Annotated in this window: 412 protein-coding genes, 2 tRNA genes and 7 pseudogenes (2 of these 421 running past the window's edge); 202 read left to right on the plus strand and 219 right to left on the minus strand. The window is 46.2% G+C overall.

The features are described 5' to 3' along the window. Both LFX17_RS09605 and LFX17_RS09610 read left to right on the plus strand, forming a co-directional pair. Window positions 1-582 carry the 3' portion of an ankyrin repeat domain-containing protein gene (locus tag LFX17_RS09605; protein ID WP_238730054.1) on the plus strand. The gene continues 333 nt to the left of window position 1, outside the view, so the window shows 582 of its 915 coding nt (coding positions 334-915); its start codon lies beyond the left edge, outside the window; it ends in the stop codon at window positions 580-582. A gap of 190 nt (window positions 583-772) precedes the next feature. Further along, window positions 773-1,201: a CHRD domain-containing protein gene (locus LFX17_RS09610; RefSeq protein WP_118955672.1), complete on the plus strand. Its 429-nt coding sequence runs from the start codon at window positions 773-775 to the stop codon at window positions 1,199-1,201. Window positions 1,202-1,295: 94 nt separating this feature from the next. On the opposite strand, the gene LFX17_RS09615 is transcribed toward LFX17_RS09610, so the two are convergent. Continuing rightward, window positions 1,296-1,796, minus strand: a complete 501-nt coding sequence (locus LFX17_RS09615; protein WP_238746301.1) for an SRPBCC family protein — start codon at window positions 1,794-1,796, stop codon at window positions 1,296-1,298. Between the two features lie 402 nt (window positions 1,797-2,198). Here LFX17_RS09615 and LFX17_RS09620 point away from each other — a divergent pair, with 402 nt between their 5' ends. Continuing rightward, the gene (locus tag LFX17_RS09620) at window positions 2,199-3,794 is read left to right on the plus strand and encodes a methyl-accepting chemotaxis protein (RefSeq protein ID WP_238730057.1); all 1,596 of its coding nucleotides are present in this window, start codon (window positions 2,199-2,201) and stop codon (window positions 3,792-3,794) included. A gap of 37 nt (window positions 3,795-3,831) precedes the next feature. Here LFX17_RS09620 and LFX17_RS09625 read toward each other — a convergent pair whose 3' ends face one another. Further along, complete coding sequence (locus LFX17_RS09625) at window positions 3,832-5,007, minus strand: hypothetical protein (RefSeq protein WP_238746309.1); 1,176 nt, start codon at window positions 5,005-5,007, stop codon at window positions 3,832-3,834. Continuing rightward, window positions 5,004-5,846, minus strand: coding sequence for a FecR domain-containing protein (locus LFX17_RS09630; protein WP_238746311.1), 843 nt, complete (start codon window positions 5,844-5,846; stop codon window positions 5,004-5,006). Before LFX17_RS09630 ends, LFX17_RS09625 begins: the two co-directional genes overlap by 4 nt. 135 nt (window positions 5,847-5,981) lie before the next feature. Here LFX17_RS09630 and LFX17_RS09635 point away from each other — a divergent pair, with 135 nt between their 5' ends. Next, the gene (locus LFX17_RS09635) at window positions 5,982-6,266 is read left to right on the plus strand and encodes a hypothetical protein (protein ID WP_118955678.1); all 285 of its coding nucleotides are present in this window, start codon (window positions 5,982-5,984) and stop codon (window positions 6,264-6,266) included. A gap of 104 nt (window positions 6,267-6,370) precedes the next feature. Here the strand turns inward: LFX17_RS09635 and LFX17_RS09640 are convergent, their stop codons facing one another. Both LFX17_RS09640 and LFX17_RS09645 read right to left on the minus strand, forming a co-directional pair. Beyond that, window positions 6,371-6,862, minus strand: coding sequence for an LIC11966 family lipoprotein (locus LFX17_RS09640; RefSeq protein ID WP_238746320.1), 492 nt, complete (start codon window positions 6,860-6,862; stop codon window positions 6,371-6,373). A gap of 624 nt (window positions 6,863-7,486) precedes the next feature. Beyond that, on the minus strand, window positions 7,487-8,152 hold the full coding sequence (locus tag LFX17_RS09645; protein ID WP_238746323.1) for a leucine-rich repeat domain-containing protein: 666 nt from the start codon (window positions 8,150-8,152) through the stop codon (window positions 7,487-7,489). 308 nt (window positions 8,153-8,460) lie between these two features. Here LFX17_RS09645 and LFX17_RS09650 point away from each other — a divergent pair, with 308 nt between their 5' ends. Further along, window positions 8,461-10,413 carry a glycoside hydrolase family 5 protein gene (locus LFX17_RS09650; RefSeq protein ID WP_238746325.1) on the plus strand — a complete coding sequence of 651 codons (1,953 nt, stop codon included), beginning with the start codon at window positions 8,461-8,463 and terminating at the stop codon, window positions 10,411-10,413. On the opposite strand, the gene LFX17_RS09655 is transcribed toward LFX17_RS09650, so the two are convergent. Then, window positions 10,403-11,551 (minus strand): PHP domain-containing protein, encoded by a 1,149-nt coding sequence (locus tag LFX17_RS09655; RefSeq protein ID WP_238746333.1) that lies wholly within the window; start codon window positions 11,549-11,551, stop codon window positions 10,403-10,405. The genes LFX17_RS09650 and LFX17_RS09655 overlap by 11 nt on opposite strands. A 242-nt stretch (window positions 11,552-11,793) precedes the next feature. Here LFX17_RS09655 and LFX17_RS09660 point away from each other — a divergent pair, with 242 nt between their 5' ends. From LFX17_RS09660 to LFX17_RS09670, 3 genes are read left to right on the plus strand one after another with little or no spacing between them, the layout of a single operon-like run. Then, window positions 11,794-12,948 carry a glycosyltransferase family 2 protein gene (locus LFX17_RS09660; RefSeq protein ID WP_238746335.1) on the plus strand — a complete coding sequence of 385 codons (1,155 nt, stop codon included), beginning with the start codon at window positions 11,794-11,796 and terminating at the stop codon, window positions 12,946-12,948. Between the two features lie 24 nt (window positions 12,949-12,972). Then, window positions 12,973-13,518, plus strand: a complete 546-nt coding sequence (locus tag LFX17_RS09665; RefSeq protein ID WP_238730066.1) for a DJ-1 family glyoxalase III — start codon at window positions 12,973-12,975, stop codon at window positions 13,516-13,518. After that, entirely contained in the window at window positions 13,515-14,243 is a 729-nt protein-coding gene (locus LFX17_RS09670) for an SIR2 family NAD-dependent protein deacylase (protein ID WP_238746337.1), read from the plus strand. The genes LFX17_RS09665 and LFX17_RS09670 overlap by 4 nt, the downstream gene beginning before the upstream one ends. Window positions 14,244-14,373: 130 nt before the next feature. Here the strand turns inward: LFX17_RS09670 and LFX17_RS09675 are convergent, their stop codons facing one another. The 4 genes from LFX17_RS09675 to LFX17_RS09690 are packed head-to-tail and all read right to left on the minus strand — an operon-like array spanning window position 14,374 to window position 18,086. Next, on the minus strand, window positions 14,374-14,988 hold the full coding sequence (locus tag LFX17_RS09675) for a glutathione S-transferase family protein (RefSeq protein ID WP_238746339.1): 615 nt from the start codon (window positions 14,986-14,988) through the stop codon (window positions 14,374-14,376). Between the two features lie 27 nt (window positions 14,989-15,015). Beyond that, a complete protein-coding gene (locus tag LFX17_RS09680; RefSeq protein WP_238746341.1) occupies window positions 15,016-16,086 on the minus strand; it encodes a DUF1574 domain-containing protein in 1,071 nt (356 codons plus the stop codon). 9 nt (window positions 16,087-16,095) lie between these two features. Then, a complete protein-coding gene (locus LFX17_RS09685; RefSeq protein ID WP_238746343.1) occupies window positions 16,096-17,580 on the minus strand; it encodes an MBOAT family O-acyltransferase in 1,485 nt (494 codons plus the stop codon). A gap of 2 nt (window positions 17,581-17,582) precedes the next feature. Next, window positions 17,583-18,086, minus strand: coding sequence for an NYN domain-containing protein (locus tag LFX17_RS09690; RefSeq protein WP_118955687.1), 504 nt, complete (start codon window positions 18,084-18,086; stop codon window positions 17,583-17,585). Window positions 18,087-18,158: 72 nt separating this feature from the next. On the opposite strand from LFX17_RS09690, the gene LFX17_RS09695 reads away from it, so the two are divergent. The 3 genes from LFX17_RS09695 to LFX17_RS09705 all read left to right on the plus strand — a co-directional run bounded on the left by LFX17_RS09695 (window position 18,159) and on the right by LFX17_RS09705 (window position 20,524). Beyond that, the gene (locus tag LFX17_RS09695) at window positions 18,159-19,094 is read left to right on the plus strand and encodes a hypothetical protein (protein WP_238746351.1); all 936 of its coding nucleotides are present in this window, start codon (window positions 18,159-18,161) and stop codon (window positions 19,092-19,094) included. Between the two features lie 235 nt (window positions 19,095-19,329). Further along, the gene (locus LFX17_RS09700; RefSeq protein ID WP_238730072.1) at window positions 19,330-19,821 is read left to right on the plus strand and encodes an Mpo1 family 2-hydroxy fatty acid dioxygenase; all 492 of its coding nucleotides are present in this window, start codon (window positions 19,330-19,332) and stop codon (window positions 19,819-19,821) included. A gap of 124 nt (window positions 19,822-19,945) precedes the next feature. Next, complete coding sequence (locus LFX17_RS09705; protein ID WP_238730073.1) at window positions 19,946-20,524, plus strand: TetR/AcrR family transcriptional regulator; 579 nt, start codon at window positions 19,946-19,948, stop codon at window positions 20,522-20,524. A gap of 4 nt (window positions 20,525-20,528) precedes the next feature. On the opposite strand, the gene LFX17_RS09710 is transcribed toward LFX17_RS09705, so the two are convergent. Further along, complete coding sequence (locus tag LFX17_RS09710) at window positions 20,529-22,181, minus strand: glycerol-3-phosphate dehydrogenase/oxidase (protein ID WP_238730074.1); 1,653 nt, start codon at window positions 22,179-22,181, stop codon at window positions 20,529-20,531. Window positions 22,182-22,327: 146 nt separating this feature from the next. On the opposite strand from LFX17_RS09710, the gene LFX17_RS09715 reads away from it, so the two are divergent. Together LFX17_RS09715 and LFX17_RS09720 are read left to right on the plus strand one after the other, a co-directional pair. Beyond that, complete coding sequence (locus LFX17_RS09715) at window positions 22,328-24,298, plus strand: SpoIIE family protein phosphatase (RefSeq protein WP_406600671.1); 1,971 nt, start codon at window positions 22,328-22,330, stop codon at window positions 24,296-24,298. A 98-nt stretch (window positions 24,299-24,396) separates the two neighbouring features. Beyond that, on the plus strand, window positions 24,397-26,088 hold the full coding sequence (locus LFX17_RS09720) for an FAD-binding oxidoreductase (RefSeq protein ID WP_238746363.1): 1,692 nt from the start codon (window positions 24,397-24,399) through the stop codon (window positions 26,086-26,088). Window positions 26,089-26,160: 72 nt separating this feature from the next. Here LFX17_RS09720 and LFX17_RS09725 read toward each other — a convergent pair whose 3' ends face one another. From LFX17_RS09725 to LFX17_RS09735, 3 genes are all read right to left on the minus strand, one after another. Beyond that, window positions 26,161-26,928, minus strand: coding sequence for an enoyl-CoA hydratase/isomerase family protein (locus LFX17_RS09725; RefSeq protein WP_238730077.1), 768 nt, complete (start codon window positions 26,926-26,928; stop codon window positions 26,161-26,163). A 125-nt stretch (window positions 26,929-27,053) separates the two neighbouring features. Then, the gene (locus LFX17_RS09730; protein ID WP_238730078.1) at window positions 27,054-27,842 is read right to left on the minus strand and encodes a LolA family protein; all 789 of its coding nucleotides are present in this window, start codon (window positions 27,840-27,842) and stop codon (window positions 27,054-27,056) included. 18 nt (window positions 27,843-27,860) lie between these two features. Continuing rightward, entirely contained in the window at window positions 27,861-29,870 is a 2,010-nt protein-coding gene (locus tag LFX17_RS09735) for a tetratricopeptide repeat protein (protein ID WP_238746365.1), read from the minus strand. A gap of 134 nt (window positions 29,871-30,004) precedes the next feature. Between LFX17_RS09735 and LFX17_RS09740 the strand changes: the two genes are divergently transcribed. The 5 genes from LFX17_RS09740 to LFX17_RS09760 all read left to right on the plus strand — a co-directional run bounded on the left by LFX17_RS09740 (window position 30,005) and on the right by LFX17_RS09760 (window position 34,728). After that, on the plus strand, window positions 30,005-31,294 hold the full coding sequence (locus LFX17_RS09740) for a hypothetical protein (RefSeq protein ID WP_238746366.1): 1,290 nt from the start codon (window positions 30,005-30,007) through the stop codon (window positions 31,292-31,294). Continuing rightward, window positions 31,269-32,399: a cysteine desulfurase family protein gene (locus LFX17_RS09745; protein WP_238730081.1), complete on the plus strand. Its 1,131-nt coding sequence runs from the start codon at window positions 31,269-31,271 to the stop codon at window positions 32,397-32,399. The genes LFX17_RS09740 and LFX17_RS09745 overlap by 26 nt, the downstream gene beginning before the upstream one ends. A 63-nt stretch (window positions 32,400-32,462) precedes the next feature. Continuing rightward, window positions 32,463-33,149 (plus strand): LA_2272/LA_2273 family lipoprotein, encoded by a 687-nt coding sequence (locus LFX17_RS09750; RefSeq protein ID WP_238730082.1) that lies wholly within the window; start codon window positions 32,463-32,465, stop codon window positions 33,147-33,149. Between the two features lie 122 nt (window positions 33,150-33,271). Further along, window positions 33,272-33,979 (plus strand): LA_2272/LA_2273 family lipoprotein, encoded by a 708-nt coding sequence (locus LFX17_RS09755; RefSeq protein WP_238746369.1) that lies wholly within the window; start codon window positions 33,272-33,274, stop codon window positions 33,977-33,979. 2 nt (window positions 33,980-33,981) lie between these two features. Then, window positions 33,982-34,728 (plus strand): LA_2272/LA_2273 family lipoprotein, encoded by a 747-nt coding sequence (locus tag LFX17_RS09760; protein ID WP_238746371.1) that lies wholly within the window; start codon window positions 33,982-33,984, stop codon window positions 34,726-34,728. A 166-nt stretch (window positions 34,729-34,894) separates the two neighbouring features. On the opposite strand, the gene LFX17_RS09765 is transcribed toward LFX17_RS09760, so the two are convergent. Continuing rightward, window positions 34,895-36,040, minus strand: a complete 1,146-nt coding sequence (locus tag LFX17_RS09765; RefSeq protein ID WP_238730085.1) for a deoxyguanosinetriphosphate triphosphohydrolase — start codon at window positions 36,038-36,040, stop codon at window positions 34,895-34,897. Between the two features lie 123 nt (window positions 36,041-36,163). On the opposite strand from LFX17_RS09765, the gene LFX17_RS09770 reads away from it, so the two are divergent. The 3 genes from LFX17_RS09770 to LFX17_RS09780 are packed head-to-tail and all read left to right on the plus strand — an operon-like array spanning window position 36,164 to window position 37,872. Then, on the plus strand, window positions 36,164-36,778 hold the full coding sequence (locus tag LFX17_RS09770) for a DedA family protein (RefSeq protein WP_238746373.1): 615 nt from the start codon (window positions 36,164-36,166) through the stop codon (window positions 36,776-36,778). Window positions 36,779-36,823: 45 nt separating this feature from the next. Beyond that, the gene (locus tag LFX17_RS09775) at window positions 36,824-37,378 is read left to right on the plus strand and encodes an HNH endonuclease (RefSeq protein WP_118955702.1); all 555 of its coding nucleotides are present in this window, start codon (window positions 36,824-36,826) and stop codon (window positions 37,376-37,378) included. Next, on the plus strand, window positions 37,375-37,872 hold the full coding sequence (locus tag LFX17_RS09780) for an LIC11661 family lipoprotein (RefSeq protein WP_238730087.1): 498 nt from the start codon (window positions 37,375-37,377) through the stop codon (window positions 37,870-37,872). The genes LFX17_RS09775 and LFX17_RS09780 overlap by 4 nt, the downstream gene beginning before the upstream one ends. On the opposite strand, the gene LFX17_RS09785 is transcribed toward LFX17_RS09780, so the two are convergent. Genes LFX17_RS09785 through fliS form a run of 3 tightly spaced genes read right to left on the minus strand, consistent with a single transcriptional unit; the run spans window position 37,859 to window position 39,222 of the window. After that, window positions 37,859-38,356 (minus strand): DnaJ domain-containing protein, encoded by a 498-nt coding sequence (locus tag LFX17_RS09785; RefSeq protein WP_238731565.1) that lies wholly within the window; start codon window positions 38,354-38,356, stop codon window positions 37,859-37,861. The two genes, LFX17_RS09780 and LFX17_RS09785, sit on opposite strands and share 14 nt — an antisense overlap. Next, entirely contained in the window at window positions 38,350-38,769 is a 420-nt protein-coding gene (locus tag LFX17_RS09790; RefSeq protein ID WP_238730088.1) for a hypothetical protein, read from the minus strand. The genes LFX17_RS09785 and LFX17_RS09790 overlap by 7 nt, the downstream gene beginning before the upstream one ends. Window positions 38,770-38,772: 3 nt before the next feature. Continuing rightward, window positions 38,773-39,222 carry a flagellar export chaperone FliS gene (gene fliS, locus LFX17_RS09795; protein WP_238746375.1) on the minus strand — a complete coding sequence of 150 codons (450 nt, stop codon included), beginning with the start codon at window positions 39,220-39,222 and terminating at the stop codon, window positions 38,773-38,775. A gap of 302 nt (window positions 39,223-39,524) precedes the next feature. Here fliS and purN point away from each other — a divergent pair, with 302 nt between their 5' ends. The 5 genes from purN (at window position 39,525) to fsa (ending at window position 43,795) form a co-directional block, all read left to right on the plus strand. Continuing rightward, complete coding sequence (gene purN, locus LFX17_RS09800) at window positions 39,525-40,151, plus strand: phosphoribosylglycinamide formyltransferase (protein ID WP_238746377.1); 627 nt, start codon at window positions 39,525-39,527, stop codon at window positions 40,149-40,151. 3 nt (window positions 40,152-40,154) lie between these two features. Beyond that, window positions 40,155-41,690, plus strand: coding sequence for a bifunctional phosphoribosylaminoimidazolecarboxamide formyltransferase/IMP cyclohydrolase (purH, locus tag LFX17_RS09805; RefSeq protein WP_238730090.1), 1,536 nt, complete (start codon window positions 40,155-40,157; stop codon window positions 41,688-41,690). Between the two features lies 1 nt (window position 41,691). After that, the gene (locus LFX17_RS09810; protein ID WP_238746379.1) at window positions 41,692-42,318 is read left to right on the plus strand and encodes a hypothetical protein; all 627 of its coding nucleotides are present in this window, start codon (window positions 41,692-41,694) and stop codon (window positions 42,316-42,318) included. A gap of 30 nt (window positions 42,319-42,348) precedes the next feature. After that, window positions 42,349-43,074, plus strand: coding sequence for a hypothetical protein (locus tag LFX17_RS09815; RefSeq protein WP_238730092.1), 726 nt, complete (start codon window positions 42,349-42,351; stop codon window positions 43,072-43,074). 76 nt (window positions 43,075-43,150) lie between these two features. Beyond that, window positions 43,151-43,795 carry a fructose-6-phosphate aldolase gene (gene fsa, locus LFX17_RS09820; protein WP_118955709.1) on the plus strand — a complete coding sequence of 215 codons (645 nt, stop codon included), beginning with the start codon at window positions 43,151-43,153 and terminating at the stop codon, window positions 43,793-43,795. Between the two features lie 439 nt (window positions 43,796-44,234). On the opposite strand, the gene LFX17_RS09825 is transcribed toward fsa, so the two are convergent. The 3 genes from LFX17_RS09825 to LFX17_RS09835 are packed head-to-tail and all read right to left on the minus strand — an operon-like array spanning window position 44,235 to window position 47,439. Next, the gene (locus tag LFX17_RS09825; RefSeq protein ID WP_238746380.1) at window positions 44,235-45,275 is read right to left on the minus strand and encodes a DUF1574 domain-containing protein; all 1,041 of its coding nucleotides are present in this window, start codon (window positions 45,273-45,275) and stop codon (window positions 44,235-44,237) included. 14 nt (window positions 45,276-45,289) lie between these two features. Next, complete coding sequence (locus tag LFX17_RS09830) at window positions 45,290-46,708, minus strand: MBOAT family O-acyltransferase (RefSeq protein ID WP_238730094.1); 1,419 nt, start codon at window positions 46,706-46,708, stop codon at window positions 45,290-45,292. Beyond that, the gene (locus LFX17_RS09835; protein ID WP_238747732.1) at window positions 46,705-47,439 is read right to left on the minus strand and encodes a pseudouridine synthase; all 735 of its coding nucleotides are present in this window, start codon (window positions 47,437-47,439) and stop codon (window positions 46,705-46,707) included. The genes LFX17_RS09830 and LFX17_RS09835 overlap by 4 nt, the downstream gene beginning before the upstream one ends. 115 nt (window positions 47,440-47,554) lie before the next feature. Between LFX17_RS09835 and lipA the strand changes: the two genes are divergently transcribed. Next, the gene (gene lipA / locus LFX17_RS09840) at window positions 47,555-48,460 is read left to right on the plus strand and encodes a lipoyl synthase (RefSeq protein WP_238746382.1); all 906 of its coding nucleotides are present in this window, start codon (window positions 47,555-47,557) and stop codon (window positions 48,458-48,460) included. Continuing rightward, the gene (locus tag LFX17_RS09845; protein ID WP_238746384.1) at window positions 48,448-48,741 is read left to right on the plus strand and encodes a hypothetical protein; all 294 of its coding nucleotides are present in this window, start codon (window positions 48,448-48,450) and stop codon (window positions 48,739-48,741) included. The genes lipA and LFX17_RS09845 overlap by 13 nt, the downstream gene beginning before the upstream one ends. Before the next feature lie 221 nt (window positions 48,742-48,962). Here the strand turns inward: LFX17_RS09845 and LFX17_RS09850 are convergent, their stop codons facing one another. Both LFX17_RS09850 and LFX17_RS09855 read right to left on the minus strand, forming a co-directional pair. Next, the gene (locus LFX17_RS09850; RefSeq protein ID WP_238746391.1) at window positions 48,963-50,132 is read right to left on the minus strand and encodes a lipoprotein LipL45; all 1,170 of its coding nucleotides are present in this window, start codon (window positions 50,130-50,132) and stop codon (window positions 48,963-48,965) included. Window positions 50,133-50,233: 101 nt separating this feature from the next. Then, on the minus strand, window positions 50,234-51,442 hold the full coding sequence (locus LFX17_RS09855; protein WP_238746393.1) for a PQQ-dependent sugar dehydrogenase: 1,209 nt from the start codon (window positions 51,440-51,442) through the stop codon (window positions 50,234-50,236). Window positions 51,443-51,626: 184 nt separating this feature from the next. On the opposite strand from LFX17_RS09855, the gene LFX17_RS09860 reads away from it, so the two are divergent. Next, complete coding sequence (locus LFX17_RS09860; protein WP_238730099.1) at window positions 51,627-52,946, plus strand: radical SAM protein; 1,320 nt, start codon at window positions 51,627-51,629, stop codon at window positions 52,944-52,946. A 285-nt stretch (window positions 52,947-53,231) separates the two neighbouring features. Here the strand turns inward: LFX17_RS09860 and LFX17_RS09865 are convergent, their stop codons facing one another. The 4 genes from LFX17_RS09865 to LFX17_RS09880 form a co-directional block, all read right to left on the minus strand. Continuing rightward, window positions 53,232-53,549 carry a hypothetical protein gene (locus LFX17_RS09865; RefSeq protein WP_238746395.1) on the minus strand — a complete coding sequence of 106 codons (318 nt, stop codon included), beginning with the start codon at window positions 53,547-53,549 and terminating at the stop codon, window positions 53,232-53,234. Window positions 53,550-53,809: 260 nt separating this feature from the next. After that, window positions 53,810-54,493, minus strand: coding sequence for a TIGR00266 family protein (locus LFX17_RS09870; protein WP_238730101.1), 684 nt, complete (start codon window positions 54,491-54,493; stop codon window positions 53,810-53,812). Window positions 54,494-54,505: 12 nt separating this feature from the next. Further along, the gene (locus LFX17_RS09875) at window positions 54,506-55,180 is read right to left on the minus strand and encodes a TIGR00266 family protein (protein ID WP_118955720.1); all 675 of its coding nucleotides are present in this window, start codon (window positions 55,178-55,180) and stop codon (window positions 54,506-54,508) included. Window positions 55,181-55,195: 15 nt separating this feature from the next. Next, window positions 55,196-55,861, minus strand: coding sequence for a TIGR00266 family protein (locus LFX17_RS09880; RefSeq protein WP_238730102.1), 666 nt, complete (start codon window positions 55,859-55,861; stop codon window positions 55,196-55,198). Between the two features lie 87 nt (window positions 55,862-55,948). On the opposite strand from LFX17_RS09880, the gene LFX17_RS09885 reads away from it, so the two are divergent. The 3 genes from LFX17_RS09885 to ptsP all read left to right on the plus strand — a co-directional run bounded on the left by LFX17_RS09885 (window position 55,949) and on the right by ptsP (window position 59,724). After that, complete coding sequence (locus LFX17_RS09885) at window positions 55,949-56,617, plus strand: SDR family oxidoreductase (RefSeq protein ID WP_238746397.1); 669 nt, start codon at window positions 55,949-55,951, stop codon at window positions 56,615-56,617. A 296-nt stretch (window positions 56,618-56,913) separates the two neighbouring features. Next, the gene (gene lpxC, locus LFX17_RS09890) at window positions 56,914-57,819 is read left to right on the plus strand and encodes a UDP-3-O-acyl-N-acetylglucosamine deacetylase (RefSeq protein ID WP_238746399.1); all 906 of its coding nucleotides are present in this window, start codon (window positions 56,914-56,916) and stop codon (window positions 57,817-57,819) included. A gap of 162 nt (window positions 57,820-57,981) precedes the next feature. Further along, window positions 57,982-59,724 carry a phosphoenolpyruvate--protein phosphotransferase gene (ptsP, locus tag LFX17_RS09895; protein ID WP_238730105.1) on the plus strand — a complete coding sequence of 581 codons (1,743 nt, stop codon included), beginning with the start codon at window positions 57,982-57,984 and terminating at the stop codon, window positions 59,722-59,724. Here ptsP and LFX17_RS09900 read toward each other — a convergent pair. From LFX17_RS09900 to LFX17_RS09910, 3 genes are all read right to left on the minus strand, one after another. Continuing rightward, the gene (locus tag LFX17_RS09900) at window positions 59,721-60,404 is read right to left on the minus strand and encodes an LIC11631 family protein (RefSeq protein WP_238746401.1); all 684 of its coding nucleotides are present in this window, start codon (window positions 60,402-60,404) and stop codon (window positions 59,721-59,723) included. The two genes, ptsP and LFX17_RS09900, sit on opposite strands and share 4 nt — an antisense overlap. 96 nt (window positions 60,405-60,500) lie before the next feature. Next, window positions 60,501-62,546, minus strand: coding sequence for an AMP-dependent synthetase/ligase (locus LFX17_RS09905; RefSeq protein WP_238730107.1), 2,046 nt, complete (start codon window positions 62,544-62,546; stop codon window positions 60,501-60,503). Window positions 62,547-62,709: 163 nt separating this feature from the next. Beyond that, window positions 62,710-63,207 (minus strand): TlpA disulfide reductase family protein, encoded by a 498-nt coding sequence (locus LFX17_RS09910; protein WP_238746403.1) that lies wholly within the window; start codon window positions 63,205-63,207, stop codon window positions 62,710-62,712. A gap of 90 nt (window positions 63,208-63,297) precedes the next feature. Between LFX17_RS09910 and LFX17_RS09915 the strand changes: the two genes are divergently transcribed. Then, complete coding sequence (locus LFX17_RS09915) at window positions 63,298-63,726, plus strand: hypothetical protein (protein ID WP_238730109.1); 429 nt, start codon at window positions 63,298-63,300, stop codon at window positions 63,724-63,726. Here LFX17_RS09915 and LFX17_RS09920 read toward each other — a convergent pair. From LFX17_RS09920 to recN, 8 genes are all read right to left on the minus strand, one after another. Further along, entirely contained in the window at window positions 63,695-64,870 is a 1,176-nt protein-coding gene (locus tag LFX17_RS09920) for a glycosyltransferase family 4 protein (protein ID WP_238746404.1), read from the minus strand. The two genes, LFX17_RS09915 and LFX17_RS09920, sit on opposite strands and share 32 nt — an antisense overlap. Before the next feature lie 27 nt (window positions 64,871-64,897). Next, window positions 64,898-65,743, minus strand: a complete 846-nt coding sequence (locus LFX17_RS09925) for a 3'(2'),5'-bisphosphate nucleotidase CysQ (protein WP_238746406.1) — start codon at window positions 65,741-65,743, stop codon at window positions 64,898-64,900. A 22-nt stretch (window positions 65,744-65,765) separates the two neighbouring features. Beyond that, window positions 65,766-66,203 carry an LIC11625 family surface-exposed protein gene (locus tag LFX17_RS09930; RefSeq protein ID WP_135779721.1) on the minus strand — a complete coding sequence of 146 codons (438 nt, stop codon included), beginning with the start codon at window positions 66,201-66,203 and terminating at the stop codon, window positions 65,766-65,768. Window positions 66,204-66,262: 59 nt separating this feature from the next. After that, window positions 66,263-68,461, minus strand: coding sequence for an ATP-dependent helicase (locus tag LFX17_RS09935; protein WP_238730112.1), 2,199 nt, complete (start codon window positions 68,459-68,461; stop codon window positions 66,263-66,265). Between the two features lie 2 nt (window positions 68,462-68,463). Further along, window positions 68,464-71,352, minus strand: coding sequence for a BamA/OMP85 family outer membrane protein (locus tag LFX17_RS09940; protein WP_319941246.1), 2,889 nt, complete (start codon window positions 71,350-71,352; stop codon window positions 68,464-68,466). A 60-nt stretch (window positions 71,353-71,412) separates the two neighbouring features. Then, window positions 71,413-71,862 (minus strand): ExbD/TolR family protein, encoded by a 450-nt coding sequence (locus tag LFX17_RS09945; protein ID WP_238730113.1) that lies wholly within the window; start codon window positions 71,860-71,862, stop codon window positions 71,413-71,415. Window positions 71,863-71,865: 3 nt separating this feature from the next. Further along, a complete protein-coding gene (locus LFX17_RS09950) occupies window positions 71,866-72,471 on the minus strand; it encodes a MotA/TolQ/ExbB proton channel family protein (RefSeq protein ID WP_238730114.1) in 606 nt (201 codons plus the stop codon). 113 nt (window positions 72,472-72,584) lie between these two features. Continuing rightward, complete coding sequence (gene recN / locus LFX17_RS09955) at window positions 72,585-74,291, minus strand: DNA repair protein RecN (RefSeq protein ID WP_238730115.1); 1,707 nt, start codon at window positions 74,289-74,291, stop codon at window positions 72,585-72,587. A gap of 554 nt (window positions 74,292-74,845) precedes the next feature. On the opposite strand from recN, the gene LFX17_RS09960 reads away from it, so the two are divergent. The 3 genes from LFX17_RS09960 to LFX17_RS09970 all read left to right on the plus strand — a co-directional run bounded on the left by LFX17_RS09960 (window position 74,846) and on the right by LFX17_RS09970 (window position 76,789). Beyond that, window positions 74,846-75,550 (plus strand): histidine kinase, encoded by a 705-nt coding sequence (locus LFX17_RS09960; protein WP_238730116.1) that lies wholly within the window; start codon window positions 74,846-74,848, stop codon window positions 75,548-75,550. Beyond that, window positions 75,540-76,310, plus strand: coding sequence for an SDR family oxidoreductase (locus LFX17_RS09965; protein WP_118955736.1), 771 nt, complete (start codon window positions 75,540-75,542; stop codon window positions 76,308-76,310). The genes LFX17_RS09960 and LFX17_RS09965 overlap by 11 nt, the downstream gene beginning before the upstream one ends. A 179-nt stretch (window positions 76,311-76,489) precedes the next feature. Then, window positions 76,490-76,789, plus strand: coding sequence for an ArsR/SmtB family transcription factor (locus LFX17_RS09970; protein ID WP_000031888.1), 300 nt, complete (start codon window positions 76,490-76,492; stop codon window positions 76,787-76,789). Window positions 76,790-76,816: 27 nt separating this feature from the next. On the opposite strand, the gene rfaD is transcribed toward LFX17_RS09970, so the two are convergent. The 8 genes from rfaD to queG form a co-directional block, all read right to left on the minus strand. After that, window positions 76,817-77,788, minus strand: a complete 972-nt coding sequence (gene rfaD, locus LFX17_RS09975) for an ADP-glyceromanno-heptose 6-epimerase (protein WP_238746408.1) — start codon at window positions 77,786-77,788, stop codon at window positions 76,817-76,819. 14 nt (window positions 77,789-77,802) lie between these two features. Continuing rightward, window positions 77,803-79,560: a UbiD family decarboxylase gene (locus LFX17_RS09980; protein WP_238746410.1), complete on the minus strand. Its 1,758-nt coding sequence runs from the start codon at window positions 79,558-79,560 to the stop codon at window positions 77,803-77,805. Further along, complete coding sequence (gene mutY / locus LFX17_RS09985) at window positions 79,557-80,684, minus strand: A/G-specific adenine glycosylase (RefSeq protein ID WP_238746412.1); 1,128 nt, start codon at window positions 80,682-80,684, stop codon at window positions 79,557-79,559. The genes LFX17_RS09980 and mutY overlap by 4 nt, the downstream gene beginning before the upstream one ends. A 122-nt stretch (window positions 80,685-80,806) precedes the next feature. Beyond that, complete coding sequence (locus LFX17_RS09990) at window positions 80,807-81,793, minus strand: adenylate/guanylate cyclase domain-containing protein (protein WP_238746420.1); 987 nt, start codon at window positions 81,791-81,793, stop codon at window positions 80,807-80,809. Continuing rightward, the gene (locus LFX17_RS09995; RefSeq protein WP_238730121.1) at window positions 81,790-82,620 is read right to left on the minus strand and encodes an oxygen-binding di-iron domain-containing protein; all 831 of its coding nucleotides are present in this window, start codon (window positions 82,618-82,620) and stop codon (window positions 81,790-81,792) included. Before LFX17_RS09995 ends, LFX17_RS09990 begins: the two co-directional genes overlap by 4 nt. A 68-nt stretch (window positions 82,621-82,688) precedes the next feature. Further along, a complete protein-coding gene (locus LFX17_RS10000; protein WP_238730122.1) occupies window positions 82,689-83,057 on the minus strand; it encodes a response regulator in 369 nt (122 codons plus the stop codon). Further along, complete coding sequence (locus LFX17_RS10005; RefSeq protein WP_238730123.1) at window positions 83,054-85,099, minus strand: PAS domain S-box protein; 2,046 nt, start codon at window positions 85,097-85,099, stop codon at window positions 83,054-83,056. The genes LFX17_RS10000 and LFX17_RS10005 overlap by 4 nt, the downstream gene beginning before the upstream one ends. 67 nt (window positions 85,100-85,166) lie before the next feature. Beyond that, entirely contained in the window at window positions 85,167-86,099 is a 933-nt protein-coding gene (queG, locus tag LFX17_RS10010; protein WP_238746422.1) for a tRNA epoxyqueuosine(34) reductase QueG, read from the minus strand. A 20-nt stretch (window positions 86,100-86,119) separates the two neighbouring features. On the opposite strand from queG, the gene LFX17_RS10015 reads away from it, so the two are divergent. Beyond that, window positions 86,120-86,512: an LIC_11502 family protein gene (locus LFX17_RS10015; RefSeq protein ID WP_238746424.1), complete on the plus strand. Its 393-nt coding sequence runs from the start codon at window positions 86,120-86,122 to the stop codon at window positions 86,510-86,512. 92 nt (window positions 86,513-86,604) lie between these two features. Here LFX17_RS10015 and LFX17_RS10020 read toward each other — a convergent pair whose 3' ends face one another. The 4 genes from LFX17_RS10020 to LFX17_RS10035 all read right to left on the minus strand — a co-directional run bounded on the left by LFX17_RS10020 (window position 86,605) and on the right by LFX17_RS10035 (window position 92,164). Then, window positions 86,605-87,522, minus strand: coding sequence for a DUF350 domain-containing protein (locus LFX17_RS10020; protein ID WP_238730126.1), 918 nt, complete (start codon window positions 87,520-87,522; stop codon window positions 86,605-86,607). A 9-nt stretch (window positions 87,523-87,531) separates the two neighbouring features. Further along, window positions 87,532-88,290 carry a type I methionyl aminopeptidase gene (gene map, locus LFX17_RS10025; protein WP_255717808.1) on the minus strand — a complete coding sequence of 253 codons (759 nt, stop codon included), beginning with the start codon at window positions 88,288-88,290 and terminating at the stop codon, window positions 87,532-87,534. A gap of 6 nt (window positions 88,291-88,296) precedes the next feature. Next, a complete protein-coding gene (locus tag LFX17_RS10030) occupies window positions 88,297-88,491 on the minus strand; it encodes a hypothetical protein (RefSeq protein ID WP_003008197.1) in 195 nt (64 codons plus the stop codon). Between the two features lie 244 nt (window positions 88,492-88,735). Continuing rightward, window positions 88,736-92,164, minus strand: a complete 3,429-nt coding sequence (locus LFX17_RS10035) for a SpiroCoCo family coiled-coil protein (protein WP_238746426.1) — start codon at window positions 92,162-92,164, stop codon at window positions 88,736-88,738. Between the two features lie 105 nt (window positions 92,165-92,269). Here LFX17_RS10035 and LFX17_RS10040 point away from each other — a divergent pair, with 105 nt between their 5' ends. The 7 genes from LFX17_RS10040 (at window position 92,270) to lmtA (ending at window position 98,796) form a co-directional block, all read left to right on the plus strand. Continuing rightward, complete coding sequence (locus LFX17_RS10040; RefSeq protein WP_238746428.1) at window positions 92,270-93,031, plus strand: class I SAM-dependent DNA methyltransferase; 762 nt, start codon at window positions 92,270-92,272, stop codon at window positions 93,029-93,031. 158 nt (window positions 93,032-93,189) lie between these two features. Further along, window positions 93,190-93,486 (plus strand): STAS domain-containing protein, encoded by a 297-nt coding sequence (locus LFX17_RS10045; protein WP_238730130.1) that lies wholly within the window; start codon window positions 93,190-93,192, stop codon window positions 93,484-93,486. Window positions 93,487-93,543: 57 nt separating this feature from the next. Further along, window positions 93,544-94,479, plus strand: a complete 936-nt coding sequence (locus tag LFX17_RS10050) for an ABC transporter ATP-binding protein (RefSeq protein WP_238746430.1) — start codon at window positions 93,544-93,546, stop codon at window positions 94,477-94,479. Beyond that, window positions 94,476-95,231, plus strand: coding sequence for an ABC transporter permease (locus tag LFX17_RS10055; protein WP_238746438.1), 756 nt, complete (start codon window positions 94,476-94,478; stop codon window positions 95,229-95,231). The genes LFX17_RS10050 and LFX17_RS10055 overlap by 4 nt, the downstream gene beginning before the upstream one ends. After that, window positions 95,228-96,943 (plus strand): GldG family protein, encoded by a 1,716-nt coding sequence (locus tag LFX17_RS10060; RefSeq protein ID WP_238746440.1) that lies wholly within the window; start codon window positions 95,228-95,230, stop codon window positions 96,941-96,943. The genes LFX17_RS10055 and LFX17_RS10060 overlap by 4 nt, the downstream gene beginning before the upstream one ends. Next, window positions 96,940-97,968 carry a DUF4340 domain-containing protein gene (locus LFX17_RS10065; protein WP_238746442.1) on the plus strand — a complete coding sequence of 343 codons (1,029 nt, stop codon included), beginning with the start codon at window positions 96,940-96,942 and terminating at the stop codon, window positions 97,966-97,968. Before LFX17_RS10060 ends, LFX17_RS10065 begins: the two co-directional genes overlap by 4 nt. 75 nt (window positions 97,969-98,043) lie before the next feature. Beyond that, on the plus strand, window positions 98,044-98,796 hold the full coding sequence (lmtA, locus tag LFX17_RS10070) for a lipid A Kdo2 1-phosphate O-methyltransferase (protein WP_238730135.1): 753 nt from the start codon (window positions 98,044-98,046) through the stop codon (window positions 98,794-98,796). Window positions 98,797-99,077: 281 nt separating this feature from the next. Here the strand turns inward: lmtA and LFX17_RS10075 are convergent, their stop codons facing one another. After that, a complete protein-coding gene (locus tag LFX17_RS10075; RefSeq protein WP_238746450.1) occupies window positions 99,078-99,857 on the minus strand; it encodes an LIC_11490 family protein in 780 nt (259 codons plus the stop codon). A gap of 103 nt (window positions 99,858-99,960) precedes the next feature. Here LFX17_RS10075 and LFX17_RS10080 point away from each other — a divergent pair, with 103 nt between their 5' ends. Beyond that, the gene (locus LFX17_RS10080) at window positions 99,961-101,196 is read left to right on the plus strand and encodes a hypothetical protein (protein ID WP_238730137.1); all 1,236 of its coding nucleotides are present in this window, start codon (window positions 99,961-99,963) and stop codon (window positions 101,194-101,196) included. Next, window positions 101,196-101,660 (plus strand): chemotaxis protein CheX, encoded by a 465-nt coding sequence (locus LFX17_RS10085; RefSeq protein ID WP_118955755.1) that lies wholly within the window; start codon window positions 101,196-101,198, stop codon window positions 101,658-101,660. The genes LFX17_RS10080 and LFX17_RS10085 overlap by 1 nt, the downstream gene beginning before the upstream one ends. A gap of 359 nt (window positions 101,661-102,019) precedes the next feature. Here LFX17_RS10085 and LFX17_RS20990 read toward each other — a convergent pair. Then, window positions 102,020-102,685, minus strand: a pseudogene (locus LFX17_RS20990) (tetratricopeptide repeat protein); the annotation flags it as partial. Window positions 102,686-103,047: 362 nt separating this feature from the next. Then, window positions 103,048-103,656 carry an LIC_11485 family protein gene (locus LFX17_RS10095; RefSeq protein ID WP_238746454.1) on the minus strand — a complete coding sequence of 203 codons (609 nt, stop codon included), beginning with the start codon at window positions 103,654-103,656 and terminating at the stop codon, window positions 103,048-103,050. Window positions 103,657-104,080: 424 nt separating this feature from the next. Here LFX17_RS10095 and ccoN point away from each other — a divergent pair, with 424 nt between their 5' ends. From ccoN to LFX17_RS10145, 10 genes are all read left to right on the plus strand, one after another. Beyond that, the gene (ccoN, locus tag LFX17_RS10100) at window positions 104,081-105,517 is read left to right on the plus strand and encodes a cytochrome-c oxidase, cbb3-type subunit I (protein WP_238730140.1); all 1,437 of its coding nucleotides are present in this window, start codon (window positions 104,081-104,083) and stop codon (window positions 105,515-105,517) included. After that, window positions 105,514-106,203: a cytochrome-c oxidase, cbb3-type subunit II gene (gene ccoO, locus LFX17_RS10105; protein ID WP_135779744.1), complete on the plus strand. Its 690-nt coding sequence runs from the start codon at window positions 105,514-105,516 to the stop codon at window positions 106,201-106,203. The genes ccoN and ccoO overlap by 4 nt, the downstream gene beginning before the upstream one ends. Window positions 106,204-106,211: 8 nt before the next feature. Further along, on the plus strand, window positions 106,212-106,358 hold the full coding sequence (locus LFX17_RS10110; protein ID WP_238730141.1) for a cbb3-type cytochrome c oxidase subunit 3: 147 nt from the start codon (window positions 106,212-106,214) through the stop codon (window positions 106,356-106,358). A gap of 4 nt (window positions 106,359-106,362) precedes the next feature. Next, complete coding sequence (locus LFX17_RS10115; RefSeq protein WP_238746456.1) at window positions 106,363-106,896, plus strand: cbb3-type cytochrome c oxidase N-terminal domain-containing protein; 534 nt, start codon at window positions 106,363-106,365, stop codon at window positions 106,894-106,896. An 83-nt stretch (window positions 106,897-106,979) separates the two neighbouring features. Then, window positions 106,980-108,314, plus strand: coding sequence for a cytochrome c oxidase accessory protein CcoG (gene ccoG / locus LFX17_RS10120; protein WP_238730143.1), 1,335 nt, complete (start codon window positions 106,980-106,982; stop codon window positions 108,312-108,314). 10 nt (window positions 108,315-108,324) lie between these two features. Then, entirely contained in the window at window positions 108,325-108,819 is a 495-nt protein-coding gene (locus tag LFX17_RS10125) for a FixH family protein (RefSeq protein ID WP_238746458.1), read from the plus strand. A gap of 5 nt (window positions 108,820-108,824) precedes the next feature. Then, the gene (locus LFX17_RS10130) at window positions 108,825-111,260 is read left to right on the plus strand and encodes a heavy metal translocating P-type ATPase (RefSeq protein WP_238746459.1); all 2,436 of its coding nucleotides are present in this window, start codon (window positions 108,825-108,827) and stop codon (window positions 111,258-111,260) included. Continuing rightward, window positions 111,257-111,460 (plus strand): cbb3-type cytochrome oxidase assembly protein CcoS, encoded by a 204-nt coding sequence (gene ccoS, locus LFX17_RS10135; RefSeq protein WP_238746466.1) that lies wholly within the window; start codon window positions 111,257-111,259, stop codon window positions 111,458-111,460. Before LFX17_RS10130 ends, ccoS begins: the two co-directional genes overlap by 4 nt. Next, window positions 111,450-112,205, plus strand: a complete 756-nt coding sequence (locus LFX17_RS10140; protein ID WP_238746468.1) for a sulfite exporter TauE/SafE family protein — start codon at window positions 111,450-111,452, stop codon at window positions 112,203-112,205. The genes ccoS and LFX17_RS10140 overlap by 11 nt, the downstream gene beginning before the upstream one ends. A gap of 84 nt (window positions 112,206-112,289) precedes the next feature. Beyond that, entirely contained in the window at window positions 112,290-113,984 is a 1,695-nt protein-coding gene (locus tag LFX17_RS10145) for a DUF342 domain-containing protein (RefSeq protein ID WP_238746470.1), read from the plus strand. 4 nt (window positions 113,985-113,988) lie between these two features. Here LFX17_RS10145 and LFX17_RS10150 read toward each other — a convergent pair whose 3' ends face one another. Beyond that, window positions 113,989-115,302, minus strand: coding sequence for a citrate synthase family protein (locus tag LFX17_RS10150; protein ID WP_238746472.1), 1,314 nt, complete (start codon window positions 115,300-115,302; stop codon window positions 113,989-113,991). A gap of 72 nt (window positions 115,303-115,374) precedes the next feature. Here LFX17_RS10150 and LFX17_RS10155 point away from each other — a divergent pair, with 72 nt between their 5' ends. Beyond that, window positions 115,375-116,508 carry a citrate synthase/methylcitrate synthase gene (locus tag LFX17_RS10155; RefSeq protein ID WP_238730150.1) on the plus strand — a complete coding sequence of 378 codons (1,134 nt, stop codon included), beginning with the start codon at window positions 115,375-115,377 and terminating at the stop codon, window positions 116,506-116,508. Between the two features lie 58 nt (window positions 116,509-116,566). Here the strand turns inward: LFX17_RS10155 and LFX17_RS10160 are convergent, their stop codons facing one another. The 3 genes from LFX17_RS10160 to xerD all read right to left on the minus strand — a co-directional run bounded on the left by LFX17_RS10160 (window position 116,567) and on the right by xerD (window position 118,417). Continuing rightward, window positions 116,567-116,977 (minus strand): LA_2478/LA_2722/LA_4182 family protein, encoded by a 411-nt coding sequence (locus LFX17_RS10160; protein ID WP_238746474.1) that lies wholly within the window; start codon window positions 116,975-116,977, stop codon window positions 116,567-116,569. Beyond that, a complete protein-coding gene (locus tag LFX17_RS10165) occupies window positions 116,974-117,402 on the minus strand; it encodes an ATP-binding protein (RefSeq protein WP_238730152.1) in 429 nt (142 codons plus the stop codon). Before LFX17_RS10165 ends, LFX17_RS10160 begins: the two co-directional genes overlap by 4 nt. Before the next feature lie 118 nt (window positions 117,403-117,520). Then, the gene (gene xerD / locus LFX17_RS10170) at window positions 117,521-118,417 is read right to left on the minus strand and encodes a site-specific tyrosine recombinase XerD (protein ID WP_118955771.1); all 897 of its coding nucleotides are present in this window, start codon (window positions 118,415-118,417) and stop codon (window positions 117,521-117,523) included. 127 nt (window positions 118,418-118,544) lie between these two features. Between xerD and LFX17_RS10175 the strand changes: the two are divergent. The 3 genes and pseudogenes from LFX17_RS10175 to LFX17_RS10185 all read left to right on the plus strand — a co-directional run. After that, window positions 118,545-119,124 (plus strand): annotated as a pseudogene (locus tag LFX17_RS10175) (tetratricopeptide repeat protein); the annotation flags it as partial. Window positions 119,125-119,135: 11 nt separating this feature from the next. Next, window positions 119,136-120,188, plus strand: coding sequence for an LA_2486 family SGNH/GDSL-type esterase (locus LFX17_RS10180; RefSeq protein ID WP_238746476.1), 1,053 nt, complete (start codon window positions 119,136-119,138; stop codon window positions 120,186-120,188). Between the two features lie 211 nt (window positions 120,189-120,399). Further along, the gene (locus LFX17_RS10185) at window positions 120,400-120,939 is read left to right on the plus strand and encodes a DUF1564 domain-containing protein (RefSeq protein WP_238746479.1); all 540 of its coding nucleotides are present in this window, start codon (window positions 120,400-120,402) and stop codon (window positions 120,937-120,939) included. 43 nt (window positions 120,940-120,982) lie between these two features. Here LFX17_RS10185 and LFX17_RS10190 read toward each other — a convergent pair whose 3' ends face one another. Together LFX17_RS10190 and LFX17_RS10195 are read right to left on the minus strand one after the other, a co-directional pair. Then, window positions 120,983-122,419, minus strand: a complete 1,437-nt coding sequence (locus LFX17_RS10190) for an MBOAT family O-acyltransferase (RefSeq protein ID WP_238730155.1) — start codon at window positions 122,417-122,419, stop codon at window positions 120,983-120,985. Next, on the minus strand, window positions 122,409-123,779 hold the full coding sequence (locus LFX17_RS10195) for an LA_2490 family SGNH/GDSL-type esterase (RefSeq protein WP_238746482.1): 1,371 nt from the start codon (window positions 123,777-123,779) through the stop codon (window positions 122,409-122,411). Before LFX17_RS10195 ends, LFX17_RS10190 begins: the two co-directional genes overlap by 11 nt. A 32-nt stretch (window positions 123,780-123,811) precedes the next feature. Here LFX17_RS10195 and LFX17_RS10200 point away from each other — a divergent pair, with 32 nt between their 5' ends. Both LFX17_RS10200 and trxB read left to right on the plus strand, forming a co-directional pair. Continuing rightward, complete coding sequence (locus tag LFX17_RS10200; RefSeq protein ID WP_238746484.1) at window positions 123,812-124,054, plus strand: hypothetical protein; 243 nt, start codon at window positions 123,812-123,814, stop codon at window positions 124,052-124,054. Between the two features lie 46 nt (window positions 124,055-124,100). After that, window positions 124,101-125,048, plus strand: a complete 948-nt coding sequence (gene trxB / locus LFX17_RS10205) for a thioredoxin-disulfide reductase (protein WP_238730157.1) — start codon at window positions 124,101-124,103, stop codon at window positions 125,046-125,048. 648 nt (window positions 125,049-125,696) lie between these two features. Here the strand turns inward: trxB and LFX17_RS10210 are convergent. The 5 genes from LFX17_RS10210 to LFX17_RS10230 all read right to left on the minus strand — a co-directional run bounded on the left by LFX17_RS10210 (window position 125,697) and on the right by LFX17_RS10230 (window position 131,476). Beyond that, window positions 125,697-126,419, minus strand: a complete 723-nt coding sequence (locus LFX17_RS10210) for a hypothetical protein (protein ID WP_238746486.1) — start codon at window positions 126,417-126,419, stop codon at window positions 125,697-125,699. Between the two features lie 994 nt (window positions 126,420-127,413). After that, complete coding sequence (locus tag LFX17_RS10215) at window positions 127,414-128,844, minus strand: hypothetical protein (protein ID WP_238746488.1); 1,431 nt, start codon at window positions 128,842-128,844, stop codon at window positions 127,414-127,416. Continuing rightward, window positions 128,837-129,292, minus strand: a complete 456-nt coding sequence (locus LFX17_RS10220; protein WP_238746490.1) for a hypothetical protein — start codon at window positions 129,290-129,292, stop codon at window positions 128,837-128,839. The genes LFX17_RS10215 and LFX17_RS10220 overlap by 8 nt, the downstream gene beginning before the upstream one ends. 469 nt (window positions 129,293-129,761) lie before the next feature. Continuing rightward, window positions 129,762-130,514: a hypothetical protein gene (locus LFX17_RS10225; protein WP_218740185.1), complete on the minus strand. Its 753-nt coding sequence runs from the start codon at window positions 130,512-130,514 to the stop codon at window positions 129,762-129,764. 53 nt (window positions 130,515-130,567) lie between these two features. Continuing rightward, the gene (locus LFX17_RS10230) at window positions 130,568-131,476 is read right to left on the minus strand and encodes a carbohydrate-binding module 48 (protein WP_118965611.1); all 909 of its coding nucleotides are present in this window, start codon (window positions 131,474-131,476) and stop codon (window positions 130,568-130,570) included. Between the two features lie 155 nt (window positions 131,477-131,631). Between LFX17_RS10230 and LFX17_RS10235 the strand changes: the two genes are divergently transcribed. Further along, a complete protein-coding gene (locus LFX17_RS10235; protein WP_238746492.1) occupies window positions 131,632-135,342 on the plus strand; it encodes a tetratricopeptide repeat protein in 3,711 nt (1,236 codons plus the stop codon). Window positions 135,343-135,513: 171 nt separating this feature from the next. Here the strand turns inward: LFX17_RS10235 and LFX17_RS10240 are convergent, their stop codons facing one another. After that, on the minus strand, window positions 135,514-136,050 hold the full coding sequence (locus LFX17_RS10240) for a hypothetical protein (RefSeq protein WP_238746494.1): 537 nt from the start codon (window positions 136,048-136,050) through the stop codon (window positions 135,514-135,516). A gap of 147 nt (window positions 136,051-136,197) precedes the next feature. Here LFX17_RS10240 and serA point away from each other — a divergent pair, with 147 nt between their 5' ends. The 3 genes from serA to LFX17_RS10255 all read left to right on the plus strand — a co-directional run bounded on the left by serA (window position 136,198) and on the right by LFX17_RS10255 (window position 138,575). Continuing rightward, window positions 136,198-137,421, plus strand: a complete 1,224-nt coding sequence (gene serA / locus LFX17_RS10245) for a phosphoglycerate dehydrogenase (protein ID WP_238730165.1) — start codon at window positions 136,198-136,200, stop codon at window positions 137,419-137,421. A gap of 134 nt (window positions 137,422-137,555) precedes the next feature. Next, a complete protein-coding gene (locus LFX17_RS10250; protein ID WP_118955787.1) occupies window positions 137,556-137,861 on the plus strand; it encodes a PilZ domain-containing protein in 306 nt (101 codons plus the stop codon). 264 nt (window positions 137,862-138,125) lie between these two features. Continuing rightward, window positions 138,126-138,575 carry a PaaI family thioesterase gene (locus LFX17_RS10255; RefSeq protein ID WP_238730166.1) on the plus strand — a complete coding sequence of 150 codons (450 nt, stop codon included), beginning with the start codon at window positions 138,126-138,128 and terminating at the stop codon, window positions 138,573-138,575. A gap of 120 nt (window positions 138,576-138,695) precedes the next feature. Here the strand turns inward: LFX17_RS10255 and LFX17_RS10260 are convergent, their stop codons facing one another. The 6 genes from LFX17_RS10260 to LFX17_RS10285 form a co-directional block, all read right to left on the minus strand. Beyond that, window positions 138,696-138,911, minus strand: coding sequence for a hypothetical protein (locus LFX17_RS10260; protein WP_010574598.1), 216 nt, complete (start codon window positions 138,909-138,911; stop codon window positions 138,696-138,698). Between the two features lie 101 nt (window positions 138,912-139,012). Further along, a complete protein-coding gene (locus tag LFX17_RS10265; protein ID WP_238730167.1) occupies window positions 139,013-140,323 on the minus strand; it encodes an LIC11996 family lipoprotein in 1,311 nt (436 codons plus the stop codon). A gap of 10 nt (window positions 140,324-140,333) precedes the next feature. Further along, on the minus strand, window positions 140,334-141,179 hold the full coding sequence (locus LFX17_RS10270; RefSeq protein ID WP_406600491.1) for an LA_0442/LA_0875 N-terminal domain-containing protein: 846 nt from the start codon (window positions 141,177-141,179) through the stop codon (window positions 140,334-140,336). 286 nt (window positions 141,180-141,465) lie between these two features. Beyond that, window positions 141,466-142,347 carry an alpha/beta fold hydrolase gene (locus tag LFX17_RS10275; protein WP_238730168.1) on the minus strand — a complete coding sequence of 294 codons (882 nt, stop codon included), beginning with the start codon at window positions 142,345-142,347 and terminating at the stop codon, window positions 141,466-141,468. A 1-nt stretch (window position 142,348) separates the two neighbouring features. Next, on the minus strand, window positions 142,349-142,813 hold the full coding sequence (locus LFX17_RS10280) for a DUF309 domain-containing protein (RefSeq protein ID WP_238730169.1): 465 nt from the start codon (window positions 142,811-142,813) through the stop codon (window positions 142,349-142,351). Next, window positions 142,803-144,338 carry an aldo/keto reductase gene (locus LFX17_RS10285; RefSeq protein WP_238746501.1) on the minus strand — a complete coding sequence of 512 codons (1,536 nt, stop codon included), beginning with the start codon at window positions 144,336-144,338 and terminating at the stop codon, window positions 142,803-142,805. The genes LFX17_RS10280 and LFX17_RS10285 overlap by 11 nt, the downstream gene beginning before the upstream one ends. Window positions 144,339-144,610: 272 nt before the next feature. Here LFX17_RS10285 and LFX17_RS10290 point away from each other — a divergent pair, with 272 nt between their 5' ends. From LFX17_RS10290 to LFX17_RS10305, 4 genes are all read left to right on the plus strand, one after another. Further along, complete coding sequence (locus LFX17_RS10290) at window positions 144,611-145,291, plus strand: succinate:quinone oxidoreductase (protein ID WP_238730171.1); 681 nt, start codon at window positions 144,611-144,613, stop codon at window positions 145,289-145,291. A gap of 18 nt (window positions 145,292-145,309) precedes the next feature. Beyond that, window positions 145,310-147,223, plus strand: coding sequence for a fumarate reductase/succinate dehydrogenase flavoprotein subunit (locus LFX17_RS10295; protein ID WP_238746503.1), 1,914 nt, complete (start codon window positions 145,310-145,312; stop codon window positions 147,221-147,223). After that, window positions 147,223-147,954, plus strand: coding sequence for a succinate dehydrogenase/fumarate reductase iron-sulfur subunit (locus LFX17_RS10300; protein WP_100736761.1), 732 nt, complete (start codon window positions 147,223-147,225; stop codon window positions 147,952-147,954). The genes LFX17_RS10295 and LFX17_RS10300 overlap by 1 nt, the downstream gene beginning before the upstream one ends. A gap of 405 nt (window positions 147,955-148,359) precedes the next feature. Beyond that, window positions 148,360-148,761 carry a nuclear transport factor 2 family protein gene (locus LFX17_RS10305; RefSeq protein ID WP_238730173.1) on the plus strand — a complete coding sequence of 134 codons (402 nt, stop codon included), beginning with the start codon at window positions 148,360-148,362 and terminating at the stop codon, window positions 148,759-148,761. A 117-nt stretch (window positions 148,762-148,878) separates the two neighbouring features. On the opposite strand, the gene LFX17_RS10310 is transcribed toward LFX17_RS10305, so the two are convergent. The 3 genes from LFX17_RS10310 to LFX17_RS10320 form a co-directional block, all read right to left on the minus strand. Continuing rightward, window positions 148,879-149,871, minus strand: coding sequence for a 1-aminocyclopropane-1-carboxylate deaminase (locus tag LFX17_RS10310; RefSeq protein ID WP_406600701.1), 993 nt, complete (start codon window positions 149,869-149,871; stop codon window positions 148,879-148,881). A gap of 413 nt (window positions 149,872-150,284) precedes the next feature. Next, complete coding sequence (gene lepA, locus LFX17_RS10315; RefSeq protein ID WP_238730175.1) at window positions 150,285-152,090, minus strand: translation elongation factor 4; 1,806 nt, start codon at window positions 152,088-152,090, stop codon at window positions 150,285-150,287. Window positions 152,091-152,466: 376 nt separating this feature from the next. After that, the gene (locus LFX17_RS10320; protein ID WP_238746507.1) at window positions 152,467-153,165 is read right to left on the minus strand and encodes a DUF6989 domain-containing protein; all 699 of its coding nucleotides are present in this window, start codon (window positions 153,163-153,165) and stop codon (window positions 152,467-152,469) included. Between the two features lie 463 nt (window positions 153,166-153,628). Between LFX17_RS10320 and eno the strand changes: the two genes are divergently transcribed. The 7 genes from eno to lcpA are packed head-to-tail and all read left to right on the plus strand — an operon-like array spanning window position 153,629 to window position 158,533. Further along, complete coding sequence (eno, locus tag LFX17_RS10325; protein ID WP_238746509.1) at window positions 153,629-154,927, plus strand: phosphopyruvate hydratase; 1,299 nt, start codon at window positions 153,629-153,631, stop codon at window positions 154,925-154,927. Between the two features lie 13 nt (window positions 154,928-154,940). Then, window positions 154,941-155,399 (plus strand): septum formation initiator family protein, encoded by a 459-nt coding sequence (locus LFX17_RS10330; RefSeq protein WP_118955802.1) that lies wholly within the window; start codon window positions 154,941-154,943, stop codon window positions 155,397-155,399. 14 nt (window positions 155,400-155,413) lie between these two features. Beyond that, complete coding sequence (locus LFX17_RS10335) at window positions 155,414-156,007, plus strand: ATP-dependent Clp protease proteolytic subunit (RefSeq protein ID WP_238730177.1); 594 nt, start codon at window positions 155,414-155,416, stop codon at window positions 156,005-156,007. A gap of 11 nt (window positions 156,008-156,018) precedes the next feature. Continuing rightward, on the plus strand, window positions 156,019-156,375 hold the full coding sequence (locus tag LFX17_RS10340) for a hypothetical protein (RefSeq protein WP_238730178.1): 357 nt from the start codon (window positions 156,019-156,021) through the stop codon (window positions 156,373-156,375). Between the two features lie 22 nt (window positions 156,376-156,397). Further along, window positions 156,398-157,411, plus strand: coding sequence for a YheT family hydrolase (locus LFX17_RS10345; RefSeq protein ID WP_238746511.1), 1,014 nt, complete (start codon window positions 156,398-156,400; stop codon window positions 157,409-157,411). Window positions 157,412-157,422: 11 nt separating this feature from the next. Continuing rightward, window positions 157,423-157,980: a DUF4416 family protein gene (locus LFX17_RS10350; RefSeq protein ID WP_238730180.1), complete on the plus strand. Its 558-nt coding sequence runs from the start codon at window positions 157,423-157,425 to the stop codon at window positions 157,978-157,980. Next, complete coding sequence (gene lcpA, locus LFX17_RS10355) at window positions 157,955-158,533, plus strand: complement regulator-acquiring protein LcpA (protein ID WP_238730181.1); 579 nt, start codon at window positions 157,955-157,957, stop codon at window positions 158,531-158,533. Before LFX17_RS10350 ends, lcpA begins: the two co-directional genes overlap by 26 nt. Window positions 158,534-158,718: 185 nt before the next feature. On the opposite strand, the gene LFX17_RS10360 is transcribed toward lcpA, so the two are convergent. Both LFX17_RS10360 and LFX17_RS10365 read right to left on the minus strand, forming a co-directional pair. Continuing rightward, the gene (locus LFX17_RS10360; protein WP_238730182.1) at window positions 158,719-159,465 is read right to left on the minus strand and encodes a diacylglycerol/polyprenol kinase family protein; all 747 of its coding nucleotides are present in this window, start codon (window positions 159,463-159,465) and stop codon (window positions 158,719-158,721) included. 6 nt (window positions 159,466-159,471) lie between these two features. After that, window positions 159,472-159,828, minus strand: coding sequence for an STAS domain-containing protein (locus LFX17_RS10365; protein ID WP_118955809.1), 357 nt, complete (start codon window positions 159,826-159,828; stop codon window positions 159,472-159,474). A 44-nt stretch (window positions 159,829-159,872) separates the two neighbouring features. Between LFX17_RS10365 and LFX17_RS10370 the strand changes: the two genes are divergently transcribed. The 4 genes from LFX17_RS10370 to LFX17_RS10385 all read left to right on the plus strand — a co-directional run bounded on the left by LFX17_RS10370 (window position 159,873) and on the right by LFX17_RS10385 (window position 163,134). Next, window positions 159,873-160,514 (plus strand): hypothetical protein, encoded by a 642-nt coding sequence (locus LFX17_RS10370; RefSeq protein WP_238747736.1) that lies wholly within the window; start codon window positions 159,873-159,875, stop codon window positions 160,512-160,514. A gap of 3 nt (window positions 160,515-160,517) precedes the next feature. Next, window positions 160,518-160,871 (plus strand): hypothetical protein, encoded by a 354-nt coding sequence (locus LFX17_RS10375; protein WP_238730183.1) that lies wholly within the window; start codon window positions 160,518-160,520, stop codon window positions 160,869-160,871. Window positions 160,872-160,889: 18 nt separating this feature from the next. After that, window positions 160,890-162,368: an LIC12015 family putative lipoprotein gene (locus tag LFX17_RS10380; protein WP_238746513.1), complete on the plus strand. Its 1,479-nt coding sequence runs from the start codon at window positions 160,890-160,892 to the stop codon at window positions 162,366-162,368. A gap of 358 nt (window positions 162,369-162,726) precedes the next feature. Further along, a complete protein-coding gene (locus LFX17_RS10385; protein WP_118956062.1) occupies window positions 162,727-163,134 on the plus strand; it encodes a helix-turn-helix domain-containing protein in 408 nt (135 codons plus the stop codon). A gap of 130 nt (window positions 163,135-163,264) precedes the next feature. Here LFX17_RS10385 and clpB read toward each other — a convergent pair whose 3' ends face one another. Beyond that, a complete protein-coding gene (clpB, locus tag LFX17_RS10390; RefSeq protein ID WP_238746515.1) occupies window positions 163,265-165,841 on the minus strand; it encodes an ATP-dependent chaperone ClpB in 2,577 nt (858 codons plus the stop codon). 329 nt (window positions 165,842-166,170) lie between these two features. On the opposite strand from clpB, the gene LFX17_RS10395 reads away from it, so the two are divergent. From LFX17_RS10395 to LFX17_RS10405, 3 genes are all read left to right on the plus strand, one after another. Continuing rightward, window positions 166,171-167,778, plus strand: coding sequence for a sodium-dependent transporter (locus tag LFX17_RS10395; RefSeq protein WP_238746517.1), 1,608 nt, complete (start codon window positions 166,171-166,173; stop codon window positions 167,776-167,778). A 121-nt stretch (window positions 167,779-167,899) separates the two neighbouring features. After that, on the plus strand, window positions 167,900-169,876 hold the full coding sequence (locus LFX17_RS10400) for an ATP-dependent DNA helicase (RefSeq protein WP_238746519.1): 1,977 nt from the start codon (window positions 167,900-167,902) through the stop codon (window positions 169,874-169,876). A 33-nt stretch (window positions 169,877-169,909) separates the two neighbouring features. Then, the gene (locus tag LFX17_RS10405) at window positions 169,910-170,779 is read left to right on the plus strand and encodes a hypothetical protein (protein ID WP_238730188.1); all 870 of its coding nucleotides are present in this window, start codon (window positions 169,910-169,912) and stop codon (window positions 170,777-170,779) included. A 204-nt stretch (window positions 170,780-170,983) separates the two neighbouring features. On the opposite strand, the gene LFX17_RS10410 is transcribed toward LFX17_RS10405, so the two are convergent. The 3 genes from LFX17_RS10410 to asnS all read right to left on the minus strand — a co-directional run bounded on the left by LFX17_RS10410 (window position 170,984) and on the right by asnS (window position 174,297). Continuing rightward, window positions 170,984-171,832 carry a DUF1176 domain-containing protein gene (locus LFX17_RS10410; RefSeq protein ID WP_238730189.1) on the minus strand — a complete coding sequence of 283 codons (849 nt, stop codon included), beginning with the start codon at window positions 171,830-171,832 and terminating at the stop codon, window positions 170,984-170,986. 73 nt (window positions 171,833-171,905) lie between these two features. Next, on the minus strand, window positions 171,906-172,697 hold the full coding sequence (locus LFX17_RS10415; RefSeq protein WP_238730190.1) for a tetratricopeptide repeat protein: 792 nt from the start codon (window positions 172,695-172,697) through the stop codon (window positions 171,906-171,908). Window positions 172,698-172,989: 292 nt separating this feature from the next. Then, window positions 172,990-174,297 carry an asparagine--tRNA ligase gene (gene asnS, locus LFX17_RS10420; protein WP_238746521.1) on the minus strand — a complete coding sequence of 436 codons (1,308 nt, stop codon included), beginning with the start codon at window positions 174,295-174,297 and terminating at the stop codon, window positions 172,990-172,992. A gap of 81 nt (window positions 174,298-174,378) precedes the next feature. On the opposite strand from asnS, the gene folD reads away from it, so the two are divergent. The 6 genes from folD (at window position 174,379) to LFX17_RS10450 (ending at window position 180,919) form a co-directional block, all read left to right on the plus strand. Continuing rightward, window positions 174,379-175,233, plus strand: a complete 855-nt coding sequence (gene folD, locus LFX17_RS10425) for a bifunctional methylenetetrahydrofolate dehydrogenase/methenyltetrahydrofolate cyclohydrolase FolD (protein ID WP_238746523.1) — start codon at window positions 174,379-174,381, stop codon at window positions 175,231-175,233. Between the two features lie 15 nt (window positions 175,234-175,248). Next, window positions 175,249-176,214 carry an acetylxylan esterase gene (locus LFX17_RS10430; protein ID WP_118955821.1) on the plus strand — a complete coding sequence of 322 codons (966 nt, stop codon included), beginning with the start codon at window positions 175,249-175,251 and terminating at the stop codon, window positions 176,212-176,214. Continuing rightward, on the plus strand, window positions 176,211-177,626 hold the full coding sequence (gene cysS / locus LFX17_RS10435; protein WP_238746525.1) for a cysteine--tRNA ligase: 1,416 nt from the start codon (window positions 176,211-176,213) through the stop codon (window positions 177,624-177,626). The genes LFX17_RS10430 and cysS overlap by 4 nt, the downstream gene beginning before the upstream one ends. After that, the gene (gene rlmB, locus LFX17_RS10440; protein WP_118955823.1) at window positions 177,611-178,369 is read left to right on the plus strand and encodes a 23S rRNA (guanosine(2251)-2'-O)-methyltransferase RlmB; all 759 of its coding nucleotides are present in this window, start codon (window positions 177,611-177,613) and stop codon (window positions 178,367-178,369) included. Before cysS ends, rlmB begins: the two co-directional genes overlap by 16 nt. Window positions 178,370-178,717: 348 nt before the next feature. Further along, a complete protein-coding gene (locus LFX17_RS10445; RefSeq protein WP_238747738.1) occupies window positions 178,718-179,863 on the plus strand; it encodes an esterase/lipase family protein in 1,146 nt (381 codons plus the stop codon). Between the two features lie 216 nt (window positions 179,864-180,079). After that, window positions 180,080-180,919 (plus strand): DUF1554 domain-containing protein, encoded by an 840-nt coding sequence (locus LFX17_RS10450; RefSeq protein ID WP_238746539.1) that lies wholly within the window; start codon window positions 180,080-180,082, stop codon window positions 180,917-180,919. Between the two features lie 98 nt (window positions 180,920-181,017). Here LFX17_RS10450 and hisF read toward each other — a convergent pair whose 3' ends face one another. From hisF to hisD, 10 genes are read right to left on the minus strand one after another with little or no spacing between them, the layout of a single operon-like run. Then, window positions 181,018-181,788 carry an imidazole glycerol phosphate synthase subunit HisF gene (gene hisF / locus LFX17_RS10455; RefSeq protein ID WP_218740206.1) on the minus strand — a complete coding sequence of 257 codons (771 nt, stop codon included), beginning with the start codon at window positions 181,786-181,788 and terminating at the stop codon, window positions 181,018-181,020. Next, window positions 181,785-183,248, minus strand: a complete 1,464-nt coding sequence (gene gatA, locus LFX17_RS10460) for an Asp-tRNA(Asn)/Glu-tRNA(Gln) amidotransferase subunit GatA (RefSeq protein ID WP_238746541.1) — start codon at window positions 183,246-183,248, stop codon at window positions 181,785-181,787. Before gatA ends, hisF begins: the two co-directional genes overlap by 4 nt. Then, window positions 183,245-183,535, minus strand: a complete 291-nt coding sequence (gatC, locus tag LFX17_RS10465; protein WP_238730198.1) for an Asp-tRNA(Asn)/Glu-tRNA(Gln) amidotransferase subunit GatC — start codon at window positions 183,533-183,535, stop codon at window positions 183,245-183,247. The genes gatA and gatC overlap by 4 nt, the downstream gene beginning before the upstream one ends. Window positions 183,536-183,561: 26 nt before the next feature. Then, window positions 183,562-184,977 (minus strand): undecaprenyl-phosphate glucose phosphotransferase, encoded by a 1,416-nt coding sequence (locus tag LFX17_RS10470; protein ID WP_238730199.1) that lies wholly within the window; start codon window positions 184,975-184,977, stop codon window positions 183,562-183,564. A 1-nt stretch (window position 184,978) separates the two neighbouring features. Then, window positions 184,979-187,969, minus strand: a complete 2,991-nt coding sequence (locus LFX17_RS10475) for an LPS-assembly protein LptD (RefSeq protein WP_238746543.1) — start codon at window positions 187,967-187,969, stop codon at window positions 184,979-184,981. A gap of 40 nt (window positions 187,970-188,009) precedes the next feature. Next, window positions 188,010-188,858: an undecaprenyl-diphosphate phosphatase gene (locus LFX17_RS10480; protein WP_238730201.1), complete on the minus strand. Its 849-nt coding sequence runs from the start codon at window positions 188,856-188,858 to the stop codon at window positions 188,010-188,012. Between the two features lie 6 nt (window positions 188,859-188,864). After that, window positions 188,865-189,596, minus strand: a complete 732-nt coding sequence (locus LFX17_RS10485; protein ID WP_118955832.1) for a lipoprotein LipL31 — start codon at window positions 189,594-189,596, stop codon at window positions 188,865-188,867. Between the two features lie 47 nt (window positions 189,597-189,643). Then, complete coding sequence (gene mfd, locus LFX17_RS10490) at window positions 189,644-193,222, minus strand: transcription-repair coupling factor (protein WP_238746545.1); 3,579 nt, start codon at window positions 193,220-193,222, stop codon at window positions 189,644-189,646. Continuing rightward, on the minus strand, window positions 193,219-194,076 hold the full coding sequence (gene panC, locus LFX17_RS10495) for a pantoate--beta-alanine ligase (RefSeq protein WP_238730203.1): 858 nt from the start codon (window positions 194,074-194,076) through the stop codon (window positions 193,219-193,221). The genes mfd and panC overlap by 4 nt, the downstream gene beginning before the upstream one ends. A gap of 15 nt (window positions 194,077-194,091) precedes the next feature. Then, window positions 194,092-195,372 (minus strand): histidinol dehydrogenase, encoded by a 1,281-nt coding sequence (gene hisD / locus LFX17_RS10500; protein ID WP_238746547.1) that lies wholly within the window; start codon window positions 195,370-195,372, stop codon window positions 194,092-194,094. A gap of 101 nt (window positions 195,373-195,473) precedes the next feature. Between hisD and LFX17_RS10505 the strand changes: the two genes are divergently transcribed. After that, on the plus strand, window positions 195,474-196,235 hold the full coding sequence (locus tag LFX17_RS10505; RefSeq protein ID WP_238730205.1) for an exodeoxyribonuclease III: 762 nt from the start codon (window positions 195,474-195,476) through the stop codon (window positions 196,233-196,235). 321 nt (window positions 196,236-196,556) lie between these two features. On the opposite strand, the gene LFX17_RS10510 is transcribed toward LFX17_RS10505, so the two are convergent. Continuing rightward, window positions 196,557-196,811 carry a hypothetical protein gene (locus LFX17_RS10510; RefSeq protein ID WP_238730206.1) on the minus strand — a complete coding sequence of 85 codons (255 nt, stop codon included), beginning with the start codon at window positions 196,809-196,811 and terminating at the stop codon, window positions 196,557-196,559. A gap of 304 nt (window positions 196,812-197,115) precedes the next feature. Between LFX17_RS10510 and LFX17_RS10515 the strand changes: the two genes are divergently transcribed. Continuing rightward, window positions 197,116-197,502 carry a DUF302 domain-containing protein gene (locus tag LFX17_RS10515; protein WP_238730207.1) on the plus strand — a complete coding sequence of 129 codons (387 nt, stop codon included), beginning with the start codon at window positions 197,116-197,118 and terminating at the stop codon, window positions 197,500-197,502. Window positions 197,503-197,572: 70 nt separating this feature from the next. On the opposite strand, the gene LFX17_RS10520 is transcribed toward LFX17_RS10515, so the two are convergent. Further along, window positions 197,573-198,025, minus strand: coding sequence for a hypothetical protein (locus LFX17_RS10520; RefSeq protein ID WP_238730208.1), 453 nt, complete (start codon window positions 198,023-198,025; stop codon window positions 197,573-197,575). A 300-nt stretch (window positions 198,026-198,325) separates the two neighbouring features. On the opposite strand from LFX17_RS10520, the gene LFX17_RS10525 reads away from it, so the two are divergent. Together LFX17_RS10525 and LFX17_RS10530 are read left to right on the plus strand one after the other, a co-directional pair. Continuing rightward, on the plus strand, window positions 198,326-199,453 hold the full coding sequence (locus tag LFX17_RS10525) for an AraC family transcriptional regulator (RefSeq protein ID WP_238746549.1): 1,128 nt from the start codon (window positions 198,326-198,328) through the stop codon (window positions 199,451-199,453). 103 nt (window positions 199,454-199,556) lie between these two features. Then, complete coding sequence (locus LFX17_RS10530; RefSeq protein ID WP_238746551.1) at window positions 199,557-200,414, plus strand: sterol desaturase family protein; 858 nt, start codon at window positions 199,557-199,559, stop codon at window positions 200,412-200,414. Between the two features lie 197 nt (window positions 200,415-200,611). On the opposite strand, the gene LFX17_RS10535 is transcribed toward LFX17_RS10530, so the two are convergent. Continuing rightward, window positions 200,612-201,502: an alpha/beta fold hydrolase gene (locus LFX17_RS10535; RefSeq protein WP_238730211.1), complete on the minus strand. Its 891-nt coding sequence runs from the start codon at window positions 201,500-201,502 to the stop codon at window positions 200,612-200,614. Window positions 201,503-201,729: 227 nt separating this feature from the next. Between LFX17_RS10535 and LFX17_RS10540 the strand changes: the two genes are divergently transcribed. After that, a complete protein-coding gene (locus LFX17_RS10540; RefSeq protein ID WP_238746556.1) occupies window positions 201,730-203,118 on the plus strand; it encodes a glycerate kinase type-2 family protein in 1,389 nt (462 codons plus the stop codon). On the opposite strand, the gene LFX17_RS10545 is transcribed toward LFX17_RS10540, so the two are convergent. Next, window positions 203,115-204,107, minus strand: coding sequence for a GGDEF domain-containing response regulator (locus tag LFX17_RS10545; RefSeq protein WP_238730213.1), 993 nt, complete (start codon window positions 204,105-204,107; stop codon window positions 203,115-203,117). The two genes, LFX17_RS10540 and LFX17_RS10545, sit on opposite strands and share 4 nt — an antisense overlap. A gap of 138 nt (window positions 204,108-204,245) precedes the next feature. On the opposite strand from LFX17_RS10545, the gene LFX17_RS10550 reads away from it, so the two are divergent. The 3 genes from LFX17_RS10550 to LFX17_RS10560 all read left to right on the plus strand — a co-directional run bounded on the left by LFX17_RS10550 (window position 204,246) and on the right by LFX17_RS10560 (window position 205,630). Continuing rightward, complete coding sequence (locus LFX17_RS10550) at window positions 204,246-204,650, plus strand: hypothetical protein (protein ID WP_238746558.1); 405 nt, start codon at window positions 204,246-204,248, stop codon at window positions 204,648-204,650. Between the two features lie 67 nt (window positions 204,651-204,717). Continuing rightward, window positions 204,718-205,185 carry a four-helix bundle copper-binding protein gene (locus tag LFX17_RS10555; protein ID WP_118955845.1) on the plus strand — a complete coding sequence of 156 codons (468 nt, stop codon included), beginning with the start codon at window positions 204,718-204,720 and terminating at the stop codon, window positions 205,183-205,185. Between the two features lie 13 nt (window positions 205,186-205,198). After that, window positions 205,199-205,630 carry an LIC13259 family plasminogen/vitronectin/complement-binding protein gene (locus LFX17_RS10560; protein ID WP_238730216.1) on the plus strand — a complete coding sequence of 144 codons (432 nt, stop codon included), beginning with the start codon at window positions 205,199-205,201 and terminating at the stop codon, window positions 205,628-205,630. Window positions 205,631-205,668: 38 nt separating this feature from the next. Here the strand turns inward: LFX17_RS10560 and LFX17_RS10565 are convergent, their stop codons facing one another. From LFX17_RS10565 to LFX17_RS10575, 3 genes are all read right to left on the minus strand, one after another. Further along, window positions 205,669-207,105, minus strand: a complete 1,437-nt coding sequence (locus tag LFX17_RS10565) for a histidine kinase dimerization/phosphoacceptor domain -containing protein (RefSeq protein WP_238746560.1) — start codon at window positions 207,103-207,105, stop codon at window positions 205,669-205,671. A gap of 18 nt (window positions 207,106-207,123) precedes the next feature. After that, entirely contained in the window at window positions 207,124-208,176 is a 1,053-nt protein-coding gene (locus LFX17_RS10570; RefSeq protein WP_238746562.1) for a sensor histidine kinase, read from the minus strand. Window positions 208,177-208,770: 594 nt separating this feature from the next. Beyond that, window positions 208,771-209,229 (minus strand): peptidylprolyl isomerase, encoded by a 459-nt coding sequence (locus LFX17_RS10575; protein ID WP_238746564.1) that lies wholly within the window; start codon window positions 209,227-209,229, stop codon window positions 208,771-208,773. 191 nt (window positions 209,230-209,420) lie between these two features. Here LFX17_RS10575 and LFX17_RS20995 point away from each other — a divergent pair. From LFX17_RS20995 to LFX17_RS10595, 5 genes and pseudogenes are all read left to right on the plus strand, one after another. Next, window positions 209,421-210,155, plus strand: a pseudogene (locus LFX17_RS20995) (adenylate/guanylate cyclase domain-containing protein); the annotation flags it as partial. Between the two features lie 330 nt (window positions 210,156-210,485). After that, window positions 210,486-212,336: pseudogene (locus LFX17_RS21000) on the plus strand (adenylate/guanylate cyclase domain-containing protein); the annotation flags it as partial. Then, window positions 212,320-214,437 (plus strand): FecR family protein, encoded by a 2,118-nt coding sequence (locus LFX17_RS10585; protein ID WP_238730220.1) that lies wholly within the window; start codon window positions 212,320-212,322, stop codon window positions 214,435-214,437. The pseudogene LFX17_RS21000 and the gene LFX17_RS10585, both read left to right, overlap by 17 nt. Continuing rightward, a complete protein-coding gene (locus tag LFX17_RS10590) occupies window positions 214,427-215,566 on the plus strand; it encodes an LIC11435 family protein (RefSeq protein ID WP_238746575.1) in 1,140 nt (379 codons plus the stop codon). The genes LFX17_RS10585 and LFX17_RS10590 overlap by 11 nt, the downstream gene beginning before the upstream one ends. A gap of 203 nt (window positions 215,567-215,769) precedes the next feature. Beyond that, window positions 215,770-217,971, plus strand: coding sequence for a hypothetical protein (locus tag LFX17_RS10595; RefSeq protein WP_238730222.1), 2,202 nt, complete (start codon window positions 215,770-215,772; stop codon window positions 217,969-217,971). Between the two features lie 15 nt (window positions 217,972-217,986). On the opposite strand, the gene LFX17_RS10600 is transcribed toward LFX17_RS10595, so the two are convergent. Next, window positions 217,987-219,858 (minus strand): ABC-F family ATP-binding cassette domain-containing protein, encoded by a 1,872-nt coding sequence (locus tag LFX17_RS10600; RefSeq protein WP_238746577.1) that lies wholly within the window; start codon window positions 219,856-219,858, stop codon window positions 217,987-217,989. Between the two features lie 45 nt (window positions 219,859-219,903). Then, entirely contained in the window at window positions 219,904-221,316 is a 1,413-nt protein-coding gene (locus LFX17_RS10605; RefSeq protein ID WP_238746579.1) for a sensor histidine kinase, read from the minus strand. A 252-nt stretch (window positions 221,317-221,568) separates the two neighbouring features. On the opposite strand from LFX17_RS10605, the gene LFX17_RS10610 reads away from it, so the two are divergent. Next, the gene (locus tag LFX17_RS10610; protein ID WP_238746581.1) at window positions 221,569-224,634 is read left to right on the plus strand and encodes a PAS domain-containing hybrid sensor histidine kinase/response regulator; all 3,066 of its coding nucleotides are present in this window, start codon (window positions 221,569-221,571) and stop codon (window positions 224,632-224,634) included. 7 nt (window positions 224,635-224,641) lie between these two features. On the opposite strand, the gene LFX17_RS10615 is transcribed toward LFX17_RS10610, so the two are convergent. From LFX17_RS10615 to LFX17_RS10625, 3 genes are all read right to left on the minus strand, one after another. Beyond that, complete coding sequence (locus tag LFX17_RS10615; RefSeq protein WP_238746590.1) at window positions 224,642-225,583, minus strand: alpha/beta fold hydrolase; 942 nt, start codon at window positions 225,581-225,583, stop codon at window positions 224,642-224,644. Window positions 225,584-225,644: 61 nt separating this feature from the next. Beyond that, a complete protein-coding gene (locus LFX17_RS10620; protein WP_118955856.1) occupies window positions 225,645-226,121 on the minus strand; it encodes a Crp/Fnr family transcriptional regulator in 477 nt (158 codons plus the stop codon). An 86-nt stretch (window positions 226,122-226,207) separates the two neighbouring features. Beyond that, window positions 226,208-227,251, minus strand: coding sequence for a sensor histidine kinase (locus tag LFX17_RS10625; RefSeq protein WP_238746592.1), 1,044 nt, complete (start codon window positions 227,249-227,251; stop codon window positions 226,208-226,210). A gap of 235 nt (window positions 227,252-227,486) precedes the next feature. On the opposite strand from LFX17_RS10625, the gene LFX17_RS10630 reads away from it, so the two are divergent. Genes LFX17_RS10630 through LFX17_RS10640 form a run of 3 tightly spaced genes read left to right on the plus strand, consistent with a single transcriptional unit; the run spans window position 227,487 to window position 230,027 of the window. After that, complete coding sequence (locus tag LFX17_RS10630) at window positions 227,487-228,713, plus strand: DUF445 domain-containing protein (protein ID WP_238730228.1); 1,227 nt, start codon at window positions 227,487-227,489, stop codon at window positions 228,711-228,713. Window positions 228,714-228,720: 7 nt separating this feature from the next. After that, on the plus strand, window positions 228,721-229,026 hold the full coding sequence (locus tag LFX17_RS10635; protein ID WP_118955859.1) for a hypothetical protein: 306 nt from the start codon (window positions 228,721-228,723) through the stop codon (window positions 229,024-229,026). Beyond that, complete coding sequence (locus LFX17_RS10640; RefSeq protein ID WP_238746594.1) at window positions 229,023-230,027, plus strand: alpha/beta fold hydrolase; 1,005 nt, start codon at window positions 229,023-229,025, stop codon at window positions 230,025-230,027. Before LFX17_RS10635 ends, LFX17_RS10640 begins: the two co-directional genes overlap by 4 nt. A 29-nt stretch (window positions 230,028-230,056) precedes the next feature. On the opposite strand, the gene pgsW is transcribed toward LFX17_RS10640, so the two are convergent. From pgsW to LFX17_RS10675, 7 genes are all read right to left on the minus strand, one after another. Then, entirely contained in the window at window positions 230,057-231,172 is a 1,116-nt protein-coding gene (gene pgsW, locus LFX17_RS10645; RefSeq protein WP_238746601.1) for a poly-gamma-glutamate system protein, read from the minus strand. After that, window positions 231,169-231,627, minus strand: a complete 459-nt coding sequence (pgsC, locus tag LFX17_RS10650; RefSeq protein ID WP_238730232.1) for a poly-gamma-glutamate biosynthesis protein PgsC — start codon at window positions 231,625-231,627, stop codon at window positions 231,169-231,171. Before pgsC ends, pgsW begins: the two co-directional genes overlap by 4 nt. After that, complete coding sequence (gene pgsB, locus LFX17_RS10655) at window positions 231,615-232,775, minus strand: poly-gamma-glutamate synthase PgsB (protein ID WP_238746603.1); 1,161 nt, start codon at window positions 232,773-232,775, stop codon at window positions 231,615-231,617. Before pgsB ends, pgsC begins: the two co-directional genes overlap by 13 nt. Before the next feature lie 7 nt (window positions 232,776-232,782). Beyond that, on the minus strand, window positions 232,783-234,045 hold the full coding sequence (locus LFX17_RS10660; protein WP_238746617.1) for a SpoIIE family protein phosphatase: 1,263 nt from the start codon (window positions 234,043-234,045) through the stop codon (window positions 232,783-232,785). A 66-nt stretch (window positions 234,046-234,111) separates the two neighbouring features. After that, complete coding sequence (locus LFX17_RS10665) at window positions 234,112-235,233, minus strand: PAS domain-containing sensor histidine kinase (RefSeq protein ID WP_238746619.1); 1,122 nt, start codon at window positions 235,231-235,233, stop codon at window positions 234,112-234,114. A gap of 119 nt (window positions 235,234-235,352) precedes the next feature. Next, window positions 235,353-235,742 carry an FKBP-type peptidyl-prolyl cis-trans isomerase gene (locus tag LFX17_RS10670; RefSeq protein WP_238746621.1) on the minus strand — a complete coding sequence of 130 codons (390 nt, stop codon included), beginning with the start codon at window positions 235,740-235,742 and terminating at the stop codon, window positions 235,353-235,355. After that, window positions 235,739-236,137 (minus strand): RNA recognition motif domain-containing protein, encoded by a 399-nt coding sequence (locus LFX17_RS10675; RefSeq protein WP_238730237.1) that lies wholly within the window; start codon window positions 236,135-236,137, stop codon window positions 235,739-235,741. Before LFX17_RS10675 ends, LFX17_RS10670 begins: the two co-directional genes overlap by 4 nt. A gap of 116 nt (window positions 236,138-236,253) precedes the next feature. Here LFX17_RS10675 and LFX17_RS10680 point away from each other — a divergent pair, with 116 nt between their 5' ends. Continuing rightward, window positions 236,254-237,300: a serine/threonine protein kinase gene (locus tag LFX17_RS10680; RefSeq protein WP_238730238.1), complete on the plus strand. Its 1,047-nt coding sequence runs from the start codon at window positions 236,254-236,256 to the stop codon at window positions 237,298-237,300. A 159-nt stretch (window positions 237,301-237,459) separates the two neighbouring features. Next, window positions 237,460-239,754 carry an inorganic phosphate transporter gene (locus LFX17_RS10685; protein WP_238730239.1) on the plus strand — a complete coding sequence of 765 codons (2,295 nt, stop codon included), beginning with the start codon at window positions 237,460-237,462 and terminating at the stop codon, window positions 239,752-239,754. A gap of 325 nt (window positions 239,755-240,079) precedes the next feature. On the opposite strand, the gene clpX is transcribed toward LFX17_RS10685, so the two are convergent. From clpX to LFX17_RS10710, 5 genes are all read right to left on the minus strand, one after another. Further along, window positions 240,080-241,342, minus strand: a complete 1,263-nt coding sequence (clpX, locus tag LFX17_RS10690) for an ATP-dependent Clp protease ATP-binding subunit ClpX (protein ID WP_238730240.1) — start codon at window positions 241,340-241,342, stop codon at window positions 240,080-240,082. 14 nt (window positions 241,343-241,356) lie between these two features. Next, window positions 241,357-241,950 carry an ATP-dependent Clp endopeptidase proteolytic subunit ClpP gene (gene clpP, locus LFX17_RS10695; RefSeq protein WP_002626411.1) on the minus strand — a complete coding sequence of 198 codons (594 nt, stop codon included), beginning with the start codon at window positions 241,948-241,950 and terminating at the stop codon, window positions 241,357-241,359. Continuing rightward, window positions 241,947-243,302, minus strand: coding sequence for a trigger factor (gene tig / locus LFX17_RS10700; protein ID WP_238730241.1), 1,356 nt, complete (start codon window positions 243,300-243,302; stop codon window positions 241,947-241,949). Before tig ends, clpP begins: the two co-directional genes overlap by 4 nt. A gap of 39 nt (window positions 243,303-243,341) precedes the next feature. Continuing rightward, window positions 243,342-243,413: transfer RNA gene (locus tag LFX17_RS10705), tRNA-Gly, on the minus strand. 63 nt (window positions 243,414-243,476) lie between these two features. Further along, a complete protein-coding gene (locus tag LFX17_RS10710; protein WP_238730242.1) occupies window positions 243,477-244,115 on the minus strand; it encodes an arylesterase in 639 nt (212 codons plus the stop codon). A gap of 63 nt (window positions 244,116-244,178) precedes the next feature. Between LFX17_RS10710 and LFX17_RS10715 the strand changes: the two genes are divergently transcribed. From LFX17_RS10715 to LFX17_RS10725, 3 genes are all read left to right on the plus strand, one after another. Beyond that, the gene (locus LFX17_RS10715; RefSeq protein WP_238746628.1) at window positions 244,179-245,918 is read left to right on the plus strand and encodes a glycoside hydrolase family 3 protein; all 1,740 of its coding nucleotides are present in this window, start codon (window positions 244,179-244,181) and stop codon (window positions 245,916-245,918) included. Window positions 245,919-246,146: 228 nt separating this feature from the next. After that, a complete protein-coding gene (gene hemW, locus LFX17_RS10720; RefSeq protein WP_238730244.1) occupies window positions 246,147-247,319 on the plus strand; it encodes a radical SAM family heme chaperone HemW in 1,173 nt (390 codons plus the stop codon). A 443-nt stretch (window positions 247,320-247,762) separates the two neighbouring features. Further along, the gene (locus tag LFX17_RS10725) at window positions 247,763-248,170 is read left to right on the plus strand and encodes an acyl-CoA thioesterase (protein ID WP_238730245.1); all 408 of its coding nucleotides are present in this window, start codon (window positions 247,763-247,765) and stop codon (window positions 248,168-248,170) included. Between the two features lie 49 nt (window positions 248,171-248,219). Here the strand turns inward: LFX17_RS10725 and ilvN are convergent, their stop codons facing one another. Together ilvN and ilvB are read right to left on the minus strand one after the other, a co-directional pair. After that, entirely contained in the window at window positions 248,220-248,705 is a 486-nt protein-coding gene (ilvN, locus tag LFX17_RS10730; RefSeq protein WP_238730246.1) for an acetolactate synthase small subunit, read from the minus strand. Next, window positions 248,702-250,411, minus strand: a complete 1,710-nt coding sequence (gene ilvB, locus LFX17_RS10735) for a biosynthetic-type acetolactate synthase large subunit (protein ID WP_238730247.1) — start codon at window positions 250,409-250,411, stop codon at window positions 248,702-248,704. The genes ilvN and ilvB overlap by 4 nt, the downstream gene beginning before the upstream one ends. 453 nt (window positions 250,412-250,864) lie before the next feature. Here ilvB and LFX17_RS10740 point away from each other — a divergent pair, with 453 nt between their 5' ends. The 3 genes from LFX17_RS10740 (at window position 250,865) to LFX17_RS10750 (ending at window position 255,095) form a co-directional block, all read left to right on the plus strand. Continuing rightward, window positions 250,865-251,974: a tetratricopeptide repeat protein gene (locus LFX17_RS10740; RefSeq protein WP_238730248.1), complete on the plus strand. Its 1,110-nt coding sequence runs from the start codon at window positions 250,865-250,867 to the stop codon at window positions 251,972-251,974. A gap of 235 nt (window positions 251,975-252,209) precedes the next feature. After that, window positions 252,210-254,747 (plus strand): methyl-accepting chemotaxis protein, encoded by a 2,538-nt coding sequence (locus LFX17_RS10745; RefSeq protein WP_238746630.1) that lies wholly within the window; start codon window positions 252,210-252,212, stop codon window positions 254,745-254,747. Window positions 254,748-254,825: 78 nt separating this feature from the next. Further along, on the plus strand, window positions 254,826-255,095 hold the full coding sequence (locus LFX17_RS10750; protein WP_002993672.1) for a hypothetical protein: 270 nt from the start codon (window positions 254,826-254,828) through the stop codon (window positions 255,093-255,095). 248 nt (window positions 255,096-255,343) lie between these two features. Here the strand turns inward: LFX17_RS10750 and LFX17_RS10755 are convergent, their stop codons facing one another. After that, window positions 255,344-257,347, minus strand: a complete 2,004-nt coding sequence (locus tag LFX17_RS10755) for a helicase (protein ID WP_238730250.1) — start codon at window positions 257,345-257,347, stop codon at window positions 255,344-255,346. A 169-nt stretch (window positions 257,348-257,516) separates the two neighbouring features. Between LFX17_RS10755 and LFX17_RS10760 the strand changes: the two genes are divergently transcribed. The 9 genes from LFX17_RS10760 to fliH all read left to right on the plus strand — a co-directional run bounded on the left by LFX17_RS10760 (window position 257,517) and on the right by fliH (window position 269,167). Then, window positions 257,517-258,818: an ABC1 kinase family protein gene (locus tag LFX17_RS10760; protein WP_238730251.1), complete on the plus strand. Its 1,302-nt coding sequence runs from the start codon at window positions 257,517-257,519 to the stop codon at window positions 258,816-258,818. Continuing rightward, the gene (locus LFX17_RS10765) at window positions 258,815-259,066 is read left to right on the plus strand and encodes a FeoA family protein (protein ID WP_238730252.1); all 252 of its coding nucleotides are present in this window, start codon (window positions 258,815-258,817) and stop codon (window positions 259,064-259,066) included. The genes LFX17_RS10760 and LFX17_RS10765 overlap by 4 nt, the downstream gene beginning before the upstream one ends. After that, window positions 259,053-261,167, plus strand: coding sequence for a ferrous iron transport protein B (gene feoB, locus LFX17_RS10770; protein WP_238746632.1), 2,115 nt, complete (start codon window positions 259,053-259,055; stop codon window positions 261,165-261,167). The genes LFX17_RS10765 and feoB overlap by 14 nt, the downstream gene beginning before the upstream one ends. Before the next feature lie 12 nt (window positions 261,168-261,179). After that, window positions 261,180-263,138 carry an LTA synthase family protein gene (locus tag LFX17_RS10775; protein WP_238746634.1) on the plus strand — a complete coding sequence of 653 codons (1,959 nt, stop codon included), beginning with the start codon at window positions 261,180-261,182 and terminating at the stop codon, window positions 263,136-263,138. Window positions 263,139-263,154: 16 nt separating this feature from the next. Next, window positions 263,155-264,153 carry an N-acetylneuraminate synthase family protein gene (locus LFX17_RS10780; protein ID WP_238746643.1) on the plus strand — a complete coding sequence of 333 codons (999 nt, stop codon included), beginning with the start codon at window positions 263,155-263,157 and terminating at the stop codon, window positions 264,151-264,153. Further along, entirely contained in the window at window positions 264,146-265,303 is a 1,158-nt protein-coding gene (locus tag LFX17_RS10785) for a peptidoglycan DD-metalloendopeptidase family protein (protein WP_238746645.1), read from the plus strand. The genes LFX17_RS10780 and LFX17_RS10785 overlap by 8 nt, the downstream gene beginning before the upstream one ends. A gap of 268 nt (window positions 265,304-265,571) precedes the next feature. Beyond that, a complete protein-coding gene (fliF, locus tag LFX17_RS10790; protein WP_238730257.1) occupies window positions 265,572-267,272 on the plus strand; it encodes a flagellar basal-body MS-ring/collar protein FliF in 1,701 nt (566 codons plus the stop codon). Next, window positions 267,272-268,240 carry a FliG C-terminal domain-containing protein gene (locus LFX17_RS10795; protein ID WP_238730258.1) on the plus strand — a complete coding sequence of 323 codons (969 nt, stop codon included), beginning with the start codon at window positions 267,272-267,274 and terminating at the stop codon, window positions 268,238-268,240. The genes fliF and LFX17_RS10795 overlap by 1 nt, the downstream gene beginning before the upstream one ends. A 3-nt stretch (window positions 268,241-268,243) precedes the next feature. Beyond that, on the plus strand, window positions 268,244-269,167 hold the full coding sequence (fliH, locus tag LFX17_RS10800; protein WP_010574499.1) for a flagellar assembly protein FliH: 924 nt from the start codon (window positions 268,244-268,246) through the stop codon (window positions 269,165-269,167). A 199-nt stretch (window positions 269,168-269,366) separates the two neighbouring features. Here fliH and LFX17_RS10805 read toward each other — a convergent pair whose 3' ends face one another. Further along, a complete protein-coding gene (locus tag LFX17_RS10805; protein ID WP_238730259.1) occupies window positions 269,367-269,552 on the minus strand; it encodes a hypothetical protein in 186 nt (61 codons plus the stop codon). A 107-nt stretch (window positions 269,553-269,659) separates the two neighbouring features. Between LFX17_RS10805 and fliI the strand changes: the two genes are divergently transcribed. The 4 genes from fliI to LFX17_RS10825 all read left to right on the plus strand — a co-directional run bounded on the left by fliI (window position 269,660) and on the right by LFX17_RS10825 (window position 272,811). Beyond that, complete coding sequence (gene fliI, locus LFX17_RS10810) at window positions 269,660-271,024, plus strand: flagellar protein export ATPase FliI (RefSeq protein WP_238730260.1); 1,365 nt, start codon at window positions 269,660-269,662, stop codon at window positions 271,022-271,024. A gap of 3 nt (window positions 271,025-271,027) precedes the next feature. After that, on the plus strand, window positions 271,028-271,600 hold the full coding sequence (gene fliJ, locus LFX17_RS10815) for a flagellar export protein FliJ (RefSeq protein ID WP_238730261.1): 573 nt from the start codon (window positions 271,028-271,030) through the stop codon (window positions 271,598-271,600). A 158-nt stretch (window positions 271,601-271,758) separates the two neighbouring features. Then, window positions 271,759-272,406: a periplasmic-type flagellar collar protein FlbB gene (locus tag LFX17_RS10820; RefSeq protein WP_238730262.1), complete on the plus strand. Its 648-nt coding sequence runs from the start codon at window positions 271,759-271,761 to the stop codon at window positions 272,404-272,406. 12 nt (window positions 272,407-272,418) lie between these two features. Beyond that, window positions 272,419-272,811, plus strand: coding sequence for a transporter (locus LFX17_RS10825; RefSeq protein WP_238730263.1), 393 nt, complete (start codon window positions 272,419-272,421; stop codon window positions 272,809-272,811). Between the two features lie 127 nt (window positions 272,812-272,938). On the opposite strand, the gene LFX17_RS10830 is transcribed toward LFX17_RS10825, so the two are convergent. The 19 genes from LFX17_RS10830 to asd all read right to left on the minus strand — a co-directional run bounded on the left by LFX17_RS10830 (window position 272,939) and on the right by asd (window position 292,104). Beyond that, complete coding sequence (locus tag LFX17_RS10830) at window positions 272,939-273,463, minus strand: GNAT family N-acetyltransferase (RefSeq protein WP_238730264.1); 525 nt, start codon at window positions 273,461-273,463, stop codon at window positions 272,939-272,941. Between the two features lie 232 nt (window positions 273,464-273,695). Next, complete coding sequence (locus LFX17_RS10835) at window positions 273,696-274,259, minus strand: guanylate kinase (protein WP_238731573.1); 564 nt, start codon at window positions 274,257-274,259, stop codon at window positions 273,696-273,698. Beyond that, the gene (locus LFX17_RS10840) at window positions 274,256-274,537 is read right to left on the minus strand and encodes a DUF370 domain-containing protein (protein ID WP_118955895.1); all 282 of its coding nucleotides are present in this window, start codon (window positions 274,535-274,537) and stop codon (window positions 274,256-274,258) included. Before LFX17_RS10840 ends, LFX17_RS10835 begins: the two co-directional genes overlap by 4 nt. Next, complete coding sequence (locus LFX17_RS10845; protein ID WP_238730265.1) at window positions 274,537-275,673, minus strand: hypothetical protein; 1,137 nt, start codon at window positions 275,671-275,673, stop codon at window positions 274,537-274,539. Before LFX17_RS10845 ends, LFX17_RS10840 begins: the two co-directional genes overlap by 1 nt. Before the next feature lie 46 nt (window positions 275,674-275,719). Beyond that, complete coding sequence (locus LFX17_RS10850) at window positions 275,720-276,079, minus strand: hypothetical protein (protein WP_238730266.1); 360 nt, start codon at window positions 276,077-276,079, stop codon at window positions 275,720-275,722. Window positions 276,080-276,087: 8 nt separating this feature from the next. Next, window positions 276,088-278,076: a FapA family protein gene (locus tag LFX17_RS10855; RefSeq protein ID WP_238730267.1), complete on the minus strand. Its 1,989-nt coding sequence runs from the start codon at window positions 278,074-278,076 to the stop codon at window positions 276,088-276,090. 22 nt (window positions 278,077-278,098) lie between these two features. Further along, complete coding sequence (gene whiG / locus LFX17_RS10860; RefSeq protein WP_010574489.1) at window positions 278,099-278,899, minus strand: RNA polymerase sigma factor WhiG; 801 nt, start codon at window positions 278,897-278,899, stop codon at window positions 278,099-278,101. 156 nt (window positions 278,900-279,055) lie between these two features. Further along, a complete protein-coding gene (locus tag LFX17_RS10865) occupies window positions 279,056-279,532 on the minus strand; it encodes a hypothetical protein (RefSeq protein ID WP_238730268.1) in 477 nt (158 codons plus the stop codon). A 3-nt stretch (window positions 279,533-279,535) separates the two neighbouring features. After that, window positions 279,536-280,447 carry a MinD/ParA family protein gene (locus tag LFX17_RS10870; RefSeq protein ID WP_100763086.1) on the minus strand — a complete coding sequence of 304 codons (912 nt, stop codon included), beginning with the start codon at window positions 280,445-280,447 and terminating at the stop codon, window positions 279,536-279,538. Between the two features lie 25 nt (window positions 280,448-280,472). After that, window positions 280,473-281,774 carry a flagellar biosynthesis protein FlhF gene (gene flhF, locus LFX17_RS10875; RefSeq protein WP_238746647.1) on the minus strand — a complete coding sequence of 434 codons (1,302 nt, stop codon included), beginning with the start codon at window positions 281,772-281,774 and terminating at the stop codon, window positions 280,473-280,475. A 51-nt stretch (window positions 281,775-281,825) separates the two neighbouring features. Next, on the minus strand, window positions 281,826-283,949 hold the full coding sequence (flhA, locus tag LFX17_RS10880; protein WP_238746649.1) for a flagellar biosynthesis protein FlhA: 2,124 nt from the start codon (window positions 283,947-283,949) through the stop codon (window positions 281,826-281,828). A 9-nt stretch (window positions 283,950-283,958) separates the two neighbouring features. Next, a complete protein-coding gene (locus LFX17_RS10885) occupies window positions 283,959-285,167 on the minus strand; it encodes an EscU/YscU/HrcU family type III secretion system export apparatus switch protein (protein ID WP_406600492.1) in 1,209 nt (402 codons plus the stop codon). Between the two features lie 272 nt (window positions 285,168-285,439). After that, window positions 285,440-286,219 (minus strand): flagellar biosynthetic protein FliR, encoded by a 780-nt coding sequence (gene fliR, locus LFX17_RS10890; protein WP_118955903.1) that lies wholly within the window; start codon window positions 286,217-286,219, stop codon window positions 285,440-285,442. Between the two features lie 6 nt (window positions 286,220-286,225). Beyond that, window positions 286,226-286,489 carry a flagellar biosynthesis protein FliQ gene (gene fliQ / locus LFX17_RS10895; protein WP_010574483.1) on the minus strand — a complete coding sequence of 88 codons (264 nt, stop codon included), beginning with the start codon at window positions 286,487-286,489 and terminating at the stop codon, window positions 286,226-286,228. Next, on the minus strand, window positions 286,486-287,283 hold the full coding sequence (fliP, locus tag LFX17_RS10900) for a flagellar type III secretion system pore protein FliP (RefSeq protein ID WP_238730272.1): 798 nt from the start codon (window positions 287,281-287,283) through the stop codon (window positions 286,486-286,488). The genes fliQ and fliP overlap by 4 nt, the downstream gene beginning before the upstream one ends. Before the next feature lie 41 nt (window positions 287,284-287,324). Then, window positions 287,325-288,143, minus strand: coding sequence for a flagellar biosynthetic protein FliO (gene fliO, locus LFX17_RS10905; protein WP_238746653.1), 819 nt, complete (start codon window positions 288,141-288,143; stop codon window positions 287,325-287,327). Further along, window positions 288,140-289,204: a flagellar motor switch protein FliN gene (gene fliN, locus LFX17_RS10910; protein WP_238730274.1), complete on the minus strand. Its 1,065-nt coding sequence runs from the start codon at window positions 289,202-289,204 to the stop codon at window positions 288,140-288,142. Before fliN ends, fliO begins: the two co-directional genes overlap by 4 nt. A 143-nt stretch (window positions 289,205-289,347) precedes the next feature. Continuing rightward, the gene (locus LFX17_RS10915) at window positions 289,348-289,677 is read right to left on the minus strand and encodes a DUF971 domain-containing protein (RefSeq protein ID WP_238746655.1); all 330 of its coding nucleotides are present in this window, start codon (window positions 289,675-289,677) and stop codon (window positions 289,348-289,350) included. Between the two features lie 195 nt (window positions 289,678-289,872). Beyond that, window positions 289,873-292,104 carry an archaetidylserine decarboxylase gene (gene asd / locus LFX17_RS10920; protein WP_238730276.1) on the minus strand — a complete coding sequence of 744 codons (2,232 nt, stop codon included), beginning with the start codon at window positions 292,102-292,104 and terminating at the stop codon, window positions 289,873-289,875. A 64-nt stretch (window positions 292,105-292,168) separates the two neighbouring features. On the opposite strand from asd, the gene LFX17_RS10925 reads away from it, so the two are divergent. After that, window positions 292,169-293,050: an LIC_11366 family protein gene (locus LFX17_RS10925; RefSeq protein WP_238746657.1), complete on the plus strand. Its 882-nt coding sequence runs from the start codon at window positions 292,169-292,171 to the stop codon at window positions 293,048-293,050. Window positions 293,051-293,083: 33 nt separating this feature from the next. Here LFX17_RS10925 and LFX17_RS10930 read toward each other — a convergent pair whose 3' ends face one another. From LFX17_RS10930 to LFX17_RS10955, 6 genes are all read right to left on the minus strand, one after another. Next, window positions 293,084-295,225, minus strand: coding sequence for a 7TM diverse intracellular signaling domain-containing protein (locus LFX17_RS10930; protein WP_238746665.1), 2,142 nt, complete (start codon window positions 295,223-295,225; stop codon window positions 293,084-293,086). A gap of 66 nt (window positions 295,226-295,291) precedes the next feature. Beyond that, window positions 295,292-296,488: a sterol desaturase family protein gene (locus LFX17_RS10935; RefSeq protein ID WP_238746667.1), complete on the minus strand. Its 1,197-nt coding sequence runs from the start codon at window positions 296,486-296,488 to the stop codon at window positions 295,292-295,294. A 4-nt stretch (window positions 296,489-296,492) separates the two neighbouring features. Next, window positions 296,493-297,278, minus strand: a complete 786-nt coding sequence (locus LFX17_RS10940) for an SDR family NAD(P)-dependent oxidoreductase (protein WP_238746683.1) — start codon at window positions 297,276-297,278, stop codon at window positions 296,493-296,495. A 275-nt stretch (window positions 297,279-297,553) separates the two neighbouring features. Further along, complete coding sequence (locus LFX17_RS10945) at window positions 297,554-298,357, minus strand: hypothetical protein (protein ID WP_238746685.1); 804 nt, start codon at window positions 298,355-298,357, stop codon at window positions 297,554-297,556. Window position 298,358: 1 nt separating this feature from the next. Next, window positions 298,359-299,120, minus strand: a complete 762-nt coding sequence (locus LFX17_RS10950; protein ID WP_238746687.1) for a hypothetical protein — start codon at window positions 299,118-299,120, stop codon at window positions 298,359-298,361. A 1-nt stretch (window position 299,121) separates the two neighbouring features. Then, window positions 299,122-299,769 carry a hypothetical protein gene (locus LFX17_RS10955; protein WP_238730283.1) on the minus strand — a complete coding sequence of 216 codons (648 nt, stop codon included), beginning with the start codon at window positions 299,767-299,769 and terminating at the stop codon, window positions 299,122-299,124. A gap of 224 nt (window positions 299,770-299,993) precedes the next feature. Here LFX17_RS10955 and LFX17_RS10960 point away from each other — a divergent pair, with 224 nt between their 5' ends. After that, window positions 299,994-300,659: a glutathione S-transferase family protein gene (locus LFX17_RS10960; RefSeq protein WP_238746692.1), complete on the plus strand. Its 666-nt coding sequence runs from the start codon at window positions 299,994-299,996 to the stop codon at window positions 300,657-300,659. A gap of 76 nt (window positions 300,660-300,735) precedes the next feature. Further along, complete coding sequence (locus LFX17_RS10965) at window positions 300,736-300,972, plus strand: hypothetical protein (protein ID WP_118955914.1); 237 nt, start codon at window positions 300,736-300,738, stop codon at window positions 300,970-300,972. Between the two features lie 9 nt (window positions 300,973-300,981). Here the strand turns inward: LFX17_RS10965 and LFX17_RS10970 are convergent, their stop codons facing one another. Continuing rightward, complete coding sequence (locus tag LFX17_RS10970) at window positions 300,982-302,937, minus strand: M3 family metallopeptidase (protein ID WP_238747740.1); 1,956 nt, start codon at window positions 302,935-302,937, stop codon at window positions 300,982-300,984. A gap of 50 nt (window positions 302,938-302,987) precedes the next feature. On the opposite strand from LFX17_RS10970, the gene lsa23 reads away from it, so the two are divergent. Further along, window positions 302,988-303,668, plus strand: a complete 681-nt coding sequence (gene lsa23, locus LFX17_RS10975; RefSeq protein WP_406600672.1) for a surface adhesion protein Lsa23 — start codon at window positions 302,988-302,990, stop codon at window positions 303,666-303,668. Window positions 303,669-303,727: 59 nt separating this feature from the next. Further along, on the plus strand, window positions 303,728-304,906 hold the full coding sequence (locus LFX17_RS10980) for a MaoC family dehydratase (RefSeq protein WP_238730286.1): 1,179 nt from the start codon (window positions 303,728-303,730) through the stop codon (window positions 304,904-304,906). Window positions 304,907-305,488: 582 nt separating this feature from the next. Here LFX17_RS10980 and LFX17_RS10985 read toward each other — a convergent pair. Continuing rightward, a complete protein-coding gene (locus LFX17_RS10985; protein WP_238730287.1) occupies window positions 305,489-306,088 on the minus strand; it encodes a TetR/AcrR family transcriptional regulator in 600 nt (199 codons plus the stop codon). A 122-nt stretch (window positions 306,089-306,210) separates the two neighbouring features. Here LFX17_RS10985 and LFX17_RS10990 point away from each other — a divergent pair, with 122 nt between their 5' ends. Both LFX17_RS10990 and LFX17_RS10995 read left to right on the plus strand, forming a co-directional pair. Then, window positions 306,211-306,993, plus strand: coding sequence for a crotonase/enoyl-CoA hydratase family protein (locus tag LFX17_RS10990; protein WP_238730288.1), 783 nt, complete (start codon window positions 306,211-306,213; stop codon window positions 306,991-306,993). 167 nt (window positions 306,994-307,160) lie between these two features. Then, on the plus strand, window positions 307,161-308,192 hold the full coding sequence (locus LFX17_RS10995) for a zinc-dependent alcohol dehydrogenase (protein WP_238746696.1): 1,032 nt from the start codon (window positions 307,161-307,163) through the stop codon (window positions 308,190-308,192). 53 nt (window positions 308,193-308,245) lie between these two features. Here LFX17_RS10995 and LFX17_RS11000 read toward each other — a convergent pair whose 3' ends face one another. From LFX17_RS11000 to metK, 3 genes are all read right to left on the minus strand, one after another. After that, window positions 308,246-308,566 carry an ATP-dependent Clp protease adaptor ClpS gene (locus tag LFX17_RS11000; RefSeq protein WP_238730290.1) on the minus strand — a complete coding sequence of 107 codons (321 nt, stop codon included), beginning with the start codon at window positions 308,564-308,566 and terminating at the stop codon, window positions 308,246-308,248. 125 nt (window positions 308,567-308,691) lie between these two features. Further along, window positions 308,692-309,654, minus strand: coding sequence for a transketolase family protein (locus LFX17_RS11005; RefSeq protein WP_238746698.1), 963 nt, complete (start codon window positions 309,652-309,654; stop codon window positions 308,692-308,694). 7 nt (window positions 309,655-309,661) lie between these two features. After that, window positions 309,662-310,822, minus strand: a complete 1,161-nt coding sequence (gene metK, locus LFX17_RS11010; protein WP_238730292.1) for a methionine adenosyltransferase — start codon at window positions 310,820-310,822, stop codon at window positions 309,662-309,664. Between the two features lie 188 nt (window positions 310,823-311,010). On the opposite strand from metK, the gene LFX17_RS11015 reads away from it, so the two are divergent. The 3 genes from LFX17_RS11015 to LFX17_RS11025 all read left to right on the plus strand — a co-directional run bounded on the left by LFX17_RS11015 (window position 311,011) and on the right by LFX17_RS11025 (window position 314,660). Continuing rightward, window positions 311,011-311,409 carry a ParB N-terminal domain-containing protein gene (locus tag LFX17_RS11015; protein WP_118955922.1) on the plus strand — a complete coding sequence of 133 codons (399 nt, stop codon included), beginning with the start codon at window positions 311,011-311,013 and terminating at the stop codon, window positions 311,407-311,409. Between the two features lie 223 nt (window positions 311,410-311,632). Beyond that, the gene (lipL32, locus tag LFX17_RS11020; protein WP_238730294.1) at window positions 311,633-312,451 is read left to right on the plus strand and encodes a major surface lipoprotein LipL32; all 819 of its coding nucleotides are present in this window, start codon (window positions 311,633-311,635) and stop codon (window positions 312,449-312,451) included. 448 nt (window positions 312,452-312,899) lie between these two features. Further along, a complete protein-coding gene (locus tag LFX17_RS11025; RefSeq protein ID WP_238730295.1) occupies window positions 312,900-314,660 on the plus strand; it encodes an acyl-CoA dehydrogenase family protein in 1,761 nt (586 codons plus the stop codon). Window positions 314,661-314,757: 97 nt separating this feature from the next. Here the strand turns inward: LFX17_RS11025 and LFX17_RS11030 are convergent, their stop codons facing one another. Next, entirely contained in the window at window positions 314,758-315,552 is a 795-nt protein-coding gene (locus LFX17_RS11030) for an oxidoreductase (RefSeq protein ID WP_238747742.1), read from the minus strand. On the opposite strand from LFX17_RS11030, the gene LFX17_RS11035 reads away from it, so the two are divergent. Further along, window positions 315,538-316,884 carry an adenylate/guanylate cyclase domain-containing protein gene (locus tag LFX17_RS11035; RefSeq protein WP_406600702.1) on the plus strand — a complete coding sequence of 449 codons (1,347 nt, stop codon included), beginning with the start codon at window positions 315,538-315,540 and terminating at the stop codon, window positions 316,882-316,884. The two genes, LFX17_RS11030 and LFX17_RS11035, sit on opposite strands and share 15 nt — an antisense overlap. Before the next feature lie 404 nt (window positions 316,885-317,288). Here LFX17_RS11035 and LFX17_RS11040 read toward each other — a convergent pair whose 3' ends face one another. From LFX17_RS11040 to LFX17_RS11050, 3 genes are all read right to left on the minus strand, one after another. Beyond that, the gene (locus LFX17_RS11040) at window positions 317,289-317,873 is read right to left on the minus strand and encodes a HEAT repeat domain-containing protein (protein WP_238730297.1); all 585 of its coding nucleotides are present in this window, start codon (window positions 317,871-317,873) and stop codon (window positions 317,289-317,291) included. 411 nt (window positions 317,874-318,284) lie between these two features. Next, on the minus strand, window positions 318,285-318,629 hold the full coding sequence (locus LFX17_RS11045; protein ID WP_238730298.1) for a DUF962 domain-containing protein: 345 nt from the start codon (window positions 318,627-318,629) through the stop codon (window positions 318,285-318,287). Window positions 318,630-318,691: 62 nt separating this feature from the next. After that, window positions 318,692-320,221, minus strand: a complete 1,530-nt coding sequence (locus LFX17_RS11050; protein WP_238746702.1) for a deoxyribodipyrimidine photolyase — start codon at window positions 320,219-320,221, stop codon at window positions 318,692-318,694. Window positions 320,222-320,436: 215 nt separating this feature from the next. Between LFX17_RS11050 and groES the strand changes: the two genes are divergently transcribed. From groES to LFX17_RS11095, 9 genes are all read left to right on the plus strand, one after another. Further along, a complete protein-coding gene (groES, locus tag LFX17_RS11055; RefSeq protein ID WP_010574451.1) occupies window positions 320,437-320,727 on the plus strand; it encodes a co-chaperone GroES in 291 nt (96 codons plus the stop codon). A gap of 13 nt (window positions 320,728-320,740) precedes the next feature. Next, the gene (groL, locus tag LFX17_RS11060; RefSeq protein ID WP_238730300.1) at window positions 320,741-322,378 is read left to right on the plus strand and encodes a chaperonin GroEL; all 1,638 of its coding nucleotides are present in this window, start codon (window positions 320,741-320,743) and stop codon (window positions 322,376-322,378) included. A 104-nt stretch (window positions 322,379-322,482) separates the two neighbouring features. Next, window positions 322,483-323,157, plus strand: a complete 675-nt coding sequence (locus LFX17_RS11065; RefSeq protein WP_238746703.1) for an SIMPL domain-containing protein — start codon at window positions 322,483-322,485, stop codon at window positions 323,155-323,157. 53 nt (window positions 323,158-323,210) lie between these two features. Beyond that, window positions 323,211-323,708, plus strand: coding sequence for a DUF1579 family protein (locus tag LFX17_RS11070; protein ID WP_238730302.1), 498 nt, complete (start codon window positions 323,211-323,213; stop codon window positions 323,706-323,708). A 122-nt stretch (window positions 323,709-323,830) separates the two neighbouring features. After that, window positions 323,831-324,292, plus strand: a complete 462-nt coding sequence (locus tag LFX17_RS11075; protein WP_238730303.1) for a hypothetical protein — start codon at window positions 323,831-323,833, stop codon at window positions 324,290-324,292. Window positions 324,293-324,336: 44 nt separating this feature from the next. Then, the gene (locus tag LFX17_RS11080) at window positions 324,337-325,596 is read left to right on the plus strand and encodes an ATP-grasp domain-containing protein (RefSeq protein ID WP_238746704.1); all 1,260 of its coding nucleotides are present in this window, start codon (window positions 324,337-324,339) and stop codon (window positions 325,594-325,596) included. After that, window positions 325,583-326,230: a class I SAM-dependent methyltransferase gene (locus tag LFX17_RS11085; protein WP_238746706.1), complete on the plus strand. Its 648-nt coding sequence runs from the start codon at window positions 325,583-325,585 to the stop codon at window positions 326,228-326,230. Before LFX17_RS11080 ends, LFX17_RS11085 begins: the two co-directional genes overlap by 14 nt. After that, complete coding sequence (locus LFX17_RS11090; RefSeq protein ID WP_238746708.1) at window positions 326,206-327,093, plus strand: class I SAM-dependent methyltransferase; 888 nt, start codon at window positions 326,206-326,208, stop codon at window positions 327,091-327,093. The genes LFX17_RS11085 and LFX17_RS11090 overlap by 25 nt, the downstream gene beginning before the upstream one ends. A gap of 3 nt (window positions 327,094-327,096) precedes the next feature. Continuing rightward, window positions 327,097-329,346: a YhjD/YihY/BrkB family envelope integrity protein gene (locus tag LFX17_RS11095; protein WP_238746709.1), complete on the plus strand. Its 2,250-nt coding sequence runs from the start codon at window positions 327,097-327,099 to the stop codon at window positions 329,344-329,346. A gap of 71 nt (window positions 329,347-329,417) precedes the next feature. Here LFX17_RS11095 and LFX17_RS11100 read toward each other — a convergent pair whose 3' ends face one another. From LFX17_RS11100 to LFX17_RS11125, 6 genes are all read right to left on the minus strand, one after another. Continuing rightward, entirely contained in the window at window positions 329,418-329,906 is a 489-nt protein-coding gene (locus tag LFX17_RS11100) for a rod-binding protein (protein ID WP_238730308.1), read from the minus strand. Beyond that, window positions 329,903-331,087, minus strand: a complete 1,185-nt coding sequence (locus LFX17_RS11105) for a flagellar basal body P-ring protein FlgI (RefSeq protein ID WP_238746710.1) — start codon at window positions 331,085-331,087, stop codon at window positions 329,903-329,905. The genes LFX17_RS11100 and LFX17_RS11105 overlap by 4 nt, the downstream gene beginning before the upstream one ends. Beyond that, window positions 331,084-331,806 carry a flagellar basal body L-ring protein FlgH gene (locus tag LFX17_RS11110; protein WP_406600673.1) on the minus strand — a complete coding sequence of 241 codons (723 nt, stop codon included), beginning with the start codon at window positions 331,804-331,806 and terminating at the stop codon, window positions 331,084-331,086. Before LFX17_RS11110 ends, LFX17_RS11105 begins: the two co-directional genes overlap by 4 nt. Continuing rightward, the gene (gene flgA / locus LFX17_RS11115; RefSeq protein WP_238746711.1) at window positions 331,803-332,696 is read right to left on the minus strand and encodes a flagellar basal body P-ring formation chaperone FlgA; all 894 of its coding nucleotides are present in this window, start codon (window positions 332,694-332,696) and stop codon (window positions 331,803-331,805) included. Before flgA ends, LFX17_RS11110 begins: the two co-directional genes overlap by 4 nt. A gap of 18 nt (window positions 332,697-332,714) precedes the next feature. Beyond that, window positions 332,715-333,509 carry a flagellar basal-body rod protein FlgG gene (gene flgG / locus LFX17_RS11120; RefSeq protein WP_118955940.1) on the minus strand — a complete coding sequence of 265 codons (795 nt, stop codon included), beginning with the start codon at window positions 333,507-333,509 and terminating at the stop codon, window positions 332,715-332,717. 541 nt (window positions 333,510-334,050) lie between these two features. Beyond that, on the minus strand, window positions 334,051-335,202 hold the full coding sequence (locus LFX17_RS11125) for a class I SAM-dependent methyltransferase (protein ID WP_238730311.1): 1,152 nt from the start codon (window positions 335,200-335,202) through the stop codon (window positions 334,051-334,053). Window positions 335,203-335,397: 195 nt separating this feature from the next. Between LFX17_RS11125 and LFX17_RS11130 the strand changes: the two genes are divergently transcribed. From LFX17_RS11130 to LFX17_RS11145, 4 genes are all read left to right on the plus strand, one after another. Further along, window positions 335,398-335,955 (plus strand): hypothetical protein, encoded by a 558-nt coding sequence (locus LFX17_RS11130; RefSeq protein WP_406600674.1) that lies wholly within the window; start codon window positions 335,398-335,400, stop codon window positions 335,953-335,955. A gap of 55 nt (window positions 335,956-336,010) precedes the next feature. Further along, window positions 336,011-336,832 (plus strand): penicillin-binding transpeptidase domain-containing protein, encoded by an 822-nt coding sequence (locus LFX17_RS11135; RefSeq protein WP_238747748.1) that lies wholly within the window; start codon window positions 336,011-336,013, stop codon window positions 336,830-336,832. Between the two features lie 100 nt (window positions 336,833-336,932). Next, window positions 336,933-339,161, plus strand: coding sequence for a cation:proton antiporter (locus LFX17_RS11140; protein WP_238730312.1), 2,229 nt, complete (start codon window positions 336,933-336,935; stop codon window positions 339,159-339,161). Between the two features lie 81 nt (window positions 339,162-339,242). Then, window positions 339,243-341,930 (plus strand): ATP-binding protein, encoded by a 2,688-nt coding sequence (locus tag LFX17_RS11145; RefSeq protein ID WP_238746712.1) that lies wholly within the window; start codon window positions 339,243-339,245, stop codon window positions 341,928-341,930. Window positions 341,931-342,544: 614 nt separating this feature from the next. Here LFX17_RS11145 and LFX17_RS11150 read toward each other — a convergent pair. After that, on the minus strand, window positions 342,545-343,093 hold the full coding sequence (locus LFX17_RS11150) for a helix-turn-helix domain-containing protein (protein WP_238746715.1): 549 nt from the start codon (window positions 343,091-343,093) through the stop codon (window positions 342,545-342,547). A gap of 194 nt (window positions 343,094-343,287) precedes the next feature. Next, window positions 343,288-343,605 carry a hypothetical protein gene (locus tag LFX17_RS11155; protein ID WP_238746716.1) on the minus strand — a complete coding sequence of 106 codons (318 nt, stop codon included), beginning with the start codon at window positions 343,603-343,605 and terminating at the stop codon, window positions 343,288-343,290. 260 nt (window positions 343,606-343,865) lie between these two features. Between LFX17_RS11155 and LFX17_RS11160 the strand changes: the two genes are divergently transcribed. Next, entirely contained in the window at window positions 343,866-344,957 is a 1,092-nt protein-coding gene (locus tag LFX17_RS11160; RefSeq protein ID WP_238746717.1) for a DNA-methyltransferase, read from the plus strand. Here the strand turns inward: LFX17_RS11160 and arsS are convergent. The 3 genes from arsS to LFX17_RS11175 all read right to left on the minus strand — a co-directional run bounded on the left by arsS (window position 344,906) and on the right by LFX17_RS11175 (window position 346,864). After that, on the minus strand, window positions 344,906-345,955 hold the full coding sequence (arsS, locus tag LFX17_RS11165; protein WP_406600675.1) for an arsenosugar biosynthesis radical SAM (seleno)protein ArsS: 1,050 nt from the start codon (window positions 345,953-345,955) through the stop codon (window positions 344,906-344,908). The genes LFX17_RS11160 and arsS overlap by 52 nt on opposite strands. 15 nt (window positions 345,956-345,970) lie before the next feature. Beyond that, window positions 345,971-346,309 carry an arsenosugar biosynthesis-associated peroxidase-like protein gene (locus LFX17_RS11170; RefSeq protein ID WP_238730318.1) on the minus strand — a complete coding sequence of 113 codons (339 nt, stop codon included), beginning with the start codon at window positions 346,307-346,309 and terminating at the stop codon, window positions 345,971-345,973. 66 nt (window positions 346,310-346,375) lie between these two features. Then, on the minus strand, window positions 346,376-346,864 hold the full coding sequence (locus tag LFX17_RS11175; protein WP_238730319.1) for a DUF4395 domain-containing protein: 489 nt from the start codon (window positions 346,862-346,864) through the stop codon (window positions 346,376-346,378). Between the two features lie 244 nt (window positions 346,865-347,108). Here LFX17_RS11175 and LFX17_RS11180 point away from each other — a divergent pair, with 244 nt between their 5' ends. From LFX17_RS11180 to LFX17_RS11220, 9 genes are all read left to right on the plus strand, one after another. Further along, window positions 347,109-347,984 (plus strand): sulfurtransferase, encoded by an 876-nt coding sequence (locus tag LFX17_RS11180; protein WP_238746718.1) that lies wholly within the window; start codon window positions 347,109-347,111, stop codon window positions 347,982-347,984. Continuing rightward, window positions 347,981-349,369, plus strand: a complete 1,389-nt coding sequence (locus LFX17_RS11185) for a cytochrome c family protein (protein WP_238746721.1) — start codon at window positions 347,981-347,983, stop codon at window positions 349,367-349,369. The genes LFX17_RS11180 and LFX17_RS11185 overlap by 4 nt, the downstream gene beginning before the upstream one ends. Further along, on the plus strand, window positions 349,366-350,073 hold the full coding sequence (locus LFX17_RS11190; RefSeq protein ID WP_238746722.1) for a glycosyltransferase family 2 protein: 708 nt from the start codon (window positions 349,366-349,368) through the stop codon (window positions 350,071-350,073). Before LFX17_RS11185 ends, LFX17_RS11190 begins: the two co-directional genes overlap by 4 nt. After that, window positions 350,070-351,488 carry a glycosyltransferase family 39 protein gene (locus LFX17_RS11195; RefSeq protein WP_238746724.1) on the plus strand — a complete coding sequence of 473 codons (1,419 nt, stop codon included), beginning with the start codon at window positions 350,070-350,072 and terminating at the stop codon, window positions 351,486-351,488. The genes LFX17_RS11190 and LFX17_RS11195 overlap by 4 nt, the downstream gene beginning before the upstream one ends. 134 nt (window positions 351,489-351,622) lie before the next feature. Continuing rightward, entirely contained in the window at window positions 351,623-354,925 is a 3,303-nt protein-coding gene (locus LFX17_RS11200) for an efflux RND transporter permease subunit (RefSeq protein WP_238746726.1), read from the plus strand. A gap of 209 nt (window positions 354,926-355,134) precedes the next feature. Beyond that, window positions 355,135-355,350 carry a hypothetical protein gene (locus LFX17_RS11205; protein WP_238730325.1) on the plus strand — a complete coding sequence of 72 codons (216 nt, stop codon included), beginning with the start codon at window positions 355,135-355,137 and terminating at the stop codon, window positions 355,348-355,350. Then, complete coding sequence (locus LFX17_RS11210) at window positions 355,343-355,603, plus strand: type II toxin-antitoxin system RelE family toxin (RefSeq protein ID WP_238746728.1); 261 nt, start codon at window positions 355,343-355,345, stop codon at window positions 355,601-355,603. The genes LFX17_RS11205 and LFX17_RS11210 overlap by 8 nt, the downstream gene beginning before the upstream one ends. A gap of 117 nt (window positions 355,604-355,720) precedes the next feature. Beyond that, entirely contained in the window at window positions 355,721-357,295 is a 1,575-nt protein-coding gene (locus LFX17_RS11215; protein ID WP_238730327.1) for an FAD-dependent thymidylate synthase, read from the plus strand. A gap of 47 nt (window positions 357,296-357,342) precedes the next feature. Then, complete coding sequence (locus tag LFX17_RS11220) at window positions 357,343-358,524, plus strand: amidohydrolase (protein WP_238746729.1); 1,182 nt, start codon at window positions 357,343-357,345, stop codon at window positions 358,522-358,524. Between the two features lie 55 nt (window positions 358,525-358,579). On the opposite strand, the gene LFX17_RS11225 is transcribed toward LFX17_RS11220, so the two are convergent. From LFX17_RS11225 to LFX17_RS11245, 5 genes and pseudogenes are all read right to left on the minus strand, one after another. Further along, a complete protein-coding gene (locus LFX17_RS11225) occupies window positions 358,580-359,020 on the minus strand; it encodes a tetratricopeptide repeat protein (RefSeq protein WP_238747752.1) in 441 nt (146 codons plus the stop codon). 45 nt (window positions 359,021-359,065) lie between these two features. Beyond that, window positions 359,066-361,216: pseudogene (locus LFX17_RS11230) on the minus strand (SpoIIE family protein phosphatase); the annotation flags it as partial. A gap of 106 nt (window positions 361,217-361,322) precedes the next feature. Continuing rightward, entirely contained in the window at window positions 361,323-362,615 is a 1,293-nt protein-coding gene (locus tag LFX17_RS11235; protein WP_238746734.1) for an aminopeptidase P N-terminal domain-containing protein, read from the minus strand. After that, the gene (gene waaF / locus LFX17_RS11240) at window positions 362,612-363,643 is read right to left on the minus strand and encodes a lipopolysaccharide heptosyltransferase II (RefSeq protein ID WP_238746736.1); all 1,032 of its coding nucleotides are present in this window, start codon (window positions 363,641-363,643) and stop codon (window positions 362,612-362,614) included. The genes LFX17_RS11235 and waaF overlap by 4 nt, the downstream gene beginning before the upstream one ends. Window positions 363,644-363,657: 14 nt before the next feature. Further along, a complete protein-coding gene (locus LFX17_RS11245; RefSeq protein WP_238730331.1) occupies window positions 363,658-364,776 on the minus strand; it encodes a thiolase family protein in 1,119 nt (372 codons plus the stop codon). 146 nt (window positions 364,777-364,922) lie between these two features. Here LFX17_RS11245 and bfr point away from each other — a divergent pair, with 146 nt between their 5' ends. From bfr to LFX17_RS11265, 4 genes are read left to right on the plus strand one after another with little or no spacing between them, the layout of a single operon-like run. Then, entirely contained in the window at window positions 364,923-365,390 is a 468-nt protein-coding gene (gene bfr, locus LFX17_RS11250) for a bacterioferritin (RefSeq protein WP_238730332.1), read from the plus strand. After that, window positions 365,387-366,634: a THUMP domain-containing class I SAM-dependent RNA methyltransferase gene (locus LFX17_RS11255; protein ID WP_238730333.1), complete on the plus strand. Its 1,248-nt coding sequence runs from the start codon at window positions 365,387-365,389 to the stop codon at window positions 366,632-366,634. The genes bfr and LFX17_RS11255 overlap by 4 nt, the downstream gene beginning before the upstream one ends. Window positions 366,635-366,649: 15 nt before the next feature. Beyond that, window positions 366,650-367,780 carry an acetylglutamate kinase gene (locus tag LFX17_RS11260; protein ID WP_238730334.1) on the plus strand — a complete coding sequence of 377 codons (1,131 nt, stop codon included), beginning with the start codon at window positions 366,650-366,652 and terminating at the stop codon, window positions 367,778-367,780. A 7-nt stretch (window positions 367,781-367,787) separates the two neighbouring features. Further along, a complete protein-coding gene (locus LFX17_RS11265; protein ID WP_238730335.1) occupies window positions 367,788-368,132 on the plus strand; it encodes a DCC1-like thiol-disulfide oxidoreductase family protein in 345 nt (114 codons plus the stop codon). Here the strand turns inward: LFX17_RS11265 and LFX17_RS11270 are convergent. Genes LFX17_RS11270 through LFX17_RS11280 form a run of 3 tightly spaced genes read right to left on the minus strand, consistent with a single transcriptional unit; the run spans window position 368,109 to window position 371,351 of the window. After that, window positions 368,109-368,804 (minus strand): iron-containing redox enzyme family protein, encoded by a 696-nt coding sequence (locus LFX17_RS11270; protein WP_238746737.1) that lies wholly within the window; start codon window positions 368,802-368,804, stop codon window positions 368,109-368,111. The genes LFX17_RS11265 and LFX17_RS11270 overlap by 24 nt on opposite strands. 10 nt (window positions 368,805-368,814) lie before the next feature. Beyond that, a complete protein-coding gene (locus LFX17_RS11275; RefSeq protein WP_238746738.1) occupies window positions 368,815-370,095 on the minus strand; it encodes a D-alanine--D-alanine ligase family protein in 1,281 nt (426 codons plus the stop codon). Continuing rightward, entirely contained in the window at window positions 370,092-371,351 is a 1,260-nt protein-coding gene (locus LFX17_RS11280) for a KamA family radical SAM protein (RefSeq protein ID WP_238746739.1), read from the minus strand. The genes LFX17_RS11275 and LFX17_RS11280 overlap by 4 nt, the downstream gene beginning before the upstream one ends. Window positions 371,352-371,445: 94 nt before the next feature. Here LFX17_RS11280 and LFX17_RS11285 point away from each other — a divergent pair, with 94 nt between their 5' ends. The 3 genes from LFX17_RS11285 (at window position 371,446) to LFX17_RS11295 (ending at window position 374,355) form a co-directional block, all read left to right on the plus strand. Continuing rightward, on the plus strand, window positions 371,446-372,120 hold the full coding sequence (locus LFX17_RS11285; protein WP_238730339.1) for an HAD family hydrolase: 675 nt from the start codon (window positions 371,446-371,448) through the stop codon (window positions 372,118-372,120). A gap of 44 nt (window positions 372,121-372,164) precedes the next feature. Beyond that, window positions 372,165-373,004, plus strand: coding sequence for a GerMN domain-containing protein (locus LFX17_RS11290; RefSeq protein ID WP_238730340.1), 840 nt, complete (start codon window positions 372,165-372,167; stop codon window positions 373,002-373,004). A 118-nt stretch (window positions 373,005-373,122) separates the two neighbouring features. Then, window positions 373,123-374,355, plus strand: a complete 1,233-nt coding sequence (locus LFX17_RS11295; RefSeq protein ID WP_238730341.1) for a GGDEF domain-containing protein — start codon at window positions 373,123-373,125, stop codon at window positions 374,353-374,355. On the opposite strand, the gene LFX17_RS11300 is transcribed toward LFX17_RS11295, so the two are convergent. The 3 genes from LFX17_RS11300 to LFX17_RS11310 form a co-directional block, all read right to left on the minus strand. Next, the gene (locus tag LFX17_RS11300; protein WP_118955978.1) at window positions 374,339-374,707 is read right to left on the minus strand and encodes an LIC11299 family lipoprotein; all 369 of its coding nucleotides are present in this window, start codon (window positions 374,705-374,707) and stop codon (window positions 374,339-374,341) included. The genes LFX17_RS11295 and LFX17_RS11300 overlap by 17 nt on opposite strands. Window positions 374,708-374,734: 27 nt before the next feature. Next, window positions 374,735-375,835 (minus strand): cyclic dehypoxanthinyl futalosine synthase, encoded by a 1,101-nt coding sequence (gene mqnC, locus LFX17_RS11305; protein ID WP_238746740.1) that lies wholly within the window; start codon window positions 375,833-375,835, stop codon window positions 374,735-374,737. Between the two features lie 197 nt (window positions 375,836-376,032). Next, window positions 376,033-376,182 (minus strand): hypothetical protein, encoded by a 150-nt coding sequence (locus LFX17_RS11310; protein ID WP_238746747.1) that lies wholly within the window; start codon window positions 376,180-376,182, stop codon window positions 376,033-376,035. Window positions 376,183-376,370: 188 nt separating this feature from the next. Here LFX17_RS11310 and LFX17_RS11315 point away from each other — a divergent pair, with 188 nt between their 5' ends. Beyond that, a complete protein-coding gene (locus LFX17_RS11315; protein WP_238730343.1) occupies window positions 376,371-378,461 on the plus strand; it encodes a heterodisulfide reductase-related iron-sulfur binding cluster in 2,091 nt (696 codons plus the stop codon). Window positions 378,462-378,717: 256 nt separating this feature from the next. Here the strand turns inward: LFX17_RS11315 and LFX17_RS11320 are convergent, their stop codons facing one another. Next, a complete protein-coding gene (locus LFX17_RS11320; protein WP_238746756.1) occupies window positions 378,718-379,827 on the minus strand; it encodes a sensor histidine kinase in 1,110 nt (369 codons plus the stop codon). Between the two features lie 843 nt (window positions 379,828-380,670). Further along, complete coding sequence (locus LFX17_RS11325; protein ID WP_238746758.1) at window positions 380,671-382,278, minus strand: peptide chain release factor 3; 1,608 nt, start codon at window positions 382,276-382,278, stop codon at window positions 380,671-380,673. 314 nt (window positions 382,279-382,592) lie between these two features. On the opposite strand from LFX17_RS11325, the gene LFX17_RS11330 reads away from it, so the two are divergent. The 3 genes from LFX17_RS11330 to LFX17_RS11340 all read left to right on the plus strand — a co-directional run bounded on the left by LFX17_RS11330 (window position 382,593) and on the right by LFX17_RS11340 (window position 385,302). Continuing rightward, window positions 382,593-382,913, plus strand: a complete 321-nt coding sequence (locus tag LFX17_RS11330) for a hypothetical protein (RefSeq protein ID WP_238746760.1) — start codon at window positions 382,593-382,595, stop codon at window positions 382,911-382,913. Window positions 382,914-383,270: 357 nt separating this feature from the next. After that, a complete protein-coding gene (locus LFX17_RS11335; protein WP_238730347.1) occupies window positions 383,271-384,206 on the plus strand; it encodes an ornithine carbamoyltransferase in 936 nt (311 codons plus the stop codon). Window positions 384,207-384,309: 103 nt separating this feature from the next. Next, complete coding sequence (locus LFX17_RS11340; protein WP_238730348.1) at window positions 384,310-385,302, plus strand: HpcH/HpaI aldolase/citrate lyase family protein; 993 nt, start codon at window positions 384,310-384,312, stop codon at window positions 385,300-385,302. Window positions 385,303-385,600: 298 nt separating this feature from the next. On the opposite strand, the gene LFX17_RS11345 is transcribed toward LFX17_RS11340, so the two are convergent. Then, a complete protein-coding gene (locus tag LFX17_RS11345; protein ID WP_238746763.1) occupies window positions 385,601-386,065 on the minus strand; it encodes an LIC11177 family protein in 465 nt (154 codons plus the stop codon). 143 nt (window positions 386,066-386,208) lie between these two features. Continuing rightward, window positions 386,209-387,246, minus strand: coding sequence for a rhomboid family intramembrane serine protease (locus LFX17_RS11350; RefSeq protein WP_319941249.1), 1,038 nt, complete (start codon window positions 387,244-387,246; stop codon window positions 386,209-386,211). Between the two features lie 108 nt (window positions 387,247-387,354). Between LFX17_RS11350 and mtnA the strand changes: the two genes are divergently transcribed. Next, window positions 387,355-388,443: an S-methyl-5-thioribose-1-phosphate isomerase gene (mtnA, locus tag LFX17_RS11355; protein WP_238746765.1), complete on the plus strand. Its 1,089-nt coding sequence runs from the start codon at window positions 387,355-387,357 to the stop codon at window positions 388,441-388,443. 180 nt (window positions 388,444-388,623) lie between these two features. Here mtnA and LFX17_RS11360 read toward each other — a convergent pair whose 3' ends face one another. The 4 genes and pseudogenes from LFX17_RS11360 to LFX17_RS11375 all read right to left on the minus strand — a co-directional run. After that, window positions 388,624-390,132: a DUF342 domain-containing protein gene (locus LFX17_RS11360; RefSeq protein ID WP_238730351.1), complete on the minus strand. Its 1,509-nt coding sequence runs from the start codon at window positions 390,130-390,132 to the stop codon at window positions 388,624-388,626. Window positions 390,133-390,432: 300 nt separating this feature from the next. Next, window positions 390,433-391,473, minus strand: coding sequence for an alpha/beta hydrolase family protein (locus tag LFX17_RS11365; protein ID WP_238730352.1), 1,041 nt, complete (start codon window positions 391,471-391,473; stop codon window positions 390,433-390,435). A gap of 66 nt (window positions 391,474-391,539) precedes the next feature. Further along, window positions 391,540-392,052, minus strand: a complete 513-nt coding sequence (locus LFX17_RS11370) for a chemotaxis protein CheX (protein WP_238730353.1) — start codon at window positions 392,050-392,052, stop codon at window positions 391,540-391,542. After that, window positions 392,043-392,831: pseudogene (locus LFX17_RS11375) on the minus strand (hypothetical protein); the annotation flags it as partial. The pseudogene LFX17_RS11375 and the gene LFX17_RS11370, both read right to left, overlap by 10 nt. Window positions 392,832-393,275: 444 nt before the next feature. Between LFX17_RS11375 and LFX17_RS11380 the strand changes: the two are divergent. Beyond that, window positions 393,276-394,019, plus strand: a complete 744-nt coding sequence (locus LFX17_RS11380) for a class I SAM-dependent DNA methyltransferase (RefSeq protein ID WP_238730355.1) — start codon at window positions 393,276-393,278, stop codon at window positions 394,017-394,019. A gap of 81 nt (window positions 394,020-394,100) precedes the next feature. Further along, window positions 394,101-395,519 carry a dihydrolipoyl dehydrogenase gene (gene lpdA / locus LFX17_RS11385; RefSeq protein WP_238746770.1) on the plus strand — a complete coding sequence of 473 codons (1,419 nt, stop codon included), beginning with the start codon at window positions 394,101-394,103 and terminating at the stop codon, window positions 395,517-395,519. Window positions 395,520-395,633: 114 nt separating this feature from the next. Here lpdA and perRB read toward each other — a convergent pair whose 3' ends face one another. Continuing rightward, window positions 395,634-396,095, minus strand: coding sequence for a peroxide-responsive transcriptional repressor PerRB (gene perRB / locus LFX17_RS11390; RefSeq protein ID WP_238746772.1), 462 nt, complete (start codon window positions 396,093-396,095; stop codon window positions 395,634-395,636). A gap of 243 nt (window positions 396,096-396,338) precedes the next feature. Here perRB and LFX17_RS11395 point away from each other — a divergent pair, with 243 nt between their 5' ends. After that, window positions 396,339-397,811, plus strand: coding sequence for a sodium:proton antiporter (locus tag LFX17_RS11395; RefSeq protein ID WP_238730358.1), 1,473 nt, complete (start codon window positions 396,339-396,341; stop codon window positions 397,809-397,811). Between the two features lie 537 nt (window positions 397,812-398,348). On the opposite strand, the gene LFX17_RS11400 is transcribed toward LFX17_RS11395, so the two are convergent. After that, a complete protein-coding gene (locus tag LFX17_RS11400; protein WP_238746774.1) occupies window positions 398,349-399,386 on the minus strand; it encodes a hypothetical protein in 1,038 nt (345 codons plus the stop codon). 75 nt (window positions 399,387-399,461) lie between these two features. Further along, on the minus strand, window positions 399,462-400,076 hold the full coding sequence (locus LFX17_RS11405) for a helix-turn-helix domain-containing protein (protein WP_118955996.1): 615 nt from the start codon (window positions 400,074-400,076) through the stop codon (window positions 399,462-399,464). A gap of 123 nt (window positions 400,077-400,199) precedes the next feature. Here LFX17_RS11405 and LFX17_RS11410 point away from each other — a divergent pair, with 123 nt between their 5' ends. After that, entirely contained in the window at window positions 400,200-400,616 is a 417-nt protein-coding gene (locus LFX17_RS11410; protein WP_238746776.1) for an SRPBCC family protein, read from the plus strand. Window positions 400,617-400,736: 120 nt separating this feature from the next. On the opposite strand, the gene LFX17_RS11415 is transcribed toward LFX17_RS11410, so the two are convergent. The 3 genes from LFX17_RS11415 to LFX17_RS11425 all read right to left on the minus strand — a co-directional run bounded on the left by LFX17_RS11415 (window position 400,737) and on the right by LFX17_RS11425 (window position 404,103). Next, window positions 400,737-401,177, minus strand: a complete 441-nt coding sequence (locus LFX17_RS11415) for a hypothetical protein (protein ID WP_238747755.1) — start codon at window positions 401,175-401,177, stop codon at window positions 400,737-400,739. A 396-nt stretch (window positions 401,178-401,573) separates the two neighbouring features. Then, window positions 401,574-402,740 carry a hypothetical protein gene (locus tag LFX17_RS11420; protein WP_238730361.1) on the minus strand — a complete coding sequence of 389 codons (1,167 nt, stop codon included), beginning with the start codon at window positions 402,738-402,740 and terminating at the stop codon, window positions 401,574-401,576. Window positions 402,741-402,915: 175 nt separating this feature from the next. After that, a complete protein-coding gene (locus tag LFX17_RS11425) occupies window positions 402,916-404,103 on the minus strand; it encodes a beta propeller repeat protein (RefSeq protein WP_238746779.1) in 1,188 nt (395 codons plus the stop codon). A 511-nt stretch (window positions 404,104-404,614) separates the two neighbouring features. On the opposite strand from LFX17_RS11425, the gene LFX17_RS11430 reads away from it, so the two are divergent. The 5 genes from LFX17_RS11430 to LFX17_RS11450 all read left to right on the plus strand — a co-directional run bounded on the left by LFX17_RS11430 (window position 404,615) and on the right by LFX17_RS11450 (window position 409,330). Beyond that, complete coding sequence (locus tag LFX17_RS11430) at window positions 404,615-405,067, plus strand: MarR family winged helix-turn-helix transcriptional regulator (RefSeq protein WP_238730363.1); 453 nt, start codon at window positions 404,615-404,617, stop codon at window positions 405,065-405,067. After that, window positions 405,060-405,824: an RluA family pseudouridine synthase gene (locus tag LFX17_RS11435; protein ID WP_238730364.1), complete on the plus strand. Its 765-nt coding sequence runs from the start codon at window positions 405,060-405,062 to the stop codon at window positions 405,822-405,824. The genes LFX17_RS11430 and LFX17_RS11435 overlap by 8 nt, the downstream gene beginning before the upstream one ends. A gap of 52 nt (window positions 405,825-405,876) precedes the next feature. Then, window positions 405,877-406,725 carry an SDR family NAD(P)-dependent oxidoreductase gene (locus LFX17_RS11440; protein WP_238730365.1) on the plus strand — a complete coding sequence of 283 codons (849 nt, stop codon included), beginning with the start codon at window positions 405,877-405,879 and terminating at the stop codon, window positions 406,723-406,725. An 86-nt stretch (window positions 406,726-406,811) separates the two neighbouring features. Then, a complete protein-coding gene (locus tag LFX17_RS11445; protein ID WP_238730366.1) occupies window positions 406,812-407,834 on the plus strand; it encodes a hypothetical protein in 1,023 nt (340 codons plus the stop codon). A gap of 299 nt (window positions 407,835-408,133) precedes the next feature. Beyond that, window positions 408,134-409,330 carry a putative Ig domain-containing protein gene (locus LFX17_RS11450; RefSeq protein WP_238730367.1) on the plus strand — a complete coding sequence of 399 codons (1,197 nt, stop codon included), beginning with the start codon at window positions 408,134-408,136 and terminating at the stop codon, window positions 409,328-409,330. A gap of 84 nt (window positions 409,331-409,414) precedes the next feature. Here the strand turns inward: LFX17_RS11450 and rsmI are convergent, their stop codons facing one another. From rsmI to LFX17_RS21005, 8 genes and pseudogenes are all read right to left on the minus strand, one after another. Next, window positions 409,415-410,221, minus strand: coding sequence for a 16S rRNA (cytidine(1402)-2'-O)-methyltransferase (rsmI, locus tag LFX17_RS11455; protein WP_238730368.1), 807 nt, complete (start codon window positions 410,219-410,221; stop codon window positions 409,415-409,417). A gap of 78 nt (window positions 410,222-410,299) precedes the next feature. Then, complete coding sequence (locus LFX17_RS11460) at window positions 410,300-411,121, minus strand: HAD family hydrolase (RefSeq protein ID WP_238746781.1); 822 nt, start codon at window positions 411,119-411,121, stop codon at window positions 410,300-410,302. Then, window positions 411,122-411,910, minus strand: a complete 789-nt coding sequence (locus tag LFX17_RS11465; RefSeq protein WP_238730370.1) for a M23 family metallopeptidase — start codon at window positions 411,908-411,910, stop codon at window positions 411,122-411,124. Between the two features lie 487 nt (window positions 411,911-412,397). After that, a complete protein-coding gene (locus LFX17_RS11470; protein WP_238746783.1) occupies window positions 412,398-412,823 on the minus strand; it encodes a thiol-disulfide oxidoreductase DCC family protein in 426 nt (141 codons plus the stop codon). A 7-nt stretch (window positions 412,824-412,830) separates the two neighbouring features. After that, entirely contained in the window at window positions 412,831-413,286 is a 456-nt protein-coding gene (locus tag LFX17_RS11475) for a hypothetical protein (RefSeq protein ID WP_238746785.1), read from the minus strand. A gap of 18 nt (window positions 413,287-413,304) precedes the next feature. Beyond that, window positions 413,305-415,464 carry an alpha-glucosidase gene (locus tag LFX17_RS11480; RefSeq protein ID WP_238746786.1) on the minus strand — a complete coding sequence of 720 codons (2,160 nt, stop codon included), beginning with the start codon at window positions 415,462-415,464 and terminating at the stop codon, window positions 413,305-413,307. Window positions 415,465-415,551: 87 nt separating this feature from the next. Next, window positions 415,552-416,400, minus strand: a complete 849-nt coding sequence (locus tag LFX17_RS11485) for a sulfurtransferase (RefSeq protein WP_238746788.1) — start codon at window positions 416,398-416,400, stop codon at window positions 415,552-415,554. A 55-nt stretch (window positions 416,401-416,455) separates the two neighbouring features. Beyond that, window positions 416,456-416,647 (minus strand): annotated as a pseudogene (locus LFX17_RS21005) (hypothetical protein); the annotation flags it as partial. Between LFX17_RS21005 and LFX17_RS11490 the strand changes: the two are divergent. From LFX17_RS11490 to LFX17_RS11505, 4 genes are read left to right on the plus strand one after another with little or no spacing between them, the layout of a single operon-like run. Continuing rightward, complete coding sequence (locus tag LFX17_RS11490; protein ID WP_238730375.1) at window positions 416,633-417,526, plus strand: LIC11113 family protein; 894 nt, start codon at window positions 416,633-416,635, stop codon at window positions 417,524-417,526. The pseudogene LFX17_RS21005 and the gene LFX17_RS11490 sit on opposite strands and share 15 nt — an antisense overlap. Continuing rightward, window positions 417,519-418,991: a S1C family serine protease gene (locus tag LFX17_RS11495; protein ID WP_238746790.1), complete on the plus strand. Its 1,473-nt coding sequence runs from the start codon at window positions 417,519-417,521 to the stop codon at window positions 418,989-418,991. Before LFX17_RS11490 ends, LFX17_RS11495 begins: the two co-directional genes overlap by 8 nt. After that, window positions 418,988-420,430 carry a PDZ domain-containing protein gene (locus LFX17_RS11500; RefSeq protein WP_238746794.1) on the plus strand — a complete coding sequence of 481 codons (1,443 nt, stop codon included), beginning with the start codon at window positions 418,988-418,990 and terminating at the stop codon, window positions 420,428-420,430. Before LFX17_RS11495 ends, LFX17_RS11500 begins: the two co-directional genes overlap by 4 nt. Before the next feature lie 58 nt (window positions 420,431-420,488). After that, window positions 420,489-421,391 carry an ATP-binding response regulator gene (locus LFX17_RS11505; protein WP_238730378.1) on the plus strand — a complete coding sequence of 301 codons (903 nt, stop codon included), beginning with the start codon at window positions 420,489-420,491 and terminating at the stop codon, window positions 421,389-421,391. Here LFX17_RS11505 and LFX17_RS11510 read toward each other — a convergent pair. The 3 genes from LFX17_RS11510 to LFX17_RS11520 are packed head-to-tail and all read right to left on the minus strand — an operon-like array spanning window position 421,382 to window position 425,263. Next, complete coding sequence (locus LFX17_RS11510) at window positions 421,382-422,983, minus strand: hypothetical protein (protein WP_238747757.1); 1,602 nt, start codon at window positions 422,981-422,983, stop codon at window positions 421,382-421,384. The genes LFX17_RS11505 and LFX17_RS11510 overlap by 10 nt on opposite strands. Before the next feature lie 20 nt (window positions 422,984-423,003). After that, window positions 423,004-424,290, minus strand: coding sequence for an oligosaccharide flippase family protein (locus LFX17_RS11515; RefSeq protein ID WP_238730380.1), 1,287 nt, complete (start codon window positions 424,288-424,290; stop codon window positions 423,004-423,006). A gap of 1 nt (window position 424,291) precedes the next feature. After that, on the minus strand, window positions 424,292-425,263 hold the full coding sequence (locus LFX17_RS11520; protein WP_238746796.1) for a phosphatase PAP2 family protein: 972 nt from the start codon (window positions 425,261-425,263) through the stop codon (window positions 424,292-424,294). Between the two features lie 134 nt (window positions 425,264-425,397). Between LFX17_RS11520 and LFX17_RS11525 the strand changes: the two genes are divergently transcribed. Both LFX17_RS11525 and LFX17_RS11530 read left to right on the plus strand, forming a co-directional pair. Further along, window positions 425,398-426,201, plus strand: coding sequence for a lysophospholipid acyltransferase family protein (locus LFX17_RS11525; protein ID WP_238730382.1), 804 nt, complete (start codon window positions 425,398-425,400; stop codon window positions 426,199-426,201). Between the two features lie 43 nt (window positions 426,202-426,244). Further along, window positions 426,245-429,622: a methylmalonyl-CoA mutase family protein gene (locus tag LFX17_RS11530; protein ID WP_238746799.1), complete on the plus strand. Its 3,378-nt coding sequence runs from the start codon at window positions 426,245-426,247 to the stop codon at window positions 429,620-429,622. A gap of 340 nt (window positions 429,623-429,962) precedes the next feature. Here the strand turns inward: LFX17_RS11530 and LFX17_RS11535 are convergent, their stop codons facing one another. Further along, window positions 429,963-430,451, minus strand: coding sequence for a VOC family protein (locus LFX17_RS11535; protein WP_319937211.1), 489 nt, complete (start codon window positions 430,449-430,451; stop codon window positions 429,963-429,965). Window positions 430,452-430,694: 243 nt separating this feature from the next. Here LFX17_RS11535 and LFX17_RS11540 point away from each other — a divergent pair, with 243 nt between their 5' ends. Then, window positions 430,695-431,291 carry a dihydrofolate reductase family protein gene (locus tag LFX17_RS11540; RefSeq protein ID WP_238746800.1) on the plus strand — a complete coding sequence of 199 codons (597 nt, stop codon included), beginning with the start codon at window positions 430,695-430,697 and terminating at the stop codon, window positions 431,289-431,291. Between the two features lie 57 nt (window positions 431,292-431,348). Here LFX17_RS11540 and ilvD read toward each other — a convergent pair whose 3' ends face one another. Beyond that, window positions 431,349-433,031, minus strand: a complete 1,683-nt coding sequence (ilvD, locus tag LFX17_RS11545; protein ID WP_238730385.1) for a dihydroxy-acid dehydratase — start codon at window positions 433,029-433,031, stop codon at window positions 431,349-431,351. Window positions 433,032-433,288: 257 nt separating this feature from the next. Between ilvD and LFX17_RS11550 the strand changes: the two genes are divergently transcribed. The 3 genes from LFX17_RS11550 to LFX17_RS11560 all read left to right on the plus strand — a co-directional run bounded on the left by LFX17_RS11550 (window position 433,289) and on the right by LFX17_RS11560 (window position 435,084). Then, a complete protein-coding gene (locus LFX17_RS11550) occupies window positions 433,289-433,891 on the plus strand; it encodes a glutathione S-transferase family protein (RefSeq protein ID WP_238746802.1) in 603 nt (200 codons plus the stop codon). A 51-nt stretch (window positions 433,892-433,942) separates the two neighbouring features. Next, window positions 433,943-434,509 carry a metal-dependent hydrolase gene (locus LFX17_RS11555; RefSeq protein WP_238746805.1) on the plus strand — a complete coding sequence of 189 codons (567 nt, stop codon included), beginning with the start codon at window positions 433,943-433,945 and terminating at the stop codon, window positions 434,507-434,509. A gap of 284 nt (window positions 434,510-434,793) precedes the next feature. Then, window positions 434,794-435,084 (plus strand): YciI family protein, encoded by a 291-nt coding sequence (locus LFX17_RS11560; RefSeq protein ID WP_238730388.1) that lies wholly within the window; start codon window positions 434,794-434,796, stop codon window positions 435,082-435,084. 7 nt (window positions 435,085-435,091) lie between these two features. Here LFX17_RS11560 and LFX17_RS11565 read toward each other — a convergent pair whose 3' ends face one another. The 3 genes from LFX17_RS11565 to LFX17_RS11575 all read right to left on the minus strand — a co-directional run bounded on the left by LFX17_RS11565 (window position 435,092) and on the right by LFX17_RS11575 (window position 439,532). Continuing rightward, window positions 435,092-436,417: an adenylate/guanylate cyclase domain-containing protein gene (locus tag LFX17_RS11565; protein WP_238730389.1), complete on the minus strand. Its 1,326-nt coding sequence runs from the start codon at window positions 436,415-436,417 to the stop codon at window positions 435,092-435,094. A 131-nt stretch (window positions 436,418-436,548) separates the two neighbouring features. Beyond that, on the minus strand, window positions 436,549-437,463 hold the full coding sequence (locus LFX17_RS11570; protein ID WP_238746808.1) for a glycosyltransferase family 2 protein: 915 nt from the start codon (window positions 437,461-437,463) through the stop codon (window positions 436,549-436,551). Continuing rightward, window positions 437,460-439,532, minus strand: a complete 2,073-nt coding sequence (locus LFX17_RS11575; protein WP_238746811.1) for an O-antigen ligase family protein — start codon at window positions 439,530-439,532, stop codon at window positions 437,460-437,462. The genes LFX17_RS11570 and LFX17_RS11575 overlap by 4 nt, the downstream gene beginning before the upstream one ends. A 148-nt stretch (window positions 439,533-439,680) precedes the next feature. Here LFX17_RS11575 and LFX17_RS11580 point away from each other — a divergent pair, with 148 nt between their 5' ends. The 6 genes from LFX17_RS11580 (at window position 439,681) to LFX17_RS11605 (ending at window position 444,683) form a co-directional block, all read left to right on the plus strand. Further along, on the plus strand, window positions 439,681-439,983 hold the full coding sequence (locus LFX17_RS11580; RefSeq protein ID WP_238746814.1) for a sulfate transporter: 303 nt from the start codon (window positions 439,681-439,683) through the stop codon (window positions 439,981-439,983). Further along, window positions 439,980-440,417 (plus strand): LIC_11090 family protein, encoded by a 438-nt coding sequence (locus tag LFX17_RS11585; protein WP_238746816.1) that lies wholly within the window; start codon window positions 439,980-439,982, stop codon window positions 440,415-440,417. The genes LFX17_RS11580 and LFX17_RS11585 overlap by 4 nt, the downstream gene beginning before the upstream one ends. Window positions 440,418-440,589: 172 nt before the next feature. Beyond that, on the plus strand, window positions 440,590-441,537 hold the full coding sequence (locus tag LFX17_RS11590; RefSeq protein ID WP_238746818.1) for an MbnP family copper-binding protein: 948 nt from the start codon (window positions 440,590-440,592) through the stop codon (window positions 441,535-441,537). Window positions 441,538-441,593: 56 nt separating this feature from the next. Next, window positions 441,594-442,793 (plus strand): MbnH family di-heme enzyme, encoded by a 1,200-nt coding sequence (locus tag LFX17_RS11595; RefSeq protein ID WP_238730395.1) that lies wholly within the window; start codon window positions 441,594-441,596, stop codon window positions 442,791-442,793. Then, window positions 442,765-443,655, plus strand: a complete 891-nt coding sequence (gene lsa30 / locus LFX17_RS11600; protein ID WP_238746820.1) for a laminin/fibronectin-binding adhesin Lsa30 — start codon at window positions 442,765-442,767, stop codon at window positions 443,653-443,655. Before LFX17_RS11595 ends, lsa30 begins: the two co-directional genes overlap by 29 nt. Beyond that, window positions 443,655-444,683: an LIC11086 family outer membrane transporter gene (locus tag LFX17_RS11605; protein ID WP_238747759.1), complete on the plus strand. Its 1,029-nt coding sequence runs from the start codon at window positions 443,655-443,657 to the stop codon at window positions 444,681-444,683. Before lsa30 ends, LFX17_RS11605 begins: the two co-directional genes overlap by 1 nt. Before the next feature lie 74 nt (window positions 444,684-444,757). On the opposite strand, the gene LFX17_RS11610 is transcribed toward LFX17_RS11605, so the two are convergent. After that, entirely contained in the window at window positions 444,758-445,366 is a 609-nt protein-coding gene (locus LFX17_RS11610; RefSeq protein ID WP_238746821.1) for a hypothetical protein, read from the minus strand. Between the two features lie 37 nt (window positions 445,367-445,403). Continuing rightward, window positions 445,404-446,420 (minus strand): adhesin OmpL37 family surface protein, encoded by a 1,017-nt coding sequence (locus tag LFX17_RS11615; protein WP_238746823.1) that lies wholly within the window; start codon window positions 446,418-446,420, stop codon window positions 445,404-445,406. A 231-nt stretch (window positions 446,421-446,651) separates the two neighbouring features. Between LFX17_RS11615 and LFX17_RS21010 the strand changes: the two genes are divergently transcribed. Then, window positions 446,652-447,386 (plus strand): hypothetical protein, encoded by a 735-nt coding sequence (locus LFX17_RS21010; protein WP_238746824.1) that lies wholly within the window; start codon window positions 446,652-446,654, stop codon window positions 447,384-447,386. A 20-nt stretch (window positions 447,387-447,406) separates the two neighbouring features. Here LFX17_RS21010 and LFX17_RS11625 read toward each other — a convergent pair whose 3' ends face one another. From LFX17_RS11625 to LFX17_RS11665, 9 genes are all read right to left on the minus strand, one after another. Continuing rightward, window positions 447,407-447,940 (minus strand): M23 family metallopeptidase, encoded by a 534-nt coding sequence (locus LFX17_RS11625; RefSeq protein ID WP_406600676.1) that lies wholly within the window; start codon window positions 447,938-447,940, stop codon window positions 447,407-447,409. Between the two features lie 85 nt (window positions 447,941-448,025). Beyond that, window positions 448,026-449,420, minus strand: a complete 1,395-nt coding sequence (gene nhaC, locus LFX17_RS11630) for a Na+/H+ antiporter NhaC (RefSeq protein WP_238747762.1) — start codon at window positions 449,418-449,420, stop codon at window positions 448,026-448,028. A 5-nt stretch (window positions 449,421-449,425) separates the two neighbouring features. Next, window positions 449,426-450,502: an RluA family pseudouridine synthase gene (locus tag LFX17_RS11635; protein WP_319941270.1), complete on the minus strand. Its 1,077-nt coding sequence runs from the start codon at window positions 450,500-450,502 to the stop codon at window positions 449,426-449,428. 20 nt (window positions 450,503-450,522) lie between these two features. After that, window positions 450,523-451,599 (minus strand): PilZ domain-containing protein, encoded by a 1,077-nt coding sequence (locus LFX17_RS11640; RefSeq protein ID WP_238746826.1) that lies wholly within the window; start codon window positions 451,597-451,599, stop codon window positions 450,523-450,525. Between the two features lie 102 nt (window positions 451,600-451,701). Next, on the minus strand, window positions 451,702-453,984 hold the full coding sequence (locus LFX17_RS11645; RefSeq protein ID WP_238730403.1) for an alpha-hydroxy-acid oxidizing protein: 2,283 nt from the start codon (window positions 453,982-453,984) through the stop codon (window positions 451,702-451,704). A 15-nt stretch (window positions 453,985-453,999) separates the two neighbouring features. Beyond that, entirely contained in the window at window positions 454,000-455,136 is a 1,137-nt protein-coding gene (mnmA, locus tag LFX17_RS11650) for a tRNA 2-thiouridine(34) synthase MnmA (protein ID WP_238730404.1), read from the minus strand. Continuing rightward, window positions 455,137-456,096, minus strand: coding sequence for a retropepsin-like domain-containing protein (locus LFX17_RS11655; RefSeq protein WP_238730405.1), 960 nt, complete (start codon window positions 456,094-456,096; stop codon window positions 455,137-455,139). Continuing rightward, window positions 456,075-456,305 (minus strand): hypothetical protein, encoded by a 231-nt coding sequence (locus LFX17_RS11660; protein WP_118956044.1) that lies wholly within the window; start codon window positions 456,303-456,305, stop codon window positions 456,075-456,077. Before LFX17_RS11660 ends, LFX17_RS11655 begins: the two co-directional genes overlap by 22 nt. Window positions 456,306-456,345: 40 nt before the next feature. Next, window positions 456,346-457,404 (minus strand): sensor domain-containing diguanylate cyclase, encoded by a 1,059-nt coding sequence (locus LFX17_RS11665; RefSeq protein WP_238730406.1) that lies wholly within the window; start codon window positions 457,402-457,404, stop codon window positions 456,346-456,348. Window positions 457,405-457,600: 196 nt separating this feature from the next. Here LFX17_RS11665 and LFX17_RS11670 point away from each other — a divergent pair. After that, window positions 457,601-457,673: transfer RNA gene (locus LFX17_RS11670), tRNA-Met, on the plus strand. A gap of 311 nt (window positions 457,674-457,984) precedes the next feature. Here the strand turns inward: LFX17_RS11670 and proC are convergent. The 3 genes from proC to LFX17_RS11685 are packed head-to-tail and all read right to left on the minus strand — an operon-like array spanning window position 457,985 to window position 460,167. Then, window positions 457,985-458,758 carry a pyrroline-5-carboxylate reductase gene (gene proC, locus LFX17_RS11675; protein WP_238730407.1) on the minus strand — a complete coding sequence of 258 codons (774 nt, stop codon included), beginning with the start codon at window positions 458,756-458,758 and terminating at the stop codon, window positions 457,985-457,987. A gap of 1 nt (window position 458,759) precedes the next feature. Then, window positions 458,760-459,428, minus strand: coding sequence for a YggS family pyridoxal phosphate-dependent enzyme (locus tag LFX17_RS11680; protein ID WP_238730408.1), 669 nt, complete (start codon window positions 459,426-459,428; stop codon window positions 458,760-458,762). A gap of 1 nt (window position 459,429) precedes the next feature. Beyond that, a complete protein-coding gene (locus LFX17_RS11685) occupies window positions 459,430-460,167 on the minus strand; it encodes a hypothetical protein (RefSeq protein ID WP_238730409.1) in 738 nt (245 codons plus the stop codon). Window positions 460,168-460,281: 114 nt separating this feature from the next. On the opposite strand from LFX17_RS11685, the gene LFX17_RS11690 reads away from it, so the two are divergent. Beyond that, window positions 460,282-461,004, plus strand: coding sequence for a flagellar filament outer layer protein FlaA (locus LFX17_RS11690; protein WP_238731585.1), 723 nt, complete (start codon window positions 460,282-460,284; stop codon window positions 461,002-461,004). Here the strand turns inward: LFX17_RS11690 and LFX17_RS11695 are convergent. Beyond that, on the minus strand, window positions 460,976-461,373 hold the 3' portion of the coding sequence (locus tag LFX17_RS11695; RefSeq protein WP_238746827.1) for an HAD-IA family hydrolase. 220 nt of this gene lie beyond the right edge of the window; the window shows 398 of its 618 coding nt (coding positions 221-618); the start codon falls outside the window, past its right edge; its stop codon occupies window positions 460,976-460,978. The genes LFX17_RS11690 and LFX17_RS11695 overlap by 29 nt on opposite strands.

Raw genomic sequence — 461,373 nt, forward strand, 5'->3', positions numbered from 1 at the left:
AAAACGAAGAACGTAGAAGCCGCGAAACTCTTGGTTCGAGCGGGAGCAGACGTCAATTGGGGAGGATATCGCCAAAACGATCCTCAAGGAATAGGACTTTCCATCTATGAATCGCCGCTGCTCAACTCGGTTATAAACCGCAGATACGAGCTTTCCGAATTTTTGATCCAAAAAGGAGCGAATATTCAGATCTTCAACCCGATCACGGGAGAAAATGAATTCGATCTTTGGTTTACGAGCGTTGGAATTCGAAATAAAAAAGACAAAGAGTTTTACCGATTTCTGAAAGAGAAAGGTCTCAAGCAACTGCGGCCTTTCTCTTTAATCGAGATCGCCAAACTACGGTCAGACGAAAATAGCCTATTTACCAAAACATACATTCATATTCCAACGAAACAAGAAATCATTCTCAACGCAAATCCAACCGATCTTCAAAATCCTCTGGAAACAGATCTGATCTATTCGTCGAAGGACCAAAGATACTTTCACAGCTCAGAGTTCGTTCAAAAAGAAACGAAACAAAATCTTTACGAGTTAATCTTACAAAGAAGAATCGCGCGAAAAATTCTCCCTAAATCCTAATTCGAGAATCGATTTCAGAAAACGATTCACAACTTATAATTAAAAAACCCTAATACACCAAAATCAAAACGTCGGCTTCAAATATTTCTTATCTAAATTTTTTTCTTAGCAAACTTCTTTCCGAATTCGGTTACTGAAATACCGAAAACGAACACTTTCGTTCTCGAAATAAAAAAAGAAGGATAGGACCATGTTTAAGAAAAGCTATTTATTTGCTCTTTGCATTATAGCTCTCCCTTTTGTTGTTTATGGAAAAGGAAACACAAAATTCGTCGCATCCCTGAAAGACGCCGCTCAGAAAAACGTGAACGCGCGAGGGAGCGTGGACGCGATCTTGGACGATGAAACAAGCAAGCTCAAGATTTCCGGTTCTTATGAATACTTCGGAAGCAACGCGACTGAAATTCTCATTCTCACCGAAGGAAACGAAACACCTCTTTGCACGTTCAAACCGCCTTACAATGCCACAAACAGCCCTTGGAAAGATTGGGGTTCTTGCGATCTTAACGTGAATCAAAAGAAGGATCTTAACGCGGGAAAACTCTATATTCTTATCAAATCGATCGACAGAGAAGAAGGACAGGTTCGAGGTTCGATCGTAGCGGAATCTAAAAAATAAAATTCCTTTCAAAGACCCGACGATACCATTTGTAATTTCTTAGAAGCGTTTTGAATGCGAGCGCTTCTAAGAAATTCTTTTTTTTTGGAAAAGTTTAAGGAAATACCGTCTTCAGAATTTCGATTTCTTTTTTTAGGTTCGCATCCTTTCCTACGAGAGAAAAGATCGATCGGATCGGAATACTGGAAACCTCCGATGTTTCGGAAATCGTTATCTTCGTTTTGTTTCCCTCTGCACTGAGTTTATAATCCCAAATCCCTTTCATTCCGAAGCTGCTTTCCTTCATCCGAATCTGAACCCGAGAATTTTCCGCTCGTTCCAACATTTCGAAATGAATATAACCGCCCATATCCGTTCCTTCCTTCCAGATCGGATATCCTTTCGCGTTTTTTCCCTCGAATACGACTTCAGTGACTTCCGGTCTGTATTTCGGAATCGCCTCCAAATTCAAAAGATGTTGATACACTCGATCGACTGGAGCGTTGATCGTTTCGTTGATTTCGCCTTCGAACTTCGGATCGGCAAAAACTCCAAGCAGAAAAAATCCGATCACCAACACCGCAAGTCCGGCCAAAATTCTCAATATGAGTTTCATCGATTTTTAGTTTCCTTTTCGTTTTTAGAATAGAAACGGCAGAAACCTTTCTGTCAAGTGCAACGCATTCAGTTTCGTTGATTCGGTTTCGTTTTTAAAAAAGAATTTTGTCGTTCGGTGCGCCAGCGGCCGGAAGGGCGCGAAGCGGTTCCGAACTGCACGTTAGGAGCCATCGACTGCGACGATCGAATCCGCTCGCTCTTAAATACATTTCGGAACGGAAGCGTAAGCGCACCCCGGACGAGACGCGGCGCCGGAGCTTTTTTCGAAGTATTATATCCTTTGAATTTAATTTTCTCCGGCGGGCGCCCCAAGCCTATGTCCGCTTTTTATAAATTCGAAGTTTTTGCTTTTCTTTTTTGTCCGAACCTTTCAAGATAGGCCGTTCCAAAGGAGAATCCCATGCAGTCTGCGGCTCATTCCCAAAAATCTTCGATCCACCAGATCTGGAAGGACGGAGCCGTTGTAATCAACCGAATTCGTCTCGGGTTGGTTATCTTATTTTCACTTACGCTTCTGAGCGTTTCGAAGACCAACCACCCGACGCAGGTGATCGCGCACGTAGTCGGCACGGCTTTGATGGCGGCGTATTGTCTTTTGGAATTCGCACTCCATCGCACAGGCAAGATCGGCGTTCGTTTTCAGAAGACGTTAGTTCTCTTGGACGTGAACATTCTTTCCCTGACCTTGATGGCGGATTGTTCGATCGAACCGACGGTTTCTTCGGGAATTCTCGCCAACATGCTTATCTTTTTTATTTATTTCTACGTGATGATCTACTCCTCCTTTTTGGGTGAAAGAAGATTCGTGCTTTTGATCGGAGTTCTTTCCGCGTTAGGAATCATCGCTTCGATTTTCGTCGCTTGGAAGGGCGGGATGGTTTTGACGGAAAACCCCGAACTCGGAAAAGTTCCCGGTCACATGATCTTTTCGGTTCAGATCGTTAAGGTCACGTTCGTTTTCACGGCGAGTATCATTCTTTCGCAATTGATGAAGCTGTTCGGCAAATTGACGGACGAAGGCTCGAAACTTTACGAAGATTCTCAAGTTCTTTTGAACAAACTTACGCAGGATCGTCGGACCTTGGAAAAATCCGCGGAAAGTCTGGAAAATTCGATTCGTAAGTTCGCAGATTTTATCAACCGCACCGGCGAGAAGATGGAATCGCAAGCCGCCGCCATCGAAGAAGTGAACGCGGTCATCGAAGAACTTTCCGCTTCTTCCTCCAGCACCGCTCATTCGATTGAAACCCAGAATCTCAGTTTGGGCGAACTCGCGGGCAACGCCGCAAAGTTAGACGAAATTTTAAAGAACAGCGCGTCCTTGAGCGAGGCTCTCGCGACCTTTGCAAAAGAGAACAAAGAGGATATGGAGAACGTCACGATCGCCGCCGAAAAAACGAAATCCTATTTGGTGGACATTACGAATTCCTTCAACCGGGTCGACGAGATCAATCGGATCATGAGCGAGATCGCGGATAAAACGAACTTACTCGCTTTGAACGCTTCCATCGAAGCCGCAAGGGCAGGGGTTGCGGGTCGAGGTTTTGCCGTCGTCGCAAACGAGGTCAGCAAACTCGCAGAATTCACTTCCGGAAACGCAAAATCGATTTCGGATATCGTCAATCAGTCCCGCAAGTTCATCGAAGAGGCGAGGATCGCTTCCACGGAAACCGGGGATATGACCGAAAATCAAAAACTAAAAATTTTGGAGACCGCCGACCGGATCGACAAAATGAATCTGTTTTATCTCGAGCAAAAATCCATCATTCAAAAATTCGTATCGGAAGTGAGTCGAATCAAATCCACCTCGGAAGAAATCCTTCGAGCCACAAAAGAGCAGATGCTCGGTCAAAGGGAAATGGTTCAGACGATGGGAAATCTCGGTACGGAGATCAACGAGATCAACGAGGATTCCGCCAAACTGCAGGAAGAAATCGTGAAGATCAAAACGCAGGCCTCGGACCTTCGCGTTTTGAGCGTTCAGTCCGCGCATTGATCTCTGTTTGAATCCGATTTTTCCGAAGTAGGGGACCCTACTTCGTTTGCGGTTTGATCTTTACTTTGGATTCTAAGGTCGGGCTTAGAATCGTATATTGCGCTTTTACATTGGCGACATTTCCTACCTTATCGCTCACCCGAAAGTCGAAGTTATGTTTTCCGGCTTCCAGTACGAGTCCTTCCGCGTAATTGCGATACTCGCTTCCGTTTACGCTGAATTGAATCGATCTCATGCCGGAGATAAAGTCCTCGCACTGAATTTGAATTTCGGTTCCGATCGGGAATAATTCTCCGGCGCCGATCGGCGGACTCACACGACAGATCGGCGGATTGGAATCCAAGATTCCGTAAAAATTTTCTTCGGTACTATTTCCCGCGAGATCCCGAGCCTTCACGTCGATCCCGAAACTTCCGTCCTCGATCGAATTCGGAATTTGAAACCGGTAGAAATTCTTTTCCTGAGAAATCGGATTGACCGGAAATTTTTTACCGTTCTGAAAAAAGTAGAATTCCGCATCCGCAACTCCCGAAACGGCGTCTACGATTTCCACCTGAAGAAGTTGATCCCTTCTTGTGACGTAAACCGATTCCAGCTTCCATCCTTTTCCGATCTCGACTTTGACTTCGGGCTTCTTCGTATCCTGTACGACTTCCATCAACTTGGTCAGTTCTTTGACTCCCGAAGCCGTTTCGGAATAGAATTCAACGTCGTTCTTTCCTTCCTGAAGTCCGAAGATCGTTCCCTGATACTCTTTCCATTCTCCTTCGTTCACCCGAAAGAAAACCTTCACTCCGTTTCGGCCCGCACTCGGATTATCCAAAACGATTTTTTCGTTTTGAGTCGGAGAAAGAATGATCGCTTTGTTGTTTTGAGGCGGCGTCTTTCGTTCCAGCTTTACGAACGGTCGAAGCGAATCGATCGAGATCGCATCCGAAGGTTCTCCTCTGGATTCTTTTCTTCCGATTCCCAAGACGCGGATATATCGTTCATTGCCTTCAGGGAAGAATCGAATCTGCCTTTCGTTGGTCGTAAGAGTTCTTTGGATCACTCGAAAATCGGAAGTATCCGAAAATTCAATTCGATAAGATTGCGCGGCCGAATCCGCTTTCCATCGAAGTTCGAGTTCCTTTCTATCTTGCGCTCCGACGGTTCCGATCCAAAGTAAAACGAGGACCGCCGTGATTTTGGCGAGGTTTTCGAACTTCTTCATTGGTTCTGGAAGTCCTTATCGATTTGAATTTTGCCCGGAATCGGGAACGGTTCCACGGGAGGTTTTCCTTTTTCCACGTAGGTTCCGAATCCCGCTTTCACATCCACGTCTTTTCCGGAAGCGGCGACATTAACGGTTCCTTCAAAACATCCCACGTCACTTCGTTCTTCACCCTCGTTGTTTACGTAGAATTTCGTTCCCCGAACACCCACGACCGCAACAGGAGTACTGATGACCAGTTTTTGAACCGTCTTCTTTGCCGTTTTGAAAATTCCGGGTTTCACATCGGCTTGTAGTTGCCCGTTTTCTAAAAAGATTTCGGGGGCTTCTTTTTTAGAAACGCGGAAGCTCGACTTTTCAAAAATTTTTACTTTGGTTTCGTTTTCCACAAAGGCTAAGAATGCGCCGGACTTTACTCCGGTTTTCAGACTTTCACCGTCTCTGAGAATTTGATTTTTTGATACGGCGCTCCAAACCGGATTTCCTTCCTTCGGTTTTTTAGAATATTCCACAACTCCGTGATATAGTTCGAGCGCGGCCATCGGTTGACCTTCGACTTCGACGACCTTTCTCAAGTGAACGGGAACCTTGAGAACCATTCCTTCCTTAATCAAAGAAGGATTTTGGATCTGATTGTATTTCAGAAATTCTTTCCATTTGCCCGGATCGTTTAGAACTTCTTTGGCGATTTTCGTAAGCGAATCGTTCTTTTTCACTTTGTATTCTTCGAGCGATTTTTCTTCGGAACCGGGTGAGGGATTTGCGGTTTGTGCCGAAAGGGAGAAGGATAAAAAACACACCAATACGTACGATATGATTCTCAAAGATAGAAGGGTCATAGTCCTGAATTCCTATTTTTTTCTGTGTAAAATTATTTCAGAAATTTGTTGATAAAACAGCAATTTTGAAAATAATCTCTTGAAATTTTAGACGAGAGAATTATTTATTTTCAGTTCATAAGAGAGGGATTTTCCGTGATTCAAAGATGGGTTGAAAGGGCGTTATTTGTTACATTGATTTTAGCGGGAATTCTGGCTCCCGGAAGAGTTTTTTCCCAAGCAAGCGACGCTGCGGCAGCGATTCAAGAAGCTTGCAACCGTTTGGTGAACGAGGGACTCTATAAGAGCTGTAAGGCGGCCCCCGGTTTTTCGGCGCACCAAGGCTATTACAGCCAATCCGCGCAGGTAAAATGTGAGTGCATCAACAAAAAGGATAACAACAAAACCATCGTTACCATCACTTTAGGACAGTATTATTAAGATTCCTTCCTGAACGCGCGCGACGCCGGAATTTTACCCTCCGGCGCGCTCCTTTTCCGATACGACCCACATCGAAAGCGGTCGCATCGATTTTTATCAAAAGATTATTTGTTAAAATCCTTTTCAAACTTATCCGAAGCCGCATTCAGCTCGTTAGCCGCTTTTTCAAAGTCCTGATTGATCTTGTTCAAAAGAGTGTCGATTTTTCCTTCGTCGACTTTCGTTCCCGCTTTTAAACTCGTGCGAAGTTCGATCAGCTGTTTATAATCGTTGCTCACGCTGTTCTTATACGAATCGATCGCTTTGACAGCCGTATTCTTGAAATCGGAATTTCCTTTAAAATCTCCGATGCCTTTGAGGGTTTCGGAAGCCTTTACAAGTTTCGCTTCCCAAGATTTCCGTACAGTTTCCGCCGCAGAGTAATCTTCTTTTACCATCGCATCGTTGAGCGCATCCATATCATCAGTGGAACCGTTCAGGACATCCATGATTTTGTTGTTATAACTGACCGGATCTTGTGAGTTGCAGCCGATCGTCGCAAAAAGAAAAATGCAGCCAAGTGCCGCAAGAATTCGTGTCGAACTTTGTTTTTTCATACGCGCAAAATTCGATGGAAAGGAAGAATTGCAATTTCATTTTGTTGAAGCGCCAATGAGCGTATTTTAAAAATTATAAATAAAAATTGTTTCTTACGAAGGAGGAATAAAGTTTTCGAGAGCCGAAAGTTTTCTGGTCACCGAGTTATCAGTTGGAATTGTTCGTTCGGTGTGGGAGCGTTTTGCAGAAGTTCATGAGTGAGTCTTCGAGTCTTTTTATATTCTTTGGAAATGTAGGATCTCATACAAAATCATTCGAGAAAGACCTCACGAATCTTTTGAATATCAAAGCACAACTACAACGAATCGAGTGTAACCCATGTCTCCGGTTTAGAGTGTTACCGATGTGTATGGGTACGTTTAAACCAGCTCTTTTATAATGCGACATAATATGTATTATCGGAAGTAAAGGGTGCTGAATAGGTTATATGTGGTGCCTTCAACTCAAGTAAGGATCCGCTTGTTGTGGTAGCTTGGAAATACCCATTGATTCATCACATTTAATGAAGATTCACTTTAATAATCCAAGCGAGCCTCTATTGCTAAGAACAATCAGTATTCCAATATTTGATTAATGTATATCTGAAATAGAAATATGGAATTTTTTAAGCGAAAGGAGAAAAGCTAATAGGATTTTTCTTTTTCAATCGTTACATCTTGGTTACGAAATAACTCTCGGATATGTTTTTCGGTGGTTGTTAAATTCGGATTATTCCATAAGCCTAAAATCTTAAGCTTCTTCAATTGTCCAATTTCATCTGGAATAGAAGTCAGTTTGTTGCTTGATAATTTTAAGGATAATAAATTTTCTAACTGTCCAATTTCCTTAGGTAAGGTTGTGAGTTGATTTGAATCTAAGTGTAATAAATTTAAATTTTTTAGTTGTCCTATCTCCTCAGGGAGAGCTGAAAGTTTATTGTTTTCTACTATTAACACAGCTAAATTTTTTAACTGCCAAAATTCTTTTGGAAAGCTTGAGATTTGATTTCTAGTAATGTCCAACATTTTAAGATTTTCTAATTTCCCGATCTCTTCAGGTAAAGTGGTAAGTTCATTATCCTTCAGATACAATCTTTCTAAATTTACGAACTGTCCTATTTCTTTTGGGAGTGTCTTAAGTTGTTTTCTACTTAGATCTAATATTCGCACTTCTTTAGGCGTCTTCAATGCAGAAGAAATATTTCCATATATAACTACCTCTTTGGATTGTGAATGTAGTTTTATAAGAAAACAAAAAAATATTAAGATAAATTTTATAAAAAAATGATGAGTTACAATTCCAAGTTTCATATGGATTACTGAATTAATATATTAAGGTAGTTTTGAAAAGTATATTTCTAATGAATGACTATTTTTCAATTCAGGTTATCAGCCTTCTAATTTGGAGTTAAAATTATTTCTCAAGTTTCAGAAGTTCTTGAAGAGCATTTCGAATCATGCTTCTGGATGAAAAGAATTCGTATCTTTGTCAATCGAAAAGCGCCCCTTTCACTCATTCGTCGATAGAATGTGATCTTTTATAAGAACAATATAAGGGAAATCTTGTAGAAAAGTAACGGCAATCGCTAAGATCAATTTAAAAAAATGGAAAGAATACAATGCGGAAATTAATTTTAGGCGCATCGCCGAACAAAAACAAGTCGAATCGAAATCAAATTTCAATCGGACTTCTCGTTTGCCTTTTTACGCTTCAATTTTTAATCGGATGCAACGAAACGTCCTCACAAAATGGTACGGAAACGATTCTTTCTTTGTTTTTCCGTCCGATCGGATCGATCGCAGAAAGCTCGGCGCAATTTCCAAACTACAACGCAACTTCTTCCTTTTTATCTACTACTACGCTCAATCCGAGCGTTCCGTTGAGTACCGACGGGCGATATATCGTCGATTCCAATCGAAATCGTTTCAAGCTCAAATCCGTCAATTGGTACGGCGCGAGTGATACACAGTATGTCGTCGCCGGTCTGGACAAACAGCCCATTACCCATATCATTTCCTTGATTCAAGAATGGGGATTCAATTCGGTTCGACTTCCCTTTTCCAATCTAATGCTTCATCAAATCACGCCCGTATCTAACGAATCGGTCGCGGCCAATCCACAATTTTTCGGAAAGACTCCATTAGAAGTTTATGATGCAACAATCCACGCTTTGACCCAAGCGGGAATCGTCGTCATTCTCAACAACCACACCACATTTTCCGAATGGTGCTGCGGTTACGATTACAACGGTCTTTGGTACCATACCGGCTCTTCGTTCGCCTACAACCAAACGACGGAAATGTGGCAGGTGGATTGGCTAACGATGATTCGTCGCTATAAAAACAATCCGATGGTCGTCGGAGCGGATCTTAGGAACGAGGTTCGTACGATGCGCAAAGGCGACACACATATTCCCGATAGTCCGAACTGGGGAATGAATGATGCAAACGACTGGCACAAAGCATCGCAAGAAATGGGCGTTCTGATCGCACAAGAAAATTCTAATATTCTTGTGATCGTGGAAGGAATCAATTGGTGGGGACTCATTCCGATTTTGGGCTCGGGCGAACGTCCTCATCTAAAACCGATCAAGGATCTTCCGGTTCATCTTCCCCTTTCCAACAAACTCGTCTATGCGGCTCACAATTACGCGTACATCGGACCGAACCACAATGGAGACGACTCGACTTCAGGTGGAAACATCAAATACCGCGAAATGGACGAGAATACGTTTAAGTCCACGGTTCAAAACGAATGGGGTTACGTCGTTACTCCGGAAATGTATTATTCCGCTCCGGTTTGGTTGAGCGAATTCGGCGCCTCTCCTTCCTCAAGCGGCGCACAAGATCAAGAATGGCTGCGCCGTTTGACGGACGTTTTAATCGAACGTGATATGGATTTCGCGTATTGGCCCTTAAACGGAAACGACGAATGGGGACTTTTATCCAGCGACTGGTCGAGAACTCTCAAAGAAGATTGGCGATTTCAACACTTAAACCGACTTCTATCCACAAACGGTCGAACAGGCTTTGTGCAGGAAAATCATTTTTCGAATCTTTGGATCGGTTCCGGGAACGACAACAGTTCCACGATCACAAACGACTGGGACAACGGCGCAAACAAGGGAACCTGCCCGGACGGATATCGTTTGAACGGACTCAGCACCAATCAAAAAGCGCTTTGTACGGACATCATCACAAGCAATCTCTGGAACTCCAATCGTAACTACAACGTCCAAGCCGTCTATGAAACCCCCACGCGCTATCATGGAACGGGAGATTGGGCGGGCGGTTTTACGAAATACGAATGTCCGCAGAATTTTTACGTTTCCGGTTTTTCCAAACGTTCTTGGGGGACGAGCGGAATCCTTTGTTCGCAAAGCAGAATCAATTTAAGCAATTCCTGCAGAACGATCTGGTTTGATCGAGGCGACAATCGCTCTTCGATCAAAGGGGGAGATTGGGCGTACGGTTCTTACAAAGGTCAATGCGGAGATCAAGAATATGCGGGAGGAATCGCGCAAAGAAACGGAGGAGCAAGCGCCCTTCTCTGCTGCCGAATCAATCCTTAGGATCGAGAGAATTCTCCGTTTGATTTTCTTCCGGTTCGGGAATTCGATAAAACGGATTCGAGACAATGGAACCGGAAGGAAAAACGACTCGCAAAATCACGTATCCGTCTTCCGGACGAATCGTAAATTCCGCTTTTTGTTTTTGCCGTTCTTCCTTTAAAATCGTTCCGCCTTTTCCGATAAACTCGGCCTTGATGAACGTTTTAGGAAACTCGGCGACGATCGTATTTCGATCCAACCGAAGTTCGGAAATTTTAGGATCATCCATATAATCAACAAGCTTTATTACAGAAACGTAATTCCCCTTTTTTAGATTCGCAGTGATTTCTTTCGGATCATACGAATTCGTATTCAAAAGAACATAACGCACAAAGGCGTCCCCCGCGTTTTGTTCGGAAAAAGTAAGTTCGTGAAAGATTCTCTGATACAGAGGAAGTTTCATCGCGCGGATGAATTCTCCCGGAAAGTAATGCAGATCGTCTCCGCTCGTAGCCAAAATCGGAGTTCCTTGATCCAAAAGTCGGATCCATTCTTGAAACGTATCTCCGTAGGGTGAAAAAACTTCCACCGCATCGACTCCTCTCAATCGTTCAATCAAAGAATAAGAGATCGAACCTTCCAAACCGGGATGGCTGATCGAAACAAAGGCTCCCGACTTGTGCATCTGATCGATCGTCCATTGAATGTTTTCCGCAGAAGCGTACAAAGGAAAGAAGTCAGGAACGGTAACCTTGGTTCCCAACGCCAGAATATGCTTTCGATTGAAGTCCCTCCCCCATTCATAACCGGGAAAAAATCTCGGTTCATTGGAATCGATTCCGCTGATCTTCAGATAATCGGTGATTCCGACGAGGTCGTATCGCTTATCGAGATACTTTTCCTGAATTTCCCGAGGAGGACTTCGAAACGGAGAAAAACCGTCCCGATCCGAATGAAGATGAAACGCGAATTTGAGCCAACGGTGTTTCGTCGGCGAATAGGAAGAATGAATTCGATTTCCGAAAAACGGAAGTTTCAAGTGAGAATCCAGTTCCTGATACAAAAGAAAAGAAGTCAGAAAATGAGTAACTCCTAAGAACGCAAAGGCTCCTAAGATTCGACGCCAGATTCGGGGATGGATTCTTCTTTTGAACGCCATACGGATTCCATGAAAGGACGGATCGAATTTATGAGAAAAGTTTTTCGATTCACAGCGTTTTTTTACGTTCTTCTTTTTTAAAACCTTTCTCAAAATGTCAGAGATTTGTAATTTTTCAAAATCGCCGGTTCGGTTCGATTTGGGCGGGAAACCTCGAATCGAAATCGAATTTTAAAATAAGTAAGTGTACACTTAATTATTGATTTTACAAATGATCCGACTTCTAAAATTCTAAGAAACCGATGACAAACCCGGAAATTTCCGTCATTCTCCCTACTTACAACGAAAGAGAAAACGTTCCGATCTTACTTCCGAAAATCGCGGAAGCGCTCAAAAACGCATCCTTTGAAATCATTCTCGTAGACGACAACAGCCCCGATAAAACATGGGAAGTCGCGGAATCGCTCCAAGGCAAATTCCCTACGTTAACGGTTCTCCGAAGGATGGAAGGTCGAGGACTTTCCTCCGCGGTTCTTTCGGGAATGGCGATCGCGAAAGGAAACGTGTTTGCCGTGATGGACGCGGACTTACAACACGACGAAAGAATTCTTCCCGCTTTGGTTCAACCGATCTTAAAGAACGGTTTTGAGGTAAGCATAGGAACCCGTTATATGAACGGAGGTTCCACATCCGATTGGTCTTTCTTACGGAAGAGCTTCAGCGTGTTCGCGACCAAGCTCGCAAAGTTTCTTTTACCGATTCCGATCTCCGATCCAATGAGCGGATTTTTTGCGATTTCCCGTTCGTATTTTCAGAAAACGGCGGATCGAATCAATCCGAGAGGGTTCAAAATCCTATTAGAATTTTTGAATGGAGCCGGGCAAACTCCTAAAATCTTCGAAGTGCCGTTTACGTTCCGCAGCAGAGAATTCGGCAAAACGAAATTGGACGGCTCGGTGATTCGGAATTATCTGATCGCACTACTCGATCTTCGTTTCGGAAAAAAAATCTCTCCTACGTTTCTTCTGTATTCCTTGGTAGGTTCCTTCGGAGTTCTCGTAAATTTATTCGGACTTGTAATCGGTGAAACCTTTCGTTTTCCGGAGATTTCCACCCCGTTTCGATTTTTAAATCCGGTTTACAGTTCGGTTCTATTCGGAATCGAAATCTCCATTCTTTCCAATTTTGTCCTGAACAACTATCTTACGTTCTACGAAAAAAGATACGTAGGAATCCGGCTCGTTCAAGGTCTGATTCTGTTTCATCTCGTAAGTCTTTTGGGACTTCTGATTCAGATCAGCGTATTTCAGCTTTTGTATCACCGAATTTTTCTTTTGGAATTGAATTCTTCCGGACTTCCTGTTAAATTTTTATCGGATTCGCTTGCCATTTTAGCGGCGATGATCACAAATTACTTCTTAAACTTGAACGTCACCTGGAAAGGTTCCAGGGATTGATTTCGTTTTCAAAGGAGAAAGTCCATGCCCAAGGTTTTGGTTCCTTTTGCGGAAGGAATGGAAGAAATGGAGGCGGTTATCATCGTGGACGTACTGCGCCGGGGCGGGGTGGAAGTCACGAGCGCTTCTTTGAAGGAAGGAGAAGTCAAAGCGTCCCGAGGAGTTCGGATTTTAGCGGACACGACCCTGGACCGAGTCGACTTGAAACATTTCGATATGATCGTTCTTCCAGGAGGCGGTCCCGGAACCAAAGCGCTCGGAGCCGATCCCAAAATCGCGGAACTCCTAAAAGAGGCAAAACAAAAAGGGAAATGGATCGGAGCGATCTGTGCGGCGCCTAGTGTATTAGTACATCAGAATATTCTCACTTCCCAAGATAAGTTCACGGCGTTTCCCGGAATCGTATCCGACGCCCCGGGTTATACGGGTTCCCGACTGGAAATTTCCGGAAAAATCGTGACGAGCGTCGGCCCCGGTTCGGCGTTTGAATTCTCCCTCGAACTCGTTAAAATTCTTTGCGGGGAAGAATCCATGTTGAAAGTGAAATCCTCGCTTCAACTCGCTTCATGAAAGAATTCTTAGCCGAACACAAACATTCGTTTCAAAAAATCACCGCGATCAGCGGAGCGGGAATTTCCGCAGAAAGCGAAATACCCACGTTTCGCGGCGCGGACGGCCTTTGGAATAATTTTCGCGCCGAAGATCTCGCGACTCCGCAAGCCTTCGAAAAAGATCCCAAGCTGGTTTGGGAATGGTATCTCTGGAGAAGAAACATCATCGAAAGCAAGGCACCGAACCCGGGCCATACGGCTCTTGCCGATTTAGAAAGATCACATCCCGATTTTTTCCTCATTACGCAGAACGTGGACGGACTCCATGAAACAGCCGGTTCCCGGAAGCTCGTCGAAATTCACGGGAACATCTTTCTCAATCGTTGTGTTTCCTGCGGACAAGAATCCAAGGAAAAAATTTCCGAATCGGATTCTCTTCCTCCAAGATGCAACTCATGCGGAGGTCCGCTTCGACCCGGTGTGGTTTGGTTCGGGGAAAGTTACGACGAGGACAAACTCAATCTTTCGATCGCGAGGATGCAAAACACGAATCTATTGTTGATTTTAGGAACATCCGGTTCGGTGAGTATGCCGGTCTATTTAGCTCAAATCGCAAAACGTTCCGGCTCCCTATTGGTGGAGATCAATCCGGAACGTTCCTCCTTTTCCTCTTCGGTGGATTTATTTCTGCAAGGAAAAACGGGAAAGGTTTTGCCCGAACTGGTGGAACAGATTCTAAAGTAAGGTTTAAGGTTCTTCCGTCGACTGAAACATTTTCGAAATTTTATGGCCTTGGTTAAATCCGCTCGCGATCAACGGGAAGAAGGATATCGATCGGTATCATTGGAAACTTTTTAAAAAATCTCGACTTTCTTCAAACGCCTTGCAACTCGATCCCTTCCATCGAAACATAACCAGGTAGGCTTTCGATGCGTTTCAGCCAAGCGCGGATTTTTTCATACGGTTTTAAATCAATCTTTCCTTCGTGAGCCAGCGCGATATAAGGATACAGCGCGATGTCCGCGATCGTGATTTTATCACCGATCAACCACGGATCTTGTTCCAATTGGTTTTCCAGAATCCGCAACAGGTCGTTCGTTACCGAAAGCGCCTCGTTCTCATCGATCTTTCGTCCGAATTTATGATGAGCGCGTAACGCAGCCGGACCGCGCCCCACTTCGTTCGCTGAGGTCGAAATCCATTGGATTACCTTGGCCGCTTCAAAACTCGAGCCGGGAAACCAATCCTCTTTTTTTCCGTATTCCAAAGCGAGATAGACCAAGATCGCATGGCTATCGCGGACGATGACTTCTTTGTCCTTCAAAACGGGAACTTGTCCGAACGGATTCTTTTTTAAGAAACCCTCGGACTTTTGTTCTTTTCCTTTTAAATCTATGGAAACGCTTTCATATTTCAAATTCAGGAAAGACAACAACATTCGCACCTTATGCGAATTTCCCGAAATCGCAGATTCAAAAAGTTCAATCATCGGCTTCTCTTCTCCATTCCCAACCATTCATTTCGGCAATCGTTTGAAAATAAAATCAGCATAGTCGTTAAAACAGCTCGGAGACATGTGGCCCGGGTCACTGAAATCGTCGCAATGATATTCGGGATCTTCGTTCATATTCCAAAATTCGGTTTCGGTAGACGTATGCAATTTTTTTAATATCGGAATCATGATGTCATACGGGGTTCGTTCGTCCTTCTCGTTCGTTAGAACCTTGCGCGTTTTATACAGTTCGAAATAAGGACGGGCTACGCGTACCCAAATCGTCGCGAACGGAACCCCGCTTTCTTTAACGATTTTTATAGCATCCTCTTGATTCGCCAACATCTTGGGATTGAACGTAAACGGAGTGAGATAGGATTTAAAATCCGTATTGGATCTTTTTTTCAAAAGTTCCGTAGGCAACACGATCCGCGGACTTGCGTCTGACGTGGCGCTTCCTCTTTGTTTTTTGAGATTTTCCCAGATTTCGGAACGAAGTTTGCTGTAACCGGCGGCAAGCATTCCCCCGTCTTTTACCCTCGCCCGGATCACATTCATGCGCGGACGATTCTTGTGCGTATGAAATAATTTCTTTGCGATATATCCGGTCAGATCCGAAGAAGAATATCGATCTGCGTGGCGGAAAACAAAGGACGCGCTGAGTCCGTAAAAAAGAACCTCGTCCAAAGTAAGAACGGAGGAAGAATTGAAAATTTCGATCGATTCATCCATCAGGATAAAATCGGGTTTAACCGCGTCTGTTTGAAATCGCTCCAGCCAATATAGATAATAATCCGGAGATCCGCCCGGCACGGAAAAATTGAATAAAACCCAATCGGGATATTTCTTTTCTATATAATCGTTTCTGAATAGAAGGGCTCTTGAATTTCCGAAATAAACCAAAACCTTCTTGCGATCCTTTTTTTGGAGATAGTCTTTGAGTTCGTCGAACAGGAATTCCTTATGTCTAAAGTTCAAATCCGAAAGGGTCAGCGAATAATAAGGCTCGAACGCGGTGGAACTGATGAGTTTATCGATTCCGAATGCGAGCAGAAAAATGATAAAAGGAACGAGTAGAAATCGATTTCGAAACATTCTATTTTCCTAAAATTTATAATAGATGAACGCGCCCGAATCTTCCGAAAACAACGCGAGTAAAAACACGGTAAGAACGCCCAATCCCGTCAAAAGCCAAGGATCGTATTTCCGAAAACGCTTCCAAAAATCGGGAACGTATTGAACCCAGTTGAACAGAACGAGCGCAAGAAAGAGATAAAAGAATTTCTCCACATTCTCCATTTGTTTGAGGAGAAAAAAAGAATTTCCGTCTATCAAAGTTCCGGCGTCGTTCAACCAAGCAAGAGAAGAAGAAGCGATCTGTGTTTCGATCGTATCCGAAGAATTTAGAAAAATTCCCGTTACGTGTTCCACCATCGTCTTTGCGCTATCCGCGCGGAACAATACCGCACTGAAAGAAAATAGGAGAAACACGATACAAGCCTTGATCACTTTCAGGAAAACGTTCTTTTCCGGAGTCAACTTCCAGCCGAGAGAAGTTTCCAAATATCGTTCTCCGGCGAGAAGACATCCCCAATAAAATCCCCAAGCGATGAACGTATAATCCGCTCCGTGCCAAAAACCTCCGATGGTCATGGTCAAAATCAGATTCAAGTGCGTTCTCCATTGCGCGACCTTGCTTCCGCCCAAGGAAAAATAGATATAATCGCGGAGCCAAAAAGACAACGTTATGTGCCATCTCTGCCAAAGTTCTCTTCCGCTGAGAGAAAAGAACGGAGCTTTGAAGTTTTCCGGCAGATAAAATCCGAGAAGCGCCCCCACTCCGCGCGCCATATCCGTAAGCCCGGAAAAGTCGCAGAACACCTGGATCGAATATCCGATCCCCGCCAAGATCAACGAGTACGAATCGTATGTTTGGGGACTTGAAAAAATCGGAGAAATCAATCCGGCCGCGGGATCGGCGATCAGGACTTTTTTGATCAAACCGCCGATCATCAGATAACAGCCGTTATAGATTTTATCGCGGTCGGGTTCGAGGTTGTTCAGATTCGGGAAAAAATCCCCCGTTCTCATGATCGGCCCCGCAATCAAAACGGGAAAAAATAATACGAACAGAAAATACCCTTTGAGAGAAATCGTTTCTCCGGTAGGATTTCTTCTCGCGTCCACCGCCGCGGCGATCATCTGAAAGCTGTAAAAGCTGATCGCCAAAGGAAGAATGATATGAACGATGCCTTGGATCTCGGTGAAAAACGGATAACCGGTGACGTCCGCAAGAACGCGGGAAAAGAAATAAAAGTATTTGAAAAATCCCAAATTGACGCAGTTAAAAAGAACCGACGCAATCATCCAGTGTTTGGAACCGTCCTTCGACGTTTTGATTCTCAGATAAAAAAAGTAATTCAGAAGAATCACCGCGACAAAGTGAAGGAAAAACACCCAGGAAAACCAGACGTAAAAGAACGCGCTGGAAAGAATCAGAAAATCGGGACGGTTCTTTTTCGGAATCGACCAATAGATTACATAAACAACGGCAAAGAAAATCGCAAACGTAACGGAGTTGAACAGCACTGTTATCTGCCTTTCCTAAATAAATTTTTCCAGTATTCCACTTCTTCGGAGTTCAGTTTTTTATCTTTGAATTCTTCGGAGTCCGCTTCGATTTTTGGAGGAGAGATTTCGGCGAGTACAAGAGATGCGAATTCTTCGGAAGTGATCGGATGAGCGCCCCATTTTTTCGCGTGAAAAAAAATCTCCTTATCCGAACTGACCACTTGAATCTCCGATGGACGCACGTTCGTTCGAACGAATTCTTTAATCACGTCGTCCGCTTTTCGTTCTCGACTGAAATATACGTTCAGTTTTCCGAAATTTTCCTGATAGACTTCGCTACCGACTTCTTTCTTTCCATCGAAGAAAACGTGAAAGGTTTGTTTTTTCTTTTTTTTGGAATACGATTCTAACAATTCCAACAGTCCTTGTCTCGCTTTGGAAAGCCGATTCTGATACATACATTCTTCCAAATCCGGAAATTTATAGATCAGATTGAAACCGTCAATTGCCACTTGAGAAGACATGGAATTGTAGTGACCAGAATCCCATTCTCGTAAATACTGTAAACCAACCTTTCCGGGGGGAGTATGAGTAAAATGGCTGATTCCGAACGTTATCCGGTCCGGGTCAACAAATTTAACGTCTGGCATTTTTATCTTTGGCTCAAGGCGTTGCCCGGGTCCGGAAGAGATTTGTTTCTTCTTTCGCTGGCGGCTTTGGACGTTCTTCTACTTTTGATCTACAACTCGTATAAGGAAATTCTTCCGAAAGAATTGTACGCGTATATGATCGGTTTCGACTTCTTCGTATTAGTCGTGTGGGTAATGGAACTGATCACTAAGTTTCGAAAATCGAAAGATCCGAGCACGTATTTCTCGATGAACTGGTACGAAATCGTGGGTGTGATTCCGTTTTATTTTCTCCGTCCCTTTTTGCTTTTGCGGGGAATGAAGATTCTCATCGCATTTTACAAGTTAGGTCAATCCGGACAAAACCTAAGCGATATCGTCACAAGAGAAATCACCTTTCGGTTTCGGGATGTGATCGTGGATACGATCGCCGACGCCGTATTTCTGCATTCTTTGGAAAGAGTGGAAGAAGTGATGATCCGCTTGGATTATAGTCAGCTCGCCAAACGCGCCTTCGAACTTCATCAGAAAGAATTCAACGCCAAGGTAAACGAATCCCTTCAATCCAAGTTCTTATTGGGAGAATTGTCCAGAATCCCGTTTATGGGAGAAATTTCCAAACGTCTCGGAGAAGATATCAGTTCGATGATCACCGAGGTTTTGGAAAACCAAGTCACCGGCGAAATCATGAAACAAATTACGGAAGCGATTTTGAAAGAAATGGCCAATCACGTAAAACGACTTCCGATCGAACGAATCACCCGCCCCCTCGAAGTGGAATCGCCTCGACAGCAACCTACGATCGTTCCAACCGCTTCCGTTGAAACGAAAACACCAATGGACTCCGCGGTACCATCGACAGAAAATCCGGAAAATCCTCTCCCCGAAACGACTTCGGATTAATTTTTGAGAAGCTTTTAGCGCGTCTTTCGACTAAATGTAAAAAATAGGCTCCTTTGAAAAAAAGGTCCGAACTTATAAGATCCGACTTTTTGTACAGACTACCGAAATCCCAAGGGAATTTGGTACGATAACAAACGTTTCACCTTCGGAAAATGGATTTTATTCACTAAGTTCGAAAAAAACACTTGCGATTCTATTTCGAACGTTTAAAATTTTTAACAGAGAGGAGTTTTTTATGAAATCCGTTGAAACTTGGTTTAACGAATACGCGGAAAGCCACCGAAACCCGATCAACAAAAACATCCACTGGGTTTGTGTTCCGCTGATTTACTTTACTGTCATCGGTCTTCTTTGGTCCATTCCAGTGCCTTCTTTTTTTCAGTCCGTTCCTTACTTGAACTTTGCGACTTTGGCTCTTGTGTTTGCACTCGCTTTTTATGTAAGACTTTCCGTGACCTTAGCCCTGGGAATGTTCTTTCTCAGTTCTTTCATGATTTATTTGATCGTGATTTTGCAACGGACCGTCCTTCCGATCATGTTCGGGACGTACGCCTACGGTATTTTAGAACTTTCGATTACGATCTTTGTTCTCGCTTGGATCGGACAGTTTATCGGTCATAAGATCGAAGGCAAAAAGCCTTCCTTCTTCAAAGACCTTCAGTTTTTGATGATCGGTCCGATTTGGCTGTTAGGATTCGTTTATCAAAAACTAAGAATCGCCTATTGATCGTTTTGCGATCCTTCTTTGTTGGAATCTCCCCGATCCAATCTTCTTGACCGGGCCGGGCGATTTCAACATCACGGAATACGAGTTTGACAATAAATAAATATAAAAATCTGAGGAAGTCCCGATGCCCAAGATAGTGAATCATGAAAAATACAAAGTGGAGATCCTATCCAAGTGCGTGGATATTCTCGCGCGAAGAGGTTACTCCGCGGTTTCGATGAGAGAAATTGCAACCGAACTCGACGTTTCCACGGGCACATTATATCACTATTTTGCAACCAAAGAAGATATCTTTAAGGAGTTGGTAAAGTTCGTTCTCAGCAAGGACATCGAGGAATTACAACTTTATTCCAAAGGAAATCCCGGACAAACGCTCGAATCCAGAGTGGAATCCCTTTTCCAAATGATTCAAGCCAGAGAGGCTTACTTTCAGAATCTGCTCTACATCATCTGCGACGTTTCGCGTTTGAAAAATCACGAAGAAGAAAAAACTCTGATCGCGGACGCAATGAAGGAATACGTCAATATTATCACGAAACACTTAGGTGTTACGAATCCGACTCTCAACCGGATTTTAATCAGCGTGATTTTGGGTACGGTGGTTCAAAGAATCGTGGACGGAGAAGCGATCAGCCTTGCGGACACTTCCGAGATCATCAAGGACTTTATGTCCATTCTTCTTTCCAACTCGTTTACGTTTTAAAACTTCAATAAATTTTATAACGTTCTTCGACCGATTTGATCTCTTTCGAAACACGGCTCGCGTTCCAGCCCAAGTGTTTTCCGAGAGAACGGACGATTTTTGCGGTTTCTTTTTCTTCCGGTAAACCGGGAACTCCTACTCCGGATCTTCTGAAAAAGAAATCGGTCGCAAAACGAATGTCTTCCCGTTTTGCGATAAACCGCAATTCGCTTTCAAAGAACTTTTCCCCGTTTTGCAAAGTATAGAATTCTTCTTTGGCCGAACTTCTTTCCAGTACCTGCACCGCTTGCGAACCGTATCGAAACGCAATGTTTTCGATCAATTCACCGTTTAATTTCGGGAATTTGATTCCGAGTTCGTTGATGAGCGTGGAAAGATCAGAATAATTTCCGGTCGCAGGAGGAACCGTCGCCGTTTCGCAGGCACGAAACTTACCGGGAAGATATTCCGCAACCTTATTCACGACGGCTTCTCCAACCGCACGACTCGTCGTATATTTCCCTCCCATCGCCGTGAAAAAACCCGGAAAGCCGGATTCTTTGTGATCGAAAATTTCCGTTTTACGGGACGCGTTATAAGTGGATTTGGTTTCGCCGGGATCTTCCACCAAAGGTCTTAGTCCGCCGTAATAAAAATCCACGTCTTTCAAGGTGAGATCGGTATAACCGTACGTATAGTTAACTTCGTTTAACAATTCTTCGATGTCTTTTTTAGTGACTCGAAATCGATCCGGATTATCGGGATATTCCGTATCGGTCGTTCCGATGATGGTTTTGTTTCTCCAAGGAATGACGAACAAATGGGTTCCGTCCTTCTTCTTGGTTACAAAAACTTTGTCTCCGCAGATTTTTCTAGTAACGACGTGAATTCCTTTGGAACGCACGAGATGTTTTTCGATTTCCGCTCCGGCAAGAGATTCGACAAAATCGGCCCAAGGTCCGGCCGCGTTTACGACCGTTTTCGCTTGAAAAGAAGTTTCCTTACCGGAAATTTTATCTTTCGCAATCACTGTATACATGGAATCGCCGGAGTGAACGATCTGAATTGCTTCGGTATAATTCTTCGCCTCCGCCCCTCGTTCCCTCGCGGAAAAGATAAATTCGCAGGTATGTCGCTCCGGATTCAAATTTAGATAATCGTAGTAAAGATAAGAACCTTTCAGATTTTCACGATCCACAGTTGGAGATTCTAAGATCGTTTGTTCTCTTGAGAGAAAGCTGTATTTGGGAATCAAACGATCCTGAGATAGATTCGTATTCCGGTCGTAGGAAAGCGCATTGTACATCTCCATACCGGCCTTTAAAACAAATCGTTCGATATTCGAATAGATTGGTACCAAAAACCCCATGGACTGAACCGCTTGCGGAGTGATTCGGGCAAGGGTTGCCCTTTCCCGAAGAGATTCGCGCACGAGCCCGAGTTCGAAATTCTTGAGATACCGCAAGCCGCCGTGAATCATCTTCGATGTCGCCTGACTTGTCCCGGAAGCATAATCGTTTTTTTCCAAAAGTATCGATTTCATACCTCGTAACGTAGAATCCCAGAGGACCTGAGCCCCCGTAATTCCACCTCCAATCACTAACAGGTCGTAGACGGTCGATTCTGAACTTCGGTTCATTCTTGGGGTCGCACTCGGCAATTTTTTAGATATAGGCATGGGGATTCTTTTTCATAAAAATATGACAGGATCAATCCTCTTATATCGGTTGTGCAAAATCAATAATTTTATAATTCGACTTCTTGGATTCTAAAATCGAAAACTCTGATTGAAAAAAAAGTAATTCTGAAAAGATTTGAGCTACGATGAGTTTGTCTAATTCTTTCAAAAGATACCTGCGCCTTCTATTTGACATCAATGAAGATAGGATCCGGCATGAGAGAGAATATATGGACGATCTCCATAGACAGGCTCGATTTCTCCATTACCCGGGTTCTATTATCGGAATCTTCGTTTGGCTCGGATTCGCGTTAGACACCGATCGAAAGCTTCACCCCGAATTTCCGGAACTATTTTATTTCCGAATCGGTCTTACTCTCTTAAGTCTTTTTTTCCTTGTCGCTCTGATCATCGATCGTGTTTTAGGAACCAAAATTCGCGGGAAAGGATTGGAATGGGCCTACATTCTTTTTCTTTATATTTTGAATGCGACGGCCTTTTTTACGGGAAGAATCGCGGATGATCCGAATTACGTTTCCGGTTTACAGATCGTGGTCATGTCCATAGTATTCATGCCCTTTCCCCGGAAATTTTTATTTTCCGTTTACGGGCTTTCCATCGCCGCCTTTCTCTGCGGCGTTCTCCTCTACCATCCGAATCTTTCCACGGACCAGGCGTCGTATTCGATGCAGAATCTTGCGATCAGTTACGTCCTCGCGGCATTCAGCGGATTTATCGTGGAACGATACCGTTTTTCCAACTTCATCAGTCATTTTAAGATCTTGGAAAAGAATCGTGAAATCTCGGAGAATATGGAGCAAATCCAAAACTTAAAGGAAAAACAGGACGGAGATTATTTTCTTACTTCTCTTCTTCTCGATCCTTTGATCGCAAAGAAGACCGAGAACGGTCCCGTCAAAATCGATTTCGCTCTCAACCAATATAAGAAATTCATGTTTCGCGAAAAGGAATACGAACTCGGCGGCGATTATCTCAGCGCCTACGATCTAACTCTTCAAGGAAAAAAGTTCAAAGCGTTTATCAACGGAGACGCGATGGGAAAATCCATCCAAGGGGCCGGCGGGGCGCTCGTCTTGGGGGCCGTTTATAACTCGGTCATCATCCGTTCCAAAATGGATCCCGATTCGGCGGATCGTTCTCCGGAACGCTGGCTCAAGGATTGTTTTACGGATCTTCAAAAAGTATTCGAAACCTTCGACGGAAGCATGCTCGTTTCCGCGGTTTTAGGACTTGTGGAAGAAGAAACGGGAACATTATACTATTTGAATATAGAACATCCTTGGCTGATTCTTTTCCGAGACGGAAAAGCTTCGTTTATCGATCCGGAAACCCACTTTTACAAACTCGGCGTGGGCGGAATCAACGCGCAAGTTTATGTGCGGCTCTTTCAAATGAAACCGGGCGATCGGATTTTCTGCGGTTCGGACGGAAAAGACGATCTGATCCTGGACGAATCCGCGGACGGGAAAAGAAAGATCAACGAAGACGAAACGGAATTCTTACGCAGAGTGGAAGAGGCAAAGGGAGAATTGTCGGAGATCGAAAATCTACTTTTATCCGTGGGCAGTTTTTCGGACGACTACAGTCTTTTGTCCATCGAATATAACGGAAAGGGCTTCCGATCGGAAACAAACGATCGATTCTCCCGTGCAAAAAAAGCGGCTCTTTCCAAAGACTTTTCAGGTGCGTTGAAAGAGTATGAAAATTCCGAGAAGGATATTTCCGATTCTCCCGAAGAACTCAAACTCCTCGCGAGACTTTTGGAAAAATCGGGAGATATCGGCCGCGCCCTCGAAAACGCGAATCGCGCCTTATATCTGGATCCGGTGGATCATGAACTTCTTTTACATTCTTCCGTTTTGGCAAAACGGGAATATTCCAAAAGTAAGAATGCAGAGCTTTTGAAAAAAGCGGAGGAATCCAGCGAGCGATTCCGGCTTCGTTTTCCGAATCATGTCAAAAATTTAATTCATCTCGCGGACATCTATCGGCTTCAGGGCAATCGCTCTCGATCCAAGTATTTGATCGAAAGAGCGGCCGAACTGGAACCGAACAACGAAAAAGTTTTGGAATTGCAAAAGCTGATCTCTTCGTAACGATTCGATCGGAATTCTGTTGCGAATTTCGATCGAATCTGCATGCTTGGCGATTCGGACAGTTTTATTTTTAAGAATCATTCGGAGATTTTAAAACGATGTTTTATACGGAACTCAATTCAAAGATAGACTATTCAAGGGATAACTTGAGATGGAATGCATGGGGCGCCTACGGACAAGACTTCTTTAGAGTCGGTCAGATGCAGGACATCCTCGCCTTTCTCGCGGACGAATTCAAGATCTCCGAGATTCGAAAAACCCCTCCGGTTGCCCTGGAAGAAATCACACTTCCGAAATCCTCTTTGAGTCCCGCTCAAATCCGTGAACTCGGCAAAATCTGCGGAAGCAAACATTTCTCCACCGAACGTAGAGAAAGAGTTCTTCATTCCGCGGGAAGAAGCTACTACGACGTTCTTCGACTTTCCTTCAACACTCTCAAGGCGTTCGTAGACGGAGTTATTTATCCAAGTAAGGAATCCGAGATCGCAAAGATTTTGGAATACTGTAGTAAAAACAACATCACCGTAATTCCTTTCGGAGGAGGTTCCTCCGTGGTCGGCGGTTTGGAAGTGGTGAAAGGGAAAGGGCAAAAAGCGGTTCTTTCATTGGATACGACCAGGATGGATTCCCTCTTATCCTTGGACAAAGAAAGTTATCTCGCGACCTTTCAAGCGGGGATTTACGGACCCAAACTCGAAAAATTGTTAAACGACAAAGGATTTACTCTCGGACATTTTCCTCAGTCTTTCGAATATTCTACGTTAGGCGGATGGATCGCGGCGAGAAGCGCGGGTCAACAATCCAATCGCTACGGTAAAATCGAGGAAATTCTTACGAGCTTGAAAGTAATCACTCCTTCCGGAACGGTGGAAACACTCCGAGAACCGGCCTCTTCCACGGGACCGGATCTGAATCAGATCTTTGCGGGAAGCGAGGGCTTGCTCGGAATCATTACCGAGGCGACCGTCAAGATTCACAAACTTCCGGAAACGAGAAAGTATTTCGGAATCGTTTTCCCGAACTTTTCGGCCGGTTTGGATTTTATCCGTGAAGTCAATCATAGGGAAATTCCGACTTCCATGATTCGTCTTTCCGATAAAAACGAAACTCGTTTGTATCAAACGTTAGGCACTCTCGGTAAGAAAAACACTCCGATCCGCTGGATCAAAAATATCATTCAAAATCAGGTTCTACGCTGGAAGAATCTCGGCGAAGATAAATGTGTGATTCTTTTGGGACTCGACGGAACGAAAGAGGATGTTTCTCAGAATTTCTCCAAGATCAAACCTCTGATCGGTAAACATAAGGGATTGTATGCCGGAACACATCTCGGAGAACAATGGATTCATTCCCGATACAACATGCCTTTCTTACGCAATCACGTGATGGAAAACGGCCTCGGTGTGGATACGATGGAAACCTCCACGACCTACGACCGGGTTCTACATCTTCACAAGGAAGGGATCGCTTCTCTGGAAAAATCGATTCCGGGTTCGATTGCGATGTGTCATATCTCTCACAGCTATCACGAAGGGGCGTGCCTCTATTATACGATCCTGTTTCCGATGGACGAAAAGAAACCGGCGGATCAGTGGTTTAAGATGAAACGGATGGTTTCGGATACGTTCTATCAAAACGGAGCGCCGATCTCCCATCACCACGGCGTCGGATTCGATCACAAGGTTTGGTATGAAAAAGCGACTTCCAAACCGGTGCTACTCGGATTACGCGCTTTCAAAAAAGAAGTAGATAAAAAGGAAATTTTAAATCCTGGGAAAGTGTTTCACTGAAGTAAGAATTTTAAAATCAAAAAGCCGGCATAAAACCGGCTTTTTGATCTTCGTATATTCTAAAATTAGAATTTACTGAAATACGGGCCTTCTTCTTTCGAGAATGGACTTCATTCCTTCCTGACCGTTTCGGGAAAAAACCGCCTCGGATAGAAGTTTCACGTCTCGTTCCGCGTTGTGTTCAGCAAACATACGAACCGGATCGCGGAGAGCGATTTTAATTCCAGTAACCGAGCCCATAGCCATGTCCTTGAATTGATCGCAGTATTTACGCGCACGCACGAGAAGATCCTCGGAAGATGCGGCAACCTCGTCGATCAAACCGATCTCGAGCGCTTCTTCCGCTTTGAGTCCTTTTCCCGAATACAAAAGGTCTCGTGCCTTTGTGATACCCACGGTTTCTTTCAACATAAACCCGGCGACCGAAGGAAAGTTGATTCCGATTTGAGATTCTGGAAAACCGAGTCTTCCTTTTTTTTCAACCATGATTCTATAATCGCAAAAGATCGCGTAAACGGCGCCGAGCCCCATGGAATGTCCGTTCATCGCGCAGATCAGAGGTTTTTCAAAAAAGAGAAGTTTGGAAGCGGTGTCGAGAGCAAGACGAAGAACGTCTTGAATCTCCGCCAATGTTTTTCCCACGAAAATTTCCGGATTGAATCCGTTGGAAAAAAACTTCTCGTTTTTGGAAGTAAGGATCACCGCTTTGACGGAAGGATCTTTTGCCGCTGCTTCCAACTTTGCGGAGATGACTTTAAAGAATTCTCCGTCGAGGGAATTGACCTCGTTGGTTTCGATGTAGAGTTCGAGAACGTGATTGTTTTTAATTTCGGAAAGCATTTTCGCTCCTTGGATTCATAGTAGTTCGAATCGTTTGAACGTGCGTTTAAAAAACGCTTCGTTCTTATTCCGGATTTTTCCAAATTGAATCCGGAAAGAATGTTGTAAATCTCGATCTTGGTTTTTTAAAACTGAAATTTGGACGCCGGAATCGTTTCCGACAAAGCGATCTTTTTCATTTTGATCTCGATCTTGTTCTGATCCGAATTCGTGTTCGGTTCCACGATTCTTGTGATCGTAGTTTTCGGAGGAAAAGAAATCGTTCCCTGCACTTTCGTAATCGCCTTGAGATTGCTTTTTTTGGAAAGAAGTTCCACGGAACTGATTCCAAAATCCGTCATCCAAAACGTAATGTCCTCTCCCGGTTTTTTGACGAGAATCGCCTTTTCCGAAAGATTTACGAAGATGGGATCGTTCCCCGCAAGTCCGGAACTGTTGTTGGAAAGCAAAGAATACAAAACCGGAAACGGAATCGTGGATTGTTTTTTGCCGCTCGGATCTTTAAAAAGAATATCGCCCATCGGAAGAACCTGCGGCCCTCCGTTTGCGGTCTTGATATGAATCGAATTCCCGTCCGTATAAACCCGGGAAACGATCATTCCGAAAAAAGGATCGGAAAGTTCGATGTACATCTTTCCCGAAGGTTTGTCGTAATAGATTTTTCCGTCCGCGGAAAAACTTTCCTTTTTCGGAACGAAATTTTCCACACGCATGGAGAATTCCCCCGAATAAGAGGAATTCTTCGTTTCCAAATCGCGGACCGATTTTAAAACACGCGCCGCATCCGGATTTTTGGAAGAAAGGAATTTCAGATTTCCCTTATCGGGAAAGGAAATCTCCTCGATCTGTTGACTTGTACATCCGATCGCGAAAAGAGAAACCATTAGAATTGTTGCATAAAGAGTCTGTTTCATAACTTGAATTTTCCGAGATTATTTTCCGGGTTTAAGACCGGAGTGTTCCGAAGATCCGTTTTGCAGTTTTTTTTGAATCCTGGAAATGTCTTCCTTCTTCTTAAATAGTTTGAGGCTTTTTTCCCAATAGGCGGTCGCGTTTCGTCCTTGGTTTTTTTCCTTATAAACGTCGCCGATATGTTCCAGAATCACGGGGTCTTCTTCCCCTTTGTCCTTGAGAATCTGATAGGCAAGCTGCAGATGCAAAAGCGCCTCGTCGAGATTTCCTAATCTGAAAAATATCCAACCGAGGCTGTCCTGATACGCTTCGTTGTCCGGAGCGAGTTCGACCGCTTTTTGAACCAGCGCGAGGCTTTCTTCCAGACGAATCCCTTTTTCCGAAAGATAATATCCGAGATAGTTGTAAGCCATCGGATTTCCGGGATCGATTTCGATGGACTTTTTCAGATCCTTTTCCATGGATTCCTGTTGTTCCAACTTCTCATGGACCGAAGCTCTGTAAAAATAATAGACTCCGTTTTGCGGATCGGTTTCGATCGCAGCATTAAATTCTTCTAATGCTTCTTTGTATTTTTCCCTCGAAGCCAAAACGATCCCGAGCAGATAACGCGCATAAGACATTCCGGGTTGAGTTTTCAATACGTTTCGAATGATCGCTTCGGCTTCCTCTTTTTTTCCGGGAGGTTCGGCGCGGAGCAAATACGCGAGATGCAATTGAAACTTGAGCTTGTCCTCTTCCTTTTGCGCTTTTTCGGCGGCTTTGCGCGACATCAAAATCGCCCGGTAGATGGAACCGGATTGTTCGTGACAGGATGCGAGAAAATCATAGATTTCCGCTTCTCCCCATTCCGAAGCGGAATCAGACGCGAGCAACGCACGATTGGCCGTTCGTTCCGCGAGTTCGAACTGCTGCATATTGAATACGAGTTCAGCGACTTCTCGAAGTTCCTTCCGATACAAGGAAGAATTCTTCTCCTTTTCGTAGATATCCAACATTCCGAGACGAACCGCGAGTCTGCCCGGAAGTTTTTCCTTTACGGGTTGAAGAATATTCTTCGCTTCCGAATATTTCCCCAAAAGAACGAGATACAACCCTTCCAAAACGCTTCCTTTCGGGATTTTGGACTGCTGATTCAGAATATTAAAATATTCGAATGCGGTAGCCTTACTTTCGATGAAATACATCTCCGCCAAAAGGTGTTCCACCGAGGAAAGATTTTTTTTGGATTTGAGGATCTTATTCAGTTCCTTTCTCGCGGAAGAGAATTTACCGAGCTGATTGTAGATCTTGGCAAGTGTCAATCGCGCCGTAATATCGCTCGGATTCTGCTGGACGTACGAAGTCAGAAAATACAAGGCCTTTTTGTTTTGACCGTTCGCGAAATACATTTCCCCGAGTGATTTGTCGACGAAGGATCTGTATTTCGGATTTCCTTCCCGGTTGCGAATCGAATCGCTGAGAGACGTTAAATACAGAATCGCTCTCGGATAGTTTTTGAGCTCTTGATTGAGGGAACCCAAAAGATATAAGAAATCGGAGTCGTCCGGAAATCGACTCAGATTCGCTTCGAGATAATCGCTGGATTTCTGGAATTCACCGACCCGAATCAGAATTCTCGCTTTTAAAAGATACGCGTCCCTGAAGTTTGCATCCGTGAGAATCGCCGCGTCCGCTTCCTTTTCCGCGTTATCAAACTGACCGAGATAAAAATGCACGTTGGCCTTGGCTACTCTTGAAACCGGAGAAACCTTTCTTTGCAGAACGTCCGAACATAGAATGTATTTTTCATAATGCTCGACGGATTCTTCGTAGCTCTTTCTGGATTTTTCCTGAGAAGGAATCTTTGCGGCGTCGGTTTGTTTTTCAAACGCGAGCGAAAGAAAGAATTCCGGCGCAACCGTCGACCCGGAATACTCGCATTCTTCCTGAGCATGCGAGACAGTCGTGAAGAGAAGAAGCAGCGCGCAAAACGAAAGAAAACGGAAACCGGGAAGTCGGGAAGCGATTGTATTATTTGCTTGATTCATTCAGGTAATCGGACAGATTTGAAAAGAATGTTCCACGAAACAGGAACCATCCTCTCAGCAGGTCCGGAATTTCATTTTGCAACCGATCCGTCCAGGAGTCGAATCAATTTTCCAACGCGTAGGAGTCTCCCACTTTGTTAACTTACATTCGGGAAAATCGAAAGTATGTCTTTCTCTTAATTCTCGTTTGGGCGATCGCCGCGGCATGGATTCTTCCGAACAGATATAAATTATTGAGTAAACTCGCCCTGATGATTCGACCGCCGGGCTACGATCGCCAAACCGCCGAAGAATTTATCGAAAAGGGAGACGCGATTCTTCAAAGGGAAATCGCCTATCAGGATTTAGGGGAAAGAATTCCCGATCTCGAAATTCTGAAAGAAGCTTGTTTGTACTATTATTCTTTGAGTGAAAGAGATACGGTTTTATACAGACCGTCCTGGACCGATTCTATGTCGATCTGGAGATTCAAGGATTCGGGTAGGAGGGAAGAATCCTCCGAGAAAAAAATTTCTTCCAAAACGAAATCCAGAAATCCGATCACGGGAAGTTTTAATCCGGGAGAATATTGGAAGGTCGCCTCTCCGAACGTTTTGGAAGCGCTCGATTATTACAAGCGAGCCTTGAATTTTTCCGGACCCGATTTTTCCGTTCCGAAAAAGATCGAAAAGACCGCGCTCGCCGTTTGCAGACCGGAAGAGGTTTTACTCGCCTACGCAGACTACGTTCGCAACACGGAAGAAGCGGTTCGAGTTGCGATGGAGAAAAAGAAAAAACCGAAATCGTTTTTTTCCTGCGCTAACAACGAAGAGCCGGATAACGTATTGACCGAAAAACAAAATCAGATGCGGGTTTGGTCCCAGATCAAATCGAATTCGTTCGTGATCGATCCGGATCGAAATCTCAAAGTAAACGCAAACGATTTCAAAAAAGCGTTGAACCTTCTCGCGTTCGGAATCTATAGAACCGGCCTCAATTCGATTTCTCCCTTGGAGGCGGACGGAATTTTGGAAAAGCTGTTGTTCTTTTCCGATCCGGGCACGGTCGAATACGATGAATTGCTGTTCAAACGGGGAATGCTCAATTATCAACTCGGCAAACGCGATCCGTTCTTTTTCAACAAAGCGATTTTTTATTTCACCGAAGCGGCCCGATCGGAACTTTTGGACAAAGGCTCCGTATTCGAATCCAAATTGATGATCGTCCGCGCTGAAATCCGAAAAGGACAACTCGATTCCGCGCTTTTGGAATTGCAGAAACTCGAAACGGATCTCTACACGATCGATAAAGCGTATCGAGTGACTGGCAGCGGAAGAAGCGATCTCGTAGAAGACAGAAAAAAACTTCTTCGATACGTTTTACGAAAAAAAGGAAGATACGAAGAAGCGGACGAACTCTATGTCGAAGAAGATTCGTTATTTTGATTACAACGCGACGCATCCTCCGTTCGCGGAAGTGATTTTAGAAGTTCAAAAGGATTATCTCGATGACTTCTATAACCCTTCGGGCGCGACCCGATTCTCCTTAGCCAGACAAGGAAAGATAGAATCCGCTCGAAAGACCCTGGAGGATTACACCGGAAAACCCGCGAAAGAATTCGTCTTTTCCTCCACGGGAACGGAGGCGAATCATTTGATGACGCAGGCGATCCGCGGTAAGTTTTCCGGTTCCGCGATCGTATCTTCTTTGGAACATTCCTCGATGTATTCCGCGTTGGAATTTGCCGGATTTACGTTTCGAAAAATACGTTCGAATCCGAACGGAACCGTCGACCTGACCCATCTCGAAACATTGTTAAACGAAGAAGCCGCTCCGATTTTCGTTCTTCACGTAGCCAACGAATCCGGAGTCGTTCAACCGATCGAAGCGATTTCCTCTCTTGCAAAACGATTTTCCGTTCCTTTGTTTTCCGATCTGATGCAATCCTTCGGGAAACTGGAGATTCCATTCGAACTTCTCGACGGGTTTACGTTTTCCGGTCATAAGATCGGAGCCGGAATGGGCGCCTCGGGAACTTGGGTGCAAAGCGACCTCGTTTCCGAAAAGGAATTCGCGATCTTTCACGGCGGCAATCAGGAGAACAATCACAGAGCCGGAACGGAAAATTCTCCCGCCATACTCGCTTTTTCCGAAGTTTTAAAGAGAAGAATTCCCGAACAAAAAGAAAAGCTGGATCGAGCCGAACGGTTTCGGACAAAGATTGAATCCGTTCTGGAAGAATGCGGATGTATTTTAATCGGAAAGGAATCGGCTCGGATTTCCACGACTTCCTTCTGTCTATTGCCAACGGACGACGTGGATTTTTTTATGATGGGAATGGAAGAATCGGGCTTTGTCGTTTCCACAGGCTCTTCCTGTAAATCCAGATCTAGAGAACCGGCTCCTTCCCTTCTTTCCATGGGCTATTCGGAAGAAGAAGCTCTTCGAGCGATCCGCATTTCGACAGGCTGGTTTACGACCGAGGAAGAAGTGGACGAACTTTGCCTGCATATCCGCAAAGTCCTGCGAGCCTTGACGGACGATTTATAAGGAAAGGATCTCGTTTGGGTTTACAAAATCTTCTTTCATGGATAACGAGAATCAGGTGAAACTATGATACGAATCTTCATCCATTCCGTTTTTCTAATATTCTTCTCTTTGATCAGTCTCGATTGCGGAATTGCCCTTACCACTCGGGCGACCCTAAAACTTCCTCCGCAAACGAAAACGGAAATTCTTCGAGTCAATGTGATCTACGGCGAAACGTACCGTATGCACGGATTGAATCTCGGATTCGCGAATTTCGTTCAAAAGGATTTGATTGGAATACAACTCGGAATCGTAAACGGGGCTGAAGAAGGTACGGGAATTCAAATCGGCGCGATCAATAATTCGAAGCCTTCCTTCGCTCTTTTGAAGATCGGAATTCTTAATTTGAACTTCTTTTTGGATTCGGGGAGACCGCAACCGGGAGACACACCGGAAAACCGAGAACGCAGAGTAAAAGGAGATCTTGCTTTTTCCGTCGGCGTCGCCAATCTTGCAAGCGGCAAAGTGAATTTCGGATTATTCAACTACGGATACGGCTTCAACGCGGGGTTGATCAATTGGAACGGGGAGGGTTCCGCCGTCTCGATCGGCGCGGTCAACATCGGCGAAACGGAGAATTTTCAGATCGGAATTCTTAACTTTTGCAAAGAAGGACCGATTTCCTTCATGATCGTCGCGAACTATTGCAGACCGGGTTGGACGGAAAACTCCTCTGCAAACGAAAATACATTCGCACCGGAAACAAAATAAATTCTTTCCAAACAAAATTCGAAAAAAGTCTTTTTAAAAAGTTTAGAACCCTTTCCTTTCGAAATAATATTGACAACGAATTTTCTTCGGTTCCAATTACGTCGCACAATCTAACACGAATCATGAAATACAAAATCAAACCTACCGTTTATCTCTTTTCCCTTTTAGCCTGGATCGCGACAACTAACTGCGGTTTTGCGCTGACTCCCCGGATCACGACTCGGATTCCACCCAAAACGGAAACGGAAGTATTCCGCTTAAACCTTCTCTATGGAGAACTCAAAAATCTCGCAGGGGTCAACGTAGGCGTCGTCAATATCGTGGAAGAACGGATGATCGGCGGCCAACTCGGGATCGTAAACTTCTCCGAGAAAAAAACGTACGGAGCCCAAATCGCGGTCGTTAATTTATCCGAGAACAAAGGGGCCGGGATTCAGGCGGGGATCGTCAATTATTCCAAGGGAGAATCCAGCGGAATTCAAGCCGGAATCGTCAATATTGGAAGTCAACGATCCGGATTCGATATTACCATCGGTGCCGGAAACTTTGACACGAAAGGACTGATGATCGGAGGCGTGAATCTATATTCGAACGGTGTCAACATCGGAATTCTCAATGAAAAAGCGGGAGGCTTTAATCTGGGCGCTTTGAACATCAAAAGCGGCGGCGTCAACGTAGGAATTCTCAACGGAGGGAGCGGTATTCATATCGGTTTGATCAACTCCGGCGGCGAAGAGGAAACGGACGGACCCACGATGCAGTTCGGACTTTTAAACTTCTGCGGAAAAGGAACCTTTCCCATTATGATCGGATTCAACTACTGTAAATAACAATGAAACATACAAATTCTAGAATATTCAAAATTCATTTTTTATCTCCGGCTAAATTTTCGATTTTTCTTTTTTTGCTGAGCTGCGGAGTCACGGGATTCACGAACGAACATTCCGTCGTCCGCGTTCCCGTAAAAACCGAAACCGAAGTCTTTCACGCCAACTTTCTCCATGGAGAAGTGAAAAACTTATACGGACTGAACTTAGGAGTCGTCAACATCATCAAAGAACGATTGATCGGCTTTCAAGTGGGAGGCGCGAACGTCTCCGAAGGAAAAACCTATGGGGCGCAGGTCGGAGTGATCTATAACTCCGCAAAAAAAGGCGGTTTTACCGTTCAAGCCGGAGTCGCGAACAATGTGGAAGACGGCGGAGCCGGAGTTCAGGTCGGCATCTATAACAAAGGCGAAAACAAAGGCCTCTTTATTACGGCGGGCGCCTACAATAGAGGCGGAAGCGGAGCCAACATAGGATTGATCAACAACGAGGGATTCGGCTTGAATGTCGGCGGATTCAACTACGGCTACGGAGTCAACGTCGGCGTAATCAATTCCGGAAAAGGACTCAGCATCGGGGCTTTGAACCTCGGAGAAGACGGAAATCTTCAGATCGGGATTTTGAACTTTTGCACGGAAGGTCCGTTCCCGATCATGATCATTGTGAATTATTGTTCTAAACCGGCGGAAACGATCGAGCCCAAACCGGCGGCGACAAAAGTCGACACGAAGATCGCCCCGGCCGACAAGTAAAACAAGAAATCCCGAACGAAGAATTACCGAGCGTCCAAATTGCGCGTTTCTAAACGAAATACTGCTTCGAATCTAAAAACGGCGCGACTCGAAACCGAAAGCCGACTTTTCAAGGCAATATTCAAAAAATAGAACATTTTATTTTTTGAATATTCGGAAATCTGCTTCAAGGCAAGGACTGATAAATTCTTTCGGCATATCGATCGGTCATCCCGGCCACATAGTCGCTGATGACCCGATGCAAGGATTCGTCTTCGATTCTTTCCTTATACGTTTCCGGAATCTTTTCCGGATGTTTTAAAAAGTAATCAAAGAGGGATTCGATGACCTTCTTACCATAATCGCTCATACGAACGAGATCCTCGTGACGATAGAGCTTTTCGAACAAAAATGATTTTAATTCTCGAAAATACGAATGGATCTCTTCCGAAAAGGATGCGATGCGAATATTTTGTTTCCATAGAAGCACCAAATCCTCGGTGGACCGCACCTGATTTTTTTCCAATTGTTGAGAAATATTTTGGATCAGATCGGAAACCATGGAATTCGTAAGGGTTCGAATCGCGGTTCGCACGAGAATTTTTTCGCCGGCGTCCTTGTATTGCAACTTGCAATTTTCGTAAACTTCTTTCCAAAACCGATTTTCCGATAAGTCTCCGAGATGAAGATAACCCATCTCCCAACCGTCTTCGATATCATGACTCGTATACGCGATTTCATCCGAAAGATCGGCGATCATTCCTTCGAGCGACGGCCCGCTTTCTTTTCTTTCCAACAACATCATCGAAGGATCGTAATCGGTTCCGTGTTTCATCAAACCTTTGAGAGTTTCTCTACAAAGATTCAAACCGGGGAAGTTCGGATATTTTTTTTCGATGGCGGTTACGATTCTAAGAGATTGTTTGTTGTGTTCGAATCCTCCGTGATCCTTCATCAAACCGGATAATACTTCCTGACCGGCGTGACCAAACGGAGTATGACCCAGATCGTGCGCCAAAGCGATCGTTTCGGATAAGTGAGAATTGAGTCCGAGAGCGCTCGCGATCGTTCTGGAAAGTCCCGCGACCTCCAAAGTGTGAGTCATTCGATTGCGGTAATTCTCCCCGACGGAAAAAATAAACACCTGGGTTTTGTATTGGAGCCGTTTGAACGCGCTGGAATGAAGAACCCGATCCCGGTCTCTTTGAAACGGAAGACGATAGGAATGTTCCTCTTCTTCGTAGATCCTTCCTCCGTTATTCGCGCTGGAAATCGCATAGGGTGCAAGTCCCTCTTTTTCTTTTTGAATCAAATCGTCTCTGGAAAAGTACACGTTTTACAAAATTTCGAAACTTTTCCGAAAAGTCCCCCCACTTTTTTTGTTTTGTTTACTGCTATTTTACGGGACACGTTTTTTACTGTCCTTGAAATCCTCAACCAAGGGACAGCGCAAAGAATGGAATTCTTAAATATTCTCGTGAATCTCTTTTCGGAATACGGATATATCGCCGTCTTTTTAGTTCTCATTCTCTGCGGATTCGGACTCCCCGTTCCCGAAGATATTTCCTTGGTTTCCGGCGGAGTGATCGCCGGTTTCGGAAAAGCCGATCCTCATTCTATGTTTCTCGTCGGTATGGCGGGAGTTTTGATCGGCGACAGCGCGGTTTTTTTAATCGGAAGAGTTTACGGAGTCCGCGTTCTTCAAATTCCGATGATCTCCAGAATCGTTACACCCGAACGATTCGCAAAGGTTCAAGACAAGATCGCCCGTTACGGAAACTGGGTTACTTTTATGGCTCGCTTTATGCCGGGTCTTCGTATGCCGATTTATCTCACGGCGGGGACTTCCGATCGAATTTCCTTTTATCGTTTTGTCGCGCTCGACTTTATGGCCGCCGTAATTTCCGTTCCCGTTTGGGTTTATTTGGGATATTTCGGCGCTTACAACTTCGATACGTTGATCGGCTGGGTTCACCAAGGTCAACTAACGGTTCTCGGACTTTTAGGAACGTTCGCTTTGTTGTTCGGAGTCGTGTATTGGATTCGCAAGAAACGATCCGTCGACCCTTGAGAATTTCTTTACATCTTCCGACGATCGGTTATTTTTTGACCAGTTATGGACATTCTTGCGCAGCCGGTGCTTGTGCTGAATGCCGGTTACGTCCCCATCGGGATCCGGTCGGTCAAAGACGCCCTTATCCTGATCATTCTTGAAAAAGCCCAACTCATCAAGGATGATAAAAATTTTTTAATCCGCTCTGAAAAACTCAAATTCACCGCGCCCCGAATCATTCTTCTTCGGGACTACTACCGAGTTCCTCCGAGAAGGGATCGAGTCTCCCGCGAAAACATCTTTCAACGGGACAACTATCACTGCGTTTATTGCGGAAAGAAATTTCCGGGTTCTAAACTCACTCTCGATCATGTGATTCCGCGCAGCCGATGGGATCACGTACCGAAAAAGGAAAGGCCGAAGGAATTCAATTCCTGGGAAAATCTTGTAGCGGCCTGCAAACACTGCAATACTCGAAAAGGAAACAAGCTTCTCGCCGAATTGAAGTGGGATTTACCGAAAGAAAATCGGGTGACACCGAAGCTACGCTTTCCACTCTTCTCAATATCGGATCAGCAGGCGGAGAAGTTCGGCTGGCGGGAGTATATTTCTTTTTGAAACGTCTTTATCCATTCTTTCTAATTGCGTTTTGTTTTTTTTTCTGGGGCTGCCCTCACTATTCCACCACGCGCTTGATCTCCACGCCTCCGACCCTGATCAGCATCGTGCCGATCGCGACGGGATACGAACTGCGCTTGAGAGCGGGAAACCCCGAACTTTTTTTTAGCGGATATAGATTGTTTGTCGCGAATACGGAAAACGATTCGAGATTTCCCGCGGATATGAACACAGGAATCGATTGTGTGAACGGACTTTTAAACCTAATCCCAAACCAGCCTTTGGAATATTCGATCGAACTCAGTCCGAATAGCGGTCCGCTGGCAGCGGTCGGAACGGGAGAAAACGCGAATCGGATCTGCAAGATGAACGTGACCTTAACGAGCGGTCAGTACATCACTCTTCGATCCGAGGTACTGGTGATCAGCATTCGAAACGGAGCGGCGTCCGGTTTCGTATTTTCCATGCCTTCCAATTCTCTTAGGGTGCCTTAAACCAAACCTCGATTTTGTGAAGCGTATCCTTCGCGTCTGCGACCCAAATGCTCTGCGGATACGAGGCGATCAAAGTTTCAAAACCGGACTTGGAAATTTCGAGCGAATGCCTCAACTTTCGAAGCGCCGGATTCTCCTCTCCTTTTAAAAAGATGGGATTGCCGTCCGTGAGTTTATAATACTCGTGAATCGCCGAATCGTAGATTTCCCTCGCCTGTTTGTAGAGGGAGTATTCCGCATCCTTGGAAGTTTTCGATTGTGAAGAAACGGCCGCAGAAGGAACATTCGTTTTTTTGAATGTTTTTTGTTCGAGATGCGCCGATAAGACGTCTCTGTATTCGATCAATTCCTTGAATAAGGAATCGCTGGAGAATTCTCCCGTGTCGGGATGATATTTTTTGGAAAGAAAGTAGAAACGGTTTTTTAGATCCTCTTCGCTGAAGTCCGGGTTTAAACCCAGAAACTCCAAGGCTCTTTCTAGCAGGTCCCCGTGTTCCAATAGTCTTTTCTGAGATGTTTCTTGAGTTGGATCTGAACTTGAACTTGGTTGAGTTCCTTCTGGTATTCCTTCAAAATCTCTTTCATTCTTTCTTCGACTTGAGAATGGAGAATTCTGGATTCTTCCATTTTTTGAAAGAGACATTCCGTGAGTTCGATGAGTTCCAAGGATTGGGGAACTCCCTCTTCCATCCGTTCGATCTTTCGATCGATGGAACAAAGTTTGTCGATGATCGTGATGTTGAAATCTTCTATCTTGGCTCCGCCTTCTCCGTCTCCGTAACCCAACACTTCCATCTGACGCTTTTGATTGGAGATCAACTGATCCAACAAAAGAATCTTATCCCCGTAAAGGATGATAAGGCTACGGTCCCGATCGATTGAACCCGAGTTCGACAAGTTTTAACCCTGGATGGATAAACCGCTTCCGCGGCTGCCTTGGAACGGAGCCGAAACGACGTTGGACTTTTCTTTTTTCTCGATTTCTTCCCAAGCCGATTTCAGATCTTCCATGTATTTGATGATTTCTTGAATGATTTCGGAATCCTTCTTCATATTTGCTTCTATAAGGCGTTTTTTGATGTAAACGTAGATTCCTAGGAGGTTGTTCGCCACTTCCCCGCCTTGTTCCAAATTGAGGGCAAGCATGAGTTCGGTTACGATTTCTCCGGCTTTGAGGATATGATTGTTAACCACATCGTACTTCCGGGGAGTGTTATTCTCCAGAGCGATATTTAAGAAACGAATCGCGCCGTCATACAGCATAACGATCAGTTTTCCCTGGCTGACAGTCGAGATTTCGTTGGATTTGTATTGTTCAACGGTCGCTGTGGATTTTCTGGCAAGTGACATGTATCTCTCCTGAAATACTCTTCGACAAAAACTCTTGCCTCCTTAATGCTGGGTCTGAACATTCTTGCGGTTTCTCTCAAAACTTTAACGTCGTTCGAAACCGGAAAACTCAGAAAAAACTTCCGTGGAAATCGTTTGGGACCAATATTTCTACGGATCTGGCACGGATTTTTTCTTCTCGGAGGAAAATCCGCCCAACGTTTTCAGCCTGCTCTCAGGAGTTCCGCATGAAGTTCCCGAAATACCGCCGGATTACGCCGAAAGCTCGGGAGCCGTTCTGATTTTACTCGGATTGAATTTTCTTGGCAAGTCTGTTTACTAAACCTAAAAAAAAGATCGTATTCTTAGCCTCGGGCCGAGGCTCCAATCTCAAGGCCGTTTTGCAGAGTCTCAAGGCCGGAAAAATCGCCGGAACCGCAATCGCACTGATTTGCGACGACCCCGACGCAAAGGCTCTCGAAATCGCCCTGGAATTCAAACTCCCTTCTCACGTTCTAAACTTCGCTTCGTTTTCTGATAAAGGAGAATATCACAAAAAACTTCTCGGCCTTTTGTTAGAACTCCAACCGGATCTCATCGTGACCGCGGGTTATATGAAGATTTTGAAGCCCCCGGTTATTCAAGCCTTTCGTCATCGGATCATCAACATTCACCCTTCTCTTCTTCCCGCCTTTCCGGGACTGAACGCGCAGAAACAAGCCTTTGAATACGGCGTCAAGATCGCGGGCTGCACGGCGCATTTCGTGGATGAAGGAGTGGATTCGGGTCCGGTGATTCTCCAGGGGGTCGTGAAAATCGAGGAAGGAATGTCGGAAAGAGATTTGACTCTGGAGATTCTCAAAGAGGAACATAAAATCCTGCCACTCGCGGTTCAATACTTTTGCGAGGATAGGCTTACGATCCAAAATAGAAAGGTCAACATCCGATAAACAATGATACAAATCAAAAGAGCCCTGATCTCCGTCAGCGATAAATCCGGTTTAGTAGAATTCGCACAATTCTTGCATCAAAACGGCGTGGAAATCATCTCCACGGGCGGAACCTTAAAACTTCTGAAAGAAAACGGAATCGCGGCGATCGCGATCGACGACTACACCGGTTTTCCCGAAATTCTCGACGGCCGCGTAAAAACGCTTCATCCGAAAGTTCACGGAGGTCTTTTGGGAGTCACTTCCAATCCGGCTCACAAACAGAAGATGGAAGAATTAAAGATTCCTAAAATAGATTTGGTCGTGGTCAATTTATATCCGTTCTTAAAAACCGTTTCCAAACCGGGCGTTCAACTGGAAGATGCCATCGAAAACATCGATATCGGCGGACCTTCCATGATCCGAAGCGCGGCTAAGAATTACAAACATACTCTCGTTCTTACCGATCCGAACGACTACAAAGAAGTGCAGACGTTGATTGCATCCGGCGGCGTTTCGGAAGAAGTCGCGGCGGGTTATATGAGAAAGGCTTTTTCTCATACGGCGATGTACGACACCGCGATCTCCTCCTGGTTCAACAAACAAGCGGGTGATACGTTCCCGGACGTTCTCAATCTTTCCTTTCTCAAAAAACAAAAACTCAGATACGGCGAAAATCCTCACCAAGCGGCGGCGTTCTATGAGCCATTGTTCGTCAAGAGCGACTTTGCTCCTTTGCAAGGGAAAGAATTGTCGTTTAACAACATGCTGGATTTCGACGCGGCGTTTCATATCTCCAGTCTTCTTCCCGAAAACACGGTCTGTATCATCAAACATCTCAATCCTTGCGGAATCGCATACGCGGACGATCCTTTGGAAGCGTATCAACTCGCGAGGAGAACCGATCCGATTTCAGCGTTCGGCGGCGTGATCGGCATCAAAGGAATCGTAAGCGGAGAATTGGCGAACGTAATCACGGAAAACTTCGTGGAAGGAGTGATCGCGCAGAAGTTCACTCCGGAAGCGTTGGAAATCTTTTCCAAAAAGCCGAACGTTCGTCTAATCGAAATCGAAGACTTCAAAGAAGCTCTCGACGAATTGGATCTTAGACCGATCCATCACGGTTTGCTCATACAGGATCGGGATTACACCACGATCACCGAAAAAGATCTAAAAATAGTCACTAAAAAACAACCTACGCCCGATGATATTCGTGGTTTGATGTTCGCGTGGTCTTGTGTTCGTTTTATCAAGTCCAATGCGATCGTTTACACGGAAGAAAACGCGACTCTCGGAATCGGTGCCGGACAAATGTCCCGGGTCGACTCGGTGCAGTTAGGCGCCAACAAAGCCTTGAACGTCGGACTTTCCGTTGTCGGTTCTTATGTTGCGAGCGATGCATTCTTTCCGTTTCGAGACGGGATCGACGCGCTCGCCAAAGCGGGAGCGAAAGCGATCATCCAACCGGGAGGTTCGGTTCGGGACGCGGAAGTCATTCAGGCAGCCGACGAACACGGACTCATTATGGTATTTACAGGGATGAGGCACTTCAGACACTGATATGGAATTTCTACTCTATCTAATCTTTTTCGGAATCGTTTCGGTCGTGCTCGTACTAGTGAGTTATTACTTTAAACTTCTCTTTCTTTCGGGAAGAGAATCCTTCGAAAGATTGGAATTGATAGATTGGATTCGGATCGTTCCGGACGAACTGATCAAACTGTTGGAATCCAACGGAAGCATTCAGTACGGAGCGATCGCATTCTCCGTTTCCGCCTTCGTGTCTTACCTCTGGACACTGCTCGGCGGAATTTTCGGCGCACCGCATTATGCGGACGCATTTGGAAATTATTTCTTTCTTTCGTTTTTATTGCCGGTAACTCTTTTAACGACGTACGGGGTTCTTGTCGAGTTGGTCCTCAAAGACCTTCCTTCCACGAGTCCGAATCACTTTCTGGTCCGGTTCTTCGAACAGGAAGTCACGATACTCAGCGGATCTTCGATTTCGGTAATCGCATCCAACCTGGCCGTTTACGGACTGTTTCACGAGATTCCGTTTTTATTCGTTCTTCCGAATATTTCGATCATCGCCGTTTTGCTTGTTTTACGTTGGAATGGAAAGGTTAGGATCGGCGGAATTCAGTTTGCGGGTCAGAAAAACCGTTTTCAGGAAGAAGATTCTGAATAGGTTTCAACCGAAACTGCCGATAGAAACACTATGAGAATCTTTGTTCTTCTTTTCTCCCTGATTCTGGCTCCGGCCGTTTTATATGCGCAGCTTCCGGACGAAGGTCCGAACCGGAGACAACCCACGAACACGAACCAACAAGCGATCAACTTGTTGGAAGGATTCGCCGAATCCTCTTGGGGAGAAAGTTACGCGAACCTACGCGAAAAGTTTCTTTCGTTATCCACCAATCCTCAAAACGACGAGAAGGTGGAAATCGTTTTCGAAGATAAGGAGAAAACGCTTCTTATCCGAAGAAACGGAATTCTATATTCGTATCGTTTTTATTCCACGCCGAAAATCGTAATCGATTCCAGGCCGAAAGAGCAAAGACCCGCTCCTACCGCGGAAAACAAATCGGAGATGGAGGATGAAAATCATTCTTCTCCCGGAGTTCTTTTTTCCGTGGGAGTTTTGTTTCGTTATCTTCCCGGAAAAGACGTTCAACAAAAGTTGGAACAGAAATACGGAAAACCGAAAAAAGAATCCTTAGCGGAAAACAAAATCGGCGGCGCGGTTCTTTGGGAAAAAACGGACGAGAAACAATCTCCTCCTAAGGGCGGCTACGTCGTTCAGTGGAAAGAGGCTTATAAAAAAATGCCTTTTACGAGAAGAGTGGATTATTTCAGTTCTTCGATCAAATTTCAAATCGAAAAAGAATACAAAGAATTCTTCAGTGCGGAAGAAATCAAAACCCTTCGCGATTTGATTCCATAAAACCGAAGAATTTCAATTGACCACCATCTAGCTTTCCCCGCATGCTCTAAGCATCCTATTTTCTCGGAGCATGTTAGTGGAATTATACCTCGATACTGCAAACATAGACGAAATCAAAGAAATCGCATCCTACGGCCTCGTGGACGGCGTAACCACAAACCCTTCCATCATTGCGAAGTCGGGAAGAAATTTTAAAGAAGTCATCAAAGAAATCTGTTCCATCGTTCCCGGACCCGTGAGCGCGGAAGTTCTTTCCACAAAATACGATGGAATGTTGAAAGAAGCTCTCGAACTTGTTGAGATCGCGGAAAACGTTGTCATCAAGGTTCCTTTGATTCCGGAAGGTCTCAAAACTGTCGTTGAATTAACGAAAAGAAATATTCCGACGAACGTTACTCTTTGTTTTTCAGCGCCACAGGCGCTGCTCGCGGCGAAAGCGGGTGCCACCTTTATTTCTCCGTTTATCGGACGAGTGGACGACACGAGTTGGGACGGAATGGAACTGATCTCCGAGATCAGAGAAATCTATGACAACTACGGATACGACACGAGAATCCTCGCAGCTTCCATTCGCGGCCCTATGCACCTGAAAGAATCGGCATTGAGAGGAGCTGATTGTGCAACTATGCCCCACTCCGCATTCTTACAACTCTTCAAACATCCATTGACCGACATTGGATTGGAGAAGTTTTTAGAAGATTCTAAAAAGCTAAAGTGGTGAAAACCGCCGTATGAGAAACGGTAGATTAGACCGTTTGGTATGGAGTCACGGATTGATCTAGGAATGAAAAACCGATTCTTGGATAGATTAGATACCGATCAATCTACCATTTTTCTACAATAAAGGTGGTCACGAAAAAAAACCTCGCCTAAAAACGAGGGTTTTCTTTTTTCGATTCCGATCATAGAACTCGGCAATTCAAAACTGTGGGAACTCATACGAATATCCCGCAGTTTGAATATTTCGATACTTTAGCACGGATAAAAACAGCAAAAAGTGTGGGAACTCATACAAATCTTTGTTTCACCAAGAAACTAAATTCGCGAACGAGTCGTCCTTGATACAATTGTGGGAACTCCTACCGATTCGAAAATTCAAAAGTAGCTCGTCCTTTTTCAAATACAGGCTCAACGAAAAACGAAATGCTCCGACAAAAGGCTTATCGAACAGGAATTTTTTTAAATCCGTAATAATCATCCGTCATCAGCTTCATGGATTCTAAAAAGCACATGATCGATTGATGGGAGGCGTCGTAAAACAAATCGCAGGAAGTCTGCGTGTTCAAATCCACCGGAACCGCGGAATACTTTGCCGCAAGATCCTGAATCTTAGGCCACCAGGTCTTTTCCATTTCCAGTTCGTAATACCGTTTTTGATATGTTTTGTAGACTTTCGGCCAGATCAAATAAACCTTCACATCGTTTTCGCGCGCCAATTTGAGAAATTGTTCCACAAAGAAGAACTGAGTCTTCCCCAGAGTAAAGGTGGAAAGATATAGGTTTCGGATTCGAACCGCGTCTTTTTCCAAACGATCCGGATCGTTTAGAAAAGTCGTATACGCGAATTGTTCTCCATTCTTTAAATTAAGAATCACATAATCCGTATTAAACGCAGGATTGTATTCGCTTAACTTCTTCTCTTGAAATCTTTTGGAAAACAGCTTCAAATCCGGATTGATTCTTCGAACCGCAAAGAGCCTATCCAAAAAAAGTTTCTTTCGGTCCTCGAAGGAAATCTGATCCAAATATCTGAGAAGAAACTCGTCGTCCGCTCCGTATTTCAAAAACGGATCGTAGAAAATCCCCTTCGTGTCATCGAAACCTTCGGGACTAACCACGTAAAATACGAGTTTCGGCTTGATTCCTTTGGAAATGATCTTTTCGAACCAATACAATCCGTATGCGGGAACGGCCTGCGGACCGGAAAAATTATAAAGAACCCAGTCTTTCTGAAACTTCTTTTCGATCCCCAAAACCGAATACGGATACGCTCTTGAATCGCCGAACGCAAGCGCTAAGGACTTGTTTTCCAAGTTCTTATCCTTGCTGAGTTTTTCGAACAAGGATTTTCTCTGCGTATAATAAACCGTATTACCCGCTTGGATAAAACTCTTTTGGAAATATTCGAGAGTGAATGTCTTGTCCAAACAAAATACGAAAACTAAAAAAAGAACCGGATAATAGATGTAGAATTTCTTCATTGATAAAAACCCGTTTAAAACCTTGAGTAAAAGAAGTCCGCATTACCCGCGTTCATTCCGACCATGATAAAAAGAATCAGAAGTCCCAAAATCGGTAAAAGTCTCGCTCTCCAAAGTTCGGGAACGGAAAAACGTTCCGGCCATTCTTCACCGACGTGGAACAAGAAAACGAAGAGAAGCATATACACTCCCGTTTCCAAACCGGCCAGAGCTTGACCGCTCTGAAAGGTAAGGATTCTTCCGATGGACGAGAGCGCGGAGTTGAAATCAGGGGTGAAAAAGAAAGTCCATGAAATCGAATACACAAGCAGAACGAACAAGTAACGGAGAGTCGCTTTGACATACGGAATTTCAGGAAGAACGTTCCAATTCTTCACTTCAAACAATCGTTCCAAGGAAAGATAAACTCCCGTCAAGAGACCCCAGATCAAAAAGTTCAGGTTCGCACCGTGCCAGAGTCCGCCTAACATAAACGTAACGATAAAGTTCACGGCGGTTCTGAATTCTCCCTTTCGAGACCCGCCTAACGGAATGTAGATGTAATCGCGAATCCAATAGGAAAACGTTAAGTGCCATCTTCTCCATAGATCCCCGAAACTCTGAAAGAAAAACGGAGCCTTGAAGTTTTCCGGAAGATCGAATCCCATCAATTTTCCGATTCCGCGCGCCATATCGGTGAGCCCCGAAAAGTCGAAGTAAAGATTGGCCGCGAACAAAAAGCAGGTCAAAAGGAGCGCGATTCCGGAATAGTCCTTCGGTGATAAAAATGCGGGCGCGATCAGAGGCAAAATCGCGGCGGACAAAAGTCCTTTTTTTACAAGTCCTCGCAGAAAAAGCCAAAGACCGTCGATCATTTTAGACGGGGTCATCGTAGGAGCCGCGAACTGATCCCGAACTTGATCGAAACGTAAAATCGGACCCGCGATCATCACGGGAAAGAAAAAGATAAACGAAAAGAAATCCGTTAAACCGACATTCTTGTTAAACCCTTCCCGCTTGGAATCCACCGCCAAAGAAATCAACTGAAACGTATAATAACTGATCGTCGCGGGCAACACGACTTCGAAACCGGTAAGGCCGAACAAAGCGGAAACCTTAGCGTCGAGCGCGGTTTTTTCCTGAAGCGCGGGAATCGATAAAACGAACCCGACAAACTCCATGAGTAAATAAAAATATTTGAATAAACCTAAGTTGAGAAGGTTTAAAACCACCGCGGCCTTTACATACCAGGACTTTTCGCGGCAATAGCGGTAAAGCGCCCAGTTCGCAAAAACCACCAGAATCAAATGAAACAGAAAGTTAAGACTGAATACCGAATAAAAGAACGCAGAACCCAGAATCAAAAGAAACTTTCGGCTCTTTTCCGGAACGTTCCAGTAAAGAAGATAAAACACCAAAAAAAATAAAAGAAATTCTATGCTGATAAAATTCATTCCCAAACCCCTGCGTCTTGGAGAAGGAATTTACCTTCTTCCAAACCCAGCTTTTCTAGTCGTATCGAACCTACGCGGATTCTTTGCAGATCCACCACGCTCGCACCGGATGCGTGAAACATCCTTCGAATCTGTCTTTTTTTTCCTTCCCCGAGAATGACGCGGTATACGCAACTCTTCCCGGGAACGAGTTTAACCATCTTTGCACGCAGAATTTCCCCTGCATCCAAAATCCCTTTTTGAAACGCCGCCTGAATCTGCTTTTCTCCCGGATCGTATTTGAGAGTTACGAGGTATTCTTTTTCGGAACCGTTGGACGGGTGTGAAATTTTCTGTGCTAAATCGCCGTCGTTGGTTAAAATCAAAAGCCCTCTGGAGTTCAAATCCAATCGGCCCGCGATTTTATAATTTTTAAAGGCGGAAGGAAGAAGGGAGAATACCGTTTTTTCATGAAAACGATCTTGATGCGAACAGAGATAGCCGACCGGTTTGTTCAGGATCAGAAGTTGTTTCGGCTCCGTTCCCTGTCGAAGTATATCACCTCGGTAAGAGACAACGTCCATTTCCGGGTTCACACGGGTTCCTAGATCGGTGACCTTTTTTCCGTTGATCACGATCTGACCGCCGAGAATGATTTCCTCGACCTTTCTTCTCGAACCGAGTCCGCAATCCGCGAGAAAGCGATTGAGACGAATTCCTTCCGGGGTGTTCCGATCATCCTTGGATTGCATGGATTCTTCCATTCCGAAATGTTTCAAAAAATCTTCTACCCAAAACTTTCGTTGACCTCGTCCTCCTTCGCGGCAGGATAGAAGGGAAAGCTCCGTTTTTTCGGACCCGTATTGTATGAACCCTCTCAAAAAAAAGCCGCGTACTCATTCGATTCAGGAAGCGCCGGAAAAACCGGATTGGCTCAAAGTAAAGCTTACCTTTCCGGATCCCAAAAACAATACAGTCGCGATCGTTCGCGATTCTTTAGAAGAAAAAAAACTCAATACGGTCTGCGAAAGCGCTTCTTGTCCGAACTTAAATCACTGTTGGTCCCGTAAAACGGCGACTTATATGTTGGGAGGCGATATCTGCACGCGACGTTGTTCCTATTGCGACGTTGCTTCCGGCAAACCGGCACCTTTAGATCGGGACGAGCCGAAACGAGTCGCCGAATCGGCGATCGCGCTCGGGCTAAGACACGTTGTGATCACGGCCGTAAACCGGGACGATTTGGAAGACGGAGGCGCCGCACATTTTGCGGAAACAGTGGAAGCGATTCGAGCGGGACTTCCCGATTGCAAGATCGAATTGCTCGTTCCCGATCTCAAAGTAAAACAAGAATCCTTGGAAATTATTTTCAAAAGCAAGCCTGACGTTTTCAATCACAACGTAGAAACCGTCAAACGTCTGTTTCCCGAAGTTGCCCCTCAGAAAAAATACGAACGTTCTCTCGAAGTTTTAAAGATCGCGTCTGAACGCGGTTTTTTGACGAAAAGCGGTCTGATCTTGGGAATGGGCGAAACCGTGGAAGAAGTCAAAGAATGTATGTTAGACTTAGCGGAAGTCGGCGTTTCTCTTTTGACTCTGGGACAATATCTGCAACCGACTCCGACGCATCTTCCGGTAAAAGAATACATTCTTCCCGAAGTGTTTCAAGAATTGAGAATTTACGGTAAGTCGATCGGGTTGAAGGGAGTGTATTCGGGGCCTTTGGTCAGAAGCTCTTATCACGCGGACGAGCAAGTCTCATGGAATCCGTAGAACACTTCGGTCCCCCGCCTGAAGACATTAAGAGACTCCTCTATCATTCCATCATTTCCTATCTTTCCGATAAACAAGGTCCCGTCAGCCGTTCCGAAGTGAAGGATCTTTTGGAAAAGACGATCAATCTGATTCCGAACCTGGAAGCGCATTGGGCGGAAATCAATCGCTTTGGTAAGAATAAAATGATTCTTCATTGGGAAAAAAAGGTAATGCTGATCGATATGGAAGAAATCTTAGAATCGCTTTTGATTCTATGGAATCAAAAGTTCGAGGGTTGATTTTTCCTCCGATTCAAAGATCCTCGCGCAAAAAACTCCGCAAAATCTGAAATCGTGAAACGAAGTCGTAGTGATAGAAGACGGCTATCAGAGCTTATTTCATAATCATGGATTTTCTTTTCCGAAGAAATGGATAAGAACCCGAGTGCAGTCGTACAAAGAAAAACCCGAGGTTTTACGCCCGGGTTTTTTCCACCTGATTTCAGGTTCAGTCACTGTTATCAGAATTTAGCTTTCGTTTGGAAGTCGTAGATTACTTCTTGAACATCCGCTTGATTGATCTTCTTGATACCTTGTTCGGTATGAACGATCATCGTTGATCCTTGTTGATCCACGATTGCACCGATCATAGAAGATCCGTCAGTCATGATGATCTTTTCGATTCTTTCGTAGTAGCTTACGATATCCTTGCTGGATTTCAGCTCTTTCGGAGCGGAGATCAGGATTTGTTTGAATTTCTTAGCTTCTTCTTCTTGACGAGATGCAACTTCTGTTTCGAGTTTCTTTCTCTCAGCTTCCAGAGCGGCCGCTTTTTGTTCGTCAACCTTTCCGGAAGATTCTTCGTTGATACGAACCATCTTTTCCGTGGTGTCTTTGTCCACGGTTACGATCGTTCTGATCTCTTCTTCTTCTTTCTTGGAGATTCCGGAATTATCCAGTTTCTTTACGACGCCACTAATATTCTTTTCGCTGATTCTAGAAGCGTCTTTCGCTTCCAAAGATTTATCATCCGCTTTCAACACGGACGCTTGGTTCTTTTCCAAAACGATTTCGGAAGAAGCAACGGATTGCTGGATCTTTTTCAGATCTTCGTCCTTTGCGATCTCTTCGTCGCTCAATCCTTCAAGTGCCGCAACACGAGGAGCAACCGCAACCGCTCCGTCCAAAACTTTTACGACAGCTTTGTCGGATTTAGATCTCTCTACGATAAAGGATGTTCCGCGCACACCAGCGATCGCGGTCGGAGTAACCACGGAGAACTGGTCTTCTTTGGAAGCCTTGTTGACTTTCGCGAAAACTTTTCCGGAAACAAGAGCCAGTCTTGTATCGGAGTTTCCTTTGGAGTTGATCGAAAGTCCGTCAAAGTCGATCACTGAGTTTTCAGAGATACGAATCGCGGAACCGTCCGCAAATTGAATATCAACTTTGGATTTGTCTTTCGTGCTGACTTTGTCGCCGGTCTTCAGACTTGCGCCTAAAGTAGCTTTTTCTTCGGTAAGATCCGCGTGAAGAATTTTAGCTTCTCCAACGCTGAACACAACAACAGCCGAAGGGCTGTTTGCTTTACCGGTATCGGCTGCCTGGGAATTTTCAGTAGGTTTCTTACAAGCGCTGAACACCAGAACACCGGCGGTCAAAACGATTGAGGAAACGATTAAGAGCTTCTTCATACCCATTTTCCTTAAGATTGGATTGATAACAGGACTGCGGTGGTAGGCAGCCTCTATCTATTGTTTCTCAACAGACAATAGAATCGCTTTTTCCAAATCTTTCAATTTTTTTTTATTATGCGAAAGATATTTCCTGACCCGAAATCGGCAAAATACAACTCTCCAGCGCCGTCCTGGCCGAAAGTGCTGATTTGGAACGGGACACGAAACAACAACTCGTTCGAGATCTTTTTACCGTTCTTTTGTCTTAAAATCCAGACTTTTCCCGCCACAAAGTCTCCGTAAATATAACCCCCACTTAATTTAGGTAGTTCCTTTCCCCGATAGACGTAACCGCCCGTTATCGATTGGCCTTCTTCCCTCGGATATTCGTGAATGGGATCGACAAGCTGGGGATTGGAACAGTCCGGATTCTTCTTAAAACAATGAAATCCTTCCTTAATATTCCATCCGTAATTTTTCCCTTTCTGAATCAGATCGATTTCTTCGAATTCGTTCTGACCGACATCGGCTAAGTAGAGTTCGCCGGTCGCGGAATCGAAGGAGAACCTCCACGGATTTCGGAGTCCGTAACTCCAGATCTCCGGCAAAAACCCGGGACGGTTCACAAACGGGTTGTCTTCCGGAATTTTATACGGTGCGCCGGAACTTTGAGGGTTGGGTAGAATGCGAAGCAATTTTCCGAGGAAGGTTCGGGAATTTTGTCCGTTTTTATAAGGATCATTGGCCCCGCCCCCGTCTCCAAAACTGATGTACAACTTACGATCGGGTCCGAACGCGAGTTGTCCCCCGTTGTGATTCGAATAGGGCTGCTCTACTTTGAACAAAGTTCGTTTTGCATCCTCGAGTTTTTGAACCGCGTCATTCTTCCATTCAAATTCGAGAACCTTGGTATAATCTTTACCGCCTTCTTTTACGACCACGTTGACGAAGAATTTCGAATCCGTTGCAAAGTCGGGTGAAAATGCAAGTCCCAAAAGTCCTTCTTCCGATCGGGTTTCGACTTGGCCGGTAAAATCCGCGCGAAGTGTTTTCACCTTTGTCGTTAAATCGACTTCGACGAGCCTACCGCGTTTTTCCAAAACGATCATCCGGTTCGAATTCCCCGGAATAAATTGAATGTCCGTCGGTTCTTGAAAACCGTCGGCTACGCTCGCATACCAGGGAACTACTTCCGCCGAGGGAACGTTCTTTTTCGGAGGAAGGTTCGCAGCGGAGGGTTTCTTTGTTTTTGCAATTCCGGGAGAATGGAACAGGAGAATCGCCAAAATTCCCAGGTGAAAGATTACGGTAAAACGCGGAAAAATCATCCGTCCTTCCTAAGGGCTTTCCGGGATCGGTCAATCGGAATTCCGATTTCTTCTTTTTACTGGATTCGGCCGTTTGCAACGGTTCGATCGGATCGCTGGGAAGAATTCTCCCGTTACCCAGGATGGTTTTCCCGGAAAAAACTGCGTGTCATTTCCGTTCCGCTCGGGATATTGTCTAATCAAGATGGAAGCTACCGATTCAATCCGCCAAAGTTCTACGATTCCCCTCCTGGAAGAAATGGAGAGGAAATACAAATCCATTCCGATGGAAGCCATCGTGAAACAGGATATTCTCAGACAAGGAATCCATTTTCTCAAAGAAGCCTTCGAAGTTTCGGGCGAATACAAAACCAAGGACTACTTTATATTCTCCTTTGATCATATTCCTCTTTCCGAACTCGGAGAAGGCGCGGACGTGAAGGCGCCGGAGGAAATCAAAGTTTCGGGCGGACATTTCAATCTTCTTCCGACCGTAATCTCCACGCGCAATAATCCGAATTCTCCGTATAAAGTGAAAAAGTCTCCGGATGGAAAACCCTCTTTGTATCTCGGGGAAACATTTTTAGGAAACGTGGAGTTTCCTCCTCTTCCCGCTTGGTATCGTCACAAAACCAAGAACGGAAAAATTCCAGGCGAGATCGCTCCCGTCATCGAATGGGGTTATCTGATTTATCTTACCGTTTTCAGAAACTGTCAGTATTTCGGTAAGGAAGAGGAATGCGCGTACTGCGACATCAATCACAACTATCGTCAACAGAAGAACGCGGGTCGTCCGTATACGGGCGTCAAGGACATAGAAGACATTCTCGAAGTTCTTTCCTGGATCGATGCGGAAGACAGAACTGCGAAAGTTTATACGATCACCGGCGGAAGCGTGATCACCTCCTTAAAGAAAAAAAACGAAATCGATTTTTATCTAGATTACGCACAAGCGATCGAGTCGAAGTTTCCCGGTAGATGGATGGGCAAAATCGTTTCGCAAGCCTGGGAAATCGAGGACTGTCAAAAATTCAAAGACGCGGGAATTCAAGTCTATCATCCGAACTACGAAGTCTGGGATAAAAATTTATTTCAAAAGATTTGTCCGGGTAAGGAAGCTTACATCGGAAGGGACAATTGGATTCGCAGAGTCGTCGATTCCGCGGAAGTATTCGGACCTTCGTATGTGATTCCGAACTTTGTGGGCGGCGTGGAACTTTCCAAACCGTACGGTTTCGCGACCGTTTCGGAAGCGATCGCCTCTACGGGGGAAGGTTTGGACTTTTTCATGTCGAAAGGAATCATGCCTCGGTTCACTGCCTGGTGTCCCGAACCGTACACGACTCTCGGAACCCAAGCGGGTCCGCCTTTGGAATATTTCTGCGAACTTTTGACCGTCTGGAAAGCTACATTCGAAAAGTATAATCTACCGGTTCCTCCCGGTTACGGCGAACCGGGTCCGGGAAAGGCGGTCTTTTCGGTTTCCGCTTTTATGGACGTGATCGGTTATCAAGGTAGAAATTAAGAGTTTGTCCCAATACCGGAATATGTGGGAACTCCTTCTTTTTTCAATCGACGAAACTGTCTTTGAAAAACCAAGAAGCGTAAAATAGACTGTACTTGTGGGAACTATTACGATCTTAGAGCGCGTCTCAATGACATTCCCCGTCTTTAGTGCCAGTGTATTGTAGAAGTTCCCACAGTCTTTCGTAATACGGGAGAATTCGCAGGAGTTCCCACAGTCTTAAGTTTCGGACAAATCTCAAACCGAAATCGAAAAATTCAAAGTCCTGTGCCGGATTCGACTCTTTTAAAGTTTCCACTTGGAAGGTCTTCCGATATTGTGATACCTTCCTGATGGAACGTGAAACGGATTGTGTCCGCCCCCACCGCCCGCATTGTTGTAATACGGATATTGTCTATAGTAGTAATTCTGGTACGGGCGATATCCATAACCTCCCCCGTATCCGTAATCGTTTAGATAACGATCGCAGGGACGGGAATACGTGGAACCCATCTGGCATTGATCGTAATAACGATACGGTCCCGTGTAACAACCCGTGCAGAATAAAAGCGCCATTCCCGCTAAACTGCAATGCAGAAACAATGATTTTACGTTCGCCTTCATGGAAGGCCTCCTATCGCTTAAGACCCTTCTAGCCTGGAACGATCTTAACCTAGGGAGAACGGTTCGTCTATAGGGAATCTCCCTAATGCGGGAATCCCCTAAAACGAAAAATCTTCGAGAGGAAACAATTTCCGCAAAAACGAGGTTTGATTCGCGTCTCCCGAAGAAATTCGGAACCGGAATCTGTTCTGAATTCGATACAAAAAAACCCGCGAAACCGCGGGCTTTTTCGAAAGAACTCGTTCTAAAACAACAAACGATCAACTCGAAGAGGAAGAACGCTCCACTCTTCTCCACTGATTGGCCCAGCCGGCAAACGAGTTTTGGTTTCTGGATTGAATATACAACTTACCGCTTCCCGAAAAAACCGCGACCAAACCTTCCCCGCTCAAGAATAAGGATTTAAGACCGCCCACCTTTTGGATCGTATAATTCAACGTTCCTTCGAACCCGACGATATGACCCGTGTCCACTACGTATTGTCCGTTGACGTCGATCGTATGAATCGCTCCGAAGCTCGAGAAGAAAAGATCTCCCGATCCGCTCACTTTCAAAAAGAATAAACCTTCTCCGGAAAAGAATCCTTTGAATCCCCCCCACTTGCTGTCGATCGCGAGAGATTCCGAACCGGCCACATACGCGCCTCGGCTTAGGATGAGTTCTTCTCCTTTCATTTTTCTGTATTCGATATCGCCTTGGGTGGCGCTCGTCAGAAAGAGCGTCCCGGTTCCGCCTTCCGCTTTGAAAGTGTTTTGAAAAAAGGATTCTCCGCTGAGTAACGCGCGTTTGGCGGAAGCCCAGATTCCTCCTTCGGCTTTCGTAGCCATCTTGACTGTCGGGCTCATCGCGACCATGGCGCCCGACTCGGCGCGGATGGATTCTCCGTTTTCAAGTTGAACTTGTACGATTGGAAAATCAGGTTTTAATAATATTTCGTGTTTCACGATCTTTCTCCCTTATCTTTTGATCGGAGGCAGTTGATCTCTAAACCAACTTCCCAACGAAGGAACGTTTCTGGATTGAATCCAAACTCGGCCTTTTCCCTTGAATCGCGCCACGAATCCTTCTCCGCCTAAAAAGAAGGACTTCCATCCGCCGAACTTGGTCATCTCGTAGTTCAATCCTTCGTCGAACGCGACGATATGCCCCGTATCCACGATCATTTCTCCGTCTACGTTTAGGACGTCGATTCCCCCGTAGCTCGAAATGAGCAAGGGACCGTTTCCGGAAAGTTTGAGAAAGAAGAGCGATTCTCCGCTGATAAATCCTTTCAAACCTTGAAACTTCGTATCCATTTCTATGTTCGGAGAAGAAGCGAGAAAGGAACTGGATTGGACGTAGACCGTTCCGGCCAATTCGATTCGTTCCACGTCTCCCGGAAGAGTCGGCGCGAGCAGAACCTCTCCGTTTCCGGAAGAAGCGGTGAACGTGTTCATCCAGAAGGATTCTCCGCCAAGAAACGCCGCCTTTAGACTCTTTAAGAATCCGCCTTGTTGCGCCTTGTGAGTCTGGATCGTGATCCCCGAACTCATGGACATCATGGAACCGGATTCCGCTTTGATCGATTCTCCGCCGTTTAGAAGAACCTTCGCAAAGCTGTAGGATGGTTTGCTTAGAATTTCAATATTCATAATATTCAGTTTTCCTTATTGAGGCAAAAGGCCCGTGAGCCAGGACAAGAATCCCGATGGAACCCTTGTTTGGATCAACACTTTTCCGTGACCGGAAAATTCCATTACGAGTCCTTCTCCGCCGAACAGAGTGGACTTCCAGCTTCCGCCGGCCTTTGCGATTTTATACTGAAGACTTTTATCGAACGCCACAACGTGCCCCGTGTCGATCGTATACGATCCTTGCACGTCGATCGGGAGAATTCCTCCGTATGCGTTTAAGAAGAGTTTTCCTTTTCCGAGAATCTCCAAAAGAAAAACTCCTTCTCCTCCGAAAAAGGAACGGAGTCCGCCGAACTTCGGTTTCATGGTGATCGTCTCGTCGGAGGCAAGATACGCTCCCGCCTCCACGATCAAGCCCGTGTCAGTCAGATCGACTCCGACCACGTCTCCGGGAAGTTCGGGCGCAAGTCCGATTTCGGCGCCGGCGGAAGGAGCTTTGAAGACGTTGAAAAAGAAGGATTCTCCCCCGAAAAATCTCCTCGAGAGCGCGGATAAAAATCCGCTTCCCATTTTCGTTTCGACGTCCACTCCGGGAGTCATATATACCATCGCGCCCGCTTCGGCTTTGATCGTTTGTCCCGGTGATAGTTTTACTTTAAGAAAAGAATACGAAGGTTTGTGAATGATCTCGTAATTCATAGAAGAAGCAATGTAAATAAATTGACCTGAACGTCAATCGGAAAAGTGCTTCCAGAACGGTTCGCGATTCTTAGTTTGGAAGGCAATATGACTCAAAGAAACGTTTTCATTACGGGTTCCAATCGCGGCATAGGTTTGGAACTTACCAAACAGTTTTTATCCAAAGGGGATCGGGTTTTTGCTCTTTGCAGAAAGTCTTCTCCGGATCTGGTCAAAATCAAACCGACCCGAATTCTCGACGGAGTGGACGTTTTGAATTCCAATTCGGTCCGATCCTTGTCCTCCAAACTGCTCGATACCAAAATCGATATTCTCATCAACAACGCGGGAATTTTGATTCCGGACAACCTGCAAAGTCTGGATGAGGAAAACGTATTCACTCAATTCTTAGTAAACGCTTTGGGACCTCTCAAGATGGTCAAGGCTCTGCTTCCTCATTTAAACCCGAACGCAAAACTTGTCTTCTTAACGAGCCGAATGGGTTCGATCGGAGACAATAGCTCCGGTTCGTATTACGGATACCGCGCTTCCAAAGCCGCCTTAAATGCGATCGCGGTCAGCCTTGCCCGCGATTTGAGCCCCAAGGGAATCTCCGTCGGGATCTTTCACCCCGGAATGGTCGCGACACAGATGACCGGAGGACAGGGAATCTCTCCGGAAGAAAGCGCTCAAGGCCTTGTGGAACGGATCGAGTCCTTGAATCTAAGCAATTCCGGAAAGTTTTTTCATCAGAACGGTGAAGAACTACCTTGGTGATTCAATGGGACCATAACCTGTGTTCGTACAGATACACAGTTGCAAAAAAGAGACAGTTTGTCGGAAATTTATTTCGAATTATGTCGGATTGCTCCGTAAACCTCGGTTTGGAAGCCTGAAAAAACCGGTTTTCCTACGTACTTTGGCATAGAGTTTGCTTAATAGGGTTACTGGGACAAGAGATCGAATCTCAAAAACAATCGGAATTTTGTCTCTTGCAAATACAAAAGCGAACTTCGAATCCCGGAGGACCGTCTTTCCAAAAGAGGGTCTTCGGAAAATCGAAATACAAAACTATGAAAGAAACTATCTATAGAAGATCCATACGAGATACGGTTAGAATCAAGGGGATCGGACTTCATTCCGGAAAGGAAGTGAATCTGATCGCTCATCCGGCACCTTCCGGCACCGGAATCCTTTTCGAATACCGTAAGGGCGAGGATAGAGCCTCGATTCCTGCGGAACTCAGCAACGTCGTTGATACGAGTAACGCGACTACCTTAGGCGACGGCCTTCATAGAATCCAAACCGTAGAACATCTTTTGGCGGCGGTTTATGCACTCGGTTTAACGGATCTCATTCTGGAAATCGACGCGGTGGAAGTTCCGATCATGGACGGTTCTTCTCTCCCGTTCCTGCAAGCGTTGGAATCGGCGGGAATCGTGGAATATCCGGAAATCGTCGAACCGATCTACGTTCAAAACCCTCTCTGGGTCGTAGACGGAGACAAATACCTCGTCCTTCTTCCCAGCAACGAACTCAAAGTAACATACACCATCGACTTCAACCACCCGCTCCTCAAAGGACAAAACATCACGATCTCCCTCGACAGAGAAAAGATCAAAGAGGAGATTCTCCCTGCGAGAACCTTCGGCTTTTTAAAAGACGTGGAAGCGCTCCAAGCCAGAGGATTGGCGATGGGAGGTTCCCTCGACAACGCGATCGTTTTGACGCAAGACGGATATTTGAACCAGCAGCTCCGTTTTGAAAACGAATGCGTTCGTCATAAAATTTTGGATTTATTCGGCGATATTTCGATCGCGGGCCGTCCGATCATCGGCCATTATCTCGCTTCCAAGGCGGGACACGCTCTTGATATATCCATGGCAAAGCTCGTTATGAGCAGCGTCACGGGAGACGAGATCAGCAAATACAAAAGCAGGAGAATTCCTCTTTTCAAGCGGAAAGCGGTGGTCGTATAAGATCGTCGTCTCTGTAAAACCTGCGGGTCTGTCGGGGGATTTTCCCTGAAACCTTCCTAAGGCTCGGAGGGATTTTTCGCTCCCATTTTCTCTTCAGAAAAGAATTGTCAGATTCTTCTTTTCGAGAATCCTGTAGTCGAGTTTGAACTCGTTCCATACAGAATGATTCCATCCAAACGTACAGTTTTTCCAGGAATTACGGCCTTTCCGGGAAAGCTATACGGTAAGGTCCTCAAGACCGGAAAAAAACGAAACACCATTCTCACCGGAACGTATATTCACGAATCCGAAAAAGAACACGAACTTGAAAAGTTCGACGTCGCTCTGGAGGAAAGCCTTCACAGTCTTCGGATCTTAATCACCTCGGTCGAAGCGTCCGGTTCCGATCACAAAGAAGTTCAGGAAATCTTAGAAACACAGGCGATGATCTGTTCCGATCCGAGCCTTGCGACTTCGGTTCGAAAGAGAATATCCGAACTCGGAGAGAACGCGATTCTCGCCGTACAAAACGTCACACACGAAATCTCCGAAAAATTCAGAGCCATCGAAAACGAATTCTTCCGAGAACGAGTCGATCACTTTCAGGACGTTTCCAATCGTCTGATCGAATTCATCGCCGGTAAAAAGGAAGAGGATTCTTTCCTGTCCGGTTTGAAGGAAGATCTCATTTTAGTCGCGAGAGAACTCACCCCTTCTCAGATGATTCTCATGGACAAAACGAGAATCCGCGGAATCGCAACCGACCTCGGAGGAAAAACCGGTCACATGGCGATCCTCGCGAGAAACTACGGGATTCCTACGATCGTAGGTTTGAAGGATTTTTCCTCTTACGTCAAAGACAACGAATTCATCTTTTTGGATGCGGAATCCGGAAACGCGATTCGCTTCCCCACACTGGAAGAAGTGAAATACTACGGCTTCTCTTCCGTTTATCCCGTGGAAGAAAGCGGCACGAAAAAAATGCGAGCCGTCAGCAAGGACGGAATCCGGGTTCGAATCAAATGCAATCTCGAAACGGAACTCGACTGCGAGCAAGCGCTGAAGTTCGGTGCGGAAGGAGTCGGATTATTTCGAAGCGAATCCTTATTCTTAAAATACCAAGACAGCAACGTTTCCGGTGAGGAGCAGTTTCTCGCCTACAAAGCGATCGCGGAAGGAATGGAAGACAAACCGGTAACGATCCGAACCTTCGACATCGGAGCCGACAAATTTTCCACGGGAGAATTGGAGGAAAATCCGTTCCTCGGGAACAGAGGAATCCGTTATTCCCTGTCCAATCCAGAATGGTTCTCCGAGCAACTAACAGCGATTTTGCGGGCCTCGGCGTACGGAAACGTGAACATTCTTCTGCCGATGATCACCGGTCCGGCCGAAATCGTTCGAACCCGGGCGCTCTTGGAAGATTGCAAACGCAAACTCGCGGCAAACAAGGAAAAATACAATAAGAAGATCAAGGTGGGTGCGATGATCGAAACTCCCGCGGCGGTTTCCGCGTTGGATTTGATCGCGAGAGAAGCGGACTTTTTTTCCGTGGGAACCAACGATCTTTTGCAATATATCATGGCCGTGGATCGAAACAACATCCACGTATCTTCCCTTTACAATCCGTATCACATCGCGTTTTTACGGGCCTTGATCCGAATCGTGGAAGTTTCGCGGGATTACGATAAACCGTTGAGTCTTTGCGGGGAACTCGCTTCGGATACGAACTTTACGATCTTTCTGGTCGGAATCGGGATTCGCGATCTTTCCGTTTCGATTCCGTTTTTAAATCCGATCCGAAAAATCATCCGTTCGATTTCGCTTCACCAGGCGGGGACATTGGTAAAAAAAATTCTCGAACTTTCGGAAGAGGAAAACTACGAAAATATCGAAGCGTTCCTCTTCAGCAAACACCTGAGTTAAATATTCTCGATTTCTAATATTAGGAAAACGAAAGAATCCCAGTGTTTCTCCTTTTCCTGAAAGAAAACGGGGCCGAGACTTTCTTTTTCCTTTTTGAGACAAAGATACGAATGTTTATCGGTTCTCAGATAGAATTTTCCGCTTTTCCCGGAAAAGGTTTGGATGAGTTCCTTCAATAATTTCGGAAGATTTTTTTCGTCTTCGGGAAGCGCCGCGCCCGCGATCAAAATTTCCCGGTTTTCCCATTTGCCTGTGAGAGTGACCGCTTTCGGATTCCATTCTTCGAAAAGTTCCTTTTCATAACTCGCGAGCGCCGGGTTGAGAATTTCGTGGATGGATGAATTCATGCTCATCGGAAACGTCGTTCCGAAAACTTTCGGAACAAATCCCTTCGATTCAAAAAGATCCCAATTTTCAAATCCGTCGATTTTGGAAAGCCCTCGGATAAATCCGGAACTCATTCCTTGAACGGCGATCTTCGATTCGGCGTGAGCGGCCAGAACCGATCTCATACAAAGAAATCCGAAATTCAACGGAGAAAACACGCTTATGTTGGACAAATCCCAGACCTCGGTTTCCCGCAGCGGAGAAAGATAGAGATTGTCGAGCGCGTATAAATCCCCGTGTCCGGAAGGAGAAAATACGGAGGATTTCTGGATTTTTTTCTGAGTACCGGCCATATACAAATTCTATCGGTACGACCGCAAATTCTCAGAAGAAATAAAAAAGCCGACCGAAATCGGCCGGCTTTAAAACGATCAAAAGATCGAAAACTTCTAATCTTGGTTGGTAGAGTAGATTTTCTTGATCTTATCGCTGTATTTTTCCGTGATTACGTGGCGTTTCATCTTCATCATGTTGTTGAGTTCATCGCCCACTTCGAACGGCTTCGCGATCAGAATAAAAGGAGTCACCTGTTCGAAAGATTTGAACCCGTTTTTCGTGTTGTTCAACGCCTTGATCTCCTTTCTGAAAAGATCGTAAATCTTCGGATTTTCGATCAACTTCTCGTTGCTTGTTTCGTTGATTCCGTTTTCTTTTGCCCATTCCTGGAGTTTTTCGAAATCGGGAACAACGATCGCTCCCAGATTCTTTTGATCCTGACCGATCACCATACATTGGCTGATATAAGTGGATTCTTGAAGTTTGTTTTCGATCGGGACCGGCTCCACGTTTTCGCCGCCGAGAAGTACGACTGTGTCCTTCGCGCGACCGGTAAGAGTCAGGGTCTTTTTGAAGTTGATCATCCCCATATCGCCGGTGTTCATCCAGCCGTCGGAAATCGCCTTGGAAGTCGCCTCTTCGTTTTTGAAGTATCCCTTCATCACTTGAGGTCCCTTGATGAAAACGATTCCCTTGAGTCCGAGCTTTCCTTGCGTAATCTGGCCGTTTTCGTCGATTTCGGTCAATACTGCGTTGTTGTCGTTTCGGATCTGGAGTTTCGTTTTTGGAACGATCACACCAACGGAACCGATGATGAGTTTTTCGAACGTTCTTACGGAAATCACGGGAGAAGTTTCGGTCATACCGTAACCTTCCAAAACGTTGATCCCGATGTTTCCGAAAAATTCATCCACGTGTCGCGGAAGCGCGCCCCCGCCGGAGATGGACGCCTTGAGTTGTCCTCCCGTAGCCGCTCTGATTTTCGCCAAAACGATTCGGTCCAGAGTAAAGCTGTTCAGAAGAACCGCAAGCCCTGCTATCGTATAAAGCGGAGAACTTAAGAAATACAGATCGGTTCCTGCAAGATAAGCGCCTAACGCGCCCGCGAGGATCGTAAGAGTGAACGGTCCCGTAAGAAGGAACTGAATCACCATAAGAATTCCGTAAAAGAAAGATCCGATCGGATTTCTTCCGGTATAATCCACTTCGATTCCTTTCAAGAAACGAACCGCTTGATTCTTTTTGCTGGAAAAGAAATACGCGAGTTTGAAAAGACCTCTACGAAGCGCAGGAGTCTGTGCGGGATCATTGATTCTTGTATAAATCCCGTTGTAAATGTTTTCCCAAAGTCTTGGAGCGGAACCCATAAACGTAGGTTTAACGGTCGCCAAATCTTGACGAAGATCGCGAACGTTCGTGTAATACGTCGCCGCACCGAGTCCGAGACAAACATACTCTACGACGCGTTCGAACACGTGCCAGATCGGAAGAATGGAAAGAAGACGTGCGCTCGATTTGATGTTCAGCATCGGGCTTACGTGGTTCACCTGGTGCATCATGTTGGAATGTTTCAACATAACGCCTTTCGGAAGTCCCGTGGTTCCGGAAGTATAAATGAGAGTGAAAAGATCTTCGGGTGAAATCGCGGCAATTCTTTCTTCCGCTTTTTTAGAACCGCCTTCGCGCAGTTTCTTACCCTTTTCAATCAGATCCTGCATTTTCAAAACGCCCGGAGCGGAACTCGCCGGATCCATCAGGATGATGGTCTTTACGTTCGTTAACTGCGATTTGTTGCGGTTGAACTTTTCGAGCATCTTATCGTTTTCAACGAAAACGACTTCCACTTCCGAGTGATTGAGAATATAAACGATTTCGGAATCCGTAATATCGGTTCCACGAGGAACGTCTGCCGCGCCCGCAAGAATTACGCCGTAATCCGCGATAATCCATTCGATACGGTTATCCGCAAGTAAACCCACTCTTTGTCTCTGTTGAACTCCCAGTTCGATCAGAGCTTCCGCAAGTTGGATTCCTTGCTCGTACAGTTGACCGTAAGTAGTCGGGGTATATTCCTTTTTAGAATCTTTGGAAAAGAAAGCCGGTAGGTCCCGGAATTTTTCCGCAGATTCGCGAAATAGCTGCGCTAAATTCTCCGCCATGAAACTCATTTAACTCCTGATATCTTTTGTTATAACAACTTAGGGATTCCGACATAGAAGCTGCCGGACGAGGATTCAACGGTAAATAGGGAACCTGAGAAATAAACCCTTTTTTTCAAAATGCGCCGGAGAAGATCCTATTTATTTGGCTTGTTATGCAAAATTATGGTGCACTGAACCAATTGGAAAAACTCGCTCTGAGTTTCGGATAATCCCGTTCCCTGATTCCGTACTGAACTTTCAACAAGGTTCCCGAAGGACTAAAGACGATCAAAGCTGGTTGACCTTCCACCTTATACTCGTTCACGAACGCAAAATCCTTATCCACATAAAAAGGATACGTCATGCCGAACTCTTTCGCGGCTTTGATATGTTCCTCTTTGGAAAGTTCCGGTTCGGTGTTGATCCCAAGAAGAACTCCATTCTTCCCTTGCAAATCTTTGGAAAGTTTTTCCAACACGGGAACCGCATCCTTACAAGGTTCGCACCAAGAAGCCCAAACGTCCAAAAGCAAAACCTTTCCCTTATATTCTTTGAGAGAAATGGAACGGCCCTCCAAATCATACAAAGAAAGTTTGTAAAGAACGGATTCTTCCTTGGAGGAATTACAAGCGGATAACAATAAAAAAACGATGGGGAAAATCGCCCGGAAAATGCGCATCACATCCATCATCTTAAAAGAAAGGGAAAGAATGGAAAAGGAAAAAATCTTTCCAACGCAAGGGGTGCGTTCAAATTAGGAGCAGCTCCAGTGAATCCGGTCTTTTACAATTACTTCTCAGGTCGCGAAGAATTCTTAGGTTATTTTAAGAACGATCTTTTTTCCGGTGCGGGAATGATCTCCACTCCTGCGCAGAAAGAGCCGTATTTTTCGGAAACGAACCGCAAAGCGCGGTTGGAAATCAAGGAGAACGGTATCGCGATTCTTCTCAAAGGAAAGGAAGAATCCAAAACGTTTCTGATTCCGTTAGACGAAACACCGGCCGACTCGAAAAAAAAACGAAAACTCGAGTTTCAGCCCGATTATCTGGGATTTCAGGACGGAGATTCGGAAGTCGGCGTTCGCCTGCAACCCCTTGATCGGCAAAGAATTCACCTTCAGATCGATTCGAAAATCGGACTGGAATTTTCCGGTACGTTAAACCGACTTAGCGGCTGGAAGAAGTGGTTTTCGATTTGAGAACCGTTCGAATCTGATCCGCGATCGTTTTTGCCGCGACGCTTCGGTAGAATTTCCGAAGTTCGACCTTCGACCCCGAATACGGCTTTTTGGAAAACTCCAAAAGCGCTGACGTCCACAACGGTTCCTTCAACTCCAGATAACGGATTTTACTTCCTCCGATTTCGCGAAACACGGAAAGATCGGTCACGATCGCCGGTTTTTGCAGACTCAAAGCTTCGAGAAGAGGAATTCCGAATCCTTCGTACAAGGAAGAGAATAAAAACAACGAACATCCTTTGTACATGTGGGCGAGTTCAACGTCCGAGGGACTTTCGATCCAGAGAATTCCCGCTGCCTTGCTTTCTTCGCTGCGAAGAAGTTCGATGAAAGCGGGATCTTCCCAGCCCGCCTTTCCGCCGATCACCCAGGAATACCGCCGATTCTTATTTACATTTTTTGAATATTCTAAATAGGCTCGATATAGAAACTGATAGTTCTTCCGCGGTTCCACGGTGGAAACGGAAAGAAAGTATTTTTTCGGAAGGGATTTTACGCGTTCTCCCGGTTTTTGTTTGAGCAAACCTTGAAACTCGGAAAGTTCGATTCCAGGATAAACGACCTGCATTTTTTCCGGTGGAATTCCGAAAAAGGAGGAAACCTCGTCGGCCGTCGATTGTGAAATCGGAAGCAATTTATCCGCACGCCGAATCGAACGGGAAAGATAGAATTTCTGTTGGATTCTCGCGAGTGTCCGCATCGTATCCGGAAAACGATACGCTACAAGATCGTTGTAGGTCAGGACGGTCGCGGTCTTTTTGGATAGAAACGGTGGAAACACCTGTTGTGTTCCCCAAAAAAGGTCGAGCGGAATCTTTCTCAATTGAAGAGGAAGAGCGATCGCAAAGTAAAGCCCTCCTTTTTTGGAAAGAATCCCTTCTCCCTTGACGAACTTGATTCCGGGAAGATTCAAAAGATCGGCGTAACTCGGATGAAGATCCCGGTGGGAAAAAAGATAAAACTCGAAACTCGGATCCTTACCCAGATCGAGCAATGCGCTGTGAATCATTTTCCCCACGCCGGAAACCGGCGTGGAAAACGGACGCGCGTCGACTCCGATTCGGATCGGTTGTATTTTGGTTTTTGAATATTCCTTTTTTTTCATATCATTGACCGTATAAAAATGGCGTTTTTAATTCCAGTCGCGGAGACCGGATTGAAAGTTTGATTTCGATTTTTCCCAAACTTGTTCGAGAGATGGGGAATGTCCCGCGATCAAACCTTCCCCTCTTCCGGAAACCGTCTGAAACAAATAGGGTTTACCCGAACGAATCTCCAAATCCGCGCCTCCGGACGCCAAGATAAGCGCGATTCCCGCACAGATATCCCATTCGTTTTTCGGCTTCAGGGAAATCGAGAGCGCGGCCTTTCCGGCGGCCACCAAACCGAGCTTATAGGCAATCGATCCCATCGCCGAAAATTCCCAACCCTCGGGAACGACCGCGGAACGAAACAACCCTTCCCGTTCCTCGGTTCGAGAGATCAGAATCTTATGGGCGGGTTCGGAACTCTCGAGCATCTTGGAAAGAGATTCCGTTCGAATCGGGTAAACAATCCGGTCGGGATCGACGATTTGATAAGCGACACCGAAGTTTGTAACGCCGTAGATGAGTTCGCGGGTTACTGGATTGAAAACGACTCCTAAAACCGCCTTACCTCCGATCGAAAGACCCAAGCTGATGGCGAACTCCGGATTTTTATGAACGAATTCACGAGTTCCGTCGATCGGATCCAAGATCCAAGCAGCGGGAAGTTGTGAAATATCCTTTCTCTCAGAATCCTCTTCGGAGAGAACCGGAATCTTCGTAAACGCAAGTCGCCCGGTGATATGCTGACCGGCTTTCACGTCCGCTTCGGTTACGGGATCGTTTTTTCCCTTATCGGTAACCTTAAAATCCGAATGATAGATTTCTAATACGATTTTGCCCGCTTCAAGGACGGCGTCCACGGCGGGCTGGAGATATTGAATCGAATCCAAAAAAGAAAATACTCGGGAAGAATTACTTTCCGGTTTTATCCGGAGTAGCCGCGCTTTCCTTGTGAGGATCGTCGAGATTTTCCGGACGAAGATAGAAAACTTCGTTTTCCGGAGTTTGCAGATAGATTTCCGGATCCATTTTGAAACTGTAAAAGAACAGATACTTCTTAAACTTCACATAAACCGTATACGTCCCTTTTTGAGGTTCGTAGAGCATGGTTTCCGCGTTCAGGTCCTTGGTGATCTCTTTGTATTCGAGATATCTGTGATGAAGCGTATATTTCACCGCGGAAAGCAGATTCTTTTCGAGGGTCGCTTTTTTGACTGAATCCGAAAGTTTTATGTTTTTATTGAATTCTTCGACCTTGTTGAATTCTTCCACGACGCCTTGGGATTTTCCCGCTTGGAGTCCCGCAAAGGATAAGAGGAGTAAGAGTGAAATCACGAATATATTCTTCATCTGGGTTTCCTGTTTCTGCTATAAGTATCGGATTTTAGAGGGGCAAACTTACCCCTTCCTTATAATTTCTCGAGCGGGGTGTAGGCAACAAAAAAGTTCTTCTCCACGTTTCCGAAGCGGATGGAAACCTTCGTGTTTTTTTCCTTTCCGGAAACGGATACGATCGTCCCAATCCCGAATTGTTTGTGTTTTACGCGATCCCCCGGTTTGAGAAAGGCATTGTCCGGATTCGGAGCTTGGGAAAAACCGGAATCGAATTCTTCTTCCGCGACTTCGCGGATCTTGGAAGCCAAAGGCGGTCCCTGCGGTCTTCGAGCGGTGCGTTCCCGGGCTGTGTAACCTCGATCTCCGAAACATTCCCTAGGAACCTCGGATAAAAATCGGGACGGAATCCGATCTTCCACCTTACCGAACTTGCGGGAAGTTCTGCAATAACTCAAATAGAGTTCTTCCCGAGCGCGGGTAAGAGCCACGTAAAAAAGTCTTCGTTCTTCTTCGTCTCCGAAATGAGAATCTTCCAAGCTCATGCTGTGTGGAAACGTGCCCTCTTCCAATCCGGACAAAAATACGATTTTGAATTCAAGACCCTTCGCGTTATGCACCGTCATCAGGTTCACGTAGTCGGTGAGTTCTTTCGTGTCTTCTTCGCTGGTGAGAAGGCTGATCTGATTCAGATATTCCTCCAAAGAGGGAGAATCCGAATTTTTTTCGTATTCCTCGATGGAGTTGACGAGCTCCTGAAGGTTTTCCAGACGAGCGATCGATTCTTCCGTTCCTTCTTCCTTGAAATGGGACATGAGGCCGGATCGATTCAAAAGTTCTAATGCGATTTCCGAAGGCGCGGAGCCTTTCTCCGATTTTTCGATCAGATCGTTGAAGAGATGATAGAGCTCTTTTCCTTTGGCTTTGGCCGCTTTTTTGAGAGGAATGTCTTCTTTTCCGAGCGTTTCCAAAAGGGAAATTCCGTTTTCCAGGGAGAATTCTCGGATCTTATCGATGCCGGAATCCCCGATTCCTCGCGGAGGATAATTCACGATTCTTAATAAAGAAACGCTGTCGAGCGGATTGGAAACCACGTTCAGATACGCGATAAAGTCCTTGATTTCGGCGCGATCGAAAAATCGGAAACCTCCGAAGATCTTATACGGGATCGCCAACTTACGCAGTGTTTCCTCGAAGTATCTGGATTGGGCGTTTGTTCTATAGAATATTGCGATATTCTTATATTCCGTTCCCGAAGAATACGCCGAGCGGATCCGAGTCACTACCCCGTGCGATTCCTCGGACTCGTTTTCGTATTCGTTTAACACGACGGGAGAACCTTCCGGATTGTTCGTGAAGATTTCCTTTTGTTTTCTCTGCGTGTTGTTCGATATGACCTTAGACGCTGCGAGAATGATGTTGGAAGAGGAACGATAGTTCTCTTCGAGTTTGATTACGACCGATTCGGGAAAATCCTTTTCAAAGTTGAGAATGTTTCCGATGTCCGCCCCTCTCCAAGAATAGATGGACTGATCGTCGTCGCCCACGACGCAAAGATTTCTTTTTTCTCCCGCGAGAAGAAGCACGAGTTCGTATTGGACCTTGTTCGTATCCTGATACTCGTCGACCATCACGTATTCCCATTTGTGACGATATTTTGCGATCGCATCCGGCGATTTTTGTAAGAGTTGAACCGTTTTCCAGATGAGATCTCCGAAGTCGAACGCGCGACTCGCGTCCTTTCGTTTTTCGTATTCTTTGTAAACCGCGGAGACCGTTTTGGAAAAATCGGTGCGTCCTTCCTTTTCCAAATACGCTTCGGGAGACAACATCTTGTCTTTGAGTCCGCTGATGTAATTTCCGAGCATGGACGGTTTGTAAAATTTCGGATCGAGGGAAAGATCCTTCACGACTTGTTTGAGAAGAGATTCCTGCAAAGTAGTATCGTACACGGTAAAACCGCTATCAAAACCGAAAAATGAAGCTTCTCTTCGTAAGATATAAAGACAAAGGGAGTGAAAGGTTTTGATTTGAAGATTGGCGGGAATAAACGGAACGAGACTTTTGACTCGTTCCAGCATTTCTGCCGCGGCCTTGTTCGTAAAGGTCACCGCGCAGATCCGATCGATTCCGTGATTGACGAGAAGGTTCGCGATTCTATGCGTAATGACTCTGGTTTTTCCGGAACCCGCGCCGGCCAAGATAAGAACCGGACCGGAAACCTGAAGAACCGCTTTTTTTTGTTCTTCGTTTAATCCAACTAACAGAGGGTCCACGGTTAAAATCTATAATCTCCGATCCCGAATACAAACTGAAATGCGTTGTCCGAATCGAATTTCGTAAACGGATGTTCCGCGACCCCGGTGTATTTCAACTTCTGCGCAAAGTAAATCCGAAGCGGAAGAACCGGGATCTGAATTCGAAGACCGATCCCCCAGGAGAACCTAAATTTATCCAGAGCGACGTTGTTACCCGAAAGAACCAGGTTGGCCGGGTTGTTGAGCTCCTCAAACGTATAATCCGCTTTGCGAAGCGCGCTGAGATTGTAGTGATTCGTGAGCGCGTAACCGACCGGATCCTTAAGCTGTGCTTCTCGGATTCTTTGATCGTATGTCGTAAAGAGATCTCTCCTCACACCTTGTGCTCGATTGACTTCCTCATACAAGGCACCGGCGTCGAAGAATGCGACTAACCACAGTAAGGTGGGTTCGATCGGGAAACGAAGTTCCGAACCGAAGATCATACGACTCGCGGCCCCGTCCCGCCACTCCGTCGGATATTTCGCGTCGTTGTAAAACCAACCGCGAAGGGATTCGTATCCGCCCAGGAATTGTAAATCCTGCAACTGAATATACGGATTTTGAATCGGGTCCTGTTTTCCGTAATACGGAACTCGTTGGAACGTAAAGAGGGACGAACTTCTGAATTCCTGAACGACTCTCCAACGTCTCAGAGCGTTGTTTCTGAAAAAACCGAAGAAGCTGTAATCAAACCAGGTATGATAGTATTCCGCGAGAATGCGATATTGGTCGAAGTGGGATTGCCCGCCTAACGCCTGTCCGACGTTGTCCATCTGAAAGAGAAGATCGTATCCTTGCGTAGGATTGAATACGTTGTCCCGAATATCGTACGCGATCCCGTTCGAAAGCTGAGAACGGAACTGCCAGCCTCTTCGAACCTCGGCAAGAACCTGATCCGAAACAAGGGAAGAAGGATTCGTCGAAGCGTAAATACTCGGAGAATATCTATGGAAGTGCGTCCAGTTGATGAAGATCCTATGACCGATCCCCACCGTAAAACCGACCCCGTCCCTGGAGTAAATCGCCTGTTCCTTGATGGACTGCTGGTTGTTGTTTTCCGTGATCGAAACCGCGCCCACGTTGTAAATTCTCGAAGAATAAAAAAGCGAAAGAGAAAGAGACCAGGGTTTATTGTAGAGCCAAGGTTCCGTCCAAGTGATTTGAAACAATCTTCGATAAGGACCGAATTCAAGACGTCCCGAAATTTTTTGACCGGTTCCGTTCAGGTTGTTTTCCCCGACTTCGGTAAAGATCGAAAATCCGGTAATCGTTCCGTAACCGCCCCCCATGGAGACCGTTCCTGTCGGTTGTTCCAGAACTTCTATGATGAGGTTCATCTTGGTTTGATCCGAACCCGGTCTCATGTTGAAGTTGACTTCCTTGAAATAGCCGAGGTTATAAATTCTTTCCCGAGAACGGTTTACGAGAGTGGAATTGAAAAGGTCTCCTTGTTTGAAAAGAAGTTCGCGTCGAATCACACGATCCTGAGTTTTCTTGTTTCCCTTTATGATTACGTTCTCCACGTAAGCGAGGTTGTTCTCGCGGATGTTAAAATCCACGTGAACGAATTTTTTTCCGTGTAACTCCGGTTTGGTGTTGTAGAGCTGGCGAAGACGTTTGATGTGAAGCTGCGTATATTCGCTTTCGCAAATCCTTCTTTCCTCTTCGGATTTTCTGCTGTAACAGTTCTCGTAATACTCGATGTTTTCGCGATCGAGAGAGATCACCTTTCTACGCGGAATGACCTGAGCGAACAAATATCCTTTCGAGCTGTAGAGTTCGTTCATCGTTCCCCGATCCCGCATAAAACGCGTTTCGTCGAAGATGACCCCGATGTCCCCGTCGCTGTAATCCAAATTCTTTTCGATTTCTTTCGGGGTGAAAAGCGGTTTAAAATCGTCTTTCGGAGTTTCGGGCGGATTTTTTTCCTTGTTTAAGAAGAGAGGACGCCCTTCTCCATCCAAGGACATATCGTGATTCAACGTATAACCGTTGAAAAAGTAAACCTGACCTTCGGAAATCTTGATGTTTACGATGATAACGCGTCTGTCTTTTTTTTCGGGGTTCTCCCAATGGATTTCCCAGTTCGTACCTTCTCGCATGAGTTCGGCGTCGAGATAACCCTTGCTCTTGAGATAGGCGACGATCGTATCCTTATCCTTTTCGAACGAGGATTCTTTGAAGTTCCCGCCTTCGAACACTCCTTCTTCCTTCATCTCCATCACCGAAAGAAGTTCCGAAGTTTCCACGGATTCGTTTCCGTACACGTTGATCTTGGAAACGGGAATCTCTTCGCCTTCGTCGATGATAAAACGAACGCGAACCAAGTTCGTCTTCGGATCGGGTTTGCCGAGTTCCACTTTTACGTAGGCGAGAAAAAATCCTTCGTCTCTGTATTTCTGCAAGATAAGATCTCTGGATTTGGTGATCTTTTGAGGTGTGATGACTTCGTTGTCTTTGAGAGGAAGTTTGTCGCGCAAATCGGCGGGAAAAACTTCGTCGGCTCCGACGAACTCCACGTCTCGAACGCGCGGTCTTTCCTTTAAGTCCACGATAATGCGAACTCCGTCCTGTACGTCTTCCGCCTGAATATCCACAAAGTAGAAGAATCCGGAGTTGAATAACGTCTTTAAGTCTTTATCGAGAACTTTCTTAGTAAGGGTTTTGCCGACCTTCATGTCGAGCATGGACTCGAGGTCGCCGTCGGGAGTGTTTTTGTTTCCCTTGAATTTAATTTCTTTGATGACCTTGCCGATGTAGTCGGTCCGCTTGGAGAGAAGCTGAGTCAGTTCGCCCGAATAGAATAACAGTCCTAAAAGAATTGCTAATACGGATCCTTTCAGAGTTAAGGAGAATATTCTTTTCAAAGTAAAAGACAAGCCACCAGATATATGTTTACAGAATCAAACCGTCTAACCGAAGATTGTTTATTTTTCTCCGGAACCCGTTTGTCTAACCATGGCTAGGTTAAACTTACTTACTCCCGCCTCGTTTACCTTATCGATTACTTTGATCACGGTTTGATAGCTCGCCGTTCCGTCCCCGCGGATGATGACTCGATTTTTACCGGGTTCTCTTTTTTCCACAGGTCCGAGAAAAACGTTGATCTTTTCGGTCAGTTTTTCCAAAGGAACCGGATCGGTGTCCTTATCCAGAAAAATCTTTCCGTCCTTGTTTACCGTGATCACGAGTTCGTCCTTTTTCTTTTCCTGCGCGGTGGAGGAAGAACGCGGAAGCTCGATCTTCATCACCGTCGATTTTTCCAAAGTCGCGTTCATCAAAAAATAAATGACGATAAAAGAAATGACGTCGATGAGAGGAGCCAATTCGATTTGGCCTCCTCTGCCGGGGGAAGATCGGAACTTTCTGAATTTCATAATTTATTTCAGATATTTGAGAGCCTGACCGGAAAGGTTTTCCATTTCGGCTATCGTATCTTCCTTTTTCTTTTGAAAGTAGTTATAAGCAACGTAAGCCGGAATTGCGATCGCAAGTCCCATCGCGGTTGTAATCAAGGCCTCGCTGATCCCTACTTCCGCCCCTCTGGTTCCCGAACCTTCTTCAAAGGAACGAATGATTCCGAGAACGGTTCCTAAAACCCCAAGAAGAGGAGAAATTGTCGCGATCGTTCCGAGTCCGGAAAGAAAACGTTCCATCTTCAGAATCTGCGCGAAACCCGCGGAAAGCATTTCGTCTTCTGCGGCTTCCGAATTTTTTCGGGAGGATTCGATACCCGCTTGAAGAACGAGGGAAGCGGGACCGTTGCTGATGCCCTTGAGATAATCGGCCGCCGTGTCCCAATTTTTTTGACGGAATAATTCTTTTACGGACCGCCAATCGTCCGGTGTGATCGGCTTCCACTTAGAGAAGTAAATCAGTCTTTCAATGATGATGGTAAAACCGATGATGGAAACTAAAACGATAATGATCGGTACGGATTCCGGAGGAATCGCAGAAATTAGAGAATCGGACTTGGCTAAAAACATTTGAATAAAATTCTCCCATAAGTAGAGTTTAAAACTCTCTTGTGGCTGCCAAACAGTTTTCTAATCTGCGTGCCTCCTTTTTATGGGGATTCCAAATGAAAAAACCCGCACCGTTAGACCGCCTGTTTTTTCAGCAATTCCTTAGCGTGTTCAAGAGCGCCTTTTGAAACCCTCTGACCCGAAATCATTCTCGCAAGTTCCAAAGTTCGTTCTTCTAAACTCAAGAATTCCGCTTTCGAAAAAGTTCTACCGCCTTCCACGGATTTGCTGATTTTCAGATGATCGTTTGCCGCGGAAGCGATCTGCTGCAAGTGAGTAATCAAGATCAGCTGGTGATTGGCCGCCAAGTTTCTGAGTTTGCGGGCCACATCGATCGCGATCTCTCCGCCCAAACCGGAATCGATCTCGTCAAAGATCAACACGCGCAGATTCGATTGATTTCCTAGAATGGAACGGATCGCAAGCATCACTCGGGAAACTTCTCCGCCGGAAGCGATCTTTCGAAGCGGTCTCGGTTTTTCTCCCGGATTCGGACTGAAATAAAACTCAAGCTGATCCAGACCGGATTCGTTTACGATATAACTCTTGCCGGAAGCCGAAACCTCTCCTTCGGGACTCGGTTCCCAGCGCAGAACGACTTGCACGGCAGCGCCCGGCATTCCGAGCTGTTCGAGTTCCGATTTCAAAGAAGACTCGAATCGGATCAAGGATTCTCTTCTTGCTTTGGAAAGTTGAATCGAAAGAGAACCGAGTCGGGAAGTCACTTTTTCAATCTCGGTTTCCATAGATTCTTTGTTCTTGGAATTCTTTTCCATCGCTTCGAGTTCTTGTTCCGCTTTGTTTTTGCAGTCGAGAATCTCCGAAAGATTGGAGCCGTATTTCTTTTTCAATTTGGAAATCAGATCCAAACGGGATTGAACGAATTGAAGTCTGTCCGGAGAAAAGAAGATTTCTTCCTTCTCATCCAAAACGGAAGAGTTGATCTCCTTGAGTTGAATGTAAATCTCCTGTAACGAATCCAAGGTCTTGCTGAAATCGGGTTGAATCGATTTGATCTTTTCCGCGGCCATCAAAAGTCTCGGAAACAAAGGAAGAATCGCGGACTCGCTGTCGGCGAGATAGGAAGAAAGTATTTCGTAATTCTGTGCAAGAAGTTCTCCGTGCGCAAGCAGATGTTCCTCTTGGACTAGACTTTCTTCCTCTCCGTCTTTGAGATCGGCTTCTTTGATTTCTTTGATTTGAAAGGTTAGAAATTCGATTCGTTTGGATTTTTCCTCTTCGTTTTTACGAAGTTCCTCCAAACGTTTTTTTAAACTTCTGTACGTAAGAAAACATTCCTTCACTTCGTTTCGCAGAGGAATCAAACCCGCGTGCAGATCGATGATATCGAGCTGTTCTCCCCGATCCAAAAGAAGAATCTGATCGTTCTGATTGTGAACTTCAGCGATCAATTCCCCCAAACCCCGAAGCGTCGTGGAAGAAGCCAGGGATTGATTGATAAGAATCCGGGACTTACCGTCCCGGCTGCATTCTCTGTGAAGCGTAAGCTCCTTGGATTCGTATGGGAACCCTTTCTCCTTCAACCATTCCAGCGCCGCCGGATTTTTAGAAAGATCAAAGGCGCCCTCTAACACATAACGCGGCGCCCCGGTTCGAATTTCCATCGGGCTACTTTTGCCTCCCAAAAGCGAGGAAATCGCGTCCAGGATCAGAGACTTTCCGGCGCCGGTCTCACCCGTGATCACCGTCATTCCTTTTTGAAAATCGATACAGGCTTCTTCGATAAGAGCGAAATCTCTTATATTCAGTGTCTTGAGCATAGGTTCCTCTAAATACTAAACAAATTATACCCTTCATATAACTGCTATACAAATGATTGCAATCATTTTTTACGGAAAATTGAATTTTATTTTCAAGAACGGAGAATCGAATCCGCACTTCCTTCTTCCCTTAACGAAAAGTCCGTAACGGAAAATCGTTGGAACCAAAAGGAAATCGGTTTTATCTCCTACCGTTTGCACGAACGGTTCGAGAACGGGAAAGAAAGATCGATTCCTAAGAGCAATTCCCTTCTTATAAAAACGAACGAGCCGATGTATCAAATTCAAATATGAAGAATTTAGAATGGAATCTTTTGTGAATCTCTGAGAAAAACATGCCGACGATAGGTTATGAATCCGGTAGTCCCTTCTGTTTTAAAAAGAATTCAGAAATTCTAACGATCGGAACGAACAAAGGAATCGTTTCAAATTTGTCTGATTTATCTGATTTTTAGAATATCGTAATTCTGGAATTTGATTGATTCCTTCTCTTTCTGATTGAAACTGACAGGGAAATTTGTAGCGTCCGGTATACCGCGGGGATTTAAAGAAATATGGCAAAAAGTTTTCAAGACTTAGATCAAAAGCTTTCCGAACTCATTCAAACTCGTTCCCGAATCACGGTTCAATCCTCCCGGATGAACTCCAAACTTGAAAAATACGTTCTCCGAATTATTACGGAAATCTTAACCAAGGTGGGCCAAACCCGATACATCGAAATGTTGTATACAATCACCAAAGAGATGTCCATCAACGGAGTGAAAGCCAATCAAAAGAGGGTCTTTTTCGAAGACGAAGGATTGGATATTCGAAATCCTGAACATTATGAAAAAGGAATAACCGCTTTTAAAGCGAAGTTCTCCGAAAAGATGGCGGACGAATATGGCAAGCGATGTCTTGCCCGCGGCATTTCTGTAAAATTAAACATTACTTATACGAACGATGGTGTTGTCGTCGAGGTAACGAATAATACTCCCGTAATCGAAGAGGAAGAAGAACGGATGCGGGAGAAGATGAGAAAGGCGATGGGTTATAACGACATCGCCGAATTCTATATGGACAATATGGACAATACGGAAGGAGCTGGATTGGGAATCGCCCTCATCATGATTCTATTAAAAAGTGAGAATATAGATCCACACCTTTTCCGTATCATGACGCACGAACACCAAACGATTGCGAGAGTCGAAATCCCGTTTTCGGAACGTTATATCAGCATTAGAAGCAAAGAATTAAAGGAAAATAATCTTGGACATTAAAGGTAAAACAGTACTTGTTACCGGTTCCGCCGGCGGACTCGGAAAGGCGATGGCGGAACATTTCGCCAAAAAAGGGGCAAAAATCGTCCTTTCGGACATATCTGAAGAAAAACTGAAAGAAGCCGAAAACGACATCAAAGCTTTAGGAGCGGAAGTATTCTCTTTCAAAGCGGACGTATCCAAAGAAGAAGATGCAGAAAAGCTTATGCAGTCTGCGGTGAAACATTTCGGAAGTTTGGATGTCGCGGTATTGAATGCGGGAATCTTAAGAGACGGTCTTCTCGTAAAGACGGATAAGGAAACCGGCAAAGTCGTTTCTAAAATGTCCTTATCGAATTGGCAATCCGTCATCGACGTGAATCTTACCGGAGTGTTTCTTACCGGAAGAGAAGCCGCGATTCAAATGATCGAAAGCAAAAGCAAAGGAGTTATTATCCCGATTGCTTCCGTCGCTATGCATGGTAATCCGGGACAAACGAATTATTCTGCCGCAAAAGCCGGCGTTGCCGCAATGACGAAACTGTGGGCAAAAGAATTAAGTAGATACGGCATTCGTGTGGCAGGCATTGCACCCGGATTTATAAAAACAGAAATGGTAATGAAGGATATGAATCCGGAAGCATTAAAAAAATGGGAAGCTCTTATACCGATTGGTAGATTAGGAGAACCTTATGAAATCGCTCTCACTGCCGAGTTCATTGCTAACAATGATTTAGTGTCCGGAGTTGTATTAGAAATTTCAGGTGGAGTAAAAATTTAATCGGAAATCATTTTTTTAAGAAAAGAACTTTACACTAAGATAAAATTATAATACAATAGACCGTAATTTACCGAATTAAGATTTACTAGTTTAACAAAACTGAATGGACTTAAAACGGTAAAGCGAGTCTAAAAAGAAAAGCATCTTCTTCTTTTAGAAATAAAAAAAAGAGTAAAACAATGTCTAAAGAAAAATCAGCATTAAAGAAAAACCAGTTGGAATCGGCAATTCGCGGAATCAAGGGGATCGCTCACCCGGACCGTCTGCAGATTCTTTTCTTCCTATCTCAGAAAGAACACAGCGTAGGTGAACTCGTGGATTTATTGGGAATCAGCCAATCTGCGGCTTCCCAACACCTGAGCAAAATGAAGATCAACGGAATTCTTTCCAGCAGAAAAGAATCCAACCAAGTCTTCTACTATCTGAAAGACGGAAAATACAAGGATCTGATCCGTACGATCGTAAAAATCTACGGATAATCCTTAAAAAATCACTTTCAAAATACGTTATGTACCCTCTTCCTCATCGAGGAGGGTTACATACTCTCTCACCGCATCGCTCAATTTCGTAAAACCACCGTTATAACCCGTTTTCAGCAGTTTTATCGTATCGGCGCAAGTATAGTATTGATATTTCGCCTTTAAGGATTCGGGCATTTCAGTATACTCTATGTTCTTCGGAAGTTTCAACGTATCGAAGATCGCGGAAACCAAATCGTTCCAGGTTTCGGCGATTCCTCTTCCGAGGTTGTAAAGACCGCCGTGACCGCCAAACGCCAGATAGGCGGTGATCTTTGCGGCGTCCTTCGCGTATAAAAAGTCCCGTTTCTGTTCCCCGTCCTTGTATTCCGGCTTATAGGATTTAAAAAGACGGATCGTTCCCTCTTTTTTGATCTGCTCGTAACCCTTCAACACGACGCTTCTCATATCCCCTTTGTGCCCTTCTCCGTAACCGAACACGTTGAAGTATTTGATTCCGGTGATTCTGTTTAAAAATCCCTGTTTTTGCGCGTAGAGATCGAACATGTGTTTCGAATATCCGTACATGTTCAGAGGTTTCAACGAATCGATCGGAGCCTTGTCGTCGTATCCGTTCGCTCCGTCTCCGTAGGTCGCGGCGGAAGAAGCGTAAACGAAACGCAATCCGTTCTTGAGCGATTCTTTCGCGAGCAACTTTGTGTATTCGAAATTGTTTTCGATCAGATAGGACGCGTCCGTTTCCGTGGTCGAGGAACACGCCCCCAAATGAAACAGAATATCATAATCTTTTAATAGATCGGAACGAAGCGCCGATTCGAGGAAACGATCCTTTTCCAAATAGTCCGAATATTTTTTACCGAGCAGATTCTTCCATTTGGAGGAAGTCCCGAGATGATCCACGACGAGAATCTCGTCGATTCCTTGTCCGTTTAGTTCTTCGATCAGATTGGAACCGATCAGCCCGGCTCCTCCCGTTACGATGCATCTTTTTTTCGTCATAGGGTTCAGATTTCCTAAAGTGATTCTAACAGTCTACCAAATCTATCGTCGACCTTTCGGATCGTTTTCGGGTCAGCTTCCGTCAAAGGAGGATACCAGGTTTTCATTCTGCAGTCGACGACGACAGGAGGATAAAGCGCGGGATGATTTCGGATTAATTTCGTATCGGCGTAGATATCCCCCGCCGGTTCGAATCTCGTAAAGATCGACCAGATAAAGTCGTGATCGCTTTTAGTCGCGTCCTCCGAATCGTCCACAAGAAAGACGAACAAGAAATCCCGGATGGATATTTCTTTCAGAAGTTTTGCGGGAACGCCGTCCTTAAACTTATACTTCGGTCCGGAAACCACTAAAACTCCCGGATAGGCGACTTTCGGATCGGTAAAGGAAGAATTCGCAAACTTGCCTCGGAAAGCCGTTTTGAGATCGTTCTTTTTTTTGCCCGATCCCAAAAGAATCGCCTTGCTTCCCTTGTTCACTTCCGGTCCGGTGTAATCCAGAGTATCTTGGGAAATGTTCGCAAAGATATGAAGGTCCGTAATAGGATTCATTCTTTCTAATACGCTAATAAACGTTTCTCTAAAGTTTTTGAGATCCACGTTCTGATCCGTGACGAGCAATACCTTCGTGAGGGACAACTGCCCTTCTCCCAAAATCCTAAGAGCGCCGGTAAACGCTTCTCCTTGGTATCGTTCCTGAACGACCGCAGCGGCAAGAGAATGTACGCCGGATTCTTCGTACGCCCAAACGCCTTTGACCGCGGGCATTACGACCGGAAACATGGGAGATAAAAGATCCTGCAGATATTCCGCGATCCAGTGATCTTCTTGCGGTGGACGACCGACAACGGTCGCGGGCCAGATCGCATCCTTTCGATGATAGATTTTTTGAACCTGGACGATCGGGTAATCGTGCCTCAAAGCGTAATAACCGTAATGATCCCCGAACGGTCCTTCCGGTTTTCGAATCTTCGGAGGGATCACTCCTTGGATCATAAAGTCCGCATCCGCCACGATCGGAAGAGAAGAAACGTTCGAATCGCGTTTAACCTTAAGTTTTTCACCTAACAACAGCGATGCGAGAATGAGCTCGCTGATTTCTTCCGGCAAGGGCGCGACGGCGGCGATCGTCAAACCCGGAGGACCGCCGGCGTAGATATGAACGGGTAGAGCCCGTCCCTGTTTTTCGGCTTCGTAGTAATGATTTCCGCCGCCTCGATGAATCTGAATGTGCATTCCGGTTTCCATCGGACCGTGAATCTGAATCCGATACATTCCCAGATTTCCCTTTCCGGTTTTGGGACTTTCCGTATATACCAGCGGAAGCGTGACGAAGTTTCCACCGTCCTTCGGCCAGGATTTGATCGTGGGTAGTTCATGCAAAGAATCTAATGTATTTTCCAGAACCGGAGCCGTGCCTACTTTTTTTAATCCGACCTTGAGCGCCTGAAACGCGACGTTTCTCAGTCCCCAAACCTTGGAAGGGGTCGGAGGCAAAATGTGTTGAATCGTATGCGCGATTTTTTGTACGAAGCGGATCGGATCTTCTCCGAACGCGATCCTCATTCTGCTTTCGGAACCGTAGAGATTGGTAGCCACGCTGAAACGCGAACCTTTTACGTTTTTAAAAAGAAGAGCCGGGCCTCGTTTGGCGACGACCCTTCTTTGAATCTCGGCGAGTTCCAGATTCGGATCGACTTCCTCCTCGATGACGAGCAGTTCCTTTTGTCTTTGCAGTTCTTTTACGAATTCCGCAGTGGATCTGAGTTTCATGATTTCCCCACCGGAAGTTCCGGATGTTTTTTAGTTTTAGTTCGAAGTTTGATCAGTTTGCCTGAGATGGACGAAGGAAATTCTTCCTTAAGTTCCGATTCTCGGATCCATTTGAACTCGACGTCCTTTCGTTTCCGCAAAACGGATTCCACTTTCTTGCGGTTCTTCGTTTCGAGTTCGCTGAACTTAAGCCGAATCTTATGATTTGTGATCGAATGTCTTGCGTGGATCGCGTTCGTTACGATCCGATCTTCGTCGAAAAGTTCTTCGATCCATTCGTCCGATTCATACGGATGTTTGCCTTCCAATCGAAACGGCAGAGAATAAATCGTTTTAAAAAATCTTCGTTTCGGATCTTTCACCAAAAGAAGTTCTTCTTCCGATTTTAAATATAAAAAATTGAGATCCAGATCGATCCAATTCTCCACAGATTTCGGAGCGGGAATTTCCCTTTCCTTTCCCGCAATTCTCGCTGCGCAACGTTTTTCCAAAGGACAAGCGGTGCAGTTCGGAGCGGGAACACAAACGAGCGCTCCCAATTCCATCATCGCTTCGTTGTGATCTCCGGGAGATTCGTAGGTTAAGAATTCTTGTGCGAGGTTCGCAAGAAATTGATTGGTGGAACTTAAATTAGGATCGGACGTGATCAAAAACAATCGGGACAACACGCGCTTCACGTTTCCGTCCAATACCGCATGACGTTTTCCGTATGCAATCGATAAAACGGCGGCCGCGGTATAACTTCCCACACCGGGAATGGACAACGCTTCTTCGTAGTTTTGCGGAAACGAACCTCGATGTTTTTCCACGATCAACTCCGCGCCTTTTTTCAGATTTTTCGCACGGGAGTAATAACCGAGTCCCTTCCAATACTTCATGACTTCTTCTTCGCTCGCTTCTTGCAGCGCTTTCGGCTCGGGAAACCTTTGGAGGAAAGCTTCGTAAATCGGAAGCATCGCGCCGACGCGGGTTTGCTGGAGCATAATCTCGCTTACCCAAATTCGATAAGCGTTTTTATTGATTCGAAACGGAAGGTCTCGTTTGTTTTTGTGAAACCAGGAAAGAAGGTTCTTTCTGAGTTCGGGAAAAAGATTTGAGTCGATAAGATCGGTTGCCGCTGTCACTGTCGTAAAGAAAATCGATTTCTTTACATGGAATGATACGCGGAAGGAAGGTAAATCCCGTTTTATTTCCGAAGTTCAATTTTCATTCGAAATCGGATTTGAAAACGCGATAAAAGTCCGAATTATTCTCTCGCGAGAACGGGTTGCTGCTTTCCTTGTCTGCCCGGATTCGAGATATGATACTTTCCTTCGGAGAACATGATGTGTTTTCCCTCTTCCAAAGCGTGATACAGACGTTTGAAATTCGGACCGGGCGTCTGCATGGACTGCGGATCACCCAGATTCTTCTTAATGGAATCGATCGTATAAAGATCGTGGCTGCCCACGCCTTTGAGTTCTTTCATACCGATATACGCGCAGTCGAAATAATCGCGCACGTCGTTGTAAACCGATTTGGAAACCGTGATCTTTCCGGGCTCGCCTATGTTTTCAATCCGGGAAGCGAGGTTGACCGTATGTCCCCAAATATCGAACGCGATCTTCGTATGGCCGACGACTCCCGCGATCAAGGTTCCGGAATGAATCGCGATCCTAAGTCCCCACGCGTCGTCCCCGTCCTTGATTCGTTCCTTCTTTTTCGATTCCGTGTATTCCATCATTTCCAAAGAAGCGAGAATACAATCTAGTTTCGCGGTTCGTTTGTATCCTCCCAAACCTCCCACGGCGAGGAACGCGTCCCCGATGGTTTTTACTTTTTCGATTCTATGTTTGGTGCAAATCCGTTCGAACTCGTCGAAGTAAATGGATAGTTCCTTCAAAAGTTCGTTCGGACTCATATAACGGCTGATATCCGAAAAGCCGACGAAGTCCGTGATAATCACGACCGCGTTCTCGTGCTGAATCGGCCTTACCTTTCCCTTGAGTTTCAATTCTTCGATCATGTATTCGGGAAGAATGTTCTGCAAAAGAACGTCCGCCTTTTTTTTCTCAGCGAGAATCCGATTTCGATCGCTGTTGACCAAGTGATTCATCATCTCCCGCGTAAGGGCTTCCTTGTTTCGATAACGAACGATCCGGCTTAACGCGCGGTAGTAGTCTTCTTCCCGTCGAATGATGTCTTCCGGACTTCCGATCGCGATGTTCTTCGCGAATTCCGCCAGTTCGTTCAACTTTTATCTCCTTTTCTCGCTTTTTGGATCATATCGTCCTTGATTAAATCCAGACCGCAGGGAAGATTCCAGAGTTCTTCGATGATCGAAGGAAGTTGTTCCTTACGTATGATTTGTCCGTGTTGCGGCGCGATCACTTCCGCGTCGAAACTTTGAATCCGAAGAAGCGCATAACGTAAGGCGAGATTGGAAGGTATGTACGCCTGCATAAACGCTTTCATATTGTCCAAAGCCCTCGTATCGTGATACAAGGACCATTCCTTTCCGAGACCGCCTAAAATATCGCTCGTAAAAAGCACTTTCGACTTTACGTCGTACGTAATCATCGCTCCGGGAGAATGGGCAAAGGGAGTGCTGATAAACTGCAGTTTTCTTCCGCTCGGAGATTCGAAATCGGTCAATGTGTCCCCGATCCGAACGACGCTTCCCTTTACTCCGTAGTGTTTGATGAGATAGACGGTTCTCGTTTCGGCGACGAGCTGCACTTGAGAATCCCCTCGAAGATCTTCGAATATGGGAACGTTCGCGCAAAGATCGGGATCTTGGTGCTGTAGAATGATGGTTTCGATTGAATCCGGCGCGACAAGCGAGAAGATCTTTCTTGCGACCACGGGGAAGTCCGGAATGGAACCGGGGTCGATCAGAATGGTGCTGTCCCCGTTCTTGATCATGTAGGGATTGCAGTGAAGCGATTCCTTTTCGTCGTAGAAACCGATCCAGTATACGTCTTCGGCGATTTCCACCGCGTAATTCGTATCGATTTCAAGCGTTAGTTCTCTTTGTATATTCTTTTGTCCGTTATCCGGTTGAGCTACTTCTGTTGACAAGTACCGACTCCTATTCTATTCGATCTGGACGATCATAACGTATACGACTTTGTCGGTTTACAAATATTCTATTTTTCGTATGTAAGAAGAAGCTCTCTGATCTTTTCGACGCTCACCGGTTTGATGAAAATTTCATTCACACCTGCGTTACGAGCCGCTTCCATAATCTCAGGTTCCGAGAAGGCCGTCATGGCTGCAATCGGAATATTAGAATTTTGCGCTCTTATTTTTTTCGTTAGTTCGATTCCGTCTAACACGGGCATTTTGATATCGGTAATCACCACATCAGGTTGATACTCAAGGAACACTTCCCAAGCGATTTTTCCGTTCTCCGCGGAACATACGGAAATCGTAAAACGTTCCAAAAAACGAACCATCATCACTCGAATCAGCTCTTCGTCTTCTACATAAAGAATTTTTAATGCGATTTGTTTCATGGAAGTTCGATCACCATCACCGCGCCCCGTTCGGAATTGTATGCGTAGATGCTGCCGCCCATGTTGTTTTCGATGATTGATTTGGACATATAAAGGCCGATCCCGGTTCCCTTCCCTTGATCCTTGGTAGTAAAGTAAGGCTGAAAAAGTTTGTCCAGCACCGTTCTTTCGATTCCGCCTCCGTTATCTCTGATCGTTACGAGTTTTTTATCGTCTTTCATTTCGAGTTCGATCCTGATTTCCGGTTCGGGCGGATGTGTTTCCACAATCGCGTCCCTTGCGTTTCCGATTACGTTCAAAATCACTTGGGAGAATTCATTAGGAAAACCGAATACTTCATAATCGGAAGAAGGATTAAAGTAAATACTAATATTTTGATTTTTCAAACTTTCTTCCACAAGGGAGAACGTTTTATTGATCACCGTTTTGAGTGAAAATTTTTCCTTCGTCTTATTGGGACGAAAATAATTCCTGAAATCGTCGATCGTGCCGGACATCTGCTCGATCAGATTCATGATCTTATCCGTCGATTGACGGATGTATTGTTCGTCCAGTTCCTCCGCTTCGTAAACGTATAGGAAGTCCTGCACGAACAATCCGATCGCGTTCAGCGGTTGTCTCCACTGATGCGCGATATTGCCGATCATTTCGCCCATATCCGCGAGCCTGGAACGCAGAATCATCGCCTTTTCCTGTTCTCTTCGGCTTTCGATCTCCGCTTCGACCCTCGCCTCCAGGCTGCGATTCAATTCCTCCAATGCGTTCGTCTTTTCTTTGAGTTCTGTTTCCGATTTTTTACGCGCCGTCATATCGCGGATCACGCCCACGAAATACTGATTCTGATTTTGAAAGAATTCGGAAACCGCGAGTTCCACCGGAAAAACGGTTCCGTCCTTTCGAAGAGCCATGACTTCCCTTCCTATCCCGATGATCTTTTTCTCGCCGGTTTCGAGATACCGTTTCAGATAATGATCGTGTTCGGAATGATACGGCTCGGGCATCAAAAACTTGATATTCTTACCCACGACTTCGGTGAAGTTATAACCGAACATCCTTTCCGCGGCCGTATTGAACATGATGATCGTCCCTTTCGGAGTAATCATAATGATCGCGTCGACGACAGTCTCGAAGATGGCCTGAAATCGTTCGTCGCTTTCGCGCATCGCGTTAACGGCGAGAAATCTCTGTTCGCTTTCCCGAATATTCTTTAATCCTAATTCTAAGTTTCTTGCGATTCCCGCATAAGTAGTCGCTTCCTCTTCGAGAAAATAGTTCTTTTGTTTGGAAAAGATACAAAGAACGGAAGTGAGTTCTCCCACGAGAAAGATCGGAAAGACTCCCATGGATTGATATCCCGCTTTCACGCAGATTTCCTTCCAACTTCCGAAATCATCCTGAGCGGCGATATCTTCCACGATGAGAGGGTTTCCGGTTTTAATCACCCGCAGGGCCGGTCCGAGATCGATGGCCTCGGATTCTTCCTGAAACGCGAAGAGATTTTCGCCTGCATAAGCGACTTGGAATATTACGTTTTTCCTAGATTCGACCGTTCCAAAACAGACAAACCCGAAATTCTCCTCCGCGACGAGAATTTTGCAGATTCCTCCGTAGAGTTCCTGAACGGATTTGGACTTCAAAATCCATTGATTGATTTCGTTCGCGATCAAATAGGACCGGTTGATTTCGATTTTTCTTTCGTCGTCGGTCTCGCCTCGTTCGGTCTGTTCGGGAAGGAGAACCCCTTCTACCTCGGAAACTTCTTCGTCTTTGTAAACCTTTCGTAGAAATACGGATCTTGTCTTGATATAGCCGACTTCGGTCTTAAAATCGATCGCGGCGATCAGCTTGTCTTTAAAAGCGTTCTTTGCAAAGTCGCCGATAAAATCGGAAATCGTTTTGGAAAATCGGAAGGATTCTTCCCGTTCCGCGTCCAAATCCAAAAACGTCAGAAACTCGGAATTGGAAGATGTATACGCGCCGCGCTGGTTGGTTCGAAAGATAGGAGGTTTGAATTCTTGAGAAGATTCCCAGCCGGAATTCATGGCAAAAACTCGTTCTCTGAAACAAGAATCAGAGACGACATTCGATCAAACCCTGAGAATTTTTAAATCACTTTTTTGCCATCTTTACGTTTCTTTCATACATCGAAAAACTCATTCGTGAAATTGCCGAGTCGGAAAAGTGATTCTTGAATTCGCTTTCATTCAAATCCAGAAGAGAATCGGAATTCTCCCGAAAAACAGGACGGACTCGAAATTCTTCCAAACGCGTCCGAATCCCTTTTTTACGGGCCTTAACCCGGTTCCAAGGACAAACGTCCTGGCAAATATCGCAGCCCGCAATCCAACCGTGTGTGGTCGAAATCTCAGGAGAAGAATCCTCGAGAGTATGATGGGAAATACATTTCCCCGCGTCGATCCGATACGGTTCGAGCGCCTGCGTAGGACAAGCGTCGATGCAAGCCGTGCAGGTTCCGCATCGATCCTTTTGTTCGATCTGCGCGCTTTTGATCGGGAGATCGGTCAGAATGACCGTAATAAAGAAGAATGACCCGAAGTCCGGATGAATGAGATTCGTATTCTTCGCCTTCCAACCCAGCCCGGCCCTTCTCGCGAGAACCTTTTCCGGCACCGGCAAAGAATCGACCCCTTGTCTGAAATGATGATTCGGATATTTTCGTTTGAGTTCCTGTAGGAGAGGTTTTGCAAGTCTGCGAAGAACTCTATGATAATCCTCTCCGACCGCGTACCGGGAAAATCGAAACGACATCGTTTCCGCAACGTCGTCGTAGTCGGGATCGTTGTAAATTGTACCGAGCGCTAAAACGGATCGAGGTTCAAAACCGAGATTCTTAAAATCCAAACGAAGATCCATGTTCTTCGGATACCATTCCATCTTTCCGTGTCTCCCTTCGGCGACCCAGGTAAGTATGTTCTCCCGATCTTCTTGCGGAATTTTTGCGTCACAAATTCCATACATATCGAAACCGGATCGTTCGATGAGAGTTTTGAATTCGGAAATTATTTCTTTACTTTCGATCATAAATTTGTTATACATCGAGTATGCAAAAAGAATTATCCGAACGTATTAAGTTTCCCAGAACCGATCTCGAATTGATCCCCGATCGTTCCCCTCTCTCTTATTCGGATGTGATCGCCGCGATTCGTCTTACTCTTTTACCTAAGGATAAACTTTCCAAACAAGTCGTATTCGCATCGGTTGTCGGAGCGTTGAAAGGTTTTGCGGAAAGAGATCTCAAACCGTTTCACTCAAATCACAAATACATTTTTTCGGAACTCGGTTCCGAAGTCTTAAAGACCTTGGATGTTACGGGCACCATCGATACGATTTCGAACGAGGATAGAATCAAACTTTTAAAAGAAGCCTTCGACTACGGAATCCGCAAAGTATATCACTTAGAGTGGAAACTGTATAGTTCTCGGGAAATCTACTGATCCGTTCATCCGTCGGCATCGGCAACTCGTTTCGAGTTTTTCAAAAGTTGTCTCGTTTCTTCGTTAACGCAACACCGTAATCGTCGAACTTGTCACACCGCGTAGAATAGAATTCCCGCAAAGCTGATCAACACGACCGCTTCCAAAATCCCAACGCCCACGTTTTGATCCCGGCTGATCTCTTCTTTGAGAGTGCTTCCCGGTAAAATCACCGCGTCCGTCAAAAGACGAACCGCGGGAATCACGATCAATCCGAGTATAAAGTCGAGAAAGATCTGAAACAGAGTGTGTTCCATCGAAACGGGGTCTTTGTGAAGTGCCCTCGCGATGATGATCCCAAGAGCGACTAACGCGCCGCTGTAGGAAATTCCGGAAGCGAGATTTTCTTTCTCTTTCAATTCCGAATCCAAGGAATACGGAACGATCTTACGATAGGCAAACGTGAATAGAATGAGTGCGATTTGTCCTATGGAAAAGAATAGAATCCCGAGAAGGCTTCCGTCCAACAACTTCTGAACCGGTTCCAACAGTCCAAGATCCTTCCAGAGCGGGAACGCGAGTCCCGCGTTGTCTCCGCTGAGAGAAGCCGCGATGATGATGGAGGAAGCGACGCTGCTTCCGAATACGACCGCACCTACGGCGACGTTTCTCCCCGAATAAACGAGTTCGTTAAAATCCAAACTGCGAAAGATCAGTTTATCGTTGATGAAGTAGGAAAGATTCAAGAGAAGAATTCCGAGAATTCCGTAATACAAAACTTGAAAACAATCGGAGATAAGATCGCTTCCGGGAGAGGCTAAAATCACGAGAAGAATTAAGGTGAGTCCGAAATAATAACCGGACAATCCAGTGGAAACCGCGGTGTTGTTGTTCGCGATGATTTCCTGATCGAGATCACCGGGTTCGATCCAGTCCTTGATTTTTTTACCGATGTAAAAGAGAACAAAACTGATTAAAAAAAATACCGCGTCTCTTCCTAAAGCGCTTAGATAACCAAGTACCGTTTCCATGACACCAGATTAACCCGATACGGTTAAAATTTCATAGCCTTTTTCGGTGACGAGGATCGTATGTTCGAATTGCGCGGACCATTTCCCGTCCTTCGTAGTTACGGTCCAATGATCTTCTTTCGAAAAATTCACCTGCCAAGTACCGAGGTTCACCATCGGTTCGATCGTAAAGATCATTCCCGGTTCTAGTTTGGCGAGTTTTCGATTTTGACGGAAGTGAGGAATCTGCGGATCTTCGTGAAAGCCTCTTCCGATTCCGTGCCCCATCAGATCGCGTACGATTCCGTATCCTTTGGGCGTGAGAAAATCGTCGATTGCATTCGCGATATCGTGTACTCGATTGCCGGGCTTAACTTGTTCGATCCCGATATACATCGCTCTCTCCGTATCCTTCACGAGAGTCTCGACTTCGGGACTTGTCTTACCGCCGACAATGAACGTACGGGATGAATCTCCGTGATAACCGTCCAGGAGCGGAGTCACATCGATATTGATGATGTCCCCGTCCTTTAAAACGTCCGTCGCCTTGGGAATCCCATGACAAACGACTTGATTCACGGATGTGCAAATCGATTTAGGAAATCCTTTGTAACCGAGCGGAGCGGATTTAGCTCCGTGCTTCTTCGTAAATTCCTCGCAGAGATCGTTCAGCTGAAGAGTCGAAACACCCGGTCGAACGTGTGCGGAAATATAATCCAAAAGCTTAGCGGCCAGTTTCCCAGCCGCTCTCATTTTTTCGATTTCGCTCTTGTTTTTGATGAAGATCAAATCGAATTAGAAATCAGTCGGGCGGACCGTACTTCTTTTGTTGGATTCAGTACGTTTCACCGCGTCGTCGATCAGTTGATGAATCTTCTCATTCAAACCGTCAATCGCGTCTCCGGAAGTCATAAATCCTTTAGACTTGATATAAGCCTTTACTTTGCTCGTTACGATCAGGGTTTCCTTTTCGACATTCTTTCCAGCCATTGAGTTCTTCCTCTCTGTCTTAGTTTTCTTCTTTTGTGCCATCTTCAATATTGCTCCGGTTCACGGCCGTCCAGTTTGTTTTTGTCCGTTTTCGGTTTCAGTTTGTATTCTTTTCAGAAACCCGGAAAAAGAACAACCTTTTAGAACTTTCCCCTTTGCGACCTTACCTTTGTTTTAAAAAAAATGATACCATAACTTTGAAAATGAGACATAGAGCTCGAATCGGAAGTCGTCAAGAAGTATTTCATTTCTTCTTAATGGATTCGCTTTGTAGAATCGTATTCACAAGCCCCGTCTCTAAATTTAATTTTTCCGCGATGGTTTCCGCAGGCCATTGAAAGTTATGATACAGATTCAGCACGGTGGCCTTCTTTCTTTGGATCAAATGATCCTTGGAAGTGTCCTTCGACTTGCCGGAAGGAGAGGAACCTTCGGTAACCGCGCCTACCGCGTCCAAAAATCCGGAGAGTTTTTCAAACTTATCGTCCGCTTCTCCCAAAAGACTTTCGAGATCTTCCTTCACAACTAGGGCTCCGGCCTTCAAGTCTTCCATTCTATGTTGCAGCGTGGAAATCTGTTTGTGTCTTTCGGAAAGATCGACCATCAGGTCTTCGATTTTTTCGAACTTCGCTTCCACGGAACGGATTTCTTCCTTTTTGCGGAACAAGGATTCGATTCGGTCGTCTGTTTTACGCACCGTTTCCGCGATTTCCTTTTCTCTCGCTTCGAGAATTTCAACGTCGTTTTGAAGAGAATACAGTTTGTTTGTAAGTCCTTTCGCGGCTTCTTTGTGCGCGTCGGTTTCGTCGAAAAGACCTTTGACTTCTTCGCGAACGGACTCCAACGTTTCCAGTCTTGCGGTAAGATCTCCGAACGTCTCTTCCATTTCGAGCGCCTTTTCACCTGCTTCGAGAAGTCTCGTAAAGGTGTCTTCCCAATCGGAGGACCTTCTTTGCAGTTCTTCGAAGTCTCTGCGTAAAAGATCCGAAGAGTCTTTGATGGAAGTAAGGGAATCCAATCTGAGTTTCAAGTCTTCCGTTTCGGAAAGAAGAGAATGTTTTAAGTTCTGCAGTTCGTCGAGTTTCGTTTCGAGTTCGTTTAACAACGGAGTCTTCTCGTCCGCTCTGGAGAGAAGTTCTTCCATCGTTTGAATGTAAGAATCGGTTCTTTCCACGACCTCGCTCGCTTTGTGGAAGAGTTCTGTTTTTTCTCCGAGTTCTTCCATCTTGTCCGTGATCGCTTCCACGGAAGAACGTAAACCTTCGGATTCTTCCTGGATTTCCGCGATGAGATTTTTTTTCGCGTTGCGGATTTCTTCGAGGTCTTTTTTAAGATCGAGTTGAAGAGTTCTGTATTCTTCCATGGAATCTTTGAACTCTTCTTTTCCGGAACGTAAGAATTCTTCCGCGGCCGATTCCATTTCGCGCAGTTGATTTTGAAGCTGTTTTTGAAAACCCTTCATCTGATCGTCGCTGTCTTTGCGCGAGGACTTGAGGGATTCTTCCAGATTCTTTTTCACGTCCAAAATGTATTTGCTGATTCTCTCTTCGAGTTGACCGAGCTGGAGCTGGCCCTTGTCCATGAGAGAAGTAAGTTGTTTCGAAATTTTTGCGTCGATCGTTCCGTTCAAACGGCTGATCTTTTCTTCCTGTTTTTCAAAAAAGTCTTCGGCGGAATCACGGAGACGGTCTAACACGCGTTCGGCGTCGCGGCCTGCGTTTTCGAGATTGGATTCCACGTTGTTGCGGATTTTTTCCGCGTGGATTTCGAGAACCTTTTCGTTCTTTTTAACGATCTGTTCCATCTTATCGATGGTTCCGGAAAATTCTTCCCGAAGGTTCTGGAGGATCTCCGATCCTTCTTCCTTGATGCTGCGTAAAGATTCGCCGAGACGATCGGATACGCTATCGCCTTCTTTTTGAAAGTTCGCCTTATAGCGGGAAACGAATTCTTCGATCTTGTCTTTTTGAAGCGCGTATTCGTTTTTGAATTCTTCGAGAAGACCTCGCCCTTCGACGTGAATTTCGCCGAGTTTATCCTGCAAACGGCCCATTTGATCTTGTGCGCCGAGTCGGATAGTACCGAGTTCTTCTTCCCAGTAACGGCCCAAATTCTCGAATCTCTGATCGATTTTACGGACTTCTTCGTCCACGGTTCCGGAAAGAAGATCGATCTTTTCTTCGACCTGAGACATCAGATCGCCCGCGCTGGATTCCATCGCGGATTGAAGATCGCCCAAATACGAATCCACGTCCTTGATTCGAGTGGAGATCTGTTTATCGAGAGTAACGATGCTTTGACGAACCGCTTCCAAATCCTGTTGGATCTGTGCGGAACGTTCGGCGTGCATTTTAGAAAGTTCTAAATCGAAATTCTCCTGAAGCGTGGAAATCCCGTGAATCGTTTTTTCCTTCGCCTCTTCCCTCGCTGAATCCAAAGCGGAATGGAATTCCCGGAGTCCGAAAGAAATTTCCTTTTTCAGACCGTCCGCGTCGTTTCTAAGATTGCTGCTGATCCGGTTGAATTCTTCCTCAAAACTGTCGATCTGACGCAACAGTTCGGACTTACGAGCGTCCGCTTGACGAAGCAGTTTGTTTTCCGCTTCGAGATATTTTTCCTGAAAGAACTGGATGGATTCGTTGATCGATTCCGCCTGACGTCTTGTTTCGTTGAGAATTTCGTCGCGACGAGTCATCGTTTCCAAACTCATACCTTCGATCTCCCTGCGGATCGAATCGACTTCGAGTTTAACTCCGTTGATGAACGCTTCTTTGGAATGAGTGACCTGTTCGAGGATACGATCCAGTTTTTCCTGAGCGGATTTTTCGGCGACACGCGCCATCTCTTCGAGTTTGCGGTCCGCCGCCTCGGCCTTCTCTTCCACCCTGGAATCCAGGCGTTCGAGTTTATCGCTTACGGTTAAGAATACGGTTTGCAGTCTTTCGGATCTCAGATCCAAGTCTTCCTCTTTGTTGCGGATCGTTTCAAAGAGAGAGGAGATTTCCGAACGAAGCTGTTCGATTCTTCCCACGGATTCACGCATTAGAGAATTGGAATGTGCTTCCAGGCTGTCTCTGTAATTTGCTGCGATCGAGTTCAAACCTTGATCGATCTTATCGTTTTTAATTTCTAAAAGTTCTTCGAGTTCCACGATTTTGGAAGCAAGAGATTGTAAGAGTTCGTCCGAACGAAGATTGACCTTATCGGTAAACACTTCCAAGATCGCTTCGGCTTCGGATCTCAAATCCAGAATTTTCTGATCCAGAAGCTGGATTTCCTTTTTTCCGGATTCCATACGAAGAAGTCCCTGCTGAATCGCGTTGGATTCTTCGCGGATATCGGAGGAAAGTTGAACGACTTCCTTGAGATCGCGCGCCACGCCGTCGAGAAAATCGCGGTTTGTTTTGATCGAATCGAGAAGTTGTCTGGATTCTTCGTTGAGTGCGTGGACGTCGTTTGCGAGTTTACGCGTTTGTTTGAGGCTGATTTCTAAATCGATTCCTGCGTCTTTTACGGATTGGATTTTTTCTAAGGCAATATCATTCAGTTCGTCTTGAACTTTTCCCGTAAAACGTTTGATTTGACTGAGTTTATAGTTGGATTTATCCAGCCTTCGAAGAAGGATTGTAATTCCTACGCTGGCTATAAACGGCAGGAGTAATTCTATTCCCATTGAATTTTGTTTACCATAGACAAAATGTTTCCGGAAACATTATGTCTCATCAAATTACGATTGACTATTGGAAAGATCGTAAAAAGAGCAAGAAAAAATTAAATTATGCTTAAAAAAAAGCCCTATTCCGGCTTTTCGTCGGTTTATGACGCAGTTATGCGTGAAGTTCAGTACAAGCGTTGGTCTGAATTTATTCTCTCTTCTTATTGCGCTCACAGCGAATCAATTTTTCCGAAAACGATCTTGGATTTAGGCTGCGGCACTTGCCGGCTCTGGGAAGAATTCCCGGATTTGGCGGAAATGACCGGAATCGACTCAAGCTCGGAAATGCTCGAAATTGCGAGAAAAAAGGAGATTTGCGGAGAATTGATTCTTTCCGATTTACTAAAGTTCGACCTTTCCCCGCGAAAATTCGACCTCATTCTTTCCACACACGATACACTCAATTACTTGAATGATGAAGGCGAATTGAAACAAGTTTTTTCCAAGATTCGATCCCATCTCGCGCCCGACGGACTTTTCTTTTTCGATATCAGCAGTCTTTACAACTTCAAGAATCATTTTGACGGACAGACCTTTGTGGAACGCGCCGGGGATTATAAAATCCGATGGATCAATCGATTTTTGGAAGAAGAGCGCGTTCTCGAATCGACGCTCACATTTTCTCACAAACGAACGGATGAAGAATTTACCGAAACTCATGTTCATAAATACTTCCCAAGGAATACGATTCATCAACTTCTGCGGGAATCCGGACTCTTCCTTTTGGAAGAAGGCTCCGATTATGAAGATTGGATTTTACGAGAAGACGCTTCTCTGATAAATTATCTCTGCGGAAATTCAGAAATTTATTTACGGAATCGGTGACATTTATCATATATTTAGCATTCGATTTATTACGTCGAAGTGTGTTAACCTATAAGAATGGGTTCAAACAAAATCGTTTTAGAAAGTACTGATACAGAAAAAGAAGAGAAAGGATTTCAGTTTCACAACGTCGAAGACGGAAACCGAGGAAAAAGCGTATGTCCAAGTTAAAGTTAGAAGGAAAATCCGGTAAGGTAATGATCGATACGACGGTGATCGACGGTTATGATAAGATCTTCGACGAGGTTTCCAAAAGTGCTTCCTCGGGTTCTTTGACGGACGTAGAGTTTTTTGTCGACTCGGTGAAAAAAATCACTTCGAGCGGAATCGCGAAACTTCTCACCTTGAAGAACTTGATGGACAACTACGGAGTAAAGATGAAAATCAAAAATCTCAGTCCCGATCTTCTCGAAGTTTTGAAAAAGTTCAAAGTGGACGGCAAACTCGGGCTCTGAGATGTTTCGAAAAACGATTGCCGCTCGGATCAGATCGGCAATCTCTGGGTTATCCCAATGGGAACGATCTCCGTCAGCCAACTTTCCAAATCCTATCCGGGAAAAATAGCGGTCTCGAATCTTAATTTTGAAATTCCAAAAGGAAGAATTACGGGCCTGCTCGGTCCGAACGGGGCCGGTAAAACCACCACTCTCAGACTTTTAACGGGATCTCTTCTTCCGAACGAAGGATCCGTTCGTTACGACGGTCTCGATTTTTTTCAAAACCGAATTTCGATCCAGAAACGGATCGGCTATCTTCCCGAATCCTCTCCGATTTATCCCGATCTTACGGTCTTCGAAGTTCTTTCCTTTTTGGGAAAGGCAAAGGGAATCGCTTCCGATCGTTTGAAACAAAGAATCGATTTCGTGATTTCGCTCTTAAAACTGGAAACGGTTGTCCATAGACCGATCGGATTTCTTTCCAAAGGATTCAGACAACGGACTTCGCTCGCGGGAACGCTCATTCAAGATCCTGAATATATCATTTTGGACGAACCGAGTTCCGGTTTGGACCCGCTCCAAATTTCCGAACTGAAAACCCTCCTTCGTACATTAGGAAAAGAGAAAACGATTCTTTTGTCCTCGCACGTTTTGCAGGAAGTGGAGGAAATCTGCGATCACATTCTCGTGTTAGACGAAGGAAGACTGATCGCGGACGGTTCGGTCGAATCCTTATCCAAAGGAAAAGGCTGTCTGATTTTGGCCGAAACGGATCTAAAAACGATCCGAGCCCTGTTTCCGAGCGATTTATATACGATCGAAACGACCGGTAAAACCCGGGATCGTTTCGCGGAATTTCGTGTGAGCGCGTTGTCCGAACACGAACGAATCGTATCGGAAGATGTTTTTCGGATTTTGAAAGGAGCTTCCTTTCCGGTCCGTTCCTTGATTCCGGAAAAAAATTCCCTGGAATCCGTGTTTGAATCCCTCACTTCCCCCGCGCAAAGATGAACGTTTTCGATTTTCTACAGGAATTTTTAAACAACGTCAAAACCGTCTTTTGGAAAGAATTTTCCGTGTATTTCAATTCTCCTTCCGGAATGATTTTCGCTTCCTTCTTTTTGTTTCTGACTTCGTTCTTATTTTTTTTCGGCCTCGGAGACGGTTCGTTTTGGGATTTTAAATCCGCGAGTATGGAAGCGTATTTTCTTTGGGTTCCGATCCTGTATGTCGTATTTATCCCAGCGTTGTCCATGCGTCTTTGGTCCGAGGAGGAACGTTCGGGAACATTAGAAATTCTTTTTACTCTCCCGTTGCGCGAGGCGGAACTCGTGTTCGGAAAATTTTTGGCGGCTTGGAGTTTTTTAGGGTTCGTGCTTTCGTTCACGTTCCTCATCCCCGGAACGATTTTCTATTTAGGCGATTTGGATTTCGGAACGGTCGCGGTCGGTTACATCGGAATTTTTCTTTTGGGGGGAGCCAATCTTTCCTTGGGAAGTTTCGTTTCCGCCCTTACGAAAGATCAGATCGGTTCGTATCTTCTCGGTTTGATCGTTTGCCTCGCGTTCTTTCTTTTGGGATATCGGCCCTTTCTGCAATTCGTAGGACCGCAACTCGGAAACGCGCTTTCGTTTCTGTCGCTTTCCAAACATTTCGAAACGTTTCGTCTCGGGATTTTGGACGGAAGGGAAATATTCTTTTATCTGAGTTTTATCCTTCTGACACTTTACGCAAACGTGCTGCGTTTGAGGTCAAAACGATGATCGCCCGAATACGGATTTTTTTTGCGCGTTGGAACGGAAATCCGTCGTTTTTGTTTTTTCAGGTTTTTATTATATTCTTATTTTTGAATGGAATCGTTTCGCAATTCGCCTGCAGAAAGGATCTTTCCAAATCCGGCCGATTCGAAATATCGGAGAGTACGAAAAACGTATTCAAAAATCTGCATTCTCCCCTGACCATCGACGCGTATTATTCCTCCAAGATTCCGGGAGAATACAAGGTCCGTTTGGATTTGACCAAAGAACTTTTGAAAGAGATCGCCTCGCTCGGCGGAGCAAAGGTTTCGTTGCGGTTTCATGATCCGGACGAATCCGAGGAAGAACAACGAAAAGCGGCCGAAGCGGGGATTCAACCGCAGATCCTGGAAAAAACGGAGAGAGGCGGCGCCGAATTCAAACGTCTTTTTCTCGGACTGACTCTTACCCTCGGCACACGAAAAGAAACGCTTCCGGTCGCGTTTTATGCGGAGGAAATCGAATATCAGATTTTGACTACTTTGCGAAAGATGATCCGCGAACGACGAGACGCGGAAATAGGAATTCTTTCCTTATCCGGAAGTTTATCCTCCGCTCCTCCCGGACCCGAAACCGGAAAAGACACGATCGGAATTTTTACGCATCAAATCTTAAAGGAAGAATACGGAAACATTCCCGAACTCAAACTCGAGGAAAAAGAAGTCCCGCTATGGATTCGGACCCTGCTTTGGATCGGCGAAGGCGCGTTGTCGCCGAAAGCGGCCTATCGCCTCGATCAGTTTTTGATGCGCGGGGGAAATCTGGTGATTCTTGCAAAATCGATGGACTTTCGTTTGGAATCTCCCGAACGGGAAACCGGAATCGGAATGAACGCGACCGGGCTCGGGATCGCAAAACCTTCCGCGCACAACGAAGAACAAAATCAACTTTTTGAATATTACGGTTTTCGAGTAAACACGGATCTCGTTCTCGATCTCAATCATTCTTTACCGATCGGCTCCTTGATGGAAGTGGAACCCGGTGTGATCGGAAGATACACCTATCCCGCTTGGATCGTGGCGGATTCTTCCGAAAAAATGTTAAGCGAAGTGAGCCCGTTCACAAAACCCTTTCAAAGCCTTCTTTTACCCTGGGTTTCCAGCGTAAGTTTGTTTCCGGAACGCCAGCCGACGGTAAAAATGGAACCGATCCTTTGGTCCTCCGAAGAAGCGACGGTCCGTTCCTCGATCGTTGCCTTAGGAGAAAAACAGATTTTTGCGACCCCGTTGTCCGCTTTCGGCGATAGAATCGTGTTAGGTGCGGTTTTAGAAGGAAGATTCCGATCCCGTTTTTCACAAGCGGAGAATCCATTCCAAAAATCGAATTCGTTTTTTCCATCCACGCCGGAAGGAAAGGTTTCCCGGATTTTCGTGGTCGGTTCGCCCTATCTCGTTTCCGATCTATTGGCATTTCCGGATACGAGGGAAATCTATCAAGAATCCAATCTTCCGTTTTTGTTGAACGTATTGGACGTTTCCAACGGAGATACGGATCTGATTTCTTTGCGCGGAAAAAAATCCGCCTTTTTAAAGCTGAAGCCCTTTTCGGACGCGGAAAGAATCACATTCAGTTTTTTGAATCTTCTTGGAATTCCGTTTTTATTGGGTCTTTATGCGTTTTTAAGAATCAGGAGTCGAAACTCCGCGCCACCCTTTGTCTCCGAGGAATCGTCGACGTGAAAGCGCGCTTTCAAAACAGAACCGTTTCTTGGGTCGTCCGTTTTTTTCAGGAAGACAAGGCGCTTTCTTTGGTTCTGATCAATGTCGTTTTAGCGACGGTTTGGATTTTACTCGCAAATCCATTCGGATTCTTTTTAAAGAACTACCAAAGCGCGGACCCGTTTTTTCCGTTTGCAAAAAACGAAATCGAACGGATTCAAATCGGCAGAAAAGGACATGAAACCGTTTTGGAACGAACGGGCGGCGCCTGGATCGTGACGGTTCGGAACAATTCGGCGGACTCCGATTCGCAGAAAGTCGCCGCGTTTTTAAACGGAATTTTGAAGATTCGAAAATTTACCAAGATCGAGGAAAACGGTTCGAACGGAGCGGAGTTCGGATTCAACGGGGAAGAACTCAAACTGGAACTCCAAACCGCGTCGGGAGAAATCGCTTCCCTAGGAATCGGCGCGGGCGAAACGAATGCGAACGGAACGTTCGTGCAAGAACGTGCGGGCGGCCCGATTTGGCTTGTGGAAGAAAACTTAAATTCTCTTTCCGGCCGGGGAAACGAAACGTTCTTTTTTTCCGGAAAATTCTTTCCCGAAACCGGAAATATACAAGAAATTCATACTATTCTAATACACTCCGACGGCGCCCGGAAAATCGAAATCAATATAGAACAAATACGATCGGGCGTTTGGAAGCCTAACCGCACCGACACTCCGCTTTGTCCCGGAGACGACTGTTCTCCATTGATTCAAAAAATTCTTTCCTGGAAGGCGGAACGGATTTGGATCAAACCGTTTCACGAAAGAATTCTTCCTCTATCATCCGGGGACAAATTGCAGATCGAGATACACTTTCACGGCGGACAAAATTCTCCCTTGCGTTTGGAATGGATTGGAAACACGATCGATCAAGAACCGATCTTTCGTTCGAACTCGGATTCCGTTTTGTTCGTTGCCGATCCCGTTTTTCTACGAGGATTTCGAGAAGATTTCAACGCAAACGAGTTCTTTCGGGATTCTTCCGATCCGTTTTGAAGCTCCGATTCTCTATTGACAGGGCAAGGGCGTCCAATTTCATTTCAAAAGAACTCTATAACTTAGGACAAAAGCATGGCTTTGATCGAAGAATTTGAATCTCAAGGGAATTTTTTATTTCGTTGGAGATCCTATATCCCCGGTATCATCTTGATTCTCTGCATCGGTCTTTTGCCGTTCTATCAGTTTCCCGGCAATTCATATACGTATCATCTTTATTATCAGTCTTTTTGTTTTGCGGTCAGTCTCTTGGGACTTTTTGTTCGCAGCTTTGTAATCGGTTACGCACCCGCGCGAACTTCCGGAAGAAATACGAAAGAACAAGTCGCGGACCTGGTGAACCAAGAAGGAATCTATTCCTTGATTCGTCACCCTTTGTATCTCGGAAATTTTTTGATGTATCTCGGTGCGGTTCTTTTCTTAAAGAATTTTCTGATCGCGTCCGTATTTATTTTATTCTTCTGGGTATATTACGAAAGAATTATGTTTGCGGAAGAACAATTTCTGCGTAAGAAATTCGGAGATGCGTATCTTTCCTGGGCGAACACAGTTCCCGCGTTTATCCCTAAGTTCAGCGGCTATAAAAAACCGGCTTTGGGCTTTTCGATCCGCAACGTTCTCAAACGAGAATATCCGAGTCTTTTCGGAATTCTTGTGATCTTCAGCGTGTTCGATTTGGTTGCTGTTTATTTCAATGAGCCCGTGAGCAATCTTGTAGAAGCGATTCGTCTTCCGCAGATCATTCTGTTCGGCGGCGGTCTTGTGTTTTATCTTCTCGTGAGAATCATCGTTAAAACGACAAAACTTTTGCATGTAGAGGGTCGCTGAGCGATCCGTCGAGAGCGAAGCGGCTGAGTTCCTGAGCGATCTATTGAACGACCGGAAGGCTGAGTCCGTCCGTGACTCTATGTCTTCCCTCTAAAGTCAAAACAATATCGATTCATCTTGTCGGAACAGTTCCTTCAGGACGGAATTGACTTCATGCGACTTTTCTGATATGTGGAAAAATTGCGGAAGGACGCCCACAAAGCCCACCACCTCCACCCAATTCGGGAGGGGGCCCGGCGGTTTTACGATAAATTGTAGATAGAATTCAAGAAGACCTTCCGCTAATTCGAAAACGTCCTGGACGAACTTTCCAAATACGATTTCAAGTGATTGGTTTCTCTCGTAAAAAAGACCGGAACCGGATAATTCGACTTAGAGGGAATGAGAACGATCCCCTCGTCGAAAAAGAGAATCTTTTCAATCTCCGAAAAAGAATATTTATAACTGCTGTTCAACGCTTCGAACGCGAGCATATCGCGGCTCTCGTTCAACTTACCCGGACCGATCCGTTTCAACCCTTTGAGTTTATCCGGAGTCAATTCTTCCTTTTTGCTCGCGAGCTTTTCATACGGAAGTTCGCGATTCTGATCCAAATACAAAAGCCCGTCGATTTCAAAACGAACCTCCCGAACTTCTTCCTTCTTTTGCTCGCTTGCAATGGAAAACTTCGGAGATTCCTCCAAAACCTCTATGCCGGAATGAGGAGCGTTGTCTTCCCCAAAGTCTTCCTCGACTTCGATGCTCGAAACGGTTTCGTAACTCGCTTCCGGCTCCGACGAGGAGATCTTGCTTTGTTTCGGAATTCTCCTTCCTTCCACAAAAAGATTCTCCAGATGTTTTTGTTTTTCGATCTGTTCCAAACTCGGAGCCCTTTTGGAAGAAGAGAGAATCTCCGCTCCCTTCCGAGCATTCGGTCTTGAAATCAAATGTTCGTTTTCCGAACCGCCTTTGCGCAAGCCCGGCTTGAATCCAAAACCTTCGGAAGGATTCGGGTTCAGAGAGACATAGATAAAACAGAGTAGTCCCACAAGAATGAGCGCGATCGCAATAAAGAGCATCATTTTATGTATCTGTCGTTTGGGCGGGTTTCTGAAGCGTTTTTCTCACTTTTCTCCTTTACAGAAATATTCCTTCACAAACCCTTTCAGTTTAACAGTTACAATCATGGAATTAGAAAACGTTTCCCTCAAAGACAAGATCATCCGCACCGTCGTCGGATTCTTTCTGTTTATCCTTGTCGGTGGTTTGATCATCACCTTTCTCCCCGGCGACGCCGAAAAAAGCTTTTTCGACGTAATCTCCGGCCGCTCCAATTTGAACGCGGGAAAAATCGGGGACTATTCCATCCCGATGGACTATTTTCAAGCTGCGCGAAGAGATTGTTTCTTCCAATATAGAAGCATCGCCCCGTCCCTCGCGGAAGATCCTTCTACTCTTCAATCCTGCGCATTTCAGACGATCCGCAGTTTGGTGGTCACCAAACAAATCGCGGACGCGACCGGATTCTCCGTTTCCGAAACCGGAATCCGTGAAGAACTTTCGGACGAAGCCCGCAGAATCTATCGCGAATCGATGAACGGGGCCGGATATTCGGACGAAGACGTCCGTAAACCGGAAGCGATCTACAAGCAGATCCTCAATTCCGCTCCTATGCAGTACAGAATCGACCGCAAAAACGCAAGCGGTCTTTACGAAGCTCTTTTAACCTCCGATCTCAAAAAGACGGATGGAGAAGTCGCGGTTCAAAAAGAATCCTCTTCCGCAAGAGTTCGACTTCGCATCGTTTCCTATACGGACGATCAACTGACGAAACTCGCGGAGAAAGAAGCTCCGATCACCGACGAAGTTTTACGCGCTAAATACGAAAACGAAAAGAAAGAAGGAAAACTTCCGAAAAACAAGGACGGAAAGGAAGTCAGCTTCGAGGAAAGAAAAAATTTCCTAAGAAGCAAACTTCTTCTCGAAACCCGTTCCAAATCTCAGGAAGAATGGAAGGGAAGAATCGCGTCTCTTCAACAAGAGCCGGACGGACTTCAGAAAATCGCTTCTCTTTTAGGCAGTGGCGTTCAGGAATTCAAGGACCAATCTCTTTTGAATCTCTGGGAACTCAAAGCCGGAAATCAAAACATTCGTTTGGGAAATAACACTCAATTTCTGAAAGATTTGACAACCGTAGCATTCGGGTCTAAAAAAGTCGGCGGTCCTTACAAAGATTCCGAAAAAAATGTTTTTGTGGAATTCGCTTCCTTGGAAATAGATACGTCTAAAATCAATACCTCCCAGGGACCCGATTTGAGAGACAATCCGAACCTGATGAACGGGTTCGTAATGGAAATCAGTCAGGCGCTTCAGGAAAAATACCCGATTGAAAGAAGGATCGGTCAAAAGGCAGAAGAATAATGCAAATCCGGGCTGAACTGGTAAACCCCTTTCTCGAAGCTGCTACGATCGTTTTTAGGGATGTCTTAAAAACGGACCTGATCCGTGGAAAGATCGGAATCAAGGATAGTCCGGAAACCAATCTTGAACTTTCCATTGTGATCGGTGTGATCGGAACCTTCAACGGAGAAGTCGTCTACGGTCTCAACTACGACGCCGCCTATAAGATCGCTGGAGTTCTGATGCCCGGAATGAGCGACCAGGATATCAAAAACGAATACAAGGATATCCTCGGTGAGATCGCGAACATGACTACGGGAAATGCGATGAACATCTTTGCGAGTTCCGGTCAATCGATCGAGATTACCGCTCCGAACATCATCGATTCCAAAAACGAAACATTAAAGATCCCTAAAAAACCTTCCTTAGGAATCAGCCTTTTTTCCAAGTTCGGAAAATTGGACGTAAACGTATCTCTGACTTGACGAGCGATCCATAGAGAGCGAGTCAGCCAAAAGATACCGGAACGCAATCGTTGGCTTTCATATGAAGTATGAAAAATTATCGCAAAAGTGTTTCGCTGAGTGATTGCGACCGGCCGAATGACCTTAGAGAATGAGACGCTGAGTTAGGAAGCAATTCAAACAAATGACACCAGAGCACTATCGAACGACCCATAGGAAGTGAGATGGAGTTATGAGTGCTTCTTTCGCGCAAGCATAAGAAATCAACTCGAAACTAGAAAAAAACGCAACCTCAAGTCCGGTTTTTTCTAGTTCATAAGAATTCTTGAATGTTTCCTCGAACGCTTTTCTCGTATTCGAAGATATTATCGCTTTAGAAATCAATAATATCTTCGTTTTAAAATTCTACGGAGTTCTTTCACAAAGGGAGAATCTTCGGAAGCGTCCGGGTTCAATCGCTGGAGATACACTTTCGCCCAATTCTCCGCTTCCTCGTATTTACCTTGATCGCCGTAAATTCTCGCAATCAAAGTAATTGCTTTTTCGAGACCATCCTTTTTCGGATCCAGCTCCGGTTTTTTCTGCAGAAGTTTGACAAGCTGCAACAAATATCTTCTCGCGGAATCCTTACGATCCGTTGTGGAAAGCATTTCCCCTAAGGAAAGAAGGGAGATGGATTGAAAACTTTCCGGCGCTTCGGTGATGATTCGTAAATATTGCGTTTCGGCTTCGGCGATTTTTCCGTTGCCTCGCAAAGAACGCGCAACTTCGAAAACTGCCTTCCACTTTTCCTCGTCGGAATCGATCTGCTCTGTGATCGCATTCGCGTCGTTCGAACTTTCCGCTGTCAATCTTGCGTCTTCCAGTCTCGAAGCGTTCGCCGACTTTCCCTGCCCCGCCTGATTGAACTCGGTCTTTGCGTTGTTTCTCTGATTTTCACGCAGACGAAGAAGTCCTTTTTTATACCCGCTCTCGGACGGATCTTCTTTCTTCTTATCCTTCTTCTTTTTTAAATTCGTTTTTTCGGAATTCGGAAGGGTCGTCTTAGAAGGTCGTGCGGATTCTTCCGTCGTTATTTTGGAAATATCTTCCCCACTTTCCGCAGAGGAAGAAGCGATCTTAGACGTGTTCGGATCCATCGTTGAGTCGGAAACTTCGACGTTCGAATTCTTTTTTTCTTCCGAACCGCCGTCGCTTTGCGAGTTTCCGTCGCTCAACGATTTTGATTTTGAATCCGCAGAATTTCCTGTTTCCACGGAACCAGAACCGGTCGGGTTGGATGTTCTTGCTTCGTTCACGGGAACCGAGCTTTCCCCCAATTCCTCCGGAAACGGAAGGGGCATATCGGCATATAAAGAAACCGTAATACTGATCTGCAAGAATGTTACGACGGCCGCCGAAAAACGTTTCATCGAAGTTCGGGAGATCCTTTCGTATTGTTTTTAGGAGGACGAATCAAACTCGGCCGATCCTGATTATTGGAAGAATTTCGATCGGGGGAAACGGTTCCCGGATCGTCCAAATTCCGATTCGAATCGGGGGTTCTTTGTCGATCCTCGGTCGGAAGAGAATCGGATTCCGTCGGAAGTTTTGGCGTTCCCGTTCCTTCCCTTCTTCCCTCACGCAAAGGATCTTTTCCTTCCGGAGAATTCGACTCGGGCAACAATCCGCTTTTGGGTTTATCCCTTTCATAACGATCGATTTCAAGATTAGAGGATTCTCCCGTGATCGAAAGATCGGGATCGCTGTAATGGATGGATCTCCGTTTGCGGTTATAATTTCGTTCTATATCTTCTAAAAAGAGCGCCTTACGATCCAGCTCCTTGGCTTGGTCGTCGAACGCTGCCCCTTCCTTTCCTCTTTGAATTCCCACAAGAACGGCCAAAGATACCCCCAATACCGCGAGGGATATTCCGGTGTACAAAAGGGTCTTTTGCACCTGTGGGGGAAGATTGCGGGATAGACTGTCAATCGAGGAAAATCCGGATTGAAGTTTATCTTTGAAATTGAGATCCATTGTTTCTATTTTCGGCCGTTTTCCCAATTCTACTAACAAAGAGAAAATTCTCGACCCGTTTTTTTACGGTTTTAGTGAGAAGGAGAAGCCGATGAAAACGGGTCCGTAAGGAACGGATTTCTCCTAACCGTATTCGTTTTCATTCTGAGAAACAATCTCATAAACGTTTCATTCTAAGAACGACCAAATTAGAATTCTCCGCTTTTTACTCAACTCCAAGCACAAGAGTCCGACTTGATTTTTATCATCGTTCCAATACCCGAAATCCGACCCAGAATTCTTCCAATTCTACGTCGATTTTAATATAAGGTTAAAGCATAAGCCGAAAATTCATATTATATTCAATTTTATTAAATTATAATTGATTAATGGTGATTTTTCGGTTTAATCCAACAGGAACAATCGAATCAGGAGACTAAATCTCATGAGCCAAACGAACGCCAAATACAACGATTCCATCGTAAAAGGGTTCATCATCTCGGCTATGGTTTGGGGAGTCGCTTCCATGTTAGTGGGAGTTCTCGCCGCATTTCAAATGGTTTTCCCGGAACTGAATTTCACTCAGTATTTCAGCTTCGGCAGAATCCGACCCTTGCACACCAACGCGGCGATTTTCGGCTTCGCATTGAGCATCATCTTTGCGACGGCGTATCATCTCATCCAAAGATTATGCAGAGTAAGAATCTGGAGCGATTCTTTAGCGAAGATCCACTTCGTATTATACAATCTAACCATCGTTCTTGCGGCGATTACTCTTCCTTTGGGACTTAACCAATCCAAGGAATACGCCGAGCTTGAATGGCCTCTCGATCTTTTGATCGTTGTTTGGTTCGTGATCTTTATCGTAAACTTCTTCGCAACCATCTTCACAAGAGAGGAAAAACAACTTTATGCCGCGATTTGGTTCTACATCGCCTCCTTTGTGACAGTTCCGATTCTTTTTATCGTGAACAACCTTTCGATTCCGGTAGGTTTGGGAAAATCCTATTCGATTTTTTCGGGAGTTTACGACGCGAACATTCAGTGGTGGTACGGACACAATGCGGTCGCGTTCGTATTAACGACACCGTTTCTCGGTCTGATGTATTACTACTTTCCGAAACATATCAAACAACCCATCTACAGTCATAGATTGTCGATCATTCACTTCTGGTCCTTGATCTTCATTTATATCTGGGCCGGCCCTCACCACTTACTCAACACTCCTCTTCCCGAATGGTTGCAAACCACGGGGATGGCGTTCTCCATCATGTTATGGATGCCTTCCTGGGGTGGTATGTTGAACGGATTTCTTACCTTGACTCAAGCGAAGGAGAAAATCAAAACCGACGCTCTTCTCAAGATGATGCTCGTGGGAATCACGTTCTACGGTATGTCTACGTTCGAAGGTCCGCTTCTTTCGATTCGTTCCATCAGCGCCCTCGGTCACAACACCGATTGGATCGTGGGTCACGTTCACTCGGGAACCCTCGGTTGGGTGGGAATGATGTCTTTCGCCGCGATTTATTATCTCGTTCCTAGATTATGGAACTCGAATCTTTACTCCGAAAGATTGGCGAACCTTCACTTCTGGCTCGCCACACTCGGAATTCTTCTCTACATCGTTTCGATGTGGGTTTCGGGAATCACCGAAGGTTCCATGTGGAGAGCGATCGACTCGAAAGGTTTTCTTCAATATCCGAACTGGGTTCAGATCACCGAAGTTCTCAAACCGTTCCGGTTTGCGAGAGGAGTCGCCGGTACGATTTACCTGAGCGGCGTCTTCGTTATGATCTATAACATCGTTAAGACGATTCAAAACTCGGGTTCCGGTTTTCAAGAAATCGATCTGAGAGTGAAAGAACAAGGAGGAAACGCATGAAACTATTCGACAGTCTTCTTACCTGGTTTAGCGGTTTTACCGAAAAATGGGAAAAACAGGGTGTTAAGTTCACCGTATATACTACGATCGCGGTTTTGATCGGAGGTATCTTCGAACTCATTCCTCCTTTCTTTATCTCGAGAACTGCGGTTCCGATCCAAGGAGTAAAACCGTTTTCCGCCTTGGAACTCGCAGGAAGAGATATCTATCAAAAGGAAGGTTGCAACAACTGTCACACACAGATGATTCGTCCTTTCAAATGGGAAGTGGATCGTTTCGATCCTTCCAAATCCTACGGAAGAGACGGATATTCCAAAGCCGGCGAATTCGTATATGATCACCCGTTTCTCTGGGGTTCCAAAAGAACCGGACCGGATCTCGCGCACGAATCCCAGATTCAACCTTCTTACGCTTGGCATAAGACGCACCTGATCAATCCGAGAGACACTTCTCCTGGATCGGTGATGCCCGCCTATCCTTGGTTATTCGAAGAAAGCGCGAGACTCGACGCGGAGAAGATCGTGAATCACATGAAAGGTCTTTCCAAAATCGGCGTTCCTTATTCCGAAGCGGATTATCTTTCCGCCGCTAAGGAATTGGAAGGTAAAACGGAAGGAGACGCTCTTATCGCGTATCTCTTGAAACTCGGAAAGGACACCGCGGACCTTTCCAAATCCATTCAGTGAGGCGAAGTATGGAACTCGAATTGATTCAAATCTACAAGTTCGCGAGACTTCCGATTCTCGTGTTGGCGATCGCTTTGATCACGGCATACGTCTACAACCGGAAACGGAAGACGGAAATGGAAGAACCCAAGTTCAGAATGCTCAAGGAGGACTAAATCGATGACTCATGATTCCAATAAGGATTTCGACGGCATTCGGCAAGAAGACAACGCAATGCCCGCATGGTGGCAATGGATTTTCGTCACATGTATAGCGGTATCGGCGGTCTACGCCGTTTATTTTCATAAATTTTCCAATTGGGAGCAGGAAGTGGCTTACGAGTTGGAAGTACAGGAACACGAAGCGAAGTTTCCGAAAGAAGCCGCTGTTACGTCTAACGACGGTAGCAACCCGTTCCGGGGAAATGCGAGTGCGATCGCGGAAGGAGAAAAGACCTTCAAAACGATCTGTGCCGCTTGTCACGGCCCCACGGGTCAAGGTCTTGTCGGACCGAGCCTGATGGACAACGAATGGATCCACGGATCCGCGGACCCGCAAGTTTACGAAACCATCATGAAAGGAATCGCCGCGGACAAAACGAAACTCGGAAGAGGTCCAATGCCTCCGCATGAGAATTCTCTCGGCTCCGAAAAAGTGTATCAAGTGATGGCTTGGCTTGCTTCTCAAAACGCAAGTATCAAGGCGTCTCGTTAATTTATCGTTTCAACTCCGGAGAAAGTTTTCGATCCGTCTAAAAAACTTCGAGACTTTTTCCGGGGACCACAAGGAGGACTTTTGTGGTCATCTCAAGACAAATTTCCGGTAAGATTCGTTCGGCGAGATATCTTGTAGAAGCGTTCTTACTTCCGTTTTACTTCCTTCTTCCTTGGCTGCGCTGGGGAGAACATCCTCTGATCCGGCTCGACATCCCCGGAAGAAAATTTTACCTGCTCGGAAACATCTTCACTCCGCAGGAAGGTTTTTATCTTCATCTATTTCTGATCGGGATGGGACTTTCCCTTTTCTTTTTCACCACTTTGATCGGAAGGGTTTGGTGCGGTTGGGCTTGTCCTCAAACCGTGTTCACCGATCTGTTCGATCTGATCGGAAGAACCGTTCTCGGTTCCAAATACGGGAAAAAGGATGCACCTCTATTCGGAAAGATTCTCGTTCAAAAACTTTGGATTCTCGTGAGCATCCTGGGTGCCTTGGCTTGGGTTTCGTATTTTGCGGACCCATACGAAATGATAAGCGACATCCGATCTGCTTCGTTTTTTTCAAAGCCGCCGACTTGGATTTATTTCGTTCTCTTTTTCACGATGACTCTTTATCTCGATATGGCATTCGTGCGGGAACAATTCTGTAAATACGCATGTCCTTACGCAAGATTTCAAACCGTGATGATGGATGCGGATTCGGTCAACGTCACTTACGACTACAAACGAGGAGAACCTCGCAGAAAGGCCGGGACCCAAGTCGGGGACTGCACGGCGTGTAACCTTTGTTTGGTGGTATGTCCCACCGGAATCGACATTCGGGAAGGCGTCAACGTAGGTTGTATCGCATGCGGAAAATGTGTGGACGCCTGCACCAAAACCATGGGGAAAGAAGGAAAGAAAACTCTCATCGGTTATATGTCCGAAAACCAAGCGAACAAACCCGGTGCGAAAATTCGTTGGATTCGCCCGAGAAGCATCGTATACGGAGTTCTTCTTTTCGGAGTTGCGATCGTTTCCGCGATTCTGCTCTACAATCGAGTTCCGCTTTACGCGAACGTTCTACCGGATCGAATCATACAGCCGATGGAAATCCCGGGAGGAATCGTACGCAACTTTTATAATGCACAAATTTTGAATATGACCTTTCAAAACCGGAATTTGGGCGTTTCCGTGGAGGAAAGCACTCTCCATTCTCCCGTTCGAATCCTTTTGGGAGGAACGGAAGTTCCTTCGATTTCGATTCAGCGGAATAGTTCCCAGGATTTCAGAATCATTTTGGAAACGGAGATCAAAGAAGAAGATCTTCGTAAAACATCGCATCAAATTACGCTCAAAATAGGCGATGCGGAAAACAAAAATTACGTATTAAAAAAGAAGATTCCGTTTCGAATTCCGATTCAGGATCGAAACTAAAGGAAAATCTATGGCGCTACACAGAACTATGAAATTCGCGTTCGCTTGGATCGGAGTCGCATTCGTCGCATTGATCGCCGCGACCGTGGTAACGATCCGATACGCAAACAACGGTTATACCGGACCGATCGAAAAGGAATATTACGAAAAAGGATTAAACTACGAAAAGTCCATTCTCGAACAAAGAAAGATGCTCGCGGAAGGTTATTCGTATGCGAGTCCGCTTTTTGAATCGAACGGTGAACTCAAAGCCGGAAAAAATCCGATTTCGATCCGTTTCCTGAAATCGGGCCATCCCGTTTCGGGTGCAAAAATCACGGTTCAAATCGAAAGATCGGCCACCGATCAATGGAATCAAACCTTAGAGTTACGGGAAGATTCCAAAAACAAGGGAACTTACTTAGGAGAAATCGAATTTCCGGAAAAGGGAAGATGGATTCTCAGCCTCCGCGGCGAAACAAGCGGGAGAACCCTTGAAAAAACACAAGAACTGAATATTCAATAAACGATATGCAAACCTTAACGATCACGAACTGTTATCACTGTAACACACAGATCCGCTCTGAAAAGGAAATCGTATTCGGAGAACTGAAAGGAAAAACGGAAACCTTTTGCTGTTCCGGCTGTAGATCCCTCGCAACTCTTCTGGTGGAAAACGGACTGACTCGGTTTTATGATCTCAGGGGATCCGAGACGTTGGAGCCGGTCGCTACCGAAAGAAACAATCAGGAAGATTTGGAAACTCCTTCCGTATATCAGGAATATGTCGTCCAAAAGGAAAACGGAATCTGCGAAACCCTGATTACGATCGGAAAAATCCATTGTTCCGCCTGCGTATGGTTAAACGAACGAGTTCTTTCCGAAAGGGACGGGGTTCTCGAAGTTCGGATTAATTTCGCGACCGCGAGAATGAAACTCGTCTACGATCGAAACAAAGTGGATTTGGGCGAAATCTTCTCCATCATCCGAAAGATCGGTTACGAACCTTCCTTGTATTCTCCCTTGAAAGCGGAAACCAAAGTCGGACTGTTTTCCAAAGATCTGTTTCTCAGAATGGCACTTGCGGGATTTTCCTGGGGAAACATCATGCTTTTCAGCATCGGACTCTACGCGGGATACTTTACGGGAATCGAAATCGAATTCAAGCGACTCTTTCATTACGTTTCCTGGATCTTCGCGACCCCCGTTTATCTTTATTCGGGATATCCGTTTTACAAAGGAGCGATCGAATCGATCAAACGAAGAATGTTGTCCATGGATACTCTTCTTTTTTTGGGAGTATCTCTCGCCTACTTTTACAGCGTCTACGTAACGTTAAGCGATAAGGGAGAAGTCTACTTCGATTCGGTCTGCACGATCTACTTTTTTATTCTGATCGGAAAATTTCTCGAATCGGCGATTCGTCTCAAAGCGGGAAGAAAAATCGGAGAACTTTTGTCCACCTTACCGGAGGAATACACCGTATCGCGTGACGACGTTGAACTCTCCGTATCTCCGAACAAAATCCAAACAGGCGATTTCATTCTATTAAAAAACGGAAATCGAGTTCCGGTGGACGGAATCCTACGATCGACTACGGCTTATTTCGACGAATCCTTTTTAACGGGAGAATCCAAACCGGTCACTCGAAAAGAAGGAGAATCGATTCTTTCCGGAGCGCTTTGTCTAAGTTCGGACGTTCGGATGAGCGCCTCCACCACCGCGAAGGAGAGCACGCTCGCGAGAATTTCATCCCTCATCGAAAGTTCTCTTCAGACAAAACCGTCGATTCAAAGAGCCACGGATCGATTTTCGACATACTTTATCCAAGTCGTATTTCTGATCGCGATTGCAACGTTTAGTATATTCGGATTTTATTATGGAACTTGGGAAGCCGCGACCCTCAATACGATCAGCGTTCTCATCGTCGCCTGTCCTTGTGCGCTCGGTTTGGCGGTTCCGGCGGCCTACGTGGTCAGCAATCTGCTTCACGGTTCCAAGGGAATTCTTGTTAAAAACCCGGATTCGCTGGAAATTTTGAGCCGCGCCGATCGGATCTACTTTGATAAGACCGGAACTTTGACCCTCGGCAAACTTTCGATTCAAGAGGAACGGTTTTTAAAACAGGAAGATCCGCTTCGGATCTATTCGATTCTGATTTCGCTCGAATCCAAATCCACGCACCCTCTGGCAGTCGGATTAAAAAAAGAGATCGAAAAGAAACTCGAAGACCTAGGTCAGACTCCGATTCCGATCTCTTGGAAAGAATTGAAAGAAATTCCGGGAAACGGAATCGAAGCGATTTCCCTCAACGGAAATCAAACGTATCGAATCGGAAACAAACATTTCGTGACTTACGGCCGGGTTCCGCAGGACGGAAAGATTTATCTCGGCTGCAATCGGGAACCCATCGTATCTTTTTCCATGGAAGATACGATTCGCCCCGAAGCGGCGACTACCATCCAAACCCTAAACGAAACGATTCCATTCTTAGGAATTCTTTCCGGGGATTCCCGATCCAACGTTCAATCCTTGGCTTCCGCTTTGCATTTAGAACATTCTTTCTATGAATTAAAACCGGAAGAGAAACTGGAAGAAATCCAAAAGGCTCAGAACGAGGGACATACGGTCGTTATGGTGGGCGACGGAATCAACGACTCCGCATGTTTGGCGGCGGCCAATCTGGGAATTTCAATGGGAATCGCATCCGATCTTTCCATCGACAAATCCGATCTCGTGCTTCTTTCCAATCGTTTGGACTCTCTCGTTTCCGCGGTTCGAATCTCCAAAAGCACGCGCAAAATCATATTTCAGAATATTCTAATATCCTTAACGTACAACTCGATCATGATCCCGCTCGCCGCCTTCGGGTTTATGCTTCCGGTCATCTGCGCCGGATTTATGACGCTGAGTTCCTTATCCGTCGTCCTCAATTCGATCTCGTTACAATGGAGAACCAAACTATGAACGCTTTGTATCTCACGATCCCAATGGCGATGTTGATCGCACTCGGAGCCTTGGTCGTATTCTTTTGGTCACTAAAATCGGGGCAATATGAAGACATAGAAGGTCCGAAATACAGAATGCTTTTCGACGACGATCCTCCGCAGACGGAAAAAAGAAAAACGGGCGTTTCAGCGAAAAAGGAAGAATCCCGTGCAGACTGAATTGGTCCTTACTACGATTTCGGTGGCCTTCCTTCATGGAATCACGAGTTCGCTTCATTGTCTCGGAATGTGCGGACCGTTTGCGGGAACCTTAAACCTGGCGGGTGAAAAATCCAAATTTAAAACGAACCTACTCTACAACTTGGGAAGACTTCTCTCCTATTCCACGTTAGGCGCCATATTCGGATTCGTAGGCTCCGGTCTCAATCTCGCGGGAAGCCTGGTTTCATTGCACGAGTTTGCGGCCATCGTCTCCGGAATTTTTATCGTCGTCTTCGGGTTGAGTCTGATTCAAAACGCCGGTCCCGAACGTTCCGGATTCTATCAGAAAATTCTAAACTACTTTGCGGCTCCTTTGATCGCTTCCCTCAAACAGGGAAAGAATCTGAGCGGAGCCTCTCTCGCGTTCGGAATGGTTACCGGACTTTTACCCTGCGCGGTTTTATATCCCGCTTTCAGCTTAGCCCTCGCCACGGGAAGCGCGCCCTCCGGAATTCTTGTAATGTCCTCATTCTTTTTAGGAACGTTTCCCGCGCTCTTTTTGTTCGGAATCGGATTTCGCAAGATTTTGACTAAACTGCCGAGCGGAGCGATTCGTTTCGGAGGAATCGCGATCATTCTGATCGGAATTTCGATGATCTTCTTTCGAATGAACCATTCTCACGCAAATCATGAACATTCCGCTCCCGAAAACAAAACCGAGTGGAATTCCTCTCCGAACGAGGATCATTCGCATCACCACTAAAGAAAAATTCCTTTCAAACATTCAAGTTTTTCCGGGAGATTTCGATTGTAAAAAGGAACAATGATTTCTACACTGAAACCCCGGATGAGCGACTCTCTCAAGAATTTTACGGATTCCCTTTTAAAGGATCTGGAAGAGAATGAAAACGGCTTCTTCAAAATCGAAAATGAAGACGGGCTCGCCTATCTATCGGTTTTTCCCGCGGGTAAAAAGGGAAAGCCCGTCGACTCCAAAGAAATTCTAAGAAGAATCGAACTCTTTCAAATTACGGAAGTTTCCCCCACGGTCGTCAAGGATCTGGTTCAGAAATCGGATGGACTTTCTCATCTTATCGGAAAATGGCCCGGTAAACCGGAAAGTTCCCGGATCGAAATCGAAATCCCCGAAGACAAAATGAAGGCCTTCTTGATCTTTCATCCTCCCAAATACGGAGGAAGAATTTTAAACACGGAGCAAATCCGCGAATCGATTCAACTCCGCGGAATTCGATTCGGAATTCTTCAAGAAACCATCGATCAACTTTCGCAGGAACCGGAATACGGAAAACGAATTCTCATCGCGGAAGGTACGGCGCCGATCCCCGGAAAGAACGGAGACATTCGAATCTTATTCATTCATCCCGCGACTCCTCATTTGGAAGAGGATCAATACGGAAGAGTAGATTTTAAGAATATTCAAATTATTCAAAGTGTTGCTAAGGATCAAAAATTAGCCGAAAAAGTTTCTCCGATTCCGGGCAAGGAGGGAAAAAACGTATTGGGAGAAATCCTTCCTTACGATCCGGGGAAGGAAGCCGAATGGAAACTCGGAGCCAACATTAGACTCTCTTCGGAAGGGACGACGGTCCATTCGCTTATCAACGGAAGACCGATTCTCGATCGTCAAGGAACGATCCGAGTCGACGAGGTATGTCATCTTGAAAACGTGGACTTCTCCACCGGAAACGTAAGTTTTCCGGGAACGATCATCGTAGAAGGTTCGATCGCCGACGGATTCACGTTGGAAACCGAAGGATCGATCATCGTCAAAAAATCGGTGGGTAAGGTATTTCTCAAAGCGGGCGGCGACGTCGTTTTATCCGGCGGATTTATGGGTAGAAACGGCGGCCTGATCGAATCGGGAGCGGATATCTATACGCGCTTCGTCGAACAAGGAAGATTGATCGCGAAAAATACGATCTTTATCGAAGAAGCGTCCATGCACTCCGACCTCGTTGCGGGAGAGTCCGTCGTGATCCGCGGCGGACGGGGAGAACTGATCGGAGGAAGCTGCGTCGCGGGTAAATCGGTCGTCTGCACGAAGTTAGGCGCCGTAGCCGAAACCAAAACTTCCGTTTCGGTCGGGATTCGACCCGAACTTTTGGAGGATCTGGAAAAACTCCGTTCCGAAGTTCAAAAGAATCAGGAAATTCTGAAAAAGGTCGAGTTGAGTCTCGTCAAACTTCACGAAGATTCGCAAAGACGGCAACTCACTTCCGAAGAAAAGGAAAGCCTTCCTAAACTCGGAGCGATCAAACAGAAATATTCAGGAATTCTAAACAACTTGTTGGGTCAGGAACAAACCATGATTATGGGTTTCGAACCTGATAAGGATTCGTATGTGGAAGTGGAGCAAGAGATTTTTCCCGGAGTGGACATCTATCCCGGCAAAGGGAAAAATTTCAAAGTCCGTCTTAAGGAAATCCCCGGACCTTCCTTTGTCTTTTTAGGAAACGACGGCAATCCTCAGATCACAAAAGTACGACCGAAACGTCTCGGAATCCTTCAGGAAGAAATCTGACTTTTTAATACGAAGTCGTTTCGGGCGCGATTCCGTTATAACGCGCCCGAGGCCGAATCAACTGTCCCGCTTGGTATTGTTCCATCGAATGCGCCGTCCAACCCGCCGATCTCCCAATGGCGAATAACGCAAGACCCGCCCCTTTCGGAAGTTTCAACGTTCTGCTTACAACGGCCAACCCCGCGTCGATCGTGGGATGATCCCCTAACATTTCGGCTGCTTGGTCGATGATTCGTTTTGCGGAAAGAAATTCCTTGCTCTTAGGAAAGAAACGTTCGCAGAGTTCCATCAGCTTTTTTCCCCTTGGATCTCCGTTTTTGTAAAATGGATGGCCGAACCCTGGAATCGTTTCTCCTTTTCGCAAACGTTCGGTGAGAAATTCCTTTGCGTCCATTTTACGAACGCTCGCACTTTCGAGAAGTTCGATCGTTTTTTCGGTCAGCAAACCGTGCTTTCTTCCGGAAAGCGCGGCCAGTCCAGCAATCACCGCCTGATACAAACTCGCTTCGCTCGAAGCCACACAACGTGCCGTAAACGAAGAAACGTTGAGTTCGTGATCCGCCGATAGAATAAGGGAAGCTTCGATCAATCGGACGGCCTTTTTATCCTCGCTCTTAGAGTTGGAGATCGTATTCCGATCCATTAAAGTTTTCGAATGTGATTTGGAGCGGACGGAGTTTGACGCATCGGAATTTTTCCAAGCCGACCATAAAGTTTCCGCGATCGACGTTCTTCCCCGGTTTACGCGAGATGCGAATAAACAAAGAAGTCGAACGATTCGAGAAGCCGTTTTCTGCAACGCCTCCGAAGTTTTCAAGAGCGCCCCCGTGTCATCGTATTCCGCGATTCCGAGAAGAATCCTGCAAAGATCGATCAAGGGGCGATCGGAAAGATAAGGAAGCGACTTTTTGCAGGCATCCCCCAGCAAAGGCCAAGGGGAATCGAAAGTGGACGATGCCGCCTCCCAGAGAAGATCACAAACTTGTTCGAACGTGTAGGATTCCGCAAGATCCAGGATATTCTTTCCGCGATAATAAAGTTTTTCGTCCTGGATCAGAGTGATTGCGGATTCCAAAACGGGTTGTCCGAATGTCAACGCGGCTCGTGCCGTTTTTCCGGGATGAAGTTTTTCCTCTCTTTGCAGAAGAAGACGTTCCACTTCCTCGCGTCGATATCGTTTACTTCGGTCCTTGGAACCTCCCGGTTCGGAATGAAGAATCCCTCTGCTTACATAAGCATAGATCGTCTCCACTTCCACTCCTAGTTCCTGCGCCGCCTCGAGCGCGGATAAAAACGGCTTTTTAGAAGAATTCTTCATACATTGACAATGAAATCAATATTGATTCATTTTTGTCAATCTTGTAAACTAAAGCCGAACAAGGAAATCAATATGAACACGACAATCAATCCGATTGAAGAGAGAAAATACAGTCCCGGTCTGGAAGGAATTCCCGCGGTTAAAACGAGGATTTCAAAAGTGGACGGAATCAACGGCAAACTCACCGTCGCCGGTTATCCGATCGAAGAGTTCGCAAATAAAGTGAGTTTCGAGGAAACGTTTTATCTGCTTCTCGAAGATAGGCTTCCGGATCAGAAACAGAGAAGGTCGATCACGAGGGATCTAATCGCCGCGCGCCGTTTTTCAAAAATACATCGAACGATTCTCGAAGCCGCCGCCGCGGAAAGGGCTTCCGTCATCGAATGTCTGCGGATCGGCGCGGCGGCGCTTTCACTTGGAAATAAATTTTCCTCTCCCGAAGAGGAAAGTATGACGGTGGTAGCGACGTTTCCTTTGATTGTAGCCTGGGTGTATCGATTGAAAAAAGGTCTCGTTCCGATTCTACCCGATTACAATCTTACACACGCGGCAAACTTTTTGAATATGCTCGGAATCGATCCCGATCCGAAAAAAGAAGCCGCTTTAAACGCATATTGGAACACGGTCGCCGATCACGGATTAAACGCTTCTACCTTTACCGCGCGGGTCATCGCGTCCACACAATCCGATTTGATTTCGGCGGCGACCGGAGCGGTAGGCGCGCTCAAAGGTCCGTTGCACGGGGGAGCTCCCGGTCCTGCGCTCGACATGGTTTTTGAAATCGGAAAAAAAGAAAACGCCGAGGGTTATCTAAGAAATAAATTGATTCAAGGCGAACGATTGATGGGATTCGGTCATCGAATCTACAAGGTTCGTGATCCGAGAGCGGACGTTCTTGCAAGAGCCGCAAAGGATTTATACGAACTTCCGGAACTGAAGGAATTGTATGAGCTCTCCCTATTCGTGGAAAAAACGGCGCTTCGCTTATTAAAAGAATTCAAACCGGATCGGATTCTCCACACAAACGTGGAATTTTATACGGCTCTTTTACTCCATGGACTTGGATTACCCACGGAGTTGTTCACTCCCGTATTTGCGATCGGACGCGCGGCGGGATGGATGGCGCATTGTCTGGAACAAAAAAAGGAAAGAATCTTGAGACCCGATGCGATCTATATCGGACCGGAAGATCGTCATTGGATTTGAAATTCTTTGAATGAACCGAACGAATGGGTGATCGGAAAATAGAAAAATTCTCGTTCGCCTATTCGTCTTTGGAGGACTGAAACAACTCTTGACAGGAAGGAATTCCACCTCCTTCCATTTCCTCGCAAGGAACTTTCAAAAGATCTTCCATGCAGACTTTGACCTTGGCGATCTGCGCGTCCGTAACCTTTTCATATTCATCAGGAAGAATGTTCTGATCTTTTTGTTCTTCCATACATTGATCCACGGAATACGCAGCGTTCTCGGAAGTTTTTTCGGAGGCGGGAAGAGTTTCGAGATAACGGCTCGCACATTCGGCGGTTTTTGTGCAAAGGCGCGTAAAATAATCCTTACTCAGCTTCTGAACGTCCTCTCTGGAAATGGAAGGACCTTTCCTGCAATTCGGAGCGGAAACAATAGAAATCGCTAATATAAGAAAACCGAATTTACTTTTTTGAAACAGGTTCATTTCAGTTTTGTGAGAATCAGTCGGTTCCCTTCCGGCAGGGATTGGTCGAGATAAAAATGATCCGTGAGTTTTTTCACGAGATACAGACCGATTCCTTCCTCCCGATAATCATTGGGTTCATATCCTCGGATTTCGGAAAGATTTTTCTGACTTCCGAAGTCGCGAATTCGAATTTCCATCCGGTTGTCGTAAAGATTGATTTCGAGAAAAATCGGTAAATTTCGTTTTCCGCCGTAGGAATGTTTAATGACGTTTTGGAGGCATTCCCCGACTGCGAGTTTTAAGTCTGCCGAATCGCTCGTTGTAAATCCGTTCTCGAACGCTAAGTTATAAACGAGGCTCCGGATGATCGACAAGTAACGGGGATGAGAAGGAATCTGCAATCGGAACAGATTTTCAAAGTTCTTCTTTTTACCGGAATCCATTTCGAGTTTATTGCAAGGCTTCTAATTGAATCAACGAGGTAAATCATCCACACTAAGGAAAGGATTTACGAGGTTTCGAATCCTTCCGAAAAATACTTTCCTTAGATAAGTTTTGCGATTATCCTCTCGGATGAAACTTCTTATGAACTTCCTTAAGAGTCTTATTAGCCATGTGCGTATAAATCTGCGTCGTGGAAATATCGATGTGACCCAAAAGTTCCTGAACCGATTTGAGATCCGCGTGATTCTCCAGCAAGTGAGTCGCAAAGGAGTGACGGAGCGTATGAGGAGTCACTTTTTTCGAGATGGAAGTCCGTTTGATGTAGTGATTCAAAAGTCTCCAGACGGATTTGCGGTTGATATAAGATCCTTTTTTGGAAACGAAAAGGTATTCGCAGTTTCTCGCTTTGAGAATAAAAGGTCGGCTTTGTTTCAGATAACGATTGAGAATGTCCAAGGATTTTTCGCCGAACGGAACGAGCCTTTGGCGACCGCCCTTTCCTTCCACGGTAAGAGTCATTCCTTCCAGATCCATGTCGCTTAATCTCAGATTGCAGGCTTCAGAAATTCTCAAACCGGAAGAATATAACAATTCGAAGATGCACTTGTCTCTGAGTTCGTAGAGGTTGTCTTCGCGAATGCTTGCGAATAATTCTTCGATTTCTTCCTGAGTCAGATAATCGGGAATGCTCCGCATTACCTCGGGAGTTTCGATCTTTTCAGTCGGGTTGGTATCGAGCTTTTTCTCGTCCTTTAGAAACTTGTAAAACTGTCGGATCGCGACGACTTCCCTCGCGATGGTTTTGGAGCTGATCTTTCGATCCTTCTCCTCGTTCAAAAAACGCATGATATCGTTCGCCTGAACTTCTAGGAAATCGATATGTTCCTTTTCCAGAAAGTTCTTAAACTTATTCAAATCGTAACCGTAGGAGTAAATCGAGTTGTCGCTTAATCCCTTTTCTACGGAGAGATATTCCTGGAAATTTTGAAGTAGGTTGTTATGTGAAGATGTCACTGTTTTTAGTCCCGTCTGAAATGTTTAACAAGTACTAAATCCTTCGGACGTTTCCTCTCAGGAGAATTAAACTTTTTTATGTTGCCTTAAGGCTTTATGGGAAAATTCTAAACGAAACCCCGGACAAATCCCGGTCTACCTCGGTTTTTTTTCGAATGGTGAGAGCAAAAACTTCTGTATTTATGAGACTAAATATCCGATACGTTTCCTTCTCATTTTTTCTGTTCTTTTGTTTTTCCTGTTCCTCCAACGAGGAAATGATCTGGGACGCTCGGGATTCCCTTTCGAGAGGAAACACGGCGGAAGCGATGCGTCTTTATGAATTGATTCTGAAAAAAAATCCGACGCATCTCGAAGCAAATCGAACCCTCGGAATGATTCTCGCGGACAGCGGACTTGCGTTAAACTCCGCGGCGTTTTATCTCGAACGCGCCGAAACTTCCGTTCCCGGCGACCCCGCAGTTTTACTCTATCTTCTTGAAATTCATTTACAAGAAAAAGACAAGGACAAGACCAAGCTAATTCTGGAAAAATTCTCCAAAGGAAAGGAGAAGGAAACGGAAAGTTATGCGGTTTTTCTAAAGGATTGCCTTTTGGAAAAAAAGAAAAACAATTCCGAATTCAGCCGTTTTAAAACGAGCGAGATTCCCGCCCTTCTCCCGCCCGCTCGACGTATGTTTTTAAAATGCGAACTTTCCTTGTACGCGCCGCCCGCTTCATGAAATCGTCTTTTACCCGCAAGATTCTTTTCCGTTCCTTTCTTGTTTTAATCGTCTTTGCGGTATTAGGTGAATTGTTTTTAAGAATTCTTCCGCCTGTAGGATTGATCTATAAGCTGCGGGACAAACAAGTTCATTGTATCGAAGAACGGGAAATTCCCGAGATTATGCTTTGTCCGAATTCGGATACGGTTCTTCCTCATCCGGCGGGTTTTACGTTTCGAGTGCGCGTCGATCGGCGCGCGGAAAGAATCGTTTCAGAGGAACCGGTTCTTCCCGGCAGTAAACCCGAAGTCTGGTTGATGGGAGATTCGATCGCTTACGGTTTCGGTCAGAATGACGAGGATACGATCGCCTGGAAAATGCAGGAAGCGCTGCGGCCATCGGGAATTCAGGTTCGCAATTTGGGCGTGGATTCTCTCGGGACAGGCGGCATTCAAAGAAGAATGGAACGCGCTCTGATTTGCGATGACGATCAACGGAAGAATTGTATTTTACCGAAAGCGGTTTTTTGGATCTATCATCCTTCGGATTTACAGGACGTTCATAGGGAATTCTATTTGAGAAATTCGGTTTATGGAAGATGGCTCTTTCGAGGTTCGGTTTTTTTATCCAGATACAGCGCTCTTTACAACTATTCTAAAATTCGAAGCGAGATGCGGCGTTTAGAAAAGCTCCGCGAGAACGGTCCCGAAATCATTCCCGAAACTCTTTCCAATCATCCGCACGATCATCCATCGTTCCAAGAGATGAAACGGTTTTTCGACGTTTGCAAAGAATTGAAGATTCCATTGACGGTGGTTTTGTATCCGAATGGCACACATGATTTGACTCCTCTTCCATCGACGCCTTTGCTGGATTTGGTGGCCGTGATTGCTCAGCAGAAAGGGATTCCCGTTTTGGATACGAGACCGGATTTTTTGAGCGAATACGAGAAGAATCGAACGGATTTTTATCTTCAGAATGATGGACATCCGAATCCGACTTCAGCTCGATTGATTTCTAAGCGAATCTTAGAGAGAATTCCTATTCCGATTGCTGTTGATCGGTAGATAGATTGACTGAGTCTGCGACGGAAACATCGTTTGCTCGTCGGTTGTCTGATTTTTTTTGTAGGTTGAAATTTCGAGATTCTTACTCTCGACTTGCGATCATACTCTTCGTTTTTTGGAATTTCAATATCTGGTACATGGTTGTTTATTTTTCTTTGAAAATCCGGATTAACAATGTCCCATTTTGTATCCCCGCGGAACCGCTTCCGATATGGGCGTGCTACTTCTCAATTCCGATCACAAGCTTGATGGCGTTCTTCAGGATAATAGAACGAACGTTGTAACTCTGATTGTCTCGGAGGCGACCTTATCTCTTTATTCAGAGTCAGAACGGCGACATCTCGCCAAACGAATCCCCGAGCTTTTAAAAAGATATTCGAAATATTTGACGGCAATTCCTCGGTTGGGTCAAAAACCGGGAAAAACGCTGTATCAAAATAGTCCCGATCCGAAAAAAATGAAACGGATCAATGTCCGTCTGAGTACGGGAAGTTGGGCTTTGTTCGGAACTCTTGCCCAGGCTCACGGAGTTTCTCGTTGTTTTCTTTTTAATTTTCTTTTGGAATTAGATCGCGCCGGAGTCGGATATTCTATCGTGAATACGATGAATGAAGGAGGTCCTACATTCCACAGGAATTACAGTTATATCCTCCACCTCGACCTATTAAACAACAGAATCACGAGAACACTACAATGCATTCCCGAAAACTCCTTTTACGTTTTAGATTACCGAGACTGGTTCGATTCCTGAACGATCGAACGGCAAACAGCGTCAAAAAAAAACTTTCAAGCTTTCAAAATTGAAAATACAAGAACGGCTGACTAACGGTTACGCTGTATAAAATAAATCCCACCAGAATCATCATACCCGCAAGGGGATAAACAACCCAAGGTTTACTTTGGAGATTTTCCATCCAATTCGATTTCTTCTCTTGTAAAAAGTCGGCGCCGAACAAAACGATTACTGCAAACAGAACGGAAAACGGAACCGCAAGACCTTGGCCGCTTTCAAACGAAAAACTTCGCTTAACAATCGCAAACGCCAAGTCTAAACTCGTTTCATATCCGTATTCGAGAGAAGGTTTTGCACGAAAGAAAAACATCGAAAAGGAAAATACGAAAAACGGATAAACGTATTTGATCCATTCCGGAATTTTGTCCCAGCCCCGTTTCAAGATCGAAAAAGAAAAGATAAAGCGTTCAAACACCATCACGGAAGCGTGACATGCTCCCCAAATGATAAAATTCCAATCGGCTCCATGCCAGAGCCCGCTGATAAACGTCGTAAAAAAGACGTTGAAGTAAGCTCGGGGAATGCTCACTCGATTTCCACCGAGAGAAATATAAATGTAGTCCCGAAGCCAAGAGGAGAAAGAGATATGCCATCTTCTCCAGAACTCGGTAACGGTCTGAGATAAAAACGGACGCACAAAGTTTTCCGGAATCGAATATCCCATGATTCTTCCGGTTCCGATCGCAACGTCCGAATACCCGGAAAAGTCGCAATAGATCTGAAACGAAAACAAAAAAGAAGTCACGAGCAAAGACCAAGAATCATAAGCTCCCGGATTTGCAAAAACCGGATCGACCGTCATCGATATCGGATCGGCCACGAATGTCTTTTTAAAAAGCCCCCACGCGAGCTGACGAATTCCTGGAAGAAGATTTTCCTTCCTATAAGCGTAATTCTCCAGAAACTGATGGAGCATATCCTGAGCACGGATAATCGGCCCCGCAACCAACTGAGGAAAGAAGGACAAGAATAATCCGAACTGAAACAAACTCTTCGCCTGCGGAACGGTTCCGCGATATACGTCCACCGCGTATGAAATCGCCTGCAAGGTGAAAAAGGAAATCCCCATCGGCAACAAAGCGCCCGTGAGCGGAACATAGGAAGGATCGCAGGGAGCGGAATTCGTAAAGACATTCCACGCCTGGATCGAAAAGTCCATGTATTTGAATACATAAAGAAGAAGCAAATTTCCCCAGACAGCCGCGTTCAGACAAAGCAACTTTAGAAATTTGGAATGTGCCGCTTCCATTCCCTTGACCGCATAATAGGTCAAAACGATCGAATAGATCAAAAGAAGAATAAAAGGAATTTTGAATATGGCGTAAAAATACAAACTCGCCAGAAGAAGCCACAACCTCTGAAATCTTGCGGGAATCCAAAAATATACGAGAATGACTACGGGCGCAAAGATAAGATACTGAACCGAATTAAAGAGCATTCTTTTCCAATTCCTTGAGCTGTTTTTCCACCGAACGTTTCGCCCAACGGTTTCCAGGAACCGTCAAATGCCCGTCTTCCGGAATAAAGTAATCTCGAATCCCCGAGAATTTTTTTCCTTTGGGAGTATCGATCACTTCCCCGCACATTTCCTCGGTTTGTTTTCTGAGTTTTAAAACGGGAACGCCCTTCTTTTCGAAATAAGCGGCAGCGCGAAGCGCGTAATTTTCGAGAGGATGATAGAGTCCCCGGTTTCTGCAAAAAATCTCTTCCACTTGAATCGGCATTAAAACGACGATCAATCGGATTCCGTTTGATCGGGAATATTCAACCATTTCGTTATACGCTTTTTGCGTAATCTGTGGAAGCGGTTCGAGAGAAGCAAGGTTCGGCTCCTTGTCCACGCACGAAAAATAATCGGGAATCGGTTCCGGGCAATATTGTTTTTTATATTCTTCCCGGGTCATGTTGTCAGGAGTCGGAATTACAGCCGTATCGGACTTTGATGTCGATATCGAAGTTACATTCTCTTTTTCGAATGTAGTTTTCGTATGCGGATCACACTTCGTTTCGGGAGTTCGGAAAAATGAATCCTTCATATACTTTGCGGGAGTTTGTTCCGCGTTCGAACTCGCCGAAAGTCCGGTCGAATTCCATTCGGTCTGCAATCGAAACTTGGTAAAGGCGTATTGAACCTTCAACTGCTCGAGCGCCAACTTCAAAGCCTGCAGCGTGTAAGAAGCTCGGGACAACTCGAATTGTATCTGAAAGTTTCTGTTGAACGAAGGATCCTTGTCTCGAATTTCATCCACCTCGTCGTCCGAAAGCATTCCTTTGGCTCTTAATTCGTCCGGGATCGTAAAGTCGTTGCCCGAAACGAAAAACAAAACCTCTTTTAGATTCTTCAGTTTGGGAGCCATGTCTTTCAGTCTGCGAACCGCACCTAACGATCCGTAGGCGTCTACGGCGAGGTTCAGAGCCTGTCTGCGTCCTCCCTTCAACTCGATTCCGTTGAGCTGATGACAGAACGTGTCCTCATCCGAAACTCCGAATCCCATCACGAGACTGTCTCCCAAACAAGCAAGCTTCGGTTTTTCGGGATCGGCTTCTTCCAAACCGCGCATTCCTAAGGAATTCGTCCTGAATCTTCCTTCCCACTTTCCCGCAAAATGACGGATATAAATATCTTGATTGGGCGCTAAATCGACGTAGTAGATCGGATTGTATCGATGGAGAATCTTCTGATCTCTGTAAAACTGCAGAGAAGGCGCTTTGAGAAGATTGAGAAGTATTTCCGTTCCTAAGAATACTAGGACGAAGAAGGCAAGGACTTGCCCTGCTCGGATGAAGAATCCTTTCATGGATACAGGAAAGGTTGGAATAGAAGGCTCGTGTGGCAAGCGAATTCTCCGGTTTTACCGAGAGATCCGGTTTACGATGCGCCAGAGATGGGAGCGACGCGGAACGCGGTCACATCGTGACCGGAGCGAAGCGAAGTCGCGAAAAGCTCGGTCCTTTCGATCGAAGATCGAAAGGAGGCGCCGACAAATTCAAAAACGCTTCCATTCAAGACGGTCTTTTTATAAAAACTTTTAAATTTCTTTCTCGAAAAAAGGATCGTCTTTACAACGGTTGAGTCTAAAAGTAAATCAAGTTTAGAATCATTCTAATTCGAGGATACAATGGCCCACAAAATAGTCATTATCGGTTCCGGACCCGCCGGACATACCGCGGCGATTTATGCTGCGCGTGCAAATTTGAACCCTGTTCTGTACGAAGGCTTTATGGCCGGTGGAATCGCCGCGGGCGGCCAACTTACCACCACCACCGAGGTAGAAAACTTTCCCGGTTTTCCAGCAGGAATCGACGGAACACAGTTGACCCAGCTTTTCCGCGAACAATCGATCAAATACGGAACTACGATTCATACGCAGACCATCACCAAGGTCGATTTTTCTTCCCGTCCGTTTAAACTTTGGTCCGACGACGAACTCATCGAAGCCGAAGCCGTTATCATTGCGACCGGCGCAACCGCGAAACGAATGCACGTAAGCGGTGAAGACACTTACTGGCAACGGGGCATTTCCGCATGCGCCGTCTGCGACGGCGCACTCCCCATTTACCGTAACAAAGAACTCGCCGTCGTCGGCGGCGGCGATTCGGCCGTGGAAGAAGCGTCTCACCTTACAAAGTTCGCGTCGAAAGTGTATCTCGTCCATAGAAGAGATTCGTTACGTGCATCCAAGATCATGCAGAAGCGTGCGACCACTCATCCTAAAATCGAAATCATCTGGAACTCCCAAGTTCAGGAGGCAAAAGGCGACGGTAAAAATCTGACCGCACTCACCCTGCAAGACACGGTCAACGGTCAAAAGAAAGAACTCGCCGTGGGCGGTCTCTTTTATGCGATCGGTCACAAACCGAACACGGATATCTTTGAGGGAATTTTGGATCTGGACGAAACCGGTTATATCAAAACAGTTCCGGGCACGACCCAAACAAGCGTAGAAGGCGTGTTTGCCGCCGGAGACGTTCAGGACAAAGTGTATCGTCAAGCGATCACCGCCGCGGGCTCCGGCTGTATGGCCGCGCTCGAAGCGGAGCGCTGGCTCGAATCCAGAGAAGAATAAGAATTTTAGAGAATTCTAATGGATAAGGGGACCGCGCGGTCCCTTTTTTTGTCGAATTGGATTTTTGATCAATACTCTATATAATATAATTTTTTATTTGTTATCACAGCTAAAACGAAATCCCTTTCTGACTGAGTAAGCGGAATGGATTGCCTGCACTGATTATCCGTTGTTTGAATTGCCAAATAAATTGAGGGATCATACATATTGGGAAGTTCGTACGCTTGCAATAGTTTTTCCCGATCCGCAAATGAGTTACAATTCGCCTCGAAATCCGTTTGTTCAATTTTCAAAATCCGATTTGCCTTATACATATATGGATCCGCATTTTTTGGCATCGAATCTAAAGTTTGAATTTCCCCATAGACTTCGATTATGCAATTATTAACCTCAGATGCAATTTTAAGTAAACCATTCCTAAGCGTTTCAAATCTGCGAGAATTCGATTCATTTATTTTTGGTAATGAACATTCGCTAAATAGATAATTTACACATCCTCTGTAGAAAAGATTCGGATTTTGAATATTTTGTAGATAGAAGCTACATCCCGATTGAGATAGATACAAAGTGGAAAAATAAAATGCGAATTTAGCTTCGTCCGGTCTCGGCACATATAAACAGCCCCAAAAGAGAATCGAAAACGCTATTTTAAAAGTTATGTGCAAAACTTTTTTCATAATAAAAACCGTAACTACTCGCGAAAGGCGACGGACTCTGAAATAAGTGAGATTGATTGGAAGATATTATTCTGAGATATTCCTCCAGCGGTATTTCTTTTGCCTTATATGCGCCGGTTTTCTCGCCCACAGCGTCCGTATCGTAATACCTGTAAGCCTCAACAAAATAATACAATGAAACGAACAAAAAGAGGGTTGCCGAGAAATAGAAATTTTCTCTTGAACGTAAAAATTCAGCCGTCCTTTCCTCATAATTAACGAATTGAATTGAATCTGCCGTCCTACGTTGATTTATAACGGTCTCATTTAAAAAATAAAGAGCGGATCCTAAAGTTAGAAACTTCAAGCCGAACGCGAGATAATTTCTCTTTCTTATATTCTCTTCCTCAATAGAACGATATTCCGAACCGCTTCTAAGATAGATCAAACTTTCAAAAGAAGCCTTCAAAGGACTACTTTTGAGTATTTTCTCCCTATACTTTTCGTCTACAACGGATTGAATCGATTCTTTCGGCAAAAGATTCCCAATCTTTCCCTGTCTTAAAAAATAACCAGATTCCAACTCTTGATAATCCCCGAATAGCGCGTGCCCTGATTTGGTTATTATGAATCCTTTTTTCCAAACAGAATCAGCTTCAAGATTTGAACAAAGTGCTATAGTCAAAAATATGAAAAACCTGAATTTATTTACCATACAATCGAATCCTTATCGACAATCGTAAGCGGTTTTTCACCTGGAAATAATGTACGGTAAAATGAATATTTGTTCTTTTCTCTTTTATAAAAACAATACTGGACATCTTTCATTTTCAAAAAGTTCGGTGGATGCGGTAGGATTCGAACTTGCATCAGTTCGTGCGGACATGACTCTATTTTATGTTTCGAACCTTCGTCAGGCGATGTATTTCGCGGAGTTTCTTTCTCTTTTTCTTTGCCACATGCAACAAATAAAAAAATCAAGATCATCGAGATAAAGCACTTATAGATCATAATTTGTTAAACCTAAGGTTTGGAGCTTCGGTTCTTCCATTAGATGATTGGCGAATTTTTATCGTCTGGATTCATATCATCCAAACAACGCATCACAAAATTTGTCACACAAATATGGTATTGACTTCCGCAATTTGCTGACTCCATACCTTCGCTGTTTTGAGAACAGATACGTTTCTGTTCGTCACAATATAAATACGCGCTAACGCATTCAAGTGCGCTTGTCTTATCATAATTGCTGAATGGACTTACGATTTGACCTTGCTCGTCGCAAAAGGACACCAAGGACAAAAAAATTGCAATTATCAGAATTTTTCTTTTCATAAAATTAACTTTTGAATTTTCAGAAATTAAACTCTACATTCAACCAAACGAAGAGCAAAAAAAGATTGCATCGAGTAAAAAATCAACAGCAGCAACCGAAAAACGCCGCAGCCTCTCCTTTTTCTTACTGCCTCATTTTTGATCTTTTACACACCCGACAACTAAATTGGAAATGCACATATAATATTTATAGCCGCAATCTCCCCCGCTATCTGTAAAGCACGACTGCTTTTGACTTTCACAATAAATGTAGAGCAAAGTGCACTGTTCCCCAGATGTACCTTTTTTAGGTTTAGTTGGATCTTCCCATTCCCCGTCCTTATTGCAGAAACAAAGAAAAAGAATAACAGCAATCAGTAATATTTTTTTTCTCATTAGAATGTACAGATCCCAAAATAAAAACATAGTATAATCAATAACATGGCATCCTCGTTTGCTTCCGGAAGCGGTTGCGGTTCGGGGGTCCAACCAGCGGGTTGTGATGTGGGGAACGTGGCAGTATTCGTAAAATTACATCGATCTCCTTGCTGCGGAGTCGGATTTGTCCACCAGCCCAATTCACTGATCTTATTACTTACATTGGAAGCGTGTAATGTATGGCCAAACGGATGCGAGAAATGGATCGAATCACCTCCATACAAATTCGGGTTCCCTTCCCACCAACGACCTGCAGCTAACGCACCTGGATCGGAAAACGCAAACCATTCGTCGAGATATTCGATATTCCTTTGCATTACGACTAGATTCTTTGTATATAAAGTAAGATAACCTAATTGTTGTGAAAGCCAGCTCGTATCGGTTCTTTTACTTCCCGAATAGTTCAATGCTTTCGCAAGAAAATTTTCGACTTCTCTTTCCTTTGAACCCGAATAAATGGAAGCCGCCGCTAATTCTTTGGTGGTTTGGGTGGCCGTACAGTTTCCTGCTGCAATGCATTCCCTTACGTCGTTATAAACCGGCCCAGCAGTAGTAATTGCAGTCGCCAAAGCATTCAGGGCAAATTGGAACATTTGATTGTAAAAATTTCCGAGGACACCAAGATCACCGAAGAAATTAAACTGAGGAAGAGCGGGACGAGGCGTATGACTAACAATCAACACTTGGGCTCCTTGCGCTTGGTGATAAGTAACCAAGCGGTTCAAATTGTTAATCACTGCATTTTGTCGAAAGATACTCAACCAGGGAACAGCTTTTAAGATTACCTCATATCGTAAAATATCATTACCGCCGTAAAGAATCACCGCCCGACGGTTTTCCAAATTGATATGAGTATTATAACCGGGCATCGGGTTCGGATAAAATTTGGAAGGATCACTTCCACCTTTCAAATCAAATTGATAACGAAGATCTTCCGAGCTTGAACCGCCTAATGCTCGCTTGTCAATTAGATCCCAATTATTTCCATAATACATTTTAGGATCGACAGGAATATCAAATTGAGAAGGCCCGACTCCAGGAAAACTAAATTTCGTGGGAATACGGTCCACCCAATCGGTCATCGAATCGCCCCAAAAGAGAATATGCTTTTGATTATTTGCGAGAACCTCACTTTGAGAAATCGGACCTCTGGGTTCCTCCGTGGTGAAGTTCTTAATTTGACATCTACCCTTTATACGATCAGCGAAAGCTTCCCGAACTGCATTCCTAGCCAAAAAACTTGTCGTAAATTCTTCCAATAACTGCGCATTCGTAGGAATGCCGCTGATCGCGCTATTTAGATTTCCATACCATTCACTTACCGCACTCGCTTGCAAAAACGAAGTCTGAAAAAAAATGAAAATTAATACAACTGCTCTTTTATTCATTAGAAATTCCTAATTCCGCTTTCATCTTTTTTTGCGTCGTTTTAATTACCTCTTCTCGCATATATAAATATTTGTCTGAAAGAGAAGAAAGAATTTTACATTCGTCCGCATCGACAGGAGAACAAACTTTTAAGAGCATTTGCAATGAATAGATCCAAACCGTAATCTCAATCCTAAATTCCTTTAAAACTTCGATGGGAAAACTTTCCGCATCAACGAGCATACTCTGAATTACTTGGTCGGAATATTCGAGCAAGGTCATACCGGGAGCGTATCCCGGAATATCACCGACAAACGCAAGATTGTCCGAAGAATTTGGATTTTGAAACAACTGATTCAGATCCCGAAGCCCTTCCAATTGGATCAATTTACTTTCTTGTAAATTTTGTCCCTTTCGTATTTGAGAATTCATAACCGCGCCGATCGCTTGAACTTCCGTTGTTAGCAATGGAGAGGGAATAAAATCCTGCGATATGACGATCGCCGGATACCTTGTTTGCGAATTAGCAACTAATGGAAGCAATAGTTTCCCTGTTGGAGTAGACAAATCACAATAACTCAAGAAGACTAACGTAAATAAAAATATCGTATATTTTATGCATTTAAACACAAATCCACAACATTCAAGACCATAGTTTAATTCAATTAAATTTATATTTCCATATTTTTAAAAATATAAATAATTTTAAGTCAAAATTTAAATAATAAGCTGTTATGCGGCCTTTATCCCAATCATACATAACGTTTATCGATATCATTGACGAATCCAGTAACGTGCGCACAAAATATGCACCAAATATACGCAAAATTGATTAAAGGCATAAAAACAGGAATGAAAAGCCAATAAGAGAGGAAATTCGAAACTTTAAAACGTGAATTGATGTTTTATTAGGGAATTACGAAAAACGTTTCTCGCCTCAAGGCCGATCGACCAACATCCCTCTTCCGTTTCGAATATCATAAATATAGAATGTAATTTCCGGGAGCTTCGGAGTCGCCGACGATTTTTTCTTTTTCGGTTCCTCTTTTTCCTCTTCGAGGGAAACGATCATCACCAATCGTTCTTTGCCGGAGGAAGGAAGAATTTTTTCCAAGGAATACTTTCTCGGAAGAACCCCGACCAAACTGGCCGAGATCGGATTATAAACGAAAACCTGTTTGCGGTCTCTTTGATTTAAAAATCCGTCCTTGTTCGTATCCTCGGTCATACCGATCAGAATCAAATTTTTGCCTGTGGAAATTCCGTATGCGAGAACCGAATCGGTTTCGGATTCTTCCGTCGTTTCGCCGATCCCGGCCTCTTTTTCCTTATCCGTTCCGGTGAAGTAATCCCAGATATAGACGTTGCGGTTGAAGAGTTTGCGGGGATTCCCCGATTCAAGATCGATTACGGTGAGATTTCTCGCGTGGTTCAAAGTCTTTCTCGGACCGGCCACGGTTTCTCTGGAAAGTTCGAACGGATAAAAAAGGAAACGTTCCCAAAGAACGACGGAGTGATTGAGCAGATCTCCGCTTCGATCCGCGGGCGTCAAAGGTTCTTCTTTCGAGGAACCGGGTTCGACCAACTCGACCCCGCGATCCAATATGAACCAGCTTTTAGAGAGAGTGAATACGAGAATCCCGACTACGATGATCCCGAACGCATACACTCCCAAGCGGACTTTTTCCATGATGTGTAGAAAAAAGCCCGGGAAAAGCCCCGGTCAATGAAAAAAAGATTCTCTTATTTCGCTTCCAAAGCGTACGAACGTTCGGGAACCGTAAGATACGAAGAGATTTCTCCCGTATCTTCCCGAAGTCTGGTGTTTTGATTGAACGTGTCCAAGATGATCTTTCCGTCTCGAACGAAGTTGTAGAGATAGGTTCCCGGTTTCATCTTCTTGATGAGAGTGAACACGTCCTTTTCTTTTTTAAGAACGTCCTCTTCGGGGTCCCAGTGATTGAAGTCCCCTACCAGCGTAATCATCTCCGCGTCCGGCGCATAAATTCGAAACTCTACGGTTCTATATTCCAATTCTTCAAAGGGAGAATCTTCCAAGATCCTCGTGGTCACGTGTTTGTCCGGGCCGGATGGAATCGCAACGAGTCGGGAAACCAAGGAACCGTCCCCGTCTTCCACCGAATCCGAGTTAGACGGGTCGTGCGTAAACAGACCGTCGACTCGGAACTTGTATTCTAAAATTTTCAATTCTTCGCGAATCGTGTCCCTGCTTTCCGGATTGTAAACCGTGTAAAAAACTCCGTGATCGTTCTTCTTCAGCGGAATACATCTCCAAAGCGAAAAATTTCCGCAGACGGAAACGTCTTCGTTTTCGATTCCTTCGAAAGTAAACAGAATTCCACGATTGAGAAGTTTTCCCGTTTCCAAGGATAAGGAAGAATCGATGTAACGGATGTATCTCGGAGCCACGGCCCGTTTCAACTTCTCCATTTGCCAATAGTAGTAGATCTTTTCCTTTTCCACCGGCTCCAAGAAATCCTCGTAGTCTTCGGACGAAAAGGAACCGATCCAATTTCCTGCGTCGTCGGCTCCGATGGCAACGGTGATGGTCAATAGAAGTGCGAGTAAAACTTTTGTCGTAGGGATCGATTTCATTCTGAATAAAAGTTCGATCAGTTTTCGAAAAAGCATAAGGCAAATCCGGAAAATCACTTCCAAAGAAACCGAACCGGCCGTGTTATAGGACATAAAATTTTTTTTCGATTCGGGGCGTTTTTGAGAGGATTCGGGATGAGTTTTTTCCTTGGAGAATCGAGAAGCATTCCGATATAATTTATCAGGATATCATGGCAGAGGCGAATTCTACCCCATTGAGCGAAGCGGAATTAGAACAAGTCCGTTCTATTCTAGAGCCTCTTTCCAAAAACCCGGATATTTCGGAAGAACTCAATCCGATGCTTTCCGTTTTCCGTCAGAAGATGGGATACGGATCGCAAATGCCTTCTTCAGACGAGGAAGAAGAAACCGAAGATACGACTCCGACCGCCGGAGACGAAGAAGAATCGGACGAGGATTTTGAAGAACCGCAAAGACCGCAAAAGCCTCCCACAAAAGTATTCGAAGACGATGATATCGATTTAGACGAACTCTTAGCGGAACCGAAAACACCGGCTCCCGCCGATGATTTTTCATTTGAAGAAGAATCTCCTGCTCCGTCCGCAGATGCCGGCGATCCATTTGGCGACTTCGGAATGGACGCGGAACCCGCTCCTACCGCTTCAGAGGATTCCGACGCGTTCGGTGATTTCGGACTTTCCGAAGAACCAAGTTCCACTCCTTCCGATGATTTTTCTTTCGGAGACGAAAGCCCTTCTCCTTCTGCGGACGCGGGCGATCCGTTTGCGGGCTTAGATGAAATGACCGGAGGAACTCCTTCCTCCGATGATCCGTTCGCAGGAATGGGAGATACGACTTCGGGAGAATCCGATCCGTTCGGCGGTTCCGATTTCGGTTCGACTCCGATGGACGACGACTTCGGTTCAACTCCTTCCGCCTCCGACGCGGACCCGTTCGGAGATATGGACTCCTTTACTTCCACACCGGAACCGAGCGGCGGGGATTCCGATCCGTTCGCAGGAATGGGCGGCCTTGAAACGCAAGGCGGCGGTGAGGACGACTTCGGACTTTCCGGCTCGGAACCGTCCGGTGGCGGAGATTCTTTCGACGACTTCATGTCCTCTGCACCGACTCCATCCGGCGGCGGAGATGATGATTTTTTCAGTTCACCTGCGGACTCCGGTCCTTCTCCGGGAGAATCGGACCCGTTTGCCGACTTCGGCGATATGGGCGCTCCTGCGGGACAAGATCCGTTTTCGGATCTCGCTTCTTCCGCTACGGTTTCGGAAGATCCGTTCGCGGACTTCGTTCCTTCCACCGAAGAAGACACGTTATCCGACATTCCGGCCGGAGGAGATTCTTCCTTTGAATCCTTTAGTCCCGACTTGGACAGCGACGTAGGCGGCGGAGATTTCGATTCGGGAAGTTCCTTCGGTCTCGAAGCGGACTTACAAGGTCTTGCCAGCGATGAAAAACAAGACATCGACAAGGGCCTCAAAGACGAAGAACTCGCGATCATTCAAAAGGAAATTCTCCGTTATCCGCCTACTCTGCGCCGCGCGGTCATCGACGCGATCGTTCAAGATCGACTTACGCCGAGAGATCAAAAAGGTCTATTAGAACTTATTAAAATAGAAAGTTCTCCGGAGGAAATCGCGGATTTCCTTTCGGGAGTTTTGGGAGAAACGATTTCCGTTTCTCAGAGAATGAGCGGTTTCTCCAAAGACGGGGTTCCTATCATCTCCACCGATCCTCTCTACACAAAAGAAGGATTACAAAGACAAAGAAAGGCGATCCGCAGAACGATCATCGGGATCGCCGCCGGTATTTTTCTCGTGGTCGGCGGAACGTTATTTTACAGAAACTTCATCATCCCGAATCAGGCGGCTCAGTATTACGAACAAGGTCTGACCTTGATCCGCGAAGCCGGAGCGTATCCGAAAAACAGCGAGTCCCGCAAAAAGAAATTCTTTGAAGCGGAAGAATCCTTTGCGAGAGGAGAAAACATTCTCCCGAACCACCTCAAGTATTTGAACCTCTACGGCGTGGAATATACGCGGGTCGAAGAATACGACCGCGCCTTTGAAAAATTATTCGGTAAGGTCAGCCCCGATTTCGGCGCGGGCGGCGAAGAACCTTCTTCGAATGCTTGGGACAAACGCGAGAAAGTCCCCATCATCACCCTTGCCAAAGGTCAGGTTTGGGATAACGGAAAACTTCCGATCGCCGGGAAAATCGCAAACGAAAACCGCATGGTTCTCGTCGCTCAAGACGGAATTCAAAGAAAGATCATGAAGGCCGGAGCCTACATCGTGATGCGTCTGGAAAAACAAACGCACGACAATCCTACGTATAAAAATTTGGGAAGATTCCATTCTTCCATTATGCCTTCTTTCACCGAATCTTCTCTCGGAGGCGGAAAGTATAAGAACGATCAACTCGCGATCAACTTTTTCAAACAGGTGTATACGGACGGAAACGAACCGTATGACGAGGAATCCACCGCAGGAATCGCAAAGATCTATTACAACCGGAGAGAATTCGGTAAGGCCGCGTCCTTTTACAACAAGATCGTGGAAATCGATCCTTCCAGTCCCGTCGGCCAAGGCGGACTTCTTTCCACTTATATCGAAATGTGGAAAGAGGACGGAAATCCCCAGTTCGTTATCAATCATCATAGACAGATCAAAAACAATCTGGATATAGAAAAGAAACTTTCTCTGCACGTTCTTTCCAAACTCGCTTCCTTCTACACCGATCTAAACAAGAAAGAATTACGAATCCGTTATAATATCAATCCGATGGATCAGGTTTCCGGAATGGAAGTCAACGACAACGCCCTCGAAATTTTGGATCTGATCTATCATAAAACGGAAGAAGATCCGGTGACAGGCGTGGAAATCGACGGCGCAGATTACGCGGAAGGTTATTATCAAAGAGGAAGATACTTCGCTTCGATCAAGGAGTCGATTCAAGCTAGAAGATTTTTCGAAAAGGCCGCAACACTCGATCCGGCGCATTATCTGGCATCTACGGAACTCGCCGAAAACGCGATCCGTCTCGCGAACTTCGGCGAAGCCGACAAATTGTTAAACGAATCCCTCAAACGATTCGAGAATTACAAACAAAGTTACGGCGCAAGAGAAGAAGACGAAACATTGATCCAAGGAAACGTCGGCCGTATTTATTTCGACAAGGCGAGAATCCAATACTTATCCGCGGCGGGAATCCACGAAAAAGATAAGATCACCGAATTTCCGGGCCGCAAAATCTATCCGTTCCGCGCAAGAGCTGCGATGGACGCGATCGCAAAAACGAGATCCATGGAACTTAAAAATTCTTTGGACGGTTTTTCCAAAGCGGAAGCGGTTCAAACCGACGAAAACGAATTCACTCTCATACGCAGATGGAGAACTCCTCTTCCCGCCGGAATTCAAAGAGAACTTCGTTACTTCAAAGGTTGGGTGGATTATATGAGCGGGGATTTTGCCGCTTCGCTCAACGAATGGTCCGGTTTCGAAGACGAGGACGAATACAATCATTCCACTCTTTTGATGGGAAAAGCGAACGCGTTCTATTATACGGGTCAATACAAAGCGAGCCTCGGGAATTATCTCAAGGTTCAGGACGACATGGAAGAAAAATTGTTGAATATGGGACTTCCGAAACCGGATGATCCGTATCACCAGGAAGTCTACCAGACCTTAGTCGCCGCTTACAACAACATCGGCGCGGTTTATGAAAAACAGGGAAACACCGCCGAAGCGTTGAAACATTACTGGAAGGCGATCGAAACTGCGAGAAAGATCAACGAGGTTTCCGAAATCGCGATGTCGAACAAGGACTTAATGTTTAAAAAAGAAGCGATCGGACAAGACCCGCTTCTCGAAGACTGGCTTTCCCCTACGCTCGACAGCGTAAAGAAGTTAGCACGGGAATAGAAAAGGATCAGCAACGAATTTTTCAAATGTTCCGACAAAAATCATACTTTCTACTTGCAAGAAGTATGATTCTTTGATATGAAAAATTTTTCACCACCGCCCCCACCCTGTGGAGCGCCCCTTAGGAAGCGACACATTGGGTGGGACCAAGTTTTACTGAAAAGCCCTAAATCAGAGATTCAGAATATTCAATTTTCCTTGTGTGTCCAGCCTCTCCCGCAGCGACTTCAAAAGCGATTGGAACCTTGCGATTTCTCCCTTGCTCAAAAGCTGGTTCGTGGTTTTTTCCCGGGACGAAAAGCTGAACGTGATTTCTTTTGCGACGAGAATCCTCTCCGCGACGTCCGCAGGAACCAAGGAAGAAATTCTCATGGAATCGGAATAGTCGGTTCCCACCTTTCTCAAGTTAAACCAGGTTCCGTCGAGTTTCAGGGAAACCCCGATCGGAAAACTCACCTCGAACGAACTCAAGAAATAATCCAGATAAACCGTCTTTTCGCCGTTCGGATTCTTATAAACTCCCCGAAACGTCAACGACTTCGTGTCGCCTTGGGAGCAGAAAACGTGAAATCCGGGACAGAAAGGATCGGAATGAAAGAGAACCTGTTCCAAGGCCGGTTCGGGGGTCTGACGGATGGATTCGCTCGAACAGGTGATTCCCAAAACTACGGCGAAAGAAAGAATGAGTGCGGAAACTGGAATTTTCAAAAAGGATCTCCCGTGATTTTTCCCCCAGTTTTTCCGGCCTGCCGGAGATTTGAAAGAAAATTCCGTTCTTCAACCACGCGGCTGCGCCGCGGGAAAAATTCAATTTTCAGGGAAGAGCACACTTGAAACCCTGGTTAGGTACTACCTATGATTTCATTTCCAAAAGATAAGATCAACGTCCTCCTTCTTGAGAACGTCCATCAGGACGCACACGAACTATTTAAGAAAGACGGTTTCAACGTCCGTCTTCTTCCCGCCGCTTTTTCGGAAAAAGAGCTTTTGAATGAAATCGAAAATATCCACGTTTTGGGAATTCGAAGCAAAACAAACGTAACCCCTCCGGTTCTGGAAAAGGCGAAACGTCTTTTAACGATCGGCTGTTTCTGCATCGGAACCAATCAAGTGGATCTCGCCGGAGCCGAAAAAAAAGGAATTCCGGTTTTTAACGCGCCATACTCCAATACGCGTTCCGTTGCGGAACTCGTCATCTCCGAAGTCATCATGCTCGCCAGAAGAGTTCCCGATCATATTCGAAACACGCACTCCGGGATTTGGAACAAAATTTCGAAAAACTGTTTCGAGGTCCGCGGTAAAACTTTGGGAATCGTCGGCTACGGCCATATCGGAAGTCAGGTTTCCGTACTCGCCGAAGCGATGGGAATGAAAGTCATCTACTACGATGTGCAAACCGTTCTTCCTCTCGGCAACGCAACTCCCGCGGATAGTTACGAGGCGCTCTTGAGAAACTCCGACTTTATTTCGTTTCACGTGCCTGAAACTCCGCAGACCATGAATCTTTACGGTAAGCAGGAAATCGAGATCACGAAAAAGGGCGCGTATATGATCAATCTTTCCCGTGGGAAGGTGGTCGATCTGGAAGCGTTAGCCGCCGCTATCAAAGCCGGTCATATCGCGGGCGCGGGAATCGACGTGTTCCCGGAAGAACCCGAGTCGAACAACGACCCGTTCTTAACCCCGATGCAAAACCTGCCTAACGTGATTCTAACGCCGCATATCGGAGGAAGCACGGAAGAAGCGCAGAGAAACATCGGTTCCGAGGTTGCGAGCAAACTTCTCAAGTTCGTAAACAACGGATCTACGACATTCTCCGTAAACTTTCCGAACTTGGAAATCACTCCGTTACCTACGGGACAGTATAGAATTCTCAACGTACACAAAAATCAACCCGGCTTTTTGAAGGACATCAACTCCATGGTTTCCGAAATCGGAGCGAATATCAGCTCTCAACACTTGGGAACGAGCGCGGAAATCGGATATTTATCCATGGTGATCGACAAGTCCGTCGGAGACGAACTCAAGGAAAAAATTGAAAAACATCCTTTTTCGATCAAAACTCGGATTCTTTACTGAACATTCTGCCTTTGTGCAAAGCAATTTGCCGAAAAGCAAATATAATGGAAATGTAATATAAAAAACATTCCATTGAGAAAGAATTTTTTGAATTTTGCTTGATTGAATCGAGCCGGAATTCGTATTATTGTGCCATGCACTATAACAGAATTCCAAACACAATCACCGTCTACCTGAACGAATTAGCCGATCAGAGCCTGCGATTGGCTGATAACATTCTGAAAGGTCTGCTGCACAGAACCGATTCTCCGGTCGAACCGGGAACGGTTCTGGAACTAAAACTCGGAACGATCAGTCTTTCCGGCGGAATTCAAATCCCGGTCAAAGTGATTCGCTGCGAGAAAATCTCCGGTTCGGAATACGATCTGTATTTGAATTATACGGAACGGGATTTTAACAAGGTTCAAGAAATCGAAGATTTAATCCGCGATCTTTCTTAAAGGGAGAATTTCCGAGTACAGCTTTCATGAAATGTAGGAACTCATACGAATTTCGAATTTCAGAACGATGTTGTGCTTTGTCGGACCAAATACCGCTTTCAAAAAAAGATCGACTTTTGAAAGCCCCCAACCATAAAAGAACCGCATTTGTTTAGAATCAAACTTTCTCGTTCGGGATTGAAACTTCATCGTTCATTCCCGAAAAAGCTTCGCCTTAACCGCTCCGCATTGACAGAAATCGCCCCCTTCGCAATTTAACGATATATGAACGCATTCTTTTTAGAATTACCGGAATCGGATTCTCCCGAATTTGCAACGTATTTCGGATCACGGGACCGATTCTCGCAAAAGGTCGGTTATAAAGCTCTTTCGGCCAGTCCCGGTAAAAGCGAATACGAGATCGAAACGGACGAATCCTTTTTCAATCCGGTCGGTTCCGTGCACGGAGGAGTTTTGTTTTCGGCGATGGATAGTTCGGCGGGAGCTGCGGTTGCCGCCTGGATCAAAGCGTCGGGTCGAACGTTCAAGTTTATGGCGACCGCAAGCGCGGAGATCAAATATCTAAAAGGAGTAAAATCCGAAAAGATAAAGATCGTTACCGAAATCACCGAACACAAAGGCTCCGTGGTAAAACTGCTATCCAAATCCCTCAACGAACGAAACGAAACCGTAGCGGAACTTCATTCCGTCTGGGTCGTTAAATTCGAAAATTGATTCGTCGTTTCCCCGATTCTTTCGGACACGAAAATTCTTCGCGTCCTTCTTCCATTTTTCTAATTTAGAATTTTTGAATCCGTCGGAATCGTCGATTCGGACGGATTCGATTCGAGTTTGTTAAGCGACAAAGAATTCGGCGCGGCTGATGCTTGCGAGTTCCACGGCGCTGCTCAAATTCTTGGAAGGGAAATACACGATTTGTTCCCCGACCATTTTACGATTGCGATCCAATTCCACACGAGAACCGTCTTTAAGGTGCAGGACGATATCGATCCCGCGGTAGTTGATATATCTTTCTAACTGACTCTTAAACTTTGCACCCTGTTCTTGCATGGAAATATCCTTAAAAATTGTTGAAAGGATGATCTAGGAGTACGGAGGAAAGTACAAGCTTTTTTTTACGAATGAGACAAAATTTTTTTATGTGAGCGTTTTTATTCCGACGTTAAAGTTATCGTTTCCTGCAAGGTCCAAGTCGCCCCGTCATTCGTGGAAACGTAATGTTTCAAACCGTCCCCTTCGATGTTCACAAAGTTATGCAGCTTGTCTCCTCCGGTGGTAGTCGCGTAAAACCCAAGGGCGGCCGTCTGACTCGGAACTGGGTCAAACGGATAACCCGGCGTCGGCAACGTTAAAGATGTCTGATTGAGTTGCGTCCAAGTGGCACCTAAATCGTTACTCTTAAATGCGTAGGGCGTTGAATTTCCACCTGCGTTGGCGATAAACGTGAGATACGAAAACGATCCGTTTACAAAACCTCGAACCGGGTAGATGGAATCGGTACTGGATAGCGCGGACAACGCGATCACTTGTTGATACGAGTTTCCCGGAGAAGTCAATCCCCCCATAGAAGTCAAATCCCCAAACGTGGAAGTAATTCTTAAAGTACCAGCGCCGTGTTCGAGATAATGCGATTGAGTTCCGATCGGAGAAAGAAAGAAACTGCTCGGACCGGAATTCGTATAAGCGCCGGTTTTATAGTTGGATACTAGAGTGATCGGAGTCGGTCCGCCGAACGCCGCAACACCCCCGTTGGTGGAATAGAACTGATACGAATTACCGCTGATCGAATCCGCGCACCAACCCACGGAACCGTTGTTGTAAACGTTCGTGCAGGAAGTGGGAACCGGTCCTGCGATCGTCTGCAGGTTGGTAAAATCGCTATTCGTATTGTAGCAGGTGGTCGTACTTCCCAACTTTTGACAAAAGACGAGCTTTTCCACCGCACCGACGTTGAACGGTCCAAACCCGACAATCGGAGCGCCCGCAACCGGGGGCGTAAACTGCGTAAAGGTCATTCTGGTTCCCGCACTCGGAAGACTCAGACCGACCCAGTAATAATAATTATAAACGCCCGTTGTCTCCAGAACCTCGAACAGGATCGCGTATTTGTTCGCGGTGTTCCCTGCCGTATATCCGTAACCTACCATGCTGGTAATTTGTCCTCCGATCATAGGCACGTTCGTCGGAATCATAAGCGTTCCGTTCTGACTCGCGATGATCAGATCGATCCTGTTTCTGGAATCATCCAAGCCGAAATTTCTACGCACATACGAAACGTAGACGTCCAATCCCGCAGGCCGAAACGCCGAATACTGATTGATCATAAAGTTCGTGTAACCGGTCGCACCTGAAAAAAAAGTCCGCAGAATACTAAGAGCTCCCGTAGGATCGAATTGACTCTCTTCGAATTTATAACAGTTCAGAAGAAGAGAAAGCATTAGAATAGAATAATATTTTTTCATACGATTCCCCTTAAAAAAACCAGTTGTACCGAGCTTCCGCTCTCCAACCGAAAGCGTTGCCGGAGCCAGCGTTCAACGGATTCACTTCCCTCATCGAATCCAATTGTAACCCCTTTGTTCGAATTAGGCCATCCGGAGTTACTGCGATTTCCTCCTTTTCCCATTCCACACCCGTAAAATAAGCATGAGTGAGCTGAATCAAATAAATCAGCGCGGTCCCGGCCGCCACGCTTTGATAGTCTTGGATGGATTTTTTGTAAGCGGCCCGTTTATCGCCTACGTAGGCTTCTCCGAACAATAAATTTCCGGAAGCCTGTCCGTACAAAGACGCCTCGTCGTAGGCCGCCTTTTTACTTTCTATTTGTTTTGCGGCAAGTCCCGTCGCAACCGCTCCTGTCCAAAATAAGGCGCCGTAAACGATCGCCGTTTTTTTCCGCTCCGCCTTGTAATGACCCCAACCAGGAAGAACCGCGGATCTCCAAACAAGACTCCAACGGCTTCTCGTTCCTGAAGTTTTCACCGGCGGATTGATGACGACCGCTTCTTCCTCGATTCGTTTTTTCTCTTCGGCAGATTTGGCTTCTCGAATTTTCGTTTCTTCTTCTTGGCGGATTCGTTTCGCCTCGTCTTCGTTTACTTCTTTGTAGATAACTTTCAGAATGCTCCGCTTTGAAATCGTCCGAACCCCTCCGTCTGCGGTTCGTACGGTGATTGCCTTTTCGTTTTGACCGGTGACTTCTCCTTTGAGAGAGGTTCCGTCTTTCAGAAGAATCGTCTGCGCACTCCATAGGGGCATCGAAAAAAACAAAGAGAAAATAAGAATGGATCGAAAAGAAGAAGTTGTGAAGCGCTTCAAAAAAAACTCCGCGGGAATTTTAAAAAAGAATCCCTGTCCTAAACAGAACTCGTTGGAAATTCTTTTCCAAAAGATCTTAACGTAGACGGAACCATGTTATCAATAACTTTTTGGTTTTGGATTTCGTAATAAATTCGTAAACGAAAAAACCCCAAGAAAAAAACTACTCCCGCTCGGACATCTTGCGTAAAATTCAGGCTAATTGAGTCGGATTTTCGGGAATTTTTATGCGGTTCCGTTTATTTCGTTTGCGGGTTACGCTCGACCTGATCGCTTGATTGCGGCCTTAAGATTTCACAATCAAGCCGTGTTTCGAATAGAATTCGCTTAACAACGATTCGAGTTTTTCCGGTTGGTCGTGATGCATATTGTGACCCGCGTTTTCAATCTCGATATATTCAAGATGTCTAAAATGCGAAAGAATCTCCTCGCGGTTTTCCGGCATCAAATGAGTTTCCTTTCCGTAGATGATCAGGGTCGGGGAATCGATACATTCCCAGAGATGTCTCGTCAGATACGGGGAAAATACGAAGGGAAACCCGCGTTTGTACAAAGGATCGTTTTTCCATTGATATCCTGAATCCGTTTTTTTGGAAAGATAGACCGCAAGATCGCGAACCTTTTCCAAACTCAAACGGGGATACACAGGCTTTAAACGAAGAGTCAATTCATCCACGCTCGAAAAACTCTTATTCTTTCGTTCCTTGGTTCCGACCTCGTTGTTTTCCAACGTGTCGAGCCAGGCTTTTAGACGTTTTTTTTCGAACTCGGGAGATTGAATCGACATAAACCCTTCCAGACAAACGACGCTCAAAACCCGTTCCGGATAGATTCCCGCAAATCGCGCTCCGATTCCCCCTCCCATCGAATGACCTAAAATGTGGAATTTTTCGGGAAGAAATCGGGAGATGAACGTCTTCACGTCTACGAGGGTTTGAATGAAATGATAATTCCCTTCGCGGAGCCAATCGGAATCTCCGTGACCTCTATAATCAAATCGATATATATCGAAATGTTGCGATAAGAACGAGAACTGGTAGAGAAAGGTATCGGACGCGTCCTGAAATCCGTGAAACAAAAGGATCGCGTTGTTCTTTTCGTTCTTGTGGATTTTATAGGAAAGATTGTATCCGCCGGATTGAAAAAAGCCGCTTTCGATTTCACCCATATCAGCCTCTGAATAATTCCCGCCAGTCTTTCGGAAGCCGAGGAATCCTGAAAGCAGAAACTCTTTCTGCGTGAAGTTCGTCCCCGTCGTACAGACCCAAAATCGATTCCAGATCGGAAATCAAATCTAACGTTACCTTTTTTCCAAGTCCGTTTAACGCGGAGGAATTTAAGACGGATTCCAATTTTTCCTTCGACTTTTCCGCCTGCATACGGGAGCCTCGTCCGTTGGGTTTCACATAAATCTTGTGCAACGAAACGGAAAGCTGGATCAACGCCTGCAAAAAAGTCTTTCGAGGTCCGAAATCCTTTTTCCATTGGAATTCCAAAACCTCGTGCGCCTCGAAATACTTTCCTTCGTGAAACAATCGTTCCGCATTTTGATAAGCGAAGTCGATCGTGAGTTCGGGATCGTTTGTCGAAGTGATATGTTCGAACAGAGCCACGATTTCGGGATCAAACTTCAAAACGTTTCCAATCCTCGATTCGAATCTCGGAAAGAGCGGTCCCGAACGAAAGAGCCGCGTCCTCCACATACGTTTTCTTTCTCATCCCGAGCAGCACCGTTCCTTCCCGTAGAGAAGAATGCAGGAGATGCAACGCGATTCCGGAAAGATTCCAACCCCGATACTGCGGATAGTATTTTAGAATCTTCTCATAAACGGAGGATCGATCCTCGGCGTTCTTTTGTAACACGTACTGTTCCAGGATCGGAAGAGACTTGTTCAGGATCTCGATGTATTCCCCTTGTTTTTCCGGACCTGCGATCGTTTCCACTTGAGAGATCAGTTGTTGCACGATCGGAATCACGGTACGCTCTAGAAATTGATTCAGATGATCCTGATTTTGAAACTGATCCAAATACGGCTCCGTAACAGAACGAAACGTGTATTTGTACGAACCCGCGGGAAGAAGGGAAAGAATCGTCGCTTCCTGCGCATAAATTCCGTTCAACTCTTCTTTTAAAAGAGCGAGAATACCCTCTCCGCTTTTTTTCGGATCATAAGAAAGTCTGAATATACTTCCCGCGTTCGAAATCGCGTTCAAGGGGCGATTGATCAAGGGAAGAAGTCCGTTTTCCCGAATGATTTCCACAAGGCTTTTGCCCTCGAATTGCGGTTCGAGAAAACCGATTTCCAAAAGATTGGCCGGGAACTGAACGACGGCAAAACCGGATTCTTCAAGAGAGAGTTCGTTTTGTACTTCCTTTGCGATCCGTAGGACTCGCTGCAAAGAAGTCGCCGTATATTTTTGCGGATCTTCCGGAAACGTATTGGAAGAAATTCCGTAATAGAGAATTTTACCTTCCTTTCTTTTTTGTTCCAGGAATCGGAAAGCGTTCTTAATTCTTTCGTAATATTGTTCGATCGCCTTTTCTTTCGGAACGTTATGCTTCTCCCGATCCATCAAAAAGTATTCGGGATTGTGAAGCAGGAACACGTCCACGGTTTCCAGTCCGAGACGTTTCAAAGAACGTTCTAGTTGATCCTCTAAAAAATCCGGATGAATGCAGTGATAACATCCTTCGGAGTAATACGTGATCTCCGGAAATTCTTTGTTTTGTTTTTCCAGTTCGGTTACGATTTGTAGATTTCTTCCTTGGACATAACCGGCCTTTGTGACGAGGAAAACGTCTTCGCGCTTCAATTCTCCCTTTCCTATTTTTTTATGGAGAACCTTTCCGATTAAACTTTCGCTTTCTCCGTTTCCGTAATTGGAGGAAGTGTCGATCACGTTGAATCCCCGAGCCAACGAAAGTTCCAAAGCGGATTCATGTTCGGGAGATTCGAGTCCGACTCGATAACATCCGAACGCGACTCGGGAAAGTGTTCGTCCCCGAAACGTATAATACGGATTTAAAGTTTTCGTATCTTCCGGATATTTTTTTCGAAGGGGAGAATGCTCCGCAAATTCTTTCGTGGCTTGCGCGCTTGACTCGCCTTTTAATTTTTCTTTTTGATACAATGTTTGGAATGGATCGGATGCGTTCATGATCGTTTCTTTCGATTCTCTCGAAACTCCTTTGTTACGCGATGCACAAAATTCTCAAGGAAGTGAATGGGACACAAGTTGGTTTCTAATTGAGAAGGAATCTTAATAACTTTCGATTCCGGTATCAATTTTTTCAGTTTCCAATAAAAATGCTTTTCGTCCCAACTCGCTTTTTTACCCTAATTTAAGAAAGCGGGCTTCAAATCCCATCTTTTCGAATCATTTTAATTTTTCGATGAATTCTTTCCACCAAACAAACAGGAGAAAATGTAATGGATTTTAAGGCTGGATATCTCCGGTCTTCCATCGGGAGAAAAACTCTCGTGGCAGCGACCGGACTCGTTTATTTCGGCTTTGTGGTTGTTCATATGTTGGGAAATCTTCAGATCTTCCTAGGACAAGAAAAAATCAACGCATATGGCCAATCGCTTAGGGACATCGAACCCCTTCTCTGGGTAGCCAGAATCATTCTGATCGTTAGCTTTATCATACACGTTTATTACGCGATAAAACTCTCAATCGAAAACAAACAAGCTCGCCCGATCGCGTATGCAAAACAGTACACGGTTCAAGCTTCTCTCGCTTCCAGAACCATGGCTTTGACGGGACTTTTAATTTTTTCCTTCATCGTGTATCACCTTCTCCACTTCACTCTCGGAGTCACCAATCCGGATCATTTCGCGATGACCGATTCCAAAGGAAGACACGACGTTTTTACGATGGTAATTCTCGGCTTTCAAAATCCGATCGTTGCGGGTTCTTACATCTTCGCGATGGTGCTTCTCGCTTCCCATATCAGCCACGGAGTCGCGAGCGTGTTTCAAACCTTGGGTTTGAGCACTCCCGAATTGAGCGGCAAGATCAAAGCGGGCGCGATCCTTTTCGCTTTAATCATCTTTATTGGAAACACTTCTATCCCGCTTTCTATTTTGCTGGGATACGTTCACCCGTAATTCTTTGGAGAACCATTCATGAGTTTAGATTCTAAAATTCCAAACGGCCCGATTGAGAAAAAATGGTCCAATCATAAGGCCGACATCAAGCTGGTAAACCCGGCCAACAAAAGAAAATTCAACATCATCGTAGTCGGTTCCGGTCTCGCAGGAGCTTCCGCTTCCGCGACACTCGCAGAACTCGGTTATAACGTAAAAACCTTCTGCTTTCAAGACAGCCCTCGTAGAGCGCACAGTATCGCGGCTCAAGGCGGGATTAACGCGGCAAAGAACTATCAGAATGACGGGGACTCCGTTCATCGTCTTTTCTACGATACCGTAAAAGGCGGGGACTTCCGCGCCAGAGAAGCGAATGTTCACCGTTTGGCGGAAGTTTCCGTGAACATCGTCGATCAGTGTGTCGCACAAGGAGTTCCCTTTGCGAGAGAATACGGCGGACATCTTTCCAACCGTTCTTTCGGCGGGGCGCAAGTTTCCAGAACCTTCTACGCAAAAGGCCAAACCGGACAACAGCTTTTGTTAGGAGCCTACTCCGCGCTTTCCCGTCAGATCGGACTCGGCGCAGTAAAGATGTATCCAAGAACCGAGATGGTCGAGTTGATCGTAGTCGACGGTCACGCAAAGGGAATCGTAGTTCGCGATCTCGTAACCGGAAAACTTTCCACTCACATGGCGGACGCGGTCGTGCTCGGAACCGGCGGATACGGAAACGTATTCTTCCTTTCCACAAACGCGAAAGGCTGTAACGTAACCGCGACTTGGAAAGCTCACAAAAAAGGCGCGTTCTTTGCTAACCCTTGTTATACGCAAATTCACCCGACTTGTATTCCCGTTTCCGGAGATCATCAATCCAAACTCACTCTGATGTCCGAGTCCCTGCGAAACGACGGAAGGATCTGGGTTCCGAAAAAGAAAGGAGATACGCGCAATCCTGCTGACATCCCCGAATCGGAAAGAGATTATTACTTAGAAAGAAAGTATCCGAGTTACGGAAACCTTTCTCCTCGAGACATCGCTTCCCGTGCGGCTAAAGAAGCCTGCGACGCGGGACTGGGCGTGGGAGAATCCGGTCAAGGTGTATATCTCGATTTTGCGGACGCGATTCGTCGTCTCGGAGAACCGAAGATCCGCGACCGTTACGAAAACCTCTTCCAGATGTACGAACAAATTACCGGTGAAAACCCGTACAAACAACCGATGAGAATTTATCCTGCGGTTCACTATACGATGGGCGGACTCTGGGTGGATTACAACCTGATGAGCAACCTCCCCGGTCTTTTCGTAATCGGCGAAGCGAACTTCTCCGATCACGGAGCGAACCGTCTCGGAGCATCGGCTTTGATGCAGGGACTTGCGGACGGATACTTCATTCTTCCTTATACGATCGGAAACTATCTCGCAGGAGCGGGCTTCAACTCTCGTCCGAGCGAAGATCATCCGGAAGCGAAGAAGGCTCTTTCCGATGCGGAAGAAACTACGAAAAAACTTCTTTCCATCAACGGAAAAAGAACCGTGGATTCTTTCCATAGACAACTCGGTAAACTGATGTGGGACAAGTGCGGAATGGCGCGTAACGACAAAGGTTTGAGAGAAGCGTTAGCCGAAATTCCTAAGATCCGTGAAGAATTCTGGCAGAACGTAAACGTTCCCGGAAGCGGCGCGGAACTCAACCAATCTCTTGAAAAAGCGGGAAGAGTCGCTGACTTCTTGGAATTCGGAGAACTGCTCTGCCTCGACGCACTCACAAGGGAAGAATCCTGCGGAGGTCACTTCCGCGAAGAATACCAAGAAGAAGGAGAAGCGAAACGAAACGACGATAAGTTCTGTCACGCTACCGCTTGGGAATTCAACGGAGTCGGTAAAAAACCAACCGAACACAGGGAAAAACTGGAGTTCGAAAACGTTCACCTCGCTACAAGGAGTTATAAATAATGGATCTGAAACTCAAAGTCTGGAGACAAAAGAGCGGAGAAGAAAAGGGAAAGATCGTAGACTACGACGCAAAAGATATTTCCCCGAACATGTCCTTTTTGGAAATGCTCGACGTGGTCAACGAAGAACTCATCACAAAGGGAGACGATCCGATCGCTTTCGAACACGATTGTCGCGAGGGAATCTGCGGTTCCTGCAACCTGATGATCAACGGACAAGCGCACGGACCGCACCAAGGTGTGACTTCCTGCCAGTTGCACATGCGTTCCTTCAAAGACGGTGACACCGTTTACGTGGAACCGTGGAGAGCCAAGGCTTTCCCCGTCATCAAGGATCTCGTCGTGGATAGAAGCGCGTTTGATCGAATCATCCAATCCGGCGGATTTATCAGCATCAACACCGGCGGGGCTCCCGACGCAAACGCATTACCGATTCCTAAAGTGGATGCGGACGTTGCGATGGACGCCGCGACTTGTATCGGTTGCGGAGCCTGCGTCGCTTCCTGCAAAAACGCGAGCGCCATGTTGTTCGTTTCCGCGAAGATCACTCACCTCGGCTTGTTACCGCAAGGAAAAGTGGAACAAAAAGAGCGCGTGAAAAAAATGATCAACGCGATGGATGCGGAAGGTTTCGGAAACTGCACGAACCAATACGAGTGCGAAGCGGTTTGCCCGAAATCGATTAAGAGAGATTTTATCCGGACGATGAATCGGGATTATATTCTTTCTTAAAAAGTTCAACCTGCCGGCGGCCTTCTTCTTTACAATAAGAGAACGCCGTCCCGCTTGAACCCGATCGTCAGGGTTAGCATTTTGTTTCTTTGAACAAAACCGTTTTTAAAAGCCGTCCCTCAGGGCGGCTTTTTTATGTCCGAACCGGAAAGACGCAAAGAAGATTTGCAGGTATCGATCGATTCCGAACGGAAATAGGATTTTTCGAAAACAAAACGAATCCTAATTTCAAGACGAGAATCGCGGTTCATTCTTTTAAAAAAACCGATCCAAAATCAAAACAAAATCCTGATTCCGTTTTCGAATCGCAATTTTCTATCCCATGCCATCAAATTATAGAATTGCGGATTCAAGACCTAAGAAGAAGTTGCTGAATTTTGAATATTCTCGAGGTTGAGGTCCAAGATGAACAAATACAATCAAATCGTAGAAACGTATTTAAAACTGTTATCCGAATTCGTAGTCGAAAAAGAAGAATTCAAAACGATACTCCATCCGGAAATTCAACAAATCGAATATCCGAACGCACTCACAAAGACCGTCACAGTCAGCAACTGGGAGGACATATTTCGAAGAATGCCCGCGGGAAAAAATCTGTTAAAACGGCAAGTCTTTCGGATGCAGAGTTATCTCGAAAACGGAGATACGGTTGTCGTCGAAGCGGAATGGGAAGCAACGGTTAAGACCGACCTTGGTCCATTCAAAACGGATCAGAATCTAAAGGCATATTTCTGTATGATTTTCGAATTTAAGGAGAATAAGATCTATCGTCAGAAGAATTACGATTGTTTCGAGCCGTTTGTTTAAAAGGGAAAGAACGAGGACGGATTCGGAAGTTTCAAATCGGCGGACGACGGACGAAAAACACTAACACAAAATAAAAAACGAAAATCATTTCGTCCGAAGAAAAAAAGCCGTATAAACTTACTGATCGGAAAATTTTTGCGATTGCGAAAATCCGAATCGAAACGTTTCGGCAAACGGATCTAAAAAATTCAAAAGACCGCCCTGGTGAATATAAAGCGTTCGTCCGCTCCACTCGCCCGAACGGATTCTCGTTTCGGTAGCGGACAGAGTTCGCGCGGAATAAATCGGTTCTACGGGAACACCCGTCCGTTGGTAAAAGGATTTAGAATATTCTAAAATCTGCATATTTTTTGCCCCAAAACCCAAACTTCCGTCCGGTTCCAAGATTCGTTCGTCGTCAATTCGTAACCATTCCAACCCGAGAAGCCTCTTTTTCTCCTCGAGCCAATACAATAACTTCGATTTAGGAAGTCCGATGGCGATTCCGTGGACCGGAATTCGATTTTGAAAAAACCGAAGCGCCGATAAATACGTCGAACCGGAACCGACGTCGATCACAATTCGATCGTACTCAGAAATCTGAATTTTTTCCCAAAGGGAATCGATCCCTTCCAAAGCGGCGCGGCACAATCCGTATTCAGGGATGAGGATGGATCCCGAAAAATCGGGATCGGGAAATTCTTGCGCCGAAACCGGATTGATCGTAGGAATTCCATCTTTGACGGATGTGTGATTTGTAAAACGGTAGGAATCGAGTGTGACGACGGACATTTCCTCTGAAAGCCGCAAAATTCTTTGCATCCATTCGGTGCGCGAAGAAAACAGTTCCAAAGAATGAGAATGACGTTTTGTCAAAATCGAATTGGCGCTCGCCCGTTTTGGATCGCGCGTATAGGCAATCGATCGAACCCGGTAACCGAAGCTACGGAATAGAAACGCAAACCCAGCCAACGCGTTGCCGTGAAGTTCCCCTTGTAACAAAACCGATCGAATATTTTGGGTCCGGAGAGTCGCGTGAATTCCAAGAAACTTTCTGGCTTTTGTTCCTATGCCGAATGCAAGGCGATCGTCGCGAAGGACGGATAAGGTTGCGGACGGATTCGCATCCATCGGAATTTTTTGAATCCGAATCGGCAAGGAAACTTGCAAAAGAAGATGATCAACGAATTCGTTTTGCAGCGGCTGCTTTGGACCGTTCATTTCTAAAAATTGTGGGAACTGCTACTCCGTGACCGGGTTCGACGGAAAAATCGGAAGGCAAGGCCTTCGTTTTAAGAACCGTGGGAGTTCCCACACAGAAAAAGGAGCGGCGATCAGCCCTTCCTAGGAATTTCCGTATGAGTTCCCACAAAACTTTCGAAATCAAACAAAAGTTATCTCGAAGACCGAATGTCCCGACAATCAAATCCTTGCAGAAGACCGGCTCGACAACTTACAATTTTCGTCATAAACAGGAACGTAGTGTAAGATCTTATCTTGGCTATTAAAGTTTATATCAAATTCGAACATAAATAAGGATCCGCTCAGTTCCCCGTTTTCAAAACCGCCAAAAAGGCTTCTTGCGGGATTTCCACGTTCCCGATCTGCTTCATCCGCTTCTTCCCTTCTTTCTGTTTCTCTAAGAGTTTCTTTTTACGAGTGATGTCCCCACCGTAACACTTCGCTGTTACGTTTTTACGGAGCGCGGAAATGCTTTCTCGGGCAAGAATCTTTCCTCCCACGGCCGCTTGGATCGGAATCATAAACTGATGTCTCGGAATCAGATCCTTCAGTTTTTCGATGATTTCTCTTCCTCTTTGCTCCGCCTTCGTTCTGTGAACGATCATAGAAAGGGCGTCGACGGGTTCTCCGTTCACGAGGATGTCCATCTTCACGAGTTGCGATGTCTTATAACCGGAGGGTTCGTAGTCGAGAGATGCGTAGCCGCGCGTAAAAGACTTTAGCTTATCATAAAATTCGAAAATAAGTTCGGCAAGAGGAAGTTCGTACGTAAGCTGAACCTTATCCTGTGTCAGATACACCGTATCCAACTGAATCCCCCGTTTATCCATCGCGAGAGCCATGATGTTCCCTACGTATTCGTTCGGGGTGATGACGGTCGCTTTCACATACGGTTCTTCCGTGGATTCGATCGTGATCGGGTCGGGAAAGCGGGAAGGGTTATCGATCTCCTCCACTTCTCCGTTTTTGCTTCGAATGATGTATTTTACCGAAGGGGCGGTCGTGATGAGATCGAGATTGAATTCCCGTTCCAATCGTTCTTGCACGATCTCCATGTGTAAAAGTCCGAGGTAGCCGACGCGAAAGCCGAATCCGAGCGCGACGGAACTTTCTTTTTCAAACACGAGAGCCGCATCGTTTAACTTGAGTTTTTCGATCGCGTCCACGAGTTCGTCGAATTGTTCTCCGTTGATCGGAAACAATCCCGCGAATACCATCGGCTTCGCTTCCTTATAACCGGGAATGGATTCTTTCGTCGGATTGGAAAATAACGTAACGGTATCACCCGTCTTTGCATCGGAAACTTTTTTGATTCCGGCGATGATATATCCAACTTCCCCCGCGCCCAAACTTTCTTTCGGAGTTAAGGTGATTCTGTTGATTCCGACCTCGTTTACCGTGAAGTCTTTGCCCGTGCTCATCATCAAAATCCGGTCGCCCTTTTTGATCGAACCGTCAAACACGCGGATCTTAATCACGACTCCCATATAAGGATCAAAGTAAGAATCATAAACGAGAGCTTTGAGAGGTCCGTTTGGATCTCCTTTCGGAGCCGGAATTTCTTTTGTGATCGCTTCTAAAACCGCCTTCACATTCAGACCGGTCTTTGCGGAAATCGCGACGGCCTTTTCCGAGTCGAGCCCCAAACTCTCTTCGATTTGAACCTTGGTTTTTTCAACGTCCGCCGCAGGAAGATCGATCTTGTTCATCACCGGAAGAATTTCCAGATCCTGCTCCATGGCAAGATAAAGGTTCGCCAAAGTCTGGGCTTCCACGCCTTGACTCGCGTCTACAATCAGAAGAACTCCCTCGCAGGCTTTGAGAGAACGTGAAACTTCGTATGTGAAATCCACGTGCCCCGGAGTATCCAGAAGATTCATGATGTATGTATTGCCGTCGTCGGCGAGATAATCAAAGGTAGCGTTGTTGGCCTTGATCGTGATCCCTCTCTCCCGCTCGATATCCATCGAATCCAAAATCTGATCTTTTTTGGTTCGATCGTTCGTAACTTGACCGATCTCCAAAAGTCTGTCCGCCAAAGTGGACTTACCGTGGTCGATATGCGCGATGATGGAAAAGTTACGGATGAATTTCTGTTTATCAGTCATGAGGGTACAATCCGATGATTTTCGACGGAGGGTTCCCCTGAAAAGCAAAATACTTACGCGGTTTTTAGAGGGAGAATCGGTTTTTATTCTTTTTTAAGAAGAATTTACCGTGATCGGGAAAATCTGTGGGAACTACCACGGAAGGAGAAATGTTGGAACTCTTACAAATCCACCGTGATAAAAGCGATTTTGTGGGAACTACCACGAAAACCAAAGTACCGTCCTATAGCGAAACCGAAGTTTTGTGGGAACTCATACGCCCTAACATCGGAACGGGTTGGAGATCCCACAAGTGCGCTGCATTTTTACGAGCCGCAGGAGTTCCCACGGATCCATCCGAAAAAATCCCTTGTTGGGAGTCCCGCGCCGTTCTTCCTCAACCGCCGGCCGGAACGAGCTTCGTGCTCCCTTCGAATAAAAGAAAGAAAAATCCCAAAGCCCCTAGATAGACGAACATCGTCAAAAACGCCCAAAGGATTTTTTCGGGTAAGGAAGAATACGCGCAAACGTGATATGCATAACAAGCGAAGACCGCAAGAATGAATTCCGGCGCCAAAACGTAAACCGCCACGTGATCGACCATCCAAACGTTCTTCGCAAACCAAACCGGAATCAAATACGAAACTTCTTCCGAAACTAAAAAGACAACGAAAGCGATCAAACCGCCTAACAGATAACTTTGAAGTGCCGGTGCATCGGGAAAACGTTTGCGAAATCGAACGGAAACGAATGTAGATACGAACAACGGAATCACCCAAAGCCCCGCCATATAGCCGGAAACCGTTCCGATTTTCGCAAACCCATCCGCGGGAAATTCGACGACTCCGAGAACCTGGGATAAAAACCAATCCGGAAAAATCTGAAGACAACTCAGAGGAAAAAGAAATAACCAAAGATCGGTCCAACGTTCGTGCGCCCAGATTCTCGCGAACAAAAGGATTCCCACGTTGTAGCCCAAAACAAGCGCGAACATTCTCCAACCGCTCGAAACGCTTCCGGGAAAGAACAAGATGGGAATACTAAGTGCAAAAAATAGAATATGAAATACAAGAGCGTGTTTTTCGGAAAGTTTCATATATCGAGCGATCCTTAGAGAGTGAGATAGCCAACGAACAGCGGAGCGTCGTGAGTTGCTTCCAACAACGTTGGAAAAGAGACCGATCCTTATCTTGCAATCCCCATCTTGCGACCTATCTTGCGACCCGTAGGGAGCAAGATTGAGTTTTGTAAGTTGCTTCCAACAACGTCGAAAAAGAGAGCGATCCTTATCTTGCAATCCCTATCTTGCGACCCGTAGGGAGCAAGATTGAGATTTATTTTAATTCTTCGCGAAAGTAAAGAAGAGCGAACACAACAAACATCACTCAAAAATCCACGAAGAAAAGAAAATGGAAACCGAGCAACAAATCGCGAGCAATCCATTTTTTCGTTTCCCGCTTGATTTCTTAGATACGGACCGTTTAATAACCCTGACTCCGATCGAAATCGCGAACCGCGATTCTAAGACGGAAACCATAGATAGAATCTCAGGAAATAAAATGTCTCATAACTCTCAAATTCAGAAAATTCGCGCTCGGGAAATTATCGATTCCCGTGGAAATCCTACCGTTGAGGTGGATGTAACTCTTGCAGACGGTTCTTTTGGTAGAGCCGCGGTTCCTTCCGGCGCATCAACCGGCGAATACGAAGCTGTGGAACTCAGAGACGGGGACAAACACCGTTATCTGGGAAAAGGCGTTCTCAAAGCGGTCGAACACGTAAATATAAAAATTCAGGAAGTACTTAAGGGGGAAGACGGACTCGATCAAAATCGAATCGACCAACTCATGCTCGACGCGGACGGAACGAAGAACAAGGGAAAACTCGGAGCCAATGCCATTCTCGGAACTTCCCTCGCGGTTGCCAGAGCCGCGGCGGCCCATTCCAAACTTCCACTCTACCGTTATATCGGCGGGAACTTTGCCCGTGAACTTCCGGTTCCGATGATGAACATCATCAACGGCGGGGCGCACGCGGACAACAACGTGGACTTTCAGGAATTTATGATTCTTCCCGTGGGAGCGAAAAGTTTCCGGGAAGGACTCCGCATGGGAGCGGAAGTATTCCATTCTTTGAAAGCGGTTCTTAAAAGTAAGAATTTAAACACCGCGGTCGGCGACGAAGGCGGATTTGCGCCGGACCTAACCAGCAACGTGGAAGCGATCGAAGTCATTCTCCAAGCGATCGAAAAAGCCGGATACAAGCCCGAAAAAGACGTTTTATTGGGACTCGACGCGGCTTCTTCCGAGTTTTACGACAAAAGCAAAAAGAAATACGTACTCGGTGCCGAAAATAATAAGGAATTCTCCAGCGCCGAACTCGTGGATTATTATGCGAACTTGGTTTCCAAGTATCCGATCATCACCATCGAAGACGGGTTGGATGAAAACGACTGGGAAGGTTGGAAGCTTCTTTCCGATAAGATCGGTAAGAAAGTTCAGCTGGTAGGAGACGATCTTTTTGTGACGAACATCGAGAAACTCTCCCAAGGAATCGCTTCCGGAGTCGGAAATTCGATTTTGATCAAAGTAAATCAGATCGGTTCCCTTTCGGAAACTCTCGCTTCCATCGAAATGGCGAAAAAAGCGAAGTACACGAACGTCGTGAGCCATCGAAGCGGAGAAACCGAAGACGTTACGATCTCTCATATCGCGGTTGCGACGAACGCGGGTCAGATCAAAACGGGTTCGCTTTCCAGAACGGATCGAATCGCGAAATACAACGAGCTTCTCCGTATCGAAGAAGAACTCGGAAAGTCCGCGGTTTATAAAGGCAGGGACACTTTTTACAACCTGTAAACGGGTAAAATTTATGACTTCTCTTTCGACAAAAGTCTTTTGGTTCTCTTGTTTTCTCGCGGGATTGTTTTACTTCATCGTCCTGGGAGAATCCGGAATCGTCGTGCGATCCCAACTCGAAGAAACGCTCGCGTCCTTGCAGTTGGACGTGGAAAGGCTTGCCTATGAGAATAGACAGTTGGAAGAGAAGCAGAAGATTTTAAAAAACGATCAAGCCGCTCTTGAACGGGAAGCGCGCCGTTTTTATCTTCTGAGCGAAAACGCTCATATCGTAAAATTTCGGGAAATCTCGAACTCAAGCGAACTCAAACCGATCTTGGCTTCCCGGCTCAACGCGTTTCGTCCCGGGAAACAATTTCCGGTTCCGCCCATCCATTTTATTCGGATTTTCTACGCAATCTTCGCTAGTTTTACTTGTATTGGAGTTTTCATAAAAATGAGGAAGAAGAAACTGGACTTTACCAACTACTAAGGAAAGGTTCAGGAATGCCAGAAACGGAAAAAATCACGGAAGTATTCGAAGAACTCACAGGAAGTAAAATCTCCAAAAATTTCCTCGACCACAGAAAGATTTTTCTCTGGGGTCCGGTAACCGACGAATCGTCCAAGGACCTTGTCGGAAAACTTCTCTACCTGGAAATGAAAGATCCGGGTAAACCGATCACGTTTTATATCAATAGCCCCGGCGGTGTCGTAACTTCCGGAATGACCGTATTCGATACGATCAAGATGATTTCTTCTCCGGTTCACACAGTATGTATGGGAATGGCCGCATCCATGGGATCGGTTCTTCTCGCTGCGGGAAAAAAAGGAGAACGTTCCATTTGGCCGAACGGAAAAGTGATGATTCACCAACCGAGCATCGGCGGACAAATCGTCGCTCCCGCGACCGATCTGAAAATCCACGCGGAAGAAATTCTCAAGACGAAAGCGAAGTTGAATCAAATTCTCGCGGACGCTTGCGGACATCCCGTTTCCAAATTGGAAGAAGATACGGATCGCGACTACTACATGGACGCGGAAGAAGCGATCAAATACGGAATCGTGGATAAACTCGCGACCAAGATCGAATTCAACTAAGCGGTTTTCCCTTGTCCAAGACGATTTCCTTAGAGGAATTCTTAAAAGAATTTTTAGTTTCTCCGCAACCGAAGGGCAGAAATCCGGAAGAGGATCAAAACCTGAGCAACCTCTTCCTGGAATTCTCCTCCCTTTTATTTTTAGAAGGAGAAGAAGAGACCAAGGAAGAAGTTCTCATCAAGGACATCGGCTCCTTCGAATTGGACGAGTTTGTGAATTTTTATCTTTCCGACATGCACCCGGACGATCCTGCGATCGTAAAACGGGGAATCGATTTTTTACGCAGACTTCATAAGTTCGCAAAAAAAACGGCACATATCAACAGAGAACAAATGGAAGACTGGGACGAATTCTTTAAGGAACTCTAAACTTCACGTTAGTCTTCCTTTTATGAACTCCCGCCCTTTCAAACCGAAACGTTTCCTCAAAGGCAAACACCTTCAAACCGTTTACAGCACTTTCTTTCCACCGGTAAACCGGCTCAGAACCGAATTTTACGTGGAGGATATTCTGCTCCAGCTATCCGACGGATCGGGGGATGCGCTCTGGCTGGAACACAATCCTCCGATCGCAAATTATTCTTCCTCCGGTCCGGCCTGGAACGGAATTTATATCGTGATGATTCACGGGATGGAAGGAACTTCGGACAGTTCGTATTTGGTAAGCCTTGCACAAACCGCACTCCTGAAAGGATACGGATGTATTCGGATGAATCTCAGAAACTGCGGACGCGGTCAGGGTTTTTCCAAAGGAACGTATAACATCGGTCAGACGAAGGACGTTCAGGATGTGATCGATTTCGTGTGGGAAAAACTTTCGCATCGAATTTTCCTTTCCGGTTTTTCTCTTTCCGCAAGTTTAGTGCTCAAGTATTTGGGCGAACGAAGAAACCACAAAGTCGAGGCGTTTTCGTCCACCAACCCTCCTCTTGATCTTTTCAAAGGTTGCGAATTCATCGATTCGCTCGAAGGAAGATTCTATCGGGATCGATTCGTTTCCGAATTCCGCAAAAAGATCAAGAACAAGGTCATTCAGCTTCCTCCGGAATTGGAAAAGAACGCGTTCCAGACAAAGACCTTTTACGAGTTCGACGATCAAGTTACCGCTCCATTTTTCGGATACAAAGGCGCGGAAGAATATTATCGCGATTGTTCCAGCAACCAGTTCATACCCGAGATTCGACATCCCGGAATTGTGATTCATTCCGAGGATGATCCGGTGGTTCCTCCGTTCGATTGGGAAAAAATTCCTTGGGATAAACTGCCGCATATTCAAACCATTCTCAGCCCGAAAGGCGGGCACGTAGGCTTTCTAACGGACCCGACTCCGGAAATCCCGGACGGAAGATGGTTGAATAAAATAATTCTGGATTATTTCGATTCGAAAGAGAAACCTGGAAGCTGATTTTTAACCCGATGAATTCCTCTAAAAAGAATCCGCCTCAAAAGGGAAAATTGACGCGTCCACCCGGCGCTTCGTTTTTTATCGTGGTCGCTTACGAAGACGCGGAGATGTTTTATTCCATCAAAGCCAAAACCGAAAAGAAATTTTCGGCGACCCTTTACGAAAGCAATCCGATGCCTACCTGGCAAGATCCGGACGCGGACCTATGGAATCAGTTTCCGGGAAGAAACACGAAGATTCTTTCGTTTAAACGAAGAATTCACAGAGAGGAACTTCCCTCGATTCAAAAGGAATGTCTCGCGATCCAAAACGCCGCGGTGGAAAAAGACAGCGGAGTTCGGATCTTTCCCGGATATCTCTGCAACCATTCCGTAGTTCTATCGAGCATCCAGGACGACTTTCATCGGATCTATCTGTTCAACGGAGTTTATGCGGAAACGATCTACAACTACCAGAAACAAAAGATGGTCGCCCGTGAAACGGCGCCTTCCTTTTTCAAAACTTCGGAAGCGGTTTATTTTTTCACAAGCCTAAGAGAATCCTATGTCCAAAACATCAACAAAAACTAATATTCTATTTTTTGCATTCGTTTCCGCACTGATAACAATCGGAGCCTGTGCCCCTTCCGCGCTCGAAATCACGACGATTACTCTCTGCGACCATTTCAATCGAACGGGAGAATGTCTCGAACCGGTCGAAAAGAATCATCACTACAAAGTGGAAATTCCGAACAACAGAAAACCCGATACTTGGGAGAAGTTCGCGAACTACCTCTATTTTCACGCAAGGGAAACCCCGGGGTTTATCGTTCGCTTCAATCGAAAGCTGACTCCTTCCGAATCCAAAGCGATCAAGGATTCGTATTACGCGACGATGAGTCTTTCGGGAACCGTGGAACGAATGGAAGGTTTCGAGATGGGAGAAGATTGGGTCGGTTCGTTCCAGTACTTAGGTTCGATGATCAAGGACAAACTCAAAAAAGAAAATCGTCTCGGTTCGTTCCCGTATACGAACACGATCTTTCCGGCCGAAGTGGAATTTCGATTTAATTCTTCCCTGTTTGAAGGCAGCGAAAAGACGAAGATCAATCTGAGTTTTACGGTGCTTCCTCCGGAGAAGTAGTCGAACGTTTTGTGGGAGTTCCCACAAAACTACGCCCGAAGATTATAGTTTACGAAAGTATCTTTTTCTGATACAGGAAAATTCGTCTGAAATTTCTTCCCGCCACCTCACCCCACCACCCTAAATCAGGGTGGGGCTGAAAGTTTCACGGAAAAATCGTCGGACCTACGACAAGATGATCTTTTCTATACTTTCAAAAACAATTCGGCCGGGTTTAAAAAGATCGTCGAAGGTTCCACACCCAACACAAGCCACGCGGTAAAACCCAGAACAAGCGAAGAAACGGCCGGAATCAAAAGATTGTCGTCGATCAGCCCGTTCCAATACGTTCCGCAATAAAGCTCGGTTACGGCCGAAATCAAAATCGCAGGAACCAAGAAAATTAGATTATTATAAAATACGAATCCTTCCGCTTTCAGAAAATTCTGTTTTCCATACGTGTCCGAAAGATACATAAATACGAATCCTACGATCGCGCAAGCGACGATAAACGCCACGATCCCTTCCACGGACTTACCGTTGGAAAACCTTCTTTTTCCGTAAAACGTTCCCACCCAAGCCGCGGTCGGATCACCGATCACGAGAAACAACATGGAAAGAATGGAAATCTCCGGGGGAAACAAAAAGACTACGAACGTGCAGGAAAGAAAATACGGAAGCGTTCCGTTCAGCCTCGTTTTCTCCTCTTCCTTCATTAGGATTCCGGCAATGGACAAAAAGAATTCCTGAAAACCGGGAAAACGAAACCGAAGATATTCCAGAATCAGAATGATTCCGAGACAAAGAACCAGAACGACCGAAACGACGGCGCGAGTGGCATTCAAAAGTCCGAATGCACCTTGAAATACGTCCAGATAATAACAGACAGGAACGATCAACCCGAGAAGATGCCAAAGTTTACGAGCGTAATTGAATCGAATCGAATTTGTCACGATTGCCTACCTATTATTTTTCATCGTCATTTTCAAAGCGGACTCTTCGTCCGGAGCGATTAAAAAAAGTCCGTTGAGCGCCGCCATCTTGATCGCATTCTTAACCGAATCGGTAGGATGGATCAAGACCAATTTGTTACGCGAAGTGAAGCTGAGCTGATTCATCTCCTTCAGAGACTGAATCCCGCGCGAAGAGATCAAACTTACCTCTTCCAAATCCAGAATCACCGGACCGGAACGAATCGACAAAGAAAGCTGTTCTCTGAATTTTTTTTCGGTAAATGAGTTGATCGAACCCTGAAGCTTCATAACTTGAACGTTGTCTATTTTTTCCGTAGAAATGATGATTTCGTTCAGAATCATACTGCTTGGAAAGACAGTCTATGAGCGTTTCATCCGTAAGACAAATGGTTTTTCTTTTCTTATCCGTTCTATTTTTGATTTTAAGGTCCTATTCCTTTCTATCTCCGGGGGCGGTCGTTTTAAGTCTTTCCGTCTTATTCTTCCGTAAAAAAGCAACCGACTCCGAAACATCGGAGCTTGAACTGCCTCTTTCCATTCTTACCGTGCTTTTTCTCGCCATCGGCGGATTAGACGGCTCCACGCCGGGGGATCTTTTGGATCTGATCTGCATCCACTGCTGTGGAATTCTCGCTCTCAAACGGGACGTAGCGTTTAGACCGGAAGTTTCCGAACGAAAGCCGCGTTTCGCCGAAGGATTCCTCAAGGACCCGATGTTGTTTCGGGAAGGAATTCTCCTTTTATTCTTTCTGATCGCCGGATTTCGAATCTGGTATCAATGGACCTTCGATTTTTGGGATGGAATCGGCGTTCTCTATCTTCTCAAAGCGGGACTTTTAACCTGCGCTTTAGGGTTTTTGCATTTTCGTTCCGGCGAAAACGGTCTCAGAACTCTGTTCTTCCTGTTTTTCGTTCTCTGCGCACTATTCGTTCATCCTTTCCAGGGAATTCTGAATTTTTCCTACTTTCATTTATTTTCATTCTTGCAAACCGACGTAGAATCGAAAAAGATCAACGTTGGGAATTGAAGGATGAAGGTAAAGGTAGCCCATCTTTTTCGTAAGATTGAAGAAGTGGACCGAGATATACTCGAACTGGGCAAAATCCAGGAAAGAATTTCCTCGGATCGGGATTATTCCGGAATTCTAAAGGATTCCATTCAAAAAGAAATGGAAAACCTGGAAGCTGGAAAGGCCGAGATTCTTTCCCTAAAAATCAAAGAAGAACCCGGTAAGACGGGACTCTTGAAAAATTCCGGAAAATCTTCGCCTGTCGAGATGAAAAATCTATACAGTTCCCGCGAAAAAAATCTGACTCGGGAAATCTCCGTCGAAATCCCGGATCCCAAACCTCAGACAACCCGTAAAACAATTCACAAATATTAAGATTCAAAGACAACTTCCATGAAACAAAAGACTCTATCTCTAACCATTCTTTCCCTACTCGTACTGTTTGCGATCGGCTGCAGCAGAGATTCGGACGTTCTCGCTTCTTTCAAATCGGGAACCGTTACCCGCGAGGAACTCAGGGCGTATTACAAACTCCGCGGAGTCGAACCCGATGCGAATAACGCTTCGATCGCGACTCAGGCCAAAATCGTGGAAGAACTCGGAATTCAAAAAATCGCCGAAGCGAACAACAACAATTCGAATATCGTTACGAAAGACGAATACGCGAGAATCATGGCGTTCGTAGAACCTCAGGTTCTGTTCAACGATTATAGAAAACAATTCTCCGAAAAACTGATGAATTCCGGAATGCTTCAATTCGCGTTCGGAAGAATTCTGTTCGTAAAGGCGACTCCGGATGCGGCGGCAAAAGCGAACGGCCTCCTTCAGCAAATTCAAGGAATCAAATCCGACAAAGAAGTCGCCGAATTCATTTCCAAAAACACGGATGAAGCGCAAAGAAAAGCGATCGGAGGAAGACTCGAGCCGCATTGTATCAACTGCGGAGACGATCCTTTTACGGCGATCTTAAAGGAAGCTGCGGATCAAAAAGGAAATTTCATCCTCAAGGAAGCACAAGGAAATTATTATATTCTCAGAGTGGAAAGAATCGAAAGAATCTATCCTAAGAAGATCGATAAATTCTTCCAAAACGAATTGGATAAACTGAAAACTCTCGCGGTTAAATTCGTTTCCAAAGAAGGAATCACCGAAGACGAAAAGAACGCGGCCAAATTTTATTCCGACTTGGTCGTGAATGAAAGAGCGAATCAAACCGCGGAACACTACGGAAACCGTTTCCTAAAAGAATCCTGGAAAAAGGAAATGGACGCACTGAGAGAAAAGAGCGGATTGAAAATCACCGATCTGACTCCCGAGTTCATTCAATCCCTGAAACCGGACACGATTCTTTTCGAGGACAAAGCGGGCGCCAAATTCGCGTTCAAAGATCTATTGGTTGAATTCAACAAGATCGCTCCAATTCTTCAAAAACGCAAAGCGACTCCGGAAGAAGAAAAGAACGATCAACTTTCTTTCTATACTCAGATTTATCTTCCGATCCGAATCTCCGCCGAATCCAAAGAAGTGCAGACCCTAAAGGATACGAAGGAATTCAAAAAGACTCTTCCTCTTCTCGGAAGATCGGTTCTGTTCATGTTAATTCGAAATCGTTCGACCGACGGCGAAGTGAACGTGACCGAAAAAGAGATCAGAGACACCTACGAAGCGGGCAAACTCTACGCGTATTCCAAACCGTCCCCCTCCAATCCGAACGAGAGAGTTCCGGAGGATTTCGGCAAAGTTAGGGAAAGAATCAAACAAGAGCTAGTCGAGTCCAGAAAACAGTCCATTTTTCAAGACTATTTGTCAAAACTGAAGTCGGAAAACGAATTCAAAATCGCTTCCGAAAGTTTAAAAGCGGGACAAATCTAAATATCGAACCTCGGCATTTGATCAATGCCGGGGTTTTTCTTTTCTATTTTCGACGTTTTCTCGGAAAAACTAACCGTAGTTAGGGGAAACCTTCCGAAATACATTCAAAAAACATTAAATACCAATCGCTTTTTGCTCGTTCTTTCTCTCAAATTCGAAAGAATTTATTTCCAAATGCAATTTCTTCAGTAACTACTTACGCTTATTGTTCGACTTATCGACAATAACCCTTTCGGATTAGTTAATCATAACATCCTAATTTTGTATCGAGGGGGTGTTGGAAATTTTTTCTTGAATTTCCGCTTATTCAAAATACCCTGGTTGATGAGAGGGGAATTGAATGAAAAACCACATTTACATGCTGCGTAAAAAACGAAGCATTAAACAATACGATATGGCGAGAGCGCTCGGAGTTTCTCCAAGCTATCTTTCGAAGATCGAAACGGGAAGCCAGGACCCTACAGAAAAGTTCAAACAAGCCTGTGCAAAATATTTGAAAACCACTCTTGAAAAATTGTTTAACGAGCAGGCCGTAGAGGATGTTTATCCTGAATTTACGGAAGGCCTTACCAACAGACTCTGGGCAAAACGCAGAGAGTTGGGAATCAAACAATACGATATGGCAAAAAAACTGAAGGTATCCACTCCCTTTCTTTCGAAAGTGGAACTCGGACTTTTGGAGCCGCCCGAAGATTTTAAAACACTGGCGTCCAAAGCATTAAAGATGAAAAAAGAAGAACTTTTCCTTCAAAAAGTCGAATATTAAAAAAGGGTTAAATTCCTAAAGAGAAAGGGAAGCGCCGAGCTTCCCTTTTTTGTGTACGGAGCGCAAGCGGCCAACGACGATTAGTATTCTTTACCCTACTCGCACAATCCGTAGACGGAGCCGTCGTTTGTTAAACGACGGTCACCTTTCCTTGTTTGTAATCCACGGTTACGTTTTGACCTTCCGAAAATTTTCCGTTTAAGATGGTTCTGCTCAGGGCGTTCCCCACTTCTCTTTGTATCAAACGTTTGAGTGGTCTTGCACCGTATTCCGCGTCGAAACCGGCTCTGGCAACGTAATCCTTGAGTCCGTTCGTAAACGTTACGTTCAATCCGTTCTCCTTCGCTTTCTGACGCAGCGTTTCGAGCTGGATATCCGCAATTTCGTGAATCACCGAATCCGTGATCGAATGAAACAAAATCACCTCGTCGATCCGATTTAAAAACTCCGGTTTGAAGTGTTGTTTCAAGCGCTGCTCTACCAATCGTTCCTTTTCCTCCGAATTGTATTCGGAGGATCCTAGGATATCCGATCCGATATTGGAAGTAAGAATGATCACAGTGTTCTTAAAGTCCACGTTCCTTCCCTTACCGTCGGTCAACCTTCCTTCATCCAAAATCTGCAGAAAGATATTGAATACGTCCGGATTCGCCTTTTCGATTTCGTCGAAAAGAATCAAAGAATACGGTCTTCTCCGAACTGCTTCGGTCAGTTGTCCGCCTTCGTCGTAACCGACGTAACCCGGAGGGGCTCCGATCAATCTCGCAACGGAATGCGCTTCCATGTATTCGCTCATATCGATCCGATGCATCGCGTTCACGTCGTCGAACAGAAATTCGGCGAGTGCCTTTGCCGTTTCCGTTTTCCCCACTCCGGTCGGTCCCAAAAACAAGAAGGTTCCAATCGGTCGGTTCGGGTCCGCAATTCCTGCGCGGGATCTTTGAACCGCCTCGGACACGAGGCGCAAAGCGTGATCCTGTCCGATCACTTTGGTTTTCAACGCGTCTTCCATCAGAAGAAGTTTGGCCCGTTCTCCTTGCAACATTTTGGAAACCGGGATTCCGGTCCAACGAGAGACTATATTCGCGATGTCTTCTTCGGAGACTTCTTCCTTTAAAAGCCGCGATGTTCCTTCCTGCTTTTTCAACTCTTCGTTGGCGGCTTCCATTTCCTTTTGCAGATCGACGAGTTTTCCGTATCGAATTTCCGCTACTCGATTGATTTCCCCTCTCCGTTCCGCTTCGGCTTCGAGATTCTTATATTTCTCGATTTCTTCCTTGATTTGTTTCAAACGGGAGATTTTCGATTTTTCCAAGTCCCATCTCGCTTTCAATGTCTGAAAGGTTTGTTCCTGTTCTGCAAGATCCTTTTCCAAGGTCTTCAATCTTTCTTTGGACGCGGGATCCTGTTCCTTTTTCAAGGCTTCCCGTTCGATCTTCAAAGATTGAATTCGTTTGTTCGAGCGATCCAATTCTTCCGGCATGGAGTCGATCTCGATTCTCATCTTGGAAGATGCTTCGTCGATCAAATCCACCGCTTTATCGGGAAGAAAACGATCCGCGATATAACGGTTCGATAGAGTTGCAGCCGCGATCAATGCCGAATCCAATATTCGAATTCCATGATGCAGTTCGTAACGACCTTTGAGTCCTCTAAGAATCGTAACCGTTTCCTCGACCGAAGGTTCTTTGACATACACGGGTTGGAATCTTCGTTCGAGGGCTGCGTCCTTTTCGATGTATTTCTGATATTCCTTAAGAGTTGTCGCACCGATACAACGGAGTTCTCCCCGGGCAAGCATAGGCTTAAGCATATTAGAAGCGTCTAATGCACCTTCGGTGGCTCCCGCGCCTACGAGAGTATGAATTTCGTCGATGAAAAGAATAACCTCTCCGTCGCTGGATTTTACCTCGTCGAGAAGGGCCTTCAATCGGTCTTCAAATTCTCCTCTGTATTTTGCCCCGGCGATCATAGAACCGAGATCCAGCGTATACAAGGTTTTATTTTTGATTCCTTCTGGGACTTCTCCTTGAACGATTTTATTGGCCAACCCTTCTACGATCGCGGTTTTACCCACGCCGGGTTCTCCGATAAGAACCGGATTGTTTTTAGTTCTTCTAGAAAGAACCTGAATCGTTCTGCGGATTTCCTCGTCTCTTCCGATGACCGGATCGAGTTTTCCCTGTTTTGCGAGTTCGTTTAAGTTCTTCGCATATTTCGCGAGCGCGTCCGTTTTTCCTTCCGGTGAATCATCCATAATCGTTTTTCCTTTCCGATTTTCCAAAGTAGTTTTTAGTAATTTAGAATATTCTAATCCTAAGCGGTTGAATTCCTGTTTGAGAGGACCCGTTCCGCTTTTCATCAACCCGAGAAGAATATGATCCGTGGATAAATATTCGTCCTTGAGTTCCTTTCTGATTTCATCCGCAGCCTTCAATAGCGCGACCGCGGACCGGGAAAAGCCGACTTCCGCGGAAGAGCCCGCGACTTTTGGAAGTTTGCCCAGTGCTTCTTCGGTCCTTCCCAAAAAGGGTTTCGCATTCAGATTGAGTTTTGCCAGCAATAGAGGAGCAAGTCCGTCGGATTGATCCAGGACTTCCCGAACGATATGTTCCTCGGAGATCTCCGGGTTCCCCGACGTTTCGGCCAGGGATTGCGCGTTGTGAAGCGCTTCGTTTAGTTTTGCCGTTAGTTTATCGAGTTTCATACGATGCTTTTCCGTTTCTAAGATTTCGATCCAATTTAGAAATTAGACGTTCGTCCGGTCAAAAAATCTTCTTTTTTCTGCCATATTGACATTTGTCAAAGTTTTCTTGCTCCTCAAGCTGATCTTGAACTGTAGGAACTCCAGCAGTCCTGTACAGGACGAGCTTTCAAGACTTGAATCGCTGTGGGAACTCCTACTTCCTTCTTCATCCTGTTTGCGAATTCGAAAAACGGTGGAGTTCCTACATTTTATGTCCCGTTTTTTGCGGATCGTTCCGCTTTTCTTTTGACAGCGAGGAGTTTGGCGTACGTTTTGCAAGAACCGACAGTATGAGCAAGGAACCCCCCAAAGAAAGCTGGAAATCCAGAACCGGATTGATTCTCACCGTGGCAAGCGGAGCAATCGGTCTCGGTAACTTTATTCGATTCCCCGGACAAGCCGTAGCAAACGGCGGAGGGGCCTTTATGGTCCCCTACATCATCAGCTTCATTTTGGTCGGAATCCCTGTCTGTATCACAGAATGGATTATGGGGAGAATGGGAGGCCGCACCGGTCACAGTGCGCCTTTCCTTTTCAAAAGTTTCCTCTCCGGCTTTCCACTTCGAATCGTCGGAGCCATCGGCGTAACCGTTCCGATTCTCATCTACGTATATTACGTTTTTATTGAGGCTTGGTGTCTCGCCTACTCCTTCGATTTTTTAACGGGACAAATCCGATTCAACGCAAGCGGAAACGTTCCTCAAGCCGAAATCATTCAAGCCGCGGGAAATTATTATCTGGATATCACGGGAGCGCGTGCGAACGGAAACGCGATTTCAGGTAAAATTTTTTACGCAACGATAACCTGCTTCGTATTGAACTTCGCCCTCGTCTACCGCGGTATATCCAAAGGAATCGAAACATTCGCCAAAATCGCGGTTCCGCTTATGCTCGTTTGTTCCGCGGTGATTTTAGTTCGAGTTCTAACGTTAGACGATATCGACCTCGGTTTGGGAAGGATGTGGAACCCGGATTGGTCCGCTCTCTTGAAATCGGAAGTCTGGATCGCCGCAGCGGGCCAGATCTTCTTCACCCTTTCCGCCGGTTTCGGAATCGCTCTCGTATTTTCGAGTTATCTAAAGCGGGACAACGACGTGGTGCTTTCCTCTTTGTCGGCCGCATCGTTAAACGAATTCGTGGAAGTCGCAATCGGAGGGATGGTTACGATTCCGGTCGCCTATCTTTTTTTAGGCGGATCGATCGCTCAATTCGGGATGTTCGGTATGGGTTTTATCGCGCTTCCTTCCGTATTTTCTCTTATGCCCGGCGGAGAATTTTTCGGAGCGATATGGTTCTTCGTTCTTTTTCTCGCTGCGATCACGTCCTCCGTCACGATGCTCCAACCCGGAATCATCTTTTTGGAAGAATCCTTCGGTATACGCAGACATACTTCCACTTTGATTCTATTCTTATTCACCGGAAGTCTTTGTTTTCCGATCTTGTATTTCAACGAAAACTTCCAAGCGTTGGAACTCGCCGACTTTTGGATCGGCACGATTCTAATCTTTATCTTGGCGAGCATTCAGATCTTTATCTTCGGTTGGAAAGTCGGAGCTAAAAAAGGTCTGGAAGACGGAAATGAAGGATCTCATCTCGAACTTCCGAAATTTTTCTGGTTCGTGATCCAATACGTAACTCCCGCGTTTTTGCTCGTGATCTTTATAGCATTTCTCTTCCAAAACCTGCCAGGCCATTTCGACAGAATGAATGCGGATACGATCATCGCGCAAGGAATTGCAAAAGGACAAAGTTTCACGCAAGAAATGACCGAAGCAGTAAAGTTGCGAGCCTTGATATCGAAATCCGTTTTTTTCGGAATATTGATCGTTTTCAGTCTGATCGTGCTTCTCGTACACTACGCGTTGGTATATAAAGAAAAGAGAGGACAAACGCAATGATGTTCTTAGCGCAAACGGAGGGTCTAAATTGCCAGGGGATGTCGATTATGGTCCTTTCCCTGTTTTTGGTGACGGCGCTTTCCGCTTTTTGCATATTCAAACTTTTTAAAACTCGAAACCATTGAACCGTTCTACGCCATACTTTGATAAACTTTCCGCAATCTGGGACGATTTCGAACCCAGAAAGGGGCAGATTCAACTCTCTCAAAAAATCGAGGAATCCCTGTTCAACGGAACCCATCTCATCGCGGAAGCGGGAACCGGGGTCGGAAAATCCTTGGCCTATTTGATTCCTGCCGCGCTCGCGTCGATCGAACGCGAGGAGCCCGTCGTCATTTCTACGGAAACGAAATCCCTGCAACAGCAGCTTTTGTTAAAGGACATTCCGATGGTTTCCCGAATCTTGGGGACCGATCTCCGAGCCGAAGTCGCTATGGGAGCTTCCAACTACGTCTGCAAACGAAAGATGAATCACGTTCTTCGAGACGGAACGTTCGGACCCGAGATGATTCCTCATATAGGCGCTTTCAACGAATGGATCCGAACGACCGAGTCCGGAAGAAAACAGGAATTTACCGGAACGGCTTCATACGATTTTTGGAATAAGATCACTCGAGAAGCGGACAACTGTCTTGGAAGAAACTGTCCGAACTTTTCCCATTCGTATTATTTTTTGGAACGGGAAAAGTGGAAACGAAGCAATATCCTGATCGTCAACCATCACCTTCTCGCGGCGCATATCGCAAGCGACTTCAACATTCTTCCCGAATTCAGCAGGGTGATTTTGGACGAAGCGCATAACTTTCCGGACATTATCGGTTCCTCTTTTCGTCAGGAAATCCGTTCTCAGGAAATTCAAAAACTTCTTCAACAGATATGGCTTCCGAATAAGAACACGGGGATCGCGGTTTCTATTTCTTCGACGGCGCTTAAGGATCTTGTCGCGAAAGCCGGTGAGGCCCTGACTTCTTTCTTTAACGCGCTTTCGGGAGAGGTTCCTTTAAACTTCTATAACCCGCAGAGAATCAAACGTCCGCTTCGTTTGGACCGGGGCGCGTTTGCCGCAGTGCTCGCGGAGATTACGGAAATTCTTCAGAAACATCTTTCCAAACTTTCCAAAGACAGCGACGACGTCACCGAAAAGGAATCCGCTCTCGTCTTAGAGATGTTAGCCGGTAGAATGGAAGAGATCGCGGTCGGTTTGGAAACGTTCCGTCTCCTCGACGATACAAGCCTCGTGTATTGGATCGAACCTCCCGATCAAAACACGAAGGAAATCTATTATAAAATTTGCATGGAACCCTTGAGTCCGGACGAAATCATCCGGGACTTGTTCGCTTCCCGCATGCAATCGGTCGTTTTTACGTCGGCGACGCTTTCCACGAGCGGAAACGATTTTAAATATTTCAAAAAGAAGATCGGGGATCTTCCCACTGCGAACATTACGGTTCCTTCTCCCTTTCCGTATCAGAAAAACGCACTTTTGTATGTTCCGAGAGAAATCCGCGATCCCGTCGGAGATCCGGACGGGTATCACGCCGACCTTGCCAAACAAATTCTTTGGCTCATCGAGTTGACGCAAGGGAATACGTTCGTTCTTTTCACTTCCTTTAAATCCTTGAAGGTAGTGTATGAGGCGATTCGTCCGCACACGAATCTTCCCTTATTCTCTCAATCCGATCTCGGACCGGACGGGGCTAAACAAATGTATCTGGAAACTCCGAACAGTGTGCTTTTCGGAGTTTCGACCTTTTGGCAAGGAATCGACATTCGGGGGGACAAACTCCGATCAGTGGTCATCGCTAAACTTCCGTTCCAGGTTCCGAACGATCCCGTTCTCGAAACCAAAAGCGAAAAGCTGAAGGAATCCGGCGGAAATCCGTTCGTCGAGCTGCAGCTTCCGTATGCCTGCACCGTTTTGAAACAAGGATTCGGCCGTTTGATCCGTTCCGGAACCGATACGGGAATCGTTTCGATTTTGGATCCGAGAATGTTCACAAAAACCTATGGAAAGGATCTTTTGAAATCCCTTCCTCCCGCGAAACTCGTTCAGAATCGGGAAGATTTAAGCAGAGAATTCGCCAATCTGCCGAAATAGATAGAAGACGCTTTTCTATTTTTGAGTAGGCAGATGAAGAATTTTTTAACCCGTTTTATTCCGATCCTTCTTCCCTTAATCCTTCCGATTCATACCTCCTTCTCCTTTGAAAGCAGGGACTTTACGGACACGGTCACCGATTGGAAGAAGGGCGAGATTCAGAAAATTCTTTCCTTTAAACTTCCGAAGTTGACCTACTCCGTCGAAGATTCGGATTGGGGCAAGGAGAATACGGCGAGAAATCTCACCGAGGCGAGAAAGAAAGCTTCTCTACAAGCCGAAGAGGAACTCAAGAAATTTCTTTTCCGCAAGATCGACACGATCAAATTGGACGCCGAATTCACTCTACGCGAAAAGATCAAAGAAGACTCTATGTTTCGAGAGGTCTTCAATCAAATCTACGAAATCGAACCGATCTTTACGACGGTTAACTTTGTCGAAAATCAAACGGTAGCAAAGGGAGTCATTCGGTTCAAAGGAAAACGCGGGATTCTAAATTACGTTTTTCTTTCGTATGAGACCGAGAGTTTTCCGGAATATCCTGCTCCCACCCTCCACGCCGAGTTCACGTCTCTGATCGTGGATGCGAGACATTTGAAACTCGAGACTGCTCTGTTTCCGGAGATTCTTTCCGAGGAAGGAAACAGTTTGTATTCGCCCTACTTCGTTCCGAAAGAGAACGTCGTGCGAAACGGTTACGTGAGTTATATGAAAACTCCCGAAGAGGCGTTTCGTTCTCCGATCGCAGGAACCAAACCGTATTTCGTTACAGCGTTAGGCGTCACAGGCCATTATCCCGTCAATCCCGTGATCGCGGGCGAAGATGCGAGAAAACTGCTCGCTTCCCCGAAGACCAAGGCGGCGTTGAAGAATTGTAAAGTGATCATTCTGAAAGACAAGTGAGGGACCGGTAGCAGAGCGATTTCAAAATTTGCAAGTGATTTTTGACGGGTATGTAGGAGTTCCTACAACGATCGAGTTCAGGAATTCTTCTTGCAAATAGTATGATTTTCTGATATTGGGAATACGCCGAAATTTTCCCACGAAGCCCGCCTCCGCCACCCATTTCGGGCGAGGGCGATCGTTTTTTCGAACTCAGCAGAACGCCTATAACGTCCTCAGAGATTGTAAAAAATCGAACGGAATCTCATATTTTGTCCAAGAGACCGGAACTTTATCGGCGGAATAAGCTTCCGTTCCGTCGCAATCCAACTTGGCCCGCATTTCTTGTAAAACCGGCCGATCCGATTCGGAAAGAGTATAACGAAAGTATTCCCCACAATCTCCCATCCCCCTGTATTTGTGAAAGGCCACAAAGTCCTTTGTTTCCGGTTTGTAAAAACGAATCAAACGGTCGCTTTCAAAACTTTCTCTGGAGACTATTTCACCGTTTTTCTCAAAACGAAACGTCTTAAACTTTAGAACTTTCGTTTTTGCGGGGAACTCACTTTCCTCGTAGATAAAATACACGTAATAACGATTGTAAGCGGACGAAGTGCACAACAATTCTCCCAAAAACTTTCTGTCGGAAAGAAAATAAAAACGAATCGGAGAATACTTTAAGAATTCCGCATATACATGATAGTCGATTTTTCCGTCCGTCCCCGATCCTATGGAATCGTAATCACAATCTTTTGGAAGACGATCCTTTAAGGATTCCATGGCTTCCGCACATTCGTTTTCGGGGTATGAAAAATTTTCTTCGCGAGAATTCTCCTCCGAAGGATGCGCGTAAAAATCACAATCTTTCGGCCATTGTATGGAAGTTCTTTTCGGGTTTTTATTGATGAAAGGAGTTTCGGAGGACAGATGTTCTCGGATAAAAGAAAAAACGAAATTCTTTTCCGATCGCTCCTCGATCGATTCTTTGCCGAACCAAAAAAGAACGATTAAAATTCCGAAAACGATCGGGATCAAAAAAAAGAACCGTGCTTGTATAAAACCAATTCGTTTCATAAAACTCGGCCCCTTCGGTGAAATTCAAAAAAGAAAAACGTTTCTATATGGAATCTTATTTTCGAATCCGCTCTTAACCGTGCGCCGCGACTAGTTCGCTGAAGATTTCTTCCGCCTTTTTGAAGTTTTCGGAAAACAAATACGCGAATCCCAATTCGATCCGTTCTGGAACCGTGAGGCTTTTGCGTTTCGCTTCCATCTTCGGAATGCTCGCGATCTTTTCGGAAAATTCCTTCTTCTTATCGTCAAAACTCGGAAGTTCTTCGTAACCGGGAATTTTTTCGAGCACGGATTTCGCTTCGTCGAATTTTCCGAGATGAACGAGTGCGAGTCCGAGCGCACCCATCACGTCCCTTTCTTCGGTAAGACGTTTCGCATTCTCCGCAAATACTTGAATCGATTCCTTGTAGTTTCGGAGATGATAGTTGGAAAAGAATTCCGCCTTGCAGAAGTAATCGTTTGAAAACCGGGCTTTGTAAAGAGAAATCAATTCGAGGACGGTTTTGAAATCGACCGCGTCTTCGCTCGTTAAAATTCCGGTGCGTAAGATCGCGTAGGAAACGGGAACCGATGTCGTTTTAAAATAGGCGTAAAACTTCTTCGCCGCTTCGCGAAACTTTCCGGCTTCCTTCAAAACGTAGGCTTCCAAAAGAGGGGAAAGAACCGAGGAACCTTTTAAGAAATAATTGATTCCGTGATCGGAACCGGATTCAAAGCCAGCAATTCCACTTAGATGATTTAAAAAAACGTGATTCGGATTATTCTTTGCGATCTCGATCACTTCTTCGTAAGAACCCGTTTCGAATAATTCCCAAGCGGATTCTTCAATGGAAGACGGATTGGATACTGCTAAATTCTGACCCATACGATACCTCTCTTTTTCTTATCGGATGGGCGGGGAGAATTCAGCTTAAAAAAAAAGTGAATCGCGTTAACTCAAGCGTCGCTCTCTGAACTCAGCATCTCGCTCCCTACGGGTCGCTCGACAGATCCCGTTAACTCAAGCGTCGCTCTCTGAACTCAGCGTCTCGCTCCCTACGGGTCGCTCGACAGATCGCGTTAACTCAAGCGTCGCTCTCTGAACTCAGCGTCTCGCTCCCTACGGGTCGCTTGACAGATCGCGTTAACTCAGCGAAACGCTCTCTACGGATCGCGTTTCAGGGATAAAGTCGTTCCATCATCCTCGGGAACGGAATACATTCCCGGACGTGCTGCAATCCGCAGATCCAGGCGATCATTCGTTCCGAACCGAGTCCGAATCCCGAATGCGGAACCGATCCGTATTTTCGCAGATCCAGATACCAATCATAGGATTCCACGGGAAGTTTTTCCTCCTGCAGACGATGAACGATGTTTTCGTAATTTTCTTCCCGTTCCGATCCGCCGATGATTTCACCCACACCGTCCGGCGCGATTAAGTCGGCGTTCAAAACCGTTTTCGGATCTTCGGGATTCACCTTCATGTAAAAGGCCTTCGCTTCTCTCGGATACTTTTGGATGAAAACGGGTCCGCCGAATTCGGTCGTGAGCATCTGTTCTCTTTCGGAATTGATGTCGTCTCCCCAAACGATGTCTTCCCCTTTCGACTGAAGAATTTCGAGCGCCTCCGTATAATCGATCACCGGAAAATCTTTTTCGAGATACGCAAGCAGCGGCGCAGGATCCCGCTCCAATACCTTTAGGTCCTGCAAAGAATTTTGAACGGTCTCTTGGATGATCGTCTTTACGAAGTCTTCCTGCAACTTCAAGTTCTCCGCGTGGCCCGCAAACGCCACTTCCGCTTCCACCATCCAAAATTCCGTCAAGTGTCTGCGCGTCTTACTCTTCTCCGCGCGAAACGTAGGTCCGTAACAAAAGACTTTATTGTGCGCGAAGATCGCCGTTTCCAAATACAACTGTCCGGTCTGCGCAAGATACGCGTTCCCCAAATCGAAGTATTCCGTGGAAAACAAAGTGCCCGCGCTTTCTCCCACAGAACCGGTGAGAATCGGAGTATCGATCAAAAGAAATTGTCTTTCATGAAAGTATTTACGGATCGCGAACGAAAGATTGTCTCTCACGCGAAGGATCGCGAGTTGTTTGGAGGAACGCAACCAGAGATGGCGTTGCGAAATCAAAAAATCGATCCCGTGTTCCTTCGGAGTGATCGGATAATTTTCGGATTCTCCCACGATACGGATCGAATCCATCACGAGTTCGAAACCGATCGGAGATTTTTCGTTACGCACGAGTTTGCCCGTAACCGCTACGGAAGTTTCCTGACGGAGATGTTTTACGGTTTGAAAGACTTCTTCGCCGAGGATTTCTTTTTCGGCCAGCACCTGGAGAATTCTTCCGCTGTTTCTTAAAGAGATAAACTGTCTTGCGTTGCTCCCCCGGATTCCGTGAACCCAACCTTGGACGACTACCGTACGATCCACGTATGTTTCTAATTCATGATTACTGACGATCGGTGTTTCAGACATGAACCCATTTTACGGTTTCGGTTGGTTCGGAAAGGATATTTTTTACCTGACAGAGAAGTCGGTTCCGAAATCCTGAGAAGTATGAATCCGGTTCTCTTAGATGGTAAAAAACTCTCCGAAAAAATCAGGGATGGAATTCGTTCCGAGATCGAAGAACGAAAAGCGAAGAATCTTAGAATTCCAAAACTCGCCACGATCCTAGTCGGAAACAACCCCGCTTCCGAAACCTACGTTGCGATGAAGGTCAAAGCCTGTCATTCCGTGGGAATGGGTTCGGAGATGATCCGTCTGGGGGAAGCAACCACAACGGAAGAATTACTCGCAGTCATCGATAAACTCAACGCCGACGATAGCGTGGACGGAATCTTACTCCAACATCCTTCTCCTCCTCAGATCGACGAAAGAGCCGCCTTTGATCGGATCGCTCTTCACAAGGATGTGGACGGGGTCACCACTCTTTCTTTCGGAAAACTATCGATGGGAGTAGAAACCTATCTTCCCTGCACTCCGTACGGTATGGTTCTTTTACTGAAGGAATACGGAATCGAGGTCGCCGGGAAGAACGCGGTCGTGGTCGGTCGTTCTCCGATTCTCGGCAAACCGATGGCGATGCTTCTCACCGAGATGAACGCGACGGTTACGCTTTGTCATTCTAAAACCCAAAATCTTCCGGAGATCGTTCGTAAGGCGGATATCATCGTGGGCGCGGTCGGAAAGCCGGAATTCATCAAGGCGGATTGGATTTCCAAAGGAGCGGTTCTTTTGGACGCGGGTTACAATCCGGGGAATGTGGGCGATATCGAAATTTCAAAAGCGAAAGACCATTCTTCCCATTACACTCCCGTTCCGGGCGGCGTGGGTCCGATGACGATCGCTGTACTTCTGCTACAGACGCTGTATTCGGCAAAAGAACACTTTACACCACCGGTAAAGTGAAAACGATGTTTCCAGATGGCGATCAGTTTTGACGAATGTTTTCAAACCTATCCGGAGCTTCACAGCCCTAGCGACCTCGACGAATTTTGGGCCGAGGCGATCCGGGATTTAAAAAACTTTCCGATTAAAAAACAATCCAAGGCCCTTCTCAAAGGTTCCATTATCAAGGAAACGATCTACGATATTTCCTTTCAGTCTTGGCAAAACGCGACCTTGAACGGAACCCTCGTCATTCCCCGAAAACGGGGAGATCTTCCCGTCGTGGTTTATTTTCACGATTACGGAAAAGACAGACCCGCAATCATCAAAGGACTTACCGAAACCGGGGTCGCACAACTCATCATTGATCTGAGAGGACACGGTTCGCAACTCGTTCGTCCCGAACTCAAAGAGGGAGAAGTCGCCGATCCGGATTGGACGCCCGGTTATTTTTCCAAAGGTCTCGACGGAAGAGACGCCTTCTTTATGAAAGGTCTCTATCTCGACGTGATCCGCGCCGTGGAATTTTTAAGACTCACGGACGGAATCGACGGCGACAAGATCATCCTCGCCGGAAAATCGATGGGAGCGTCACTCGCCGCGTTCGGCGCCGCGTTTACGAACCGGATCAAAGGACTCATCTTAGAAACTCCGAACTTCTGTCATATAGACGACAACCAGCTCAAACTCGAAAAAAGCTGGATGAAGGAAGTCAACGCTCAGTTGAACAGTTCGAAGACCAAAAAGAGCGCGATGAAAAAGAGTTTAGCATATTATGATAGTATAAACTTTGCGAAGAAGATCAAGATTCCTACGCTGGTCTCGGTGGGAATGGACGACAAAATCTCGCACCCGAAATCGGTATTCGCATTTTTCAATCATCTCAACAACGACAAAAGAATGCAGGTCTACCCTACCGAAGGAAACGAAGCCGGTCTGAAAGGCGATAAACAGAACGGAGCCAACCTCGAATTCGTGAGGGAAATTTTCTTTCCCGAATGATCGAAGTCTATTTTCACAATTCCCTCTCGGGTAAAAAAGAAAAATTCTCCCCCGCCGATCCCAAACGGGTCACAGTGTATTCCTGCGGTCCTACCGTTTACAACTTCGCACATATCGGAAATCTCAGAGCGTTTTTGTTTGTGGACGTTTTGCGCCGCTCTCTCAAACTTTTAGGATACGGCGTCGAAATGACGATGAACATCACGGACATAGACGACAAGATCATCCGTGATTCCATCGCATCCAAAAAAAGCATTCAGGAATTCACCGCTCCTTGGACGCAGGCATTTTTCGAAGATTTAAAAACGGTTTCCGTGGAAACACTCGAACACTATCCGAAAGCCACCGAATCGATTCCGGAGATGATCGACATCATCCAGAAGCTTCAGGCCAAGGGTCTCGTCTATGAGAAGGACGATAGCCTTTACTTCTCCATTCAGAAATTCAACGGATACGGAAAACTGAGCAAGATCGACGTTACCGGTATGAAAACCGGAACCCGTTACGATACGGACGAATACGAAAAAGAAGACGTGCGCGATTTCGTTCTTTGGAAAAGTCCTAAACTCGAAGGAGAAGCTTCCTGGGACACGTTAGTCGGCACCGGAAGACCGGGCTGGCATTTGGAATGTTCCGCAATGATCCGCAAGGTATATCATAGCGGAGTGGACATTCATACGGGCGGAGTGGATCTTTTGTTTCCGCATCACGAAAACGAAATCGCACAATCGGAAGGAGCGTTTCCCGGAGAAACGTTCGTAGGAACCTGGCTTCATTCCGAACACCTCCTCGTGGACGGACAAAAGATGTCCAAAAGCAAGGGGAACTTTTACACGTTACGCGATCTTGTCCGGCAAGGACTGGACCCGAAGGCGATCCGTTTTCTTCTGATCTCGGCTCACTATCGTTCCAAGCTGAACTTCTCCACGGACCGGATCGCGGAAGCGACCGCAAACATCCGTAAAATCCAGAACTGCGTGGATCGTCTTTTGGATTCGGAAAAAGGTACGATCGTCTCCGATTCATACGCTTTCGCTTTGCCGGTAACACAGGGATGGAAAAAGGAATTCGAAGAATCACTCGCAGACGATCTGAACGTTTCCAAAGCGCTCGCGGTCGTATTCGAATCCGTGCGCCAAATCAATTCTTTTTTGGATACGAACCAGACGGATTCTTCCCAAAGAATCGAATACATTCAACTTTTTGCATATTATGACCGTATTTTCGGCGTTCTCGATTTCTCTTCGAAAACGGATCTAATCGATTCCGAAATCGATTCGTTGATCGAAGAAAGACAAACCGCGAGAAAAAACAAGGACTTCGCGCGTTCCGACGCGATCCGCGATCAGCTTTTGGCGCAAGGAATTCTGATCGAGGATACGAAAGACGGAATCCGCTGGAGGCGAAAATAGCCAGACCGGAATATATCTTCGGTAAGAGAACCCTCATCGAACTTACCGAGGCGAATCAAGGGAACGAACATTCGTTTCCTTTTATCGAGCTGTTCGTTAAGGAAAATCCGGGAACCGAAATCACGGAGAAGATCATAAACCGGCTTCCTTCGTTCGTAAAAGTCCATAAGGTTTCCGGAAACAAACTGGATTCTCTCGTTCCGGGAAGAAATCATCAAGGAATCGTCGCGCTCAAAGCTCCCGCGCGGCAGACCGCGGATAAAAAGAATCTCGAAGAATTCTTAGCCGAAAAACCAGGAGCCTTCCTGATTCTGGATCGAATCCAAGATCCGGGCAATCTCGGAAATATTTTAAGAACGGCGGAATGTTTCGGAGTAAAGAATATCATTCTTCCCGAACGCGAATCCGCCGGAATCACTCCGGTCGTGGAAAAAGTTTCCTCCGGTGCATTATCTTTTCTTAAAATCTTTACGGTGAAGAATCTCGCGAACACGATCGAACTTTTGAAAGAGAACGGATATTGGATCGTTTCCACAAGCGATCGAGGCACGGAGGATTGGTCCAAACTTCCCGATCTTCAAGAACTCGCTATTTTGATGGGGAACGAAGGAGAAGGAGTCAAACGAATCCTGATGGAAAAATCGGATTTCGTTCTGCGGATTCCGATGCACGGAAATCTTTCTTCCTTAAATGTTACGGTTGCGACGGGCGTCGTACTCGACCGAATCGTAAACCGAAAATAATTTCGCAAAAGCGATGCTTCGTCGCATCCTCACCGATCGATTTGCGTTCTCGAAATACGGTATTCCCTCGACTTGAAGACCATTTTCCGTTTCGAAATCGGACGAAAACAAACCTTTCGCGCTCGGAAGACAGGTATCAAAGATATTCAAATTTCTTAAATAACGAATCTCTTTCAGCCGCATTCACTCCCCTGCTTTCCAGTGAAACCTCTCGTTTTCCCCAGCGCTTCGCTTTTGAGCGTCGGTCTTTCGCTTCCCAGTTTACAATCGCCTTACAATACGAAGGCCCTCGCCGATTTTACGAATTATCTCTTGCAATTTCTTCTTTTTCGTTTTCACTTGAATATGATGAAATCATACAGATCCAGTTTCAAACTTCTCGCGTTTTTTCTCTGTTTCGCAATCCTTTCCTCTTGTTCCAATCTCTCTTGGGAAAAGGTGAAGGAGAAACTGAACCTCGCCAAAAAGAAAAGCATGGCCGAGGAGATCCTCGAAGGACTCACGCTCGCATTTTGGGGAGAATTCAATCATGAGCTTTATAAATTCGTTCCCGTTCCTTTGATCGTCATCAAAGGACAGATCACAGCGGATCAGTTCGCGGTCGCAACTCCCGAACTCAAGGAAGGAAAACCGAAAATCATTCTGATTCATGGCTGGGATTTTAAGGAAAAGAGCTTCAACCCACCGACCGATAAGTTTACGAAGGTGAGCAATCTTAGAAGCACTTGGGACGACGCGTTGGAAATGTATTCGCAGAATCTTTCCGGTGTTCAATCCTCTTACGAATTGTATACGTTCACGTATCGCACGTCCGATTATGTGGAAAGCAACGGTAAAAGACTGATTGATCGACTCAATACGGTCTTCACTTCGGAAGACAAGGTGATTCTGCTCGCTCATTCTATGGGCGGATTGGTGAGTCGCTCTGCCCTTTATCATACGAACAACACGAAGGACGTGATCGATTTTATCGTTACGTTAGGCACTCCTTATATGGGTTCTCCCTTCGCTTCTTCCAGTTATCAAGGAAACTTCGGCACAATCGGTGAACTCATCGGATTTATGACGGGTACGGACGGAGGAAAGGATCTCGCTTATACGAACGCATTGGGAGCTTCGTATCAAGTTCCTTCTCCGAGCGAAGCGATCAGCGGAGCGCGAAACGCGTATCTCGAACGGTTACTTGCGGAATCGTCCAAGGACGGAAGAGTGACCGCGTTTTACGGGGAAATGAGCGTTTGCAACGGACATCCGGGTTCCGAAGCGGTTTACAACATCGCCTGCAATATTCTTTCGAACGGAAGTCCGAGCTTTGCGAACAAAAGCGACGGAATTGTGACCTCGACGAGCGGAAAGATGTCCAACAAGATCGCTGCGGGAAAACAGATTTCCAAAGATTTCGACCACGCGCAGCTTTCCTTCCGCAATCACGTGGATAACACTTCGAGAAACACGTTTTTCAACCAAGTGATGACCGTCATCAACGCGTTGTAATCTTTTAAGGTTTTGGCATCCAAATTATAGAGTAACCGGAAATCCGGAGGGAAATCTTTTATATTCGTATCTATGCCCGGATTCGAATTTAGATACCAAAAATTCCAAAAGCTTTTTTACCTCTTTCCATGGTTCGCTTTATCTTTCCTATTCCGATGTGCCGAAGCGAAGCCGTTTTCGCTCGACGCATCCCAAAACGGTCTTTTCTTCAATCTTATGATTTCAGAAAACAGCAGGATTCTCGCCGAATCCGTACCAACGACTCGTTTGGAAGTAATCGAAGGGGAAAATAGAAATTTAGAAGTCGAGGTGACTTTCTCAAATCCCGGTGAAACATTGTATTTAATTTCGGAGGATGCGGCAACTCCATTTGCTTCCTTTCCGAGTCAAGTCAACGAGAGCTCGTCCAAAATCCGAATTGCGATTGCCGTTCACGCCGATGATAACTGCGAGGAGGAAGAACGATCCATTCTGATTCAGAACTCGCAAAAGAGAACGATCCAGAGATTAAAACTTGTGATCCGCGAAATCGACAAATGTCTTTTTTTCGCGAATAACGGGGGAAACGATTTTACGGGAAATCTCGGCGGAATCGCTGGAGCCGATCAGATTTGCGCCTCCTCGAAAAGCGAATTTCTACCGGGAAGTTCGTCCGAATACAAAGCGGTATTGTTTTCCATGGCCGCCCCGCAGCGAAAATCGGGGAATATGGTCGCAGCCAGCTTCGATTGGCCTGTTGCAAAAAATCAACGATATTACTTTCACAGTAACGATGTAAATCGTTCGCAGTTTTTCTTTCAGACCGCAGTTGAAAGCAGAGTTGGAGACAATGGTGGAATTTTCAATCTTCCTTCCGGTTCCAGTCTTCCGGCTCAGATCCTTCCGGGAATGCCCGTGTTTTGGACGGGCTTTGAAACCACATTCAGCAATGGAAGCACGTGCAACGGCTGGCGTTCCTCCGACGGGGACGACATCGGACTTTCCATGAATTCCAACTTCAACGAAATAACCGGGAATTGCGCTGATCGCAAAAAGATTCTCTGCGTAAGAATATAATATTTTTCTTATATATTATTATTTAAAAGAATCCGATCGGCGTTTTTTGAAAAAGTTTGAAAGTTGAATCCGATATTCCGCGGACAATGCGAATCGATTTATTCCAGCCGAACGGCGATTCCCATTTCTTGCATTGCGCTTTTTGTTTCGCGGATGGAATATTCTCCAAAGTGAAAGATGGAAGCGGCAAGAACGGCGTCCGCTTTTCCGCGGAGAATCGCTTCCACCATGTGCTCCGGATTTCCGGCGCCTCCCGAAGCGATGATCGGAATTTCCAAAGCGGAAGAAAACGTTTTTAAAAGATTGATATCGAATCCGTTTCGAGTTCCGTCCCGATCCATGGAGGTCAGAAGAATTTCCCCCGCTCCTTTCGCTGCGGCTTCCTGAGCCCAATCAAGAGCCTCTCTTCCGGTTTCTGTTCTTCCGCCGTGAAGGAAAATTTCGTAACGATCGCGTTCTTTGTGGAACTTTACGTCGATCGCACATACGATGCACTGCGATCCGTAGATCTCGGAAGATTCTCGGAGTAATTCGGGATTTTGAAACGCGGCGGTGTTGATCGAAACCTTATCGGCTCCTTTTTCCAAAACGGCGCGCACATCCGCGACGGTTCTAATTCCGCCGCCGACCGTAAAAGGAATGAAGATTTTTTCCGCAATTCTTTCCACGAGATGCAGAAGGATTTCCCTTCGATCGGAGGAAGCGGTAATGTCCAAAAAGCAGAGTTCGTCCGCCAAATTTTCTTCGTAGATCGCCGCTGATTCCACAGGATCGCCCGCGTCCACGAGATTGACAAAGTTCACTCCCTTGACTACTCGTCCGTCCTTGATGTCCAGACAGGGAATGACTCTTGCCGTTAAATTGCTCATCCGATCTTTTCCGGAAATTGAATATTCAGACCTTCTAATTTAGAAATCGCTTGAGCGGCTCCGAACAGTTTTCCTTCCTGAAAATGAGGAGCGGTGATCTGCAATCCGATCGGAAGCCCTTTCGCATCGGTTCCCATTGGAACGCTAATCGCGGGAACTCCCGCAAGGTTCACGCTCGTGGTCCATATATCGGCCTTATACATCTGCACCGGATCCTTCGTCTTTTCACCGACCTTAAACGCGGTCGTAGGAGATGTCGGTTGCAGAATCAAATCCACTTTCTGAAAGAAGGATTCGTATTCTTTACGGATCAGAACTCTCGCCTTTTGCGCGGTCCCGTAATACGCGTCGTAATATCCGGCGGAAAGGGAGAATGTACCGAGCAGAATTCTTCGTTTCACTTCGGGTCCGAAGCCTTCCGTTCTGGAATCGACATACAGATCTTCGAGCTTACCGGTATTGTCCTTTCTGGAACCGAAACGAATCCCGTCAAAACGCGAAAGATTGGAAGAACATTCCGCGGTGGCGATGATATAATAGATCGGGATCGCAAAGGAGAATTTGGAAAAATCCAGTTCCACAAGCGTCGCGCCCTTCTCCTTCAATTGAGAGAGAAGTTTTTCGTAAGCTTGTGCGACTTCCGGTTGAATCTCGGGAGTCATTTTGATGACTCCGACTTTCAATCCTTTCAGATCGGGAACGGAAACGTCGTTCGCGGAAAACGCGGGACGATTGATGGAAGTCGAATCCCTTTCATCCTTTCCGGAAATCACCGAATACAAATCGATACAACCTTGCACGTCCTTAGAAAAAGGTCCGATCTGATCCAGACTGGATGCATACGCGACAAGCCCGTAGCGCGAAACGGTTCCGTACGTGGGTTTGAGTCCGTAAAGACCGCAAAGAGAAGCCGGTTGACGAACCGATCCTCCCGTGTCCGAACCCAATGCGAGCGGAACCATGGAGGCCGCAACTGCGGCAGCCGAACCGCCGCTCGAACCGCCGGGAATTCTTTCCAAGTCGAACGGATTGCGGGTCGTCTGAAACGCCGAATTCTCCGTGGAAGATCCCATCGCGAACTCGTCCATGTTCGTCCTTGGAAACAGAACGAATCCTTTCGCGAGAAGTTTTTCCACTGCGTTCGCATGAAACGGTGATTTATAATTTTCTAATATTTTAGAGGAACAAGAAGTGATCGTATCCTGAATACAGATATTGTCCTTGATCGCGACCGGCATTCCGTCGAATTCCGAAAGGGGTTTTCCCGCTTTTCTACGAGCGTCGCTTTCCGCGGCGGCGTCCAAAATTCTTTTTTCGTCGAGGGAAAGAAAGGCCTTTACGGAACCGTCCACTTCTTTGATCCGATCGATGCAGGCTTTTGCGAGTTCCGTCGCGGTGATTTTTCCCGAGTTCAGGGAGGCTTTGAGATCCGTATAAGAATTCTTTAATATTTCGTTCATGTTTCGATCACCTTAGGAACGACGAAATATCCGTTTTGAAAGGACGGGGCGAACTTTTCGATCTCTTCGCGGGAAAGATGTTTTCCCATCAAGTCTGGACGGATCGCGTTCTCGTGCTGAAAATAAATTTCGTCGTCTCCGATCGAACTTACGTCCAGGCCTTTGACTTGGTCGACGTATTCGAGGATCTTGTTAAAATCCGTAAGAGCGGATTGTTTTTCCTCGGGACGGATTTTCAAACGGGAAAGGTCCGCGATTTTCTGCAAAGAATCTTCGTTCAGGTTCATGATTCTCCCCTTAGGGTCAGAGTGTTTTAGTAGGCGTTTTTGTCCATGATTCCTTTAAACGGAGTCAGTAGAATAATCTTGAGGTCGAGCCAAAGAGACCAATTTTCGATGTAGTAAATATCCGCGGCGATCCGATCGTCGATCGAAGTGTCTCCGCGTAGCCCTTTCACCTGGGCGAGTCCGGTGATTCCCGCTTTAACCGCGTGTCTTCTCATATAATGTCTGTGATCGTTTTTGAACTTCTCTACAAAGTGAGGACGCTCCGGTCTCGGTCCGACCACGGACATATCCCCGAAAAGCACGTTGAAGAACTGAGGGGTCTCGTCCAAGGAAAGTTTGCGGAGAATTCTCCCCACGCTCGTAACCCTCGGGTCGTTCTGAACCGTCCACGTGGTTTCGGATTGGCTCCTCGCCTGAACCACCATGGTGCGAAACTTGATCATGTTGAACTTCTTATTATCCAAACCCACGCGTTCCTGATAGTAAAACACGGGACCGGAAGAAGTCAGTTTCACGAGCAAGGCCATGATGAGATAGAACGGAGAGAAAAACAAAATGAATAAAATCGAAAACGCGAGATCGAACGTTCTTTTGATGAACTTGTTGTATCCGAGCCGGATCGGAATGTTTCGGATCGAGATGACGGGAAGACCTTCCATCTCCTCCACTCTTCCGCGGGCTTTGATGAATTCCTGAAAACCGGGAACGATCTTGAGATCGATTCCTTCGTGATCGCAGGCGTCGAGGACCTCTTTCAGATAATCTCCCTCGGAAGGTTCGAGCGTATAAACGACGAGATCGGGTCTTTCCTTTTCCAAAACCTGCGCGAACTTTTCGATCTTGCCGATCACCTTCATGTCCTTACGAACGGGTTTGACTCCTTTGGTCTGAACGAATCCTAAAATCTTATAACCGTAAATTCCGTGTTTGATGACCGCGTCGTTGAAACGTTTGGAAGTTTCGGAAACTCCCACGACCAAAACGCTTCTAAGATTATATCCCCGTTTACGGAGATTCTGAAGAAGAATTCTCGCCGAATAATGAAGAACTCCCGTCGTCAACGTGTTGATCGTGGCGAACGCAAGGATCACATAACGTGAAAAACGTTCGCTCCCCAGATCTCCCCGAAAAAAGAACAACACCGCCAGAACGAGCACGAGGTTGAGAAACACTCCGCTGACGATGGTGAGAAACTCGTCGACGAACGAAAGTCCTCTTCTAGGATGATAAAGATCGATCGCGATAAACACGATCACCTGGAAGAAGGCCAATAAAAAGAAGAGAAAGATATAACTTTCCAAGTCCACGTATCGACGATCCAGTCCGTGTTCGTCCAAAAAGTAGAACCGGAACAAAAACGCGAGCGCGCCGCTGAAAAGAGCATTCACGAAATCTAATACGGTAAAGATCAGCTTGAACGTTTGGCTTCTTTCCTTCAACATATCAAGGGTTCTCCGATGTGATTCCAGCGCGGTCTCCGGCTTGGAACGGACGTTTTCTGAAACGGAACAGACGGACTCTTGTCAGTTCCGAAGAATCCTGTTGACCCAAAGAGAAGTCGGTGATTGAAATCGAAAAGAACACAGACTGATCGTAAAAGGAAACAAGTCCGTCCGTTCTTCCTCCCGGAACCGCACGCAAATCCATGCTGTAACCGAGACGGAAGTTCGCCGTATGAAGATTGTATTTGATCGTCCCCATAAAACGGTTGATATTGAGCGCCGTGTTCTGTCTCGCTCCGTTTCCGTTGACCCCGGTTCCGTCGATCAAATCCCTTTGCAAATTGGTCCGATCCAAGTTGATCGATGCTACCGAAGTAGTCGGATCGTTTCCATAATAGAACGTATCGTACGTATTTCCAACCTGATTCGTATATCTCCAAGGTTGACTAACCCTCGAATCGAGTTCCGCTTCGATTCCCAAATGTCTGGTAAAATCCACATTCGCCTTAACGAACACGCGATAACCGTCCAAGATGGGACTGTTGTACACGTGATACCAGGTTCCCCCGAGTTCCAATTCCCGGATCAAACGAATGAACGGAAGCGTAAATCCCCCCATCTTGTACGAAGCGGTAAAGCTGTTGGAAAGAGGTTTCGCTTTCGGATTGTGGTGAACGTAGTCGTTGTTGATGAAAAGTCCGGAGTAAAAGCTTCTTTTCTTTTCTAAGAGAGAGGCTCGTTTCGGTCGAAACCCGTCCAAGAAGTCGAAGTAACCGGAAAAACGCGCCACCGTAAAATACCAGCGTTCCGCGTCCGTAGGCTGCGGTTTGTATTCCGGAGAAAAGTTCCGAAGGTCGCGGATCGTGCGGATCGAGATTTCGAAATTCTCCAGAGCGTAACTTTCCAAAGAAAGTTCGAGTTCGTGTTGTCTCGTTTTGGCGAGAATCGGGTCCTGCAGTTCCGGTTTATACGCTTCGAGTTTTCGGTACGTCGCATTAAAAAAGATCAATGGAATCCCGAACCGCAGGTTGGAGGAAGTTCGTACGTATTCGTACGATTCGCGAGCGAGATAACGTTCGAGAGAAGTGAACGAATTATCCGTAACTCCCGTGACGGCCGCGTTGTTTCGGCTCGTCGCGGATTGTTTTTTCGCTCCGATAAACGTGTTCGGAGTAAAGGTAAGATAACTTCCTAGGTTGAGAGTGGTTCGTAAACCAGATTCACCCTGCGTGAAATATTGAGTCCGTAAAACGTTCTCCCTGTAATTTCCCCAAGGATCCTGATACGAACCGTCTAAAGTCGGGATCTGCAGATTCTCGCGCGTGGGAACGCCGTAATATCTGAGAATCATGTTATTCAAATATACGTCCCAATACACGGCCGAGTTGAAATACGGAATCCTTCCGATTTCGGAAGAGTTTCGGATCGTAGTCGTAGGCAATACGTCCACGGTCGGAAAATATCCGGACTTATCCGCCGGATTGAGAATGTAATACAGAAGGTTCCGCTTCATTCCCACGTTGATGGAAAGATCGCCCCGGTTTTCGGTGTAATCGAACTTCCATTCGAGAGTGTTTCGGATAAAACCGAGGCGAACGTTTCTCGCGGTATAAAGCGACTGAAGAGTGTTCGCGGGTTCGTATCGGTTTCCGTATTCGTATTCAAAAAGTCTGTTGGAGTAATTCTCGTATTGAAAACTGAGGTTTCGCGTAACGTCTTTTTCCGTGTTGTGGAATTTGGAATTCAACATGATTCTTCCTTTCCACCAAGGTTCCGTGTCCTGCCCGATTCGGCGAAGAGGTGCGTTTGGATCAGCGGAAAACAACGCTCCTTTGTCCACTTGATTGGTTACCGCGGTCGTTCCGATTCCGAAGTTGTGAAACCGATCCTCGTACGCACCGGAGATCTGATAATTTCTATGATTCGCATAAGCGACATCGATCAAATAATTCAACGCCGGACTTTGTTTCCACATTTCCAAGTGAAACGCTTGTCCGGTCTTTTCGTAAAAATCGGCACGGACCTTGTAACCCATCGGTGCGAATGCAAAGGAAGGCATAACGGACCACTGATAGGAGTTCTGCAGGAACAAACCTTGCGTATTGTTCTTACCGGCTTGGGTGATCCATCCGTTTCCTAAGTTGCTGTTGTAAAGAAAAGGAAGCCAGAGAACGGTCGTACCTCCGACCTGGTAACGCACGTTCGTCGCCATTACGGTTTTATCGTCGTAGATATAAAGACGGTTTACCTTAAAGGAATAATGGGGTTTTTCCGCGTTACAAATCGTAAAGTATCCCATCTCCAAAGCGTAACGTTTGTCGTCCAGCTTCTTCAGTTTTTCTCCGATAAAGTGAGCCGGCGCAAACGTTCCCTTCGTTTTATACACGACCCCTTTTTCCAAACGGAAATCATAGATGAACTTATCCCCTTCCACGATCGCACGACCGTCTTTGTAGATAATTCCGCCTTCCGCGTAGATCTCCTGACGTTCGCTGTCCACGGTGATCGTTTCGGCTTCGATCGAGCCGGAACGGAGTTTCAGACGAACTCGGCCTCGTAAAACAAGAACGCCCGACTTATTCTTATCCACCTGGAGAAGTTCTCCTTCCGACGCGTTTTCGATCGAAATCGGAAGCGCTTTTTTCTGTTGAGGCAACGCCGACAACGGATCCGCGGCAACGGGAAGGGATTCTTCCAAAGCCGCGCGAAGACGTTTTCTTCTGCTGAACAGCGAACCGTCTCTTGTTAAACCGAGGGATAATAAAAGATCGTCCACTTCCCTGTCCGGAAGCGTATCGATGGACTTACCGAGAAGTCGGTTCTTGGCTCTCAGGATCGCGAGTTTCTTATCGTCTCCGAGAGAAGAAGAAGGGCCTTGTTCCGGAGTTCCCGCCCCGCCCGTGATAAACCGGAGCATCTGTTCTTCCGTCTGCGCAAAGATCGGCGCCCCGAGCAACATCAAAAACAGAATTAGAGTTATACGGAGGCGCATTCCGAGTACCGGTGTCAGATTATTCTCGTGAATTCAATTTTCATCTCATAAATTGAGTGAAAACGAGAACGCCGACCCCCAATAGAATTCTGTAAACCCCGAAAGCGCTAAACGAATGTTTTTGCAGATAACGCAAAAACCAACGGATCACCAAGGTGCAAAGAAGAAAGGAAATTAGAAAACCGAACGCCAAAACGGGAATCGTATCTCCGTTTAAAATGGAACGGTACTTATACAGTTTATAAATTCCCGCGGCAAGCAAAACGGGAACCGCAAGAAAAAAGGAGAACTCCGCGCTGCTCTTCGTATCTTTTCCTAAAAAGCGCGCTGTGATGATCGTCGCCGCGGAACGGGACATCCCGGGAACAAGAGCCATACATTGAAAGATTCCGATCAGGATCGCATCCTTAAAACCGACCGGTTTGCGCTCACTGCTTCCTTGTCTTTTGTGAAAGAACCATTCGGCCACGAGAATCAAAATTCCTCCGAAGATCCAAGCTCCCGCGAGAATCGATAAAAGATCCGGTCTCGCTTTGATCGTATCCAGAAATTTCTTTGCGGCAAAACCGGCGACCATGATCGGAAACGCACCGATCAAAATCTGAAGTACGAAATGAAATCCTTCCGAATCGGAATCTTGTTTCGTAATATAACGAAACGAAGAAACGATATGGGAGGAAAATCGGGCGCGATACAAAAACAGAACCGAAAGAATCGCACCGCTTTGGATGAAAATATCGAAAAGGTCGTCGAACTCGATTCCGAAATGCTCTCCGCTAAACGGAAAGAAGGAACTGAATAAGAACAGGTGTCCCGTGGAGGACACCGGTAGAAATTCGGTGATCGCCTCAATGATGCTTCTCAGAAAGGCGTTCAGATAATGATTCAAGGGAGTTTACTGTCCGGTCGTTTTCGGAGTTTCCGTTTTCGGAGCTTCAGTCCCGGTAGCAGGAGCTTCTTCTTTCTTATCGGTCGCGCTCGCTCCGATTTTTCTTTTTAAGAACGCTTCCAGATCGAACTTGTCATTGTGTTTGATCGAAACTTGTTCTTTGATTCTTTCGAGAACCTTAGGAAGAATTTCCTGAGACTTGTCTTTTTTCAACTTCGCTCTTGCGAAAAGAATACAACGATCGATCGGAAGAGAACCGATTTGCGGTTCTTTCGCGCGGAGTTTTTGACATTCTTCCATCGCTTCTTCTTCGGAGATCTTGATTTTGCTTTCCACGAGGTGCATCACATACAATTGAGAAACGATCTGCATCTCTTGAAACTTGAGAATCTTTTTGATGTCGTCGCGTTTGGTGAAACCGTCTTTTTCGGCTGCGATCGTTGTGATCATCATATCTCTATACTGATCGTAAAAATTCTTTTTTTGGAACTGATAGTTCAGGGCCCTCATCTGCTCCGGAACTTCGTTGATGTCCTTGGAGATGAACTCGAGAAGATTTTCTTTCTCGATGTTTTGCACGCGGCTCATTGCGTCGATGGCAACGTTGTAAGTATCTTCAAAACTGTTTACGGTGATTTTGTTTCCGTCGAGTGTTTCAATCACTTCGGAGTTGTCTCCGCAGCCCGCAAAAGCGGCCGTCAAAAGAGTAATAAAAATAAGAAGTATGTTTTTTTTCATCGGACTTTCGGTTCCTGTGCAAAGGATAGGATTCGGGGTCGGATCGTCTATACTTTTTTGGAAGGAAGCATTGACGAAAGGAGAAAGATCAAAGTATCGAGTTTTTCCTTTTCGGATTTTTTTCCAGTCTGAAAAATCAGCACGTTCGGCTCTCTCGGATTCAGAGTCAGACCGGTTCTCGCGGAAATCAACTGGATGATTTTCACGTTATCTCCACGGAAATAAGAACCGGACTTCATCTTAATTTCGTCCTTCATCTCCGTAACGGACTCGAAACCCAAATTGGATGCGAGGGTTCGGATCTTTTCCAAAAGGATAAAGGTTTTTGCATCTTCGGGAGGTTCGCCGAAACGATCCGTCATCTCTTCGGTTACTTCGTCGATCTCTTCGAGGTCCCTTGCGCCTTCGAACTTTTTATAGAATTCGATCTTCTGTCTTGTATCGCCGATGTATGTTTCCGGAAGAAAGAAGTTCGTATTGAGCGTCACGGACGTCCGCACTTCCACGGCGACTTCTTCTCCTTTGATTCTCGCGATCGCATCTTCGAGCATACGAACGTAAAGATCGAATCCTACTTCCATGATGTCGCCGGATTGTTCCTTTCCGAGAAGATTTCCCGCACCTCGGATCTCGAGATCCCGCATAGCGACCTTAAAGCCGGAACCTAACTCCTGATATTCGTAGATCGTGTTCAGACGTTTTTCGGCTTGTTCGGTTACGATTCGATCCTTGGGAAGAAGCATATACGCGAAGGCTTTGCGGTCGCTTCGTCCCACTCTTCCCCGAATCTGATAGAGCTGCGATAAACCGAAGAGATCCGCGCGTTTTACGAACAGAGTATTCACGTTCGGCATATCGATTCCCGATTCGATGATCGTCGTCGTAACCAAAATGTCGTATTTGCGGTTGTAAAAATCGAGAAGGGTTTCTTCGATTTCATCCTCCGTCATTTGTCCATGCAGAACTCCGATCGAAACCTCGGGAACGATTTCGTTCAGATATTTGGTTTCCTGTTCGATCGTTTCGACGCGGTTGTAGAGATAAAAAACCTGACCGTCCCTTTGGATCTCGTTTCGGATCGCGTCCGCAATCAGATCCTCGTCCTCCTCAAGAACGTAGGTTTCGACCGACTGACGGTTCTTAGGCGGAGTCGCGATGATGGAAAGTTCGCGGATTCCCGTCAAAGCCATGTGGAGGGTTCTGGGAATCGGAGTCGCGGTCAAAGTCAAAACGTCGACGAGGTTTTTGAACTTCTTGATCGCTTCCTTGTGATTGACCCCGAATCTTTGTTCCTCGTCGATGATGAGCAAACCCAGATTTTTCGGTTTGAGTTTGGAGGAAAGAATGGCGTGTGTTCCGATGACCATATCGATTTTTCCGAGGCTGAAGTCGGAAAGAATGTCCCGTGTTTCGGCGGCGGTTTTGAATCGGGAAACGAGCTCCACGCGAAGGGGATAGTTTTCGAAACGGCTTTTGAACGTATTATAATGTTGTAATGCTAAAATCGTGGTGGGCGCGAGCATCATGATCTGACGGCCCGCCATCGCGACCTTGAACGCCGCGCGGATCGCGACCTCGGTTTTTCCGTAACCAACGTCGCCGCATACGAGACGATCCATCGGCCTCGGAGATTCCAGATCCCGTTTGACCGCTTCGATCGCGTCGATCTGATCGGGAGTTTCCTCGTATTCGAACTCCGCTTCGAATTCTTCCTGATAAATCGTGTCGGGCGGAAATGCGTACCCCTGAAGTTTCAAACGATTGGAATACATCTGCACGAGATCTTCCGCAAGAGCCTCGACAGCCTTTTGAACCCGGTCCTTGGTTTTTTTCCAAGTGCTTTTACCGAGACTGTCGAGACGCGGGGATTCCGTTCCGCCGATATAACGTTGCACCAAAGAAATCTGATCCAAGGGAACGAAGAGAGAATCTCCGCCCGCGTATTCCAGTTTGAGAAAGTCCCTTTCCTTACCGCCCGCGTTGGTCCGCTCGATTTTTAAGAACTTCCCGACCCCGTGGTTGATATGAACAACGTAATCCCCTTCCTTTAAGTCGATAAAACTCTGAAGAGCCTTGCTGTTCTGTTTTTTAAAACGGGTTTTACGTTTGTATTCCCGGCCGAAAATGTCGTTTTCGGAAAGAATTAGAATTTTCTGATGTTCGAATAGAAACCCGTTTCTGAGTTCGGACAACACGAGAAACGCGTCCGACTTGTGTTTTTCCAGATGAAACGGAACTGGTTCGGTCGAGTCTTCGTTTAACAAAACGATCCCTTCCTTTTCGAAAAGACCCTGAAGACGTTTTGTCTGCGCTTCGAAGGAAGAGGTCAAAACGATCTTCCAACCGCCTTCGTTACGGAGTTCCGCGATCTTTTCGCGGACTTCCCGGATCTTGCCTTTGAACGCGGGAGCTTCCTTCAAAGGAGAAACGAGATCGTTTCCGTTTCGAGGAGGAAGGCCGATGAACGATAAACCGATCGATTCCGAAAGAACGCGGCGTTCTTCTCCGAAGGACAAAAGATTTTCGGGAGGCGCGCAAAGAATTTCCTTAGAACGTTTTTCGAACAAGGAAACGTATTCCCGTTCGAGGTGAAGCAATCTTTCCTTCACGGAGTTCGGCGACGGAAAGAGGATCACCGGAGGTTGGGGAAAGTAGGAAAGAATTCCGTGATTCTCCCGTACCAATGGAACGAGTTCTTCGTAATAGATTCCGTAGTTGGCTTCCGGAATTTCGGGAAGATGCAGGGACGGATCGGCGGACTTTAGAAGATTCTGATATTCTTTTTTTTGTCCGTCCGAAAGAATATATTCGTCCGCGGGAAGGAGGATCGCTTTGTTCAGATCCGCGACGGATCTCTGCGTGTCCGGATCGAAGGTTCGAATCGATTCGATCTCCTCTCCGAACAAATCGATTCGCACGGGTTCCTGCGAATACGAAGAATAAATATCCAAAATACCGCCTTTGAGACTGAACTCGCCGAAGGTTTCACAAACGTCCGCGCGTTTATAACCGAGATCGATAAGCCCGATGTGAAGAGTTTCGAGATCGATCTCTTTTCCCTTCTCAAGAGTGATCGCTCTTCCCTGCATCGTTTGCACGGGAGGAAGCGTTTTTAAAAAACCGGCTACGGAAGTAAAGATGAGCGCCGGTTCTCCGCTCAAAATTTTGGCGATCGCTTTGATACGTTCTCGTTTCATCTCGGCGGGATAACGAAGATATTCGTACGGAAGGACTTCCTGACCCGGAAGATAAATCAGATCGGATGCGGGAAGAAAACTCAAGGATTCCCTGTATAAAAACTCGGCGGCGGTATTGTTTTCGGAAACGACCACGATCGTACGATGGATTTTTTGAAATAAGGAAGAAGCTAGTATGGAATGACTTCCCGCAACGACCGAATACACGTTACCCGCAACCGAAAGATCCACGGAAGAATTCTCCGCCGTATCGGAAGATCGGGCTTTTACGGAGGCGCTTTTTGCCGAAGCCGAACCGTCGACTCCCGAAATTTCGGATTCCTTTTTAGAACCTGCTTTCGCCTTCGACGCGACTTTCGTTTTCGAACCCGCGGAAGGTTCGAACTGAGAAAATAATTCCTTCCCGATGATCCGTAAAAGATCTTTCATGCGGACGCGACACTCAGAGTTACGTTGTCGATCAAACGTACGGGACCGAGAAACACGGCAACCGCGAGCAGAATATTTCCTTCCAAGGTTTCCAAAGGTTCCAGAGTATCCGCATTCAAAACTTCCAAATAATCCAAACGGATCTTGGAGGAAGAATCCAAAACGTCCTTCATGATGTCTCGCACCAGAACGGGATCTTTCATTCCGGAAAGAATCTGGGTTTCACCGAGTTTCAACGCCCTTGAAATCAAGAGGGATTCTTCCTTTTCTCCCTCGCTGAGCCGCGCGTTTCGGGAACTGAGCGCAAGACCTTTGTCCGAGCGGATTGTGTCGCAACCGATCACTTCGACGGGGAACGCGAGCGTTTTGCAGAACTCGCGGATGAGCAGATATTGCTGATAATCCTTTTTGCCGAAAAACGCGAGGTTCGGCTGCACGAAATGAAAGAGTCTCGAAATCACGAGAAGAACTCCTTCGAAATGACCGGGCCTCGAAACCGCGCATAAGTTTTTCATCAAATGAGGAATCTGCAAGAGTACGTCCGGAATTCCTCCGGGATACATCGTTTCCTGATCGGGCAAAAACACGAGATCCACTTTTTTCGATTCGCAGAGTTTGAGATCTCCTTCCGTATTGATCGGATATTTCGCGTAATCCTCGGGATCGTTGAACTGAGCGGGATTTACGAAAATCGAAACGACGGTTTTATCGGCTTTGGAAACCGATTCGTCGAACAAGGTCGCGTGTCCTTCGTGGAGAAATCCCATCGTGGGAACGAAACCGACCGTCAATCCTTCTGCCTTCCATCGGAGGACTTGTGCGGAAACTTCTTCTGGGGTTTTACAGAGAATCATAAATTTTGAATACAATCAAGTTCTAATTTTTACGGAGGTTCCGTGTTCTTCGTCCAAACCTTCGAACTCGGAAAGAACCTTCACGTGCGGATACAAATCCTTCAAAGAATCCCGCGACACTTCCTGCCAGGTCACGCGTTTCAAAAACGTCGCAACTCCGAGAGAGGAATAAATTCTCGCGGCGCCCGCGGTCGGAAGGATGTGATTGGTTCCGCTGATATAATCCCCCATCGCCACCGGAGAATAATTGCCCAAAAAGACGGAACCGGCGTGACGGATTTTTTTCAGATCCTCCCGGTAATTCTTGGTTTGGATTTCGAGGTGTTCGGGCGCAAAAAGATCGGAAAACGAAAAACATTCTTCTAAATTAGGAAACACGAATATTTTTCCGTTGTCTTCGATGGACTTCCGTTTCATTTCGCCGCGTTTCGGACGTTCGTGCAGGGCCTTCTCCACTTCTTCGGCGACTTTTTGCGCCAAAGATAAAGAATCGGTGCAAAGAATCGCGACAGAATCTTCTCCGTGTTCGGCTTGCGATAAAAGATCGGCGGCGACCCAGGTAGGATTTGCGGAATCGTCCGCGATGACTAAAACCTCGCTCGGACCTGCGGGAGAATCGATTCCGATCACTCCTTGTCCGCTTAAAAAAACTTTCGCCGCAGTCACGAACTTACTTCCCGGTCCGATGACGAACTCGGAAGCGGGAATCGTTTCGGTTCCGTATGCGACGGCCGCGATTCCTTGCGCGCCCCCCGCTAAGATGATTCGATCCGCGCCGGCGATCTTGGCGGCGGCGATCAGCCCGTCCGGTAATCCGCCTTGTTGCGGAGGAGTAACGATCTGAATGTTTTTTACGCCGGCGAGTTTTGCGGGAATCACTCCCATCAAAATCGTGGAAGGATACAAAGCCTTTCCGCCGGGAGCGTAAACGGAAACCGATTCCACGGGAGTATGACGAATTCCCAATCGATTGCCGTGAACCGTGATTTCTTTGTCTTCCGGAATTTGAATCTTATGAAAGGCCTGGATGTTTTCAGCGGCCTTTTGAAGGGCATTCTCCAGATCGGAATCGATCTTAGGATGAAGGGAAGAGAGTTCCAAAACGAAAGAATCGGGAACCGTTCCGTCGAACTTACGCGTATAATCTCGAAGAGCCGCGTCCCCTCGTTTTTGGACGTCCTCGATGATCGGTTTTACGAGGTTCAACGTGGAACTCAGATCTTCTCGGGCCCGTTTTAATACCGGGTCCAAAATCGTACGATCCTTTAAACTGACTTGTAGAATTGGAATCGACATCTCTCAAAAACCAGGATTTCCGAAAGAACTGTTCCTGCATCTGAAATTTCTGGAAAAAACAATTGCCCGTCAGAAGAATTCGTTCAGTTTACGATTTGCCTATGAAACTCATCTCCCTCAATTGCAACGGAATCCGTTCTTCCTTGGAAAAAGGATTGGCCGATTACATTCAAGCTACAAAACCCGACTTCATCTCGTTTCAAGAAACGAAGGCCATGCAGGAACAGGTTTCCCCTTTTTGGGAAGAATTGGGTTATACTCCGGTCTTTAACAGCGCGGAAAAGAAAGGTTACAGCGGAGTCGCGATTCTTTTTAAAAAACCTCCGCAAAAGATCACTCTCGGAATCGGGGATTCTTTTTTCGATAAAGAAGGAAGAAGCATCTATCTCGAATATCCGGACTTCGCTTTGTGGAACTTATACTTCCCTTCCGGAACGACGGGTGACGTGCGTCAAAACGCGAAGATGAAATTCTTGGACCTCTTTCAAAAAGAAGCCGCCAAACGCAGAAAAAAACAACCGAACATCATCGTTTGCGGAGACGTGAACATCGCCCATACTCCGCAGGACATTCACGATCCGAAAGGCAACGCGAAGAGCAGCGGGTTCTTACCCGAAGAAAGAGAATGGCTGAGCGGATTTTTAAAGCAAGGCTGGGTGGATACGTTTCGTTATTTGAATCCGGACAAACAGGAATATTCGTGGTGGACGTTTCGCGCCGGAGCCCGCGCCAAAAACAAGGGATGGAGAATCGACTATTTCTTTGTTACGGAAGAATTGAAAAAGAACGTCAAAAGTCATTCCATCTACAGGGACAAACCTCTTTCCGATCACGCTCCTCTTGAATTCGAAATTCAGCTTTAACGGAAAGGATTGGAGCGTCGTCAAGGGAAATCCGCGGATTTTGTCGGAACCTTTGAATCATGCGGATCATCCGAACGATTTGGGAAAATGTAGGAACTACCACAAGATTCGAAAATTTCCGAAGTATTCGAAACTGAAAATGCTGTGGGAACTCATACGAAACGAAAAAAAAACGGATCCGTCCGCAGAAATGTAGGAACTACCACAACAACCAAAAATTTCGGAAATGCCCGGAACGAAAGCACGCCGTGGGAACTCCTACAAATCGAAGCAGTACGACAAAGCTCACCCTCCGGTTTTTAAAACGGATCGGATCTTCCACTATCTATTTCTACGAGGACGGTCCTTCGTGCGGTTCAAATGATCTTTGCATCCGGCGGAAAGTTGGGCTTCATTTTTGAGAAGACAATCACGTACCGCCCCTCTTCTTCGATCGACGTCCTTACAGAATTTTTCACGATCCTCAAAACAAGGACTTCCTTTTTGACCCATTCCCGGACCGCCGCCCCCGGATCGTTGCGCCGAAAGACCCCAAACCGCAACAAGCAACGAACACAAAATCAAAAAACGTTTCATAGGATTCTCCTGATAAAAAGGTTGGATTGAAAAACCGGAAGAAGCCCGCACCCGCCCCTCCGGTCCGTCCCAAAACGTTTCCGAATCGCGAGATGGATTCACGAGTTACGTCGTGAGAAGGAGGATCGGAGAGGAAGCACGGAACCTAAATATGCCTTGAAAAAGAAAGAATGTCAATGTCGAAATCGCCAAAACCCCTTCGGCTCGAATTGACATTTATCAAGGAAACGAACTCTAAAAAATCAAGTCGGAAGAATGATATGCAGCAATTCTGATATTCGAATCCTAAGAAACGGAGGAAAAAATGAAATACATCGTAGAATCAAAAAAGTCCGTAGAAGAATGCGTTCGGGATTTGGAAAAAGAGGTCATCGAACGAAAATACGGAGTTCTCCACATCCACAATCTAAAGGAGACGATGAAAAAGAAGGGAGTGGATTTCGCGGAAGAATGCAGGATTTTGGAAGTCTGCAATCCTCACAAAGCGAACCAGGTTCTAAGCGAGGATATGGAAATGAATCTTGTGCTTCCGTGTCGAATCTCCGTTTATTCCGAAAGGGGAAAAACAAAAATCGGAATGATCAAACCGACTTCTTTGTTAGGTCTTTTTTCGGATTCTCGGAAACTTTCGGAAACCGCAAAACAAGTCGAGGACGATCTAATAACGATCATCGAAAATTCAAAAAATTGAATCCTTTTCCGATTCGTCGCCGATCGAAAAAAAAAGGACGCCCGATTGCGTCCTTTTTCGACTCGTTTGCTTATCCCGCTTTTTTGGGAAACTCGGGGATCTCGATCTTCCAATCTTTGAGATCCACGGGAAATTTCGGTAAGAATTTTTTAACCAGTCCGATCGCATCCGATTCGAACAAAAGCACATTATCCGTAATTCTTTCTTGAGACTTGGAACGGACGATTTTCTTTTCGGTAATCGTCCCGTGCAATAAAATCGGATCTTTCCAAAAAGGAATTCTTACTTCTAAGGTTGCGGATTCCCCGACGCTGTCAGGATTGAAACGTCCGAGATTGAGGCTCATGGACGTGCCTTCCCAGCCGCCGATTTCCGCGGAATAATTACCTGTTTTACTATGAACTTCCAAGGGGATGCGAACGGATTTAACCGATTCCTTTACGGAATCCTTGAAATCTTCGATCATTTTTTCGAGCATTTGACGCCTCCCTTCTAAGGAGAAGAGAACATTATTTTGTCCCATTATCTTTTCCTATTAGACGTTGTGCGACGCAACAATAAAACAAAGTTTGTCCAACGATTGCATTTCCCAACGGATCCATTCTTTCAAAAACAACTGAATTCTTTCTTTTTTTCATTCTTTCGCTTCTTTTTAAACTTAATCGATTTGAACCCAAAACCAACAAAGTAGAACACTTCTTTCGATCCGGTTCCAAACCGGTTCGGTTCCATTGTCGGTCGAATCGACCGCTCTTTTTATAGCCCGAAACGATTAGTTTTGCTTTCCATCGGAAATACCTGAGTTATCCTACGAAAAAGATCCATGCTTGCTATTTTACCCGGAGATCCAGACACCAATTCCGTTCTTTCCGGCTTTGTCGGTTTTACGTCGGCGCTTTCTCTTCTGTTCGTGTTGGGTGAAATTCCTCTCGCTCTCAAAGGAAGAAGAAACCGGATTCTTTTGATTTTATTCGGCGCCGTGTTCATCTTTCAAGTGCACGCGTATCTTTTGATCAGCAAAAACATCCGATTCGTCCCGCATCTGTACGCGGTTCATCTGCCTCTGGCGGTTTTGTTCGGTCCGCTTTTGCGTTCTTACATTTCCAATCTTTGGGAAGAAGAGAATACGATTCCCCTCTTTCGTTGGATGGATCTGATCCCGTTTTTAGGAATTCTCGTTCTTTTGACTCCGTTTTATCTTTCCTCGGAAGAATACAAACTCGAGTGTTTGCGGCAATCCGTGGAAGGCCATTTTTCCTGGGATATCCGCCTTGGAATCGCGATCATGTCGATTACCCTTCTCGGTTATCTTTTGAACATCAGTTGGAATCTGATTCAAAGAATCCGTTGGACCACTCTTTATACTCGTCCCGAAATCCGTTTAATTCTTTTCATTCTCGCGGTCGCGGTTTCTTCCTCCGCATTGGGTTTATCCACGAGCATCCAGCAAACCGGAGTCGTTCGTTTGGAAATTTCCTCCATTTTGATCGGAATTCTTTTGTGCGGAATCTACATCATGCGCCAGAGCCATCCCGAAATTTTCAGTGCGGTTAAAAAGATCGTCGAGGAAGAACGGAAATACAAAACCACGCAACTCGGATCGGTGGATCTGAAATCCTTGGAACGGAATCTGAACATTCTTATGGGGGAGAAAAAAATTTACAAAGAAGAGAATCTCGGACTCGCGAGGCTCGCCGAAGAACTGGGAATTTCTTCCCACCAGCTTTCGGAATACTTGAATCTCCACTTAAAACGAAGTTTTTTCCAACTTGTGAACGGATATCGAATCGCGGAAGCGAAACTTCTCCTCCTTCATTCTCCGAAAGATACGGTTCTTTCGATCGCGTATCAGGTCGGATTTCAGTCCAAATCCTCGTTCAACGACGCGTTTCGCAAAGAATCCGGTTTGAGTCCGACCGAATTTCGAAAAAAAGGAAATTCTAAGACCTGATTGATAAGTCAGGTCGTTTTTTTCCGACCGTTTCGACCAAGTCGGACGATTTGATTCGAAAAAAACCGTAAACTAATCCTAAGTCAATCGAGGAGATTCTTTCATGAATCCAGTTCAGTGTGAGTTAGTTTTAGATTGCGTCCAAAAAATCGGACTCTTTCAATTTTCAATGAACGTCGTGCGTTATTACCCGATCGCGGGTTTGGCCTTTTTGATCCTTTACGTTTGGAAGAAGAATTTCTTTCACCGTTTCCGAATCCAATCGGTTTATCCGAAAATGGATAAGATCAAAAACGAATTCAAACAATCCGCGGTTACCCTTTTCGTTTTCACGATCATCGCGACTACGAACATCGTAAGCGCGAGAATGGGTTTGATTCCGAACAACGTGTATTTCGGCGACTACTCGGCTCACGGCGGAATTCCGTATATGATTCTTTCCTTTGTATTGATTACGATCTGGCACGAAACCTGGTTTTACTGGGCGCACCGGTTTATGCACCATAAAAAAGTGTATTCCAAGGTTCATTCGGTGCATCACCAATCGGTGAACCCTTCTCCCATCGCAGCGTATCACTTTCATTTTCTGGAAGCTTTCTTGGAAGGAATTTACATCGTGTTTTTTGTTCTTTTCATTCCGATCCACTTTCACGTCCTTCTCTTTCACACATTCTACGCGATGATTCTAAACATCTGGTGGCATCTGGGGTACGAGTTTTTTCCGAAAAACTGGACGAGACATCCGATCTTAAAGTGGATCAACACTTCCACACATCACAACCTGCACCACCAAAAGTTTCACGGAAACTACAGCCTTTACTTCAACTTTTGGGATCGCGTGATGGGAACGAACTTTCCGTATTACGAAGATTACTTCGAATCGCTCGCGGACAAACGTTCCGAAAAAGGAACGACGTCCAATCCGAAGATTCAGTGGTCGGAAACTCCGGCGGAAGGTTAAACAAACCGCATTCAACCGACTCAAACTTACGAAACACATCTTGCCGCGACCCGCAAAGGCGCGGCTTTTTTATGTTTACGATCCGAACAAATCGCCGATTTACGATAAAACATACTTCCGCTTCGGAAGAATTCATCCGTTTTTTCGGAACGGGTTTTCTCGCTCTGACGGTTTCCCGTTTCTAGAATATTCGTTTTTTATAATTTTAGAAAAGAGGCGATTTCGTTAGCCACCGTTCCGGCCGCTTCCAAAGGAAGAAAATGTCCCGCCTTCGGAATCGTCTTAAATAAAACACGGGAAAAAAATTCCGATTCCAATCCTTTATAAACCGAAGGAGAAATACATTCGTCTTTTTCTCCCGCAAGAACCAAGGTCGGAACGGAAATTTTATGAAACACCAATTCTCGACTCGAATTCCAAAGACCGAAATTCCCCGGGGTCAAAAGTCCCCGGTAATATCCGAGAGCGGTCGTCAGGTGTTCCGGAATCTTTAAATTCGCGGAAACTTCCCGAAACCGATCCTCCGGAATTTTCCAACCCGGACTCCAATCCTCCCAAAGTCGGCGCAAGAGATCGTTTTTCAACAATGCGGATTCAGGAATACCGGCGCGAAGTTGGAAGAACAGAATATACCAGCTTCGTACGATCTGAGAAGGATACGACGCCAGATTTTTAAGATATGTGGGAAGCGGAGGAACCGAAAGAGCGACTAACGCGTCGATCGATCCCGGAGAAAGATTGGCGAACGCATACGAAGCGATCGCGCCCCAATCGTGACCGACCACGATCGTTTGTCCGGGTTTGTGTTTTGCCTTGAGCGATTCGACGATAAACTTCAAATCTCCCGCGAGTTCCGCAATGCTTACGGTCGTCGAAAACGGAACGCTGGAACCGGGAGAATAACCGCGCATATACGGAGCGACGCACGTAAAATCCTTTTTGGAAAAGAATTCCATCAGTTCCTTCATGGAACCGGCGTCGTCCGGAAATCCGTGAAAGAAAAAGATCAGATTTTTTCCCTTCCCTAAACTCAAATATTTGTATTCTCTTTCTCCGTTTTTTAGGGAAGATGTTTCGATTTCCGACATGAAATTCCTCGATGTTTCGCGCTGTGAACCGCGGCGTCTAACGTTTCCGTGAGGGACTACATTCGGGTTTTGAAAGCAGATGTCAACGGAAATCGTTTTGCGGTTTTTGTCCGCTCGTGAACGAGCATTCCGCGTATCGAGGTTGAACCGGCTTCTTCAATCGGTCGGCGCATCCGAATCGGAAAAATGTTTCTTTTTTCGGAAATCGGTTCAACTTGGAAAATCGTATGCCCGCTCTTTCTTGGAACGAAACTTCGAACTTGGATTTGAATTCTCCCCGTTCCGTTTTGTTTCATTTGGGAAGAATTGCGATCCGCAGTTCTTTACCCGGTCCCGCGGTGAGGCGTTTTCTGGAATCCAATCGGCCTTCGGGAAGAATCGTTCTTTTTTCGATCGGCAAGGCCGCCGAACCGATGGCGGCGGCCGCTTACGAACTTCTGGAATCCCAGATTTCCGGAGGATTGATTCTCACCAAATACGGACATTTATCCGGAAATCAATTTCCTAAACTGGAGATTCTCGAAGCGGGACATCCCGTCCCGGATGCAAACAGCATCGCCGGCGGAAAAAGAATTTTAGAACTCTGCGCATCCTTACAACCGGAGGACACGGCGCTCGTTCTTTTATCCGGAGGAGGTTCGGCCTTGTTGGAAGTCCCCGCTGCGGGACTTAGTTTGGAAGATCTAATCGTTTGGAACGAACGCCTTCTGGAGAGCGGTGCGGATATCCGCGAAATCAATTCGATTCGAATTCTTCTTTCGGAAATCAAAGGCGGCGGACTTCTTTCCAAAATTCTTCCCGCAAAATCGATCACTCTGATTCTTTCCGACGTACTCGGAGACGATTTATCCAAGGTCGCGTCCGGACCCACGATTCCTTCTAAAATCGATCCGAATTCCATTTTCAGAATATTCGAACACTATCATTTACCTTCGGATTCGAAAATCAAATCGCTTCTTGAAAAAAAAATCCCGCAATCAAAGGCGATCTCCTCCTTTGAATCCGATAGAGATTCTCCGAAACCCGATCCATCTCCCCGCGATTTTTCCTTTTCAAGCGAAGACTCCGAATCGCAATCGAAACGTAATTCAGTCCATTGTATCGGAAACATTCGACTTGCGCTCGAATCGGTACAAACCGAATGCAGAAAACGGAATATTCCGATTTTATTTCTCACTTCCTGCTTGGATTGCGAAGCGAAGGAAGCCGGATTCTTTTTGGGATCGATCGCGAAGGAAGCCGTCTCCAATTCGAAAACTCCGCTCTTGATTCTCTGCGGAGGGGAAACGACGGTAACACACGACGGCAAAGGTAAAGGCGGAAGAAACCAGGAACTCGCGCTCGCGTTCGCCAAACAAATCGTAGGAGAATCCGGAATCACCCTCTTCTCCTTGGCGACCGACGGAAGCGACGGACCGACCGATGCTGCCGGTGCGATCGTGGATGGAACGACTTGGAACGGGATCTCACAAACGAACGATCCGAATTCCGCTTTACAAAATCATAATTCGTATGAAGCGCTCCGGTCGGCCGGAGCCTTGGTGTTTACCGGCCCGACGGGAACCAACGTAAACGACATTCAATTTTTGTGGATTACTCCGAACGAGAAACGTTAGTCGCCTTGCGGATAAAACCGAAGACAATTTCTTCCCTCTTCCTTTGCGAGATACAAGGCCTTGTCCGCGCGCTCGATCAATTCCGCGATCGAGTTTTCGGGGCTAGGGCTGAGCGTCGCCATTCCGATGCTAAGCGTTACGATCGAATCGGTTTTGGAGGCGGAGTGCGGAATCGCGAGTTTTTCCACCTTTTCTAAGATGTTCCGGCTGACGACGACCGCGTTGGATTCGCTCGTTTCGGGAAGAATGATCGCAAACTCTTCCCCCCCGTAGCGGGCCGCGACATCGCCCGCTCTTCTTGCACAATCCCGGATCGCGGCTGCGACCTGCTTCAAACACTGATCCCCGCCTTGGTGACCGTACGTATCGTTGTAGAGTTTGAAATGATCGATGTCCAACATCAAAAGCGCAACGCTCGTTCCCGTTCTCCAACAGCGTTTCCATTCCGTCGCGAGAACCTCGTCGAAGTATCTTCGATTGTAAAGTCCGGTCAACGCATCCGTTCTCGAAATCGCGACGAGGTACGCGTTCACTTCCTGAAGCTGATCGGTGAGTTTTTCCAACTCCTTCTCCCGTTCCTTTCTGCGAGTCATCTCTTCGAACAAACGAAGAGCGGAACGAACCCGAGCCAAAAGTTCGGTGCCGTCAAACGGCTTGACCACGTAATCAATCGCGCCCGAGTCGAACGCTTCCTGAAGAACGTTCGCCTCTTTGAGAGCGGTAATCATGATGACGGGAATGTCTTTGAGTTCGTCCTTTTCTCGGATCATCTTGAGAATTTCAAGCCCCGTAATCCCGGGAAGTAGGATGTCCAAAAGTATCAGGGAAAATTCTTTTTTAGGAGGATCATCGGTTTTCAAACTGAGCCAATCGATCACTTCATCGGGAGACTGACTCGTCTGCGTATCCTTGTAGCCGGACTTGCGGAGAATTCCCTGCATCAGCATACAATTCTCTTGAGCATCGTCTAAAATCAGAATCGAATTCATCACGAATTTTTCTCCTCGGTTTTTCGAAATCAGCCGAGCCTGGAAGGATCAAAGCTCCGTCGAATTCGCAATGAAATCAAACGAATTTTTTAAAAACTTCTTGCCGGAAGCTTCCGTTGGAGAAGTCTAAGGGGAGGAATGAACCGAAAAGCGAAACGTTTGGCTGCTTTTTTCGGCGCGACCGGTTTGACAGTCGCGTTGGTTTGTTTTACCGTGATGCTTTCCGGAAATCGCTGCCCTGCGTGGGCGTCCGCAAATCCGGCGGTTCAAAACGATCTTCCTCCTTGTCATCAAGCGGAAAAGGCAAAAGATCCGGTTCCTACCTGCTCTTCCTGCGACTTGGTCGTTTCGCAGGAATCCGTCCATCTCCCATCCCCGGAATTGGATAGAAATTATTTCTCGGTTCTTTCTTCGATCCGGAACGTGTTCCCTCCTTCGTTCGGAAAATTTCTCGTTTTCCGTACGGCCGATTCGAGAAGCTCGAAATACGACTCCCAAAAATCCGTTCTCATCTCGATTTCCTCGGTACGACTTCTGATCTGATCCTTCTTTTCCCTTTCCGACTTCGTTTTACAATCGACTCAAATTTTAGAAAAAAGGAATATTCAATATGTTAACTAGAAAAGAACTCATCACACAATCCGCGGCGCTTCTCGCGTTCGCATCCGCCGGATCTCTTTTAGCGAAAGAATCCAGTCACAAACACCACGAAGCTCCGGCAAAGAAGAACGACAAACCGACTTCTAAAAAGGTCGATCGAAAGACCTTGGAGGCCGCGAACAAGTGCATCTTAAACGCGGAGATCTGTCTCGCTCATTGCGAGGAGAATCTTTCCACCGGCGATACGATGCTCGCGGATTGTCTCAAAACCGTAAAAGACACGTTGGCTCTCTGCAAAGCATTCGTAAGTCTCGGGGCTTCCAATTCTCCGCTTACGAAAGAAGTCGCGGCGATCTGTATCAAAGCTTGCGAAGCCTGCGAGAAAGAATGCAGGGTCCACGAATCCCATCATGAAATCTGCAAAAACTGTGCGGATAGCTGCAAAGAATGTATCGCCGAACTGAAAAAAGTCGCGTAAGGAAAGAAATTAAATGAAACGGAAAACAATCCTCTTCTCCCTGATCCTGTTGTTCAATGTCGCTCTTTTGGATGCGAAGTCGATTTTACCCACGAGACCGACAGTTCTCGCCGAATTGAATCAGATTCATCAGTCTTTTCTGAACGGCAAGGAAGTTGTCGCGGATAAACTGATCGCGGTCCTGCAACAAGAAGCGGCTCGCGATTCTTCCCTAACCCCCGCGCTCAAAGCCGCTGAAAAATTAAAAAGCGCGACCGAAGAAAAAGCGAAACTGGAAGCGTATTCCGAACTTTCGGAAGCGTTAAAAGAGTATATTCAAAAAGATGAATCCACCGGAATGCACGTTTTTTATTGCCCCATGGTCAAAAAGAAATGGATCGCTTCCGGAGACAAGATACAAAACCCGTACGATCCTTCCATGAAGAGCTGCGGAAAAAAAATCTAAACGACTGATCGGTTGCGGAAATCTCCGCAACCGATTCTCTACTTGTGCTCGTGTTCCGGAAAACGGATTTGAAATCGGGTACCCGGATGCAGTTTTTCCAATTCGAGTTTTCCCTGAATCTGTTTCGTAAGAATCGTCACGAGCTGCAATCCTAAGGTTTCATGATCCGGATTCAAGAATTCTTCCGGAATTCCTTTTCCGTTATCTTCGATCGCAACGGTAATCATTCCATCCTCCAACTGAGCGGTAAGTTTCAACGAGCCTTCCTGGTTCTCGGAGAACGCGTGTTTGATGGCGTTCGTCACAAGTTCGCATACGATCAAACCGAGGGAAATCGCTACGTCCATTCCGAGGATCAATCCTCTCGCGTCGATTGAGTGTTTGATCTTGGGATCGACACCGTAGAGATTCCATAAATTTTGCAGAAGCATATTCAGATAACTCTCAAAATCGACGTGGGAAAGATCCCTGGATTTATAGAGTTCGTTGTGGACCAAGGACATCGAAAATACGCGGCTCTCCGTGTCCTTTAACAAACCGTATAGTTCTTTCGAAGTAAGATCGCGCGACATCGCGTTGTCCGCCTGTAGATTCAAAAGAGAAACCATGATTTGCATGTTGTTTTTGACTCGGTGATGAATCTCCTGAATCAGAGTATCTTTTTCGGCCAAAGACGCGAGAATCGATTCGCGATTGCGAACCATCTCGGTCACGTCGGTAATCACCGCCAGATCCAGAATCTGATTTCGATAACGAAATTTATACACGGTCGTATCCGCGATCAATTCTTCCCCGTTCTTCTTTTTATGGGTTATCGAAGCGGCACGGTTGACCCCGAATTGGAAGGAAAGAATTTCCCGTCTTACCGCTTCGAAGTTTTTTTCATCGAAGATATGAAGCACGTTCCTTCCGATCAGATCCCTTTCTTCGTAACCGTATTTTTCCAGAACCGCCTGATTCACTTCCAAAATCTCGAACGTATCGTGTTCGAATAAAAAAGCCGGATGCGGATTGTATTGAAAAAATAAACGATATCGTTCTTCGCTTTCCTGTTCGAAGACGTTCTTCCTTTCGAGTTCCAATGCGAGACGATTTCTTTCGTATGCAAAAACCAAGGAACGGCTCAACGAGTAAGAATCGAATTTTCCTTTGTAAACGTAATCCTGCGCTCCTATCTGCAATGCGTTGACTGTGATTTCTTTGTCTTCCGCTCCGCTGCAGATGATGACAGGAATCTGCGGAAACTTACGTTTGATTTCGGATAACGCTTCCAAACCGGCTCGATCGGGAAGAGAAAGATCGAGTAGAACCAAATCGGGACTTTCTTTGGAAATGCTGGAAAGACCGCCGGAAAAATCCGCACTACGGCTGATTTGAAACGAAGGACTTTGAGACTCGCCCAAATATTCCTGAATCAGGCGATAGTCCGCATTCGAGTCTTCGATCAAAAGAACTGAAAAAGAATCTTTAAACATACAAAGGAAACTCTCTATCTATATTTGTTCTAACTGAAACTCTTTAGGAAAACGAATCAAAACTCCGAAACCTTCCGCTAAACCGGTTTCGATTTCCAAACTTCCTCCGTGAAGTTCCGCGATCCTTTTACAAAAAAACAAACCTGTTCCTTGTCCGGCCGACTCATTCGATTCATGAAATGTTTTGAATAAGTCGATGGAAGCTTTTTGCAACTTTTGTTCGAGCCCGATTCCGTTGTCTCGAACGCGAACCTTGTTCCATCCGTCGTCCATAGAACAAGAAACGGAAAGAATCAAAGCCTCTTTCGGTCGTTTGAATCGAATCGAATTGGAAAGAAGCTGCGTAAACAGCTCCCGTAAAAGAAAACCGTTGCCAACGATCCGAGGAAAGATTCCTTCCACGGATATGTTCGCGTTCGCCGTTTTGAGATCGTCTTTGACGGGATCGAGAGAATCCCTCCAGACTTCTTCCAACGAAAGAGTTCGAAAGACGTTCTTTTCTTTTTCGATTCGTAAAAACGAAAGAAGAGATTGGATCCGATTCCAGAGACGCTCTCCGGCTTCTCTTGCGATCCGAAGAAACTCCTTTCCTTTCGGATTCAATTCGTTTACAAAGCGATCGGAAAGCAATTTTAGAAAGGCATTGTGATTTCGAATCGGTTCTTGTAGATCGTGATACAATCGGGAAACCAAGGCGGCGATTTCCTTTTCCTTTAGATTCGATTTTGTCGATTCCGTAAATTCGGAAATCTCTAAGAATAAAACTTCTTCGTTTCCGGATCGAACCCGAGTCAAAGAACCCCTTACGTATAATTCTTCCTGCGAAGAATTCAGGAATTGTTCCCGGAAAAATATCGGTTTTTCTAATTTAGAATTTTTGAATTCTTCCAAAAGAGAAGGATTTTGAAACTGCAAAACTCGATCCAGAGTTTGACTCTTCCCAACTTCTGAAAAAATTCCCGAACATCGATTTGCAAAAGAAGAATTGCACTTTATAATACGCAACCCTTCATCCAAAACACCGATCGGCGTTTGCAGAAGATCGACCCACTGATATTCAGAATCAGTCACTTAGAAGGACTCCTGAAATTCTTCGCCTAAAAAAGACTCCGCCCACATTCAAAAGCCAAACCCTCGGTGTAATTCCAATGTTTGGAAACTACGATTCAAAAAAATTCCCAACACGATCTTTATTGACGTTAAAAAGTAGATATTTCGATAAAAATGTCAATCCTGGTTTTTTGTTTTCTTTCTTTTTTACGAATTTCAGAATATTCTTTTTTTCGAATTTACCTTCCTCTAAATCATTGGAAGTAATCCAAACTGCCTAATTGTATAGTTTATGACAAAATGAATTGACAAAACTCGCTTTGTTCCCGTGGGAAAAGCATTGAAGACAAAAACGAGAGAAAAGGATTTTCGATCAATTTCTTTCAAAAAGAAGCGAAAAAACGAAAAAGATTCAATCATTTATAGCGGTCGCATCGATGATTAGTATTCTAAAAAAGGAGTATAGATTCGTGCACAAAAGGAGCCAGATTATAATCAGAACGCTCCCGAGGCCGGGTGAGGAGGGAAATAAGTTATAGCTTTTGAAAGATTCAGTTTTTCTTATTTAAAAAAAATGAGCGACAAGTTTCTGGCCCGGTTGGCCGGGCCAGGTTGTTATTCCGAAACGGTGATCGACTCGATCACAACCGACTTGGTGGGCTTATCTTGAAAACCGGTTTCGGTTTCCGAAATCGTTTCTACGATGTCCATTCCTTCGGTTACATTGCCGAACACCGCATGACGGTTGTCCAAATAGAAATTATCTCTTACGTTGATAAAAAATTGCGATCCACCCGTGTTCGGCCCGGCGTTTGCCATAGATAGAGTGTATTTCGCGTTCTTTAGATCCTTGTGAAACTCGTCCTGAATTTTGTAACCCGGACCTCCGGTTCCGTTTCCTGTCGGACAACCGCCCTGAATCATAAAATTTTTGATAACCCTATGAAATGTAAGGCCGTTGTAAAATCCGTCTTTTGCTAATTTGATAAAATTTCCCGCAGTGATTGGAGCCCTTTCCTCGTCCAGATAGACCGAAAAATTTCCATAATTTGTCTTAAATACCGCAGTTGCCATGAGAGTTTTCCTCTATTTTAAGAATTCGTTCCCATTTTCCGAAACTAGAGTATAGCAGAAAGCGATTTCTTGCGAAAAACAAACAAAAACGCCGAATCAACTAATTATATTATAAAGAGGTGAATGACCGGAGAAAATAGAATATTCCTTACGGTGGAATTATTTTTTCCTGGATCAGAGAGTCTTCGTACATGCTAGAAATCAATCATCGTTATCTTCCATTCGGAACTTCGGGCGCTCTCCTATTTATTTCGGGGGCAAATTCCAAATCCCGGACCGATCTTTCCCTTCTTTCCGAAGAAATCGCAAAGAAAGAAATCGGCACGATCTGCGTCATTTCAAACGATCATTCGATCGATGCGGAAACGTTAGACTCCATTGATCCGCTCGTCACGGTTCTTTCGATTCAGATTCCTCCGGGCCCCGAAACCAACGACTCGGTGTTCGGCACCTTTTTGAAAATTCAAAAATTCTTGAAGAGAGGAAACCTTCTTTTCCTGATCGAACCGGATTGCGAATCCAGATTTCCTCTTTTTCTATCCAAACTTTTACTCGCGAGCGATCCTTCCCTCTCCGATTCAGAACTCGAAAGTCGGCTTTCCCGTTTCGGTTATTCGGCTCCGGACGGAGACCAAGCGGTTTTTCGGAAATTTCTTTCCAGACACAAGGACCCGCATTCCTTTCATGAAATCCCTCCGGGAGAATTTTCCGTTTCTTCCCATCTCGTTCGAGAAGGAAGACGTCCGTCCGCTTTAAAGTATAAGATTCAGTACGAACCGGGCGTTGAAAATCTTACAAAGATCAAAGCGGTTCCTCTTACGGAAGAGGATCGTAAAATTCAGAAGGTCGGTTTCCAATCTTCTCCGATCCACGCGATCGAAATCGATGATCTGGATGAGGATCAAAAATTAAAAGAGATTCCCGTCGATCCGCCCCCGCATTCTTCTTCCGTAGCTACGGAAATTTCGCCTCCTCCCGTTTCGAATTCCAATCCGGCAACGGAAACCGTTTCGGCAACCGTTTCCGCCGCGCCAACAACGAATGGAATCGAATCCGCGAACGGTTCCGCGGCTTCCGCAAAATCGATCGTTCCTTCGGAAACTTCTAAAGAGGCGAGCGCAAAAGAGAACAAAGCCGCATCACAACGGTCGGCCGAAGAAACGGATTCCGTAAAAAAGAAATCCGCTTCTTCGGAAAATCAAAATTCTCCCGTTGCAAAAAGTCCGACCGAAGATAGCGACAAACAAACTTCGGGAAGTTCGACTAAAACGAAACTTCCGCTTCAGATCAAGTTGATGGCGGTGATTTCTCTTTTGATGACGATCACGGTTTCCACGATCATTTTCTTCGCGTCTTCCGCGTTTCGGGGAGATTCGGAAGTTCGGGTTCTTCAAAACAATTTAAATTTAGTGAATATTCTCGGGTTAAAGATCAAAACCGACATCAACGAGATTCTTTCCAACGGAAAACAGATCGTCGGCGCGCTCGCGCAGGGAAAAGCAGGGCTCTCGTTCGCGGATATTTTCTTTCAAAACGATCCGGACTTTATTTATGCGGGTTTGTTTCAAATCGAGAACAACGTGCCCTCTTCGATCAACGAATTCTTCAACGAACCGTATCTAAGCGAGGTCAAGGTTTCTCCGAAAGAAATTTCCGATCTGATCGCGGGCCGTCCGGGATTGATCACCAAGTCCGTTTTGACCGGCGGCAGAATGGAGAATCTCAGCGCTGAATTCAAGGAGCCGATCTTCGCGATCGCGATCCCATCCTCCAGTTCCAATCCGAAAGTTCTCGTCCTGATTCTGCGTTTGGAAAAATTCCTAAACGCATTCCAAAAACAGGATATTTCCGAAGTATTTCTCGTGAACGGAGAAGGAGATTTGATCGCACACTCCGATCCGAAACTTCTCCAGTCCAACACGAACTTTATGAATCTTCCGATCGTGGAATCCATGGTCAACAGCGCCGAAAACACGAAACAATCCGAATACAAGGACAAGGAAGGAAAGTCCTGGTTCGGTTCGTTTCAAAAACTGGGTTTCGGAGGCGGTGCTGTCGTTTCCATCGTCGCCGAAGAAAAAGCGTTTGAAGCGGTTTATCGGATCCAAAGAACCAATCTTCTCATCATGGGGATCGCCCTTTGTTTGGCGCTGATCATCGTTTTCTTCTTTGCGAAGACGATCACCAAACCTCTGTTAAACCTTTTGCACGCAACAACCGAAATCGCGCGCGGAAACTTCAAGATCGGAATCAGTTCCACGACCCGCGACGAGGTCGGCCTTCTCACCGATTACTTCGTGGACATGGGCAAGGGTCTGGAAGAACGGGAAAAGGTAAAGGACGCTCTCGGACGTTTCGTAAATAAAGAAATCGCCGAAATGGTTCTGAAACAGGAACTTACCCTCGGCGGAGAAAGGAAGATGTGCGCCATTTTCTTCTCCGATATACGCAGTTTTACGGCGATTTCCGAAAAACTTCAACCGGAAGAAGTCGTCGAATTCTTAAACGAGTACATGACCGAGATGGTTCATTGTGTGAACGAAACACACGGGATCGTGGACAAGTTTATCGGAGATGCGATCATGGCGACCTGGGGAGCTGCGAAAACTTCGGATCAAGACGCGGTCAACGCGGTCAACGGCGCGCTTATGATGAGAGAGGCGCTTCTTCGTTTTAACCAAGGTAGAGGCGGCGATAAAAAACCGATCATCAAAATCGGCTGCGGTTTAAACTACGGCCCCGTCATTGCGGGTCAAATCGGCTCCGAACAACGTCTGGAATACACCGTGATCGGAGACGCGGTGAACTTGGCGTCCCGCGTGGAAGCTCTGAATAAACCGTTCGGAACGGACATTCTCATCACGCAGGATCTTTTGGATCACGTTCCCGGTCTGTTCAACGTCGAAAAGATGCAGTCCATCAAAGTAAAGGGGAAATCCGAGCCTCAGGTGATCTATGCGGTTCTCGGTCGAAAGGACGATCCGAACTGCCCTAAAAACATAGAAGAACTCAGAAACCGAATCGGTATCGTCTGGGAACCTCCTAAAAAGGAAAAATCGGAAGGCGGAGAGCCCGGAGAAGAAGTTAAGTATGAGATACTTGACTGAGGGAAAATACGTCGTCACCTTTCTTACGGGACTCGTAATCCTTTTCAGTATATTATTATACCTTCATATCACTTCGGGCCACAAAAAAGGGACCAACCCGGAGATCGGTAAAATCATATTCAAAAACCGGAAAGCGCAGAGAAAGTTCGATTCGGAAGTCATGTGGGAAGAAATCGAAACCGAAATGAAAGTCCGCAACCGGGATACGGTCCGCACGGAAGACGGAGCCGAAGCGGTTTTAGTTTTGAACGACGGAACCGAAATCAAACTCGATCAAAAAAGCATGATCTTTCTCGACTTCTCCGATAAGAACTTATCCATCGACTTCGCTTACGGATCGGTTTCGGCAAACAAAGACAGCGGCACCGAACTCAAAATCAAAAGCGGCGAAACTACCGTCGAAGTCAACCAAGGCGACCTGAAACTTTCCAAGTCCGAGGACCAGGCGTTGAATCTCGAAGTTTCCAAAGGAAACGCGAAGGTCAAATCCGGAAATCAGGAATCGAACGTTACGAACAACCAAGCCATCGAACTGAAAAACGGAAAATCGGAAATCCGCTCCTTGTCGATCTCTCTCACAACTCCAACGGAACGAAAATTCGTGCAAACTCCGTCGAATACCGCGGCGATCGCATTCGGTTGGAACAAGGTAGAAGGCGTAAAGGATTATACGTTAGAAATTTCGAATCATCCAAGCTTTACGAAAAACGTTTCCCGCTCGAAATCGAATTCCATTTCGCTAAACAAGTCTTTGGAAAAAGGAACACATTATTGGCGCGTCACCGCGCTCCATCCCGGAACCGGTAAACCGGAATACAGCGAGACCCGTTCCTTGACCGTTCTCGGAAATCTACAACCGTCGGTCTTTGCACCGGCAAAAGCGGAAGATTTCAAGTTCACTTCTTCTCCCCCGAGCGTCGTCATTCAATGGACGCCCGTGGATCTGAGTAAAAGTTATATTCTCGAACTCGCCAAGGACAAGAATTTTAAGGAATCGATTCTTACCCAGGAAATCCAGGGAACGTTGTATCGCTGGGAAAAAACGAAGGAAGGAACCTATTACGCGCGCGTAACCCCGAAACCTTCGATGCAAGATTTGAAAACGTCGACCTCCGAAGCGATTTCGTTTCATATCCGTAAACTGGAAAAGGCCGAACCTCCGATTTTGAAAAAACCTTCCGATCAGGAGGAGATTTCCCTCCGCAAGTTTTCCAAAGAAGGAAGCCTTTTCGTTTGGTCCGGTTCCTCCGATCTGAGCGAATACACGCTCGAAATCGCAAACGACAGCGACTTTAAGAATCTTCTTTTCAGCAAAAAAACGAACTCATTCTCCCTAACCTCGAGTCCGATCGCAAACGCGGGAACCTATTTCTGGAGAGTCAGAGCCGCCGCAAAAGAGGGAGATCCGGTCCTATCGCCGAGTCGTCAGTTTAAGATCCAGGCGCTCGAAACGCTCGACTTACTTTTCCCTTCAAACGAACAGGAATTGGGGCATCCGGCCAATCAAAAATTGACTTTCCGTTGGCAAAGACCCGAGCCCGCAGGTGTATATAAGTTAGAGGTAGCCAAAAATTCCGAATTCAGCGGAAACGTGATTCGGGAGAATTTCCGTGCTTCTTCCGGAACCGTCCAACTTCCATCCGTCGGTGAATACTTCTGGAAGGTTTCTCTGCTCGGATCGAACGGGGAGAATTTATTGACGAGTAAAACTCAGTCGTTCAAGACTTCGGACAATGCGCCCTTCCTAAGTCAGAACAGCCCGGCTACCGAAGAGACGATCGATATTTCCAATCGGGACAGCATCGACTTCCGTTGGGAAATCGAAGGAAACACGGAATCCGTTACTCTTGAAATTTTCGAGCTAAGAGCGAAAGGAAATAAGTCGATCTGGAAAAGAGAACTCAAAGGAGATTCTTATTCGTTTAAGGATTTTGCAATCTTAGAAGAAGGTAAGTTTCAGTGGAGAATCTCCGCGAAATACAAGGATAAAACCGGCGCGACTAAGTTCACCATTCCGGTTTCCAGAAATTTCGAGATCAAGCTGAGTAAAACGGTCCGACCTCCGGAAATTCTTTCGCCGAAGGAAATTTATGTGGAATAGAATTCATAGTATATTCATTCTTTCGTTCCTTTTTCTACTCCCCGTTTTCGGCGAGGAAGAAAATCAGTATTTGGAATGGAAGCCCGTGCCCGAAGCGGGCGGTTATCTCGTAGAGATCAAGGATTCGAGCGGAAGAATCACGAGAGAAAAAACCAAGTCCACCCGTTTCGAAGTCAATCTTCCACCGGGAGTTTACGATCATAGGATCGGAGTTCTCAATAAATTCGGAAGAGTTTCCGTATTTTCGGAATGGATCGCCTTTGAGGTGATTCTTTCCCGCGCGCCCTTTGTGGACCCGGACTCGAACGTCAAACTTGTAAAAGAAAAACTCGGGCCTGTTCTCACGGTAAAAGGAGATAATTTTACCGAAGCTATGAACGTTACGTTGTTTCTTCCTTCCGGAGAAACGATCAAACCCGAATTCGAATACGTCAACTCGAAAGAAATCAAAATCAAGATCGACGGTTTGAATCTCAAAAACGGAAGTTATACTCTTTCCTTGGAAAACCCAAGAAACAAAAAGACCGCCAAAAAAGGATTTTTGGTTTTGGCCGATACCGAACAAGAACTTGCGGAAATCGTGAAACGAGGGGAACAGGAAGAAAGAGTCGCCAGTCCGGGAATCCAATGGGGACCGGCGATGCAATCCGCTGTTTTACCGGGCTGGGGACAATCCAACCAGGACAAAAAATATCGAAGCTGGATTTTTCCGATTTTGATCGCGGGTGCGGTCGCCTATTCCGCGCAGCAATACGGAGAATATAACTCGAGTTTGGCGACTCTCGATCAAAGCAAGAACTTGAATCAGAGTCTTTTGCTCATGGATAACCCTGCGTTACTCCCTTTTGCAACCTTCAATTACATGCAGGTTCAATCGGATTACTCGAACGCGGTTTCGCATTACAATCAGTTCAACATTTCTTTAGGGATTGTCGCCCTTCTCTATTTGTTAAATGTGTCAGATGCGGCATTTGTCGGTCCGTCCACGACAAAAACGACGGTTTCCGAATCGGACCGTAACTATGTTCCTTATTTCAAAACAAGCACAATCGATGCAGGGCAAGGAGGTCGCAGTTCCAGTCAATTTTTTCCGAATTCTTTTGAATTTGGGATGAAAATTTTCCTATAAAACTATGTTGTTCTTTATAGTTAAGGATTCATTCCGTGAAAAAAGCGACGCGACCGTCAGCCAGCCTCCGTTTGTACCGGATTCTGTTTTTTGCAGGAATCTCCTTCTCTAATTGTATCCCAAAGCCCTCCGGGACTTCCTTTTTAGACACCTTTACGTTTGCAAATTTCGTTTCCCTTTCCCAAACCCCTATTCCGCTCAACGTGAAAGTATCCGGATTGACCGGCGGGGTTCTCGTCCTTGCCAATCAGGACAACGAAACGCTTTCCATCTCCACAAACGGAGATTACGCTTTTTCGGAAAAGAAAGCGCGGTATTCTTCCTACGAGGTAAAGGTAAACAGTCAGCCTTCGACCACCCCTGCCATCGATTGTTCGATTTCCAATCCCAGCGGAATTCTATCTCCGTTTTTCGCATACGTAGAAGTGACCTGTTCCACAAGATCCTACCCTCTCTCCGTACAAGCCTTCGGAATTTCTTCCAGCGTCAGCGGCAGCCTGCAAGTACGCAGCGGCGGAGTCGATCTGCTCAACATCGGCGCCGATGGAACGTACGCTTTCAATTCTCCCATTCCGGACCAATCGAATTATTCCATTCAAATTATTGCAAGTCCTCAGGATCACGTCTGCCAATTCGAAGTTCCGGCTAACGCGACGGGTGTGATGACTTCCGCCAACACGATTTTGATCAACTGTTTGAGCGTTACGAACGCCAATCCTCCGAATCAAACCGTTTTACTTCCAGCATCGGATATCATTCTTACGTTTTCGAAAAACGTAACGGCGTGCGTATTGGACGCAGTCAATACTCCCGCGGGAAACCTCAAGTCGAGTCACCCGGCTTCCGCGCTTTCGTTTCCGACAGCAAATACGGTGAGAATCAACTCGGGCGGCACTTGGACGACGGGAGTCAATCAGTATGTCCGTTTAACGGGATGCACCGATCCGGGAACGGGGAAAGCGTATAACAACGGTTTACCGCTCACATTCACATATACGATAGCGAACGAAGTGAAATACACAAGGCCCGGCGGTTTGGGAGCTGGAAACTGTGACACCGTCGCAAACGCGTGCGCTTCGATCCGATACGCAGTGAGTCTTTGTGCATCTGTTCCTTGTTTCGTATTGGTTTCCGAGGGAACCTATTCGATTTCGGATAACGCGACTCAGAGAATCGATCTGAAGGACGGAGTGAATCTGTTAGGCGGTTTCGATTCCACGTTCACGCAAAGAAATTCCACGACACATCCCGCCATCATTGAAGATATTTCTCCTCCCGGAAACTGCGGCGCGACGGAAGGAGTTACCTGCGCTCCGATTTTTGCCGGTCCTCCGTTTGCAACGATGACGAGCAATTTGGTAATCACGATGTTTACGATCAAAACCAACCCGAACAACCCTTGGGCCACGGGTGTGTTTTTAAACGGAATCGCAACCGGTGCTTCCCAGTTGATCGTTGCGGGTAACGTCATTCAAGGATTGGATTCGGCCAGCGCCTACACGGCCGGAACGATTCGCTCGGGAGTGGCCGCGTACGGAATCACTCCGAACCTAAACATATCCTACAATTACATCGTCGGGGGCAGCGGAAACAGCATCTCCGCGGGGATTTATAACAATGGAAGCTGGGGAGTAATCTATAGCAACTGGTTGAACGGAGCTTCTCACGTCGGTTCTTCCGCGGCTGATTTTTCAACGGCGCTTCTGGTTCGAAACCTAACCGGGGCGCAAAACCTCATCGTATCGAATAACGTAGTCAACTCGTATCAGCAAATCGGAAGCCCGGTCGTAACGGCTGCGAACACTTCGGGAATGCGCTTCCAAAGCGTGAACTCCACAAACATTCATCTTCTCCACAATACGATCTTCGGCGGAGTGGGAACGTCCGAATCCTTCGGAGTTCATTCCGTCGGTTCCGGCGTGGAAAGTAAGATCGCGAACAATCAGATATTTACGAACGGAACGGCTGCGAGCCGGATCTGTTTGAACTTCGGGGTCGCTCCCGGAGCAAACCTGGAAGTGAAAGGAAACAATCTGTTCAACTGTTCCACCCTCGCACAAACACCGGTCTTCGGTTTCGGACTTTGTGCGGGCAACCCCGGACCGCTACGAAACAACGTTCTTTGTTTAACGAACCTTGCAACGGTCAACAATCAGAACTTCAGCCACAATCCAGGATTCTTACCGCCGACGGGTCCGCTCACGTATTATCTCATCGGAGCGACTTCGAAATGCGGTACGGTCTACGGAGGAGTCGATCCGGCTTATGGAGGGTTTATCACCCTGTATCAAAACGACTTTCTGGGAAATCCAAGAACGTCGGATGTGGCCCCCGCTCCCGTTCCGGCAGGTTCCTTCGGATATTCGATCGGAGTTAAGGAACACAACGGGTCCTGCGTTCCATAAGAAAATTCTGTTATTCTAAAGCAGACTCTGCAGTTCTTCCCAGCGTTCCATTTTTAAGGGAAGAAGGGAATGAATTTCTGTCAGACGTTTTCCCGAAACTGCGAGTTCCTCCGGTTTTCCGCTTCCCGACTGGAGAAGTTCGGTGAGTTTGCGTTCCTCGTCCTCCAATTCGGAAATCTCCGCTTCCAAGGCTTCGAGTTCCTTCTTCTGTTTGAAGTTCAGTCCTTTCTTGTTTTTAGAAGAGTCGGTTTCCTTTTGTCTGACTTCGGGCTGCTTTTTATCCTTCTGTTTATTTAGATAATTCTTATATTCCAAATATTCGGAATAGTTTCCCGGAAATTTTTCGACCGCACCGTCCCCTTCGAAAACGAACAGATAATCCACGGTTCGATCCATAAAGTAACGATCGTGGGAAACGACCAGAATACATCCGCCGAATTCGGCGAGAAATTCCTCTAAAACGGAAAGGGTTTTGATGTCGAGATCGTTGGTAGGTTCGTCCAAAATCAGAAAGTTCGGATTGGTCATCAGAATGGCGACGAGATAGAGTCTTCTTCTTTCTCCTCCCGATAAATTCTTGATAGTGCCCGCCTGCAAACGTCCGTCGAACAAAAAGAGTTCCAGCATATCCGCCGCGCTCAATACGCGATCGTCGCTCATCTTTACGGAAACTCCGCATTCTTTCTTGATATAATCGATCACTCTCATTTCTCCCGGAAGTTCCTTGGAGATTTGATCGAAGTAACCGAAACTTGTGTTCATTCCGACGCTCACGTCTCCCGAATCGGGTTTTTCGCGGCCGCTGATCAAATTGAGCAGAGTGGATTTCCCGGCGCCGTTCGGTCCTACGATCCCGATTCGTTCTCCGTTCTTAAACGTATAAGAAAAACCTGATAGAATCGGTTTGCCAAACGACTTCGTGAGATTTTTTAATTCCAGAATTTTCTTTCCGAGCTTTCTTCCCGAAACGGAAAAATCCAAAACGATTTCCTTTCCCGCTTTTTTTCGATTCAACACTTCGAGTGCGCGATCGGTTCTTCCCTTCTGTTTGGTTCCTCTGGCCTTCGGTTGTCTGCGCAGCCATTCCAATTCCTTCTTTAGAAATTGTTTTTCCTTGTGTTCGGCCCGTTCGCGATTGGCTTCCAGTTCCGCTTTTTTTTCCAGATAAAACCCGAAGTTTCCCGGAAAGGAGGAAAGATTTCCGTTTTCCAATTCGATGATCCGATCCGTGACTTCTTCCAAAAAGTAACGATCATGCGTTACGAGGATGACCGCTTTTTTCGTTTCGATCAGATAATCCTGAAGCCACAAGATCGTATCCACGTCCAAATGGTTGGTGGGTTCGTCCAAAATCAGAAGATTGGATTCTTCGATGAGGGTTTGAACCAGGGCGACTTTCTTGAGCATCCCGCCCGAAAGGGAACTCATCTTTAAGGATAGATCGGGAATTTCCAATTCTTTTAAAACGGAACGAAACCAGGATTCCAGTTCCCATGCACCGAGACGATCCATCTCCTGCATAAGCCGATTGTATTCTTCCTCGACGTTCGCGTCCCCCGAATCGAGACGGCCGCAAACCGCCTCATAGGCGCGCACCGTTTTCAGAATCGGGCTCGGACTGGAAAAGATATGTTCGAGAATCGTATGATCCGGATTGAAGGAAGGCGATTGCGATAAGACGGCGATCTGAAGAATTTTATTTTTAAGAATTTGTCCGCTGTCTGGAACGTCCAAACCCGCAAGTAGTTTCAAAAGGGTCGTTTTACCGGAACCGTTGATTCCGAGAATTCCGATCTTTTCCCCTTCGTTGATTCCGAAACTGATTTGACCCAATAGGACTTTGGCGCCGATCTCTTTCGAGATCTTATCTACGGAGATTAAATTCATAGGACAGTTGCAGGGTCGCGAGCGAAAGGACTGGGGACAAGTGTTTTAAATTTTAAATCGAACTTGGAATTTGGTTCCTTTGCCCTCGTCCGCCGGAACGAACGAAGACTTCCCTCTCAATTGTCTGGAAAGAATTTCGACAAGTCTCAGTCCCAAGGATTCCGATTTGCCGAGATCGAACCCGTTCGGCATACCGATTCCGTTGTCGCCTACTTCCAGAACGGACTCTTCCACGTCGCTTCTGAGTTTAACGGAGATCAGACCTTTCTCTTCGTTCGGGAACGCGTATTTGAGGGAATTGGTCACGAGTTCGTTTACGATCAATCCCAAAGGAATCGCGGTTTCGATCGAAACGAAATTCGGCTTGGACGAAATCCGAAATTCGATTTTCTTTTCCTTACCGAAAGAATGAAGAAGACTCACGAGAAGAGTGTTTAGATAATCATAAAAATCGATTTTTGTAATATTCTCGGATTGATAGAGTTCCTTGTGAATGAGAGCCATCGATTGGATTCTTCGCTCGCATTCCTTGAGGATCTGAGAGATCTGATCGTTCTCGGAATGTTCCGCCTGCAAACCCAAAAGGCTCGCGACTACCTGAAGATTGTTTTTTACGCGATGATGAATCTCCTTCAGCATCACTTCCTTTTCTTCCAAAGTTTTTTTGAGTTTTTCTTCCGCCCGTTTTCGTTCGGTGATGTCTCGGATGATCTGCGTCGCGCCGATTAGATTGTGCGAAGAATCCCGAATCGAACTAAAGCTGATCTCCAGCGTCGCCACATCCTGAACAAAACCGCGCATCGTTCTTTCGATCGTATAGACTTCTCCGCGAAGAGCGCGGCTCCAGTTCTCGATCACGACCGCCCGTTCCAGCGGATCCTGAATCATATCCGGTAGAAGATTTCCGGGCTCGATTTTTTTTCCATAAAGTCTCCAGAAATTCAGCTCAAAGGAAGAATTAAACGCGATTACCCGAAAGTTGATGTCGACCGCGCAGATCGAATCTTTGGTTCCTTCGATGACTCCGAGCAAACGCTCCCGAGTCATCTGCAGCTTGGAGCGAAGTCTTTCCAATTCGAGTTCGGCGCGTTTACGCGAATTGATGTCTCGCACGATGACCTGTACGAACTGACGCTCTCCTTCGAAAAACGCGCTCGCAACGACTTCGACAAACAAGGTGGAGCCGTCTTTTCGGATGAACTCCTCTTCGAGAACTCCGACGCCCACACCCTCCTGATTCATCTTTTGGATTCTTTGTTTTACGACATTTTGAGAACGGTGATGGACGAACTGAAGAACGGGTTTACCGAGAACCTCTTCCAAAGAATCATAGCCGAGCATCTTTACCAAAGCATCGTTGGCTCGGAGAATTTTCCCTTCCGAATGGACGGCGACTCCGTCTCTCGAAAGATCGAAAAGCAGACGATAACGTTCTTCTGTAATGGGAAGCGGTTCCATTCGTTTAACAATACGTTGATAAAGGCATCCTAAAGAGTAGGATCGGAAAGTCAATCAAACCCGGTTCAAGACAAATTAGCGTTTTATCAAAAAGAACCGATCTCTCTCCTTTTTTCCCGAAATCGTTTACTTCGCGGGAACGAGATTGTTACAAAAGTTTTGCGTTCCAAAGCTATTTTCGATTTTTATTTTGCTTGTTTGAGAATTGAATACAGGAAATTATAAAACCCTTCGTCTTGATTATAGGAAGAAATGACCGCATTAAGATCTGATTCTAATTTTCTAATTTTGAATGCAGAGGGGAAAGTTGTAACTTGGAGCTTTTATCCTCCGTTTCAGGATTTCTCCCAGAATTTAGAAAATCAGATTCACCCATCCCTTTGGAACTGGAAGGAAAGCGGTTCTTGGGAAAAACTCTGGAAAGAAGCCCGTTCCTCCAAAGAAAAGGCGCCGTTTTACAAGATCGTATACGGAAATTCAGCAAAGGAAACTTTCGAAATCGAGGTTCGGATCCTTCCGTCGGGACAAAATCACATTCTAATATTGTTTTTTACGGATTCTGCATCTTCTTCTCTCGAACCGCCCAGCCTATTTTTAAAAGACGCCGAACTGAGATCGATGATTTTCCAAAAATCGGCCAATGCAATTCTTCTCGTCGCCCCTCAGAACGACACGATCCTGGAGGTCAATCAAACGGCGCTCCAGTATTTCGAAATCAAAACGGCATCCCAAATCGTAGGTTCTCTGTTTTCCGATTTGCTGAACGAAGGATTTTCTCCCGAAGAATACGAGGTCCGAAAAAGAAAGATCCTATCGGGCGAACCTTCCTCTTGGGAAGTGGAATTCAAAACGTTTCAAAACCGCAAATTCTGGGGAAACGCCTCGTTTCGGATTTTGACCTCGGACCAGAACGAAATCATTCTCGTACAGATCAAAGATATTACGGAAAAAATCCAAGCGAGGAGATCGCTGGCGGAACAGTCCAGAATCATCTCGGAACACGAAGCGAATCTGAATGCGATCATAGAGAATTCGGAAGCGATGATATGGTCTATCGACAAGAATTATCAATTGCTAATATTCAATTCCCAATTTGAAACGTCGATGCGCGATTATTATCATGGGAAAATCGCGGCGGGGCTCAATATCTTTCAAGAGGAAGTTCCGCCCGATATCGTCCTCTACTGGAAAAATTTTTACGATCGAGCGCTTTCGGGAGAACGTTTCAGCGTCACAAGATCCAGACCGAATCAGGACGGAACTTTCGTTTTCAGCGAGCTTTCGTTTTATCCGATCAGAAATCAAAACGACGAAATCACGGGCGTCAGCGCGATTTCAATCGATATCACCGACAAAAAACTCGCGGAAGAAAAGTTCAGACTCCTATTTGAACGTTCCAGCGAACCGCACGTTCTTTACGACGATTCGGGCATCTTCGAATGCAATCCCGCGACGCTCAATATGCTGCGTTGTCCGGATAAAAAACTCATCTTAGGAAAGTATCCCGCCTTTTTTTCCGCAGAGGTTCAGGGAGAATCCAAAAAGGAACGTCTGAACGAATTCGAATCACTCGCTTTAAAGCGGGGCTCTTATACGTTTGAACGCGTGTACAAACGCTTCAACGGGGAGGAATTTTCCGCCGAAGTGACTTTGACTCCGATGATGATCAATCACAAGCGCGTATTCCTCGCAGTTTGGCACGAAATTACGGAAAGAAAAGTATATGAGGATTCTCTAAAACGCGCAAAGGAAATCGCCGAAGCCGCGTCCAAAGCGAAGACCGACTTTTTGGCGATGATGAGTCACGAAATACGGACCCCTCTCAACGGCGTGATCGGAACCGTGAGTCTTTTGGAAGGCACTTCCCTCAACACGGAACAGAAGGAATATCTGGATATCATCAAATCCAGCGGCCAAAATCTTCTCATTTTGTTAAACGACATTTTGGATCTTTCCCGCATCGAGTCCGGTCAGCTCAAACTGGAGATGCAGCCGGTTTCCCCCGAGAAACTGAGCACGGACGTTTGCAATCTATTCCGTTCCATGGCGGAGGAAAAAGGCCTCGTGATCGAATCGAGGATCTCTTCCCAGGTTCCGAGCTGGATCATCTCCGATCCGTACCGACTCAGACAGATCCTAATGAACCTGCTCGGCAACTCCGTCAAGTTCACCGAAAAAGGAAAAATCCAACTGAACGTCGAAGCCGAAAAATTTCCGAACGACAAACTCAGATTGATCTTCCGGGTGCAGGACACGGGCATCGGGATCGAAGAAGAAAAACTAGAACTTCTTTTCAAAGCCTTCAGCCAAGTGGATTCCTCCACCACTCGAAGATACGGCGGTTCCGGTCTCGGCCTGACCATCAGTAAAAAATTAGCGGAGTTGATGAAAGGCGAAATCATCGTTAAGAGTCAGGTGGGACGCGGTTCCGAATTCTCCCTTTCGCTGATTACGGAAAGACTCGATTATAAAATTCCGATGGGAGTTCAAGAGCTGCATTCCAAAAACCTCGCGACGACCGCGATTCTTTCCATTCAGGACTTCGCGCTTCGGGAACAAATCAAAAAGTTCTGCGAAAGAAACGGCTTTTCCGTTCGGCTCACAAGGACCGCCAAGGAAACGATCAAGACGATCGGTGAAGAGGAACGAATCGGAATCTTTCTCACCGATTTGAATTTTCCGGACATGACCTTGCCGGAAGTTTTGGACGAACTTAAAAATAAGAATCCTTCCCTCAAACTTACGATCATTCTTTTTATGGAAAAAGAACTGAAGGATTCGTATCATCTCGTTACGGAACGTCTGTTCAACCGGCCCGGTTTTAAGATTTTTATGATGTTCAAACCCATCCTGTTGGATGAGCTCGGCAAAAATTTCGAAAAAGCGTTTCCAACCTTGATCCGCAGGGAAGAAGCGCAGGGAGAAAATAAAAAACCTCTTTCGGAACGGATTCCTCTCAAAATCCTTTTGGTGGAAGATAACGTTATCAATCAGAAGATCGCTCTTCGTCTCTTGGGAAAACTGGGATACAAAGTCGACACTGCGTTAAACGGCATCGAGGCGATCGACAACCTCAAAAACCGAAACTACGATCTGATCTTTATGGATATTCAAATGCCGGAGATGGACGGCTACGAGGCTACGCTCCATATCCGAAAGGACTTTGCCGAAACGAAACCGGTGATCGTTGCAATGACGGCTAACGCGATGGAAGGAGACAAGGAAAAATGTCTCCGCGCCGGAATGGACGCCTATATCCCGAAACCGATCCAGATCCAAGACATAGAATCCACGATCGTTCTACTCTTTCAGTCCTAAAAAAGTATCATTCTTCCTTTAGAAATTTCTGATATAGTTCCGCCACTTCGGTCGGGCGTTCCAATTGAGGACTATGACCGCAGTCTTTGAGTATCGTTCGTTTCGCATTTTTGATTCCCTTGAGCATCACGTCGGAAGCGCTGATATGAATCACACGATCCGTATCCCCCCAGACGATCCAGGTTCTCGTTCGAATACTCCCGAGCTTTTCTTCGAGAACGTTCGGCTGCGATTTGATTTCGGAATAAATTTTCGCATTAAAATCCCGGTTGGCGATCGCCTTGTCCGAAAAATAACTTTTTAAAAAGCCGGGGATATAGGGCGGTTTCACGAAGATAAACTTCATTAGAAAATCGAAATCTTCTTCGTTTTTCGCGACGAGAGGATTCTTCCCTTGCGCAAGATACGTTCCCAGTTCGCTGCTGATCGGAGATTTGACTCCGGCCGAATCGGCCAACGCCAAAGTAAGAACACGCTCCGGATACGTCGCGGAAAACACGCCGCTAATGGAACCGCCCATCGAGTTTCCGATGATATGAAACTTTTCCAATCCGATCGCTTTCGTGAATTCGTTCAAACGGGAAACCTGAGTTAGGATCGAATACTCATCCTCGGGTTTTCTTTCGTTCTCTCCGAAACCCGGAAGATCGGGGATAATCACGTGATACGAAGGAGTAAGGGTTCTCACAAACCGAGTCCAATTGTCCTTATCCCCGCCGAATCCGTGAACGAGCACGATCGTTTCTCCTCGACCTCCCTCCAAATACGTCCAGCGATAACCGGCGGCTTGAATTTCCTTTCTCTCAACGTCGGATTGATTTCTTTCGTAAAAGAGCCCGCCGCCTACGAGGAGTTTGGTGCAAGAGGAAAGAAGAAAAAGAAGTACGAAAAACGAAGGAGCGGATCGGAAGGAAAACAAGAAAGAGAAAGAAGATAATTTCGATTTCATTTTCAAATTCCTTAGGGAGAATTGGGAAAACGCCGGACCTTTCGATCCGGCCGCATCGAACTTAGATCGTGAATCGTTTTCTAAGTTCTCTCGCGTATGTCAAATCGTGAGTCAGCATTCGTAAGCGTTTTGCCAAGAAATGGGAAATTGCCTGATAGAATTTCAAGGATGCTTTCGAATCTTTTTCAAAAACCGCTTTGAGATGATCGTATGGAATTCTCAAAAGCTCGGAACGCTCCATCGCTTCGACCGACGCGGAACGTTTTCCCGGGTCCAAAAACGGAAGTTCACCGAAATGATCCCCGGTTGCAATCGTGGTAACGTTGACGTCGTCCCCCTTTTCGGTGGAGGTCAGCACTTTTAAGGTTCCGTAAATGACGACGAAAAAGGCTTTCGCTTCGTTGCCTTCGTGGAAGATGGCGTCTCCCTGTTCGTATACTTTGTATTCGGTCTTTTCGGCGATCGCCGCTAATTCGTCTTCCGTAAAATTGGAAAAAAGATAGATCTCTTTTAAAATTTCTTCTTTTGTATGTTGCATAATATTTCCCGAAATGCGAGTGTAAATCTCAGTTTAAATAATGCAAGCAGGTTCCGAAATCGGATGATCCGCTTCTCAAAAATGTCTTAGTCCTTCCATCCTGTAAAATGCATTCGGAGAAAAAATCCGTTCTCCGCTTGAAAGAAAAGTTTTGCATGAAGCTGCATGGAAAGCATGTCGATGAGCTTGAGTCCTAACCCGCTTTGTTTATTTTGCGCCTGATTCAGATTGAATCCGGTTCCCGTGTCCCGGTATTCCAATTCCACGCAGCCGTCCGAGTTTTTCAGATCCAGAAAAATTTCTCCGCGTTCCTGATCGCCGAAGGCGTATTTTAAGGAATTGGTAAGAAGTTCGTTGAGAATCAGTCCGATCGGAATCGCACGGTCGATGGAGATATAGAAAGAATTTTCCAAGTTGTGGAAGCGAATTTTTCCGGCCTGCCCATACACGGAAAGAAGATTGGAGGAAAGAGAAAAACAATAACTCTTCAGATCCACCTTTGCGAGATTATCCGAACGGTAAAGTTCCTCGTGAACCAAGGCCATGGACTTGACTCGAAGTTCGCATTCGCGGAGCACCTTTTGCAGATACGGGTCCTCCTTAAATTCGGAATGAAGACTCAGAAGACTCGAAACGATCTGAAGATTGTTTTTGACTCGATGATGAATCTCCTGCAGCATCAGTTCCTTTTCCTTCAAGGATTCCTGCATGCGTTTCTGAGTGAGATTTCTTTCGGTCACGTCGTGTATGATCGAATACAAGTGAATTCTTCCGTTGATCGAAATCGGTCCGGAAAACACTTCCACGTCGCGAAGTTCCCCCGATTTTAAACGATGAATGAAATTGAAATACAATCGATTTTCGGAGCTGGCTTTGAGCATTTCCGTTTTCACTTCTTCCGGACCGAGAATATTCACGTCGCTGATTTTTAGATTGAGAAATTCCTCGCGGGAATATCCGTAAAATTCGAGAGCCGAATCGCTCACGTTCACGAGTCTTCCCGTCTCCACATCGATGATGAGTTTGATCGCCAGATTCTTATGAAAGATCTGAAAGAATTGTTCCTCCAATCTTTGTGTAACTTGGGAATCGGAATCTTCCGGCGAAGAATTTGCGTTTGGCGGATTCATACGAACAGAACCCATAGGATTGCCGAAATCTACAAAACTGTAAATGAAATTTACGGTGTTTGAAAGGAGGAATCCGGCTTTGTCAAAAAATTTCACCGCAAGATTCCCTTTTAGAAAGAGGTTCTTATTTTCGGATTTTATTTGAATCGTTCAAAAAAAATGATTTGCTCTCCCGAAAGCCGGGTCCGAACTTGCAAGAAGTTGAAAAATTATAGCGATTGCTACAGGAAATTTTATGGAATTTTTAGCGGAAAACAAGGAATTGATCGGGATTCTCATGATGCCCGTTACCTACGGGTTTGTCGGCTGGTTTACGAACGTGGTCGCTTTGAAAATGACCTTTTACCCGTTGGAGTTTGTAGGAATTCCTCCGTATTTGGGTTGGCAGGGAATCGTTCCTAAAAAGTCCCAAAAACTCGCCTTAAAATCGGTCAATATCATGACCGAACGTTTGATCAAGGTCGAGGACTTCTTTTCCAAGGTCGATCCGGATCAGTTGGAAAAGGAATTTCAACCCGTTCTCGACGGGCTCGTTCCCGAAGCGACCCGCGAAATCGTTCATCATATCAATCCTTCCCTGCGTTCCCGATTGGAAGGGGACGAAGAAGCGAGAATCATCTCCGGTGTTCAGAAAAAGAGCGAACATACGGTTAAGAATATTATGATACAGGTAAAGGAGAACGTCTCGAGCGTTTTCAACTTCCGCTCCCTGGTTCTGCGCAAACTGACCGGACCGAACGTAAAACGAATCGTGGATATTTTTCAGGAAGTCGGCTCGAAAGAATTCAAATTCATCGAACAATGCGGCTGGTATTTAGGAGGTGCGATGGGAATTCTCCAGGCTCTCGCTTGGAATCTGTTCCCATATTGGTGGACCTTGCCGATCCAGGGAGTCGTGGTCGGTTACATCACGAACTGGGTCGCTCTTACGATGATCTTTCGCCCCCTCTATGAAAAGAAGATGGGACCGATCCGGTATCAAGGACTCTTTTTAAAGCGACAAGAAGACGTTTCCAAAAAATATTCGAACGTGTTTGCGACGCAAGTGTTGACCGCGAGAAACGTCCTCGAAGAGATTCTTTACAAACGTGCGGCTCGTTCGCTCGTCGAAACCATCCAAACCGAAACGGAAGAAGCCGCAAAACGTCTTCATCTCAACGGAGGATTGGATTCCGAAACGAGCAACGAGAACTCCGAATTCGAAACCACAAAGAAGGAAGTCATCGCGAAGATTTCCGAAACTCTCGCGAATAGTTCGAACAAGCTCGAAACGTATATGGGAAGAGCGATGTCCATCGAGAACAATATGTTCAAACGAATGAAGGATCTTCCTCCGGAAGAATTCGAACCGATTCTCCGTTCCGCGTTTCAAGAAGACGAATACGTTCTTATCCTCATCGGATCGGTGTTAGGCGCCGTCGTCGGTTTGATTCAAGGGCTTTATATGCTCTACATCTCTTAATACGAATATGAAATCGATTCGATTAGCGGAAGATTCTCCCGAACACTTTTTGAAAAAAGTTCAGAAGGCGCTCAGCGGAAAGGAACTCGGTAAGATCGTCAGTTTTCAACTCGAAGAGGAAAAACTTACGATCCGTTTTGCGGGTTTGGGAGAATCGAGAATCTGGTACTCCATCCGAAAATCACAAACAGGTTACGAAGCGGTCAAACTCAAGGAGAAGATCGCGTTCACTCATATCGCCTTTCGTTCCGGAATCGAATCGGAGTTAAGAAGCTTGATGGAAAGATTCGGAGCGGAAATAACGGACGAATGAAGAATTCCGTATCCGCTTCCCATCAGCGATCGATTTCAAAAGCGTTACAAATCCCGATCGGAAACGGAGAACACTTGGCAGCCGAAATTTACGGCAAATTCCCTCTTCCCAAAAATTCTCCCGCACCGGTGATCTGCATTCACGGGTTGACCGGAAATCTCAAAAACTTCGCGCCTCTCGCACGCGATCTCGTCAAACAAGGGTTAACCGTAATCGCATACGATTTGAAAGGAAGGGGAAAATCCTCCAAACCTCGTTCGCAATATTCTCACGAATCGCATGCGGACGATCTAAAGTCGATGTTGGATTTTTTAAAAATCGAAAAAGCCAATCTTCTCGCGCATTCGCTCGGTTGTTGGATTTCTCTTGCCTTCGGAAAGAAGTTTCCGAATCGAACCGGAAAACTTTGTCTGATCGACGGAGGCGGACAACTTTCCTTAAAACGAAAACTTTCCAATCTTCTGATGATTCAGGAATCTCTAAAACGTCTCGGAAGAATCTTTCCGTCACGGGAAACGTATCTACAACTCGCAAAAAAATCTCCGATTTTGGGATCTTGGAACGAGGACGTGGAAACCTTTTTGAACTACGAATTGGAAGATGTGAACGGAAGCGGAAACGGACAATCCGGTTTTCAATGCAGCATACCGAAGTATGTGATCGATTCCGAACTTTCCAGTATGGGAGGCGCGATGAATCCATGGGAAATTCCGATTCGTTTATTCAAGAATCCGATCGCAAGTTTTCGAACATTCAAAAAAGCGAAAGTGCTTCCCTACTCTCAAATCGTTTCTCCCGTGCTCGTGATTCGCGCGGGCAAACCGAATTTCAAAAAAGGAGACGAACTCCTTCCGGATACGGCGATCGCCGTCTTTCAAAAAGAATTCAAATGTTCCGTCTTTCTGACTCTTCCGGACAAAAATCATTACGAAGCCATCCTTACTCCCGATCTCAAACGGGACGAGACCATCGCCTGGTTTTTTTGCACTTTCAGAGGCTAAATTTCCCGATCGAAATCGAGATCGGAGCGTTATAGAAAGATTTGATTCTCTTCTTTGGAGCCGGGAAGCGAAATCCACGTCGAAGTTTTCCAGATCAAAGCCGACAAAAAAAGCAAAAGTAAACCCGCCCGGATCCGATCGTATTTTTTCGGAAAGATAAGATCGGAAGTTCCCGGTTTCGGAACCGATCCGCGCTCGTATTTCATCTTGGATTGACTCGCAATCTTTTCAATCCCGCCGACGTGCAGCACCGGAATCTTTCGTTCCAAAAAAAGTTTCAAAACGGAATCGGGAAGTTCCGAAACTTCTTCTTCATTCACCACGATTCCTTTCGGAATTTTCTTTTTGCCGAGACTGGTTCCGGAGGAAACGGTCCCTCCTCCGATATTCACATACAATGCCGGGTTCGATTTTCCGTAGATTTTCATGCGTTTGTCGAGAGAATCCTGGAAGGAATCGGAGGACAAATACGAATATCCGTTTTTGCGGATCGAAAAAAGAATCGAGTCTCGCCCTTCTTTTCCGATTCCGATTCCCGAATCGGAAATTCCTCCCGTCGACATATAAATCGATTTTTGGAATATACTGTTTTTCTGATAGAGTTCGTTTTCCAGATCGGGCCAGAGAAATCCGATTCGATTGGAGCCGTACTGGGAGGAAGAGACGCTTGCAATCGAAACGACCTTCAGTCCCATCGTATCGGCCGCGATCCAAAACGAAATATTGAGAGCGGGAAAAGAGCCGGACATTCCTACCGCAATCGTATCTCCTTTTTTTAGATTCGAATTGCGAAATTGTTCCAGAAACCAGGCCGTAAAATCGGGATGCACCGAGGCTTGTTTTGCGGAAAGTTTACCGGCGGAACTCGTAACGGGAGAAAGTTCCGGTCCGATCAAGGCGGAATCCGCCGGATCCAAGTTCGGATCGATCGCAAGATTTTGAGACAAAGCCTTTTCGCGAATTTTCTGAAACGCTTCGTATGTTCTCTGGCTTGCTTTATATTTGATCTCCGCATCGGCGACGGATACGGTAGTAGGAAAAAATTCGACCGTAAACAAACCGAGAACCGATCCGAATGCCAAAAGAAAAATTCCGATCGTAGACCGATCGACACGGGAATGAATCAACTCCTTTCGGTCTTTCATCCGCGAATCTCCTCTCCGAACGCGAGGATCAAAAACAAACGCACCAAAACGGAAGCCGTCAAAGTTGCACAAGCCGTTCGAAACACTCCTTGTTTTTCCGAAGAAAGGACGATCAGACCGGGAACAATATGGCCGATCGCCCCGGATTCAAATTCCATTGTATTCGAGAAATAGAATGTAGAAATGAAGTCCGAAAAAAGAGAAAACAAAATCGAAAGCAATAGGATAAAAACCGTTTTTCTCTGACCGAAACTCAGAAAGAACGATTCGGAAAGTCGATAGACGACCAGCGTCAAAATAGAACTTAAAAACAGAGGAATCAAAACCCAGGGACGATCCAAATACAACGCGATATAACCGGGAACCACCCATCCGCCCGGATGCAGTCCCGTTTTTTCCCAAAGCAAAAAACCGAATAAAATTCCGATTCCGATGGATACGGTTACGAGTTCCATTCTTTCCCCTGAAACGAAACGAGATTATCCGCCGTCTCCTGCATCCAAATTCTTCCCTTGCCTTGATAGTTTCCCGCTCCGATCCAGAGATTTGCGTCCGACGCGACGTTCCGCGGTTCTAAAATCAAGGCTGCGTTTCCTCGATACCTGGATCGAAACAAGGAAAACCAAGGACCCCAAAAAAGAATCTCTTTGATTTCCGCTCGTTTGGAAAATAAATTTGCAAATTCGACGGTACGGAACGGTCTTTCCCGTTTCGAATTGAATACAACTACAACGGAACCGCCGGCCGACGTCGCAAGTTGCGCTTTTAAGATTTGTTCCCAAGAGATCGTATCGTTGGCCGCAAAAGCGAAGACAAAGGTTTTTATTTGTTCTTCGAGTTCGATCGTTTGAACGCGCAATGCTCCCGGATCCGGGGCACAACTTGCGATTCCTTTTACGATCGCCTCAGCGGTTACGCCTAACGTTTCACAAAGTCGGATCGCGATTTCGACATTCTCTCGATGTTCCGGATAACGCATTGTCAGCAATGCGGCGTCGATCTGATCCGAAGTAAACGAGGAATCCGCATTCAAGACCGAGGTTCGATTTTGCTCCGCGCTCCTCCGTAAAATTTCGTTTTGTTCCAGATTCTTTCCAACGATAAGAACGCCGTCCTTGGGAATCGTATGCGCAAACGAACGCAAGGCGGTTTCCTCCGTATCGATCCATTCTCCGTGATCGTTTCGAACGTTCGCGATCACGGCATGTGTAGCGGAAATCAAAATGTCTTCGGATTCTTTTTGATACTTCGGTTGAACGGCCATACATTCCATCACAACCGCGTCCGCGCATTTCCGCGCGGCAAACCGCAAAAAGGATTTTTGTTCCGAAATGGAGATCTTATTTCGAAAGATCCGTCGTTCGCTACGATCCGGAAATAACAAACTCGCGGCCGAGCCGGTCGCCTTTGAATAAACGTTCCAACCCGCTTCGACAAAAATCGAATGCGCCAATCTCGTAATCGAGGATTTCCCCCTGGTTCCGTTGATATGAATTCGAATCGGAATTCGTTTTTGAATCGAAAGATGATTTCTTTTTTCGATCCAAAGGGCGGCGCAGAAACTCAAAAAGATAAGGCTGAAAATCGCGATCGCAAAGGGCATAATAAAGTCAACGTTCGGGCGAATCCAAGGATAATAAAATGGCAGTAATATCGTCTTGTATTTTTTGAGTTCCGAGATGATCCATGAGGTTCTGTAAAATCGAAGGAATCGTTTCCTCCATCGGCTCGGTGAATTTTTCCGCGAGAATTTTCTGAACGGCAAGTTCGCCGAATTGCTGTTTGTCGGAGTTGAATTCTTCGTAGATTCCGTCCGTGAGCAGAAACAAACGATCCCCGTGCTGATAACTCAGTTTAAAAACTCCGTATTGATTGCCAGGGTCCAAACCCAATAAGGAGCCGGTCCTGTCCAAACCCATAACCAAGTCTTTGGAAAGAAAAAATTGAGGAGGATGTCCTCCCGATGAATAGACGATCTTTCTGGAAACTGTGTCGATGTCCGCGAGGAAACAGGAAAAAAACATCCCGATATTTCCGAAGTTTCTACAATATTCCCGGTTGAATTCTCCGAGAATCGTTCCTGGATCGGCTTCTTTCTTTTTGATCGATTCCAGAATTCCTTTGAGAGTCATCGTCAAAAGCGCGGCTTGCACCCCGTGGCCCGTCGCGTCCGCAAGAAAGATACGCAACACACCGGGACGGATCTCGAAAAAATCGTAGAGATCCCCGCCGACTTCCATCATCGGAAGATACGCGGAATGGATCCGGATTCCCGGCATCAAAGGAATTTCGGGAAGAATTTCAGATTGAAGTCGTTTGGCAAGACTCAATTCTTCCTTCATGCCCTTGTAATAGTTGGCGAGAAGTCTGGATCTTTGTCTTACCTTCTCCTCCAACCGTTCGAGAAGCTCCTCTTTTTCCCGGTCCATCTTTTTGAGAGTCTGATTGGCCCGTTTCAACTCCATTAGAATTCTATGTTTTTCTGATATATCTCGGATGATGATGTGATATTGATAATCCTCGGGCGGTCCCGTCACGGAAACGGAGACTTCGGAGATCAGAATCGTTTTGTCCTTTCGGATCAAGCGGATGGGACCGAACGGTTTTTGTCTTTTTTTATCGGGCAATTTGGCGACGTTTTTTAGAATCCGATAAAATCGGTTTCGAATCCGGAGCGGAAATTGCTGTTCGATGGAATTCCCCAGAAGTTCGGATGCGAGAAAACCGGACATTTTTTCCGCGGCGGGATTGATGAGAAATACGCGAAAATCCTTATCGAGAGAAACGATCGCGTCGATTGCAGAATGAAATAAAATCGAATAGCGTTCCTCCGGGTCGTAACTTTTGTGTTCTGATCGCGTGGAACCGGTCATGGCTGGATTGGAGTTTAAAGAGAGTCTATTAGAATGTCGTGATTCTCCCCTAAAGTCAAGGATCTTTCAGAAAGATTCCGGTAGATCCACGTAAAAGCGGGTGGTTCCGTCCACGCATTCGAAAGAGAGATCTCCTCCCATTTCGCGGACGAGGTTGTAAGAAACGGTCAAACCGAGTCCGGTTCCTTTGCCGATTTCCTTTGTGGTATAAAACGGATCAAAGAGTTTGTGTCTGTTCTCTTCGGAGATTCCCGGTCCCGTATCCTCGATGACGGTTCGAACGAAACTCCGATCTCCCTTTTTGAACTTCTGCCAATAGACGGTGATGGTTTTTGCTTTTGCGGAATCGGCGTTGCTTTCGATCGCGTCCTTTGCATTGGTCAAAAGATTCAGGTAAACCTGTCTCAGTCTTCCGGCGGAACAAACAGCGTAGATGGGAATGTCGAGCGTAGGAGCGACGGTTTCGATTCCGGCTTTTCGGAAGCCGTTCTTTAACAGACCGAAGGTGGAACAGAAAACGGTGGTCAGATCGTGGACCTTCGCTTCTTCCTTTTCCAAACGTGTGAAGGTGAGCATGTCTTTGACGATTTCGGAAATTCGATTGCTTTCCTGCAGAATGATTCCCGCGTATTTGCGGAGCGGGTTTCCGGTTTCGATTCCGTTGAAGACCATTTCCGCGTAATTGATGACGCCCATCAAAGGATTGTTGATTTCGTGCGCGACCCCTGCGGAAAGAGTTCCGATCGCTTCCAACTTCTGTTTTTGAACCCAAGAATCGGCGGGTTTTTCCAAATCGTTTCCGAAACTCGATCCCACAGCGGCATCGTAACGTAGAAAGGGTCGCTCCTGAAACTGAGGAGATTCTAAGTATGCGAAAATCTGCAACTCTTCCGGATCGAACGCGAAGGAAACCATGAATTCTTTTTTGAATCCGTGTTTGGTGAGAATGAAAACGGAATACGCCGGAGATTCATCCAAAACGTTGGTGGAAGGCCACAAAGACGGGTCACAGAGATTCGGTTTAGCGGTTTTGAATTCACAGATTCGGTTCCAGTATTCGATTCCCTCGAGTTCCGATTTGGAATAGCCGAAGGTACGGGAAAATGCCGTGTTGACGTTTCGGATGAGAAGCGTCGGCTCTAAAATGCAGGCCGGTACCGGGGAATGTTCGAAGAAGTTGTAAGACATCCGGTTTTAAGCTATCACAGTGGGAAAAAGCCCCTCCAATCTATGATAGATTAGAACCGGAAAGCGTTTAGAATCTAACGTCAGAATCCGGTAAATTCTGTTTCAAAAGAATAGAATTCTCAGTACACTTTGAGTAATTCTACTTCAAAAATGAGAGTTGAATTCGGTGGAATCGCAGCCCCCGCTCCTCTCGAACCGTAACCGAGTTCGGGGGGAATGGTCAACTTGCGAATTCCGCCTTCCTTCATACCGCGAACCCCGCGATCCCATCCTTTGATGACTTCTCCCGCTCCGAGGTTGAACGTGAACGGAGTTCTTCTATCTCTGGAACTGTCGAACTTCTTTCCGTTTGTAAGAGTTCCCACATAATGAACGGTCACATTCGAACCGGAGAAGGCTTCCTTCCCTGTTCCGACACGAATGTCCTTGATGACGAGATCTTCCGCGAAGCTCGGAGTCGACAGGGCGAACAAAATCGCTCCAATCCATAAAGTACGTACTGATTTCATTTTCCTCTTCCTCCGGTCCTTCTAACGGTTGCGCCTCCGGAAAATCCGCCTTTCGACTGATTTCCATGAATCTTACCGGAAGAAGCTCCTCCGCCTTTGAGAGATTGTTTTTTCTCGAACTCTTTTTTTAATTCTTCAGAATCGACTACGGCGATCTGTTTGCCTTGGATTTCTTTTTTATTCAAAGCCGCGACCGCCTTCGCACCCGCAGCGTCTTCCATTTCAACGGATCCATAGGACAAGGAACGGCCCGTGGTTTTATCTTTTTTAATATGCGCTTCCTGGACGGTTCCAAATTCCGAAAAAATCTTTTTTAACTCGTCCTCGGTCAACTCCTGAGGCAGATTTCCTACTGATATCTTCATGATTTTTCCTTCTCGGGAATCAATTTGCAAAATCCAATTCTATTGAAAACCAAATTCCAAACCGCGAAAAACAAAACGAACGGGTTTGTGTTTCTCTCCCATTAAAGAAATTTCCAAAGAAAGGGGAATCCGGAATTCTGGGGCTTATGGCCGATTTTTTTCAATTGAATCCAGGTGAAATTCTTACCTTAGTCGAAAAAGCGGGATACGAACCCTCCGGTCATTGTATGGCATTGAACAGTTTGGAGAATCGTGTGTTCGACCTGCGGCTCGAAGACGGTTCTCATATCATCTCCAAATTCTACCGTCCCGGACGATGGACCGACGAGCAGATTTTGGAAGAACACGAATTCCTTCGGGATTTGCAGGAAGCCGAAATCCCCGTTTGTTGTCCTTTGCTCTTTGAGGACGGAAGCAGCCTGGCTTCGTTTCAAGACGAGATCTATTATTCGTTTTGGCCTCGGGTCGGAGGAAGATCGCCGGACGAACTCAGTCCGGAAAATCTCCGGATTTTGGGAAGGCTTCTCGCGAGAATCCATAACGTCGGTCAGGCGAAACACTTCGAACATAGAATCTCGCTGGATTCTTTGACCTACGGAACTTATCCTTTGGAAACGCTGCTTCGAGGAGAATGGATTCCTTCGAGCTGCAAAAAAGAATACGCAGAAACCGCGAATCGAATTTTCGACCTCTTCCGGGAAAGGATCGAGTCGGTTCCGTTGCATCGAATCCACGGAGATTGTCATAAGGGAAATCTTCTCTTCGGAAAAGACGGCTGGTTCTTTGTGGACTTTGACGATTGTTTGAAAGGCCCGGCGGTTCAGGATTTTTGGATGCTTCTTTCCCGAGGCAAAGACGGTTTGGAAGAAAGAGAATATCTTCTTTCCGGCTACAGAGAATTTCGGGACTTTGAAGAGCGTTGGTTTGATCTTATGGAAATTCTGCGCGCAATGCGTTTCGTACATTATTCAGCTTGGATTTCGAGCCGATTTACGACCGATCCTTCGTTTCCGGTCGCCTTTCCTCATTTTGCGGGAAACGAATACTGGGAAAAAGAAACTTTGGAACTCAAAGAACAATACAAACTCATTCTGGATTCCTTAGGGGGGAAATATTTCTTTTCCGTTACAGATTCTCTTCCGGAGGAAGAAGAACTGACCAACAAAGATTTTTTTTGGGATTTGGAAGATTAACCGGTTGATTTTGTAACGGAAAAGTAATAATCACGGATGGGTTTCCGGCAAAATTTCAGTTGTCCGATGCCCCCGATCCAAAAGACTCAAAAGAACTCGAAACAAGAGTCGAAGCGAAAAAAACTGTAGATTCTACAAAACAATAAACGGAAGCGTTTCATGGACTTTTTTTTAATCATCGTTGTTCTCATGGCGATCCTCGGAGTCGGAGATCTCTTAGTCGGAGTTTCGAACGACGCAGTAAACTTTACGAATTCCGCCGTGGGTTCCAAAGCATCCTCTAAAAGAATCATTCTGGTCGTAGCGGGAATCGGAATTATCCTCGGCGCACTTTCTTCCACAGGAATGATGGAAGTTGCGAGAAAAGGGATTTTCCATCCGAGCGGTTTCGCGCTCCAGGATTTGATGTTTTTATTCTTCGCTGTGATGCTGACGGACATCGTTCTTCTGGATCTTTACAACACTCTCGGACTTCCTACATCGACTACGGTATCCTTGGTTTTCGAACTTTTAGGAGCGGCCCTCGCGATCGCATTCTTAAAAACGGGAACCTTAAACGGAGCCTTTCAGATCATCAACTCGGAAAGCGCATTGAAGATCATCTTCGGAATCATAACGAGCGTGATCGTGGCGTTCTTTTCGGGAATGATATTGCAGTTCGTTTTCCGATTCATCTTCTCCTTCAATCTGAAGAATTCGATGAAATACTTCGGAGGATTGTTCGGCGGTCTTTCTATGACGACGGTGGCGTTTTTTACGCTTTTATCCGCGATGAAAGGCTCCAGCGTAATCCCGCCCGAAATCGTTAAATACATCAACGAAAACTTTACGAACATTCTTTTAGCGACGTTCGCGGGATTCGCGATCATTTTCCAATTCTTTGTATTATTAGAATGGAATATTCTAAAATTCTTGGTTTTAGTCGGAACCGGGTCTCTCGCGATGGCTTTTGCGAGCAACGACTTAGTGAACTTCATCGGGGTTCCTCTCGCGAGTTTCGCGACCTGGAACCTGATCCAAGCGGGGGGCGGGGACGCGAGCGCTCTTGCAACCGGACTGGCGGGAAACGTTCCTACTCCGAACTTTATCCTGTTAGGCGCGGCTTGTGTGATGCTTTTCCCGCTTTGGTTTTCCAAAAAAGCGTCAACGGTCACACAAACCGAAGTGACTCTCGGTTCCCAAGGAGAAACATTAGAAAGTTTTAATACGAGTTTGGTTGCGCGCGTTTTCGTTCAGATCGCTCTCGGAATCTACACTCCGATCAAGGCGATACTTCCCGCGGGTGTCCGCAACTTTATCGGAAAACGTTTCGAACAAAGAAACGGCTTTGCGGAAATCGTAAAAGTTCACGAAACCGAAGCGTTCGATATGCTTCGAGCTTCCGTGAACATTCAGATTTCCAGCGCGTTGATTTTGATCGGAACCCTCTACAAACTTCCTCTTTCCACAACCTTCGTAACGTTTATGGTGGCGATGGGAACGTCATTGACCGACGGAGCCTGGAACAAGGACAATGCCGTCAACCGAGTGAGCGGTGTTCTTACCGTTGTGGGCGGCTGGTTCTTCACCGCGATCATGGCGTCGACGACTGCGGGAATCATCGGTTCGATTCTTTATCTATTCGGATTTTCTTCCGTGATCGTTCTCGTGTTGGTGGCGGGGCTTTTGATCTTCCTCTTCGGAAGAATCCACAAGAAGCGTCAGGAAACCTACGACGAGAATCTCGAAAAACTCATCACTCTCAAAAAACATCCCGAGCGCGCCCTTTCCAGAACGATTTCTTCCATGCTCGCGAGCTTGAGCGTTGCGAGAAAGGCTCTGAACAACGCTTGTGCCGGTTATGTAAACGGTAAGAAGAAGAATTTCAGACAAACTCAGAAACTTCTAAAAGACCTAAAGAAAATGAGAGAGAATTCCCTCTCAAGCTTTCTGTCGATCGCGAATAAACACTTGGAAGAAGACGATCTTTCCTCCATACATCCGATCACCGAATCGATCAATCATTTGGATCGAATTACGGAAAGCATCTGGAACATTTTGAGAACGTCTTCCAACGGAATCAGTTCTTTCCACGAAGTCTCCAAGGACGAAAAGGAAGAAGTCAAGGAGCTCAGAAAGTCCGCTACGAACCTGATGGAGCTGCTCGCGGATTCGGATAAGTTCCCGGATCTTTTGGAAAAAGCGAGATCGGAAAAGAAAACCAAAAATCTTGAAAAGATCAAACAGAATATCTACAAGAGTCAGATGAAGCGGATCAAGAAAGGAGATAGTAAGCTGAAATCCAGCGTTTCCTATTTCGTGATCATAGACGAACTGATCGACATCAACGAAAACCTTCTTTCTCTCGCGGAAGAATTGAGCGTTGCGATTCCTTGGACTGAAAAGAAAAAGATCGAATTGCAAAGCAAGTCCCTTCTCGCTCTGAAATCGGAAGAAAAGAAAAAGAAGAAGTAAGAATTTAAAACATCTTCGATTTTCAAAACGCCGCGTTTCGCTCTTTGCGACCGCGGCGTTTTTATTTTTGGGTGAATGCAGGAGTTCCCACAAGAGTTTGGTCTTTCGGTAATTTACAAACTTCTGATTTGATCTTCTTTCGTTGGAGTTCCCACAGAAATCTTCCGGGGCCGGGATCTTCGGCTAGTTTACGAAGCTTTCAGGCGATTTTATAATCGTTTTCGTTGCAGTTCCTACATCCGAGATACTTGGAACTACAAACTTAGAGAACGTATTACATTTACCTAACCACGCGCGCAACCAAGGTGCACTAGTATCGCTAACGTTATGCGATTTTGGATTCTTTTTTGAGAACTAATGTCGGGGTCACTCGGTCCGTGATTACTTCCGCCGTGATGATGACTTCTTCGATGTCCTTGCGGGAAGGAATATCGAACATCAGATCCAGCATGATGTTTTCCACGATCGCTCTGAGCCCTCTCGCACCGGATTCCCGTTTGATCGCGAGTTCTGCGATCTTGTCGATCGCATCTTCGCGGAAGGTAAGTTTCACGTTTTCGAGTTCTAAAAGACGAGTATATTGTTTGAGAACGGAGTTCTTCGGTTCGCGGAAGATTTGTTTGAGCATATCCACGTCCAACTCTTGCAGAGTCGCAACGATCGGAAGTCTTCCGATAAACTCCGGGATCAATCCGAATTTAATCAAATCTTCCGGGATCACCTGTTCCATCAAAGAATCCTTGCTGTCTGCTTGGATTCTTTGTTCTTCCGAGCCGAAACCGATCGTTTTTACGCCGGTTCTGGACTTGATAATATTCGGAAGATCCACAAAGGCTCCTCCGAGGATAAACAGAATGTTCTTCGTATCAACTTGCAAGTATTCCTGATGCGGATGTTTTCTTCCGCCTTGGGGAGGAACGTTTGCGACAGTTCCTTCGATGATTTTTAAAAGAGCTTGTTGAACGCCTTCTCCGCTTACGTCTCTCGTAATGGAAGCGCTGTCGGATTTTCGCGCGATCTTATCGACCTCGTCGATGTAGATGATTCCTACTTCCGCTTTTTTGATGTCATTGTCCGCGTTTTGAATCAACTTGAGAATGATGTTCTCCACATCCTCACCCACGTAACCGGCTTCGGTCAAAGCGGTTGCGTCCACGATCGCGAACGGAACCTTGATGATTCTTGCAAGTGTTTGTGCCAGAAGAGTTTTTCCGCTTCCGGTCGGTCCGATCAAAAGAATATTCGATTTTTCGATTTCGATATCGGATTTCTTTTCTTTGAGATTAACTCGTTTGTAGTGGTTGTAAACCGCAACGGAAAGGGCTTTTTTTGCGTGATCCTGTCCGATCACATATTGATCCAAAATCGTCTTGATATCGGCGGGACTTGGAACCTCGCTGAATACTTCCGACTTCTCGTGAGTATGATCGTGATCTTCTGCGATGATTTCGTTACAGAGAGAAATACATTCGTCACAGATATAAACACCAGGTCCGGCGACTAAACGTTTTACTGCATCCTGTTCCTTTCCGCAGAAAGAGCAAAATAGTTTTTGTTTACCGTTGGTTCCCGGTGTTTTCTTAGCCAAGGGAGCGCTCCTTATTAAGCCTGTTTGCGGTCGATCTGAATGACGGTGTCGATGATTCCGTAATTCTTCGCTTCTTCCGCGGTCATATAAAAGTTTCTTTCGGTATCCTTCTGAATTTGCTCAACACTCTTTCCCGTATGTTTGTGGTAAATGGAGTTGAGAATTTCCTTCAGCTTGAGAACCTCTCTCGCTTGGATCTCGATATCGCTCGCCTGTCCGGTCGCTCCGCCCATAGGCTGGTGCATCATGATTCTTGAATTCGGAAGCGCGGAACGTTTTCCAGCCGCCCCTCCCGCAAGAAGCAGAGCCGCCATGGAAGAAGCCTGTCCCAAACAAAGCGTTCTTACATCCGGTTTAATATACTGCATTGTATCATAAATTGCAAGACCGGAAGAAACATATCCGCCGGGAGAATTGAGATAAAGATAAATGTCTCTTTCGGGGTTTTCCGCCTCGAGGAATAACAACTGCGCCGTAATTACGTTCGCATAATCGTCGTTGATTGCATTCCCGAGAAAGATGATTCTATCTTTTAAAAGGCGGGAAAAAATATCATAGGATCTTTCCCCTCTACTCGTCTGCTCGATCACATACGGGATTACACTCATGCTTTCTGTTCTTCCTTTTGGTTCAGATAGTCTTTCACTTGCGCAATACTCAATTTGTCAGTGTATTTCTTTTCTACAAGATCAAAGAGGGTATCATCCACCTTTTTTGCGAAAAAATTCTCTCGATAATTATCCATGAGTTTTCCCTTTTCCAGCTCTTTTTTAAGATCGGACAGGGAAATTTGGTAACTTGACGCAAGTTTTTCTAAATCTGCATCAAAATCCGCATCGGAATAGGTGATATTCTCGGTTTGCGCGATTTTTTGGCGGGTAAAGAAGTGTTTGAGACGGGTTTCCGCCAAATTCTTAAAGGATTCTTGAACTTCCTTCAGATCCTTTTTGATCATCTCGGCGTATTTTTCCATCGTAATATGAGGAAGTCTGAATTCGTGGATCATGTTGTGGAACACGTGCTCCGATTCTTCCTTCACGTAAGACTCAGGGAAGATATACTTGGAATCGTCGATGACTTCCTTGTAAATCTCCTCCATCTTTTTATTGCGGATTCCCTCTTCGAAACGTTCCTTCAGATTCTTGCGGATCTTATCCTTGAGCGCGTTTAACGACTCGGAACCGTCGAACTCGGAAGCCAGATCGTCGTCCACGGACGGAAGGATGTTCGCGTACAAAGCCTTAATCGTAACGGAATATTCGAAGGTTTTGCCGGCGACTTCGTTTTGGGAATAATCATCCGGAAATTTATGGGAGAATTCCTTCTTGTCACCGGATTTGAGTCCGTAGAGATTCTCGTCGAATCCCTTCAGATTGCTTTCGTGACCCAGGTGATAGTCGTTGGAAGTATTGCTCGCATTTTTCGGTTCCTGGCCCGTTTCATGGACCGTATATTCCATATCGATAATATCTCCGGAAACCGCCACCTGCCCTTCTTCCTTGAGTTGTTTGCGAGCGAGTTGTTTGCGAATCGCCTCGATCTCCTCCGCAACGTCGGAATCGGTTACGTTTACTTCGGGAAGTTTTACTTTTACTTTTTTGTATTTTCCAAGGGTGACTTCGGGGTTGGTTTCATACACCGCGGTAGCGACGAGAGTTTTTCCCGGTTGATAGTCTTGGATTTCGAATTTCGGAAAACGAACCATCGGATGTTCGAGTTTGGTAAGAATGGAAGTCATCCCATCGATGATGAGATTGTTGATCGCGTCACTCGCAACCGCGTCTCCGAGTTGTTTCTTTACCAAGTTGAGAGGAGCCTTTCCTTGACGGAAGCCCGGAATTTTCACATCCTTCTGTTTTTCTGCGTAGGTTTTATCAAAAGCTTTTTCGATGTCGGAAGCTTCGAAGGTGAGTTTAATATCAACGGTAGCGTTGGAATTTTTTTTTGTTTTATAGTCCATGATGCAAATCGGCCTGGGGAAGGGTGATATAAAAGAAAAAGCGGGAAACGGGATTCGAACCCGCGACCCCCTCCTTGGCAAGGAGGTGCTCTACCACTGAGCTATTCCCGCGATTATTTCAGGTAGATCCATGATTTTCGCCAAAAGTCCGGTGTAAACACACTTTTTGGAGAATCATCCTTTCTTCAGAATTTTTTGAACAAAGGGGAAAAGATTTTTCGCAAGGATCCGATGTCCTTCCGCAGTGGGATGAATTCCGTCTTTCTGATTCAACTTTTTGATTCCGGCCACCCCGTCCATAAAGAACGGAACGAGAGGAAGATTTTCTTCCTTGGAAAGTTTCGGATAAACGGCTTCGAATTTCTGACGATATTCTTTTCCGAGATTCGGAAACGTTTTCATCCCCACGAGAAGAATCTTCGCTTTCGGATTTTTCTTTCTCACTCTTGCGATGATCTCTTTTAAATTTTTCTGCGTTTGATCGGGAGAAATTCCCCGCATCGAATCGTTCGCTCCGAGTTCCAAAACGAATACGTCGAACCCGCCCGACATCGCCCAATCCAAACGTGCGAGTCCGCCCGAGGTCGTGTCGCCGCTCATTCCCGCGTTGATCGCTTGGGAAGAAATTCCGTTTTTGGAAAGTTCTTTCGCGATCAGATGAGGAAACGCTTCTTCGGGAGAAGAGAGTCCTAGCCCCGCGGTCAAACTGTCTCCGAAAAAAAGAATTCTTACCTGCGAGGAATTCGAATCGGCAAAAAGCGAAGTGAAACACAAAGAACACAGAATTATAAGGTAGGATCGGAAACGGATCATAACGAAGGTTTACTCCCGGAATTTGTTTTTACAGAATTCAAGGTTTTCCTATTCTGTCAAACTATGATCCGACGATTTTCCTTTGCGTTCCTTCTTCTTTTGGGTTTCTTAGCCGTGTTTTACTACGTGAGTTCTTACCAACAAGAACTCCAGGCCGATAGTTGGGACGGATATTTAGAATCCCAAGCGAAAGCGATCGTAGATAAGATGACTCCCGAAGAATTGACCGGACAAGTCATCCACGTGGCGATTCCAGGCAAGTCCTTGGATCAAACCGCCGAGAAGGAAATCGAAGAGATTCTTCCGGGGGGAATCATTCTGTTCGGAATGAATCTCGGAACCAAACAAGAAATCTTAAAACTCAATTACGAATTGCAGAAGAAGAGCATGGAGTTTTCCAAACTTCCTCTTCTCATTTCCGTCGATCAGGAAGGCGGAAGAGTTCTCCGCGTCAAAGACGGAGTGACTCAGTTCCCCGGCGCGATGGCTTTGGGACAAACTAAAAACGCGGACTACGCGTATAAGGTCGGTTTCGTCACTTCCTATCAACTGCGTAAACTCGGACTCAATTTCGTATTCGCTCCCGACTTGGATATCAACAACAATCCCGATAATCCGGTCATCAACACTCGTTCTTTGGGAAGCACTCCGGAGATGGTCACCGCGGCCGGAATCGGTTACGAGAAAGGCGCGAGAGTCGGTGGAGCGATTCCTACGATCAAACATTTTCCGGGACACGGAGATACGAACGTGGACAGTCACCTCGGACTGCCCAAGATCGACAAGACCTTGGAAGAACTCGAGAAGATGGAACTCATTCCGTTTCAAGAATCGATTAAACAAGGCGCGGAAGTCGTAATGAGCGCGCATATCTTGTATCCGAAATTGGATCCGAACTTTCCGGCGACTCTTTCATCCAAAATTCTTACCGGAATTCTCCGCGAAAAGATGGGATTTCAAGGTGTTATCATCACGGACGCGATGGAGATGGACGCAATCGATGTTCACTACAAAGATAGCGATCCGGGTGTTCTTGCTATATTAGCAGGCGCTGATATTCTTCTGATGACGAGCTGGGGTAAGACCACCCGCGATATGAAGAATCAAATTCTCACCGCGTATAAAAAAGGAACGTTTCAAAAGGGAGAACGCGACCTTTTGAAAGAAGCCGCATACAGACAGGTTCTTTTAAAACTCAAACACGGAATCGTGTACGAATTCTCTCCGAAGAAATCCGCCGCTAAAGAAAAACTTACCGAACTCGAACAAAAGGAACTCAACTTCTTCCAAGAACAGCTCGCGGAACGTGAAAAAAGTTTCTTGGAAATCTTTTCTCCGACTTTGAACGCGGAAGTTTCCAGAGCGTCCATCGTTTCCTTTCCGACTCCTTTGAATCCTGCGTCGGTCAAGGCGGAAGAAACGATCTTTGCGGTGCGCGGAAAAGAATTCGAAACCGTTCTGACGGAAAAAAATCTTCCGAACTTCAACTCCGGAAAGATCGCGGCGCTTCTCAAAGAAAACAAATACAAGCGCGTCGTGGTCACGACTTTCAGCCAATTGGAATTGGATCTGGCCGCAGGTCTTGCAAAACGTTATTCGGACATCGAAGTCGTTGCGCTTCACTACGGAACTCCATTCTTAAAATTGAATACGCTTTCGAACCTGAAAATCCTATTCTCCTTTTCCCCGACCGTAGAATCCAAAAAAGCCCTTCTGTATTCGGTCGTGGAAAGAACCTCTCCGATTCCCGTTGTGGATTTGATTTTAAAAGGTCAAAACGACAAGACGGCCGTTCAAAAGTAGTGAATCCGGTTTTTGAGGAAGTGTTGAATTCGCTGGTTTTTGTGGGAGTTCCCGCAAAAATCAGCTCGAGAAAGGGGTTGATAAAGTATAATTTTCTGATATTGAGAAAATCTCCGACGTTTCCCACCTCCTCACCCCTCCACCCTAGATCAGGGCGGGGCCGCAGAATTTGAGGAAATGCGGGAGTTCCCACAGTTCCTCAAATAGAAAGTATTCGTCGATTTAGTTATGAAAAACGACAAGAAGAATCCCGAAACTCCGGTCCGAAAGATTGGAATTCCGGGAATCTACGTCCACTACCCCTACTGCATTCAAAAATGCGAATACTGTGATTTTTATTCGATCGGGAACGGAAAAAATCCGATCCCGGACGAAACCGGGCTCTTCCGCAGATACAAGGAAGAAACGGAGCGCAGAATCGCGGACAATCCCGAAATCCTCGACCTAAAATTCGACACGATCTTTTTTGGAGGCGGAACTCCTTCCAGAGCCGACATTTCTCAAATCGCGGACCTGATCGACTTCTTCAAAAAAAATATTCAACTTTTAGAATATTCTGAAATTACGATGGAGTGCAATCCAGAGGACATCACGCCGGACTTTCTGCGATCGATCAGTCAGGCCGGAATCAACCGCATTTCCGTCGGAATCCAGAGCTTTGATCCGGAAAAATTGAAATTTTTGGGAAGGCATTACGATCCGGATCGATACGGAAACATTCTCGAAACGGTAAAAAATTCTCCGATCTCCAATTTTTCCGCCGATTTGATCTACGGAATTCCGGGACAAACCGTCGACGCGATCCTAAAGGATATCGTTCAGGTTTTGTCGGCCGGAGGAAAACACATCAGCCTCTACGCTCTCACCGTGGAAAAAGGAACCGAATATTCAAGAAAGGTAATAGATCGCGTCGTCCCCGAACCCGAGGAAGCGATCCAAGAAGAGGTTCTCAAGCTATTGCCGGAAATGTTGGCTCCATACGATTTGTTTCAATACGAGGTGAGCAACTATTCCAAACCCGGATTCTTTTCCAAACACAACCTCAAATATTGGACGATGGAATACTATTTGGGAATCGGGGCGGGCGCACACGGTTATCTGCCTTCGGGAAGATACTCCAATCCGAGAAACGTGGAGACTTACAAACGCAGAGAATTCTCCGCCGAATACGCGAAATCCGATCTCTATGAAGAATTGATTCTATCTTTGTTCCGATTGTTCGGACCGATTCAAATGGAAACTTTTTACGAACTGATTCCCGAAAAGAGAGAAGTTTTAAAACGACATCTGGAAGAACTCGCTTCTTCCGGGCTTTGCGAATTTTCCCAGGGAATCTTTCGTTGGAAACCCGAAGCGGTTCTCTTTTTGGATACTTCCATCCTCAAACTCTCTTCCATCTAAGAAACCGTCCCCGAAACCGCTCGTTATGAAGCACAGTTTCCGAAACGAAACCTTGGGACTTGTCTTTTTATCAAAGTAGAATGCGTTTTAGAGATACGCCATAAACTTAAAAAGAATTTATTTCCATTTTATAATCCACGCTCATCACAAACCGTTTCTTGGTAAAAAAGGAAACAAATTCAAACCCTTTTGTAACGCACATACAAATCGTTTTCGGGAGCCGCGGCCCATCCACCATTCTATCCTTTGGATAGAATATTCAAAAATAATTGTATACAATTTTCAATATATATCAGAATTATAATTGATAGTAAACCCAATAAATACGAACTCCGTTTTGTATTCAAACGATTAACATTCGACGAAAAATATCAAAACGGTTTTCGAAGCAAAATCAGGAACGTATTCTTTTTATACCATGCAGTTAGACAAAAGAGAGAACCATGATTCAATCCCATACAAAAACACACCAATTCGAAACTTCCTTCGCCAAACAAGAATGTGACGAAAACGGAAGTTTAAACATAGAAAATGCGCAGAAACTTTTGAACGAAGCCAGAAAGGAGGCTTTAAAACAAGCGGGTTTCGATTCTTCCCAAACGAATACGGCTCACATAGAACCTCTTGTTCTCTGGTCGGAAAGCGATTATAGAGGAACGATTCAATTTCCCGATTCGATTCTCATTCAAACCGAGTTTCGTATGATTACGAATGCACGGTATCGAATTCTTCAAAGATTGATTCGAAAATCCGATCGGAAGGTCGTATGCAATTCGAATTCGTTTTGTATACTTTTCGATTCCGATCGAAAACGACCTTGGAAACAATCCGTTTCCTTGCGGGCAGTTTGAGTTTTTAAAAAGAAAGAAAGATCGATCGGATCTTTTATCGATATTCGATTTAAGATCCGATGCTTCTGTATCGGAGTGCGATTTGTCCGGTACGGACGATTTCTTCGATTCCGTATTTAGAAAGAATTTCTACGATCGCGTTTACCTTTCTGGAATTTCCGGAATACTCGATCGTAATCGAGGTGTGCGTAAGATCCGCGATCTTCGCTTCGAACACTTCGCAAACCGAAAGAATTTCCGTTCTTGTCGTTTCGGTGATCTTCAACACAAGCAATACCAATTCACGACTCACACAATCGTGATAGGCGAGATCCTCGACTTCCAAAACGTCCGGTAATTTCAAAAGTTGTCTTTTTACTTGATCGACCGTGGACTCGTCCCCTTTTACCACGATTACCATGCTGGAGATCTCCGGATTTACCGTAACGCCGACGGCGATCGAATCTATATTATAACTTCTGCGAGTGAATAGGCCGGAAACGTGGCTCATAACGCCCGGGTGATTGTTTACCAGAATTTTTAGAATGTGTTTCATGCTTTTTTCAGTCCGGCCAGATCTTTGAATTCGATCATATCTTTTTGCGATTTGCCCGCGGGAATCATTGGGAATACTTTTTCTTCGGCGGGAATCATCACTTCCAAGAAAGCGGCGCCGTCGTCTTTTGTGAAGAATTCGATCGCTTTGTCGATTTCCGATTTATCCGAAATCTTCATTGCGGGAATCGAATAGGCTTCCGCAAGTTTTACGAAGTCCGGATTGAAGTTCCATTCCGATTGAGAGAATCGTTCTTCGTAAAAGAGTTCCTGCCACTGGCGAACCATTCCGAGAAAGTTATTGTTGAACACGAGAACTTTGACGCCGAGTTTGTTCGCGGCGATAGTTGCCAATTCTTGAATGTTCATCTGAATCGATCCGTCGCCCGAAACGCAGATCACCATCTTGTCCTTTCTTCCGAACTTCGCTCCGATCGCGGCCGGTAATCCGTACCCCATCGTTCCGAGTCCTCCGGAAGTCAGCCAATTGTTCGGCTCGTCTAAAAGATAATACTGCGCAGCCCACATCTGATGTTGTCCCACGTCCGTGGATACGATGGCTTTGCCTTGTGTTTTTTTATAAAGACGTTCCAAAAAATCCTGCGGTTTAATCGTATTACCGGAATTATCGAAGTCGAGAGGATGTTCTTTTTTTAGGTTTTGAAGATAAGAAACCCAAGAACCGTGATCCTGTTTTTTTACGAACGGAAGAATGGCGTTTAACGCATCCTTCAAATCTCCGTGGAGAAGATAATCCACTTGAATTCGTTTATTGAATTCTGCCGTATCGATATCGATATGCGCCCGTACCGCTTTTTCGGCGAATTCGCCGATTTTTGCCACTCGATCGTCGAATCGTGCCCCGAGGTTCAGGATATAATCGCATTCCAATACGGCTTTGTTGGCCGCTGCGGTTCCGTGCATCCCGAGCATTCCCACGCTCAAAGGATGTGTGCCCGGAAAAGAACCCAATCCCATCAATGTTGTCGTGACGGGAATTCCTGCTTTCGTCGCGAGCTCGAAAATTTCTTTCGAAGCTCCCGCGTTGATCGCCCCCCCGCCCACATACAGAAGGGGTTTTTTAGCCGAGTTCAGCGCTTCCGCAAATTCTTCCACGTTTCCTTTCACTTCGGGCTTTTTATAGTGATGCGGAGCGATTTTCAAACGGGGCGCTTTGCGAACGTTAGTCAGCTCGGTTTGAACATCCTTCGGGAAATCGAGCAGAACCGGTCCGGGACGACCGCCTAACGCGATCAAGGTGGCTTCCTCGAAATGTCTCGCGATATCGTCCGCGGATTTCATGAGTGCGTTGTATTTCGTGATGGGAATCGTAATTCCGAAAATATCGGCTTCTTGAAACGCGTCTGTTCCGATCGTGTTCGTTGCGACCTGTCCGGTGATCGCGAGAACGGGTACGGAATCCATCTTTGCGTCGGTAAGTCCGGTTACCAAGTTGGTCGCGCCGGGTCCCGATGTTGCAATGCACACACCGAGTTTTCCTGTGGCTCTTGCATAACCTTCCGCCATGTGAACGGCGCCTTGTTCATGTCTTACGAGAATATGTTTGATCTTTTTGCTTTTATAAATTTCGTCGTAAAAGGGAAGAATGGCTCCGCCGGGATAGCCGAAAACGATTTCAACCCCGTATTCTTCCAGAAGTTCCACCATCAGTCTGGCGCCTGTAATTCTTTCCGATTCTGCGGACATGATTCCACCCCTTACGTCCATAAAGATACCGGAAAGGCTACTGTCAAGAGGAACCGTGTTCTTAGATCCGCGGTTGTCCCGATGAAAAACGCGTTTCCCAAAGGTCCCCCATGTTCAAAAAATGAATGAGCAAATCGGAATCGGTTCGACTGTTTTCACATTGAGACGACGTCGTTCATTCCAACTCAAATTCTTCGATTTAAAATAGGGTTGCTATTGAATGGAACATTTTTATATAAAAGGGAAACGGAAATTTTTTTCCAAAATCTAATAGATAAAAAGGACTAATTTTCAGCTCAAATCACTTTTTATTTTACGAAGGAAGCTATCTGTTCTTATTTTCTTTACAGAATATTTGAGCCTCAAAAGAATATTCAATGAATCTTGTCCGTCGAAAAATAATAATGCGAATTCCGAATTTGGAAGAACGAAATTTAAAAAAGAGAGAATCAAATGGAAAATCCTAATATTGAAAAAGAAGAAGAGGACAAACAATTCGCAATCATCAAAAGCCTCGCAAAAGAAGCCTATAAACTTTTAGATTCTCACCAGTATCCTAAAGCCGAAGCGAAGCTGAAGGAACTTCTGGAAAAAGATCCGCATAACACATACGGCTTGGTCGGTATGGGCGACCTCTTCTTCAAGAAGAAGGATTACAAAAACGCCATCGAATATTATCATAAATGTATACAGGAAGATCCCTCGAACAAGTTTTCTCTGATGGGTCTCATGAACTGCTACCGCGAGATGAATCTTCTTTCCAGAGTGATCGAAGTCGCGGAAGATTACAGACATATCACGATCACGGACGCTTCCATCCTGAGCCGCGTCGCGGACGCGCATCGCAAACTGAAGAACTTTAAAGAATCAGAAATTTATTATATGCAGGCCCTGCAGATCAACCCGAAGGATCAATACGTGATCGTGGGTTTGGGTCATCTCTACTTTGCCTGTCAGAAATACAAGGACGCGATCCACTGGTGGGAAAAACTTCTTCTCATCCAACCGGACAACATCAAGATTCTCACCGAAATCGGAAACTCCTACCGTAAAATCAAGGATTACGACGAGGCGATCCAATACTATCACAGGGCGGCGGAACTCGATCGTAAAAACTTTTTCGCGTTATACGGTCTTGCAGAAAGTTACCGCGGGAAAAAAGATTTCCACAAAGCCAATCAGTATTGGGAAAGAATTCTAGAGTTCGACCCGGACAACAAACTCATCATCAACCGTTATGCGGACAGTTTGCGGGGAATGGGAGAATTCGACAAGGCGCTTGAGTGCTTCAACCGAATTCTCGCGGAAGGAGAAGATTACTTCGCTCTACTCGGTAAGGCGTCTTCCCTCAAGCTCATCGGCAAACGCGACAAGGCCGAAGAAATCTATCTCGATCTTCATAAGAAATTTCCGATGGACCCGAGACCTCTTCTCGAACTTTCGGATCTTTACGTGGAAGTCGGCAAACCGACCGAAGCGGTTCGCCTTCTCGAAGACTTCCAGAAAAAACAGCCTCTCAACGAGGAAGTAAAACACAAACTGGAAAGTATTCGGGGCGAATAACGAACCCCACCCGTTTAAACCAAGTTAGGCGGACCGAAACGGACTCGCCTTGCCGAAAGAATGAGCGTCGTTTTTTATGCGACGCCCGTTCGTTACAAATCGAAATTCTCCGTTAGTACGCTCCTTCAATCAATACTTCAAAAAGAATTCTCCTTGTGCTTCCGAGCCTTCGTCTTGAAATTTACCTCAAACAAGGCAAAGCGCATAACGCGCAAACGGCTCTGGAAAGCAATGTATGAATGATATCACCCGGTCGATCCGCAATTTCACCTTTCAATTCATTTTAGTCACCGAAGTAATCGGCTTCTCCCTCGCAATCGGAGCCTCGATCGTCTTTTTCAAGTCCTTTTTGGAGCTGGATCCGAATCAGCTTCAGAGTGCGGTTCGTTTGACCTTAGGTGTTTCCGTTTTCACACTCGCCTTTACCGTTTATTCGGATCTAAGAAAGCTGAAACCGATTTTAAAATATCGCAAGGTCGTCGAACAGGGAATCATCGATCGGGAAACCGCCTTTGCGGCACAGAAGTCTTTGACCCGCCTTCCTTTGTTTCATGCGATCGAAATTTCCGGACGTATCTTCGTCACGGCCACGCTCATCATCCTTTTAAGAAGTTTCACTTCTTCCGTCGAGATCGCGGACTTTTACAACCTATTCGCGATTACTACGATCCTTTCGTTGTCGCTCGGGGTTTATACGTTTTTAACCACTGAAAAATTGACTACGCAGTTGATCGAGTCGGGAGCGTTCAGCGTGATCGACGCTTCTTCCTTGTTGAAGATACGGTTGACGACTTCGCTTACGATGATCTTTATTTTTATCGTTTTGATTCTCGCCGTGGGAGTTTCGAGTCTTGTTTATAAGTTCAATTACGCGGCGGTTCGAAAGTCTTACTTCAATCAGATGATCAACGTGAACGAAACGCTTCACATTCTCACGGAATCGATTTTCGACGAGATGAAATCGGATGCGGAAAAGCTGATACACGATCCGATCTTTCTTTCCTATGCGGAAAATTACAAATTGAGCGACTTGGAGAGATTTTTGGAAACCCTTCTCAGCCGTTCGCCCAAATACGAATCGATCTCTTTGCTCCAAGCCGAGGGAGAATCCTGGAGAATTCTCTCGGGAACGGGAACTCTCGCAAAAGACGGAGAATCTCTTTTAAAACAGTTCCGTCTTCCCTCCGAAAACAAGGTTTTGGAATCGGTTTCCGCCGAACGAACCTTTGTCAGCGAACCGACCGCATCTCCGGTTTCCGGAACTCCGGTCGTTCTGATTTTGACACCAATTTCGTCTAACGCGAAACTTTACGTCGCCTATTCCCTTCGAATCGCGGATCTCACGAGTAAACTGATCGGTTCTATCCAGATCGGAAAAACCGGTTATCCCGGTCTTTTAGGGGCGAGCGAAGTCGTTCTCAATCACGTGAATCCCGCTTTGAATCTCAAACGTCTGCAGGACTTTCCGTTTTACGATCAGGTAAAAGACTATCAGGATAACGTTCCGGTTCGTTACTTCTTCGGCGGAAAATACAAATACATGATTCTTCTGAAGAACAAAAAATACGGATTCATTACGTTCGCCTCGGTGGAAAACGAAGAGATCACGGGAGAGGCGATCGTCGCCGTATACGCGATGGCGGTGATTTCCTTTTTCGGTCTGATTTTGATCGGAATTCTCATCCATATCATTCTTAGAAAAAAACTGAAACCCCTCGAGGAAAGCCAAGACGTTCTCGAATCGATGGCTGATGGAAATCTTACGCAGTCCCTGAAGGTTCTCGCATTGGACGAAATCGGAGAAATGTCGATCTCGATCAATTCGTTTAACAAAAAGGTGAAAACGGTTTTGGGTAAAATCGTAAACGCATCCAACAACCTCGCGACTTCCTCCGATGAAATGTCCGGCGCTTTGAACTTCATTTCGGATAACGCACAAAACCAAGCGGCTTCCTCCGAACAGATCTCCGCTTCGATCGAAGAGATTTCCGCGGGAATGGACGGAGTGGAAGCGCAGACGAAAGAACAGGTCAACCTTTTGAACAAACTCGCATCGGATATGAAACTCTTCTCCGATTCGATCCACGAAACTTCCAGCAACCTGGACAAGACCTTATTCGAAGTCGAAAAAATCACGCAGGACGCGAAAAAGGGAGGAAGTTCCCTCGAACTCACCAATCAATCGATCACAAAGATCAGCCGCAGCTCGGAAGATATCGCGGGAGTGATTGAGATCATCAACACGATCTCGGAACAAATTCATCTTCTTGCGTTGAACGCCGCGATCGAAGCCGCAAGAGCGGGAGCAGCGGGGAAAGGTTTTGCGGTCGTCGCCGACGAGATTTCCAAACTCGCCGATAAAACCACGAACAGCATCAAGGACATCGAACAGATCATCCAGAGTAACGAAGCGGAGATCGGAATCGGAATTCAGAACATCACCGATACGGTGACGGTGATCTCGGGTATCATTGCGGGCATTTCCGAAATCAACAGCCAGATGAAAGTCGTGAATCAATTTATGGAACATCAGCTTTCCAAAAACGATCAGATGAATTTCACCGCAAAGGAAGTCAAGGACAGATCCGACGTAATTCAAGGTGCGGTTCGGGAACAGAAAATCGCGATCGAAGAAATTTCCAGAACCATCACGACGATCAACGATCTCAATCAATCTTCCGCGGCTTCCTCCGAAGAACTCAGCTCTAGTTCCATCGGTTTAGCGAAATTAGCCGAGGATCTGAAACGAGAAGTGGAATTCTTCAAACTTTAAACCTCGCCTCGAGGAGAAGAGCGACCCGACATCGCAAAAACCCTTGATTTTTCCCCCCGTGCTTTTACTTTGCACTTTATGGAATGGGAAAAGATACTCAGGGACTCCGTTAAGGACAATAAGATCAAGGAATTGCATCTTAGAAAAGTCCCTACCCTCAAGACCTGCGACGATTGGAGCAAGGTCCGGGAGATCGGTCTTATCGATCATAAAACAAAATACGCACATTATAAAGGTGGATTGGTTAAATACGGAGAAGCCCTATTCTTCGTAACCGACGAAAGACTGCAAGCGATCGCTCCGTATCGCAAATGGGAATTCAAAACCAAAATCAAAGTGGAAGAATAATCTTCACGATTCCGAGCCCGTTCGGCTCGGAAAAACATTCGCTCTCAACTCGATCTCCTTCAACCGCTTCGAATCGACCTCCGTCGTAAGGACCGAAATCCGAGTTTCCATTCTTTTCCTTTCCCGAATTCGAGTGCACTACGCAAAAATCTCCTTTCCAGGCTTGGAAACAAGAAACGTTTCAGTTCGAGTCCGTAAACGATCTGCGGAAAAACCCGAGCCAACGAACCTCGGATTTTTACTTCGGATTAACGGGTGAGATTTACGATGAGATTGAGTTTTTCGGAAACCGTGATTACGTCTTGAACGCGGTTTTTGTCCACAAGAACCGCAGTTGGACCGATTTCATCCAACACGATCTTCTTTCCTTTGATCTGTCCCAAAAGAAGTTCCATCGTATTTTGGTCTTTCGTACGAACGAGAACACAATCCTCTGTGATGTCGACGACCGGAAGATTTCCGCCCCAATCTTCCAATAAGAAGAGAAGGTTCTGCGCGAGATCCGCTTTGCTGGAATTCTTTAAGAAGTCGATGAACTCAGTCGGTTTGTATCCGAGCAGAATTCCCAATTGGAACGCTTCTTTAGTAAGAACGAAGGTATAAACCCGATCGTAGTCTTTGAGTTCCGTAAACGCTTTGAGAATATGAAGTCCGTGAATGGAAACACGATCCGGAAACGCGATGATCGTAAAGTCCGGGTTGATCGTAATTCCGCCTTTTTCCGTTTTGTGGGAAAGTTCCCCTGTTTGGAAAAAGTATTCTCCCAACTTGGAAAGCCCGAGGAAACGGTTCGGATATTCGATTTCCAAAAGTCCGAAAAGATGCAGATAAAAGATCGCGCTCATGATTTCCTTACGGAGTTCCGCGAGATCGGACTGAAAATTCTTAGTCCTAAATCCGGGAGAAAGAATCATGTGTTCCCGAATGATATTGGAAAAAATCACCGAAAGATGAATGCGTTTCGCCTTGATGATAAGGCTCACGCACTTGTCGAGAATCGGTTTATCGTAAAAAGGCATTTCCGTCGCTGTGAAAACTTCCGCGGGAACGACCCGTTTCATACGGGCTTCGTTGACCTCGTGGACGACGAGTTTCATGATTTCGAAAATATCCTTCTCGTTGAATCCGTTCACGTCGCCTTTGAGAATGATGTTTTCTCCCTTGATGTCGACGAGGTTCAGGAGTTTCAGAACCGGAAGAATCAATTCCATCTGATAGATCTGGCTCTTTTCCGGAAAAATTCCGATATCGGGATTGAGAAGTTCCTGTTCCGTGCGTTTGTGATCGGCTTGTTTTACCTTTCCGGACTTAGCAAGAACCAAACCTTTGCGGCTGATATAAGAGATCAGTTTTTTGATGTTGAGAAAAAAGTCTAAGTCGTTCGCCGCGAGTTTTTCCGTTCTTTGTTTGGTTCCTTTTTTGATCGAAGGAAGAATCGGATGCGTCTGAACGTATTTTAAAATTTCATCGGGGATCGCGAAAACTCGGACGAACTTTTCATCCACAAAACAAACGTCCATTACCAATCCTTTCGCGATCAGCGCAGGAACGATCTGTTCGTATTTACCGCGGCTTGTAACAACGTAACTGCGGATGTCTTCCGCTTCGGAAACTCCCCCGCTCAGGTAGATGCGGACGAGAGTGTCTCGTTCCAAATCGGCGAGAGACTGAAGGTTGAGATCGATTCCTTCTTCGGAAGCGGCAATCGAATAAAACTTTTTGATCGAGTCGAGTTGTTTCGGAGCTTTAACCGCAGCCTTCCACTCGTCCGAGATTTCGGTCGTCTTCTTGCGGTCGAGAACCTTTTCGAGTGAGATCTTGTATTTGTCGCCTTTGAGATTTTGATCCAAAGGAACGAGATCGGCGATCTCCTCAAACGCATGATATTTATCTAAATTGTTCGTAAGACGTTCGCGGTTTTTTCTCTGATAGACGAGCTGATATTTCCGAAGAAGGTTCAACTCCATCTCGACGTTGATCGGAGGAATGTTCACCTTTCTCGAAATTTCACCGAGCGTCAGAACGTTTTTATTCTTAAGTATGCTGGTATAAATCGTAACCTGAAGCTGAGTCAGTTTTTCCAAAACTCCTTTCAGATAAAATTCATCCTGAAAGGTTTCGTAAAGATAGGCTACGTTCTTATTTTTTTCTTTATAAGGAAGTTTTGCAAGATTCCAGAGAGTCGCGACTTTTTTCAGATCGTTGAGTTCAAGTTTATCGAGTTCCTGAAGTAGTACTGAATCGTTGCTCATAAGGGAAGATACGCCGGACGGTGTATTTTATGTAGCCATAATCAGAATTTGAGTTCGTTCGTAAACAAAAAACCAGTTTCGACCCGCAGGCAATTCGGAGAATTCTCCGGTTTTTTGAACCCCCTTTCTGTAGTTGTCTTTTGAAAGGAAGTTCAAAATCTTTGTGATTATGGCCGGTTTTTTTGATTCCCTGAAAATGGGTTTTGGCGGTGCCTCCCGAATCCTGAACAGCGGTTTTGTATTCTCCACAAAGACCATTCTCCTTTTAAAGGATCTTGCCTTGGGCGGAGATTCGATGGAGACATTTCCGATCCGACTTCGGGAAGCCTTCGAAGAGTTAGGCGCCACGTACATCAAGTTAGGTCAGTTCATCGCGTCGGCTCCTTCCCTCTTCCCCGACGAGTTCGTAACCGAAATGCAAAAGTGCTTGGATGGAATTCGACCGATTCCCTACGCAACCGTGGAAAGAATCGTTCAGAAGGAACTTGGAGGAAAACTCAGCGATCATTTTTACAGTGTGGAACCGATTCCCATCGCTTCGGCCTCGATCGCGCAGGTTCATTCCGCGGTCACAAAGGACGGTTTGGACGTAGTCATCAAGGTGCAAAGACCGGACATAGAATCCACGTTATCCGCCGATTTAAATCTGATTTACTTCGCTTCGGTTTTGTTCGAACGATTCGCACCGGGCCTTAGCAAATCCGGAATTTCGGATATGGTCGAACAGTTCCAAACATCTATATTAGAAGAAATTGATTTTTACAAAGAAGCCGACAACATCGAAGAGTTCGAACGGGAACTTCTCGCGATGGGCGAAACAAGGGCCAGAGTTCCGAAAGTTTATAGAGAACTTTCGACGAAGAAGATTCTCACCATGGAACGTTTTTACGGCGCTCCGATCACGGATGAGAACTCGATCCGCAAGTATTCCTCCGATCCTCAAAAGACCCTCACCGAGGCTCTGGAAATCTGGTTTTCCACGTTGGCGCGCAACGGATTTTTTCACGCGGACGTACATGCAGGAAATCTAATGATCCTTCGGGACGGAACCGTCGGTTTTATCGATTTCGGAATCGTGGGAAGAATTTCCCCGCGCGTCTGGGACGGTCTGATGATCTTTTTAGAAGGATTAAGTCTGAACAGAACCGAAAAGATCGCGAAGGGTTTGATCCAGATGGATTCCACTTCCAAAGGAGTGGATGAAAGGAAACTCGCGAAGGATTTGGAAGCGGTGTTTTCCAGAATGACCGAAATGGTGATGAAGGTTCAAATGGGCGATCTCGAATCCTTGGACGACAAGAAGCTGAACGCGATTCTTTTCGAGTTCCGCGAAATTTCCTTACGCAACGGTTTGAAAATTCCGAAAGAATTCGGCCTTTTGATCAAACAGATTCTCTACTTCGATCGTTACGTCAAAACGATGGCCCCGGACATCGACCTCATCCGAGACCGTGATAAATTTCTAATATGACGAAATTGTTAAACGAACTCGAAAAAGGTCAGGAAGGTTCGATCCTTTCCCTTCTTCTCCAACCCGGAAAGGAAGACCTGTTTCGAAACATCCTCGACATCGGACTTTTGCCCGGGACGAAAATTCTCGTTTTGGAAAAATATCCGACTCAAAAGAAGATGGTTCTCCGTGCGGGAGAAGTGGAAATCGCGATTCGGGAAGGAGAAGCGGAGCTCATCCAAATTGGAGAAGTTCATGGGTCATTCTAACGTGAAAGCGCAGGAAAAAACTTCCCGAATTCTCATGGCGGGAAATCCGAACTGCGGTAAATCGACCTTATTCAATCGCCTAACAGGGCTTAGACAAAAAACCGGCAACTATCACGGGGTCACCGTGGAAAAAGCCGAAGGGATTTTGGGACACGGAGAACATTCCCTGAAAGTTCTGGATCTTCCCGGTGCGTTCAGTCTCGGCGGAAACTCCGAAGACAAACAGATCACGAGCCGGGTTCTCATCGGTCACGAAGAAGGAGATCGGATTCTTTTCGTGATGGACGCTTCCCTCGCGGAAAGAAGTCTTCAGTTTCTGCTTCAGATCCTGGAACTCGACGTACCCGTGTTAGTCGCCGTCACGATGCGGGACGTTCTCGAAAAAAAACGGGTTCACTTGGATTTGGACGTTCTTTCGAGAGAATTCGGAATTCCGTTTCAATACGTGAATCCGAAAAACGGAGAAGGAGTTCAGGAACTAAAGGATCTTCTCGTTTCTCCCGGAGCTTTCCGACTTCCGATCCGCTCCTTCACTTGGGACAAAGAACGTGAGAATTTTACGAACGGACTGCTGCGTTTGCTCGACTCCGAACATTCAAAATCTCTTAAATTCGTTCTATTAAATTCGTTCAAAGAACTTTCGGGAGAAACTCTTCAAAAAGGTCTTCCAGGCCTTTCTTTGTTTTCCGAAGATTCCCAAAACGTAATCCGACAAGAATTTTCCCGTTTCGGAAAATCCTTCACCTATCTCGAAGAACTCACTCAAAAATCCATCTACATCAAAAAGATATTGGGGAACGCGCTCGGAGGAAACGCACTTCCGAACGAGCGCGTTCTTTCCCAGGCGGATAAGATTCTTCTGCATCCTTTTTGGGGATTGGTTTCCTTTTTGGGAATCATGGCCTTGATGTTTCAAGCGCTCTTCACTTGGTCGGAAACTCCGATGGATTGGATCGAGTCGAGCGTTCAAAGTGTCGGAAGTTTTGTCGGCGGTTTTATGGAAGAAGGTCCGTTGCGTTCTCTCGTTCAGGAAGGGATCATCGGAGGAGTCGGAGCGGTTCTCGTTTTTATTCCGCAAATCAGTTTGCTTTTTTTCTTTATCGGAATTTTGGAAGAGACCGGTTATATCGCGCGCGCTTCCTTCGTGATGGATCGGTTTATGAGCAAATTCGGTCTTTCCGGAAAATCGTTTATCCCCCTTCTTTCCTCCGCCGCTTGCGCCGTGCCCGCGATCATGGGTACAAGAACCATCGAGAACAAATCGGATCGAATCACTACGATTTTAGTTTCACCTTTGATCACTTGTTCGGCCCGGTATCCGGTTTACATTCTCGTAATCGCCGCCGTGTTTCCCGCGACAAAAATCGGGGGGATTTTCAGCGTGCAGGCTCTGACGATGCTCGGTCTGTTTCTTGCCGGAATGATCGCGTCCATGCTCGCGGCTCTCGTTTTCAAAAAGACGTTCTTTCGATCGGACTCCTCTTATTTTCTGATGGAACTCCCCGCTTACAACGCGCCTTCGATCAAAAGTCTTTTGTTAAACGTATTCAAAAAACTGAAAGCATTTTTGTCCACCGCAGGTCAGATCATCCTTTTTATTTCCATTCTCCTTTGGTTTTTGGCGAACTATCCGCGAATCGATTCCGCGCAATACCCGAACGCGTCCGAGGCGGAACTCAAAAAAATCCAAATCCGCGAATCGTATGCGGGAGACGCGGGAAAATTCATGGAGCCCGTTTTAAAACCGATCGGATTTGATTGGAAGATGGGAATCGGAATCATCACCTCGTTTGCGGCGAGAGAAATCATGGTCTCCACTCTTTCTATTATCTACGGAGTCGGAGGGGAAGAATCGGACGACGATCTCAAAGAAGCGATCCGCAAGGACAAGGATGAAAACGGAAAAGAAGTCTGGGGTTTGCGGAACTCGGTTAGCCTTTTGCTGTTCTTCGCCTTTGCCTGTCAGTGTATGTCCACGCTCGCCGTGGTAAAAAAGGAAACCAATTCGGTCGCCTGGCCTCTCTTTTTATTCGGGTACATGACGTTATTAGCATATACTACTTCGTTTATCGTTTTCCAGGTTTGGAATCTGTTTTCCTAATATAGATTGCGGATGTTCCAGAGAATTCCTTCCAATCTCAGGATTTTTTTCGGTTATACGATCGGCTTTCTGATCCTGTTCCTACTTTATCGACTTTGTTTTTGGTTCGTCTTCTCTTCCAAGTTCGCGGCTGCGAATCTCGGGGAGATTCTACTCGCTTTGATCGCGGGAATCCGTTTTGATCTTTCGGTTTGTGCGATTTTATTAAGCGCTTTTACGATTGCATCCGCGATCCACCCCTTGAATCGGTTTCGGACCTATTCGTTGTTTTGGGGAATTGCTCCGATCGTTCTTTTCTTTTGGGTCTTCGGACATTTGATCGGAGACATTTTGTATTTCAGCGAAACGAACAAGCACTTGGGTTATGAAGGATTCGTTTTTTTAGGTTCGGAATTCCCGATTCTTCTCAAGGCCTTTTTTGCGGGCGATACCGTGCTCGCCTTTTTATCTTCGGCCGTGGTCTTGGTTCTACTTCCGCTTGCGATCATTCGATACATTCAAAATTATTCATATGACTTCGATTCCTCGTTTCAAAAACGAGAACTGTGGCAGCTTCTGATCCTTCCTCCCGTTTTGTTTTTGTTTGCGAGAGGGGGTTTTCAATCCAGACCGCTTCGTGCCAGCGACGCAATGATCTCGGAAACGCCGATCGTAAATCAACTCGTATTAAACGGAGTTTTCACATCCATCATGGACTTGAAAAACCAATCGATTCCGGTACATCTGCGGCGTTCCTATGCGGAATCGATCGAAGTCGTTCGAAAAGAGATCGAATACCCGGGTTCGAACTTTATCTCGGAGGAATTTCCGATTCTCCGGGAAACGAAGGAGACGAACTCCCGCAGGCCGCCTAACATCGTTTTGGTGCTTCTCGAAAGTTGGACCGGAAAATACGCCTATTCCCAAGGACAAGTTCCTCCCGAAGGAAAAAAAATCGCTCCTCATTTCGAGAATCTCATCCGTCAAGGAACCTATTTTTCCTCTTTCTTTGCGAGCGGAGGAAGAACGACGAACGGGCTGTTATCCACGTTAACCGGAATCCCGGACGGTCCAGGTTTGACCGTAGTCCGAACGCCGCAAATTTTAAGCCGTTTCGGAGGACTCGGAACGATCCTCAAACCGCTGGGATACAAAACCCTCTTCGTTCACGGAGGAGACGTCAACTTTGACAACATGAGTTTTCTCTTTTCCCACTGGGGTTTCGATACGATTCTGGGTCAGGAATACTTCGACTCCCTGCGGAAATACGAACGCGGACCTTGGGGGTATTACGACGGAGATTTGTTAAACGAATTTCATGAAATCCTAATGCAACAAAAGGATTCTCCCTTTCTTGCCGTCACTCTGACCTTGACTACGCACTATCCCTACAAAACCCCTTCGAAGGAATACGAAATCTTTCCGCCGAAAACGGAAGAAGCGGAATATTTCAACGTCTACCGTTATGCGGACGTTGCGATCCATTCCTTTCTCGAAAAAGCGAAGAAGTCCCCTTACTTTCGGGATACCGTCTTTATCTTCGTAGGCGACCACACGCATCATAGAAATCTGGATTATTTCGAGGATCGAAACGTCCCCTTTTTGATTTATGCGCCCGGAAAAATTCCGGCCAAAATCGATGCCCGTATTTCCTCTCAGTTAGACGTAATTCCCACCATCCTCGGAATTGTGGGTAAGAAAGTTCGATTCTCAGCGATGGGACGCGACCTCCTCGATCCCAAACTGCAGGGAGGTACCGCCTACTTTGCGTTCGGCAATTTTATCGGTTGGATCGAGGGGAATTGGATTTTCTACAGCCTCACCGATAAGATTCGCATTTCTCCGTTTTCCATCGCTCCGAGAATCGGAGAAACGGAAGAATGTAAAACCGATCCGGTAAAATGCGACGCGTATCATACGAAAGCGAAATCATTTTGGAACTTAAGTTATGAGCTAATGAACCGAAATCTTATATATCCACTTAAAAAATAAAAGTACGAAGAATCACATGACCTTTCAAAAAGAATTTTCACTTTCCTCCGCGCTGCGAGTCGGCCCGGAATATCCTCCGATCGTTGTCGCCGAAATCGGACTCAATCACAACAACGACGAAGACATCGGAAAACGAACGATCGCCGCCGCCAAAAAGTGCGGAGCGCAGGCCGTAAAATTTCAATCCTATGTTACCGAAGAATTCATCGACGTTCACAATCCGGACGCGAAGATCCTCGTCGATATATTCAAAAAATATGAACTATCGGAAGCGATGCATAAGAAGTTTCAAAAGACGGCCGAAGAAGAAGGACTCGTCTTTTTTTCGACCCCTCTTTGCGTCAGTTCGCTTCAAATGCTCGTAAATCTAAAGGTTCCCGCGATCAAAATCGCGAGCGGGGACGTTACCAACAAATCGCTTTTATCGGAGACGGCGCGCACCAAACTTCCCGTGATCCTTTCCTCCGGCGCGGCGGATTTTTTCGAACTCAGCCGTGCGATCTCCTTTTTGGAAAACGAAGGAACGGACAAACTTTGTCTTTTGCATTGCGTTTCCTTATATCCGACTCCGCCGGAAAAAGCGAATCTGAAGGTGGTGGAAACATTCAAAAATCTGTATGTCTGTCCGGTGGGCTTTTCGGATCATACTGCGGGGAGCGTCGCCGCAAGCGTAGCGGTTTCGTTAGGCGCTTCTATGATCGAAAAACATTTCACCTTGGATCAAAATCTGGACGGGCCGGATCACGGAATTTCCGCCAACCCCGAAGAATTAAAAGCGGTTTGCGACAACGCGCTTGTCGCATGGAAGATGAAGGGAAACGGAGAAAAGAAACCTTGGCCGGAAGAAGTCCGCGGAAGATTTTTCGGAAGAAGATCCTTATACGCGGATGCGAAGGGCGCGCCGATCGCGCTTCGTCCCGACCTGACACAAAAAGAATCCAGATTTTTCGATGCATGGGAAACGGAAAAAACGAGCGGATTCAAAGCGGAATCCGGCAAACCCTTTCATGTTTAGTCTATTTCAGCCAAGAACATTCGTTTTTTCTAAATTACAAAATCCGATCGTAAAAGTCGGTTTTTTGATTCTTCTCGTTTCCGCCTCCGTCGGTGGCGCGCCCGCGGCGTACGGCAATCTCGGTTCGGAAGTGGACTTTATCGATTTCGGAAGATGGACCACGGCTCCGTTTAGTTATTCGGTTTCTTCTTCGTTTTCTCCCGAATACGGAGGTTTTAATCTTTTCGATTCGGACCCAACCACTCACTGGTATTCCGCCAATCGACCGGGAAACGAATGGATCATCGTCGACTTCGGTTCCAAACGCCTGATCAACGGCTTGGAAATCACGGTTCCTTTGTTCCGCAAAGAGCGCGCCGTGAAAAAATACGAGATTCAGGTTCTAATCCGGGACGACTGGAGAACCATATTCACGAATCAGAACGTGGAGCTGAAGAACTTTCACAAACTGGAAAGTTTGGACGCCTCGGTTTTACGGATTTATTTTCCTGATACGACAGATAGAGGTGTCGTGATCAGCGATCTCAAACTCTTTCTCAATCAAAGACTGTTGAATGGAATCGATCCTCGCCTCCGCGGATATACCTTTCCCGTTTTAGGCGGACTCATTCCGAGTTTCGATTTTCAGCTCCCGAACGCTCCCCGCGTATATCGGAACGGGGTTCATAAGGGAATCGATATATACAAAAAACGAGATACGAACGGCCAGATTTCCAATCTGAACTTCCAAGACGAGGCAGTCGCTCCCGCGGACGGAATCGTTGTGCGTGCGGATCTGAATTATTCTCCCATGACCTTGGCCGATTACGAATATCATACGGCTCAATCGCAAAAAGGTACGGTCACCTTCGTCGAAAAGGATTTCGGCGGCAGACAAATCTGGATCGATCACGGCCACGGAGTCATGACGAGCTTCAATCATCTTTCCTCGATTCGAAAGAATCTCAATGTTGGCGATAAGGTGAAACAAGGAGAAGTCATCGGAAACGTAGGCAATTCCGGTCTCATCGAAGAAGCGAAAGGTTCCGCGGATAACGTTCATCTTCACTTTGAGATCTGGGTGGACGGAGAATTTTTCGGAAACGGGGTCGCACCCGCGCAAGTTCGAAAGATGCTACAGTTCTTTTTCAAAAGAAGCGGCGTGGATTGAAAGATCCGCTCGAGCCGCCTCGAATCGCGTTTTTCTTTGCGAAAGCGATCGAAAAAACTCAACGCATCGCGACCCACTTTTCACTACACAAAGATTCAGTACGCGCAAGCGTCTTTCCAAACACATTCAAAATGACGAATGAACGCATTTCACTGCGCTTAACATTTGTGTACCGAAAGAAAATTTTCTAAAAAAATTCGAAAAGGGATTGTACTTTCTTTCCGATATTTGATTATGTCCCGTATTGTAAATTCGGTGGAGATTCGTTATGCCTGAGCAGTTACAGAAAATCTTAAACAACGTCCGGGACTTTTTCACAAGCCTGGACACGACTAAAAAACTTATACTCGGAGGGGTTGCGTTAACCGTTCTCATCGCGATCGGAATCCTTTCCACGATTTCCCTTCAAAAGAACCGAGTGGTTTTGTTTAAGGACTTAACGAGCAAGGACTTTGCCGAAGTCACCAAAAAACTCGATTCTCTCGGGTATCAATACGGCTCGTCCGATACGAGCGTAATCACGGTCGATCCCGAACAAAGACAGGAGATCGTAACCAAACTCGCTCAGGAGAACTTAATTCCCGCGGGAGTTCAAGGATGGGAACTTTTCAACGTGGATAAGTTCACCGAAACACAATTCGATAAGGACATCAAAAAGTATAGAGCCTTAAAAGGCGCGATCGAACAATCCTTGATGACTCTTCGTTCCGTCGACAAGGCTTACGTCAACATCGCCTTTCCCGAAGACGAACTTTTTACTTCGAACGCTTCTCCCGTTAAGGCTTCCGTAATTCTCCACTACATTCCGGGCGTCGAATCCCTTTCCAGAAAAGAAGTCAAAGGGATCGTAAACTTGGTTTCCAGAGCGGTTCCCAAGTTAAAACCCGAAAACGTAAGCGTTGCGGACGCGGACGGAAAGATCATCAGCGATTTCGAAGAGGACTTGGAAAAAGAAAGACTGGAACTCAGGATCGTTCAAGAGAAATTAAGAATCGGCGAAGAACAAAGAATCCAACGATTGATCGACATGAGAAACACTCTTCGTTGGTTGCTCGGCGGAGAAGAAAGAGTCGATATTACACGTTTTGAATATAATCTAAATTGGGACAAGGAATCCTACAAAGACAACTCCGTTTCTCCGGTTGTCGCCATTCCCGATAATCCGAACACTCCTTATTCCGAATTAAAACTCGTCGACGGTTATTCTCTCAAAGTCTCTTCCAAAGAAACCAAAGAAGACTTCAAAGGAAGAGGTTTTACTCCGGACGGCCCTGCGGGAACCGAGCCGAACATTCCTCCCGGCTACAAGGACACGGACTATCAAAAATCGGAATACAGCAAATCCGAAAACATCAACAACTACGAATTCAACAGAAGAGTTTCCGAAGTTCAAAAACAACCTTGGAAAGTGGAGAAGGTCAATCTTTCCGTAGTCATCGACGGAATGTGGGAAAAGAAAGAGAGAGAAGACGGAACCGGCTTTGATCGCAAATACATTCCCGTCTCCGACGACGAACTCAGACAGATTCGTAAGAACTTAGAAGCCGCGGTCGGAATCGACAAAGCAAGAGGAGATCAAATTTCAGTCATCACGATCCCGAAAGACAGATCGGCTCAGTTCGCGGCGGAAGACGAAGAACTCCGTAAACAGAAAGCGATTCGTCAGATGATCATCGCATCCTTAATCATCATTCTTCTTTTGATCGTAAGCATCCTGGTTTACAGAGCGGTTAAAAAAGAAATCGCAAGAAGAAGAAGACTCAGAGAAGAAGAACTTGCCGCTCAACAGCAGATGATGAGAGAAGCCGCGCTCCGCGTCATGGACGAAGGCGGAGCCGAAGTCGAACTCTCTCTGGACGAAAAATACAGAAGAGAACTTCTCGAAAACGCGATCAACCTCGCCAGAGAAAAACCGGAAGAAGTCGCACAACTTCTCCGCACATGGCTCTCTGAAGAGGAAGCAAGCTGATGAATTCCCTGTCCTCCAGACAAAACAGAGCGGGAAGTCTCCTCCGGATCTTAGGGGAGCATCTCCCTCCGGAAGTCTACCGCCACTTAGGTCCGGAAGCGACGGGGAAACTTCTTGAAACGTTTCACAAAACCGGAAAGCCGGATTCGAAAGAAGAGAGAGAGGTTCTCTCTTCTTTCTTAAACTCTCTCACAAGAATTCAAAAAGAAGAAAGTATCGATCCCGAAAGTCTCAACCTGATCCGGGAACTCGAAGCGCTTCTTAAAGAGGAAAAGGAAGAACGGGATCTTCTCCAAGAACTGAAGACAAAAAGCGCGGAAGAAATCTCCAGAATCGTTTCCGGTGAAAACTCTGACATGATCGCCTTGGTTCTCTGCTTCGGAGATCCGGACGCTGCGGCTGCGGTGTTAAACGACTTCCCCGAAGCGAGAAAAGAGGAGATTTTGATCCAGATCCACGATTTGGATCTTTCCAGCGAATACGAGAAGAATCGCCTGGAACGTTTTCTGAAATTTAAACTCGAAGCCTTGGCTCTCGAAGAAAAAAGCCTTCCGATCAAAAACCAGAGAGGGAAAAAGGCCGCAGACCTTTTGGGTCGTTTACAACCCGGAGATTCGCAAAAAATCTTCGATCGCATCCGCGAGAAGCGCCCCGGTTTTGCCGAAAATATAATTGAACACTTCTTTCGGATGGAAGATCTGTTATTCTTGGAAAGGGAGCCGTTGAACCGGTTCTTTTCCTCCTTTCATCCGATCGTGCTCGCGTGCGCCCTGAAAGGCACGGAAACGGAAGTTCAGATCGCCATTCTTGAAAAACTGGAACCGGCCCTCTCCTCTTCCATCCGCTTGGAATCCGATTCGATGGGACCGATCAGTCTCGCCGAAATGGAGACCGCTCAGAACGGAATCCTGGAAAGACTCCGGGACGCGATCGAAGAAGGAAGTATCAAATTTTGGAGAGCGACCTAACTCATGGCTAAACTCGTCTTTAAACCCATACAAATCGCAGACATCAAAGATCAGGTCGAATTAGCGATTCCCGATAAATACAAAAAATTCCACAGGGACGAAGACGCCGAAGAGTTCGAAGTAGACCAAGAAGGAAATATCATCGAACAATACCAGGGTCCTTCGATCGAAGAGATCGAGGCGGAGCTGAGCCGTTATCGCGAAGAGAACGAGGAACAGGTTCGCAAACTTCTCGAAGACGCAAGAAGAAAGGCGGAAGAGATCGAGGAAGAAGGACGCAAACGCGCCTTCCAGATGATCCAAGATTCGAAGGAAAAAGTTAAACTCGAAGAAGACACCGGTAAGGCGAAGGCGGAGCAGATCCTCGACCGCGCCAAGATGGAAGTCGAAAGAATGATCAAGGAAGCCGAGATGAAGGTCGCCGAGATCGAACACGAAGCTTACTTGAAAGGGTACGACGCGGGTCGCGAAGTAGGTTTTAAAAAAGGTCAGGGAGAAGTAAGACGACTCATCGACCGTTTGGGAACCATCGTCGGTAAGGCCATCGACATCCGAGAAGAAATCATCCAAGCTTCCGAAAAACAGATGGTGGAGATGATCCTCATCATCGCGCGCAAGGTCATAAAAGACGAGATCATCGAAAGAAAGGAAATCGTTCTGAACAATATTAGAGAAGCCTTAAAAAGAATCAAGGACCGCGACCGCGTGGACATTCGGGTCAACTTCGCCGACTTGGAACTCACCACGGCCCACAAAGACGAACTTATCAAACTTATGGAATCTCTTCGCAAGGTCAACATCTACGAAGATTCGAGAGTGGATCGGGGCGGCGTTATCATCGAAACCGACGTGGGCGCGATCGATGCGAGAATTTCCACGCAGCTCAAGGAAATCGAGGAAGCGATCCGGAATGCGGAGCCGATCTAAACTCGAAGCCGTTCTGGAATCGCAACCGTCGACGGCCGTTTTCGGTCGGAAGCCTTTGTCTTTTTTCTCGGTTCGGAATTCGCTTTGGAGCCAAGACATTCTTCTCCCTTCTTATCGATCTCCCGGGAAAACCGGGAGATCTTTTCTTTTTGTGGGAGATCCTACAATTTCATTCGGAGAATTCGGTTTTAAGAAAAAGTTATGTGGTAGTTCCCACATTCTTCCTAAACCGAACGTTTTGGTTCGGGCGATTCGAAACATCATTCGTATGAGTTCCCACATTTTTGAAATCGGCGGAATTTGCGGTGGCTCCCGCAAATCCGATCGTAAACAAAGTCTGCGTGGTAGTTCCCACAAAACCGCAAACCCACGGAAGAATTCTCACAAGAACTCACCGAACCCTGCCTTCGTAAGCGACATAATTCTTTTATTTTCCCATAGATACTTGACTTTCCGGGAAATTCTGGATACCAAGAGATATTCTTACGGCCTATGATTGAAAAGAAGTTTCATGAGAAAGTGGACGTGATGTCCAAATACTTCCTGATCATGGATCGCACCGAAACGATCCGTAAATCGGGGAAGGTCATCCGCGTTTCCGGAAACGTCATCTATTCCGAGGGTCCACCCGACTCCAAAATCGGGGAACTGATGGACGTTCAAAAGAGCGGCAAAGAAGGTTATCTCCAGTGCGAGATCGTAGGCTTTGAAGGCCACGTTTATACTCTGATGCCTCTCGGACCCGTGGAAGGAATTTATCCCGAAGCGTTCGTATTCTCCTCCGGGAGAAAACTCGCAATCCCCGTGGGAAAAGAACTTCTTGGTCGTGTCTTAAACGGCGTCGGAAGACCGATCGATAAAAAAGGTCATATCATCACAAAGGAAGAACGTCCTCCCGACAACGACGTTCCCAATCCGCTCGATCGACCGATCATCCGCGACATTCTGATGACCGGGGTTCGAGCCGTAGACGGAATTCTCACCATAGGAAGAGGACAACGCGTCGGAATCTTTTCCGGTTCCGGTGTCGGTAAATCCAGCTTGCTCGGAATGATCGCTCGTTATACCGATGCGGACGTAAACGTGATCGCGCTCGTCGGAGAACGCGGACGAGAAGTAAACGAATTCATAGAACTCGATCTCGGCAAAGAAGGTCTTCAAAAATCCGTCGTCCTTGCAGCGACATCCGATTCTCCGAAAATGGAACAGGTCAACTGCGCTCTGCTCGCGACTTCCATCGCCGAATATTTCCGCGACCAAGGAAAACACGTGAACCTCATGATGGATTCCTTGACAAGATTCGCTCAGGCCAATCGGGAAATTTCAGCATCCAATCATGAACCTCCTATCACGAGAGGTTTCAGCTCGTCCGTATTTTCTAAACTCGCAAAACTCGTGGAACGTTCCGGGACTTCCAAGTCGGGAGGAACGATCACCGGCTTTTATACCGTTCTTACCGAAGCCGACGAGATGGAAGATCCGGTCGCGGACGCGGTTCGAGGTTATATAGACGGCCATATCATTCTCAGTCGAAAACTCGCGGAACGAAATCATTATCCCGCAATCGATGTTCCCGCTTCTCTTTCCCGGGTCATGGTAAGAATCGCACCGGAAGATCAAAACCTGAGAGCGGGAATGATCCGCGAACTCATCAGCGTTTACAACTCGGCCGAAGAATTGATCCGCTTGAATGCGTACGTTTCCGGTTCGGACCCGCGCGTGGATCTTGCGATTCGCAAGAAAGACAAGATCGATCGTTATCTGAAACAGAAAATTCAGGAAAGAAGCGACTACGCTCAGGCTGTAAAAGGTTTGAAAGACGTCCTCGACGACGAACAGGAAGAAGAGGAATTCTAATCCTTGAAACGATTTCGCTTTAATTTAGAGCCCGTATTGAATCTCCGCAAGAAGAAGGAAGACGAAAAACTAAAAAGTTTCTCCTTGATCGCGGGCGAGATCAATCAGATCCGCAATTCCATTCAGGAGAACGAGAAACAGATCGAACTCCTCACGGGAGAATCCTATTCTCTCAGCGGAGCGTCCCTGCGCGACTATCAACTGCATCAGGGATACATTCGTTCCCTGATCACACAAAATGAAAACTTGGAATCCGATATCGAAAACCGAAGACCGGAACTGGACGCAAAACGTGAGGAACTCATCTCCGCTCAGAAGGACCGAAAGATCCTCGAGATTCTCAAAGAGAATCAATACAAGGCTTACAAGAAATCATACTTCAAAAAAGAAAAGTTCGAACTTGAAGAACATTATAATCAGCTAAAATCCATCCAATGGAGACAAATGAATGAATCCTCTGAATCTGAACCGGCTCCGAGAGTCTTTACATACGATACGGGATCAAGTCCTGAACCCGCAAACGACGACTCGGGAGCTTCCGAACTTAAAAAGATCTACGACCGATTCAAAAAGTGAGTCTCTGTTTCAGAAAATTCTAAACGCGACGGGAGGGAATTCTCCGCAACAGACGGATTCCATACTCAGCCTTCAGAAGAAAATTACCGATTTTCAAGAAAAGGCCGAACGCTTGGAAAACAAAATCCAAACCAACCGAATCGATCTAAAGGTTTAAAATGGCATCGTTAAGCGACAAAGCAAGAGCTACCTATCTCGTTCTTCTCATTTTTTTCTTATTGGGAATCGGTTTTTTCGTTTTTGATTACTTTCAGATCATCAACGCTTCGGAAATTTTTCCGTTTCTCCGCAAGGAACCGGCGCTCGTAAATCAGGACAACGAATCTCCTTCCGAACTTCAAAAACTCGAATTCGCAAAAGCTCAGGAGCGTTTTGCGGAAGAGCTCGACGAACTGGAAAAAAGAAAAACCGAGCTAATGAACGAAAAAGGCCGCCTCGAAGCGGAAATGGAAAAACTCGAGGAAATGCGCAAGGGTCTTATCGCCAAAGAGAAGGAAATGAAATCCTCGGATGCGGAAAAGAACAGCCGTCAAAAACTCGTAAAGGTTCTCGCCGACAAGGTAGGGAACATGCCGCCGGAATCCGCGGTGGGAATGCTCTTAAACTGGCCGGACGGAGATATCATAGACGTTTTTATTCAAATGGACAAGGACGCCGAAGAAGACGGAAGACAGACGATCACGACCTATCTTTTGACCCTCTTCCCTGCGGATCGAAGAGCGATGATCACGAACAAATGGCTGAGCAGATCGGGCGGAATCAAAACACCCGATATTCCCGACGACGCGGTGGAAGCCAACCCTTAATTCGGAGACACTATGAACCTGAAAGTAAATTCAATTTTTATAATATTTTTTGTATGCGTGTTTGCGACGCTTCCGATTTCCGCAAAAAAGAAAACGAATTCCGCTCCTGCGAAAGTGAGCGGTTACGAACTCGTTTCCAATCCGTCCGCGGCTTTCGGAAAAACGATTCATATCTCCGGAACCGTTTCGGAGATATTATACAAGGGAAACTCGATCCGCTTTGTGGTCTATTTTTCCGGAAAACCGGTCGCGTTGGACTCGGACGCTTCCAACCTCATTTCCAACGTTCAGGTGGGAAGCAGCGTATCCGTTTGCGGATTTTATCTCAAAGACCGCGAACTGAAGGTCAACGGAAATCCAACGACGATGCCGTTCATTTTGGTGGATGCCCCTGATTGCAGATAACAGAGCGTAAAAGCTCGATCGATTCCGGCGAACTTTTTAAAGAATAAGACTTTATCGATCGAGCAAAAAAATACGATCCAAGTTCGGGAAAAATTCTTCAACTTTGATCACTTTGATGATTTCCTGTTCAGCGCTTTGGGTTTTCGAAATCTTTCCTATCGATCCCAAATACCCAAACTTTTCCAAGTTCTTCGTTCGGTTCTTCGGATACGAATTTCATTCCGCATTTTTTCAAAACGGAGTTCGACGCGTTTTCCTCCGCTAAAGTGGTTGCCTTTACTTGAAGAACATTCGGTTGTTTGAATGCCAATTCGATCAACTGCTTGGCTGCAAGAGTCGCGTAGCCTTGATTCCAAAATTCGGGCGCGATTTCGTAACCGATTTCCACCGAGCCCGCGGAATCCGGAGCGCCGGTATAACCGCCGTTTCCAATCAAACTTTTGAGGATCGGGTTTATAAAAAAATAACCTCCCCATAAATTCGGTTTTTCCGGCTCATCCTTTTTTGAATCCTGATCGGTAACTAAAAAAGCCTCGGGAAATGTGGGCCAGGATGTCGGAATATTCAATCCTAAATAATCGGCGAGTCGATCTTTGCCTTCGGAAAGTTTCAATTTATGGATTTTAAGAACGGGGATTAACGTTAGATTCATTTTTTCTCTTAGTTCGTATTCTTATTTTTGTAACTGTTGCAAACGATTCGTTGTAGTTCCTACTATTTATCGGAATACAAAACGCCGCCTTGGAACTCGATCCATCGGGATCGCTCTGCCGGTTTTTCAAAATCTGGGCGGCGGGTCCGCGGGAAGTTTTCGGAAAATTTTCCTTTAGCGGACCAGTGCTTAAAAATCGACGAAAAATCCTGGCTCGGTTTCGTGGGAACTACTACTTCGAATCCGAAAGAATTATATTCTCCAGCTCTGCGAGAGCGCGATCCAAGTCGTCGTTCACGATTTTATAATCGAATTCATTCTGACGTTCCAATTCGCGCTTCCCGTTTTTTATCCGCTTCACGATGCTTTCTTCGGAATCGGTTCCGCGACCGCGCAATCTTCTTTCCCATTCCTCTTCGCTCGGCGGCAAAATAAAAATCGTCACGATCTTACCCGGAAGTTTCTCCTGAATGATCTTTGCACCCTGCACGTCGATATCCATAATCACGGAAGAACCGTTTGCGAACGCCTCTTCGATGAACTTCAAAGGGGTACCGTAGTATTGATCGTGAACCAGAGCCCATTCCAAAAAAGCGGACTCAGCAATTCCCTTTTGAAATTCTTCCTTCGTTAAAAAGAAATACGTTACGCCCTCTTTGTCTCCGGGACGAGGCGCGCGGGTCGTGCAGGAAACCGAGAAGAGGATTTCCGGGTGTCTTTCTCTGAGTCTTTGAATGAGAGTGGACTTTCCTCCTCCGGCAACGGAAGAAAGAACGAAAAGTTTGGGAGAATTCAGTCTAAGTCTTCCTCTTCGGAAGCGATCGAGTTGTCGCTGGATTCGATTCGTTTTGTAAGGGACTCCACTCTCAAATTGGAAAGAATGAGATGATTGCTGTCGGTCACGATGATCGAACGGGTTTTCTTTCCTTGAGTGGCGTCGATCAGGCTGTTATTCGTCTTGGCTTCGTTGCGGATCCGTTTGGCGGACGCCGAATCCGAATGAATGATGCTGACGATCTTAGAAACCAGAACGATATTCCCGAATCCTACGTTCAATACGCTAAACTGGGACATCAGAACCTCCTATTTCTATCCAACCTGAATCTTTCAATGATATCCACCTCGCCGAGTGCGAGATCCAGAACTTCCGAAATTTCTTCATGAGTATATTTTCTTTTTAAAAGGAAAACAACTTTCTCGATTTTTGTGGAATCTTCTCCGATTTCGAGGAGCGCAGCGTCGGCGGAAATGCGTGTGGAATCCGGCTTAGGCGGCTTGTAGCCGTTCACGTTATCCTGGAGAATTCTTCCGAAATCCGCTTCCTTAGACTTGAGATTGTCCTTAAACGAGGATGTTGCGCCTAACGTGTTTTCCGAATCGGCCGCCGGAGCGAACGGATCCTCGTCCAGGGAAATATCCAAAGTGGAATTGCGGGTTCCCGGAAAAAAATCGTTCTCGGAACGTTCTTCTTCTGCGCGAATCGTTTTGATTTCCTGAATTCCGAAAAACCGACGGACCCCTTTTCCGATCGTTTCCAAAACGAGATTGGAGGTGGAACCGCTCGCCGCGGGAACTTCCTTCGTTTCGCGGGACGCAGGCCGGGGAGCTTGGGAAGAAGTTTTATTCCGTTCTTCCGCTTTGTTTTTCGGTTTTTGAATATAAGAATTTTGTAACGTTTGATTGCGAACGGAAGACGCCGTCGGATTTTGCGCGGCCGTCGAAGCGAAGGAAGAAGCATCCGCAGAAAGCGATATCTCGTGTTCTTCTCGGACAAGATCCAAATTTTCCTTGTAGATATGTCCGATTCCTTGCTGAACCGAACCCGCGATGTTTGCGGCGTTCGTATTTTTGAATACGGACTTTTCTTCGTCCTTCGAAGCGATCGTAGAAAACGGATCTTGCCCGGAACGTTGCGTCGGTTCGGGGGAAATCTGAATCCGGCTCAAGATATCGGGAGTCGTAGCTTGTTCGATTCGTTTGACGAGTTCTTCCACCTTGGCCGTCATTTCCTTAAAGGTAAGAATTCTCGATCCGATCAGATCGACTTGGCGCAGCGACTCCGTTTCCAGTTCGTCCACAAAATCCCGGATTTCTTCGTTGATCTTTCCCAGCATATGAGTACGAATTCTTTCCGTCACTTTCGAAGTAATCGTATAATATAAAACCACGGAAATGACCGCGTTGATCGCTAAAACTGCAAATAACTCCATACCTTTTCCCCCGGTATTGTCTCCAACAACATCCCTTTGGAAAAGATTAAGCGAAGAATTCGATTCTACCCCGATTGGCGGGTGCGTTAGACGCCTTTTGACCGCCGGCGGAATACGTCACCAGCTCGGTCCGATCGCCGGAAGCCGGCTTGTATGTTTTTAACCGGTCCTTGATCTCGTCGATTTTTTGATTTCTGACCGAAGCCAATCTTTCCCTGGATTCAGGAGAAAGAGAGAAAACGTCGGTATACAACTCGACCGCGTATTTTCTGGTATCGTTGTATTCTTTGACCACCCGAGCTGTTTCGGAGATCATATGAGGCATGGTGAACGGATTTTCCACCTGTTGCTTCCGGATTATATCCGGAGCTTGACCGTAACCTAAGAATGTGTCGCTGAGCCTCATCCTATGGTTTAATTACCACGGTTTCGTTTTTTTCTCCAGTCTTTTTTATTGTCCGGATCGGGGTCTTCGTAAGGCACCTGGCGGATCATTCCGTTCTCTTCCACGAAAGTCTTGTTCTTGATTTCGTTCCGAGTCTTGTAATCCGAGTTTCGGATCTTGATCGTCACGCCGCCGTAGAGAACCTTTTCGATGCTGATCTTCCCGTGAGAAGATTTCTCTTCCATATAATTTTTGAGATTGTTGATTTCGGTTTCGAATTCCTTAATTCGAGAATCCAGTTTTTCGACCGCCTTCTGCATCTTGCCGAGCTGATTCTCGTGTTCTTCCGTAAACGAAGCCGGATCGGATTCTTTTCTTGCCTGAAGCGTCTTCAGACTTTTAAAAACCTGTTCATGTTTGGACTGACTTTCGTGCATCTTCGCTTCGTAGTCCGCGATCTGCTTGAGAACTTTCGGGTCGATCCCCACGACGAGTTCGGTCGCGGGGTTTGCGGGAGAACCGATGCTTCGAGCGCCGATCAGTTCCGAGGCGCGTACGGTTCCGCCCACGATCTGACCGCGTTTCCCGTTGCACAAAATCTTACCGCCCGCGCTCACAAACGAATGGAGAATTCCTTCTTGAACGAGAACGTCTTTTTCCGTGATCACGGTCGCGCTCTGAATGAACTTTGCGATCACGTTTCCGCCGGTGGATTCGATATGCGCTTCTTCCCTTCCCGAAATTCCCTGACGAATGATGATGTCTCCGTCCGCTTCCACTCTCGCTTTTTGAACGGTTCCGTAGATTTCGATATTGCCCGCGGCTTTTACGGAGTAGTTGTCTTCCACGTTACCCGTAATCACGATCGAACCGAGAAAGGTGACGTTCCCCGTTTTGATTCCCACGTCTCCGTTGACCCGATAAACGGTTTCGACCGAAAGTCTTCCCGTTGCGAACACGACTTGACCGTTGACTTCGGCGGTGAGTTTGCTTCTATCCTCGGAAAGAATGGTCCCCTTACCTTGTTTGAGATCCGTATCGGTTCCGTCTTTTGCGGGAAGAAGTTCGTTGAATAACGTACGTCCGTATTTTCCTTTTTCGGCGGGAATCTTTTCTGCGAGCAACTGACCCACGACTACGTTTTCGATCAGATCCAAATCCTTGAAGTCCACTCTTCCCGATTCGTCCTCTCGGAAGGAAACGTTTTTGGAAGTGCGGACGTGATAGATGATCTGCGCGTTTTTCCCGTTGATCGGATAATCCCCTTCCGCCGCGAGAAAGGGTTGGTTGTAAAATTCCTCTTCGAGTTTTCTTTGGATTTCTTCCTCTTTGAATCCGTATTTGACGCCCGCGTTTTTGAGATGATTGACGATGTCTTTTACGTCCATATCCCTTCCTCCCGGTCTCGGAGGAAGAATGGTGACTTTCGCCTTCATCTTATCGGACGTGATGTCGAGTATGAGTTTGGCCTCCATACCCGGTCTCGGTTTTTGATCGGAGATCAGAATCGGTTCGCCCTTTGCCTCTTTGACGATCTTTCGAACGAGTTTGTCGTCTTCTCCATTCACTCCTTTGAGAACGAGTTTTTTGGAAACCTCGTCGATTTCCACGGGACGACCTTCGCCTAACGGAGGAAATACGGTGAGATAAACTCCGTTGCGGAGAATCTGCACGAGACTTCTTCCGTTTTTATCCTTGGGTTGAATGAAATCCTTGAGATCTTTGGATACGAGTTTACCGGAACCTCCGGTGAGTTTCTGATCGAGTTCGGTGAGTTCGTCGAGAAAGTTGTCTTCGGGAAGAATGGAGACTCGGATATGCCACGGTTCGTGACCGAACAGTTTTTTCTTGCCGCGTTTTAAAACGACGTAGTCGAGTTCGTGGATCTGTTTTTTAAGATGTTTTGCCGCGAGACGAAGAGAATTTTCGAGCGTATCGCCGTAAACTTCGACCTGCTCTTTCTGGATTCGATCCAGTTCCCTGCCTTGATCTTCTAAGAATGGTAAAAGGGAACCCATACATTAGCCCCGTTTGAAAAGATTACTTTCGAGAAATGACGGATTTTACTTTACCGAGTTTGCTTCTCAGTCGGGAAACCGCTCTTGTGTGAAGCTGCGAAATTCTGGATTCGGTCACTTCCAACACTTCTCCGATTTCCTTTAAGGTAAGATCTTCATAATAATACAATACGATTACTTTCTTTTCCTTTTCGGGAAGGGTTTTGATCGCTTCCACGATCACGTTTTTGATTTCTTCTTTTTCGATGATCGTGTCCGGGTTCATGTTCATCGGAGATTCGAGGGTTTCCATAAAGGAAACTTCGTCGTTTTCGTCTCCGAGAAACCAAATGTCGTTTAACGATACGAGGGAAGTTCCGCTGATCTTGGTAAGAAGGGAATTGTACTCTTCCATGGAGATTCCCAATTCTTTCGCGATCGCGTCGTCGTCGACTTGCTGGCCTTCTTTGTTTTCCAGCATACCGATGATTTGTTCGAGTTGTTTTGCTTTTTGACGGATGGATCTCGGAATCCAATCGATCGAGCGAAGTTCGTCGAAGATACTCCCCCGAATTCTCGTCATTGCGTAGGTTTTGAATTTGATCAAACGTTCGGGATCGAATTTTTCGATCGCATCCAAAAGTCCGAACACTCCGTAGGATACGAGATCGTCAAACTCTACGTTCTGCGGCATTCCGATCGCGATTCTACCCGCGACGTGTTTGACTAACGGAGAATATTTCTCCACAAGATAAGATCGGATGTCTTGGTCTTTGGTATCCCGATAGGATTTCCATAGTTCCGTCTCATCCTGCTGGTTATATTTCTCATATTTTTTGGACATAAGCTCGGATCTGGAAAAACCTTGACCTTCATTCTAAAGTGTCGAGCTTCTCAGAAAATTGCAATAGCATTTTTTAGGGCAAAAACAGGGAAATCAAGCAGTTTTTTGTCTCATTCCCATTCTAAGCCGCCAGCGAAGGAAATTAAAGGGAAGTCGTCATTTTTCCCCCATGTCGTCGCGAGCCAACATCGTTCGGATCGCTTCTGCCATGAGTTTGGGTTCGTTTTTGATCGCTATATTTTCGACCATGATGTGATCCCCGAAGTTTCCGCTTTTCTGACGTTTCGGAGTCGCGGAAGCGAAGACTTCCGTGTTCGAAGCGCTGTCTCCCGAAGAGAAATCAGAATCGCTCGCCTGACTTGTGTAGTCGTGTCCGCCTCCTCCTGCTCCGTCCGCAGCGGAAGAAGCCGGAACGAATTCTCCGCCTAAGTTGGAAAGAAAGTCGAGAAATTCGGGAACTTTCATTTCCAAGAACGCGTGCACTCCGAATCCGAGAACGGCGAACGCGACGACGGAAAGAATCGAGACGAGTAGAATATGTCCGAAAGAATTTCCGGTAAGAAATCCGCACACTGGGCTCACGATCAATGCGATCAGAGCGAAAACTCCGATAAAAACAATCTGAAGGTTCAAAACTTATTCTTCGTCGCTTTTATCCAGCTCTTTGTCGCGGACGTCCATAAAGTTGAAGAACTTTTTGAAGAATCCGCTGATGCCGGCGTCTTCCAACGGCTCCATTTCCTGATTTAAAAGAGAATACGTAATGCGGTTCAGACAAGCGGCCGCCTTACTTTTCGGAGAATTGATAATGTAAGGCTTTTGTTCGCGGATACTTTTCTCGACTTCCTCGTCCTGAAAGATAAATCCGAGGTTTTCCACCTTCACTTCGAGGAATTGTCCGCTGATGTCGATCACTCGGTCCGCGACCTTCTTTCCTTCGATCGCGCTGCGAACCCGGTTCACGACCATCTTGAGATTCTTATCGCGGCTTTGGGAAACGATTGCCTTAATGAGCCCGTACGAATCGGTGATCGCAGTCGGCTCGGGAGTGGTAATCACGATGACGTCGTCCGCGGGCAAGGTGAGGCCGATCACGTTGGAACTGATTCCGGCGCCGGTATCGATGATCATAATATCGTAATTGTCTAATTCGGAAAAACCCTTGATGAGAGAGTTTCTCTGCGTATCGTTTAAGTTCGCAAGCTGAGAATAACCGGAAGCTCCCGCGATGATGTCCACGCCTTCCGGGGTTTGGATGATGATGTCCTTGAGGCTCTTATGACCTTTGACCACGTGATAGAGATTGTATTTGGGAATGATTCCTAGGATGACGTTGACGTTCGCGAGTCCCAAGTCCCCGTCGAACACGAGGACTTTTTGACCCGCGCGGGCCATGGAGATGGCGAGGTTGACGGAGATGGTACTCTTTCCAACTCCTCCCTTCCCGGACGCGATCGCAATGATCTTTGTCGTGGGCTTTCTGGATGACAGAACTTTAAGACTCGTGTTCCCCTCGGTGAGTTTCCGTAAATGAGTCGCCTGGTCCATTCTTTACCTCTTCAAAAGCTTCGGATCAGCCACCGGCTACGGTGAAAACTTCTCCTCTCAGCTCCGCAATTTTCTCCGGAGTCACCACACATTCCGCCATTAGGTTCTTTTCCGCCGGAAGAATGTCGAACGGAACCTCTTGCCCCACGCTGTAGTATGTGAAACTCTTAGAGTATGTATCGGCCAGTTCGAGAAAACCACCTAAAAAATCTGCCTCGTCCAATTTCGTAAGGAGAATTCTTCGGTAGTTCAGAGACTCATAGGCTTTCAATACCGCACTTGTATGATGGTAGGAAGAAGTCGCGGAAAGGACAAGAAGATTTTCCACCGAGTCTTTTTCACCGAAACAGGAAAGGTAAGAATTCATTCGTTCCAACTGTTCCATGTTGCGATGACTATAACCCGCTGTATCTATGAGAATCAGTTCCGACCCGTCCCGAGCCAGAGTTTCCTTGAATTTTTTTATGTCTTTAACCGGGTAAAACGGCATTCCCATTGTGTCTGCGTATCGTTTGAGCTGTTCGATTGCCGCGATCCGATAGTTGTCTGTCGTATAAAGCGACACCGATCTTCCCATGTGTAGGAAGTACTTCGCGGCGAGTTTGGCGACACTCGTCGTTTTTCCCGACCCGGTAGGACCAACGAGAAAGACCACCTTTCTCTGATTCTTTCCCGTTCCGCGAAACAAGTCCGGGTCGACGCTGACGCGCTCCTTCAGAATCTCGACGGCTCGTTCGGAAACAGCGTGATTGCGTCCTTGATCGATGGGCGAAAGACGCTCTTCGATCTTGGAAAGAAGTTCGTCCACATAACCTTGGCTCATTCCTTCGCGAACCCACTTCTCCCCGAGACGTGTTAAGGGAGAATCCTTTCTGCCTCGAACGGGGGACGTTTCTCTGCGAGCGGGAGAAGTTTTGTCAAAAAGTTCTTTCTCAAACGACAAGCCGACTCTTTCGGGTTCGGTCGTGATGTCTTCGATCTCCCAGGAATCTTCCGCGACCGCAGTCGCGGCTTCCTTCTCTTCCAAGGTTCTGGAAAGAGGTTTTAAGGTCTGAAGGGTTTTCTTTCTTTCCGGAGCCGCGTAAGACTTTTGTTTTAAAAGATCCTTTAAATCCTGAAGTTTACGTTCTATCTTTTCGCGGGAAGCCTGTTTTTCGGGAATTCCGATCTGGATCTCGATCATCTTCTTTGCAAGAAGACCCGTTCCCATTACACCGCCTTCGGTGACCACGGTTTGAGAAATCACGGTCGCCTCCGATCCGTATTTCATTTTCATTTCCATCAAACAGTCTTGGTAACTTTTACCGCGAATTTTAGCGAATTCCATTTTCAACTCCCTGATCCTGGCCCATAAGCAAGATCGAATATTCTAAATCCTTCATACTTCTTCCCCGACCCCCGCCGTCGCGGCCTGTGTTTGAGGAAGTTTGAGTTCGGCCTCGATCACCGAATCCACGGAAGAATGAATTTCCTCGTAGGCGAGAACGCCGAAGTTTCGAGGAGGAAATTCCTTCGCGAGAAGATACGAGAACGGAAGACGAACCTCTCGGTTTACGACGAAAATCGGAAATTTTCCTTCCGTTCTAAAATTACGATAGAGTTCCGCGACGCTGTCGATCAGCCTTCTGTAAAAATCGGGAGCCAACGACAACACATCCCTGTTCTCGATTCGGTCCTGAGTGATCGACTTGTTGAGTCGGTCGAGAATTCTACTTTCGAGTGTGATTACCCGAAGTTTACCGTCCATCGAGAGATAATCGCGAACGACGGTTCTCGAAATCGATTGTCTTACAAGTTCGGTGAGAATGTAAGGATTTTGATACTTAGGCAAATTGTTCGCGATCGATTCCAAAATCGGAACGAGATTGCGGATTCCCAAACCTTCGCGTAACAAATTCTGCAATACCTGCTGAATGATCCCCAAGTTGCCGGGTTTGTCCGCGTCGAGTTCTCCGATAAGAGTCGGATAACTCGCCTTGTAGTGATCCAAAAGTTTTTTGACTTCTTCCCTTCCCAGCAAGGTGGACGCATGCGTTGCAAGAAGTTCCTTCAAGTGAGTGACAACGACCGTGGACGCGTCTACAACCGTGTAACCCTTCGCTTCCGCGTCGGACTTGTCCTCCGAAGAAATCCACTTCGCTTTTTGACCGAAAGAAGGTTCGAGGAAATCCTCGCCTTGAATCGGCTCCGCGGTTCCCGGACTTGTGTTGAGCGCCATGAGTTTATCCGGTTTAACGGTCGAAGTTCCCACTTCGGTTCCGTTGATCTTGATCGAATACGTATCCGGATTCAGATCCAGATTGTCCAAAATTCTTACCGGAGGAATGACTACCCCGTTGTCTTGAGCGAACTTCTTACGCAGATTGCTGATCTGATCGAGAAGCGCTCCGCCTTGAGAAGCGTCGACCAACGGAATGAGATGATAACCGACTTCGATTTCGATCGGATCGGTTCTAAGTTCCTCGTAGAAGTCTTTCGGTTTGCGATCCTGACCGGATTCTTTTTCCTTTTTCTCGATCGACTCGAGTTGTTCTTTGACCGTCTGTTCGAGAGAATAACCCAAGTAAGCGATTCCCGCGGAAAGAAGAACCAGCGGTATAAACGGAAGACCCGGAATGAAAGCCGCAAATCCCAAACTTCCCGCAACCACATACAGAACCTTCGAATTGCTGAAAAGCTGGCTTTTGAACTGAGTCGCAAGATCGGACTCCGAACCGGAGCGGGTTACGATGATACCGGTTGCAACAGTCGTTAAGAGCGCGGGAATCTGTGAAACGAGTCCGTCCCCGATCGTGAACTTACCGTAGGTTTCGATCGCTTGGGTGAAGGATTCTCCGCGAATCGAGGCTCCGATGATGACTCCGCCTAACAGGTTGATGGCGGTGATGATGAGTCCCGCTCGTACGTCCCCTTGAACGAACTTACTCGCTCCATCCATGGAACCGTAAAAGTCCACTTCCGCTTCGATCTTCTTTCTTCTTTTTTTGGCTTCTTCTTCGTTGATGTTTCCGGAAGAAAGTTCCATGTCGATCGCCATCTGCTTTCCGGGCAAGGCGTCCAACGTGAATCGGGCCGCGACCTCGGAGATCCGCGTCGCACCTTTGGTGATCACGAGAATCTGCACCAAAACGAGAATGATGAAGATGATAAATCCCACCACGTATTTCGAAAGACCGGATTCGCTTCCGATGATAAACGAACCGAACGCGTCGATGACGTGGCTGTTCATCGCCGGACCTTTGGAAAGAATCTGCCGGGTCGTCGATACGTTGAGCGCGAGCCGATACAAGGTGGTAATCAGCAAAAGGCTCGGAAAGATCGAGAAGTCGGCCGGTTCGTTCACCGAAAGAGAGGTCAAAAGGACGAGAAGTCCTATCGCCAAACTGACTATAATCAAAATATCTAATATGAATCCGGGAAGAGGAATGACGAGCATGGCTACGATCGCCACGGCCCCGATCCCCAGGATCACGTCGGATTGATTCCACCACTTCTTTTCCATAGTTTCCTCTTACACCGCTCTCCGGAAGGATTCCAAACGAGAGAGAATGGTCGCAATCGCGCGATAGAATTGTTGTGGAACCTCCGCGCCGAGTTCCACTTCCTCGTAAAGTCCTCTCGCCTGAAGACGGTCTTCCACCGTGGGGACGCCGTTCTCTCGAGCGATTCGGATGATCAATAATGCGAAATCGTCCACTCCCTTTGCGATGACGATCGGCGCCTTGTGAATTCCGGGTTTGTATTCGAGAGCGACCGCGAAGTGAGTCGGGTTCGTGATGACTACGTCCGCTTCGGGAACTTTCGCGAGCATCTTTCGTTTGTTCATCATGTCGCGCGCGAGTTGTCTTCTTCTTGCCTGAAGGGAACGGTCCCCGTCGGATTCCTTGGCTTCTCTCTTCGCTTCGGAAGGAGTCATCTTTAAGGATTCTTCATATTCGTATCTTTGATACAGGAAGTCCACGATGCTGATCGCAAGAAGAATGATCCCGACTACGAGAAAAATCTTGAACGAACTGCTCATGACGAGGGCCACCGCTTGTTCGAGTCCCATTTCTCCCGATAGAAGAATTGGGAAAAAATCCTTGCTGATAATGATGTACGAAACCCAACCGATGAGTCCGACTTTTGCAAAAGACTTTCCTAAATTGAAAAGAGTCTGACGCGTGGGCAGAACCTTTTTAAAGTTCGGCTGAACTCTGCTGAAGTTGAAACTCAACGCGCGCGGAGTAAAAATAAATCCGACCTGCGCCACGTTTCCGATGACCGCTCCGACGAACGTGATCCCGAACAAAGGCCATAGTAGGGTGAATAAATCCGTGGAGGCGTTTTTTAAAAGTTCCGTTACGGACTCGGGACTGATATCGGTTCTGAGTCCGACCCCGTGAATGTATTTGCGGAGAATGTAAAACGTTCTCATGAAAAAATATTCTCCCATGAGATACACAAGAATCACTCCCGCAAGAAGTACGACCGCAGCCGGAAGTTCGGGGGATTTGGGAACGTTTCCTTTTTCTCGTTCTTCTCTTCTTCTGCGTTCCGATCCGGGTTCGGTTCGGCCTTCGTCTTCCGCGGCGAAAAGTTGTAAGTCGATCCGAAAGTCGACCGCGTTAGACGAAACCGCATGAGCCTTTGTCGGAGGTACGACAAAGGCCGCAGGGAAGAATTTGAGTTGATGGAAGAAGTCTTTTGTGATAGAGAAAAATTCACCGATTCTTCCCACGAGCCCGCCTCCACCACCCAACGAGGGTGGGGCGGGCTTCGTATTACGAAAAATGTCGGAACTACGACGTTCTTCAGAAAAATACTCCCTATGGGTCGTATTTTCGGGCACGTCAGAAAACTCAGCATGACGCTTCCTGAACTCAGAAAAATACTCCCTATGGGTCGTATTTTCGGGCGCGTCGGAAAACTCAGCATGACGCTTCCTATGGGGCGCGTCATAGGGAGAATTTCCCCCGCTCTTAAATTCCATATTTCGTTGACGTTGCGTTTTCATTTCGGCCATTCCTGGAGCATGAGATTGACCTTATCAAAAGTAAGATCGAACGCAGCACCCATCTGCGAAACCAAATACGGCGTGATAAAGATCATCACGATCAAACCGATCGTCACCTTGATCGGAAACGACAACTGAAGAATATTGAGTTGAGGTGCAGCCTTTCCCATGAGCGCCTCGGAAACGGTCACAAGCAAAATAATTCCCAGAACCGGAAGAGACAACTTGAACGCGACCAGAAACATCGCACCGACTGCGTCTTCCATCGCCTTATAAATTCCGTTTTGAATTTCAGGAGTGAACCGCAGCACCTGGATCTTTTCAAAGGAATACGCAAGACTCTCGAACATGATTCGATACGCGCCTAACGTTAAAAAAAGCAGCATCCCCAAAAGATTTTTCAGAGTGCTAATCACGGGCAAACTGGTTTGAGTCACCGGATCCAAAATCTCCGCATAACCGAAACCGAGCTGAACGTTAAAAAATTCTCCGGCCATCTGAAAGGCGGCAAAGATCAAGCTGATCAAAAAACCGAGAAGCATTCCGATCAAAGCCTCGGCCATCACAACAAGACCGTAGGTTCCCATGTCACCCGGAACCGGAGGAAGAAATCCCGCTGTAACCGGAAACAGAATCACGGAAACCAAAAAGGAGAAAATCATCTTCTGAGGAACGCTGATCGAAGGATAAGAAAACACGGGCGCGACGGATAACAATCCCATCAGCCTAGAAAGGATCAGCAGAAACACTTGAAAATGATTGATGAAGTATTCCATACCCTTCTAAAACTTCTCGATCATTAGGAATAGGTTGCGCGTATAGTCGGTCATCGTCTGAATCATCCAGGATGAAAAAATCACGATCACGATAAAGATCGCCACGAGCTTCGGAACGAACGCGATCGTAGGCTCCTGAATCGAAGTCGTAGTCTGCAAGATCCCGATGATCAATCCGACCACAAGCGCGGTCAAAAGAATCGGAGAAGAGATCTTGAGCGTGATATAAAGAGCGTCCCGAATCAGGGTCATGGCGTCGAGTTCCGTCATTTATAACTCCTTACCAATTCGTAGACGATCAGGTTCCAGCCGTCCACGAGAACGAACAGAATCAACTTGAACGGAAGACTCACCATCACGGGAGGAAGCATCATAAGACCCATGGAAAGAAGGGCGGACGCGACCACGAGGTCGATCACGATAAACGGAATAAAGATAATGATCCCGATCCAAAACGCCTTTTTGATTTCGCTTAACATAAAGGCCGGAATCAGAACGTAGGATGGAACGTCGTCGAAGGATTCCACCTTCTCCACCTTTCCGATTTTTAAGAATAAGGCGACGTCCTTTGCACCCGAGGTTCCGATTTGACGCATCATAAATTCACGGATCGGAACCATCCCCTTTTCAAAAAACGCGTTCGTATCGATCTTACCTTCGAGATACGGAGTGAGCGCGCGTTCGTTCACCGTGTTCAAGGTGGGAGCCATGATAAAGAACGTCATAAACAACGCGAGACCCATCATCACTTGGTTCGGCGGAAGATTCTGGATCGACAACGCCCTTCTCACAAAGTCGAGAACGATCACGATCTTCGTAAACGAAGTCAAAGACATCACGATCGCCGGAGCCAAGGAAAGAATCGTGACAAGAAACAAAACCATCAGAGACAAACTCGTCTCTCTCGGATTCTTCGCCTCGTTCACATTGATGTTTAAATTCGGAATCGGAATCCGGGTTCCCGCGGATTGCGCTTCCAAGGTGAAAAAAGAAGAACCCAAGGATAAGCCCGTGACTAACAGCAGGATCCATGTTATGTTCTTTATAAGTTTTTTATGTCTCATTCTCACCTGAAAAAAATTCCTCAAATTCGATTTTTGTCCGCTCATCTCAAATCGAAAAGCCCGCTTTCGAGCGAGCTTGTTTTTTCTTTGAGTTCGTCCAATTTTTTGCGGGCTTGCCTTCGTTTCTCTTCCCGAGCTGCCCCGCCCTTTTCGTTCGTATCCGGCGGACCCTCCTGGGTTCCGGAAATCCGAGAGTTTAAGTCCTTGATCTGCTCCAGGACCGTAACCAAAAATCCGCCTTCGGGCGGCTGGAAGCTTTCCTTTTTCTGAAGAATTCGATGCTTCACTTCCGGATCTTCGATCTCGGTGATCAGATTGATTCCGTTATCCGCCACGCCAAGAACCAAAAGTCTTCCGGAAACTTCCACGATCTGAAGCTGCTTGTTCGGTCCGAGCATCAAACTCGAAAGAACGTTCATCTCGCCGCGGACCGGCAAACGCCCTTCCCGATTTTTAGATACGTATTTTAGAATATAGTAAAGCGCCGCGCAGAGAAGTCCCAAAATAAAAACGACCCGGAACAAAGTTCCCGCGATTCCCGGACCGTCGTCGCTCGGGCGATATCTTTCTTCCACGGGATTCGGCGCGGTTTGAGTTTCCGCGGCGGAACTTTTCGCGCCCGTATTTCCCGTCGTCCCGGAGGTCGAGGAAGAATCCGTCTTTTTTTCGCCGGAATCGGAATTCTTCTTTTCGTCTTTGGAAGCCGAGGATTGTCCCAATTCTTTTTTGAGAGCCTCGTCCATAAGCTCCCGCTCGGACTGCGCCCGTAAAGAAGCAAAAGCAAAGCTGAATATAAGAAAAATGGAAAGTAGGAACGCGACCTTCCTTCCGTTTGCCGGGAAGGATTCTAAGAATTTCACTTGCCCTCCGGCTTGATCCGATCGGTAGGACTTACGATATCCGTTACGCGCACCCCGAAGTTTTCGTCGATGACCACGACTTCTCCCTTGGCGATCAGCTTCCCGTTGACCAAAAGATCCACAGGTTCACCCGCGAGTTTGTCCAACTCGATGATCGAACCTTCTCCCAAACCCAGAATGTCCTTGATATACATCTTGGTTCGACCGAGTTCCACTGTGACGCTCATCTGAACGTCCATGAGAAGGTTTAAGTTCGGAGTATTCGACGCTCCACTCGCGGTCCCTAAATTCGGAAACGCGACCGACTTAACGGACATGGAACCGGCGGACATTCCCATTCCTCCCATGCCGCCCATTCCCATTCCTCCCATATCTCCGCCGCCGCTTCCGGAACGACGATACAGGTTCAAAAGATCGGACGCTGTGGAAAGAGAGAGAAGAAACTGAACCCGAAAGGAAGGAATGCTTTCGATCGTTAAATTGAAAAAGACTCGAACGATACTTTCGCCATCCGGCAACACCAAGGCCGCAGGAGAAGTTACGTTTCTTGTTTCGGAAGGAGATCCGTTGACGCCCCCTCCGGTTTTTGTGCTGATCTGGGAAATCAACGCGCCCATCACCGGAGTGAGAGAATCGCGGAGAGTCTGCATCTGCGCCTCGTCCAATTCTCCCGAATCAAAACCGCCCATCATGGAATTGGCAATCTTGACCGCGTTTTCGGCGGACATGGCAAGAACCACTCTTCCGTTTACGCTTCCGGATAACGTGGAATATAAAAGAAAAGAACCTGATTTTAATTCGGACTCGATGTCCTTACGCGCCCTTGTTTCCACATTCGGATTTAAGAATGCGGAAGAACGGGAAAGAACGGCGCCTAACGTGTTCCCGGCAACTTGAAAACAAGAAGAAAGAAGATCGGACAAGATATCCCTGTCCACGGGAGACATTCCCGGAACTTCTTTTTGTGCGGCTGTAGATGCTACCGCCCCCGGGTCAAACGTATCGCTTGCACCGGCTAATAATGCATCAATTTCTTCCTGTGAAAGGGAACCTTCGCCCATTTTGGGAACTCTCCCGGGAATTTTAGTTAATGGGACATAAGAAAAGAGTTTTTGTCACCTCATTTTTTTTGTCTCAACTTGATTCCACCGGTTTTTCGGGTTAAAACAACCTTTTTTTCGAAAAACGCCCTTTCTCGTCGGGCTCAAAGAGCGAGATCGCCTCCCAACCCATCCGCAAGCATTCTTAAGCCGTCGAAGGAATAAATTCCGGTTTGATGGTTGTCGCTCCATACCGGATTGATCGCATATCTTCCGACCTTGTTGATCGAATAGAGTTTGATCGATTGAATTCCGCCCGTGGTAGTTCCCACTTTTCCTCCGTGTCCGCCCTTGCAAACGACGCACGGGCAACGTTTCCGGAGATCCAAAAGCTCGAAGGTGGACGTAACTCCGTCCTTCCAGGTGATCTTCAGATGATTTTCGTCGAAATCGATCTGATCGGGAGTGGTGGCTTTTAAACTGAGTTGAGTCATTTCGTATGAGTTCCTACATTTTCAAGATCTCACGAGTCAGTATGAGTTCCTACATTTTCAAGATCTCACAGTCAGTATGAGTTCCTACATTTCCCGAAATCTCACGAGTCAGTATGAGTTCCTACATTTTCCGAAATCTCACGAGTCCGTATGAGTTCCCACTTTTTCCCCGATTTCAATAAAACCAGTCTGGAGTCACTTCGGAAGCTTGCACTTCTTCGCCAAAAACTTCCCGATCGGAGTTCCGTACGTGATCTTTTCATTCACGGAAAGCGTCTCGAATTGGAACGTATCTTTTTCCATAAGAAGAATCACGGTCGATCCCATCTCAAACCGTCCGAGTTCCGCGCCCTTGTCGATCATGATCGAAACGTCCTTATATTCGACGTTTCTCGCGGTCCGAATGAGCGTATTTGTCACGATCTTGTTGTCGTAAGTCACGCGAATTCTCCCGACATTCGAGGCTCCCACCTTGATAACGGCGACTTTACCGTATTCGGTTTGCAGATACGTAATCAATCGTTCGTTTTTCGGAAAAAGTCCTCGAATCCCGAAAACCGCGAGTTCGTTCACCGGAAATAATTTTCCGGGTTCGTAGTAATACCCTAAAATTTTTCCATACGCCGGAGAATGGATTCTATGATAGTCCTGCGGAGAAAGATAGAATGTGATGTATTTTCCGTTCGTAAAGTCGTCGATGTATTTCGACAATCCGCCACCCAGAAGTTCCTTGAGATTGTAATCCACTCCCTTGGCTTGAATGATGATTCTCTGATTGATATCCCCGTATCCCGTAACTCTCGCGTCGACGGGAGAAACCATTTCGTTATCCGCGGAATCGATGATTCTCGCTTCGGCTTTCAAAGCTCTCGTAAAAAATGCGTTGAGGGAATTGTATTCCTGAATTTCCAGTTCCGCTTCGTCGAGATTGATCTTATACGCCCTTGCAAACGCCTTCAAAACCGGAATCATCACAAAGCGCGGCAGGCGGGAAGAAGCCAATAATCCGAACAAACGGGAAAGAAGATTCTTCGGTACGAGAGAAAGAATTAGAAGATAAAAGTCCTTCAACACTTCGTAGCGCGCGCCGCTTTCCGTTAAGAAACGCTTCAACTCGGTTCTCGCGATCTTCTCGAGCAAAACGAGAGAAATCAAAACCGGAACGGCGGTGATGATCGACAAAGAATATCCCAAACCGAACGCTTCGAACACGATTTGTTCGCCGTTCTTTACATACAAATAGGCGGCCAAAAGAATCGTCACAAGAAAGAGCATTCGAAAAAAATTCGCGAATTTTTCGCCGAACACATACAGCGCGTTCTGTTCTCCCGTATAAAACCAACCCGTGATCGATACGACTCCCAAAAGCAGAAACGATCCGAAAAACGCCATGTTGATCGGATTCGTATGTCCTTGAAAAAGCGCGTTCACGAAAAGAATCTGCTCTTCCATCTTAAACGCTCCGTACGAAGAAAGCGCGTAGATCACGAGAGTCGACACCACAAATCCCTCAAAGAAGGTGGCAAGCATGCTCACCAGTCCTTGTTTCGCCGGATAATCCGTTCTTACGACACCGGACAACCCTGCGCTTTTCCCGATTCCGGTTTCGGTGGAAACGAAGAAGATTCCGGAAGCCGTGCTGAAGGTTCTTGCGAGAACGAAACTCCCTCCCGCGATCGCGGTCAACGGCTGGAACGCATCCTGAAACGAAAGCCAGAGGAAATCCTTGAAGTTCATTAAGGAATTCTTAAATAGAAAAAAGTAACCGGAAAAAAACAAAAGGATCGCAATCGGAGCGAGATACGCGGAAACTTTTCCCACTCTTCGTACGCCGCCTAACACGATAAATACGAGAACCACGGACAACAAAAACGGAACCGTCATCCCGCTCACCTCGAACGCACGATTGGCGATATGAGTGACATACAACATAGGAACCGCGCCGCCCATAACGAGAACGGTCAAAAGACCGGCGATCGCAAAACTCACCGCAAGCCATCTCGCTTTGAGAGCGCTTTCGATAAAATACATCGGACCGGAAAGATATCTTCCCGAAGCCGTCTTGGTTCTAAATCGGATCGCAAGAGTCGAAGAAACGAAACGGAGAGGCATGATAAAAAAGGAAGAAATCCAAATCCAGAAGAGAACCCCCGGACCGCCGATCATCAGAGCGAGAGCCGAACCGATCACCGCCCCCGGAACGAGAGAGGACGCGGTTCCGGAAAAAAAAGCCTGGGAGTGAACGAGCCTTCCCCGCGAACCTTTGTAGTCCATATTGCCCGAAAAAATTTTTACGGCGAGAAAGAGGAACCGAATCTGGGGGAATCGGAGTCTGAGTGTCAGATAGATTCCGATAAAACTCAGGAAGTAGAAATACGGTTTGAGTAAATCCCAATCAAAGAACTGAAAAAACTGAAATTGCAACATGTCTCCGCCCGATACGAAAGAAAATCCGCTTTTTATAGAAGTCCTTGCTAGAAATCCTGTAATCATGCGCGCTACCAGCAAAATTTTCGGGATCTCATTCTGTGTTTTACTTTTTTTCCCGCTTCTCCCCAACCCTTCTTCCTCTTTGAACGCCGAAACGGAGCTTTCCAAAACGAAGTCTCATTCCCGAAAACCCGCGCTCGAAATTCCTCCCGAAGAGGAATCGTATTGGGAACTCGGACTCCGCGCCGGAATCGGATATAAGGGAGAAGACAGACTTAATTCTTTTCTGAGAGGATTTACGGATACATACGATCCGAGGGTCGCTTCCAAAACCAAACTCGACCCGCCGTCGAACGTTTCTCAGGGAGAATTGTTTTTACGCAGAAAGATCGGGCCGGAGAGTCAAATCGGTTTCATCGGAGGTTATCGCGAATGGCAGAAGTTCGGATTGAAACAGGTTTCGTCCGAACCGTTTTACACCGATCTGACTTTTAAACTTTCCAATCCTTATTTTCTTTTGATGTATTGGCACGAATGGAATTACAAACGATGGATCTTTCAAGGCGGACTCGGAGCCGGAATGTCGCAAGTATATTGGGACTCGAAAGGATACGCGACTTCGGGAAGAGAAAGCTTTCGACAAGAAGGTTCCCTGACCGGAACCGGAATCGAATTTCGTTTGGAAGGTTCGGTCAATCGAAGAATCACCGATTCCACAAGTCTTCAACTCGGGATCGCGCTTTCCTGGATCAACATTCCTTCCTTAAACGGAACGTTCAACGGAGAATCGGCCAGCTTTTATTTGAGAGAAGACGGACGGGTCACACCTCTGACAGAATCGAACAATCAAACCGCGATCTTGGTTACGAATCAATTTTCCCGTAAACTGGAATTCCAAGTCCTGACTACGACCTTGTTTTTCGGAGTTGCGCAGAAGTTTTAAACTTTAAAAAGCGGGGCTTTTCCGCCGACGCGTTTAAACGTCGAAGGAAGTTTTTTCCCGCTTATAACGAAGCGGTTTTTTCAAATATTTGATTAGAAGAACCCGGTTCCCTTTTTCGTTAAACCGAACGATATCGAAGACTCTTCTCGTCATCACGATTCCTCTTCCGTGAGTCAAACTCGTTTCGTTCAGTTTTTCGATATCTAAGTTTAGAATTTTCTTATAATCGAAACCTTCTCCCTCGTCCGAGATCAGAAATCCGATCCTGCGGGCGTTGAGAGAATACGAAACCTTTACGGTTCGATAGTTGTAGAACGGTTCCTTTTGTCTTTTTTGGATGAATTCGAGATAACGCCCTTCGGCGAGCGCCTCCGTTTTTTCGTCGAAGCTGATCGCCAAATTTCCGTGTTCGATCGAATTGATGACGATTTCCCGGATACAGGTTCGGATCGCGATTATAATTTCGGTCCCTACGAAACTGGAAAGATTGACGGTCAAAAGTCGGCTTAACAGATCCGCATTCCGCAGATAGTTGTTGAGAGTAAAGTGCATGGATTCGCTTACGATGAACTTCGAAAGAATATCCTCGTCAAGTTCATAAGCCTTTCCTAATATTCCTTTCCTATCACCCAAGTCCAAAAGCTGAAGACGAACCCGAATCTGTCTCGGTTCCAAAACGAACTTTTGCCTAAACTCGACCGCGAACTCCGAACTTTTCCCGGTTCTCAAAAGTTCGTCGATCTTATCCTTCGCCAAAATTTTTGCGTAAGCGGCATCCCCGCCCGTGGGAACGAAGATCAGATCCAGAAAATCCCAACCGATCACCTCTTCCGGATCGAAACCCAGAAGTCTTCCGAGCGCCTTGTTCGCATTTCGGATTCTGCCGTTCGTATCCATCGTAAAAAGGAATTCCTCCGATTCTTCGAAGAGATTCTTGAAACGTTTTTCGGACCGTTCGGCTACGAGTTTGGTGGAACCGAGTTCCTTGATTTTCGCGGACAAAACCTTGGACAATACCTTTACCCGGTCCGCAAGACCCAATCCCATTAAAACGACATGAAACAGGGACGCGATCTCGATGACCCAAAATTTTAAACCGAAGTTACGGAACCAACCGCTGTGCAAAAATAAAAATAGAATCGATCCTAAGACCAGAATTCCCCAGGCGGAAAGAAAATACGACGCGTTCCATTGATTCCAAGCGATGCTTCTGATTCCGTTGATAAACAAAAGGATCACGCAGGCGAACGTGCAAAATAATCCGATCCAAATTCCGAAACGTTCCGGAATCCAAAGAGAAACAAACGCACAAGTCAAAAATACCGCTTGCAAATATTGGAATATACGATGGGAGATTTTAGAACGGTTTTTCAAATCCAGATATACGTTCACGAACAAACACATCAAAGTCAGACAGATCAAAAGAAAAAACGGAACGCTTACGTTTGTCCATGCGACCCAATCCGGCCAGAGAATCTGAAATCCGAACCCTTCCAAAACGAATTGAAATAGGGAAAATCCGAAGATGTAGATCGCAAAGAAGAAATAACTTCGTTCTTTTGTGGAAGCGAACAATAGAAGATTGTAAAGCGCAAGAACGAGCATCGCTCCGAAAAACAATCCGAAAAAAAATTGTTCGTAGATCACCTTTTGATAAAATCCGAGAGCGCCGTAGTAACGCAGGGAAAGCTGGATTCTCGAATCGGATTTGATCCGCAAAAAAACGGACTTTTTCGTTTTTGGAAGACCGACCGAAGGAAAGGCAGGGTTGCGGTATTGAATCGGCCTGATTCCGAACGGGATCGAATCGCCCGCCCTGTAAAACGGGGATTCTCCTTTTTTTACGTCGTAGTATTCGACCAAATCCGCGTTCGGATATTGATATTCCACGATCCATCGAATCGGCTGCGCGGAGGAATTCTCCACATTCAAACGAACCCAAACGGAAGCATTCGTATATCCTAAAGAACTAATATTCCCGGAATTGAATTTACCCTGATCCGCCAAAGCCCGGATCTGCTCGAAGCCGAGTTTGTTCGTAAAATCCTCGTAGTATTCGAAGGAATCCTCCAATCCCACGGACGAATCGTCCAGACGAACCAAATCGATCCCGAATACGGGAACCGAAGCGAACAGAAAAATAACGGCGATGATTTGAAATAACTTTTTGAACATGAATGCGACTCGCCGATTTTCCAATCAAACCATGATTTCAAATTCTTTCCCGGGTTCAACACCGGTTCAAAGAAAAAACAAAATCCAACCTAACAATACGGCTCCGACCGGCAAAAAAATCGTCCACATTCTTCCCAAAGTTCTTCCGTCGAGAACCAAAGCGGTATGTTTGAATCCGCAAAAGACGTATAAAATCACGGGAAGAATTTTCCAAAGTTCGAGCGCTCCCGATTTGAAAAATCGAACCGATGTGAGAGACAAAACGGTCCAGAAAACGAACTCGATAACGCCGAACCATTTCCGGGACGAAGGAACGACCGGATCGAATTTCAGATAACTGCTCCGATCCACTTCTTCGGGGATCAAAGACGGTCCGATGCTCGCCGGTCTCCAGCCCGGAGGTTTGAGGAGAAGGAGAAGTTTATCTTTCACGTTAGGCGCCCTTCGCATTAACGAAAATAGTTCCTCGTACACGTGCAAGTTCGTATAAACCGGATCGAACGTTGTGACCGGTTTCGTCAAACCGTAGACCGGCTCTTCCTCTTCTCTCGCAAACGATCCGAATATCCGATCCCAGAAGATGAGAATTCCTCCGTGGTTTTTATCGATGTATTTCGGATCTCTTCCGTGATGAACCCGGTGATGCGCCGGGGTCACGAGTATTTCCTCCAAGAAGCCGAGCTTTCCGATCAGTCTCGTGTGAACCCAGAACTGATAGATCTTTAAAATTCCGTGCGCCAAAAGAAACGCCTGCCAAGGAACTCCGCAAAATGCGATTCCGAGATTGAAAGCGTATTCGAAAATTCTTTGAAAGCTGGATTGACGCAAAGCCACGGAAAGATTGAATTCTTCGCTGGAATGGTGCGTAACGTGACAAGCCCAAAGGAAATTGACTTCGTGGGTCGCGCGGTGAAACCAGTAATACACGAAATCCACCGCGAGAAATACGAATATCCATCCCGCCAAATTCCTAAGATCCCCGTGAAAACCGGTCGAGTCCTTCCAAATCGGCGCACCCAAAGGAATTTCCGGAACTCCGAACAAAGTCTGCAAAGAGTAGAATATTCTAAACTTCTCATATACCCAAAGTGAAGCTATGGTGACAAGAACCCCCGTCAGAGAAAACAGAATTCCGGTGCTTAAATCGGCGACCGTATCGTTCCATCGATAGACTTTTTTCCCGGAGATCCCGGAATACAAAACCTCCACTCCGATCAGAAGTAGAAAGAAAGGCACCGCTAAGTCTATGATGGATCCTTGCATACGATTAACCGTTTTGATTTAAGAATTTTGCGATCTTGCGAATGATGAATCGAGGCGTTATACGAACGCTCTGCGCCAAAATCTTGTTCAAAGCTCCGGAGATCACGACCGGTTTTCCCTTTTTCAAAGCCGCATATCCGATTTCCGCGACTTCCTTCGCGCTCATGATCGGCGCCATCGGATTATTCAGAAGTTTCGATTTCGTGATTTCGGCTCTTTCGAAAAATTCTGTTTTGGTCGGGCCGGGACAAAGAGTGGTAACGATGACTCCGTCCTTATACACGTCTTCGTAAATCGCTTCCGAAAGTGAAAGGACATACGCCTTTGTCGCATAATAATTGGCCATGTTCGGTCCCGGTTGAAACGCAGCCGTGGACGCGACGTTCAGAATTTTTCCGCTCTTGCGTTCCACCATACCCTGCAAAAAGAGATGCGTCAACTCGGCGAGAGAAGTGACGTTGACTTGGATCATCGCGAGTTCTTTTTTCAGATCCATCTTATCGAATCTTCCGCTCGTGCCGAAACCCGCGTTGTTCACCAGAATTTCGACGACCGCTTTGTTTTTTTTCGCGAAGTCGAAAATTTTCTTCGGCGCCTGGCGGTCCGCAAGATCGACGGAAAGCGTATCCACTTTCACTTTGTAAGACGATTCGATTTCCTTCTTTACCGATTTGAGTGTTTTTTCGTTTCTTGCGACGAGTATAATATCGTATCCGTCCGCCGCGATGAGTTTGCTGAGTTCGTAGCCGATTCCGACCGTTCCGCCCGTGATGATTGCCGTTCTTGCCATTTGCACTTTTCCTTTTGTCGGTCGAAAATATTCGCGGGAAAAAAGAGAGAAAGACTTTTTTATACCGAGCGATCCTTAGAGAGAAAACTCAGCGTTTCGTTCTTTTTAACTCAGCGGATGCCTCTCTATGGATCGGCATCCAGGTAGCCAAACGAGCAACGGAGTGTTGCGAGTGGCTTCCGGCTTAGTTGGAAAATCCGAGAACTCCAAAAAAAAAGCCGCCTGTGATTTTTCAAAGGCGGCTTTACACTCGGATGGAATTTTAAAACGTTCGATTACTTCTGCGAAGGAAAGATCCCCTGGACCAGAAGTAAGACACTCTTTTGAAAGTCAGGCTTTACGATGTCCGCATACGTCCAAGGAACGAAAATGCTGGAAATCCGTTCGCTTTCTCCGCTTTGGACTTCGATCAGCTGCAAACGAACTCCAACGATGGAACCCGCTTCGAGGCTGGAAGTGGTTCGGGTTTGAGTCGTAGTCCCTCCTCCGCCTCCGGAATTATTATTGTTGTTCTGCTGCTGAACCGAAATGGTCTTCGTAAAAATTTCGTTTCCGGGCGTGCTGTATGCGTAGGGAACCAAAACAAACTCGATGTTTTTCTTTTTCAGTTCGTCACGAAGACCGGCACTCAAAGGAACGAAAGGATTTTTAAACGTCTTCTGGATTTCAGGAGTTAGACGTTTTTCGTCTTTCTCGTCCAGATACTGTACCGAAGGATTCTCCGTAGAAAGAACGTTTTTCAGTGTGGAATAAAGACTTCCTTCCAAAAACATTTTGAAACTTTTACGAGCGGGGGAATCCTGAAATTGTTTTCTGGAATCCACGCTGATTTCCACGATTCCGCCTTTTGCCTTTGGTTTGCTCAGCGCGTTCTTTCTTTGACTGTCCTGAAACGGAGTGTGATACACGTCTTCCGAAATGTAATCGCTGTAATTCGGCAGGATCAGAAGAATTTTCGAACCCTTAACGTCCTTTCCTTCGGCTAAATAATCCGCTTTGTAATGCGAAAACGAAATACAATTCGCGAAAAGTAAAGCCGAGGCTCCCAACAATGAGGTTATAGATCGATTCAATTTCATCTTAATTCTCCAAAACTTGCATGAGCATTGCGTCGATCTGTTCGCTGGATTCTTCCACGCCGCCGGCACCGTGTACGGAACGGATCGTGCGGATATTTTTTCCGGATTTCAGGTCTACGACGAAATAAGTCATAGTATAATTTTCTAATACTGTTTTTCCGATATAAACGGGAAGTGCCACAAACCAAACGTCGGTTACGGAAACGGTCGGTCTATAATCCAAAAGAACCGGAAGGATCGCGTAATCTTCCTTCAGCTTTAAACCTTTAAAATCACCTTCCAAACCTTTTAGATCTTCCACAAAGAAGTCTTCGTCGGTTTCGATGGGCTGCATTCCCGTAGCGCCCGCCATTGCAGGATCGCTCATCGCTCTTACCGTTGCGGCTTGCAGAAGTTCCTTACCGGTTGCTAAAGCGACTCTTGCCGATTTTTCCCTTTCCCAAACGGATGTATAAATTTTGGAAAGTGACTTCGTGAACGCCGCGTCCTTCAAAGACTTTTTAATATCCGCAGGAGTCGACTGCACGTATCCCGATCGACTCGCCTTCAAAGCGTCCAATCTACCATCGATCTCGTTGCCCACCGCAGCCGCCGGATAGACGTTCAAAGTAGGAAGAATCGCCCATTTTTTCGTTTTCAACTCGTTCAGCTTCGGAGAAGGAACGGAAGAATACACTCTCGCTCGATAGGGAACGTTAACGCAGGCCGCACCGATCAAAAGTGAGCTCATCAAAATCAAAGTCAGTTTTATACTTCTTTTCATATTAGTTCGCCGCCTTTGCGCTTAACAAACCGTCAACAAGAATGGAAGCCAATTTTCTTCCTCTTGCGGGGCCGTTCACCGGAGAATCTTCGGAAGAGATGAATTCTTGAAAAATTAAATCCGCCGATTTGAGTTGGATCAAAGAAACGGAATGAAAAATTCCTCTTCCATGTCCGACGCTGGTCGAGATGACCGCACCGGAACCGAAATACATAAATGAATCCGATTTAGGAAACGCGTCTTCGTCGGAATAAACCACGATCACATTGTCCGTGCCGAGTGCGCTCGCAAGTTTTGCGAGAACCGCGGGGTTCGTTTTTAAAGCGACCGGATCGTGCAGATTGATTTTTACCAAATCGGAATCCAATTTCGCGTCTTGGATCCTCTTACGACTTTCGCGAAAAGAAACGAGTTCCAATCCTTTTACGTCTTTGAGTTCCTCTTCGAATTCCTTCAGGAATATTTTTTCATCCACAAAACCGTATCGTTTTACGAGGTGGTTTTCGTGAACCAATGCAACCTTTCCTTCCAGCTGGACAGAGGGTTGTGCTTTAAATTGTTTTCCAACCCGAAATCGATGACAGTTGCTTAGAAAGGAGACTGCTACCGGAATCAGGATTAGAAACAGAACGAGTTTTTTCAGTTTCATACAATCCTTTTGCTCAATCATGAGTTTGTACATGTTATAAACTGCAATCATTGATTGAACACTATTTTTTCAAATCAGGAAATCGAACAGAACGCAAAATTTCACATTTCATACTTCGGTCGATTTTCAAATTCTAAACCCTTCTATACTCCTCCGGACCAAACCCGGACATTCTTCCCAAAAAACACTTTCCAAACCGAAGCGATCGATAAACTTCTTTTTTCATGATCAAACTGCATGGCGCAAGCATCAGCAACTACGTAAATAAAGTAAAGTTAGGGATCTTAGAGAAGGGATTGGAATACGAACAAATCAGGGTGGCTCCCTCTCAAGATGAGGAATTCTTAAAGATCAGTCCTATGGGAAAGATACCGGTCTTGGAACTCGACGGAAAATTCATATTCGAATCGGGGGCCATTTTAGAATTCTTAGATACGATTTACCCGCAAGAACCCAAGTTACTTCCGAATGATCCTTGGGAAGCGGCCCGAGTCCGGGAAATCACGACGATCGTCGAAACCTACATCGACATTCCCGCAAGAAGGATTTATCTGCTCGCGACCAGAGGAAAAACGATCGCACCCGAATTGATCGAAGAAGTTCATCCGATCCTGATCAAAGGAGTCAAAGCCCTTCAAAGAGTGGTACGATTTTCTCCGTATATCGCGGGGTCGAATTTCACTCTGGCGGATTGTTCCGCGTTTGCAAACCTAAGCGTGATCGACGAAGAGCTCAGATCCATTTATCCGGACAATCATCCTTTGGATCAGCTTGCGGGTTGGAAAGAATACTACGAATTTATGAAAACGAAGGAAGGGCCGGCTCTTGTGGAAAAGGAAAAACAAACTCTTCGAAAAATTCTCGCGCGAGCGAAAGCGAAAATAGATTAGAGCCGAAATTCTTATCCGGTTTCCTCCAAAATTGATTTGACTCTCCCGGTACGGGAAATAGCCTGCTCTGGTCTTTATGGAACCAGAAAAAGTAATTTCGATCCCGATCCGGGAACTTCCCCATCTCAAAGTTCTCTTGGCCGGCTGGTATAATTTTCTAAAAGAAAGCTACGATCAAAAAGTGATCAACCAGAACGAATTCAAAGACGCACTCAAAAGCAACGTGGTTTACAACATCGATCAGGACCAGGTCGAAGTGCTGTTGGCGGGAAAAGAATCCCTGCTCCAAAGTTTCAGAAAAAGCCTTTCTTAACTCGAATTCCTAAGCCGCGTTTTTCAATCCGTACAATTTGAGAAGGGACCCGACTTCGGGGTCTCTTCCTAAGAACCGTTTGAAAAGAACCATCGCGTTTTCGCTTCCGCCCTTCTCTAAAATTTCGGTAAAGTATGCGTCGCTCAGCGAGGCGTCGAACACGCCTTTGTCGACGAATGCGAAGAATGCGTCCGCACTCATTACTTCGGCCCATTTGTAACTGTAATATCCCGCGGCGTATCCTCCCGAAAAGATATGGGAGAATCCGTTTTGAAACCGGTTGTATTCCGGAGGAATCACGACGCTCACTTCCTTGCGGACGTTCTGAAGAATGGAATGAACTTCCTCTTCTGTATGACTTTTTTCGTGAATGAGAATGTCGAAGAGGGAAAATTCGAGTTGCCGTACGATTCCCATCGCGGAAAGAAAATTCTTCGTTTCCTTGAGCTTTGCGATCATCGAATCGGGAATCGTTTCTCCTGTTTGATACTGTTTGCCGAATATTTTCAGAACGCTCGGTTCGAAAGCGAAGTTCTCCAAAAACTGCGAAGGAAATTCCACCGCGTCCCATTCGACTCCGTTGATTCCGCTGACCGGAGGTTCTTCGATTTTAGTGCAGAGATGATGCAACGCGTGACCCATCTCGTGAAAAAACGTGACAACGTCGCTGTGTTTCAAAAGAGAAGGAGAAGTCGCCGTGGAAACCGGAAAGTTGCAGACCACGAACGCGGCGGGAAGAATCTCGCGGCCGTCGATCCGATTTCTGGAATACCAGTTGTGCATCCAAGCCCCGCCCTGTTTGTCCTTGCGCGCTTCGAGATCCAAATACAAACGGGAAAGAAGTTTTCCGTTTTTGTATAAATCGAACACCTGCACCTTATCTTCCCAGACCAGCGCGGATGTTTTGCGGAATTCCAAACCCAAAAGTTGATTCAAAAATTGGAATGTTCCCGAAACGACTTTTTCCTTCTCGAAATACGGACGTGTTTGTTCCTCGTCGAAATCGAAACGGGCCTTCATCAGTTTTTCGCTGACAAAGGCGGTGTCATAGGCTTGTAAAGAATCGATTCCCAACGTCTTTGCGAAATTGGAAAGATCGGCAAATTCCTGTTCGGCGATCGGTTTGGCTTGTTTGGCCAAGTCGCGCAGGAATTTCAGAACCGTAATTCCCGAATCGGCCACCTTGGTCGCGAGAGACAATTCCACGTAATTGGAGTATCCTAACAGTTTTGCAAGTTCGCTTCGAAGAGCCAAAATCTTTTCGATCAGAATTCCGTTTTGAGGAGCCTTGGTCGTATAAGCCTTATATAAGGATTCCCGAATGGAACGATTCGGACCGTGCGTCATATACGCGATGTAACTCGGCATCTGAAGAGTAAAACGCCATTTGCCGTCCTCCGTTTTGGCCGCATTCAGATCGGACTCCGGAATTCCTTCCACGTCCTCTTTGCGGTCGATAATCAGTTCAAACGCGTTGGTCGCGTCCAAAAGGTTTTGCGAGAATTGATTGTCCAGGTCGGAAAGAGAGATTTGAATTTCCTGGATTCTTTTTTTGATTTCCGGTTCGAGACCGATCCCGCTGAGCTTAAACTGTATGATGGAATCTTGAAGTACTTTTTTTCTCGGTCCGCCGAGAGTCGCCTCTTCCTCCTTTAGAATTTCCTGATAGGCGCGATTGAGTTCCTCGTTTTGACCGAGATCGGAATAAAACGCGGTGATTTCCGGAAGCACTTCCGTATAAAGCGCCTGGATTTCCTTGGAATTCTTTACGCTGTTCAAATGCGAAAGAACGGTAAATTCGATCTGCATTTCCTGCACGAGGTCGTTCAAAGGACGGATGACGTGATCGTACGTTCTATCTTGTTTTGAAAGAAGAATCGGAAGTTGTTCCCGGATCGTTTTGATTTTTTCTAAGATTTCGTTTTTAGTGCGTTCGGGTGCGTCCGCTTTGAATTCTGGCAACATCAAAGTCAATCTCGTTTTCCCCTTGCGAAAGTTCATCCACTTTTTCCGGTTTGACTCTCCGTCGCAGAGTTTTAAAACACGAATCTATGTTCCATTCCGACCCGATACGATTTCGATTTACCATTCTCCCTTTCGCTTGGTTCGCCGTATTTACATTGTTAACGGCAACTGCTTGTTCCGGTCCCAAAAGCGAATTGCCGACATTCTCCCCCAACTTGGAATGCTCCGAAAAAGAAATCCCTCTTTTGATACAACCCGCGCACGACATAGAAGACGGCAACCGGTTGGAAGTCGTTTATTGCAACCAAAGGGAAACGCCTTCCGGAAAACGGATCGAACTCAGTCTCGTCTTTCAGGACGAACGACATCCGTCGAAATGGAAGGATGTCGTTTATCGAATCTATCGCGGATTCAAATACGGAAGAAACAAGGACATAGAAAGTTTCCGTCTTCAATTTTCAAAAACGGGAGAATTGTCCACGGTTCATTTAAAGAACGTCTACTCGGGCGATCAGAGATTCAACGAAGATCCGGTGCAACACTTCGACTCCGTTTTAAAAGCCGATCAGCTTAAGAAGGAAGAAGGAAAGCCGGTTTTATTCATCAACACATGGAATCACATGTTTTCGGAAAAGGATCAGAACCCGGAACTCGCCAAGAAAAAACTTCAGGGAATCGAACTCAGAACGGGAAGCAGGGACGAATTGGATGCGTTTTATCAGGGAAAATAAACTTTTCCCTTGAATCGCAGACAAAACACTGGAAAAAAAAGATCAAGAGGCCTTTAGTCATGACAAAAGTTCCAAACAAACCTTTTGCGGAGCTGGCTCCGAGCACTGCAGTATCCAAGGATCAAGTAAAACGCAATATTTACGGAAGATATCTGGAAGAATTCACCGAAGGTGAAATTTTCGAACACCCGAGAGAGATCACGATCGATCGAGCTTTCGCACAAGAATTCGCAACCACCTTTATGGATGCGAATCCTCTTTTCTTATCGGCCGCCTACGCGCAAGCGCACGGCTTTCAGGACATGTTGGTTTCCTCTCTTCAAGTTTTTAACATCGCACTTTCTCTCGGAGTTCAGAACGATTCCGAAAAAGCGCTCGCAAATCTCGGTTACTACAACGTTCAATTTTTAAAGCCCGTTTATCCCGGAGACACTCTTTCCGCGAAAACCAAAATTCTCAAAGTGGACGACAAAGGACCGGACAAACCGGGAATCGTGAGCGTTCGTACGATCTGCTTAAACCAAAAGAAAGAATTGGTTCTTCAATATGAAAGAAAGATCATGATCTATCAATCCAACGGAAAACCGAAAGGAAGTCCTAAACCGGTGATCAAAGACGCGTTCTTTCCGGAAACGGACGCCCCCGTGATCGAACTTCCCGCGTTGAAATTTCCCACCGAGTTTAAGTCCTCGACTTGGTCCGATACGTATTTCGAAAATTTCAAAGCAGGTCAGATCTACATCCACCAAAACGGAAGAACGATCACAGACGAACATTTTCCTTGGACCTACAGAGTCGGAAACACGCACCCGCTTCACTACGATAAACTTTACTCCGCGGGAATTTCCGGACCGATGGGAGGCGAACCCGTGGTTTACGGAGGACTCGTCTTCGCGTGGTTATGCGGAATGGCTTCCAGAGACATTACGGAAAACATGATCTGGGATCTCGGATTCACCGAAGGATATCACACGCAACCTTCTTTCAGCGGGGACACCGTGACCGCGATCACGAGAGTTCTTTCCGTAGAAGACCGCGGAAACGACTTCGGAATTCCGGCGGGTGCGGTTCATCTGCAGATCATCGGCTTGAAAAACATCAAGGCGAACGACGCGTTCGAAAAGTTCGGCGAAGATCTGTTTTTAAAGGAAAACGATAAAAAGAAACTAGGAAAGGAAAAACTTCCCGAAAAGATCTTCGAAATCGAAAGAAAGATTCTCGTTAAGAAAAAAGGGTAATCCCCTCGAGCGTTTTCTCTCGTTCCTCTCGGGGCGCGAGAAAACGTTCTTAACGGCGCCGTGCGATTCCGCAAACTCCCCAAGCTCATTCTACATTCCGAATCGAGAACTTCGATTTTCCGGTTTGATCTTTCTAAATTGAAACGAAAATCGAAATGATCGCCGTGTATTTCCCGTTCACGACTTCGAATCTACCGTAGTTTGGAGTAAACGATGGAGTTCCCACAGATTTTGTCCCTTGGAGAACGAACGAGCTTTTCCATAGATTGTATCCCGATTCAGTTTTTGTTTGAGTTCCCACATTCTGATATGGTGGAGGGATTTCAGGAAGAATCAAAATCAATGTTTTCCCATCGAATTCGGATCTCTAAGACGTTGTCCGCAATTCGAGCGTTGAATTGCAGGAAAGAAACTTTCCGTTGTTCCGACAAACGATTTCTAAAAAAAGAAAATTCGAGGAATTCTCCCTAAATTCCGAAATTGTGGGAACTCATACAAACAAGAGAAATTTCCCGAAAAGAGACAATTTCAGAATTGATCGTCAAAATCGAATGCGAGACGGCTTTTTGTTGGAACTCCTTCCTACTTTTTCTTCCCTCCCAATACCTCTTGCATCTCTCCTTTCAATTCCTGAAGATATTCGGTTTTTCCTGTGATTCGAAAAAGCTGGGAACTCCCTTGAAACAGCTTGAGAATCTTTTTTGCCGCAGCGTGACAATCCAAAGAAGAATCCAGATTTCCTTTTTTCTTTTCGGATTCAAAATAGGATTCGAAAATTTGAATCCAGCCGTGCAGAATTTTTTCTGCCACGAGTTCGAAGTCCTCATTCTTTTCCTCGACGCTGTTTAAAAAACGCGCGATGGGACATCCGATAAACTTACCGCTCTTCACCTGTTTCAGCAATAGAGAATTCCAAGTGTGCACGAATTCTTCCCAAGTTTCCGCGCGATCCATCATTCTTTGCAGACCGTTCTCGAAATTCTCCCCTTGCAGCTTTAGATATTCGAGAGCGATCTCTTCTTTGGATTGAAAATAACGATAAAAGCTGGCCTTGTGAGTTCCGGAATCGGCGATCAGCTGATTGGTGGAAGTCCCCGAATATCCGCGGTGATAAAAAAGATCGAGCGCGGAGGTCATCAAACGATCGTATGGATTGCTCTGTTTATCGAGATTCGAAGCCATTCTAAAGAATCAGAATAACAACCCCCGAAAAAAGTTCAACAAAAACCGAAAAAAATGATAGACTAAATAGTCTATATTCGACTTTTTCAGAATAGACTGCGCGGTCTATCAAGGAGATTTACATGTCCGAGCCGATTCTCACCGAAAAAAGAGGACACATTCTTCACATCATCATCAACCGACCCGAGGAACGAAACGCGTTCAACGTGGATATGCTCTACGCTCTGAGTCGCGCCTACGACCAATTGGAAGCGGACCCCGAAATCCGAGTCGGTTTGGTTTACGCAAACGGAAAACATTTCACGCTCGGTCTCGACTTAAAGAATGTCGCGGAATTTTTAAAAAAACAAAGGCGCTTCCCTCTTCCCCCCGAAAGCGTCAATCCCTGGGGGACCACCGGTAAAACAAAAACGAAACCGGTCGTAGTGGCAGTACACGGAATGTGCATCACTCTCGGAATCGAATTGATGCTAGCAAGCGACATCCGCATCGCCGCCAAACGCACGTTATTCGGCCAAGTCGAGGTGCAAAGGGGAATCTTCCCGTTCGGAGGAGGAACGATGCGCTGGCCCGCGCAATGCGGTTGGGGAAACGCAATGAAATACATTCTCACCGGAGAACCGTTTGAGGCGGAAGAAGCGCTTCGGATCGGACTCGTTCAGGAAGTCGTAGAAAAAAGCGATCTCATCGAAAGAGGAATTCTACTCGCCGAAAAAATCGCGGCGCAAGCGCCGCTCGGAGTCTATGCGACCTTAAAATCTTCCCTCGAATCCGTTTTATACGGAGAATCCAAGGCGGCCGAAAATCTTTTTCCGCAGCTTTTGGAATTGATGGATACGCAGGATGCAGAGGAAGGACTCGCTTCGTTCGTGGAAAAAAGAAGCGCGGTTTTTCAAGGAAAGTGAACGGACTTTGAGGCGAAATCGGAACGAAGACCAAAGTTTCGGATTGTTTCCAAGTTTATCTCGCAAATCGAATATTCGAAAAAAGTAAGTTAGAATTTTAGACGAACTGCTGCAGGCCGCATTTTTTGCAAAATATTTTAATTTTTAGATCGGAGACAAGGTGAATTATGAAACGAATCGTATTCAAAAAGAAGCATGTATTAGAATGGGAAAACGTTCCCGAACCTAAGATTCAAGGCGAAAATCAAGCGATCGTAAAACCGATCGCGGTTTCGCGCTGCGATCTGGATCTTCCCATCGTAAACGGTTACACGTTATTTCGACCGGGGATTCCGATCGGACACGAATTTGTGGGAACGATCGAAGAAACCAGTCCCGAAATCGCGGACGAATATCCGAAAGGAACCAAGGTAATCATTCCGTTTCAGATTTCTTGCGGACTTTGTCCGGACTGTACAGGCGGACGTTCCAAGGCCTGCACTTCCATCCCCTATGCGAGCCACTACGGAATGGGACCATCCGCAAAAGAATTCGGAGGAGCTTTATCCGAAAGAATTTGGATCCCATTCGCCAAACAGATGATAATCCCTATGCCTTCGAATATGGACGCGATCGCTCTGGCTTCGATCAGCGACAATATCGTCGAAGCGTGGAAACTCGTGGGACAGTGGCTTGAAAAAAAACCGAATTCTCCCGTGATGATTTTGGGCGGCTTGGCTTCAAGCATCGGTTTGTATTCGGCTTCGCTCGCGGTCGGCATGGGCGCATCCGAAGTTTTATATTTGGACAACGACCAGGAAAGGCTCAAAATTGCGGAGAATCTGGGGGCGAGCGCGGTTTCTTATTCGACTCTTCCCAAGGTCTGGGAGAAAAAATTCCCGTTGATCGCGGATTGTCACGGACTGAAGGAAGGAATGGACTTTTCCTTAAAGTCCCTTTCCACGGAAGGGATTTACGGTTCGGCGTCGATATTCTGGACCAATAAATTAGAAATTCCTTATTTAGATTTATATAATACGGGTGCGACCTTGAAGATCGGAAGGGTGGATTCGAGAGAACATATCCCGCAGATTTTGAACAAGATCGTGGAAAAGAAGATAGAACCCGAAAAGATCGTGACCAAAACCTGCTCCTTTGACGACGCGGTGGAAGCTTGGCTCGAACCCGCGATCAAGCTCGTTGTGAAAATGGATTCCTGAATTCGTTTGAGGGAGAGTGTTTTTTTGAAAATGTTGGAATTCCTACATTCTTCTCACTTTTCGAGCGTGGCGCTCATGGAACCCTTTGAATTTGACATTCTCGGGTCGGCGCCATAAGTCAGGATTCTTTCTTGAACGTGTTCCGCGTGTTCGAATTCTCCCGAAAAAACTACGGTGCGTTTTTCCTGATCGACTTGGACCGCGTGTAAAAAAGCTTTTTCGACCGTCATCGTGCAGATTTCCACCAGCATCTCGATGACGTATTCGTAGGTATGTTCGTTATCGTCCCAAAGAACCACTCTCCAAGGTCCCCCGGTCGATTTCGTGGACTCCTCGGTAATTTCATTTAAGTCAGGAGTTTGTGTGCCCGCCATCTCGCTAATCAACCCGGGAAAATTTGAGTCAAAGGATTCTTTCGGAAAACTCTTCCGCTGTTTCGTTCTTCCTTTAAAAAGAAAAAAGAGTAAGCGAAAATCCGTTTAAGTCAAGTCATCCGATCTTATTTTTTGAGAGCGATCGCCTTTTTCGCGGTTTCGACGATGTTTTTGGAACGAAGTCCGAAGTAGTCCAAAAGCTCCTTCCAAGTTCCGGACTTTCCGAACTGATCCTTCATTCCCACTTTCAAAACGTGAACCGGATATTCTTCGGAAAGAAATTCGCTTACCGCGGAACCCAATCCGCCGAGAACGTTATGTTCTTCACAGGTAACCACGGCCCCGCATTCTTTTGCGTATTTTAAAATCGCGTCCTTGTCGATCGGCTTGATTGTCGCCATATTCAGAAGAGTCGCACCGATTCCTTCTTTTGCCAATTCTTCCGCGGCTTTCATCGCCTCATTGACCAAAACCCCGTTCGCGATGAGGAGAACGTCTTTTCCCTCTCTCATCACTTCGGCTTTTCCGATCTGAAATTTATAATTTTCACGTTCGATCACGGGAACGTTCGGACGGCCTACACGAACGTAAACCGGACCCTTATAATCCGCAATCGCATGAATGATTTGTTTGCATTCGTTGTAATCCGAAGGACAGATCACTGTCATCTCGGGGATAGCCCTCATGATCGCAAAATCTTCGATACACTGGTGGGAAGCTCCGTCCTCTCCGACGGTAACGCCGCCGTGAGAAGCGACAAGTTTCACGTTTAAAAACGGATAAACCACGCTGTTCCGAACCACTTCCCAAGCTCTTCCCGAAAGAAACATCGCAAAGGAAGAAGCGAACGGAACCAATCCGGACAATGCCAAACCGGCCGCGTGACCGACTAAGTTCTGTTCGGCGACACCCACGTTGAAAAAACGATCGGGGAAAGCCTTGGCGAACTTGTTGGTTTTTGTGGAGCCGGAAAGATCAGCGTCCAGGACGACTACGTCCTGACGGGAAGCTCCCAGTTCATGCAGTGCGTCCCCGTATCCGTCGCGAGTCGCTTTTTCAGTCGCAGTCGATGTGCTTGGAGCTCCCATTTTCTTCTTATCCCTTTAATGCCGCAGCTTTGTCGGTTTCTTCCCAAGTGAATGTGGAACCTTTTCTTCCGAAGTGACCGTAAGAAGCGGTTTCTCTGTATTTTCTTCCTTTTTCAAGAAGTTTGAGAGATTCGATGATTCCTCTCGGAGTCAATTTGAAGTTCGCGCGGATTCTTTTTACCAATTCGTCTTCGGAAATTTTTCCGGTTCCGAACGTGTCTACGTGAACGGAAACCGGTTCCGCAACGCCGATCGCGTAAGCAAGCTGCACTTCGCACTTATCCGCAAGCCCCGAAGCTACGACGTTCTTCGCGATATAACGTCCCATATACGCCGCGGAACGGTCCACTTTGGAAGGATCCTTACCGGAGAAGGCTCCGCCTCCGTGTCTTCCGTAACCGCCGTACGTATCTACGATGATCTTTCTTCCGGTAAGACCCGCGTCACCGTGCGGACCACCGACGATGAACTGGCCGGTCGGGTTGATAAAATATTTCGTATTTACGAGAAGATTTGCGGGAATGACCTTTTTGATACATTCTTCGATGAGAGCTTCTTCGATTTGTTTATGAGTTACATCCGGAGAATGTTGTGTGGAAATCACCACTGTGTCGATACGAACCGGTTTTCCGTCCTTGTATTCGACGGTTACTTGGGACTTCGCATCCGGTCTTAAGAATTTCAGTTTGTTTCCATGTCTAAGACCCGCTAAGTGTTTCACCAATTCGTGAGAATAGTAAATCGGCATCGGCATGAGTTCCGGAGTTTCATTGATCGCGAAACCGAACATCAAACCTTGATCACCCGCTCCTTGCTCTTTAAAAAGACCTTCCCCCTCGGTCACCCCTTGAGAGATGTCCGGGCTTTGCGCGTGCACGTGAGCGGAAACAACCGCAAAGTCCGCGTCGAAACCCATGGTAATATCGTTATAACCGATATCACGAATTACGTTTCTTGCGATTTCCTGAGCGTCTACTTTCCCCTTGCTTGTGATTTCACCTGCGATCACGACCAAGTTTGTGGTTACTAAGGTCTCGCAAGCGACTCGAGATTTTGGATCCTGTTCCAGATAGGCGTCCAGAACCGCATCGGAAATTTGGTCGCAGACCTTGTCTGGATGGCCTTCGCCGACCGATTCCGAAGTAAAAATAAAATCTTTTAAAGACATTTGTTCTTCCTGATGGGTGAAAATTGACGGGAAAGTCCGGAGGAACCCCGCTCTGATCCCAAAAACCTGCGGATTCCTTCAGTGTCAAGAAGATCCAAACTATGTTCCTTCCGCATTCTAGAACAAATTGAGCAACCTAAGTCAGAATTGAATTGAAGCACAGGCACCCGGAATATTTTTGAGAAACAATGAAAATTCGAGTTTCGGACATCAAAGTTAAGAATCGCATCCGCAAAGATCTCGGGGACCTTCGCCCTCTCAAAGAATCCATCCAAAAGCTGGGACTTCTTCATCCTATCTTGATCGATCTAGACAACACCTTGATCTCCGGAGAAAGAAGACTCGAAAGCGTAAAAATTCTCGGTTGGGAATACGTGGATGTTCGAATCGTGGATATTCGGAATAAAAAAGAAAGAGTTCAGATGGAGGCGGAAGAAAACAATATTCGTTTAGAATTTACTTCCGAGGAACAAGACAGGGTCCAGGAGCTTTTGAAAAGGTATTCATACACAACCATCTTTGGAAGAATCTTTGCCTGGATTTTAGATCTTTGGGACTGGTTAAAACGGTTTTTTCAGAAAAAGTAAGAATTCAGGCCGAAAGAACGAATTCCATCTTCTTTCAAAATTTCTCATGTTAAAATCTGCGGGGATTTCATTCCCGGGTAAGCAAGATTTCTTTCCTGTTTCCGACCTTCCGTTTTTATCAGTTAGAACTTAAATCATGAACTTTCAGGCAAAAAATTATCCAATATTGATTTACAAAAAGTTCACGAGTTCATACCGTGATCTTCCTAACTAAGGAGAGTCTATGAAAAAACTTTCGATTTTGGCTGTCTCCGTTGCACTCTTTGCAAGCATTACCGCTTGTGGTGCGTTCGGTGGTCTGCCAAGCCTTAAAAGCTCTTTTGTACTGAGCGAGAGCACAATCCCAGGAACAAACGAAACTGTAAAAACGTTACTTCCATACGGGACTGTAATCCATTACTATGGATACATCAAGCCAGGACAAGCGCCGGACGGTTTAGTCGATGGAAGCAAAAAAGCATACTATCTCTACGTTTGGGTACCTGCTGTTATCGCTGAAATGGGAGTTCGTATGATTTCCCCAACAGGCGAAATCGGTGAGCCAGGCGACGGAGACCTAGTAAGTGACGCTTTCAAAGCTGCAACTCCAGAAGAAAAATCAATGCCAAATTGGTTCGATACTTGGATTCGCGTTGAAAGAATGTCCGCTATTATGCCAGACCAAATTGCAAAAGCTGCGAAAGGAAAACCACTTCAAAAGCTCGATGACGATGATGACGGGGACGATACTTACAAAGAAGAGAGACACGCAAAGTACAACTCTCTTACAAGAATCACCATCCCTAATCCTCCGAAATCTTTTGACGAACTGAAAAACATCGATACTAAAAAACTTTTAGTAAGAGGTCTTTACAGAATCGCTTTCACTACCTACAAACCAGGTGAAGTGAAAGGGTCTTTCGTTGCATCAGTAGGTCTGCTCTTCCCACCAGGTATTCCAGGTGTGAGCCCTCTGATTCACTCAAATCCTGATGAACTGCAAAAACAAGCAGTAGCAGCTGAAGAGTCTTTGAAAAAAGCAGCAGCTGACGCAACTAAGTAATTTTTACTTAGAGCTTAAACAGTTTCTATAAGGTGAAAGCCACCGAAAGGTGGCTTTTTTATTTCCTGTTTGACGGCGCCCGCTTTTTTAGAAATAATTTCGTTTGAATCTGATCTCCATTTTGTTCTTTTTTCGGAACGATTTTGAATTTTCCTGTTTTCCCTTTTATCGTAAAGACGCATCCCGATTCAGTCCCATCCTTCTTTTTGTTCCCAAAGGAGAATCGGAATTATTTTCCAAGATGTACCCCCGTCCTTTTGCAAAATCGAAACGTCATCCCGATCGATTCTACTTGCAAAGACAGGTTATCGTGAGTTACAATAGTAGCGATTCTCCGCTCCAAACGGCGTTCGATACGAAGAATTTTCGGTTTTCAATCGAGAAACGCGATCTTGGAGTGGTAAAGAATCGAATACAAAGCTGAACAGAAGTTCACAAAGGAATTGAAATGATCGAGAATAACTATTTTTTAGAAAACCAAGACCTGCAGGAAAACTTCCAATCGATCGTGGATTGGAAAGAGATCATCGACGGTTTCGAAGGCGATTTCGAAGATCATAAGGAATATCAAAAGAGCGGTAAGGACTCCCTTGCGATGGCGCCCGGCTCCTATGAAGACGCATTAGAATATTATAAATCTATTTTAGAATCGGGAGGCGACATCGCCGGAAAACAAATCGCTCCCCTCGCCAAGGATATGGACGTAGAAGGATTGAAGTATTCCGCCGGAAAAGTCACGTTTCCCGAATCGATGATCAAAGGAGTCAACCAAGTCAAAGACGCCGGAATTCTCCCTTACAGCATCGGAAGAAAACACGGCGGGCTCGGAATCCCCGCAACCGTTCAAACGATGATGATGGAACTTTTTTCCAGAGCGGACGGTTCCTTTGCGATCACGTTGGGTTGTTTGAATCTGGCAGAAACGATTGAACGATTCGGGTCCAAGGAAATGATCGATGAATACGTTCCCAAAATGGCGAACGGAGAAATCTTCGGCGCGATGGCATTGACCGAACCGAACTACGGATCGGATCTGCCGAACCTGCAGACCAAAGCGGTCAAAGACGCGAACGGAGTCTGGCGACTAACGGGCGCTAAACGTTTTATCACACACGGATGCGGCTTCGGAGAAATTCCGGCGGTCATCTTAACACTTGCAAGAACGGGCGCGCCCACGAGCGGAGCGAGAGGACTTTCCTTCTTCTTAGTGAAAAGTTCGGACGTGTTTATCGCCGGAATCGAAAAGAAGATGGGACTTCACTGTTCACCGACTTGCGAGGTCGTGTACGAAAACACTCCCGGAATTCTGATCGGTGAAGAAGGATACGGCTTGGTTCGTTATTCCATGGCGATGATGAACGGAGCCCGTCTTTCGATCGCGGCTCAAGCGATGGGAATCGCGACCGCCGCTTATATGGAAGCCAAAAAATACGCTGCGGAACGGGAACAGTTCGGCAAAACGATCCAAAACATACCCGCGGTTCGCAAGATGCTGACTACCATGGACCGCGAAATCGCCGGAATGAGAGCGGTATTGCTGGAAGCGTCCCGTTCCATCGACCTCTATCACTGGAAATCCGAAAGAATGAAGGAACACGGAGTCGACGAAAAGGAAATCCGCAAGGACGAATCGGTCAAAAAATGGGAAAAACTGGCCAACCTGTTTACTCCATTATCGAAATATTATATTACGGAACTTGCAAATAAGATCGCGTACGACGGTCTCCAGATCCACGGGGGAGCCGGATTCACATACGACTACGACATCTCCCGAATCTATAGAGACGTCCGAATCACGAACATCTACGAAGGAACGACCCAGCTTCAGGTTGTCGCCGCGATCGGAGGAATCGTTTCCGGCATGACGGCAAAAGGACATCTTCGTCAATACTTCGAGGAAGAATTCTCCAAAATCGGAGGGGGTTCCTCATTGTTAAACGAAAACAAAGAAGCTTTCGAAAAGATCGTGGAAGCGTATTCTGCGATCGAAAATTCTTCGCTTCGAGACGAGGTCGCTTTCGAAGTGGTTCAATCGACCGCGAGAATTCTGATCGGAATGTTACTGGAACGAGGCGCTTCCCGACTCAAAGGAGAAGCGAAGGAAAAACGAGAAGCGCTCGCAAAAGAATATAACTTGGAATCCAAGGCGATTCTTCTTTCCAACCGGATCATGATCGAAAACCGTCAATCGCAACTGACGTTCGCGTAAGACTTATCATAAAAACTCTCCGAATTCGCCGCTTTGTTTTGCGTAGGCGTCGGGGAGTTTTTCGATTCCGAAAAACGAACTCGAAAGGAAAATCGAATCAATTTCCTCCCACGGACTCTATTCGATCCGATTCTAAGATACGAACTCCCGACGGATCTTTTTGCGCGATACGGATCATCGCTCTGGCGACCGTTCTTCCGTGAATCGATCTGTATTTCCGAATTCCGCCGAGTAACAACGGATTGATGATCTTTGCAAAAAATTGACCGACGACTTCGCCCGGTCTGGCTTCTTCCCGTTCGCCTTCTAAAAGAGAAGGTCTGAATATTCCGAGAAACGGAAATCCGATCGTTTCCAGATCTTTCTCCATTTCTCCCTTGACCCGATTGTAAAATACGAACGACTTACGGTCGGCGCCCAAAGCGCTTACGACGAGAAAGGATCGAACCCCTTTTTCTTTCGCGAGTTTTGCGATCTGCATCACGTATTCGTGATCCACTTTTTTGAAATTCTCCTGACTTCCGGCCTTGGAGATCGTTGTCCCCAAACTGCAATAAACTTCCGTGATCCCTTTCGGAAAGGAAGAAGCGTTTAACGCGTCGTAGTCGACCACGATTTCCTCCGCGCCGCGAACGGAACCGGGCTTACGTACGAGTGCGTAAATTTTTTGATATTCGCCGGAAGCGTTCAATTCTTCCAAAAGATACCTTCCGATGAGTCCGGTCGCGCCTGCAACCAAAGCCGCTTTTTGAGCCATGTTTCGTTCTTCTCCTGAACTGCGAAAAGAATGTGGAGGTTCGTTTTTTATGAAAGAATTTTTTTCAAATGTCCTTCCCTTTCCCGGAAAGAATTGATCTTGAATCCCGAAATTTCTATCCTGAACTTTGTGAATCTATTCCGATCGATCAAGAAAGCGTTTCAAATTTTGGACCGAAAGTCCATGCCGGATTCCGTTCTGGATGTTCTCAAAACGGAGGAAAGAAACGGAATCATCATCACGAATTACTTCCGTTATCTCATCGCGCTCTTTTTTCTGGTTCAGATCGTAGTCAACGTTCACAGCGGAGACAGCGAGGCCAATCTTATCGCGTTTTCCATATATCTCGTTCTGACTCTCGCGCACACGGTCATCATCCGAGTTTGCCCCGATTCGATCGTCAGCGTTTTCAATTACGTCACCCTGTTTGCGGAATACCTTTTGATCTTGGGTGTTCTTCTGTTTTACACGTTCACAACCAAAAATGTGGATCTCGGTTTCGCACTGAAGAATTCCATAAACCTCTTCTTTTTGTTTCCGATCGTCTATTCCCTTTTGCAATTTCGAATCCGTTTCGTGTTCCTAGGGTTGTTTTTATTCTATGCGATCTACTTTTCGATTCTTGGGATTGCGGTTTCAACCAATCAGCTGACATACACGAACGACTGGGGCCGTTATATCAGCGGACCGGAAGTTCTTTTGGAGGACGTCGTCGCCGGTAAACCCGGTTTGTATTTTTGTTTTGCGGTGATGATTTCCATGGGGATATTCCGCACGGTTTCGATGGTGAGGAGAATCGGAATCGCCGAAGGACAAAAGACGGAACTGTCCCGTTACTTTTCTCCGAAGATCGTCAACGAGATGATGGAAAATCCCGAAACTCTTCAGAGCGGCAATCGTCAGATCGTAAGTATTCTTTTTTTGGATATTCGAAATTTCACCGCGATGTCCGAGAACATGGATCCGAAAGAACTCGGAGAACTTCTATCGGAATTTCGTAAAATTATGATGGAATGCGTTTTCGAAAACAACGGAACCTTGGACAAATACATAGGCGACGCGGTGATGGCTACGTTCGGAACTCCTCACCCTTCGCCCTCCGCGGAAGTCGACGCAAGAAACGCGGTCGGCTGCGGAGTTATCATGCAGAAACGTCTCGCCGAGTGGAATCTGTTTCGAAAGTCGCAGGGCAAAACGCCGATCACGATCGGAATCGGGATTCATACGGGAGAAGTGTTTGCGGGAAACATCGGAAGCGATCTTCACAGAGAATATTCTGTGATCGGAGACGCGGTCAACACGGCTTCTCGTATCGAATCGCTCTGCAAGGTTTTGAAAAAGTCCTTTCTCATCTCGAAAGAAACCATGGAACTGTTAGGCGGCAAATACACTCTCACACGAATGCCCCGCGTCAAGGTCAAAGGCAAGGAAGAACCAATCCAAACCTATGAGGTCATGTGGGGCTGAGCGATTCATAGAGAGCGAAGCCGCCAACGAGCAGCGGAGCGTCGCGAGTGGTTCTCATCGTAGATGAGAAATCTGAGCGATTCATAGAGAGCGAAGCCGCCAACGAGCAGCGGAGCGTCGCGAGTGGTTCTCATCGTAGATGAGAAATCTGAGCGATTCATAGAGAGCGAAGCCGCCAACGAGCAGCGGAGCGTCGTGAGTGGTTCTCATCGTAGATGAGAAATCTGAGCGATTCATAGAGAGCGAAGCCGCCAACGAGCAGCGAAGCGTCGCGAGTGATTCTCATCGTAGATGAGAAACGCCCCATAGGAAGCAAGTTAGGCGAAAGCGAAACGACGGCTCTCAAGCTACTGAAAGCGTTTAGAAAAGCCGGCTTTGTATTCTCGGTAAATTGATGATAGCGATCAGCGAATTTGATCCTTACTCAAATCCACAAATTCTCGAATTAACTTTTCATCAGGATTACAATCTTCGACTTGTTTCATCAAAAGGCAAAACTTACTATATGCAAGAAAACTCTCAGGGGATCTCGAATACTCCTGCGGCAACAAACCTAAAGAAGCCGCGAGCCTTACGCTGAACTCCGGATCTTCCAGCGCTTGATAAAACGTTTGTCGATCTGATTCTTTTTTTGAATAACCGAGAAAAAGAGCTGCGCGAATTCTCATCTTTGGATCGGGATTATTGAGGAGAACCTCCTGTAAGATCGGTCTGTAAAATACGATGTCGCTGAGAAATTCCTCGTACGCGTATGCATGCGCCCTTAAACCGAAGGAAAGAATGGAAACATTAGAATCTTCGAAAGAATCAGTTTTCCAACGATGGAGGAGATATTGAGGTCGATGCCAAAACCAAACCGAAGCCAATAGAATCCAAAAGATAAAAAGGACGGATTTCGTTTTTACGGAAAGCCGACACGAAATCACGATGCACAAAACGAGAATCGCGAAAAAGGGAAACGTGAATAAGAATTTTTCTTCGATCGTCATTCAGTCAAAATTAGCCGCAAAAAGTTCCAACCCTTCTAATACGAGAGAATAAACGAATACAAAAGATACGAACTGGATGTGAGGAAAAAATCGATTCTTTCGAAAGGAGAAGTGGACGACGAAATATCCGAACACAGTCGGTAATAAAGAAATGAAAAACAATATTCCGAAATATTTTAAGAAAAGGACGATGTTAAGAAACATCGAATAGTGAAACTCGGGAGAAGACCTTAGGAAAATCCGCAGAATGGAGGCAACACACAAAGAAGAGCACGCAAATTTCAAATAGTCCAAGAACGAAATACGAACTTTCTGCATCAATCTTTTCTTTTACAAAATGAAAACCGGCCTTTTCGAAAAATCGCAGGGATATCGAAAAGGCCTATCATTTGCAATCGTTAGAATTTGACCTTACTTCTTACCGATCTTTTCCAATTCCTTTCCGATCTGTCCGGTGAGAATGTAAAAATACATCACCCAGTCGCCCATAAAGGATTTAAACGGATATGTGAACGTTGCAGGACGGTTTTTTTCCACAAAGAAATGCCCGATCCACGCAAAGAAATATCCGGAAAACAAAGCCGCCAAGATGTAATACGGATTGAGATTGATGATGGCCGTCAAGATCCAACCGATCGCAAAGGAAGTTCCCACGAAATGCAACGCACGGTTTACAGGATGCGCATGTTCTCCCAAATAGAACGGCCAAAATTCTTTGAAAGTTGTATATGTCTTTGGAGCTGCCTCAGTTGTCATAAGTACCAATCCTCTTTTTCTACGATTTTACGCTCCGCGCTTCGAAAAAGCAAGCATTTGACTCAAAACAGATTCAAGCCGTTTCCTTCCAGAGATTCCACGTATTCGAAATAGGACTTGAGTTTGAATTTTTTAGCGGTGGATTCGGATGACATATAGCGTATGCTACCGAAAACGTTTCGTTCCGGAAACCAAGGCCGATCGAACAAACCGAAACACCATAAGATTCCCGTATACGAATTCGGATCTCGTCCGTCATACGCGTATTTGTTGTTCAAATCTTCGAGAATCGTAAACGCCGTTTCATAGTCGGGGGTCCATTCGATGATCTTCTTTCCCCAAAGCATCCGCAGATAATTGTGCATCGATCCGGTCAAAACGAGCTCCTTCTGAGCCGCGTTCCAAACTGCGTCATGCGTCTTTGCGTTCTCGAGCTGCTCCTTCGTATAAAGATACGGACGAATATCGTTTTTGTGAAAATCCAAATTCTTCTGTAGCCAATCGGGAAGAATGGAAAGGTCTTTTCGAAACGAAGGTTGTTTCCAAAACATCAAGAAACCCACGTCCCTCCAAGTGACGAGTTCGTCCAGAAAAGAATTCACATTGTCGTCCGGATGATAAAAACCTTCCTTTCGATTTTTATTTTCGGGAACGATCACTCCGGGATTCCAAGGTTCGTCCAAGTTCCAATCCAGAACGGCGCTTACGACTTCTTCCTGAGAAATATGACCGAAGTGGAGATAGGGAGACAACAAGGAAGAATACGATTCTTTCGGATCTCGAGGCTGACTTCTAAGTTCCGCATAACCGTTCAATCCTTGTTTTAAAAAACGTTTGAGAAGTTTTAATCCCTCTTCCCTTCCTCCGATTTTACCCGTAACCGGCAAAACGTCCGGACAGAGAAAATTCACTTTTTTGCATATAGTTTCGATCTTCTTCTCATCCCCGTCGAACCAAACGATCTTGGAAAACGGAGAATCCCGATCCTTCCTAAGCGAAGATCCGTTCGTGTTTACGTAAGGTTTTCCCGGTTTACGGGAAGATCGAAACTTCCAGGCTTCGGCGAACAATTTGTGAACTCGAGGCCGGAGGATTCTCGCGGCGGAAGCGAATTCTCCGTAAAGGCTCAAAGGAATGATGGAGTTCGAATCGACGGCGAGCAGCTTGCATTCGATTCTTTTGCCGACTTCGTTTAACAATTCGGGCACGATGTAAGCCGGATAATCGTCCGTGACGACAAGCGCGGCCGTAGACGCGATTCTCCCGAAAACCTCCGTGATCGGGTTGTCCGTAGTTTCCACAAAGGCGCGGTAATTCAACCCGAGTTTGTTCGCCTCTTTCGCGTTCGCCGCCATCCCCTCGAGAAGAAAACGATGCAACCTCGGCGAACTCCAAGGATAATCCATTTTCAGAGGTTCGTAGATCCAGAGTTCCTTTTCGTATTTTTGGGAAAGATGAATCGCGTAATCCAGGGAATGATTCCATGCCAACCGTCTCGCCATGGACATCCAATACAGAAGAATCGGCTTTTCCTCCCGAACCGGCTTTTGATTGAGATCGCGGACCCGGATCAGATTTTCTTTCGGAAACATTTTCTTCTTTTCACGCGTTTCGGAAGTTTTTTCCTTAGACGCAGAAAGAATCGATTCGTTTTGAAATTTCTTCCCGATTCTTTTTTCTCGTTATCGAATTTTAGCACTCTCTTACCTAAAGTGCTTGACCCTTTTTCCACGAATTTTTAAATGGAAAACTACAGTAAGCACTCTTCCTCATGCAGTGCTAATTAACGATAATAAGGAGTTAGTCTATGGCATCGATTAAACCTCTGGGTGACAGAGTCCTCGTAGAACCAAGACAGGAAGCCGAGGAAAAGATCGGTAGCATTTTCGTTCCTGACACGGCAAAAGAAAAACCTCAAGAAGGGAAAGTCGTAGAAGTCGGAAGCGGCAAATACGAAGACGGGAAACTCGTTCCTCTCGAAGTGAAGGTAGGCGATACCGTCCTTTACGGAAAATATTCCGGAACTGAAATCAAATCCGAAGGCAAAGAATATCTCATCATCCGTGAAAGCGATATTCTCGCCGTTGTTAAAAAATAATCAGGAGTGAATCATGGCTAAAGATATAGAATACAACGAAACAGCAAGACGCAAGCTCCTCGAAGGTGTGAACAAACTCGCGAACGCGGTGAAAGTTACCCTCGGGCCTAAGGGTCGCAACGTAGTGATCGATAAAAAATTCGGCGCGCCTACCATCACTAAAGACGGCGTTACCGTTGCGAAAGAAATCGAACTCGAAGACGCTCTGGAAAACATGGGCGCGCAAATGGTGAAAGAAGTTTCCACAAAGACGAACGACGTCGCAGGTGACGGAACCACTACCGCAACCATTCTCGCTCAATCCATCATCAACGAAGGTTTGAAAAACGTAACCGCGGGTGCAAACCCGATGTCTCTCAAAAGAGGAATCGACAAAGCGGTTGCCGCTGCGGTGGAAAGCATTCAAAAAAGAGCGGTTAAGATCGAAAACAAAAAAGACATCGCAAACGTTGCGACGATCTCCGCTAACAACGATACTACGATCGGTAATCTGATCGCGGACGCGATGGACAAAGTCGGTAAAGACGGAGTCATCACTGTGGAAGAAGCGAAGTCCATCGAAACAACTCTCGACGTAGTTGAAGGGATGCAGTTCGACAGAGGATACATTTCTCCTTATATGGTGACCGATCCGGAAGCGATGACTGCGACTCTGAACGATCCTTTCATCCTGATCTACGACAAAAAGATCTCCTCTATGAAAGATCTGATCCACGTTCTGGAAAAAGTGGCTCAAGCGGGAAAACCTCTCGTGATCATCTCCGAAGAAGTGGAAGGAGAAGCTCTTGCTACGATCGTAGTCAACACTCTCAGAAAAACCATCTCTTGCGTTGCTGTAAAAGCTCCGGGATTCGGCGACAGAAGAAAATCGATGCTCGAAGACATCGCGATTCTGACCGGCGGACAAGTGATTTCCGAAGACCTCGGAATGAAACTCGAGAACACCACTCTTCAAATGCTCGGCCGCGCGAACAAAGTGACCGTGGATAAAGAGAACACCACCATCATCGAAGGCAAAGGCCAAACGAAAGACATTCAAGGAAGAATCGGTCAGATCAAAAAACAGATCGAAGACACCACTTCCGAGTATGACAAGGAAAAACTCCAAGAAAGACTCGCAAAACTCGCAGGCGGGGTTGCGGTGATTCACGTCGGAGCGGCTACCGAAGTTGAAATGAAAGAGAAAAAAGCCCGTGTGGAAGACGCTCTTTCCGCAACTCGCGCCGCGGTGGAAGAAGGAATCGTTCCAGGCGGCGGTTTGACTCTTCTCAAAGCGCAGGAAGCCGTTGGCGGATTGAAACTCGAAGGCGACGAAGCCACCGGAGCAAAAATCATCTTCAGAGCTTTGGAAGAACCGATCCGCATGATCACTTCCAACGCAGGTCTGGAAGGTTCCGTAATCGTAGAACACGCGAAGGCGAAAAAAGGAAACGAAGGTTTCAACGCTCTTACGATGGTTTGGGAAGATATGATCCAAGCCGGAGTCGTCGACCCTGCGAAAGTGGTTCGTTCCGCTCTTCAAAACGCGGCTTCTATCGGTTCCATGATTCTGACTACCGAAGTTACGATCACCGATAAACCGGAAAAAGACGCTCCAAACCCGATGGCGGGAATGGGCGGCGGTATGGGAGGAATGGGCGGAATGATGTAATTCATCCGAACGTTCTTTACCAATCGCAAAAAGGCGGTCGAGGTTCCCCTCTTCCGCCTTTTTTTGTTTTCAAGGATCGGATTTTCAAAAAACATTTCCGAACTATGAACCGATTGAAACTGATTCTTCTTACGTTATTCGTCGTTCCCGTATTGGGCATTTATTCCGAGAACAAACAAACCGTAACCGTCTCCGGAAGCGGAACCGCGGTCGTGGAAACCGATTACATCCAGATGACCTTTGCCGTGGAAGTCGAGGAAGCGAACGCAAAAACGGCCCAGGAAAAGAATCTCGAAAGAACGTCTAACGTGATCCAGGCGCTCTCCAAAGAATTCAAAATTTCCCCCAAGGATATATACAGCACCGATTACACTCTGCAAAGACAATATCTTCAGGACGGAAAACAAAGGCCGTATCTGTCCACGTCCGGAATTCTTTTAAAACTCAGGAACTTAAAACTTTATAAAGACGTATTGCTGGAACTTCAAAAGTTGGGAGTCAACAACGTAAGCGGAATCGAATTCAAATCGGATTCCACTTCCAAACAGGAAAAAGACGCGCTCGTTTCCGCGTATGAAGACGCGAAAAACAAGGCGCTGGTTCTCGCCAATGCGATCGGCAAAAAAGAAGTCACGGCGATCAAAATCGTCGAATCCGATTCCGCGGCGTATCAACAGGTGGTTTATCAGATGAAAGGAAGAGAAAGCGATTCTTCGCCGCTTTCCGTGGGGGAACGAAAGATCCAAGCCAAGGTTTTAATCGAGTTCGAAGTCCGCTAAGAACTCTTAATTCTTCTTGCTTTCTATCCCGAAACCGACTTCACTGTTTCGCCATGAGTAAAGAAAAGTTCGAAACCTCCAAACGGGAAGGCGTCCACAAAGAATTCGAATCCTATACGGGGAATTGGAAAGGCGTCAACCAGATGATGTTCAAAGAGGGAGAGGTCACCGACGAATCTCCGATTGCGGGAACCATCAAACTCGTATTAGGCGGAAGATTTCTTCTGCACGAATACAAGGGAAGTTACGGAGGCGAACCGTTCGAAGGAATCGCGATCTACGGATATCACATCGACAAAAAACGATACGAATCCGCTTGGGTCGAAAGTTTCGGAATGGGGAGCGGAATCCTGTTTTCGGAAGGAGTTCCAGGCGCAAAGGAATGGTCCGTTACGGGACACTACGGCGGCGATACTCCGGAAACCAGTTGGGGTTGGAGAACCAGTTTGGAAAAAGACGGGGACGATAAGTTGATTATCTTCTCCCAAAACCTCAGACCGAACGGAGAAAAAGCGGGAGGAGTTCGAATCCTCTACGAACGCGTTTCGTAAGTTTCCCGACGGCTTCTTATAAAAAAGAGAAACAAATTCTTTTCGAATCCCGAATTTTGACGACCTTCGTTCATCCGTTCTCCGTCGAACAGACGCGTGGATAAAACGCAAAAAGGAGACGGATGGAAACCGCAATCATTACGAAAACGGAATGGGACCCGAAACAAAAATTAGTCAGCACGAGAATTAGCGGCAAAGTCGAAATCGAAGACGTGGAAGTCTGGGAAAAATCCCTTCTCGATTCCCTCGCACAAATACCGGACAACGGAACGTTTAAGATCTTCATCAACTTACACGGGTTCCAAGCCGCCAACCTCGAAGCGCACAAACGCTTTCGCGAGATCATACCGCAAATCTTATCGGACTACGGATGGAAGGTCGGTTACTTGAATCTCTTTGAAGAATCCAAATCGATGCGGTTTCAAAATCTCCGCGGAATCCGTTGCATCGCGGCGGTGCACGTTCATCAAGACGAAACGAAGATCGGAAACTACGAGGAAAAATTCGGAAAGGAAAACGAGCACTTCTATACGGATCCGATTCGAGCCAGGAACTGGATCGAGTCGTACGTTCTTAGCGCTTAAAAATCCTTTGACTTTCTCCCCGCCCTAAAAGAAACCTATGGGAAATGAAACAAAAGGGGCATTTTCTTTCCATAGGAGCCGGAACCAATCAGGTTCCCTTAATCTCCGCGGCGATACGCCTGGGTTATTCGGTGATCGCGGTCGATCAAAACGATCGCGCTCCCGGCTTGGGGATGTCCTCTCTTCGAATCATGGAGTCCATTACAGAATATCGTAAAATTCTAAAGACGGTTTCCGAAATTCCTCTGCACGGAAGAATTCTCGGAGTAGGAACGCGTTCCTACGGAAAGGCGACGTATACGGCTTCTTACATCGCCGAAAAACTCAAGCTGCGTTATGCGAGCTTGAACTGCGTGGAAATCTGTTCCGATAAAAATCTTCTGAAAGAAACCGCGGCCAGAGTGGGAATTCTCGTCCCCGAAAACTACGACATCCATTCGAACTTATCTAAAAATCAATTCCCGTTCGTCTACAAACCCGTCCGAGGAAACAGCAAAGAAGGAATCCGAACCTTTCACGAACCCGAAGAATGGGAAACGTTCTTAAAATCCAAAAAGAAATCGCCGAAATCGAAAACGGCCCCTTCCAAAAAGAAAACAAGCGCGTCTAACGCGGACAAGGAGAATTGGATCGCCGAGGAATACATTCCCGGTTTCGAAATCACGGTCTGCGGGTTGGTCCAAAAAGGAAATTTCTTTCCAGCGTCGATCTCCCACAAGGACGTAACATCATATCCTCCTTATTTAGAAATCGCTCATACTCTTCCGTTTTTACGCACCGAATTGATCGGAGAAATCCTGCTCAACTGCCGCGCGCTCATCGCGGCGACCGGAATGAACGACTGCCCGTTCGTGGCGGAATTCAGAATCACTCCTCAAGGAGAAATTTATCTGATCGAGGCGGTTCCCGAAGTGGGCGGAGAATTTTTGGCGGATTCTCTCATCCCCAATTATTTCGGATCGGCCTACTTTGACAACTTGGTGAAACTTCTGGTCGGCGAACCGATTCGTCCGTTCGAGAATTATACGGGCGTTCCCAAAACGTACGCCGGAATTTTTTTCTCCACACCTCCCGAAGGAAAATCAAAACTTACGGGACACGGTGAATTCGCCGCGGCGGGAAAGGAAAAACTTCTTTTTGATCGTAAACTGAAAGAGGAAGGCGATATTCTCAAAACCTCCGAAGGAAACGGAGTTCGCACCCGCACGGTCGGACTCGTCGGTCCCGAACAAAACGAACAGACTTTGGAAGAATGGAAGAAGTCCGTTCTTCAAAGACTGGAAGGTAAATTTGAATCCTTCTGAATCTTCCTCCCAATCCGCTTGGAACACGCATTATACCCGGAACAAATCCAGACTCGGTTATCCGGATGAGAATCTGGTGCGTATGTTGTCCAAGATCGTATCGACACAGACGGAATCTTCGGAACAGCGAAAGGCGCTCGACTTCGGAGCCGGTTCGGGAAGACACTGCGTTTTGTTAAACGAATTCGGTTATCAAGTCTACGCCACGGATTATACGGAGAATTCGGTCAAAACGATCTCGCAGGAATATCCGTTCGTCAAAGCGTCGATCCACGAACACCCTCCTCTTTCGTATGAAGACGGTTTTTTCGACGTGATCGTAAGCTGGGGAGTTCTTCACTACAACTCTGTCGAACTCGCAAGAGAAATCCTGAAGGAGAAAAAAAGGATTCTCAAACCCGGAGGATTTCTCGCGGGTTCGGTGCGGGCCGTCGGCGACACGCATCTGCAGGCGCAGGGAACCTTGATTCAAACCCCGGATTTAAAAGGCGCCTATTCCCGTTTTTATACATTAGAAGAATTGAAAGAGGATTTGAAAGGATTCTCCCGAATGGATTTCGGTTATACGGAGCGGACTCCTTTGGGAAAACTCGAAGAAAGGATCTGTCATTGGATTTTTCTGGCAAAACTATAGACGAAACCTGTCCTTGCTGTCAAAAAAAAGATTGGAAATTTTTATACCATTCTTCCTTTAAAAATTATAATATTCCAATATACCTCTGCACTTCCTGCGGACTACAAACCCAGTATCCAAGGCCGGAACCCTCTTCGCTTTATACGGAGGAATATTATTCCGGCGGCGCCGATTTTTCCTATCGCGATGAACGGCAAACCGAAACTTACGATCGATACGTTTGGAAGGCGCGTCTTTCCAACATCCGCAAGTTCAAACGAACGGGAGAATTTTTGGACATAGGATGTTCCTTCGGCGGATTTTTAAACTGCGCGAAAGAAGCGGGCTTCGGCGTAACAGGCGTGGAAATCTCCTCGTATTCCGCGGATGTCGCAAGATCTCGGGGATTCAAAATATACACGGGAGAATTTTTAGACGCGGATTTACCCGAAGCGTATTTCGATGTGGTGACTCTCGTGGAAGTCATCGAACATCTTTCCGAACCGGAGAAGGTTTTTGAAAAACTGGGTCGAATCTTAAAACCCGGTGGACTTCTTCTTCTGCAAACCGCAAACTTCGAAGGCTGGCAAGCGATCGATGCGGGGCCGAACTATCACTACTATCTTCCGGGACATTTTTATTATTATTCGGAATCGAATTTGAAAAAAATTCTTGATCGCTCGGGTTTTACGAATCATATCACGTATCCCGGAGTCGATTTTTCGCTCCTTGCAAAATTGCTCAAGTCCAGAGGAAGTTTTCGTTCCTGGAAAGAATACTGGAAATGGATTCGAATTTCGATCTATCATTGGAAGAGCAAACTCAAAAAAAAAGGCAGACCCTTGACCTCGTCCATGGTTCTGTACAGCTTCAAGGCGGAATGAACGATGCAGCATCTTTTAAAACCGGGTTGGCTTACCGATTCGGATCGAATTCCCGAAAAAGGTTTTTTAAGAATTTTCGTACTTTCGATCCGGATCATCGTCGGTTCCGCCTATCGTTTCATCAAAGACGATTGTTTGATGCAGGCCTCCGGAATTTCCTACACTACGATCGTTTCCTTGATTCCGATGTTGACCGTCGCTCTTTCCCTGATCACGATCACTTCCGGTCTGGAAAATCGTAAGGAAGAAATTTTCGATACGATCAACACGTTCATACTTCAGAGCAATATCAACGTGGACATCAACACGTATCTCGAAACGATCGGCGACTTGATCGACACCGCGACTCAGATCGGAGCCATCGGTTTCGTGATCTTGGTTTTTTCGGCGACCGCAGTTTTGCGTTCTTTGGAGAATGCGTTCAACGGAATCTGGAGAATCAGCTCCAACCGTTCCCTCTTTCAAAAACTCGTGTTCTACTTTTTCGTATTGGCCATCGGTCCTCTTCTTTTCGTGATCGGAGAAGGAGTCGCCGAAAAGACGATCGATTTTTTCAGGCCGCCCCACTACTTCTCCATGGAAAAAGATCCTCTCGGAAAAATTTGGGTAAGCGGGGAAAACGGAACCCTTTTCCGCATGGATTCCAATCTCAAAAAAGAATATTCCATCCGGGAAGACGAGATCGATTTCGAAAACATGAAATGTCTCGATAACCTCGGAGGCCGCCTGGACTTCTGTAAAAAACCGGACATAGGAAGTTCCGATTTTATCCGGATTCGAATCCGAGAAGGTTTGATCTACGCACTCTCCCGCAGAGGCGCGCTTTTGATCAAACCGATCGAATCCTCCGTCTGGACTTTGACGTCATTCGAAGGCGTCGAACTCAAGGACATCGAAATCGTCAATCTAAATAACATTTTCATTGTATTCAAAAACGGTGAAGTTCTTCATTACATTCCCGAAGGAATTTCCTTCAAACCGATCTTTAAGGATCGTCTCAAAATGAACGCGTCCAAAGTGTATTTTCCGGACGCACTGAACGGATATATCGCCGACGAATCGGGAACGGTTTGGACGAGCAACGACGGCGGATTCAACTTCTATCCGAACCGTCTAACTCATTTAGCGTTTCATGATATTCATCGTGCGGACAACGGAGAAATTTTTCTCGCCGGCGAACGCGGGGTCATCTACCGTTCGAGGGACGGCGGAAATAGTTGGATCGAACTTAGCCACAAACGATACAACTTCATCCGAATCTGGTCCTTTACCGGAACCGACGCGATGGAACTCTTTCTCATGGACAGCCTCGGTCATATCCTGATTTCCACGGACGGAGGAGATCATTGGAATCCGTTTTATACTCCGATGAACGGAAAACTTTGGGCCAATCTTTTGTTGGAACGGAAAGAAAACGGAAAGATCCGAATGCTCAATATCGGGGAATACAAAACGATCAGCATCACCGAATCCAAGGATCAGAAGTTTTCCACTACGACGATCACCGGCGGGGACAGCGTCTTTTCGATTTATTCTTTCTTGAGAATTCTTTTTCCTCTCTCCGGAATCTGGCTTTTTTTCCTAAGCCTTTATTCCTTGATTCCGAACACGAAGGTTCCGCTGAAAGCGTCGGCGGCGGGAGCTGCGGTTACGGGCGTCATATTCCTCGTGTTCCTCTGGGGATTTCACGTGTATCTTTCCTCGTTCAGCGAAACGACGATGATCATCTACAAGGCGTTAGCCGCCGTTCCTATTTTTCTTTTGGGAGTATATTCGCTTTCTCTAATCGTCTTATTCGGAGCGGAGATCACGGCGTCCTTGCAGTTCCGCGAACGTTATCTGGCGCCGCTTCAATCCTCGGACGAGATTCACACTTCTTCCAGCAACGAGTTCCGCAAATTGATTCTGACCTTGAAGTCCGCGTATAAAATCCAAAAAGAAAAGAAGATTCCCTCTTCTCCCTTCGAGCTTTCGCAGATTTCCCGCTTAAAAGAAGAGGAGATTCCCGTGTTGACCAAAAAACTCTGCGAACTGGAATTTCTTTCCGAGACAAGGAAGAACGAATTCGTTCCGATCATCGCTCCGGGCGATTTAAGCATCGGCGACGTTTACAGAAAGATTCCGGAACCTCTTCTGACGGGCGATAAGGAACTCAAGCTCTTTCCGGGAAACATCGGTTCCAAGGTCGAAAAGACGGAAGAAAAACTCCAAAACGATTTGGACGGAATCAAGTTTGCGGATTTGATCGATTGAGTCGTGGGAACTACTACGATTTACGATCGAGCCAAAAGGAGGTTGGCGTTGAAATTGTGGGAACTCCTGCTTTAAGCTTTGCGGTCGGTTCTGGTTCCGGCGTTGACCGGAGGAAGGTTGGAGGAAAGAGATTGATAAATCTGCTCCGCAAGACCCAAAGAAGAATTCGCCGAAAGGTTTTTGGAATATTCGTCGTAGAGCATATCTTCGAAAATCTCTTCCGCGTGACCGCCGTCGATCAAGCCAGACTTGGACACGGTCTTTTTCATTTCGCTTAACATCATCTTGACGAAGATCGATTCGAATTCCACGGAAGCGGAATACAGTTTTTTGCGATACGGATCGGCCGCGGTTTCTTCCTTGATGTTGTGAGGCATTCGGACTTCGGAAGAGCTGATTTTACCGGAAAGTTTCTCGTTGAATTCTTCCCGAAGTTGTTCCGGAAAGGTAACGTTCCGTTTTTCCTGATTGGATTTTTCTATGTTGATCAGACTTCTTACTTCCGGCTTTTCCACCAGATTCAGCTTATTCGTATAATCTTGAACGGAATCGATTCTCATTGTATTTCCAGCTCCGCGTGTAACGCGCCCGATTTTTTCAACGCTTCCAAAATGGCTATGATGTCTCGCGTGGACGCGCCCACTTTATTCAGCGCTTCGACCACGTCTCCTACGCTTGTGGATTCCTCGATCACAAAGGAACTTTTGACCGGCTCCTGTTCTTTTCCGAGCCAGTTGCGTCTTCTGTTTTTATCGGTGACAGAAAGATTCAAACCGGAACGGGAAACGGCAACTTCTTCGATCGTGATGTTTCCTCCCATCACGATGACGCCCGTTCTTTCGTTGATGACCACCTTCGGTTTCACCTGAGTTTCCACGGTGAGATTTTCGATGTCGCTTAATAAAGTTAAGAATGCGTCCGACTTGTTCTCGAACGTTTTTCCGAGAACGATATTGATCTCCGAAGGAGAAACCGGAACGACAGACTCCGGTCCGATTCCGTGTTTTCCGGGAAGAATCGAACGAATCTGAGAGATCACCGCATTGAGAGTGGTAAAGTCCTGATTATCGAGTTGGATTTGCACCCGTTCCGACGCGTAAAAATTCTGATCCAATTCCTGTTCTACGATCGCGCCTCCGTGAACCACACCCACCGTCTTTTTATTTCCGCGAGCGCCGCTTCCCCGTTCCTGTTCTTGTCTTCCGCCGAATGAAATCACGCCCGAAGCGACCGCGAACGTCTTGTCGCCCGCGGTTTTCAAAGGAGATTGTAAAAGAACTCCTCCTTCGAGGGACTTTGCGTCTCCGATGGACGAAACGACCACGTTCAACTTGTCGCCTTTGCGGGCGTAGGTGGGAATCGTAGCGGTGATCAAAACCGAAGCGATGTTTCTCGTTTGATCGGGTTTGAGATTCGCTTCGACTCCAAGATTTTTTAAATAGTTTTTCATACTCTCCGAAGTGAACGGAGTTTTACTGTCCCCCGTTCCCGGAAGACCGACCACGATTCCGTAACCGGTGATTTGGTTTTCGCGGATTCCTTCGATGCGCGCGATGTCTTTGAGGCGCAGTTCGGCGGCGTTCAAAGAAACGGAAAAAATTCCGATCAATCCGACCAGGACGGAGATCGGCGTAAAACGCACATAAAACGAAACCGCGTAAAACGGAAAAACGCGCGATAAAAACCCGCGAACGCGCTCCGAGAATAAAGACATACAAAAAATAGAATATTCTGATTTCATTGTGATTCTCCCAGAAGCCGGTTCAACTGATTCAGAATCAGCCTTTGTTTTTCCTCTTCGGAAAGTTCCGCCTTGACAGTCACTGAGCCGTCCGGGTTGGTCACGGATTTCAAGGCGATCGGAGGATTTACCTGTTGACGGTTGATTCTCCCGTTAAAATTGACCTGGAGATTGGCGATCTTATCCGCGTTGATGGAGGAATCCTTTTCCACGAATTCGGGGGAGACCGTTCCTGAAAGGGCGAGGCTGTTCTCTTCTCCGTTGATCACGTTCACCTTTTGTCCTTGGATCGTCAAAAGCCCGGTGTTCGGATCGATCGCGGTTACGAGCGCGGTTAGATTTCCCTTCACCTTTCCGAGTGACTTGATCTTTCCCTTATTTTTGCGGGTAATCGTACGATCGTTGTTATACGAAGGCATATCTGGGATGATCTTTTTATCGGGCATGGATTTGAGAGTGATCGTTTCGTCCGCGTTGGATTCGAGTTCGAACTCCGCCTGCAGGCCGTTCGTGATTCTCACATAAAGAGGGGAACCGACCTTGATGCTTTGACGGACCGAATACGGATTCTTATCCGTCCAAAGAGAAACGTCCTGAGCTTTGAGACCGGAACCGCTTCCCGTAAAAATCAATAAGATCAAAAGAATACTTAAAAGAACCGCGCCGAAAATTCCGGGGATCAATTCTACGATCATCTTAGAAAGGGAATTCAGCTTCATTCCGTCACCACCGTATTCTTATCCACGACCTTCGCTTTCATCTGTCCTTCTCTCGAATGAGTCGTCACTTGAACATCTTCTCCGATATTTCCCGAACTCAAAGCCTTTACTTTCGTTTTCAGGACGAGACTTCCTTTGTGATAGATCATCAGAATTTCCCCTCCTCTTTGAACGTCCTGGATTTTGCGAACGTGTTTTTTACGGAAGATTTCCCCTTCGTTCATGTCTTTGAGAAGAGTAGAACCGAGGAGCTCCGGTCCTGGAGAATCCAAAATTTCTTCGGGAGTAAGAACCGCTTCTTCCTGAAAATCATCTTCGGTGATTTTGATTCCCTTGTTCAAAGGACGTTTCGCCTTGAGAACTTTGACGTTTTGTTCCACTTGAAAGCGGATTCTCAGACTATGAACCTTTTTGCCTTGAAAGAAAATTTCTAGAGAGGCCATCAGTTGTCCCGGATGCAGACGGGAGGAAAGGTTGGCCCAGCGCAGCTCCACTCCCTCGGAGGGAACCTTGGTTTCGCCGGAAATAAACGTTAGACGAAATTCTTCATTCAGATGCTTTTTGCGGATTTCCTCGCTCAAGGATTCCGTGATTTCGTTCGGTTCGAGAGAGTGATTGAGGGGAAGAACCAGGGTTTCCTTTCCGGTTACGTTCGGTTCCAGATCCCCGTAGACGTTCAGTATTTCTTTCGAACCGATGTAGATCGGACGTTTTAAATTCTTTACGAGAACCCGATCCTCGAATCCGTCCGGAATTCGCGCTACGGAAGAAAGAAGGACCGCTTCTCCGTCCACGATCGCGCGGCCTTTGAGATAAATTCCGGAAACTCCTCTTCCCAAAAGAGGGTTGGCTGCAAGCAGGAGAAGAAACAAAGTCCGAAATACGTTCATAAGAAATTTATAAAATTCTTATCTCTTCAGGGAAATGGCAGTGGACAACATGTTGTCCGAGGTCTGAATCGCCTTGGAGTTGGATTCGTACGCCCTTTGCGCCACGATCATGTTCACCATCTCTTCCACGATCTTTACGTTACTCATTTCCAAAAACCCCTGTAGGACGTTTCCGAATCCTTCCATTCCGGGAGTTCCCGGAATCTCGGGACCGGAAGCCACGGTTTCTTGAAATAAGTTTTTTCCGATCGCGGTTAATCCGGCCGGGTTTACGAAACGGTATAATTCCACTTGTCCGATCACGATGGGACGAATGTCGGCTCCGACTTTTACGGTGACTTCTCCTTGTTCGGAAATCATGAGTGTGTTTAAGATCGCTCCCTCGGGAAGAATCAAAGGAGGTTCGAGAAGATATCCGTTCGAAGTCACCACTTGTTGGTTCGAATCGATTTTGAACGATCCGTCTCTGGAAAACGCAAAACTTCCGTCGGGCATTTGGATCTTAAAGAATCCCATCTCGCCGGTGATCGCCATATCCAGTTTGTTTCCGGTGGCTTGAAACGATCCGATCTCGAATAGTTTTTGAGAGGCAGCCGCTCTTACCCCGTGACCCACGTTGACTCCGGTGGGAATCTCGCTCACGGAAGTGGCCGGAGTTCCAGCCAATACCTGGTGTTGATACACGAGATCTTCAAAGTCGGCACGGTTCTTTTTGAATCCGGTCGTGTTTACGTTTGCTAAGTTGTTTGAAATCGTATCGATATGAAACTGCTGGGCAATCATTCCCGTGGCAGCCGTCCAGAGTGAGCGCATCATATTCCGGTAACCCTCTTCTTAGTTTAAGTCGGCCAATTTCCGAAATTGGTGAAGGGGAAAGGGGCGAATTTCCGAGAAAAAGAGACAGAATTCCGAAAATGTGTTAGAAGGGGGAAGAGTCCCCCTCGCTGCAGCCGCAAGCGGCTTACGCTACCCCCTCTCCGGGCGGCTTCTTTCGAATTTAAGCCCGGAGCCTGTCGAGCGTCGCCATTTCGCTCTTTGCAGAGCGAAAATAACGTATGAGTTCCCACACTCTCGGGACTTTACCGTGTAAATCGCGCGTTGTATGAGTTCCCACAACCGCAAGCGACACGCAGGGTTTAGTCTAAACGCGCTTTCCAAAGTAAGAGTCGAATTTTAGAAATTCTTTCTGCGCGTTTAGACCGAGCGAGACTTCGCGAGCCCGAAGTGGCGCGACCGCGTTAGCGGATGCGGCCGCAAAATTGTAAGAGTTCCCACATTCTTGAAGGATCAAACGATAAGTTCACGATTTTCAAATGTTCCGACACGCGGACCTAAAACCGCTCGCAAAAATCATTCACTTGTAATTCCGAAACACGACGCAGCGGTTCGAATTTGTTCCCTTTTCGTTATTCGAAACGTTCCAGCAATTCGAGAGTTTCGTGAATTTCTGATCGTTGATAAAGGTGGTCTCCCATTCCAAACCGGAACCGGCCGCCGCCTGGATCACGTATTCGTCCAGGTTAAAAACGGTCGCGCCCTTTTTGATGTCTCCCACCTCCATCACACAAACTCCTTCCGGCTTTAAGACGCGCGAAAGTTCCTCCAAGGTTCCGTGGATAAAATCGGTCCAGGCGCTGAGCGTGGAAAAGATGCTCGGCTTTTTGTGATCGGGAAGTTCGATTTCCAAAAACCAATACCGAAGCCAATTGTCCTCTTCGTAGTTCACCTTATCCAAAAACGGCGGAGAAGTCACCACCAAGTCCGCGACTCCATCCTCCAAAGATTCCAGATGCAGGGAAGAATGATTGGTATAACGATTTCTTCCTGAAAACTCGTGATAAAACGGAGGAAGCGGAGTTTTCAGATCGCGCTTCATTTTCTGCAGAATGCGCGACTTGATTTCCTTGTATTCCGGTTTGATTCCCTTCTTCTCGTTGTTTCGTTTTTGAGCCGAAGGAGGAATGGAAATCTGAGGAAAACTATAAACGGAAAAGAATCCGTCGCTGTGCCCGTGCAATCGGGAAAGGGCGGTAACTCCGATGTATTGAATTTCAGGAGAAGAATCCTGGGAAAGAATCCGTTTGAGATTCTTGATTTCGTTCAACGTATCCTTGTGATAAAACGCAAGTAAGTCCTTGTCCTCTTTTTCTTCCTTCGTTTTTTTTCTCAGATCGAGACGATCCAAAATTCGTTCCATACTTTCCACCGAAGGAATCGTTTGTCTGGACTTGGCGAGAAACAAGGACATAGGGCTGATGTCGTTGTGAATCGCGGTATGACCTTCTAAGTTCGCTTGGATGGAAGTGGTTCCCCTTCCTCCGAACGGATCGAGAACGACTCCCTTGCGTTTGGAAAGATATTTGTCTAAAAAGAACGCCGGAAGTTCGGGTTTAAACGAGGCGCGGTAACTAACGCTGTAGTGAATGGAATGGGATTGTCTCTGGCGGGATGTCCAGAATTCTCCCGTTTGAATTTTTCTTTCTTTTCGTTTGAGTGCGGTCGACATGCGGGAAGCCTCGTATGAAAAGATTTTCGGTAAGCCCGGCCGTTTCCCGGCGAAGAAAAATAGATTCGAATGCGAAATCGAAATCGCCACTTTCCGATCGCATCAAGACGATGCGACATAGGCTTTGAATTTTTTTTTCGGGGAGGAATTCGATCGCGATTTGATTTGTCATTTCAAGCCCCGGGTTTTGCATGGATGAAGAAGGGTATATTCCTTTTTTTGAATTTACTGCCGATGACTCTCCCGAACACAACCGCACCGTCCTTAGAAACTTTGGATCTCGAATTTGAAAGAGAAGTCTATTGGAACCGTTTTTTGGAACGCGCCGGTTTGATCGTGGGTTACGGAGCCTATGCGGTTTGTTTCATAATCGTGTTCGGTTTAAAACGGGAAGCCGTTCAATACGCGTCCCTCTTTTATCTCGGACTTTTCACCCGCTTTTCGAGTCTGCTCATCGGAAAGTTCTACGAAATTCCCATGGTGTTTCGGAATCTGTTTTCGGAAAACGAAACCCTCGTTTCCGCGAGCAAACGTTATCTCGAAGTACATCGTGAAAAAGCCCTAAAACGACTCGCGGGAAATCTTTACGGGATGAACGACGCGTCCGAACTCTACAACGCGAACGAAGAAATCCTAAAAGAGATGATCCGTCCAAAACTCGAAAAACCCTGGAAGAAGGCCGGAAAAATTTATCTCTTCTTTTTTTATCTCCCTGTCGCATTCATTTTGATTGGAATTTCCGTTTTCCTCTGATTCACTCGAAATTCAAGTGAAACGTTCGATCGTCTTATCGTTGTTTTTCGTATTAGTGTTCGCGTTCTCTGCCTGCAAAAGCGAACTTCCCGTCGACACCCCGCCGCCCATGCCTTTTTCCGAAAAGAATCTCATTTCGGAAGGAAAGTTCGTCTGCGCGATTTTGGCAAATCTCACTTCGCGTAACAAAATCTACTTTCAAAAAGAAGAATGTTTTCTGAAAACTCCCCCTTCTTCCCTCTTTCACCCGGTTCTCGCGCTCTCCGCGTTGGAAAGCGGTTATCTGAAGGAAGATCAATCCCTCTTTTTTTGGGACAAGACGAGACATCCTTACATTCGATGGCAGAAGGATCAGAATCTCCGGTCCGCGCTCGAGTATTCGGTGCATTGGTATTTCACAAAACTCTGGAACGAGATCGGTCCCGAAAAGGGAAAGCCTCTTTTGGAAAAGTTAGGTGCGTTTTCCAATCCAGTCCCGTTTACGAGAAACTCGTTTTGGCTCGACGGTTCGTATACGATCTCACCGTCCGAATTTGCGGATTTTTTAATCCGACTTCAAGAACCGTCTCCTCCTTTCCGCAAAAAGACGATAACAACCGTTTGGGATCTTCTCAAACGAAGTCCCGGTTCTCTTTCGAACGCAAGCGGAAGCCACGATCTCCCGGGGGATTGGAACGGAGTCGAAGAGTATCGATCGGATTCCGCGTTTCATTATACGCAGGAAGAGGCGAACTCTTGGTTTTGGGTTTCGTTTCAAAAAACGAACACTCGTTGGCTGCTTCTTACGAGAGTGCGCGCAGTCGGCCAACCCGCTTCTCCGCTTGAAGCCGCCAAACTCGCGTCTAAAATTCTCCAGGAAGAATCCGTTCTTCCGTAAGCGCAAACGTTTCGACGCGCTCAAATCCGCAAACGCCTAAAAATCTGAATGACGGATTCGGAATTCGATCTCAGAATGCTCGCACATAAGGGTTTCCTGTATGAAAAAAATATCGGTATTTTACATTTTTCTTATTTTCTTATTCATTGTTTCTCTGGGTTTTATCCTTCAGACCGGACGAGGTCTCGAACTGAAAAAAGAGATCTTCCATTCTACGCAGATCGATCCGGTTAAAAAAACGAACGAAACAAATTCTACCGTTAAACCCGCGCCGATCCGTCCTGATTTTTTCGACGTCGAAGCGGTAGGAAACATGTTTTCCGGTCATTTGAAACAGCCTCTCTCGCGACTCTTGCTTCAGTTGATCGTAATCATGGTTGCAGCCCGTTTTTTCGGCAAGTTGGCAACGATGGTCGGACAACCTTCCGTGATCGGGGAAATTCTCGCGGGGATTTTACTCGGCCCTTCCCTACTCGGATTTTTGTTTCCGGAAGGATTCCAACTTTTGTTTCCTAAGGAATCTCTTTCCGTTCTACAGATCTTAAGTCAGATCGGACTTCTGTTGTTTATGTTCGTGATCGGAATGGAACTCGATCTGAAAATTCTCGGAAACCAAGCCGAGTCCGCCGTCGTGATTTCCCATTCGAGCATCATGTTCCCGTTTCTTTTGGGAGCGGGACTCGCCTACTTCATCTACGTACCGTTAGCTCCACAGGGTGTGGATTTTATCGCCTTCTGTCTTTTTATGGGAATCGGGATGAGCATCACCGCCTTTCCGGTTCTTGCAAGAATCATTATGGAGAAAGGACTCACCAAAACCACGTTAGGCAGTCTTGCTCTGACCGCGGCCGCCGCGGACGACGTGACCGCTTGGTGCGTTCTCGCCATCGTCGTGACGATCGTAAACGCGGGTTCCTTTTCTTCGGGAATTCTGATGATTCTTATGTCCGTCGTTTATATGCTACTGATGTGGAAGGGAATCCGTCCTTTGATGAAACGCGCCGGAAATCTTTACACAACCAAAGAATCGATGACCAAGACGATCACCGGATTTTTCTTTTTATTCATCTTCGCCTCCGCTTGGCTTACGGAAGCGATCGGAATCCACGCGTTGTTCGGCGCCTTTCTCGCAGGCGTCGTCATGCCGGATAAAAAGGAACTCAGAAACAATCTCGTCGATAAGATCGAGGACTTCAGTCTTACGGTTCTCCTTCCTTTGTTTTTCGCGTTTACCGGACTTAGAACCAAGTTCGGCCTCTTATCCAGCGCGGGTCTTTGGCCGGTCTTCTTTTCAATCCTATTCGTCGCAGTCTTAGGAAAGTTAGGCGGAAGCGCGATCGCCGCCCGTATGTCCGGCAAAAACTGGAAAGATTCCCTTTCCGTGGGCGTTCTGATGAACACCCGCGGTTTGATGGAATTGATCGTGCTCAACATCGGTTACGATCTCGGAGTTTTGTCCGAGGAAATTTTCTCCATGATGGTTTTAATGGCCCTCGTGACGACGGTCATGACCGGTCCCGGATTAAAACTTGTGGAACTTATTTTTGCGACAAAGGAATCGGTTCCTAAACCTTCCGCCGGCGCGGGAATTCTAATCTCCTTCGCGCAGCATTCCAGAGGACTGGAACTATTAAAAATCGCTTATGGACTTTTTCCGGAAAAGAAGAAGGACCGCGAAGTTACCGCGGTTCATTTGTCTCCGGATTCGAACATATCGGAATCCCACGCGGAAAAATACGAATCGTCCAGCTTCAGTCCTTTGAAAGAACTTTCCAAGGATTTGAACATACGTCTGCAACCGATCTATAAAACGTCCACGAATATCACGAAGGATATTCTTCGAATCGTGGAAGAAGGAAATTACAAACTTCTTCTGATCGGAGCGGCGCGTTCCTTCTTTTCGGACGATATCCTCGGCGGAAAGATCCGCACGATCCTGAACGAAACGGATTGCAACGCGGGAATCTTGTTTTCTTCCCAACTCGAAGACGTAAAAAATATCCACGTTCTTTTCGGAGGAGAAAAGGATCTCGAACTTCTTCAGATCGCAAAACGCCTTGCGGGAAATTACAACTCGAAACTTTCGATCGTGGATTTAAACGGTTCCATCCATCAGGTTCCGTCCCGCGTCAAACAGAACCTCAAACGAGACAAGGTGAAAATTTTGACTCCGGGTTCGAGCGCTTCCGACTGGAAACAATTCGATTTGATCCTTTGCGATTTGGATATATGGGAGAATCATCCCGAATTCAGAGTGGACGAACTTCCGAAAGGCGGAGGACTTCTTCTGGTCCGCTCTTTAAACGGCGGATTTTTGGCGGAATCCTAAGAACCGTTCGAAAAATGATTTTACATCCTTCGATTCTCGGCGAGAATCTACGATCTTGCGCGTTGCAGATCAGAATTTTCGATGAGCCTTCGAAAAAAAATCACTCTCTATCTTTCCGGCGCCGTATTATCCGCGTTTTTTCTTATCACGATCGGACAGGCGATTCTCACTTATACGGAATTTAAAAAAGACGAACGAAGAATCGTCCTTATCGAATCGATCCGCGTTCAAAGAGAAGTGGAAGTTTCTTTCGGAAGACCGTTCGATCGTCTGCTCGGAATCCGGGACGTCGCGCAGGTCTCCAAACAAAGCCGCGGAGAAATCTTGTCCCTTTTAAAAACACTCGCTTCCGAAAACGAACTCGTATTCGGAACCTGGACGATCTGGGAACCGAACGCGTTCGACGGTTCCGATGCGAGATACAAGAACTCGGTCTTTCACGATTCGACGGGAAGACTCAACTACTACGTCAATAAATCGGATTCTCCCAAAAACCTGCGCGTCGATCTGAACGTGGATTACGAATCCGAAAACGATAAGAGCAGCAAGTTCTACTTCGCTCCGAAACGAACCAAGAAGGACGTTGTGATAAGTCCCTATCTCTATTACGCGGGCGATCATAGAATCTGGATCGTGTCCCTCATAACGCCCGTTTTGCGAAACGGAGTTTTTGCGGGAGTGTTCGGAGTGGATTACATTCTAAAGGATATCTCCGAAAAGATGAAATCGTTCAAACCGCTGCAAGGAAAGGGTTACGCGAGAATCATCTTTCCGGATGGAACGTTTCTCCCGCCCACCGTCGGAGACGAACCTCCGATCCCTTCCGAAGAATTTCTGAAAAAGGAAACTGGCGAAACGCATACGCTCGACGAGGAACGTTATTTCAGAGCGATCCTGCCGATGCGTTTTTCCAACTCGGGAACCCAGCTTCATATAGAAGTGGGAATTCCCCATTCCATCTTTTACGAGGAACTAGCTTCTCTGATTCTGAAAAACACGATCCTCATCTTCGTATTCTCCTTGATCGCATTAGGAGTTCTTAATTTCGCATTAAAAAAATGGTTTTTAAACGGACTTTCGCAGGCGGAAGCGTTTTCCAAGGAAATCGAAAAGGGAAATCTGAACGCCGCGATTCCGCATACGGAAGACGACGAACTCGGAACCCTCGTCAATTCTTTGGATTCTATGCGGAGAAGTTTAAAGAACGTCCTCGCGGAACTGCAGCTTTCCAACGCGATCATCGGAAAGAACAACGAGAAACTCAGAATGGCTCTCGTCGGCGCCGGAATGGCGACCTGGGAACTCGATTTCAAAAGCGGAATCGTCTTCTTTCCGGAGGGAGAAGTTTCCTTTCTATCGCTGAACGAATCCAGAAAGATGAAGGCGAAGGACTTCTTAAAAAGATTTCACCGCGCACAGAGAATGGAAATGCTCCGTTACGTTCAAAAATTCCTGTACGGAAGTTCTAACGAAATCGAAATCCTTTTTCCGAACGTTCTTCCGGAAGGAGTTCGCTGGTTCAGAGCGAGAAGCGGCTGGGGAAACGCGAACGAGGTTCCGGATCGGGAGAAACTTTCCGGAACGCTTTCGGGAATCGTTTTCGACGTCACCGATTGGAGACAAGCCGAGGATTTAAGAAAGGCCAACGGAGAAATTTTAATACGAACTCGGATCATCGAAATCCAAAAGAAGGAATTGGAAGACGCGCTCCAAGAACTGAAAAACGCTCAGAACAAATTGATCACCTCGGAAAAATGGGCCAGCCTCGGTCAGCTTGTTACGAGCATCGCGCACGAGATCAACAATCCGTTGGGCGCGATCAAAGCCGGTCTACAAACGATCGAAGCGGTTTCCCAATCCTTTCAAAACAAGATTTTTCAGGTTTCGGTCACGATCCCCCGTTTGGACGAAGAGGACAGAAATTCCTTTTTCGAAATCTACGCGATCGCGATGGACTCCAAAGAACCTCCTCTCGGCTTCAAGATGAGGCAACAGGCGAAATCTCTGGAAAACGCATTAAAGTTTTATAATGTTTTACACGCGGAACGGGTTTCGATACTTCTTACGGAACTCGGCCTGCAGGACGTTCACGAACGCTGGGCGCCGTTCCTGAATCATCCGGACGTGTTCGAACTATTGAGCTTTATCGACTCGACGCTTTCGTTCTTAAGAAACATCAGCGTTATGCGTCTTTCCGTAGAAAAAACGAGAAAGACCGTCTTTGCCCTCAGTTCGTATTCTTCCCTTTCCGCCAATCGCTCTCCTCGACCGATTCAAATCAGTCGTTCCATTCAAAAAGTATTGGATACCAATCTCAAACTTTCCTTGCGAGACACGCTCATTCGAATCAAACTCTCCAATCTTCCCACGATCGATTGTGATCCTGAGGAAATTACCCAGGTTTGGACGCATTTGATTCTCAACGCGGTGCAAGCGACGGGAGGCGCGGGAACGGTGGACATCTACGGTTCGGTGATTCCCGATCGAAACCGAGTCCAAATTTTCATCCAAGACGACGGGCCCGGAATCCGCAAAGATATTCAATCCAAGATCTTCGATCCGTTCTTTTCCACGAAGGAACAAGGAGAAGGAATCGGACTCGGCCTGGATATCTGCAAACGCATTTTGGAAAAATACGACGGAAGTATCGAACTGATTTCCTCTTCCGTAGGCGCTTGTTTTCGAATCGAATTTCCGATCTCGAATTCCTATCTTGTAAATCCTTCCTCCGAAGAACTCAAGTCTTCTTCGATCAAAGAGGAAGTTTAAGTCGTTTTTCCAACAACACATACCGCGTAGATTCCGTTTTTTGCAAGGCCCGTTCAGATGTTTCGATTCGGCGTCCCCCATCCGAAATTCCTTTTTCCGATCCGCATTCCATTGAAAAACATTCGAACATAAAACTCGTTCGGCTTCACGACCGCGTAAAAAAGAATCTCGTCTCCGTAACGAACATGATTGCGGACATGACAAGACGCGCAAAAAGAATGTTATCGTGATTCTTCTTTTCATCGGGTTTGCAGAGGATCCGAGAAACCCCGCTAAAACCGGCACAATTCAGAATATACCAAGTTTGCGATTCATGGTGGATTTCTTTATGTTAGTTTTTTCCTACGGGGTTTCTTTTCCTAAAGGAAGCTAAACCCACCATCGAAGGCAAAGGTTTGAATCTTCATTTTTTCTGCTTTAACGAACTAAAATTTCATTATAATGGATATCCTAATCAGCGCATTACCCAATATCTTTATCCATGAATGACTAACGTAACCGCGAAACAGCAGAGAAAACTCAAAGGGAAGAAAAGGATACGGAATGATAAAAAGAAATAAAAAGCCCCGACCGAGAATCTTTTCAGCCGAGGCTCAAGGAGTGGAGATTTTCAATTAAAGATTTGCGGTGGAACTGATCCAATAGACGACCGCTTGGGTCAAAGAAGGATTTGAAATTTCCTGAAGATCTTTCGCGAGAAAAACGGCGCTGTCACCCGGTGAAAGCAGATTCTTTTTATCGGCAAAAACAAGAGCGACCTCCCCTTCGATTACAGTCACGGTTTGCAACTTTTGTTTTTGAAACCACGTCGGAAGAGGAAAACTTCCCTGAGCCAAACGGATCTCCAACACTTCCAGATAGTTTTCTGCGTCCTTGTGTAAAACGCGTGCAATCAGCTTATCCTTGAATAATGCGAGGGTTTTAGATTCTTCTTTTCTGAGAATTTTCGGACCGCGCAAGGAAACGTCGGGTAAAAACTCCGCCACCTGAGTACGAAGCGCCTTAGACAATTTCCAGAGAATCGCGATACTCGGGGTAGTTTTTCCGGTCTCGATCAGCCCAAGCATCCCTCGGCTGACCTGCGCGATCTGTGCGACCTTCTCCATGGAGAGTCCTAATTCCAATCTGCGTTTTCGGATTTTCTCACCCAGAAAACTGGTCAAAAAATCATCCGAGCTTTTTCCGGTTGAATGAGAATCGTTCTGATTTTCTAAACTGCGAGCCATAATCGTATGCAAAAGAACCTCCCTTCCGACTCTAAAAAAAGCCCGGGAATCCCGGGGTAGAATAGGGTCTTTTTCAGAGAAAGTTAGAGTTAGAACGGATGTGCTTCACACCCGTCGATTAGAAAAATTCTCTAAGATATTAGAATGTCAACGTATATTTCGTTATAACATAATACTCTGTAAGATATATTGAATTTATTGGAAAATATTTTGCTCTTTTTGTAAGATATCTTGGACAAAAGGATCCGCAAAGACAAACGAATCTCCGATCCGGCTAAAAAAAACATTCCGAGAAAGTCCGGATGCGCCTGCACATACGTTTCGATCACGAGCAGAGGACACCAAAACAGGATGGTAAATTCTTTTTTTCTAATATTCTCGGAAAGCCAAACCCAAAAAGGAAGTTCGATCGCAAGGTTTGGAAACCGTTCCAGAGAAAACGCACCCAATCGTCCCCCGGCGCGGAAATGCAAAATTACACGTTATGTGAAACATCTCCCCTATATCTAAATATTCGCGTTCGACGTCTTCTCATCATTTTCTTTTAAGAAAAAAGGCAAAAACGCGATTCCCATAAGAATTCAATACGTTCCAAGAAAAAGAATCAATGGAACGAAAGAATCCTTTCGGAGGATCGAAACGGAAGAATACCGCAAAATCGTTTTGAGTGGACAGAGAAAACGGAGATCGGGATTCTATGGTTTAGAATATGAAACGGACGATCCACAAAATTCTTCACAGAGACGCGAGGGAAACGTTCCCCATCGAATCCGAAAGCGTGGATCTGATCCTTACCTCTCCTCCGTATCCGATGATCGAAATGTGGGACGATTTGTTTTTCGGTTTTTCCTCCGAAATCAAAGAAACATTCGCGACCGACCCTCTCCTTTCTTATGAAAGAATGCATAACGAGCTAGATATGGTTTGGAAAGAATCCTTCCGCGTTTTGAAGGACGGGGGCTTTCTCGTCATCAACGTAGGCGACGCCACGAGAAACACCGCATTCGGATTCCGTATTTTTATGAATCACGCGAGAATTCTCCAGGGATGCAACGCGATCGGTTTTCAAAGTCTTCCCGGAATTCTTTGGAGAAAACAGACGAATTCTCCCAACAAATTCATGGGTTCGGGAATGCTTCCCGCGGGTGCGTATGTGACCTTAGAACATGAGCATATTCTAATATTCAGAAAAAACAACAAACGTAAATTCCCTTCCAAAGCGGAAAAACTCGCCCGTGCGGAAAGCGCGTTTTTTTGGGAAGAACGGAATTCCTGGTTTACGGACGTATGGGATTTCAAGGGTAAAAAACAGGGTTTGAGTTCGCAGACGGGTCGCGAAAGAAGCGCCGCATATCCGCTGGAACTTGCAAATCGAATCATTTTGATGTATTCCCTCAAAGGAGATCTCGTTTTGGATCCGTTTCTCGGAACGGGCACGACCGTCCGGGCCGCACTTGGAAATTGCAGAAATTCGATCGGCTTCGAATTGGATTCCACGGTCCTGCTGGATCGTTTCAACGATCTTCAAACCCTTTCCGAAGAGCTCAACGTCTTAGTGGAAAAAAGAAAAATCAATCACGATCGTTTCGTGCAAAGCAGACAAGACGAAGGAAAAGCGCTGCTTCATTTCAACCAAAATCTGCAAACTCCTGTCGTGACAAAACAGGAAAAGTTCTTAAATCTGGAAAGAATCTCCGGACTTTTCCGCAACGATGCCGATGAGATCGAAGCAGAATATGCCCCCCTTTTTCAAGCGGTTGCACCTCCGCAACTGGACCCCGCTCCGGCCGTACAACCGTAACAGTGTTCGTGAACCCGGATCTTTCTTTTTTCCAGGACGCCGGCGTCGTAGTCGCGTATGTTTTGCACGCTTCCTTCCAACTTCATATCCAACATCTGGTTGAAATCGCAATCATACATTGCGCCGTCCCAACCTACGCTGAACGTATTCCTGCACATCACTCCGCGAGCCGCGATCGGATTATAGGAAGTCACGAGCTTTTCCATATATCCGTCCAAATTTCCGCTGTCTATCAGATATTCCAAATATCTAGAAATCGGCATATTCGTAATCGTGAATAAAGAATTAAACCGAATTCCGAATTGTTTTTGAAGCGAGATTTTGAATTCGCGTTCTAAAGTCGTCTGCCCCCCGGGTAAAAACGCGCCCGCGGGATTGTAGACGAGATTCAACACGAGCCCCGAATCCGGATCGCCGTAACCTACCGCATTCAATCGTTTCAGAGCTTCGATCGAACGATCAAAAACGCCGTCCCCTCTCTGTGCATCCGTTCTTCTTTTTTCAAAGTAAGGAAGGCTGGATACGACTTCCACTTTTTGATCCGCGTAGAATTGCGGAAGATCCTTGTATCGTTCACCCGCAAGAAGAATCGTAAGATTACACCGAACCATAACCTTCTTTCCGAGACCTCTAAGTTCGGTTACGAGCCAACGGAATTCGGGATTCATTTCCGGCGCTCCGCCGGTGATATCTACCGTGGAAATCGGACTTACGGCAAGAACGCCCAAACAATGAAGCATGGTCTCCTTGCTCATAATTTCTTTTCGATCCGGGCCTGCGTCCACATGACAATGTTTGCAGGTTTGATTACAAAGTTTTCCGAGATTCATCTGAAAGATTTCGGTCGGTACGGGACGCAACTCTCCGACTCCCGATTCGATCAGACGATCCGTAAACGAAGGAAGATTCTTCCGTTGAAAAACTTCCTCTAAAATTTCGAACTGTCTTTCGGGAGAAACGAGCTCGCTTCCCCTGAACTGAAGAGATTTCAAGATCATTCCTCTCCTGACCGATCACATTCCCAGTTCTTTGACCTTATTCATCATCTGAACCGAATGAACGAGAGAAGCGCCGCCGCGGATCGCCGCAGCAACGTGAACCGCTTCCATCAAGCCGGCCTCGCTCACTCCCTTTTCCAAAGTATCGGTCGTATATGCGTCGATACAATAAGGACATTGAATCGCATGAGAAACGGCCAATGCGATCAGGGACTTTTCACGCGCGGTCAAAGCGCCTTCCGCAAAAACGTCACCGTAGTAGTCGAAAAATTTTTTCGCAAGATCGGGTTGAAACTCGCCGATGTTTCCGAATTTCTTGAGATCTTCGGGAACGTAATAGGATTCTTTAGACATGTGGATTCCTTTTTTAAACTTTAAAAAATTCTAATTTACTTTTTTCGATTTCAACTTGCAGATCGGTCAGGATTGTTTCGACGGAAAGGTGAGATGATTGCATTTTTCGCAGACTTCCTGCGGTATAATTCCCCATCGCATCAAATAACCGAAAACGAAACAACCGGCGCAAAAACCGACGAAGGATTCCAAACCGGAAAAAAAGATCAGAATACCGAGCACGATTTGAAACGCGAAAATCTGTCCCTGCAAAAGCAAAATCAGAGACGTTAGGCTAAACAGAAACCCGATCGACTGCGCAAAACGTTTCGGTGGTCCTGCTGTTTCCCGGTTTCCCAACCCCAATAAGGGAACGATACCATGAATCGCGATCTTCGCAAAGAGAGAAAATTTCGGACCGTATAAAACTCTCGCCGTAAATCCGTAGAGCAACGCAAGATTCAGCCAAATCGATTGAGTCAAGACGGTCGCAATCGTCAGAAAAAACACGAGTCCCGCCACCGATCTCGCGGCGTATTCGTTGACCGAATCGGGAAAACTACCTATTTGAATCATAAGTCCACCACCCTCTTGGATAACGTCAGTCCTCTTCTTTAGACCCATCATTCAATTAGAATTGTCACATCCATTTCTGCAATAACTAAAAATTTTTACTATAACGTTAAAATATCCGCTATAACGGATTAAGGCTTGCTTTTTCGAAAAACCGTTTTTCAATCGCCAAAATGAAATTCTTAGAACTCTTTTTTGATTCTAAATGATAGAAAGAAGAGATTTCCGGAAAGATCGGAAAAACTATATGAAATCCAAATCCTTCCTTTACACTTTAATTCTTCTGGTTCCGACCTTGCTTTGGTCTCAAAAATCGGAATCTTGGATTTTAACTTCGGGAGAAGCGAAAGCGATTCTTTCCAGTAGCCTCGTTTTGGACACAAGATCGCGTTCCGTATTTTACAGGGAACATATCAACGGTTCCCGTTCTGTGACTTGGGAAGAATTCTCCGTATCGGAACTTCCCCGCAAAGGGAATCTCCTCCCGCTCGACGTTCTCAAAAAGAAACTCGAGGCTTACGGGATCAGAAACGACCAGCCCGTTCTCGTGATCAGCGAAACCAAAAACAATTGGGGCGAGGACGGAAGAATCGTTTGGATGCTGCGTTCGCTCGGACATCACAACGCGTTTCTTGTCGACGGAGGTTACTCCGCCTTAAAACAGTTAGGCGCCCCCGTTTCCAACCAAGGTGAACCCAAACAAATTGGCTCCTTCAAGATTCAACTCGACTCGAACCTGAGCGCGACCTCTTCCGAAATCAGATCCAATCTAAAAAATAAAAAATACGTCTTTTTGGACACGAGAGAGGAGCGCGAATTCAAGGGCGAAACTCCTTACGGGGAATCGAGGGGCGGACATATCCCGGGCGCCAAACATCTTTATTACAAAGTTTTGTTAAACGAAGACGGAATCCTTCTACCATCCGAGAAGATTTCCGAAAAGATCAAGGAACTCGGAATTTCCAGGGATTCTATCGTCGTTTCCTATTGTACGGGCGGAATTCGCTCCGCTTGGGTGACCGCTGTGTTGCGGAACGAAGGATTCAACGCTAAAAATTACGCCGGGTCCATGTGGGAATGGTCCTCCGGAAACGAGAAGGATTATCCGCTGACGCTGAAATGAGACGTTTAAAAGATTTATATTTTTTGAATATTCTAAAACCCTATAGAACGATCGCGATTCTATTCGGAATTTCGGTAAGCGCTTCCGCAGTATTTTTATGCAAAGACTCCTCACCGGCCCTATCGGTGGAGGAACGTTTTCCCGGTAAACCCTGGGCTAAACCCGTAGAAATATCGCAAGCCGTTCCAGGAATCGCGGGACTCACCGCCCAAGATTGCGGAAACTGTCACAAGGATCACTTTGAAGAATGGAGAACGTCCACTCACGCGAATGCGTTCACCGATCTTCAGTTTCAATCCGAACTAACGAAGCCGAATTCTCCGCGCTGGCTTTGCCTGAACTGTCATATTCCTCTTTCCGGCCAAAGGAGCGAAATTACGACCCATCTCAAAAACGGGGACGTCTTTCAGCCGATCACCATTTCCAATCCGAAATTTAATCCGACATGGGAAAAGGAAGGAGTGAGTTGCGGAAGTTGTCATTTAAAATCCGATCAGAACGGAAACACGATTCTCATCGGACCTACGGGCGCTTCTTTAGCTCCGCACCCGGTCGTAAAAAATCGAGAGGCCTTGCACGCCCGCTGCAACGATTGTCACAATCAGGATTACAGACTCGATTCTTCTTTTGTTTGTTACTTCAAAACGGGGGAAGAATATCAGGAAAGCATACACGCGGGAAAAGATGACTGCGTTAGTTGTCACATGCCTTCGATCGAACGTAAGATCGTCCCGGATTCGTTCCCTTACGCGAAAAGGGATTCGCATCGTCATACATTTATAGGCGGCGGAGTTCCGAAGACGTTCGAACTTTTCGAACCGCAGTGGAGAGGAGGTTACAAATCCGGTTTGAAAATCGGAGGTTTGGAATGGTCGAAAAAAGATTTTACTTCCGGTAAAACCGGAGTTCGACTCGAATTGGAGAACCGTTTTGCGGGCCATTCCGTTCCGACGGGCGATCCGGAAAGACATCTTCTGATCGAGGCGATTTTGTTAAACGAAGTCGGTTCGGCGATCGCAAAAGAAACCGTTCGGATCGGCCAAACTTGGGAATGGTATCCGGAAGCGAAACTCACGGCGGACAACCGGATTCGTTCGGGAGAAAAAAGGAAAATCGAACTTCTCCTCAAGTTTGATCCGAACAAACATGTTCGTTTCGGAATCGTTCGAATCAAACATGTTCGTTTAACAAAAGAGAATTCGGAACATATGAGAAAGAACGCAAAAAAATCCTCTCCGGAGATCGCCGCCAAGCTGAAAAGGATCGAATCGTTTTATCCGTTCGCGAATCTGTTCTACGAATCGAAAACCGATCTGAACTCGGGAAAGACCGAACTTTCCTCCCGGGAAACTCTATTCCAAATTTCTAAACAAGGCAAACTGTGAGCTCACCGTCGGTCAGCGTCGTCATCCCCGCTCTCAACGAAGAAAAATCGATTCCGTTCGTTTTACAGGATCTGCGTTCGATTCCGGGTCTGGACCTTCGCGAAATCATCGTGGTGGACAACGGTTCTATCGACGATACGAAAAATGCCGCCGCTTCGAACGGCGCGGTGGTTTTACAGGAATTTCAAAGGGGATACGGAGCGGCGTGTTTGAAAGGTTTGGAAAGAATTTTCAACTCTTCTTCTCTTCCCGATTTGATCGCGTTCGTCGACGCGGATTACTCGGACTCGCCGAGCGAACTGATTCTTTTAACGCAAGCCCTGCTCGATCACAACGCGGATCTTGTGATCGGTTCGAGGGTTCTCGGAAATTCCCAAAAAGGTTCGTTGATGCCGGTTCAACGTTTCGGAAATCGTTTGGCAACCGCTCTCATTCGGATTTTATACGGGATGAAATTCACGGACCTCGGTCCTTTTCGAGTCATACGCTCGGATATTTTAAAAAAATTGAATATGCAGGATCGGAATTTCGGTTGGACTGTCGAAATGCAGATAAAGGCGGCAAAGTTGGGTTTGCGTTGTGTCGAAGTCCCCGTCAGTTATAAAAAAAGAATCGGAATTTCCAAAGTAAGCGGAACGATCTCCGGTTCCATCCGTGCCGGTTGGAAAATTCTGTATACGATCGGAAAACTGCACTCGAAATGAACTTCGAATTCGTTCGAGCGGGAAGCCTTCGTTTTTTTCCGATTCTTTCTTTTGTTCCCATCCTTTGGTTTCAATATTTCGAAGAACGTTCTCATTTTTTTCTTCTTCTGACCGCGGCCCTTCCCGCGTTCATCTCGTATGCTTGGATTTTAGTTCGGGATCGCGATCGGAAATCTTTGCGCTTTTGGTTCGCCTTCGGTCTGATTTTACGAATCGCATTTTTGTTTTCCGATCCGATTCTTTCCGAAGACGCGTATCGTTTTTTATGGGACGGGCTTTTGATCCAAGAAGGCGTTTCTCCCTTCGCTTTTTTACCGAAAGAATTTCCGATCGAAGCCCTATCGCCGCAGGCCCGAAAACTCGCCGTCGAACTTCTGCAGTCGATGAATTCTCCCCAATTCTATTCGGTTTATCCGCCGATCCTGCAATTTTTCTTTTTCCTTTCCGCAAAGGCGATGTTCGTTTTCGCAAACGTGAAAGCGGGAATTCTTTTTTGGAAAACGATCCTTTTGTTAAGCGAATTCGGAGTTTTTTGGCTTCTTTATAAGATTCTAATAAACTACAAAATCGCTTCGGAAAAAATCCTGATCTATTGGCTGAATCCTCTCGTCCTTGTGGAAATTACCGGCAACGCGCATCCCGAATCGATCCTCGTTTTCTTTTTTGCGGGAACGCTGCATTTATTTGCGCGCTGGCAAAACGAAAATCGCATCCGGGATCTATTTTCTGCGAGCGCCTTTTTTCTCTGCGGAATTCTCACCAAAATCACGCCGCTGATTCTGGTTCCGTTTTTGTTTTTTTCCATCGCGAACGGAAAACGCTCTTTTCTGCGTCGACAGGGACTTTGGATTTCGGGAACCGCAATTGCGGTTTTTGTCGCTCTTGCTTGGATCGGATTTTCCTTTTTTCCGGAACTGATCCGAAAACAAAAAACGTCGGGGCTCGGAGTTTTCTTTCAGCTATTCGAATTCAACGGAAGCGTGTATTACGTTTTACGGGAATTTCTGCGCTGGATCGGAGAGAATTTTTATGCGGCCGGAAAAATCTGCGGAGCGGCCACGTTAGTCGCAATCGCCCTATTCTCCTTTTGGAAACGAAATGAAGAAGGTCCACAAAACGTCTTTCGAACCGCGGAATCCGCCTATTTGATCTTTCTGATTTTCTCGACCACGGTACATCCTTGGTATATTCTCCCGTTAATCGTTTGTTCGATTTTTTCCGGGAACATCTATCCGATCGTCTGGTCCTGTTCGATCTTCGTCTCCTATTCCACCTATTCTGTGTTTCCGTATAAGGATTCCTTTTTTTGGCTCTCTTTTGAATACGGAATTCTATTCCTTTTTTTGCATATGGATATATACGAAAAGTATCGAAGAGGGACGCGTCATTCGCACGGAACTAAGCGACCTTTGTAAGAATCGAAAGGGTCCGTTTTTTCATTTCTTTTCTCGAAGCGCCCGGCTTCTTCCTTGTTTAAAAAAACCTTTCATCTTTGACCCAAACGAGCTTTCCTGTCCATATCGCCTTTTTTTAGAGATCCGCAGCAAACATGATTGATAAACTGATCCGCGCCTCCATTAAAAATAGAGCCCTGGTTTTGGTGCTGACCTTCATGGTTACCCTCGTGGGGATTTACAACGCATTCTATCTTTCCATCGACGCGATTCCGGACGTGACCAACGTTCAGGTTTCGGCGGTCACTAGTTCTCCGGGTCTTTCTCCTTTGGAAGTCGAGCAGTTCATCACGTATCCGATCGAAATGGAATTTACCGGTCTTCCGAACGTCACAGAAATTCGTTCGATTTCGAGAACGGGCGTGAGTTCGGTCACGGTCATTTTCAAAGACGGAACCGATATTTATTTTGCGAGACAACTCGTAAACGAACGGATCAAACAAGCGGAAGCCGTCATTCCTCCCGGCTACGGAAGGCCCGAACTTTCGCCGATTGCAACGGGTCTCGGCGACATCTACGAGTTCGTATTAACGTCGGACAGACATTCTCCGGAAGAATTGCGGACGTACATGGATTGGGAACTCGCCCGAGAAGTGAAGTCCGTGGAAGGGATCATCGACGTGAACATCATCGGCGGTCAGGTTCGTCAATATCAAGTCAAGATCGACCCGAGAAGACTCGCGGTGCACAACTTAACTCTATCACAAATTTATGATAAACTCGAATCCGCAAACCAGAACACGGGAGGCGGTTACATTTCCAAAAACGCGGAGCAGATCGTTATCCGCGGAGAAAGCCAATATAAATCCATCGAAGACTTGAAGAACACCGCTGTAACGACCGCCGGAGACGGAATTCCTCTTTTACTCGGTCAAATCGCGGAAGTGGAAATCGGTCCCGCGCTTCGTTTCGGTCTTGTAACGAAGGATTCCAAAGGAGAAGTCGTCGGCGCGACCGCGATGATGCTCATGGGCCAAAACTCTCTCGAAGTCGTAAAGAGGGTTAAGGTAAGAATGGAAGAGATCAAAGAACGTCTTCCACCCGGAATGAGAATCGAAACGTTCTACGATCGTTCGGAATTTATCGGAAGAACTCTCAGCACCATCTTTACCAATCTCGCGGAAGCCGCGGTCCTCGTAGTAATCGTTTTGATCGTCGCGCTCGGTACGGTGAAAGGCGCGCTCCTTGTCGCATTAGCGATTCCGATTCCGATGCTCGTCGCCACGATCTTTATGAACGCGTTCGGGATCGTGGGAAATTTGATGTCACTCGGAGCGCTCGACTTCGGTCTGTTAGTCGATGGAACCATCGTGATGCTCGAATCGATCCTTCACGGATTCATCCTGAAAAAATCGTTCTACGACATGCAGACCAAACTCGAGGACAGGGAACTCGCGGCGGAAGAAATCATCACCGATGCCTGCGTTCGAGTGGGCCGCGCGGCGACATTCTCGGTCGCGATCATTATGCTCGTATATCTTCCTTTGATGAGTTTGGAAGGAGTGGAAGGAAGAATGTTCAAGCCGATGGCGATCACGGTCGCGCTCGCGTTAGGAGCCGCTCTGCTCTTCTCCTTAACCACGTTTCCGGCGGCGGCGAGCATTCTGTTTAAAAATCCGGTCTTTCATCATAGTAAATATTGGGACGTCATCACGGAGAAATATAAACTTCTTCTGGATTTCGGAATGGCTCGTAAAAAGGAATTCTGTTACGCAGGAGTGGGAATCGTCGTCTTCGCGTTGTTACTCGGTTCCACGTTGGGTTCCGAATTCTTACCGAGAATCGACGAAGGGGAAATCGCGATCGATATCAAACGTCTTCCTTCCACTGCGATCAACTATTCCAGAGACACGAACTCCGATATGGAAGCGGTCTTAAAAAAATTTCCCGAAGTCATCAGCGTCGTCTCGAGAATGGGACGAGGCGAATCCGCGGCTGAGCCGGTCGGAACGGACGAAGGCGAGTCGATGGTAAAACTCAAACCCCGCAAGGAATGGGTGACCGCCGACGATCGCGAAGAACTCATGAGCAAGATGAAGGATGAAATTCTCAAGTTCATTCCTTCGAGCACGATCAGTTTGTCGCAGCCGATCGAAAACAGAGTGAACGCGCTTCTCTCCGGATCGAAAGCAGACGTTGTAATCAAAATCTACGGAGACGATCTCGTAAAACTCAAGGACATCGCCGGTCAATTCGCTTCCAAGCTCAAAGGAGTTCAGGGAGTCGCAGACTTGCGCGTTCAAAGAGTCTTGGGACTTCCCCTTGTCGAAATCAAGGTCGATCGGGAAAACATGGCGCGTTACGGAGTGCAAGCGGAAGAGATTCTCGCAACGGTAGAAGCGCTTCGTCTCGGAAGACAAACCGGAAAGGTGTTCGAAGGATTCAAACGATTCGATCTCGTCGTTCGCCTGAAGATCGACGCGACGGATCTGGAACAGGTGGAAAACATTCCCGTATTCACTTCGTCCGGTTCCACCGTTCCTCTTGGTCAAGTCGCGGAGATCAAACTCGTGGAAGGCCCGGCGGCGATTTACAGAGAACAGCTCAAACGAAGAATCATGGTCGAGACCAACATTCGAGGAAGAGACCTCGTCGGTTTCGTAAACGAAGCTCAGAAAGTCACCGAAGAAATCGAAAAGAATCTTCCACCCGGTTATAGAACGGATTGGGGCGGCCAGTTCGAGAACTTCACTCGAGCCAAAGAAAGATTGGCCTTGGTCGTTCCGATCGCGCTCGCGATCATCTTCTTTATGCTCATGGCCGCATTCGGAAGCATCTACTACGCGTTAGGCGTCTTTATCGTGGTTCCGCTCGCGGTTTCGGGAGGAATCATAGGTTTAGTCCTTCGCGGACTTCCGTTTAGTATTCCGGCCGGGGTCGGCTTCATCGCGGTGAGCGGGATCGCCGTATTAAACGGAGTTGTTTACGCTTCTACCCTTCGTGAAGAATTGGAAAAGGGAGCTTCGATCGCGGACGCGGTGTATCTCGCGGGGATTCATTCCTTGCGTCCGGTAATGACGACCGAAGTCATCGCGGCGGTCGGGTTTATTCCGATGGCGATTTCCACGATGGCGGGTGCGGAAGTGCAACGTCCTCTTGCGACAGTCGTTATCTTCGGGGTTATCGTCGCGACTGTATTCTCCCGTGTTCTTCTTCCGATCGTGATGGAATATCTCTTGAACGTTTATGAAAATCAGGAAAGAAGAAGATCGGCAAAACGGGAGCTTCTCGAAAAACGCGCGTTCGGAAATCCGGAACAAAACTTTGCACACGACAACAGCGAATGGATTTCGACTCACGCGGAAACGCAGGAAATCATAACCGAAGAAGAAGTGGAAACGGAAGAAGATTCTAAAAAGAAAAAATCTCCCAAAGCAAAGAAAGGAAAGAAGAAGTAAGTTCGTTCGAAAGGAAAGAAGGATCAGAATAAAGGCGATGAATCGTTTTCATCCAGAATCGGATTCTTGTTTGAGTTCCTACAGTTTAGAATCAGAGAAACGTTTTCGTGGACGGCGAAAATAGGACCGACAAACTTCTTTTTCTCTTTTTATTCACTGAGAAAAAAATCTCTTGATCTTAAATCCTTACAGAGTCATATTCTGGAAGTATGATTTCTCATCCTCAATACATCACCGATGAAAAAGGAAAAAAACTTTCGGTCGTTCTATCCATGCAGGAATACAAAAAGATTCTCGAAAACCTGCAAGAACTTGAGGACATTCGTTTGTACGACGAGGTAAAAGCGAAACGGGAAAAATCGATTCCTCTTCAGGAATTCTTAAAGGCAAGATCGGGCAAAAAGAACAAAAGACGACATGTCTGAGTATTCAGTCCTTCTCACTACATCCGCCGTAAAACAACTCGAAAAACTTCCCGAATCAGTTGCAGATTCTCTGATCCAAATCATTCAAGGACTCGCCAAAAATCCGAGACCCGTCGGGGCCAAAAAATTAAAAGGAAGAACGGGATTTCGAATCCGAAAAGGTGATTATAGAATTCTTTACGATATCGTGGATAAACGACTGATCGTGCATGTAATTGCAATCGGTCACAGGAAAGACATTTACGAGAAGTGAAATCCCGTCCAATGTAGGAACTCCTTCGAATAAAACCTCTCAAAAAAAAGAGTTTTCCCCCATCTTTCCCCCTTCAGGATAGTTCCACAGGGGACATAGTCCCGTTCGGAGACTTCGATGTTAGCCCAAAAACCGATCGTATCACTTCTGGATCATAGCAAGGATCCGTTCAATCTCGCCATCGCGACCGCGAGAACTTGCTATTCTTCGAAGGGAATTCTTCTGCCCTCCGATATGATCGCGTCGGAAAAATCGATCGAGATCCGAGACAGGGTCGCAAAGTCGACAAAGAAGGCCGGACATCTCACCACCCGTCAACATCCTCAGTTTATCTTTACGCTCGATAAAGTTTCCCGACAATTCGTATGGTCGTTTTTACATTCTCATCCCTTCTATAATTCCGAACAAGTTTCCCAAAGATACGTGGAAGTCAAAAAGGAGAATTATTACGTTCCGTCGGAACTCGGCGGGAAATTGTTGGAACTCTATCTTGACGCGGTGGACTACGCAAGTCAGGCGTATTTCTCGTATACGGAAGCTCTTCATCCCTACATCCAAGAAGAATACTTCAACATTTACAAAGCCCGCGCCAACTATCCCGACAAATGGCAGGCTCCGATCAAAAAGAAATGTCTCGAAGTGGCGCGTTATCTGCTACCGCTCGGAACGTATACGTATCTTTATCATTCCATCAACGGACTTACTCTGCATCGCTACTATCGACTGATGAATTCTTACGACGTGCCCGACGAACAAAGAGCCGTCGTCACCGAAATGGTCAATCAAGTCCGCGCGGTCGATCCGTTGTATGCCGACGAAATGGACGATCCTCTTCCTCTGGAAGAAACGACCGAATACCGTTATTTCGAGTCCGTTTTCGGCAACGGCAAACGGGAATTTCATCCGGAAACCGCCGCTGCTTTCGTAAAGGAATTCGACGACGAGCTCGGCGGAAGATATTCCAGACTCGTTTCGCATTCCGCGAACGGTCCCGAGATTCTCGCGCAGTCGGTGCGATCTATATTAGGAATTCCTAAATCATCCTTGAGCGACGAAAACGCGATCGATCTCGTCCTCAATCCGGCAAAAAATCGACACTTGACTTCGACCTTGAACGAAAGTTCGATGAGTCCGATCACGAGAGCCCTCTTCAACGTTCAGTATTCTTTCCAAAAAAGAATCTCTCACACCGCGGACAGTCAGGATCAAAGACATAGAATGGTTCCGGGCGGAAGACCGGTTCTCATGTCGCAATACGCGGGCGTTCCCGATTACATCACTCCTCTCGTAGTTCAAAAATATCCGGAACTTCAGGAGAAATACGATTCTTTCCATAAGAATATTTTCGAAAAACTGAATCGTTTTCTGGAGGCCGGAGGTTCTCCCGAACACGGAACGTATCTTTTGCCGAACAGCTTTCCGATCCGTTTTTACGAAAGCGGAGATCTGCTCAATCTCCATCACAAATGGAGATCCAGAACCTGTTACAACGCGCAGGAAGAAATCTTCCAAGCCTCGGTCAACGAACTCACGGACGTCATGAAGGTGCATCCTCAAATCGCAAAGTGGATCAAAGCTCCGTGCTGGATCCGCCTTCAGGGAGAAGTGAAGCCGTATTGCCCGGAAGGAGATCACTACTGCGGAACCCAAGTCTGGAAACGGGAGTTATCCGAGTATTCCAGAGTGATCTAAAATTCTTTTCGAAAACCCTTCCTGCGGTTAGAATGGTCTGAAGCAGTATGAAACTCTCAGTGACCGCAAACCGCACCGAAGAACTCGTTCGTTACAGAAGACAAATCCACAAACATCCGGAACTCCGCTATGAGGAGAATCAAACCGCGAGTTTCGTGATCGATCACTTAAAACGACTCGGCCTTACGTTTCAGGATAAAATCGCGAAAACCGGAGTTGTCTCGCTGATCGATTCCGGCAAACCGGGAAAGACGCTTCTCGTGCGCGCCGATATGGACGCCCTTCCCATCTTTGAAGAATCCCAGAAAGAATACAAATCCGTTCACGACGGTGTGATGCACGCCTGCGGTCACGACGCGCACACTTCGATCCTCATGGGCCTCGCAACCGAAATCAAGGAGGATATCCGTTCGATTCTCCCTAAGGGAAAAGTTTTACTCGTGTTCCAACCCGCGGAAGAAGGCGGCCAAGGCGCGGACAAAATGATCGAGGAAGGTATATTAGATAAATATAACGTAGATGCGGCCCTCGCCCTGCACGTATGGAATCACATTCCGGTCGGAAAGGTGGGAGTCGTGGACGGACCGATGATGGCCGCTGTCGACGAGTTTACGATCCGCATCTCCGGCATCAGCGGTCACGGAGCGATGCCTCAACACACGGTGGACCCGATCGTAGTCGGCGCACAAATCGTGAACGCGCTTCAAACGATCGTTTCCAGGAATACGGACCCGTTGGACTCCTGTGTCGTTACGGTGGGAAGTTTTCACGCGGGAAACGCGTTTAACGTGATTTCCGAAACCGCCGAACTCAAAGGCACCGTGAGAACATATTCCAAAAAGATGTTCGAAGAGGTTCCGGGCAAACTCGAACGGGTCGTAAACGGAATCGCGTCCGCGCTCGGCGCCAAAGCGGAGATTCATTACGAACGAACCAATCAACCAACGATCAACGAACCGTTTATGGCGAACGTCGTACGCAAAGCCTCTCTGAACATTCTCGGACCGGGAAGCGTGACGGAAGAAAACACGAAGTCCATGGGCGGAGAGGATTTCTCCGCGTTTTTGATGAAAGTACCCGGTTGTTATTTCTTTGTGGGTTCGATGAACGAAGCAAAAGGTCTCGTGCATCCGCATCACAGCTCCAAGTTCGATATCGACGAGGACTCTCTTTCGATCGGACTCAGCGTTCTAAAGGAAGCGATCCGAATCTATTTGGAAGAAAACTGAAATTCTAGGAGCGAGTATAATTTAAACCGACACGGCTCGAATATCGTTTCGTAAATCAGATTTCGGTTTCGAGCGAATTCTTGACCTGAATCGCCTTGGCGTTGCGCGGATCCAATACGAGGGCTTTTTTCACGTACGCAATTGCGCGATCCTGAATATTCATTATTTTGTATATATCGGCGAGATTGATCAGATTTCGGATGTATCGAGGATCGGCGGCAAAAGCCCTTTCTCCGGTCTCTGCGGCCTTTTGATAAAACTTCAGCATTTTGTAGCAAAGGGAGATATGATAGAGAAATTCGGCCGATTCCGGATTTTCGGATAAAAGAGTTTCCCAATATCCGACAGACTTTGCGTAATCCTTTTCTTTGAGATAATATCTTCCGAGGATTTTTAAAACGGTTTCGCCTTTCGGATTGAGTTCGAGCGCTTGTTCCAAAAGATCCAAACCTTCCCGAACCCGGTTATTTTGCAAAAAGGAAGTTCCCCGTTTCAATACGTCCTCGTAAGAACGGGATAGAAACGAATCCGCGGTAGCGGCGGTCCCGTTTTTCCCCGGATGATACGTGATCTTTAAAAGCGTCAGGTCGTCGACAAGACCGCCGAACTTTAAAATTCGATCATATACTTCCCGAAGATCTGCGTATCCTTCCTCCACTCTTTTTAAGAATTGATTCTGATCCTCGTTGATGATACGGTCCTCTTCGTTTCCGATCAGAAGATCGTCCCTTCCGTCAGAACCGATCACGATCGTATCTCCCGGAAGCATTTGAAAATTCTTAATAACGAGATGTTGTTCGTTTTCCGGAATACCGATTTTCCGAAGGGTCAACTCCTCTTCGATATAGGAAGCGACACCGTCCCGATACAAAACCGTCCAAGGATGTTCCGCGTTGATATAATACAAAAGTCCTGTCGCCTCCTCCACCAAACCGAGAACGATGGAGATATACATGGAACCGTCGAACGATTCGAAAATTTTCTGAAGCTCCAGAAAGGCTTCTTCCAGCCACTTCTCGGGATTTTTATCCTGTTGTGAAGGAATCCCCGAACGGGTTAAAATCGTATTGAATACGGTTCCCATTACGAGCGCTCCTCCCGCTCCCTGAATGGATTTTCCCATCGCGTCCCCGTTCACAAAGACGACGTATTTCTTGCCCCGAAGTTCCACGTTACCCGAAATCAAAATGTCTCCGCCGATCTCGTACGTCTTATTCTTAAACTCGAAGGATTTCTTTTGTTTCGTATAAAATTCGGTTTTTATAATATCGCTCGTGTTCCGGTTCGAAGACAGGGGATTGATGAGCAAAGAAGTCAAAAAGTAATCCGCGTCCTGCTGAACTTTCAGGCGGTTGACCTGTTCCAAGGAAAGTTTTAATTCTTCCGTTCTTTGTTCGACCTTCTTTTCCAAACTTTCGTTGAGCTCCTCGACTTCTTCGTTCAAACGAACGAATTTGTTCGCGAGAATCGTCGCGATGCTCAAGATAAAAAATAGAAACGCATAACCTAGGATTCTCGGAAATACGATGACGTTTCTGGCTCCGAGCGTGTCTAAAACGACGGCGAACACCGTGATCAAAACGCCGCCTAAAATATAAAGAGCGTCCCGGTCCTTTTGAATCATACGGCGGATAAGATAATACAGAACCATCCCCACATAAAGAATCCATCCGTATTGAACCACGTGTTTGTTCAGAAGATTATAATGAATCACGTTGTTCGAGACGAAATAAAAGAGCGTAAAACAGACGTAGGACACGTCGAGAACGTTCAGCAGTAAATTCCGCGAAAACTTAAAATAAGCGCGTATAAAGTTCGCAAAGATCGGAACTAAGACCGTCAGAATGATATATTCCGACTTTTTCATATAGATAAACTCGATTCCGAGGTCGTATTTGACCTGATTTCTGCAGAATTGATAAACGACCAAAAGAAGAGTAAACAAACCGTAGTATAGATTCTCCTTATCGGTTCGGCGCCTCACGTAGAGAAACAGAAAATAACCGCCCACGGTGAGATAAATCATCAATAAGAAAATCTTAATGTATTCAGAACGCAGAAGTTCCTTTTGAACGAGGGATGCGTCGCCGATCGCGGTCCGGTCCTGCTCGATTCCCACCTCGTATCGAAAGAATTTTTTGACTCGGATCACGAGAATGTTCGGTTTTCCTTTGCGAATCAGTTCGTTCGGAATCGAATAGATCCGAATCTTATCGTATGCCTGAGGCAAAACCGAATTCATATCTCCCGTTTCGCCGATCAAAACTCCGTTGAGATACGCCTTGTCCTTATCCGTGATCATTCCCAAACGAACCGCGATCGCGGCCGCTTTCCATTCTTTCGGGGCGATGAATTTCTTAACGATGGTTACGTTTTGAAGAGACTCGTTCGGAAGTTTATACACACCGGGAGGTGTATACCGCAAAAAAGGAATCTTGTCAAAGTCCTTCTTTCCTTCCAGGTACGAACGCGAAAAAGACACGGGATCGATCGACTCAAGCGCGATCTCCCAGTTGTGTTCTTTGGAAGAATCTAAACTGACGATTCCGTCAAACGAGGGGATGGTTTGGATCGATTCCGAAGCGAGGGAAATTGTAATAAGGAAAGAAAACAGAATGGAAAGGAGATAAAAATACAATTTTCCTGGAACCTCAAGAAACGATACAACTAACGTTTCTCGCGGTTTCGACAAGGAAAAAAAGAGTTTTTTAAGAAAGATCGTTGTCGTTTAATAAAAAAGGAATTCCACTTCCGCCGTATTTAGAACGATCGAAACGTAAAACTTGCGTTCAACGGGATTATCCTCTCTTTCTTGACTCGATCTCTTCGATTTCTTTCGGAATCATGGACGTTAAGTTCACCGGAGTCGCACCTTGTACGAGAACATCGTCTTCGATTCGGATTCCGATCCCGCGAAACCGCTCCGGAATCGTTTCATCCTCAGGATCGAAATACAACCCGGGTTCGATCGTAATCACCTGACCGTTCTCGAGTTTTTTCGAAGTTCCGTCCTGATAATACGTTCCCACGTCGTGCACATCCATTCCGAGATAGTGACTCGTTCTGTGCATATAATATTTTTTGAATGTTCCCTGCTCTAAAACGGATTCGACGTTTCCTTCGAGCAACTTCAAATCCAACAAACCTTCCACGAGAGTTTTGACCGCCCGGTTGTGGATCGCGACGAACTCGGTTCCTTCCTTCGTGTTTGCGACCGCTTCTTTTTGCGCCTTCAATACGACTTCGTAAACGGCTTTCTGCTCCGCGGAGAATTTTTTTCCCACCGGAAAATTTCTGGTCACGTCCGCGGTGTAATATCCCTTTTCCGCGCCGCTGTCCACGAGCACGAGTTCTCCTTCATTCAACTGACAGTTGTTAGACGTATAATGAAGGATCGTGGCATTCTTCCCTCCTGCTACGATATGTCCGTAACCTCCGCCCCAAGCCCCGTGTTTCAAGTATTCCGATTCGAGGATGGCTTCGAGTTCGTATTCGAACATTCCCGGTTTGGATTCGCGCATCAATCGATCGTGACCGAGAGCGGTGATTCTCGCCGATTCCTTAAGCGCTTCCACCTCAAGAGGAGATTTGAACATTCGCATCCAGTGTAGAAAATCGGGGGATTCGATCCTTCGCGGACCGAATTTTCCCTCTCTCGATCTTTGATTGAGGGAATAGATCCATTCGATGAGTTTGGAATCCCGCGCGAGATTCTTTCCGAAAAAATGATAGAGTGTGTGTTGGTTGACGAGGATCTCGTCGAGTTTGGATTCCCATTCGGTCGTGTCGAAGGATTCGTCCAAACCTAAACGATTTTTTGCCTGTTCCTTTCCGATCCGAATCCCGGTCCAGGTCTCTTTTTCCTTGTCCTTGGGAAGAACGAAGACGGCTTTATAAGAATTTTTTAATATTAGAATTCCGTCGGATTCGTCGAGGCCGGTGAGATAGTAATAATCCGAATCCTGACGAAACTTATAGTCCACGTCCCGATTTCGGATCAAATGAGAGGCCGCAAAAACGATCAAGACCTCCTCTTCCTTGAGTCTTTTCTGTACGTCCGCGATTCTTTGTTTGTACGGATTCTGATTCATTTGGAAAACCCTTTTACTAATTGGACGGAAGTTTCGAACAGTTTGTCCGGATCCTGTTCCTTCATACAACGAAAATGTCCTTCGGGACAAACCCTTCCTCCGTGAATTCCGCAAGGACGGCAATACAATCCTTGGATCTCGGAGATATAGGAAGAATCCGAAAGCGGAGTATAACCGAAATCGGGCACGGTGGCACCAAAGACGGCTAACGTGGGAATGTTGAACGCGGAGGCGAAGTGGATCGGGGATGAATCGTTGCTGACCATCAAAGCCGCTTTGGATACGAGAAAGGACAGCTCGGGGAGATTGGTTTTCCCGGCAAGATTGATCGCGTAACCGGCTCCCACTTCTTCGCAGAGTTCCACGTCGGCTTTGGAACCGATGAGTACGACCTTCTTACCGGTTTCTTTTGCGAGACGTTCCCCTAAGACGCGGAACTTGGGAGCGGGCATACGTTTGGTTTCCCAGACGGAGCTTGGAGCGAGCAACACGAAGTTTCCCGGCTCGAGTCCGTTCTCTTTCATCAACACCCGCACACGAAACACGGATTCTTCCTTCCAAAACAGTTCGGGGCGTTTCGGAATTTTGGAAACTTCCTCCTTGTCGTATAACAAAGAGAAGAGTTTTTCCACCTCGTGCATTCCGCGGATCGGTCTCGGAATTTTTTTAGTGAGTAAAAAGGAAAATCCGGCGGACTCGTAACCGATTCTTACCTTGGCTCCGCTCGCAAATCCGATCAGAGTGGATCGAAAGGAAAAATGAGGCAGAAGACAAAGCGTATAACGTTCCTTCCTCAATCCGAACAGAAAGGAAAAGAATTTCCAAAAGGATTTCTTAAATTCCTTTTTATCGAGAGGAATCAATCGATCGATATGAGGATTCGCCTCAAGCACCGCCTCGGTTCCCTTGTTGACGAGTACCGTCAGATGGGAATTCGGATATTTTTTTTTCACTTCCCGAAAGAAGGAAGTCGTTAAAATCAGATCGCCTAAGAACGCGGTCTGAATCAGCAATATTTTTTCATTCACCGTTAAGTTCCATTCTAAACTTTGGAAAGAATCGTCGCAAAATTATTCACGCCCAAACCGCCGATGGAAAGCGCCAAGCCGTTTTGAAAACGATCCTCGCGATACATCCAAGTCTGCAGTTCCGCGATTTGAGCCAAACCCGAAACTCCCACCGGATGTCCTCTCGTTTTCAAACCTCCCGATGCGTTGATCGGAAGTTGTCCGTCCGGATGAGTTTTTCCCTCTTTCACATAACGTAACGCTTTTCCTTTCGGAAACAATCCCGCGTCTTCGGCTCCGATCAACTCGAACGGAGTAAATGCGTCGTGCAACTCGGCGATCTGAATCTGTTCTGGTTTCAGACCCGATTCTTTGTAAGCTCCCGCAAACGCGGAAACGCTGGAAGGAAAACTCAAGAGCCCCGGTGCGGAGGAAAGATTTCCGATTCCGTGTCCGATTCCGGAAACTTTCAAAGGTCGGGAAGAATGCTCGTTTTCAGAGCCAAGCAAAATCGCGCAGCTTCCGTCGGAAAGAGGCGAAATATCGTAAAGACACAAGGGACTCGCGAATAAAGGAGATTTAAAATATTCTTCTTCCGTAATATTCTTTCGGATATGAGCCTTCTCGTTTTTGAGTCCGTTGTCGTGCAGTTTTTTGGAAAGTGCGTAGAGATCCTTTCGATCGTATCCGTACTCGTGCAGATAACGCGTCGCGATCATTCCACCGCCCTGTGCCATCGACATCGCGAATCCTTTTTGTCGTTCCGATAAAACGCTTCCGAGCAGAAGATTATTTTCTTCCCGTTCGAGACGGCTCATGACTTCGGTCGCGATGACGATCCCTCTTTGAAACGCTCCCGATCGTAAAAGATACGTCGCAGTATGTAGAGCGCTCGCGCCGGAAGAGGATGCGGTCTCGGTTCTGATCGTAAAACAATTTTTTAAACCGAGGCTTTCCTTGATTCTTGCCGGAAGAAACACTTCTCCCGTATAACGTTCCGGAGCCATCGCGGCAAAAATAAGAAATTGAGGTTCAAACTCAAAATTTCTTTCCAAAAGTTTCGCCGCGGTTTGATACGAAAGAGAATGATAATCAAGTTCAGTTTTTCCGAAGCGGCTCAATTCGGAATCGATGATGAAAACGGATGAAGACATGGAAGTCTATGTTTTCAAAAATTGTGAGATTGAAAATCAAAAAAAATTAAATAACGCGTGCAAGACGACTTTTCATCCTCGTCTACAAACTATCCTTGCAAAATTAGGAATGATTTTTATACTGAATGGATACAAGGGGGAATACGATGAAAGGCAACAAAGAAGTGCTTGAGATCCTCGGCGAAGTCCTTGCGGCTGAACTTACGGCAATCAATCAATATTTTATTCATGCGAAGATGAACAAGAATTGGGGTTTCAAAAAACTCGCCGACTTTATGAAACACGAATCCATCGACGAGATGAAACACGCGGACGAAATCATCGATCGCATTCTTTATCTCGACGGCGTTCCCGATCTTCAAAGATACATGAAGATCTCCGTGGGAAAAAACATCGAAGAGATCTTAAAAGTGGATTTAGAACTCGAGTATGCGGCGGTGGAACGGTTCAACCGAGGCATCGCGATCGCGGTAAAAAACAACGATAACGGAACGAGAGAATTGTTCGAAAAAATTCTCGTCTCCGAAGAAGAGCATATCGATTGGATCGAGTCCCAACAGGAAATTATCCGTCAGATCGGCGTTGAAAACTATCTAGCGCAACAAATCGAGTGACCCATTTTAAAAAACCCGCACCTAAAAAATCCCTTCGGCTAAAAACGCGAAAGCCGGAGGGAAATCCCAAGGAACGTCCCCGACAAAATTCCTCTCCTTCCAAATCGGAATGGGATTTTTCAAAACCGGATTCTTTCGAATACCACGCTTCTTGTCCGGACGGATTGTCCGGCCTTTTGCGCGAAGAAGTATTGGAAGCCGGTTTAAAGATCGTCGCCGAAAACCGCGGGGGAGTTTTTTTTCAAGGTTCTTCCAAGGCGTTGAAGGATTTCATTCTTTCCACCGGAATCGCATCCGGGATCAGCGTTTCCCTTAAATTCTGGAGAGTGGAAGATCCGGACGATCTCTACAATCAAGCGCTCGAGTTTCCTTTCGAAAGAATTTTCGGCTCGGAACATTCGATCCGAATCGATTCCACCACCAAAGACGCGTTAAAAGATTCACGTTATGCGACATACCGACTGAAGGACGCGATCTTCGACAGGTTCCGTTCCAAAGGAAAAGAACCCCCGAAAATTTCGCGCGAAGAACCGGATTTTCTACTCTATCTTCGTTCCCATTCCGAACACGCAAAACTTTCCCTCGGTTTAAACACGAGACCTCTCCAACAACGAGGTCACGGAAGAATCGGCGGAGAAGCGCCCGTCCGGGAGATTCTCGCGTCGGCGCTCGTTCGTTATTCGGGATGGGACGCCAAATCACCGTTATACGATCCGTTCTGCGGTTCGGGAACCGTCGTGATCGAGGCGGCCCTGAAACTTTTATACGGCGGTTATACGAATTACAGAAGTCTGGATTCTTCCCTTCCGTTTCAAAAACTGTTCGGCGAGCCGACTCGCAGGGAGAATGAGAAGAATTCTTCCGCTGCGAAAATTTTCGCTTCGGACTTGGATGAAAAGGCTTTGAATCTCGCGAGACTGAACGCGAAGAATGCGGGAGTGGATCACCTCATCACTTTTTTTGAATCCGATGCGACCGTCTCCGAAAACGAACATAAGATTTCCGGCGGTTATATCGTGACCAATCCTCCGTATGGAGTTCGTCTCGGAACCAAGGAGGAAGCCAAGGAGATTTATACGGCTTGGGGGAAGCGGCTCAAGGACCATTTTGCGGGCAACGTACTCGCGATCGTCTGCGGCGACACTTCGCTCTTGGGTTTTTTAAAACTCAAAAAAGACAAGGAACAATCCCTGACAATCGGGAAGCTCAAAGGAAAATTGGTTGCCTACACTCTGGGCAAATAATCGAATCAAAAAAGAATGAAACATCAGGAAATTCTCCTTAAACTTTTAGAAGTCACAGAGAACACCAAGGATTCGTTTCAATTTTTAAAACTCTTCCGTTCGATCGAACCCGAAAAGTTCGCAGTCATCTACGCGGATTCCGGAACCCTGATGGAATCCGCGGAAGCGCTTCTCTACAACCTGAAGTTGCTGCACAAACTCGACCTGTATCCCGTCGTCGTCTTGGACAAGGACGGAATCTCCTATACCAATCTTTTTTACAGAAATCAAAGTAAGCAAGAAACGTCGTCGATTCTTCCCGGAAAATTATTCCGACATTCTCAGGATTTGGCGGGTTCGGTCGCATCCGCTCTCGCCGAAAAAAAACTTCCGGTATTTGTGGCCGAGGAAAAAGGCGCCGCGCTTTTTTCCTTTTTAACCAAGCTTTGCTCCACTCTAAAAACGAAAAAGCTCGTCCATCTATATACGAGAGGAGGAATCTACTCCGAAGGGAATAAGATCTCCATCTACGATATCGATTCGTCCGTCGTCGCCGACCGGGAAGATTCCGCCCTTTTGAACTCCTGTTTGGAACTTTATAAAAACGTAAAGGACAAGGAATTCGGAATCGCCGTCACGTCCGCTTCGTCGTTGTTAAAGGAATTATTCACTATCAAAGGAAGCGGAACGCTTCTCCGTAGAAAAAACAGAATCGATTTTATCGCGGACGTAAACTCGGTCTCGAAAGAGAAGATGAATCTTCTCATTGAAAAGGCGTTCCAGCGTTCCCTCAAAGAGGATTTCTGGAAACAGGAATTCGCGGGAATCGTTCTCGAATCCGAATACAAGGGCTGCGCTTTGGTCAAGAACACTCCTTTCGGAACCTTTCTTTCCAAGTTCGCGGTGGACGAAATCGCAAGAGGAGAAGGAGTCGGAAGGGATATTTGGGACGACATGATCGCGCGGTTCCCGATTTTATTCTGGAGAGCGAGAAAGGAAAACACGATCTCCAAATGGTATATGAAGGTTTGCGACGGAATGCAAAAAGAAGGAATCTGGATCTATTTCTGGATCGGAGTCAAAGAGGAACACATTCCCGGAGTCTGCGCCTTTTTAAAAAACCTTCCGCAGGACCTCGAATCCAAAAAAGAAGTGAGTACATTTTAATATTCTAATGAATTCTCTCGTTTTTTTATACGACGGCGATTGTTCTTTCTGTGCGAATCTCGCAGCGAAACTGCAATCGATCAACCTCGACCCAAAGATCCGCTTTCGTTCGTTCCGCGATTTTTCGGAAAAAGAGTTACGGGAAATCCATCCTTCTTTGAACGTTTCCGTGGCGGAAGGGAACGTGCAGATGATCGCGGATGGAAGAAGATACCCCGGCTTTTTCGCGATCCGCAAACTCAGCCATTCCCTCAAAGGATATCGGTGGATCGCACCGCTTTTGTATCTTCCGTTGATTCCTATTTTCGGAATGATAGGAATCGGTCTATTAAAGACCCTGAAAAGCCGTTAATCCTTCGTAAAACACGAGCCTTGCGTCGAGTGCAAGCCTGTTTCCATCCAGCACTCGATTGCGTTTTTCATCGGTGTCGGCGACGACCTCGATCAATCGAAAGAGTTTTTCCGCGTGGGATTCGTCGGCTTCCAAATTTACTTGAAAAAATTTTCCTTCGGGCAATGGAATTCTGGTTTTCAGATCGCGATAAGACTCAAACATTCTTGAATATTCCAATTTCAGCAAGTATTCGTTCGCCGGTCCGAGCGCCCCGAGCGCGGAATAAAAATCGGAAGTGGTGATCTTCCGCATCAGATCCAAATAAGCTTGTGTTTCCGGAAGTTTGTGCCGTTCTTCGACGATTTCTCCCATGTCGGAAAGGAATTTTTTCAGAATTCGAACATGGGAATCTTCCGCCTTCCCTTCCCCCAATTCCTCCCAGATATTCTGAACGAGGACGATCTTCGCTTCCACGGATTCGGAGATCGATGCCGTATTTAAAAACCAATTTACGAAATCGACGCTTACGAAGTATTCCTGACGAAGCCAAAGAAGAAGATCCTCCTTTTCCATTCTTCTTTCTTTTTGTTCCAGCCAACGGTTGGAAGTCAATACCGGATGATTGCGAACCGAATCTTCCAAAGTATTGCGAAAGGAAATCGTCGTTTGTTTCAGGCTTGCGGTCTGCATAAATTCAAGTCTATGTCCGTGAGAGAATCCGACGGATCTTTTTTTGAGAATATAAAAATCGATCCGTTTCGAATTCTCTGCGAGCGATGTTTAAAATCTCTTGAAACAAGGTTTTTTCGTCCCCTAGGCTCTGACGATAACAAATCGGAAAGGTGGAATAAAACGGGGACAAACCCGGAGTTAAATTGATTTCCATAAAGAATGGATTTCCCGAAGAATCCAATTTCCAGTCGAGTCTTGCCGCGCCGGAAGTTCCCAAAGATTTGCAAAGATGAAGACTTTGTTCCTGAAGGAATGTTTCCAATCGGGACGGGCAATCGAATACGAGCGCCTCCGGCATTCGATCTTTGGATTTCGTTTTTTCCCCGTAGACTTCCTCGACTTTGAGCGCTTCCTGCAAGATCAATCTCCCGGCCCCGGTTGCGCGGTAACCGAGAGTTTCCGAACCCATTACGGAAATCGTATATTCAGTTCCTCTTAAATACGTTTCGACTAAGTAAGGGAAGAATTCCTCCGGGTTCGCGGATAAAAATGCGCGTAGTTCGGACAAATCGTGAACGATATTTCGTTCACCGATTCCGAGGCTGGAACCTTCTCCCGCGGGTTTCACGAAAGCGGGAAATGAAACTCCGTTCGGAAGAACTGCGTTTTCCCGGGAAAAAACGCGTCGTGTTTTCAAGAACGAATCTTCTTTTAAGAAAACGAGATCTTGTTTTTTCATGGGAGAATTTCGATCCGCAACGGAAACGTTTTGCAGATCCTCCGTCATCGTATTCTTGGAACGCACCAAAAATCCCGGAGCCACGGGCAATCCGATCGAATCCGCAAAGATCCGCGTCAGATTCTTATCCAAAGAAACGCTCTGCGCATAGCCGTCCGAGCCTGTATGGGGAAACCCGAACAACTCCGCCGCGGCCGGAATCAAGGATTCCCGATTGCGGGACCGAAATCCTTCCATCAAATGAAACAAGACGGGACGTTCTTTGCGATCCAAACGTGCGTAAACCTGCAGAGTTTCCAAAAGCTCTTCGGGTGTAGTTACGAGTTCCACCCTTTCATCCATGTCGCTTAACAATTTCGTGATCGAATCGACCGAAATTTTCGATTCCCACTCTTGTTTATAGTGGTCCGGAATCTCTCCTTCGAACTCGTGCAGATCCGCATACAACAAAACGGTGGGCTTTTTGTTTCGATCCGATTCGCCCGCTCCGAACGTTTCGGGAAGACCGGATCGACTCGTATTCGAAAGGCCCGCTTCTTTTTCGTCTCGGTTTCGCGTTTCTTCTTTCATAAAAACTTTTTCTCTTGGGCCCCGTAGCTGTTCGGAGCGATCCGATCCCAGATTTCGGCGGAAAGAGAAGGATAGAATTCCTCCCGATCGCTATCGGGAGGTTCCGGACTGAGATGATAGGTTCCGCGTAACGCGGAGCGGAATACGTGCATTCGTTCCGGTTTGTAATAACCGAGATACCAATCGGGGGTCAAAGTGATCTTGCCCCCGCCTCCGGGAAGATCGTTGACGAACTGTGGAATCCCCATTCCTGCGATTTTTCCTCTCAAATAAGAGATGATTTCGATTCCTTTGGCGAGAGGGGTACGAAATCCTCTCGAGCCCGGAATCAATTCCGGGTCGTACATATAATACGCGCGAATCCGCAACTCCAACAGTTTTTTATGAAGTTCTAACATAGCTTCTCCGGAATCGTTGATCCCTTTTAGGAGAACGCACTGATTTCCCACGCTGACTCCGGCTTTCAAAAGTTTCAACACGGCTTCCTTCGCTTCTTTCGTACATTCGTTGGCGTGGTTGAACTGAGTGTTGCAGAAGATCGAAAGTCGATCGGTGTTGTGTGATTCGATGACGGCACAAAGTTCGGACGTGATTCGAAACGGAAGCGTGACCGGATTTCTGGTTCCGAGCCTGCAGATCTTTACGTGATCGATTTTTTCCAGACGTTCCAAAATCCAATCGATCTTGGAATCGGAAAGATTGAGAGGGTCCCCTCCCGATAATACGACATCGCGTATTTCCTTACGGGATTCTATGTATTCGAACGCGGCTTCCAGATCTCCGGTCAGCATTCTTTCCCTGGAATCGGAAACCTTGCGTCCTCTCATACAATGTCTGCAATACACGGAACATTCGTGATTGGTAAACAAAAGGACTCGGTCGGGATACATATGCGTCAGTCCTTTTACGGGAGAAAGGCGTTCTTCGTGCAGCGGATCGGGAGATTCTTCCGGTGAAAAAACGGACTCGGCCTCGCGCGGAACGATCATCTTTCGGATCGGATCTTCCGGATCGTTCGGGTCCGTTAGAGAAATGTAATATGGCGTCGCGGAAACGTTGAGACGGATCGTATCGGAGATTCCGATTTTTTCGCCTTCCGTTAATGCGAAATAACGTTCCAGCTCGAATCCTCGCACCCGATTCTGGAGCTGTGCCTTGTAATCGTTCCATACGAAAGAAGAAAACAACGCGGTGCGGTTTGCGGAACATTCTTGTCCCGAAAGAGAAGCAAAGGAATGCGGCTGCGAAGTCTTCATAAGAGGGTTCTTCCTATTTTCTCCGTGTAGGAGGAAAATCAAGCAAAGGGAAAAAGAAAATGCCAAAAGGACCCGTTTTCAGAAACTGTCCGTGATGACTGCATTTTCCGGCGATTTTCTCCAGGCTCTTGCCTTCGACGTGGACGGGACCTTATTCTCCTCCGAAGAAATCATTCTCGAAGTCTATCGCGACTCGATCCGTAATTTTTCCGAAACCACGGGGATTCCGATCGAACTTCCGTCCCGGGACAGAATCATGATGGAAATCGGAAAACCGGTCAAAACGATCTTTCAAAATCTTCTCCCTCAACTCAACGAAGAACAAAGAGACGGCATTTCCGACAGCGTATTGAAATTCTTATGCCAACGCATCCGAAACGGAGAGGGAGAATTCTACCCCGGCGTCAAAGAAACGATCGAATCCCTTTCCAAAAAAGGATTCCGCATCCTGGCCGCCTCAAACGGCAGAAGACCGTATGTCGAAACCATTTTGGAAGTTGCAGGTGTTCTTTCCTTTTTCGATCCGATTCTCGTCCTGGACAACGATCGGATCAAGACCAAGGGAGGAATTCTCAAAGAATACGTAAAACTCTACGGTCTTGAACCGGACAAAATCCTCATGATCGGAGACAGACTTTCGGACCACGAAGCGGCCCGTCAAAACGGATGCCCGTTCGCATTCTGCGCCTACGGTCACGCGCCCGCCGGGGAAATCCCCGACTTTGAATTGGAACTCAAAAACCTTACGGATCTGACCGCAATCCTGTAGATTTTTGCCTGCATAGAATTCCCTTTTTTTCCGAAAATGAAAACGTGCCGGATTCCGAAAAAAGAAAAAATCTCATCTTCATACTCGCCGGAATTATTTTTACATTGGTGCTTTTGGATAAAAGCACCGGGTCCGGTTTTTCCATTTCCGGCGCGGGATTTCAGGGGTTTCGCAACATCGGCAAGTTTGGCCCCGAATCCTCCTCTTCTCCAAAGGGAAATCTCAATCACAAAGAAATCATGGATCAAGCCGAGGATGAAATCTTAGGCGAACTTCTCCAAAATGGAGACGTGCAGACTTCTTCCGAAAACGCAAACTCCATCGAAGAGGATTTGGACGAGGACAATCTCGTTCCCGTTCTCGAACCTCCGATTACGAACGTTTTATCCGAAAAAGAATCGGAACACGGTTCCGCACACGCAAGCGTTCCGATCCCGAGCGAAAAGGGAGAATTGTCTTTGTATTTTCTGAAGTTCTACGGAAAAGGAAACAAAAGTCATTCCCGGCTCGTGAAGGTTTTGCGTCTTTCCAAAGGAGGAGATCGGGTCAAGCTCATCCTGAATTCCCTGATCGCGGGACCGGTTTCTGTGGAAAAAGAAAAAGGAATTTTGAATTCGATTCCGCAATCCCTGCGCTATGACTCCGACTACGAAATCCAAAACGGGGTTTTGAAACTTTCTTTAAGCGGGGATTTGGAACGAGGCGCCGGGCCTGAAATTCTTAAGGATCGAATCGATCAGCTTACTTACAGCCTTATGGAGAATCTCCCGATCCGAGGCATTCAACTCTCCATCAACGGTAAATTTGTGCGTTCTCTCGGCGGAGAAGGAATGCCGTTGCCCTCTCTTCTGACCAAAAACCCGAGAAAGATCGTCGTTTTTTAATCGTCAAACAACGAGTACAGGCAAAGTCGCTTGAACCGGACGATAAATCCTGATTGTTTATAGAATAGCGTTTTTAAAATGAGGAAGCCGGGTTCCGTTTCGGAGTTTGCAATACCGCATGAGATTCTTTTTGGGAAACAATCAAAAAATAAAACTCCTCGCTCGGAGAGTTTTTTTCAATCCGTTCCCGGAAGATTATCTGAGAATCTATCAACCGGACATCCGAAGAGCGACGGTCATTTACTTTTTCTTCTGCATCGGAATCAGTTTTCTTTCCGCCTTGGTCCCCGACGGCGCCTCTCCTCTCGGTGAAGAAAATCGCGTCCTTGTATACTCCCGTTTGACGGTCGTATTGTTGTCCGCTTTTTTTGCATTTCTACTTATAAAATGGAAATCCTCTTTTCGCAGAACCATCGAACGATTCAGTATTTTTTCCTCGGGCACGATCGTGTTTTCGATTCTTCCGTACGTGTTTTTGGATTCGGAAAGAATGGGACTTTACTTTCATTTTTATACGACCCTCGTCGTGAGCGGAAACATTCTGCTTTGGTTCACGGGAACGACCGTGATCTTTTTCAATGCGCTCTTTTACTTCTCTTTGGTTTTATGCACCACGTTAACCGGAAACGCGACCGCTTTGCAGCACGACTTTGCAAACGTTCTGATTTATCTTTTTACGGGGGTGTTCGGAAATCTTCTCATCAATTTCTGGAGAGTGATGGATCACCGCGCCAAGAAAAAACTGCAGAAGGCGGTGAACAAACTTAGGGATAAGAACATTCAAATCGAAAAAATTTCCAAGGTGGACGAGCTTACGCGGCTTTACAACCGGAGATATCTGATCGAACAGTTCGAACTCTTTCTAAAGCGCGCACAACGTTATAAATTCTCCCTTGCGATGATCATCTTGGATATGGATTATCTCAAGGAAATCAACGATTCTTACGGACATCTCGCGGGGGATTCGGCCTTGAAGACGATTTCCGACGTGATGAAACAAAGGGTAAGGGCGACGGATATCTGTTCGCGGATCGGCGGGGACGAGTTTTGTATTCTTCTCGACGCGATCAAAAAAGACGATCTTTCTCAGCTTTGCGAAAAGTTGCGCAAGGAAGTTTCCGAAAAGGAATTGTCTTATCGAACCAAAAGCGGAGCTTCCGTAAAAATTTCCGTTTCGATTGGGGCCTGTATCTTCGGCCCCGAGGAAGAATTCAGTTTCGACGATATCTATCACTCCATCGATTCGGCCTTATACGAATCGAAAAAAAAAGGACGCAACCGGGTTTCGTTTATCGAACCGATCCGTTACTTTCCGAAAGAAACTCCCGGAACGACTACGGCTGCTTCTTAGGAGCGGGAAGCTCGTAGTGAAAGGTGATTTCGCAATACGCGCCGTCGTCGATATAACGAGTGCTCGTCGCTTCCATAAAAAACTGTCTGTTCTTTTGTTCTGGTTCCAACTCTTCGAGTTTGCGGGCGGCGATGGACTTGGCCGCAGTGCAGGAAGTATTCTTCATTTTGAACGTGTCGTTTTCTTCGACCGAACTGGAAGAAGCTCCCCCGATCGCGACTAATTTGTATTTATGCGGTCCTAAGGTTTCTACGGTCACGCCGGTATCGACGTGAATTCTTTCGTGGATTTGTTTCGTACAAGCCGCGAGTGCGATCAGAAACACGAGCGTAAAGTTTACGATTTTTATCATCCTATCCTCTAAAACATTCTTTTTTGATCAAAGCGTCCGCGCGAGTTCGTTCTTGTAACGATCGTAGTTGTAAAGAAGGTCTCTGCGTTTCGGTGCAAAGCCGCCTTCTTTCAAAAATTTCACCGCTTCTTTTTCGGTTTTGAGTCCGTAAGAACGAAGCACGTTTTCCTCGATGACCACGGAAGATATATCGTCCGCGCCGCTCGTCAGAGCCAGTTGACCGACGCCTTTTCCGAGAACCATCACCGAAGTTTCGATATGAGGAATGTTGTCCAAAAAGATTCTACAGATCCCGAGCACCTTCAGATATTCCTGTGTGGAAACCGCGCGCACCTTGAATCGTTTTGTCTGGGGTTGAAAGGTCCAAGGGATAAAGGATAAGAATCCTCCGGACCGGTCTTGGAGATTTCGCACAACGCTTAGGTGTTCGATCACTTCTTCCTGAGTTTCTTCCGAACCGAACACGATGTTCGCGCTTCCGGGAAGTCCCGCTTCGTGGCAGGTTTCCATCGCGCGAACCCATTCTTCCGTGGTCGCTTTTTTAGGAGAGATAATGTTTCTCATTCTGTCGGTGAGAATTTCGGCTCCCGCCCCGGGAACGGAATCCAGTCCCGCTTGTTTTAGGATTTGTAGGACCTCCTTCAGAGGAAGACCGGTGATCGTTTCGAGATTGATGATTTCCACCGGAGAAAACGCGCGGATATGCATGTCCGGATATTTCTTTTTCACGGAAGAAATGACGTTGAGATAATAGTCGAACGGAAGATCCGGATACACGCCGCCTTGCAAAAACATTTGGTCCGCACCTTCGCCGACCGCATAGTCCATCTTTTCCAAAATTTCTTCGGCGGAAAGAACGTAACCTTTTCCGTTTCCGATCTCATCCATAAAAGAACAAAAGCTGCATTCCACGTTGCAGTAATTCGTGTAATTGACGACACGAAACATCGTATAACTCGCGTATTCGTGCGGGAGAATTCTTTCCCGAAGGCTACGGGCGGCCGCCATGATCTTAAGATGATCCCCGTCCCGATACAGAATCAGTGCTTCCTCGGGAGAAATTCGAACTCCGTCCAAGGCTTTTTCGAGAATCCGATCGCTGGGTTGAGATGAGAAGATAGAGGCCACTGTTACTCCTTATGAGCTGCGAACTTCGCAAAGAACACCTTCAAGCTTGGAGGGTGTTCTTTATTTTGCACCCTCTTTTTTGGAGAATTCTTCCCTGCGGTTTCTAAGAATTCAGACCTTAGAAAAGAAGCTTATGTTTGTTTCTATGGTTGTCTTTTTCTAAAAGAGACTTTGTCTCAATTCAATGCAAGTCCGTTTTACGGGAGAATTGTATGAGTTCCCACACTCCACGTTTTACGTGAGAACACGAGATCCACTCTGGAATCCGTATGAGTTCCCACACTTGCCGTTTTCAGTAAGATCAAGACCGCCGTATAATATCCGGAAAAACGTAGCAGTTCCCACATTCTTCCGGACTTCTTTTCAAAATGTAGGAACTACTACATTCCGCTCTCACGAAAATATCATTGAGTTTCAATCTCAAGAACGATCGTTCTACCAGAAACCCTTGATTTGAAAATTCCTCGACAGGGAGGTTCTCGATTCCTACGCTGTAAATCATTCACCAATCCACAAGAAAGGGTAACTCATCCATATGGCAATTTCTCAAATCGCCTTTCATTTGATCTTCACCATTTTATTCGTAATCGCGAATGTAGTTTTTGTTCGTGCGATCCTCTATCGCCTCAATCTGATTTTCAGCGCGAGAAAGGCCGCAGGAACCGAAAACTTTTTGGAAAATCCGAACTGGGTATTCCGAATCAATAGCTTTATTCAGAACGTAATTCTTCAAAAAAAGAATTTCAAAGAGCCTGTCCGCGGTATCATGCACGCGTTCATCTTCTACGGTTTCATAACCTATACGATTCACACTACAAGCCAGATGATCGCAGGTCTTATCGGGTACGGAATGGATGATCCGTATAAATTCTCCTTAGTAGGTTTCTTGTTCGGAGAACACGCGGGACATCTTTACGAGTCCATCGTACAAGTCGTTTCGATTCTCGTTTTAATCGGTCTCGGATTTTTTGCTTGGAGAAGATGGATTCAAAAAGCGAAAGGCCTCGACGTTCATTCTCCTGCGTCTGCGATCGTCATCAGCATGATTTCCATTCTGATGATCTCCACACTTTTGGGAGAAGGCGCAAAAGCGGTGGGAGCGGTTTACGACAGCCCTACTGAAAACGCTTCCTTTATCGCTGCCGGAATCGGTGCCGTTTGGAAATCCATCGGCGTGGAATATTCCACAGCGGACCTGGTCGTTCAAATCATGTGGTGGGTTCACATTCTTTCCGTATTCGCGTTCATGCTTTACGTGCCGACTTCTAAGCACGCACACTTGATCTTCGCACCGTTCAACTACTTCCTTCAATCCGATACTCCGAAGGGCGCTCTTTCCAAACTCAATTTGGAAGATGAAAACGTTGTTTGGGGTGTGAACCGTGTGGAAGATTTCCCCTGGCCGAACCTTCTCGACGGTATGTCTTGTATCGAATGCGGTCGCTGCCAAGTTCAATGTCCTGCAAACAGAACCGGAAAGGTTCTCAATCCGAAGATGATCATCGCGGATTTAAAACACGCCCTTTTGGATAAAATGCCCGAAGTCGCAAAGATCAGAGCGCAGGAAACCGATTCCGCGGTCGCTGCTGAAAAAGTCGCTGCTCTGGACACTGGAGTCATCAACAGCTACGAAGGTTTAAGCGAAGAAGCTCTTTGGGGTTGCACGACTTGTTACGCTTGCGTGGAAGCTTGTCCCGTTGGAAACAACCAGGTCAATGCGATCATGGAAATGAGAAGACACTTGGTTCTTGCGGAATCCAAATTCCCCGTGGAATTACAAAACGCATTCGTAAACATGGAAAACAACTCCAACCCTTGGGGTGTAGGAGCTCATACAAGAGCGGATTGGGCGGAAGGTCTTGGCGTTAAAACCATGGCCGAAGACGCAAACGTGGACGTTCTTTATTGGGTCGGTTGTGCGGGAGCTTTTGATGAAAGAAACAAAAGCATCGCGAAGTCTTTCGTAAAAATTCTCCAGAAGGCGGACGTGAAATTCGGAATCCTCGGAACGGAAGAAAACTGCTCCGGTGATTCTGCGAGACGAGGCGGGAACGAATACCTCTACCAAACTCTTGCGCAAGCGAACGTGGACACGATGAACGGATACAACGTGAAAAAAGTAGTAACCGCTTGTCCACACTGCTACAACACGATCAAAAACGAATATCCTCAGTTCGGCGGAAACTTCGAAGTGGTTCACCACTCCGAATTCATCAACGAGCTTGTTAAGGACAAAAAACTCGACGTGAAAACCGCGGAAGACGCTTCTTCCGGAAAATACACGTATCACGATTCCTGCTACATCGGCCGTTACAACGACAACTACGAGAACCCGAGAGACGTCGTGAAAAAAGTTGCCGGCGGAAAACTTGCGGAACCTTCCGATCACCACACAAAGGGTCTTTGCTGTGGAGCCGGTGGAGCTCAGATGTGGATGGAAGAACAAAACAACGATCGTGTCAACGTCAAGAGAACCAAACAGCTTCTCGATACGGGTGCGACTACGATCGCGACCGCTTGTCCTTTCTGCGTGACCATGATCACCGACGGTGTGAAACACGAAGGAAAGATCGAAGAAGTAAAAGTAAAAGACATTGCGGAGTTGGTTGCGGATAACCTCCAGTAACGAATTCTAATTTAGAATTTACGCAAAGGATTTTAGGAACCGCTCTGCGACGCCGAGCGGGTTTCAAAGAATCCGAATAAAAAAGCCGGTTTTTAAACCGGCTTTTTTATTCCTAAAGCTCTCTTAGACAAGGACAGATCCAATTCCAAAAATCGGTACTCGCCCCCGAAATAAAAGCAATCTATGCAACCAATACCGCCGAGATGACTGCAACAACGCGGCGGATCGTGCGGCACGCGCAATCGTAAATCGTAAATCAAAACTCAAGCGTCGCGACCAAACCGTTATCGTTGTTCAATTCGAAGTTCGCGCGAATCTGTTGAGAGAGAATATGCATCAGAGTGAATCCGGTCGTATTCGATTTTTTTAAATCCACCGGAGTAGCCATCCCCACTCCGTTATCCTTTATGACTAATTTATAATTTTTTCCGCGTTTCGAAAAACGGATCTCGATCTTCGGATCCGAAAATTCTTTAAAAGCGTGCGTTAGAGAATTGTTTAATAGTTCGTTCAAGATCATCGCGCAAGGAATCGCGGTTTCGATCGGTAGATCGATTTTTTCCGATTCGTTACGAATGGTTACCCGCAAGTTTTTGTGTTTGTTCTTCAGATTCTCGATAATCTTTTCGATCACGCTCGAAAATTCGATGCTGTGATAATTATCCGCTTTATACAGAAAATTATGCACTTCGGACATCGTAAGAATTCGATTCTGAAACTCGAACAGGATTTTCTGCAAATCCGATTTGTCGTTGCGATGGAGGTCGGCCAAGCCGCTTAGGACTTGAAGATTATTTCTCACTCTATGATGAATTTCCTTAATCAATTCGTCCTTCTCCTTAATATAAGAATTCAGAAGATTGACCGTCAAAAAAGCGAGGATTATAAAAATGGTAAAACCGATCACCGAATCCACAAAGAATACGCTGTTGAACATATTTCTCTGGCTGAGTTTGTAAAAAAACAAAAGCATTATAATAAACGAATATAACGAGACAAAGAGCGTGGTCCGAATATTCGTGAACAATAAAAACAGCAGCACAAGAATGGAAAGACTCGGAATTATATTTCCGACCGGATTCGCAAAAAGTAAGGCGCCTCCAACCCCGATGGAAACGGAAAACAAAGTGATGATCAACGCCTTCTTGTATTGCCCCAACCAGAGCAGGAGAATCGCAAGAATCGAAGCGATGATAAAGAGTATAAAACTGGGACGATACGTTTCTTCCTTCTCGTAGAAAAAGAAAGTAAGCGAAAGACTCGCGAACGTAAGAACCACTATGTTAAACAGTAGTAAATATAAAGCCCTTACCCTTAAGATAAACGGTTCTTGTGCGTAAATACGTTGGAATTTTTTTACGATCATACGTCTTGAAACGATCCTGAACGAAACCGCGGCGCGGTGAAATGTTTATTGACAACTCTTGAAATTGTAACTCTATCAAATCGAATTTCAAGCTCAAAGGAATTTTTCGAGAGCACAGATCGGCGTTTACGCGAAAGCGAAACGCGTTTTTCTACTTTGTTGCTCCGAATTCTATTTCGACATTTTGGCTTAATCCGTTCAAAGCCGGGTTTAAAACCCCGGAATTTTTAGTTTCAATCCATTCCCATCGAGTAACAACTACAAGAACCATCAACGAATAAATCGGAATAAACGGAAAGAATTAGAATATGATTCAAACAAAAGAATAACTGAAGATAGTTATATGATTCAAAAAATTATTAACATCTCGAGTGTATTTTGCGTAACACTATTCATTTCCAACTGTATGACAACGGAAGAACATTTCCGCCAATATGGGTTGAATAAAGCCTCTTTCGACATGGAGTGCCCCCAGGAAAAAATTCAAATCCATGTATTAGGAGAGTTATCAAGAGGAAACGGACAGGTGGGAGTTACCGGTTGCAATAAAAAAGCTTCTTACATAGCGGTCCAAGGAGCCGGTTGGGTTAACAATACGTCCTCAGTTTCCAATGAACGAGAAAGAGAACGAAACCAGAGACCAAGGTGAACGTCAAAAGTTTCTTTCAAAAAAAATAGGCGAAGTGACTAAAAAAAGCCGCTCCGCCTCAAAGACATCTGGTGCAAATACGAAATGTATGACTCCGAAATGAATCGGAATCTTACCAGAGTATTGCTTTTTTCTTACAAATCGATCCGCGGAAAAATACGGAGCGGCCGCTTTTAGAACGGATGAATCGGGTATTAAGCGGTTGGAGGATAATCCAAAAGGGTTATTTCCGGATTCTTCTTTTGAAAATATCCCTTGTCCCATTCCGTATCGAAGAGAAGTGCCGCTCTTCCGCCACGATCCGTTACGAGATTCGCGGAAGACGGAACCTTGGGCAGATCCTCTTGTCCGATCCAACAAGAAATCACATACGGAAGAATCGTGATCGTGGACGGGGCGTTGTACTCGTCCATCAGTCTTCGACGAAAAACTTCGAATTGAAGTTGGCCCATCGCGCCGATGATCGGCAATCCTCCCCCGATCGTCTGTGAAGAGAACAAATGAAGAATTCCTTCTTCCGCGAGTTGATCGATTCCTTTTCGAAAACTTTTCATGCTCGCCGTATCAGCCGAAGAAATCGTCGCAAAGAGTTCGGGCGCGAATACGGGAAGTCCTTTTAAATCGGGAACCTTGGAGGAAGCCACAATATCTCCGATCGCATAGGTGCCCGGGTTGACGAGCCCGATGATGTCGCCGGGATACGCTTCATCCACAGTGTTTCGATCTTGTCCGAAGAACGCGAACGACGAGGAAAGTTTCACCGATTTTCCCAATCTTCCGTGAAGCACGTTGAGCCCTCGTTCGAACTTACCAGAAGTCACGCGTAAAAAAGCGATTCGGTCTCTGTGTTGCCGGTTCATGTTCGCCTGAACCTTAAAGATAAATCCGCTGAACGGAGTATGGATCGGATCCAAACGGGAACCGTCCTTCAAAGGAAAGAACAAAGGAGGCGGCGCGATTTTGATAAACTCGTCGAGAAACAATTGAATTCCGAAGTTGTTCACGGCGGAACCGAAGAACACCGGAGTGATCTTGGATTCCAGAAAATCTTCCTGATTGAATTCGGAAATTCCGCCTTCCACGAGTTCCAATTCTTCCCGAAAGGATTTCAAAACCCAATCTTCGAATCGTGAGTCGAGTTCGGGATCGTTGACTCCCGAGGTTTGAAAGGAAGACTTCTGACTTCCTCCCGGAGTTTTATCGTATGTTAGAATTTTCTTATCTTTGCGGGAATACACTCCGCTGAAGTCGACTCCGGTTCCGATCGGCCATACCATAGGAACCGCTGCGATTCCCAGAACCTTTTCGATCTCATCCAGAAGTACGAAAAGATTTTTGGTCGGCCGGTCCATCTTATTGATGAACGTAACGATGGGAATTCCGCGATCGCGACAAACCTTAAAGAGTTTGATCGTCTGAGGCTCGACCCCTTTTCCCGCGTCTAACACCATCACTGCGGTATCCGCAGCGATGAGAGTTCTATACGTGTCTTCGGAAAAATCTTCGTGACCGGGAGTGTCCAATAAATTGAGAACGTATCCGTTGTATTCGAACTGAAGAGCCGCGGACGTGATGGAGATTCCTTTTTCTTTTTCCATCTCCATCCAGTCGGAGGTCGCTGCCTTTCTGTTTTTACGCGCCTTTACGGCGCCCGCGAGTTGGATCGCGCCTCCGTACAAAAGAAGCTTTTCGGTAAGGGTCGTTTTCCCGGCGTCCGGGTGGGCGATGATGGCGAAGGTTCTTCTCCGTTTGGTTTCTTCCTCGATGGATTGATTCGGTTTTTGTGTTATTGTCTCGCTCACGACTTTTACTCCGCCCTCTTTCCAGCTTTTTTGCGGAAATCCGACTGTCAGCAATTAAAATCGAGGAGATTTGTGGGAGTTCCCACAATCGGATTTACTGTGAAATCAAGATTCAATGGTAGAAAGAAATGTAGGAACTCCCCATCCTGAGTTTTACGGTCCGAACCCAAGATTCACTTTCCCAATTTGTAAGAGTTCCCACACTTCGCCCGGTCAAAGGAGGATTCTTCTTTTTACCGGTTCGTATTGTTCGGGTAAATCGAATGTAACGGAAGTATCCTACATTCTCCCCATCATAGTATAGCAGGTAAACCATGGAAGGGATTCCCCTTACCCCATCGAGAGATCTACAAGGATTAAAATTACAAATCGACGGTTTCGAGGATTCGTTTGAAATTCTCAAACTCAAGGAAGAAGGTCTTACGATTTCTTCTTTGAATGAATTGAATCTTCTTCCGGGTTCCCCTCTCAGCGGAAGAATCGATTCCAACGCACTCGATTTTCAATTTCGATTTCAAGGAAGTCTGCAAAGACAAGTTCCCCGTCCCGACGGAAAAGGATTTATTTTAGGAATTCAATTCCATCAAAGAACGGGCTTGCCGGACATTCTCATCGCCCTCGAACTCGCGTCTTGATTTAGACTCGATTCTTCGAAGCGCTCTTCGCTTTCCCCTCCGTATTTGTCGCTGCCATCGCGACCCGTAGGGAGCCGATGGCACTGAGTTCTCAGATGCGACGCATAGAGAGCGGAGCATGATTTACCATGAACCTTTAGGGGCTTCCCCGGCCCCGTTTTTTTAAAACTCAAAAACGCTTTTCCGGATAATTCTAATCTCATCCCCCCGGAGTCATTCGATTCGATCAGCGCAAACTCAGCAAACGCCTTCCTGAACTCAGCAAGTTACTCCCTACGGGTCGTAACTTAGGGCGGCGTTTATATCTATTTTCATTTACGAAACTCCTTCTATTCTGTTTTCTGTACATAAAGTCCTATGTCCGAAATCAACGTGAAACATCTTATTTCTTGGGAAGACTGGTCCGATTCCGAAATTCTCGATCTGCTGAACTTTGCGATCCACGTAAAGAAGAATCGAGTCAACTACGCGGGTCATTTGAGCGGCCGTTCTTTGGCGATGCTCTTCCAGAAAACTTCCACAAGAACCAGAGTTTCTTTTGAAGTGGCGATGACCGAAATGGGCGGCCACGGAATTTACTTGGACTGGATGGCGTCTAACTTTCAACTTTCCGACATCGATCTGGAAGCGAGATATCTCTCCAGAAACGTTTCCGTCATCATGGCCCGTCTAAAAAAACACGAGGACCTTCTTGCTATGAAGAACGGTTCACAAGTTCCCGTCATCAACGGCTGCGACAACATGTTTCACCCTTGTCAATCTCTTGCGGACGTAATGACCATCGCGCTCGACAAACCCGAACGCCCTTTGAATCAGGTTCGACTCGCGTATGTCGGAGTTCACAACAACGTGGTCAACTCTCTCATCGGAATCACCGCGGCTTTGGGGATTCATTTGACTCTCGTAACCCCGATCGCCGAAAAGGAAAACATACACGAGTCTACCGTGGAACGGGCCAAGTCCAAGGGAACGCTCGCTTGGGAATCGAATTTGGAAAAGGCAGTAAAGGACGCGGACTACGTTTACACGGACACTTGGCTGGACATGGAATTCTTCAACGATCCTTCTTACGCCGATAAGAAAAAACAAAGAATGGAACTGATGATGCCGTATCAGATCAATTCCGCTCTGATGGAAAAGACGAACGCAAGAGTCATGCACGACATGCCGATCCACGCGGGATATGAGATTACCCGAGACGTGGTTCTAAGCCCTAGGTCCATCATATTCCAGCAAGCGGAGAATCGACTGGACGCTCAAAAAGCGGTCATTCTAAAACTTCTTGAGGCTTGATCTCAGGAAAATCGGTTTACCAGAGGCCCCTTCTTCCGAAACCTGTATTTAGAGCCTTTTCACCCTCACTTGCAGGCTCGAAATAAGAATTAAAGGTATCTCTATGTCTAAATTGACTCATCCAAGAGAGGCGCTCTTCGAAGGAGAAAAGCCTTTCCCTATCATTCCTGCCTGTGAGCACTTTGCAGGATCGGAAAAGCTGATCACAAAAGCCCTCGAACTTCAGAACAAACTCGGCGGACTCTTCGACATCACCATGGATTGCGAAGACGGCGCGCAAACCGGAAAAGAAAAAGAACACGCGGAACTCATCGTTCGTCTTCAAAACAGCGAACTGAACAAACACAACATGAGCGGCGTGAGAATTCACGACTACACAAACGCATTCTGGAAACAAGACGTAGACATTATCGTTCCGGGCGCAGGGGAAAAAATCGCATACATCACCATTCCAAAACCGACCCGCGCGGCCCAGGTTGAGGAAATGATCACTTACATCCAAAAAGCGGTTCAAAAAGCGGGAATCAAAAGGGAAATTCCGATTCACGTATTGATCGAAACCAACGGAGCTCTTCAGGAAATCGAAAAGATCGCGGCTCTTCCTTGGTTACAAGTTCTTGACTTCGGTTTAATGGACTTTATCTCGGGACACCACGGAGCGATTCCCGCTTCCTGTATGAAAAGCCCCGGTCAGTTCGACCACGAACTTTTAAGAAGAGGAAAAGCGAATCTCGTAGCGGCGGCGCTTGCAAACGGAGTAATCCCTGCGCACAACGTAACTCTCGATCTTAAAAACCAATATCAAACGTACAAGGACGCAAAACGCGCCCATGACGATTTCGGCTTCTTGAGAATGTGGTCCATCTATCCGACTCAGATCCAAGCGATCCTCGACGCGATGGCTCCGGATTACAGCGAAGTGCAAACTGCGGCTGAAATTCTTATCCAAGCTCAAAACGCGGAATGGGGACCGATCCAGTATGCGGGCGATCTTCACGACCGTGCGACTTACAGATATTTCTGGGAGATCATCCAAAAGGCGAAACTCACCGGAATTTCCATCCCCGAAGAAGCGAACAAAAGATTCTTCAACTGATTTTGAATTCGAGTTTAACTTAATCTAAATTAGTTTAGAATTTTCGAATGTAAAAAGCCGCAAGAGATTGCGGCTTTTTTCGTATGTTGATCGATCCAACCTTTCGGATTCAAAAAAGAAATACGATCGAAATGAGTTGAAGCCGGATTAAAGTTCGTTGAAATTTTCGAAATCAAATCTAGAGAATTCGATCCATCGAAAACGGCTGTATCGATTTTGAAATCTGGCCGAAGATTTTTGAAAACGGGCGTGGTCTTCGAAAACGATCCTACAGATTTTTCCGCTCGCGGGCGATTTTTTATTTAACAAACTTCTCGAGAAGTTTGGCGATGAGTTCGTTTAAGCTCTTTTCGACGTGATCCCAAGATTTTTTGTTCATGGGTTCGAGAGGCATCTTTTTATCGAGTTGTTTGTAACGATCGAAACTTTCGCGGGCATAATCCAGATATTTTTTGGCTTCGATCCCGAGACGATCCAGATGAGCCTCGTTTTTGATATAAATGCCCGCGATCTTATCCCTGTATTCGTCCTCTAAAAAATAATATCGAACGTCAAGTTTCACTTCGTCCATGGCCTTGTAAATTTTAGAAACCTGATCTTTTTTATCGACGGGCGCCGACTTCTCTCCCGAAATTTCCATCGCGGGTGATTGCGACTTTTCTTTCGGCGCAGAGGTCTTCGGAGGTGCGTTCTTTTTCAGAAGCTTCTCCAATTTCTCGCGTTTTAAAATGTCGAATAAAGCGCTCTTTTTATTCTGAGTCACAATTACACCCTATCTTTGAAATGGTTCTATTTTAATGTATCGGAAAATCGGACTTCTTCCGCTATTATAAACAATTTATACGACGAATTTTCTTGGAAAAAAATCTCTTTTGTTAGAGGCATCGGAAAAAGAATCGGAAACAATTAGTTTCCAGATTCCCTCTCTAATTTCAGCTTTCGTAACGCGCAGTTCGGAAGCCATTCACAACGTAAACAGAACGGATCTTCGGGCTGATACGTGGGAGGAGGACACAAATTCACGTTCGTTTGTTGCAAAGGAGTCAGAAATGTTTCCTGATCGGAAAAGGAATTCTTCTTAGCAAGGCTGCTGAGCAGTTCCCGATTCTTGCGCGTTTGAGAATCGAGGTCCTCCGCCAAAGAACGGTTTTGCGGTTTGGATTCGGAATTTTCCTGTGGTGGTTGTCGCTTCGGAAAGATCTTTCCGGAGTCGAAAGAATTTCCCTTTAAAATCCAAGGTGCAACGAGTGTCGCACCGAGCGCCCCGCCCAAATGACAGGAGTTGCTCACGACAAACGGAGAATGGAAATAATAAACCGAAACGATATCCGCGATAAATCCCCCGCCGACAAAGATCCATGCCGCATAACGGGCCTTCATCCGAAAGAAGATCAGAAAGACTTCGGTTTCCGGAAAAAGGATTCCGAACAAAACCAAAATTCCCGTAACACCGCCGCTCGCACCGAGCGTGGTGGTTTGGTATAAATCCATGGGATACTGGATTCCTAATACTTGAACGAAGATAGGAGCGAGAATTACGGTCAATCCTCCGGTCAAAATGGCCGCGACGTACACGATCGTAAACTTCCAAGCGGGAATGTATTTACAGATCAAGCCGCCGAACATGACAAAGACATACATATTGAAGAAAAGGTGAATAAAAGGAGTTCCATACGCTTCGTGTAGAAATCCGTATGAAAAAATCTGCCAGTAAAATCCGTGAAACACGCGTGCGGGAGTGAGCGCAAAGTAGTATTCTATGATTCCCGTTCCGCCGGCAAAAAGCTGAAGAATATAAATCAGGACGTTCGCGATTAAAAACAGATTGATCGGATGAAAAATGGAATAACCGAACAGCGACAATCCGTTTCGGTATTTTCTTTTTGCCATATTGGATAGAATACGAACTGTGGTCAGAGAGTCAAGCAGGCAAAGCCGGGGCAAAAATTCACCCCGGGTTTCCTCATTCTCCGGGAGAAGGAGAATGATTTTTCAATCACATTCTTTAAATCGAAAAATCGGGCCTCATCCTTTATAGTCGGGAAGAAAAAAATGCAGGAATCAGGATTAAAACCCATTCTTTGGAGAAACAAACGGCTTACTCTTTTGGATCAAAGGGTTCTTCCCGGTACGACTTCTTATCTCGACGCAAAAACGATGGAAGACTGCATCTTCGCAATCCGCGAAATGGTGGTAAGAGGCGCTCCCGCGATCGCGATCACCGGAGCCTTCGGGATCACGTTGTATTTAAACGGACTTTCCTCGAAACCGACTTTAGCGGAACTCAAAAAAAAACTACACGAACTTTTAGAATCCAGACCCACCGCGGTCAATCTGCGACTTGCGATCGAAGAATTCTCCGCACGCTTTCCCGAAACGGACTATGATTCGTTCACACTGAACGATCTTCAAGAAGGAGCGGAGAAATTCGCCTTATTCATGTTAGAGGAAGATCTCGGAAACAACCTGACTCTTTCCAAAAATGCGCTTTCTTTATTTCCGAAAAATCCTTCCGCGTTGAACATCATCACTCACTGCAATACGGGAGCGCTCGCGACCGCCGGTCACGGAACCGCGTTAGGTGTTATACGATCCCTACGCGACGCGGGTCATTCTCTGACGGTTTTCGCGGACGAGACAAGACCGTATCTGCAGGGTGCAAGACTTACGGCTTGGGAACTGAAAGAAGAAGGAATTCCCGCGTATCTCATCACGGACAACATGGCCGGTTGGGTGATGTCTTCCCGTAAGATCGACGCGGTTGTCGTCGGCGCGGATCGTATCGCTTCCAACGGAGATACGGCCAACAAGATCGGAACGTATCCGCTTGCCATCGTCGCCAAACATCACGGAGTTCCTTTTTACGTCGCGGCCACGGCCAAGAGCATGGATTTTAGAATCCCGGATGGAAGTCATATTCCGATCGAGATGCGAAAGGAAGAAGAAGTCACTTCGTTCGGATTTTTAAAGAACGCGGACGGAAAACCGTTCTTGAGCGAAGGAGTGATTGCCCCAGAAGGAATGAAGGCGCTCAACCCTTCCTTTGATGTTACCCCCGCTTCGTTGATCACCGGAATCATTACCGAACGGGGAATCGTTTCTCCCGTTACGGAAGAGAATCTTAGGAAGATCTTCGACTGAAGCTGAAGAATGCGTCGTTCTTCCGACGATTTTTTTGTGAAACACGCGGAGCCCCGCCCTTGTTTTGGGTGGGGGGTGAGGTGGTGGGAAAACCTCGGCAAAATCTACTTATCACAAAACGAACTTCACGGCAAGCCCATTCTAATTCGAAAATTTCGTAGGAACTCCTACAAAACGGGACTACTTCGTCGTTTGCAACGCGACCATCATCGCTTTGTCCTGACCGGGTTCAAAAACCATCATAAACGAAGACTGAAATTTAGTGATCTTCTCTATCTGTCTTCTATAATGAATCACGGCACCCGGATAAGCTCCCTTTTGAACCGCAAGTCGAACCGATCCCGGATTAAAACGGGAAGTTTTCAGGGAGTCCTGTTTGAACTTGAGCATATTCAAAATCTTTAATTTCTTATTGTAGTCTTCGAATACGGTCTTAAACGCCGCCTTCTTGTCCTCGGGAAGATTTCCCCGGGAACGCTGAACCATGTGTTTGATCTGCTGGATTTTCGGAAGAATCTTTTCCATTTCCTTCTCACCCATTTGGATCTTACGGGTGATTTCCTGAAAGGATCGATCGTTCTTAAAATGAAATCCAAGCTCAACGGTAACATCCAACTCGGCGCTCGAACCCAAGGAGACGACCGAAACACCTTCGTTCGTTCTTACCTTGCTCGAAACGAGGTTGCCGTTGGAGCCGCTCAAAAGAACGGACCCTAAAGTATCGATCGTCGAATTTAAAATCGCACCTTCGATGATGATATCACCTTCGGTTTCGAGATGCGCATTCTCGATAAACTTCGCCTGTACTCTTCCCGTTACGTGAATGATTTCCGTTCCCGAACCTTTGATTCCGCCGTGAACGATCAGATCCTGACCGACCTTGATTTGATTGCTTTCCAAGTTTCCATAGACAACGAGCGATCCGGTACATTCCACGATAGAACCGGGTTCGATATCTCCGCGCACAATCACGTTTCCTTCGAATTGAATGTTTCCGGTGGAAAGTCCGACGTTGCCCGCAATTTGCAGTTCGGGAGAAACGGTGATAGAAGTTTCGGTTACGAAAATCACGCCGTTGCTCGCGGCAAAGTATTCCTGAAGTTCTTTTCCTTCTTCAACAACGTTTCGTTCTTCGATATTCTTCCCGAGCACGAGCTTAGGACGTTTGATCGCCGGTGCAGGAATGATGTTTCCGAAAACGTCGAAACCAGGGTTGCCTGGAATTCCCTCGAACTTTGTGGCAAGCTTCTCGCCGATTTTTACGTTGATGTATCGATCGATATTTCTGAAATCAGCGCGTCCGTCTTCGAGCAGCTTAACGCGCTTTGCCATAGGATGATAAAAACGAACCCAACCGTTCTCTCCGGGAGTCGGCGCGACACCTTTTGCGATTTCAACCTTGATCGGAGTAAAGTCCCCTCGTTTCCCCGCTTCGTCCAAGAGAGTCAAAACTCTTCGGATCTCGTCGACTAACATCCGTTCTCTGTGAATTCCCCAGTCGAGTATAATGCTCCAAAGCTTATCCTTGGAAACGCTTTCGCCTTTGAGATTGTAAGGTCGTACGGTCATCACCGCAGAAAGCTGATCGGCGGAAATTCCGATGCTGATCGCCGATTCAATGGAAATGGGAGATGGGGCGGTTTGGGATTCCGTTGCTGGTGTTTTCATAGGCTCGTCTTTCGCATTCATAGTATTTCGATCTTCAGGTCTAAACCGAAGTTCATTTCTCTTTCTAATTTCGACTTAAAGAGAAGGAACTTAAATGTAGTATATAAGGTTCCCTTGAAATGAAACTTTTTTTTACTTATATTACCGTGAAATTATAAATAAAAAAGAAAATCCTATTCTTTTTAACAATCGGCGCATCGGATTTCTTCGAGAATTCCGTCGATTTTTTTGAACCTTACGAACCCTCCTCCACCCGGAAACAAAAGGGTCAAAGATTGGTTCGGCCGGCTATGAGACGAGACGCTGTGGAAAAATCCACGCTTAGAATGGATGATTCGCGGAAAAAAGATATTCTCCCCAAAAGGATGCCATCGGCAAAATCTCCGTCAAACGCGTATAAAACGGAAGATGATCTCCGTGCGTCAAGAGACTGGTCTCCAGAAACGGAACCGTTCGGTTTCCGTTCTTTAGAATCAACTCGCGAAGATCCTTGGATTCCTGCGGTGAGATCACGGGATCGTCGTCTCCGTGCAACAGAAAACACGGTTTGATAAACTCATGCGCGAAGAAAGCGGGAGAAGTCGCTTCCACAAAGGGTTCGGCGACCGCCGTTTTGATCGCGACCGCGGATTCTTTCCGAAATTCGGCATTTTCCAAAAACTTTCGAACAAAGCTCCGATCACCTTCGTTCAAACCGGCAAGGATCTTAGGACCGCGGAGCGAATCGGGCGTTCGAGACAATCCGTTGTCCAAGGCCGACTCTAAGAAATATTCCTTTAAACCTTCGTGTTTAGAACGGATCAGATGAATGTAGTTGTACATCATCACATTCACCGCGTAACTTTCGATCTCGTAGTTCTTTAATACGAACGCAAAGGTCTGGCCGAAGTTCGCATAACCGCCGATCAACAGCGCGGCCGTAAGAGCGTTCTGACATTCCGGATTTGCTAATGCGACAAAGCCCATTCCCGCTGAAAAACTCGCGGAAAGATAAGAAAGAGGCCGTCCTTCCAAAGCATGAATCCCTAAAAACGCGGACCGGATATTCGAGATCGTTTCGGAACGGATCAACAGCCCTTTCACTTCGGGTAGTTCGGGAAGATATACTCGAAAGCCCCGATTGGCGAGATTGTTTCCCAACGCGAGAATACGCGGATCGTCGATTCCTTTAAAGCTCATCCCGTGCTGGAGATAAACGATCGGAGCCTTTGCATTCTTTCCGCTTTCGAGAATCTTCGTTCTTAAGGAAACGGAGTTCGGCAGACTCAGGCTCGTTTCCGTTATGCGCGCTTGCGGGGGAGTTTTGATTCCGGAATAGTCGAGTAGAAAGGGCAATCCCTTCCATACGTTGAAAGAATTCATCCGAATGAGGGTTTATGCTACGGGAAAAATCTCCACAAAAATTTTTCGAAAGACCGTTATTTTTGTCTAAAACTTCTTCATCAAAAGAATGAGATAAACCCTTCCGAGATACTCTTTCGCTTTTGCGTCCTTTAAAAAATAAATCAGGATGTATTGCCTGTACGTTTCCAAATCGATCGGTATGAGTTTATGATTGAGAATTTCGGGAGGAAGCTGTTCCGCTTCGAATCTTCCCAACCTCATTTCGGAAATCAACATTCCGCAGATCTGATTGGCGAACTCCATCAGAATCGAAGGTGCGTCGGCCCGTACGGTAGGATCGATGTGAAAGGAGCGCGCGACCAAGGGGAGAAGTTTCAACTTCGTGTATCCGTCCATGGCGAGAAATAGTTTTCCTTCGATTTCTCCCTTGAACTCGACCATCGTACAGTTCTCGTAACAAAGCCCCTCGTTTTTGGAAGGACCGAACGCCTCGCGGATCGCGGTGACGTTCAACGTTTTGTCCAAATATTCCGGAAAGATCTGAGAGATCGTCAGAATGAATTTTTCGTCGAGTAAAGGATCGATGCTCACAGACAAATGTACCTGTTCGGTCCCTGTTCGATCGAAGCGGCCAACGCCTTTCTCGCGTTTGAAACCCATTCTTCCTTCGTTTCTTCTAAAATCGAAACGCCTAAGTTGAGATCGACTCGATGATTTTCGTTTTGCAGGGATTCGATCAGTTCCTTCAGATTTTTGCTGAACGCGTCCCATTCTTCGGCGTGAAGAAGGAATGCGACTCGATCCTTTCGGATTCTATAAAAGCGAATCGTTTTTCGGAGGATTTTGGAAGTCCAAAGGGACATCCATTTCAAGACATACGGATGGGAAGAATCGGTTTGAATACTTGCAAAGATCAGAATGTTCTCCTCCGCGCGAAGCTTGTCCAACTCGAACGCGTGAAGATTGCCGAAACCCGTTTCCGGATCGGAAGATTCGAATTGAATCGAAACCTGTTCTTCGTATTCTTCCTTCCAGGAGCGGAACTCTTTCGGGTTCAAGAGATTCCATTCGTTTAACAAAATCTTGAGATATCCGAACGGTGCGGTTCCGGTCGAAAGCGGAATCAACGCGAACGATTCGGTAAAACTGATTCTTCCTTCACGCAACTCGCTCAGACTTTTTTCGGTAATTACGTTTTCTTCGGGGCTTTCGGGAAGATGAAAGATCTTTCCCTTTCTCGAAGCGAGAAGCAACGAAACTTCTCCGCTTAAAAAATAGATTTCAGCGGAGCTCAAATAAGAACCGAGCTGTTTTAAAAATGTCTCATGTGCGAGTATGAGTTCCGGATGTGCGGGGACTTCCCTCTTCCAGACGAAACTTGCATGCGCATTCGGATTCGTTCTTAGGTTCGAAACGTTTCGAGCTCGAACCGTCGATTCTACCCGAGTCCGTGTTTCCGAAATCGAATCCTGCTTTGCATTCGATTCGAAGTTCGTAAGAACGGCGTTTTCCGATCGCGGAAGAATTTCGTTTTTGTGCGAATCACGATTCTCCTCGAAGGACTTCGACGAAGGATCGGGCGCCTTGTGAACGGTTTCCTTCAGAACCAGTCCGAAGAGAAACAAAAGAGAAACCGAAATTCCCCCCAAAATCAACGTATCGCCGCTCCAAAGACTTTTGTTAAGTCCGGTCTGCCTTTCGAGAGACACGAGAGAACAATTAAAAAAAAAGAAAATGATTCCGAAATATTGGATTTTCATAAGCAGACTGCCGTTAATATATTTAACGGGCAGATTCCAAGACCTCTAAACCGATTTTTTATGAAGTTGTACAACGAACTCGCAGAATTCTACTTCGATATCGAAAAGCCCGCGCGCAAGATCGATTCCGAAGCCAAGTTTTTGGATCGGCTTTTCCGCAAACATAGAATCATGACGATTCTCGATATGGGTTGCGGAACCGGAGAACACGTTCGTTATTTTCAATCCTTAGGCTACCGTCCCAAAGGAATCGATTCCTCTTCCCGTATGATCGACGTCGCCAAAAAAAGATATTCGCATTGCAAGTTCGACGTATCTCCGATGCAGACGTATCAATCCGGCGTTCTTCTGGATTGTGTGATGAGTCTTTTCGGGTCGTTTAACTATCTCTTAACGAACGAAGAAATCGATTCCACTCTCAAGCTCATGGAGCAGAATCTGAAACCCGCCGGTCTCGCGATTTTGGAAGTTTGGAACGCGGAGCCGCTTAGAACGATCAAAAGAAAACCGATCACTCCGGTGGCCCAGATCAAATCACAAAGCGCTACGATTCAAAGAAACCGAGGTTTCCGTTTGGTCAGGGCCGATACGTCCACGATGGTGGAAGTGAATTACATCTATCAGATCAATACGAAGGAAATTCGGGATAAACACGTTATGCGCGTTTTCTATCTTCCCGAAATCGAACGGATGATTCTCAGACATAAATTCGAGATCATGCACGTGTATTCCGGATTCAACGAGACGAAGTTCAAAAATTCGGCGGGAAGAATGATTCTCGTTCTGAAAAAGAAAAGCGCTTGATCCGGAGGATTCTTTCCGACCGTTCAAAATAATTCTTGCGGAACCGTTCCGAAAAGGACTCTAATAGTTCCGGAGAATTTTATGCCAGAATCCTACGATCTCACCGTCATCGGCGCGGGGCCAGGCGGCTACGTCGCGGCCATCAGAGGCGCTCAGTTGGGAATGAACGTCTGCGTCGTCGAAAAAGAAAGGCCCGGCGGCATCTGTTTGAACTGGGGTTGTATTCCCACCAAAGCCTTGCTCGAATCGGCGCACCTTTTGGAAAAGATGCGTTCCGCTAAAGAATTCGGAATCGATCTTACAGGCGCAAAGCCGGACTTACCCTCTATGATCGCGCGTTCCAGAAAGGTCGCGGACGGTATGGCTTCCGGCGTGGAATTCTTATTAAACAAAAACAAAATCACCCGAAAAAAGGGAACGGCTGTATTCAAAGATTCGAATACGATTTGGCTGCCCGATACTTCCAAAGAGGAAATCACTTCGAAGTATTTCATTCTCGCGACGGGTGCAAGAGCGAGAGAACTCCCCGGTTTGCCCTTCGATCCAACGACCGTTCTTTCTTCCCGAAGCGCGATGGTTCAGGAAAAAATCCCAGAATCGCTCTTAATCGTGGGAGCCGGTGCGATCGGAGTGGAATTCGCGGACTTTTACGCGACGATGGGCGCCAAAGTCACGTTAGTCGAAATGCTGGACCAGATTCTTCCCGTGGAAGACAAAGAGATTTCTACATTCTTAGAAAGATCGTTTGTAAAGCGGGGAATCCGAGTTTTAACGAACGTAGGAGTTTCCGATCCGAAACTGGAAAACGGAAAAGTAAAGGTTCTACTCAAGGGAAAAAATCTCCCGGAAACGGGAGAAGTTTTGGAAGCGGAAAAGATTCTCGTTTCCATCGGATTGGTTCCGAACACGGACGCGATGAACCTCGAAGAGATCGGAGTCTTTTTACAAAAAGGTTTCGTAAAGACGGACACGAAATACAAAACAAGCGTTCCTCATATCTACGCGATCGGAGATTGCAACGGCCCTCCTCTTCTCGCGCATGTCGCTTCCATGGAAGGAATCAAAGCCGCGGAAGCGATTTCGATCCACGCGGGAAATCCCCACCGCTTGAGCTACGTTCCCATCGACTACAACGCGATTCCGGGTTGCACGTATTGTCATCCCGAAGTGGCTTCGATCGGATTCACCGAAAAAAAAGCGACTGACATGGGTTATACGATCAGCGTAGGAAAGTTTCCGTTTACCGCAAGCGGAAGAGCGCAGGCGATGGGAGACGCTGGCGGTTTTACCAAAGTGATCGTGGATAAGACTACGGGAGAAATTTTAGGAGCGCATCTCATCGGTCCCGGTGTTACGGAACTTTTACCGGCGGTCGCACTCGGAATCACGCAGGAGTTGACGGCAAAGGAAATCGCGACTACGATCTTTGCACACCCTACACTTTCAGAAACCGTAATGGAGTCTTTCGGCGCCGCTTTGGGAGAAGCGATCAATCTTTAAAGATGGATCGTTTTCTTACTTTGCAAGAGAGCGACTCGCCGTGTTCCGGAGCTCGTTAGCCGACACGCCCTCTAAACTCGGCGTCTCGCTTCCTAAACTCAATGAATTAAATCCCTATGAGTCGCAATTCAGGTCGCTCGATGGATCGCTTGCCAGTTTTCCGGTTAACAAAATATCAGTTTTGTTGACCAGGAACTCGGCGGGAAGATTGGAACTGAGGGAAAGAAGAGAAGGATCGATGTCATGGAACTTACCGCTCTTTTCGTCGAAGAAGTGATAGTGATCCACGATATTGCTGTCGTAAACGGATTTTCCCAAACAGGAAAATTTGAATTCTCTCAAAAGCCCTGCCGATACAAGGATGTTCAACGTGTTGTAGACGGTAGCCAAACTCATTTTGAAGGAACGGCTATCGACCCATTCTTTGACTTCTTCCGCGGTGGGATGATCGGCCTCGCAAAGAACATACTGGCAGATTGAAATTCTCTGTATCGTGGGTTGAATGGAAACGGACTTCAATCGTTGTTCGATCTCCGCCGGAGTTAAACAGACTTTTTTTGCAAACAACGCTTCCATCTTCTTAGAATTCCTTGAGGGAAACCCTTCTCTTCATCTGACATCCGTAAATCGCGTTTTCGCACAATTTTATTCGGGGACTTCACAGGAAAGCATCTCTTTCTTGAAAAATTCTGCAATCTAAAAAAGTTCGCAAAATAGATTGTGTTAAACGGGGAAAAAAAAGGCAAAGAAAGTCTTTTTACTTTTACTCTTTCTTCCGAATCCCGAGAATGTCTAAAAATTCTTCAGATGATACGAGCAATGAAACAAAAACTTACATCCGTCCTTCTGGCGATCCTTCTTACCCTGCCGTCCGTCGCGCTTATAGCGGACGAACCGGCGGGGGAAACACAACCGCCCGTGCAAACCACGGAGACCCATGATTCTTCCCATAACGACGAAGCATCTTCCGGCCATCACGAAGTGCAGGGAGACGAACTTCCGTATTGGAGCGTGCTTCCCTTCGTTCTTATGCTTTTGAGCATCGCTCTTTTACCGATCGTTTCACACGCGACTTCTCACTGGTGGGAAAGCAACACGAACAAGCTGATTCTCGCCCTTGCGTTGGCGGCGGTTTCGTTTACCATTCTGGTTTTACACGGATGGTTCGGAAAGATCGTTCATACGCTCGTGTTCGAATACGTTCCCTTTATCATTCTTCTCGGCGCCTTGTTTTATATTTCGGGCGGAATCCGTTTGAAGGGAGATATTACCGCGACTCCTCTCAACAACACGATCTTCTTGATCATCGGAACGTTTCTGGCTTCTTTTATCGGAACGACCGGCGCATCCATGCTTTTGATTCGTCCGATTCTGAAAACGAACTCGGAAAGAAAACACGTGGTCCATACCGTCGTCTTTTTTATCTTTTTGGTTTCGAATATCGGAGGCTCCCTGACTCCTCTTGGAGATCCCCCTTTGTTCCTCGGTTATTTGATCGGGGTTCCGTTTACCTGGACGTTTAAACTTTTACCGGAGTTGCTCGTTGCGGGAATTCTTCTTTTGATTCTGTATTTTATCTGGGATACGATCGCGTATAAAAAAGAAACCCAAACCGATCTCAAGAAAGATCATAAGCGCCACGAAAAGATCAGCTTGGAAGGTCAGGTCAATTTCATCTGGCTTCTCGGAGTCGTCTTAGCGGTCGCTTATTTAAATCAAAACTACATCCCTGCGATCGTGGAAAATCCGTACATCGCGTTTATCCGCGAAGGAGTTTTGATCGGTCTGATCGTTCTTTCCAAACTTACCACCAAAGGACATGTGAGAGAACACAACAAATTCACGTTGCATCCGATCCAGGAAGTCGCTTATCTGTTTATAGGAATCTTTATTACGATGATTCCTGCGCTCATTCTTTTGGAACACCACGGAAAAGAATTGGGTGTCACCGAAACTTGGCAGTTCTTCTGGGTAACCGGTTTGTTCTCGGGAGTTTTGGATAACGCTCCGACTTACTTAACGTTCTTGTCATTGGCGAAGGGAACGTTGGGAATGAACGACGTCGCGCAGATTTTGGCGGACGGTCGTGCCGAAGCGATTCTGAAGGCGATTTCGGTCGGTGCGGTGTTTATGGGCGCTCTGACTTATATCGGAAACGCGCCTAACTTTATGGTAAAATCCGTTGCGGAAGAGAATAAGGTAAAGATGCCGAGTTTCGGAGGATACGTTCTATATTCTTTCGGAATTTTGATTCCTATCTTCATCCTGCTTACGTTTATTTTCTTCCGTTAAAAAGAAATCCGACCTTTCCTCTGCGGGAAAGGTCGGGACCGTTTCACAGCCTCAAATCCGTTCTTCCAGTCGTTTATAGGATTCGTAAACGTATGAGTTCCCACAATTCAAGGTTGGATTGTAAAACCCCGCGATTTTCGTATGAGTTCCCACATTTCTAAAAAACGAAATGTTCCGACGGAAAGACCGAATTGAGTTTGTCGATTTTTAGGGCGAGTTCCCGCAAAGCGGGAAACGCGCTGCTCCGGGTTCGCTGCTCGCTCATCTCTTCGCGCGGAAATCAAATGTTCCCCAAGGCGCGCTTCGAGACAAGCCCTGCGCATCCCTCTCGCAGATTGTGTGAGTTCCTACATTCGAGATCAGGTACTCAAAACCCGCGTTTTTCGTATGAGTTCCCACAATTCTGAGTTTGACCGTAAAACCCGCACACTTCGTATGAGTTCCCACAGTCTCCGAAAAACGGCAAAGTTCCGACAAGCCCAACAAATCCGAATTTACTTTCTAAAAAACAAAACCGCGAAACGCACGTTCACGCTTTCAATTCGTCTTCTCTTCCTCCGGAGGAAGAAAGATGATCGAATCGATTTGTTTACCTTGCGGCGAATCGATATAATTCACTTCGATCTTCCGTTCCGTTGCGGGTTTGTATAGAATTAGCGCGGAAATCATATCGTACACGGTCAAAGAATAATCGATCGCGGTAACGACCGCCTGAAACACAAGAAAGCGCGACTTGGTAACGGGTTTGACTTCCCTTTCCTTACCGGCCGCCAGCCACTTATAAATCCGAGTCGAACGATTGACCCCTTTCAGATATTCCAGATCGATCTTCGCTTCGGGAAGAAGAGCCGGAGTTTGACGAAAAGCGACCTTCACAGGAATCTTCTTTTCCTTCGATTCGCGCAAAGCTTGCGAAAGTTGAAGATCGAACGTATCGTCGTCCAGATATTCGATCTCATTGCAGCTTGCAAACACCGTGTTGCAAATATCTCCGTATTTTCGGTGAACGAAATAAACCAGAAAGATGTTCGTCGTTTCGGGATGATACAAAACCTTCGCATGATAGTCCGAAGTTCTACGGTAATAAACCTTCTTGTAGATTCTTTTGAAAACGTCCCAACCAACGAGACCGACGTCCTTTAAAAAAGGAGGATCGGGAATCTGAAACGAACGAATCGCGATATGTAGCTTTTCGATCGCAACCTTTCCGTCGCGTTTGGAAATTTCTTCCAGAAGAGTACGAACGTCGTCCAAATCCTCGGAATCGATCTTGCGGGGCGCGTTCGAGGTATCGATTAAGATCTTACCGGCGTTCTCCGCCATGAGATCGGAGATCTTGGACTTAACGGATCCTTCGGCAAGAATGTCTTCGAGTTTTAAGGAAATACAATCGTTCGGATGACAGGAAATTTGTTCGGTGTAACGCGCATCCGGATCGGGTGCGGTGATCGGCGGAAGACTCTCCGCACTCAAAGAAAAGAAAACGGAAAACGAAATCAAAACCGTGCCGATCGCCGACGGTATTCTGACAAGCGAAGCGAAAAGAAGAATCGTATGAGAAAGACGTTTCGTCATTCTTGAATATCCTAAAGGAAATATCCGAAGGATTCTCCGATGCGGACAAAGAATGGAAAGATCTTTTTTTAGGAATTAGTTGATTTCGTCTCTGTAATCCATCACCAGATACATCAGAGTTTCCTGATCTGTAGGATTGGAATACTCGTGCGGAATATCGGCTCTGAAGAAAACGGAATCTTTCGGTTCCAATTCCACGACCTTCTCTCCGACTCGCAGGCGGAGTTTTCCCGAAACGACCACGATGTTTTCGGTGGTTCCGGATTGGTGGGACTCGGCAACTTCAATCCCGCCCGGTTTTAAAATGAGTTCGTAAAATTCGGTTTTTCGATTTCCGTTATAAGGGAAAAGTGCGCGGCTAGAAAAGACTTTGGAACTTGAAAACAAAACCTTCGTGTTTTCCGCTTTCATCACGATCACGCCTTCCGTGCCTTTCTCTTTGAGAAGTTCGCTGAAAGGAACGTTCAAACCGTTTGCAATCTTCCAAAGAACGGAAATTGTCGGAACACTCTTTCCCTGCTCGATTTGCGAAAGCATCGCGCGGCTTACACCGCAACGGGAGGCCAACTTATCCAAGGAGAATCCTTTCGTATGGCGAATCAGTTTGAGATTTTCTTTGACGACTTCCGTGATATGTTCACTGGAGGGGGATTCTTTACCGGCTTCCAATTCTTCCATGGATGGGTTCATTACACTTTTTTTGTCTAATATAGCAGAATTCTGTCAATCTAAAACTCCGGACCGGAAAAAAATAGACTTGATTGATAATCACGATTATTATAAATTTAGTTATAATTCAAAAAAGGCAAGAAGATGAAACGCATACAACACGAAGAAATCACCCAAGCCAACGCGGCCAAACTCTGGGAACTCTACCAAGACGTATCGAATTGGAAACGCTGGGATCACGAAGTCGAAGATTCTTTTTTAGAGGGAGAATTTAAAACGGGAAGCCGGGGAATGCTCAAACCCAAGGGAGGGCCGAAAACCTGGTTTCGTCTTACGGAAGTGCGCGAGAAGGAATTCTTTTCCGATCTCACACAACTTCCTTTTTGCAAATTGGAATTCCGACACGAACTCATTCCCGTTCCTTCAGGAACAAAGTTCGTGCACACCGTAACGTTCACAGGCCCGCTTTCTTTCTTATTCTCCCGTGTAATCGGAAATAAAATCGGGGAAGAATTACCAGGCGCGATGAAAAATCTCGCGAAACTTGCGGAAGCCGCCTAACGAACGGCAAAAACCGTTGTTTTGCCCCAAGTGAGGATCGACCGTGCGATCCGGAACGAAGCGATGAGGAAATATTAGCGGAAAGATTTGGTTTCAATATACGAAGCGGAAATATCCGACCTATCTTCGAATCCATTCGGAAGAACATCGAATAACTTGAAATTGACATTCCTTAAGCAGGGTTTTTATTTCCGACAATTCTTCCTTGGAGCAAACCGGGTTTTCTAAAATAAACACCCGCAGCTTTTTCAGAATCCCCGAAGAGAAAAGTTTTTTATAATGATCGAATGGAGTAGTAAGATCCGAATAATTATTCATATATGTTTCGTTATATTCTCCGAATTGCAAACTTCTTAACATCGGAAAACGATCGTAACTAGATAAATTTTCGATGAAATTCTCGTGGGAATATCCGGAAGATACATTTAATAATTCTAATGTATTGTGGTCGTTTTTAAAAAAATCGGCATTCGGGGCCGATGGAGAAATCAATACCCTAAGATTCGGACATTTTAGAGATAGTTTCGCAAGAACTCCGTCTTCATTGTAAGATTCTCCGATAATAGTGCGGTTATGATGATTGGATTTCGTTTTTTCTACCGCAAAATATTCTAAATTCTTAAAGTTTGCGGAACCGTTTACCAGCGGATTCAAATCCCAATTTCGTGTTCCGTTTGATCCGACATCGGGCCCTTTGAAATCGATCGATTTTAATTTTTCGGATATTTCTTTATCGCAAATTATTTCTAAAAGTTCGAAATAATTTTCTTCGATCGGATTTCCATAAAATTCCAGATGATATAGATCGTCGCATTTTAGCAAAACAACCCTGTCAGAATCTTCAATTTCCGAATGTCCGCTATTTTCCAATAGGTTTTTAAACTTAATTAATTTTTCCAAATTCTACCTCTCGAAAAAGAATCGGCCACTTTAATTTTGATCGGGGAAAATTACAACCTAACGTTGTTTAGACGCAATTCCGTTGACCGCTTGCGCCGATGCTCCACCGAGGTCGGGCGTAACCGCGGTCCACGCGGAAGGAAGGCCGGTCGTCGAATACGCGAAAAAGTTGGAAGTTCCCGCGACCACGTATCGATCCAAAGCGGAATTGTAAGCCGCTCCCAAAAGATTTTTACCGGAACAACCCGAAACTACGCTCGCATCCAAAGGATGCCAAACGTCCGAACCGAACTGATAGTAATCCATAGAACAGGAATTTCCGAACAAAACGATCTTGTCCTTTCCCTCAACGGCAATGCTTGCGTGAACTTGGATCGCGGTGGAATACACAATCGCGCTTCCTACATTCGTAACGGATGACGCGATTTTTGCTTCTGCTCCGGGGTTGTCCGCATCGCCGTAGACAAGAATACTTCCGTTCTTTAAGGCCAAAACCTGATTTACGTTACTCGCCATTCCCACCGAAGGAAACGAGTTCGCAAGTGAAGGAATGTTCACCACGGAAAACTCGGGGTTTACGGAATGAACTCCGCTGAAATACAATTGGGATGCGACCTCGTTATAAGAGACCGTGTTGTAATAGTCGGTTCCGATGTAGGAGGAACCGTCCGTGATTCCCATATATTGCCAAGTGATTCCGTCCGAAGAATGTTGTCCGAAATAATCGGTTCCGTTGGCGGCCTGATTTTTTTGCCCCACGGCCCAAAACTGTCCCGCGCCGTAGGTAACGCCAAACAACGATTTGGTGGTTGGCGTCGATGCAATCATTACGGGATCGCACGCGCGCAACACCCAAGTTTCTCCGTCGTCCTTGCTCGACCAGATTCCGCAATTGCCTCCACCGTTTGTCGTCCCGACCGCAACCCAGGTTCCGTTACCATAGGCGGCGTTCTTCAAAGAACCTCCGCTACAGCCCGGAAATCGGACGGCGCTAAACTTCCACGAAATTCCGTCTTGGGAAGTCCAGGATGTGCAATTGTCTCCTACGGCTACGAATTGTGTTCCGCTGGCGTTCGAGGCATTCGACGGGGTAAGGCCGAAGCTCCAACCGATCTGACCCAAAAGTGCCATCGGGTTGGAAGCGTCCAAACTGAACTTATCCGCTTGCGCGCAGGAACTTAGAAAAATCGAAAGGATTACAATAAATGAATACCCGCGTCTCACTCGTTTTCTCCGGATCGATCGGATCTGGGATTTTTTAAACCGACTTCATTTTGGAAAACGGTTTCCGATCTCTAAACAAAACAACAAACGAGAATTTCGGAAAATACAAAAATTTGAATATTCGGAATGAATGCCATACTCCGCGGAATGAACGACGACTCTTGCAGATACGATCTTACTTGGTGGCGATTCCTAAGATGGCCGGTCCCGGTGTTCCGCCAGACGCCTGTGATACGACTGTCCACGCGGAAGGAAGGCCGGTCGTCGAATACGCGAAGGCAGTCGGAGTGCTTCCGCTGACGCGCGCGCCCGCTACGTAAAGATCCAAGGCCGTATTGTAAGCCATGGATGTCCAATCCAGACCGGAACAATTCGTCATGGTGGGTGCGGGCGCCGCAACCCCCGGATGCCAAACGTTTAAACCGAATTGATAATAATCGATCTTACATTGGTTCCCTAAAATGACGATCTTGTCCTTTCCTTCCGCGGCGGTATTGATATGACTCGTCACGCCCGTGTTCGAAGAACTCGCCGAACTTACGGTCGTAATCGAATTTCCGATCTTCACCACACCCATCGTCGGAGACGTGTAGTTATCGTCGCCGTATACGAGAACCTTACCCGATTTCAAAGCTAACACACCGTAGCTGAAGGAAGTCATCGAGACGGAAACGGAAGATTGACCCAAGCCTGGAAGCACAACGCTGATCACTTCGCTGTTCACGTTATGCACACCGCTGAAATACACTTCGGAAGTAACGGAGTTATAGGAAGAAGAATAGAGATAGTCCGAACCGATGTAACTGGAGCCGTCCGTCAAAGAAAGATACTGCCACGAAGAACCGTCGCTCGATACCTGACCGAAAAATCCCACGCCCGTAGTGGAACCGTTATGCGGACCTCCCGCAAAGAAACGGGTTCCCGCATAGACGATCGTGTACAACGGATGCAGAGCCGAAGTTCCATTCGGCGGGCTGGGATTCGGATCGCAGGAAGAAGCGGTCCAAGTTTCCGCGTCCTTGCTCGACCAAATTCCGCAACCGCCGTTCGCGTTCAAAGCGCCTACGGCCACCCAAGTCCCGTTACCGTACGCGATCGCAGAAATAGAACCGTCCGTACAACCGGAGAATTTCGTATTGCTGTATGTCCAAGTCTTACCGTCCGAACTTTTCCAAAAGGAACATTTCTCACCAACGGAAACGAAGTTGGTCGTGCCGGAACCCGTATTCGGAACGGCGTTGATGCTCCAGGAAATTTGCGCTAAAAGCGCCAAAGGATTCGAAGAATCAAGACTGAATTTATCGGCCTGTGCACAGGCGGAAACCAGGAGAACAGAAATCAGAATGGAAATAACTTTTTTCATGATCGCCTCATTAGATTAACCCTTATTTCCGATTATTTTTTCAAAAAAAATTATAAACCGAAAAATGCCGACAATTTTCAAAGAATCATACGGCTTGTCCCGAAACTTATTTCTACTTGGATAGAAAAACAAGCTACAGCTTCATTCCTGACGCTGCGATCCATAGAGAGCAGTGTCGCTGAGTTTCCCGCTGCGATCCATAGAGAGCAGTGTCGCTGAGTTTCCCGCTGCGATCCATAGAGAGCAGTGTCGCTGAGTTTCCCGCTGCGACCCATAGAGAGCAGTGTCGCTGAGTTTCCCGCTGCGACCCATAGAGAGCAGTGTCGCTGAGTTTCCCGCTGCGACCCATAGAGAGCAGTGTCGCTGAGTTTTCTTTGGGACAGGTTCTTATAGGAATTCTAACGTAAAGAAACGGAAATTACAAACCCCAAAATCCGGATTTTCCGGAACAATCCAACTTTACAATCGAGAATAAAAAAATAGAATGAAACCCTAACCCCGAGAAAAGGCCATGAAACCAAAATCGATATTCTCAGAATTACAGGCCGAAGAAAGCACGGGATTTCTTTTTTGGCAGATTACGAACCTTTGGCAAAAACGGATTCGGGAGAATCTTTTGGTTCTCGATCTGACGCACGTTCAATTCGTTCTGTTGGCGAGTTTGGCTTGGTTCGAGGAAACCGTCCAAAAAGCGACGCAAGTCCGCCTCGCCGAACACGCGAAAACGGACGTCATGATGACCTCCAAGGTCTTGCGCAGTCTCGAATCCAAAAAACTCCTTACGAGAAAACCCGATCCGGAGGATTCCAGAGCGAATTGTTTGTTACTCACGCCGGAAGGAAAAGAGCTGGTCGAAAAGGCCGTTCATATCGTTGAATCCACGGACAAGCTCTTCTTTTCCATTCTCAAAGACGAAAAAAACTTCAGAAGTTCCCTTTTGGATCTAAGACAGCAGAATGCCTGAAAAACATTCGAATATTAGAATATTCTACGAAACCGAATCTTTTCTTTTTGCCGAAAAACCGCCGGGCATACCGGTTCATGCGACCAAAGATTCCAAACGGGAGAATTTTGCGGACCGTCTCCAAAAACAACTCTCGTTCGAATATTTGAGAACCGTAAACCGATTGGATCTGGACACAAGCGGTCTCGTTTTCTTCTGCAAAGATCCTGAGAAAAATCCGGAAGCAGATCGCATATTAAAGACTTCGGAAAAAATTTATCTCTGTGTCGCGGTTGGAATCGTGGAAGAGGAACGTTTCACAGAAACCTGTTATCTGAAAGACGGAAATAAAAAAGTCAGAAAAGTTTTTTCCGGAGGAGACAAAGCGATCACCGAATTCTTCGTTTTAAAAAGGGAAAGAAATGAAAATTATACCGTTCTACTCGCGAAACTTCATACCGGACGAAGGCACCAGATCCGATTTCATCTGAGTGAAAAAGGATTCCCGATCCTCGGCGATCATGTTTATGGAAAATCGGAAACCGATGCCTCTCGCGTGGAAAAGACTTCGAACAATCGGAGCCGAACTCCCATCACAAAACAGAAACGGCAAAGGCCGATCGCTAAACGTTCTCTCTTACACGCGATGGCAGTTTCGTTCGAAACCGCGGAAGGAACTAAGGAAAGAATTTTTTGTCCTCCTCCTCGCGACTTTCAAAACTTCTTGGACGATGTCGAATTGGATGATTCGATTTTTTCGAAATTCCTCCTAAAATAGAAAGACAAGGATCGGCACTTAAGAGACGGTTTCTCTCCAACGGGAGAACTCCATGTCAAAAAAGAACGCACTTATCATCGGAACCAGCGGTGTTGCGGGGCAAAGCGCGGTCGCGGCCATTCGCGAATTCGCAAACAAGCAAAACGAAGAATGGAATGTGATTGCGACGACGAGTAAGAATTCTCCCTTGACCGAAGCCGATTTAACGATCACGGAAATCGATTTGGACGCGGAAGATCATTCTCTTCCTCGTTTGTACGAAGGACTTTCAAAGAGCGGAATTCATACGATCGATCTTTTTATTTATACACCGGCAAGAGGCAATTTAGGTTATCCGGTTTCCGAAACCCCCGAAAACGACGTCAAGGACGCTTTGAAATTCTGTATGGACCCGATGCTTGCGGTCGAAGCAAAACTCAAACCGACTCTCAGTGTCGGATATTCCGCGTATTATTATAGACCGCACCTACAACCGTTTTACGGATCGCTCGCGTTCGTAAAAAAGAAAATGGAGGAATGGGCGCTGCAAGATCCGGCTCGACGCAAAATCATCCGTGCGGGTTCTTTTTTCAGTCAGAGCGTTCGCGGTATCACGATCATTCTTCAAAGAATGGGAAAAAAATCGCAGGATCCGGATTTGCTGAAGCTTTTGAAACTTCAAAAAGAATCGGGAAAAAGTTTTCCCGATTTCTTTTTGGAATATGTTGCCAAGCAGGAAGAAGCTTCTTTCGGTTCGAAATTTCCGAACATTCCGTTTCGACTAACGTCACAAGACGATTTAAAAAATGCGTTAATCCGAATTTTGGAAGGAGAATCGGCTCCGATCGTTTCTCTTGTGGGCGCTTGGATATGGACCGAAAGGTCCCTTCCGGAAATGCCTGAATATTTGAAGAAGTTTTAAATTCGGTTGCTAAAAAAATTAAATCGAAGAGACCATTAAAAAGATCGGCACCTAAAGTTCTAAATTAAAAAATCGATATCCTCCTTATGAAGCTACTTTCACATTACGTTCCTTGTTTGTTCGTCTTTGCATATTTTGCCGTCGTCCCGGTTTCGGCTCAGGAAGATCCGAGCAATCCCTCTTTAAGTCGGGAGGAAAGGGATCGGATCATCGCAAAACAAGAAGACCGTTGGGAAATTGCCGGATCTTCACAAAACGTAAACGCAAGCACGTTCGGTTTTTCGATTTTAAAACCGTTCATCGAGTCGTTTCTTCCGTATCAGGAAACGGTTTTAGATACGGGAAATCTAAGACTTAAAATTCCTGCGAATTCCTTTTCCGATTCGAAACGCATCGAAGCAAGGATCACCGTTCTGAACAATCACGCCGATTTTCTTTTCGCGGGAGTTCCCACACAAATCGGGGCGAATCTTCTTTTGGAATCTACGGGAATGTTTTATCTCGCCTTCTACAATGAGGAAGGAAAACGAACCGAACCCAGAAAGCAGTTGTCTGTGGAACTCCAAGCCTTGACCGATCCGTCCGGCTCCAACGTATATCGTTTTTCAAACGGAACCTGGGATTTAGTTTCAAGCGAGACCAAAGCGACAACCCGCCAAGCGGTTGAAACGATGGAAGGATTTCCCTTCCAGTTTTATTCCAAGATTCAATCGACCGGTTGGTGGAATTTCGATAAACCGAAACCCGAGTTCACTTGTCTGGAAGGAAAGGTCGATGTTAAGAACAATCGTAACTTTTCGGTTCAGGCGATCGGACTTGATTATTACGGAATGAGTTATGCAAACGTCGAAGCGAATGGAACGTTTAGAATCAACGTTTTGAAAGATAAAAAAGTAAAAATTCTGGTCGTGAACTTTTACGGCGGCAAGACAGGCCCGAAACAAATCGGTTTTTTACCGCCGATACAAACCCAAAATAAAACCGCGTTTTCCTCCAAACCTTCCGACGTTTGTCAAAAGATTCCGAGTATTTCTCCGTTTACGATCACCGAAGCAGTCTTCAACGACCGATCTTCGTTTTTGAAAGCGATCGATATGCCGGATTTATAATGTTCATTCATTGGGACACTCCAGTGAACTTTTGCCTTTTGCGCGCCTGTCTATTGTTTACGAAAGACGCCTTTGGGTAACCGCTGAGAATTGAAACTTTATTTATTTCTGCAAATTCAAATGCTCGAAAAACCGGAATCCAGTGCCTCAATTCATTTTGTTTTCGAATTCTCAGCTATTATTTTGTGATTTTTTTATTGAATAAAAATCACAAAATAATATTATGAATAAAATAACCTTTTTGTTACATGATATTTTCAATTCGGTTATTTGGAATACAAAAAAGGAATCCAGTTTCCATGAATTTCAGAGATATGCGCAAAAAACAAAATTTTTCAACCGATTTTACGAGAAAAACCAGACTCAAAATCACCTACTTTCTTTTCATCGTCCTCCTTACCTTAAATCCGAGTTGTAAACACGGTGGCGGTTCCAATCAGGAAATGAATGATTTACTTTTGCTTTTAGGAGCGCAGGGACAATCAACACCAAGTCCCATTACCTTTAGCCTGCTCAAATCGGGTAATCCGTCAATCAATAGCGCCTATGGAATTTATGAGGAGACGATAGATATTCGAGCGATGGCAACTGGAACGGCGAAAACAATCTCGACAACAGGTCAATTTCAATTTTCTATTTCTCCTAATCTACCTTCAGGGTTGACAACAAGTAGTATCTATAAGAATGGAAACGGATTCCAAATCCTTGGTATTCCGACCGCAGTCACTTCACCTAAAATCTATACGGTTACAGCTACCTACTCAGGAGATCCGTCGTATAAAGTTTCAGGAACATTTTCTATGTCTACAGTAGTCAATGCCCCTTCGTTATCCTATCCTTGTTCTTTTTCCTCTCCTTGTAATTTTGCAGTCAACGTCCCGATCTCAACGCTGGCTCCATACTACCAAGGAAGTTCACAGATTGAAACACAGATCAACGAATGGACCGCCCCGTCTCTACCGGCTGGTTTGTCAATCAGCCCGGTCACCGGTAATATATCGGGAACGCCGACTACCCTCTCTTCTATTACGTCTTATGCGGTCACAGGTAAAAATGCAGGCGGCAATGCCCAAGCAAACTTAAATATCGGAATAAAAAGCCTAATTTTCGGATATTCAACACTATCTACAACGGAATATACGACCTTCGGATCTATCTCTTATCCGGTTAATTCTCCAGCACTTCAATCAGCAACGTCCACCGTGTTTTCTATCAACCCCGCTCTTCCAGCCGGTCTTTCATTAAACACGAGTAACGGAACTATTTCTGGAACCCCAACTGCAACATCAATACCAACAACGTATACGATAACGGGAACAAATAGCTCAGGAAGTGTATCGACAATGATTAATATAGAAATAAAAAACGGGAATTACCTCTGCTACAATGGAGGAGCCGCAGCCGGATGTAGCATCTATCCTTACACGTGTAAAGCATCGTCACAATGTTACAACTCATTATCCTTTTGTAAGTCATCTTCCCCTTGCTTATATTAGAAAAAAAGAATCTATTTTCTCATAAACAATTGAAATTAATTTGGGAAAATAGATTTCTTTACATTCCTTCTCAGAATCTGTATTCTAATTTTTAGAGAACTTCGAAGATCGCTTTCGATATTTTTTTCGGGGTTTTGGCATTGATCGCTGATTATGCTCCTGCTTCGATCCCTGGCCTGCATTTGACTTCGACTGCCCCTTTCTCTGCGAAACGACGATCACCGGATTTCCTTTCGGAAGGTTATCCACGATTTTCAAAAGATCTCCGATCTTTCCGCGAAACTGAAACTCGGACTCCAAAGTAAGGTCCAGACAAAGAAAGATCTGCCGATCCTCTCCCGTTTTTTTTAAGACGAAATCCAAATCGTGTAGCACCGCCTTATAACGGTAAGGCGTTTCGTAAAATACGATCGTATGACCCGGTTTTAAATAACGGCTCAATTCGTTTTTACGATCGGCCGATTCTCTGGATAAAAAGCCGCAAAACGTAAACGGAGAAATCTTAAAACCGGAAATGCTCAAAGCCGCTCCGAAGGCGATCGGACCGGGCGAGCTCTTGACAGTTCCGCCTCTTCGCAAGACTTCCTGAACCAGTTCCCTTCCGGGATCTTCGATTCCCGGTGTTCCGGCATCCGATATCAAAACGCTGAGATTAGCGTCCATCACTTGATCGCCGAGCTCTTTGATTTGTTCCGGGGTTGTATGTTCGTTGCAAAGAAGAAATTCTTTTTGGACGTTGACGGATTTTAAAAGAGTGGAAGTCGTTCTGGATTCTTCGCCTATGAGTATATCAGAATGTTCTAATAATTCTTTGCCGCGCTGCGTGAGGTCTCCCGGATTTCCGAGAGAAACCGATACTAAAATTAAGGTTCCTTTTTTCGAAGTTTCCATGATTCAATGATCGATTTCGAATATTCCAAAAATTCCAACTTTTTTCAAGAAACGGATGTTCCGAGCCGATTTAAGACGTTACGATTCGACGAGAACGCCTTCCAAAACGTTCCAATCGGCGATCGCCTGAATCTTTGCCTCGGAAGGAGGAACAACACCCTTTCCGCGATCCAAAAAAATCCCCGCGCGCGCAGCGGAACGCAACAGCGGAAAATCGTTCACCGAATCCCCGAACGCAAGATCCATAAAGGCACCGGTTGCAACGCGCAAACGTTCCACTTTTCCGTTTCCATACGTGAAGGGCTCCAGGATCGTAGAAGAATGAATTCCGTTCACAACCGCAAGATTCATTCCTAAAACTCGTTCCGCGGGAATATCGAACAGATGAGAAACGGATTGAATGATCTCCTGAGGCGAAGCGGTCACGATCCAAACCTCCCAACCCTTCTCGATGAGATGGGCGACGAGTTCCTTCATCGGTTCGTAAATTTTTACAGCCTGCGAACTCCGATCCATCGCGTGATCGTTCCAAACCCGCTTGGAAATTCTTTTTAGTTGTTGAGGAGAATGTCCCGAAAAGATCCAGGAGCTCCAACGATAGGATGCCTCGAGTCCGGATTCGGATTGAATCGATTCGTACTCGTCTAACACGAGTTTACGAAACAAATCGGAATCTTGAAAACGCGAAGAAAGAATTTTGTCCAGATTCTCCCGTGGAAAAAAAGCGGAAAGATCGCCTTTGTAAGCGGGAACACCCTGTGAAAGAAAGAGTTCCATCACGGCTTCGCCGAAATCGTTTCTTACAAGAGTATTATCGAAATCGAATGCGGCTTTCCCGGGTTGATTTCGGGAAAGAATTTCATAGATCTGCGGATTCCAAAAATCCCGCGTTAAAGACACTTATTGTTCGATGGTCTCCCGGGCGATCGCCACACGAGCCTCGGAAGAAGATTGAAAAACCGGAAGATAGTGTTCCGGATTTAATACGACATTCTGATAACGGACCTCGAAGTGAAGATGCGGACCGGTCGTATGTCCCGTGTTCCCGGAAAGGGCGATGATCTGCCCCTTTTTCACCTTATCTCCTTCTTTTACGTAAAGAAGAGAGTTATGTGCATAAAGCGTATTGATCCCGTTGATCCCCGGATGAGAAAGAAGAACCTTGTTCCCGTAACCGCCGTCTTTTTTGGATTCAAGAACGATTCCGTCGGCCGCTGCGATCACGATCGAACCGGTCGGACAAGCGATATCGACTCCGGAATGCATCGCGTTCCATCTTCTTCCCAGACGAGACGTCACGAAAGAATGTTTGAAACTGATCGGCCAAATGAATTCTCTCTGATCGGTGCGGAGAATTTCGCGGCCCTTGTCTTCGAGCAAAAGACTTCTGGTAAAATTTTCGTTATAGGGAAAGAATACGGGCTCGTTTACGGGAATTCTTTCGTTGTCCGGAATTCCGTTGACCCGTTTGATTTCGTGTTCGGTGGTTCCGAAGTTGTGGATCAGATCCCCGACGGATTCTTTGACCCGATTCGGAACGATCCAAATTCCTTCCAGGCCTCGATAGGTCTGAAGGTATTGATTGTCTAATTTGATTTCTTCTAAATTGGTGTTGGCAAAGGATTTGATGCTAAAGAACAGCGCAACAAGGAACAATCCTGCCAGAACGGTGCCGGTTTTTCTTTTCATATCGTTTATTCCAAAATATGTCGCCAACAAAACCTCGGAATCCCGAGACCTAAATTGAACGTCGGCAACGGAAAACAACTTCTGAAGTCAGTCTTCTCGTTTCGGGATTCCATTCAAGGATTTTTCAACGGAATTTCTAAAGGGAAAACACACGATATTAAAGGAATTTGATTAGAATTCTTCTGTTTTTGAATTTTATTATTTGGTTTATGGAGATTTTTTCGTTTTTTACGATTTGAACTGTTTTTATTGAGAATAGATTCTTAGTAGGAGAAGTGGGAGTTCCCACAGTTTGGCAAGAACGATAGAAGTTGGAAGCACGAGTGTAAGAGTTCCCACAGGTTTCGATCCAATTCCTGTTCGAAGGAGAAGATTGTATGAGTTCCTACATTTTTCCAAAAACTTCGGAAGAATTCAGATTGAATCAGGGAAAAATTTTCACTCCTTCTTTTTGCAACGCAACATAAGCGAGTCGGTCGTTCTGTTTTTAGTCTTCTAAGAATCTGGATTTGAGTTTTGGATCAGGCATTCTGCACGCTTCCAAGCGGCCGAACCACCGATAACGATTTCTTGCGATCCAATCGTAAACCCAATCGCGCAAAAAAACGGGGGTCCACCGAAAGAACGGAAGCAATTTCCAAGGAAATGAAAGATGCGCGCAGATTTTCAAGACGGCCGTCGACTTTTGATGGAGAATTCCTTCTTCTAAAAACAAAACCGAACCGGGAGAATCGTCGAATTCTACCTTCTTTCCAAGAATTCTTTCCGCTGCGTTCGATTGAAGACTGGCAAAAAGAAGATTTTGTTTTCGATTGCGATCCAAGAAAAAAAGAACTGCCGCATTGCATAGGTTGCAAACACCGTCAAAGAAAACGATCGGAAATTTTTGCGGAGTAAAACCGGTTTCTTTCATTCTTTCTTTAGACTCCGCGTTTTCGGCGAGTCAATCTACCGTTTTCGATTACAATCGTCCGATTTTTTACCTCTTGGAGAGACATTCCGTTTTCGATGGAAATGGAATTTAGATACAAACTCAAACAAGGAACTTCGGCTTTCGGTTCTAGAACCGCCTTGGTTTCCACTTGAAACGAATCCTTGTCTTCCTTTCTCGAAAGAATTTTAAAACCGGGAACATCGCCCCGGATTGCAACCGGCGCCAATCCGTTCTTCCGAGTTTTACTCGGCTTTTCCACGAAACAAATTTTAGACGATGGGAGGTTCGTTTCGGAATAAACGATCGTATAAGCCTTATCGTCCCCGTTGATCAGATGAACTCCTGTTTTAAAGTTCTGCGCAAAGAGCGGAGCTCCCTGCAAAATAAGAACAAGAATATAAAACCTTTGAAGTCCGTTCCCGAAAAAAGTTCTGAGCGTCATTTCGATGGCCGCTTTCGATTACCGTTTCAACGGCAGTAAGGACGCCTTTAACTTTCCGTACCAAGTTCCGTTCTTTTTCAAAAATACGGCCGGTTCGCCTAACGGCGCTTCGACGCTCACCGTTGTTTTTCCGGAATAGGATTTTCCGGTCCAAACGTGTTCCCATTCTCCTTCGGGCAAATATCCGTCCACGGATGATTCTCCCTTGTCCAAAACGGGAAGAACCAATAGATCCTCTCCTAACAAAAATTCCCTTTGAATCGTATGAGTCCGTATGTCATCCGGATAATGAAGATACAAGGGTCGCACGACCGGAAGTCCGGTAGCGGACGCATCCTTTACGAGAGAACGTAGATATTCTTTCAGGGCAAGGTGCATCTTTCCGTATCTCGCAAACTCTCGGATCGTTTCCTCGTCCGTGTAGGGCTGATGATTTTTTTCGGGACGGTTTCCTTCGTGGGTTCGAAATACGGAACTGAATACGTTGAGTTCCGCCCAACGCAAAAACAATTCCTTGGAACGATGGTAGTCTCGAATCGGATTGTTGATTGTCGTATATCCGCCGATGTCGCTGTGATTGAGAGAGATTCCGCTGATTCCTCCGGACAATAATCCGGTCAACGCGGAGACGATTCCGTCGTGTTCTCCCCAGCTTACCATCTGATCGCCTTCCCAAAACAACGTGGAATGTTTCATGGATTCGCTGTATCCCGCTCTGGTAAAGAAGACGATCTTTCCTTCTTTGCCCGCTTTTCGGATCGCCTCGCGATTGATGCGCGCCCATTCGACCGGATATACGTTATGGTAAACTTCCGCTGAAATTCCGGAATGAAGCACCGCGTCGAAAGGAAGCCATTCTCCGAAATCGGCCATCCAACCCGACAAACCGGCGCCGATCAGATTTTTTTGTATGATTCCTTGAATCCAATCGACCGTTTGCGGATTGGTAAGATCCAATAAATAGGCGGGAAAACCCGCGGTTTGAATTTCGTAGTTCTTGCCGTTTTTGTCTTTTACGAGATATCCTTTTTTAACCGCTTCTTCGTAGAGAGGTCCTTCGTTGGCAAGAAACGGATTCAAATATCCTAATACATGAATTCCTTGTGCGTTCAGGTCGGCGCAGAATTTTCGAAACTCGGGATACGACTTCTCATCGGCGATCCATCTCCACCAAAGCTGGGAACCGAAGCTGGTCTTTCTTCTTCCCACCCAATCTTGAATCCAAAGGGCGGTGATCGGATTTCCGGCCTTCTTTGCGCTTTCGATATGTTTTAATACGACATCCTTTCCGCCCTGAATTCCGAGCCAGGTTCCATAGGCCCAATCCGGAAGTTCGGGAGCCCTTCCCGTTTTCGCGGTGAACTTCTGCACGAGTTTTACGGGAGAAGTTTCCTTCCAGATCGTTCCCTTCATTCCGTTCTCCCGAAACTCTACGGTGATTTCTTTCGGATCGGAAAAATCAAAACTGGAATAGGAGGAATTTTCAAAATACACGGATCTGTTTTTGGAGGTAAGAAAGAAAGGAATCGGCGTATAAGTCGAGTATTCGTTTCCTCCCGCGCCCGCGGTCAGGTTCGCTCCCGCGGTGATCGGTTGATCCCCTCTTCCGATTCCCTGTTCTTCGGTTAACAAAAACGGGGTTTTTCCCTTGAGATTAAAATGGGAGAATTGTTCCCCGAGCCCGAAGATGTTTTCCGTTTCGTCCGAGCCGATTCTGAAGTAAGTTCGGTTTAACGCAGAATCGGCTAAGCCGACTTGAAAGTACAAGGACGTTTCGTCTAACGGAGTAAAAACGATTTCGTAGCGGCTGGCGCAGCCCGCCCCTTCGAGATTGCCCGAAATTTTCAGATCGGCCGCGGAGGCGACTACGGTTTCTATACTCTGAGAATCGCAACGGCTTGCGATGCGATCCTGGATATGATAGGTTGCGAATTTGGATTTTACTTCCTGCGTTCCTTTGGCCGCGGATAAAAACGGCTTTGTCAGAGACAGTTCGAGAAAGATCCCTGCGTCCGAGCGAATCTCCAGGACGTTCTCCCTTTGAACCGCTTGAAAGCGTTTGCCGAACGTGAACTTTTGTTCAACGGGAAGAGTGATTTTTGTATAATTGGAAAACGGACCGGAACAAACGGAAAGCCCCGCGATGAATAAAAATAAAAAAGCCCTTCTTAAGAACATTCAGTTCTCCTTATGAATCGGTTGATACCGAATATCAAGGAACTGTTTAAAAATCCAGTTCTTATTCGAAGGGCTTCGTGATTCTAGTTATTTGCGATCGGAGCCGCCGACTCTCGGAGCCGCGCCGCCCGCTCCGGTTTGTCCGTAAACCGAAACCGCTTGTTTCGGAAGACTGGATCTTCTCCATTCAAACCAAGAACCTTGGTAGGTATGAACGTCGAGATAACCGACTTCGCGTAACATCAGGGCGAGCAAAGAGGATCTTGCGCCGTTGTAATCGTAGATCACCGTGGTGCGTTCCGGCATAAACGGAAAGGATCTGAGTTTTTTGTTGAACTGGTTTTTTTCGATGAGATTTCCCTGACCGTCGTAAAGAATTCTCCAGTCCCAAAGAAACGCTCCCGGCAAACGACCGCATAACGATCCGGGCTCCGGCGCGGTCAATCTAGGAAGTTTTCCTTCGTATTCTTCCTGGGTTCTCGTGTCGAAAATTTGAAGTCGGGTTAAATTCTTTTCGAGGAAAGCCTTGTCCACTACACCTTCGAGTTTTTTCGGTTTATCTCCGGGAGCGAGTTCCATCTCTCGGGAACCTTTTTCCAGCGCGGTTCCTTCCACGGGCCAACGGTTTCCGTAGAGAAACGCGTTTTGATAACCGGCCGCTCTCAAAAGATAAACCATTCTGGAAGCGAACATCCCCATTCCTTCGTCGAAGGCGATGACTCTAGCCGATCCGTCCTTTTGTACGAGCTTTAAAATTTCTTCCAAAGGTCCGGTCATTTTTTTTTGCGATTCCGGATCCGATGCGAACGCTTTTTTGATAAACGGAAAACTGTAAGCGCCTTTCAGAGTAGATTCCTGATAACCGGACGCGGAGCGACAATCGATTAAAAAATCCTTATCATTCAATTCAGTTTTTATAAAATTCCAGCTGGACAAGCAAACCTACCCTATCGATTCGAAATGAGTTATTCTTTGAATTTAACCATTATTTTCAGCCTGAGAATTCCGATGTACTTTTTTTTAAAAAACATCGTAAATTTGGGACATAAGACTTCGTAAAAAAGAAAGAAAGAATTCTTCGCAAAATGCGAAACGAAAAATCGAATCGAGAATCTTCTTTGCGTTTGTGGATTTAACATCGGGGGTCGCGAGGCCGATATTCTAAACAATGATACGAGAATTCAGAATCGTCCGTACTCGGATTCGTTTTTTTCCGGCGGCCCTCCGCAAGACGGGAGAATGGTTCGTCTGGATTCTCGCGGGTTTCGTTTTATTTTTGGGAAGCGTCGGCTCCGAATCCGAACCGGAACGGACTCCTTCGGAAAAATTCACGTCCTTCGTCAAAGAATTTCACAAACGTCCTTCGGAATCTTTGGCTCGTTCGTTCCGCGCTCGCTATTCTTCTTTGGATGTCGCGCCTTGCGGCTTTGAAGAATCGGGAAGATTCGAGAAGGTTGTCTATCTCTCCTATTCCTGTAAGGAAGAGAAATGGCCGGGCTTTATCTACTTAGGCGCCGGTTCCGAATTTTGGAAACGATCATCGACTCGGATTTCTTTGGGAGAGGTTTTGCAGATCGGAAAAAAAACCTACCTCGAAATCAAACCTTCCTTCGAGGATCGTTTTCCGGAAGAATCCGCTTGGAATTGGAAACGATACGGAAAGAAGGAATCGAATCCGATCCGACCGCAAATCGTGAAAGAACCGAAGGACAATTTCGGTCTTCAGTATTTTTTGAGCGTGGCTAAACATCCGGCCAAACGAGATTTAAAGAGCGGCAAGGAAATCTTTTTCGATTCCACTTGTCCTTTGATCTTCTTGAAAAAGGACGCGGACTTTTATTGGGAAAAGGCAGTGTATTATTCCTTTCAAGCGAGCTGCATTTCCTCTTCTCCCTATTCCTACATCCGCGTTCGTTCCGATTTTTTGGGAAAAATCCGTCTGGATGACAAGGACACGGATCAAATCCAGGAAGGCGGAAGATACCTCGGTAAACTGAAAATCCATTCCATAGAAGCGGATAAAATCCTCTGGCAACAGGATGCGGAACTCTACAATGAATAATAAGGTATTTCAGAATATTCTAATTTTATGGAGCGTTGTCCTCGGCTCTTCGCTTTCCGCGCAGAACGGAAACTCCGCGGATCTCAAAGCGCTTTTGGACAGCGTCGTCATCATCCGAAGCGATTCCTTTTCAGAAAAGGAAGAAGGTTCCGGTTATTCGGACAAATCCATCAACCGGGACGCTGGAACGGGAATGATCCTTTCCGGGAACAGAATTTTAACGAACGCACACGTAGTTTCGAACTCCGGTTATCTCAAGGTAAAACATTTCAATTCGAGCAAGTTCTATAAGGCGAGCGTTCAATATCTCGGCTTCGACTGCGACCTCGCGATCCTCAAAGTGGAAGAGGAGGAATTTTTCAACGGAGTCGAACCTCTGGAAATTTCCGAATCCTCCCCTTCTCTCGGAAGCAATCTTCTGATTCTCGGGTATCCGGGCGGGGACGAAAACATCACATTAGAAAACGGTAATGTTTCCCGCGTGGAACGGATCCGTTATTCGTTTACTGGTTTGGACTACAGAAAGGCCATCCGCGTCACAGCGAACATCGTTCCCGGTTATTCGGGCGGACCCGCGATCCAGAACGGAAAAGTGGCGGGGATCACGTTTCAAGTCAGCCAATCGCAGGGAAATATCGCGTATCTCATTCCTCCGGAAATCATCAACCATTTCCTGAAAGACGTAGAGGACGAAACGTATCACGGCTTTCCGTTTCCCGGTTTCAGTTTTCAAAACGGACATTCCTCCTCCTTGAAGTCGTATTTAAAAATTCCGGACGGGTTGAACGGAATTCTCGTGAACACGGTTTATCCAGATTCTTCCTTTTCGGATCTTTTAAAACCGGAAGACTTCGTGTATAAGATCGACGAATCGTATCTTACGGACGAAGGCGGAATCATGGACCCGAGCGGCGGCGGGGGAATGTTCATAGGAGAAATGATCGAGAACAAGTTCATCGGAGATCCCATTAAAATTTTCTTTTATAGAAACGGGAAGAACTACAAACTCGAGGGAACGTTGAAGCGGGTTCCTAGTTTGGATCTTTACAGACAACAAGGAACGAATACGAGTTTTCTTTCGGGCGGTTTTTTGTTTCAGCCAGTCAATCGCGCGCTGGCGGGAGGAGATTCCAAACGTTTGGAAAGTTCGCTCCGTTACCATTACAGTTATTACATCCAAGACGAACTCTATCGGTTTACGGACCGTGACATCATTCTTTCCGGCGTATATCCCGATCCGTTGAACTCGAAATACGCGGGTTATCGGTATAAGATTCTCGAATCGATCAACGATCGAACTCCTTTGAATCTGGAGGATTTCAAATCCCTTTGGAAGAAATTCTACGGAGGAACGATCAGTCTGAAATTCAGAGGGGTCAACCTTCCGATCGTCTTAGATCAGGATACGATCGACAAGATCAATGTTCGCATTAAAAAACGCTTCGACGCGGAGGCGGACGAATGAGAACGACCTTGCTGGAAAGAACCGTTTCGGCTTTACGATCCGCCTTGGTAAAACGGAGAGTTTTGCGCTCAAGAGTCGCGTCTTTCTTATACGGAGCTTCGTTGTTGCGACTTGCAATTTTTATAATACTCTTTGCGACTTCGGTTTCGACCGAATTCGGATCTTTGCGGGCGGAAACGATCCTCGTGCACTTTCGGAAGTTTTCCCACCAGAATCCTTGGCAAAAGGGTTCGCACTACGAACGAAAAATCCCGGCAGTGATCGCGGACGGCGACTTTTTACTGGCGCTTTTGCCGCCGGGAGAAATGCCCTTGTTTTCGGAAATGAATCCGGAAACGAGACCGGGAACCCGTTTGTATATTTTCAAACACGATCCGGAAACCGGCTTGGCTCTTTTTTCCCACAGAGGAAAGTTCTCTTCGAAAAAGCGGGTTCACTTTGCCGGCGCCCATTCCCCCGCTTGTTCCCGTTTTTTTCCGAAACTCGAATGGGGAAATCCCGAATTTTCGAACGCGATCCTGCGGATGAGCAGACAATCCAGGGAAGAATCGAGTGAAAGAAAATTCTTATATTCCAAAAATGGAATCTGCGGTTATTCGGACGGACGCTGGAACGTTCCTTCGGAATATCTTTCCGCCTTCGTTCATTCCTCGTCTTCCAGTCCGATTGCACATCCCGGTTTTTCCTTCGACGACGCTTTGACCATCCCCGAAAAGAAATTCTACTTTCCGGACGCTTCGTACGGGGTAGTCGTTTCGGAAGTATATCCCGGAGTCGGACCGGTCCATAACTTATTTCCAGGAGACGCCATCTACAGCGTCAACGGCCAGGGATTTTCCACACCGCCCGATCGTCAGGAAATTCTTTCCAGAATTCTTACAAGAAATCATCAAATCGCTCTTCCGGGAACTTTGGTGACGCTCGGGGTATTCCGCGCGGGCAAACGGAGAGAAATCACGTACTCGTTAAAATCATACACGGAGGAATCCTTCTTTATTCCTTCCAAATCCGGCGTAAAACCGCCTCGATATCTGATCAGCGGAGGACTTTTCTTCACCGAATTGACGGGAGCCTATTTGAAAGAATCCGGGGATAAGTATCGTGAGAATTCGGATAAGAAGCTTTTGTATCTGTACGAATCCTTCAACAAGAAGATGCATCCCGAAAAGAATCGACTCGTGTTTATCAGCAGAGTGTTTCCGGACTCGTCCAACGAGGGCTTTCACGATTTTCAAGATCAGATCCTGGAATCCGTAAACGACAAGCCCGTGCGTTCTCTTGCCGATCTTAAGGAAATTCTAAAAGAGAATCACGATTCTCATATCGTATTCCGTTTTTCAGGCAATCGAATTGCGACGTTTGAAAAGGAACAACTCCAAAGCCTCAATCAGAAAATAATCTCAAATTATAATCTGGATAAACTGGATAATTTAGACTGATAATATCTTGACGAATCCATTCCGAAAATGTAATTTTTGAATTCGGAATGGAATCGATATGCGAATTCTTTTTTTAGACGACGAAGAAGTGATCCGCGACTTGTTTCGTGAAATATTCGGCGGATTTCACGATCTCACCTTGGCGGGCACCGCGGAAGAAGCGCTCGAAATCTGCAAGGACAAGTCCTTCGATTTGATCGTGACCGACGTACGTCTTCCCAAGATGAGCGGGATTGACTTCATCTCCAAATTGAGAGACATAGGAGTCAACACTCCGTTCATCGTCATCACCGGAAATCAGGACATAGACGTTTCGATCCGCGCTCTTCGTTTAGGCGCCGTGGACTTTTTTATCAAACCGTTTCGCATGGATGCGATCCGTCATTCCCTGCAGAAGTTCGAGAATCTTTTTATCTCAAGCCAGGAGTTGATCGGCAAAAATCACTTTCAACTCGCCCAATCCAAGCAGCAGTTTTCGATCAAACCTAGTTTAAAAAACTTGAATCAATATGTGAACCTCGTCATGCGCTCGATTTCCCTGATCCCCGGAATTCATACGGACGACGTTCTCGCGATCAAACTTGCCCTTTACGAATTGCTCGGCAACGCGATCGAACACGGTTCCGCCGGAATCAACTACGAAAACAAATCCAAACTTCTTTCCTCCGAGGTGAACTACTTCGATCACGTGGATCGGATCTGCGACGCGTTGAACGAATCGGTTCAACTCGATGTCAGCTTTGAAAATCAAAAGATTTACGTTTCTCTAAAAGATCACGGAGCCGGTTTTGATCCTTCCAAAGTTCCCGATCCAGTGACGGATCCGAACGCGAGTCATCTTTCGGGACGAGGTATTTTTTTAGTAAGAATGAACGTGGACGAACTGATCTACAACGAGATCGGAAACGAAGTCAGTTTTAGCAAAACCTTAAAGAAGGCTACGCCGGTTCTTCAAAAATAAATTCCCGCGGATAAATAAATTCGGGAATATTCCCGGATCGGTTCCTTGGTTCTCCATTCATCGATGAAATTCTTTCGATCCTTTTGCGGATCGACGTATGCATACGACAAGCTCATAAGAATGTATGAAAATTCGGATTGATAACCTGCGGTCGCGATCCCTTCCCAACCGCGGCCCAAGGAAGACGAAGAAGTCAAAATCATCCCTTGAGCGGCCCACGTTTCCCGCCATTTTTTTCTAGCCCCGATCTGAAACAGGGAAAACCCTTTGTTTTCGTAATTCGGCTTGGACGCAGTTCCGTCCTCTCGAAAGACCGTTCCCTCCTGCGCCAAAAGACTTTCGGTTAACAGAAACGAGGTTTTCCCACCGTATCCACGGAGATCGGTCCGAATTCCGGCATATCCGTTCGAATTTCGATCCGTTCGCGGATCGGAATCCTTGGACGCATAAATGCCTCCGAGAAAATAAGACGCTTCTTCCCTTTCCCAGACGATTCTCGCTCCCGCCAAACCGCCGTTTGTCGATTGTTCCGTTTGATAACTCCGAAATGCGTCGATTCCGTATTCGCGAGCGCCCAGAACTCGGATCGCGTCCGCGTCCAAACGAAATCCGAAAAACTTGGCGGAAGAAAATTCCAATCCGTAGTATTGAAATTTTCCGTAGGGTCGAAACGGAGACGCCTGCAAAAACAAATCGCCTTTGACCGGCTCTTGCCTGGATTCTTGATACGAATAATAGAATATTCTAAAGTTCTGAACGAACAGATTTTCGGAAAAACGCAAACTTCCGCCGAAGATACGTTGCGGAGATTCCGCCCGATCCCGCGTCGAAAACAAAGTCGAATTTTGGATCTGCGCTCCAACAAAATCGCCGGATAAACGGAGAGGTTTCCATTCGAATTGAAATTCTCCGTAATTCGCAAAACCCGTAAAAAAGAATCCGTTTCTATCGAACCTTTGATATCCTCTTCCCGCTTCGATTCCGATCCGCAGCGAAGGTGAATCCCATCCTGTAATCCACAAGATTTCTCCGTCGGCTCCGCGCGTTACCGTTTTGGTTCCGATTATACTTTCCTCGTATTGCAAAAACGGGGAGATTAGAATTTTGGAATATAGACGTTCGCCCTTTGCCATCCAACCGACTTCGGGAGAAAGAATTCCTCTGGAAAAACTTCGATCGGCTTGTTCTTCCCGGGTTCCTCCGTTTTGAGTCATTCCCCGATACAAAACGAATCCGTTCGCATAAAACTTCTCTTTTGAACCCGAAGCCGAATTCAATTCGGAAGAAGTCTCCTTTCCGTCGTTCTCGTTTGCGCCGCGATTCGAAACCGAAGTTTCTTTTGCTCCGAGCGATGTTTGATTCGGGGAATTCGAATCTCTTTTTTTCCTCGCGTCGTTGATTTCCGTTTTGAAGTCCGCGAACCTTCCCTTTCCGGTAAATTCGCGTTTTCCGTCTTCCAAGAGCAACAAATCGTCGAGGCGATACGAGGAATACGATTCCGCAGCCGCGGGAACTTGCAGGATTTGGAATATACAAAAAATAAAGAAACTCAATCGCGCTGCCTGCGCAGCGGAATCGCCCCGAACCTTCATCCTGAAACGCGTGCACCGTTTCATCTTCGAAAGAACGCGAGAAAATATCCCGTCAGGATGAGCCACGATACGATCTGGCCTAAGAAATAAGAAGACGCCGCACCCGTCGGTCCGTAATCCGGAATGAGCAGATTTGCCAACACGAGTCCGCAGACAAGCCGAAGCAAAGCGAGAAAGGCGAGCATTCTCGGCTGCCCAAGCGCGAATAACGCGATCCCGAGCGGTGAGAACACGAGCTGCAACATGTAATTCGGATACAGAATCTGAAAGACTCCGATCGAGTCCGCGTATTTTCCGCGGAACAACAGATTCAAGATCCATTCCGCCAAGAAAAATCCGGGCGATAATACGACCGCCATTCCGACCGCGAGCAAAACGGATTTCCACAAAAACTTGGGAAATTCATCCGAGTCAACGAGCCTGGACAATTTCGGATAAATGAGAGAATTGATGACCGAAAACAAAATCACGAATCCGCTGAACAACTGTAAGGCGGTGCCGTAAACCGCGGCGGATTCCTGGGAATGATACCATTTCAAAAAGAAAATTTCCATCCGATCCGAGATCATCGCGAAGATAGAGGCCAAAAAAGCGTATCCGTTGAACGAAGTTAGAGTGGAAGTCATTTCCCTGATTCCGTTTTTTTCTCCGCTCCAATACAATTGTTTTCGCGGAAACACGAAGAAGAACAATACCAACACGAACAACGGAGACGCGGTAAAGATCGCCAAAATATCGAGATGACCGAGCGCCCTTTCCGTGAGATGGTCCGCCGCATACAAAACGACAAGTCGGATTAAATTCGGAAGAGGATTCCAAAACGATAAGGAAATATAATTTCCGAAACAGATAAAGATACTTTCAAAAAAGGAATTGAAAGACAGGACAAAACTTCCCAACACGAGAAGCGCGACCACGATCGAACTTTCCCGAAGCAGAACCGCGCCCACAAGACTGATCACGGCCAATGCCCCGAGCGCCCCGAGTTTGATGATCATCGAAGAGGACAACAATACTCCGATCTTTTGTTTGTCTCCGGTGACGGGTGCGAGAAATTTTACCAGCGCGGCCGGTAGCCCGAACTCCGCGATCGCGAGAAGCACGGGAAGAAATCCTGCGTAGTATTGAAAAAGTCCGTTTTCACTCTTGGTGAGAATGTTTACGGAATAGACCATAAACACAAGGTTGAGCAGGGATGAGATCGCTTTGGAGACGCTGACAAAGAGGGAAGATTTGAACATTCCGGATTTACGGAACTGGACCAAGAGGTCCGAAATTTTTCGCATCTTCCCCGAGAGACTCAACATTCTAGTTTTTTAAATCAGCTTTTCCCTTCCATCGATCCAAAATAAATACGGAAAAAAAAGCGATGTAACTGCTAACGATCCCGTACCGGAGGTATCTTGCAACCGGATTTTCGGGAAAGAGCTTTTGAACGACAATTCCAGGAAGAATGTAAAACAACAAGATCCCTGTAATCAACACTCCCACCCGTTTCAAAACTTCCGCAAAAGAATCCGCGGGTTTCCAATCCAAAGAATGAAATTTGCAAAGCAGAATTCCGATCGAAAATCCCGCCAAGGCTCCGCTTGCGGATATCACGTTCTCATAGGACTTGAGTTTTTCCAACACATCCGCGTTCGAATACAATAGAACGGAAGGCAAGGTAAATACTACGATCACTAAAGAAAGAGTTTTGGTATTTGAGAGAGTCTGTCCCTCAAAGCGTCCGGAAGATTCCAACTCGGAAAAAGACCGAAACAAGATTTCCACAAGTGCAAGCCCGAAAATTCCGAGCGCGAATCCTCCGAGCGCGTCACCCGCAAAATGAACTCCCGCGTACATTCTCGAAAAAGGCATAAACAAAATGATAAGAAGCGCGATCGTTCGGATCGTTTTGTTTTTCACATGGAGAAAGATCAATCCCCAGATCACGACGCTCGTCTGCACATGCCCCGAAGGAAATCCGTAAGAACCTTCCGTTAAATTTCCAGGACCGATCCAAGGCAGGTTCGGCCTTGGACTTTCCAAAAAAGCTTTGGTCAAGCCGTTGAGAATCCCCGTCGTCAATAGTCCGAAGGCAAGTCGAATTCCGAGTTTTCGATCGGCAAGAACATACACCGAAGAAAGAAGAATCATAAAGAAGGTGTTACCGCCCAAATGATGAAAGACGAGCGTAACGATTCCGAGAACCGGATCAAACCCTCCTCCCCGCAAAGAAACTAAAAACGTTTCTCCGAACCAAAACGAATCTTGAAACCAACCGATGTTTGCACTCATCTCACTGTATCTCCTAACTTCCCCTAAAGATCAATCGCGTTTAAAAAATCCAACTTGATGGATTCGATTCCATTCGGTACAATGAATTCTAAATCCAATATTTATTGAACACTCGTTCGAAAAGCAGACTTTGAATGGAAACCCAAACAGAATCCGATATTCTTGACAGCCTCTTCCTCATTCCGAGAGAACCCGTAAAACAATTCTTAAAAACTCTTCTTCACCTCGTATATTCGGTGGAAGTTACGGGTTTGGAAAACGTTCCGCCGACTGGGGGCGCCGTCCTGATTTCCAATCATACGGACAACCTGGATGTAATCGTACAAGGAACCTCCGTTTTAAGAAAAGTGATTTATCTTGGAAAGTATGAATTGTTTCATCCTCAGGAAACGATTCTGGATTTTCTCAACAATCCATCCTCCCCTCTCAACACGTTTCCGTTGAGTCTGATGAAACAGACCCTCGTCACGACCTTAAACGCGCTCGGAGATCTGCAGGGAAAACAACTCATGCACTGGGGCGGACATCCGATCCTAAGAGCGCATAACGTGAAGGACGCGAAATCCGCCGCGGCCTATTACGAAGACCTCGAAAATTATATGGTCGAACTCATTCAAACGGGAGAATTGATATCGGTGTATCCGCAGGGAACTCGGACCGAGCACGTCACACCCGGATCGTTCAAGGCGCTTTCGGCAAAACTCGCAATCCGCGCGGGAGTTCCGATCATCCCGAGCGCGATCAACGGAGCCTGGAGAATGATGAAACCCGAAGCGTTCCTCACGGGAAAAGCGTTCGGAGCCAAGATCACGTACAACATCGGAAAGCCGATCTATCCGCACGAGTTCCCGAAGGAACCGTTGAAAAAGGCCGCAAAAATCGTGACGGAAGAATTGGAAAACAGGGTGAGAAAGCTCATCGATGCTCCGGAAAGTTGAACGAAACTTTGGTACTTTAGAATATTAGAATAGAAGAATAAATATGGAAACTCAAATCTACACTCCACAACACAAGGTTCGCTTTATCACGGCCGCTTCCCTTTTCGACGGACACGACGCGTCGATCAATATTATGCGAAGAATTCTCCAGGCGTCCGGAGTGGAAGTGATTCATCTCGGACACAACCGTTCGGTCCGCGAAATCGTGGAATGCGCGATCCAAGAGGACGCGCAGGGAATCGCGATCACGAGTTACCAGGGCGGTCACGTGGAATACTTCAAATACATGATCGATCTGTTGAAGGAAAAAGGCGCGGGTCATATCAAGGTATTCGGGGGCGGAGGAGGAACCATTCTTCCGTCCGAGATCAAGGAACTCGAATCCTACGGAGTCACGCGCATCTATTCTCCGGACGACGGAAGAGAACTAGGACTTCAGGGAATGATCAACGACCTGATTCGCAAATCCGACTTCATTCCGCCGCTGACGTTCAACGGCACGTTGCATTCTTCCTTAAAGGATAAGAATCCTCTCGCGATCGCGCAGACGATCACGCTCGTCGAGAACACGTTCGAAAGACAGGAACTCGAAAAATCCGCGTTAACCGAAAAACTCAAGTTTCCACCGGGAAATAAAACCGTTCCGATTTTGGGAATCACCGGAACCGGAGGAGCGGGAAAGTCCTCTCTTACGGACGAACTCGTCCGCCGATTTCTGATCGATTTTCCGGATAAAACGATCGCGATCCTATCGGTGGATCCTTCCAAACGAAAAACGGGAGGAGCGCTTTTAGGGGACAGGATTCGAATGAATTCCATCTCGCACGAACGGGTTTATATGAGATCTTTCGCCACGAGAGAAGCCAACATTGCGCTTAACAAAAACGTTAAACGAAGCATAGACGTTTTAAAAAGCGCGGGTTTCGATCTGATCGTAGTGGAAACGGCGGGAATCGGTCAAAGCGATTCCGAAATTACCGAGGTCGCCGACATCGCGCTCTACGTGATGACGCCTGAATACGGAGCCGCTACGCAGCTCGAAAAGATCGATATGATCGACTACGCGGATCTGATCGCGATCAACAAATTCGACAAACGGGGCGCACTCGACGCGCTTCGAGACGTCAAAAAACAATATCAAAGATCCAGACAACTCTTCGACAAGAACTTGGATTCCATGCCCGTGTTCGGAACGATCGCGTCGCAGTTCAACGATCCGGGCACCAACGGCCTATACAGCAATGTGATCCGGGCGCTCTCCGATAAGATGAAGCTCGGATGGAATTCTTCCTATGAAAAGGAAGCGGGAATGAGCGAGAAGATCTTCATCATTCCGCCGGATCGCGTCCGTTACCTCGCCGAAATCCGAGAAGAATGCAATCGATACGATCAAATCGCCGAAAAAGAATCCGAAAAAGCGCGCAAACTCTTCCAGCTCCAAGGGGCGATCGAGGTTCTAAGGTCTTCCGGACAAGAGACGAATATTCTGGAATCCGAATATTCGAAAATTGAAAACTCTCTGGCGCCCGAAACCAAAAAAATTCTCGCGGGTTGGGAAGCGAAACTCGCCAACTACCGCGGAGAAAACTTCACGTACAAGGTTCGAGACAAGGAAATCAAGGTTTCCAACAGGACGACATCCCTGAGCAATCTCGAAATTCCTAAGGTCGCGACTCCTAAGTTCAAGGATTGGGGAGAGATCGTCCGCTGGTCTTTTCAGGAAAATTTTCCGGGAGAATTCCCGTTTACCGCCGGAGTATTTCCGTTTAAAAGAACGGGAGAAGATCCGACTCGGATGTTCGCCGGAGAAGGCGGACCCGAAAGAACGAACGCGCGCTTTCACTACGTGAGTCTCGGAATGCCCGCACAACGTTTGTCCACCGCGTTCGACTCGGTCACGTTATACGGGGAAGATCCGGGAGAAAGACCGGACATCTACGGTAAAATCGGTAACTCCGGGGTAAGCATCGCCACGTTGGACGACGCGAAAAAACTCTATTCCGGTTTCGATCTATCCAACCCTACTACGTCCGTATCGATGACGATCAACGGTCCCGCACCGATGGTGCTCGCGTTCTTTATGAACGCCGCCATCGACCAAGCCTGCGAGAAACACATCAAATCGACCGGAATCGAAACGGAAGTCCGTCAAAAGATAGAAGCGATCTACAAAGCGAAAAATCTTCCCGTGCCGAAATACAACGCGCCCATCCCGGAAGGAAACGACGGACTCGGCTTATTGTTGTTAGGCGTAACGGGAGACGAGGTTCTCGAGAAGGAAGTTTACGAAAAGATCAAACGTGAAACCGTAAAGGTCGTCCGAGGAACGGTGCAAGCGGATATTCTCAAAGAGGATCAGGCGCAGAACACTTGTATCTTTTCCACCGAATTCGCGCTCAAGATGATGGGCGATATTCAGCAATACTTCATCACAAATCAGGTTCGAAACTTTTATTCGGTTTCGATCTCCGGCTATCATATCGCGGAAGCCGGCGCCAATCCGATCACTCAGGTTGCGTTCACGCTTGCGAACGGACTCACTTACGTGGAATATTTTTTAAGCCGGGGAATGAAGATCGACGACTTCGCTCCGAATCTTTCCTTCTTCTTTTCGAACGGAATCGATCCCGAATACGCGGTGATCGGTCGGGTCGCGAGAAGAATCTGGGCCAAGGCGATGAAGCACAAATACGGGGCTAACGATCGTTCGGCGATGCTCAAGTATCACATCCAGACTTCCGGAAGATCTTTACACGCGCAGGAAATCGCGTTCAACGATATACGTACCACGCTACAGGCGCTCTACGCGATCTACGACAATTGCAATTCTTTGCATACGAACGCGTACGACGAGGCGATCACAACCCCAACGGAGGAATCCGTTCGCCGTGCGATGGCGATCCAGCTCATCATCAACCGCGAACTCGGACTGGCTAAAAACGAAAACCCGGGTCAGGGTTCGTTCATCATCGAAGAGCTGACCGATCTCGTGGAACAAGCGATTCTCCAGGAATTCCATAGAATCTCCGAAAGAGGCGGAGTTCTCGGAGCCATGGAGATGATGTATCAGAGAAACAAAATCCAAGAGGAATCTCTATATTACGAATCTTTAAAACATAGCGGAGACTTTCCCGTGATCGGCGTGAACACGTTCCTAAGCAAAGAGGGTTCGCCCACGATTATACCGGAAGAAGTCATCCGTTCGACGGACGCGGAAAAGCAGGCTCAAATCGGAGCGCTCCGGGAATTTCACAAACGAAACGAAACCGATCTTGCCGATCGCCTGCGTCAACTGAAGAACGTAAGTCTTTCCAACGGAAACATCTTCGAAGAATTGATGGAAACTTCCAAAAAAGTCTCCCTGGGACAGATGACCCACGCACTCTATGAAGTGGGCGGCCAATACCGCAGAAGCATGTAAGAATTCTTACGTCGCTTCACGCCCAGAGACCGTTTACTCACGGTTAGTCGAAAACAAACCTAATTCCGCTTTCCCGCTTCTTGTCTAAAAAGTAGAAAGGCGGAATTTGTCGATCAGAGGAAGAAATCGCAGATCAAGGAACTTTTCAAGAGAGCCGCAAACAATCGACAGGTTTACGATGCCGGCCTATGCAAAAATCGATCTATTCCGTTTTTTTGAAAGGATTATAGATATTCGCTTCCCAAAAAAACTCCGGCCGTATCGGAAGCGTCGGCCGTTTCAATAAAAACATTCAATTCAATGAATATTCCATTCCTTTAAAATAATTAAGCTCAATACCTCAGTGAAGTTCCTCGGCCAATGCGATCAAAAAGCCTTCGGGGCAGCGGAGATAACAGAGTAAGTAACTATTTTCATAGCGGGCCACCTTCCCGACAAGCTTGACCCCATGAGTTTGAAGTCGAGCCAAAACCTCTTCGATGTTTTCGACGGCAAACATAATACGACTGATTCCCAAAGTGTTCACCGGCGCGTTCCTCGGTTCCGCGTGCACGGCCTTCGGACTGAGAAACTTCACCAATTCAAGGCGGCTATGTCCGTCCGGCGTTCGCATCAAGGCCATATCGACCTGCATCCCTTTCAAACCCACAACGTCGTCCGCCCATGGTCCTTCGACGCGAGCCTGTCCTTCCAGCTCCATGCCAAGCTCGCCGAAGAGAGCGATCGTTGCCGCGAGGTCTTCGACGATAATACTCACATTGTCCATCCGTTTCAGCGTCATCCGTTTATTTCCCCCGATCAATATGCAGACAAACAAGCGCATGTCCATACAAATTCGAAAGCGGAAATCAACTTAGAGCAAAGTTCCTTGCGGTGAATTTGAATTCTTTCCTTTCAAAAAAAAATGAGACCGAAGGTTTGGAACAAGTTTCCGTTTCGATTTGAAGTTGAATTCCGAATACGGAACACCGCGATTGTTCTTCGCATCCCAACGGCGACTAAATATGCTATTGACGCGATTCAACTTTGATTCTAAACTTAAGTTCGAAATTATCTGGTAAGGAAGCCGCTCATGAGAAAACTGATTGTACTCGAATTTCTCACTTTGGATGGAGTCATCCAAGCTCCAGGCGCACCGAAAGAAGATACGGACGGCGGTTTCCTATATGGCGGATGGCAGGTTCCGTATTTCGACGAAGCCGTTGGGGCGGTCATGAATCGACAGATGAATTTACCCTTTGATCTTTTATTAGGGCGAAAGACATTCGATATATGGGCGCCTTATTGGCCGAAACATGCGGACTTCTGGCCGGCGGTTATGACGGCGACCAAATACGTCGCTTCGAATACGATGACTTCTCACGAATGGCAGCCCTCCGTATTTTTAAACGGAAACATCGCGGATAAAATCAAAAAACTCAAACAAGAAGAAGGACCGGATTTACACGTATACGGAAGCGCCGGTCTCGTTCAAACTCTCATGAAACACGATCTGATCGACGAGTTTTGGTTAAAGATATATCCTCTGACGTTGGGCGGCGGAAAACGATTGTTCGTCGAGGGCACGATCCCTGCGGCGTTCCAAGTGACCGAAAGCGAAGTCACACCGAACGGTGTCGTCATTGCGAACTATAAACGTGCAGGTGCGGTAGAAACCGGAAGTTTTTGAATCTTCGTTCTTCTCGGACGCTTTCAACTACTTCCGGCCCCGCAAGATAGATCGTTTTCAAAGCAGATTCGTAATCGCACCGTTCGTCGCCGATTGAACCAGCTTCACGTATTTGGCAAGAACGCCCGACTTATAACGAGGCGGAATCGGCTTCCAAGATTTCAGACGTCTGTCGATCTCTTCCTGAGAAATCTCCACTTGCAGAAGATTCTTGGGAGAATCGATCGTAACCATATCTCCGTCTTGAACGATCGCGATCGGACCGCCTTCGAACGCTTCCGGAGAAATATGACCGACCACAAGACCGTGCGTTCCTCCGCTGAATCGGCCGTCCGTCATTAAACCGACATCCTCTCCGAGTCCTTTTCCTACGAGAGCGGAAGTCACCGCGAGCATCTCTCTCATTCCGGGACCGCCCTTCGGACCTTCGTACCGGATGATGATCACGTCTCCCGCTTTGATCTTATCGGACATGATCGCATTGAAACAATCGTCCTCCGATTCGAACACTTTGGCGGGACCGGTGATGGAAATTTTTTTCAAACCGGAAATCTTGGCAACGGCTCCGTCGGGAGCGAGATTTCCTTTTAAGATTACGAGAGGACCGGAAGGATGAAGCGCTTCGGATCGTTTACGAACGATCGTCTGGTTCTCTACGAGATCCGGCATGTCTTTCAAATTTTCCGCGATCGTTTTTCCGGTCACGGTCATACAATCACCGTGAAGCATTCCTTCTTTCAAAAGATACTTCATTACGCCGTGAACTCCTCCGACTTTATCTAGGTCGGTCATCGCGTATTTTCCGCCCGGTTTCAGATCCGCGAGGTGGGGAGTTTTTTTGCTGATGCGGTCGAAATCCTCCATCGTCAGATCGACTCCGATTTCTTTCGCGATCGCGATGAGGTGAAGCACCGCGTTCGTGGAACCGCCTAACACGAGTACTACGGTGATCGCGTTCTCGAACGCTTTTTTGGTAAGAATTTGTTTCGGAGTAATATTCTTTTTGATGAGTTCCATCAAAGCCTTTCCGGCTTCGTAGCAGTCGTTCGCCTTTCTGGAACTGACCGCGGGCATGGATGCCGAACCGGGAAGACTCATTCCCAGGGCTTCGATCGCGGAAGACATCGTATTCGCGGTATACATTCCTCCGCAACTTCCCGCACCCGGGATCGCGCTTTGTTCGATGCGAACGAATTCTTCTCTGGAAATTTTTCCCGCGTTCATCTGTCCGACCGCTTCGAAAACGGAAACGATGTCCACGTCGTGACCGTCGCAGTTTCCGGGAAGAATGGTTCCTCCGTAAACGAAAATGGAAGGAACGTCGATTCTGCAAAGGGCCATCAAACAACCCGGCATGTTTTTATCGCAACCGCCGATCGCGATCACGCCGTCGTGTCTCATCGCGTTGGAAACGATCTCGATCGAATCGGCGATGACTTCTCGGGAAGGAAGGGAGAAGTGCATTCCTTCGTGTCCCATCATGATCCCGTCGGAAACGGTGATGGTTCCGTAGATCTGCGGCATTCCACCGGCGGCACGGACTCCCTCTTTGACTTTTTCCGCGAGCTTATTGATATGAATATTGCAGGGGGTGATTTCGCTCCAAGTGGAAGCGATTCCGATCATCGGTTTGTGAAAGTCTTCTTCCGTAAAACCTACGGCGCGAAGCATCGCACGGTTCGGAGCGCGGTTGTCTCCATCGGTCGTCATGGAACTTCTTTTTTTCAGGTTATCGCTCATCTTAGATTCCTACTTACCTTCCGAAATACGATCGGAACGGATTCTTGCAGCTTGTCTTTTCGATTTAGTAAAACCGGAGTTTTGAGACACGCTGTAAGTACAATTTTGCGGACTCTTCTCCTAGTCAAATGGAAAAGTCCGAACAACTTCTAAGAATTTACGGAAAGAGGAAAATCCGTTTCAAAAAAAGAAATACAGTCCCGATCTCGGTCAAAAAATCGATTCTTATATCTTAGTCTTTGAGAGGTCGAGCGATCGTGTATAAAGTCTTTGGAATGACGGTTTCCGGAAATTGTCACAAGATAAAATCCATTCTTACTCTTTTGGATCGTCCTTTCGAATGGATCGAAATCGACACGAGAAAGGGAGAAACGAAAACCCCCGAATTTTTGAAGATCAATCCGAACGGAAAAATTCCCGTGCTTCAGCTTGCGGACGGAACGAACATTCCCGAATCCAACGCGATCCTTTATTACTTGGCGCGGGACACGGAATTCTTTTCCAAGGATCTGCTCGAACAAACCCGAATCTTAGAATGGCTTTTTTTCGAACAATACAGTCACGAGCCCTATGTCGCGGTCAATCGCTGGCTGATGAAATACGCGGTCGATGGACGGGAGAATTCTTCCGTGTTAGAAAACAATCACTTCAAGGGCAACAAGGCATTTGCGGTTATGGAAGATCATCTCCAAGAAAGGAATTTTTTCGTGGGCGAACGGTTGACGATCGCGGACATCGCGTTATACGCCTATTCGCACGTAGCCGAGGACGGAGGGTTTTCGTTCGAAACGTTTCCGAACGTTCGAAGATGGCTGGAAAACGTCCGCAGTTTTCCGAAAATGATCTCGATCCAAAGATGAAGTTTTCGATCAGTTAGATTCACCCGCATCAAAACATTCAGGAAATTGAATATGCCTACGATTATGACTCATGCCGCGGTTCCGATCTCTTTTTGGATCGCATTTGGAAATAAATTCATTCCAGGGCGATTGCTTTTGGTTGGGATCTTATTTTCGATTCTTCCCGACGCGGATGTGATCGCGTTTAAATTCGGAATTCCGTATGAAAACGATTGGGGTCATCGGGGCTTCAGTCATTCGATTTTGTTCGGATGCTCCCTTTCCGTTTTGGCCTGCGTTTTGGTGCGCTGGTTTCGCGCGAGAATCGAGGTTGTTCTTTTGTTTTTATGCGTCTCGATCGTTTCCCACGGGGTCTTGGACGCAATGACGAGCGGAGGACTCGGAGTCGGATTTTTAATCCCCTATTCTTCCGAACGTTTCTTTTTCGATCAAAGACCGATCCGTGTTTCTCCCATCGGAATCAAAAACTTTTTGACAGAACGCGGTCTTACCGTTCTGAAATCGGAATGGGTTATCGTGTGGATTCCGCTTTTATCGATTTCGGCTTCTTTCCTTTTTCTGAGGACGTTGGTGCGCTGGATCGCGACTCGGATCGGCGGAAACAAAAGAGACAAGTAGTAAATAGAATGCGATTGCAGGAGTTCCCACAAAAACCACGGCAGAATCTGATCGAAAGCCGAAAAGGTTCCGACAAGATTTTCAGTTTTGATTTGCGAACCGGAAATGTTTGTGATTGAGAAAAATCTGCCGCATCTTCCCGGCGCCTCAAAACTTAACAGCCCGCTTCGATTGTAGCTCGCCGTCCCGCCTGAAATTGGGCGTTACGAAAAAATTTCAGAGTGTTTGATCGTATCTACGACAAGTTTGCAAATTTCAAGTGGCTCGAAAATCCTGGCAACAACATGAAACAATTTATCGTAGTTCTTCGTTATCTCACGCCGATCGAAACGGTCGACCAATACGTAATCCCGCATCGGGAACATTTATCCAAAGGATACGAACAGAAAATTCTACTCGCATCCGGCCCTCAAGAACCGAGAACCGGAGGAATTCTAATCGCGAGATCCAATTCCCGCAAAGAATTGGAAGCGTTCTGTCATCAAGATCCGTTCTACACGAACGGAGTCGCGGAATTCCAAATCATAGAATGGAATCCCGTCAAACATCAGAAAGAATTCGAGTTCTGGCTTTAACCCTTTTTTAGACCTTGCCCAACTCGTAGACGTCTACGGGTTGTTCCCTTCCTTTGACTTGGATGGAAGAAAGATGTCTTCCCGGAATACCGGCTTTGATATCTTCGTAAACGGCGTGCGTCACTAAAAGTTTTGTTCCGAATTCCTTGTTCAACTGCTCCACTCTCGAAGCGAGATTGACCACGTCTCCGATGATCGTGTATTCCTTTCTCGCTTCGGAGCCCACGTTACCCGTCATCGCCTCTCCGGAATGAAGACCGATTCCGATTTGGGTTTCCGGAATTTTTCCTTCCTGATTCAAAAACTCGATCTTTTTCAAAAGCTCCAAGGAGGCGTTCACCGCGTTCTTAACGTCGTTTCCTCCGTCCGAAATCGGAGCGCCGAACACGGCCATAAAACCGTCGCCTAAAAATTTGTTAATCATCCCGTTGTGCATGTTCACGATGTCGATGAGATGGGAAAAAATATAATTGAGATAATCGATGACTTCTCCCGGAGATCGTTTTTCGGAGAATCTCGTAAAGTTGCGGATGTCCAAAAACATCACGCAGACGTGTTTGAACTCGGAGAAACTTTCGTTTTTCTGTTCGAGAAGACGATCCACAACGTCCGGAGAAACATACTGGCCGAACATTCCGACCACCTTGTTTTTCTCTTGAACCGCATCCATCGCGGAAATTAAAGATCGTCTCAATTGAAGTCCCACAAGACCCGCGGCCACGCCGCCGAACGTAAACAAGAGCCCTTTGGAAAGAAACGGCGCGACCGAATTGAAGAAATTGATCGGCATCAGGATTTGGTTTTTCGGAATATAATAAATCGCTAAACCCAACAATTGCGCCCCCGCGACAAAACCCGTAAACGCGCTCAACCAAAATTCGAGACGCAAAACCGACAGGATGATAAACGCAAAAAAGGTCAAAACCGCAGGAGAATACAACGGAATCAGAGGAGACTGAAACGCTTCGATATTCAACCAAATAAGCAAAGACACGGAAGAAACTTCGATAAACGCGTTTCCGAATCTCGCGATCGGGAATACCACTTTCCTCTTCTTAAGATAACGATTGAAGATTCGATTTGCAAGCAACTCGTAGAGCGCGGTTCCCACGTTGACTCCGACAACCGCCACGTAAGGAAAATTACCGCCCGTTTCCTTGTCGATCCATTCGTGAAAGAGACTAAAAACGATCACCATTAAAGCGGAAGAAAACGTAAAAAAACCGCAGAGAATTTTCGTTCGAACGATTTCGCTTTTTAGAATTTCATAAGAAAGCGGATCCATCGTTTGTTTCTTAAATTTCTTGGTCAATTCTTGGATTGGGTTGGCCATGATTCGATCAGCTCCGATAATTTTTCGACCTTCCGATTATAACCGCAAAGATCAGGATTGGAAATAACTTTCGGACTGCTTCCAAAAAGAAAACTACAAATCCCGTTTTAGGAAAAAAAGATTTCAAACGATCAGGATCTGCTCCAATTCTCATGATTCAAAAGAAACTCTTTGATACGCTTTCCAAAGGAAGAATTCATTCCTTCTTTCAACACGGATGCGAACAGAAAATCGAACTCTTCGCTCCAAGAGTCTCTTTTGACTTTTCCCTGCCTTAAAACATTCCATTTTATAAAGAGGATTTTTTTGCAAAGCGTGGATTGGGAATCGTCGAGTAAATGAGAACTTAATAATTTTAGAATAGAGTAAATTCGAAATCGATCCATGACCGGAAACCGAAACGACAATTGATCTTCGTGACCTCCGTACCGAACGAGCAAGGGTTCGTCCAACAAGGCAACCGGATGACGAGAAGTAATCCTCACCCAAAGATCGTAGTCTTCGCAAGCCGGAAGATCCTCGTCCATTCCCCCCGAACTTTGATAGAGATCTTTTTTCAGCAGAACGGAGGAAGGAGTAACGCTGCAAAAATCCAAACTCTGTTCAAAGATCCATCCGTCTTTTTTTGCAAGATACGCGGGAGGATTGACTCGCTTTCCATGACGAACCCAAATCTCTTGCGACTGAAGAATCGTTGTCTGCGGATGGTTTTGGATAAAACCCCACTGACGTTCCAATTTTTCGGGAAGCCATTCGTCATCCGAGTCCAAAAACGCGATCCAATCGTTGCGTGCGATTTCCACGCCCTTGTTTCTTGCGTGACTCACTCCTTTGTGTTCTAAAGGGAGAATGACGATGCGGCTTTGTTCCTCTCCAAATTCTTTTTCGAGTTTCGAAACCGTGGAATCGGTGGAACCGTCGTCCACGACGATGATTTCTTTTGGGAGGAGCGTTTGTGCAAGAACCGCGGAGATCGCTTTGAAAACCTTTGCCTCCCGGTTGAACGTCGGAATGACGACCGAAATCGGCGCCCTGCGTTCGTTCATAAATATTTTTGAATGCGAAACCGGGCGCACAATTTTCTCGGTTCGGGATCGATCGGCTCCTCAATCCAAAAAAACAGAGTCGAAAGCGGACTCGGAACATCGCGCAAAGTACATTCCGTTTTTAGAATATTCTTACCTTCGATCGTACGGAGACTCCATTCATCCCGAGGTATATCCTGTTTGTATTGCTTATAAGGAACGAACTCCGCCCCTTCCGTGGAAAAAGAAAGATCCACGAATCCAAAACCCCTGGCCGGATATACGTCATATATGGCCGGTTTGGAAACAAGGACGATTTGCCCCTTCCCTTCCAAGATCAGCGCCTCGTACGGGTCCGGGTTTCCCGGAGGAAAATAAATTCCGGAACGATACAGAGTTGTCGGAAACAAAACCCAGGAACCCAAAAGAAGAATCAAACCTCCCAGCGCGGAAACGTGAGATTTTTTACATTCAAAACCTCGAATATTATATGCGGTTTGTGAAAGCCACAATTTTACCCGAGCGACGTTCCTTTCCACGAAAGATTCTCGTCCTTCTTCCTTTGAAGAAGAAAACACGGCGAACAAAGCGATCCACTGAAAATATACCGCTCTCAAGTAAAACCATTCTTGAAAAAAAGAATATACGAATACCGCGAATACGGATCCGAACACAAGGGAGGTTTCCGCTAACGATCGGCCTTTTCGTTTCCCCGCTAAGAATTCATAAAAAAGAAATCCCCAAAGCGCCGCATAAACGGCCGCTCCGAACACGCCGATTCCGGAAAAAATCTGTAAAAACTGATTGTGAGCCGTATGATACGGACTTTGTCTTCCTTCTTGGTTCAAACAACATTCGTTGTACCATCCGAAACTTTCGAAACCTCCGCCAAACAACGGTTTTTCGAAAAAGAGTTTCGTACCCGCTAAAAAATGGGAAAGACGTTCCACATCGCCCGTTCCCGCATTCGTCGCGATTACGACAAAAGGGAATACGATTCCGGCGATCACGAACAGAAAGGATAAAAACGCAGAAAAAACGGAAACGATCTTTTCCTTATTCCCCAATCGAAAAAACGCAAATACAAACGCGCTCATTCCCAAAAAAGCAAGAAACGAAAGAACCCCGCCTCTCGCACCGATCCAAAAAAAAGTCACCGCTAAAACGAAGACGAGGAGAATCAAGAACGGAACCCTAAGTTTTCGGAAACGATCCGTGGCCTCGGAAAACAACCAATAAAATAAAAACGGAAGACTCGCGATCAAATGGATCGCAAACCAGCTTCGGTTCCAATACAAGGATTGGATCGCCGATAGGGGCAAATAACGTTCCAAAGAAGGAATCAAAGAATGCGGAAGCGCGGCAAGTTTATATCCGTCCAACCAACGATGATAACCGTCTAACGTTGATTTTGCGAATGGGAAAAAATATTCCGTCCATCCCGCAAATACCGCGATCAAAATTCCGAATGAAATTCCGGCCGCATAATCCAAAAAAACGGAATCGGGTTTTGTTCGATCCGACGACCCTGCGGCGAGTTGGTTTCTAGAAAGCAAACCGAATACGAACAAAATTCCCAAGAGCAAAAGTTTCCAGGGATAAATCGGTTCCAACTCCGTGGAATGCAAAAACCAAAACCAGCCTTTGCGATAAAATCGAAGATCCGAAAGCAGATCGGGATTTGCCAAAAGACTCGAAAAAGCCGTTCCGAAAAACAAAAGCAAAAGGATTCCGAGCGGACGTTTCCAGAATTCGTTTTGCAGAATTCGATTTCCGTGCAGACGATTTTCCGCGATTCCGCGCAGGGACCAAACGATCCAAAGACAATCCTGAAGTTCCAGAAATCTTCCGCCCGGATGATTTCCGAAAAACACGCCGCTCGCCGCGAGAACAAAGGTCGCGATCCTTGGAACGAACGAATCTAAAATCGAAAATAAAATTAAAAGAGCGGCAAAGCCGATTCTAAACTTCCAAGGATAAAAAGACAATAAGGGGAGAAGGATCAAAATCGAAACGAAACCCCAAAGCAAGGACCGAATGTTCCCGTCTTCGTTCGCATCCAAGATTCGATAGAGAATCCGATTTTTCATACGGATACTATGTTCCGGAGGACTTTTTAAGAAACGATAAAAACAAGGGCGGCCTACGCTCCTCGTGCCGTTTCCGCGGGAATTCTTCGGATTTTTTTGTTTCCAGCAGAGCGAGGTTTCTGAAATAGTCGTACTTGCGTTCTCATTTATGCAGCAATTGGAAGAATCCACAATCTATCCCGATAAGAATTCGTTTCGAGTCGTGTTCCGCAAGAATATCTGTTCCGTGGAATCCGATGAGATCGACGTGATTCTTTCCCAGATCCGCGAGATTCGTCCGACGGAAGTGGTTCTGGATATGACTCCCGTGGTCGCCATTCCCTCCATGGTTTTAAACCGTATTCTAAAATTTATTTCCGAATTGAAAAAGGACGAGATCCGGATTTCGGAAGTGAAACTGAGCGAAGGATTGCAGCTCGTGCTTTCCAAACTCAAAATCAATCTGGGATGAAATCCTTCCTTTCCATCTTCGTTTCCGTTTCGATTCTTTTCCAAGCCGTCGTTTTTTCCAGCGGATTGTTCGGTTGCGTTCTCTCCGAAAAGGCGAAACTCTGCGAATGCAACCACGGAAGCAAGGCCCAGAAACACACAAACCGCGAAGACAAACGTTTTTCGAAAAAGCTACGTTCCGAGGGTAAATCGACCGTTGCTCAAAAACTTCCCGATTGTCATTCGGCCGCGTCCGGCGAAATCCATTCCTGTTCCTGTAAAAAGACGGAAAATAAACTTTCCCAGCTCGGCGCGTTCTATTCGGCGTTTTTTTCCCCCGAAAGCGCGTCGGATCTAAACCACGAACCCGGCTTGCTCCAAATTATCACTTTAGAATATTCTAATTTTGGAATTCTCGTCGGCTTCTCCCTTTTAAAACCCCCTCGACTCTCCTGATTTTTCGAAACCTTTTTTTGCCCGTCGGAGCGACCCCGCCCAGGCTCGGCGTTTTTTTCGCAGCGAACTTAGTGGAGTCCGCTGAAAAAGTCGCCGTTTTCGTCCCGCGAATCCGTTTCAATTCCGCAACGTTCCGTTCAGGGCTCGATTTTGAATACATTAGGAGATTTTTATGTTACGAAAAATATTCGTATTTATTTTTGTCGTTTCGATTTGTTTCAGTTTAGTCCATTGTCCTTGGGATAAAAAAAAGGACGATTCCGATCTGACCACGATCGCTTCCTTGCTCGTTCTTACCGCCAACCAAGGCATTCAATTTTCAGCATATGCCGGAACTCAAAAGCTGGAATGCGGCGCGACCCTCCGGGGACACGCGAGTGTTCTCGAAACGGCGCCTTTTATTCCGAACGCGCATATCGCGGAAAGTACGACCTTTCAACTGCACGACTTTCGTCTTTTTGTGCACGACGTGATCTTGATCAAAGATTCGGGAGAAGAAGTCGCTCTGACTCTCAATCAGGACGGGAAGTTTCAATCCGGAAACATCGCCCTTCTCGACTTTGAAAACAAAACCGGCAAGTGCGACGGAACCCCCGAAACCAACAACCTCGTCGCAGCGGCCATTCCGATGGGAACCTACAAAGGAATCAAGTTCACAGTCGGAGTTCCCGAAAACAAGAATCACCTGGACGCGGACAATCAAGCCGCTCCGATGAACACGACCGGTATGTTTTGGAGTTGGACGAGCGGTTATAAATTCTTGAAGCTCGACTTCGAAACCGTGGAAACCGGGAGCGCCGGAACCTCGGTTCATATCGGTTCGGGAGATTGCACCGGAACGGGAAGCGCGAGCACCTGTGTAAGAGCCAATCGAATTCCGGTAACTCTCACGCCCGACGGAGGATTCAATCCTTCCACCCAGGAAATCAAGATCAACGTCCAGGCTCTGTTACAAGGAATTGATCTGACCGCAAGCGCGGGTGCTGCGATGTGCATGTCCGGAACGAGCGGTATGATGAGCACGGGTTGTCCTACCATTTTTCCGAATATCGGCTTGGTTTTGGCAACGGGGGCGCCGGCGACTCCGACTCAAACCGTATTTTCCGTTAAGACGAAGTGATAAAACTCGATCGTTTTACAAAGGCTCGGGGATTCTCGAGCCAGGGAGAAAGAAACATGAAATCATTCCTTCTTTGTTTTTACGCGTTTTTTATAATCGGTTGCGGTTCGGGAATTCTTCCCTTCGCTCCGTTTGAAAAAAAGGAATCGAATCAAAACGAAGCGCTGCTTCTTTTGCTTTTGCCGCAGAACACCTATGTGTGGAATCTTCCGCCGGGATTTCCGGTTCCGGTCGTTCCCGCTTCCAACCCGATGACACAGGAGAAAGTCGATCTCGGAAGATTCTTATTCTTCGATAAGAAACTTTCGGGAAATCAAACTCAATCCTGCGGCTCTTGTCACAAACAGGCAAAGGCGTTTACGGACGGTTTGACGACCGGCGTCGGTTCGACCGGAGACGTTCATCCGAGAAACTCGCAGGGAATCATCAACGTGGCGTATAACGTGCGTCAGACGTGGGTAAATCCCAATCTGAAGAATCTCGAAGATCAAATGCTCGTTCCGATGTTCGGCGAACATCCCGTGGAACTCGGTCTCGCCAATCGGGAAAACGAAATGCTCGATCGTCTCCGCGCGGACAATCGTTATCAAGGTCTTTTCGCAAAAGCGTTTCCGGGAGGAGATCCTTTCACTACGTCGAACGTCATTAAGGCGATCGCAAGCTTCGAACGGACCTTGATTTCGGGGCGAGCTCCTTACGACAAATATCTTTACGACGGAAACGTAGCCGCACTCGGGAACTCCACACAAAGGGCTTCGATCCTCAGAGGGGCGCAGATCTTCTTTTCGGAAAAGGGAGAATGTTTTCATTGTCACGGAGGTTTCAATCTAGCGGCAACGAGCGTTCATACCGGAACCGTAACTGAGGAGATCGTGTTTCACAACAACGGTCTTTATAATATCGGAGGCAACGGAAGTTATCCGTCCGGCAATCAAGGTTTGTTCGAGTTTACGGCTAACGCAGCGGACAAGGGAAAATTCCGCGCGCCTTCCATTCGAAATATTGAATTAACCGCGCCGTATATGCACGACGGGTCGATCGATACTCTGGAAAACGTCGTGGAACACTACAACGCCGGAGGAAGAAACGTTACGACCGGTCCGAATACGGGCGACGGAAGACTCAATCCGAACAAGAACCCGTTCGTGTTTGCGATCGGATTGACAGCCGCGGAAAAAACGGACCTCGTGAATTTCTTGAAAAGTTTAACGGACACGGAGTTCGTAAATGACCTGCGACACAGCGATCCTTTTTAGGATTCTTTTTTTATCCGTCTTCTTCCTATTCGGATGCACTTTCGGCTCCGTGGGAGATTCCAGAAAGGAAGAAGCGAAGATGCTGCAGAGACTGCTGACCTTGTATGGAGAAAGGCCTGCCACGTTCAAAGCGAATCTGTATTATACGGACGATCAGCAAGATTCGAATATCGGAAACTTTGACGCGGTTTCCGGCGCAACCACATACAGCCTTCAACTGCAAACGGGCTCTAAGATCGTTTGGGACGGAATCGGGATTCGGGTAAATCCGAACCCCGTCCCCACAGTTCCCGGTCAAACAAGAACGTTAGACGAAACTTCTCCGGAAGAACATTCGACCCATTCCCACACTCCGTATACGGTTCCCCTGGATCTTCCGGTCACTTCTCCGTACGGACAGGAATACGGAACGACTTCGTTTAACGATACAAACTTGGAAACGATCACGGAGACGATTTTAACCGGGGACGTTCACACCTCCGCGGCTCCTTTGATTTCCGGAATTCCTTCGGGGTATTTGGCTTCGGTGAAATACAAGATTCAATCGATGACTCTTACGTTTCAGATGACGGCCCCCGTCGCAAAGACGATCCGGCTTCAAACGTCGTCCTTTACGGTGGAGCTGTTTCCTAGATGCAGATTCGACGTCGTCCCCCAAAAACAGGGAAGTTTTCCGGTCACCTGGAAAATGAACGGACTCTTTCAGGATCAAAGCGGAACGTCGATCCTGGCATCGATCGCGGCGTTGACAAGTCCGGTCGATATCAATCCGTATCAAAACGCAAATCTCTACAATCTGATTCTTGCCAACTTTCAGCAGCAGGACCGGATTCTGTATCAAACGGGATGCAGCCTATTTTAATGAAACATAAAATTCTAATATTTCTCCTCTTTATTCTTTTCGCTGATGCTCTTTCTCTCGAAGCGCATCATACGGGTATGGGAGGAAGCGAACAATCCTCCACCCGATTCGTGGATCCGTTTACCGGAAAGCGGGAAAAACCGGCGAACTACGTCGTAATCACGCAGGATTTTTATAAACAGACAAACGAAAACAACAACATCCACACGACCACGTTTTACGGAGAGACGAATCTGAAAAACGGAATGTTCGCTTTGAATCTCAGCACCCCTTACACTTACTACGAACAGAAGGATCGTTCGGACGCCGCGAGGATCGGAAAGACGTATATCGGAATCAAATATCTCCCATTGATCGACTTTCAAAAAAACTATTTCGTCGTATTAAGCGCCAACGTGGGTTTTCCTTCCGGTCCCGATACGGATCGTTTTACGGGTGGAAATTATTATTCCGGAATTCCGGGACTTACGCTCGGTTATCTTTTGGGTAAGTTCAGTTTTGTGGGAAGAATCAGCGGAATCTTTCCTCTTTCCAGATCGCAGCCGAACAATCTTCAGGACAACGACGGAATCGCGTATTGGCTCCGAAGTCCTGCGTCCGCCGCTCCGGAAGAAACCTACCTTTTAAAAAAGACGAGTCTCTTTTCCGGATACGTGACCTACCTTTGGAAGCCGGGTCTTTCGTTCTTTACGGGTTTCTTATATAGAACTCCGTACGAAGGAGTGGATTTAAAACGAACGGACCAAGGAAAAGTTCCGGCGATCTTTCGGGAAGTCAGCGTCGGTTTTTCGGCGAACGTTTCGGAAAAACTCAACTTCAACCTTTCGTATCGCTATCCCTTGTATCGGGGAGACGACTATCGTTTGTACGACTACGCTCTCACTGCCGCCGTTTCGATCGAAATCTCCGAATCGGAAAATGCGAATGGATCCGAGACAAAAAAAGGGATCGAACCGAAAGAACAAAACGATCCAAACGAAACTTCCTCTTCGGAAACGAATTCGGATAACAAAAAAGCGACGGAGTAAAAACTACATTCAAAAATCGGCAAGTCCTGAAACGGGTTTTTCAAACAATGGCAAACGATAAAGTCCGCGTTTGATTAAGGTTTTATTTTCTTTTTGAGAATTCCCTCAAAACCCGCCGGAGTTTCGAGACCGATCATTTCCATCGCACTTAAGGAATATTGAATGGATCTTCCGTAGAGGACGATCGCGTAAAAATCGTTCCGGTCCCGATCGAACTTTTCGGCCTGGCCCAATTCTTCTTTTGCCATCCGAAAATAGTTCGCGGCCTTTTCTTCGCGACTTGCCGAGAGCGGAGCATCTTCCGGATGATTTTTTACGCGAAGAAAACCTTCCGAATACGATACGATCAGATTCTTTGCGGCCGATTTTCCTTCTATCGCGAAGTCGGCGGTAACTTGCCAAACGGCCCTTTCCAAAAGGAGTAAGGCTTCTTCCCTTTCCTGAGCGGAACCAGAACGATACGAAGTTCGAAAACGGTCTCTCAAATCGACAATATGATTCCAGTTTTCGGTTTGTTTTTGAAACGGGATCGCCTTTTTCGATTCTTCCAGAATTCGGATCTTCCGTTCGATCGATTTTTTCTTTTCTCGAAACGAAAGCGTTCCCGCGCTTCCATCCTGGACAAACAATGCGAATCCGAAAAGAATGGAAACTAGGCTCACGCCGATTTTCGTCCTATTCATACTTTTCGAATTCATACTTTCCAAGTTTCGAATATTCTTAATTGGTCGGAGCCGGTTTTGCAGGAATCGGAGGAAGAGTTTCCTTTTGCACCATATCGTCCGTACGAATTTCGTCGTTACTCATATCCATCAGTGAAATTCTTCCCGAAGTGATGATCGAATAGTTGTCGTCGTGGATTTCCAAAACATCGATCGGTTTGTCCTTCGCTTCTCCCGGAGGAACGATCTTCCTTTGAATGAGATCGTTGTCTATGTAGTTGATCAGGGTGTTTCTGATCCTTTCGTAATCGGTGATGTTTTCTTTTTCCGCGGCGGTTCTAATATCGTCGAGGTTGACGAATTGATATTCCGGTTTATCCTCCGCCGGAGTTTTGGAAGCGATCATCGCAAGGAGAGCGAATCGTCTCGCCCTTCTCGCGATCTTGATCCCTTCGCTATGAAGAAGAAGTTTATAACGGAACTGATACGGAGCGGAATTGTAAGCCGTGGTGAAATGATCCTCGGAACTTTTGAGATCTCGGAAACCGAGCCTTAAAAGATGCTGCGCGATCTTATCGTTGCTGCGAACGATCAACGGAGAAGCGAATTCCAAAATCACTCTTGAGTTTTGAAGATATTGTTCGTGAGTCGCCTGATAGAGATCCTTCATTTCCCCTTGAGCGCTTCGAAGGTTCTTAAAAGAAAGACTATAATTGCTCTGGAAATACCACATGTTTCCGTTGAAGTCGAACTGATTCGCCTTTTTTAGACTTCCGTACGAAGGAATGCCGGCCAGTTTTTTATAGAGTTCTTCCTTTCCCGCCGTAGTTGCCGCGGGTGCGGAAGCGGAAGCGGCTTCCGTTTTCGTACTGTTAGGCGGAGTTTTATCCTGAGCCGCGGCGCCTTCATCCAGAATCGGAGTTAGATTGCTCACGCAGATGTTGATGAACTTAAGATTGATCTTATTCTCACCAATTAAAATTCCGAGGTTGGTTTGATCCGGCGAAACGGCCCAAAGCAGTTCTACGGACACGAGGATGATTGCGATCAGTATTATTTGAATTCTGGAAACCATGGCTTTCTCTCTTATCAATATCGGCCTTCCCTACTTTTTCCAAGGAAAAAAAGAGTCCGGATTCCGGCAAAAACGGACGCTTTCGGGTCGGTTTCGACTCCGAAATTTTATAACGAACGATCCAGGAAAGAATTTCGATTTTTCCCGTTTGGAAAGAAATTTACGGCTTGTCCGCAGATTGGATTCTTCCTATATGGAAGCGCAAGAATTCAGCTTCGGGGAATAAAGATTATGAAACTCGACACGGTCTCTTTACTCAAATCCACGGCACGGACCTCGTTTACGATCTTGGTTAATACCGTCTTCTTCTCGTTGATAGGCTGGACTCTCAACTGGATTCTGCTCGCGTTCTTGTTCCCGGAGATGAGAGCGTTGGCATCGGGGCTCGGAGGAATTCCCGCAGCCAGAGCGGGAGGAATCGGAGCGATTCTCGCGCTCATCATCATCGTCATCGAGCTCTGGCCGATCACCTTAATGGTGTTAACCTTCGGGATCGCGTTTCCCTTTCTTCATTTTCTGTTCGGAAAAAAATTCGCGGTTTCCAAAGCGTTGCAGATGTTGATCACCGATCATCTCGAACCCGTAAGCATCTATCTTTCCGAAAATTTGGAAACGTCGATCCGTAAAAAAGCGGAAACGGACAAATCGGCCGGAAAGAAATTCTCGATTTCGGAACAGATTCAAAACCTTCCCTACTATCTCGGCAAACTCGAAGACCTACCTTCTCCCATCCGCTTCCTCGTCAAACGAATGACGGATAAACTCGGAATAGAATCCCTTTTGAAAGAAATTTCGGGAAGAATACCCGATTCTGAAAATCCGAATCCGGAAGATCTGCAAAAGGCTTTGAAACGAGCGATCGAATTCGCGATCCAAGAAACGTTTCTTCCTCCCAACTTGAATTGGTTCTTTGTTCTGGGAGGAATCAACCTCGGTATATTCTTAATTCTTAAAATACTTTTATAATTCGAACGGAAGGCTCGCGTCTATTTGCCGGCTTTGTTTAAATAAGGTATGGGATTTAGATAAAACATTTTTTTCCAACCTTCGATTCCTTTGTCTGCAAGCCAGAAATATGGGAAGAGAGTTACGATTGCATAATGGAGATGCGTTGGTTTTCCGGCCGCGTTTCCTGAATCTCCGACGGTTCCGATCATAGTTCCTTTAGTTACATAAGAAAGGGAGAATATTTCGATCTTATCCAAGTGCGCGTAGTAATGAAGTTTCCATTGCGGTCCCAACACAAGAACCACATTGCCCCCCATATCGATATTTCCTTGATAGAGAATGATTCCGTTTATGGAAGAAAAAACCGTTCTTCCGCGCTTCGCAAAGATATCAACACCTTTGTGCGTGATCGACTTTCCCCAAGGGTAAAACCAAAAAGAATCGGAATGGTAACTCGAAACACCGGCGTCTTCCACGGGCATCAAGAAGGATTCCTCCCAAGAAAAACCCAAAAGCAAAATCCCGAGCGCAATGGAAAAAAGGGCCAATCCTTTCGTTTTTTTGTTATTCATCGAATTTGGTTTAACGGATTTTAAAGATAGGCATCGGGTTATTTTTTATTTCTATTCTCGGGCAAAACATTTTTAAAATTGAATATTAGGATTTACGAATTGTCCATCCGGTCCAAGCACAAACGAGCGAAATGATCGGACTACAAAGATTTAAAACGGCGTAAGGAAGAAACACAACCACCGGAACTCCGAGCGCGGCGGCCATAAAAGAACCGCATGTGTTCCAAGGAACCAAGGCAGAAGTCATCGTTCCCGAATCCTCGAGCGCTCTCGAAAGGTTTTTGAAATCCAGACCGTGTTCCTCATACGATTTTTTAAACATCTTTCCGGGAACTAAAATGGAAAGATACTGATCCGAAGAAAGCAGATTTGCGGAAACGCTCGTAAGGATGGTTCCCGTCAGAAGAGAACGATCCGTATTCGCAAATTTTAATATTCCTTTCGTAATCTTTTGGATGAAACCGGCACCCTCCATCGCTCCCGCAAAAAACATCGCCGAAAAAATCAACCAAACGGTCGGAAGCATCGAAGCCATCCCCCCTCTCGAAAGAAGAGCGTCGGTCAGAACGTTCCCCGTCCTGGAAGCGTTCCCTTTCGAAGCGGAGTTCAAAACTTGTTTGTAGACTTCCTGAAAACCCAGATCCGAATGTTGTAGAAAAATTCCCGATAGAACCCCCGAAAGAATTCCGGCAAGGATCGACGGGATTGCCGGAATCTTAAAGTAAATCAAAACGAAGGTTAGAACGGGAGGAATCAAAAGCAAAGGATGAATTCGAAAGGAATTCTCGAGCAAAGAAACGACTTCGTTCACCTTATGATCGATTCCTTCCGATCCGCTATATCCCAAACCGATCCACGTGAAAAAAACGAGGGCGATACAGAAAGCCGGCAAAGTCGTATATAACATATGTTGAATATGAGTGAATAAAGGAGTTCCCGCGATCGAGGAAGCGAGGTTGGTCGTTTCCGAAAACGGAGAAAGTTTATCTCCGAAATACGCTCCCGATACGATGGCGCCCGCGGCAGCGCCGGGCGGAACATCGAGTGTGGTTCCGATTCCCATAAGCGCGACTCCGACCGTACCCGCGGTGGACCAGGAACTTCCCGTAATCAGCGAAACGACGGAGGACAACAAACAAGCGATGACCAGAAAGAAGGACGGCTTGAGAATTTTCAAACCCCATACGATCATCGAAGGAACGATGCCCGACCAGATCCAAACTCCGATGAGAGAACCGATAAGCAGAAGAATCAACACTGGCTTTAAAACGTTCTTCAAAGATTCGAGGATGTGTTCTTCCAAAACGTCCCATTTGACTCCGAGTCGGATTCCGAGTAAACTCGCGACCGTCCCCGATAAGATCAAAAGCATCTGTGCCGGTCCGTCCACGGTTCCGTTTCCGAACACGACTCCCGCGTAACCGAGTCCCATCACAAGAACGATCACAGGGATCAAAGATTCAAAAAGTCCGGGAGTGATCGTCTTCACGAAAAATCCTCCGGAAGAGGAGCTACGATTTTTAGTTTCTTTTTCGTAATCGGATGTACGAATCGAACCGAGTAAGCGTGCAATGCCTGCCTTTCCATTCCGAGTCTCGTAATCAGATCCGGATTTTTACCTTCGATAAAATCCAAAAACGTATCTTCGTCCTTTCCGTAGAGTTTATCACCCCAAAGAGGAAATCCCAAACCGTAGAGAGTCGCCCGGATTTGGTGCATACGCCCCGTCACCGGTCTGCACAAAACGAAAGAATGGGTAGGTTTAGTGGATCCGTCGTTTGGAAGCGGCCGTTTCGTTTTATCGAACGCGGTAGAATGTCCGATCCGATCGGATTCAATTTTTTGAAAGTAGGTCAGACAGATTTCCTCGTTCGGCTCCGAGAAAGAATTTTCTAAAACGACATTCTTTTTTTCGGAAAAAATATTCCGATTCCGCGGAAGTTCCGCAAAGGCGCGTTTTTTTCTGATCTTTGAAGTAGAATCCGGTTTCAAAACTCCGTATGCGGTTTTTCGATGGGGAAAATTCCCGTACACTTTGCTAATATAGAATTTCTGAATATTTCCGGAACTGAATAAAGAGGAAAGCGAGGAAGCGACCATGGAATTCTTCGCGAATAAAACCGCGCCCGAAGTCTCCCGATCGAGTCTATGAATCGTGAACAATGTTCCGAAACGGCCGGATTCGTTCAACAAAGTCAGAAGGTTTCCCTTTCGATACGCTCCCGCGGGATGAACGGGTAAATCCCCCGGCTTGTTCACGGCTACGATCCAATCATCTTCGAACAAAATCGTATAATCGGTCCGAACCGGAGGTTCTTCTTTTTCCACGGGTTGATAAACGACAATCTCCCCTTCTCGGATCAATACGCCCGGCTTTACTTTCTTACCGGAAACCAAAATTCTTCCTTCGGAAATTTCCTTTTGCCAAGCCGTTCTGGAATGATACGTGAATTTTTTGGAAAGAAAGTGATCGAGTCTCGTTCCGGATTCTTCCTTGGAGATCGCGATCTGTAGAGTTTCGGAATCTCGTTCCGAGCCTGGGGATAAATCCGGGTTGTCGATCAAAACTGTGCCCAAAAAGTTTAGTGTTCCTTAGAATCGACGTAGGTCTGAATCATGTTCTCTTCCCGTTCGTTCAAGTTGAAGAACTCGCAACCGATGCGAAACATCTTGTCCGTATTGTTGATGTTTCGGATAACGGCTCGAAACGTCCCCTTGTTTTCCGCGGAAAGATTCAGATCGAACAGGATCGTTTCTCCCACGGTAAAACTTCTCGAAAAGAAAATCGACTGCGGATGAAAAAAACCGACCCCTTGCATGGAGATGTTGTCCACGTTGCATTTTTCCTTGGATTCTTGAAAGAAACCGGAAGCGATCACTTCCTTCGAAACCGCGTTGGCCGCGATGTTCGCCGCGTTGAAGTCGTTCGTGCCGAGTTCCTTGTCCGAAAGAATCTGAACGTAGCCGAGAGGGGTATAACCCTTGTACCGAATCATGATCGAAATTTCGGAGATGATTCCCGGATCGAGTTTATTGACCGCGATCAGTTTTTGATATTCGGGAAACGGAAGAAACTGAAACCCTGCGCTTCCGTCTCCTCTGGAATTTCGATCCAGAACGTAGATCGCCTGATCGAAGTTGTACATCAGTCTGAGACGGTTATCCATGCGGTCCGAAAAGAAAACGCTGGAATGAGGATACGTTTCCCTGAGTTGTTTCGCGTGTTTTTTTACGATCTCGTCGATCTTTTTATCAGCAAATCCTAATGTTTTTCTCAGATTCCCCTGATTGATGATGTTGGTAAGACTGATCTGCGAACCGTTGGCGCTAGCGTCCACGTGAATCCGTTCTTCCGTCCTTTGAGCGACCGTGACTTGAATCGCGGTAGCAAGAAGAAGTTCGACTCCGTTGGCAGGATTGTGCATCTCGACCGTGAACAATGCCGCAAATCTATGATTGTTGTGAACGAGAAAAAGTTTTCGATGCGCTTCCGCCGGAGTTCCGGGGGGAAGAGTGACCACGATCCGAACCGCATCCTTGAGACCGACGACCCGCACCGGTAAAGGACGATTGTCGACGAGGATCACGACCGGAAGTCTGGTAAAAAGAGACTGAAGAATTTTGTGAATTCCTTCCGGGTCATTGATGATTTTATCCATGAATTTGGTCGAGATCCGTTATTCCCGTTTCCATCGGGGACGAAACCCCGATTTGCGGTTTGAATATTGGATCGGAAATGCCGAGTTAGTAAAACGATTTTCTTATTGTGAAACCGAATTTTCTTCGTCGTTTTTTTTCCGGAACAGAAGGTCCATTCCGATGCCTCGAAGGGTTTCCGCTCCGGTCACGTTCATAGATTGCAAAAGATGTTCGGTATATTGCGAAATTAAAAATCGAATTCCTGCGACTCCGCCTCCGACCGCAAAAATCGCCATCGGCCTTCCCACAAGAACAGTGTCCGCGCCGAGAGCGATCATCTTGAAGACGTCCATCCCGCTTCGAACTCCTCCGTCCACGGCGATCGGAATTTTATCTCCGACAGCTTTGCGAATTCCCGATAGAACCCTCGCGGTTCCGGGCATATCGTCCAAGACCCTTCCGCCGTGATTGGAAACTACGATACAATCCGCACCCGCGTCGATCGCAAGTTGCGCGTCTTCCGGAGTCATGATTCCCTTCACGATAAAAGGAAGTTTTGTAAGAGAACGGATCTTTCCGAGTTTAGAGACGTTGCGGGTTACGGAAGAAATGTTCCTTAAAGTCATCGTTTTGAAGTTCACCGCGTCCACGTCCATTCCGAGCGCGAACAAACCCGCATTTTCGGATTCTTGAAACCGTTCCTTTAAAAGACCTTCGTCTTCTCTCGGTTTGCAGATGAGAATCGCATCCGCCTTCGTTTTACGGACCGCTTCGAGCATAATAAGATATTTGTCCGGGCTGGCGCCGTCGCCTAACCATGCTAAGGTGCCGGAAGTTTGACAACCTTCGAGAAGTGTTGCCGCAAACGTGAACTCGTCCATGGCGCCGTTCATGTTGGTGACTGCGCCGGTCATCGGCGCGGCCATCAAAGGAGTTTTGATTTTTTTCCCTAAAAAGTGAGTTTCCGTCGAGCCTTGCGTATGTTCGCGGATGTATCTAGGAAGAATGGAATATTCCTGTAAGGCCTTGACGTTGTCTTGGAAGGTAAGCATTCTTCCCAAACCGCCCATACCGGGAACGCCGGAAGCGCAATCGGTTCCGTCGCATACTTTACAAACCCAGCATATATCTTTCCCGAATCGGATTCTCGCGTTTTGTTGGATTTCTTTTTCGGAAACGGAATAGAGCTCGTCGCAGGTAAAACGGATCGTATTTTTTACTGTTTCGAAAACGGCTTCGGCCTTTTCGAGAGTGTCCGCGCTTATGATGACGTGGCCCGTCTTTTCGATGTTATTCGTGGGTTCCTGGATGATATCGCCGATCTTGTTCATAAAGAAGAGATCGTTGACGCCTTCGATCTTGCGAGTCTCTTCGATTCCGTCGATCGCGAGAAGTTTTCCTCTCGGAGCCAACAGACAACGTTCGATCGAAACGCGTTTTACGGTAGGAGTTAAGTTGTCCGGTTCTTCTCCGAGTGCGATGAGAATTGCGGCTCGGTTCAGGTTGATCCCGGAGGAAAGGGGAAACGTAAACGCGGACATAAAACCGCCGGAAAGCCTTGCCGCGATCTCGCCCACTTTTACTCCGTCCGGAGTGACCTTGATATCGCCCTTACCGGCGCCGAGAGTGATTCCGAGCGCCTTCATGCTTCGAAACATCACGTCTTCCACTTCCTTTAAAACGGAAGGACTTAAACTCGAAGGCATGTTGTGTCCCATCTCGATAAAGAACGGTTCGCGTTCGATGATTCGATCCGCGATTCCGGTAATCACGAAATTTCCGTTCCAAGTCAACGCGTCGACGGAAACTTCCGGACCGGGCATGTATTCTTCTAAGATCATTTCCCCCGTGGGAGAATATTTTTTCGCGTGTTTAAAGGCCGCTTGTAATTCTTCCCTGTTTTCAACCTTGATGACTCCGCGCGCGCCCATGTTGTCCGCAGGTTTCATGACGAGGGGAAATTTCAAAAATTCTAATGCTTCTCGCGTGTCAGCAAGGCTCCAAACGGGAGCGAAACCGGGAAGAGGAATCCCCGCTTTTTTCAGACGTTCGCGCATCTTCACTTTGTTGGAAGCGGCTTCCGCGTCCACGTAACGAATTCCCGGAAGATCCAGCGCGTTCGCGACGGCGGCAACCGTCATACTCGCGTCCGTTCCGGCGGTGATCACTCCGTCGATCTTGATCTTGGTCGCGAGTTTTTTGGATTCGCGCACCATTCCCTCGATGTCCTTCGTGCTCATCACCATCGGAATGTCGCAGATCTTCATCCCGGGTGCGTCGCCGTTCATATCGGCTACGACCGTCGTGAGTTTCATCATTCTCGCAGTTTGGATGATGGGCACCTGGAGAAGTCCTCCGCCCACGATGAGAATCGTTTTTCCCGTAATTTTATGACTCAGTGACAAAAAGAAAAATCCTCGTTAACCTTGTGCGGAAACCGCCGGTTCGACGGCTTCCCGGATCTGCATTTGAATGCTTCCCTTACGGATAATTCCGCCTAACAGAAGGTAGTCGGAATCCAAAGGATAAAACACCGCCGATTGTCCCGGGGTCACCCCGCGCACGTCTTCGAGAGGATGGACCACGAGATCGTCCGCGACTTTCGTGATTCTGCAACGGATCGGAATATGTCTGTAACGGACTTGAACGCGGCATTCCAGAGATTCCCCTTCGCGGATAGGAGCGATTCCTTGGTAGTTCGCATCGATCACGGAAAAGGAACCCGTATAGGTTTCATTCTCTTCTCCTAATATTACGGAACCGTCATCTTCGATCGCGATGACGTAGAGAGGATTTCTCCAAGCGATGCCGAGACCTTTTCTCTGACCGATCGTGAAATTTTCGCGGCCCTTGTGTTTGCCGATGATTCGGCCGTCCCTGAGTTTGAAAAAACCCGGAGTGAACTCGACATTCTTCTTTTCCAAAAACTTTCTGTAATCGTTTTCGGGAATAAAACAGATTTCTTGCGACTCCGCTTTTTCGGCGACGGGAAGTCCCATTCTTCTAGCGATCTCTCGCACTTCCGGTTTGGTCATTTCACCGAGAGGGAATATTACGTTTTTTAAATTCTCTTGAGAAAGTCCGTATAAATAATAAGCCTGATTTTTTCCGACGTCGATCCCGTTCGCGATCGCGTAACGATCTCCGTTCCTGGCGATGCGCGCATAGTGGCCCGTCGCGATCTTATCGATTCCGAGAGCTTTCGCTTTTTCAAACAACGCGCCGAACTTTACGAAGGTATTGCATTCCACGCAAGGGTTCGGAGTTTTCCCGTGTTGATAGTCGTCGATAAAACGATCGATCACCTTCTCCTGAAATACCTTTTCCATCTTCACGACGTAAAAAGGAATCTTGAGGGAAAGACCCACGTCTCTCGCGTCGCGGATATCTTCGGGAGAACAACAGGATTTTTTGGTGGTATCGCAGGCGGGGGCTTCGTATTCCCAGGTTCTCAAGTTGACGCCGATGACTTCGTAGCCTTCTTCCATGAGCAGGCCCGCGGTCACCGCACTGTCCACCCCGCCGCTCATCGCCACTATGATTTTACCCTTGCTCATCTACTTTCCGCCGTCTTTCCCTACTATACCTATAAGACTCCGTTTCATGTCCAAAAGAATTCTATGCTCGTTCAGCCAGTTTACTCCCAGAATTCCCTGGATTCGGACTCCCGTGGGAACTCCCGAAAAATCCACAGGAAGGCCGGAAGGAAGAATTTCGAGATTCTCCACACAAATAGACGTGGTATCAATACAAAGTTTCCGTATAAAACGCGTTCTTACGTTCAAAACCTTGCCTTGAAAGTTGAGAATCTGGACCGGCCGACTCGAGGAAGTTTCCTCCACAAAACCGGGAACCGGTTTGGGAAGTTCCAAAAGACTCAGATCGGCGCCCGTATCCATCAAAAGGAGGGCTTTTTCATCCGGGCTGTAATTCATTTCTAAAACCGGGTGACCGGAAAAAAAACGGAGCGGTTCCGTGTTCTGTGCAAGACCCGGAAATTCGGGAACCATGGACTCGGCGAACTCTCCACCCGCGGTTTCGAGAAAACGGATCTGATTCGGATATTCTAATATTAGAATTTTCTCATACAGAGCGTCCATCCCGATGATCCCGTCCAGTTCCAGACTTCCGGAAAAACCGTGGGAATGAACCGTCATTTCCTTAAAAACGGGATGGCTTTTGTGAAAAAGTCGGATCGTCCGGATTTTTCGAACCGAATCGTCCTTCCCTCCGGGATAGGTCACCGCGATTCTTCGTTTGGCATCCTGTTCGGAAAAATATTTCTCATCCAAAAAGGAGAATCTCGAACCGGTATCCACAAGAAACCGGAGCGGTTTTTCATCGGGGGAAAGGGAAAGTTGAATAAAGCGGAATCCGCTTCGTTCCTGAAACGGAAGAATGATTTCGATTCCCCCGGAAACGGAAGAGATCCGTGCCTGCGAGGGAATCAGAGAACAGGAAAGAAAAAAGAAAACTACGAAGGAGAGAAGTATCCTCAGATAAGTTTTTTGATACATTTCTGATTGGAACATCGTGTATAGTCGATCACGCAGTCCCGATACTGAATTCCCGTGATCGGGTCCGCGGGTTTGTATTCTATAAAACACGAATACGGGGAAAAATCAAATTTTTCTTTCCCGAGGGCGCGATCCTGAATCCGTTTTGTAAGTTCTGTTTCCTCGAGTCCGCTCAGAGGAATCTGGTACAGCAGGAGATTCTTTTCCATACCGTACTCATCGGCAGATTCCGAAAAAAGAAAAGTTTTTCTAGTTCTCTTTGTAACAAATGGTCTGATTTTTACCGGAATGTTTGGCCGTATAAAGGGCTTTATCCGCTCTTTCGATCAGATCTCGATTGTTTTTGTCTTTCGGCCAAAACTCGGAAACTCCCACGGAAAGAGTGACTTTTAGGTCCGGTCCTCCGTTCGGGTTTTTGACGGAACTCGCTTCCACGGCTTTGCGGATCTTTTCTCCCATCTCGTAACCGCGTTCGAGGTCGGCTCCCGGCATCACAAGACAGAACTCCTCTCCTCCGTATCGCGCGGGTGTATCGTGTTTGCCCGCGTTGCGGATAAGCTGTTTCGCGACTTCGATCAGAACCTGGTCTCCCGCTTGGTGTCCGTGCGTATCGTTGAACTTCTTGAAGTTGTCGACGTCCGTGAACAACAGAGTGAGATGAGACTTCTTCTTTCTGCAGCGATCCATCTCTTCTTTGAGTTTGGTTTGAAAGTAGTGATGCACTTTGAGACCGGTCATCATATCCACGGTCGCGAGTTCGTAGAGTCGAGAGTTTTCGACCGCGATTCCCGCGAGAGTGGAAAGAGTGGTCAAGAAGTCTCTGTCTTCTTCCTGAACCTCGCTCATGGTCATCTTTTCTCCGAGAACGAGGAGGCCGTTCACCTTTCCTTTCGCGTTGAGAGGAATGATTAGATCGGCTCCGATTCCGCGCAGGAAATCGACTTCGTTCACGGATCGTCCCATGCTCTCTTCGATCTGATTGATGGTCATCGCCTTCATTCTCGTTTCGAGAAACTGGATCAGCGCGGCGTTCGTTTTGATGCGAAATGACTTCTCGTTTTCGGAAAGGTCGAATCCTTTATAGCTCGGATCGAGTTCGAAAAAGTCCGAATCCGCTTCAGGACTGACGTAGATCGCCGCCTGAAGGGTTTGGAGCTGAGCGAGACAGATATTCAAAATCGCATCCATTAGATATTTGTAATCTAATGTGGAATTCAGGGCCTTGCTGATTTCTAATAATTGCTTTTGATCATAGATTTTCTTTTCCAGATATTCTATCATCAAGGGATCATTTTCTTTACTGATCAAACGGTTGGTTCTCCGGTCTCTGTAGATGCTAAGGGAGTGTTTTCCAATTGAGTGCCGAGTCTAATTCGACGTTCTTTTTCATTCGAAATGATTCTCTTTAAGAGGTTATCAGACCAATTTTTCTTTAAAAATCAATTCTTTTTGCCGATTTCTTGTTGCTTTCGAAGCTTCCAAGCAAATACTGACCTATAGACACCGCGCGGTGGAGCAGCTGGTAGCTCGTTGGGCTCATAACCCAAAGGTCATAGGTTCGAATCCTGTCCGCGCTAGTGTTTTAATCCTTCCCTCTTTCTTTTCAAGATAAATTTTAACTCTAAGAATTGTTTTCCTGTATAACTTCGTATTATAAGAAGTTTGCTCTCTTTTTTGCAATCAGAACATGAATATTTACTCACAGGAAACCGTTAGGCTATTTGCGTTAAACAAACTAACCAAAAAGAACTACTCTATTTCTCCAAAGCGGAGTTCGTTTTCACGAGAAGATTCGCATAACAACGCGAGTCGAACCGGATCGAGTCGCCGATTTTAATAGCGATTCTTGATTTCGGAATCTCTTTCTATAGAACGAGAAAAAAATCGTTCAACCGCCTAACTCTTGAGAACGTTTGGTGGCCGCTTTGACTGCTTGCAGAATCGAATCCGTAAATCCGTTCTTTTCCAACTCCGCAAGCCCGGCAATCGTCGTCCCTCCGGGAGAAGTCACCTTATTCTTCCAAACTTCCGGATGAGCGGAAGGATCTTTTTTTCTTTCTTTGCGAAGAAGTTCCGCAGAACCGATCACGGTTTGAATGCTGAGATCCAAAGCCTCTTGATAACCCAGTCCGGAAAGAACTCCGCCTTCGGCTAACGCTTGAATGAATTTAAAAACGAACGCCGGTCCCGAACCGGATAATCCCGTAACCGCATCGAGTAAAGATTCGGAACCCAGTTCCACCGAATGACCGAGGGATTGAAAGATTTCGGTTACGGTTTCATACAAATCCTTATCGCCAAAGTAACCGATCGCACCTTCCGATACGAGCAAAGGAAGATTCGGCATAACGCGTACGACTTGCGATCCGTTCGGAAGATGTTTTCGGAGCGTTTCCGTTCCGATTCCCGCGGCGACGGAGATGATTTTTTTGGGCGATTTGATTTGTCCGAGTAACTCCGTGACCTTGCCGGGTTTTACACAGACAATCATCACGTCGGACTTTGCGGAGAATTCTTCCCAAGAAGAAACGAGTTCGATTTTTTGATTCGAGGTCATGTAGGGGTCGTAACCCAAAACCTGTGTCGGATAACGTTTTTTGAGGGAGAGATAAATCGCTCCTCCCATATTTCCGCAGCCTGCAATGCCGATCGTATGTTTCATTTCAGTTCCTTTCTCCAAAAATAGCGCTTCCGATTCGGACGAAGTCGCTTCCTTCTTCGATCGCGATCTTATAATCGCCGGACATACCCATGGAAAGTTTTCCTTCGGGCATATACTCTTTTCTGATCTCTGCGAGTTCGCGAAAGACTTGTCTTGTACGGATCGGATCTCCGTCCGAGGGCCCCATCACCATCATTCCTTCGAGTTTACAAAACGCATTGGATAAATTTTCTTTTTTCATAAGCGTTTCGATCAGTTCTTTTTTTTCGAAACCGTGTTTCGTATCTTCCTGGGTCAGGTTCGCCTGTAAAAAATAACGGATCGGTTTTTGTTCCTTATCCGCGCGCGCGAGAAGTTCCCGCACCGTCGAAATCGCCCCCACTCCGTGCGCGTACGAATAACCGGCGAATAACTTGCGTAAGGTGCCGCTCTGAACGGGGCCGATATGATGCAGAACCAAGGGGGAATTCTTTTCTTGGATCCATTCTGAAAATTTTTCGAGTCCTTCCTGGATTCGGTTTTCTCCGAAATGAAGAACACCGCCCGCGACCGCTTCTTTCACTTTGGAAAGCGGTTGGAATTTGGAAACCGCGATGAGGACGGGAGGATTTTCCGGTCTCAGATTTCGTATCTCTTCGTTGATTTCCTGATAACGTTCTGCGATCCCCATGTCATTCTTTGGTTTTTAATTTTTCCATTTCCCGTTCCAACTTGCGAACCCGTTTTTCCAGGCTTCGTTTACCGGACTTCCCGGTTTTGTGTTTCTTTTTGGAAGGCGAGATACCGAGTTTTTTCTCGAGTCGATCCACTCTCGTTTCCAGCGAACGAATCCGTTTTCCGGTTTTCGAAACGGAATGTTTTTTGAGTTTCGATTTCTTGGAAGAACGCTTTTTAGAATAGCGATCGGCTTTTGTTTCCCAATCGTCGCGATCGCGGGACTCACGGACTTTTTCCTTTTTGGATTCTTCGTCCTTGTAGGTTCGGGATGTTTCGTCTTTCGGAGGGGTCCATTTGTCTTCGGGAAATTTTTCACGCTCGGCTTTTTCGGAGGAACCGGATTTTTTTTCTTCCGGCCATTCTTCCTTGAGAGAATTGTTTTTCTTTTCTGGGGAAGGCGCCGTTTCACGCTGAGCCGATTCCCGTTCCCCGGAGAATTCCCCGCTTGTAGGAGCTTTTTTTTCTTCGGTCGGGAGAGTATTTAGGTCGTTGGGAGAAATCGGAGGTTCCGAATTCATCTCGGGGCTTAAGATTACCCGATCGGTTTTGGAGTTGTTCGAGACTTCCTCGCTTTCCTTCTTTTTGAGAAAACGGGAAATATCTTCCCGAAAGAGATAGCTGTAAACGATCAAAGATCCCAACAGCAATACTAAGATTCCGGAAAGTATGATTTTCAACTGGTCTCGTCTCATGATTGTACCTGATTCAAATATCGGTTTTTTCTCTCTGTTTTTAGTCTCATTTTCTCCGAATAGAATCCTGTGAGAGTCTTCTTTTCCGCGCGTTTCCGATTCTTTTTCTGCCTTTTGGGGGTTTGTCTGGCGATCGAGTTCGCGGCGCCGCTTTCCTCCGCGCCGGTCAAACGCGACGAAGACGAAATCAGCCGGGTTTTGATTTTAGAAAAGATACTCGCGGATTGGAAACAATACAATCTTTTTCTCGTGGATGCTTTCGACGGCGCGAGGCCTTGGGAAATTTACAGAGGGGTTTCGTTTTTAAACGAGATCCGTTTTAATTCTCAGATTCCGTCCAACCAAGCGTTTCTCAAAGAAAGAGAATCCTACCCTTCTCTTTCTCCCGCGAACGATTATCGTTCGATGATGGTGCAGACCTTTTTCGAAAACCCGAAACACGCCCATCTCGAAATCCGTCCGAAAGAAAAGATCCGTCTTCCGATCGGAAGGCCCACGAGAATCTTCTTTTGGATGTATGCTTCTTCCCAAAACGCGAGACTGGAACTCGTTCTGCATCAGCACAAGTCTAAGGAAATCGTAATCGATCTGGGTGATTTGGCCTTTGACGGTTGGAAACGAATCGAAAAAAAATTGGAAATTCCCGGAAGAAACATTTGGTTAAACCGAAGTCTCCGTTATCCGTTCGAGATCGCGGAGCTTCGTCTGATCCCCGGGCCGTTTCAGCAAAAGGGAGAATTCGTTTTTTATCTGGATCGTATGGGAATCCTCGTGGATACGAGAGACGAGGCCTATCCCGGCGCGGAAATCAAAGATAATTGGGGTACTGGTTTCTGAAGAATTCCGTGAGTTCGGTCGGCGTCTTCGGATTAAACTGAAACGTATCCCATCCCATATATCCGGCCGCTTCCACGTTAGTCGCATTGTCGTCGATCAACACGTAGCGCATATCCGGAAAATCCGTTTGAATCCACTGAAAGTATTCTTCCGCAGGTTTGCGGGTTCCGAGTTCGCAGGAAAAGTAGAGCTGATCGAAGTGGGAAAAGAGTTCCTGCATTTCGGGGAACTTATGAAATTCCTTATACCATACCGAGTAATTGCTCGCGAGTACGAGTTTGTTTCCGTTCGCCTTGAGAAGTTTGACGATCTTAACGGTTTCTCCGATCAAACGGACCTTGTTGAACATAAGCGCCTTGATTTCTTTCG

The sequence above is a fragment of the Leptospira sanjuanensis genome (genome assembly GCF_022267375.1).
In the GTDB taxonomy this organism is placed as follows: Bacteria; Spirochaetota; Leptospiria; order Leptospirales; family Leptospiraceae; genus Leptospira; species Leptospira sanjuanensis.

Coding starts and splice junctions, on each gene's coding strand:
- LFX17_RS11065 (WP_238746703.1), top strand. CDS start 322,483: ATGAACCGATTGAAACTGATTCTTCTTACGTTATTCGTCGTTCCCGTA.
- LFX17_RS09730 (WP_238730078.1), bottom strand. CDS start 27,842: ATGAAACAGACTCTTTATGCAACAATTCTAATGGTTTCTCTTTTCGCG.
- LFX17_RS10755 (WP_238730250.1), bottom strand. CDS start 257,347: ATGAGCAACGATTCAGTACTACTTCAGGAACTCGATAAACTTGAACTC.
- ilvN (WP_238730246.1), bottom strand. CDS start 248,705: ATGAAACACATTCTAAAAATTCTGGTAAACAATCACCCGGGCGTTATG.
- LFX17_RS10160 (WP_238746474.1), bottom strand. CDS start 116,977: ATGAACCTGTTTCAAAAAAGTAAATTCGGTTTTCTTATATTAGCGATT.
- LFX17_RS10020 (WP_238730126.1), bottom strand. CDS start 87,522: ATGGAAACGGTACTTGGTTATCTAAGCGCTTTAGGAAGAGACGCGGTA.
- LFX17_RS10370 (WP_238747736.1), top strand. CDS start 159,873: ATGGTTTTTCTTTTCTTATCCGTTCTATTTTTGATTTTAAGGTCCTAT.
- whiG (WP_010574489.1), bottom strand. CDS start 278,899: ATGTCCAAAAAATATGAGAAATATAACCAGCAGGATGAGACGGAACTA.
- LFX17_RS10710 (WP_238730242.1), bottom strand. CDS start 244,115: ATGATCCGTTTCCGATCCTACCTTATAATTCTGTGTTCTTTGTGTTTC.
- LFX17_RS09900 (WP_238746401.1), bottom strand. CDS start 60,404: ATGGCCGGTACTCAGAAAAAAATCCAGAAATCCTCCGTATTTTCTCCT.
- LFX17_RS11130 (WP_406600674.1), top strand. CDS start 335,398: ATGAAGAAGGGTATATTCCTTTTTTTGAATTTACTGCCGATGACTCTC.
- LFX17_RS11560 (WP_238730388.1), top strand. CDS start 434,794: ATGAAACAATTTATCGTAGTTCTTCGTTATCTCACGCCGATCGAAACG.
- flgG (WP_118955940.1), bottom strand. CDS start 333,509: ATGCGCTCACTCTGGACGGCTGCCACGGGAATGATTGCCCAGCAGTTT.
- LFX17_RS09950 (WP_238730114.1), bottom strand. CDS start 72,471: ATGTTTTTAGCCAAGTCCGATTCTCTAATTTCTGCGATTCCTCCGGAA.
- LFX17_RS10825 (WP_238730263.1), top strand. CDS start 272,419: ATGAACCTGAAAGTAAATTCAATTTTTATAATATTTTTTGTATGCGTG.
- LFX17_RS11520 (WP_238746796.1), bottom strand. CDS start 425,263: ATGAGTGCAAACATCGGTTGGTTTCAAGATTCGTTTTGGTTCGGAGAA.
- metK (WP_238730292.1), bottom strand. CDS start 310,822: ATGTCTTTAAAAGATTTTATTTTTACTTCGGAATCGGTCGGCGAAGGC.
- LFX17_RS11400 (WP_238746774.1), bottom strand. CDS start 399,386: ATGACGAAACGTCTTTCTCATACGATTCTTCTTTTCGCTTCGCTTGTC.
- LFX17_RS10190 (WP_238730155.1), bottom strand. CDS start 122,419: ATGCTCTTTAATTCGGTTCAGTATCTTATCTTTGCGCCCGTAGTCATT.
- LFX17_RS10320 (WP_238746507.1), bottom strand. CDS start 153,165: ATGAAACTTTCCGAAAAACACGCTCTTGTATTTCATATTCTATTTTTT.
- ptsP (WP_238730105.1), top strand. CDS start 57,982: ATGATTCCATCCAAACGTACAGTTTTTCCAGGAATTACGGCCTTTCCG.
- LFX17_RS10850 (WP_238730266.1), bottom strand. CDS start 276,079: ATGAGGCTCAGCGACACATTCTTAGGTTACGGTCAAGCTCCGGATATA.
- LFX17_RS11180 (WP_238746718.1), top strand. CDS start 347,109: ATGAAATCCAAATCCTTCCTTTACACTTTAATTCTTCTGGTTCCGACC.
- LFX17_RS11280 (WP_238746739.1), bottom strand. CDS start 371,351: ATGAAGACTTCGCAGCCGCATTCCTTTGCTTCTCTTTCGGGACAAGAA.
- LFX17_RS11140 (WP_238730312.1), top strand. CDS start 336,933: ATGAAAAAAATATCGGTATTTTACATTTTTCTTATTTTCTTATTCATT.
- LFX17_RS10530 (WP_238746551.1), top strand. CDS start 199,557: ATGAATCCAGTTCAGTGTGAGTTAGTTTTAGATTGCGTCCAAAAAATC.
- cysS (WP_238746525.1), top strand. CDS start 176,211: ATGATCGAAGTCTATTTTCACAATTCCCTCTCGGGTAAAAAAGAAAAA.
- hisD (WP_238746547.1), bottom strand. CDS start 195,372: ATGTCGATTCCAATTCTACAAGTCAGTTTAAAGGATCGTACGATTTTG.
- lipA (WP_238746382.1), top strand. CDS start 47,555: ATGAACCCTCTCAAAAAAAAGCCGCGTACTCATTCGATTCAGGAAGCG.
- LFX17_RS11490 (WP_238730375.1), top strand. CDS start 416,633: ATGATACGAGAATTCAGAATCGTCCGTACTCGGATTCGTTTTTTTCCG.
- LFX17_RS10625 (WP_238746592.1), bottom strand. CDS start 227,251: ATGAATCCGCCAAACGCAAATTCTTCGCCGGAAGATTCCGATTCCCAA.
- LFX17_RS11495 (WP_238746790.1), top strand. CDS start 417,519: ATGAATAATAAGGTATTTCAGAATATTCTAATTTTATGGAGCGTTGTC.
- LFX17_RS10845 (WP_238730265.1), bottom strand. CDS start 275,673: ATGGAGTTATTTGCAGTTTTAGCGATCAACGCGGTCATTTCCGTGGTT.
- ilvB (WP_238730247.1), bottom strand. CDS start 250,411: ATGTCCGCAGAATCGGAAAGAATTACAGGCGCCAGACTGATGGTGGAA.
- feoB (WP_238746632.1), top strand. CDS start 259,053: ATGGGTCATTCTAACGTGAAAGCGCAGGAAAAAACTTCCCGAATTCTC.
- recN (WP_238730115.1), bottom strand. CDS start 74,291: ATGCTCAAGACACTGAATATAAGAGATTTCGCTCTTATCGAAGAAGCC.
- LFX17_RS11270 (WP_238746737.1), bottom strand. CDS start 368,804: ATGCAGACCGCAAGCCTGAAACAAACGACGATTTCCTTTCGCAATACT.
- LFX17_RS11435 (WP_238730364.1), top strand. CDS start 405,060: ATGCCTGAAAAACATTCGAATATTAGAATATTCTACGAAACCGAATCT.
- LFX17_RS11145 (WP_238746712.1), top strand. CDS start 339,243: ATGAGCCTTCGAAAAAAAATCACTCTCTATCTTTCCGGCGCCGTATTA.
- LFX17_RS10785 (WP_238746645.1), top strand. CDS start 264,146: ATGTTTAGTCTATTTCAGCCAAGAACATTCGTTTTTTCTAAATTACAA.
- LFX17_RS09700 (WP_238730072.1), top strand. CDS start 19,330: ATGAAATCCGTTGAAACTTGGTTTAACGAATACGCGGAAAGCCACCGA.
- LFX17_RS09880 (WP_238730102.1), bottom strand. CDS start 55,861: ATGAATTACGAGATCATTCACAAACCTTCGTATTCTTTTCTTAAAGTA.
- LFX17_RS10680 (WP_238730238.1), top strand. CDS start 236,254: ATGGCCGATTTTTTTCAATTGAATCCAGGTGAAATTCTTACCTTAGTC.
- LFX17_RS11590 (WP_238746818.1), top strand. CDS start 440,590: ATGTTACGAAAAATATTCGTATTTATTTTTGTCGTTTCGATTTGTTTC.
- LFX17_RS10830 (WP_238730264.1), bottom strand. CDS start 273,463: ATGAATCTAACGTTAATCCCCGTTCTTAAAATCCATAAATTGAAACTT.
- LFX17_RS11175 (WP_238730319.1), bottom strand. CDS start 346,864: ATGATTCAAATAGGTAGTTTTCCCGATTCGGTCAACGAATACGCCGCG.
- LFX17_RS10965 (WP_118955914.1), top strand. CDS start 300,736: ATGGAACCAGAAAAAGTAATTTCGATCCCGATCCGGGAACTTCCCCAT.
- LFX17_RS11425 (WP_238746779.1), bottom strand. CDS start 404,103: ATGAAAAAAGTTATTTCCATTCTGATTTCTGTTCTCCTGGTTTCCGCC.
- LFX17_RS10050 (WP_238746430.1), top strand. CDS start 93,544: ATGGGAACGATCTCCGTCAGCCAACTTTCCAAATCCTATCCGGGAAAA.
- LFX17_RS09920 (WP_238746404.1), bottom strand. CDS start 64,870: ATGAAAAAAAAGGAATATTCAAAAACCAAAATACAACCGATCCGAATC.
- LFX17_RS09815 (WP_238730092.1), top strand. CDS start 42,349: ATGAGAATCTTTGTTCTTCTTTTCTCCCTGATTCTGGCTCCGGCCGTT.
- LFX17_RS09760 (WP_238746371.1), top strand. CDS start 33,982: ATGAAACATACAAATTCTAGAATATTCAAAATTCATTTTTTATCTCCG.
- LFX17_RS10125 (WP_238746458.1), top strand. CDS start 108,325: ATGGCGCTACACAGAACTATGAAATTCGCGTTCGCTTGGATCGGAGTC.
- LFX17_RS10980 (WP_238730286.1), top strand. CDS start 303,728: ATGACAAAAGTTCCAAACAAACCTTTTGCGGAGCTGGCTCCGAGCACT.
- flhA (WP_238746649.1), bottom strand. CDS start 283,949: ATGGAAAAGAAGTGGTGGAATCAATCCGACGTGATCCTGGGGATCGGG.
- LFX17_RS11510 (WP_238747757.1), bottom strand. CDS start 422,983: ATGAAGGTTCGGGGCGATTCCGCTGCGCAGGCAGCGCGATTGAGTTTC.
- LFX17_RS10305 (WP_238730173.1), top strand. CDS start 148,360: ATGAACAAATACAATCAAATCGTAGAAACGTATTTAAAACTGTTATCC.
- LFX17_RS10485 (WP_118955832.1), bottom strand. CDS start 189,596: ATGAAAAAAAACATACTTCTTATTTTTATTACTCTTTTGACGGCCGCT.
- LFX17_RS11200 (WP_238746726.1), top strand. CDS start 351,623: ATGATTGATAAACTGATCCGCGCCTCCATTAAAAATAGAGCCCTGGTT.
- LFX17_RS09775 (WP_118955702.1), top strand. CDS start 36,824: ATGGACATTCTTGCGCAGCCGGTGCTTGTGCTGAATGCCGGTTACGTC.
- LFX17_RS11260 (WP_238730334.1), top strand. CDS start 366,650: ATGAAACATCAGGAAATTCTCCTTAAACTTTTAGAAGTCACAGAGAAC.
- LFX17_RS11685 (WP_238730409.1), bottom strand. CDS start 460,167: ATGAGACGAGACCAGTTGAAAATCATACTTTCCGGAATCTTAGTATTG.
- LFX17_RS09660 (WP_238746335.1), top strand. CDS start 11,794: ATGACAAACCCGGAAATTTCCGTCATTCTCCCTACTTACAACGAAAGA.
- LFX17_RS11440 (WP_238730365.1), top strand. CDS start 405,877: ATGTCAAAAAAGAACGCACTTATCATCGGAACCAGCGGTGTTGCGGGG.
- LFX17_RS10970 (WP_238747740.1), bottom strand. CDS start 302,937: ATGTTGCCAGAATTCAAAGCGGACGCACCCGAACGCACTAAAAACGAA.
- LFX17_RS11075 (WP_238730303.1), top strand. CDS start 323,831: ATGGAAACCGCAATCATTACGAAAACGGAATGGGACCCGAAACAAAAA.
- LFX17_RS10955 (WP_238730283.1), bottom strand. CDS start 299,769: ATGAAACTGAAAAAACTCGTTCTGTTTCTAATCCTGATTCCGGTAGCA.
- folD (WP_238746523.1), top strand. CDS start 174,379: ATGAATCCGGTTCTCTTAGATGGTAAAAAACTCTCCGAAAAAATCAGG.
- LFX17_RS09620 (WP_238730057.1), top strand. CDS start 2,199: ATGCAGTCTGCGGCTCATTCCCAAAAATCTTCGATCCACCAGATCTGG.
- lipL32 (WP_238730294.1), top strand. CDS start 311,633: ATGAAAAAACTTTCGATTTTGGCTGTCTCCGTTGCACTCTTTGCAAGC.
- LFX17_RS10085 (WP_118955755.1), top strand. CDS start 101,196: ATGCAAATCCGGGCTGAACTGGTAAACCCCTTTCTCGAAGCTGCTACG.
- LFX17_RS10060 (WP_238746440.1), top strand. CDS start 95,228: ATGATCGCCCGAATACGGATTTTTTTTGCGCGTTGGAACGGAAATCCG.
- LFX17_RS09735 (WP_238746365.1), bottom strand. CDS start 29,870: ATGAATCAAGCAAATAATACAATCGCTTCCCGACTTCCCGGTTTCCGT.
- LFX17_RS09845 (WP_238746384.1), top strand. CDS start 48,448: ATGGAATCCGTAGAACACTTCGGTCCCCCGCCTGAAGACATTAAGAGA.
- LFX17_RS10565 (WP_238746560.1), bottom strand. CDS start 207,105: ATGTTTAAAGATTCTTTTTCAGTTCTTTTGATCGAAGACTCGAATGCG.
- clpB (WP_238746515.1), bottom strand. CDS start 165,841: ATGAAACTCGATAAACTAACGGCAAAACTAAACGAAGCGCTTCACAAC.
- LFX17_RS10145 (WP_238746470.1), top strand. CDS start 112,290: ATGAGCGACTCTCTCAAGAATTTTACGGATTCCCTTTTAAAGGATCTG.
- LFX17_RS11050 (WP_238746702.1), bottom strand. CDS start 320,221: ATGTTTCCGAAAGAAAATCTGATCCGGGTCCGCGATCTCAATCAAAAG.
- LFX17_RS10610 (WP_238746581.1), top strand. CDS start 221,569: ATGACCGCATTAAGATCTGATTCTAATTTTCTAATTTTGAATGCAGAG.
- LFX17_RS10375 (WP_238730183.1), top strand. CDS start 160,518: ATGAAGGTAAAGGTAGCCCATCTTTTTCGTAAGATTGAAGAAGTGGAC.
- LFX17_RS10385 (WP_118956062.1), top strand. CDS start 162,727: ATGCTGCGTAAAAAACGAAGCATTAAACAATACGATATGGCGAGAGCG.
- LFX17_RS11110 (WP_406600673.1), bottom strand. CDS start 331,806: ATGAAGCTGAATTCCCTTTCTAAGATGATCGTAGAATTGATCCCCGGA.
- LFX17_RS11470 (WP_238746783.1), bottom strand. CDS start 412,823: ATGAAAGAAACCGGTTTTACTCCGCAAAAATTTCCGATCGTTTTCTTT.
- LFX17_RS10840 (WP_118955895.1), bottom strand. CDS start 274,537: ATGTCCCAGTTTAGCGTATTGAACGTAGGATTCGGGAATATCGTTCTG.
- LFX17_RS11210 (WP_238746728.1), top strand. CDS start 355,343: ATGTCTGAGTATTCAGTCCTTCTCACTACATCCGCCGTAAAACAACTC.
- LFX17_RS11000 (WP_238730290.1), bottom strand. CDS start 308,566: ATGGCGGGCACACAAACTCCTGACTTAAATGAAATTACCGAGGAGTCC.
- LFX17_RS10405 (WP_238730188.1), top strand. CDS start 169,910: ATGAAGAATTTTTTAACCCGTTTTATTCCGATCCTTCTTCCCTTAATC.
- LFX17_RS11465 (WP_238730370.1), bottom strand. CDS start 411,910: ATGAAAAGAAAAACCGGCACCGTTCTGGCAGGATTGTTCCTTGTTGCG.
- fliF (WP_238730257.1), top strand. CDS start 265,572: ATGCCTGAGCAGTTACAGAAAATCTTAAACAACGTCCGGGACTTTTTC.
- LFX17_RS11360 (WP_238730351.1), bottom strand. CDS start 390,132: ATGAATGCGAAAGACGAGCCTATGAAAACACCAGCAACGGAATCCCAA.
- pgsC (WP_238730232.1), bottom strand. CDS start 231,627: ATGGAACTCGTAACCGTATCCATCGGAATCGGAATTTTATTCGGTTTT.
- LFX17_RS09835 (WP_238747732.1), bottom strand. CDS start 47,439: ATGCAATCCAAGGATGATCGGAACACCCCGGAAGGAATTCGTCTCAAT.
- LFX17_RS10260 (WP_010574598.1), bottom strand. CDS start 138,911: ATGCAAGAACAGGGTGCAAAGTTTAAGAGTCAGTTAGAAAGATATATC.
- LFX17_RS10445 (WP_238747738.1), top strand. CDS start 178,718: ATGAAATCATACAGATCCAGTTTCAAACTTCTCGCGTTTTTTCTCTGT.
- lcpA (WP_238730181.1), top strand. CDS start 157,955: ATGTCCAAAACATCAACAAAAACTAATATTCTATTTTTTGCATTCGTT.
- LFX17_RS10230 (WP_118965611.1), bottom strand. CDS start 131,476: ATGCTTTTTCGAAAACTGATCGAACTTTTATTCAGAATGAAATCGATC.
- LFX17_RS11575 (WP_238746811.1), bottom strand. CDS start 439,532: ATGAAAAATCGGATTCTCTATCGAATCTTGGATGCGAACGAAGACGGG.
- LFX17_RS11450 (WP_238730367.1), top strand. CDS start 408,134: ATGAATTTCAGAGATATGCGCAAAAAACAAAATTTTTCAACCGATTTT.
- fliP (WP_238730272.1), bottom strand. CDS start 287,283: ATGAGACATAAAAAACTTATAAAGAACATAACATGGATCCTGCTGTTA.
- LFX17_RS09750 (WP_238730082.1), top strand. CDS start 32,463: ATGATACGAATCTTCATCCATTCCGTTTTTCTAATATTCTTCTCTTTG.
- LFX17_RS10590 (WP_238746575.1), top strand. CDS start 214,427: ATGTGGAATAGAATTCATAGTATATTCATTCTTTCGTTCCTTTTTCTA.
- LFX17_RS11235 (WP_238746734.1), bottom strand. CDS start 362,615: ATGAATCAGAATCCGTACAAACAAAGAATCGCGGACGTACAGAAAAGA.
- clpP (WP_002626411.1), bottom strand. CDS start 241,950: ATGAGTGTAATCCCGTATGTGATCGAGCAGACGAGTAGAGGGGAAAGA.
- LFX17_RS10585 (WP_238730220.1), top strand. CDS start 212,320: ATGAGATACTTGACTGAGGGAAAATACGTCGTCACCTTTCTTACGGGA.
- LFX17_RS11585 (WP_238746816.1), top strand. CDS start 439,980: ATGAAATCCTTCCTTTCCATCTTCGTTTCCGTTTCGATTCTTTTCCAA.
- LFX17_RS11160 (WP_238746717.1), top strand. CDS start 343,866: ATGAAACGGACGATCCACAAAATTCTTCACAGAGACGCGAGGGAAACG.
- LFX17_RS10995 (WP_238746696.1), top strand. CDS start 307,161: ATGAAACGAATCGTATTCAAAAAGAAGCATGTATTAGAATGGGAAAAC.
- lpxC (WP_238746399.1), top strand. CDS start 56,914: ATGAAAGAAACTATCTATAGAAGATCCATACGAGATACGGTTAGAATC.
- asd (WP_238730276.1), bottom strand. CDS start 292,104: ATGTTGCAATTTCAGTTTTTTCAGTTCTTTGATTGGGATTTACTCAAA.
- LFX17_RS11535 (WP_319937211.1), bottom strand. CDS start 430,451: ATGGACATGCGCTTGTTTGTCTGCATATTGATCGGGGGAAATAAACGG.
- LFX17_RS09710 (WP_238730074.1), bottom strand. CDS start 22,181: ATGCCTATATCTAAAAAATTGCCGAGTGCGACCCCAAGAATGAACCGA.
- proC (WP_238730407.1), bottom strand. CDS start 458,758: ATGAAACATACGATCGGCATTGCAGGCTGCGGAAATATGGGAGGAGCG.
- LFX17_RS09945 (WP_238730113.1), bottom strand. CDS start 71,862: ATGAAATTCAGAAAGTTCCGATCTTCCCCCGGCAGAGGAGGCCAAATC.
- groL (WP_238730300.1), top strand. CDS start 320,741: ATGGCTAAAGATATAGAATACAACGAAACAGCAAGACGCAAGCTCCTC.
- LFX17_RS10515 (WP_238730207.1), top strand. CDS start 197,116: ATGAAATACATCGTAGAATCAAAAAAGTCCGTAGAAGAATGCGTTCGG.
- LFX17_RS09860 (WP_238730099.1), top strand. CDS start 51,627: ATGGAAGCTACCGATTCAATCCGCCAAAGTTCTACGATTCCCCTCCTG.
- LFX17_RS11515 (WP_238730380.1), bottom strand. CDS start 424,290: ATGTTGAGTCTCTCGGGGAAGATGCGAAAAATTTCGGACCTCTTGGTC.
- LFX17_RS09865 (WP_238746395.1), bottom strand. CDS start 53,549: ATGAAGGCGAACGTAAAATCATTGTTTCTGCATTGCAGTTTAGCGGGA.
- LFX17_RS09905 (WP_238730107.1), bottom strand. CDS start 62,546: ATGGCGGAGAATTTAGCGCAGCTATTTCGCGAATCTGCGGAAAAATTC.
- perRB (WP_238746772.1), bottom strand. CDS start 396,095: ATGGAAGCGTTGTTTGCAAAAAAAGTCTGTTTAACTCCGGCGGAGATC.
- LFX17_RS10290 (WP_238730171.1), top strand. CDS start 144,611: ATGGATTTTAAGGCTGGATATCTCCGGTCTTCCATCGGGAGAAAAACT.
- LFX17_RS11410 (WP_238746776.1), top strand. CDS start 400,200: ATGAAACGCATACAACACGAAGAAATCACCCAAGCCAACGCGGCCAAA.
- LFX17_RS11215 (WP_238730327.1), top strand. CDS start 355,721: ATGTTAGCCCAAAAACCGATCGTATCACTTCTGGATCATAGCAAGGAT.
- LFX17_RS10110 (WP_238730141.1), top strand. CDS start 106,212: ATGGAACTCGAATTGATTCAAATCTACAAGTTCGCGAGACTTCCGATT.
- LFX17_RS10765 (WP_238730252.1), top strand. CDS start 258,815: ATGACGAAATTGTTAAACGAACTCGAAAAAGGTCAGGAAGGTTCGATC.
- LFX17_RS10505 (WP_238730205.1), top strand. CDS start 195,474: ATGAAACTCATCTCCCTCAATTGCAACGGAATCCGTTCTTCCTTGGAA.
- LFX17_RS11170 (WP_238730318.1), bottom strand. CDS start 346,309: ATGTCTAAAGAATCCTATTACGTTCCCGAAGATCTCAAGAAATTCGGA.
- LFX17_RS10950 (WP_238746687.1), bottom strand. CDS start 299,120: ATGAAAAGAAGTATAAAACTGACTTTGATTTTGATGAGCTCACTTTTG.
- ccoN (WP_238730140.1), top strand. CDS start 104,081: ATGAGCCAAACGAACGCCAAATACAACGATTCCATCGTAAAAGGGTTC.
- LFX17_RS11660 (WP_118956044.1), bottom strand. CDS start 456,305: ATGGAAAAGAATCTCCTGCTGTACCAGATTCCTCTGAGCGGACTCGAG.
- LFX17_RS11320 (WP_238746756.1), bottom strand. CDS start 379,827: ATGATCGTAAAAAAATTCCAACGTATTTACGCACAAGAACCGTTTATC.
- lsa30 (WP_238746820.1), top strand. CDS start 442,765: ATGACCTGCGACACAGCGATCCTTTTTAGGATTCTTTTTTTATCCGTC.
- tig (WP_238730241.1), bottom strand. CDS start 243,302: ATGGACTATAAAACAAAAAAAAATTCCAACGCTACCGTTGATATTAAA.
- LFX17_RS10475 (WP_238746543.1), bottom strand. CDS start 187,969: ATGCGCCTCCGTATAACTCTAATTCTGTTTTTGATGTTGCTCGGGGCG.
- LFX17_RS10560 (WP_238730216.1), top strand. CDS start 205,199: ATGAAACGGAAAACAATCCTCTTCTCCCTGATCCTGTTGTTCAATGTC.
- LFX17_RS11095 (WP_238746709.1), top strand. CDS start 327,097: ATGCAGCATCTTTTAAAACCGGGTTGGCTTACCGATTCGGATCGAATT.
- LFX17_RS10300 (WP_100736761.1), top strand. CDS start 147,223: ATGGATCTGAAACTCAAAGTCTGGAGACAAAAGAGCGGAGAAGAAAAG.
- LFX17_RS10035 (WP_238746426.1), bottom strand. CDS start 92,164: ATGGGAATAGAATTACTCCTGCCGTTTATAGCCAGCGTAGGAATTACA.
- LFX17_RS10365 (WP_118955809.1), bottom strand. CDS start 159,828: ATGATTCTGAACGAAATCATCATTTCTACGGAAAAAATAGACAACGTT.
- LFX17_RS11405 (WP_118955996.1), bottom strand. CDS start 400,076: ATGAACCCATCCATGGAAGAATTGGAAGCCGGTAAAGAATCCCCCTCC.
- LFX17_RS11125 (WP_238730311.1), bottom strand. CDS start 335,202: ATGTCGACCGCACTCAAACGAAAAGAAAGAAAAATTCAAACGGGAGAA.
- LFX17_RS10520 (WP_238730208.1), bottom strand. CDS start 198,025: ATGGGACAAAATAATGTTCTCTTCTCCTTAGAAGGGAGGCGTCAAATG.
- LFX17_RS11205 (WP_238730325.1), top strand. CDS start 355,135: ATGATTTCTCATCCTCAATACATCACCGATGAAAAAGGAAAAAAACTT.
- LFX17_RS11610 (WP_238746821.1), bottom strand. CDS start 445,366: ATGAATAGGACGAAAATCGGCGTGAGCCTAGTTTCCATTCTTTTCGGA.
- LFX17_RS10820 (WP_238730262.1), top strand. CDS start 271,759: ATGGCATCGTTAAGCGACAAAGCAAGAGCTACCTATCTCGTTCTTCTC.
- lmtA (WP_238730135.1), top strand. CDS start 98,044: ATGGCTTTGATCGAAGAATTTGAATCTCAAGGGAATTTTTTATTTCGT.
- LFX17_RS09680 (WP_238746341.1), bottom strand. CDS start 16,086: ATGTTTCGAAATCGATTTCTACTCGTTCCTTTTATCATTTTTCTGCTC.
- ccoO (WP_135779744.1), top strand. CDS start 105,514: ATGAAACTATTCGACAGTCTTCTTACCTGGTTTAGCGGTTTTACCGAA.
- LFX17_RS11275 (WP_238746738.1), bottom strand. CDS start 370,095: ATGAAAGAAGAAACGCGAAACCGAGACGAAAAAGAAGCGGGCCTTTCG.
- LFX17_RS10045 (WP_238730130.1), top strand. CDS start 93,190: ATGTCCAAGTTAAAGTTAGAAGGAAAATCCGGTAAGGTAATGATCGAT.
- LFX17_RS10265 (WP_238730167.1), bottom strand. CDS start 140,323: ATGAAAAAATATTATTCTATTCTAATGCTTTCTCTTCTTCTGAACTGT.
- lpdA (WP_238746770.1), top strand. CDS start 394,101: ATGCCAGAATCCTACGATCTCACCGTCATCGGCGCGGGGCCAGGCGGC.
- LFX17_RS10750 (WP_002993672.1), top strand. CDS start 254,826: ATGGAATGGGAAAAGATACTCAGGGACTCCGTTAAGGACAATAAGATC.
- LFX17_RS10350 (WP_238730180.1), top strand. CDS start 157,423: ATGAATTCCTCTAAAAAGAATCCGCCTCAAAAGGGAAAATTGACGCGT.
- gatA (WP_238746541.1), bottom strand. CDS start 183,248: ATGAACGAAATATTAAAGAATTCTTATACGGATCTCAAAGCCTCCCTG.
- LFX17_RS10600 (WP_238746577.1), bottom strand. CDS start 219,858: ATGAATTTAATCTCCGTAGATAAGATCTCGAAAGAGATCGGCGCCAAA.
- LFX17_RS11245 (WP_238730331.1), bottom strand. CDS start 364,776: ATGTCTTCATCCGTTTTCATCATCGATTCCGAATTGAGCCGCTTCGGA.
- LFX17_RS11680 (WP_238730408.1), bottom strand. CDS start 459,428: ATGGGGATCGCAGAACGTTATCAGGAAATCAACGAAGAGATACGAAAT.
- LFX17_RS10775 (WP_238746634.1), top strand. CDS start 261,180: ATGTTCCAGAGAATTCCTTCCAATCTCAGGATTTTTTTCGGTTATACG.
- LFX17_RS11005 (WP_238746698.1), bottom strand. CDS start 309,654: ATGGGAGCTCCAAGCACATCGACTGCGACTGAAAAAGCGACTCGCGAC.
- LFX17_RS10015 (WP_238746424.1), top strand. CDS start 86,120: ATGCAAAAAGAATTATCCGAACGTATTAAGTTTCCCAGAACCGATCTC.
- LFX17_RS10745 (WP_238746630.1), top strand. CDS start 252,210: ATGAATGATATCACCCGGTCGATCCGCAATTTCACCTTTCAATTCATT.
- LFX17_RS10115 (WP_238746456.1), top strand. CDS start 106,363: ATGACTCATGATTCCAATAAGGATTTCGACGGCATTCGGCAAGAAGAC.
- LFX17_RS09690 (WP_118955687.1), bottom strand. CDS start 18,086: ATGTCTTCTCAAGTGGCAATTGACGGTTTCAATCTGATCTATAAATTT.
- LFX17_RS10345 (WP_238746511.1), top strand. CDS start 156,398: ATGAACTCCCGCCCTTTCAAACCGAAACGTTTCCTCAAAGGCAAACAC.
- LFX17_RS10095 (WP_238746454.1), bottom strand. CDS start 103,656: ATGGATCTCAATTTCAAAGATAAACTTCAATCCGGATTTTCCTCGATT.
- mfd (WP_238746545.1), bottom strand. CDS start 193,222: ATGAAAGATCTTTTACGGATCATCGGGAAGGAATTATTTTCTCAGTTC.
- LFX17_RS10660 (WP_238746617.1), bottom strand. CDS start 234,045: ATGACCGGTTCCACGCGATCAGAACACAAAAGTTACGACCCGGAGGAA.
- LFX17_RS11045 (WP_238730298.1), bottom strand. CDS start 318,629: ATGACAACTGAGGCAGCTCCAAAGACATATACAACTTTCAAAGAATTT.
- LFX17_RS11625 (WP_406600676.1), bottom strand. CDS start 447,940: ATGAATAACAAAAAAACGAAAGGATTGGCCCTTTTTTCCATTGCGCTC.
- LFX17_RS09665 (WP_238730066.1), top strand. CDS start 12,973: ATGCCCAAGGTTTTGGTTCCTTTTGCGGAAGGAATGGAAGAAATGGAG.
- LFX17_RS11605 (WP_238747759.1), top strand. CDS start 443,655: ATGAAACATAAAATTCTAATATTTCTCCTCTTTATTCTTTTCGCTGAT.
- LFX17_RS11105 (WP_238746710.1), bottom strand. CDS start 331,087: ATGAAATCAGAATATTCTATTTTTTGTATGTCTTTATTCTCGGAGCGC.
- LFX17_RS10525 (WP_238746549.1), top strand. CDS start 198,326: ATGCTTGCTATTTTACCCGGAGATCCAGACACCAATTCCGTTCTTTCC.
- LFX17_RS10235 (WP_238746492.1), top strand. CDS start 131,632: ATGGCAGAGGCGAATTCTACCCCATTGAGCGAAGCGGAATTAGAACAA.
- lepA (WP_238730175.1), bottom strand. CDS start 152,090: ATGACTGATAAACAGAAATTCATCCGTAACTTTTCCATCATCGCGCAT.
- LFX17_RS11330 (WP_238746760.1), top strand. CDS start 382,593: ATGGAAGGGATTCCCCTTACCCCATCGAGAGATCTACAAGGATTAAAA.
- LFX17_RS10030 (WP_003008197.1), bottom strand. CDS start 88,491: ATGGCTGGAAAGAATGTCGAAAAGGAAACCCTGATCGTAACGAGCAAA.
- LFX17_RS11530 (WP_238746799.1), top strand. CDS start 426,245: ATGGAAACTCAAATCTACACTCCACAACACAAGGTTCGCTTTATCACG.
- LFX17_RS10255 (WP_238730166.1), top strand. CDS start 138,126: ATGAACGCATTCTTTTTAGAATTACCGGAATCGGATTCTCCCGAATTT.
- LFX17_RS10605 (WP_238746579.1), bottom strand. CDS start 221,316: ATGGAACCGCTTCCCATTACAGAAGAACGTTATCGTCTGCTTTTCGAT.
- LFX17_RS11070 (WP_238730302.1), top strand. CDS start 323,211: ATGAGTAAAGAAAAGTTCGAAACCTCCAAACGGGAAGGCGTCCACAAA.
- LFX17_RS10945 (WP_238746685.1), bottom strand. CDS start 298,357: ATGAAATTGAATCGATCTATAACCTCATTGTTGGGAGCCTCGGCTTTA.
- ilvD (WP_238730385.1), bottom strand. CDS start 433,031: ATGAGCGATAACCTGAAAAAAAGAAGTTCCATGACGACCGATGGAGAC.
- LFX17_RS09855 (WP_238746393.1), bottom strand. CDS start 51,442: ATGATTTTTCCGCGTTTTACCGTAATCTTTCACCTGGGAATTTTGGCG.
- LFX17_RS11595 (WP_238730395.1), top strand. CDS start 441,594: ATGAAATCATTCCTTCTTTGTTTTTACGCGTTTTTTATAATCGGTTGC.
- fliR (WP_118955903.1), bottom strand. CDS start 286,219: ATGGAATACTTCATCAATCATTTTCAAGTGTTTCTGCTGATCCTTTCT.
- LFX17_RS10510 (WP_238730206.1), bottom strand. CDS start 196,811: ATGAAACGTTTTTTGATTTTGTGTTCGTTGCTTGTTGCGGTTTGGGGT.
- LFX17_RS11570 (WP_238746808.1), bottom strand. CDS start 437,463: ATGAACGAACGCAGGGCGCCGATTTCGGTCGTCATTCCGACGTTCAAC.
- LFX17_RS10715 (WP_238746628.1), top strand. CDS start 244,179: ATGATCCGACGATTTTCCTTTGCGTTCCTTCTTCTTTTGGGTTTCTTA.
- LFX17_RS10225 (WP_218740185.1), bottom strand. CDS start 130,514: ATGGAAAAAGTCCGCTTGGGAGTGTATGCGTTCGGGATCATCGTAGTC.
- LFX17_RS11025 (WP_238730295.1), top strand. CDS start 312,900: ATGATCGAGAATAACTATTTTTTAGAAAACCAAGACCTGCAGGAAAAC.
- LFX17_RS10985 (WP_238730287.1), bottom strand. CDS start 306,088: ATGGCTTCGAATCTCGATAAACAGAGCAATCCATACGATCGTTTGATG.
- LFX17_RS11040 (WP_238730297.1), bottom strand. CDS start 317,873: ATGACGATCGAAGAAAAATTCTTATTCACGTTTCCCTTTTTCGCGATT.
- LFX17_RS11365 (WP_238730352.1), bottom strand. CDS start 391,473: ATGAATTCTTTCAACGTATGGAAGGGATTGCCCTTTCTACTCGACTAT.
- LFX17_RS10640 (WP_238746594.1), top strand. CDS start 229,023: ATGAAGAATTCCGTATCCGCTTCCCATCAGCGATCGATTTCAAAAGCG.
- LFX17_RS11340 (WP_238730348.1), top strand. CDS start 384,310: ATGTCTAAATTGACTCATCCAAGAGAGGCGCTCTTCGAAGGAGAAAAG.
- LFX17_RS11565 (WP_238730389.1), bottom strand. CDS start 436,417: ATGGCCAACCCAATCCAAGAATTGACCAAGAAATTTAAGAAACAAACG.
- LFX17_RS10215 (WP_238746488.1), bottom strand. CDS start 128,844: ATGAATAAAAGAGCAGTTGTATTAATTTTCATTTTTTTTCAGACTTCG.
- LFX17_RS10870 (WP_100763086.1), bottom strand. CDS start 280,447: ATGGACCAGGCGACTCATTTACGGAAACTCACCGAGGGGAACACGAGT.
- pgsB (WP_238746603.1), bottom strand. CDS start 232,775: ATGCCCTTTGCGATCGCGATTTTCAGCCTTATCTTTTTGAGTTTCTGC.
- LFX17_RS09930 (WP_135779721.1), bottom strand. CDS start 66,203: ATGAAGAATATATTCGTGATTTCACTCTTACTCCTCTTATCCTTTGCG.
- LFX17_RS10165 (WP_238730152.1), bottom strand. CDS start 117,402: ATGGATTCCGGTAAAAAGAAGAACTTTGAAAATCTGTTCCGATTGCAG.
- LFX17_RS09715 (WP_406600671.1), top strand. CDS start 22,328: ATGAGTTTGTCTAATTCTTTCAAAAGATACCTGCGCCTTCTATTTGAC.
- rsmI (WP_238730368.1), bottom strand. CDS start 410,221: ATGGAAACTTCGAAAAAAGGAACCTTAATTTTAGTATCGGTTTCTCTC.
- LFX17_RS11195 (WP_238746724.1), top strand. CDS start 350,070: ATGAACTTCGAATTCGTTCGAGCGGGAAGCCTTCGTTTTTTTCCGATT.
- LFX17_RS10130 (WP_238746459.1), top strand. CDS start 108,825: ATGCAAACCTTAACGATCACGAACTGTTATCACTGTAACACACAGATC.
- LFX17_RS09630 (WP_238746311.1), bottom strand. CDS start 5,846: ATGACCCTTCTATCTTTGAGAATCATATCGTACGTATTGGTGTGTTTT.
- eno (WP_238746509.1), top strand. CDS start 153,629: ATGTCTCATAACTCTCAAATTCAGAAAATTCGCGCTCGGGAAATTATC.
- LFX17_RS10180 (WP_238746476.1), top strand. CDS start 119,136: ATGAAATCGTCTTTTACCCGCAAGATTCTTTTCCGTTCCTTTCTTGTT.
- LFX17_RS11480 (WP_238746786.1), bottom strand. CDS start 415,464: ATGTTCTTAAGAAGGGCTTTTTTATTTTTATTCATCGCGGGGCTTTCC.
- LFX17_RS10055 (WP_238746438.1), top strand. CDS start 94,476: ATGAACGTTTTCGATTTTCTACAGGAATTTTTAAACAACGTCAAAACC.
- LFX17_RS10740 (WP_238730248.1), top strand. CDS start 250,865: ATGGAAAATCCTAATATTGAAAAAGAAGAAGAGGACAAACAATTCGCA.
- LFX17_RS10620 (WP_118955856.1), bottom strand. CDS start 226,121: ATGCAACATACAAAAGAAGAAATTTTAAAAGAGATCTATCTTTTTTCC.
- LFX17_RS11505 (WP_238730378.1), top strand. CDS start 420,489: ATGCGAATTCTTTTTTTAGACGACGAAGAAGTGATCCGCGACTTGTTT.
- serA (WP_238730165.1), top strand. CDS start 136,198: ATGATTTCATTTCCAAAAGATAAGATCAACGTCCTCCTTCTTGAGAAC.
- LFX17_RS11540 (WP_238746800.1), top strand. CDS start 430,695: ATGAGAAAACTGATTGTACTCGAATTTCTCACTTTGGATGGAGTCATC.
- mnmA (WP_238730404.1), bottom strand. CDS start 455,136: ATGAGCAAGGGTAAAATCATAGTGGCGATGAGCGGCGGGGTGGACAGT.
- LFX17_RS11445 (WP_238730366.1), top strand. CDS start 406,812: ATGAAGCTACTTTCACATTACGTTCCTTGTTTGTTCGTCTTTGCATAT.
- LFX17_RS09705 (WP_238730073.1), top strand. CDS start 19,946: ATGCCCAAGATAGTGAATCATGAAAAATACAAAGTGGAGATCCTATCC.
- LFX17_RS09675 (WP_238746339.1), bottom strand. CDS start 14,988: ATGATTGAACTTTTTGAATCTGCGATTTCGGGAAATTCGCATAAGGTG.
- LFX17_RS10935 (WP_238746667.1), bottom strand. CDS start 296,488: ATGCAAGGATCCATCATAGACTTAGCGGTGCCTTTCTTTCTACTTCTG.
- LFX17_RS10080 (WP_238730137.1), top strand. CDS start 99,961: ATGGAATTAGAAAACGTTTCCCTCAAAGACAAGATCATCCGCACCGTC.
- LFX17_RS10285 (WP_238746501.1), bottom strand. CDS start 144,338: ATGAACGCATCCGATCCATTCCAAACATTGTATCAAAAAGAAAAATTA.
- LFX17_RS10275 (WP_238730168.1), bottom strand. CDS start 142,347: ATGGGTGAAATCGAAAGCGGCTTTTTTCAATCCGGCGGATACAATCTT.
- panC (WP_238730203.1), bottom strand. CDS start 194,076: ATGATTCTCTGTAAAACCCCAGAAGAAGTTTCCGCACAAGTCCTCCGA.
- LFX17_RS10250 (WP_118955787.1), top strand. CDS start 137,556: ATGCACTATAACAGAATTCCAAACACAATCACCGTCTACCTGAACGAA.
- LFX17_RS09720 (WP_238746363.1), top strand. CDS start 24,397: ATGTTTTATACGGAACTCAATTCAAAGATAGACTATTCAAGGGATAAC.
- LFX17_RS11580 (WP_238746814.1), top strand. CDS start 439,681: ATGCAGCAATTGGAAGAATCCACAATCTATCCCGATAAGAATTCGTTT.
- fliQ (WP_010574483.1), bottom strand. CDS start 286,489: ATGACGGAACTCGACGCCATGACCCTGATTCGGGACGCTCTTTATATC.
- LFX17_RS10960 (WP_238746692.1), top strand. CDS start 299,994: ATGATCAAACTGCATGGCGCAAGCATCAGCAACTACGTAAATAAAGTA.
- LFX17_RS11380 (WP_238730355.1), top strand. CDS start 393,276: ATGAAGTTGTACAACGAACTCGCAGAATTCTACTTCGATATCGAAAAG.
- fliN (WP_238730274.1), bottom strand. CDS start 289,204: ATGGGCGAAGGTTCCCTTTCACAGGAAGAAATTGATGCATTATTAGCC.
- LFX17_RS10855 (WP_238730267.1), bottom strand. CDS start 278,076: ATGGGTTCCCTTTTACCATTCTTAGAAGATCAAGGCAGGGAACTGGAT.
- LFX17_RS10915 (WP_238746655.1), bottom strand. CDS start 289,677: ATGACTCAACTCAGTTTAAAAGCCACCACTCCCGATCAGATCGATTTC.
- LFX17_RS10155 (WP_238730150.1), top strand. CDS start 115,375: ATGAACACGACAATCAATCCGATTGAAGAGAGAAAATACAGTCCCGGT.
- LFX17_RS11640 (WP_238746826.1), bottom strand. CDS start 451,599: ATGGATAAAATCATCAATGACCCGGAAGGAATTCACAAAATTCTTCAG.
- LFX17_RS10930 (WP_238746665.1), bottom strand. CDS start 295,225: ATGTTCAAAAAGTTATTTCAAATCATCGCCGTTATTTTTCTGTTCGCT.
- LFX17_RS10795 (WP_238730258.1), top strand. CDS start 267,272: ATGAATTCCCTGTCCTCCAGACAAAACAGAGCGGGAAGTCTCCTCCGG.
- rfaD (WP_238746408.1), bottom strand. CDS start 77,788: ATGACGAAAAAAAGATGCATCGTAACGGGAGGAGCCGGGCTGATCGGT.
- LFX17_RS09830 (WP_238730094.1), bottom strand. CDS start 46,708: ATGAATTTTATCAGCATAGAATTTCTTTTATTTTTTTTGGTGTTTTAT.
- LFX17_RS11525 (WP_238730382.1), top strand. CDS start 425,398: ATGGAAACCCAAACAGAATCCGATATTCTTGACAGCCTCTTCCTCATT.
- LFX17_RS10410 (WP_238730189.1), bottom strand. CDS start 171,832: ATGAAACGAATTGGTTTTATACAAGCACGGTTCTTTTTTTTGATCCCG.
- LFX17_RS10670 (WP_238746621.1), bottom strand. CDS start 235,742: ATGAAATCAGTACGTACTTTATGGATTGGAGCGATTTTGTTCGCCCTG.
- fliH (WP_010574499.1), top strand. CDS start 268,244: ATGGCTAAACTCGTCTTTAAACCCATACAAATCGCAGACATCAAAGAT.
- LFX17_RS10615 (WP_238746590.1), bottom strand. CDS start 225,583: ATGAAATCGAAATTATCTTCTTTCTCTTTCTTGTTTTCCTTCCGATCC.
- LFX17_RS10335 (WP_238730177.1), top strand. CDS start 155,414: ATGCCAGAAACGGAAAAAATCACGGAAGTATTCGAAGAACTCACAGGA.
- LFX17_RS10990 (WP_238730288.1), top strand. CDS start 306,211: ATGTCCGAGCCGATTCTCACCGAAAAAAGAGGACACATTCTTCACATC.
- mtnA (WP_238746765.1), top strand. CDS start 387,355: ATGCAGGAATCAGGATTAAAACCCATTCTTTGGAGAAACAAACGGCTT.
- hemW (WP_238730244.1), top strand. CDS start 246,147: ATGAAAAACGACAAGAAGAATCCCGAAACTCCGGTCCGAAAGATTGGA.
- LFX17_RS09610 (WP_118955672.1), top strand. CDS start 773: ATGTTTAAGAAAAGCTATTTATTTGCTCTTTGCATTATAGCTCTCCCT.
- LFX17_RS11265 (WP_238730335.1), top strand. CDS start 367,788: ATGAATTCTCTCGTTTTTTTATACGACGGCGATTGTTCTTTCTGTGCG.
- LFX17_RS09645 (WP_238746323.1), bottom strand. CDS start 8,152: ATGAAACTTGGAATTGTAACTCATCATTTTTTTATAAAATTTATCTTA.
- fliI (WP_238730260.1), top strand. CDS start 269,660: ATGATTGAAAAGAAGTTTCATGAGAAAGTGGACGTGATGTCCAAATAC.
- LFX17_RS11500 (WP_238746794.1), top strand. CDS start 418,988: ATGAGAACGACCTTGCTGGAAAGAACCGTTTCGGCTTTACGATCCGCC.
- LFX17_RS10380 (WP_238746513.1), top strand. CDS start 160,890: ATGAAACAAAAGACTCTATCTCTAACCATTCTTTCCCTACTCGTACTG.
- LFX17_RS09810 (WP_238746379.1), top strand. CDS start 41,692: ATGGAATTTCTACTCTATCTAATCTTTTTCGGAATCGTTTCGGTCGTG.
- LFX17_RS10635 (WP_118955859.1), top strand. CDS start 228,721: ATGAAATCGATTCGATTAGCGGAAGATTCTCCCGAACACTTTTTGAAA.
- LFX17_RS10195 (WP_238746482.1), bottom strand. CDS start 123,779: ATGAAAGGATTCTTCATCCGAGCAGGGCAAGTCCTTGCCTTCTTCGTC.
- LFX17_RS09875 (WP_118955720.1), bottom strand. CDS start 55,180: ATGAATATTGAAATTCTAAGCAAACCATCCTACAGCTTTGCGAAGGTT.
- LFX17_RS10450 (WP_238746539.1), top strand. CDS start 180,080: ATGATTTCAGAAAACAGCAGGATTCTCGCCGAATCCGTACCAACGACT.
- LFX17_RS10295 (WP_238746503.1), top strand. CDS start 145,310: ATGAGTTTAGATTCTAAAATTCCAAACGGCCCGATTGAGAAAAAATGG.
- LFX17_RS10395 (WP_238746517.1), top strand. CDS start 166,171: ATGAGCAAGGAACCCCCCAAAGAAAGCTGGAAATCCAGAACCGGATTG.
- LFX17_RS10630 (WP_238730228.1), top strand. CDS start 227,487: ATGGAATTTTTAGCGGAAAACAAGGAATTGATCGGGATTCTCATGATG.
- LFX17_RS10075 (WP_238746450.1), bottom strand. CDS start 99,857: ATGATGCTCTTTATTGCGATCGCGCTCATTCTTGTGGGACTACTCTGT.
- bfr (WP_238730332.1), top strand. CDS start 364,923: ATGAAAGGCAACAAAGAAGTGCTTGAGATCCTCGGCGAAGTCCTTGCG.
- gatC (WP_238730198.1), bottom strand. CDS start 183,535: ATGAACCTGAACGAAGATTCTTTGCAGAAAATCGCGGACCTTTCCCGT.
- LFX17_RS11285 (WP_238730339.1), top strand. CDS start 371,446: ATGACTGCATTTTCCGGCGATTTTCTCCAGGCTCTTGCCTTCGACGTG.
- LFX17_RS10000 (WP_238730122.1), bottom strand. CDS start 83,057: ATGAAACAAATCGCATTAAAAATTCTTTATGTAGAAGACGAAGAGCTG.
- LFX17_RS10550 (WP_238746558.1), top strand. CDS start 204,246: ATGAACCGAAAAGCGAAACGTTTGGCTGCTTTTTTCGGCGCGACCGGT.
- LFX17_RS11335 (WP_238730347.1), top strand. CDS start 383,271: ATGTCCGAAATCAACGTGAAACATCTTATTTCTTGGGAAGACTGGTCC.
- LFX17_RS10685 (WP_238730239.1), top strand. CDS start 237,460: ATGGACTTTTTTTTAATCATCGTTGTTCTCATGGCGATCCTCGGAGTC.
- LFX17_RS11310 (WP_238746747.1), bottom strand. CDS start 376,182: ATGTGGGAACTGCTACGTTTTTCCGGATATTATACGGCGGTCTTGATC.
- LFX17_RS09970 (WP_000031888.1), top strand. CDS start 76,490: ATGTCTAAAGAAAAATCAGCATTAAAGAAAAACCAGTTGGAATCGGCA.
- LFX17_RS10470 (WP_238730199.1), bottom strand. CDS start 184,977: ATGTTGAAGGAAAGAAGCCAAACGTTCAAGCTGATCTTTACCGTATTA.
- LFX17_RS09625 (WP_238746309.1), bottom strand. CDS start 5,007: ATGAAGAAGTTCGAAAACCTCGCCAAAATCACGGCGGTCCTCGTTTTA.
- hisF (WP_218740206.1), bottom strand. CDS start 181,788: ATGAGCAATTTAACGGCAAGAGTCATTCCCTGTCTGGACATCAAGGAC.
- LFX17_RS10540 (WP_238746556.1), top strand. CDS start 201,730: ATGCCCGCTCTTTCTTGGAACGAAACTTCGAACTTGGATTTGAATTCT.
- asnS (WP_238746521.1), bottom strand. CDS start 174,297: ATGTCTGAAACACCGATCGTCAGTAATCATGAATTAGAAACATACGTG.
- LFX17_RS09615 (WP_238746301.1), bottom strand. CDS start 1,796: ATGAAACTCATATTGAGAATTTTGGCCGGACTTGCGGTGTTGGTGATC.
- queG (WP_238746422.1), bottom strand. CDS start 86,099: ATGATCGAAAGTAAAGAAATAATTTCCGAATTCAAAACTCTCATCGAA.
- LFX17_RS09650 (WP_238746325.1), top strand. CDS start 8,461: ATGCGGAAATTAATTTTAGGCGCATCGCCGAACAAAAACAAGTCGAAT.
- LFX17_RS11300 (WP_118955978.1), bottom strand. CDS start 374,707: ATGATAAAAATCGTAAACTTTACGCTCGTGTTTCTGATCGCACTCGCG.
- LFX17_RS09640 (WP_238746320.1), bottom strand. CDS start 6,862: ATGAAAAAACAAAGTTCGACACGAATTCTTGCGGCACTTGGCTGCATT.
- LFX17_RS10760 (WP_238730251.1), top strand. CDS start 257,517: ATGGCCGGTTTTTTTGATTCCCTGAAAATGGGTTTTGGCGGTGCCTCC.
- LFX17_RS10330 (WP_118955802.1), top strand. CDS start 154,941: ATGACTTCTCTTTCGACAAAAGTCTTTTGGTTCTCTTGTTTTCTCGCG.
- flhF (WP_238746647.1), bottom strand. CDS start 281,774: ATGGAATTCGCTAAAATTCGCGGTAAAAGTTACCAAGACTGTTTGATG.
- trxB (WP_238730157.1), top strand. CDS start 124,101: ATGGCCCACAAAATAGTCATTATCGGTTCCGGACCCGCCGGACATACC.
- LFX17_RS10185 (WP_238746479.1), top strand. CDS start 120,400: ATGGGCGTGCTACTTCTCAATTCCGATCACAAGCTTGATGGCGTTCTT.
- LFX17_RS09655 (WP_238746333.1), bottom strand. CDS start 11,551: ATGGCGTTCAAAAGAAGAATCCATCCCCGAATCTGGCGTCGAATCTTA.
- LFX17_RS09695 (WP_238746351.1), top strand. CDS start 18,159: ATGGCTGATTCCGAACGTTATCCGGTCCGGGTCAACAAATTTAACGTC.
- ccoS (WP_238746466.1), top strand. CDS start 111,257: ATGAACGCTTTGTATCTCACGATCCCAATGGCGATGTTGATCGCACTC.
- LFX17_RS09825 (WP_238746380.1), bottom strand. CDS start 45,275: ATGAAGAAATTCTACATCTATTATCCGGTTCTTTTTTTAGTTTTCGTA.
- LFX17_RS11080 (WP_238746704.1), top strand. CDS start 324,337: ATGAAACAAAAGGGGCATTTTCTTTCCATAGGAGCCGGAACCAATCAG.
- LFX17_RS11015 (WP_118955922.1), top strand. CDS start 311,011: ATGAAAATTCGAGTTTCGGACATCAAAGTTAAGAATCGCATCCGCAAA.
- LFX17_RS11555 (WP_238746805.1), top strand. CDS start 433,943: ATGCCTACGATTATGACTCATGCCGCGGTTCCGATCTCTTTTTGGATC.
- LFX17_RS11395 (WP_238730358.1), top strand. CDS start 396,339: ATGAAACAAAAACTTACATCCGTCCTTCTGGCGATCCTTCTTACCCTG.
- LFX17_RS09670 (WP_238746337.1), top strand. CDS start 13,515: ATGAAAGAATTCTTAGCCGAACACAAACATTCGTTTCAAAAAATCACC.
- LFX17_RS09745 (WP_238730081.1), top strand. CDS start 31,269: ATGTCGAAGAAGATTCGTTATTTTGATTACAACGCGACGCATCCTCCG.
- LFX17_RS09755 (WP_238746369.1), top strand. CDS start 33,272: ATGAAATACAAAATCAAACCTACCGTTTATCTCTTTTCCCTTTTAGCC.
- LFX17_RS10545 (WP_238730213.1), bottom strand. CDS start 204,107: ATGAATTCGATTCTGATTTTAGACGATGCTCAAGAGAATTGTATGCTG.
- LFX17_RS09725 (WP_238730077.1), bottom strand. CDS start 26,928: ATGCTTTCCGAAATTAAAAACAATCACGTTCTCGAACTCTACATCGAA.
- LFX17_RS11185 (WP_238746721.1), top strand. CDS start 347,981: ATGAGACGTTTAAAAGATTTATATTTTTTGAATATTCTAAAACCCTAT.
- LFX17_RS11615 (WP_238746823.1), bottom strand. CDS start 446,420: ATGGTTTCCAGAATTCAAATAATACTGATCGCAATCATCCTCGTGTCC.
- LFX17_RS09770 (WP_238746373.1), top strand. CDS start 36,164: ATGGAATTCTTAAATATTCTCGTGAATCTCTTTTCGGAATACGGATAT.
- LFX17_RS10665 (WP_238746619.1), bottom strand. CDS start 235,233: ATGTCTTACAACTTCTTCGAACATTCCCCGGTACCGGCCTGCATTTTA.
- LFX17_RS11475 (WP_238746785.1), bottom strand. CDS start 413,286: ATGACGCTCAGAACTTTTTTCGGGAACGGACTTCAAAGGTTTTATATT.
- LFX17_RS10430 (WP_118955821.1), top strand. CDS start 175,249: ATGGCGATCAGTTTTGACGAATGTTTTCAAACCTATCCGGAGCTTCAC.
- LFX17_RS10940 (WP_238746683.1), bottom strand. CDS start 297,278: ATGGCAAGAACGGCAATCATCACGGGCGGAACGGTCGGAATCGGCTAC.
- arsS (WP_406600675.1), bottom strand. CDS start 345,955: ATGATCTTGAAATCTCTTCAGTTCAGGGGAAGCGAGCTCGTTTCTCCC.
- LFX17_RS11430 (WP_238730363.1), top strand. CDS start 404,615: ATGAAACCAAAATCGATATTCTCAGAATTACAGGCCGAAGAAAGCACG.
- LFX17_RS10780 (WP_238746643.1), top strand. CDS start 263,155: ATGACCTTTCAAAAAGAATTTTCACTTTCCTCCGCGCTGCGAGTCGGC.
- pgsW (WP_238746601.1), bottom strand. CDS start 231,172: ATGAAAGACCGAAAGGAGTTGATTCATTCCCGTGTCGATCGGTCTACG.
- groES (WP_010574451.1), top strand. CDS start 320,437: ATGGCATCGATTAAACCTCTGGGTGACAGAGTCCTCGTAGAACCAAGA.
- LFX17_RS11295 (WP_238730341.1), top strand. CDS start 373,123: ATGAGATTCTTTTTGGGAAACAATCAAAAAATAAAACTCCTCGCTCGG.
- LFX17_RS09850 (WP_238746391.1), bottom strand. CDS start 50,132: ATGAAGAAGCTCTTAATCGTTTCCTCAATCGTTTTGACCGCCGGTGTT.
- LFX17_RS10310 (WP_406600701.1), bottom strand. CDS start 149,871: ATGGATGCGAATCCGTCCGCAACCTTATCCGTCCTTCGCGACGATCGC.
- LFX17_RS11100 (WP_238730308.1), bottom strand. CDS start 329,906: ATGAGAATCGATTCCGTTCAAGATTATACGAATAAGCTGAATCTGGTG.
- LFX17_RS21010 (WP_238746824.1), top strand. CDS start 446,652: ATGAAACTCGACACGGTCTCTTTACTCAAATCCACGGCACGGACCTCG.
- purH (WP_238730090.1), top strand. CDS start 40,155: ATGATACAAATCAAAAGAGCCCTGATCTCCGTCAGCGATAAATCCGGT.
- LFX17_RS10415 (WP_238730190.1), bottom strand. CDS start 172,697: ATGGGTCAGAATTTAGCAGTATCCAATCCGTCTTCCATTGAAGAATCC.
- LFX17_RS10150 (WP_238746472.1), bottom strand. CDS start 115,302: ATGAAGAATTCTTCTAAAAAGCCGTTTTTATCCGCGCTCGAGGCGGCG.
- LFX17_RS10005 (WP_238730123.1), bottom strand. CDS start 85,099: ATGAATTCCGGCTGGGAATCTTCTCAAGAATTCAAACCTCCTATCTTT.
- LFX17_RS10575 (WP_238746564.1), bottom strand. CDS start 209,229: ATGGCAACTGCGGTATTTAAGACAAATTATGGAAATTTTTCGGTCTAT.
- LFX17_RS10925 (WP_238746657.1), top strand. CDS start 292,169: ATGCGCGCTACCAGCAAAATTTTCGGGATCTCATTCTGTGTTTTACTT.
- LFX17_RS09885 (WP_238746397.1), top strand. CDS start 55,949: ATGACTCAAAGAAACGTTTTCATTACGGGTTCCAATCGCGGCATAGGT.
- LFX17_RS11315 (WP_238730343.1), top strand. CDS start 376,371: ATGGCAATTTCTCAAATCGCCTTTCATTTGATCTTCACCATTTTATTC.
- LFX17_RS10555 (WP_118955845.1), top strand. CDS start 204,718: ATGTTAACTAGAAAAGAACTCATCACACAATCCGCGGCGCTTCTCGCG.
- LFX17_RS09980 (WP_238746410.1), bottom strand. CDS start 79,560: ATGAAACTCAGATCCACTGCGGAATTCGTAAAAGAACTGCAAAGACAA.
- fliS (WP_238746375.1), bottom strand. CDS start 39,222: ATGTCACTTGCCAGAAAATCCACAGCGACCGTTGAACAATACAAATCC.
- LFX17_RS10725 (WP_238730245.1), top strand. CDS start 247,763: ATGATTCAATCCCATACAAAAACACACCAATTCGAAACTTCCTTCGCC.
- LFX17_RS09960 (WP_238730116.1), top strand. CDS start 74,846: ATGGCAAAAAGTTTTCAAGACTTAGATCAAAAGCTTTCCGAACTCATT.
- LFX17_RS10040 (WP_238746428.1), top strand. CDS start 92,270: ATGCTTAAAAAAAAGCCCTATTCCGGCTTTTCGTCGGTTTATGACGCA.
- LFX17_RS11655 (WP_238730405.1), bottom strand. CDS start 456,096: ATGTATCAAAAAACTTATCTGAGGATACTTCTCTCCTTCGTAGTTTTC.
- LFX17_RS10210 (WP_238746486.1), bottom strand. CDS start 126,419: ATGGTAAATAAATTCAGGTTTTTCATATTTTTGACTATAGCACTTTGT.
- flgA (WP_238746711.1), bottom strand. CDS start 332,696: ATGAACGTATTTCGGACTTTGTTTCTTCTCCTGCTTGCAGCCAACCCT.
- LFX17_RS09910 (WP_238746403.1), bottom strand. CDS start 63,207: ATGCGCATTTTCCGGGCGATTTTCCCCATCGTTTTTTTATTGTTATCC.
- LFX17_RS11220 (WP_238746729.1), top strand. CDS start 357,343: ATGAAACTCTCAGTGACCGCAAACCGCACCGAAGAACTCGTTCGTTAC.
- LFX17_RS10535 (WP_238730211.1), bottom strand. CDS start 201,502: ATGTCGGAAATCGAAACATCTTCCCTAAAAAACGGAGAAAGAGAATAC.